Origin of the sequence: Mycolicibacterium chengduense, assembly GCF_033741155.1 — a bacterium.
Lineage (GTDB): Bacteria > Actinomycetota > Actinomycetes > Mycobacteriales > Mycobacteriaceae > Mycobacterium.
Genome location: NZ_JAWQNH010000007.1, coordinates 1 through 329,800, shown reverse-complemented (window position 1 = coordinate 329,800; position 329,800 = coordinate 1). Strand labels below are relative to the sequence as shown.

Annotated in this window: 305 protein-coding genes, 1 tRNA gene and 2 pseudogenes; 132 read left to right on the top strand and 176 right to left on the bottom strand. The window is 67.1% G+C overall.

The features are described 5' to 3' along the window. A partial coding sequence (locus tag SBI67_RS25920; RefSeq protein WP_318983325.1) for a hypothetical protein occupies positions 1–238 on the top strand: 238 nt, incomplete at its 5' end. Positions 239–369: 131 nt separating this feature from the next. On the opposite strand, the gene murA is transcribed toward SBI67_RS25920, so the two are convergent. Continuing rightward, a complete protein-coding gene (gene murA, locus SBI67_RS25915) occupies positions 370–1,623 on the bottom strand; it encodes a UDP-N-acetylglucosamine 1-carboxyvinyltransferase (protein WP_036395829.1) in 1,254 nt (417 codons plus the stop codon). An 83-nt stretch (positions 1,624–1,706) separates the two neighbouring features. Here murA and SBI67_RS25910 point away from each other — a divergent pair, with 83 nt between their 5' ends. Then, positions 1,707–2,300: a cob(I)yrinic acid a,c-diamide adenosyltransferase gene (locus SBI67_RS25910; RefSeq protein WP_318983324.1), complete on the top strand. Its 594-nt coding sequence runs from the start codon at positions 1,707–1,709 to the stop codon at positions 2,298–2,300. On the opposite strand, the gene SBI67_RS25905 is transcribed toward SBI67_RS25910, so the two are convergent. The 15 genes from SBI67_RS25905 to rpmE form a co-directional block, all read right to left on the bottom strand. Then, on the bottom strand, positions 2,301–2,735 hold the full coding sequence (locus tag SBI67_RS25905) for a DUF2550 domain-containing protein (protein ID WP_266049312.1): 435 nt from the start codon (positions 2,733–2,735) through the stop codon (positions 2,301–2,303). It abuts the gene before it with no gap. A 13-nt stretch (positions 2,736–2,748) separates the two neighbouring features. After that, the gene (locus SBI67_RS25900; protein WP_318983323.1) at positions 2,749–3,114 is read right to left on the bottom strand and encodes a F0F1 ATP synthase subunit epsilon; all 366 of its coding nucleotides are present in this window, start codon (positions 3,112–3,114) and stop codon (positions 2,749–2,751) included. 33 nt (positions 3,115–3,147) lie between these two features. Then, the gene (gene atpD, locus SBI67_RS25895) at positions 3,148–4,578 is read right to left on the bottom strand and encodes a F0F1 ATP synthase subunit beta (RefSeq protein WP_266049313.1); all 1,431 of its coding nucleotides are present in this window, start codon (positions 4,576–4,578) and stop codon (positions 3,148–3,150) included. Positions 4,579–4,620: 42 nt separating this feature from the next. After that, positions 4,621–5,544, bottom strand: a complete 924-nt coding sequence (locus SBI67_RS25890; RefSeq protein ID WP_318983322.1) for a F0F1 ATP synthase subunit gamma — start codon at positions 5,542–5,544, stop codon at positions 4,621–4,623. A gap of 7 nt (positions 5,545–5,551) precedes the next feature. Then, entirely contained in the window at positions 5,552–7,201 is a 1,650-nt protein-coding gene (gene atpA, locus SBI67_RS25885; protein WP_318983321.1) for a F0F1 ATP synthase subunit alpha, read from the bottom strand. Between the two features lie 58 nt (positions 7,202–7,259). Beyond that, on the bottom strand, positions 7,260–8,588 hold the full coding sequence (locus SBI67_RS25880; RefSeq protein WP_318983320.1) for a F0F1 ATP synthase subunit B/delta: 1,329 nt from the start codon (positions 8,586–8,588) through the stop codon (positions 7,260–7,262). Beyond that, positions 8,589–9,125, bottom strand: a complete 537-nt coding sequence (locus SBI67_RS25875) for a F0F1 ATP synthase subunit B (protein ID WP_266049317.1) — start codon at positions 9,123–9,125, stop codon at positions 8,589–8,591. Between the two features lie 12 nt (positions 9,126–9,137). Then, positions 9,138–9,395 carry a F0F1 ATP synthase subunit C gene (locus tag SBI67_RS25870; RefSeq protein WP_036395845.1) on the bottom strand — a complete coding sequence of 86 codons (258 nt, stop codon included), beginning with the start codon at positions 9,393–9,395 and terminating at the stop codon, positions 9,138–9,140. 61 nt (positions 9,396–9,456) lie between these two features. After that, the gene (atpB, locus tag SBI67_RS25865) at positions 9,457–10,251 is read right to left on the bottom strand and encodes a F0F1 ATP synthase subunit A (RefSeq protein ID WP_318983319.1); all 795 of its coding nucleotides are present in this window, start codon (positions 10,249–10,251) and stop codon (positions 9,457–9,459) included. A 10-nt stretch (positions 10,252–10,261) separates the two neighbouring features. Next, positions 10,262–10,726 carry an ATP synthase subunit I gene (locus SBI67_RS25860; protein ID WP_266049319.1) on the bottom strand — a complete coding sequence of 155 codons (465 nt, stop codon included), beginning with the start codon at positions 10,724–10,726 and terminating at the stop codon, positions 10,262–10,264. Between the two features lie 303 nt (positions 10,727–11,029). Further along, positions 11,030–12,178: a glycosyltransferase family 4 protein gene (locus SBI67_RS25855; RefSeq protein ID WP_318983345.1), complete on the bottom strand. Its 1,149-nt coding sequence runs from the start codon at positions 12,176–12,178 to the stop codon at positions 11,030–11,032. A gap of 67 nt (positions 12,179–12,245) precedes the next feature. Then, positions 12,246–12,896 (bottom strand): L-threonylcarbamoyladenylate synthase, encoded by a 651-nt coding sequence (locus SBI67_RS25850; protein ID WP_318983318.1) that lies wholly within the window; start codon positions 12,894–12,896, stop codon positions 12,246–12,248. Between the two features lie 13 nt (positions 12,897–12,909). Further along, positions 12,910–13,785 carry a peptide chain release factor N(5)-glutamine methyltransferase gene (prmC, locus tag SBI67_RS25845; RefSeq protein ID WP_318983317.1) on the bottom strand — a complete coding sequence of 292 codons (876 nt, stop codon included), beginning with the start codon at positions 13,783–13,785 and terminating at the stop codon, positions 12,910–12,912. Beyond that, a complete protein-coding gene (gene prfA, locus SBI67_RS25840) occupies positions 13,782–14,849 on the bottom strand; it encodes a peptide chain release factor 1 (RefSeq protein WP_318983316.1) in 1,068 nt (355 codons plus the stop codon). Before prfA ends, prmC begins: the two co-directional genes overlap by 4 nt. An 84-nt stretch (positions 14,850–14,933) precedes the next feature. Continuing rightward, on the bottom strand, positions 14,934–15,164 hold the full coding sequence (gene rpmE / locus SBI67_RS25835; protein ID WP_266049323.1) for a 50S ribosomal protein L31: 231 nt from the start codon (positions 15,162–15,164) through the stop codon (positions 14,934–14,936). A 247-nt stretch (positions 15,165–15,411) separates the two neighbouring features. On the opposite strand from rpmE, the gene SBI67_RS25830 reads away from it, so the two are divergent. Continuing rightward, entirely contained in the window at positions 15,412–15,582 is a 171-nt protein-coding gene (locus SBI67_RS25830) for a hypothetical protein (RefSeq protein ID WP_318983315.1), read from the top strand. On the opposite strand, the gene fadD1 is transcribed toward SBI67_RS25830, so the two are convergent. After that, positions 15,573–17,144 (bottom strand): fatty-acid--CoA ligase FadD1, encoded by a 1,572-nt coding sequence (gene fadD1, locus SBI67_RS25825; protein WP_318983314.1) that lies wholly within the window; start codon positions 17,142–17,144, stop codon positions 15,573–15,575. The genes SBI67_RS25830 and fadD1 overlap by 10 nt on opposite strands. Positions 17,145–17,277: 133 nt before the next feature. Here fadD1 and SBI67_RS25820 point away from each other — a divergent pair, with 133 nt between their 5' ends. Further along, positions 17,278–17,904, top strand: a complete 627-nt coding sequence (locus SBI67_RS25820; RefSeq protein ID WP_318983313.1) for a TetR/AcrR family transcriptional regulator — start codon at positions 17,278–17,280, stop codon at positions 17,902–17,904. Between the two features lie 39 nt (positions 17,905–17,943). Here SBI67_RS25820 and rho read toward each other — a convergent pair whose 3' ends face one another. The 6 genes from rho to argS form a co-directional block, all read right to left on the bottom strand. After that, positions 17,944–19,917 (bottom strand): transcription termination factor Rho, encoded by a 1,974-nt coding sequence (gene rho / locus SBI67_RS25815; RefSeq protein WP_413232567.1) that lies wholly within the window; start codon positions 19,915–19,917, stop codon positions 17,944–17,946. Between the two features lie 305 nt (positions 19,918–20,222). Further along, the gene (gene thrB, locus SBI67_RS25810) at positions 20,223–21,170 is read right to left on the bottom strand and encodes a homoserine kinase (protein ID WP_318983312.1); all 948 of its coding nucleotides are present in this window, start codon (positions 21,168–21,170) and stop codon (positions 20,223–20,225) included. A gap of 17 nt (positions 21,171–21,187) precedes the next feature. Continuing rightward, a complete protein-coding gene (gene thrC / locus SBI67_RS25805; protein ID WP_318983311.1) occupies positions 21,188–22,258 on the bottom strand; it encodes a threonine synthase in 1,071 nt (356 codons plus the stop codon). Beyond that, entirely contained in the window at positions 22,258–23,583 is a 1,326-nt protein-coding gene (locus SBI67_RS25800) for a homoserine dehydrogenase (protein WP_318983310.1), read from the bottom strand. The genes thrC and SBI67_RS25800 overlap by 1 nt, the downstream gene beginning before the upstream one ends. Then, positions 23,580–24,977 (bottom strand): diaminopimelate decarboxylase, encoded by a 1,398-nt coding sequence (gene lysA, locus SBI67_RS25795; protein WP_318983309.1) that lies wholly within the window; start codon positions 24,975–24,977, stop codon positions 23,580–23,582. Before lysA ends, SBI67_RS25800 begins: the two co-directional genes overlap by 4 nt. Next, positions 24,974–26,623 (bottom strand): arginine--tRNA ligase, encoded by a 1,650-nt coding sequence (gene argS, locus SBI67_RS25790; protein ID WP_318983308.1) that lies wholly within the window; start codon positions 26,621–26,623, stop codon positions 24,974–24,976. Before argS ends, lysA begins: the two co-directional genes overlap by 4 nt. Before the next feature lie 124 nt (positions 26,624–26,747). On the opposite strand from argS, the gene SBI67_RS25785 reads away from it, so the two are divergent. Further along, positions 26,748–26,823 (top strand) — tRNA-Arg (locus SBI67_RS25785). 108 nt (positions 26,824–26,931) lie between these two features. On the opposite strand, the gene SBI67_RS25780 is transcribed toward SBI67_RS25785, so the two are convergent. Beyond that, positions 26,932–28,851, bottom strand: coding sequence for a hypothetical protein (locus tag SBI67_RS25780; protein ID WP_318983307.1), 1,920 nt, complete (start codon positions 28,849–28,851; stop codon positions 26,932–26,934). Positions 28,852–28,974: 123 nt separating this feature from the next. Between SBI67_RS25780 and SBI67_RS25775 the strand changes: the two genes are divergently transcribed. Next, positions 28,975–29,787 carry a hypothetical protein gene (locus SBI67_RS25775; RefSeq protein ID WP_318983306.1) on the top strand — a complete coding sequence of 271 codons (813 nt, stop codon included), beginning with the start codon at positions 28,975–28,977 and terminating at the stop codon, positions 29,785–29,787. A gap of 24 nt (positions 29,788–29,811) precedes the next feature. On the opposite strand, the gene SBI67_RS25770 is transcribed toward SBI67_RS25775, so the two are convergent. Next, positions 29,812–30,051: a hypothetical protein gene (locus tag SBI67_RS25770; protein ID WP_318983305.1), complete on the bottom strand. Its 240-nt coding sequence runs from the start codon at positions 30,049–30,051 to the stop codon at positions 29,812–29,814. Between the two features lie 105 nt (positions 30,052–30,156). Here SBI67_RS25770 and SBI67_RS25765 point away from each other — a divergent pair. Next, positions 30,157–31,301 (top strand): IS3 family transposase gene (locus SBI67_RS25765; RefSeq protein WP_318983304.1). Its coding sequence is split into 2 segments (ribosomal slippage): positions 30,157–30,424 and positions 30,424–31,301, totalling 1,146 coding nucleotides; the frame shifts between segments, so codons are not numbered across the junction. A gap of 209 nt (positions 31,302–31,510) precedes the next feature. Here SBI67_RS25765 and SBI67_RS25760 read toward each other — a convergent pair. The 3 genes from SBI67_RS25760 to SBI67_RS25750 form a co-directional block, all read right to left on the bottom strand. Further along, positions 31,511–31,804 (bottom strand): hypothetical protein, encoded by a 294-nt coding sequence (locus SBI67_RS25760; protein ID WP_318983303.1) that lies wholly within the window; start codon positions 31,802–31,804, stop codon positions 31,511–31,513. Positions 31,805–31,841: 37 nt separating this feature from the next. After that, positions 31,842–36,011 (bottom strand): cadherin-like domain-containing protein, encoded by a 4,170-nt coding sequence (locus SBI67_RS25755; protein WP_318983302.1) that lies wholly within the window; start codon positions 36,009–36,011, stop codon positions 31,842–31,844. Between the two features lie 154 nt (positions 36,012–36,165). Then, on the bottom strand, positions 36,166–36,672 hold the full coding sequence (locus SBI67_RS25750) for a nitroreductase/quinone reductase family protein (RefSeq protein WP_318983301.1): 507 nt from the start codon (positions 36,670–36,672) through the stop codon (positions 36,166–36,168). A 44-nt stretch (positions 36,673–36,716) separates the two neighbouring features. On the opposite strand from SBI67_RS25750, the gene SBI67_RS25745 reads away from it, so the two are divergent. After that, positions 36,717–37,844 carry an acyltransferase family protein gene (locus SBI67_RS25745; RefSeq protein ID WP_318983300.1) on the top strand — a complete coding sequence of 376 codons (1,128 nt, stop codon included), beginning with the start codon at positions 36,717–36,719 and terminating at the stop codon, positions 37,842–37,844. 335 nt (positions 37,845–38,179) lie between these two features. On the opposite strand, the gene SBI67_RS25740 is transcribed toward SBI67_RS25745, so the two are convergent. Next, positions 38,180–38,650, bottom strand: coding sequence for a hypothetical protein (locus tag SBI67_RS25740; protein ID WP_318983299.1), 471 nt, complete (start codon positions 38,648–38,650; stop codon positions 38,180–38,182). 19 nt (positions 38,651–38,669) lie between these two features. On the opposite strand from SBI67_RS25740, the gene SBI67_RS25735 reads away from it, so the two are divergent. Then, the gene (locus tag SBI67_RS25735; RefSeq protein ID WP_318983298.1) at positions 38,670–41,345 is read left to right on the top strand and encodes a PQQ-dependent sugar dehydrogenase; all 2,676 of its coding nucleotides are present in this window, start codon (positions 38,670–38,672) and stop codon (positions 41,343–41,345) included. Here the strand turns inward: SBI67_RS25735 and SBI67_RS25730 are convergent. Beyond that, positions 41,306–42,220: an LLM class flavin-dependent oxidoreductase gene (locus tag SBI67_RS25730; RefSeq protein WP_318983297.1), complete on the bottom strand. Its 915-nt coding sequence runs from the start codon at positions 42,218–42,220 to the stop codon at positions 41,306–41,308. The two genes, SBI67_RS25735 and SBI67_RS25730, sit on opposite strands and share 40 nt — an antisense overlap. Before the next feature lie 54 nt (positions 42,221–42,274). On the opposite strand from SBI67_RS25730, the gene SBI67_RS25725 reads away from it, so the two are divergent. The 4 genes from SBI67_RS25725 (at position 42,275) to SBI67_RS25710 (ending at position 45,617) form a co-directional block, all read left to right on the top strand. Then, positions 42,275–42,688 (top strand): VOC family protein, encoded by a 414-nt coding sequence (locus SBI67_RS25725; protein ID WP_318983296.1) that lies wholly within the window; start codon positions 42,275–42,277, stop codon positions 42,686–42,688. A gap of 73 nt (positions 42,689–42,761) precedes the next feature. Continuing rightward, on the top strand, positions 42,762–44,087 hold the full coding sequence (locus tag SBI67_RS25720; RefSeq protein ID WP_318983295.1) for a sensor histidine kinase: 1,326 nt from the start codon (positions 42,762–42,764) through the stop codon (positions 44,085–44,087). Next, positions 44,075–44,719 (top strand): response regulator transcription factor, encoded by a 645-nt coding sequence (locus tag SBI67_RS25715; protein ID WP_318983294.1) that lies wholly within the window; start codon positions 44,075–44,077, stop codon positions 44,717–44,719. Before SBI67_RS25720 ends, SBI67_RS25715 begins: the two co-directional genes overlap by 13 nt. A 13-nt stretch (positions 44,720–44,732) precedes the next feature. Then, on the top strand, positions 44,733–45,617 hold the full coding sequence (locus tag SBI67_RS25710) for a DUF4097 family beta strand repeat-containing protein (RefSeq protein ID WP_318983293.1): 885 nt from the start codon (positions 44,733–44,735) through the stop codon (positions 45,615–45,617). Here SBI67_RS25710 and SBI67_RS25705 read toward each other — a convergent pair. The 14 genes from SBI67_RS25705 to SBI67_RS25640 form a co-directional block, all read right to left on the bottom strand. Then, a complete protein-coding gene (locus tag SBI67_RS25705) occupies positions 45,610–46,626 on the bottom strand; it encodes a nitronate monooxygenase (RefSeq protein WP_318983292.1) in 1,017 nt (338 codons plus the stop codon). The genes SBI67_RS25710 and SBI67_RS25705 overlap by 8 nt on opposite strands. A 113-nt stretch (positions 46,627–46,739) precedes the next feature. Next, positions 46,740–47,210 (bottom strand): Rrf2 family transcriptional regulator, encoded by a 471-nt coding sequence (locus tag SBI67_RS25700; RefSeq protein ID WP_318983291.1) that lies wholly within the window; start codon positions 47,208–47,210, stop codon positions 46,740–46,742. A gap of 26 nt (positions 47,211–47,236) precedes the next feature. After that, positions 47,237–47,917: a pyridoxamine 5'-phosphate oxidase family protein gene (locus SBI67_RS25695; RefSeq protein ID WP_318983290.1), complete on the bottom strand. Its 681-nt coding sequence runs from the start codon at positions 47,915–47,917 to the stop codon at positions 47,237–47,239. Beyond that, positions 47,914–48,507, bottom strand: coding sequence for a cysteine hydrolase family protein (locus tag SBI67_RS25690; RefSeq protein WP_318983289.1), 594 nt, complete (start codon positions 48,505–48,507; stop codon positions 47,914–47,916). The genes SBI67_RS25695 and SBI67_RS25690 overlap by 4 nt, the downstream gene beginning before the upstream one ends. Before the next feature lie 138 nt (positions 48,508–48,645). Further along, complete coding sequence (locus tag SBI67_RS25685) at positions 48,646–49,386, bottom strand: 3'(2'),5'-bisphosphate nucleotidase CysQ (protein ID WP_318983288.1); 741 nt, start codon at positions 49,384–49,386, stop codon at positions 48,646–48,648. Continuing rightward, positions 49,383–51,233 carry a sulfate adenylyltransferase subunit CysN gene (gene cysN / locus SBI67_RS25680; RefSeq protein ID WP_318983287.1) on the bottom strand — a complete coding sequence of 617 codons (1,851 nt, stop codon included), beginning with the start codon at positions 51,231–51,233 and terminating at the stop codon, positions 49,383–49,385. Before cysN ends, SBI67_RS25685 begins: the two co-directional genes overlap by 4 nt. A 39-nt stretch (positions 51,234–51,272) precedes the next feature. Further along, positions 51,273–52,202 (bottom strand): sulfate adenylyltransferase subunit CysD, encoded by a 930-nt coding sequence (gene cysD / locus SBI67_RS25675; protein WP_318983286.1) that lies wholly within the window; start codon positions 52,200–52,202, stop codon positions 51,273–51,275. Between the two features lie 77 nt (positions 52,203–52,279). Next, on the bottom strand, positions 52,280–53,167 hold the full coding sequence (locus SBI67_RS25670) for a carbon-nitrogen hydrolase family protein (protein WP_318983285.1): 888 nt from the start codon (positions 53,165–53,167) through the stop codon (positions 52,280–52,282). Positions 53,168–53,239: 72 nt separating this feature from the next. Continuing rightward, the gene (locus tag SBI67_RS25665) at positions 53,240–54,619 is read right to left on the bottom strand and encodes an MFS transporter (RefSeq protein ID WP_318983284.1); all 1,380 of its coding nucleotides are present in this window, start codon (positions 54,617–54,619) and stop codon (positions 53,240–53,242) included. A 103-nt stretch (positions 54,620–54,722) separates the two neighbouring features. Beyond that, the gene (locus tag SBI67_RS25660) at positions 54,723–56,642 is read right to left on the bottom strand and encodes an ArnT family glycosyltransferase (protein ID WP_318983283.1); all 1,920 of its coding nucleotides are present in this window, start codon (positions 56,640–56,642) and stop codon (positions 54,723–54,725) included. A 27-nt stretch (positions 56,643–56,669) separates the two neighbouring features. Then, positions 56,670–57,905: a bifunctional glycosyltransferase family 2/GtrA family protein gene (locus tag SBI67_RS25655; RefSeq protein WP_413232566.1), complete on the bottom strand. Its 1,236-nt coding sequence runs from the start codon at positions 57,903–57,905 to the stop codon at positions 56,670–56,672. 47 nt (positions 57,906–57,952) lie between these two features. After that, entirely contained in the window at positions 57,953–59,731 is a 1,779-nt protein-coding gene (locus SBI67_RS25650) for a mannosyltransferase YkcB-related protein (RefSeq protein ID WP_318983343.1), read from the bottom strand. 80 nt (positions 59,732–59,811) lie between these two features. Beyond that, the gene (locus SBI67_RS25645) at positions 59,812–61,329 is read right to left on the bottom strand and encodes a sensor histidine kinase (RefSeq protein ID WP_318983342.1); all 1,518 of its coding nucleotides are present in this window, start codon (positions 61,327–61,329) and stop codon (positions 59,812–59,814) included. A 43-nt stretch (positions 61,330–61,372) separates the two neighbouring features. After that, on the bottom strand, positions 61,373–62,077 hold the full coding sequence (locus SBI67_RS25640) for a response regulator transcription factor (RefSeq protein WP_318983341.1): 705 nt from the start codon (positions 62,075–62,077) through the stop codon (positions 61,373–61,375). Positions 62,078–62,275: 198 nt separating this feature from the next. Here SBI67_RS25640 and SBI67_RS25635 point away from each other — a divergent pair, with 198 nt between their 5' ends. Continuing rightward, positions 62,276–62,749, top strand: a complete 474-nt coding sequence (locus SBI67_RS25635) for a hypothetical protein (protein ID WP_318983281.1) — start codon at positions 62,276–62,278, stop codon at positions 62,747–62,749. A gap of 23 nt (positions 62,750–62,772) precedes the next feature. Here the strand turns inward: SBI67_RS25635 and SBI67_RS25630 are convergent, their stop codons facing one another. The 3 genes from SBI67_RS25630 to SBI67_RS25620 all read right to left on the bottom strand — a co-directional run bounded on the left by SBI67_RS25630 (position 62,773) and on the right by SBI67_RS25620 (position 63,689). Further along, entirely contained in the window at positions 62,773–63,024 is a 252-nt protein-coding gene (locus SBI67_RS25630; RefSeq protein WP_318983280.1) for a hypothetical protein, read from the bottom strand. A gap of 108 nt (positions 63,025–63,132) precedes the next feature. After that, positions 63,133–63,366 (bottom strand): hypothetical protein, encoded by a 234-nt coding sequence (locus SBI67_RS25625; protein WP_318983279.1) that lies wholly within the window; start codon positions 63,364–63,366, stop codon positions 63,133–63,135. Between the two features lie 92 nt (positions 63,367–63,458). After that, positions 63,459–63,689, bottom strand: a complete 231-nt coding sequence (locus SBI67_RS25620) for a hypothetical protein (protein WP_318983278.1) — start codon at positions 63,687–63,689, stop codon at positions 63,459–63,461. A gap of 115 nt (positions 63,690–63,804) precedes the next feature. Here SBI67_RS25620 and SBI67_RS25615 point away from each other — a divergent pair, with 115 nt between their 5' ends. From SBI67_RS25615 to SBI67_RS25600, 4 genes are read left to right on the top strand one after another with little or no spacing between them, the layout of a single operon-like run. Beyond that, on the top strand, positions 63,805–64,785 hold the full coding sequence (locus SBI67_RS25615) for an oligopeptide ABC transporter permease OppB (RefSeq protein WP_318983277.1): 981 nt from the start codon (positions 63,805–63,807) through the stop codon (positions 64,783–64,785). A gap of 28 nt (positions 64,786–64,813) precedes the next feature. Beyond that, positions 64,814–65,731 carry an oligopeptide ABC transporter permease OppC gene (locus SBI67_RS25610; RefSeq protein ID WP_318983276.1) on the top strand — a complete coding sequence of 306 codons (918 nt, stop codon included), beginning with the start codon at positions 64,814–64,816 and terminating at the stop codon, positions 65,729–65,731. Next, the gene (locus SBI67_RS25605; RefSeq protein ID WP_318983275.1) at positions 65,728–67,578 is read left to right on the top strand and encodes an oligopeptide ABC transporter ATP-binding protein OppD; all 1,851 of its coding nucleotides are present in this window, start codon (positions 65,728–65,730) and stop codon (positions 67,576–67,578) included. The genes SBI67_RS25610 and SBI67_RS25605 overlap by 4 nt, the downstream gene beginning before the upstream one ends. Then, positions 67,565–69,244, top strand: a complete 1,680-nt coding sequence (locus SBI67_RS25600; protein WP_318983274.1) for an oligopeptide ABC transporter substrate-binding protein OppA — start codon at positions 67,565–67,567, stop codon at positions 69,242–69,244. The genes SBI67_RS25605 and SBI67_RS25600 overlap by 14 nt, the downstream gene beginning before the upstream one ends. Here the strand turns inward: SBI67_RS25600 and SBI67_RS25595 are convergent. Next, positions 69,231–70,463 carry an alpha/beta fold hydrolase gene (locus SBI67_RS25595; RefSeq protein ID WP_318983273.1) on the bottom strand — a complete coding sequence of 411 codons (1,233 nt, stop codon included), beginning with the start codon at positions 70,461–70,463 and terminating at the stop codon, positions 69,231–69,233. The genes SBI67_RS25600 and SBI67_RS25595 overlap by 14 nt on opposite strands. Positions 70,464–70,553: 90 nt before the next feature. Between SBI67_RS25595 and SBI67_RS25590 the strand changes: the two genes are divergently transcribed. Then, the gene (locus SBI67_RS25590) at positions 70,554–71,756 is read left to right on the top strand and encodes an acyl-CoA dehydrogenase family protein (protein ID WP_318983272.1); all 1,203 of its coding nucleotides are present in this window, start codon (positions 70,554–70,556) and stop codon (positions 71,754–71,756) included. A gap of 72 nt (positions 71,757–71,828) precedes the next feature. Next, positions 71,829–73,175 carry an LLM class flavin-dependent oxidoreductase gene (locus tag SBI67_RS25585; protein WP_318983271.1) on the top strand — a complete coding sequence of 449 codons (1,347 nt, stop codon included), beginning with the start codon at positions 71,829–71,831 and terminating at the stop codon, positions 73,173–73,175. Between the two features lie 12 nt (positions 73,176–73,187). Here SBI67_RS25585 and SBI67_RS25580 read toward each other — a convergent pair whose 3' ends face one another. Both SBI67_RS25580 and SBI67_RS25575 read right to left on the bottom strand, forming a co-directional pair. Further along, on the bottom strand, positions 73,188–75,806 hold the full coding sequence (locus tag SBI67_RS25580) for an AAA family ATPase (protein WP_318983270.1): 2,619 nt from the start codon (positions 75,804–75,806) through the stop codon (positions 73,188–73,190). Continuing rightward, positions 75,803–76,960 carry a metallophosphoesterase family protein gene (locus SBI67_RS25575; protein WP_318983269.1) on the bottom strand — a complete coding sequence of 386 codons (1,158 nt, stop codon included), beginning with the start codon at positions 76,958–76,960 and terminating at the stop codon, positions 75,803–75,805. Before SBI67_RS25575 ends, SBI67_RS25580 begins: the two co-directional genes overlap by 4 nt. Before the next feature lie 79 nt (positions 76,961–77,039). Between SBI67_RS25575 and SBI67_RS25570 the strand changes: the two genes are divergently transcribed. Further along, the gene (locus SBI67_RS25570) at positions 77,040–77,531 is read left to right on the top strand and encodes a SixA phosphatase family protein (protein ID WP_318983268.1); all 492 of its coding nucleotides are present in this window, start codon (positions 77,040–77,042) and stop codon (positions 77,529–77,531) included. Positions 77,532–77,535: 4 nt separating this feature from the next. Here the strand turns inward: SBI67_RS25570 and SBI67_RS25565 are convergent, their stop codons facing one another. Together SBI67_RS25565 and SBI67_RS25560 are read right to left on the bottom strand one after the other, a co-directional pair. Further along, positions 77,536–78,081 (bottom strand): DUF3558 domain-containing protein, encoded by a 546-nt coding sequence (locus SBI67_RS25565; RefSeq protein WP_318983267.1) that lies wholly within the window; start codon positions 78,079–78,081, stop codon positions 77,536–77,538. Then, positions 78,078–78,662, bottom strand: coding sequence for a DUF3558 domain-containing protein (locus SBI67_RS25560; protein ID WP_318983266.1), 585 nt, complete (start codon positions 78,660–78,662; stop codon positions 78,078–78,080). The genes SBI67_RS25565 and SBI67_RS25560 overlap by 4 nt, the downstream gene beginning before the upstream one ends. A 104-nt stretch (positions 78,663–78,766) precedes the next feature. Here SBI67_RS25560 and SBI67_RS25555 point away from each other — a divergent pair, with 104 nt between their 5' ends. After that, the gene (locus SBI67_RS25555; RefSeq protein WP_318983265.1) at positions 78,767–80,491 is read left to right on the top strand and encodes an ABC transporter ATP-binding protein; all 1,725 of its coding nucleotides are present in this window, start codon (positions 78,767–78,769) and stop codon (positions 80,489–80,491) included. Between the two features lie 8 nt (positions 80,492–80,499). Continuing rightward, positions 80,500–82,374, top strand: coding sequence for an ABC transporter ATP-binding protein (locus SBI67_RS25550; RefSeq protein WP_318983340.1), 1,875 nt, complete (start codon positions 80,500–80,502; stop codon positions 82,372–82,374). Positions 82,375–82,385: 11 nt separating this feature from the next. Here SBI67_RS25550 and SBI67_RS25545 read toward each other — a convergent pair whose 3' ends face one another. Next, positions 82,386–82,910 (bottom strand): ATP-binding transcription factor AbmR, encoded by a 525-nt coding sequence (locus SBI67_RS25545; RefSeq protein ID WP_318983264.1) that lies wholly within the window; start codon positions 82,908–82,910, stop codon positions 82,386–82,388. Positions 82,911–83,063: 153 nt separating this feature from the next. Between SBI67_RS25545 and SBI67_RS25540 the strand changes: the two genes are divergently transcribed. Beyond that, positions 83,064–83,930, top strand: coding sequence for an AIM24 family protein (locus SBI67_RS25540; protein ID WP_318983263.1), 867 nt, complete (start codon positions 83,064–83,066; stop codon positions 83,928–83,930). Positions 83,931–83,937: 7 nt separating this feature from the next. On the opposite strand, the gene SBI67_RS25535 is transcribed toward SBI67_RS25540, so the two are convergent. Next, entirely contained in the window at positions 83,938–84,540 is a 603-nt protein-coding gene (locus tag SBI67_RS25535) for a DUF305 domain-containing protein (RefSeq protein WP_318983262.1), read from the bottom strand. 62 nt (positions 84,541–84,602) lie between these two features. Here SBI67_RS25535 and SBI67_RS25530 point away from each other — a divergent pair, with 62 nt between their 5' ends. Both SBI67_RS25530 and SBI67_RS25525 read left to right on the top strand, forming a co-directional pair. Further along, the gene (locus SBI67_RS25530) at positions 84,603–84,806 is read left to right on the top strand and encodes a cation transporter (RefSeq protein WP_318983261.1); all 204 of its coding nucleotides are present in this window, start codon (positions 84,603–84,605) and stop codon (positions 84,804–84,806) included. Next, positions 84,803–87,022 (top strand): heavy metal translocating P-type ATPase, encoded by a 2,220-nt coding sequence (locus SBI67_RS25525; protein ID WP_318983260.1) that lies wholly within the window; start codon positions 84,803–84,805, stop codon positions 87,020–87,022. Before SBI67_RS25530 ends, SBI67_RS25525 begins: the two co-directional genes overlap by 4 nt. Here SBI67_RS25525 and SBI67_RS25520 read toward each other — a convergent pair. Further along, positions 87,008–88,120, bottom strand: coding sequence for an adenylate/guanylate cyclase domain-containing protein (locus SBI67_RS25520; protein WP_318983259.1), 1,113 nt, complete (start codon positions 88,118–88,120; stop codon positions 87,008–87,010). The genes SBI67_RS25525 and SBI67_RS25520 overlap by 15 nt on opposite strands. A 34-nt stretch (positions 88,121–88,154) precedes the next feature. On the opposite strand from SBI67_RS25520, the gene SBI67_RS25515 reads away from it, so the two are divergent. Further along, entirely contained in the window at positions 88,155–88,643 is a 489-nt protein-coding gene (locus SBI67_RS25515; RefSeq protein WP_318983258.1) for a DNA-deoxyinosine glycosylase, read from the top strand. Positions 88,644–88,652: 9 nt separating this feature from the next. After that, a complete protein-coding gene (locus SBI67_RS25510) occupies positions 88,653–89,108 on the top strand; it encodes an SRPBCC family protein (RefSeq protein ID WP_318983257.1) in 456 nt (151 codons plus the stop codon). On the opposite strand, the gene SBI67_RS25505 is transcribed toward SBI67_RS25510, so the two are convergent. The 3 genes from SBI67_RS25505 to SBI67_RS25495 form a co-directional block, all read right to left on the bottom strand. Then, positions 89,109–90,506: an HNH endonuclease signature motif containing protein gene (locus SBI67_RS25505; protein WP_318983256.1), complete on the bottom strand. Its 1,398-nt coding sequence runs from the start codon at positions 90,504–90,506 to the stop codon at positions 89,109–89,111. Positions 90,507–90,679: 173 nt separating this feature from the next. Further along, a complete protein-coding gene (locus tag SBI67_RS25500; protein WP_318983255.1) occupies positions 90,680–92,077 on the bottom strand; it encodes an amidase in 1,398 nt (465 codons plus the stop codon). Next, complete coding sequence (locus SBI67_RS25495; protein WP_318983254.1) at positions 92,074–92,922, bottom strand: helix-turn-helix domain-containing protein; 849 nt, start codon at positions 92,920–92,922, stop codon at positions 92,074–92,076. Before SBI67_RS25495 ends, SBI67_RS25500 begins: the two co-directional genes overlap by 4 nt. A gap of 26 nt (positions 92,923–92,948) precedes the next feature. Here SBI67_RS25495 and SBI67_RS25490 point away from each other — a divergent pair, with 26 nt between their 5' ends. The 3 genes from SBI67_RS25490 to SBI67_RS25480 are packed head-to-tail and all read left to right on the top strand — an operon-like array spanning position 92,949 to position 94,331. Continuing rightward, positions 92,949–93,416 (top strand): VOC family protein, encoded by a 468-nt coding sequence (locus SBI67_RS25490; protein WP_318983253.1) that lies wholly within the window; start codon positions 92,949–92,951, stop codon positions 93,414–93,416. Between the two features lie 23 nt (positions 93,417–93,439). Beyond that, positions 93,440–93,877 carry an HIT family protein gene (locus SBI67_RS25485; RefSeq protein ID WP_318983252.1) on the top strand — a complete coding sequence of 146 codons (438 nt, stop codon included), beginning with the start codon at positions 93,440–93,442 and terminating at the stop codon, positions 93,875–93,877. Positions 93,878–93,881: 4 nt separating this feature from the next. Continuing rightward, positions 93,882–94,331, top strand: coding sequence for a nitroreductase family deazaflavin-dependent oxidoreductase (locus SBI67_RS25480; protein WP_318983251.1), 450 nt, complete (start codon positions 93,882–93,884; stop codon positions 94,329–94,331). A gap of 2 nt (positions 94,332–94,333) precedes the next feature. Here SBI67_RS25480 and SBI67_RS25475 read toward each other — a convergent pair whose 3' ends face one another. After that, positions 94,334–95,389 carry an LLM class flavin-dependent oxidoreductase gene (locus SBI67_RS25475; RefSeq protein WP_318983250.1) on the bottom strand — a complete coding sequence of 352 codons (1,056 nt, stop codon included), beginning with the start codon at positions 95,387–95,389 and terminating at the stop codon, positions 94,334–94,336. 7 nt (positions 95,390–95,396) lie between these two features. Further along, positions 95,397–96,230: a uracil-DNA glycosylase gene (locus SBI67_RS25470; protein WP_318983249.1), complete on the bottom strand. Its 834-nt coding sequence runs from the start codon at positions 96,228–96,230 to the stop codon at positions 95,397–95,399. A gap of 69 nt (positions 96,231–96,299) precedes the next feature. Between SBI67_RS25470 and tap the strand changes: the two genes are divergently transcribed. The 5 genes from tap to SBI67_RS25445 all read left to right on the top strand — a co-directional run bounded on the left by tap (position 96,300) and on the right by SBI67_RS25445 (position 104,973). Beyond that, positions 96,300–97,523 carry a multidrug efflux MFS transporter Tap gene (gene tap, locus SBI67_RS25465; protein ID WP_318983248.1) on the top strand — a complete coding sequence of 408 codons (1,224 nt, stop codon included), beginning with the start codon at positions 96,300–96,302 and terminating at the stop codon, positions 97,521–97,523. A gap of 58 nt (positions 97,524–97,581) precedes the next feature. Further along, positions 97,582–100,197: a LuxR C-terminal-related transcriptional regulator gene (locus SBI67_RS25460; RefSeq protein WP_318983247.1), complete on the top strand. Its 2,616-nt coding sequence runs from the start codon at positions 97,582–97,584 to the stop codon at positions 100,195–100,197. 36 nt (positions 100,198–100,233) lie between these two features. Further along, complete coding sequence (locus tag SBI67_RS25455) at positions 100,234–101,598, top strand: FAD-binding oxidoreductase (protein WP_318983246.1); 1,365 nt, start codon at positions 100,234–100,236, stop codon at positions 101,596–101,598. Between the two features lie 2 nt (positions 101,599–101,600). After that, complete coding sequence (locus SBI67_RS25450; protein ID WP_318983245.1) at positions 101,601–103,955, top strand: arylsulfatase; 2,355 nt, start codon at positions 101,601–101,603, stop codon at positions 103,953–103,955. Between the two features lie 91 nt (positions 103,956–104,046). Then, positions 104,047–104,973 carry an alpha/beta fold hydrolase gene (locus SBI67_RS25445; RefSeq protein ID WP_318983244.1) on the top strand — a complete coding sequence of 309 codons (927 nt, stop codon included), beginning with the start codon at positions 104,047–104,049 and terminating at the stop codon, positions 104,971–104,973. A gap of 134 nt (positions 104,974–105,107) precedes the next feature. On the opposite strand, the gene SBI67_RS25440 is transcribed toward SBI67_RS25445, so the two are convergent. Both SBI67_RS25440 and SBI67_RS25435 read right to left on the bottom strand, forming a co-directional pair. Further along, positions 105,108–105,881 carry a maleylpyruvate isomerase N-terminal domain-containing protein gene (locus SBI67_RS25440; RefSeq protein WP_318983339.1) on the bottom strand — a complete coding sequence of 258 codons (774 nt, stop codon included), beginning with the start codon at positions 105,879–105,881 and terminating at the stop codon, positions 105,108–105,110. Between the two features lie 73 nt (positions 105,882–105,954). After that, positions 105,955–106,791, bottom strand: a complete 837-nt coding sequence (locus tag SBI67_RS25435) for an SDR family oxidoreductase (protein ID WP_318983243.1) — start codon at positions 106,789–106,791, stop codon at positions 105,955–105,957. A 108-nt stretch (positions 106,792–106,899) separates the two neighbouring features. Here SBI67_RS25435 and SBI67_RS25430 point away from each other — a divergent pair, with 108 nt between their 5' ends. After that, positions 106,900–107,892, top strand: a complete 993-nt coding sequence (locus tag SBI67_RS25430; protein ID WP_318983242.1) for an AraC family transcriptional regulator — start codon at positions 106,900–106,902, stop codon at positions 107,890–107,892. Here SBI67_RS25430 and SBI67_RS25425 read toward each other — a convergent pair. Both SBI67_RS25425 and SBI67_RS25420 read right to left on the bottom strand, forming a co-directional pair. Further along, positions 107,858–108,835, bottom strand: coding sequence for an alpha/beta hydrolase (locus tag SBI67_RS25425; protein WP_318983241.1), 978 nt, complete (start codon positions 108,833–108,835; stop codon positions 107,858–107,860). The genes SBI67_RS25430 and SBI67_RS25425 overlap by 35 nt on opposite strands. Positions 108,836–108,882: 47 nt before the next feature. Continuing rightward, complete coding sequence (locus SBI67_RS25420; RefSeq protein ID WP_318983240.1) at positions 108,883–110,100, bottom strand: FAD-dependent oxidoreductase; 1,218 nt, start codon at positions 110,098–110,100, stop codon at positions 108,883–108,885. A 181-nt stretch (positions 110,101–110,281) separates the two neighbouring features. On the opposite strand from SBI67_RS25420, the gene SBI67_RS25415 reads away from it, so the two are divergent. Continuing rightward, complete coding sequence (locus SBI67_RS25415) at positions 110,282–111,199, top strand: LysR family transcriptional regulator (RefSeq protein ID WP_318983239.1); 918 nt, start codon at positions 110,282–110,284, stop codon at positions 111,197–111,199. Here SBI67_RS25415 and SBI67_RS25410 read toward each other — a convergent pair. Together SBI67_RS25410 and SBI67_RS25405 are read right to left on the bottom strand one after the other, a co-directional pair. Next, the gene (locus tag SBI67_RS25410) at positions 111,196–112,029 is read right to left on the bottom strand and encodes an NlpC/P60 family protein (RefSeq protein WP_318983238.1); all 834 of its coding nucleotides are present in this window, start codon (positions 112,027–112,029) and stop codon (positions 111,196–111,198) included. The genes SBI67_RS25415 and SBI67_RS25410 overlap by 4 nt on opposite strands. 117 nt (positions 112,030–112,146) lie before the next feature. Further along, entirely contained in the window at positions 112,147–113,484 is a 1,338-nt protein-coding gene (locus SBI67_RS25405) for an aminotransferase-like domain-containing protein (RefSeq protein WP_318983237.1), read from the bottom strand. 86 nt (positions 113,485–113,570) lie between these two features. Between SBI67_RS25405 and SBI67_RS25400 the strand changes: the two genes are divergently transcribed. Both SBI67_RS25400 and SBI67_RS25395 read left to right on the top strand, forming a co-directional pair. Beyond that, positions 113,571–114,191 (top strand): DJ-1/PfpI family protein, encoded by a 621-nt coding sequence (locus tag SBI67_RS25400; RefSeq protein ID WP_318983236.1) that lies wholly within the window; start codon positions 113,571–113,573, stop codon positions 114,189–114,191. Positions 114,192–114,356: 165 nt separating this feature from the next. Continuing rightward, the gene (locus SBI67_RS25395; RefSeq protein ID WP_318983235.1) at positions 114,357–115,898 is read left to right on the top strand and encodes an arylsulfotransferase family protein; all 1,542 of its coding nucleotides are present in this window, start codon (positions 114,357–114,359) and stop codon (positions 115,896–115,898) included. 17 nt (positions 115,899–115,915) lie between these two features. Here SBI67_RS25395 and SBI67_RS25390 read toward each other — a convergent pair whose 3' ends face one another. From SBI67_RS25390 to SBI67_RS25365, 6 genes and pseudogenes are all read right to left on the bottom strand, one after another. Then, a complete protein-coding gene (locus SBI67_RS25390; protein ID WP_318983234.1) occupies positions 115,916–116,275 on the bottom strand; it encodes a hypothetical protein in 360 nt (119 codons plus the stop codon). Between the two features lie 404 nt (positions 116,276–116,679). Then, positions 116,680–116,904 (bottom strand): annotated as a pseudogene (locus SBI67_RS25385) (hypothetical protein); the annotation flags it as partial. Positions 116,905–116,949: 45 nt separating this feature from the next. Beyond that, positions 116,950–118,329: an NAD-dependent succinate-semialdehyde dehydrogenase gene (locus tag SBI67_RS25380; RefSeq protein ID WP_318983233.1), complete on the bottom strand. Its 1,380-nt coding sequence runs from the start codon at positions 118,327–118,329 to the stop codon at positions 116,950–116,952. A gap of 46 nt (positions 118,330–118,375) precedes the next feature. Further along, complete coding sequence (locus tag SBI67_RS25375) at positions 118,376–119,782, bottom strand: NAD(P)/FAD-dependent oxidoreductase (protein WP_318983232.1); 1,407 nt, start codon at positions 119,780–119,782, stop codon at positions 118,376–118,378. After that, positions 119,779–120,684: an SMP-30/gluconolactonase/LRE family protein gene (locus SBI67_RS25370; protein ID WP_318983231.1), complete on the bottom strand. Its 906-nt coding sequence runs from the start codon at positions 120,682–120,684 to the stop codon at positions 119,779–119,781. The genes SBI67_RS25375 and SBI67_RS25370 overlap by 4 nt, the downstream gene beginning before the upstream one ends. 20 nt (positions 120,685–120,704) lie before the next feature. After that, entirely contained in the window at positions 120,705–121,289 is a 585-nt protein-coding gene (locus SBI67_RS25365; RefSeq protein WP_318983230.1) for a helix-turn-helix domain-containing protein, read from the bottom strand. Between the two features lie 83 nt (positions 121,290–121,372). Here SBI67_RS25365 and SBI67_RS25360 point away from each other — a divergent pair, with 83 nt between their 5' ends. Both SBI67_RS25360 and SBI67_RS25355 read left to right on the top strand, forming a co-directional pair. Further along, on the top strand, positions 121,373–122,851 hold the full coding sequence (locus tag SBI67_RS25360; RefSeq protein ID WP_318983229.1) for an APC family permease: 1,479 nt from the start codon (positions 121,373–121,375) through the stop codon (positions 122,849–122,851). 961 nt (positions 122,852–123,812) lie between these two features. Then, a complete protein-coding gene (locus SBI67_RS25355; protein WP_318983228.1) occupies positions 123,813–124,565 on the top strand; it encodes an SDR family NAD(P)-dependent oxidoreductase in 753 nt (250 codons plus the stop codon). Positions 124,566–124,914: 349 nt separating this feature from the next. Here SBI67_RS25355 and SBI67_RS25350 read toward each other — a convergent pair whose 3' ends face one another. Continuing rightward, positions 124,915–125,754: an SDR family oxidoreductase gene (locus SBI67_RS25350; RefSeq protein ID WP_318983227.1), complete on the bottom strand. Its 840-nt coding sequence runs from the start codon at positions 125,752–125,754 to the stop codon at positions 124,915–124,917. A gap of 120 nt (positions 125,755–125,874) precedes the next feature. On the opposite strand from SBI67_RS25350, the gene SBI67_RS25345 reads away from it, so the two are divergent. After that, positions 125,875–126,786, top strand: coding sequence for a LysR family transcriptional regulator (locus tag SBI67_RS25345; RefSeq protein WP_318983226.1), 912 nt, complete (start codon positions 125,875–125,877; stop codon positions 126,784–126,786). 473 nt (positions 126,787–127,259) lie between these two features. Here SBI67_RS25345 and SBI67_RS25340 read toward each other — a convergent pair whose 3' ends face one another. Further along, positions 127,260–127,694 carry a pyridoxamine 5'-phosphate oxidase family protein gene (locus tag SBI67_RS25340; RefSeq protein ID WP_318983225.1) on the bottom strand — a complete coding sequence of 145 codons (435 nt, stop codon included), beginning with the start codon at positions 127,692–127,694 and terminating at the stop codon, positions 127,260–127,262. Between the two features lie 417 nt (positions 127,695–128,111). Between SBI67_RS25340 and SBI67_RS25335 the strand changes: the two genes are divergently transcribed. Next, the gene (locus tag SBI67_RS25335) at positions 128,112–129,341 is read left to right on the top strand and encodes a cytochrome P450 (protein ID WP_318983224.1); all 1,230 of its coding nucleotides are present in this window, start codon (positions 128,112–128,114) and stop codon (positions 129,339–129,341) included. Positions 129,342–129,345: 4 nt separating this feature from the next. Next, on the top strand, positions 129,346–129,918 hold the full coding sequence (locus tag SBI67_RS25330) for a TetR/AcrR family transcriptional regulator (protein ID WP_318983223.1): 573 nt from the start codon (positions 129,346–129,348) through the stop codon (positions 129,916–129,918). Here SBI67_RS25330 and SBI67_RS25325 read toward each other — a convergent pair. Genes SBI67_RS25325 through SBI67_RS25315 form a run of 3 tightly spaced genes read right to left on the bottom strand, consistent with a single transcriptional unit; the run spans position 129,884 to position 133,468 of the window. Then, a complete protein-coding gene (locus SBI67_RS25325) occupies positions 129,884–130,603 on the bottom strand; it encodes a siderophore-interacting protein (protein WP_318983222.1) in 720 nt (239 codons plus the stop codon). The two genes, SBI67_RS25330 and SBI67_RS25325, sit on opposite strands and share 35 nt — an antisense overlap. 43 nt (positions 130,604–130,646) lie before the next feature. Further along, positions 130,647–131,789: an acyltransferase family protein gene (locus SBI67_RS25320; RefSeq protein WP_318983221.1), complete on the bottom strand. Its 1,143-nt coding sequence runs from the start codon at positions 131,787–131,789 to the stop codon at positions 130,647–130,649. Then, complete coding sequence (locus SBI67_RS25315; protein WP_318983220.1) at positions 131,786–133,468, bottom strand: DEAD/DEAH box helicase; 1,683 nt, start codon at positions 133,466–133,468, stop codon at positions 131,786–131,788. The genes SBI67_RS25320 and SBI67_RS25315 overlap by 4 nt, the downstream gene beginning before the upstream one ends. Before the next feature lie 115 nt (positions 133,469–133,583). Here SBI67_RS25315 and SBI67_RS25310 point away from each other — a divergent pair, with 115 nt between their 5' ends. The 3 genes from SBI67_RS25310 to SBI67_RS25300 are packed head-to-tail and all read left to right on the top strand — an operon-like array spanning position 133,584 to position 138,809. Beyond that, positions 133,584–134,120: an LppP/LprE family lipoprotein gene (locus SBI67_RS25310; protein ID WP_318983219.1), complete on the top strand. Its 537-nt coding sequence runs from the start codon at positions 133,584–133,586 to the stop codon at positions 134,118–134,120. Positions 134,121–134,173: 53 nt separating this feature from the next. Then, complete coding sequence (locus SBI67_RS25305) at positions 134,174–137,572, top strand: TM0106 family RecB-like putative nuclease (RefSeq protein ID WP_318983218.1); 3,399 nt, start codon at positions 134,174–134,176, stop codon at positions 137,570–137,572. A gap of 34 nt (positions 137,573–137,606) precedes the next feature. After that, positions 137,607–138,809 carry an HNH endonuclease signature motif containing protein gene (locus tag SBI67_RS25300; protein WP_318983217.1) on the top strand — a complete coding sequence of 401 codons (1,203 nt, stop codon included), beginning with the start codon at positions 137,607–137,609 and terminating at the stop codon, positions 138,807–138,809. Position 138,810: 1 nt separating this feature from the next. Here SBI67_RS25300 and SBI67_RS25295 read toward each other — a convergent pair whose 3' ends face one another. Next, complete coding sequence (locus SBI67_RS25295; RefSeq protein WP_318983338.1) at positions 138,811–140,775, bottom strand: MFS transporter; 1,965 nt, start codon at positions 140,773–140,775, stop codon at positions 138,811–138,813. 154 nt (positions 140,776–140,929) lie between these two features. Further along, the gene (locus tag SBI67_RS25290) at positions 140,930–142,183 is read right to left on the bottom strand and encodes a multidrug effflux MFS transporter (RefSeq protein WP_413232565.1); all 1,254 of its coding nucleotides are present in this window, start codon (positions 142,181–142,183) and stop codon (positions 140,930–140,932) included. Positions 142,184–142,366: 183 nt separating this feature from the next. Here SBI67_RS25290 and SBI67_RS25285 point away from each other — a divergent pair, with 183 nt between their 5' ends. Further along, the gene (locus SBI67_RS25285; RefSeq protein ID WP_318983215.1) at positions 142,367–143,119 is read left to right on the top strand and encodes a hypothetical protein; all 753 of its coding nucleotides are present in this window, start codon (positions 142,367–142,369) and stop codon (positions 143,117–143,119) included. A gap of 207 nt (positions 143,120–143,326) precedes the next feature. Then, positions 143,327–147,064, top strand: coding sequence for a multifunctional oxoglutarate decarboxylase/oxoglutarate dehydrogenase thiamine pyrophosphate-binding subunit/dihydrolipoyllysine-residue succinyltransferase subunit (locus SBI67_RS25280; protein ID WP_318983214.1), 3,738 nt, complete (start codon positions 143,327–143,329; stop codon positions 147,062–147,064). Positions 147,065–147,144: 80 nt separating this feature from the next. Here SBI67_RS25280 and SBI67_RS25275 read toward each other — a convergent pair whose 3' ends face one another. Beyond that, positions 147,145–147,510, bottom strand: coding sequence for a DUF732 domain-containing protein (locus SBI67_RS25275; protein WP_318983213.1), 366 nt, complete (start codon positions 147,508–147,510; stop codon positions 147,145–147,147). Positions 147,511–147,615: 105 nt separating this feature from the next. Between SBI67_RS25275 and SBI67_RS25270 the strand changes: the two genes are divergently transcribed. Beyond that, a complete protein-coding gene (locus SBI67_RS25270) occupies positions 147,616–148,440 on the top strand; it encodes an SDR family NAD(P)-dependent oxidoreductase (RefSeq protein ID WP_318983212.1) in 825 nt (274 codons plus the stop codon). Here the strand turns inward: SBI67_RS25270 and SBI67_RS25265 are convergent. From SBI67_RS25265 to mgtA, 4 genes are read right to left on the bottom strand one after another with little or no spacing between them, the layout of a single operon-like run. Beyond that, on the bottom strand, positions 148,379–149,743 hold the full coding sequence (locus tag SBI67_RS25265; RefSeq protein WP_413232564.1) for an ABC transporter ATP-binding protein: 1,365 nt from the start codon (positions 149,741–149,743) through the stop codon (positions 148,379–148,381). The genes SBI67_RS25270 and SBI67_RS25265 overlap by 62 nt on opposite strands. Before the next feature lie 23 nt (positions 149,744–149,766). Then, complete coding sequence (locus SBI67_RS25260) at positions 149,767–151,509, bottom strand: ABC transporter permease (protein ID WP_318983211.1); 1,743 nt, start codon at positions 151,507–151,509, stop codon at positions 149,767–149,769. 7 nt (positions 151,510–151,516) lie between these two features. Beyond that, the gene (locus SBI67_RS25255) at positions 151,517–152,233 is read right to left on the bottom strand and encodes an MgtC/SapB family protein (RefSeq protein WP_318983210.1); all 717 of its coding nucleotides are present in this window, start codon (positions 152,231–152,233) and stop codon (positions 151,517–151,519) included. Positions 152,234–152,263: 30 nt separating this feature from the next. Beyond that, on the bottom strand, positions 152,264–154,846 hold the full coding sequence (gene mgtA / locus SBI67_RS25250; RefSeq protein WP_318983209.1) for a magnesium-translocating P-type ATPase: 2,583 nt from the start codon (positions 154,844–154,846) through the stop codon (positions 152,264–152,266). Positions 154,847–155,108: 262 nt separating this feature from the next. Between mgtA and SBI67_RS25245 the strand changes: the two genes are divergently transcribed. Beyond that, a complete protein-coding gene (locus SBI67_RS25245) occupies positions 155,109–155,465 on the top strand; it encodes an ArsR/SmtB family transcription factor (RefSeq protein WP_318983208.1) in 357 nt (118 codons plus the stop codon). 6 nt (positions 155,466–155,471) lie between these two features. On the opposite strand, the gene SBI67_RS25240 is transcribed toward SBI67_RS25245, so the two are convergent. Together SBI67_RS25240 and SBI67_RS25235 are read right to left on the bottom strand one after the other, a co-directional pair. Further along, positions 155,472–156,302 carry a glycine betaine ABC transporter substrate-binding protein gene (locus SBI67_RS25240; protein ID WP_318983207.1) on the bottom strand — a complete coding sequence of 277 codons (831 nt, stop codon included), beginning with the start codon at positions 156,300–156,302 and terminating at the stop codon, positions 155,472–155,474. 20 nt (positions 156,303–156,322) lie between these two features. Further along, positions 156,323–157,513 (bottom strand): NAD(P)-dependent malic enzyme, encoded by a 1,191-nt coding sequence (locus SBI67_RS25235; protein WP_318983206.1) that lies wholly within the window; start codon positions 157,511–157,513, stop codon positions 156,323–156,325. A 224-nt stretch (positions 157,514–157,737) separates the two neighbouring features. On the opposite strand from SBI67_RS25235, the gene corA reads away from it, so the two are divergent. From corA to SBI67_RS25200, 7 genes are all read left to right on the top strand, one after another. Further along, the gene (corA, locus tag SBI67_RS25230; protein ID WP_318983205.1) at positions 157,738–158,850 is read left to right on the top strand and encodes a magnesium/cobalt transporter CorA; all 1,113 of its coding nucleotides are present in this window, start codon (positions 157,738–157,740) and stop codon (positions 158,848–158,850) included. A 215-nt stretch (positions 158,851–159,065) separates the two neighbouring features. After that, positions 159,066–159,710, top strand: a complete 645-nt coding sequence (locus SBI67_RS25225; protein WP_318983204.1) for a helix-turn-helix domain-containing protein — start codon at positions 159,066–159,068, stop codon at positions 159,708–159,710. A gap of 3 nt (positions 159,711–159,713) precedes the next feature. Next, complete coding sequence (locus SBI67_RS25220; RefSeq protein WP_318983203.1) at positions 159,714–161,366, top strand: amidohydrolase; 1,653 nt, start codon at positions 159,714–159,716, stop codon at positions 161,364–161,366. Beyond that, positions 161,363–162,514, top strand: a complete 1,152-nt coding sequence (locus SBI67_RS25215) for an ABC transporter ATP-binding protein (protein ID WP_318983202.1) — start codon at positions 161,363–161,365, stop codon at positions 162,512–162,514. Before SBI67_RS25220 ends, SBI67_RS25215 begins: the two co-directional genes overlap by 4 nt. A gap of 40 nt (positions 162,515–162,554) precedes the next feature. Beyond that, positions 162,555–163,697 (top strand): polyamine ABC transporter substrate-binding protein, encoded by a 1,143-nt coding sequence (locus SBI67_RS25210; RefSeq protein WP_318983201.1) that lies wholly within the window; start codon positions 162,555–162,557, stop codon positions 163,695–163,697. Then, positions 163,694–164,653 carry an ABC transporter permease gene (locus tag SBI67_RS25205; RefSeq protein ID WP_318983200.1) on the top strand — a complete coding sequence of 320 codons (960 nt, stop codon included), beginning with the start codon at positions 163,694–163,696 and terminating at the stop codon, positions 164,651–164,653. Before SBI67_RS25210 ends, SBI67_RS25205 begins: the two co-directional genes overlap by 4 nt. Next, positions 164,653–165,516, top strand: a complete 864-nt coding sequence (locus SBI67_RS25200) for an ABC transporter permease (RefSeq protein ID WP_318983199.1) — start codon at positions 164,653–164,655, stop codon at positions 165,514–165,516. The genes SBI67_RS25205 and SBI67_RS25200 overlap by 1 nt, the downstream gene beginning before the upstream one ends. Positions 165,517–165,538: 22 nt before the next feature. On the opposite strand, the gene SBI67_RS25195 is transcribed toward SBI67_RS25200, so the two are convergent. From SBI67_RS25195 to SBI67_RS25170, 6 genes are all read right to left on the bottom strand, one after another. Next, positions 165,539–166,132: a suppressor of fused domain protein gene (locus tag SBI67_RS25195; protein ID WP_318983198.1), complete on the bottom strand. Its 594-nt coding sequence runs from the start codon at positions 166,130–166,132 to the stop codon at positions 165,539–165,541. Beyond that, positions 166,129–167,304: an ABC transporter ATP-binding protein gene (locus SBI67_RS25190; RefSeq protein ID WP_318983197.1), complete on the bottom strand. Its 1,176-nt coding sequence runs from the start codon at positions 167,302–167,304 to the stop codon at positions 166,129–166,131. The genes SBI67_RS25195 and SBI67_RS25190 overlap by 4 nt, the downstream gene beginning before the upstream one ends. 3 nt (positions 167,305–167,307) lie before the next feature. Beyond that, positions 167,308–168,144 carry a carbohydrate ABC transporter permease gene (locus SBI67_RS25185; protein WP_318983196.1) on the bottom strand — a complete coding sequence of 279 codons (837 nt, stop codon included), beginning with the start codon at positions 168,142–168,144 and terminating at the stop codon, positions 167,308–167,310. Beyond that, positions 168,141–169,031 (bottom strand): carbohydrate ABC transporter permease, encoded by an 891-nt coding sequence (locus SBI67_RS25180; protein WP_318983195.1) that lies wholly within the window; start codon positions 169,029–169,031, stop codon positions 168,141–168,143. The genes SBI67_RS25185 and SBI67_RS25180 overlap by 4 nt, the downstream gene beginning before the upstream one ends. After that, the gene (locus SBI67_RS25175) at positions 169,028–170,425 is read right to left on the bottom strand and encodes an ABC transporter substrate-binding protein (RefSeq protein ID WP_318983194.1); all 1,398 of its coding nucleotides are present in this window, start codon (positions 170,423–170,425) and stop codon (positions 169,028–169,030) included. The genes SBI67_RS25180 and SBI67_RS25175 overlap by 4 nt, the downstream gene beginning before the upstream one ends. A 98-nt stretch (positions 170,426–170,523) precedes the next feature. Continuing rightward, complete coding sequence (locus SBI67_RS25170; RefSeq protein ID WP_318983193.1) at positions 170,524–171,036, bottom strand: YflT domain-containing protein; 513 nt, start codon at positions 171,034–171,036, stop codon at positions 170,524–170,526. A gap of 140 nt (positions 171,037–171,176) precedes the next feature. Between SBI67_RS25170 and SBI67_RS25165 the strand changes: the two genes are divergently transcribed. Further along, positions 171,177–171,962 carry a DUF4190 domain-containing protein gene (locus tag SBI67_RS25165; RefSeq protein ID WP_318983192.1) on the top strand — a complete coding sequence of 262 codons (786 nt, stop codon included), beginning with the start codon at positions 171,177–171,179 and terminating at the stop codon, positions 171,960–171,962. Next, entirely contained in the window at positions 171,959–172,405 is a 447-nt protein-coding gene (locus SBI67_RS25160) for a DUF4190 domain-containing protein (RefSeq protein ID WP_318983191.1), read from the top strand. The genes SBI67_RS25165 and SBI67_RS25160 overlap by 4 nt, the downstream gene beginning before the upstream one ends. A gap of 77 nt (positions 172,406–172,482) precedes the next feature. Here the strand turns inward: SBI67_RS25160 and SBI67_RS25155 are convergent, their stop codons facing one another. Beyond that, positions 172,483–173,442 carry an HpcH/HpaI aldolase/citrate lyase family protein gene (locus SBI67_RS25155; RefSeq protein WP_318983336.1) on the bottom strand — a complete coding sequence of 320 codons (960 nt, stop codon included), beginning with the start codon at positions 173,440–173,442 and terminating at the stop codon, positions 172,483–172,485. 25 nt (positions 173,443–173,467) lie between these two features. Between SBI67_RS25155 and SBI67_RS25150 the strand changes: the two genes are divergently transcribed. The 4 genes from SBI67_RS25150 (at position 173,468) to SBI67_RS25135 (ending at position 177,899) form a co-directional block, all read left to right on the top strand. Next, the gene (locus SBI67_RS25150) at positions 173,468–174,754 is read left to right on the top strand and encodes a magnesium transporter MgtE N-terminal domain-containing protein (RefSeq protein WP_318983190.1); all 1,287 of its coding nucleotides are present in this window, start codon (positions 173,468–173,470) and stop codon (positions 174,752–174,754) included. Next, positions 174,751–175,305, top strand: coding sequence for a DUF1003 domain-containing protein (locus SBI67_RS25145; RefSeq protein ID WP_318983189.1), 555 nt, complete (start codon positions 174,751–174,753; stop codon positions 175,303–175,305). Before SBI67_RS25150 ends, SBI67_RS25145 begins: the two co-directional genes overlap by 4 nt. Positions 175,306–175,390: 85 nt before the next feature. Then, positions 175,391–176,707: a lytic transglycosylase domain-containing protein gene (locus tag SBI67_RS25140; RefSeq protein WP_318983188.1), complete on the top strand. Its 1,317-nt coding sequence runs from the start codon at positions 175,391–175,393 to the stop codon at positions 176,705–176,707. A 52-nt stretch (positions 176,708–176,759) separates the two neighbouring features. Further along, a complete protein-coding gene (locus tag SBI67_RS25135; protein WP_318983187.1) occupies positions 176,760–177,899 on the top strand; it encodes an Mrp/NBP35 family ATP-binding protein in 1,140 nt (379 codons plus the stop codon). On the opposite strand, the gene tatB is transcribed toward SBI67_RS25135, so the two are convergent. The 4 genes from tatB to sigE all read right to left on the bottom strand — a co-directional run bounded on the left by tatB (position 177,896) and on the right by sigE (position 181,107). Continuing rightward, the gene (tatB, locus tag SBI67_RS25130) at positions 177,896–178,288 is read right to left on the bottom strand and encodes a Sec-independent protein translocase protein TatB (RefSeq protein WP_318983186.1); all 393 of its coding nucleotides are present in this window, start codon (positions 178,286–178,288) and stop codon (positions 177,896–177,898) included. The genes SBI67_RS25135 and tatB overlap by 4 nt on opposite strands. Before the next feature lie 4 nt (positions 178,289–178,292). Further along, positions 178,293–179,786, bottom strand: a complete 1,494-nt coding sequence (htrA, locus tag SBI67_RS25125; protein WP_318983185.1) for a serine protease HtrA — start codon at positions 179,784–179,786, stop codon at positions 178,293–178,295. A 72-nt stretch (positions 179,787–179,858) separates the two neighbouring features. Continuing rightward, positions 179,859–180,254 carry an anti-sigma E factor RseA gene (gene rseA, locus SBI67_RS25120; protein ID WP_318983184.1) on the bottom strand — a complete coding sequence of 132 codons (396 nt, stop codon included), beginning with the start codon at positions 180,252–180,254 and terminating at the stop codon, positions 179,859–179,861. A gap of 88 nt (positions 180,255–180,342) precedes the next feature. Then, positions 180,343–181,107: an RNA polymerase sigma factor SigE gene (sigE, locus tag SBI67_RS25115; RefSeq protein ID WP_318983335.1), complete on the bottom strand. Its 765-nt coding sequence runs from the start codon at positions 181,105–181,107 to the stop codon at positions 180,343–180,345. A gap of 177 nt (positions 181,108–181,284) precedes the next feature. Here sigE and SBI67_RS25110 point away from each other — a divergent pair, with 177 nt between their 5' ends. From SBI67_RS25110 to SBI67_RS25085, 6 genes are all read left to right on the top strand, one after another. After that, complete coding sequence (locus SBI67_RS25110; protein ID WP_318983183.1) at positions 181,285–181,935, top strand: O-methyltransferase; 651 nt, start codon at positions 181,285–181,287, stop codon at positions 181,933–181,935. Positions 181,936–182,073: 138 nt separating this feature from the next. Further along, a complete protein-coding gene (locus tag SBI67_RS25105; RefSeq protein ID WP_318983182.1) occupies positions 182,074–182,946 on the top strand; it encodes a type IV toxin-antitoxin system AbiEi family antitoxin in 873 nt (290 codons plus the stop codon). Positions 182,947–183,050: 104 nt separating this feature from the next. Further along, positions 183,051–183,710, top strand: a complete 660-nt coding sequence (locus SBI67_RS25100) for a TetR/AcrR family transcriptional regulator (RefSeq protein WP_318983181.1) — start codon at positions 183,051–183,053, stop codon at positions 183,708–183,710. Continuing rightward, positions 183,710–184,603: an ABC transporter ATP-binding protein gene (locus tag SBI67_RS25095; RefSeq protein WP_318983180.1), complete on the top strand. Its 894-nt coding sequence runs from the start codon at positions 183,710–183,712 to the stop codon at positions 184,601–184,603. Before SBI67_RS25100 ends, SBI67_RS25095 begins: the two co-directional genes overlap by 1 nt. Then, a complete protein-coding gene (locus tag SBI67_RS25090; protein ID WP_318983179.1) occupies positions 184,600–186,219 on the top strand; it encodes an ABC transporter permease in 1,620 nt (539 codons plus the stop codon). The genes SBI67_RS25095 and SBI67_RS25090 overlap by 4 nt, the downstream gene beginning before the upstream one ends. After that, positions 186,216–186,890 carry a methyltransferase family protein gene (locus tag SBI67_RS25085; RefSeq protein WP_318983178.1) on the top strand — a complete coding sequence of 225 codons (675 nt, stop codon included), beginning with the start codon at positions 186,216–186,218 and terminating at the stop codon, positions 186,888–186,890. The genes SBI67_RS25090 and SBI67_RS25085 overlap by 4 nt, the downstream gene beginning before the upstream one ends. A 254-nt stretch (positions 186,891–187,144) precedes the next feature. Here SBI67_RS25085 and SBI67_RS25080 read toward each other — a convergent pair whose 3' ends face one another. Together SBI67_RS25080 and glgC are read right to left on the bottom strand one after the other, a co-directional pair. Continuing rightward, a complete protein-coding gene (locus SBI67_RS25080) occupies positions 187,145–188,305 on the bottom strand; it encodes a diguanylate cyclase domain-containing protein (RefSeq protein ID WP_318983177.1) in 1,161 nt (386 codons plus the stop codon). A 68-nt stretch (positions 188,306–188,373) separates the two neighbouring features. Further along, positions 188,374–189,588, bottom strand: coding sequence for a glucose-1-phosphate adenylyltransferase (gene glgC, locus SBI67_RS25075; protein WP_266049185.1), 1,215 nt, complete (start codon positions 189,586–189,588; stop codon positions 188,374–188,376). Positions 189,589–189,741: 153 nt separating this feature from the next. On the opposite strand from glgC, the gene glgA reads away from it, so the two are divergent. After that, positions 189,742–190,917: a glycogen synthase gene (gene glgA / locus SBI67_RS25070; protein WP_318983176.1), complete on the top strand. Its 1,176-nt coding sequence runs from the start codon at positions 189,742–189,744 to the stop codon at positions 190,915–190,917. A gap of 33 nt (positions 190,918–190,950) precedes the next feature. Here the strand turns inward: glgA and SBI67_RS25065 are convergent, their stop codons facing one another. The 7 genes from SBI67_RS25065 to log all read right to left on the bottom strand — a co-directional run bounded on the left by SBI67_RS25065 (position 190,951) and on the right by log (position 196,507). Next, positions 190,951–191,118: a DUF3117 domain-containing protein gene (locus SBI67_RS25065; RefSeq protein WP_011211259.1), complete on the bottom strand. Its 168-nt coding sequence runs from the start codon at positions 191,116–191,118 to the stop codon at positions 190,951–190,953. 153 nt (positions 191,119–191,271) lie between these two features. Beyond that, a complete protein-coding gene (locus SBI67_RS25060; RefSeq protein ID WP_318983175.1) occupies positions 191,272–191,856 on the bottom strand; it encodes a DNA-3-methyladenine glycosylase I in 585 nt (194 codons plus the stop codon). After that, a complete protein-coding gene (locus SBI67_RS25055) occupies positions 191,853–192,206 on the bottom strand; it encodes a DivIVA domain-containing protein (RefSeq protein WP_318983174.1) in 354 nt (117 codons plus the stop codon). Before SBI67_RS25055 ends, SBI67_RS25060 begins: the two co-directional genes overlap by 4 nt. Before the next feature lie 34 nt (positions 192,207–192,240). Continuing rightward, complete coding sequence (locus SBI67_RS25050; protein ID WP_318983173.1) at positions 192,241–193,182, bottom strand: glucosyl-3-phosphoglycerate synthase; 942 nt, start codon at positions 193,180–193,182, stop codon at positions 192,241–192,243. Further along, a complete protein-coding gene (gene folP, locus SBI67_RS25045) occupies positions 193,179–194,009 on the bottom strand; it encodes a dihydropteroate synthase (protein WP_318983334.1) in 831 nt (276 codons plus the stop codon). The genes SBI67_RS25050 and folP overlap by 4 nt, the downstream gene beginning before the upstream one ends. A gap of 147 nt (positions 194,010–194,156) precedes the next feature. Further along, positions 194,157–195,932 carry a long-chain-acyl-CoA synthetase FadD6 gene (fadD6, locus tag SBI67_RS25040; protein WP_318983172.1) on the bottom strand — a complete coding sequence of 592 codons (1,776 nt, stop codon included), beginning with the start codon at positions 195,930–195,932 and terminating at the stop codon, positions 194,157–194,159. Positions 195,933–195,943: 11 nt separating this feature from the next. After that, positions 195,944–196,507: a cytokinin riboside 5'-monophosphate phosphoribohydrolase gene (gene log, locus SBI67_RS25035; protein ID WP_318983171.1), complete on the bottom strand. Its 564-nt coding sequence runs from the start codon at positions 196,505–196,507 to the stop codon at positions 195,944–195,946. Between the two features lie 71 nt (positions 196,508–196,578). Between log and SBI67_RS25030 the strand changes: the two are divergent. The 8 genes and pseudogenes from SBI67_RS25030 to SBI67_RS24995 all read left to right on the top strand — a co-directional run. Then, positions 196,579–197,727, top strand: a pseudogene (locus SBI67_RS25030) (AAA family ATPase); the annotation flags it as partial. Between the two features lie 27 nt (positions 197,728–197,754). After that, positions 197,755–200,139: a TPR repeat domain-containing protein gene (locus tag SBI67_RS25025; RefSeq protein ID WP_318983170.1), complete on the top strand. Its 2,385-nt coding sequence runs from the start codon at positions 197,755–197,757 to the stop codon at positions 200,137–200,139. A 13-nt stretch (positions 200,140–200,152) separates the two neighbouring features. Beyond that, the gene (locus SBI67_RS25020) at positions 200,153–201,022 is read left to right on the top strand and encodes a hypothetical protein (protein WP_318983169.1); all 870 of its coding nucleotides are present in this window, start codon (positions 200,153–200,155) and stop codon (positions 201,020–201,022) included. Between the two features lie 634 nt (positions 201,023–201,656). Continuing rightward, entirely contained in the window at positions 201,657–202,148 is a 492-nt protein-coding gene (locus tag SBI67_RS25015; protein WP_318983168.1) for a hypothetical protein, read from the top strand. A 140-nt stretch (positions 202,149–202,288) separates the two neighbouring features. Then, positions 202,289–203,050, top strand: a complete 762-nt coding sequence (locus SBI67_RS25010; protein WP_318983167.1) for a type VII secretion target — start codon at positions 202,289–202,291, stop codon at positions 203,048–203,050. A 304-nt stretch (positions 203,051–203,354) separates the two neighbouring features. After that, positions 203,355–204,116, top strand: coding sequence for a PE domain-containing protein (locus tag SBI67_RS25005; protein WP_318983166.1), 762 nt, complete (start codon positions 203,355–203,357; stop codon positions 204,114–204,116). Beyond that, the gene (locus SBI67_RS25000) at positions 204,113–205,255 is read left to right on the top strand and encodes an ESX-1 system-associated protein (RefSeq protein WP_318983165.1); all 1,143 of its coding nucleotides are present in this window, start codon (positions 204,113–204,115) and stop codon (positions 205,253–205,255) included. The genes SBI67_RS25005 and SBI67_RS25000 overlap by 4 nt, the downstream gene beginning before the upstream one ends. A gap of 1,157 nt (positions 205,256–206,412) precedes the next feature. Then, positions 206,413–207,588 carry an EspK C-terminal domain-containing protein gene (locus SBI67_RS24995; protein WP_318983164.1) on the top strand — a complete coding sequence of 392 codons (1,176 nt, stop codon included), beginning with the start codon at positions 206,413–206,415 and terminating at the stop codon, positions 207,586–207,588. Here the strand turns inward: SBI67_RS24995 and SBI67_RS24990 are convergent. Beyond that, a complete protein-coding gene (locus tag SBI67_RS24990) occupies positions 207,572–209,119 on the bottom strand; it encodes an ABC-F family ATP-binding cassette domain-containing protein (protein WP_318983163.1) in 1,548 nt (515 codons plus the stop codon). The two genes, SBI67_RS24995 and SBI67_RS24990, sit on opposite strands and share 17 nt — an antisense overlap. A gap of 106 nt (positions 209,120–209,225) precedes the next feature. Further along, positions 209,226–210,293, bottom strand: a complete 1,068-nt coding sequence (dapE, locus tag SBI67_RS24985) for a succinyl-diaminopimelate desuccinylase (protein WP_318983162.1) — start codon at positions 210,291–210,293, stop codon at positions 209,226–209,228. 34 nt (positions 210,294–210,327) lie between these two features. Here dapE and dapD point away from each other — a divergent pair, with 34 nt between their 5' ends. After that, positions 210,328–211,272, top strand: a complete 945-nt coding sequence (gene dapD, locus SBI67_RS24980; protein WP_318983161.1) for a 2,3,4,5-tetrahydropyridine-2,6-dicarboxylate N-succinyltransferase — start codon at positions 210,328–210,330, stop codon at positions 211,270–211,272. 76 nt (positions 211,273–211,348) lie between these two features. On the opposite strand, the gene SBI67_RS24975 is transcribed toward dapD, so the two are convergent. From SBI67_RS24975 to SBI67_RS24965, 3 genes are read right to left on the bottom strand one after another with little or no spacing between them, the layout of a single operon-like run. Then, on the bottom strand, positions 211,349–212,593 hold the full coding sequence (locus SBI67_RS24975) for a glycoside hydrolase family 27 protein (RefSeq protein ID WP_318983160.1): 1,245 nt from the start codon (positions 212,591–212,593) through the stop codon (positions 211,349–211,351). A 43-nt stretch (positions 212,594–212,636) separates the two neighbouring features. Then, the gene (locus SBI67_RS24970; RefSeq protein ID WP_318983159.1) at positions 212,637–212,984 is read right to left on the bottom strand and encodes a VOC family protein; all 348 of its coding nucleotides are present in this window, start codon (positions 212,982–212,984) and stop codon (positions 212,637–212,639) included. A 46-nt stretch (positions 212,985–213,030) separates the two neighbouring features. Continuing rightward, a complete protein-coding gene (locus SBI67_RS24965) occupies positions 213,031–214,431 on the bottom strand; it encodes an acyl-CoA synthetase (RefSeq protein ID WP_318983158.1) in 1,401 nt (466 codons plus the stop codon). Between the two features lie 74 nt (positions 214,432–214,505). On the opposite strand from SBI67_RS24965, the gene SBI67_RS24960 reads away from it, so the two are divergent. Continuing rightward, positions 214,506–215,006 carry an NUDIX domain-containing protein gene (locus SBI67_RS24960; protein WP_318983333.1) on the top strand — a complete coding sequence of 167 codons (501 nt, stop codon included), beginning with the start codon at positions 214,506–214,508 and terminating at the stop codon, positions 215,004–215,006. A gap of 140 nt (positions 215,007–215,146) precedes the next feature. On the opposite strand, the gene SBI67_RS24955 is transcribed toward SBI67_RS24960, so the two are convergent. The 6 genes from SBI67_RS24955 to SBI67_RS24925 form a co-directional block, all read right to left on the bottom strand. Then, complete coding sequence (locus SBI67_RS24955) at positions 215,147–215,791, bottom strand: class I SAM-dependent methyltransferase (protein WP_318983157.1); 645 nt, start codon at positions 215,789–215,791, stop codon at positions 215,147–215,149. Between the two features lie 79 nt (positions 215,792–215,870). Next, a complete protein-coding gene (locus SBI67_RS24950; protein WP_318983156.1) occupies positions 215,871–216,893 on the bottom strand; it encodes an alpha/beta fold hydrolase in 1,023 nt (340 codons plus the stop codon). A 20-nt stretch (positions 216,894–216,913) separates the two neighbouring features. Then, a complete protein-coding gene (locus SBI67_RS24945; protein ID WP_318983155.1) occupies positions 216,914–217,576 on the bottom strand; it encodes a hypothetical protein in 663 nt (220 codons plus the stop codon). 536 nt (positions 217,577–218,112) lie between these two features. Further along, positions 218,113–219,600 carry a dihydrolipoyl dehydrogenase family protein gene (locus tag SBI67_RS24935; RefSeq protein WP_318983153.1) on the bottom strand — a complete coding sequence of 496 codons (1,488 nt, stop codon included), beginning with the start codon at positions 219,598–219,600 and terminating at the stop codon, positions 218,113–218,115. A gap of 22 nt (positions 219,601–219,622) precedes the next feature. Further along, a complete protein-coding gene (locus SBI67_RS24930; RefSeq protein ID WP_318983152.1) occupies positions 219,623–220,489 on the bottom strand; it encodes a DUF427 domain-containing protein in 867 nt (288 codons plus the stop codon). A gap of 177 nt (positions 220,490–220,666) precedes the next feature. Then, positions 220,667–222,013: a TetR/AcrR family transcriptional regulator gene (locus SBI67_RS24925; RefSeq protein WP_318983151.1), complete on the bottom strand. Its 1,347-nt coding sequence runs from the start codon at positions 222,011–222,013 to the stop codon at positions 220,667–220,669. Positions 222,014–222,252: 239 nt separating this feature from the next. Between SBI67_RS24925 and SBI67_RS24920 the strand changes: the two genes are divergently transcribed. The 3 genes from SBI67_RS24920 to SBI67_RS24910 all read left to right on the top strand — a co-directional run bounded on the left by SBI67_RS24920 (position 222,253) and on the right by SBI67_RS24910 (position 224,617). Further along, a complete protein-coding gene (locus SBI67_RS24920; protein WP_318983150.1) occupies positions 222,253–222,975 on the top strand; it encodes a haloacid dehalogenase type II in 723 nt (240 codons plus the stop codon). Between the two features lie 133 nt (positions 222,976–223,108). Beyond that, positions 223,109–224,083, top strand: a complete 975-nt coding sequence (locus SBI67_RS24915; RefSeq protein WP_318983332.1) for a zinc-binding alcohol dehydrogenase family protein — start codon at positions 223,109–223,111, stop codon at positions 224,081–224,083. Between the two features lie 3 nt (positions 224,084–224,086). Further along, positions 224,087–224,617, top strand: a complete 531-nt coding sequence (locus SBI67_RS24910; protein WP_318983149.1) for a DUF421 domain-containing protein — start codon at positions 224,087–224,089, stop codon at positions 224,615–224,617. On the opposite strand, the gene SBI67_RS24905 is transcribed toward SBI67_RS24910, so the two are convergent. Together SBI67_RS24905 and SBI67_RS24900 are read right to left on the bottom strand one after the other, a co-directional pair. Beyond that, positions 224,618–225,949 carry a TetR/AcrR family transcriptional regulator gene (locus tag SBI67_RS24905; RefSeq protein WP_318983148.1) on the bottom strand — a complete coding sequence of 444 codons (1,332 nt, stop codon included), beginning with the start codon at positions 225,947–225,949 and terminating at the stop codon, positions 224,618–224,620. A gap of 92 nt (positions 225,950–226,041) precedes the next feature. After that, positions 226,042–226,926 carry an alpha/beta fold hydrolase gene (locus SBI67_RS24900; RefSeq protein WP_318983147.1) on the bottom strand — a complete coding sequence of 295 codons (885 nt, stop codon included), beginning with the start codon at positions 226,924–226,926 and terminating at the stop codon, positions 226,042–226,044. A gap of 199 nt (positions 226,927–227,125) precedes the next feature. Between SBI67_RS24900 and SBI67_RS24895 the strand changes: the two genes are divergently transcribed. Further along, entirely contained in the window at positions 227,126–227,635 is a 510-nt protein-coding gene (locus SBI67_RS24895; RefSeq protein ID WP_318983146.1) for a YkgB family protein, read from the top strand. A gap of 144 nt (positions 227,636–227,779) precedes the next feature. Continuing rightward, the gene (locus SBI67_RS24890) at positions 227,780–228,274 is read left to right on the top strand and encodes an Rv2253 family sensor-like surface protein (protein ID WP_318983145.1); all 495 of its coding nucleotides are present in this window, start codon (positions 227,780–227,782) and stop codon (positions 228,272–228,274) included. Here SBI67_RS24890 and SBI67_RS24885 read toward each other — a convergent pair. Further along, positions 228,271–231,696, bottom strand: a complete 3,426-nt coding sequence (locus SBI67_RS24885; RefSeq protein ID WP_318983144.1) for a bifunctional proline dehydrogenase/L-glutamate gamma-semialdehyde dehydrogenase — start codon at positions 231,694–231,696, stop codon at positions 228,271–228,273. The genes SBI67_RS24890 and SBI67_RS24885 overlap by 4 nt on opposite strands. A gap of 69 nt (positions 231,697–231,765) precedes the next feature. On the opposite strand from SBI67_RS24885, the gene SBI67_RS24880 reads away from it, so the two are divergent. Then, on the top strand, positions 231,766–232,692 hold the full coding sequence (locus tag SBI67_RS24880; protein ID WP_318983143.1) for a LysR family transcriptional regulator: 927 nt from the start codon (positions 231,766–231,768) through the stop codon (positions 232,690–232,692). A 29-nt stretch (positions 232,693–232,721) separates the two neighbouring features. Here SBI67_RS24880 and dapC read toward each other — a convergent pair whose 3' ends face one another. Continuing rightward, on the bottom strand, positions 232,722–233,828 hold the full coding sequence (gene dapC / locus SBI67_RS24875) for a succinyldiaminopimelate transaminase (protein ID WP_318983142.1): 1,107 nt from the start codon (positions 233,826–233,828) through the stop codon (positions 232,722–232,724). Then, positions 233,825–234,145, bottom strand: coding sequence for a ferredoxin (gene fdxA / locus SBI67_RS24870; protein WP_024450890.1), 321 nt, complete (start codon positions 234,143–234,145; stop codon positions 233,825–233,827). The genes dapC and fdxA overlap by 4 nt, the downstream gene beginning before the upstream one ends. Before the next feature lie 254 nt (positions 234,146–234,399). On the opposite strand from fdxA, the gene SBI67_RS24865 reads away from it, so the two are divergent. Beyond that, positions 234,400–234,945 carry a PadR family transcriptional regulator gene (locus SBI67_RS24865; protein ID WP_318983141.1) on the top strand — a complete coding sequence of 182 codons (546 nt, stop codon included), beginning with the start codon at positions 234,400–234,402 and terminating at the stop codon, positions 234,943–234,945. Further along, positions 234,942–236,960 (top strand): FAD-dependent oxidoreductase, encoded by a 2,019-nt coding sequence (locus tag SBI67_RS24860; RefSeq protein WP_413232563.1) that lies wholly within the window; start codon positions 234,942–234,944, stop codon positions 236,958–236,960. Before SBI67_RS24865 ends, SBI67_RS24860 begins: the two co-directional genes overlap by 4 nt. A gap of 116 nt (positions 236,961–237,076) precedes the next feature. Here the strand turns inward: SBI67_RS24860 and SBI67_RS24855 are convergent, their stop codons facing one another. The 3 genes from SBI67_RS24855 to SBI67_RS24845 all read right to left on the bottom strand — a co-directional run bounded on the left by SBI67_RS24855 (position 237,077) and on the right by SBI67_RS24845 (position 240,844). Continuing rightward, entirely contained in the window at positions 237,077–237,625 is a 549-nt protein-coding gene (locus SBI67_RS24855) for a YceI family protein (protein WP_318983140.1), read from the bottom strand. Positions 237,626–237,737: 112 nt separating this feature from the next. Beyond that, positions 237,738–238,184, bottom strand: a complete 447-nt coding sequence (locus SBI67_RS24850) for a DUF2231 domain-containing protein (protein WP_318983139.1) — start codon at positions 238,182–238,184, stop codon at positions 237,738–237,740. Positions 238,185–238,273: 89 nt separating this feature from the next. Further along, on the bottom strand, positions 238,274–240,844 hold the full coding sequence (locus SBI67_RS24845) for a bifunctional FO biosynthesis protein CofGH (protein ID WP_318983138.1): 2,571 nt from the start codon (positions 240,842–240,844) through the stop codon (positions 238,274–238,276). Between the two features lie 186 nt (positions 240,845–241,030). Between SBI67_RS24845 and SBI67_RS24840 the strand changes: the two genes are divergently transcribed. Further along, positions 241,031–242,251, top strand: coding sequence for a hypothetical protein (locus tag SBI67_RS24840; protein ID WP_318983137.1), 1,221 nt, complete (start codon positions 241,031–241,033; stop codon positions 242,249–242,251). Here the strand turns inward: SBI67_RS24840 and SBI67_RS24835 are convergent. After that, complete coding sequence (locus tag SBI67_RS24835) at positions 242,248–242,682, bottom strand: hypothetical protein (RefSeq protein ID WP_413232562.1); 435 nt, start codon at positions 242,680–242,682, stop codon at positions 242,248–242,250. The genes SBI67_RS24840 and SBI67_RS24835 overlap by 4 nt on opposite strands. Before the next feature lie 89 nt (positions 242,683–242,771). After that, a complete protein-coding gene (gene mshB / locus SBI67_RS24830) occupies positions 242,772–243,647 on the bottom strand; it encodes an N-acetyl-1-D-myo-inositol-2-amino-2-deoxy-alpha-D-glucopyranoside deacetylase (RefSeq protein ID WP_318983135.1) in 876 nt (291 codons plus the stop codon). 17 nt (positions 243,648–243,664) lie between these two features. Here mshB and SBI67_RS24825 point away from each other — a divergent pair, with 17 nt between their 5' ends. Next, on the top strand, positions 243,665–244,915 hold the full coding sequence (locus tag SBI67_RS24825; RefSeq protein ID WP_318983134.1) for a chloride channel protein: 1,251 nt from the start codon (positions 243,665–243,667) through the stop codon (positions 244,913–244,915). Here the strand turns inward: SBI67_RS24825 and SBI67_RS24820 are convergent. Then, positions 244,902–246,785, bottom strand: a complete 1,884-nt coding sequence (locus tag SBI67_RS24820; protein ID WP_318983330.1) for an ABC transporter family substrate-binding protein — start codon at positions 246,783–246,785, stop codon at positions 244,902–244,904. The two genes, SBI67_RS24825 and SBI67_RS24820, sit on opposite strands and share 14 nt — an antisense overlap. A gap of 408 nt (positions 246,786–247,193) precedes the next feature. On the opposite strand from SBI67_RS24820, the gene SBI67_RS24815 reads away from it, so the two are divergent. After that, a complete protein-coding gene (locus tag SBI67_RS24815) occupies positions 247,194–248,552 on the top strand; it encodes a hypothetical protein (protein ID WP_318983133.1) in 1,359 nt (452 codons plus the stop codon). A 13-nt stretch (positions 248,553–248,565) separates the two neighbouring features. On the opposite strand, the gene typA is transcribed toward SBI67_RS24815, so the two are convergent. Beyond that, entirely contained in the window at positions 248,566–250,470 is a 1,905-nt protein-coding gene (gene typA / locus SBI67_RS24810) for a translational GTPase TypA (protein ID WP_024450901.1), read from the bottom strand. A gap of 53 nt (positions 250,471–250,523) precedes the next feature. Between typA and SBI67_RS24805 the strand changes: the two genes are divergently transcribed. Both SBI67_RS24805 and SBI67_RS24800 read left to right on the top strand, forming a co-directional pair. Further along, a complete protein-coding gene (locus SBI67_RS24805) occupies positions 250,524–250,688 on the top strand; it encodes a hypothetical protein (RefSeq protein ID WP_318983132.1) in 165 nt (54 codons plus the stop codon). Positions 250,689–250,756: 68 nt separating this feature from the next. Continuing rightward, entirely contained in the window at positions 250,757–251,023 is a 267-nt protein-coding gene (locus tag SBI67_RS24800; protein ID WP_318983131.1) for a hypothetical protein, read from the top strand. On the opposite strand, the gene SBI67_RS24795 is transcribed toward SBI67_RS24800, so the two are convergent. Next, complete coding sequence (locus SBI67_RS24795) at positions 251,020–251,934, bottom strand: LysR family transcriptional regulator (protein WP_318983130.1); 915 nt, start codon at positions 251,932–251,934, stop codon at positions 251,020–251,022. The two genes, SBI67_RS24800 and SBI67_RS24795, sit on opposite strands and share 4 nt — an antisense overlap. Positions 251,935–252,131: 197 nt before the next feature. Between SBI67_RS24795 and SBI67_RS24790 the strand changes: the two genes are divergently transcribed. After that, a complete protein-coding gene (locus tag SBI67_RS24790) occupies positions 252,132–253,529 on the top strand; it encodes an SLC13 family permease (RefSeq protein ID WP_318983129.1) in 1,398 nt (465 codons plus the stop codon). A gap of 143 nt (positions 253,530–253,672) precedes the next feature. After that, positions 253,673–254,803 carry a PrpF domain-containing protein gene (locus SBI67_RS24785; RefSeq protein ID WP_318983128.1) on the top strand — a complete coding sequence of 377 codons (1,131 nt, stop codon included), beginning with the start codon at positions 253,673–253,675 and terminating at the stop codon, positions 254,801–254,803. Between the two features lie 7 nt (positions 254,804–254,810). On the opposite strand, the gene SBI67_RS24780 is transcribed toward SBI67_RS24785, so the two are convergent. Next, entirely contained in the window at positions 254,811–255,218 is a 408-nt protein-coding gene (locus SBI67_RS24780; protein WP_318983127.1) for a (deoxy)nucleoside triphosphate pyrophosphohydrolase, read from the bottom strand. Positions 255,219–255,245: 27 nt separating this feature from the next. On the opposite strand from SBI67_RS24780, the gene SBI67_RS24775 reads away from it, so the two are divergent. Continuing rightward, positions 255,246–255,530, top strand: coding sequence for a 4a-hydroxytetrahydrobiopterin dehydratase (locus SBI67_RS24775; protein ID WP_036396893.1), 285 nt, complete (start codon positions 255,246–255,248; stop codon positions 255,528–255,530). Here SBI67_RS24775 and SBI67_RS24770 read toward each other — a convergent pair. Continuing rightward, on the bottom strand, positions 255,475–256,728 hold the full coding sequence (locus SBI67_RS24770) for a mannosyltransferase (RefSeq protein ID WP_318983126.1): 1,254 nt from the start codon (positions 256,726–256,728) through the stop codon (positions 255,475–255,477). The two genes, SBI67_RS24775 and SBI67_RS24770, sit on opposite strands and share 56 nt — an antisense overlap. Before the next feature lie 143 nt (positions 256,729–256,871). On the opposite strand from SBI67_RS24770, the gene SBI67_RS24765 reads away from it, so the two are divergent. After that, positions 256,872–257,489, top strand: coding sequence for a hypothetical protein (locus tag SBI67_RS24765; RefSeq protein ID WP_318983125.1), 618 nt, complete (start codon positions 256,872–256,874; stop codon positions 257,487–257,489). 47 nt (positions 257,490–257,536) lie between these two features. Further along, a complete protein-coding gene (locus SBI67_RS24760) occupies positions 257,537–258,547 on the top strand; it encodes an Rv1157c family protein (protein WP_318983124.1) in 1,011 nt (336 codons plus the stop codon). A gap of 85 nt (positions 258,548–258,632) precedes the next feature. On the opposite strand, the gene SBI67_RS24755 is transcribed toward SBI67_RS24760, so the two are convergent. Further along, positions 258,633–258,782, bottom strand: coding sequence for a DUF1059 domain-containing protein (locus SBI67_RS24755; protein WP_081664631.1), 150 nt, complete (start codon positions 258,780–258,782; stop codon positions 258,633–258,635). Positions 258,783–258,808: 26 nt separating this feature from the next. After that, positions 258,809–259,387: an HhH-GPD-type base excision DNA repair protein gene (locus SBI67_RS24750; protein WP_318983123.1), complete on the bottom strand. Its 579-nt coding sequence runs from the start codon at positions 259,385–259,387 to the stop codon at positions 258,809–258,811. A gap of 84 nt (positions 259,388–259,471) precedes the next feature. On the opposite strand from SBI67_RS24750, the gene SBI67_RS24745 reads away from it, so the two are divergent. The 5 genes from SBI67_RS24745 (at position 259,472) to SBI67_RS24725 (ending at position 263,937) form a co-directional block, all read left to right on the top strand. Further along, positions 259,472–259,768, top strand: coding sequence for a DUF732 domain-containing protein (locus SBI67_RS24745; RefSeq protein WP_318983122.1), 297 nt, complete (start codon positions 259,472–259,474; stop codon positions 259,766–259,768). 27 nt (positions 259,769–259,795) lie between these two features. Beyond that, a complete protein-coding gene (locus SBI67_RS24740) occupies positions 259,796–260,995 on the top strand; it encodes a sensor histidine kinase (RefSeq protein WP_318983121.1) in 1,200 nt (399 codons plus the stop codon). Next, complete coding sequence (locus SBI67_RS24735) at positions 260,992–261,759, top strand: LytR/AlgR family response regulator transcription factor (RefSeq protein WP_318983120.1); 768 nt, start codon at positions 260,992–260,994, stop codon at positions 261,757–261,759. Before SBI67_RS24740 ends, SBI67_RS24735 begins: the two co-directional genes overlap by 4 nt. A gap of 148 nt (positions 261,760–261,907) precedes the next feature. Then, positions 261,908–262,210, top strand: a complete 303-nt coding sequence (locus tag SBI67_RS24730) for a hypothetical protein (protein ID WP_318983329.1) — start codon at positions 261,908–261,910, stop codon at positions 262,208–262,210. Further along, positions 262,207–263,937, top strand: a complete 1,731-nt coding sequence (locus SBI67_RS24725) for a sodium/solute symporter (RefSeq protein ID WP_318983119.1) — start codon at positions 262,207–262,209, stop codon at positions 263,935–263,937. Before SBI67_RS24730 ends, SBI67_RS24725 begins: the two co-directional genes overlap by 4 nt. Here SBI67_RS24725 and SBI67_RS24720 read toward each other — a convergent pair. Further along, entirely contained in the window at positions 263,934–264,317 is a 384-nt protein-coding gene (locus SBI67_RS24720; protein ID WP_318983118.1) for a winged helix-turn-helix transcriptional regulator, read from the bottom strand. The genes SBI67_RS24725 and SBI67_RS24720 overlap by 4 nt on opposite strands. 157 nt (positions 264,318–264,474) lie before the next feature. Here SBI67_RS24720 and SBI67_RS24715 point away from each other — a divergent pair, with 157 nt between their 5' ends. From SBI67_RS24715 to SBI67_RS24685, 7 genes are all read left to right on the top strand, one after another. Further along, positions 264,475–265,473 carry a zinc-binding alcohol dehydrogenase family protein gene (locus SBI67_RS24715; RefSeq protein WP_318983117.1) on the top strand — a complete coding sequence of 333 codons (999 nt, stop codon included), beginning with the start codon at positions 264,475–264,477 and terminating at the stop codon, positions 265,471–265,473. Beyond that, positions 265,470–266,828 (top strand): FAD-dependent oxidoreductase, encoded by a 1,359-nt coding sequence (locus tag SBI67_RS24710; protein ID WP_318983116.1) that lies wholly within the window; start codon positions 265,470–265,472, stop codon positions 266,826–266,828. The genes SBI67_RS24715 and SBI67_RS24710 overlap by 4 nt, the downstream gene beginning before the upstream one ends. Positions 266,829–266,888: 60 nt before the next feature. Then, the gene (locus SBI67_RS24705) at positions 266,889–267,317 is read left to right on the top strand and encodes a nitroreductase/quinone reductase family protein (protein WP_318983115.1); all 429 of its coding nucleotides are present in this window, start codon (positions 266,889–266,891) and stop codon (positions 267,315–267,317) included. Between the two features lie 134 nt (positions 267,318–267,451). Beyond that, positions 267,452–267,802 carry a DUF485 domain-containing protein gene (locus SBI67_RS24700; RefSeq protein WP_318983114.1) on the top strand — a complete coding sequence of 117 codons (351 nt, stop codon included), beginning with the start codon at positions 267,452–267,454 and terminating at the stop codon, positions 267,800–267,802. Then, positions 267,799–269,430: a monocarboxylic acid transporter gene (locus tag SBI67_RS24695; RefSeq protein WP_318983113.1), complete on the top strand. Its 1,632-nt coding sequence runs from the start codon at positions 267,799–267,801 to the stop codon at positions 269,428–269,430. The genes SBI67_RS24700 and SBI67_RS24695 overlap by 4 nt, the downstream gene beginning before the upstream one ends. 18 nt (positions 269,431–269,448) lie before the next feature. After that, a complete protein-coding gene (locus tag SBI67_RS24690) occupies positions 269,449–270,660 on the top strand; it encodes an MFS transporter (RefSeq protein WP_318983112.1) in 1,212 nt (403 codons plus the stop codon). 107 nt (positions 270,661–270,767) lie between these two features. Then, entirely contained in the window at positions 270,768–272,036 is a 1,269-nt protein-coding gene (locus tag SBI67_RS24685) for an acyltransferase family protein (RefSeq protein WP_318983111.1), read from the top strand. On the opposite strand, the gene SBI67_RS24680 is transcribed toward SBI67_RS24685, so the two are convergent. Continuing rightward, positions 272,033–272,203: a DUF5302 domain-containing protein gene (locus SBI67_RS24680; protein ID WP_318983110.1), complete on the bottom strand. Its 171-nt coding sequence runs from the start codon at positions 272,201–272,203 to the stop codon at positions 272,033–272,035. The two genes, SBI67_RS24685 and SBI67_RS24680, sit on opposite strands and share 4 nt — an antisense overlap. A 29-nt stretch (positions 272,204–272,232) precedes the next feature. Then, a complete protein-coding gene (locus tag SBI67_RS24675; RefSeq protein WP_318983109.1) occupies positions 272,233–272,676 on the bottom strand; it encodes a PPOX class F420-dependent oxidoreductase in 444 nt (147 codons plus the stop codon). An 81-nt stretch (positions 272,677–272,757) separates the two neighbouring features. Between SBI67_RS24675 and SBI67_RS24670 the strand changes: the two genes are divergently transcribed. After that, positions 272,758–273,273, top strand: coding sequence for a DUF1697 domain-containing protein (locus SBI67_RS24670; protein ID WP_318983108.1), 516 nt, complete (start codon positions 272,758–272,760; stop codon positions 273,271–273,273). Positions 273,274–273,298: 25 nt separating this feature from the next. Further along, a complete protein-coding gene (locus SBI67_RS24665) occupies positions 273,299–274,162 on the top strand; it encodes a class I SAM-dependent methyltransferase (protein WP_318983107.1) in 864 nt (287 codons plus the stop codon). Here the strand turns inward: SBI67_RS24665 and SBI67_RS24660 are convergent. Beyond that, positions 274,159–275,733: a flavin-containing monooxygenase gene (locus SBI67_RS24660; protein ID WP_318983106.1), complete on the bottom strand. Its 1,575-nt coding sequence runs from the start codon at positions 275,731–275,733 to the stop codon at positions 274,159–274,161. The genes SBI67_RS24665 and SBI67_RS24660 overlap by 4 nt on opposite strands. 99 nt (positions 275,734–275,832) lie before the next feature. Between SBI67_RS24660 and SBI67_RS24655 the strand changes: the two genes are divergently transcribed. Continuing rightward, positions 275,833–277,047, top strand: coding sequence for an Rv1453 family transcriptional regulator (locus tag SBI67_RS24655; RefSeq protein WP_318983105.1), 1,215 nt, complete (start codon positions 275,833–275,835; stop codon positions 277,045–277,047). Positions 277,048–277,050: 3 nt separating this feature from the next. Here the strand turns inward: SBI67_RS24655 and SBI67_RS24650 are convergent, their stop codons facing one another. Continuing rightward, positions 277,051–277,416, bottom strand: a complete 366-nt coding sequence (locus SBI67_RS24650; RefSeq protein WP_318983328.1) for an Rv1152 family transcriptional regulator — start codon at positions 277,414–277,416, stop codon at positions 277,051–277,053. A gap of 36 nt (positions 277,417–277,452) precedes the next feature. On the opposite strand from SBI67_RS24650, the gene SBI67_RS24645 reads away from it, so the two are divergent. Continuing rightward, positions 277,453–278,166 (top strand): NAD-dependent deacylase, encoded by a 714-nt coding sequence (locus tag SBI67_RS24645; protein WP_318983104.1) that lies wholly within the window; start codon positions 277,453–277,455, stop codon positions 278,164–278,166. 5 nt (positions 278,167–278,171) lie between these two features. Here the strand turns inward: SBI67_RS24645 and SBI67_RS24640 are convergent, their stop codons facing one another. Genes SBI67_RS24640 through SBI67_RS24630 form a run of 3 tightly spaced genes read right to left on the bottom strand, consistent with a single transcriptional unit; the run spans position 278,172 to position 281,777 of the window. Further along, positions 278,172–278,804, bottom strand: coding sequence for a class I SAM-dependent methyltransferase (locus SBI67_RS24640; protein ID WP_318983103.1), 633 nt, complete (start codon positions 278,802–278,804; stop codon positions 278,172–278,174). Further along, entirely contained in the window at positions 278,801–279,475 is a 675-nt protein-coding gene (locus tag SBI67_RS24635) for a TetR/AcrR family transcriptional regulator (protein WP_318983102.1), read from the bottom strand. The genes SBI67_RS24640 and SBI67_RS24635 overlap by 4 nt, the downstream gene beginning before the upstream one ends. Next, positions 279,468–281,777, bottom strand: coding sequence for an MMPL family transporter (locus SBI67_RS24630; RefSeq protein ID WP_318983101.1), 2,310 nt, complete (start codon positions 281,775–281,777; stop codon positions 279,468–279,470). Before SBI67_RS24630 ends, SBI67_RS24635 begins: the two co-directional genes overlap by 8 nt. A 413-nt stretch (positions 281,778–282,190) precedes the next feature. On the opposite strand from SBI67_RS24630, the gene SBI67_RS24625 reads away from it, so the two are divergent. Then, positions 282,191–282,313 (top strand): hypothetical protein, encoded by a 123-nt coding sequence (locus SBI67_RS24625; protein ID WP_090363461.1) that lies wholly within the window; start codon positions 282,191–282,193, stop codon positions 282,311–282,313. Between the two features lie 146 nt (positions 282,314–282,459). Here the strand turns inward: SBI67_RS24625 and SBI67_RS24620 are convergent, their stop codons facing one another. From SBI67_RS24620 to SBI67_RS24610, 3 genes are read right to left on the bottom strand one after another with little or no spacing between them, the layout of a single operon-like run. After that, complete coding sequence (locus SBI67_RS24620) at positions 282,460–283,485, bottom strand: NAD(P)H-dependent flavin oxidoreductase (protein ID WP_318983100.1); 1,026 nt, start codon at positions 283,483–283,485, stop codon at positions 282,460–282,462. A gap of 5 nt (positions 283,486–283,490) precedes the next feature. Further along, entirely contained in the window at positions 283,491–284,246 is a 756-nt protein-coding gene (locus SBI67_RS24615; protein ID WP_318983099.1) for a 3-hydroxyacyl-CoA dehydrogenase, read from the bottom strand. A gap of 39 nt (positions 284,247–284,285) precedes the next feature. Beyond that, positions 284,286–285,380 carry a CaiB/BaiF CoA transferase family protein gene (locus SBI67_RS24610; RefSeq protein WP_318983098.1) on the bottom strand — a complete coding sequence of 365 codons (1,095 nt, stop codon included), beginning with the start codon at positions 285,378–285,380 and terminating at the stop codon, positions 284,286–284,288. Positions 285,381–285,503: 123 nt separating this feature from the next. Here SBI67_RS24610 and SBI67_RS24605 point away from each other — a divergent pair, with 123 nt between their 5' ends. Together SBI67_RS24605 and tet(V) are read left to right on the top strand one after the other, a co-directional pair. Further along, positions 285,504–286,298 carry an enoyl-CoA hydratase gene (locus SBI67_RS24605; protein ID WP_318983097.1) on the top strand — a complete coding sequence of 265 codons (795 nt, stop codon included), beginning with the start codon at positions 285,504–285,506 and terminating at the stop codon, positions 286,296–286,298. A 54-nt stretch (positions 286,299–286,352) separates the two neighbouring features. Beyond that, positions 286,353–287,612 carry a tetracycline efflux MFS transporter Tet(V) gene (tet(V), locus tag SBI67_RS24600; protein ID WP_318983096.1) on the top strand — a complete coding sequence of 420 codons (1,260 nt, stop codon included), beginning with the start codon at positions 286,353–286,355 and terminating at the stop codon, positions 287,610–287,612. Here the strand turns inward: tet(V) and SBI67_RS24595 are convergent. The 5 genes from SBI67_RS24595 to SBI67_RS24575 form a co-directional block, all read right to left on the bottom strand. Next, positions 287,609–288,283 (bottom strand): CPBP family intramembrane glutamic endopeptidase, encoded by a 675-nt coding sequence (locus SBI67_RS24595; protein WP_318983095.1) that lies wholly within the window; start codon positions 288,281–288,283, stop codon positions 287,609–287,611. The genes tet(V) and SBI67_RS24595 overlap by 4 nt on opposite strands. Beyond that, a complete protein-coding gene (locus SBI67_RS24590; protein ID WP_318983094.1) occupies positions 288,280–289,413 on the bottom strand; it encodes an NAD(P)H-binding protein in 1,134 nt (377 codons plus the stop codon). The genes SBI67_RS24595 and SBI67_RS24590 overlap by 4 nt, the downstream gene beginning before the upstream one ends. Before the next feature lie 165 nt (positions 289,414–289,578). Continuing rightward, positions 289,579–290,001, bottom strand: a complete 423-nt coding sequence (locus SBI67_RS24585; protein ID WP_318983093.1) for a hypothetical protein — start codon at positions 289,999–290,001, stop codon at positions 289,579–289,581. A 135-nt stretch (positions 290,002–290,136) separates the two neighbouring features. Next, a complete protein-coding gene (locus tag SBI67_RS24580; RefSeq protein WP_318983092.1) occupies positions 290,137–290,658 on the bottom strand; it encodes a gamma carbonic anhydrase family protein in 522 nt (173 codons plus the stop codon). A 14-nt stretch (positions 290,659–290,672) separates the two neighbouring features. Next, positions 290,673–291,641, bottom strand: coding sequence for a GlxA family transcriptional regulator (locus SBI67_RS24575; protein WP_318983091.1), 969 nt, complete (start codon positions 291,639–291,641; stop codon positions 290,673–290,675). A gap of 39 nt (positions 291,642–291,680) precedes the next feature. On the opposite strand from SBI67_RS24575, the gene SBI67_RS24570 reads away from it, so the two are divergent. Then, entirely contained in the window at positions 291,681–292,982 is a 1,302-nt protein-coding gene (locus tag SBI67_RS24570) for an MFS transporter (protein WP_318983090.1), read from the top strand. Positions 292,983–293,156: 174 nt separating this feature from the next. Further along, on the top strand, positions 293,157–293,873 hold the full coding sequence (locus tag SBI67_RS24565; protein ID WP_318983089.1) for a fasciclin domain-containing protein: 717 nt from the start codon (positions 293,157–293,159) through the stop codon (positions 293,871–293,873). 92 nt (positions 293,874–293,965) lie between these two features. Here the strand turns inward: SBI67_RS24565 and SBI67_RS24560 are convergent, their stop codons facing one another. From SBI67_RS24560 to SBI67_RS24550, 3 genes are read right to left on the bottom strand one after another with little or no spacing between them, the layout of a single operon-like run. Next, entirely contained in the window at positions 293,966–295,108 is a 1,143-nt protein-coding gene (locus tag SBI67_RS24560; protein ID WP_318983088.1) for an acyl-CoA dehydrogenase family protein, read from the bottom strand. A gap of 10 nt (positions 295,109–295,118) precedes the next feature. Next, on the bottom strand, positions 295,119–295,907 hold the full coding sequence (locus tag SBI67_RS24555) for a crotonase/enoyl-CoA hydratase family protein (protein ID WP_318983087.1): 789 nt from the start codon (positions 295,905–295,907) through the stop codon (positions 295,119–295,121). Further along, entirely contained in the window at positions 295,904–297,049 is a 1,146-nt protein-coding gene (locus SBI67_RS24550) for a thiolase family protein (protein WP_318983086.1), read from the bottom strand. The genes SBI67_RS24555 and SBI67_RS24550 overlap by 4 nt, the downstream gene beginning before the upstream one ends. Positions 297,050–297,209: 160 nt before the next feature. Between SBI67_RS24550 and SBI67_RS24545 the strand changes: the two genes are divergently transcribed. After that, on the top strand, positions 297,210–298,007 hold the full coding sequence (locus SBI67_RS24545) for a FadR/GntR family transcriptional regulator (RefSeq protein ID WP_318983327.1): 798 nt from the start codon (positions 297,210–297,212) through the stop codon (positions 298,005–298,007). Here SBI67_RS24545 and SBI67_RS24540 read toward each other — a convergent pair. From SBI67_RS24540 to SBI67_RS24525, 4 genes are all read right to left on the bottom strand, one after another. Beyond that, entirely contained in the window at positions 298,004–299,230 is a 1,227-nt protein-coding gene (locus tag SBI67_RS24540; protein ID WP_318983085.1) for an amidohydrolase, read from the bottom strand. The two genes, SBI67_RS24545 and SBI67_RS24540, sit on opposite strands and share 4 nt — an antisense overlap. Positions 299,231–299,245: 15 nt before the next feature. After that, a complete protein-coding gene (locus SBI67_RS24535) occupies positions 299,246–300,979 on the bottom strand; it encodes a DUF3556 domain-containing protein (RefSeq protein ID WP_318983084.1) in 1,734 nt (577 codons plus the stop codon). Positions 300,980–301,064: 85 nt separating this feature from the next. Further along, positions 301,065–302,894: a fatty acyl-AMP ligase gene (locus SBI67_RS24530; protein ID WP_318983083.1), complete on the bottom strand. Its 1,830-nt coding sequence runs from the start codon at positions 302,892–302,894 to the stop codon at positions 301,065–301,067. A gap of 295 nt (positions 302,895–303,189) precedes the next feature. Then, on the bottom strand, positions 303,190–303,954 hold the full coding sequence (locus SBI67_RS24525) for an SDR family NAD(P)-dependent oxidoreductase (protein ID WP_318983082.1): 765 nt from the start codon (positions 303,952–303,954) through the stop codon (positions 303,190–303,192). A 24-nt stretch (positions 303,955–303,978) separates the two neighbouring features. Here SBI67_RS24525 and SBI67_RS24520 point away from each other — a divergent pair, with 24 nt between their 5' ends. Beyond that, on the top strand, positions 303,979–304,593 hold the full coding sequence (locus SBI67_RS24520; protein ID WP_318983081.1) for a TetR/AcrR family transcriptional regulator: 615 nt from the start codon (positions 303,979–303,981) through the stop codon (positions 304,591–304,593). On the opposite strand, the gene SBI67_RS24515 is transcribed toward SBI67_RS24520, so the two are convergent. Together SBI67_RS24515 and SBI67_RS24510 are read right to left on the bottom strand one after the other, a co-directional pair. Next, positions 304,590–305,030, bottom strand: a complete 441-nt coding sequence (locus tag SBI67_RS24515; RefSeq protein ID WP_318983080.1) for an SRPBCC family protein — start codon at positions 305,028–305,030, stop codon at positions 304,590–304,592. The genes SBI67_RS24520 and SBI67_RS24515 overlap by 4 nt on opposite strands. Beyond that, positions 305,027–305,377 (bottom strand): ArsR/SmtB family transcription factor, encoded by a 351-nt coding sequence (locus tag SBI67_RS24510; RefSeq protein WP_318983079.1) that lies wholly within the window; start codon positions 305,375–305,377, stop codon positions 305,027–305,029. The genes SBI67_RS24515 and SBI67_RS24510 overlap by 4 nt, the downstream gene beginning before the upstream one ends. 80 nt (positions 305,378–305,457) lie before the next feature. Between SBI67_RS24510 and SBI67_RS24505 the strand changes: the two genes are divergently transcribed. Next, the gene (locus SBI67_RS24505) at positions 305,458–306,150 is read left to right on the top strand and encodes a DUF899 domain-containing protein (RefSeq protein ID WP_318983078.1); all 693 of its coding nucleotides are present in this window, start codon (positions 305,458–305,460) and stop codon (positions 306,148–306,150) included. Positions 306,151–306,164: 14 nt separating this feature from the next. On the opposite strand, the gene SBI67_RS24500 is transcribed toward SBI67_RS24505, so the two are convergent. Further along, positions 306,165–306,773 (bottom strand): TetR/AcrR family transcriptional regulator, encoded by a 609-nt coding sequence (locus tag SBI67_RS24500; RefSeq protein WP_318983077.1) that lies wholly within the window; start codon positions 306,771–306,773, stop codon positions 306,165–306,167. 114 nt (positions 306,774–306,887) lie between these two features. Here SBI67_RS24500 and SBI67_RS24495 point away from each other — a divergent pair, with 114 nt between their 5' ends. Genes SBI67_RS24495 through SBI67_RS24485 form a run of 3 tightly spaced genes read left to right on the top strand, consistent with a single transcriptional unit; the run spans position 306,888 to position 309,717 of the window. Beyond that, the gene (locus SBI67_RS24495) at positions 306,888–307,799 is read left to right on the top strand and encodes a phytanoyl-CoA dioxygenase family protein (RefSeq protein WP_318983076.1); all 912 of its coding nucleotides are present in this window, start codon (positions 306,888–306,890) and stop codon (positions 307,797–307,799) included. After that, positions 307,796–309,301 carry an APC family permease gene (locus tag SBI67_RS24490; RefSeq protein WP_318983075.1) on the top strand — a complete coding sequence of 502 codons (1,506 nt, stop codon included), beginning with the start codon at positions 307,796–307,798 and terminating at the stop codon, positions 309,299–309,301. Before SBI67_RS24495 ends, SBI67_RS24490 begins: the two co-directional genes overlap by 4 nt. Beyond that, complete coding sequence (locus SBI67_RS24485) at positions 309,298–309,717, top strand: RidA family protein (RefSeq protein ID WP_318983074.1); 420 nt, start codon at positions 309,298–309,300, stop codon at positions 309,715–309,717. Before SBI67_RS24490 ends, SBI67_RS24485 begins: the two co-directional genes overlap by 4 nt. 52 nt (positions 309,718–309,769) lie before the next feature. Here SBI67_RS24485 and SBI67_RS24480 read toward each other — a convergent pair whose 3' ends face one another. The 12 genes from SBI67_RS24480 to SBI67_RS24425 form a co-directional block, all read right to left on the bottom strand. Continuing rightward, complete coding sequence (locus tag SBI67_RS24480; protein ID WP_318983073.1) at positions 309,770–310,984, bottom strand: DUF1298 domain-containing protein; 1,215 nt, start codon at positions 310,982–310,984, stop codon at positions 309,770–309,772. Between the two features lie 41 nt (positions 310,985–311,025). Beyond that, entirely contained in the window at positions 311,026–311,703 is a 678-nt protein-coding gene (locus tag SBI67_RS24475) for an Rv1363c family protein (RefSeq protein ID WP_318983072.1), read from the bottom strand. After that, a complete protein-coding gene (locus SBI67_RS24470; protein ID WP_318983071.1) occupies positions 311,700–312,374 on the bottom strand; it encodes an Rv1363c family protein in 675 nt (224 codons plus the stop codon). Before SBI67_RS24470 ends, SBI67_RS24475 begins: the two co-directional genes overlap by 4 nt. Beyond that, positions 312,338–313,813, bottom strand: coding sequence for an MCE family protein (locus SBI67_RS24465; protein ID WP_318983070.1), 1,476 nt, complete (start codon positions 313,811–313,813; stop codon positions 312,338–312,340). The genes SBI67_RS24470 and SBI67_RS24465 overlap by 37 nt, the downstream gene beginning before the upstream one ends. Positions 313,814–313,815: 2 nt before the next feature. After that, positions 313,816–314,928: an MCE family protein gene (locus SBI67_RS24460; RefSeq protein ID WP_318983069.1), complete on the bottom strand. Its 1,113-nt coding sequence runs from the start codon at positions 314,926–314,928 to the stop codon at positions 313,816–313,818. Further along, positions 314,925–316,232, bottom strand: coding sequence for an MCE family protein (locus SBI67_RS24455; RefSeq protein WP_318983326.1), 1,308 nt, complete (start codon positions 316,230–316,232; stop codon positions 314,925–314,927). The genes SBI67_RS24460 and SBI67_RS24455 overlap by 4 nt, the downstream gene beginning before the upstream one ends. A 14-nt stretch (positions 316,233–316,246) precedes the next feature. Then, positions 316,247–317,620, bottom strand: coding sequence for a virulence factor Mce family protein (locus tag SBI67_RS24450; RefSeq protein ID WP_318983068.1), 1,374 nt, complete (start codon positions 317,618–317,620; stop codon positions 316,247–316,249). Further along, positions 317,617–318,648 (bottom strand): MCE family protein, encoded by a 1,032-nt coding sequence (locus SBI67_RS24445; RefSeq protein WP_318983067.1) that lies wholly within the window; start codon positions 318,646–318,648, stop codon positions 317,617–317,619. The genes SBI67_RS24450 and SBI67_RS24445 overlap by 4 nt, the downstream gene beginning before the upstream one ends. Before the next feature lie 45 nt (positions 318,649–318,693). Next, positions 318,694–320,190, bottom strand: coding sequence for an MCE family protein (locus SBI67_RS24440; RefSeq protein ID WP_318983066.1), 1,497 nt, complete (start codon positions 320,188–320,190; stop codon positions 318,694–318,696). Positions 320,191–320,195: 5 nt separating this feature from the next. Then, positions 320,196–321,038 carry an ABC transporter permease gene (locus tag SBI67_RS24435; RefSeq protein WP_318983065.1) on the bottom strand — a complete coding sequence of 281 codons (843 nt, stop codon included), beginning with the start codon at positions 321,036–321,038 and terminating at the stop codon, positions 320,196–320,198. A 10-nt stretch (positions 321,039–321,048) separates the two neighbouring features. Next, positions 321,049–321,828 carry an MlaE family ABC transporter permease gene (locus SBI67_RS24430; RefSeq protein WP_036396968.1) on the bottom strand — a complete coding sequence of 260 codons (780 nt, stop codon included), beginning with the start codon at positions 321,826–321,828 and terminating at the stop codon, positions 321,049–321,051. A gap of 204 nt (positions 321,829–322,032) precedes the next feature. After that, positions 322,033–322,632, bottom strand: coding sequence for a TetR/AcrR family transcriptional regulator (locus tag SBI67_RS24425; protein WP_318983064.1), 600 nt, complete (start codon positions 322,630–322,632; stop codon positions 322,033–322,035). Between the two features lie 89 nt (positions 322,633–322,721). Here SBI67_RS24425 and SBI67_RS24420 point away from each other — a divergent pair, with 89 nt between their 5' ends. Then, positions 322,722–323,585, top strand: a complete 864-nt coding sequence (locus tag SBI67_RS24420; RefSeq protein WP_318983063.1) for an alpha/beta fold hydrolase — start codon at positions 322,722–322,724, stop codon at positions 323,583–323,585. 82 nt (positions 323,586–323,667) lie between these two features. On the opposite strand, the gene SBI67_RS24415 is transcribed toward SBI67_RS24420, so the two are convergent. Then, complete coding sequence (locus SBI67_RS24415) at positions 323,668–323,829, bottom strand: hypothetical protein (RefSeq protein WP_318983062.1); 162 nt, start codon at positions 323,827–323,829, stop codon at positions 323,668–323,670. 29 nt (positions 323,830–323,858) lie between these two features. Here SBI67_RS24415 and SBI67_RS24410 point away from each other — a divergent pair, with 29 nt between their 5' ends. The 4 genes from SBI67_RS24410 (at position 323,859) to SBI67_RS24395 (ending at position 326,800) form a co-directional block, all read left to right on the top strand. Further along, entirely contained in the window at positions 323,859–324,566 is a 708-nt protein-coding gene (locus SBI67_RS24410; protein WP_318983061.1) for a guanylate cyclase, read from the top strand. Positions 324,567–324,681: 115 nt separating this feature from the next. After that, positions 324,682–325,602 carry a Vgb family protein gene (locus SBI67_RS24405; RefSeq protein ID WP_318983060.1) on the top strand — a complete coding sequence of 307 codons (921 nt, stop codon included), beginning with the start codon at positions 324,682–324,684 and terminating at the stop codon, positions 325,600–325,602. A gap of 90 nt (positions 325,603–325,692) precedes the next feature. Further along, positions 325,693–326,103 carry a hypothetical protein gene (locus tag SBI67_RS24400; RefSeq protein ID WP_318983059.1) on the top strand — a complete coding sequence of 137 codons (411 nt, stop codon included), beginning with the start codon at positions 325,693–325,695 and terminating at the stop codon, positions 326,101–326,103. Between the two features lie 100 nt (positions 326,104–326,203). Then, positions 326,204–326,800, top strand: a complete 597-nt coding sequence (locus SBI67_RS24395; protein WP_318983058.1) for a DUF4232 domain-containing protein — start codon at positions 326,204–326,206, stop codon at positions 326,798–326,800. Here SBI67_RS24395 and SBI67_RS24390 read toward each other — a convergent pair. From SBI67_RS24390 to SBI67_RS24380, 3 genes are read right to left on the bottom strand one after another with little or no spacing between them, the layout of a single operon-like run. After that, positions 326,784–327,197, bottom strand: a complete 414-nt coding sequence (locus SBI67_RS24390) for a VOC family protein (protein WP_318983057.1) — start codon at positions 327,195–327,197, stop codon at positions 326,784–326,786. The genes SBI67_RS24395 and SBI67_RS24390 overlap by 17 nt on opposite strands. A 38-nt stretch (positions 327,198–327,235) precedes the next feature. Then, a complete protein-coding gene (eutC, locus tag SBI67_RS24385; RefSeq protein WP_318983056.1) occupies positions 327,236–328,009 on the bottom strand; it encodes an ethanolamine ammonia-lyase subunit EutC in 774 nt (257 codons plus the stop codon). After that, entirely contained in the window at positions 328,006–329,421 is a 1,416-nt protein-coding gene (locus tag SBI67_RS24380; protein ID WP_318983055.1) for an ethanolamine ammonia-lyase subunit EutB, read from the bottom strand. Before SBI67_RS24380 ends, eutC begins: the two co-directional genes overlap by 4 nt. Positions 329,422–329,800 lie beyond the last annotated feature (379 nt).

Sequence of the window (329,800 nt, the reverse complement as noted above, 5' to 3'; positions counted from 1 at the left end):
AAAAACCCCTCGAACAAACGAGGCAGAATTCGAATCAGAAAAATCCGATCACAAACAAAAGACACCAAAAACTGGCATCAAAAAAACAAACCATCCCACGTGGCAGGAAGACGGGGAGTCCCCCACCAAGATGGCCAAAAAACAACAAACAAAAACCACCAAACACACTATTGAGTTCTCAAACAACAGACTTGATTTTGTCGAAGCTACCCGTTTCGGGGCAACCCTGCCAGCTTAAACTAACTTGTCCGGCGAGTCAAGCTTCTCTGTCTCGCGTTTCCGCGGCGACTTCAAAAGATTAGATCCACGGCCGCTGCGAAGTCAAATCCCCTGGTCAGGGGCTTGTGACGGTGGTACGCCCGTCTCAGATCAGCTTACCCGCTCGATCTCCGCGCCCAGGCTGGCCAGGTTTTCGACGAACAACGGGTAGCCCCGGTCGATGTGGTAAACGTCGTGTACCTCGGTGTCGCCGTCGGCGACAAGGCCGGCGAGCACCAGACCCGCACCGGCGCGGATATCGGATGCCCACACCGGCGCACTCGACAACTGCGGCAATCCCCGCACCACGGCGTGATGCCCGTCGGTCCGCGCGTCCGCCCCCAGCCGGATCATCTCCTCCACGAAGCGGAATCGCGCCTCGAACACGTTCTCGGTGATCATCGAGGTCCCGTCCGCGACGCATGCCAGACCGATCGCCATCGGTTGAAGGTCCGTCGGGAAACCCGGGAAAGGCAGGGTCGCGACGTTGACCGCCTTGGGCCGCTCGTACTGCACCACCCGGAACCCGTTGTCGTGCTGGGTGACCGTTGCACCCGCGTCGTGCAGCTTGTGCAGCACCAACTGCAGATGCGCGGGGTCGACGCCGGTCACCGAGATGTCACCGCGTGTCATCGCCGCGGCGATCCCCCAGGTCGCGGCGACGATGCGGTCGCCTATGACCCGGTGTTCGGTCGGGTAGAGCCGGTCAACCCCGGTGATGGTCAGCGTGGACGAGCCGGCGCCCTGTACCTGGGCACCCATCTGGTTGAGCATGTCGCACAAATCCACCACGTCGGGCTCCCGCGCGACGTTGTGGATCGTCGTCACCCCCTCGGCCAGCACCGCGGCCATCAGGATGTTCTCGGTAGCGCCGACGGACGGGAACTCCAGTTGGATCTCGGCGCCGCGCAGATGGTCCGCCTCGGCCACCACGCAACCGTGCTCGATATTGCACCGCGCCCCGAGCTGGCGCAGGCCCGATTGGTGCATATCCAGCGGTCGGGAGCCGATGGCGTCGCCACCGGGCAACGCGACCTTCGCCCGCTTACCTCTGCCAACCAGCGGACCCAGCACACATACCGAGGCACGGAACTGTCTGACTGCGGCGAAATCGGCGTCGTACTTCGGCTCGTCCGGCGAGGTGATGCGGACGGTGGAACCGTCCAGCTCCACTGTCGCGCCCAGACCTCTGAGCACCTCCGCCATCAACGGCACATCCAAGATGTCCGGACAGTTCGTGATGGTGCTGGTGCCCTCGGCCAGCAGCGCGGCCGCCATCAACTTGAGGACGCTGTTCTTGGCTCCCCCCACCGCGACTTCGCCTGATAACCGATTCCCACCGGTCACCACGAAACGCTCGCTCACGCGGGCCAGTGTAAGCAGACGACGGGCCGGATTCAGAACGCCTGGCCAGGTTGCAACGCCGCTGTGACCGGTACCGTTCAACCATGGCCGTGCACCTGACCCGCATTTATACCCGGACCGGTGACGACGGGAGCACCGGGCTGAGTGATTTCAGTCGCGTCTCCAAGAACGACGCGCGATTGCAGGCCTACGCCGACTGCGATGAGGCCAACGCGGCCATCGGGGTGGCCGTCGCGCTCGGGAACCCGGACCCTGCGCTCGGGGAGGTACTGCGCCAGATCCAGAACGATCTTTTCGACGCAGGCGCCGACCTGTCCACGCCGGTTGCGGAGAATCCGCCGTACCCGCCACTGCGCATCTCCCAGGACTACATCGATCGCCTGGAGACCTGGTGCGATCAGTTCAACGAAGGCCTGGCACCGCTGAACTCGTTCATCCTGCCGGGCGGGACCGCGCTCTCGGCGCTGCTGCACGTCGCCCGCACGGTGACCCGGCGCGCCGAGCGGTCGGCCTGGGCCGCGGTCGATCAGCACGGCGACACGGTGAACGTCCTGCCGGCGAAGTACCTCAACCGGCTCTCGGATCTGCTGTTCATCCTGTCCCGGCTGGCCAATCCGGACGGCGACGTGCTTTGGCAACCCGGTGGCGGAAAGAAGACGGACGACGCCGGCGCGTGATCAGCCGGTGCGTCGTTGTGCGCGGCGTGACGGGCGGGACTCCACCCACGAGGTGAAGGCCGTCAACGCGCCCTGGTCGAGGGCCACCTCGTAGCCTCGGCCAGAATCCCGCAGTTCCAGGATCACGATCTCCTGGCTCATGATGTCGAACTCGTCTCCGCGCGGGGAACGGCGGCCCACCACTTCCAGTGCCAGCCGACTCAGCCGACGGTCCGGCCACCAGCGGATGCTCGAGAGCCGGTAGAAGCCGGCCTCGCCGCCGCGATAACGCATCACACCGTGGCGCCAACCTTGACCACCGGCGGCGGGATAGTCCCGCAGGATGGCGGCGGTACCGCCGACCTGCCGCAGCTTCCACAACCGGTACACCAGCGCGACGACGGCCACCGCCAAGACGCCGATGAGCGCGACCATGATCCACATGACCGCGCTCATCGACAGGAAACCTCTAGTCGAGTTGTCCGACGGCGCGAAGGCGGGCGCGCCCCCATGCGGCCTTCGCGGGGTCATCGGATTCCGAATCCCGCTTGGCGGCGTCGGCATCGACTTCCGACTCGAACTGGGCGTTCTCGACCAGGATGCTGACGCCGTTCTCCGTCACCGACAAGAACCCGCCGTCGATGGCGATCCGCAGATCGTCCTCACCCTCGCGCTCCACCCGGACCATCGCGTCCTCGACCAGCTGTGCCACCAGCGGGATGTGCCGCGGCAGGATGCCGATCTCGCCCGCGGTGGTGCGGGTGAATACGAATGTCGCCTTACCCGACCACAGTGCGCGCTCGACTGCGACGATTTCGACGTCCAATTCAGCCATGCCACACCACCTTCCGTGTAGTCAGTCGGGCAATCACAGCTTGGCGCCGAGGCTTTCGGCCTTCTTCGCCAGGTCGTCGAGACCACCGATGAGGAAGAACGCCTGCTCGGGCAGGTGGTCGAACTCGCCCTTGGCCAGCTTGTCGAAGGCCTCGATGGTCTCCTTCAGCGGCACGGTCGAGCCCGGCTGACCGGTGAACTGCTCGGCCGCCATCATGTTCTGGCTCAGGAAGCGCTCGATCTTGCGGGCGCGGTACACCAGGACCTTGTCCTCTTCGGAGAGCTCGTCGATACCGAGGATCGCGATGATGTCCTGAAGGTCCTTGTAGCGCTGCAGGATTCGGATGACTTCCTGGGCGACGCGGTAGTGCTCGTCGCCGACCACGCTGGGGTGCAGGATCGTCGAGGACGAAGCCAGCGGATCCACCGCGGGGAAGATGCCCTTGGAGAACACCGCACGAGAGAGCTCGGTGGTGGCGTCCAGGTGGGCGAAGGTGGTCGCCGGAGCCGGGTCGGTGTAGTCGTCGGCGGGCACGTACACGGCCTGCATCGAGGTGATCGAGCGACCACGGGTCGAGGTGATGCGCTCCTGCAGCTCACCCATCTCGTCGGCCAGCGTCGGCTGGTAACCCACGGCCGACGGCATGCGACCGAGCAGGGTCGACACCTCCGAACCGGCCTGGGTGAACCGGAAGATGTTGTCGATGAACAGCAGCACGTCCTGGTTCTGCTCATCGCGGAAGAACTCCGCCATGGTCAGCGCGGACAGGGCGACGCGCATACGGGTGCCCGGCGGCTCGTCCATCTGGCCGAACACCAACGCGGTGTCCTTGAGCACGTTGGCATCTGCGAGCTCGACCCACAGGTCGTTGCCCTCACGGGTGCGCTCGCCGACGCCGGCGAACACCGAGGTGCCACCGAAGTTGCGGGCGATGCGGTTGATCATCTCCTGGATCAGCACGGTCTTGCCGACGCCGGCACCACCGAACAGGGCGATCTTGCCACCACGCACGTACGGGGTGAGCAGGTCGACGACCTTCAGACCGGTCTCCAGCATCTCGGTGCGGGGCTCCAGGTCGGCGAAGGCCGGCGGCTTGCGGTGGATGGACCAGTGCTGGAAGTCCTTGCCGTAGCCGGGCTCGTCCAGGCAGTCGCCAAGGGCGTTGAACACGTGCCCCTTGACGCCGTCGCCGACCGGCACGGAGATCGAGGCACCGGTGTCGGTGACCTCGGTGCCGCGCACCAGACCGTCGGTGGGCTGCATCGAGATGGTGCGCACCAGGTTGTCACCGAGGTGCTGCGCCACTTCGAGCGTCAGGGTCTTGGCCAGGGCGCCGTAGCTGATGTCGGCGTGCAGCGCGTTGAACAGCTCGGGTACGGCGCCACGCGGGAACTCGATGTCCACCACCGGGCCGGTGATGCGGACGACCCGACCCGTCGTGGTCTTCTCTGCGGTAGCAGTCATTTCTCTTCTTCGCTTCCTACGGGGCTTCTGTAGTTGATCCGGCTAGCGCGCGTCGGCCAGTGCGTTGGCGCCGCCGACGATTTCGCTGATTTCCTGAGTGATCTGCGCCTGGCGCTCGCGGTTGGCCGCCAGCGTGAGCGCCTTGATCAGATCGTCGGCGTTGTCGGTGGCCGACTTCATGGCGCGTCGGCGCGAAGCCGACTCCGAAGCCGCCGCCTCGAGCAGCGCCGCGTACACGCGGGTGGCGATGTAGCGGGGCAGCAACGCATCAAACAGTGTCTCGGCGTTCGGCTCGAACGAGTACAGCGTGTGCGGACCGGTCTCGGCCTCGCCCACGTACTCGACGACCATCGGCGCGATCCGCAGCGCGACCGCGGTTTGCGACAGCATGGACCGGAACTCGGTGGACACGATGTGCAGTTCGTCGACGCCGAGGATGCCGTCGGCGCCCGGATCGTCACCCTCGTCGTCGGCACCGGACAGGAACGCCTCCACCAGGGTGTCGGCGATCTCCTTGGCGTTCTCGTAGGTGGGCCGCTCGGAGAAGCCGGTCCACGACTCGGTCACCGCGCGCTGCCGGAAGCTGTAGTAGCCCAATGCCTTTCGGCCGACCACGTACAGCACCGGATTCTTGCCCTCGTCACGCAGCAGCGAGAACAGCTCCTCGGCCCGGCGCAGCACATTGGCGTTGTAGCCGCCGCACAGGCCGCGGTCCGAGGACACCACCAGCACGCCGGCCCGCTTGGGGCTCTCCCGCTCGACGAGCAGCGGGTGGTCCAGCGCGCTGGCCCCGGCAAGCTCGGTGAGCATGTTGGTGATCTCGGTGGCGTAGGGCCGAGCCGCTTCGACTCGGGCCTGCGCCTTGGCGATTCGCGACGTGGCGATCAGCTCCTGGGCCTTGGTGATCTTCTTGATCGACCCGGCGGAGCGGATACGCCCGCGTAGCTCGCGCAGTGTGGCTGCCATCTGTTACCTAGGCCTTCTTGGGAGCAGGCTTGCGGACCTTGACCGATTCCTTCTCCAGGTCCTCGGGGTCCAGTGCTTCCGCGTCGGCTTCCTTGACCACCACGGAGCTACCGTCGGAGGCCGAGAAGCCCTTCTTGAACTCGTTGATCACCGACACCAGCTTCTCCTCGTTCTCCTCGGAGAGCTTCTTGGTGTCCTTGATCCCGGTCAGGATGTCGGAGTGGCTGGCCTTGACGTGCTCCAGCAGCTCGTCGACGAAACGCGAGACGTCTTCGGCGGGAACCGAATCCAGGTGGCCCTGGGTACCCAGGAAGATCGACACCACCTGGTCCTCGACCGACAGCGGGCTGTACTGGGGCTGCTTGAGCAGCTCGACCAGGCGAACACCGCGGTCCAGCTGCGCCTTGGAGGCCGCGTCCAGGTCGGAGGCGAAGGCGGCGAACGCCTCCAGCTCGCGGTACTGCGACAGATCCAGACGTAGCGAGCCGGCAACCTCTTTCATCGCCTTGATCTGAGCGGCGCCACCGACGCGGGACACCGACACACCGACGTTGACGGCCGGACGCACACCCTGGTTGAACAGGTCGGACTCCAGGAAGCACTGGCCGTCGGTGATCGAGATGACGTTGGTCGGGATGTAGGCCGAGATGTCGTTGGCCTTGGTCTCGATGATCGGCAGGCCGGTCATCGAGCCACCGCCGAGCTCGTCGGACAGCTTCGCGCAGCGCTCCAGCAGACGGGAGTGCAGGTAGAAGACGTCACCCGGGTAGGCCTCGCGGCCCGGCGGGCGGCGCAGCAGCAGCGAGATGGCGCGGTAGGCCTCGGCCTGCTTGGTGAGGTCGTCGAAGACGATCAGCACGTGCTTGCCGTCGTACATCCAGTGCTGGCCGATGGCCGAACCGGTGTAGGGCGCAAGCCATTTGAAGCCGGCCGGATCGGAGGCAGGGGCCGCGACGATGGTGGTGTACTCCATCGCGCCACCCTCTTCCAGCGCACGCTTCACGCTGGCGATGGTGGTGCCCTTCTGGCCGACGGCGACGTACACGCAGCGCACCTGCTGCTTCGGGTCGCCGGTCTCCCAGGCCTCGCGCTGGTTGAGGATGGTGTCGACGCAGACGGCGGTCTTGCCCGTCTTACGGTCACCGATGATCAGCTGGCGCTGGCCGCGGCCGATCGGGGTCATGGCGTCGATGGCCTTGATACCGGTCTGCAGCGGCTCGCCGACGCCCTGGCGCTGAACCACGGACGGGGCCTGCAACTCGAGGGCACGGCGGGTGTCGGCGGCGATGTCACCCTGGCCGTCGATGGGCTGACCGAGCGGGTTGACGACGCGGCCAAGGAAGGCGTCGCCGACGGGCACCGAGAGGACCTCGCCGGTGCGCTTGACCTGCTGGCCCTCTTCGATCTTCTCGAACTCGCCCAAGATGACGGCACCGACGCTGTGCTCGTCGAGGTTCAGGGCCACGCCGAGCACGCCGCCCGGGAACTCGAGCAGTTCCTGGGTCATGACCGAGGGCAGGCCCTCGACGTGGGCGATGCCGTCACCGGCGTCGACGACGGTGCCGATCTCTTCGCGCTCGGTGTCGGCGGAAAACGAGGATACGTAGTCCTCGATGGCACCTTCGATATCAGCAGCCGAGATTGTCAACTCTGCCATGGTTTTTCGTCTTCCTACCTAGTTCTTCGGGGTGGTTCGTGGGGTGCGTTGGCGCTCGTCAGTCCGGCAGGCCGGTTTCGGCGGCCGCCAGTCGTGATGCGATGGAGCCGTCGATCACCTCGTCGCCGACGGCGATCGTCAGACCGCCGAGCACGCTCGGGTCGACGTGCAGCTGGATGGCCACCGGGTGGCCGTAGATGCGGGTGAGCACCTCGGTCAGCCGTGCGTGCTGGGCCGCGGTCAGCTCGGCGGCGGCCGTCACGTGCGCGACGATCTCGCCGCGACGGGCGACGGCAAGCTCGGCCAGGTCGAGGACGGCCTCGTCGGCACGCTCACCGCGCAGCAGTCCGACGGTCTGCGCGAGCAGCGCCTTGGCCGTCTCGTTGGCTCCGGGAAGCACCTTGTCCAACAGGGCGATCCGACCCTCGGCCGGGGTGGTGTAGTCGCTGAGCAGGGCGCTCAGGCGCGGCTGCGAGTCCAGGACGCGGCCGAACCGGAACAACTGGTCCTCGACGTCGTCGACCTCACCGGCCACCTGGGCCCGCTGCAGCAGCGCCAACCGCGCGGTGTACTCGATGCCGTTCACCAGGTCGGCCTCGGCGGACCAGCGCTGCGACACGGCAGTGCGGACCAGCCTGAGGGCCGGCTCGCCGATCTTGCCGCTCAGCAACCGCTCGACCAGGCGGACCTTCGGCTCGCTGGTCTCGGTCGGCTCGGCCAGATGCTTGGTGAGCGGGTTCTGGGCGACCAGCAGCCGGGCCACCGATGCCAGATCGGCGGCCAGTGTGGTCAGGCCGTCGGCATCCAGACCCGCTGCCACGTTGTCGAACTCATCGGTCAGCGTCCCGACGGCCGCCCGGCTCGCCGCCCGCAGGCTGGCCGTTGCCGCGGTGTCGATCACCGCGGTGGACGGCGCCATGGCACTGAGGTCGGCCAGGAAGCGGTCCACGGTGGACGCCTGCGCCGCCGGATCGGCGACGTGGGCGCGCACCAGCTCGGCAGCCTTCTGCACGGCTTCGTCACCGAGCCCGTGCCGCAGCTGGCGGACCAGCTGCTGACGAGCCAACTGGACCTGCTGTGCACCCTGGGCCTTGATGCGCTCGGCGTCGACACCGGCTTGCTCGGTGAGCGACGCGGTGATCCGCACGGAGTCCTGGCGGGCCTCCTCGGTGACCTTGGAGGACTCCGCGCGGGCATCGGCCAGCGCCTTGGCGTGCATGGCGTCGGCGTCGGCAAGCTTGCGCGCTGCCTCCGCACTCTCGGCCAGAGCGGTGCGAACGGCTTCCTGCTGCTTGGCCATGAGCGTCTTCACCGGCGGCACCACGTAGCGCCACAGGATGTAGGCGATCACGGCGAAGCCGATCAGCTGTCCGATGAAAATCGACATCTACTTGTTCCGTCCCGAATTCACGTCGACGCCGAGGATGCGGCTGGCGAGGGTGGCCGACAGTGCGTCGACCGAGGAGGCGAGCTGCCCCTGGGTAGCCGAACCTTGCTGGGCCAGTTCGTCATTGGCCCGGCGGACGGTCTCTGCTACCTCACCGCTGGCCTCGGCCCGCTTGGCGTCCACGACCTGTCGGCCTGCCGTCCTTGCCTCATCGCGGATCGCGGAGGCTTCGGTACGGGCGTTGGCCATCGCCTGGTCGTATTCGGCTTGCGCGGCCGCAACCTGCTCGGCCGACTTACGGCTGTCCGCGGCCGTCTTGGCCAGCATGGCTTCCCGCTCGGCGAGGACCTTGCTGACCGGCGGCACAACCCATTTCCAGATCACGCCCAGCACGATCAGGAAGATGATCAGCACGGCGAAGAAGGTGCCGTTGGGGAGCAGGAAGTTGTTGCCCCCGCCGCCGCCTTCTTCCGCTGCCTGGCTGGTCGCCAGGATGTTGATGCCGTCCGTCAGGACGGTCGTATCGAGTGCACCCATGCTTGCGGATTACTAGCCCGAGTACGCCGGGGTGGCGAAGACGAACAGCGCCATGAAGGCCAGGTTGATGAAGTACGCGGCTTCGACCAGACCGACGGTGATGAAGAACGGGGTGAACAGCCGGCCCTGGGCCTCGGGCTGCCGGGCGATGCCGGAGATCAGTGCGTTACCGGCGATACCGTCACCGATACCGGCGCCGATCGCGCCGCCACCCATGATCAGGCCGCCGCCGATCAGCGCACCCGCCGTGATGAGGGCGTTTGCATCCATTCCTATTTCCTCCTTGATAGCTGGTGGCGGTGCCACCAGGACTTCTGGTCGTACGGGTTACTTAGTGGTGAGCGTTCTCGTCATCGTGGTCCAGCTCCATCGACTGGCTGAAGTACAGGATCGTCAGCAGCGCGAAGATGAAGGCCTGGATCAGACCGACGAAGAGGTCGAAGGTTTTCCAGATGGCGTTGGGCGCCCACTGGATGTACCAGGGGAACATCGCGATCAATGCCACCAGGATGCCGCCGGCGAAGATATTGCCGAAGAGTCGCAGTGCCAGCGAGATCGGCTTGGCCAGTTCCTCGACGATGTTGATCGGCGCCAGGATGCTGACGTGGCCCTTGAGCACCTTGATCGGGTGGCCGATCAGGCCGCGGCGCCAGAAGCCGGCGGCGTGGTAGCAGATGAACACGAACAGCGCGAGCGCCAACACGAAGTTGATATCGGAGGCCGGCGGCTTGTACCACTCGGCGGCGGCACCGTCCGGCCCGCCGTACTGCAGCGGCAGCACGGCCAACCAGTTCGACACCAGGATGAAGGCAAACAGCGCAATGGACAGCGGCAGCACGAACGGGGCGATCTTCATACCGATCGAGCCCTCGATCTGCTGGCGCATCTGGATGGTCAGCGCCTCCCAGAACAGCTGCACGCCACCGGGCACGTCGGTCGAGGTGACCTTGGCCTTCAGGAAGAAGGCCAGCCCGATGATGATGACGGCCGTGATGGCCGTCGCGAGGATGGTGTCGCCGTTGAACGTCATGCCCAGCCACTCGAACACCATGGTGTGGTGCCCGACGTGGATGGCGGCGCCACCGCCTCCTTCGGCGCCCTCTGCGGCGAGAACGATCTCAGTCATCTGTGTCTGCTCAATCCTTCGGTTCCGTGCCAGGAGTGCCGGCGGTGGCTTGCACGTCGAGCCCGTCTTTACGGATCTTCTTCAGCACCGGAAGGCTGGTGGACAGCACCAGCAGTGCCTGGAAGATGGCCAAGCCGAACAGGACGGCAATTCCGCCATGTGCCTTGAAGACGATTGCGATTGCCAGTGCGACGGCGGTGATCACCAGCAGCCGCGTCGCGGAGTTTATGGCCATTTTCTTCTTGAGTGGGTGCTCCTCTGCCGTGATCGACTCGACGGCGCGGCGCACCAACAGCGCGTTGAGCAAACCCAGACCGAGACCGACCCCGAAGAAGACGCCGAAGAAGATGTGGCCGGTGAAGCCGGCGGCCAGAATGGCGAGAGCCGTGAGCACGGCGCAGACGACGAACAGGCGCAACGGGCGGAAAGCCACGGAGGGGAACACCAACGGCGCATCGTGCGCTGGCGTCGTCACCTGGTTCACCTCAATCCCGCGTCGTCGAGGGCGTTACTCATCGGTACTGCAAAAATCCTGTGCGTGCCCGCCGAGCGTATCGGAGGGCAACGGGCGCGCTGGAATCACCCAAGGGGTAGCTCCCTGTTTGGTCGGTCGTGTATCGGCGCCGAGCGGTCTTGCGACCGATGGGCCGGGCCGGCAACCCGTGAGGTTTTTCGGGTTATGCGCAGAACCGTACCACAAGGTAGGAGGCCCAAAAACAGGCCTACTACTTTTCGTCGTAAGTCCGTCGCCAGGCGGCCGTCCGGACCCGCCGAGTGGTCAGTCTGCCGACTGCGCGCGACGCCGGAGCAGCGGTATCAGCGTGACGATTCCGGCGACCACGATCGCCGCGAGCATGACCACGCCGGTGTAGCGGGGATCGAAGAACGTCGTGCTGGCCGCACCGAACGCGACGATGCCCACCCATAGGTAGATCAGCAAAACCACCCGACGATGCGAGTGACCGATCTGCAGCAAACGGTGGTGCAGGTGCATCTTGTCGGGGCTGAACGGGCTCAAGCCTTTCCGGGTCCTGCGCACGATCGCCAACAGGGTGTCCAACGCCGGGACGAACATCACCGCGACCACCAACAGGAAGGGCGACAACAGGGCGAACACATCCCGCGCCCCGTAGGCGTTCTGCGAGATCGGTCCCGCCGCGGTGGTCGAGGCGGCGGCCAGCATCAACCCGATCAGCATCGAACCGGAGTCACCCATGAAGATCTTGGCGCGGTGGAAGTTGTGCGGCAGGAAGCCCAGACAGGCGCCGGCCAACACCACCGAGATCATCGCCGGCGGGTAGAAGAGCACATCGCCACCGTGATCGCGCAGCAGTCCGATGGAGAAGATGCAGATGGCCAACGCGGTGATCAGTCCCAGCCCGGCGGCCAGCCCGTCGAGACCGTCGATGAAGTTCATCGCGTTGACGATCGACACCGTCAGGGCGAGCGTCAGCAGGATCGAGGTGACCTGGTCGAGCACCAGCGTGCCCACCCCGCCGATGGGGATGTAGAGCACGCTCCATGCCACGCCCATCGTCACCAGCACGCTCGCGGCGGTGATCTGGCCGGCGAACTTGGTCAAGGCGTCCAAGCCCCACCGATCGTCGATCAGCCCGACGAACATGATGAGTCCGCCCGCCACGACGACGGCGGGCATCCCCGTCGAGTAGACGAAACCCCGGTTGAGTGCTGGCAGCTGGGAGGCCAGCAGGATCGCGAAGGCCACCCCGACGTACATGGCCAGCCCGCCCATCCGCGGGGTCGGTTGCAGGTGAACATCGCGCTCGCGGGGGTAGGCGACCGCGCCGACGCGGGTGGCCAGCACGCGGCACCAGCCGGTGGCGAAGTAGGTGATGATCGCAGCCGTCAGACCGACCAACGCGAGTTCGCGCAGGGGGACGCCGGCGCCACGGTCGGACAGCGCCATAAGACGCACCGCTTCGCTCACCACGCGGAAAACCGTACGCGACGATCCTGAGCGCGGGGTCTGGGCGTCAGCTGAGTGTTTCGGCCTCGACGCCGAGCACCGCGGCGATCTCGTCGATACCGACCGGACCTTCGCGCAGCACGCGTGGGCTGGCACCGGTGAGATCGACGATCGTCGAGGCCGCCCCCATCGGGGACGGACCGGCGTCGAGATACACCTCCACCCGCTCCCCCAGCTGGGTGCGGGCGTCCTGGGCGGTGACCGCGGCCGGGCTGCCGGAGATGTTGGCGCTGGACACCGCCATCGGGCCGACCTCGCGCAGCAGCTCGATGGCCACCGGGTGTAGCGGCATCCGCAACATCACGGTCCCCGCCGAGTTGCCCAGATCCCACTGCAGCGACGGCGCATGGCGCACGACCAGGCTCAGCGCGCCGGGCCAGAACGCCTGGATGAGTTCGCGTGCCGCCGGCGGCACGGCGTAGACCAACCCGTCGATCGTGTGCCAGGACCCGACGAGCACCCCGACCGGCATGTCCCGTCCACGGCCTTTGGCGGCCAGCAGCGCGCTCACCGCGCTGTTGTCGAAGGCGTCGGCGCCGATCCCGTACACCGTGTCGGTGGGCAGCACGACCAACCGGCCACCTTTGGCGGCGCTGACCGCCGAGGCCAGCCCGGCCGCCCGTTGATCGGGGTCGGCGCAATCGAACAACTCGGACATACCCGACAGCCTCTCACTCGATCCTGGTAGCGGTCACGAAGCGGGGCCGCCCGGTCAGATCACGGCGGGCGGTGATATCGGTGAACGCGGCCGCCCCCGCGAACAGGTCGACGGTCGCCGCGGCGGTGGTGTCGTCGTGTTCGACACCGATCCGTCCGCCGGGCCGCAGCAGTCGGGCCGCGGCGGCGACGATCGGCCCGATGACCGACATCCCGTCGGCTCCGCCGAACAACGCATGGGCCGGATCATGTTCGGCCACTTCGGGATCGAGTTCGGCACCGAGTGGGATGTAAGGCGGGTTGCTGACGATCAGGTCGACGGTGCCGTTCAGTTCGGTCAACAGGTCCGAGGCGGTGACATCGGCCTGCAGCACCTGCACCGACGTGGCACGGCAGTTCGTTTCGGCATAGCGCAGCGCCTCGGCGGAATCCTCGACGGCGATGACGCGAGCCGTGGGCCGATGGTGCGCCAAGGCTGCGGCCAGAGCCCCCGAGCCGGTGCACAGGTCGACGATCAGCGCATCGGCGGGCAGCGGCTGGTTCTGGGCCCATTCCAGCAGCGCCTCGGTCTCCGGCCGCGGAATGAACACCCCGGGTCCGACCTGCAGCACCAGCGGCCCGAACGCGGCGTTTCCGACGATGTGCTGCAACGGGATTCGTTGCGCGCGGCGCGCGACGAGCGCGCCATAGCGATCGACGAAGGCGGCATCGGGTTCGAACACAGCCAGCCGGCCGCGCTCCACGCCCGCGGCGTGCGCGGCCAGCAGTTCGGCGTCGACACGCGCCGAGTGGACACCGGCGGCGGACAACTCGGCGGTCGCATCGGCGATGGCCTGGCGCAGCCCGGTATCGATGCGCGATCCGCCTCCGGCTTCTCGCTGACCGGTCATGCCTGCTGCAGCCGCGCCTGTTTGTCAGCGGCGGCCAGCGCGTCGAGCAGGTCGTCCATATCGCCGTCGAGCACCTGATCGAGGTTGTGTGCCTTGAAGTTGATGCGGTGGTCGGCGATCCGGTTCTCGGGGAAGTTGTACGTCCTGATCCGTTCGCTGCGGTCGACGGTGCGGATCTGGCTGGCCCGGTCCGCCGACGCCTCGGCCGACGCCTGCTCTTCGGCCAGGGCCTGCAACCGGGCGGCGAGCACCACCATCGCGCGGGCCTTGTTCTGCAGCTGGGACCGCTCGTTCTGGCAGGTCACCACGATGCCGGTGGGCAGGTGGGTGATCCGCACGGCCGAGTCGGTGGTGTTCACGCCCTGGCCGCCCTTGCCGGATGACCGGTACACGTCGATGCGCAGGTCGGATTCGTCGATCTGCACCTGCTCGACGTCCTCGGGCTCCGGGTAGACGAGCACGCCGGCGGCCGAGGTGTGCACCCGGCCTTGGGATTCGGTGACCGGTACCCGCTGTACGCGGTGCACCCCGCCTTCGAACTTCATCCGCGACCACACGCCGTCGGCCGAATCACCCTTGCTGGCAATGGTGATGGTGGCGTCCTTGTAGCCGCCGAGATCCGACCAGGTTTCGTCGAGCACCGTGACGGTCCAGCCATGCCGCTCGGCGTAGCGGATGTACATCCGCGCGAGGTCGGCGGCGAACAGGGCCGATTCCTCGCCACCCTCACCGGACTTCACCTCGAGCACGACATCGTCGGCGTCGTGCGGGTCGCGTGGAGCGAGCAGGTCGACCAGCCGGGCGTCGAGTTCGGCAACCTGGGCTTCGAGATCGGGCACTTCGGCGGCGAACGCGTCGTCCTCGCCGGCCAGTTCACGGGCGGCTTCCAGATCGCCGCGCGCGGCCTCCAGCTTGCGGTAGGTCGACACGATCGGCGACAGCTGCGCGAATCGGCGGCCCACCCGCTTGGCGGCGACGGGGTCGGCGTGCAGCGCCGGATCGGAGAGCTGGCGTTCGAGGTCGGCATGCTCGGTCAGCAATGCCTCGATCGGTGATGCGGTCATGAGTGACCTCCCTCTGAACGGACCCGGAACGCAGTTCGGCGCCCGGCCTGTCGCATGCGACAGGAACGGGCGCCGAAGGGACAGCTAGTTGTCGGCAGCAGCCTTCGTGGTGCGCTTGCCGTACCGCTTCTCGAAGCGGGCCACGCGGCCGCCGCTGTCGAGGATCTTCTGCTTGCCGGTGTAGAAGGGGTGGCACTGCGAGCAGACCTCGACCACGATGTGGCCGCTGTCCTTGGTGCTGCGCGTGGTGAAGGTGTTACCGCAGCCGCAGACCACGTTGGTCTCGACGTAGGTGGGGTGGATACCCGATTTCATGGTTTTCCTCTGCAATCGTTGGTCGCCGGGTCGTCCGCCCCTGACCTGGGGATGTACGGACGTGAACCGGAACCGAGGGTCAGCGGTCCATTATGCCAGGTCAACCGCCAACCGCGAAAACGTCCTCGGACGGGTCGGTATTCCCCCGCTGTACGGGTGTCAGCGGTGTGGCGTCGGGGTAGCCGAAGAGAAGCCCTAGAGAGAAGCCCATCGTCCGTCTCGACAGCGAATGCGAGAGGAGAGCCCGATGGATGTGATGAAGAGGATGAGCCAGGGTGCGGTGGCCGCCGGGATTGCGATCGCGGCGCTCGGTGCCGGTGCTTCCGCGGCGTGCCCGCCTCCCCCGCCACCGCCGGTGGACCAACTGCCTCCGCCGCCCCCGCCAGGACCGACGTTGCCGTCGGTCACCTACGGCTGATCGGTGTAGCCGGTGCCGTCCCGGCGCCAGATGACCCGGGCGGCCGGGTCTGCACCCATCGCGACGAGTTCCCGCTTGAGAATCTTGTTGGTGGCGGTGCTGGGCAGGTCGTCGGCCAGCCACACATACCGCGGCCAGGCCTTCGGTGAGAGGTCGCGCTGGGCGGCGAGGAACGCGGTGAACTGTTCGGTAGTCAGCTGCGCGCCGTCATTGAGCACGATGGCGGCCATCACCTGGTCGCCGACGAACTCGTCGGGCACCGGGTAGACGGCCACCCGGTTGATCGCGGGCAGGCGCAACAGGATTCGTTCGATGGGGGCGCTGGTGAGGTTCTCCCCGTCCACCCGCATCCAGTCCGCGGTGCGTCCGGCCAGGTAGATCCAGCCCTCGGCGTCCCGGTAGGCCAGGTCACCGGACCAGTAGATCCCGCCGCGCATCCGCTCCTGGGTGGCGGAGGTGTCGTTGTAGTAGCCGCGGAACAGGCCGCTGCCTGCGGTGTTGACCAACTCCCCGGTGGCTTCGTCGGCGTTGAGCAGTGCACCGGTGTCGTCGAACCGGGCGATCGCACATTCGCGTCCGGTGTCCGGGTCGAAGATCGCCACGCCGGGGAAACCCTTGCCGATCGAGCCGGGCGGGCAGTCCTCGGTGCGGGTGATGATCACGGCGGTCTCGGTGGAGCCGAACCCGTCCCACACCGTGCAGCCGAATCGCCGGCCGAACGCGTCGATATCGCGGTCGGCGGCTTCGTTGCCGAAGGCCACCCGCAGCGGATTGTCGGCGTCGTCGGGGCACTCGGGGGTGGCCAAGATGTAGGCCAGCGGCTTGCCGACGTAGTTCATGTACGTCGCGCCGTAGTGGCGAATGTCGGTCAGGAAGCCGGACGCGGAGAACGCCGCCGGCGCCATGGCGGCCCCGGCGCCCAGGGCCACGCTCCACCCGGCGTAGACGGCGTTGGAGTGGAACAACGGCATGGCCAGGTAGCAGGTGTCATCGGCGCCCAGTTCGTAGCGCTGCACCAGCGCGCTGCCGGCGAACAGCACCGTCGAATGCGGCACCTGGACCGCTTTGGGCTCACCGCTGGTGCCGGAGGTGAAGATCATCATGAAGGTGTCGTCGCCGGTGGCCTCGGTGTGGGGGGTCAGCTCCGGCGCGTCGGCGAGCAGTCGTGTCCACTCCGGATCGGCGGTGTCGAACACCGTGACGCCGGGCAGGTCGACGCCGCCGAGCAGGGGCCGGTGTGCGGCGTCGGTGAGCAGGAACTGGGCGTCCACCTTCGCGATATCGCGGGCGAGTGCCGGGCCGCGGCGGGTGGTGTTGATGCCACACAGCACGTACCCACCGAGGGCCGCCGCGGCCAGCGCGGTGAGCATGTCGGGGTTGTTTCCCATGAGCACGCCGACATGGAGCGGCCGGGCCGGATCGGCCAGGCCGATGAGCGTCGCCGCCTGCCGCGCGGCGTCGGCGATATGGGCTCGCCACGTCCAGGTGCGGTCGCCGTATTTGATCGCGACGGTGTCCTGGTCAGCGCGTTCGCGCAGCAACTGCTGGAGTGTGTCGGCCACCGCTGACTCCCTGAACGCCGGTGAACAGTATCAAGAAAGTGTCTACCACGGCGGTGGCCGTGCACCACAGAGACGACACCGTTGGCACAATCAGTGGCGCACACCCCGCACGTCGACCAGGAAGCCGGCCGCCTTGACCAGCACGTCCAGTACCACCGCCCCCCGCAGCGTTCGCGATCGGCTGATCGACGCCGCCGAAGTGTGTCTGCGCGCCAAGGGCATCCGGGCCACTACGGTGTCCGAGGTCGCCGAGGCCGCCGGGGTATCGCGCGGTTGGCTGTACCGGCATTTCCCGGACAAGGTGACGCTGCTGGGGGCGGCGATCGTCCGGCTCAACGAGGTGTACTGGTCAGAGGCGCACGCGATGCTCGAGCAGATCGACAGCCTGGACCGTCAGATCGCGGCGGGTATCCGGCACGGTCACACCGCCTACGAGGATCCCGGCGCGATCCTGATGAAGCTGCGCATGGACGAACCCGAGGAGTTCGCCGCGTGCGCGGGCGCCGGCGTGCAGGGGCTGGTCCCCGACCTGGCCGCCTTCTGGACCCGATATCTGGTCCACGCCAAGGAGACCGGCGAGATTCACGCCGGTGTCGACGTGCCCGAGGCCGCGGAATGGGTGGCGCGGGCGCTGCTGTCGCTGGCCACCATGCCCGGCCAGTACCTGGATCCCGGAGATTACGACGCGGTGCTGGCGCACGTGCGCCGCTACGTCATGCCAGGCCTGACGAACGACCCGACAACGAGTTCGGCGCGCTGACCCGCGGTCACCGCGGGTCAGCGCGCCGAAATCACTCGGTCAGTCGTCGCCGTTGCTGCCCGGCGCGGTCTTGGAGACCTGGACCAGGAACTCGTAGTTGGTCTTGGTCTTGCGCAACTGGCTCATCAGCAGGTCGATGGCCTGATGGCTGTCCAGTCCGGAGAGCACCCGACGCAGCTTGTGCACGATCGCGAACTCGTCGGGACCCAGCAGCAGCTCGTCCTTACGGGTGCCGGACGGGTTGACGTCGACGGCCGGGAACACCCGGCGCTCGGCGATCTTGCGATCCAGCTTGAGCTCGGCGTTACCGGTGCCCTTGAACTCTTCGAAGATCACGGTGTCACCGGTGGACCCGGTCTCGACCATCGCGGTGGCGATGATGGTCAGCGAACCGCCGTGCTCGATATTGCGCGCGGCGCCGAGGAAGCGCTTGGGCGGGTACAGCGCGGTCGAGTCGACACCACCGGACAGGATGCGGCCCGACGCCGGGGAGGCGTTGTTGTAGGCGCGGCCAAGGCGGGTGATCGAGTCGAGCAGCACCACCACGTCCTTACCCTGTTCCACCAGGCGCTTGGCGCGCTCGATGGCCAGCTCGGCGGCCTGGGTGTGATCTGACGGCGGCCGGTCGAAGGTCGAGGCGATGACCTCACCCTTGACCGAGCGCTGCATATCGGTGACCTCTTCGGGGCGCTCGTCGACGAGTACGACCATGAGGTGGCATTCCGGGTTGTTGCGGGTGATCGCGTTGGCGATGTCCTGCATGATCGTGGTCTTACCGGCCTTGGGCGGCGACACGATCAGCGCACGCTGACCCTTACCGATCGGCATGATCAGGTCGATGACGCGGGTGGTCAGCTTTTCCGGAGCCGTCTCCAGACGCAGCCGCTGGTTCGGGTACAGCGGGGTGAGCTTGCCGAACTCCGGTCGGTTCTTGGCCGCGTCGACCGGTCCGCCGTTGACGGTGTCCAGGCGGACCAGTGGGTTGAACTTCTGCCGCGGGTTGTTGCCGCCGGTGTCGCCGTCGCGCGGAACCCGCACGGCGCCGGTCACCGCGTCGCCGCGGCGCAGTCCGTTCTTGCGGACCATGTTCATCGAGACGTAGACGTCGTTCGGTCCGGCCAGGTAGCCCGAGGTGCGCACGAAGGCGTAGTTGTCCAGGACATCCAGGATGCCGGCGACCGGCTGCACGACATCGTCCTCGCGCAATTCGGTCTCGTTACCGCCGCCGCCTTCACCGCCACCGGTGCGTTCGCCGCGTCGCCGGCGATCCCGGAACCGGCGACCGCGACGGCCCTGACGACTGTCGTCATCGTCGCCACCGCTGTTGTCGCGGTTGTTGTTGTCGCGGTTGTTGTTGTCGCGGTTGTTGTTCTCGCGGTTGTTGTTATTGCTGTTGTTACGGTTCTGCTGGCCGCCGTGCTGCTGGTCACCGCTGGTATCACCGGCGTTGTCCGGCTTCTCCTGCTTGTCCTGGCCACCGGATTTGGCCTCTTCGCGCGGCTTGTTGTCCTTGGTGTCCCTGGCGGGAGCGTCCTGCTTGGCCTCGCCCTTCGCTTCAGCTTTCGCCTCGGGCTGGTTGTCGGCCTGGGAGGCGGCGCCGTCCTGAGCAGCTTCCTCGGTCGCGCCCGACGGCGCTCCGGTGCCGCGAGAGGCACTGCGGCGCTCACGCCGAGGCCGTTCGGCCTGCGCGGGCGCATCGCCCGCCGTGGTGGGCGCTGAGGCCGCTGAGATCTCTGCGGCCTTCGACTGGGCGGCAGGCGCGTCGCCGCCGCCAGCCTGGGCGCGTGCTTCCTTGATGGCAGAGATCAGTTCGCTCTTGCGCATTCCGGACGTGCCCTTGACACCGACCTCTCCGGCCAGTGCGCGCAGGTCCGGAAGCAGCATCGACGTGAGCGAGCCGCCACGGCCACCGCGAGTGGCGCCCGTGGTGGGCGCATTGGTGGTTTCCACGACTGCGGGCTGCGCGACGCTCACGTCGCTGTCGCTCGTCGTGAAGAGGTCCGTATCAGTCACGGATTTCCTTTCTGTCCTCGCAGTCCATCCGACGCGAGGGGTCCCCGAAGGTCATGTGCAGTCAGCCGAATAGCCGATTGCGTTGTCTTCCACAGCGTCGCCGGTGCCAGTGCAACGGTGATCGCCGGGATTCGCCGTCATGCGGAGAACCGTCAGCCCAAGAGTGAAGCACGAGAAGATGAGGTAGTCGTCCTAGTGTCGGCGCAGGTAGAGACGCTGCGATTGCTGGACGACTGCGAGAATAACTCGCATTACTGCGGGAAGCAAGGAACACCATGTTTCGCGTGTTAGTCCAGGGCAGGGTCTCAGGCGGTACCCGACGACCAGCGGACGCCCGCACCCACCGACATCTCGGTGACGGCAAATCCGTTCGCGGCGCCGATCTCCAGCGCCTCCGCCGGCAGGTCCACTCCGTTGGTCAGAGCTATCACCGCTGGTCCGGCGCCTGACAGCACCGCTGCGATGTTCAAACGCCGTAACGCGGCGAGGTATTCCGCCGATGCCGGCATCGCCGGCGCGCGCTGCGGTTGATGCAGCCGGTCCTCGGTGGCCTGCAGGAGCAGATCCGGCCGTTTCGTGAGCGCCACCACAAGCATCGCCGCGCGGCTCAGGTTGAAGCGGGCATCGGTGTGCGCGACGTGCTCGGGTAGCAGCACCCTGGTCTCGGCGGTCGACGACCGGTTCTGCGGAATCGCCGGGAAGAACCGAATATCGGGATGCAGGTCCAACTGCACGGCGTCGTAGCGGGCCGGACCGGCATCCGCCCCGCCGTCGGTCACGGTCCATGACACCACTGCCCCGCCCAGTACCGCGGCCGCGGCATTGTCGGGATGACCCTCGAACTCCGACGACAACTGGACCAATTGATCGCGATCCAACTCCGCCGAGTCAACTTGCGCCGCAAGGCCGTTGACCACCGCAAGGCCTCCGACAACGGCCGCGGCCGACGACCCGAGACCACGGGAATGCGGAATGACGTTGCGGGACTTGACCTTCAATCCCCTGGCCTGCAGACCGGCAGCTGCCAGGCCGCGTTTGATGGCCTGCACCACCAGATGCGTCTCGTCGAGCGGCACCTGGCCGGCACCCTGCCCTTCGACATCGATGGTGAGCCCGGATTCGGTTGTCTCGACCACGATTTCGTCGTACATGCCGAGCGCAAGGCCCAGGCTGTCGAAGCCGGGGCCGAGGTTGGCGCTGGAGGCGGCCACGGTGGCCGAAGCCGTCAACCCGGCCGGGAGGATGTGGGTCACGTGAGATTGTCCGCTCGTCAGCCCAGGCCGAGCTTCTCGACAACAGCGATCGGGTCGACGGGCACCGGGGTGACCGGCGGCATGCCCTTGAGCGCGGTGTCGGGGTCCTTGAGGCCGTTGCCGGTGACCGTGCACACCACGGTGGAACCGCGCTTGACCCAGCCGTCCTCGATCGCCTTGAGCAGCCCGGCGATGCTGGCGGCCGACGCCGGCTCGACGAAGACACCCTCGGCCCGGGCCACCAGGTGATACGCCGCCAGGATCTCCTCGTCGGTGGCCGCCAGGAAGCGGCCGTTGGACTGCTGTTGGGCTTCCACGGCCGAATGCCACGATGCGGGCGAGCCGATCCGGATGGCGGTGGCGATCGTCTCGGGGTGGCTGACCGGCTGGCCGGTCACCAGCGGTGCGGCACCAGCCGCTTGGGTGCCCAGCATCCGTGGCAGCCGGTCGCTCACACCGTCGCGGTGGTATTCGGTGTAGCCGCGCCAGTAGGCGGTGATGTTGCCGGCATTGCCGACGGGCAGGGAGTGCACGTCGGGTGCGGTGCCCAGCGCGTCGACGATTTCGAAGGCGGCGGTCTTCTGCCCCTCGATGCGCACCGGGTTCACCGAGTTGACCAGGGCGATGGTCGGGAAGTCCGCGGTCAGCTTGCGGGCCAGTTCCAGGCAGTCGTCGAAGTTGCCGTCGACCTGAATGATCTTGGCGCCGTGCATGACTGCCTGGGCCAGCTTGCCCATGGCGATCTTGCCCTGCGGGACCAGCACCGCGCAGGTGATGCCGGCGCGCGCCGCGTAGGCGGCCGCTGACGCGGAGGTGTTACCCGTCGACGCGCACAACACCGCCTGCTGGCCGCGGGCCAACGCATCGCTGACGGCCATGGTCATGCCGCGGTCCTTGAAGGAACCGGTCGGGTTCAGGCCTTCGACCTTCAGGTGCACGGTGCAGCCGGTCTGCTCGGACAGCCGCTTGGCGTGGATCAGCGGGGTGCCGCCCTCGAGCAGAGTGACCGGCGTCCAGTCGTCGGTGACCGGCAGCCGGTCCCGGTAGGCCGCGATCAGGCCGGGCCACGGGGTATGCACGGGTGACATTATTCTGCGGTTCCTTCCAGGCGCAGCACGCTGTTGATGCTCTCGACGGCCTCGTGGTCGGCAAGGGCCGCAACGGTTTCCGACAAGGCGGCGTCGGTGGCCTTGTGCGTGACCACGACGATGCGGGCACCGGCACGCTGCCCCTCTTCGTCGACGGTGCCCTCCTGGCGCACCTCGGCGATGCTGACCTCACGCTTGCCGAATTCCGCGGCCACCGAGGACAGCACACCAGGCTTGTCGGCGACGTTCATGCTGACGTAGTAGCGGGTCGGGATGAAGCCGATGGGCGCGATGGGCAGCTGCGCGTATTTCGATTCGCGCGGGCCGCGCCCGCCCTGAACCCGGTTGCGGGCGGCCATCACGACATCACCCATCACCGCCGACGCGGTGGGCGCACCGCCGGCACCCTGGCCGTAGAACATCAACCGGCCGGCTGCTTCGGCCTCGACCACCACGGCGTTGAATGCGCCGTTGACGGTGGCCAGCGGGTGCTCCAGCGGAACCAGCGCAGGATAAACCCGAGCCGAAACCCGCTGTTGACCTTCGTCATTGGTGAGCCGCTCACAGATGGCCAGCAGTTTGATATTGCAGCCGAGCGCCTTGGCCGACTCGAAGTCGGCGGCGCTGACCGTGGTGATGCCCTCGCGGTACACGTCGTCGGCGGTCACCCGGGTGTGGAAGGCGATGGAGGCGAGGATGGCGGCCTTGGCGGCGGCGTCGTAGCCCTCGACGTCGGCGGTCGGGTCGGCCTCGGCGTAGCCCAGGGCGCTGGCGTCGGCCAGTGCGCTGGCGTAGTCGGCGCCGGTGTCGTTCATCGCGGACAGGATGTAGTTGGTGGTGCCGTTGACGATGCCGGCCACCCGGCACACCGTGTCACCGGCCAGCGACTGGGTCAGCGGGCGGATCACCGGGATGGCGCCGGCCACCGCTGCCTCGAAATACAGGTCGACGCGGGCCTTTTCGGCGGCTTGGGCAAGTTCACCGGTGGACTGCGCCATCAGCGCCTTGTTCGCGGTAACCACGGACTTGCCGGTCTCCAGCGCCTTCAGGATGGCCTTGCGCGCCGGTTTCACCGGGCCCATCAGCTCCACCACGATGTCGACGTCGTCGCGGGAAACCAGGGCGTCGATGTCGTCTGTGAGCAGTTCGACGGGTACGCCGCGATCGGCCGAGACCTTTCGGACCCCGACGCCGCGCAGCTCCAGCGGCGCACCGATACGGGCGGCCAGGTCGGCGGCGCTGTCGTTGATGATGCGCACCACCTCGGTGCCCACGTTGCCCAATCCCAGCACCGCTACGCCGATGGGCTTGTCTTTCTTGCTCATTGGCCGCTCACCTCCAAACTCAGTAGGTCATCGACGTTTTCTCGTCGCAGAATCAGACGGGCCTTGCCATCCCGGACGGCGACCACGGCGGGTCGCGTCAGCAGGTTGTACCGGCTCGACATCGAATAGCAGTAGGCGCCGGTGGCGGCGACTGCCAGTAGGTCACCGGGGCCCATATCGTCGGACACCCAGGTATCGCGCACGACGATATCGCCGCTTTCGCAATGCTTTCCGACGATCCGAGCCAGGACAGCCGGGGCATCGCTGACCCGAGACACCAGGCGCGCGTCGTATTCGGCGTCATACAGCGCCGGGCGAATGTTGTCACTCATGCCGCCGTCCACGCTGACGTAGCGCCGCTGCGCGGTGGCGCTGATCGCCACGTCCTTGACGGTGCCGACCTCGTAGAGGGTGATGGTGCCCGGGCCGGCGATGGCGCGCCCCGGCTCCACCACGAGCTTGGGCGTGGGCAGGCCGACTGCTGCCGACTCGTTGCGCACGATGGCCTTGAGCTTGTCGGCCAGCTCCTGCATCGGCGGCGGATCGTCGGCCGGGACGTACGAAATGCCCAGTCCCCCACCGAGGTCGATGATCGAGATCTGGGCGGTCTTGTCGACGCCGAATTCGGCCACCACGTCGCGCAGCAGGCCGATGACCCGGCGGGCGGCCACCTCGAAACCGGCGACGTCGAAGATCTGTGAACCGACGTGACAGTGCAGGCCGACCAGGCGCAGGTTGTCGGTGGCGAAGACCTTTCGCACCGCGTCCATCGCGGCGCCGCTGGCCAGGGACAACCCGAACTTCTGGTCCTCGTGGGCGGTGGAGATGAACTCGTGGGTGTGCGCCTCCACGCCGGGGGTCACCCGCACCAGCACGTCCTGGACGATGCCGGCTGCCCCGGCGATGGCGTCCAGGCGTTCGATCTCGATTTCAGAGTCCAGGACGATGTGCCCGACACCGGCCTTCACCGCAGCGGTGAGCTCGTCGACCGATTTGTTGTTGCCATGCACGGTGATCCGCTCGGGCGGGAAGTCGGCATGCAAGGCCACGGCCAGTTCGCCGCCGGTGGCCACGTCCAGCGACAGCCCCTCGGCATTGACCCAGCGGGCGATCTCGGCACACAAGAAGGCCTTGGACGCGTAGTGCACGTACTGGCCGCCACCGAACGCCGCGGCGATATCGCGGCAGCGCCCCCGGAAATCGTCCTCGTCGATGACGAACAACGGGGTGCCGAACTGCGCCGCCAGCTCGGTGACACTCACCCCGGCGATCGACACCACCCCATCGGAAGCGCGAACCAGGTTGCGCGGCCACACATTCGGAGCCAGGAGCAGGATCTCGTCGGGTGTCTGCGGCTGGGCCGGCACCGCGGCGGCCGTGGCTTGTGCGCTCACATCCGCTCCGGTGCGCTGACCCCGAGGATGGCCAGACCGTTGGCGATCACCTGGCGGGTGGCTTCACACAGCGCCAGCCGGGCCGTGTTGATATCGGTCGCGTCCTCGTCGCCCTGCGGCAGTACCCGGCAGGAGTCGTAGAACCGGTGGTAGTCACCGGCCAGGTCCTCCAGGTAGCGGCACACCCGGTGCGGTTCACGCAAGTCGGCGGCGGTCTTGAGCACCCGCCCGAACTCCCCGATGCTGCGCATCAGCGTGGCCTCGCGGTCGTGGCTGAGCAGCTCCAGGTGTGCGGTGTCGGCGCTCAGGCCCAGTTCGGCGGCGTTGCGGGCCAGCGCCGAGAGCCGGGCATGCGCGTATTGCACGTAGTAGACCGGGTTTTCGTTGGACGCGCTCGCCCACAGCCCCAGGTCGATGTCGATGGGGCTGTTCACCGAGGACCGGATCAGCACGTACCGGGCGGCGTCCACCCCGATGGCCTCGACCAGGTCGTCGAGGGTGATGACGGTGCCGGCGCGCTTGCTCATCCGGACCGGCTGGCCGTCGCGGACCAGGTTGACCATCTGGCCGATCAGCACCTCGACGGTGTCCGGGTCGTCGCCCAGCGCCGCGGCGGCGGCCTTGAGCCGGGCGATGTAGCCGTGGTGGTCGGCGCCCAGCATGTAGATGCACAGGTCGAATCCGCGCTGCCGCTTGTCCAGGTAGTAGGCCAGGTCACCGGCAACATAGGCCGGGTTGCCGTCGCTCTTGATGACGACACGGTCCTTGTCATCGCCGAATTCGGTGGTGCGCAACCAGGTTGCGCCATCCTTTTCGTAGATGGCGCCGTTGTCGCGCAGTTTGGCGATGGCCTGATCGACCCGGCCCGAGGTGTGCATCGAGTCTTCGTGGGTGTAGACGTCGAAGTCGGTACCGAATTCGTGCAGGGACTTCTTGATGTGGGTGAACATCAGGTCCACGCCGATGGCGCGGAAGGTCTCCTGCTGCTCGTCGGCGGGCAGGCTCATGGCGTCGGGCGCCTTGGCCAGCACCGCGGCGGCGATGTCGTTGATGTAGGTGCCGGCGTAGCCGTCCTCCGGCGCGGGCTCGCCCTTGGCGGCGGCCACCAGCGAGCGGGCGAACCGGTCGATCTGCGCGCCGTGGTCGTTGAAGTAGTACTCCCGGGTGACGTCGGCACCCTGGGTGGTCAGCAGCCGGCCCAGCGCGTCGCCGACGGCGGCCCAGCGCGTGCCACCGATGTGGATGGGCCCGGTGGGGTTCGCCGAGACGAACTCCAGGTTGATCTTGAGCGCCAGGTCGGTGGAATGCCCGTACTTGGCGCCGGCGCTCAGCACATTGGTGACCACGACGCCCTGGGCGCTCGTCTCGATGCGCAGGTTCACGAAGCCGGGTCCGGCCACCTCGGCGGCGGCGATACCATCGGCGGCGGTCAGCGCCTCGGCCAGCCAGCCGGCCAGCTCGCGCGGGTTGGCGCCGACCTTCTTACCCAGCTGAAGTGCGATGTTGGTGGCGTAATCGCCGTGTTCAGGGTTGCGCGGGCGCTCGACGGTCACCGTCTCGGGCAGCGCGGCGGTGTCCAGGCCGTGTTCGGCCAGGACCGCGGCGGCGGTGGTCTTGAGCAGGGCAGCCAGGTCGGCGGGTGTCACAGGGGTCCATCCTATGGTCTGGGGTGGTCAGCGCCCGAATCCATTCCGGTTCACGGGTCCCGTTCCCCATGCGCTATTCTTGCTCCGCTAGTCTGACAAAGCCCTAACGGCGCGAGTTTCACGCGCCCCCGTAGCTCAGGGGATAGAGCGTCTGCCTCCGGAGCAGAAGGCCGCAGGTTCGAATCCTGCCGGGGGCACCACACCAAAACCCGCCTCTCACCAGCGGATACGGGCTGATTTGGCCGACCTCCCCGGCAGCGCTCAACGATGATCCAACCATCAGCGTCTTCGCTGGTGGCTCAGAATCGTTAGCTGCCAGGCGGTACGTCGGATTCGCGATCGGCGCCTCCGAGTTCATCACCGTCGTTCATCGACAGGTCGCGCGGAGATCCAAGGCTGCGATTAAGCGTGAGTTGTCCCCGCGTCGCAAATCCAAATTCCTGTTTCCTCCGCCTTAGACGGGATCGTGGAATACGCACCGTTGTGGCGATAAAAAACAGAACCGTCACTATTACTACGATTGCGTAAATCGCTACCGTTGCCCTATCGGCAGTGCCGAAAAGTTCAAGTACCGCACTTCCCAAAGAATCGAGAGGGCTCAAATTATGCGCCTTGCGCAGGAATTCATCGATGCGAGGTAGCAGCAGCACAACGACGATTGACACTCCGATTACAGATATAGCCAGCGATCGTCGAGACTGCTTTCGGGTGAATCGAGTATTGACAACACTTTCCAAGACTTTTACCCGATCATTCAGCCTGCTGTAAAGAGCTGGAGTTCTGAGTTTCTCCGCCAGCGCTTCGACTATCACCGGTGCGTTAATGTCTACCAGCAAATTTCTACCGTATTCCGGCAGGCCGGTCGCAAGTTGTTCTTGCGCCGCGAACAAGAATTTATCCTGCACTCGGGTATGGATTGTGCGGTTGTCTATTGCTTGCAACTGCCTATGCTGGACAATTGCAGACTCAATAGGTTCAATCATGTACAAATCTTTAATGTAGTCGATTTTGCTTGAGTCCCAAGAGGTGTGGATTGCATGACCCGCAGATAGCCACAGTTCTTCGTTAGAATTAAGCAGATGATTCTTGAGTAGATCTTCCGCCACGTCGTCTTGAAGCGGCATCCCTCCCCTGGCTCGTACCATTAGCTGCGAGAGTTCATCCGCATGAAGACCCTTGACCTCTTCACTATGACATTTGCAGGTTGGCGGCCCCAAGAACAGCGTGGAATTGCAGCGCCATTCCGAGAAGATTTTTCGACCCGCCGTCTCCTGGATCGCGGTCAGGTATGCATTGAACACCGTCTCCGGCGACATCTTGGCTACACTCTGCCGAGGAACCTTCGCGACGATCCAATCCATATCACTATGCGTTTGTTGCCACATGTGCAAACCATACTCATTCAATGAAACGGGCCGCTCTGGCTTACCAAAAATGGGCAAAGATATCTCGATTCCGTCGAGCGGCCTTGACCCCGCCAATAAATAGTCATTCGCTTCAAGGACACCAAACTCTTTAGCCACCGGCATCGCAAAAGTCAGCATGCAGATTCCTGAGCGGTGCGCCATTAGGGATACCTCTATCGGTTCGTCATCATGGCTTCTATCCCAATAATAGGCGCGATTCATCTCTATGCGAATAAATGGCTGCGCGGGTTCAAAATATCCAGGTAGATAGAACTGCTGTTCAAGCCTGAGACGTATAGCGCCAAGGAGGTGATCATTGAGGAGCATATTCGCATATCCTTCAACCACTTCTCCTATTTGGTCTTGAGCCTCGGTAGACCAACTAGGTACGTCGGCTACGTTTTCGTCACTCTCCCGTCGAACGCCTTTCACCCGCTGCCCGTAGATTGCGTATGCAAGGAAGTACCTCATCATCACAAAGCGAGCGCCCCAAAGAACTCGCAGCGCAAGTCGGCGGTTGTACTTGAATAACTGTCTCCAGGAGAATTCGGACGAGTGCAACACTTTTAAGAACTCGACGAGCGCGAACGCCTCTTGCTGGCGGCGATCAAGCTCCACGCCTCTTTGCGGAATCCGGAGGTCGTCTCGCGATGGCGATCCTGCCACCGCGGCCATGTTCCTCCGCAGCATCTTGTCCGCAAAGTCGACAATGTCGAGCCCTGGACCTAGATCAAACGAAAAAGAGTAGAAAACACCTCGACCGCTCATCCGCAACGGGTGGTCAGCCCTCGGTTGTGGTGTTGCCTCGTCGTTCCCACCCATGCCCGAGATCGTAGGCATCCGCTGCCGTGACGAGTGGGAGACACACTAGCGTCACGGAATCCGGTAGACACGCCTTGGACAATGGTCAATATGCAAGAGGACAGGTCCTTCATAGACTCTGATATGGGCAAGGCGTTCGACGCGTGGCTGAAGCTGTCGAACGACTCACTAGAGCTAACTGCCGTGATCCCTTGGGCTTTCGCCTACGTTGTTGAGTCGACTGCGCGCCCTGACTGGACACATATCAACCAGGTCATGGGCCAGTTCAACGCTTGCCGGACGTATGACGCTTGCAAGCGTAGCGTCGACACGCAGTTCGACACACTTTTCACTCTGACGTTGCTCGCGTCGTGGGGCGCTTTCGAGGCCTACGTCGAAGACGCCGCGAAGGCAGCACTTCGACTCCGGCCGGAACTGTTGTCCGCTCCAGCTTTCGATAAGGCGAAGCGCAAAGCTGCGGATCTAGATACAGCCGACGAAACCGAACGCTTTGAGTTCGTGATCGACCGGGTCGTGGGTGCGGCGCACGACAAGCTTGAGGCAGACGGCGGCGGCAAGTATGAGCAACAGCTCGCATTAGCGGGCCTGGACGGAGCCGTCCCCCCAAACGTTGCGCTGGCTCTGATGGAAGGTCAACAGGTGCGTAACGTCTGGGCCCACAACGGCGGAAGGGCCGACGCAAAGCTACTGGAACAAGCACCCAACATCGACTACGAGATCGGCGAGACCGTGACGATCACGAAAGCGATGCTGGCCAAGTATCTTTTGGTGCTCAACACCTACTCAACTATTATCGTGAACCGTTACAGGATTCAGAACGGCTTCGCTCCACTTGTCTGCTATGGCGGCGAACATAACGAGTTCAAGGCGGCGTTTGATGAGCTCTTTCCGGACGCGATCTTGCCGGTGAATCTTGAAGAATTTTCACGGCGCTAGCGCCAATCGGCCGCGCGGTTCAACTCAATATGAAATCCGCCGACCGGCGCTCACACCGACGTAGTAGCGCGACCGGCCGCGTTTGGGCTTGAGTTCGATCCCGGCGCGCACACCGACGTACTCCCCGCCAGGGCCGACCCGACCGGCGCTGACCTTGCGCGGGACGACTTTGGTGGGCACGGCTCGTTTCACCCGCGACGACCGGCTGACGGTCGGCGCGAATCTCCCACGGCGGTCGCGCTTGTAGTTCCGTCGTTTCGCCATTGGCTCACTTCTTCTTGAAACGGCCATGGCGTGTTCCCGCTGAATGGGTCCGGCCGGTTTTCGGGTCCTGTAGCCCGATGTCGGGCGAGAAGGGACGATGAACGTATGGCTGGTCGGAAGCGGAACTCCGCAGAAGACATCGTGCGCAAACTGCGCCGCGCGGACGAGCTGACCGCGGAGGGCAAGACCGGCGAGGAGATCGCTGCCGAGCTCGAAGTCTCGCCGGCGACGTTGTACAACTGGTGTCGCAGCTACGGCGGCATGGACACCGACGCCGCCAAAGAGCTCAAGGAGCTGCGGGAGCAGAACGCCCGATTGAAGCGGCTGTTGGCCGAGGCTGAGCTGGTCAAAGACGCCTTGCGGGAGGTCGCGAAGGGAAAATTCTGAGCCCAGCTGCCAAGCGTCGCGCCGTCGACATGCTCACCACCACGTTGGGCATGTCGCAACGGTTGGCGTGCAAAGCTGTTGGGCTGGCCCGCTCCACCTGGCGCCGACTCCCTCAGGCTCAGACACCGGCTGATCCCGATACCGAGATGCGGGCCTGGCTGCGTTCCTACGCCACCAAACACCCCTGCCACGGGTTCCGCCGTGCGTGGGCGGCGTTGCGCTACGACGAACGCCGTGAGGTCAACAAGAAGAAGATCCACCGCCTGTGGCGCGAGGAAGGCCTGCAGGTGCGGGTGCACAGTCCACGCAAGCGGGCCGGGGTGTCGTCGATCCCGCCGGTCGAGGCCGACGCCCCGAACGTGGTGTGGGCGATCGATTTCCAGTTCGACTCCACCATCGACGGCAAGGCCATCAAGATCGCCTCGATGATCGACGAACACACCAGGGTCTCGCTGCTCAACCTCGTCGAGCGGTCGATCACCGCCGACCGGCTCGTCGCCGAGCTCAAGAAGGTGTTCACCGCCGCCGGCGGCCCGCCGACCGTACTGCGGATGGACAACGGGCCGGAGTTCATTTCTCAAGCGCTGCAACAGTTCTGCGACGGAAAGTTCGGTATGTCCTATATCCCGCCGGGCGCGCCCTGGAACAACGGACACATCGAATCCTTCAACAACCGACTACGCAAGGAGTGCCTCAACCGCAACCACTGGAACACCCTGCTCGAAGCCCGCGTAGTCATCGGCGACTTCAAGGACGAACACAACCACCGGCACCGCCACTCAGCCCTGAGCTACCGCACGCCGTCCGAGTACGCTGCCGCCTGCAGGTGCATCTACACACCGATGGCCTGCAGCATCAACTGAATCTGGATCACACCACCCCGACTCCAGAACAGGGTGGACTCGGAAACGGGGACTCGCCACCTCTACTGCTAGCAAGCGCTCTATCGCTTTTCCAGCGCGCTTCTTCAATTGCGCGTATCCGTCTTCAACTGTTTGTGACGTTCCGCTCATTGCAATTTCCTGTCGCTCATCCCGCAGGCGGCTTGTTCATTAGTTATCCCTCACACCGGTCAGGACGTAGCCCGGGCGCGGGCGGCGTCCAGCTCGGATAGCAACAGGTCGACCTCGGCGCGCTTCTCAGCGGGCACCATCAGCGAATAGAACGTGCCGACACCGATGGTGAGCTGCAGCAGGTGCTCACGCTCGCCACCGAACAGTTTCTTGCGCCGGCTCAGCTCCTTGATGTCGGTGCCGGAGTATTTGTCGGCGGGGTTGCGGCCGATCGAATTGTTGGCGCGCAGTTTCTCCACCCACACGCCGTCGATCACGATGCTCTCGCCGTTGATCCCGTCGATGCGAAACATCAACGGATCGTAATCGCGCGAGCGGTATCCAGGGGGCTCACAGCACGCTGCTGTCGGAGGTGATCGCCTGGTTCTCCGCGATCACAGCCGACACCACGTCCCAGGCCGGCTTGGGCGTCCAGTCCTCGTGCAGCAGCCCGAAGGTGTCCTGCACCGGATCGCCCGACTGGTAGTCGGCGAAGGTGTGGATGAAGGCCGGGCCGGCGAAGTCCAGGGTGCGCCAGGTACGCAGGAAGTCGCCGATGTAGGCGGCCTGCACGTCCTCGGACACATCCGAGGTCGGCTCGCCGTACTCGGTGGCCCAGATCTTCTTGTTGCCATCACCATTGGCGGCCATCACCGCGTGCAACTGCTGCGCCTGGGTGAACGGCACACCGGCGTGGCCTTCGCCGGCCGAGAACAGCACCGAGTACAGGTACGGGTGATACGCCAGCGCGTCGAAGTAACCGGCCGCGCCCGCGGCGTACATCTGGGACAGGAAGGTCACCGGGTTGATCACCGGGCCGCCAGGGGTTTCCATCGCCGCAGCGACCGAACCGGCGACGACGACGGCATTCGGGTCGGCGTTCTTGATGGCCGTGTAGGCGACCTTGAGCAGGGCGGTGTAGCGCGCCGCGTTCGGGGTGGGCGCCCAGAACCCGTTGTAGTTCGGCTCGTTCCACACCTCGTAGTCGGAGATCTGGCCCTGGTACCGCTGCGCCACCGCGCTGACGAAGTCACCGAAGGCCACCAGGTCCGTCGGCTCGCCGGCGTAATCGGGCTGCCCGGGCACCGCCGCCCACTGCGGGGTGGAGTTGATCGCGGCCAGCACCTTGATGTCATGGGCGTTGGCGCTGGTGATCATCCGGTCCACGGCGTCCCAGTCGAATTGGTTGTCCGCCGGTTCGACCCCGCCCCAGGGCAGCATGATGCGGATGGTGCCGACACCGGCGCTCTTCAACAGCTCCATGGCCTTGTCGGTGTCGGTCTGGGAGTAGAAGTACATCTGTTGGGTGGTGACGGCCACCGTGGTGTTGCGCTGGTCGATCGCCGCCGCCGACGGCGGCACGATGGTGACATTCACGGTGGCCGTGGTGGTTCCACCGAAGGCGTCACTGATGTTGACGGTGAAGCTGTCGGTGTCCTCCCCGTCGGTGACCAGTGCGCGGTAGCGCGCATCGACGTCGGGGGTATAGGTGAAGCGCCCGGTGGAGGTCACCTTGACCTGACCGTAGGCCGGTCCGGTGGCCAGGCTGTAGGTCAGGGCGTCGCCGTCGGGGTCGTCGGCGCTGACCATGCCGGTCACCGTGCCGATCGCGGTCGAGGTATCCGTCGTGGTGCCGTGGCCGTCCACCGGTGCGGCATTGGTGGTCGGGTTCGGGGCGATGGCCACCTTGACCGAAGTGGTTGTGCTGCCGCCGAATCCGTCGCTCACCGTGATGGTCACGGTTTCGGTCTTGGTGGCCGAGCTCGCGCTGGGCTTGGACGCCGCCAGCCGGGCCGCGGCCGTCGGCGTGTAGGTGAACGAGCCGTCGGGATTGATGACGATCGAGCCCTTGGTGGTCTTGCCCGCGGTGTAGGTCAGCGTGTCACCGTCGGCGTCCGTCGCGGTGAGGGAACCGGCGACCACCCCCGACCGGGGATCGGTGCTCGTCACGACCGCGGTGGCGCCGGCGGGCTTGATGTTGGCGGCCCCGATCCGCACATTCACCGTGACGGGCACGACGCCGCCGTGACCGTCGTCCACGGTGACGGTGAACGTGTCCATCCTCGCGTCATGGCTGGCACCGGGGGCCAGCGCGGCCGCGCGCGCATCGGCCGTCGGCGTGTAGGTGAACGCACCCGACGAGGTCATCGTGACAATGCCCTTGGTGGGCCCGCCCGTCACCGTGTAGGTGCGCTTGTCGTTGTTCGCATCGGAGGCAGTGACACTGCCCTTGACGGCACCGGTGGTGGAGCTCGGATTCCCGATGCTCGTCTTCACCGTCGGGACGGCGTTCAGCGGGTCGATGGTCAGCGGGATGGTGGTGGTCACCGTCCCGTACCGGCCGTCGGACACCGTGACGGTGAACGAGTCGGTGACCACCGCACCGGGCACGGCCGCGGCGTGCCGGGCGGCGGCGGTCGGGGTGTAGGTGTAGGTCCCATCGGGCTTGAGCACCAACGTGCCCTTGGTCGGCTTGGTGTTCACGACATAGGTCAGCGGGTCGCCGTCGAAGTCCACGACGCCGACCTTGCCGCTGAGCGCACCCGTTGCCGGATTGCTCACCACGGCAACCGGATCGCTGGAGAACGGGGCGGTGTTCGCCGGCACCAGCGACACCACGCGCACGACCCCGTTGGTCGGGTCGGTCACCCACATCTGGGTGCCGTCACCGCTGAGCGCGACGCCAGACTGCGGCGCGGTCGCCTCGGCGCCGACGCTCGTGACACCCAACACCGAGCCGTCGGTGGTCCGCAACGCCACCACCAACCCGGAGCTGGAGGTAAGCATGATCGCGCTGTTGTCCTTCGTCAGCGCGATACCCGACAGCGGCTGCCCGAAGTTCAGCGTTCCGGCGATGCCCTGAGTGAGATCCAGGAGGGTGACCCCACCGGCGGTGTCGGCGACGTAGAGCTTCTGGAAGGTCGGGTCGACCGCGAGTCCGACGGGTTTGCCCGCGATGTCGACGATGCTGGAGGCCGCGGACGCACCGGAGGAGAAGTACGAGATGTTCCCGCCGCCAGCGGATGTCGCGCTGACCACGAAGATCAGCTTTCCGTCGGGGCGCACCGCGAACTGGGTGGGCACCATGCCGTCGGCGAGCTTCACCGTGCCGGCCACCTTGTTGGTCGAGGTGCTGATCTTGGTGACCGTTGCGCCGGTACCGTTGCCGACGTACACCGTGCTGCCGCTGGGGTTCACCGTGATCGCGGTGGGATTGGCCACGGCCACCGTGGCTTTCAGCGCACCGGTCTTGGCGTCCAGGACTGTGACGGTGTTACCGGTCGAACTCGACACGTACAGCCGGGATCCGTCGCGTTTGATCGCGATACCGTCGGGCGCGGCCCCGGTCTGGTAGACGGCGACGACGGCATGCTTGGTGGTGTCGAAAACGGTGACGGTGCCAGTGGTGCGGTCGGTGACGAAGGCGCGGGTCCCCGAGGTGACCACCGCACTGGGATCGGTGATACCGCCGAGTGCCGCGGCGCTGAAGAACGGTGAGGGGCTGACCGGGATGTCCACCGGCACCGGGACGGTGTTGACCCCGTCGGTCACGGTGAGCGTCATCCTGATGGTGTCGTCGGTGGGCGTCAGCGATGCGCTGAAGCGTTGCGCCGTGGTGGGCGTGTAGGTGAGCGTGGCGGTTTTGGCGTTGTACACCAGGGAGCCGTCGGCCGGCGGGCTGGCCAGTCCGACCGCCACCTTCTTGCCTTCGGGGTCGGTGGCGGTGAGCTTGCCCACCACCGCGCCCGTGGTGGCATCGGGTCGCCCCCAGCTGACGGTCGCGACCGGTTGCTCGTTGACCACGGGTGCCGCCAGGGCTTGGGCGCTGACCTGACTGGTCTGCCCGATCTGCCGGCGGGCCGCGGCCAACATCACCCAGGACAGCGGTGACTGCGCCGACCCACCGGAGAGCATCGACAGGAACGACGACAGCACCGGACGGATGGCGGCGGTGAGCAGTTTGCCGATCGTCTGGACCGGATTGGTGACGGCCGGTTTGGCCGGCGGAGTGACCGCCACCGGAACCGTCGTGGTGGACCACTGCGTCACCGCGACCGATGCGCTGGCTTTGGGAGTCGGGTTGGTGTCGACGGCAGCGGCGGCGGTGGACTGGGTGCGCGCCTGTGGCGCGGGATCGGTGTTCTGAGTCTGAGCGGCCTCGGTGACACGAGCCTTGGGCTTGGTCGTCGGTTTCTTCTTCTTGGGCTTGGGCGCCTCGGCTTGATCGGCACCCGAATGACTTTCGCCCGCTGATGGTTTGGTGGGCTCGGGCGTGGTGGTCGCCGAGCCGGACGTCGGTGCTGTCGTGGGTGACGTGTCGGGTTTGGTGCCCCCGTCCGTGTCGGGTGCGGTCCCGGTGTGCGTTTCGGCACCGGCGGAGGTGCCCGTCGATGTGGTGCTGCCGGTGTCCCCCGGCGTCGCCCAGACCAGGCCGGCCGGCGCGGCGACCGCGGACCCGATGCCGAGCGCCACGGCTAGCGCACCGACGCGTCCGACATACTTTGCGGACCGCAGCGCCATGGCGTCCCCCTCCACCCATCAGTGACCTACTGCTGAGCGCGAGCTTCGGTTTAACTGTGCGATACGGCAGTAATTGACGGGAGTGTATGCGGCGCGCGCCACCACTGCGACGGAGTTGGGAAAATTGCTTTGCTGACCACCCGGCACCCGGCGGCTAGTCCGCGCGCGGCGTCAGTCGGAATACCGGGATGTGACGACCGGAGCGGCGGGTCTTTGCCCGGTAGTCCGCGTACCCGGCGTAGGCCTTCTCGGCCAGGGCGTACAGCCGGCCGTACTCGTCGGGGTCGGTGACCTCGCGGGCAACGAACTTCTCGTCACCGAACTCGCACTCGGGGTGCGCCTTGAGATTGTGGTACCACTGCGGGTTTCGCCGACCGCCGAAGTTGGAGGCGACCAAGATCGGGTGGCCACCGTCGTGAAAGTACGCCAACTGGTGTACCCGCGGCCGCCCCGACTTGGCTCCGGTCGATGTCAGCGGCGCCTGCTCGACCGCGCCCGCCAGCGATGTGTAGCTACGGCCGGTCAGGCGGAAGAACCAGGGGTCGATATGGCGGGCGATGTGCCGCGCGAAGGCTTGACCGGGCGCCGACCGTCCGAACGCCTCGGCGAGGGTGAACAGCGGGCCGTGCTTCTTGTGGGGATCGGCGTGGGGCAGCGGCATAACGTCCGGGGTACCCCCGAAAAAAGTTAGCTACACTCGAATAAATGACTGCGGGCCCGTCGACTCAGCTGCGCGGGCCCGCCACACCGCCGGCCCGCGACTCGGCATCGCGTCAGTCCTCCCTCACCGGGCTGCGCGCCCTGGCCGCACTCATGGTGGTCGGTACGCATGCCTCCTTCGCCACCGGCGCGCTGCACCTCGGCTACGTCGGCTCCCTGGCGGGGCATCTGGACATCGGTGTGCCGATCTTCTTCGCGTTGTCGGGTTTCCTGCTGTTCCGGCCGTGGGTGGTCGCCGCAAGCCGAGGCACCCCGGCGCCCCGGCTGCACCGCTACGCGCGCGCCAGGATTCGCCGGATCATGCCGGGATACGTCACCGCGGTGCTGTTCACCTACGTCGTCTACCTCTACTTCACGCCGGGACCCAACCCAGGCCAGACCTGGCAGGGGTTGCTGCGGCATCTCACCTTGACCCAGATCTACACCGACAACTACCTGGTGACCTATCTGCATCCGGGGCTGTCGCAGATGTGGAGCCTGGCGGTGGAGGCATCGTTCTATGCGGCCTTGCCACTGCTGGCGTACCTGGTGCTGGGCCGACGCCGGCGACCGGCCGCGCTGGTGGCCGGACTGGCTGCCCTCGCCGCCGTCGCACCCCTGTGGTTGACGGTGGTGGTGCACACCGATTGGCTGCCGAATTCGGCGGGCATGTGGCTGCCCGCCCATCTGGCCGCGTTTGCCGGCGGGATGGCGCTGGCCGTGCTCCAGCAGACCGGGTTGCGGGTCCGGCCCGCGCTGGCGCTCCCGGCAGCGGCGCTCGGTTACCTCACGGTCGCCACCTCGGTCGGCGAAAGTCCGTTGGCGCGGGCGGTGCTGTACGCGGGCATCGCGATGGCGGTCCTGGCTCCGCTCGCCTTGGGCGACTCGGGTGGGTGGACGCGCATCCTCAGCAGCCGGCCCGTGGTGTGGCTCGGCACCATCTCGTATGAGATTTTTCTGCTCCACGTGGCGATCATGGCAATCTCCATGCACCTGGTGCTCGGCTGGCCGCTGTTCACCAGCTCGACGATCGTGCTCGCCGTGCTGACGCTGGCGCTCACGGTGCCGATGGCCTGGTTGTTGCGGGAGGTGACAGCCGTTCGTCCGCCCGCCGCTGTACCCGAAAACCGTTGACGCACAACACTCACCGGGATGCCCCGGCTGGGCGGTGAAATCCTTGCAATCCGAAGCAATCGGGGGTCGTCCCGAAATGTGGTGCCAGCGCGGCGAATAGCTCATCAGCAACGTCTGATCCGCTGCGCAAATATCTACCCACCTGCGCTTTAGGTAGATAGTTCCAGCAGATCAGCACATTACGGTGCGTGCCAGTTTCGACCGAGACCGCGACGCCCGTTTTCTGTCGTTTACGAATTCCCCGCGCGGTCACCGAGTCCCGGTGCCATAGTTGCCGCAAAGCCTGTGAGAGTGCTGCTGGAATCCTTGGGGGAAGTTGTGGCCGTCAGTCATCGTCATGCATCGTCGGTTGCCCCGTCCGGGTACGCCCGATACGTCGGACGGGTGGGTGCGCTCGCCGTTGCGCTCGGGGTCACCGGAGCCGTCGCCACCACTCCCGGCATCGCCCGGGCCGACGACAGCTCTTCGTCGTCCTCATCTTCGCCCGCGGGGACGACGGGGTCGGGGACGACGGGCATGGGGTCGACGGGGACGGGGTCGACGGGGACAGCCGACACCTCCCCCGCCACCGACACCTCCGCAACCCATGGCACACCGTCGGCCGGGAGTACCACCGGAACCGGTACGGGCACCACCACCGGCAGCACCGGCAGCACGGGCAGCACCGGGGCGACGAGCACCACCACCCACAACGGCTCGCAGACCGAGACGGATCTCGGCGGGGGCGTCATCATCCGCTCCTCCGGCGGTAACACCACACACACCACCAGCACCAACCAGACCGACCCCGAACCGGAAACCGACACGGGGACCGAAACTCCCGACGTGACCGACACAACCGGCCCCGGCGAGACCGATCCCGTCGAACAGACCGACACCGGCACGCCCACGGATATCGAGGAACCGTCCCAGACCCCCGACGGGTCCCCCACGACTCCCGAACCCACCCCCACCCCGGCTCCCGACCCCACCCCGGCGACCACCGGAAGCGGCGGCAACACCGACCCGCAACCGACGACACAGCAGACAACTCCGCCCAGCGCCACGTCGAGCGCCGCGGCGCCTACCGGTTCATCGGCGGCGCAACTGTTCAGCGCTGCGGCAGCGGTCAACAAGAACTCCGACCAAGCGTCGACCGCCGCGGTCCCCACGGCAGCCGCGGTCGCCACCGCCAACCCGGTCACGTCCTTCATCAAGCAACTGCCCACACCCAATGAGGTTTTCCAGCAAGTCAAGTCGTTCGTCACGACCTGCGCGTGCACCCTGATCAACCAAACCCTCAAACTGGTCAACGGGCTGTCGAAAACCATCTCGAACCTGATGGCATCCGGCGGCGGAGGTACCGGCGACCCGGCCCAGACACCGATCCTGTGGACGATGGTGGCGTGGGTGCGCCGTCAGATCGAAGGCGCGGTCACCGCCTTCAACCGGTCCCCGCTCGGCGAGTTCGTGCACGACGTGACCACCCAGATCACCACCCAGCTGCAGAAGGCCATCAGCAGTGTCACGAATTCGCCACTGGGGTACACGATCTCGTCCCGGCTGACCCGTTTCCTGCAGGAGTGCAACGGCACGGTGTCGCTGCCCGACGACCTGGATCGGCTGGGAGTGGTGAGTGGGCTGAACGAGCCGACCGATTTCGATTTCATCACCCACCTCGGGGACGACGGCAAGCAACACATTCACGCCATCGTCATCATCGAGAAGTCCGGCGCCATCAAGATCTACGACACCGAGGAGGGCACCCTCTCGACGTTGACATCGCTGCCCACCACCAACGCCAACGGTGAACGTGGCCTGGTCGGTGTCGAAGTCGACCCGTACTTCAACGATCCCACCTCGGCCGGCTACCACAAGATCTACGTCGCCTACACCAACGCGCAGAATTACGACCAGCTCTCCAAACTCACCGTGGACGCCAACCTGACGACGGTGCTCGACGAGGAGGAGCTGCTGCGCTCCGACCAGCTGGGCAACGACTTCCACCACGGCGGCGAACTGGAATTCGACCCGACGGGCACCTATCTGTACTGGGCGGTGGGCAACAACGTCGTCAACGAGAACTCCCACGACCTGACCACGATCCACGGCAAGATCCTGCGGATGAATCGGGACGGGTCGGCCCCCGAAGACAACCCGTTCTACAACGACCCCAACCCGGACGTGGTGAAGCAGATCTACGCCATCGGCTTCCGCAATCCGTTCCGGTTCGGCTTCGCCCCGGACGGCACCCTGCTCTCCGGCGACGTCGGCGAGGCCTCCTGGGAGGAACTCAACGTCGTCGTCGCCGGCGGCGACTACGGCTGGCCGCAACAGGAAGGGCCGTGCAGCAGCAACGGTTGTGGTGACACGCTGCCCCCGCTGTGGGCGTATCACCACACCTTGCCGCCGGCCAACGTCGGTTCCATCACCTCGGTGCTGTACTACGACGGCACCACCCTGCCCGAGGAATACCGCAACAAGGTGTTCGTCGCCGACTATTCCGTGGGCTGGATCAAGATGCTCACCCTCGACGACCAGTTCGAGAGTGTCATCGACGAGAAGACCCTGGACACGTCGGCCGGAGCGACCGTCCAGCTCAAGCAGGGCATCGACGGCAACATCTACCAGCTGAGCATCTACCCCGGCACGCTGAGCGTCATCACGGCATCCGGCGGCAACAAGGCGCCGGTCGCCGATATCGACGCCTCGGCCACCTACTCCGGAAACGATTCACTGACAGTCGATTTCGACGGCACCGGCTCCTCCGATCCAGACGGCCCGAACCTGACCTACCAGTGGAACTTCGGCAACGGACAGACCTCGACCTCGGCAACTCCGACCGTCACCTTCACCAACACCGGCGCGAACTACACCGCCTACACCGTGACGCTGACGGTCACCGATGAGGGCGGCAAGACCAACACCGCCACCCAGCGCATCGTGGTGGGCAGCGTCCCGCCGACCATCGAGCTCGGCAACATCGTGAACAACTACAACGCCGGGGACATCATCACCTTCAGCGCTGCCGCCGGGGACGCCGAAGACGGGCCGCTGCCGCCCAGCGCCTTCGAGTGGAAGGTGGTGTTCCACCACAACACCCACACCCACCCGTTCGTCGACAGCATCGTCGGCACCGATGGCAGCGTCACCATCCCGACCACCGCCGACCAATTGGCCACCACGTGGTACCGGATCGAGTTAACCGTCACCGACAGCAGCGGCCTCAAGACGACGACCTATAAGGACGTGTTCCCGAATCTGGCGGACTTCACCGTCACGGCGAGCAACCCGAACGCCACGTTCACCGTCGACGGGGTGCCGCACACCGGCTCGTTCTCCGAGAAGGGTGTCGTCGGGGTGCAGCGTGTGCTGAGCGCGCCGTCGACGCAGCACACCTCGGCCGGTGAGCTGATCTTCATCGGTTGGGGTGACGGCGGGGCGCAGACCCACACCGTCACCACCCCCGCCAGTAACGCCAACTATTCGGTGACCTTCGGATTGGCGCCCGCCCTGGTCTGAGTGTCGGCGACCACGCCGGCGACCGCCCGCACCTGCCCGATATCCGAGGACGTCGGGATCAGATGGACCTCGTCGGTGCCGATCTCGGCGAACCTGGCCAGCACCTCGGCCAGTTCGTCCTCGGTGCCGGCCCAGCCGGTGTTCGGCGCCATGGCGTCGACGTACTCGGCGGGAATCCAGTTCATGTAGCGACGCAGATGACGGTGGATCTGGCGGCGCGCGTTGTCCTGATCCCCGAGCGCGAACCAGAACGACGTGGCCAGCCGCGGAGCGGGCCGGGCCGCCTGCGCCCACGCGGTCCTGGCCACCTCGAACAACTCGTTCTGTTTGGCCACATCCAGATCCAGCGTGGTGCCTGCCAAACCGGTCGCCCAGGTTGCGGCGCTGCGCACGGTTTTCGGTCCCAGGGTGCCGACCCACAGTTCCGGGCCGCCGGGTTGCACCGGCGCCGGACCGACCGGCAGCACCGAATCGGTCACCTTGTCCGCGTTCCACACCCGCCGCATCACCGCCACCCGCTCGGCCATCTGCCGCATGGTCTGGGTGGCCGGGTCGGCGCCGGCAGCGAGGTAATCCTCTCGGCGTCCGCCGACCCCGAGCCCGACGGTCAACCGGCCACCGCTGAGCATGTCACCGGTCGCCAATCCCTTGGCCAGCATCACCGGGTCGTGTAGCTGCGGGACCAGCACGGTGGTCATCAGCCGCACCCGGTCGGTCCACGCCGACAACGCCCCCAGCAAGGTCAGCGCGTCCGGATTGTCGAACGCGACGCGTTCGCCCCAGCACAACGCCGAAAACGGCCCTTCGTCGACGACCGTCGCCCACCGCTTGAGCACCGCCGCATCCAGATCCGGTTCCATCACCGGCATCGTCATTCCCACCTGCACCTCCCGGATTCTGGCATGCAACCCCAGTGCCAAGATGGCGTGATGACGATCTCGACCACATCGATCTCGCACGTGCGGCTCACCGTCACCGATATCGAACGCTCCCGGCAGTTCTACGAGGGCGTCTTCGGCTGGCCCGTGCTGGTCGAGGTGCCACCGGGGGCCGACGCCGCCACCAGGGACGCGTTGGCGTTCCTCTACGGCGGGGTGATCTACGACCTGGGCAGCGCACTGATCGGATTGCGCCCGGTCGGCGCGGACCGGTTCGACGAGGACCGCACCGGCCTGGACCATCTGGCCTTCCCGCTGGCTGACAAGGCCGAACTGGACGCCGCGGCCGCACACCTCGACACCCTCGGCATCGTCCACGAGCCCGTCAAGGACATCGGCCCGATGTACGTGCTCGAGTTCCGCGACCCGGACAACATCGCGCTGGAGCTCACCGCACCCAAGTAGGGGGGGTTATCCCCCGTACGGTTCGGCGGAAAACGCGGTACCGCGGCGCCGCGCGGATCCATAGGTTGTTCTCATGGTCGCCATCACGTCCAGCACCCCCGCAGACATCGCCACCGCCACCGCCACCGACACCGCCCCCATGGGCGCCGCGCACCGCCGCACGATCGGGGTGGTGCCCACCGCCTCCATGATCGCCGGCGCGGCGGTCGGTGCCGTGTGGTTCTGGATCCCGTTGTCCATCATGGTGATCGGGATCTCCTCGATACCGTCGGTGATCGGCTTCGTCGCGTCCGCGGTGGTGTTCGTGTACCTGATGCGCGGCGTGGAGTCGATCGAGCGGCTGCGCAGCGAGGCGGTTTTCGGGCTGCAGATCCCCGTACCGCCGCGCAGCCAGTCGCCGTACACGGGGTTCCAGCGCTGGGCGCATCAGCTGTGGCTGGACATCAGCAGCAGCCGGTTCTGGAAGGCCACCAGTCAGCACTACCTGCGGATGATGTACGACCTCACGGTGTGCGGGATCGCGCTGGGCCTGCTGGCGTTCGCCATCCTGGCCCCAGTCTTCGCCTCGGCGATCCGGCGCAGTGACCCGGACTCGGGTTTGACCTTCATCTCTCCGCCGCTGGCCTGGTTGCTGGCCGTCATCGCGCTGGTCGCCGCGGTCGCGCTGATGGTGTTCGGACCGGCCGTCGACGCGAAGATCGATCGCTGGTTGCTGGCCGCCTCCCCCACCGCGGCGCTGCAGTACCAGGTCAGCGCCCTGGCTCAGGCGCGCCAGGGCGCGGTGTCCTCGGCGCAGACCGAGCGTCATCGCATCGAACGCGATCTGCACGACAGCGTGCAGCCCCGACTGGTGTCGCTGGCCATGACCATCGGGCTGGCACAGACCAAACTCGACACCGATCCGGCGGCAGCCAAGCAGCTCATCGGCGAGGCGCACGCCGACGCGATGAGCGCCCTGGCCGAACTGCGCAACGTGGTGCGCGGGATCGCGCCGACCATCCTGACCGACCGCGGCCTGGACGCGGCATTGTCGGCGGTGGTGCAGCGCACTCAGATCTCCGGCGTGCCGACCACCCTCGATGTGTACCTGCCCCGGCGGCTGCCCGATGAAGTGGAATCGGTCGCCTATTTCGTGGTGGCAGAGGCCTTGACGAACGTGGCCAAACACGCCCAGGCCGGCCAGGCCGTGGTGACGGTGCGCTATGACGAGGCAGGCCGGGTGCTGCATGTGTCGGTGTACGACGACGGGCGCGGCGGCGCCGAGATCGGCGCCGACGAGGACGCCACCGGCCTGCGCGGCCTGACCGAGCGGGTGCGCGCGGCCGGCGGCACGTTCACGGTGTCCAGCCCCGTCACCGGTCCCACCATCGTGACGGCGGTGCTGCCATGCGCATCGTGATCGCCGAGGATTCGGCGCTGCTGCGGGCGGGGATCGAGCGCATCCTCGCCGATGCGGGCCACGACGTCGTGGCCGGTGTGCCCGACGCGACCGGACTGCTGCACCTGGTCAACGAGCACCACCCCGATCTGGCCATCGTGGACGTCCGGATGCCGCCAACCTTCACCGACGAAGGTATCCGCGCGGCGGCGCTGTTGCGCTCGCAGAACCCGGAATCCCCCGTGCTCGTGCTTTCGCACTATGTCGAGGAACGCTACGCAGCCGACTTGATCGCTTCGGACACCAAGGGATTCGGGTATCTCCTCAAGGACCGGGTGGCCGATGTGCCCGCCTTCCTCGATGCGGTCGAAGTGGTCGGCACGGGCGGCACCGTGCTCGACCCGGAAGTCGTCTCGCAGATCTTGATCCGGTCCCGGCGCGGGGCGGTTCTCGACGAACTGACGCCGCGGGAGCGGGATGTCTTGCAGCTCATGGCCGAAGGTAAGTCGAACTCGGCAATCAGTGCGGCGCTGCACATCTCGGTCGGCTCGGCCGAGAAGCACATCGCGTCGATCTTCACCAAGTTGGCACTTACCCCCGATGACAGCGAGAACCGCCGCGTGCTGGCTGTCCTGCGCTACCTCGAATCCTGAAAGGGCTGTCCCCGTGACCATCACCTCTCCCGACACCCTCACCCCGCCCGCGCCGACGGACCCACCCCACCTGTCCACCGGCGGCCGCAGCGTCATCCGCGTGCTGCTGGTCGCCGTCGCCGCCGTCGTGATCGTCGGTGCGGTCACTGGGCTGGGAGCGCTGGCCTGGGGGCTCAGCGCATTCCGGGTCGTCACCGACCATCAGACGCTGCCCACCGCCATCCGGTCGCTCACCCTGGACACCGCCGACTCGCCGGTGGCCGTGCGAATCACCGCCGACCGCAACGTCACCGAGCCCCGCATCGATCTGCGCATGGTCGCCTCCACTCGCAACAGCGATCAACATTTGCGCGTGACCAATGACGCCGACGGAACCCACGTCATCGTGGCCGGGGCCGCGGGTGGGCTGTTCGACTTCGGCGATCCGGGCGAGGTCACCGTCACCCTGCCGCCGGAGACCGGTCGGCAGCTCGCGCTCACGGTGCGCCAGAACACCGGTGTGTTGCTGGCCCAGGCCGATCTGGATCAGCTCACCGCCAGCACCTCGGACGGCGCCGTCGTACTGCGCGGCGCGGTCCGCCGTGTCGAGGTGCGCGCCCAGGACGGTGAGATCACTGCGCACCAACCCATCTCGGTGGCCGAGTCGTTCGACGCGACGACCACCCAGGGCGATATCTCGGTCAAGTTCGCGGACGTGGCACCCCGCCAGGTACAGGCGGTGACCCGCGACGGGGATATCTCGTTGTCCCTGCCGGCGCCGGGCCCCTACCTGGTACACGCCCAGTCCGGCGGCTCCGCCACGGTTCGGGTGCCTGAGACCGGCGACGCAACCCGAGCCGCCGCGCAGATCACCGCCCGCTCCGACGACGGGAACGTCACCATCGACACGCTCAGGTGAGCGCGGCGATGATCGTGGCGGCCGGGCCGGAGGTGATCTGGCGGAATCCGGTCCCGGCCCAGATGTTGGTGGCCTGCGGATCCCCGGCCCGCACCGACGCGGCGCGAACCGGACTGGTCAGGTAATGCACCTCGGGATAGCCCAGCGGAGCCTGTGCCTCGTGTTCGTCGATGAAGCGGTTGCGCAACCCGCGCGCGTAGCGCCCCGAGAAAGCTTTGGTCACAACGGTTTCGGTGAACGCCGGGTCCTGCAGGGCGGCGCGGTGCACCGGGCTGCTGCCGGCTTCGTCGGCCAGCAGGAACGCGGTACCCAGTTGCGCGGCGGCCGCGCCGGCGTCGCGCACCCGCCCGACATCCTCGGCGGTCATCAGGCCACCGGCGGCCACCACCGGGACCTCGGTGGCCGCCAGCACGTCGGCCAGCAGTTCATCGAGGGGTTGGGTGGCCGGCCGGGCGGCGGGGTCGTAGGTGCCGCGGTGGCCACCGGCGTCCGGGCCTTGAACGGCCAGGGCGTCGACACCGCGGCCGACGGCTGCACGGGCTTCCGCCAGCGTGGTCACGGTGGCCACCGTCGTGATGCCGGCGGCTTTCAGCCGGGCCGTCTCCGCGGCGCTGGGCGCCCCGAAGGTGAAGGACACCACCTCCGGCCGCAGGTCGAGCACGACGTCGAGTTTGGCTGCCCAGTCGTCGTCGTTGAATTTCGGCTCGCCGAGGGCGACCCCGTAGCGCTGCACCTCTGCCGACAGTGCCGCGATGTAGCGGTCGATATCGCCTGGCTGCACGGCGCTGGGCTGGGGTGCAAAGAGATTCACGCCGATCGGCTGGGTGGTGAGCTTGCGCGTGGCGGTCAGCCGTTGGGCGAAGACGTCGGCCGACAGATAACCCGCCGCGACGAACCCGAGGCCACCGGCCTCCGAGCCCGCCGCCGCCAGCTCCGGGGTGGAGGGACCACCTGCCATCGGTGCCACCAGGATCGGGGCCGTCAGATCTCGCAGAGTGAACTCACCCATCGCATACCGCCTTCATCCGTTGCACCGTGCACAACATCACCGGACAACGTGATCATCCCACTGTGGTCAGTGCGCGCGGGCGATCGTCGACCGGCTGGATCGGGTGGCGACGCTCAGGCGTGACCGCGTTCGCTCTCCTGGCCGAGGTAGTCGCGCGCCAGGGTCGCCACGTGGGCGGGCAACTCACCGGCGGCCACATCGGCGAGGCTGGTCTGTTCCAGCACCGACCGCATGCTGGCCCGCAGGGCGCGCCAGACGTCGGTGAGCGCCACGGTCGGACCGGAGTACGGCAGGTCGCCCAGGCCGATATCGCGCACGCTGGCCAGCGGCCCGTCGATGCAGCGCAGCACGTCGGCGACGCTGATCGACGACGCCGGGCGGGCCAGTTCGTAGCCGCCCTCCCGGCCGCGATGGCTGCGCACCAACCGGTCGGTGCGCAGGTCGGACAAGATATCGACGAGAAACTGCGCCGGGATGCCCTGAGCCTTGGCCAGATCATCGGTCTTGACCAGTTCCCCGTCGCCAACGGTGGCCAATTGCACCATGGCGCGGACGGCGTACTCCGCCTTCGCCGACATGCGCATACCGCGGATTCTGCCAGGCGTGCGGTTCAGCTCACGGGCGGCGCCACGTTGCGCACGGTCCCGGTCATCGCCCGCACCGAGTCGGGCACCGGGATGGCGGGGTCGCAATCGGGCGCCGGCTGCGGCGGCCGGTAGCTGAGCTCCATCGGGACCACGCCGGCCCAGCCGCCCGCCTCGATATCCGATTCGGGGTCCTCGGACCAGCCGGCGCTGACCTTGAGCGACCAGTTGTCGGTGCCGATCGGCATCCGCAGCGCCAGGCTGGCCACCAGCTCCTTGCGAGTGCTCGGCCGCAGTTCGGCCACCCGCCCGGGGATGAAGGTGTCGGTGAGCGCATTGAGATAGGCGAGCTTGCGGTCTTCGGGAACGGGTTCGAAGCTGCCGAACAGGACCGCCGAGCGATAGCGGAAAGATGACTCGAAGCCGCTGCGCGCCACCACCACCCCGTCGAGCGTGGTCACCGACACCGCGGCCGGGGTGCCATCGGCCAGCGCCCGCAGCCAGGGCGACCCGGTCGATCCGTGGATCACCAATTCGTCTGCCAGTCGGGCGAATCCGATGGGGAACGCCACCGGATGTCCGTCACGCACCAACGCCACGGTGGCCAGCGGGGTGCTGTCCAGCAGCTGATTCAGCACCTCGCGGGAGGTGTCCTGCTTTTCGCGCAGCCGGGTGACGCTGGTGGAGGGCCGGACCGGTTCCGTCACGGGATATCAGCCGCCCCCGGCACCACCACGGCGAACAGATCCGACAGCGCGGCCAGGCTGGCTGCTTGCACAGTCTCCGCAGGTACCGAGGCACCGGCCACACCCGGCAGGGCCCGGGTCGCGGTGGCGGCAGCAACCACCGTCGGCGCGAACCCGAGATTGAACGCACCACGGGCGGTGGAGTTGACGCACATGTGCGTCATGAACCCGGCCAGGATGAGGTTCGAGGCGCCGACGGTCTTCAGCTCGGCCTCTAAATCGGTCTCTACGAAGGAATTCGGGTAGTTCTTCACGATCACCGGTTCACCACCGCGCGGGGCAACCTGGGCGGCGATGGCACCCGATTCCCCGGCGATGTCGTACAGCGACCCGGGTCCGTCATCGTGCTGAATGTGAATGACCGGAATGCCCGCCGTCCTCGCGCGCTCCAGCAGCAGCGCCGTCTCGTCCAGCGCGGCCTGCACGCCGTCGAGCTCCATCACACCCTGGGTGTAGGTGTTCTGGCAGTCGATCAGGACCAGGGTGGACTCCGTGAGCGGAGCCGGGGCTGCGGGGAGACTGGCAAGTTCGCGCAGGGTGGGTCGAGTCACGTCATGCAGCCTAGTCAGCGGATCCGCAGGGCGCTGCCGGATGACCGGCCGGGAGACCCTCGGGTCACTTCGCAAACGCGATATCACCGGTGATATCGCATTCCACAATCGACCTGCAGGTCGCTCAGAGCGGCGACGTCAAGCGGCGGTGACGGCCAGCACCGCCTGCGCCAGTTCCGGGCGACAGACCACCAAGTCCGGGAGCAACACGTTGTCCTGGTTGTAGACCAGCGGCGAACCGTCGATCCGAGAGGTGTGCAGACCCGCGGCGCGAGCCACCGCAACCGGTGCCGCCGAATCCCACTCGTATTGTCCACCCGCGTGCACGTACACGTCCGAGACACCTTGCACCACCGATGCGACTTTGGCTCCGGCCGAACCCATTTCGACCAGGGTGCCGCCGAGGGCATCGCACACCGCCAGCGCCACGGCCGGTGGGCGGGTGCGTGACACCACGATTCGCGGCGCGACCGAGGTGGCGGGCGGCGCGGCTACCGTGGGCGTGGCCAGTGTGACGCCCTGGGCGGGCAGCGCCACCGCACCGGCTACCAACTCCCCCGCCTGCCACAACGCGACATGCACGGCCCAATCGGCACGACCGAGTTCGGAGAACTCGCGGGTTCCGTCCAGCGGGTCGACGATCCAGACTCGGTCGGCACGCAGCCGCGCCTTATCGGCCCCCTCTTCTGGACCTTCCTCTGACAGCACCGCATCGGCGGGCCGGTGCTGAGCCAGAGCAGCCATCAGGAAGTCATGGGACCGCTTGTCCCCCGCGGCTTTCCGCGCCGCGGCGTCGGCATCGGCCAATTCGTCGCGGACACCGAGCAGCAGCTCACCGGCCTCGGTGGCCAGCCGGGCCGCCAACTCGTGATCACTCATTCCCGAGTTCCTAACAGGTCGATCACCTGCTGCGCCAGTTCGTCGGCGGACTGATCGGGCGTCAGGCGCAGATCCGGGTTCTTCGGCCGCTGGTAGGGGCTGTCGATGCCGGTGAAGTGGGTGATTTCACCACGGCGAGCTTTAGCGTAGAGCCCCTTGGGATCACGGCGCTCGCAATCCTCCAGCGGGGTATCGCAGAACACCTCGAAGAAATCGAAACCGCGTTCGGCGTGCACCCGGCGGGCCAGCTCGCGGTGTTCCTCCAGTGGGCTGATCGCGGGCACCAGCACGATCTGCCCCGAGTCGGCGAGCAGCGTCGCGATATGGGCGAGCCGGCGCAGGTTCTCGGCCCGGTCGTCCATCGAGAATCCGAGGTCGGCGTTCAGGCCGTGCCGCAGGTTGTCGCCGTCGAGCACATAGGCGGGCCGCCCGGCGGCCAACAACTTCTGCTCGACAAGCATTGCCACCGAAGACTTTCCGGAACCGGACAGCCCGGTGAACCACACCGTGGAGCCCTTCGACAACCGGTCGGCGGCGGTCACGAGGTTTTGGTGGCGCACCGCGTTCGGGCTGGCTGCCCGCGTCGCGGCGGGTTCGGTATCGCGCACCATGCCGGCGGCGACGGTGCCGTTGGTGTCCGGGTCGATCAGGATGAACGACCCGGTCGCCGCGTTGCGGGAGTACTCGTCGAGCAACAACGGGGTCTGGGTGCGCAGCGTGACCCGGCCCAGTTCGTTGAGCTTGAGTGCCGTCGCGCTCTTGTCACGGTGCAGGGTGTTGACGTCCAGCCGGTAATCCAGCGCCGCCACCCTGGCCCGGGTGGTGCGGGTGGTGTGCTTGATCAGGTAGTCCCGGCCCGGTTCGAGGGCGGATCCGTCGGCCATCCAGCACACCGTGGCATCGAACTCGCTGGTGGTGTGCGGCTGGTTGTTGGCCCGGGCGATCATGTCACCGCGCGAGATGTCGATATCGTCGGCCAGGCTGATGGACACGGCCATCGGCGGAAATGCCTCGGTGACAGGGCCGTTCGGGCCGTCTATGGCGGTGATGGCGGTGGTCTTCCCCGCCGGCAGGACCACCACCTCGTCGCCCGGACGCATCACCCCGCTGGCCACGGTGCCCGCATAGCTGCGGTGGTCGGCGTGCTCGCGGGTCTGCGGCCGGATCACATACTGCACCGGGAAGCGGACGTCGACCAGGTTGCGGTCACCGGCGATGTACACCTCTTCCAGGTGGCTCAGCAGGGCCGGGCCCTCATACCATGGCGCCACGTCGGATTTGCTGACGACGTTGTCTCCGTTGAGGGCCGACATCGGGATCGTCGTGACATCGTGGATGTCCAGCCGTGCGGCGAACTCGTGGAAATCGTCGCGAATCTTGTTGAACCGGTTCTCATCCCAATCGACAAGGTCCATCTTGTTGACCGCCAGCACGATGTGCTGGATGCCGAGCAGCGAGGCCAGGAACGCATGCCGGCGGGACTGCTCGAGCAGGCCGTGGCGGGCGTCGACGAGCACGATCACCAGCTGCGCCGTCGAAGCACCGGTCACCATGTTGCGGGTGTACTGCACGTGACCCGGGGTGTCGGCGATGATGAACTTGCGCTTGGCCGTGGCGAAATAGCGGTAGGCGACATCGATGGTGATGCCCTGCTCCCGCTCGGCGCGCAGGCCGTCGGTCACCAAAGCCAGGTCGGTGTAGTCGTTTCCGCGTTCCTTGGAGGTCCGCTCGACGGCGGCCAGCTGGTCCTCCATGACGGCCTTGGAGTCGAACAGCAACCGGCCGATCAGGGTGGACTTGCCGTCGTCGACCGAACCGGCGGTCGCGATGCGAAGCAACGTTGCCATGTCAGCTGTGCTCCTCGTTCTTCTTCGCGCGGGCGCTCATCAGAAGTACCCCTCGCGCTTGCGGTCTTCCATGCCGGCCTCGGAGATCCGGTCATCGGCGCGGGTCGCGCCACGTTCGGTCAACCGGGACACCGCGGTCTCGGCGATCACCTCGGCCACGGTGCCTGCCAGCGACTCCACGCAACCAGTGCAGGTCACGTCGCCGACCGTGCGGAACCGCACCGTCTTCTCGATCACCGGTTCGTCCTTGCGGGGCTGCATGAACTTGTGCACCGCCAGCAGCATCCCGTCGCGCTCGAACACCTGACGCTGGTGCGCGTAGTAGATGGACGGCAGCGTGATCTTCTCCGCCCCGATATAGGACCAGATGTCGAACTCGGTCCAGTTCGAGATGGGAAACGCACGGATGTGCTCGCCCTTCTTGTGCCTGCCGTTGTAAAGATTCCAGAGTTCGGGCCGCTGCGCCTTGGGATCCCACTGACCGAACTCGTCGCGGAAGCTGAACACGCGCTCCTTGGCGCGCGCCTTCTCCTCGTCCCGGCGGGCGCCCCCGAAGGCGGCGTCGAACTTGTTCTCCCGGATGGCGCGCAGCAGCGTGAACGTCTGCATCGGGTTGCGCGAGGGGATGGTCTCCACCACCCGCCCGGCGTCGATATCGTCCTGCACCTTGGCGACCACCAGGCGCACCCCATGCTGGGCGACCAGCTCGTCGCGGGCCTGCAACACCTCGTCGAAGTTGTGCCCGGTGTCGACGTGCATGACCGGGAACGGCAGCCGACCCGGCGCAAAGGCCTTGATCGCCAGGTGCAGCATGACGATCGAGTCCTTGCCGCCGGAGAACAGCAGCACGGGCCGTTCGAACTCGGCGGCCACCTCGCGGATGATGTGGATGGCCTCGGCCTCCAGGGCACGCAGGTGGCTCAGCTCGTAGCGAGCGGCGGCGGGATCCAGGTCGGCGGGGGCACTCATCGCATCTCCATAAAGTTGGTAGAGATGACCAAGATTGCAGACATAGCCGGGAATCTAATCGCCGGCACGCAGCGGTGTCAATACTTCGGCGCAGCGGCGCCGCGGCCGGCGCCCCAGCTCTCGGGGTCGATCTTCCCCTGGTAGAGCGGCAGCGTGACCGGGGTGTCGCCGGGCCGGAACTGTTCCCACAGCCGGTTGAGGCCGGCGGTGCCGTGGTGGCGTACGCGGGCTGCCTCGGCAAGGTCGAGAACGTCGGTGAGCACGGCCGTCTCCGCGCCGGGCAGCTGGTTGCGGACGCGCCCTTCGGGATCGACGAGGAGACTGCGGCCGATACCGGTCGGACCGGCCGCGTTGACGCTGGCGACGAACACCTGGTTGACGATCGCGTTCGCCCGCGCCAGCACGACCTCCTGCTCACGGTCCACCGTCGGCGTCTGCACCACGTTGACGATCAGGTCGGCGCCGAGCCAGGCGAGCTGGCGGGCGATCTCGGGAAACCAGGCGTCGTAGCAGATGGTCAGCCCGACGCGGCCGTGCTCGGGGATGTCGAAGACGACGAAGTCGCTGCCCGGGGTCACCGTCTCGTACGGCCGCCATGGGGCGATCTTGCGGTACGCCGCGACGCGCTCCCCCGCCGGCGAGTACACCGGCGCCGTGTTGTAGACCAGACCATCGTCGCCGAGCTCGTAGACGCTGCCCGGGATCAGCCAGATCCCGAGCTCGCCGGCCAGGGTGGCCAGTGCGGCGCCGCGCGGGCCGTCGATCGGCTCGGCCAGGACGCGCGGGTCCACGGCCACGGCACCGGGCTCGACGGCCGGGGTGTCGAGATGAAGCTCGGGGAAGACGACCAGACGAAGACCCGGCCGCTGCGCGACCAGCGCGCGAACCTCGGCGGTGAACCGGTCGAGGTCGCGCGTGGGCGGGGCGGGCGCCTGTACGAGCGCTACGGAAAGTGGTGCTGCCATGGGAGATCCCTTTCGTGGTGGTGCTGTATTACTACCCGGATCAGAGCGAACTACTGACCGTCGCGTTCCTCGTCACCGATCCCGCAGGCCGGCGCCGCTGACCTGCGCCCCGGCGTCACCCGGCAGCCGCAGCGTCTCCACCAGCGTCACCGCCATCACGGCGCCCAGCACCAGGAACGTCAGCGCATACGACGTCAGCAGACTCAACAACAGCGCGGCCAGCGCGATGCCCAAGCCCGCGGCCAATTCCTGCACGGAGGCATTGAGGGTGTTGGCATGGGTGAGCTCGTCGCCGTCGACGTCGGAGAAGGCCAGGCTGTTGTAGGCGGTGAAGCCGATGGAGCGCAGCGCCCCACTGAGGTAGAGCACCACGGCGATCACGGCCACCGGCACCCCCGGCCGCAACGCGGCCAGCAGACCGAAACACGCCACCGAGGCCACACCGTTGACCAGCAGTACCGTGCGGATGCCGAATGTGCGCATCAAGGGTGTGGTGATCGGTTTGATGGTCAGGTTGCCGGCGAACAGGGCGGCGACCATGAGACCCGCGGCGAACGGTGTCCAGCCGTACTGCAGCTGGAACTGCAACGGCAACAGGAACGGCACGGCGGTGATCACCAGGCGGTACAGCGAGCCGGCCGACACCGTGATGCGCAGCGTACGCACCCGCAGCACCCGAAGTTTGACCAACGGTGTCGCGGTGCGCAGCAGATGCCGCACCGCCGCGGCCAGCAACACCACCGCACCGGTCCCGCACGCCCCGACGAACAGCCAGTCGGTGCCTGTCACCCGGATGCGCTCGAGCGCGATCAGGGCCGCGGCCACGCCCCCGCCCAGCGCCAGGATGCCGGGCCAGTCCAGCGGGGTGCGCTCGGGCGCCGGCCGGCCCCGAATCAGCCTGAGCGCCAAAAGGAAACCGATGACGCCCAACGGAATATTGACAAGGAAGATCCAGCGCCAACTGCCGAGGGTCGCGATGGCGCCACCGAGCACCGGCGCGAGTACCGGCGCGGCGAGTGCCGGCCAGGTCAGTACGGCGATCGCGCGCACCAGGTCGGCCTTGCCGCTGGAGCGCAATACCGCCAACCGGCCGACGGGCACCATCATGGCACCGCCGATTCCCTGGGCGACCCGCATGCCGACCAGCATCGGCAACGACACGCTCAGCGCACACCCCACCGAAGCCAGGGTGAACACCGCGATGGCGGCGATGAACACGCGCCGGATGCCGAACCGGTCGGCCATCCACCCGCTGGCCGGAATCAGCACCGCCACGGTCACCAGATACGCCGTGATCGCGACGTTCACATCGACGGCGTCGACCCCGAACTGGCCGGCGATCGCGGGGATCGCCGGCGTCAGGATGCTGGCGTCCAGGATCTCCATGAAGAACGCGCCGGCCACCAGCAGTGCGACCTTCCGGGGAAACGGCTGGTTCTCGGGTGCGGCCACACCGGAAAGGTAGTGAGTTCAGCTGTTCCTGGCCAAGTCGATTCACCGCGATCTGTGGAGCGGCACCCGTAATGATTACGGCTGCCGCTCCACAAATCCCCGGTTAGGTGAGGGGTTTGCTCAGGTCGTAGACCGTGGTGCCGCCCACGTCGAGCTTGGTGTAATGCTGGGTCACCCATGCCGAGATCTGGCTGCCGGCACTGTCCTTGTCCGACCCGGGCCCGCCGTGCCCACCGGGGCCGCCGGGACCGCGGTCGGCGACGATGAAGTACCGCACCTGTCCGTCGGTCACGTAGTGCTGGAACTGTTCCAGGGTGGGCGCGTTGTCCCCGCCAGCGAAGCCACCGATCGACATGATCGACGCGCCGGTCTTCAGCTCCAGGCCGCTGGCCTGCATCGAGCCGATGGTCGCTGCGGCCCAACGATTGTCGAGCCCGGTGATGAGGGCCTGTAACGCGGTGTCGTCCCGGTCCATATCCGCGCCGTCCTTGCCCCAGCCGCCGGGCGGCCCGAAACCGCCGCCGGCGCGGGCCGGCCCCGAGGTCGGCATCGGCCCACCGGAATGACCGTTGGCGACCGTGGCGATCGAGTACGCGGCACTCCCCGCGAAGCCGAACAGCAGAGCCGCGGCGGCCACCGCCACGGTGGCCCGGCCCAGCTTGTGCACCCGCACCGCGAGCACCACGGCCAGCAGCACTGCGCCGATCATCACGATCCAGCGCACCGCCGGCCACCAGTCCGGCGTGCGATTGAGCAGCACGAACGTCCACACCCCGGTGCCGGCCAGCATGACGGCCAACACCAGCCGGGGAATCAGGAACTGCCGCCCCTGCCACAGTTCGGCCACCGAAATACCCAGCAGGGCCGCCACCGCGGGAGCAAGTGCCACTGCGTAATAGGGGTGCACGGTGCCGTCCATGAAGCAGAACACCGCACCGGTGACGACAAGCCAGCCCGCCCACAGGATCAGTTGCGCACGCACCGTGCCGGTGCGCGGGCTACGCCGGGTGAACCACACCGCGGCAACCAGACCGATCAGCGCGGCCGGCAGCAGCCACGACACCTCGGTGCCCATGAAGTCGTTGAACAACCGCGCCAAGCCCGGCTCACCGCCGAAGAACACGTTCCGGCCCCCGGGACCGCCGCCCGGGAAGTGGCCACCGCCACCGCCGGGCTGGTTGTTTCCCGTGATCCGTTGGATCCCGTTGTAGCCCAGGGCAAGCTGCAGCAAGCTGTTGTCGGTGGAGCCGGCGATATAGGGCCGGGCGTCGGCGGGCCACAGCCCCACCAGCGCGATGTACCAGCCGGCCGAGAACACCATCGCCACCACACCGACAGCGACCGCACCCACCCGCTTGCCCAGCGTCGCGCCACCGGCGATCAGGAACGCCAATGCGAGCCCGGGCAACACCAGGAACGCCTGCAACATCTTCGTCAGGAACGCGAAGCCGACCGCACTGCCGGTCAGCGCCATCCACTTCGTCATATTCGCCACCGACGCGGCGCCGATGGCCCGCACCGTGCAGTACGCGGCGACCACCAGCAGCAGCACCAGCAATGCGTCGGGGTTGTTGTAGCGGAACATCGACGTTGCCACCGGGGTCAGCGCCAGCGCGGCGCCGGCGATCAGCCCGGCGCCCGGCCCGCTGCACCGCCGCACTGTGGCGTACAGCACGGCCACCGCGGCCACCCCCATCAGTGCTTGCGGCACCAGCATGGTGAATTCGCTGAACCCGAAGAGCCGGCCCGACAAGCCCATCACCCACATCGCCGCGGGGGGTTTGTCGACGGTGATGGCGTTGCCGGCGTCGAAAGAGCCGAAGAACAACGCCTTCCACGACTGGGTGCCTGCCTGCGCGGCGGCGGCGTAGTAGCTGTTGGCCCATCCGTTGGAGCCAAGGCCCCAGAGGTAGAGCACCGCGGTGCCGGCCAGCAAGGCCAGCAGGCCCGGCCGTTCCCAGCGGGCCTGGGTGGGCTCACCCAGCAGTAGCCGGGTGGCCGGCCGGGTATCGGTCACAGTCATGTCAATCCTCGTCAGTCGTGGAGCGGTCTAGGAGGCGCGACGCGGGTGGAACACCCAGCCGCGGAGCAGCACGAAGCGGACGGCCGTGGCCACCAGATTGGCCAGCACCAGCACCGTCAGTTCGAGCAACTTGTGCGGCTGCGGGACGAAGGCGTGCAGCCCGGCCAACGATCCGCTGGTGATGGCCAGTGCGATGCCGAAGACGATCAGGCCCTCGAACTGATGCCGGGCTGCCCCGGCCCCACCGCGCACCCCGAAGGTGAACCGGCGGTTGGCGGCCGTGTTGGCCACCGCGGTCACCAGCAGTGCCACCAGGTTGGCGGCCTGCGCGCCGATGGACGCGTGCAGCGCCATGAACAACAACAGGTAGGCGATCGTCGAGGCCACCCCGATGGTGCCGAACCGCACGACCTGGCGAAGCAACGACCGGGGCGCTGCCGCCCGGCGCGAACCCAGTTGGGCGGCAATGGTGTTGATCGGGATGGAACCGTTGGCAAAGCCACGCAACAACCGGCCAACCCCCTTCAGGTCGGCGGTGGCGGTGGCGATGATGTCCACCCGGCTGTCCGGGTCGTCGACCCAGTCCACCGGAACCTCGTGGATCCGCAGACCGGTCCGCTCCGCCAGCACCAGCAGCTCGGTGTCGAAGAACCAGCCGGTGTCTTCGACATACGGCAGCAGTTCACGGGCCACGTCGGCACGGATGGCCTTGAAACCGCACTGTGCGTCGGAGAAGCCGGCCGACAGGGTCGATTTCAGGATCAGGTTGTAGCAGCGGGAGATGATCTCGCGCTTGGGGCCGCGCACCACCCGGGAGTTGCGCGAGAGCCGGGTGCCGATCGCCAGATCGGAATGGCCCGAGATGAGCGGGGCCACCAACGGTGCGAGCGCGGCCAGATCGGTGGACAGGTCGACGTCCATGTAGGCCAGCACGGGCGCATCCGAGTGCGACCACACGTGGTGCAGGGCCCGCCCGCGACCCTTTTGCTCCAGCCGCACCACGCGCACGTCGTCCAGTTCCGCGGCCAGTTCGGCGGCGATCCGTGGGGTGTCGTCGATGCTGGCGTTGTCGGCGATGGTGATCCGTACCGGGAACGGGAAGTTCTCCCGCAGGTGCCGGTGCAGCCGGTGCACCGAGTTGGCCAGTGCGGCCTGTTCGTTGTACACCGGCACCACCACGTCGACCACCGGCACAGCTTGGGAGCGGGCGGTCTGTACGGCGTTGGGCCGTGCGGCGAAGGCGATGTCTGTCATGAGATCCATACTTGGCTGCCGCGGTATGCCGGTCGTTTGCGCACGCTATGCGAATCCTATGAATCCAGGGGGCGGGTCAGGTCGTACACCGTCACCCCGGCCACCGGCACCGCCGCGAAGTGGCTCTGCACCCAGGACGCGATATCGGCGGCCTCCCGACTGCCACTGTTCTGGCCCCGCCAGTTGCCCATCAGCGCAGCGTGGATGAAGTAGTGAATCTTCTTCTGCGCCACCATGTCCTGGAATCCTGACAGGGTCGGCGCCGGATCGGTGCCATTGAACCCACCGACCGCCAACACGGGCGCGCCGGTGGCCAGCTGATAGCCGGCGGCGTTGGTGGAGCCCACCGTCGCGGCGACCCAGGTGTAGTCGGCGGCGTTGGCGCTCAACAACGCCGTCAGAGCGGGTTTCGGAGTGGGTGCATCGAACGGACCACCGGAAAACCCACGCCCTGGCCCCACCGACGGGATGGCACCGCTGTGCGGACTGGCCGCGGTGGCCACGGCGTAGGCACCCGGTCCGGCCAGACACGCCGCGGTCGCCAGTGCCGCCACCACCACCGTCACCGCGCGGGGCAGCCGGCCGGCCGCCAGCAGCAGAACCGCCGCGCCGATCCCGACGATGGGCACCGCTGCGCGTAGCCACGGCATCCACTCGGCCTGTCGGCCGAGCAACACCGCCGCCAGCACCACGGTGACGGCGACCATACCGGCCAGGGCCGTCGCACAACGCACGTCGGACCGGTTGCGCCACAACAGGTTGGCCCCGATGGCCAGGCACGCGCCGATCGCCGGGGCAAGGGCGACGGTGTAGTACGGGTGCAGAATGCCGTTGGCATAGCTGAAGACCACGGCCGTCACCACCAGCCAACCGCCCCACAGGATCAGGGCGGCACGGGTGGCATCGGTGCGCGGGGCGTGCCGGGTGAGCACCACGCCGGCGACCAGGCCGATCAGCGCGGCGGGCAGCAACCAGGCAATGTGCGTGCCCATCTGAGCACCCAGCAGCCGACCCCACCCCACATCGTGGTTCATATTGCCGAGGCCACCGACCTCGTCACCGGTCAGCCGGCCAAGGCCGTTGTAGCCCAGGGCCAGTTCGACGATGCTGTTGTTCTGCGATCCACCGATATACGGCCGCGACGCCGCCGGCCAGAGCTCGACCAGCAGCAGATACCACCCGCCGGAGGCCACCATCGCCAGCGTCGCCGCGCCCAGCCGTAACAGCCGGGTGCGCAGCGGCACCGCGGCGCAGATCAGATAGGCCGCGGCGAAAGCAGGCAACACCAGGAACGCCTGCAGCATCTTGGCCAGGAATCCGAATCCGACGGCCACACCGACGGCCACCATCCACCACCGACTGCTGTCCGGTTCGCACGCCCGCTGCACGCCGTAGGCGCCGATCACCAGCAGCAGCACCAGCAGTGCGTCCGGATTGTTGAACCGGAAGATCAGCGCGGCGGCCGGCGTCAGCGCCAGGACCGTCCCGGCCAGCAGCGCCGCTCCCGGGCCGCTGACCCGGCGCACCGCGGCATATACGACGCCCACCGCGGCGATACCCTCCAGAGCTTGGGGCAGCAGCACGCTCCATGGGTGTAAACCGAAGAGCCGCACCGAGATATCCATCAGCCACAGCGCTGCCGGGGTCTTGTCGACGGTGATGGCGTTGGCGGCGTCGCTGGACCCGAACAGCATCGCGGTCCAGTCGCTGGCCCCGGCCTGCACAGCGGCCGAATAGAAGCTGTTGGCCCAGCCGCTGATGGACAGGTTCCACAGGTACAGCACCGCCGTACCGGCGAGCAGCACGGCCAGCCCGACGCGCTCGCGCGCCGCCATGTGGCGGGTTGTCGGCGCGGGCACGACTGCGGACGTCTCGGGCAATACGGCGGTCACTGGGTCGATCCTGGCAATGCCCGCTACGAGGCGGTTTTGTCGGCGCTGTGCGTTGGCTGTGATTCTCCTCCGGGCAGCGTGACCACGAACCGGGTGTCGCCTGGGACGCTGTGCAAGTCGATCCGTCCGCTGTGCGCCCGAATCACGGCGGCGACGATCGCCAAGCCCAGACCGGTGCTGCCCATCCGGCGCGACCGCGACGAATCGCCGCGGGCGAACCGCTCGAACACCTCCGGCTGCAGTTTGGCGGGAATGCCGGGACCGTCGTCGGCGACGGTCAGCTGCACGTTGCCGTCGGGCAGCACGCTCAGCGAGGTGATCACCGCGGTTCCAGCCGGGGTATGGGTGCGCGCGTTGGCGAGCAGGTTGGCGAGCACCTGGTAGAGCCGGGCGTGGTCACCGGTGACGAGCACCGGCTCCTCGGGCAGATCCAGCGACCACTGGTGGTCCGGCCCGGTGGCGTAGGCGTCGCTCACCGCGTCGACCACCAGTTGTGACAGGTCGACCTGGCTGCGTTCCAGTGGCCGGCCCTCGTCGAGCCGGGCCAGCAGCAGCATGTCCTCGACCAACGTCGTCATCCGTTGCGCCTCGGATTCGACGCGCCCGACCGCGTGCGCGACGTCGGCGGGCAGCTGGTCACGCTTGCGTTGGGCCAGCTCGGTATAGCCCCTGATCGCCGCGAGCGGTGTGCGCAGCTCGTGGCTGGCGTCGGAGACGAACTGACGCACCCGGGTTTCGCTGGCGTGCCGGGCCGACAGCGCGCCCGCGATCCGGTCCAACATGCGGTTCAGCGCGGATCCGAGCTGGCCCATCTCGGTGTGCACGGTGTCGGCGTCGACTGCCACGATATTGGTCGGCAGGTTGACCTCTCCACGGTCGAGCTCCAAGTCGGCGACGTCTCTGGCGGCGGCGGAAAGCCTGGACAGCGGCGCCAATTGACGACGGATGATCCAGATGCAGGCCACGATCGCACCCGCCAAGGCGATGGCGGCCACCACACACAGCATGGCCAACACCCACAACAACGTGTCGTCGACGACGGTGGTCGGCAGACCGACCACCACGACCCGGCCGCTGCGATGGGCATGCAGTGCCAGCACCCGGTAGGAGCCCAGACCGTCCAGGCGCATACCGACGGGGTTGCGGCTGGGCTGAACCGACGCCAACTGGGCGGCCGCGGTGGAGCTGATGTCGGCGGTGGTGCCCTCGGAGGTGATCACCCCGGCGTCCAGGGATCCGTCGTGCCCAATGATCATCCCCACGGTGCGGATGGCCTGACCGGGCGCGTTGAGAAATCCCGGACCGGGGCCGGCCTCCGGGTCGAACCGGAACGCTGGTGGGCCCTCGCTGTGTTGCGGCCCGTCCAGCGGGGACGGGGGCGGTGGCGGCAGGTCCGAGATGGCCGCCGACCGGCGGGCCGCCTCCAGCAGCTCGGTATCCAGTTGGTGCATCAGGAAGCGTTGTAGCGCGAACTCGGTGGCCGCCCCGATCCCGACACACAGCAGCGCCAGCAGCGTCACCTGGGTGACCAGCAGGCGCATCCGCAACGACCAGGTCCGGGGCGCCAGGACGCGACTTCTCACCTCAGCGCGGCGGCCGCAGCACGTACCCGGCGCCGCGCAAGGTGTGGATCATCGGCTCCCGGCCGCTGTCGATCTTCTTGCGCAGGTAGGACACATAGAGTTCGACGATATTGGAGCGGCCGCCGAAGTCGTAGCTCCACACCCGGTCCAGGATCTGCGCCTTGCTCAGCACCCGCTTGGCGTTGCGCATCATGAAGCGCAGCAGTTCGAACTCGGTCGCGGTCAGGGTGATGGGGTCGCCGCCCCGGGTGACCTCGTGGCTGTCCTCGTCTAGCACCAGGTCGCCCACCACGATCTGCGCACCGCCGGCCTCGTTGGCCACACCGGTACGGCGCAGCAACGCCCGCAGCCGCAACACAACCTCTTCCAGGCTGAACGGTTTGGTGACGTAGTCGTCGCCGCCGGCGGTCAGGCCGGCGATCCGGTCCTCGACCGAATCCTTGGCCGTCAGCAGCAGCAACGGCAGTCCGGGCTGCTGGTCGCGCAGTTTGCGCAAGACATCGAGGCCGCTCATGTCGGGCAGCATGACGTCGAGCACCACCACGTCGGGCGGGTTCTCCTTGGCGAGCTCGATGGCGGTGGCACCGTCGCCCGCGGTCTCGATATCCCAGCCTTCGTAGCGCAGGGCCATCGAGACCAGTTCGGCGAGCACCGGCTCGTCGTCGACGACCAGGACGTTGATCGGCTTGCCGTCGGCACGGCGCATCACCACGCGCGCCGGGTCGGATTCGTTACTCATCCCGTTGGCCAGCCCATTCGTCACGATCGTCACATCGTTCATTGTTCAAGGCACGAATAGGGAGGCACTGTGGCAATCCTATGCGCAAGCTATGAGTACCCCAGCGTCTGCGCGCAGCGGCATGTTTCACAGCGTGCACATAGCCTATGCGGCCACAGTGGCGCCATGACGCAACAACGGCCATGGGGCAAGCGGGTAACCACCGCGGCGGTCGGGGTCGCCGCGCTGATCGGTGTGCTCGGCGGCGGCGCGGTGTACGCCGCTACCGAGAGTGGCGGCCACGGCGGTGGCTTCGGACCGGGCTTCGGGCCCGGCGATTTCGGCCCGCCGCCGTTCGCGGGTCAGATGCACGGCGGAGCGGACCACGGCTCCGACGTCGACCCAGCCACCCTGCACGGCGAGTTCGTGGTTCCCGACGGGCGTGGCGGCTTCCAGACCGACATCGTCCAACGCGGCACGGTCACCGCGGTATCGCCCACGTCCATCACCGCCCGCAGCGACGACGGCTTCACCGCCACCTACGTGATCCCGCCAACCGCGGCGCACAGCGCCGTGCCGTTCGCGGTGAACGCGAAGGTGAGCATCCGCGCCACTCGCACCGGCGCCAGCCAGACCGTCACGACGATCGGAGCGCCCTAGCACGGTCAGCCGTAGCACGCCCACTAGTGCGGCACGGCGAAGCCGGAAGGTGTGGTGAAGGTGACCGACGGCTCGTACACCGTCGGTTCCGGAGATTGCACCGCCGTTGTCTCCGTGACGGTTTCGCCGATGGTGGCCGGTGTCGTGGTGACCGGTCCCGGTGGTAGCGGGTCGGCACGACTCACCTCCCCGCCGCCGACGGCGAGCACCCCCATCGCGACGACCGCCCCGGCTCCGGCCCCTGCCGACACCATCTTCAGTTTCGCTACCTTCACGGCTGAACCCCCGCTCGTGCACGCTGACATTGGTGCGGGCACGAAGCCCGCACCCCATGGGTAGCCGTGAACCAGCACCGCGAAACCTGGGAGCCGTGCTACGGACGCTCAGCCCTGCGGATCCGCGTTGGGCGCCTCCCCGGGATACAACGGAACCTTGCCGCGGATCGCCGGAACGGCCATGGTGGTGGCCTCGACGGTCGGCACGACGGAGGTGGTGGCAGCCACCCCGTCCGACGGCCCGGATGCCAGGACCCACGGTGCGGTGGTGGCAACGATGACACTCCCGATGAGCAACGCGGTTGTGGCGAGACAACCGATCAACATGAGGATGAGTTTCATATCTCCAGCGAACGCCGGCGCACTGGAAACCGGCTCGACAGTCGCTATGAACTACCTCGATATGCGTGTGCTGTGCCGCTACTGAGCAGGAATTACTTGGCGGGGCCGCGGATGGCGGGGACGGCGCGGGCCACCTCGGGGGCCGTCGGGGGTGTCGGTTCCAGTGTGGTGGTGACGCCGATCTGCATGGTCTTGTTGTCGGCCATGGGCGACACGGTGTTTCCCGGGGTGAGCAGGGCGCTGAACAGGCCGATCGCCAGGAATGCGCCGGCGCCGATGGCCGCGGTCCAGATGTGAACTGTCTTTGTGGACGGTGAACTCATGCTGTGAAAGTGAACTGCATCACCCTGTGAGGAACCTGACGCCCGGGTGTCAATTCGCCGGTAACGGGCTTGCGGGACGGTCATCTCCTACCCTGTGCGTCATGCAGGTGGTTCGATGACGCGGTTCTTGGCCCGACGCTTCCTCAACTACATCGTGCTGCTGTTGCTGGCGTCCTTTCTGGCTTTCACGCTGGCGTCGCTGACCTTCCGGCCGTTGGAGAGCCTGGAGCAACGCAATCCCCGGCCCCCGCAGTCGGTGATCGACGCCAAGGCCGCGGAGTTGAATCTGGACAAGCCGATCCCGCAGCGCTACGCCACCTGGCTGTCCGACACGGTCCGTGGCGACTTCGGTACGACGGTGGCCGGCCAGCCGGTGAGCGACGAATTGTGGCGCAGGGTCGGCGTCAGCCTGCGCCTGGTGGTCATCGGTTCGGTCACCGGGGCGATCCTCGGCGTCGTGGTCGGCGCGTGGGGTGCCATCCGCCAGTACCGGCTCTCGGATCGGGTGATCACCGCGCTGTCGCTGCTGATTTTGAGCACCCCGACCTTCGTGATTGCCAGTCTGCTGATCCTGGTTGCGCTGCAAGTGAACTCGGTATTAGGAGTGCGCATCTTCGAGTACACCGGCGAGACGTCACCCGATGCGATCGGCGGAACGTGGAACATCTTCGTCGACCGAATCCAGCACCTGGTGTTGCCCACGCTGACGCTGGCGCTCGGCTCGATCGCCGGGTACAGCCGGTACCAGCGCAACGCGATGCTCGACGTGCTCGGCCAGGACTTCATCCGCACCGCCCGCGCCAAAGGCCTGACCCGGCGGCAGGCGTTGGTCAAGCACGGGCTGCGCACCGCGCTGATCCCGATGGCGACGCTGTTCGCATACGGGGTGGGCGGCCTGGTCACCGGCGCGGTGTTCGTCGAGAAGATCTTCGGCTGGCACGGGATGGGTGAGTGGTTCGTGCAGGGCCTGGCGACCCAGGACACCAACATCATCGTGGCGATGACGGTGTTCTCGGGCGCGACGGTGCTGCTGGCCGGGGTGCTGTCGGACCTGATATTGGCGGCGCTGGACCCACGCGTTCGGGTGGCGCGATGAGCGCTTGCGCGAAGAGCCGAGGAAACCGATGAGCGATCCGAGTTCGACGACCGCGAAGTCCGGCGTCGACGTCCAGGCGTTCGCCTCGCGGCGCACCCTGGTCCGGCGGCGCTTCCTGCGTAACCGGCCCGCCGTGGTGGCATTGGCCATCCTGGCCGTCCTGTTCGTGGGCTGCTACGTACTCCCCCCGCTGCTGCCCTACAGCTACACCGACCTGGACTACTACTCCTTGCAGACCCCACCCAGCCCCAAACACTGGTTCGGCACCAACGCCCTCGGCCAGGATCTGCTCGCGCTCACACTGCGCGGTATGCAGAAGTCCGTGCTGATCGGTTTGTGCGTGGCGCTGATCTCCACGTTCATCGCCGCCGTCGTCGGCGCGGTAGCCGGCTATTTCGGCGGCTGGCGTGACCGCACCCTGATGTGGATCGTGGATCTGCTGTTGGTGGTGCCCAGCTTCCTGCTGATCGCCATCGCGACCAGAGGTACGCAGGGTTCGGGGGCGCTGCTGGTGCTCATCGTGCTGCTCGCGTCGTTCTCCTGGATGATCAGTTCGCGCATGGTGCGCGGGCTCACCATGAGCTTGCGTGAGCGTGAATTCGTCACCGCCGCACGCTATATGGGGGTCAGCGATGCCCGGATCATCGCCAGGCACGTGCTGCCCAACGTGGCGTCCATCCTCATCATCGACACCACCCTGAACGTGGGTGTCGCGATCTTGGCCGAAACCGGGTTGAGCTTCCTCGGTTTCGGGGTGAAGGCCCCGGACGTCTCGCTGGGCACCCTGATCGCCGACGGCACCCCGTCGGCCACCACCTTCCCGTGGGTGTTCCTGTTCCCCGCCGGCGTGCTGATCCTCATCGTGATGTGCGCCAACCTGGTCGGGGACGCGTTGCGCGACGCCGTCGATCCCGGCTCGCGCCGGCTGCGGGGGCGAGCCACATGAGTCTGCTCGAAGTCCGCAACCTGACGGTCGCGTTCCCCACCGATACCGAGCGGGTGCCTGCCGTGCGCGGCATCTCGTTCGACATCGCGCCGCGCGAGGTGGTGGCGCTGGTGGGCGAATCCGGTGCCGGCAAGTCCGCCAGCGCCATGGCTGTCGTGGGCCTGCTGCCCGAATACGCGGAGGTCGGCGGTTCGGTGCGGCTGCACGGCACCGAACTGCTCGGCCTCGGTGACGACGAGATGTCGCGCATCCGTGGCCGTTCCATCGGAACGGTGTTCCAGGATCCGATGTCGGCACTGACGCCCGTCTATACCGTCGGCGACCAGATCGCCGAGGCGCTGCGGATCCACCAGCCGGGCCTCGACCGCCGACGCGCCACGAGCCGGGCGGTCGAGTTGCTCGAACTGGTCGGTATCAACAACCCGAGCCAGCGGGCGCGGGCGTTCCCGCACGAATTGTCCGGAGGCGAACGGCAGCGGGTGGTGATCGCCATCGCGATCGCCAACGACCCGGATCTGATCATCTGCGATGAGCCCACCACCGCGCTGGACGTCACGGTGCAGGCCCAGATCCTGGACCTGCTGCGCACCGCCCGTGATGTCACCGGTGCCGGCGTGCTGATCATCACCCACGACTTGGGCGTGGTCGCCGAGTTCGCCGACCGCGCGCTGGTCATGTACGCCGGTGCTGTCGTCGAAAACGCCTCGGTGACCGAGCTTTATCACCACCGGGCGATGCCCTACACCGCCGGCCTGCTCGGCTCGGCGCCTCGGCTGAACGCCCCGCGGGGGCAGCGGCTGGTGCCGATTCCCGGCGCCCCACCGTCGATGGCAGCGCTGCCACCGGGTTGCCCGTTCGCGCCGCGCTGCCCGCTGGCCGCCGAGGACTGCCTGGCGGCCGAACCGCCGCTGCTGCCGGTCGGACCCGCACACGGCGCGGCCTGCATTCACACCGACGGTGTGATCGGGCACACCGCGGCCGAGATCTACGGTGTGCGAACCGATCCGATTGCCGCCGACGACGACACCGACTCGCCTGTCGTGCTGCGGGTCAGTGAGCTGGTGAAGACCTACCCCCTGACCAAGGGGGTGCTGCTGCGCCGCCAGGTCGGCGAGGTGCGCGCCGTCGACGGCGTCAGCTTCACCCTGCGAGAGGGGCGCACGCTGGGCATCGTCGGCGAATCGGGTTCCGGCAAAACGACGACACTGCATCAAATCCTGGAACTCAAGGCGCCACAGTCAGGTTCGATCGAGGTGCTGGGCAGTGACGTCGCCGCGCTCGATCGCGGCGCCCGCCGGCAGCTGCGCACCGACCTGCAGGTGGTGTTCCAGGATCCGGTGGCCTCCCTGGACCCCCGCTTGCCGGTGTCCGATGTGCTCGCAGAACCGTTGTCAGCCAACGGTTTCGATAACTCCACCATCGCCACCCGCACCGCGGAACTGCTCACCACCGTCGGGTTACGGCCGGAGGATGCCAGTCGCTATCCGGCGGAGTTCTCCGGCGGGCAGAAGCAGCGCATCGGCATCGCCAGGGCCTTGGCGCTGCAACCGAAGATCCTGGCACTGGACGAGCCGGTGTCGGCGCTGGACGTCTCGATCCAGGCGGGCATCATCAACCTGCTGCTGGACCTGCAGCAGCGCTTCGGCCTGTCGTACCTGTTCGTCTCGCACGACCTATCGGTGGTCAAGCATCTGGCCCACGACGTGGTGGTGATGCACCGTGGCGTCGTCGTCGAACAGGGTCCCGCCGGCACGGTGCTCACCGCGCCGCAACACGAGTACACCCGGCGGTTACTGGCCGCGGTGCCGCAACCGGAGGATAAAGTCGATCGCCATGAAGATCCGTAGCCTGACTTACGGGCTGGCTTCCGTCCTGTTCACCACGGCTCTGGTGCTGTCCGGCTGTTCCAGCGGCGAGCAGACCATCCCGCCGATCGGTGGTGACGCCACGGTGGGGACCACCAACGACATCAATCCGCAGGACCCGAACACGCTGCAACAGGGCGGTAATCTGCGCCTGGCGTTGCCCGCGATGCCGGCAAACTTCAACCCGCTCAACATCGACAGCGAAGGTACGGGCGCCGCCATGCTCCGTGCGACACTGCCGCGCGCCTTCACCATCGCACCCAACGGCGAGCCGTCGGTGAACCACGACTATTTCACCAACGTCGAACTCACCAGTGAGAACCCGCAAGTGGTCACCTACACCATCAATCCCAAGGCGGTGTGGACCGACGGCACCCCGATCACGTGGGAGGACATCGCCTCGCAGATCCAGGCCACCAATGGTAAGGACAAGCGGTACCGGATCGCGAGTTCGGCCGGCCAGGACCGGGTGGCCTCGGTGACCCGAGGTGTCGACGACCGGCAGGCCGTGGTCACCTTCGCTCAACACTTCACCGACTGGAAGGGCATGTTCGCGGGCAACACCACGCTGCAGCCCAAGAAGATGACCGATAACCCGGACGTCTTCAACAAGGGGCAGCTCAACGGTCCCGGACCGTCGGCCGGGCCGTTCATGATCTCCAACATCGACCGCACCGCCCAGCGCATCACGCTGGTGCGCAACCCGAAATGGTGGGGCACCCCGCCCCGGCTGGACAGCATCACCTATCTGGTGCTCGATGACGCAGCCTTGATCCCCGCCTTGCAGAACAACACCATCGACGCCACCGCTGTCGCGTCGCTCGACGAAATGCAGATCGTGCGCAACACCCCCGGGATCTCGATCCGGCGAGCATCGGCACCGTATTGGTATCACTTCACCTTCAACGGCGCGCCGGGATCCATCCTGGCCGACCCGGCACTGCGGGTGGCGATCGCCAAGGGCATCGACCGCCAAGCCATCGCCAATGTCACCCAGCGCGGGCTGGTGGACAATCCGACTCCGCTGAACAATCACATTTTCGTGGCCGGCCAAGAGGGTTACCAGGACAACAGCGCGGTGGTGGCGTTCGACCCAGAGAAGGCCAAGGCCGAACTGGACGCGCTGGGCTGGAAGCTCAACGGCCAGTTCCGGGAGAAGGACGGCCGCCAGTTGACGATCCGCGATGTCTTCTACGACTCCAAGAGCACCCGACAGATCGCCCAGCTGGCGCAGAACAGCCTGGCCCAGATCGGGGTCAATCTAGCGCTGGAGGCCAAGCCGGGCGACCGGTTCTTCACCGACTACATCACCGTGGGCAATTTCGATATCGCCCAGTTCGCCTGGCAGGGCGACGCCTTCGCGCTGTGCTGCCTGACCCAGATCTACACCACCGGTGCGGAGAGCAATTTCGGCAAGATCAGTACCCCCGAGATCGACGCCAAGGCCAACCAAGTTCTCAACGAACTGGACGCCACCAAGGCGCGAGAACTGGCCAACGAGGCGGACAAGCTGATCTGGGCCGAGGGATTCAGCCTGCCGCTGTTCCAGACCGCCGGCAATGTCGCGGTGCGCAGCACGCTGGCCAACTTCGGCGCGGCCGGCCTGGGCGATCTGAACTATTCGGCGATCGGCTTCATGAAACCCTGACCCACCCGGGTATCGCCGATTCGGCGACGGTCGCCGCGGCCAGCGTCGAGATAACCAGGCGCACAAGCGCATTCGCCGGCATGGCGTCGAGCTCGGCGGCCCGGGCGGGCAGCGCGGAGGCAGCACCGGCCCTGATGTCGGCGATCACCGCCAGGGCCGCACGCTCGCGGGTGTCCAGCACGCTGTGCCCGGCGCTGGGTAGCTCAACGAGCACCGCGCCCGGGATCAGTCCGGCCACCCGACGGGCCACCGCGGGCGGGGTGATCAGATCATGCCCCCCGGACAGGACCACTGTCGGCCAGGTGAACCGCGGCATCTCGGCGGTGAGGTCGAAGGGTTCACCCTCGAAGTGCAGGCCGTCGGTGTTGGCCTTGGACAGGCTGGCCGAGGGGTCCAGCGGGAGACCGTCGGGCACCCCGGCGAAGTCCAGCTCCCGGAACGCGATCCGGTTCACCAGGTCGTCCTCGCTGTGAAACGCTGCGTTGTGGTGCGTCATCCGCCGCGCCAGCTTGAGCGCCGACCAGACCCAGGTCCGCCCGCTCAACAGCAGGTCGATCTGGCGGCCCAACAGCCCGGCGCCGCCGTAGCCGTACAGCACACCGGCCACCTGCCCGTCGGCATCGCGCAGCACCCGCTCGTCCAGCAGTTTGCGGACCTTGGGTACCAGGTCCGCCGTCTCCGGGTCGATCCCGTCGAGCAGCAGGGCACGAATGGCCGCCCGCATGTACTCGATGTCGTGCGCCGACAGCACCGGGGAATCGAGCACCATCTGCGCCACCCGGTGCGGATGGCGGGCACCCAGGCCGGCCGCCAGGTAGGTGCCATACGAGGTGCCGTAGACCAGTGCCGATCCGACGCCGGCATCGTCGAGGACGGCGGCGATATCGTCGATTACCTGCTCGACGGTGATCGCCTCCGGCGGCAGGTCCGCCCCGGTGTCGTCGTGCCGGGACAGGCCAACCCCGCGGTGCTCGACCATGATCACGTCCAGGCCGGCGGCCGCAGCATGCCTGCGCAGCCACCGGTACGGCGCCACCGACGCCATGCCCGGTCCACCCGGGATGACCAGCAGCGGATGTGCCGACTTCAGGCCGGTGCGCACGTAGTACAAGTCAAATTCGCCGGGCTGACCGGGCAGGATCGGCCGGCGGACGGGGCGCACGCCGGGCAGCGCGGCGAGCTTGTCGTGGGCTCGGCGGCGTTTGGCGGTCATGGTCATCGTGACCCATTCTGCCCTGTCGTCCTTCTTAGGTTCGCGGTGATCGCAAGCAGTGCGCCGCGGCCGGTTACCTCGGTACTACTTGTCGGCATGACCACCGTGGAAAACACCTCCCGGATCCTGCCCGGATCACCCGAATGGACCGAGCTGCTCACCCGTATCGGCTCGGGAGCCAAGGACCGAGACCGCAACGACGAGAATCCTTTTGACCAAGTAGCGGCTTTGAAGCGGGCCGGGTTCGGCACCCTGCGCCTACCCGCCGAACTCGGCGGCGCAGAATTGACTGTGCCGCAACTTTTCTCCGCCGTCATCGACGTCGCCCGCGCGGATCCGATTGTCGCCCACATCTTCCGGGCGCACTTCTGGTTCGTCGAAGAGCGGTTGCGTTCCCAGGACCGGCGGTGGCTGGACCGGGTCGCAGAGGGCAAGACGTTCGGCAACGCGTTCAGCGAGAAGGGCAGCCTGGCGGTCGGCAGCCTGGTGTTCAACACCAGGCTGCTGCCCGCTGCCGACGGCGGGTACCGCCTGGACGGCGAGAAGTACTACAGCACCGGCTCGCTGTTCTCCGACTATCTGACCGTCACCGCGACCACCGACCACGATTCGGTGGCCACCGTGGTGCTGCCCGCCGACCGGCCCGGCGTCAAGCTGATCGACGACTGGGACGGCTTCGGCCAGCGCCGCACCGGTACCGGCACCACCACGTTCAGCGGTGTGGTGATCGCCGCCGACGAGGTGCTCAGCGACACCCCCTACGACGCCCAGCCCACGCCGACGGTGCAGTACGCGTCGCTGCAGCTGTACATCCACGCCATCGTGGCCGGCATCCTGCAGTCCGTCGTGGACGACGGGGTGGCACTGCTGCGGTCCCGCACGCGCAGTTTCAGCCACGCGGTAGCCGAGCAGCCCGCCGACGATCCGCTGTTGCAACGGCAGCTCGGCGAGCTGGCCAGCACGGCGTACATCGCGCGGACCGCGGTGCTGGACGCGGCCGCCGCCATCGCCGCGGCCGACGCATCCGAGGTCGACGGCGTGCCCGACGCCGATCTGGCCGCCGAAGCCCAGCTCAAGGCCGCCAAGGTCAAGGTGCACCTGGACGACGTCGCCCCCGAGGCGGCCACCCGGCTGCTGGAGCTCGGCGGGGCCAGCGCGTCCAGCCGGGCCCGCAACCTCGACCGGCACTGGCGCAACATCCGCACCATCACCCTGCACAATCCCGTCGGTCTCAAGGCCCGCGCCATCGGCCAGCATCTGCTGCACGGCACCCCCGTCCCGGCCAACGCCTACTTCTGAGAGCGATTTGTGGAGCCGTGGCCGTAATGAGTACGGCTGCGGCTCCACAAATCGCTGGGAAAGGACCCCACCATGACCCGGCAGTTGCACCTCGGCGGCTTCCAGATCGCCTCGCAGGTCACCCACAGCCACGCCGCCTGGCGGCACCCCGGTAGCGATACCGACTTCACCACCCCGGAGTACTACCACCGCATCGGGCGGATCCTGGAGCGCGGCAAGTTCGACTTCGTGTTCTTCGCCGACCTGCTGACCGCGCCGGTACGTTTCGGGGCGGACATCACCGAGCCGCTGCGCCGCGGAACCCAGGCCACCGCCACCCTGGACCCGTCGATCGTGGCGGCCAGCATCGGCGCCGTCACCAGCAAGCTGGGCGTGGCGATCACCAAGTCCGCCACCTACTTTCACCCCTACGAGCTGGCCCGCATCTTCGCCAGCCTGGACCACATCACCCGCGGGCGGGTGGCCTGGAACATCGTCACTTCGCTGTCCCAGAGCGAGGCACAGAATTTCGGCCACGACGACCACCTGGATCACGAATTCCGCTACGAACGGGCCGAGGAGTTCGTGCGCACCGCGCTGGAACTGTGGTCCAGCTGGGACCCCGACGCCCTGGTGCTCGATAAGGCCACCGGTGTGTTCGCCGACCCGGGTCGGGTCCGGCGGGTCGAGCACGAGGGCCGGTACTTCCGCACCCGAGGCCCACTCAACGTGCCGCACTCACCGCAGGGCCGGCCGGTGCTGATCCAGGCCGGGGCGTCCAACACCGGCCGCGATTTCGCCGCCCGGTGGGCCGAGGCCATCTTCGAGATCGATCCGACGCCCGAGGGCCGGCGCGCCTACTACGACGACATCAAGTCGCGGGCAAGCAATTTCGGCCGCAACCCGGACGGTGTGTTGATCTTCCCGGCTTTCATCCCGTTCATCGGCGAGACCGAGTCGATCGCCAGGGAGAAGCAGGCGTTCCACAACGAGTTGGCCGACCCGATCTCCGGGCTGATCACCTTGAGCGTGCACACCGATCACGACTTCTCCCAGTACGACCTGGACGCTCCCGTGGAGGACGTGCAGGTGACCGGCACCCAGGGGCTGTTCGACACCGCGCGCCGGGTCGCCAACCGGGACAACCTGACGTTGCGCGATATCGGCAAGTGGTACGCCCAGGGGGTGCTGCTGCCGCAGTTCGTGGGCACCGCCGCCCAGGTCGCCGATCAGATCGAGGCGGCGTTCCGCTCCGGCGAGGCCGACGGGTTCATGGTGTCTGCCGCCCAAAGCCCGGGCACCTTCAACGATTTCGTCGACTACGTGGTGCCGGAACTCCAGCGCCGCGGCCTGTTCCGCACCGAGTATGAGGGCAACACGCTGCGCGACCACCTGGGGCTGAGTGCGATCACCGACCGCGTGGCGCACGCGGTCGCGTAATCAGCAGCCGGCTCAGACGGTCAGTTCGATCAGGTGTGAGTCGGCGATGCCGGCGTACCGGTCCGGGTCACAGGTCAACACGATCACCTGACCATCGCCGGCCACCGAGTCGAACACCGCCGCCATCTTGGTCAGCCGGTCGGGATCGCTGAAGCCCAGCGCGTCGTCGATGACCACCGGCACGGAGTCCTCCTTGGCCACCAGCGACGCGCACGCCAGCCGGGCCACGATCCCGATCTGCTCCTTGGCGCCACCGGACAGGGATTCGTAGCCGACGGTCCGACCACCCACGGTGCGGCTGCAGATGCGCAGCGAGCTGTCGATGTCGACCTCGAAGTCGGCCCCGAACACCATGCGGCCCAGTCGCTCGATCTCCCCGCGGAACGGTTCGATATAGCGCCGTCGGGCCGACTCCCGATGCCGCGTCATGACCGAGCGCAGCAATTCGGCGGCCCTGGCTCGGCGTTCGATCCGCTGGTACTCCGAGTGCGCGTAGGCCCGTTCGGACTCGGCGGCGTCGAGGGCGCCTTTGCGCCCCTGCGTGCCGTACAGCCGCAGGGCGGTGGCGATATCGGCCAGTTCCGCCGCCGCAGCCGCCCGGTCCCGCTGCGCGGCCTGCGCGGCAGCGGTGGCTTCGGCCAGCGCCGTGGTCACCGTATCGGGTTGGGCCGCAGCCAGTTCGGCGTCCAGGGTGGCCACCGCCGCTGCCGCCGCGCTGGCGTGGTCGGCGTCCGCCTCGGCACGCTGGCGCAGCATGTCGTCGCCGGCCAGCACCCGCTCACCGGCCAGGCGTTCGGTCGCCGCGGACAGTTCGGCCTGCGCGGTGGCCAGCTTCTCGCGCAACACACTGGCCGCGACCGTAGCATCGTGCAGGCGGGTGCCCAGCTCGGTGGCCTGCCCGCGCAGATCCTGGGCCGTGCGGCCGGCTTGGGCGGCCGTCGCCACCGCGGCGTCGAGCTCGGCCCTGGCGGCGTCGATATCCCCTTCGTGGTGCGGTTCGCCGGCACACAGCTGCCGGTGCCGGGCGCGCAACTGCTCCGGCGTCTCGTCACCGGTCAGCGCCTCCACGGTGGCGTGCAACCGGTCTCGCGCGGCGGTGAGCTCCGCGCGCCGGGCGTGCAATACATGAGCGGTCGCGGCATCGGGGGCGTCACAGCGCCGCAGCACCTCGGCCAGCGCCCCGCGCGCCGCGTCGAGCGCGGCGGCGGTGTCGACGGCGTCGGCACCGGGGATAACCCGTGCCGACAGCACGCCGGCGACCTCGATCTGGGTCGGTGCGGCGATACCCGCGGACCATTGTTGGCCCGCGACCAGCACCAAGCTCTGCTGACCGGCACGCACCTCGAGGTCGGCCAGCGCGACGAGTTCGACATGGGCCGAAGCGAGTTCGGCGCGGTCGGCCGCACGTTCGACCGCTCGTTCGGCGGCCTCGACCTCACGTAGTAGCGCATCGGTGATGACGATCGGTGCCAGCTCGGAACCGATCCTCTCCAGTTCGGCCGTGGCGGCATCCAACCGCACCAGCCGGGTGGCCAGCCGCGCCGCCTCGTCACGCGCGGCGAGTGCGGCCACGACGCCACGCGCCGCGTCCACCCGGGCCCGACTGTTCTCGGCCTCGGCCTCGGCGGCGACCGCGGTCTGCTCGGCTACCGCATGCTCATCGCGCAGCGCGACCTGCGCGCGGGCCGACTCGGCCGCGACGGAAATCAACTCCGCTGCGGCGACGGACCTTTCGTCGATTTCGGCGCGCAACCGGTCGCGCTCGGCCACCGCCGCAGCAGACATCCCGGACGTCGCCTTGGCCGCGTCGGCGACCAGCGCCGCCTTGTCGCGCGCCGCGACGAGCCGCTGCACGGCGGCCGCGGCCTCCCGCGCCGCCGCCAGTCTCGTCTCCGCGTCCTCGACCTGAGTCGTCCGTTCGGCCAGGGTGGCGGTCAGCGCCGCGTGCCGGCTGACGGCGTCGTCGACCTCGGCCACCGCGGCGGCACATGCGGACACCGCCTCGTCGGCCTGGCGCAGGCGGGCAATGGCGGCCGCCCACTCCCCGGTCGGCCGGCCGGTCTGGGTGAAGTAGGCGAGGTACTCGGCGTCGATCCGGTCGACGAGCAACGGATCGGCGTCCCCGGCCGGCCCGGCGTCGTCGGCGGCACCGGCCGCCACATCCAGCGCCCGCGACAGCGCATCGCAACCGGACAGATCCACCGGCGCGGTCGCCGTCGCCTGCAGCACCCGCTGCGCCTGCCACAGCGCGGTGTCCACGGTCTCGTCGAGCATGGCCAGCACCCGCTCGTGCGCCTCGTCCCCGGTGAGCTGCTCACGGCGCGGGGCCAGCACGGTGAGCTCCGTCTCGGCACGCTTGTGGAACCGTTTGCGGTAGACGAAACGATATGGCCCGGTGGAGATTTCGGCGATCACTTCGGAACCCACGTCGGCGTGCGTGGGTTTGACGGCCTTGACTTCTTTCTTGGCCGAGCGGTCCTTGGCCATCAGCAGCAGATCCAACGCCTCGATCATCGAGGACTTGCCGATCTCGTTGGCGCCGCTGATCACCACGACGCCGCGGTCGGGGAATTCGATCTCGCGGTACGCCACCCCGCGGTAGTTGACGAGCGTCAGCCGGTGCAGCTTCATGCCGCGCTCCCCTGCGCACCGGGGCCGGCCAGCCGCAGCAACAGCGCCAGCGCCGAGCGGGCATCATCGGCCTCGGCGCCGTCGGTGCGTGCGGTGGCCATCAACTCCTGCACCGCGCCCGCGGCGAACCCACCGATGGGCAGGTCGTCGAACTCGCCGTCGGCGGGGATGACCGCGATGTCGGTGTGCCGCTCCCACAGTCGCAGTGAGGCGAACAACCGGGCGTAGCGGTCCAGGCAGGCGTCGAGCTTGGCCTTGTCGGTGACGGTGAGCGAACCGGTGAGCACCATCCGCACCACGGTGCGGTCCTTGTCGGGCAGCTGGTCCAGGTTGATGTCCAGGCCGGCGATATCCCGGTCGTCGTCCAACTCGTGCCGCAACGTGACGAAGCGCCACCGCCCGACCCGCCGGGCCTGCACGTCGACGTGGTGCTCGTCGAGGTCGACCACCAGCACATGCCCCGGGTCGGCTTCCACGTCGTCGTAATTGGTGACCTCCGGCGAGCCCGAGTACCACACCCGGCCGGTGTCTCCGACCCGGGTGCGGGAATGCTTGTCCCCCAAGGCGACATAGTGCACCGCACCCCGGTCCAGCGCCTCGTGCAGCGCGGCCGACCGGATCAGCGACGGCTTGGCCGGGTCGGGATCCAGGACGTCGACCCCGCCGTGCGCGACGAGTACCCGCAGCGTGCCGTCGGCGGGCAACGACGGCAGCACCGCACCGGCCAGATCGGTGGTCGGCGCCTTGGAACGCCATGGGGCCGCGACGATTTCCAGACCGGGCCGCACCTCGACCACACCGTCACCGTCGAGCACCGTGACATTGTCCGGCCGTTCTGCCAGGAAAAGTTCGCTGGTGTAGACCGATCCGGCGTCCAGCGGGTCGTGGTTACCGGGCAACAGGTAGACCGGAACCCCGATGGCCCGCATGGCCTCCAGGGATTTGCTGACCTCGGCGGGGGCGAGCTGGTTGTGCTCGAAGACGTCACCGGCGACCACGACGAACTCCGCGCCCGTCTCGGCGGCCAGCGCACCGAGTCCGGCCACGGCCTCCCGGCGCGCCGCGGAGTAGCGGTGCTGAGCGTCTGCGCCGCCGGCATTGAGGAAGTGCCGGGTCATACCGAGCTGCCAGTCGGCGGTGTGGATGAAGCGCATGACGGGGAGTCTAGATTCGACCGCCGACAAGTCCGGGGATGCGCGGCGGCTCGCCGGTGCAGAAACGTAATGTGACCGCATGCCTACCCTGATCCTGCTGCGGCATGCCAAGTCGGACTATCCGTCAGGGGTGCCCGACCACGACCGCCCGCTGGCGCCGCGGGGTATCCGCGAGGGCGCGCTGGCCGGCGACTGGCTGCGCAAACACGCGCCGGCCGTCGACGCGGTGCTGTGCTCCAGCGCCACGCGGACGCGGCAGACCCTGGCCCGCACCGACATCGAGGCGCCGGTGCAATACCTCGACCGGCTCTACGACGCCACGCCGGGGATCGTCCTGGCCGAGATCAACCAGGTTCCCGCCGAGGTGCAAACTCTTCTGGTGATCGGGCACGAGCCCGTGATGTCCTCGCTGGCGCTGGGCCTGGCCGGCGACGGCAGTTCCACCGATGCGCTGGAGGCCATCGGGCAGAAGTACCCGACGTCGGGGCTTGCCCTGCTGCGCACCGAAAAACCGTGGAGCGCCCTGGAACTGGACGGCGCCACGCTGGTCAGCTTCCACGTGCCGCGTTAGCGGCTCAGGAACTGGTGGCCAGCGTCAGCTCCATCAGCTTGAGCGCCATCGCGCAGGCGTCGATGCCCGGCGTCTGCGGGTTCACCCACCAGCCGACGACGCCACTGGCGTCGCTGGCCACCCCGCACGCCCCGTTGGCCGCCGGGTTCTTCATCACGATGGACGGCACCCCGGCCACCGCACGGTTCTCCACCTGGTACTTCAGCTTGTCCGCAACCTGCTTCTCGTTGTCCAGGCTGCCCTGCTCGAACCAGAACCGGGTGATGTCGATCAGGCCGGCCGGGTTGGCCGCCTGCCAGCGGCAGACTGCGCCGACGAAGGTGCTCTGGATGTCCAGCGGGTCGGCCCCGACCGTCTTGGCCAGGATGTCCTCGGTGAGGACCTCGCATTCCTTGAGCAGGTTCGGGTAGGTCTTCTGCGAGTCGTCGTTGCGCGGCACATCGCCGGATCCGGCCTTGACGGCGGTGCCGTCCACGGTCGACGAGCAGCCGGCCAGCAGCGCGACGGACGCAGTGGCGGCGGCCAGCAGGTGAAGCACCCGGCGGCTCATTTGGCGTTCACAATCGATTGACGGGTCAGTTCCTTGGCGACGTCACACGGGTCGGGGTAGGGCTTCTCGGCGAAGCTGACGGACCACTCGATGAAGTCGTCGTCGAACTGGATGCCGATCTCACACAGGCTCTTGCCGAGCACCGGGTCCTCCCCGACCGCGATGAAGCCGTTCTTTCCTTCGATGGTGATGTCGTCGACGCTGGCGCGAGACAGTTCCTCGGTCTTGCGCTCACGCCCGATCGGGCTGCCGCGGAAACTGGTGAACGAGAAGTGCGGGCCGACGATGCCGCCACCGGCCAGCCACTGGCAGCCCACCGAATTGCGGGCCGTGTTCACCAGGCCGGTCACCTTGGTCAGCTGCGCGACGGTCTGGTCGCTGATCCCGCCGCACTCGGGAAAGATCGGGCCGTGCTTGGCCGCCGCGGGCGCCGATGCCGTGCTCGAGGGCACCTGCGGTGAGCTCGGAGCGTCCGAGTCGGAGCAGGCGGCGAGCGCAGCGGCGGCAGCGGTCGCCAGAACCAACGTCTTCGCAGAACCGCTGAATCGGCGGTGGCCTCGTCTGGGGGTCACGACATGCACTGTAGCGGCAGCCGACCGGGAACCGCTGTCATGCGCATTGACCTGCCCTTTCGTGTCCGGCGCCAATAACGGGCGGGCACAGGGTGGTGTGCGACAGTAGCCAGATGCTCTGGGCGTTGCTGCGACGGTACGTGCGGCCCTACCGCGGGCTGCTCGCCGTGGTGGCCGTGCTGCAGGTGATCAGCACGCTGGCGTCGCTGTACCTGCCCACCATCAACGCCGACATCATCGACGACGGCGTGGCCAAGGGCGACACGGGCACGATCGTGCAGTTGGGGGCCGTGATGCTCGGGGTGACCGCCCTGCAGGTGCTGTGCGCCGTGGGCGCGGTGTTCTTCGGGTCCCGCGCCAGCGTCGGTTTCGGCCGGGATCTGCGCTCGGCGATCTTTCATCATGTGCTCGGTTTCTCGGCAACCGAGACGGCCCGCTTCGGGGCGCCGACGCTGCTGACCCGCACCACCAACGACGTCCAGCAGATCCAGCTGTTGGTGCAGATGACCTCGACGATGCTCATCACCGCGCCGATCATGGGTGTCGGCGGTATCGCGATGGCGGTGCACCAGGACGCCGGGCTGTCCTGGCTGCTGCTGATCAGCGTGCCGGTGCTGGCCCTGGCCAACTATCTGGTGATCCGCAGACTGCTGCCGATCTTCCGGTCCATGCAGCGGCTCATCGACGGGATCAACCGGGTGCTGCGCGAGCAGCTGTCCGGTATCCGAGTGGTGCGCGCCTTCGCCAGGGAAGGACTGGAACGCGATCGGTTCGAGGAGGCGAACCGTGCCCTGACCGACACCGCTCTGACCGCCGGGCGCTGGCAGGCGATCATGCTGCCGGTGACGACGCTGGTCATCAACGTCTCCAGTGTGGCGCTGATCTGGTTCGGGGGCATGCGCATCGACGCCGGGCAGATGCAGGTCGGTTCGCTGATCGCCTTCCTGGCCTATTTCATGCAGATCCTGATGGCCGTGCTGCTGGCGACGCTGCTGCTGGTGCTGTTGCCGCGGGCGTCGGCGTGCGCCGAGCGGATCACCGACGTGCTGGGCACCGTCCCGCAGATCACCGATCCGCCCGATCCGGTGCCCGTCACGACGCTACGCGGCGAGATCGAGCTGCGCGGCGCGACGTTCAGCTATCCGGGGGCGGATCGGCCCGTGGTGCAGGATGTTTCGCTGACCGCACGGCCCGGTACGGTGACCGCGATCGTGGGCAGCACCGGTTCGGGCAAGTCGACGCTGGTGTCGCTGATCTGTCGGCAGTACGACGTCACGGCGGGCACTGTGTTGGTCGACGGCCGCGACATCCGCACGTACGGCACCGAAACTATCTGGTCCGCAACCGGATTGGTACCCCAGCGCGGCTACCTGTTCACCGGCACGGTCGCCGAGAACCTGCGCTACGGGTACGCCGCGGCCACCGAGGACGATATGTGGGCGGCGCTGCGGGTGGCCGACGCCGAGGAGTTCGTCCGCGCCGACGCCGACGGCCTGCAGATGCGCGTCGCCCAGGGCGGTATCAACTTCTCCGGCGGGCAGCGGCAGCGGCTGGCGATCGCCAGGGCCGTCATCCGCAGGCCCGCGGTGTACCTGTTCGACGACGCGTTCTCCGCGTTGGACGTCCGCACCGACGCCCGGGTGAGGGCCGCGCTGCGGGCGGTGTCGGACACCGCGACGGTGATCATCGTGTCGCAACGCATCTCGACGGTGACCGCCGCCGATCAGGTGATCGTCGTGGACGCCGGCCGGGTGGTGGGCACGGGCACCCACGAGTCGTTGCTGCGGGACTGCCCGACCTACGCGGAGTTCGTCGACTCGCAGACGGTGACAGCGTGAGCAGACCGATGCGCGGGATGCCGCAACCGCCGGCTGCCCGATCCCGGGATTTTCGCGGCTCGGCGATCCGATTGCTGAGAAGGCTGACCCCGCAACGCGGTCTCACCCTGGCGGTGATCGGGTTGGGCGTGGTGGGCATCGCGATCGGGGTGATCGGCCCACGCATCCTCGGCCACGCCACCGACCTGCTGTTCAACGGGGTGGTGGGCCGCGGCCTGCCGGCCGGGATCAGCAAGGAGCAGGCGATCGAGGCGGCCCGCGCCCGCGGCGACACCGCGTTCGCCGACCTGCTGTCCGGTATGAACGTGATCCCCGGCCATGGGGTGGATTTCGGCGCGGTGGGCCGCACCCTGCTGCTTGCCCTGGGCCTGTATCTGGTTGGTGCGCTGGCGATCTGGATTCAGGCGCGCATCCTCAACGTGGTGGTGCAACGCACCATCGCCGCGCTGCGCGCGGAGATCCAGGACAAGGTGCACCGGCTGCCGCTGTCCTATGTGGACGGGCGGCAGCGTGGGGAGTTGCTCAGCCGGGTGACCAATGACGTCGACAACGTGCAGTCGTCGTTGGCGATGTCGATCAGTCAGCTGCTCACCGCCGTGCTGACGGTGCTCGCGGTGCTGGTGGCCATGCTCACCATCTCGCCGTTGCTGGCGCTGCTGACGGTGTTGACGGTGCCGCTGTCGCTGTTGGTGACCCGCGCCATCACCCGCCGCTCACAGAAACTGTTCGTCGCACAGTGGACCAATACCGGGCGCCTCAACGCCCATATCGAGGAGACCTACAGCGGTTTCACCATCGTCAAGACCTATGGGCACCGCGAACACGCGTCGGCGCAGTTCGCCGAATTCAACGCCGACGTGTACCGGTCCAGCACCGGGGCGCAGTTCCTGTCCGGTCTGGTCGGGCCGGCCACCACGTTCGTCGGCAACCTCAGTTACGTGGCCGTCGCCGTGGTGGGCGGTGTGCAGGTGGCGACCGGCCAGATCACCCTGGGCAGCATCCAGGCTTTCATCCAGTACGTCCGCCAGTTCAACCAGCCGCTGACCCAGGTGGCGGCGATGTTCAACACGCTGCAGTCCGGGATCGCCAGTGCCGAGCGGATCTTCGACGTGCTGGACGCGCCGGAGGAGTCTCCCGACCCACCTCGCACGGTCACGATGCCCACCGTCGGCCGGGTGGAGTTCGACCGGGTCAGCTTCGGCTACCGGCCCGACACCCCGGTGCTGCAGGACGTGTCACTGGTGGCCGAACCGGGAATGACGGTCGCGATCGTCGGGCCGACCGGGGCGGGCAAGACCACGCTGGTGAACCTGCTCATGCGGTTCTACGAGGTCGATTCGGGCCGAATTCTGCTGGACGGCACGGATATCACGACGATGCCGCGGGCCGCGCTGCGGTCGCGTATCGGCATGGTGCTGCAGGACACCTGGCTGTTCGGCGGCAGCATCTACGACAACATCGCCTATGGCCGGCCCGAGGCGACACCCGACGAGGTGTACGACGCCGCGCGCGCCGCCTACGTCGACCGGTTCGTGGCCACCCTGCCCGACGGTTACCAGACCAAGATCGGCGAGGACGGCGGCCGGCTCAGCGCCGGCGAGCGCCAGTTGGTCACCATTGCCCGGGCGGTGCTGGCCAGACCGCAGCTGCTGATCCTGGACGAGGCGACGAGCTCCGTGGACACCCGCACCGAACTGCTGATCCAGCAGGCCATGGCCGAATTACGCAGGGATCGAACCAGTTTCATCATCGCTCACCGGCTGTCCACCATCCGTGACGCCGATCTGATCGTGGTGCTGGAGCACGGCAGGATCGTCGAGCAGGGCACCCACACCGAGCTGCTGGCGCGCGGCGGCGAGTACTGGGCGATGGCCCGACTCTGAGCGAGCCGGCTTCAGATCTGAGGTCCCTCGGCGCGCAGATCGTCCACCGCCGTCATCGCCGCGCGCAGCTTGGCCAGCCACTCGTCGGCGTGCTCACCGACCAACCGCACCGACCAGGCCAGCGCGTCGGAGCGCGAGCGGGCTACACCGGCATCGACCAGCGTGTCGAGCACCTGCCGTTCGGGCTGCCGCAGCCGAGTCATCACCGGTACAGCCAAGTGGGTGAACAGGATTCGCTCCTCGCCGGCCTGGATGCCCCAGGACACCTTGCGGCCGAAGCGGTCCTGCGCCTCGTCGGCGATCCGCATCCGTTCCCCGCGGGTTTCCTCGCGGAACTTGGCGGCCCGACCGGATGCGCGGGAGGCGCTCTCCTCGGTGTCGGCGTCGGGCAGCCGGCCGATCACGGTGATTTCTTCGCGGTCGACGGTGACCTCGGGATCACCGGCGAACCAGCCGTCGGGGAGCCGGCCGGCGAACCAGTCGGCGGCTTCGGCGACGTCATGGGTGGAGCGCCGCGCATGATGATGTGTCTTCATGATTACATGATTACACCGTTACAGCTGCAAAGGGGCGCCCTTCACCGACAGCGAACAGTGCTGCACGTCGGGCTCGTCACAATCATTCGAAAAAACATGCCCGCCTAAGGTGGCTCTAGCACGTACCAAACTCTTGAGACCCGAGGAGACACGGTGAGCGGTCAGTGGCTGAGGGATCCCGAAGGCCGGTTCGAATACCGATGGTGGGACGGGCAGAGGTGGACCGACCAGGTATCCCATCAGGGACAGGTGCACGCCGCACCCCTCGGCGGTCCGCCGGCGCAACCTCAACCGCCGCAGCAGGCACCGCAGGCTGCGGTCGTGCAGCCACAGCCGCAAACCGGTGACGGCTTCACCGGCATCACCGGCGATCTGGTCGACGGCCGGTTCAGCGAGAAGGAATCCGCGGCCGTCGCCAATCAGAACAGGAAGCTGCTGCGGGTACGCGTCGGCGAGCCGTTTCTAGCCCGGCAGGGTTCGATGGTCGCCTATCAGGGCAACGTCGACTTCGCTTTCGAGGGCGGCGGCGCAGGCAAGTTCCTGAAGAAGGCGCTGACGGGCGAGGGGCTGCCGCTGATGCGGGTGTCCGGCCAAGGCGATGTCTTCCTCGCCGAGCAGTCCTTCGACGTGCACCTGCTGCAGCTGACCAACACCGGGCTGTCCATCAGCGGTAAGAACGTGCTGGCCTTCTCGTCGAGCCTGGACTGGAACATCGAGCGGGTCAAAGGCGGCAGCATCGCCACCGGCGGGCTGTTCAACACCACGCTGCGCGGCAGCGGGTGGGTCGCCCTGACCACCGACGGACCACCGGTCGTTCTCGACGCCGCCGAGGCACCGACCTTCGCCGACACCAATGCCGTGGTGGCGTGGTCAGCCAACCTGCAGACCTCGCTGAAGACCAGTTTCAAGGCCGGCGCGCTGATCGGGCGCGGCTCCGGCGAAGCCTTGCAGGTGGCCTTCGCCGGTCAGGGCTTCGTCATCGTCCAGCCGTCGGAGGGCATCCCCGTTCCCACGCAGTGATCGGCAGTCACAGCGTCCCCAGCATCGACTTCATGGTGTCGATCTCTTTCTGCTGGGTATCGACGATTGCGTGCGACAACTCGATGGCCGGCCCGTACTGCCCCTTGGCGATCTCGTCCTGTGCCATGGTGATCGCGCCCTCGTGATGGGCGATCATCTGGGTGACGTAGAGCTTGGCAGCCTCCGGGCCGGGGGCGCTCCGCAGCTTGTCGATGTCCTGGGCGGACACCATGCCCTGCATCCCGTGGTCCATCGGCGCCATCGTCGGGCTACCCCAGGACGTCAGCCAGCCTTGCATCTGTGCGATCTCGGGCGCCTGCGCAGCCTTGATCTCGGTGGCCAGCTGCACGACGCGGGGGTCGACGCCCTGTTTGGCCAGCAGGATGTCGCTCATCTCCACGGCCTGAGTGTGGTGCGGAATCATCATCTGGGCGAACATCACGTCCGCATCGTTGTGGGCCGCGGCGTCGGCGGTCGCCGACCCCGCAGTCGGCGAGCTGCTCCGATGCGCAGAGTGGCCGGCATCCTCGGTCGTGCCGGATCCCTTACTGCAGCCCACCACCAGGAAGCCCACCGCCAGAACGGCGATCGCTGCCGCTGCCTTCACCATGTCTCTCCTCACATCCGGATCGGACCATTTACCCATACCCCCTACCGGTATACCATGGGCGTATGAACATTGTTCTCCGTGTTGAGGGTATGAGCTGCGGTCACTGCGTATCGGCGATCACCGCCGCGGTACAGCCGCTGCCCGGCGTCGCCTCCGTCGCCGTCGACCTCGCGGCCGGCACGGTCACGGTGACCGGCACAGCCGACCCCGCTACCGTCACCGCGGCCATCGAGGACTGCGGCTACGACGTCTCGAGTGCGGCATGAGCACGCTGACCCTCGATGTCGGCGGTATGACGTGTGCATCCTGCGCGGCGCGAATCGAGAAGCGGCTCAACCGGATCGACGGCGTCCACGCCACCGTCAACTTCGCCACCGAGCAGGCCCGCGTCGACTTCCCCGATACCGTCAGCCCCGACGAGCTGGTCGCCGCGGTGGCAGCGACGGGGTACACCGCGACGCTGCCCACCCCGGAGCCGACCGCGACGCCCGAACCCGACGAGGCCGACGGGTGGCGGCAACGGGTCCTGGTCAGCGCCGCGCTGAGCGTGCCGGTGGTTGCCCTGTCGATGATCCCGGTGTTGCAGTTCGTCAACTGGCAATGGCTGGCCTTCACGCTGGCCTCGCCGGTCGTGGTGTGGGGCGCGTGGCCCTTCCACCGGGCGGCGTGGACCAACCTACGGCACCGTGCGGCGACCATGGACACGCTGATCTCGGTGGGCGTTACCGCGGCGTACCTCTGGTCGGTGTGGGCACTGTTCTTCACCCATGCCGGGATGCCCGGCATGAAGATGCCCTTCGAGTGGGTGTCTCGCGGGGGTGCGCCACACCTGTACCTGGAGGTCGCCGCGGCCGTCACCACTTTCCTGCTCACCGGGCGGTATTTCGAAGCGCGGGCCAAGCGCAAGTCCGGTGCCGCCCTGCGGGCGCTGCTGGATATGGGCGCCAAGGACGTCGCGGTACTGCGCACCGGGGCGAGCGAAGCGACGGGGAAAAATACCGGGGCGAGCGAGGTGCGAATTCCGATCGCCCAACTGGCTGTCGGTGACGTGTTCGTGGTGCGGCCCGGGGAGAAGATCGCCACCGACGGCATCGTCACGGCCGGCACGTCGGCCGTCGACGCTGCCATGCTGACCGGAGAGCCGGTGCCGGTCGAGGTCGGTCCCGGCGCTCCCGTGGTCGGCGCCACCGTCAATGTCGGTGGTCGCCTTGAGGTACGGGCGACGCACGTCGGCGCCGACACCCAACTGGCCCAGATGGCTCGCCTGGTCAGCGAGGCCCAGAGCGGTAAGGCCGAGGTGCAGCGGCTGGCCGATCGGGTGTCGGCAATCTTCGTGCCGATCGTCTTCGGTTTGGCCGTGCTGACACTGGCCGGGTGGCTGCTCACCGGACACTCGGTGGCCGCGGCGTTCACCGCCGCCGTTGCGGTGCTGATCATCGCGTGCCCGTGCGCGCTGGGCTTGGCGACGCCGACCGCGTTGCTGGTGGGCACCGGCCGCGGCGCCCAACTCGGCATCCTGATCAAGGGCCCGCAGGTGCTCGAGTCGACCCGCCGCGTGGACACCGTGGTGCTGGACAAGACCGGTACGGTGACCACCGGCCAGATGTCGGTGGTCGGCGTGCACGTCGCCGCCGGGGAATCCGACGCCGACATCGTCCGGCTGGCAGGCGCTTTGGAGCACGCCTCGGAACACCCGATCGCCAGGGCGATCGCCGAGTACGCCGGTGCTGCGTTGCCGACGGTGACCGGGTTCGAGAATCACGGCGGGCTCGGGGTGACCGGCGAGGTCGAGGGCCGGGCCGTCGCCGCGGGCCGGGCCTCCTGGCTGGAGTTGCCGGTGCCCGCCCAACTGCGCACGGTGGCCGAGGCAGCCGAGGCCGAGGGCCGGACACCGGTCTGGTTCGCCGCCGACGAGCGCATCCGCGCGGTGATCATCGTCTCGGACACCGTCAAGGACAGCGCTGCCGAGGCGATCGACCAGTTCCGCGCCCTCGGTTTGACCCCGGTGCTGCTGACCGGTGACAACCGCGGAGCTGCGGAAGCCGTTGCGGCGCAACTCGGTATCGCGCACGTGGTGGCCGAGGTGCTGCCCGCCGGCAAGGTGGCCGAGATAAAGCGGCTGCAGTCCAACGGTGCGGTGGTGGCGATGGTCGGTGATGGTGTGAACGACGCCGCCGCGCTGGCGCAGGCCGACCTGGGATTGGCGATGGGCACCGGCACCGACGTCGCGATCGAGGCATCGGACCTGACGCTGGTTCGCGGTGACCTGCGGGCAGCCGCCGATGCGATTCGGTTGTCCCGGGCCACCCTGCGCACCATCAAGGGCAATCTGTTCTGGGCGTTCGCCTACAACGTCGCCGCGTTGCCACTGGCGGCATTGGGGCTGCTGAATCCGCTGATCGCGGGTGCCGCGATGGCATTCAGCTCGGTGTTCGTGGTGACGAACAGCCTTCGGCTGCGCCGCTTTTCACCGGTCCGTTGACCGCGCCCGGAACAGTTTGGTCTCGTCTTTGATGCCTTTGAGGCGCCGCGCGCCGGCGAAGGACCACTCGAACCCCGCGTCGTCACCGATAGCGTCATGGACGGCCTCGGACACCAGCACCGAGCCCGGCCTGGCCACGCCGGTGATCCGGCTGGCCAGGTTGACCGGGCTGCCGAACCAGTCGCCGCTGCGGTTGACGGCCAAGCCGGTGGCCACACCGGCGCGCAGTCGCAGGAAGTCGTCCCCGGCCTCGGTGGCGTCGACGAGCGCCAACATGGTGGACAGCAGCGGCGCGGGATCGGGACTGACCAGCATCACGGCGTCGCCGATGGATTTGACGAAGCGCACGGGTGGGACGACCATGTCCCGGGTCAGGTCGACCAGCCGGCGGGCGAGGTCCTCCAGTTCCTCCGGCGGCACGGCCTCGCCGAGCCGGGTGAAGCCGACCAGGTCGGCGAATGCGACCGCCACCGGACGGGCCCCGGGCAACGGCAAGCCGGCGGCGCGCTCCCCCGCGGTGACGGCCTCGGTGTCCATGGTGTGCCGCAGCTGCAGCCGCAGCATGTCCTGGATCATGGGCCCGAGCAACGGCTGGGCGGCCAGCAGCAGCTGCTCCGACGATTTGGCGATATCCAGTTCGGTGGCACCACCGGTCGCCATCATCTCCGATAGAGCCGTAAACCTCAGCGCATCAGCTGTTTTCGCCAAACCGTCGGCGATCACCCGGACCACCGCGACGATCCGTTCCTCGTCGAAGCCCAGGTCGACGAACCGCTTGACGTAGGTGAACACCTCGGCATCGACGGCGGGATGCACGGGCGCGTCCGGATCGTCGGACTGCGGCACCCCGATGGCCCGTTGGATATGACCGACCAGGTCCGGATGCACGCCGTACGTTTGGCTGATTTGCCGTGCCGAGACCAGCCTGCCGTCGTCACCGAGCACCCGACGGGACACCAACAGCAGCGGTGCGTAGGAATCCCGGATCTGTTCGACGGTGATACCGCGCTCCAACAACCACGGGATCAGCTCGGCCCGTTCGGCACGCGCGTCGCCCTCGAGGCCGTCGAGCAGGTCGGCGAAATCTGGGGAGTCCACGACGTCAAGGTAGCGGTATGCGACAGTCTGGGGAATGACCGACGTGCTGCTCGGACTGCCGCCGCTGATCGGGCCCGGCGCCAGGCTGCTGATCTGCGGCAATATGCCCAGCGCGATGTCACTGGCCGCCGGTGAGTATTACGGCAACCCACGCAACGCGTTCTGGCGGATCACCGCCGAGGTCATCGGCTTCGACGCGCAGGCGCCCTACCCCGCTCGGGTCGCGGGGCTGTTGGACCACGGCATCGCGGTGTGGGATGTGCTGCGTTCGTGTGTGCGCCAGGGCAGTCTCGACTCGGCGGTGCGACCCGAGAGCATGGTGCCCAACGACTTCGCAGGGTTCCTGGAACGTCACCCGACGATCGAACGGATGGTGTTCAACGGGGCGGCCGCCGAGACCAACTACCGGCGCCTGATCGGCACTCCGGACGTCCCGGCGCAGCGGCTGCCATCCACCAGCCCGGCTCAGACCATGCGCTACGCCGACAAACTGGCCGCTTGGCGACCAGCCCTGGCCGACTAGGATCGCGCCATGCAAGCTTCGGTGACCGTGCACATGGACGCACCCGCAGACCAGGTGTGGAACCTGATCTCCGATATCCGCAATACTCCGAAGTACTCTCCGGAGGTGTTCGAGTCCGAGTGGCTCGACGGTGCCACCGGGCCCGCGCTGGGCGCGAGGTTCCGCGGTCACGTCAAGCGCAATGAGATCGGGCCGATCTACTGGACCATCTGCCGCGTCACCGCCTGTGAACCGGGCCGCGAGTTCGGTTTCGAGGTGCTGGCCGGGAATCGACCGGTCAACAATTGGCATTACGCCCTGGCGCCCGCGGGCGCGGGCACCGACGTCACCGAGTCGTTCCGGATGACGCCCGGGTTGCTGGACACCGTGTTCGGCCTCTTCGGCGGTCAGCTCCGGACCCGGCGCAACATCCGGGACATGACGACCACCCTCAACCGGATCAAGGCCGAGGTCGAGGCGCGCTGATCACGCGGCCGTACCCGGCGGCGCATCCGGCCTGGGCGTCCGGCCGGGATTCCTGTCGCCCACGACCACTTCCGGGTGGTGGTAGGCGTTGGTGCGGGCTTGGCCCGTGTCCAGGCTGGCGGGCGGGATCCATTCGACGGAACCATCTTTGGCGATGACAGTGGTCCAGCGGCCGTCACCGACCAGTCGGTTGTGCGGGCCGCAGGCCAACACGAGTTCCTCGATGTCGGTATGCCCGTCGCGGGCGAAGTCGCTCTTCGCGTGGTGGACCTGGCAGCCGTAGGCGGGCACCCGGCAACCGGGGAACGTGCACCCGCGATGCCGGTAGGTCAACACCAGACGCTGATCTGGGCTGGCGCAGCGGCGCGTACGCCCGAAATGCAATGGCCGGCCGGTCACGTCGTCGAACACCGCCACACACCACCAGGCATGGGCCGCCATCCGGATCACATCACCCATCGGCACCCGCGACCCACCCGCGGTGACCGCCTGCCCGGTGATTTCCTCGAACTCGGCCAACGTAGCTCCCAGCACCACCGTCACCGGCAACCCGTTGTGCTGACCCAACTCCCCCGATGCCAATGCGTTGCGCGCCACCGTGATCAACGCGTCATGCTGACGCTGCCCCAGTGTGCGGGTGTCGGCATCGATCGCCTGCTGCGACGGGGTGCCCTTCGTACAGGGGATCTCGTCCTCGGGATTGCACATGCCAGGACCGGCCAGCTTGCCCAGCATCGGTTCCAGGTAGGCCCGGCCTTCCGGGGTGATGGTGCCGTGGAAATCGCTGTTGCCGTCCTTGTCCTGCGGGCCCAGCACGAAGTTACGACGGTCCTGCCGGCGCGTGGCAGCGTCATCGTCGTTCGGTTCGGGGCCGTCGGGGTCGAGGACCTCGAGCAGGTGTTTGGCCAGCCGGCGCAGAGTGTCGGGGTCATGCGCCGTGGCGTAGGTGGCCAGCTGCGCCTCCGCATCGGCGCGCGTCGGCCCGTCCACGCCTGCCGGGAGTTTCTTCAGAGTCTTGGTGATGATCCGGATATGTTCGGCGGTGATGGCACCGCGGGCTTGCGCGGCCGAGGTTGCCGGATACACCGGATCCTGTGGCTGCCCGGTCACGGTGCGGCGCGGGGCCAGCAGCTGCGCTTCGGTCAGGCGGTGGTGGGCTTCCTTGTTGGACAGACGCAATCGGATGCCCAGTGCGTCAGCCCAGCTGCGCGCCCCCAGATCGGCCGGACCGGCTTGAGCTATGAGCGCGGCCAACACCCGATGCTGGATGGCCGGCACCCGGCGGTGGACCTGTTCCAACACGGTCTGGATCTCCAGCAACTCGGCGATCGAGGCGTCGTCGAAGGACGTGTCCGACAGCGTGTCGAGCACCCCGATCAGATCGCCCACAACCTCCATGCATCGAACACTAGTACGGACCACCGACATCTTCCGCAGTTATCCACAACCGCGGATTCATCCACAACGGCAGTCCCACAAGAGGATTCGGTTGTCGCTGAAAAGTCGCTCGGAGGTGGGCAATCACCACACACCCGACGCGCGCCGAGCGGTTCAGACCCGCACCGCCCGCGCTACCGAATAGACCCATGGGACACAGTCTGCACCGGCGGGCGCCGATCCGACCAGGGTCGCGCCGTCTCGAGCTGGGCGCTCAACGACAGCAGCGTCGCCTCGTCGAACGGGCGGCCCATCAATTGGATCGACATCGGGATCCCATCGCGGTCCACACCCCACGGCACCACCGCGGCGGGTTGTCCGGTGACATTGCACATGGCCTGGAACGGCACCCGGCCGGCCACCCGGGCCAGCGTCGAGATCGCGCCCCGGCGCTGGTAGGCACCGATGCGGGACGGCCCGGTGGCCGCCCCCGGCGTGATGACGACGTCGACCTCGTCGAAAATGGACAGCACGCGCGCTGCGATGGCCGGTTCGGCCGCCAGGATGGCCTCCATCCGACGCTGCGGGATCAGCCCACCGATCCGGGCGAAAGCCCTTGTCCGGGAATCGAGCCGGTCCGGGTGCGGTAGCGCGCGGACGTCGTCGTACACGCCGCGGAAGTACCGCGGCAGCGCGTGTCCGTACACCGCACCCAGCGGATAATCCGGGTCACGCTCGACGACGTGATGTCCCAGTTCCCGCAGCACAGCGGCGGCATCGGCCACCGCCGCCCGCTGCGCGGCACCCACCCGCGCAGTCACCAACGGCGGCACCTTGCGGCTCACCGCGATCCGCAGCCGGCTCGGCTGGCGCGCCGCCGCGGTCACGAAATCATGGCCCGGCGCGGTGGCGTCGAGGAACAGCGCGGCATCCTCGACCGTGCGGGCGAGCGGCCCGTTCACCACCAGTCCGCACCATGAGTTCTCGTGCGGCGCCGTCGGAACCCGATCCCGCTGGGGCTTGATCCCGAACAGCCCGCACCAGGTGGACGGTATCCGGATGGACCCCATGCCGTCTGATCCCAGCGCGATCGACGCGAGGCCCGCGGCGACCGCCGCACCGCTGCCGCCGCTGCTGCCGCCGGGGGCGAAGTCGCTATTCCACGGGTTGCGCGTCGCGCCGTAGGTGAGGGTCTCGGTGAACGGCCAGATCATCATCTCCGGCACCGCCGTCTTGCCCAGGATCACCGCACCCGCCGCCCGCAGTCGACGCACCACCTCGGCATCGGCGGCCACCGCGGGGCCGTTCGCACTGCTGCCGTAGCTGGTCACCTGGCCCGCGATATCGGTGTCGTCCTTGATCGCGACGGGCACGCCGAGCAATGGCAGCCGCTCCCCCGCGTCCAGCCGGGCCTGCGCCGCGGCCGCTTCGGCCCGCGCGGATTCGGCGAGAACCACTCGATAGGAGCGAATTTCGAGATCGATGAGCGCGATCCGGTCCAGGAAGTGCTGCAGCAGATCCGGCGCGGTGATTGTTCCGGCGGCCAGCATGCGGGCGTGCTCGGCCGCGCCGGCGAACGCGATATCACTCATTGGCGCAACGGTAGCGCCCCGGGTCCGTGCATGGTGGCGTACTCGCCGGGTGTGCAGCCCAGCATGGCGCGGAAGTCATTGCTGAAATGCGCCTGGTCGTACCAGCCCAGCCGAGTGGCCAGGTCGGCGAGGTCGACGCCGGCCGTGCTCTCGATCTCCAGCGCCGCCTGCTGCAACCGGTAGCGACACAGCACCCATTTCACCGGGACGCCAACGTAGTGGGCAAAGATCCGCTGTGTGGTCCGCACGCTCCACGGCGACAGCGCCATCACCTGTGACACCTTGTGCAGGCCGGGATCGGCCTGCATTCGCGCCACCAGCGCGGTCAGCCGCTCGTAGACCGGGTCCAACGGCCCGTCGAAGGCTCCGATCGCCACGTCCAAGCGAGTCCGCACGGCGTCGTCATCATCGTCGAATTCGATTGCCTCACCCAAGAATTCGTCGTCGACCGGCTGCACCAGACCCGTCAGCTGCGCAGCGTCCCGACCGAACCGGGCCGTGAAACCACCGGGCAGGAACCGGGCACCCACCACCGTGCCGCACTCGCGGATGGTGGTGCGGAAGACCTTCGGCACCACGCCGTGCACCAGGGTGGCCGGCAACGGGAAGCCATGCCGGACACCGTCTTCACCCCATTCCCGGGTCAGGTGCAGCGCCGGGAACGTGATCACCGTGCTGTCGAAGGGACCCTCGAGGCGCCGGTCCCACCGCACCGACCAGAAGTGTTCGACAAACCGGCCGGCCGCCGCCGACGGCGGCCAGCGCCGCAGCTCGAAGGCCGAGACACTGCCCGCCCGGCCCACCACGCCGCGCACCGGCGCTGGCGTGTTTTTCCAAGCCGCCATGACCGCAAGGCTACGAAACTGACGGCATGAGCAGCACACCGATCCCCCAGGGATACTCCAGCCTGACCCCGTTCCTCTGCGTCGACGGTGCCGCAGCGGCGATCGACTTCTATGTCGATGTTTTCGGCGCCACACTGGTCAGCCGGATGGACGGGCCGAACGGGACCGTCACACACGCCGAACTCGACTTCGGCGCAGGCCGCCTGCAGCTCGGCGATCCGCAGGACGCCTACCAGCTGGCCGCCCCCGAACGCGGCGCCTTCGCCACCGAGTCGATCGGGCTGTACTGCGCCGACGCCGACACGGTGGTGGCGCGTGCCGTTGACGCCGGCGCAACCGTCCGTGAACCGCTACAGACCTTCGTCACCGGCGACCGATTCGCCTCGATCGTCGACCCGTTCGGCCGGCGCTGGACAGTGCTGACCCGCGTCGAAGACATCACCCCCGAAGAGCAGGAACGCCGGCTGGCCGAATGGGCGTCCGCCAACGCCTGAAGACGGGCAGCTAACGTGGCGGGATGGCCTGCGTGTTCTGCTCGATCGTCGCCGGGGAGGCCCCCGCACTGCGGATCCACGAGGACGACGAGTATCTCGCCTTCCTCGATATCCGGCCGTTCACCCGCGGGCACACCCTGGTGATCCCGAAGCGGCACACCGTGGACCTGACCGACACGCCGCCGGACACCGTTGCCGGTCTGGCGGTGCTCGGGCAGCGGATCGCCAAGGCCGCGCGGCTGTCCGGCCTGCACGCCGACGGCAACAATATCGCGATCAACGACGGTAAGGCCGCGTTCCAGACGGTGTTCCACCTGCACCTGCACGTGGTGCCGCGGCGCACCGGTGACAAATTGTCGTTCGCGAAAGGCATGGTGCTGCGCCGCGATCCGGATCGTGCGGCGTCGGCACGGCTGTTACGTGCGGCGTTGGCGAACCTGGACGAAACCGCGCAGGATTGAGGTCATGACACATCTGTCGCCGATCGAGCAGGTCGGCCTGCGGGTCCTGCACCTGCACGACTTGCTGTATCAGAAGACCAACGGCCTGATCGGACACCGCATCCCCGGAATGCCGAACAGCCTGTTGTTGCACACGGTCGGGGCCAAGACCGGGCAACCACGCATCAACACCCTGAGCTACGCCCGGGACGGCAAGGACTACCTGGTGGTGGCGTCGATGGGCGGGGCGCCGCGCTCGCCGGGCTGGTATCACAACCTCAGGGCCCATCCGGACGTCGAGATCAATGTCGGGACAACGCGTTTGGCGGTCACCGCTCGGCCCATCCTTCCGGACGACCCGGATTACGCGCGACTGTGGCAGCTGGTGAACCGCAACAACGCCAACCGCTACGAGGCGTATCAGAAGAAGACCAGCAGGCCCATCCCGATCGTCGCGCTGACGCCGCGGAACTGAACTCAGAGCAGCTCTTTGGCCAGCAGCTCCAGCGTGGTCTCCCTGGCCGGGGCGGTCGCCGACGGCGTGCCCCGGTATGCCGATCCGACCGGGCTGATCATCACCTCGTCCACATCGAATTGCTCTGCCAGGGACCGGATCTGATCCGCGGCCTCGGCCGGTTCACCCACCACGGTGCGGGCCCGGCCAGAATCCACGATCAGCTGCTCCTGCGCCGAGATGGTGGCCGCGAGCGCATCCTCCACCAGGTCCAGCGGCCCCAGCGGCCGCCCGGTGCGCAGCCGGCCCATCATCTGCAGATTGGGCAGTAGCAGATCCTGTGCCTCGGCGCGGGTCGGCGCCACCGACGCATTCACGGTGAGGAACGTCAAAGGCTCGGAAAGCTCTGCGCTGGGCCGAAATTCGGCACGGTAGGCGGCCAGCGCCTCGGCGGTGCCCTGACCGCTGAAGTGGTTGGCGAAGACGTAGGGCAAACCCTTGGCAGCAGCCAGGTGCGCCGAGTACATCGAGGAGCCGAGCAGCCACAACCGCGGCTCGCTGGCCGCGTTCGGGGTGGCCTTGAGCACGTAATCCTGCTGCTGCAGCAGCCCGCCCCTGGTCAGTTCGACCCGGACGCCGCGGGCACCCATCAGGGCGGCGACATCGTCGAGGTACTGCGGAAATCGTTCGATATCCGAATCATCGCGCCCGGCGGCACCCCGCAGCGCCACCGACGTCACCGGGTCCGACCCCGGCGCGCGGCCGATGCCCAGATCGATCCGTCCCGGCGCCGCCGCCTCGAGCAGCGCGAACTGCTCGGCCACCGCCAGCGGTGCGTGATTGGGCAGCATCACCCCGCCCGAACCCAGCCTGATGGTCGAGGTCTGCGCGGCCAGGTAGGCGATCAGCACCGGTGGGCTGGTGGCCGCCACGGCGGCCATGTTGTGGTGCTCGGCCACCCAGTACCTGGTGAAACCCAGCCGGTCGGCGGTCTTGGCCAGCGATGCGGTGGCCGCCAGGGCGTCGGCTGTGGACTGGTCGGAGCGAACGGGAACGAGGTCGAGAACTGAAAGCCGCACGTGGGCGTCAACGCGGTGCGACGCCGGATCGTTCCCGCGCCGCCAAGAAAACGTCGTCGAGCATGGCCGGCGTCAACCGACCGGTGAACATGTTCTGCTGACTGGGGTGGTAACAGCCCAACAGCACGCGCCCCGATGCCAGCGGCACCGCCACGCCATGACCGAACACCGGCTTCGGTTGCCCGTCCCACTCGCCGGCCAGCAGCGTCACCGCGGTCTGCCAGGCGAAGGTACCCAGCGCCACCACCACCCGCACGTACGGCGCCACCAGCCGCCATTCCGCATGCAGCCACGGCGCGCAGGTCGACCGCTCCTGCGGTGTCGGTTTGTTGGCGGGCGGGGCGCAGCGCACCGGGGCCACGATCCGCACCCCGTTGGCCCGCATTCCGTCGGCGGCGTCGACGCTGTAGCCCGAACTGACCAGGCCGGCGCGGTGCATCGCCGCGAACAACTGATCTCCGGACCGGTCTCCGGTGAACACCCGGCCGGTGCGGTTGGCACCGTTGGCCGCGGGTGCCAGGCCGACCACCAGCACCCGGGGCCGGGCGGCACCCCAACCGGCCACCGGACGTCCCCAGTACGGCTCGTCGGCGAAGGACCGGCGCTTGGTGACCGCAACCTCCTCCCGCCAGGTGACCAGGCGTGGGCACGCCTTGCAGACCGTGACCGCCGCGTCGAGTTCGGCGACGGTGCCGGTTGCGGCCGCCAGCGCGGACACGGAGTCGGCGTCCACGGCGACGGGCGTGCCGGGTGTGGCCCGGTCCCCCGGCCATCCCGTCCCCGCCGGCACCGGCGACGGGAACAGCCGGCCGGTGCGCGGATGGGGAAGCCTGTCGGTCACGCAGCCATCCTCTCTGAAATTCGGTGGTCGAGGATCGCACGGCGCTGTTAGATTCTGCCGCGATACACCATGAACATACGTCACCGCGGCCCCGCGCTGCTGATCCTTTTCGCAGCGCTGGCCGCGGGGTCGGGCAACGGCATATCGATGATCGCCTTCCCGTGGCTTGTGCTGCAACGCAACGGATCTGCGCTCGATGCCTCGGTGGTGGCAATGGCAGGAACGCTGCCGCTGCTGGCGTCCACCCTGATCGCGGGTACCGCGGTCGACTATCTCGGCCGCCGCCGGGTGTCGATAATCGCCGACGGCCTGTCCGCGCTGTCGGTCATCGCCGTGCCGGTGCTCGCCCTGAGCTTCGGCGCGCAGGTGATCAATGTCGCCGTGCTGGCCGGCCTGGCCGCGCTGGGCGCCGCCTTCGACCCCGCCGGCATGACTGCGCGTGAATCGATGCTGCCCGAGGCCGCCAAGCGCGCCGGCTGGACCCTCGACCATGCCAACAGCGTGTACGAGGCGGCGTTCAACCTCGCCTACATCGTCGGGCCCGGCATCGGCGGCCTGCTCATCACCACCCTCGGCGGGATCAACACGATGTGGGTCACCGCGGCGACGTTCGGGTTGTCCATCCTGGCCATCGGAGCCCTGCGGCTGGAGGGCGCGGGCCCACCGGACCGCGAATCGTTGCCCGACGGGGTGCTCTCGGGTGTCGTCGAAGGCCTGTCCTTCGTGTGGAACACCAAGGTGTTGCGCACCTTGGCGATCATCGACCTGACCGCCACCGGGCTGTACATGCCGATGGAAAGCGTGCTGTTCCCCAAGTACTTCACCGACCGCAACGAGCCGGCGCAGCTGGGTTGGGTGCTGATGGCGCTGTCGGTGGGCGGTCTGGTCGGCGCGCTGGGATACGCGGTGATGTCCAAGTTCCTGAAGCGGCGCACCACGATGCTCATCGCGGTGATCACCCTCGGGGTGGCCATGACGATCGTGGCGTTCCTGCCCCCGCTGCCGGTGATCCTGGTGCTGTGCGCCGTCGTCGGTTTCGTCTACGGGCCGATCGCGCCGATCTACAACTACGTCATGCAGACCCGGGCCCCGCAGCACCTGCGCGGCCGCGTGGTCGGCGTGATGGGTTCGTTGGCCTACGCCGCGGGCCCGCTGGGTCTGTTGCTCGCCGGCCCGCTGGCCGACTCGGCCGGATTGCACGCCACCTTCCTGGCGCTGTCGTTGCCGATGCTGGCGATCGGCGTCGTCGCCGTCGCGCTGCCGTCGCTGCGCGAACTCGACCGGCCCGCGTGACGCGGCGGAATCCGATATAACGCTGGGCTTTCTGCACGGCCGCTCTTACGCTGCATAGGTGCGCTTGACCTGGCCGTTGACGGGCCGCTCCGCGGAGATCGGGGCCATCCGTGCCGGAATCTCGGCCCGCGACACCGCAGGCGTGGTGGTGCGCGGCCCGGCCGGTGTCGGTAAGAGCCGCCTGGTCCGTGACGCACTGCAGGGCAGCGAATACCGCTGGATCGTCGGCACCACGTCGGCGCGCGACATCCCGTTGGGCGCTTTCACGGCCTGGACCAGATCGGCCGACGACGACCGGCTCAGGTTGGTGCACAGCGTGATCGAGGCGGTGACCGCGGCCCCCGCCGGGCGGGGCGTCATCGTCGCCGTCGACGACGCGCACCTGCTCGACGATCTGTCGGTCTTCGTGCTGCACCAGGTCGTGCAGTGGCGTGCCGCCAAAGTGGTGCTCACGGTACGAGACGGCAGTGACGGATCCGGGATCCCCGAGAGTGTCCGGGAGCTCTGGAAGGACACCGACGATCGGGCCTTCGCTCGCCTCGACCTGCAGCCCCTGGCCCGGCAGGAGTCCGCGGACCTGCTGGCCGCGGCTCTGCAGGGCCCGGTCGACCCCGACGCGGCCGGTCGGCTCTGGACGCTCACCCGCGGCAACGTGTTGTACCTGCGCAATATCGTCGAGCAGGAACTGGCCGACGGCCGCTTGCAGCAGTGCGCCGGATGCTGGCAATGGGTGGGCGAGCCGGTGCTGCCCACCAGCCTGGTCGAGCTCATCGACTCGCGATTCGGGGACCTGCCGCCCGCGGTCGGCACCGTCGTCGACCTGCTTGCCGTCGGCGAACCCATCGAACTGGCCACCCTGCAGCGCATCACCGATCCGGAGTCGGTCGAGGAAGCCAATATCCGCGGCCTGATCAGCGTGGCCCCCTACGATTCCGGTGTGCAGGCGCGGGTGGCCCATCCGCTCTACGGGGAGATCCGCCGGACGCGGGCGCCGTCGACGACACTGCGCAGGCTGCGCGGTCTGGTGGCCACCGAACTGGCCGCGGGGCCCGATCGAGACGACCTGCGCGTGGTGGTGCGCCGCGCCAGCCTGAGCCTGGACTCCGACCTGCCGCCCGATACCGACCTGCTGGTGCGCGCGGCCAAGGGCGCTATCTGGCTGGCCGATCTGCAGCTGGCCAGCCGGCTGGCCGAGGCAGCCATCGCCGGCGGCGCCGGGGCGGACGCGCACTTTTTGCACGCCCACGCGTTGTCGTGGTCCTTTCGTGGTGCGGAGGCCGAACGCGCGCTGGCCGAGCTGAGCGCGCAGGAGTGGGACGACCGCGACCGCGCCCGGTTCACCTATCTGCGGGCCACCAACCTGTTGTGGGCGCTGTCCCGCCCGGACGAAGCCAAGGCGCTGGTCGACGCGGTGTCGGTCGGCCCCGACGGCCGCAGCTGGATCGATGCCTTCCTGGTCATCTACTGGTTCGCCACGGACCGGCCGGCCGCCGCGCTGGAAGCTGCCAAGGCCATCAGCGTGCCCGAACTGCCCGACGTGGTAGCCGCCGAGACTGCGTTCGCACTCACGGCGGTCACCGGCGATGCCGGCCGGACATCGGATGCCCTGAAGACCGCGGAGACCGGCTACGCCGCCGCGATGCGCGGCCATGACGCCCCGCACATGCGCTTCAACATCGCAGACGCCGAGCTCGGCGCCTTGGTGTTGGCGGGACGGTTGACCGACATCGACCCGCTGGTCGAACGCATTCGCGCCCAGTCCGCCGAGCTTCCCGGTGTCGCGCATGCGCTCGGTGCGGCGATCGCCGGCCGGGCCGCGCTGGGCACCGGCCGGCTACATGACGCCTGCAGGTTGCTCGAGCAGGCGGCGGTGGCGTTCGCGGCCCATCACTCCACCGGTTGGGGTTACCGCTACAACGTGGTGCGGGCCACCGCCCTGGCCATGCACGGCCGGGTCACCGATGCAGCCGCCATCCTCGACGAGATCGACGCGCTGGAGCGGCCGTTCCGGTCGCTGTCCTACGAACGCAGTATCGGGCGGGCCTGGGTGGCCGCCGGGCAGGGGGTGGTGAGCGAGGCGGTCGGCATCCTCGCGGTGGCTGCCAAGACGGCGGCGGCCAACGGCCAGTTCTCCGCCGAGGTGATGTGCCTGCAGGTGGCCACCCAGTTCGGCGCCCACGAGCACGCCGACCGGCTGGCCGAGCTGGCCGGGCTGACCGAAGGCCCACGGTCCGGCCTGGCTGCCCGGTTCGCCGCCGCGCTGCGTGACGAAGACACCCATGAATTGGCCTCTGTATCAGAGGCTTTCGAGGCGATGGGCGACCTGGCCGCGGCCGTGGACGCCGCTGCCCACGCCGCCATCTACCATCGCGGCCGGGGCCGCCGCGGGTCGGCGCTGAACTGCTCGGTGCGGGCCGAGGCGCTGGCCGAACACACCGGGGTGATCACTCCGGCCCTGGAGCAGGCCGCCGAACCGCTGCCCCTGACCGAGCGCGAGTGTGAGGTGGTCGCACTCATCGCGGTCGAACTGCTCAACAAGGAGATCGCCGAACGGTTGCACCTGTCCGCCCGCACGGTCGAGGGACACGTCTACCGGGCCATGCAAAAGACCGGAACGTCCAGCCGCGAGGAGCTGGCCGAACTCTGGCGACGGCGCAGGCGGCGCCCACAATAGGTCTTCCGGTGGTGACGCCGGCCATACACTGGCCCGGTGAGCTCCCCGCTGGACAGCCTGATCGCGGCACTGCCCGAGGGCACCGTGGTCACCGATCCCGATATCGTCGCCTCCTACCGGCAGGACCGCGCCGCCGACCCCGACGCGGGGACCGCATTGGCGGTGGTCCGGCCCACCCGCACCGAGGAGGTGCAGACGGTGTTGCGTTGGGCCAGCGGACACGGTGTCGCGGTGGTGCCGCGCGGTGCCGGAACGGGCCTCTCGGGCGGCGCTACCGCCATCGACGGTGGCATCGTGCTGTCCACCGAACGGATGCGCGATATCACGGTCGACACGGCCACCCGCACCGCCGTCGTGCAGCCCGGACTGCTCAACGCGGAGGTGAAGAAGGCCGTCGCCGCGCACGGGTTGTGGTATCCGCCGGACCCGTCGTCGTTCGAGATCTGCAGCATCGGTGGCAACATCGCCACCAACGCCGGTGGGCTGTGCTGTGTGAAGTACGGCGTGACCACCGACTACGTGCTGGGCCTGCAGGTGGTGCTGGCCGACGGTACCGCAGTGCGCCTCGGCGGTCCCCGACTGAAGGATGTCGCCGGGCTCAGTCTGACCAAACTCTTCGTGGGCAGTGAGGGCACGCTGGGAGTCGTCACCGAGGTGACGCTGAAATTGCTTCCCGCCCAGCATGGTCCGTGCACGGTGGTGGCGTCCTTCGATTCCGTGGCGGCGGCGGCCGATGCGGTGGTGACCATCACCGGCAAGATCCGCCCGTCGATGCTGGAGTTCATGGATTCGGTCGCCATCAACGCCGTCGAGGACAAGCTGAAGATGGGGTTGGACCGCAACGCCGCGGCGATGATGGTGGCCGCCTCCGACGAACGTGGGCCTGCCGGGGCCGAGGACGCCCAGTTCATGGCGCAGGTGTTCACCGATAGCGGTGCCACCGAGGTCTTTTCGACGTCGGACCCGCAGGAGGGTGAGGCATTCGTCGCGGCCCGCCGCTACGCGATCCCCGCGGTGGAGGCCAAGGGCACCCTGCTGCTGGAGGATGTCGGAGTGCCGCTGCCCGCGCTGGCCGACCTGGCGGCGGGGATCGAGAAGATCGCGGCGGACCGCCAGGTGATGATCTCGGTGATCGCGCACGCCGGCGACGGCAACACCCATCCGCTGATCGTGTTCGATCCCGCCGACGCCGACATGGCGCGGCGAGCCGACCTCGCGTTCGGCGAGATCATGGATCTGGCCGTGACGCTGGGCGGCACCATCACCGGTGAGCATGGGGTGGGCCGCCTCAAACGGCCGTGGCTGGCCGGCCAGATCGGACCGGAGGCAATGGAATTGAACCGACGGATCAAGACGGCGCTGGATCCAGCCGGCATCCTCAACCCCGGCGCGGGGATCTGACCATGTCTGCCAGGCGGAGTTTCGAGGGTGTCGTGGCCACCGACGTCAGGGAATCCACCCCGGACTGGGCGGCGTTCCGCGAGGCGGCGGCACCGTCGGGTGCACCCAATGTGCTGTACCTGTTGTGGGACGACATCGGTATCGCCACCTGGGACTGCTACGGCGGCCTGGTGCAGATGCCCAATATCGCCAGGATCGCCGGCCGGGGGCTGCGGCTGACGCAATTCCACACCACTGCATTGTGTTCCCCGACCCGTGCCGCGCTGTTGACCGGACGCAATCCGACCAGTGTCGGGGTGGCGTCGGTGCTCAACCTGGCTGACGGTTTTCCCGGTCACCATGGCCGGATCCCCGCCGAGACCGCATTGTTGTCCGAGGTGCTCTCCGAACGCGGGTGGTCCACTTACGCCGTCGGCAAATGGCACCTGGCGCCGATCGAGGACTGCCAGGCCGCGGGCTCACGACGATACTGGCCGCTGCGCCGCGGGTTCGACAGGTTCTATGGCTTCCTCGACGGGATGACCGACCAGTGGTATCCCACCCTGGTCCGGGACAACGACCCGATCGATCCGCCGGCCAGCCCCGAACAGGGCTACCACCTGTCGAAAGACCTGGCGGACAACGCCATCGGGTTCCTGCGGGATCACCGTGCGGCGGCACCGGACAAGCCGTGGTTCATGTATCTGTGCCCGGGGGCCGGCCACTCCCCGCACCAGGTGGCCGCCGAGTGGGCCGACCGCTACCGGGGCGCTTTCGACATGGGATACGAACGCTACCGCGAGACGGCGCTGGCCAACCAGAAGGCGCTCGGCCTGCTGCCGCCGGAAACCGAGCTGTCCCCGATGAATCCGTACGCCGACGCCACCAGCCCGGACGGGATCCCGTGGCCGGCCAACGAGAATGTCCGGCCCTGGGATTCGTTGTCCGATGACGAGAAACTCGTGTCGTGCCGGATGGCTGAGGTGTTCGCCGGATTCCTGTCCTATACCGATGCCCAGATCGGCCGGATTCTCGATTATCTGGAGCAAACCGGGCAACTGGACAACACCATCGTGGTCGTGATGTCCGACAACGGGGCCAGTGGCGAGGGTGGTCCCAACGGCACGCTGGACGAATCCGTCCCGATGCTGGGCGGCTCCGACACCACCGAAGACGGATTGCGCCGGTTCGGCGAACTCGGCGGCCCCGGCACGGCTATGAACTATCCGAACGGTTGGGCCATGGCGTTCAACACCCCGTACAAACTGTTCAAGCGGTACGCCTCCCATGAGGGCGGGATCGCCGACCCGTGCATCATCTCCTGGCCGGCCGGACTGCCAGGCGGCGGCGCCGTCCGCGACCACTACGCGCATGTCAGCGACGTCACCCCGACCGTGTACGAGCTACTCGGCATCGGTGATGTCACGACGGTCAACGGGATCGCCCAGCGACCGCTGGAGGGAACGAGTTTCGCGGCCGCACTTGCCGATCCGGCTGAACCAACGCCGAAGGACACCCAGTTCTACTCGATGCTGGGTACCCGCGGGATCTGGCATGAGGGCTGGTTCGCCGGCACCGTGCACCCACCGACGGCGGCAGGTCCGCGCGGCTGGGCCGCATTCGACCGGGATCGCTGGGAGCTGTTCCACATCGAAGCCGACCGCAGTCAGATCCATGACCTGTCCGGCGAGCACCCGGACAAGTTGGCCGACCTGAAGGCACTGTGGCATGAGCAGGCCCAGAAATACCAGGCCTATCCGCTGGTCGATCTGAGCGTTCAGGAAATCGTCCAGCGGGCCGCCGCCAATATCGGCGAGCCGGTGACACAGGCGGTGTTCCACCCGGGCGTCCCGGCCGGGCACACCGCGTTCCGGGGCTTGGTGCGCGGCCGGTCGTTCACGTTGCGGGTTGCGGTATCGCTCGAGCGACCGGATGCGGAGGGTGTGCTGTTCTCGCAGGGCAGCCGGACGGGCGGGCAGGCGCTGTACCTGGCCGACGGACACCTGCACTACGCGTGCAGTGCCGCAGGGCAGGAACAAGCGGTCACGTCGGCGGCACGGATTCCCCTGGGCCGGCACGTCTTCGAGGTGCGCTACACCCGCACCGGCGCGGTCGAGGGCACCCTGGACATGATCGGTGATGTCACGCTGGTGGTCGACGAGGAGGTGGCGGGTTCGGACACCGGTATGCGTATGGCGGGCCTGGACATCATGCAGACCGTGTCGGCGGGTCGGGCCGTGACCTATTCCGTGTCGGCGGCGTTCACCTCGCCGTTCCCGTTCACCGGCGGCACCTTCGACGAGGTTGTCCTCGATTTCACCGGTGACCCGCCGTCCGCCGACCGGGAAGTGGTCGATACGGCGTTCCGGCGCGACTGAGCACAGTCACAGGAACGGGCAGACGGCAGGCACAATCGGCCCCGCCCCATACCCGGCGAGAAGCCGACGCATTTCGCGTAAAGTCCGCCCCATGCCGCGTTCGCGCCGTGCCGGAAGTACGACCCCTCGGAAAGACGACGCGGATCCCCCGTCGTGGTTCACCAAGGCCCTTGCACACCGGCCGGAACACGCTGCGACACAGGTCGATGGCTGCGAGATCCACTTGCGTGTGTGGGGTCCGACCGGCCAGCCGCCCGTGGTACTCGTTCACGGTGGAGCGGCTCACTCAGGCTGGTGGGACCACATCGCGCCGCTACTCTGCGCGAATCATCGGGTTGTGGCGCTCGACCTCAGCGGGCACGGTGACAGCGGACAGCGACCAACCTACGGTCGGTCCGAGTGGGCCAAAGAGGTGATGGCCGCTGCAACAGCGGTGGGTGCGGTGGGATCACCCACCATCATCGGCCACAGTATGGGCGGCTGGGTCGCGGCAACGGCCGCATATGAGTACGGCGACCAGATCGACAGCGTCATTGTGATGGATACTCCCCTACGCGAGAAAGCACCTGAGAGTGCAGAGCTGCGGTCACATCACGAACGACCGCGAACCTACCATTCAAAAGACGATATCCTCAGCCGATTTCGGGTCGTACCCGAGCAGGAGCACATCCTGCCCTACATCAGGGAGCATGTCGCCGCTCACTCCATCCGTCGGCGCGGATTGCACTGGGAATGGAAGTTTGACCCGAAGATCTTCGACGAGGCGCTCTCCGATGCGGCTACACCCGATGAGGAGGTGTTGGAGGGCATGCTGGCCGGCATCATCTGTCGCGTCGGCTATGTGCATTCCGAGAACGGACTGGTCGACGCGGCGATGGCTTCGCAGCTGCGATTCTTACTGCAACTGCGGGGGCCGTTCGTCACTCTCCCAGAAGCGGGTCATCATCCCATGTTCGATCAACCCCTGGCGTTGGTCGCTGTGATTCGTACGTTGCTCGAATTCTGGTCGATCACCTGACCCGCAGGGCTAACCACCGCTGCCCCGACCGCCTTCCCGAGCTCGAGTCAGATCGCCTTCGGAGGGGACTGGCCGGTTTGAGCCATCGGCTTGATATATGTCCGGCAACCCGGGAAAGTGTCGACAGTAGCAACTCAGATCACGTTCACATTGTCGAGGAACAAGGCGGCGTATTCTGCATCACCTGTGATCTGGATGTCGTGGTCGCGCCAGGCGCTGCGACGGGTCGCCCATGCAGGGAATTCCGCTGCGCGGCCGGTGATTTCGGTAGATGCATGCCCGCTACGGCCAGCGGTGACGGCGCCGCTCGACTGAATTTCCCAGACGCCGCCGCCAGGACCGTCGATGGTGACGGCAATGCAGTGCGTCAGCCAATTCGGTCGCGCAGACTGTAGCTGGTTGGCCAGCACGGCGAACATCCACTCGACGACTACGGCCATCCGGACGGCGTCTGTGTCGGGCGCCGGGCGGCCCAGGGCCGGAGCTATGTCGTGCCGCAGATGGGTGTGGTGATCGAACGCCATCGCGCCGCCCAACACCAACCCGACGGGAAACCGGCCCAGCTCTGCCAGGGGAATTCGCATGTGATTCATCGGAGTCCGAGCGATACCACCAGCGAGGGCGGCCAGCCGCTTACTCCACTGTCGATACTCGGCCAGCACGTGCGCCGGTGCCCATTCGCGTCGTTGCGCGACAAAGACATCGTTGGTCTGTTCGATGTTTCGGCTTGTCACCACCGTGAGCAACGCCGGCGCGAATACCGCTTTGCAGCCAGATCCGATGTGCGCCAGCACATCCTGCACCCGCCAACCTTCGGCCCGGCTGGTGGTCTGCCACTCCGCGTCGTCGAGTTCTGCGCAGAACCGCAACATCTCGATACGCTCGCGGCGCAATGCCTCAACTCTCATGGTTGCATCGAATGTCACGGACGGCGTGCGCCGCGATCGGTCCTTCGTCACAACAAGACGCCTCCGTCCCCGTCTAGTAGACGTAGTTCTCACCGCTTGCGCGTACGGTGACCTCGCCGAGATTGATCCCCCAGGGTTGGTCGATGACATGGACGACCGCGTTGACGAGGTCTTCCGGTGTGATGAGCCAGTATTCGACGGAGTTGACATCCATTTGCTCCGGCCGCAGAGCCCCCTGCTGCACATTGCGGATGTTCTCGGCGAACTGGAGACCTTTCTGGCCAACCAAGCCCACGATCGCCTCGTCGTTGACGACCCAGCTGGCGAGATTTGTTCCCAGAATGCCGGTGGGCTTGACCGTGGTGACCTTGATTCGGCCTTGAGCCTCCACCCGCAACGAGTTCGAAATCGCATCGACCGCCGCCTTCGTCGCGCTGTAGACCCCCGCGCCTTCCAGACCGGCGTTGCCGTAGATCGAGGAGATATTGACGACCTGGCCCCGGCCTTGGTCGATCATCTGGTCATAGACCGCCGAGATCCCATTGACGACTCCCTTGACGTTGATGTCGATCGCCTTATGCCATTTCTGCCAGGCTTGTTCGTGGTCGGCGAAGAAGGCCAGTGGCATCACACCGGCATTGTTGACCAGTACGTCGATGGCGCCGAACGTGTCGAGAGCGTGTTGAGCGGCCGCTTTGACCTGATCCATGTCCGCGACATCTGCGACGTATGACGTCCCGAGGAAACCGGCTGTGCGGATACCGTCGAAGACCTCGTTCATGGACGCGCCGTTGATATCGACGCCGACGACCTTGGCGCCCCCGGCTGCACATTTTTCCGATATCAGCTTGCCGAAGCCGCTGCCGGCACCCGTGACGATGATGACTTTATCCTGCAGGTGGGGCGACATGACCGGTCCTCTATCTCGCTGTCGGTGGTGTCTCGGAACGCCATCGTTACACGCCTCATCGGGCCGATTCTTGACTTCAGCTGCCAACTTTTTATCATTTGATGACAAATGGTCGACCTCATCTTTGCGTCCTCGCTGAGTCACGTCGATTCCCTGATCCGCGAGGCGGGCGGGAATCCCGAGACGTTGTTGGCGCGGGCCGGTATCGATCCGGGTGTCGTCGGCGCCAGCGACCGCTATATCCCCATCAGTGCCTTGTCCAGGACGCTGGGCCTGTGTGCCCGCGAGTTGGCAATCCCAGATTTCGCACTTCGTCTGGCACAACACCAGGACCTCGATATTCTGGGGCCGGTCGCGATAGTGGCGCGCAACGCCGAGACGATTGGCGCCGCGATACGTGCCGTCACCGAATATGTGCAGGTTTACAGTCCGGCGGTGTCCGGCGACCTGCGCACTGATACGGCCGAGGCGTCCTGCCGAATCGACATCGTGCTGGATCCTCTGCCGTATCGTGCGCACGTCGTCGAGCTGGCACTCGGAGTCACCCTCACGCTGTTCAAGACGCTCGACGGCCCGGGTTTCCGCCCACTGCGAGTTACCTTCCAGCACTCGCAGATATCCGAAACGAACGTCTATACAGACTATTTCGGATGTCCGGTAGCGTTCGGTGCGGAGCACAACGCGCTGGTGTTGCCCCGGGGGCTGCTTCAACGACGACTTCCGCAGATCGACCAACTCGCGTATGACATCGCGATCCGCTACATGGCCGATCGAGGTGCACAATTGCCCTTCGACCGCGCCGTCTCAGCACTCATCGTCCGATCACTACCCGCCCGAGCCGCCACTCTGGAGAACATCGCCGAACTGCTCATGCTGCACCCTCGAACGCTGCAACGCCGACTTTCGGAGTCGGACAGGACATTTGAAGACCTCGTGGACACCACCCGCCGCGACCTCGCATTGGATCTCCTCGCCAACCGCAACCTCCCCTTCTCGGCCGTAGCGAGACAACTCGGCTACTCAGAGCAGAGCGCCCTTACTCGCAGTTGCCGCAGATGGTTTTCCGTCACGCCGTCAACGAAGCGTCGAGAACTCCAATAGTCCCGCCGGCGGGATCTCCACCATCAAGGGACGAGTCAGGAGACGTCGTTTCGGGCGACGCGTGCAGTGTCGCTACGAGCCACTTCGCCGACCGCGCGACGATCTCCGGGTAATGGTTCGACAGGATCTCGTAGTGCTGTCCCGGGTATTCGACAAGTTCCTTGGGTTCGGGTATGCGCCTGTACATTTCGCGGGCTTCCTCGACGGGCGCCACGGTGTCCTCGGAGGCCAGGATCATCAGGAGCGGTTGCGTGATCCGCTCGGCATAGGCCCGCACCTCCATCTCGTAGAGGCAGTCGAGCGTCGAGATCGTGATCTCGTTCCGGAAGCTCGGTAGGTTGTGAATCATGTTCTCGACGAATTCGATGCCCTCGTGGTCGCTGAACATGACCGGACTGCCGGGTTCTGGCTCGCCGTGCAATCTGAGGGTGGCCGCCGGCTCGCCCCGCATCTGAGCTTGCCGGTCGGCCGGGATCAGGGCCTCCAGCTGCGCGAGGGTCTCCGCGGGTTGCAGCGCTCGCGCACTCCACCCGCTCACCGGTGGGATCAGCGCGGCGACAGCCTTCACGCGGCGGTCGATGGCGGCGGTGAACATGGCGTTCGCTCCGCCGATGCTGATGCCCCACAAGCCGATTCGGGCGCCGTCGATATCGTCGCGCAAGGTGAGCGCTGTGATCACGTCGCGCAGGTCGCGGCACTGCTGCCACGGATCGAACAACTGTCGGGGCTCTCCGTCGCTGTAACCGGTGCACCGGTGGTCATACATCAAGACCGCCAACCCGGAGTCGGTAAACGCCGGTGCGAGTGGGTAATTGGATTCCGCGGGCCCGCCCAATCCCGACTGCAGGATGACGACGGGAGCTGGATCACCGTCGGGTCGTACCAGGCGGCCGCGCAGCGTGACGCCGTGCACGTCGAATTCGATGTCCTCGGTGTGGGCCATGGCATGTCTCCTTTGGTTGACGAGGGGGGTGCAGGACGGTGGGCCGGTCAGTGCTGCCCCGCGTAGAGTTCCGCCGGCCGGAAATCGGGGTCAGCGGCGCGCGGGTCTGCGGAGGCACGCAGGATGGGAAAGACCGCAGCACGCATGTCGGCTTCGTAGGCCGCGATACCGTCGAGCATGCCGGTCTGCCCCGCGGCGATGCTCGCCAGCGCCGCGGTGAGCGCGGCCGCGTCCCGCAACGCGCTGTTGGCGCCGGCGCCGAAACTGGGCGGCATGGCGTGGATTGCGTCACCGAGGAGCGTCACCCGGCTCGGGGCCCACGGCTCGGTCGGGTTCAGCCGGCGCACCCACGAGCTGAACACCGTCGGCACCTCGACCCGCTCGACGAGTTCCACCAAGCCCGGATGCCAACCGCGCACCCCGGCTCGCATGATGGAGTAGAGCTGCTCGGAGGTTGCCACCCGTAAGTCGGGGATGTCGGACAGCAGCGGGCTGTCGGGGTCGATACCGAGGTTGACCATCATGTGCGGCGCGACGGGATCGATATCGGCGCCCGGCGCCAGCTCCGCGACCGCCTCGGCGATGGGCCGGCGCGGTTGGTACGCGCCGTAGGAAAAGCGGACGCCGTCCGGACCGCCGGCAGCGGCGAAGCCGTCGAACAACGCCTCGGGCAGCTTCGGGATCAGATCGTCGGTCAGGGGCGCCCGCCCGGCCATGCCGCGCATGCCCGTATCGATGAGTTGAACGTCAGGAAGCAATTGGCGGCGGATCGCGGAATTGATGCCGTCGGCGGCGACCAGCACGTCGCCGACGGCGGTGGATCCGTCGGCGAACGTCACCCGTACGCCGCTGTCAGCGGCTTCGAAACCGGTGACAGTGCGTCCGAAGTGAAGGATGTCGCCCAGTCCGACGGCCAGAATCTGACGCAGCGTGCGGCGGTTGACTGCAGTGTGCGGGCGTTGCGGGTCATTGGGCGGCCCAATATGTGGGCGGGTGCCCAGTTCGCGGCCCTGATCGTCGAGTTGCACCATCAGCTCGCGCCGCGGGTTGGTCCGGGAGGTCTGTACGTAGAGTTCATACAGGTTGTCTGGCAGGCACTCTCGCAGCGCTGCACCTCCAGTGGCGTTCATGTGCAGCCGGTACCCGGCTTGCACAATGCCAGGGGCACTCTCGAACACCGCGCACTCCACACCTGCCTTGCGCAGTCCTTGCGCCAGGCACAGTCCACCGATTCCGCCACCGGCGATCAAGACGCGCAATGACATTGCTGTACCTCCTGGGGCGGTCGGGTGCGGCCCACCTCTGCCGATGGGCGACGACGGACGGGCGGTGAGCAACCGGGCAGACCGATCCGTCACCGACAACTTTGCGCCGAGCACAGCCATCAGGGAAGACGAGATTGCCGATGAGCGGTATAGATGAAGCTGATACCTAAGGGGGCTACCGGTGGCCATCGACTTGAACCTGATCGTCGCGCTCGACGCGCTGCTGCAGGAACGCAGCGTGACCCGGGCCGCCCAGCGGCTCGGTCTGAGCCAACCGGCGCTGAGCGCCGCACTGGCCCGGCTCCGCAGGCACTTCGACGATGAACTACTCAGCCGGGTCGGCAACACCTACGAACTCACCGCGTTGGGCGAGCGTCTTGTCGAACAGACCGGCCAGGCGTTGGCCGCGACGGACCGCGTCCTGCAGACCCGCCCGACCTTCGACCCTGCCCACTCCGACCACGAATTCACCATCGTCGTGGCTGACTGCCACATGCCGGTCTTCGGCAGAGTGCTGGCAGATTTGCTCGCCGAGGAAGCCCCCAACGTGCGCGTCACGTTCCGCCACAGCAACCCCCACTACATCAACGCCGCATCTGAGCTCTTGCGCACCGTCGACGCCATCGTGCTGCCCCAAGGCATGCTGGCCAACATGCCGACCCTGCAGCTCTACCGCGATCGCCTGGTGTGCGTGGTGGCCCACGAGACTACTGACGAACCCTTGACCAAGGAGACGCTCAGTCGCCGGCCTTGGGTGGTTGCGTATGCCCACCCCATGTCCATGCAGTCGCCGATGCCCACGCTGCTCGCCGAAGGCGTCACCATCCGCGCCGCCATCACCACCGAGGACTTCCTGGCGGTGCCCTACCTGGTCGCGGGAACCGATCGGATCGGTCTGATGCCACTGCGGGTCGCACAGCTCGAAGCAGCCAGACACGACATCGCCGTCATGGAAACGCCATTCGAGCTCGGCTACCTCGTCGAATCCCTGTGGTGGCATCCCATCAACGAGCGCGATCCTGCCCACACCTGGTTGCGCCACCTCGCCGCACGGGCCGGACAGATCATTGACGCCGACCCCCGGGCGACTCCGAACTAACCGATGGGCCGGTAGGCGCTGAGAACCGCTGTCCGGTACCAACCTTCGCGATTGCGTATCTGGATTCCGACCAGGTTCTGGGCGTTCACCCTGCTGTCGATGATGTGTTGGTCGTCCATGAAGATGACGACGTGCGAGACCTCGTTCGGGCTTCCGTCGGGATGCAGGAAGAGCAGATCGCCCGGCTGGAAAGGGCCTTCCCTCGGAATTGCTTGTCCCATCGGGCCGGCGGTGCCGGCGTATTGCTGATGCACGTCGCCGCGGAACTTGATCCCCAAACCGTAGTTGTACACCCACGCGGTGAAATTCGAACAGTCCAGGCCGGGTCCGGCGGCCCACTCGATCGCCGTATCGGCGGCGTCCACGTCGGGATTCTCTGCTGGTGCACCCGCATACGTCGACGTGGTGGGATTCCAGGCAGGAATGTGGTGGTGGCGGTATTGCAATCCGAGCGGGTTGTCTGGGTTGTTGATGTATCGCATCGCCACGGCAAGGATGCGTTCCCGCTTCCACGTGGCGGCGTCGCATCCCGCGTCGGCGGGAATCTCCGGTGCCGGCAAGGCATCTGCCGCCGGTCCCCAGCCCTGATTGATGTAGTGCCCATCGGCGTTGGTCTGGTACCACTGCGCGGGCGGGACTTGCGTTTGCGGCATGGCGTCACGAGTGGCGAAATCCGCGGTCAGCGAATCCTGGTTGCACGAGTAGGGATACGACTGCGGACCATCGTCGCCATGCGAGATGCCGGCGGGCCCTGCCGCGGTCGTGGCGATGCCGATGGCGCAGGCGACAGGCAGGGCCCGGACGAGAAACGACGCCAATCGATGTGTCACCGAAGCTCCCTCTTTCGCGCGGCGTCTAGCAAGTGGGCCAATCCTAAGCAGCAGGCCCCACTTTGCGTGGCAAGTTCGTCAGGACGTGCCCCGAGCCAAGCGATCCGACCGAGTCTGCTAGTGCAGGATGTCGGTTTCGATGAGTCGGCGAACTGTGGTCAGTGCACCTGGAAGGGCCTCCAGGTTGGCGGAGCCCAGAGCCAAGCGGAGTGCTTGAGGCGCTTCGATCGTCGTGCTGAAGGGTTCGGCGGTGCTGATCGAGATGTCGACGCGTGCCAGTGCCGCCGCGATCCGGTCTGCCCGGCTACCTGGCGGTAGCGGTATCCAGCTGAAGTACGAGGAGGGGTGCGCCAGCTGGGCGAGGGGTTCGAGCGACTCCCTGGCGAGGGTCTGTCTGAGGGTGGCATCTCGTCGCTTCTGTATCTCGAGCCGGGTGACCGTGCCGTTCTGCAGCCAGTGCGAGGCGATTGCGGCGGTGATGGCCGGTGTGTTCCATGCGGTCGCGCGAATAATGCGTTCGATGAGGCGTATCCGCGAGAGCGGTGCGCTGACGAAGCCGACACGGAGCCCGGTGGCGACGTTCTTCGACAACCCGGACACGTAAACCGTGACATCGGGAGCGATAGCGGCCAGCGGTGGCGGCGGTTGGTCGACGAGGTAGGCATAAGAGGCGTCTTCGATGACGAGCAGCCCGTGGGTACGTGCAATGGCGATCAGCTGATGGCGGGCGGCGTGGTCGATGACCCAACCCAGCGGGTTGTGCAACGTGGGCATCGAGTAGACCGCGCGCACGGGTCTCCGCTGGCACAACGTCTGCAGCGCGTCGAGGTCTGGGCCATTCGATGTCGTTGGGAGAGGAGCCAACTCGAGGCGCAGAGCATCGGCGAGCACTTTGAACCCCGGATAGGTCAGGGCGTCGACGGCCACCACGTCCCCTGGTCGCAGAAAAGCCAGGGCGGTGACGGCCAGACCGTGTTGGGCGCCGTTGACAATCGCGACGCAATCGGGTGCGACGTCGAGACCTCGATCCAGCAGATGGGTGGCCCCCGCAGCCCGGTCTCGTTCCCGGCCACCGTGGGGCTGGTAATGCAGCAACGACTCCAGGTCCCCGGATCCGGCCAGTTCGTGCAGCGCCTCGCGTAACAGGTCAGCTTGATTTGGCAGGGTCGGGTAGTTGAAGTTCAGGTCAACAGCATTGGGAGCGAGAACACCTTGATCGATGCCGTGACCGGGTGGAAGCGTCAGATCGCGGACAAATGTGCCGCGACCCCTTTCGCTGCTGACCAGACCCATCGCTTCGAGTTCGGCGTACACCCGCGATGCGGTGGCCACGGCGATGCCCTTCTCGGCAGCCAGGTGTCGGTGGGTGGGCAATTGCGTTCCAGCGCGGAGGTTTCCGGCTCGGATGTCAGCGGCGAAAGCGTCGACGACGGACTTGTACCGGGCGGTGGGCACTTGACCAGTGTATGCATGACAATTCTTTGGTCGTCATCGATCGCCGGTCTTACGGTGGCACCTCCACACAAGAAGAGGAGCCCGTCATGCACATCGCCATCCTGACGTTCGAGGGCTACAACGAACTGGACTCGCTGATCGCATTGGGCCTGCTCAACCGGGTCACCGGTGACGACTGGAGGGTCACCATCGCCACCCCTGCCCCTCGGGTCAGGTCGATGAACGGGGTGGTCATCGAGCAGATGTCGAGCTTGGAGGAGGCGATAGGTGCCGATGCGGTGGTCGTCGGCAGCGGCATCGCGACCCGCGAGGTCGTTGAGGACCGGGCCATCATGGATGTCCTGAAAGACCTTGACCCTCAACGTCAGCTCATCGCCGCCCAATGCTCGGGGGCGCTTGTGCTGGCCAAATTGGGCCTCCTTCATGGGGTGCCGGCCTGCACTGACCTCACGACCAAGCCGTGGGTGATCGCTGCTGGTGTCGACGTACTGAATCAACCGTTCTTCGCCAACGGCAACATTGCCACCGCTGGTGGGTGTCTTGCGTCGCACTACCTCGCGGCCTGGATCATCGCCAGACTGCGCGGACAGGACGAGGCTACAGCGGCATTGCACTACGTCGCCCCGGTCGGCGAAAAGCAGGAATACGTCGCGCGGGCCTGGCGCAACATCGCGACCTACCTCCCACCACGGCTAGCGGTCTCCTGAGACCAACCCGGAGACGCCGACCCGCCTCAACGAACATGGGTTCTCGCGGTCGGTCGGGGTAGTCATACGAACTGCACATCTTCGACACAGATCGCGGCCGAGCTTCCCCGCTAGCGTGACAGTGGCTTCACGTTCATGGCTTGACCGACCGTAGGAGATATCTCGGTGTATTCGCGTTACCGTCGCTCGGCAGTCCACGTCACGCTGTGCACCGCGGGCGCCGTACTGCTGGCGGCGTGTGGATCCAGCAGTACAGACACGTCGACGGCGCCGATGCCGGCGAGCCCCACCGAGCGGTTGTCCCCTACCCCGGTCAATGACCTGCTGCACGGCGGAACATACCGCGTCAACGTGAATAGACCGGATGGTTTGGGCGGCGACGTTTTCTACACCACCGGTTTCAGCGCGGCCGTCGACCTCAACAAAGCCAGCGGCACGCCATCGCACGTTCCGCCTCCGAACGACAGCGGCAATCCCGCGGCGCCAGCCGGGGCCTCGTCCGGAGTGCGCATCATGTCCAAGGATGGGCATGTCCTATGGGGCTGGAATGCTCCGCCAGGCAAGGGCACCAATAACTTTCGTACCCAAACACTCAATGGTCAACCCGTGCTGACCTGGTGGGTCGGTGATCGCGTGAACGGCCACGGCGCGGGCGAGGACTACATCGTCGATTCGCACTACCACCTCGTCAAGACACTCACCCCCGGAGATGGGCTCAGCGCCGACGCACACGAATGCCGCCTCACCCCCGACGGCCATGCCCTGATCACGTCCTACAAAGAGGTCACCGCCGATCTGTCCGCTGTCGGCGGTCCCAAGGACGGCAAGATGTACGACGGCATCGCCACCGTGGTCGACGTCGCCACCGGTAAACCCCTGTTGCACTGGGACGCCATGCAACACGTCCCACTCACCGACAGCTACCAGCCATACGTTCCCGACCGCATATGGGACCCCTACCACATGAACTCCATCGCGCTGGATCCGTCGGGAAACCTGCTCGTCTCGCTGCGACACACCTCGACGGTGTACGACGTCAACCCCTCCTCAGGAGAGATCAACTGGCAGCTCGGCGGCAAACGATCCACCTACCAGCTGACCGGTGGCGTCGAATTTGCGTTCCAGCATGACGCCGAGATGCCCGATGCGAACACCGTGACGCTGTTCAACAACAACTCCAACTCCGGGCAAGCCGGTGGCGGGCTGTCGAGCCTGGAATGGATTCACCTCGATCCCACCACCCATGTCGCGACCCTCATCCGCAACCAGACACATCCGGACAACCTGATCACCGGCGCGATGGGCAATCTGCAACAGATCGGCAACGGCAACACCTTCTCAGGGTGGGGCACCGCCGGACACATCTCCGAATTCAGCGCCAACGGCGAGCTGATCTACGACGTCTCACTACCCGGCGCGGGCACCTACCGCGCCTACTTCGACAACTGGCAAGGAGCCCCCGACGACAGCCCAGCCCTGCAGATCGACGGCACCACCGCCCACGCCCAGTGGAACGGCGCCACCGCCGTCACACAGTGGAAAGTACTCACCGGCCCCGATACCAGTCATCTGACCACCACCATGACGATCCCGGCCACCGGCGCGGACACCAGCTTCACCATCCCCACGGTCAGGCAGCACTACCAAGTGCAAGCTCTCGACAACACCGGAGCCGTCATCGGCACATCCCCCACCGTCGGGAGTTGACTCGTCACTGAACGTGCCTAGCCGCCGTTGCGGTTGAAACCGTTTCCACCGAACGGGCGCGTGGGCGCCACGGTTACGGTCTGCGTCGACGTCTGTATCGATGTCGCGACGGATGTTTCGGTCTGCGTAGCTGTCTCGGTGTTGGTCACGGTCTGTGGATCCTGCGTCTGGACCACGGTCTGGGGCGCCTGGGTCTCGGTGACGGTCTGCTGTGGTTGCGCACCGCCGCCGGAGTTGTACTGGTGGTGCGCCGCCGGAGCCGCGGTGGTCGTCGTGGTCGTCGGTGTCGAGGTGACGGTGACGGTCGTGGGGGTCGTGGCGTCTTTGGTGCCGCATGCCACCGCGCCCAGCACCACCACCGCGGAAACGGACGCCAACAGGCACACCGAGCGATTTATCTTCACAGGTGATATGTCTAGCTATTGACGGGCGCAATTGCCATGAGCCACAACGCCGATAGCTCGTACAGTGCGCTGTGAGAAAGCTCGCGATCTCCTGCACATCGAGCACAGTGCGTGACACTGAACCGCCTCGAGGCTTGTCTCTGTTCCAGGCGCTGGCCACACCCTGCGCGAGCCGCTACGCGCACTACAAGAGTGGGCGATTGTGCACCTCGGCGATGTGTCGGCATTCCAGGAGGCATATGACCGTGTCGAGGTACCTTCCGCCGATTCGACGGACGAGGCGTCGGCAACGCGGACAAGCCGGTGATGGCGCAGCAGGCCTGTACGAAAGGCTGACCGTCATGCCCCGCCCCTATCCGGCTGAGTTCCGTGCCCGCGCGATCGAGCACGTTCTTTTGGAGCAAGGCAAAGAAGCTCTCCATGGCGGCGTTGTCACCGGCCGCACCGACGCGGCCTATCGACCCGACTATCGAGTAATGGCCAATTGCGTACACGAATCGCCTTGCCCTGAACTGCAATCCGCGATCGGAGTGCAGAATGAAACCGGCCACATCACCACGTCGTGCCACCGCACTACTGAGCGCTGTGACGGCCAGCCGGGACGCCCCCGCAGAACGCGGCCAGGCCCTCAACCCGCGTCGCGCAGGTCAGTCGGTGACGACGCGGATGAGCTTCTTGTTGACGAACTCCTCGAGCCCGACGCGGCCCAGCTCTCGCCCAATTCCGGAGCGCTTGACGCCGCCGAACGGCAGCTCAGCCCCCTCGGCGAATACGCCGTTCACGTAGACCATCCCGGCGTCGATCTGATCGGCCATCCGGATGGCCTGCTCGGGATCGGTGGTGAAGACGAAGGAACCCAGCCCGAACGGGGTGTCGTTGGCCACCTCGAGCGCCTCGGACTCCGTGCCGACTCGATACACCGAGGCGACGGGACCGAAGAACTCCTCGCGGTAGGCATCGGCATCGGGGCGGATACCGGCCAGGACCGTGGGCGTGAACCCGTTCCCGATGCGTTCGCCAGCCAGCACGACGTCCGCGCCTTGGTCCTTCGCACGGCGCAACTGATCTTCGAGCCGGTCGGCGGCGGCAACCGAGGACAGCGGTCCCAACGTCGTCGACGCGCTGGAGGGATCACCGGGAACGTACTGCTTCAGGGCTTCGACGAGGCGCTCGACGAACGCATCGTAGAGATCATCGATTACGATGAAACGCTTTGCCGCATTGCATGATTGACCGCCGTTGTCCATGCGTGCGTCAACGGCACTCGCCACCACCTGGTCAAGATCGTCGGTCGACATGACGATGAACGGATCTGATCCGCCCAGTTCGAGCAGCACCTTCTTCAGGTGCCGGCCGGCAACCTCGGCGACGGCGGCTCCGGCGCGCTCCGAACCGGTCAGCGAAACGCCCTGCACCCGGGGATCGGCGATCAGTCGGGCGATCTGCTCGTTGCTCGCATAGAGGTTGCCGAATACGCCGGTGGGCACACCCGCGTCACGGAACAGCTCGGCGACAGCGGCTGCGGATTGCGGGCACTGCGGGGCGTGCTTGAGCAGCATCGGGTTGCCGATGACCAGGTTCGCTCCAGCGAACCGGGCGACCTGATAGTAGGGGAAGTTCCACGGCATGATGCCGAGGATCGTTCCCAGTGGGCTGCGGCGCAGAACCGCGTTGCCGTTGCCGCCGCGCAGTTTCAGCGGCTCGTCGGCCATTGCGTCGGCCGCGACGTCGGCGAAGTACTGATAGATGTCCACACAGAAGTCGACCTCGCCGCGAGCCTGTTCGATCGGCTTGCCCATCTCCTCGACGATGATGGCGGCCAACGCCTCCTTGCGTTCGGCGTGCACTTCTGCGATCTGGCGCAACAGATCGGCGCGCTGCTGGACCGGCGTGCTCGCGCCCCAGGCTCGCCCCTGACCGGCGGCCGCACTCACCGCGGCCTCGATGGCGGCGTCGGTGTCGGTGGGTTGGCGCGAGATCACCTCTCCGGTCCAGGGATTGGTGACAGCGTAGATGGTGTCGGACATGAGCTGGTGTGGCCTTTCAGTGCGATTGATGTGAAGTGCGTGTTGGCTAGCGGCCGGCGACGACGTTGGCGGCGAGCGCCAGCCGCGACGTGCGTGCACTCGACGACCGTTCCTCGAGCACGTCGGCCAGGGAGTAGGCGCGATAGAGCGCGTTTGCCCCGATCCACCGAAGTGGTTCGGGTTCCCACCGTCGGGGCATGGGCCGAATCCACGACGCGGCGGGCGCCGCCGCTCGACGGCCGGTGATGAGGTCGGCGACCGTGCGGCCGGCAAGGTGGGCCGCCGTAAGCCCCTGCCCGGCGTAGCCGCCGAGACGGATGACACCGGGCTCGCTTTCGGCATCGATGAACGGAGACCAGTCGCGAAGCACGCCGAGCACCCCGCACCAGGCGTGTGCAAGGCGTACCACGGTGTCGGGGAACAGGTCTGACAGCATGGCGGTCAGAGCCCGCACGGTGCCGTCATCGATGCGTCCGCGGTCGTCGAACCGAGATCCGAAGCGGTAGGGCTTGCCCCGGCCCCCCAGCGCGATCCGCCCGTCGGGGGTGCGCTGGCCATAGAAGTAGGTGTGGGCCGTCCCAGAGAGTCCGTCGGCGTGCCGCCAGCCGATCTCTGCCCATTGCGCCTCGCTCAGCGGTTCGGTGACCACCATCGAGCTGTTGAGCGGCAGCAGGTCTCGCCGGTGGTGCGGCTGGGTTGCGGTGTACCCCTCGGTGGCTACGACGACCCGGCGGCGGGCCAGCACGCGGTGCCCCCGCACGCTCAGGGCGCCGGCGGCGATGGCTTCCACCGGAGCGTCGGTGTACACCGCGACGCCCTCGTCGACGACGCGTCCGGCGAGGGCGAACAGCATCTTCACCGGATCAACGCAGTAGTTGTCCGGGGTGTGCAGGGCACCGGTGAGACCGGCGATCCGGATGCGTTCGCGCGCTTGCTCACTGGTCAACGCCCGCAGCTGGTCCTCCTGCACGCCCCAGCTGCGGCTGTAGGCCAGGTAAGCGTCGAGGCGGCCCTGTTGACTTGGCGAGCGCGCGACCTGCAGCGCACCTCCGTGGCGCGCGTCGATGGTCTCGGCGCCGAGGATGGCGACCACGTCGTGCATCGACCGACGCAGGGCGTCCTCGACTTCGATGACAGCCTCGCGCCCGGCCGTCCGAGCCAGCACTTGCCGGATGCCAACGGGTTTCGCGCTCAGCCAGCCGCAGTTGCGGCCAGAGGCCCCAAACCCGAGCTGGTGAGCGTCGAAGACCGCGACGGTGATGCTGGGATCGAGCTGGCGCAGGGCCCATGCCGTCCACAGTCCGGACAGGCCCGCCCCGACGATGGCGACGTCGACGTCGAGGTCGCCGGCGAGCGTCGCCGTCGGCGGTGGGACGAGGTCGTCGCGGGCCATCCAGAAGGACAGCTGGCCGTTGCGCATGGAGGAATCCACGACGGGACGGGACGGGGTCATCCGGCGTAGCGCAGGGTGGGCCGGCCCGTCACGCCGGGACGGAGCACGAAGAGGTCACCCGCATGCGGGTATGCGTCGAGTTCCGCTGGTTGCAGGTATCCCCTGGACGTCGTCACGTACAGATCCGAGAGATCGTCACCGCCGAAGGCCGGGCACGTGACGTCCTTCGCCGGAAGGGTGATCTCGGTCAGCAACAGGCCATCGGGCCGGTACTGGCGCACGCAATGTCCGGACCACAGGGCAAGCCATAGGTTCTCTGCTGCATCGACGACCAGCCCGTCCGGTACGCCGTCCCGCTCGTCGATGCTGAACAGCGTTCGGCCATTGGTGGCCGTTCCGTCGACGGGGTCGTAGTCGAAGACCAGGACGTCCTGCGTTCCGCTGTCGACGTAGAACATCGTGCGGCCATCACCGCTCCACGCAACACCGTTGGATTCGGTGACCTCGGGTAACACGACCCGCACGGAGCCGTCGGGCTCCAGGGCGTAGAGCGCCGATGCACCGGGGGTCCGCTCCGCGGTCGAGGTGCCCGCGACGAACCGACCGGCCGGATCGCACGCCCCGTCGTTGAAGAAGTGGGCCGAGGTCATGCCCGGCGGGACGATCGGGTCTTGGCGGATGGCTCCCGTTGCGTCGGCGAGGACGAATCCGGCATCGGTGCCCAGCACCACGCCGCCGTTGTCCCGCAGCCCGACACAGCCCACCGATGCGGCCACCGTGACCGTCGAAAAGTCCTGTCCCGGCGAGAATCGATGCAGCTCACCGCGGTCGATGTCGACGAATACGAGCGTGCCCGTCCGCTCGTCCCACACCGGTCGCTCGCCGAGCATGGCTTGCGTCCGATGTGCGATGAGCCAGTCGCGCTGCTCGCTGCCGCTGACCGGCATCGCTGAATCCACCATCTGAGTCCCTTCCATCTCGTTCACAGGCTGGGCGGGCTGATGACCCACAGCACCCGGGCTTCCGTCTCGCCGACGTTGTCGACCCCGTGCGTCGAACTGCTGCGGTACTCGATCGAATCACCCTCCCCGAGTTCATATTCCACGTCATCGAGGGTGAGTTTGACGAGGCCGGCCAAGACCAGCAGGAGCTCCTGGGAGTCACCGTGGGAGTGGGTGCTGCTGCCAATGGAGCCCCCCGGTGCCATCACGCCCTCCAGCACCTCAAGATTCTGCAGCGGGCGTCGCGTCAGCATGAACTTCATTGCGCCCGAAGCAGTCTTGATCTGCGGACGTTCCTCCTTGCGGAGCACTCGATGACTGTTCGCCGGATCGTCGGAGAACAGATCCGCTACGGACAGTCCCAGCGCCTTGGCGATCATGCTGAGAGTCGGGACACTCGCTCCGCACACTCCGCGTTCCAGCTGGCTCAGAAAGCTCACGCTGACCTCCGCGAATTCAGCTACTTGACGTTGAGTCAACTTGCGCCCCAGGCGAAATTGCTTGATGCGCGCTCCAAGTTCGACACTGCCCGTGCCCTCTTCGATCGTGTCTTCTGCGCTAGTCATGTCACTTCATTTCAGTTACAGTACACCAGTTGGTCGACCAACAGTGAGAATACTACTACGCATTAAGTGCCAGGAGACGGCCAATGAGTTCTGACGAAATCCGCGCGGATGCCACCCTGCCAACCGGTGAGGATGCGGAGATTCCGGCGACGCCACGGGGCAAGCTCGGCTGGTTCGACGGGTTCTCGATGGCGATGTCGATACCCAACGGCATCGTCACCAGTCTGGGGTTCTGCATCGCCGCCGTCGGCGCCCTGCCAGCGATGCTGTTCTGGTCGATTTCGAGCGCGCTGGGGTTTCTGCAGAACTTCCTCTACGCCGAAATGGCACTGATGTTCCCCACCGAATCCGGTGGCATCGCCGTCTACGCCAATCAGGCATGGCGCAGGCACAGCTCGTTCGTGGGGCCGCTCGCCACCTTCGGCTACTGGGTCGGATGGTCGCTCACCCTTGGTGTCGTCGGCGAGACCCTCGGCGGGTTGATCCAATCCGAGTGGCTGCCCTCGGCGACGTGGTCGGGCCACTTCGGTCCCCTGACGATCGGCCTGCCGCAAGTGATCGCGGTGATCGCGATCCTGATCAGCTGGCTGGCCAACATCCTGGGCATCCAGGTGGCGGCCGCGATCAACCGCGTCATCGCGGTGGCATTCATCGTCTTCGTGGCGATGGTCATCCTCGCGCCCTTCGTCGCCGGCGGCTGGAACGCGTCCAACCTGGGCTCACACATCGGTGACCATCCCTTCATCACGACGATGGTGTGGCTGTACGCCGCCGCATGGACGGTCTACGGAACCGAGATCTCGGCTACCTTCGCGCCCGAGTACCGCGACGTCCGACGGGACAGCTTCCGCGCCATGAAGTACAGCGCGGCATTGGTCTTCGCGGTGTACCTCATCACGCCGATCGCCGCCGCCGGAGTTCTCGGCGAGGACACGATCGGCGCCAACCCGATCACCTACACCGTGCTGCTCGTCGAACGGGCCTTCGGCGGCTGGTTGACCAACATCCTCATCGTGGTCGTGGTCGCTGCACTGCTGCTGTCGATGATCGCGGCCAGCGCCGACGGCGGTCGAGCCGTCTACGGTATCGCCAGGCAGGGGCTGACCCTGCGCCAATTCGAGAAGCTCAATCGCTTCGGCGAACCCGCCCGCGCCCTGACCGTCGACATGGCCGTCAACATCGTGGTCGTGCTGGTGGTGGCCAGCCCCGTGGCAATCCTGTTGGCCGCCAATCTCGGCTATATGGTGTGCACCATCTTCGCGATATCGGGCTTCCTCCTGCTTCGCCGGGACCGTCCCGAATGGCCGCGCCCGATCAAGCTTCGCTCGGCATGGAAGGTGGTGGCCTGGTTCGTGTTGATCGTCGACGTGTTGATCACCGTGGTCGGTGCCACTCACCCCGAAGAGGCCGGTTACGGATCCATGCGCAACACCGTCATCGCGCTGTGTGTGCTGGCGTTGTCGATGGTGTTCTACGTCGCACGTCGGGTCGGGCAGGACAAGCTGCCGCTGCAATGGCGGACAAGCGAATTGGAGGACGAGTCGCCCAACGCCGTGGCGTAACGGATCACCCGGTGATCGACTGGCACTGCTCAAGCAGCTCCGGACCAGCCTGCGCGCGCGCCCCCACCTGATGGATAGACGGCGATAACGAGGTCGGCGCGGGGGCATCCGCCGCCGTCGAGCGGACCTCGGCGCGTCCGACCAGTGAGTGGCGCACACACTGAGCGCTGCCCCATCTCATCCACCGGACTCGGTCGCCCCCATAGTGCCGTCGTCATGCTAGCGAAATCGTCTGCGACGATCCCCAGTCGCGACCGCACCCTCGTCTGAGGATGGAACCGGAGTGGGTCAGGGACGACCAGCCTCGAAACCCTAAAGGCCTACGGCCCTGCCAGCGGAAAGAAACCGCCCTCAATACTCTGACTCCGTATTGCTCAGAAGGCTAGAGTTGCATCGGCACTCAATAGTCCTGCCCACCAACATGATTACTCAACCACCATTGGTATAGATCGGTTGGCGTGAAGAGACGTCCGTCATGCCAACCCGATACAAGAGATCCGTTCATCGTCCCATACAGCTCGCTCCCCCTTTGCGCCAAGATCTCTTGAGAGCCGACCTGACCTTCGATCTGGGCCGGAGTTGATTCGTACTTCCAGTTCTCATGCAGAGTCGACAGGCCTGGCTCCGGGTTGGCGGTCGTATGCCAATCCTCGGGGCACTGTGCTGGATTGCCAGCGGGTGGGAATCCGTCCCTCCAGACCGACCACAGTGAGAAGTCTGGATTAGGCGTCGGCACGGGGAAATCGCGTCGAATCTGGCGCACGAATAGCGACTGAAGAGGCGAAGCGATGCATGATGCCTCGGCCGACCCCTTGCATCCCGAAATGCGGAGATCACCGACATTGGGCAGAAATCCATTCGGAGCTTCGGGGAAATGAACTGCCTTATCTGGATCCAGGCGAAGTGTCGTAGTAGCCAAGCCCCGACTAAGCTGGCCGCATCAACAGGAAGAGGAAAGAACATGTCTGACAACGCATTACCGTTCGCCGGCAAGGTAGCGCTTGTCACCGGCGCATCAGGTGGGATCGGCGGCGCGATCGCCGGATTGCTCGCCGCAGCCGGGGCCGACCTATTGCTAGCCCACGGCACACACGTCGAGGATGCAGAACACGTTGCCGAAGAGGCCCGTGCGCTCGGGCGTCGCGTCGTACTGGCCGCCGGGGACCTCGCCGACCCCACAGTCCCGGCAGCGTTGGTGCACGCCGCCGCCGAGTTAGGTGGAGTGGACATGCTTATCGCCAACGCGGGTGCCGGCGTTCAGACCGCGTGGACAGACGTCACGTTGGAGCAGTGGAACACCACGTTCGCGATCAACACGACCGCGCCATTCCTTCTGGCGCAACAAGTTCTGCCAACGATGATCGAACGGAACTTTGGTCGTGTCCTGTTCATCTCGTCCACCGCCGCACTCACCGGCGGCATAGTGGGCCCGCACTATGCGGCCAGCAAAGCCGCCCTACACGGGCTCACCCATTTCCTCGCCGCCCGCGTCGCCGCCAACGGAGTCACCGTCAACACCCTGGCCCCGGCCTTGATCGGCAATACCCGTATTCTTCCCGTAGATCCCGGGGGCGACGGCTCCCCGCCGCTACCGATACCAGTGGGCCGCCTCGGGGAAGTCACCGAGGTCGCCGACATGGCGCTGAGCATATTGCGTAACGGCTACCTGACCAACAAAGTGATCACTCTCGACGGCGGGCTGTTACCGCGGTGAGAACACACAGGGAATTTCACGATAAGGGAACCGACGAAGAGGAACGCCACCGCAGACCGCTGCTCCCCCGGATCGCGGTCTTGCGCGGTGCCGCATCCGGACGCGTCATGTCCGGACTGCTGTCGGTAAGCCAAGTTTCGTGCGCACTGCACCGCACGACACCTCGGCCATGTCCCAGGCGTCGGCAGCGGCTGATCAACCCGATCACGCGTGTGTGCCGGCTTGCTCATGCACGGTGCAGGGCAGCGCTAGACAGCCCGGGACCGGCCACCATAAATCCATCGGCGCCGCGGCGAAGCTAGTTGCAGCTTGATCGCGAGGTTGGCCATCCCGTGTGCCAGCGCGGCGGTCAATCCGTCGCATGCGCGGTCGAGTCGGCGGCGAAGTCTGCGGTGGCCGCGTTGTCGCGCTGGGCCGCCACGTCGTCGAGCCGCTGCTGTAGCGCAGCGGTCATGAGTGTCCACGCGTCCGAGCCCAGCACCAAGCGCCGCGGCGGCGGGTGGGCGCCGGCGGCACGAATGATGGCGGTGACGGTGCGGACCGGGTCGTCGGTCATCTCCTCGGCAGTCAACGGCGGCCGATCGGCTGGTCCGCCGACGTAGGGCGCGCTGAGCGGCACCCGGGGCGCCGCGTCGAAGAAACCGGTGCGCACCACCCCTGGCTCGATCAGTGTGGTGCGGATGCCGAAGGGCGAGACCTCGGTGGCCAACGCGTCGAAGAAGCCTTCGATGCCCCACTTCGTGGCGTGATACAGCGAGAATCCGGGAAACGTCAGGTGGCCACCCATGCTCGACATCTGCATGAGCAGGCCGCCGCCCTGCGCCCGCAGATGAGGCACCGCGGCGCGGGCCAGCTGGATCGATGCGGTCAAGTTGGTGGCGATCAACGTTTCGACGTGCCCGTCGTCGAGGTCCTCGGCGACGCCGAATACCCCGTAGCCGGCGTTCGAGACGACGACGTCGATGCGCGGGTGAGCGACGAATGCCTCGGTGACGACACCTCGGACGGCATGGGTGTCGGTGACGTCGAGCGCACGGCGCCAGAGGCGGTCGCCGTGGCGGTCGGCGAGGTCGTCGAGCTGCTCCGGGCGGCGCGCTGTCGCGGCCACGGTGTCCCCGCGCGCCAACAGCTGCTCGACGAGCTCGCGGCCCATTCCACGGGAAGCGCCGGTGACGAACCAGGTGGTCATGTGTCTGTCCTTCCGTTGGGTTCGTTCGTCTCAACAGCGGGGGCGGGTCGCTGCAGTCCATGTTTGCGATGAGCATTCCGAGGCCTACCCATACGCATCACGCATGGATAGGGTGGGCCGGTGGCGGACGTGACGCTGGACGGGCTGCGAGTGTGCCGGGAGATCGCGCTGACCGGGTCCTTCTCCGCGGCGGCCAGAACGTTGGGTTACTCGCAACCGGCGATCTCCCGTCAGGTCGCGGCTATGGAGGCAGCGGTGGGCTACCGGCTGTTCGTTCGAGAGGTGCGCGGGGTCAGTGTCACTCCCGCGGGCGCCGCGGTCGTGGCCCATGCGGCGCGCATTCTGGGCGCGGTGTCAGGCCTGCACCGCGAAATCGACGCTCTCGGCGATCGGCTCGCAGGCCGGGTCACCGTCGGTGCTTTTCCCGCATCGATGGCCGTACTCATCCCGCGCGCCGTCGCGCGGTTGTCCACCGAGCACCCCGGTCTGATCGTGGCGCCGACCGAGGCGGCCACCCCGACGCTGCTGCACGATCTGCGCAGCGGCCGGCTCCACGTTGCAGTGATCGCAACGGGACAGGGGCTGCCCGACTACGACCTCGACGAGTTCGCCCGACACCGCCTGCCCAGCGGTGATCTGTGCGTCGCCGTGCCGACCGGCCACCGACTCGACGGCGCGGGCCGCGTCGACGTCAGGGAGCTCATCGGCGAGACGTGGATCGTAGGCGCCGGATCAGCCGGAGATCCGCAGTTCGGGGCATGGCCGACGCTGACCGATCCCGTAATCGGCCACCGGGTCACCGGGTGGCCGGCCCGGCTCGGGCTGGTGGCGGCCGGACTCGGTATCTGTCTGGTCCCAGGCTTGGCGGCCCGGTCGGTACCCCGCGGGGTGACTACGGTCATCGTCGACGATCCGAGTTGGTCGGGCCGCGCGGCCCTGGCCCTCACTCAGAAGTCGGTCAGCGACGGTGCGCGCGCCGTGGTGGCCGCACTCCGGACGACCGCCGAGGAACTGCAACTTGCGCAGGGGTGAGGGCCCTCTTGGCGCCCAACATCATTGACCTTGATACGGTTTCGGTCACAAGCACCACCTGATTGACTGCATCGGCCTGCACCGGGCGGTTCAACCACCCGCCGGTTCCATCGCAGCCTGCGCGCCGAATTCCTTGCAGCGGCAGCTTCTTTCCCGTCGTTTAAGGCAGCGCGGCAGGCGAGAGACGAATTGCGCATCACCGTCGACGGGGATGGCATGACCGAAAACTTCACTCGCCCCGACGGTACGGCGATCCAAATCATCTTCAAACGTGTGAGGAACGGCTAAGTAGTCGTTGACACTTCGATTGCGGATTTACTGTTGCGCCGACGTCCGGCTCAGACACGTGCACGATGCTCGATCCGGCTCACTTGCTGCAAGCGATGTAAACATGCCGTCGCTGTTTTGCGTTCGTCGATCGATTGCCGAGCTGTCGTCCCTGAGCCTGCGATCGGACGTGACGTACGAAATCTCTACGCGTCCAGCGAGTACCGGTAGATCTTCTGCGGCTGGATGACCACACGTACCCAATCCTCGGCGAGCATCTCTTCCAGCATATTGGCGCGCGACGGATCGCCCAGGTCCCAATATCGCGACGCTAGCCGAGGCAGCAGCGCCCGCGCTCCTTCCGGTTCCACGGTCGCATGTCCTGCAATCGCGATCCATCGTTCGCTCTCGCCCACGGGTGCGGAGACGACGATCGAAGCGCGGGAGTCTCTTCGAATGTTCCGAACTTTTGGTGAGCCTGGGGCGGTGAAGATCTGAACCGCACCCTCCGGTGTCAGCTCAAACCACACGGGTCGCGGTTGTGGAGGGTTCGATCCGCTTGCCGCAGAGAAAAACCCGTACAACGGACGCCGCAGAAACTCGGCGTCATCGGCGCTGAACAGCCCGCATCCACTACTCATTGGCCATCCCTACCGTCGAATCCCCTGTCGATCGTTAATGGCTTACCTTTCGGTGGTAGTGCGACGGCTGGTGAAGCGGTGAATGACGATTCATTCAAGCTCGGCAACGCTCGCAACAACGGTATCGTGCCCAATTCATACCTCGATCGGCTCCGCGCCAGCCATCCAGACATGGGAGAACGGATCGGCGGTTACACAGCCCCACAACCGCAAATGTGCAACGGCAGCGTCGCCGCCGTGCGTAGATGACACCGCTGACCGAGAACACCCAGACGACGCCCCATACGTACCCTTCACAAGGTTGTCCGGCCTAACCCGAAAACCACACTACGGCGAAGGGGACCGTCGATCAGCGAGTTTCGAAGCCGACCGCAACTGACCTTGACGCAGTGCACCAAACTGTCATACAAATGAGACATGCAAACCTATGTGTCTCATGCACCCAAGTTCCAGCTGGCCGGTGCGGACACCTGGGCGGACCCGTTCCCGATGTACGCGGCACTGCGCGACCACGACCCGGTGCACCACGTCGTTCCCGATAACCCGGAGCACGACTATTACGTGCTGTCCCGGCACGCCGACATCTGGGCCGCCGCGCGTGATCACCAGACGTTCTCCTCGGCGCAGGGCCTCACCGTCAACTACGGCGAGCTGGAAATGATTGGTCTGCAGGATAATCCGCCCATGGTCATGCAGGATCCGCCGGTGCACACCGAGTTCCGCAAGCTGGTGTCACGCGGCTTCACCCCGCGGCAGGTGGAGGCCGTCGAGCCCAAGGTTCGCCAATTCGTCGTCGATCGCATCGAGAGGCTGCGGTCGTCCGGCGGCGGTGACATCGTCACCGAGCTGTTCAAACCGCTGCCCTCGATGGTGGTGGCGCACTACCTCGGCGTGCCGGACGAGGACCGCGACCAATTCGACGGCTGGACCGAGGCGATCGTCGCCGCCAACACCACCGAGGGCGGGATCGGCGGAGCGCTGGAAACTCTGGGCGACGCCCTCGGCTCGATGATGGCCTACTTCACCGCGCTCATCGAGCGGCGGCGCGCCGAACCGCAGGACGACACGGTGTCGCACCTGGTGGCCGCGGGCATCGGCGCCGACGGCGATATCGCCGGGGTGCTGTCCATCCTGGCCTTCACGTTCACCATGGTGACCGGCGGCAACGACACCACCACCGGCATGCTCGGCGGTTCCATGCAACTACTGCACGGCAATCCGGACCAACGACGGCTGCTGGCAACCGATCCCGCACTGATCCCCGACGCCGTCGACGAGCTGCTCCGCCTGACCTCCCCGGTGCAGGGCCTGGCCCGCACCACCACGCGGGACGTCACCATCGACGACACCTCCATTCCCGCGGGACGAAAGGTGTTGCTGCTCTATGGCTCCGGCAACCGGGACGAACGCCAGTACGGCCCGGACGCTGCCGAGCTGAACGTCACCCGCCGGCCGCGCAACATCCTGACCTTCAGCCACGGCGCGCACCATTGCCTGGGCGCCGCGGCGGCCCGCATGCAATCCCGGGTGGCGCTGGAGGAACTACTTACCCGCATACCGGAATTCAGCGTCGACGAAGAAGCCATTGTGTGGGCCGGCGGCAGCTACGTGCGGCGGCCGCTGTCCGTACCGTTCACAGTAGGCTGAATCCATGCCGGACTGGCTTGCCGAGCGGCGCACCGAAGCCGCCGCCGAACGCATCCTCGACGCCGCCGACGACCTGTTCACCCGGCAGGATGCCGCGACCGTCGGCATGAACGACGTCGCCAGGGCGGCCGGCTGCTCGCGGGCCACGCTCTACCGCTATTTCGAAAACCGGGAGGCGCTCTACACGGCGTACGTGCACCGGCACACCCACCGGGTATTTGCCGAGATCGCCGAGCAGCTCATCGGATTGACCGATCCGGACCAACGATTGGTCACCGGCATGCTGGCCGCGCTGGCCCGGGTGCGCGAAACCCCGGCCCTGGCATCATGGTTCGCCAGCACCCAGCGTCCGATCGGTGGCGATATGGCGGAGCGCTCGGAGGTTATCCTCGCGCTGGTCACCGGTTTCCTCGGCGGCGACGGCGATGACGCCGAGCTGCGGGCGCGCTGGGTGATTCGGATTCTGGTGTCGCTGTTGCTTTTTCCCGGTCGCGACGCCGCCGACGAGCGCGCGATGCTGGAGAGCTTCGTCGCTCCGACGGTCAGGGGCAGGCGGCCCAGTAGGCGCGCGCCTTGAGTGAGCGTTTCGGAATGTTGTAGTCGTCGCGCAGCACCTTGGCCACCGCGCGGGTGGTGCGGTTGTCGCAGGCGACCCAACCGAAATGCTCGGACGCGTCGAACGCCGCCGCGGCCACCGCCTCGACGAGCGCCTCCCCCGCGTTCTTGCGGTCCACCCACATGGCACCCGGCCGCGCCACGGGCAGCTCACGGTCGTCCTCATGGGCGGATTCCAGGAAAACCTTGGCGGGTGCGTCGCCGATCGCCGCCAGCAGCGAGTTGATGGCGGGCAGCGACGCGGTGTCGCCGACGATGACATACCCCTGCGGCGCCGGGGCGGGCAGCACGAAATCGCTGCCCAGCACAGTCACCTCGAGCACGTCACCTGGCTGCGCCTCGATGGCCCACCGGGTGGCCAGCCCGTCGTGCAGAGCGAAGTCGATATCCACGGTGCCGGCCGCCGGGTCCGGGTTGACCAACGTGTACCCGCGCTGATGCGATTTGGCGCCGTCGGGAAACCAACCGCGAATCCACATGGTCGGATGGATGGGACGGTCGGCCAGCAATTCGGCCGCGGTGAAGTGCAGGCGCAGGTAGTGCGGGGTGAGCTGGGTCCGCCCGGTCACCGTCAGTTCGTAGTCGCCGCCACGCCACAGCTTGACCAGCGCGCCGGACAGGCCGCGGGACGGTTTCTGCTCGGACAATGCAGCCCCCTCGATCCCGATGGATTACTTAGGGCAGCATAACCTATCTTGAACGCACCCGGGTGACCCGGTGCAGCAGCCAGGCCAGCGGAACGGTGACCACCATCGTCCAGAAGAACAGCCACCACATCGGGCCGGTGTAGACCGGGCGCTGCAGGATCTCGACCATCACGATTTCCATCAGGACCAGGTGGATGAGGAAGATCTCGTAGGAGATCTCGCCGAGGAACACCATCGACCTGCTGCCCAGCACCCGGGAGTACCAGCCCCGATTTCCCAGGGCCAGCGGCGCCACCACCAACGTGGCGATGACGGCGTAAAAGATGGTCTTGACGACGGCCTCACTGAGCTTGGTGGGCGAGGTCGTCGGTTCACCGGCAATCGGCGTGGCGGCGATGAGGTAGCTGACCAACGCCAGCGGGAGGCACACCACGGCATATGCCCGGACCCGCATCGCCTGCAACACCGCCAACAGCATGCCGCCCAGGAACCAAGCCAGATACGTCGGCAACCACAACCGCGCACCGTCGGGCAAACCGTGGGTGGTGTGTACCAACGCCAGCCACGCCGGGCTGATCAACGCCAGCCCGAAGAGCCCGGCGAGCAGCAGACCGGGCCGCCAGCGCCGTCGGCACAACACCACCAGCAGCAGCCATGCCAGCGCCGGAAGTGCCACGTAGAACGCCGCCTCCACCGCCAGGCTCCACATCTGGGTCAGCCCCTGGTGCAGATAGGAGAACAGGTAGTTGTCGGTGTAGATCTGGGTCAGGGTCAGGTTGCGCAGCAGGCCGATCCAGTTGTGGCCGGGATTGGGTCCCGCCTCCCGGAAGTGGTAGACGGCGTAGGCCGCCAACACCGTGACGACGTAGGCGGGCATGATTCGGCGCACCCGGTGCCAGGCGTACCGACGTACTGACGGCGGCCGATCCCCCGCGGCGGCACGGTCAACCCAGGGCTTGAACAACAGATAACCCGACAGCACGAAGAAGATCGGCACGCCGATCTCCGCGCGGGACAACAGCAGGCCGACGTAGCCGTCGTTGTACCTGCCGGTCGTGTAGGCCGCATGGGTGAGCACCACCAGGAGCGCGGCCAGGGCCCGCACACCGGTGAGCGACGCGATGCGGTCGACCGTGGTGACCGACTCCAGACCACCCTGCTCGGGGATTCCGGATTGCAGCGTCACGAGTCCTTGCGACGTGGCTTGTGCGGGCGGTCCGGCTGCAGGTTGATCAGCACACCCTGGATGCGGGTGTTCTCCAGTTTCTTGTAGATCTCACGCGGCAGCTTGGCGGGTAGCTCGACCAGCGAATGGTCGACCTTGATGTTGATGTGGCCGAAATCGCTGCGGTTCAGCCCGCCCTCGTTGGCAATGGCCCCGACGATCGCGCCGGGCGCCACCTTGTGCCGTTTGCCCACCGCGATGCGGTAGGTCGCCAGATCGGTCCGGGTGCTGTGTTTCTTACGCCCCGGCCCATCCTCGCGCGGCGCCCGCTCGGGGCGCTCCTTGCGCTTCTCCGGCGGCGGCTCGGTCATCAGGAAGGCTTCGCCGTCACGGGACAACAGCGCTAGCGCCGCCGCGATATCGGCCATCGGGACGTCGTGATCGCGCGCGTAGTCCTCGATGAGTCGGCGGAACAGGTCGATGCCCGCGCCGTTGAGGGCGTCGGTGATCGAGTCGCGGAACTTCTCGACACGCTGCGCGTTGACGTCGTCCACCGACGGCAGCTGGATCTCGACGAGCTTCTGCCGGGTGACCCGCTCGATCGAATTGAGCAGGTGGCGCTCGCGCGGCGTGACGAACAGCATGGCGTTGCCCGAGCGCCCGGCGCGCCCGGTGCGGCCGATGCGATGCACATACGACTCCGGGTCGTGCGGGATGTCGTAGTTGACCACGTGGCTGATGCGTTCGACATCCAGCCCACGGGCGGCCACGTCGGTGGCCACCAGGATGTCGATGGCCCCGCTCTTGAGCGAGGCGATGGTGCGCTCACGCTGGGTCTGCGGGATGTCGCCGTTGATGGCGGCCGCGGCGAATCCGCGCGCACGCAGCTTCTCGGCGACTTCTTCGGTGGCCTGCTTGGTGCGGACGAACACGATCATCGCGTCGCCCTCTTCGACCTCCAGCAGCCGAGTCAGCGCATCCATCTTGCGTGGGTAGGACACCTGCAGGTAGCGCTGGGTGATGTTCTCGGCGGTCTGCGTCTTCGCCTTGACGGTGACCTCGACCGGATCGTGCAGGTACTTGGAGGTGATCTTCTTGATCGCCGGCGGCATGGTCGCCGAGAACAGGGCGACCTGCTTGTACTCGGGGGTGTCGGCCAGGATGCGCTCGACGTCCTCGGCGAAGCCCATCTGCAGCATCTCGTCGGCCTCGTCGAGCACCAGGTAGTCCAGATGAGAGAGGTCCAGGCTGCCCTTCTCCAGATGGTCGATGACCCGGCCGGGCGTGCCGACCACGACCTGTGCGCCGCGGCGCAGACCGGCCAGCTGCGGGCCGTACGACGAACCGCCGTAGATCGGCAGCACCTGGATAGCGGGCAGGTGCGCGCCGTAGCGGCCGAAGGCCTCGGCGACCTGCAGCGCGAGCTCCCTGGTCGGGGCCAGCACCAGGGCCTGGGTGTTCCTGCTGGTGGTGTCGATCTTGCTCAGGATCGGGATGGCGAAAGCCGCCGTTTTGCCGGTGCCGGTCTGGGCCAACCCGACGACATCGGAGCCGGCCAGCATCGCCGGGATGGTGGCGGCCTGGATCGCCGACGGGGTCTCGTAGCCGACGTCGGTGACGGCCTGCAGCACCGAGGGGTGAATCTGCAGGTCAGCGAAGGTGGTTTCGGCGCCGGTCGCGCCGTCTTCAGGGGAAGTCATGTCAGGAGCAGTCTAGAGCGTGCGCGGCGTCACGCCCGGCAGAGTCGCGTCGCTGGTCCTGGGAAGTTGCGGACCGCAGGTACGGTTCGGTGTTGTGCGAAGGGTTGCGCTGGGGATGGCGATCGTGACGAGCCTCGTGCTGGCGGGCTGCGGATCGAGCGATTCCACCGTCTCCAAGACACCGGATGCCAGCACCCCCGCGCCCGCCCCACGCACCACCGTCGTCGCACCGGCGCCCATCGTGACGCCGACCACCGCGGCGCCCGCACCCGATCCGTGTGCGGTGAATCTGGCCGCCCCGGAAATCGCCAAGGCGGTGTCGACGTTGCCGCGCGACCCGCGCAGTAATCAGGCCTGGAGCCCGGAACCGTTGGCGGGCAACTACAACGAGTGCGCCCCGCTGTCGGTGGTGATCGTGAAGGCCAACACCAACGCGCCGAACGCAAACACCAGGGCGGTGATGTTCCACCTGGGCAAGTTCATTCCGACCGGGGTGCCCGACACCTACGGTTTCAACGGAATCGACGAGAGCGCCAGCACCGGCGACACCGTCGCGCTCAAGTTCTCCGGTGGCACGCCGGGGTTGGACAGCGTGGTGCGGTTCCGGTGGAACGGCAACGGCGTGGAGCTGATCGGCAACACCGGGCACTGACACGTGCCCGCGACGCGGTAGGGGATGTCGGCGCGCTCCCCTAGCCTGGGTGCGTGTTCGTCGCAGGGGATCGGGTCATCTACAGCGCCTCGGACCTCGCGGCCGCCGCTCGCTGCGAGTACGCGCTGCTGCGCTCGTTCGACGCGCAGTTGGGCCGCGGCCCGAAAGTGTCCGCTTCCGACGAACTGCTGGCCCGCACCGCGGCGCTCGGCCACGACCACGAGCAGCGCCACCTCGAGGAACTGCGCGCCGACGGCACCGTCACGGTGATCGGCAGACCGCCGTACACCCTCGCCGGGCTCACCGCGGCCGCCGAACAGACCATGGCCGCGGTGGACCGCCGGGCACCGGCCATCTACCAGGCCGCGATGTTCGACGGCCGGTTCGCCGGGTTCGCGGACTTCCTGCAGTTCGAGACCGGGCGCTACCGGCTGCGCGACACCAAACTGTCCCGGTCGGTGAAGGTCGAGGCGCTGCTGCAGCTGGCCGCCTATGCCGACACCCTGACCACGGCGGGGGTACCCGTCGCGCCGGAGGTCGAGCTGGTGCTCGGTGACGGCGCGGTGTCGCGCTATCAGGTGGACGAGTTGCTGCCGGTGTACCGGCCGCGGCGGGCGGCGTTGCAGCGGTTGCTGGATGGGCACCTGGCCGCCGACGGGCCGGTGTCCTGGACCGACGAACGGGTACGCGCCTGCTTCCGCTGCCCCGAATGCGAGCAGCAGGTCCGGGCGACCGACGACCTGCTGCTGGTCGCCGGGATGCGGACCAGCCAGCGCGCCCGGCTGATCGACGCCGGCATCACGACGGTGCAGAACCTGGCCGAGCACAAAGGTCCGGTGCCCGAGCTGCCGAACCGCACCGTCACCGCGCTGACGGCCCAGGCACGGCTGCAGATCGCCGAGCGGGTCGACGGCAAACCACCGTTCGAGGTCGTCGATGCGCAACCGCTGATGCTGCTGCCCGACCCGGACAAGGGCGATCTGTTCTTCGATTTCGAGGGCGATCCGCTGTGGACGGCGAACGGCCGCGACTGGGGGCTGGAATACCTGTGGGGCGTGCTGACCGTCACCGACGAGTTCACCCCGTACTGGGCGCACGACCGGGGAGAGGAACGGCAGGCCCTGGTCGATTTCCTGGCCATGGTGCGCAAGCGGATGAAGCGCTTCCCGAAGATGCACATCTACCACTACGCGGCCTACGAGAAGAGCACCTTGCTGCGGCTGGCCGGACGGTACGGCGTCGGCGAGAACGAGGTGGACGACCTGCTGCGAAACGGCGTACTGGTGGACCTTTATCCCTTGGTGCGCAAGAGCATTCGAGTGGGAACCGAGAGCTACAGCATCAAGTATCTGGAGCCGCTGTACATGGGTGGCGAGCTGCGTGACGGCGAGGTGACCAACGCCGCCGACTCGATCACCCAGTACGCCCGCTACTGCGCGCTGCGCGACGACGGCCTAGTCGACGAGGCGGCCGTCGTGCTCAAGGAGATCGAGGACTACAACCGGTACGACTGCCGGTCGACGCGGCGACTACGGGACTGGCTGATGGCCAGGGCCATCGAATCCGAGGTGCCACCACGCGGTCCGCAACCCGTGCATGCATCGGGCACCGACGCGACAGCGGAGGCCACCGACGCACTGGACCGGGCGCTGGCGAAGTTCGCCGGGGACGGTATCGAGGACCGCACGGCCGAGCAGACGGCCGTCGCGATGGTGGCGGCCGCCCGCGGTTTTCACAAGCGTGAGGACAAGCCGTACTGGTGGGGCCATTTCGACCGGGTGAACAATCCCGTCGACGAATGGTCGGACAACAGCGGCGTTTTCGTGGCCGACCGCGCCGAGGTGGTGAACGACTGGCACCAACCGCCGAAGGCCCGCAAGCCACAACGTCACGTACTGCTGACCGGTGAGCTGGCCAACGGCGAACTCAACTCCGACATGTACGCGCTGTACGACCCGCCGGCGCCCGCGGGGTTGGCCGAGGACCCGGACCGTCGCGCGTTCGGCTCGGTGACCGTACTCGAATGCGACGATCCCGAGGTGCCGACGCAGGTTCTGATCTGCGAGCGGGAACCCAAGGGAGCGGGGACCTTTCACCAGATGCCCTTCGCGCTGACACCGGGGCCGCCGATCAACACCAAGCCGCTGCAGGAGTCGATCGCCGACACCGCCGCACAGGTGGCCGCCGGGTTGCCCAACCTGCCGGCCGACGCCGTCACCGACATCCTGCTGCGCCGTGCGCCGCGCATGGTCGGCGGCGGCCCGCTTCCCCGCACCGGGGACGTCGCCGCCGATATGACGACCGCCCTGCTGGCACTGGACCGCTCCTACCTGGCCGTGCACGGCCCACCCGGCACCGGCAAGACCTTCACCTCGGCCAAGGTCATCGAGCGGTTGGTCAACGAGCACGGCTGGCGGGTCGGCGTGGTGGCGCAGTCACACGCCGTCGTGGAGAACCTGTTCCGCGATGTGATGGCCGCCGGTGTCGACGGCTCCCGTGTCGGCAAGAAGACGAATACCGTCAATGCCGGCTGGACCACGTTAACCAATCCGGAGTTCGCCGAGTTCATCGCCGACAACGACGGCTGCGTGGTGGGCGGAACGGGATGGGACTTCGCCAATGCCAACAAGATTCCACGGCTGGCACTGGACTTGTTGGTCATCGAGGAGGCCGGCCAGTACAGCCTGGCCAACACCATCGCCGTGGCACCGGCGGCGCGCAACCTGATGCTGCTGGGTGACCCGCAACAGCTGCCGCAGGTCAGTCAGGGCACCCATCCCGAGCCGGTCGACGAGTCGGCGCTCGGCTGGCTGGTCGACGGCAACCACACCCTGCCCCCGGAGCGGGGCTACTTCCTGGACTGCTCGTTCCGGATGCATCCCGCGGTGTGCGGCCCGGTCTCGCGGTTGTCCTACGACGGCCGGCTCCAAGCTCGCGAAGACGTCAGTGGCGCACGGCATCTGGACGGAGTGGCGCCGGGCGTGCAGGTGTTGACCGTCGCCCATGACGGCAATTCCACCGACAGCCCCGAGGAGGCCGAGGCCATCGCGGCCCGGATCACCGCCCTGCTCGGCACAACGTGGAGCGACGAACACGGCTCCACCGCACTGGATCAGCAGCACGTGCTGGTGGTGACGCCGTACAACGCCCAGGTGGTGACGCTGCGCCGCGTGCTCGACGCGGCCGGGCTGACCGATGTCGAGGTCGGTACCGTGGACAAGTTCCAGGGCCGGCAGGCGCCGGTCGTCTTCGTCTCCATGGCGACGTCGTCGGCCGACGAAGCGCCACGCGGAGTGTCGTTCCTGTTCAACAGGAATCGGCTCAATGTGGCAGTCAGCCGCGCCAAGCACACCGCGTTCATCGTGCGGTCGGCCCTGTTGACGGACTACCTGCCCGCGACACCCGACCGGCTGACCGAATTGGGAGCCTTCCTCGCGCTGACCGGCGGCTGACCGTACTTGTCGTACCCCTCTGCGAGAATGAGGTATGTCCACCGCCGCAGCATCTTTGGAGCCCAAAGAGCGCCTGGCGGTGCTGTTCGACGAGATCGGTGAACTGTGCGGGCAACGCAACGCCATCGACGGGCGGCTGGTCGAGATCGTCGCCGAACTCGAACGCGACGAGCTGGCCGGGATGACCGGCTGCCGCTCGATGGCCGCCCTGATCGCCTGGAAAACCGGGGCCACACCCCGTAACGCCGAAACCATGGCCGCCGTCGCACACCGCCTCGACGAGTTCCCCAGCTGCGCCGATGGTTTACGCGACGGCCGGCTGTCGTTGGATCAGGTCGGGGTCATCGCCGAACGCGCCGCCGACGGCTCTGACGCCCACTACGCCGAACTGGCGCTGTCAGCCACCGTCGAACAACTGCGCACCGCCATCAAACTGGCACCCCAACCAGACGCACCACCCAAACCCGAACCAACGCCGGCGATCACCAAAACCGAACACGGCGACCACTGCATCTACCGGATCACCCTGCCCCGGCTGGAAGCCGCCACACTCGACGCCGCGCTGCAGTCCCGCCACGACGCACTGATCGCCGAGCATCCCGGTGACCAGACGCCGTTCCCCACCCGGGTCGATGCGTTCATGAGCTTGGTGCACGCCGGCTGGGACACCGACGTCGCCGCCCGCCCGCACGGGCAGCACAGCACCGTCATCGTGCACGTGGAGGTCGACCAACCCGCCGCCCTGCACCTGGGGCCAATCCTCACCGATGCGGAGCGCCGCGAACTGTTGTGTGATGCCACCTGCGAGGTGTGGTTTCAGCGCGACGGCCAACCCATCGGGTCCGGGCGGTCCACCCGCACCATCAGCCGCCGGCTCCGCAAGGCGTTGGAGCACCGGGACCGGCACTGCGTCATCCCCGGCTGCGCCGCCAGTCGGGGCTTGCATGCGCATCACCTCGTGCACTGGGAGGACGGTGGCCCCACCGACCTGGACAATCTCGTGCTGCTCTGCCCGCCGCATCACCGGATGCATCACCGCGGGGAGATCACCATCACCGGCCCCGCCGATCGCCTCGTCGTCACCGACACCGACGGCGACCCCATCGACCGCGGATCACTGGCCCGAGCGCCCAGCACCGCGCCACCTACCGTCGCCCCGTACAAGGGCCCGACCGGGGAACGCGCCCAATGGTGGTGGTACCAACCCTTCCAACCACCACCGACCAACGACAACTGACTCAGTCGTCGCGGGAGTGCCTGCCGCGGCTGGGTCGGGAGTGCCTGCCGCCGGGCTCCTCATCGTCGTCCTGATCGGTGGGCGGTTGCAGCGGCTGGAAGCAGCCGTTCTGATCGGTGTGAAAACCGTTGTGGGCGTGGCCGATTTGATCGGCCGGCGGCTCGGCCAGCAGATCGTCGAGGATGCTGCGCCAGGCCCGGGGCGGGTCGGGCATGGGTCGCGGCATGGGCTCGGGCTCGGGCTCGGGCTGCGACACAGGTTCGGGCTCTAGGTGCTGCCAGGTGTCGACGGGTCCGGCGTGCCAGCTGTCGGCAGGCGCGGGCAACGGATGTTCGACGTGGGCGTACAACGGCTCGGTGTGCGACTCGTCGGGCGGGGTGTGATCGACGGCGGGCAGCAGATCGGTGGGCGGGTCCTGAGGCCCCGGCGAGCGAAGCGACGGGGAATGAGAACCCGGCGACCAGTCCACGGTGTACTCGATGTAATCGTCGTCGTCCTGCCAATGTTCGTCGACCGAGTGCTGGTCGGCCACCGGCAACCGAGGCGCAGGCAACCCGGTGACCAACCGCGGTGTCGTCGCACCGAAGCCGCGCAGGAACAGCGCGGCCACCACACCGAACAACGCGACGAAAGCCGGCAGCAGCAGCGATTGGGACAGGGCCGCCGAGAACGGTTCGCGCAGGAACTCCGGCAGCACGGTGGCCTGCCCCTCCGCCGGGGCGCCGCCGCCGGCACGCGCGGGCAGTTCGGCGCTGATCCGCGATGTCATGAACGCGGCCATGCTGGCGCTGCCGAGCACCGAGCCCACCTGGCGGGTGGTGTTGTACACCCCGGATCCGGCCCCGGCCAGCTGCGGTGGGAGGTTGCGGGTGGCCGTCGCCGCCAACGGTGACCAGATGAACGCCATCCCGACGCCCATCACGGTCAGCGGCAGCAGCAGCCGCCAGATGGCCGTGGTCGGCGTCATCTCGACCGACAGCCAGGTCAATCCGACCGCGATGGCCGCGAAACCGAACCCGATGATCGGCGCGGGATGTGCCCGGTCGACGATGCGCCCGACGAACGGGGCCAGTACCCCCGACGCGATGGCCATCGGTGCGGTCAGCAGCGCCGAGCGCGTGTAGGACAGCCCGCACACCGCAGGCGCGTAGAACATGACCGGCAGGATCATCGCGGTCACGACGAAACCGATGACGGCAATACCGACATTGGACAGCGTGAAATCGCGGTCGGCGAAGATGCGCAGCGGGATCAGCGGTTCGCGCGGATTGACCGACTGCCAGTACACGAACGCGGCCATGAACCCGACACCGGCGACGATGGTCGCCCAGATCCATGGCGCCCAGTGGTGCGACTGTCCTTCTTGCAGGCCGAACACGATCAGGAACATCGCGACCCCGGACAGCGCCACCCCGAGCAGGTCGAAGCTGTGCTTCTTCGTCGGCAGCACCGGCACCAGCCACGCCGCCAGCGCCAGGCCGATCAGCCCGATCGGGACGTTGACGAAGAAGATCCACTGCCAACCCAGCCCGTCGACCAAGACACCGCCGGCCAACGGCCCGACCAGGGTGGCCACGCCGGCGGTGGCACCCCACACGCTCATCGCCACGCCGCGCCGCTCCGGCGGGAAGATGCGGGTGATGGTGGACAAGGTCTGCGGCGTCAGCAGTGCCGCGCCGATGCCTTGCACCACCCGCGCGGCGATCAGCATCTGGATCGACCCGGACAGCCCGCACCACAACGAGGCGATGGTGAAAACCGTCAGACCGAGCAGGTAGAGGTTCTTCGGCCCGAACCGATCGCCGAGCCGGCCGGCCACCAGCAGCGGCACCGCATAAGCGAGCAGGTAGGCACTGGTCACCCAGATGACGCCGTCGTAGTCGGTGGCCAGCGCCTCCATGATCCGCTTGTTGGCGACGGCGACGATCGTCGAGTCGACCAGGATCATGAAGAAACCGACCAGCATCGCCCACAGCGCATGCCAGGGGTTGGCTTGGCGGGCCGTCCCGGTCAGGCGGGCGGCCGCGGGCGCGCGTCGATCAGTCTGGTCTTCGGGCATCTACTCGGAAATCGGAAGGGGCGACGCGACGGACGCTTCGGACCGCCGCCATGCCGACAACTTACGCCGCGCCGCGGACGGGCTCACCGGCCGGCGTATCCCGCACCTCGGTCGGCGACGACCCGACCATCAGCAGGGCGACCAAGGCAAAGCTCGATCCGACGACCATCACCAGCGCCAACGCGAACTCGTTGTTGCCCAGCACACCGACCAGCGGTGCCACCGCGGCGCCCAAGCCGAACTGCGCGGCGCCCAGCAGGGCGGCCGCCGTCCCGGCCGCGTCCGAGTGTCGCGACAACGCCACTGCCGGCGCGTTGGGGATGACCAGACCCATCGCCGCCAGGATCACCCACACCGGCACCAGAAATCCCCACAGACCACCGATATGGCCCACCGCGAGCACGATGAACACCGCCGCGCTGACCGCGGAAACGGCCAGCGACCACACCGTGATGGTCTGCGGGCCGAACCGCTTGAGCAGCAGCACGTTGGTCTGAGTCGCACCGATCAGGGCGACCGCGCCGGCGGCGAACACCAGCGCGAAAGTCTGCTGATCGAGTCCGTATCGCCCCTGCAACACGAACGGCGCCGCGGCGATATAGGCGAACAACCCGGACATGCCGAGCGCGGCGACCAGCACCAGGATCACGAACCGCGCGTCGCGCAACAGCTCGCCATAGGTGCCGATGATGTTGCGGACGTGCAGCGGACGGCGATGCGAGACCGGCAGGGTCTCCGGCAAGGCCAGCACGGCCAACAACAGCAGCGCGCCGGCCAGCACCACCAGCGCGGCGAACACCCAATGCCACGACGCCTTGAGCAGAACCGCCGCACCCAGGGACGGAGCCACCACCGGGGCGACGCCGAGCACCAGCATCAACCGGGACATCACCGTCGCAGCCATCGTTCCGGTATAGAGATCGCCGACCACGGCGACCGCCACGACCGACGCCGCGGCGGCGCCGAAGCCCTGCAGCCCGCGACCCAACCCGAGCACGATGATGTTCGGGGCGAACAGGCAGATCAGCGATGCCACCATGTGCAGCACGATCCCGGCCATCAGGGGCCGCCGCCGGCCCAGCGAATCGGACAACGAGCCGACGATCAACTGGCCTACGGCCAGTCCGGCCAGCGTTCCGGTCAGTGTTAGCTGCACCACCGAGGACGACACCGTCAGATCCTCGGCGATGCGCGGCAGGGCGGGCAGATACATGTCGATGGTGAGCGGGCCCAGTGCGATCAGCAGCCCCAGCACCGTGATGATCCGGATGCGGCTGGGGGTCGGGGTTGCTTGCACGCTCACGGATGTTGCCACGGTCAGAGGCAGCGTCGCACGTCGGTTTTTTCTTCCGCGCAGGGCGAACAGTGACCGCCGTCACCCCGGGGCGGGCGTGACTGTCGTCACGGGCGGGCACCGCACGTCCCCGTCCGGTCGTTGAACCAGGGTTAGCCTTGGTGGTCTACAGGGCCAGGGGACTTTCACAGGGGAGACACAGCGATGAACGCTCGGTCCAACACCACGAGTCGGCTTCCGGCCACCCGCGACGGTCTCGACCAGGATCCCAGCGCGGCCGCCAAAGCGCTGTCGCAGCTCTTGGAGCGCAGCACCCGACTGCAAGCACCGGCCGTGACGGCCTACGTCCGCCGGCTGCGCGACAGCAAACCGGACGCCACGCCGGCCGAGATCGTCGCCACTCTGGAGAAGCACTACCTGGCCGCGGTGATGGCCAGCGGCGCGGCGGTCGGATCGGCGGCCGCCTTCCCGGGCATCGGCACGCTGGCCGCGATGTCGGCGGTGGCCGGCGAGACGGTGGTGTTCCTGGAGGCCACCGCCATGTTCGTGCTGGCGGTGGCCGAGGTGCACGGCATCCCCGCCGATCATCGGGAACGACGCCGCGCGCTGGTGCTGGCCGTGCTCGTCGGCGACGACGGCAAGCACGCCGTCGCCGACCTGCTCGGCACCGGGCGCACCAGCGGCGCGTGGCTTTCCGATGGCGCCGCCACCCTGCCGCTGCCCGCCGTCTCCCAGCTCAACAGCAGGCTGCTGCGGTTCTTCGTGAAGAAGTACACCCTCAAGCGCGGGGCCATCGCCTTCGGGAAGCTGCTGCCGGTCGGCATCGGCGCCGTCGTCGGCGGGGTCGGCAACCGATTGATGGGCAAGAAGATCGTGGGCAATGCCCGCACGGCGTTCGGCAACCCACCGCCACGGTGGCCGTCGTCGTTGCTCGTGCTGCCCGCACCGCGCGACTGACAACCGGACATACGGCGGGTCATGTCAGTGACATAACCGGCCATATGTCAGCACGACCCACCGGCCCCGAACGTCACCCCGACGTGCCTGGTCGGGCCGCGACCGGAAGCGATAGCCTTTATGCGGCCGAGCGCGGAAAACCGCACCCAGTGGTGGGCTCATCGCACACGCCCGCCGTGACAGATGGAATCGAGGCGAAGAACTGCCGTGACCAGTTCCCCATCCCCCTTCGGACAGAACGAGTGGCTGGTCGAGGAGATGTATCGCAAATTCCGCGAAGATCCCTCCTCGGTGGATCCCAGCTGGCATGAATTCCTCGTCGACTACTCACCGGAACCGGTGACCGAAGCGGCCGCCACCAACGGTTCGACCCAGGCAGCGCCCGCCACCCCGGCCCCGGCTCCCCCTGCCAAGGCTGCTGCCCCCGAGCCAACCAAGGCCCCCGCGCCGGCCAAGGCCCCAGCCCCGGCTTCCCCGGCCACCCCGCCCAAAGCGACCGCACCCGCCCCCGCGAAGGCCCCCGCGAAGGCCGCCGCACCCGCCCCCAAGCCCGCGGACGACGCCGAGACCTCCGTGCTGCGCGGCGCCGCGGCGGCCGTGGTGAAGAACATGAACGCCTCGCTGGAGGTGCCCACCGCCACCAGCGTGCGGGCCATCCCGGCCAAGCTGATGATCGACAACCGCGTCGTCATCAACAACCACCTCAAGCGCACCCGCGGCGGCAAGATCAGCTTCACCCACCTGCTGGGCTACGCGATCGTGCAGGCGGTCAAGAAGTTCCCCAACATGAACCGGCACTTCGCCGAGATCGACGGCAAGCCCACCGCCGTCACCCCCGCGCACACCAACCTCGGCCTGGCCATCGACCTGCAGGGCAAAGACGGCGCGCGCCAACTCGTCGTGGCCGCGATCAAGCGTTGCGAGACAATGCAATTCGGCCAGTTCATCGCCGCATACGAGGACATCGTGCGCCGCGCCCGCGACGGCAAGCTGACCGCCGAGGATTTCTCCGGGGTGACCATCTCGCTGACCAACCCGGGCACCATCGGCACCGTGCACTCGGTTCCGCGCCTGATGCGCGGCCAGGGCGCGATCATCGGGGCCGGCGCCATGGAATACCCCGCGGAGTTCCAGGGTGCCAGCGAGGAGCGCATCGCCGAGCTGGGTATCGGCAAGCTGATCACCCTGACCTCGACCTATGACCACCGGATCATCCAGGGTGCGGAATCCGGCGATTTCCTGCGCACCATCCACCAGCTGCTGCTCGACGACGACTTCTTCGACGAGATCTTCCGCGAGCTGGGCATCCCGTACGAGCCGGTGCGCTGGCGCATCGACAACCCGGATTCGATCTCGCACAAGAACGCCCGCATCATCGAGCTGATCGCCGCCTACCGCAACCGCGGTCACCTGATGGCCGATATCGACCCGCTGCGGCTGGACAAGACCCGCTTCCGCAGCCACCCCGACCTGGACGTGCTCACCCACGGCCTGACGCTGTGGGACCTGGATCGCGAGTTCAAGGTCGACGGCTTCGCCGGCAAGGAATACAAGAAGCTGCGCGATGTGCTCTCGGTGCTGCGCGACGCCTACTGCCGCCACGTCGGTGTCGAGTACACCCACATCCTGGAGCCCGAGCAGCAGAAGTGGCTGCAGGAGCGCGTCGAGGTCAGGCATGAGAAGCCGACCGTCGCCGAGCAGAAGTACATTCTGTCCCGCCTGAACGCAGCCGAGGCCTTCGAGACCTTCCTGCAGACCAAATACGTTGGCCAGAAGCGCTTTTCGCTGGAAGGCGCGGAGACCGTCATCCCGATGATGGACGCCGCCATCGACCAGGCCGCCGAGCACGGCCTCGACGAGGTCGTCATCGGCATGCCGCACCGCGGCCGGCTCAACGTGCTGGCCAATATCGTCGGCAAGCCCTACGGCCAGATCTTCAGCGAGTTCGAGGGCAACCTGAACCCGTCGCAGGCGCACGGCTCCGGTGACGTCAAGTACCACCTCGGCGCCACCGGCACCTACATCCAGATGTTCGGCGACAACGACATCGAGGTCTCGCTGGTGGCCAACCCCAGCCACCTCGAAGCCGTCGACCCGGTGCTGGAGGGCCTGGTCCGCGCCAAGCAGGACCTGCTGGACAAGGGTGACGGGGCCGACGGGTTCACCGTCGTGCCGATGATGCTGCACGGCGACGCCGCGTTCGCCGGCCAGGGCGTGGTGGCCGAGACGCTGAACCTGGCGCTGCTGCGCGGCTACCGCACCGGCGGCACCATCCACATCATCGTCAACAACCAGATCGGCTTCACCACCTCACCGCAGGACTCGCGGTCCAGCGAGTACTGCACCGACGTCGCAAAGATGGTGGGAGCGCCCATCTTCCACGTCAACGGCGACGACCCGGAAGCCTGTGTGTGGGTGGCCCGGCTGGCCATGGACTTCCGGCAGAAGTTCAAGAAGGACGTCATCATCGACATGCTGTGCTACCGCCGCCGCGGGCACAACGAGGGTGACGACCCGTCGATGACGCAGCCCGGCATGTACGACGTGATCGATCACAAGCGCGGTGTCCGCAAGACCTACACCGAGGCGCTGATCGGCCGTGGCGACATCTCCATCAAAGAGGCCGAGGACGCGCTGCGGGACTACCAGGGTCAGCTGGAGCGGGTCTTCAACGAGGTGCGCGAGCTGGAGAAGCACACCATCGAGCCGAGCGAGTCGGTGGAGGCCGACCAGCTCGCCCCGAAGGGCGTCAACACCGCCGTCGACAAGTCGCTGCTGGCCCGGATCGGCGACGCGCACCTGGCCGCCCCGGACGGCTTCAACGTGCACCCGCGCGTACAGCCGGTGCTCGACAAGCGCCGCGAGATGGCCTACGAGGGCAAGATCGACTGGGCGTTCGCCGAGCTACTGGCGCTGGGAACCCTTGTCGCCGAAGGCAAGACGGTTCGTCTGACCGGCCAGGACGTACAGCGCGGCACCTTCACCCAGCGGCACGCGGTGATCGTGGACCGCAAGACCGGCGCGGAGTTCACCCCGCTGGACCTGCTCACCGTCGACACCGACGGCAATCCGACCGGCGGCAAGTTCCTGGTCTACAACTCCGCACTGTCCGAATTCGCCGCCGTCGGTTTCGAATACGGCTATTCGGTGGGTGATCCCGACGCAATCGTCTTGTGGGAAGCCCAGTTCGGTGACTTCGTCAACGGTGCGCAGTCGATCATCGACGAGTTCATCTCCTCCGGCGAAGCCAAGTGGGGCCAGCTCTCCGATGTCGTGCTGCTGCTGCCGCACGGGCACGAAGGCCAGGGGCCCGACCACACCTCGGGCCGGATCGAGCGGTTCCTTCAGGTATGTGCCGAGGGGTCGATGACGGTGGCCCAGCCGTCCACCCCGGCCAACTACTTCCACCTGCTGCGCCGGCACGCGCTCGACGGCATCAACCGTCCACTCATCGTCTTCACCCCGAAGTCGATGCTGCGCAACAAGGCTGCCGTCAGCGATGTGAAGGACTTCACCGAGATCAAGTTCCGCTCGGTGCTGGAGGAACCGACCTACGAGGACGGTATCGGCGATCGCAGCAAGGTCACCCGGGTGCTGCTGACCAGCGGCAAGATCTACTACGAGCTGGTGGCCCGCAAGGCCAAGGACCAGCGCGACGACATCGCGATCGTGCGCGTCGAGCAGCTCTACCCGCTGCCCAAGCGCCGCCTGAACGCGACGCTGGACCAGTACCCCAACGCCAAGCAGTACTTCTGGGTACAGGAGGAGCCGGCCAACCAGGGCGCCTGGCCGACCTTCGGGCTCACGCTGCCCGAGCTGCTGCCGGAGAAACTCACCGGGATCAAGCGGATCTCCCGGCGGGCGATGAGCGCACCGTCGTCGGGATCGTCGAAGGTGCACGCCGTCGAGCAGCAGGAGATCATCAACGAGGCGTTCGCCCCGTAGGCAGTGCCGCGGTTGTGCGGTGTCATCCCGGACCCACCGGTCCGAGCGGATGAGACCGCACAACCGCGGTCAGAGCTGCGTCAGAATCCCGGCAGGGGGAACGGCAGCGGCGAGTTGCCGTTGGCCAGTGCGGCCACCGCACCCGGGCAGAAGGCCTGGATCGCCAGCCCGGTGAACATGGTGGCCGGGCCGAGCGGCTGCCCCAACGTGTCGGCCACATGGGCGGCGGCGTCGGCGGCCTGTTGCCCGGGCTCGGCCAGCATCGGACAAACCGACTGACCGACCTGCGCGGCGGTGGCCGGGTCGATATCGCCGAGACCGGACGAACCGAGCGTCGAGACGAAGGAGTCGATACCGTCGTCGGCTTGGGCAGGTGCAGCCAAGGACAGCCCGAGAGCTGCCGCTGCCAGCGGTGCCGCCAGGGCGGCAATCCGGGTTCGGTTCATGGTGTGAGTATCGCTGCCGAACCTGTGCGCGTTACCCGATACCTGCGGTACCGGCCGTTCCGGCTAAGCTCGACGCCAGTCAACCGCCTACGCGAGGGAGTGTCCATGGAGGGCTTTGCCGGAAAGGTCGCCGTCGTCACCGGTGCCGGGTCGGGTATCGGACAGGCACTGGCCGTCGAGCTGGGGCGCTCGGGCGCCAAGCTGGCCATCAGCGATGTGGACTTGGCGGGACTGGCCGTCACCGAGGAGCGGTTGAAGGCGATCGGCGCCCCGGTGAAGGCCGACCGGCTCGACGTCACCGAGCGTGAGGCCTTCGAGCTGTACGCCACCGCCGTCAAGGAGCACTTCGGCAAGGTCAACCAGATCTACAACAACGCGGGTATCGCGTTCACCGGCGATGTCGAGGTCAGCTCCTACAAGGACATCGAACGCGTGATGGACGTCGACTTCTGGGGCGTCGTCAACGGCACCAAGGCGTTCCTGCCGCACCTCATCGAGTCCGGCGACGGTCACGTGGTCAACGTCTCCAGCCTGTTCGGCATCTTCTCGGTGCCCGGCCAGGCCGCCTACAACTCGGCGAAGTTCGCGGTGCGCGGTTTCACCGAGGCACTGCGCCAGGAGATGGTGCTGGCCAAGCGCCCGGTGAAGGTCACCGCCGTGCATCCCGGTGGTATCAAGACCGCCATCGCCCGCAATGCCGGCGCCGCCGACGGTCTGGACGCCGCTCAGCTGGCCAAGATGTTCGACAAGAAGCTGGCCAAGACCACCCCGGAAAAAGCCGCCAGGATCATCCTGGAAGCCGTACGCAAGAACCAGGCCCGCGTGCTGGTCGGCGCGGATGCCAAGGTGCTGGACGTCGTCGTCCGCCTCACCGGATCGGGCTACCAGCGGCTGTTCTCCGGCGTGATGGGGAAGATGCTGCCGCACTGATGTTTTGAGCACCGGTGTCGGCGGAGATCTGGTCGGAGTCGGTGTCGTAGTCGTACAACTCGGCGTAGCGGCCCCAGTCGATGGCGATGTCGAGCTGGCGCTGGGCATCGGCCGGCCCGAACCCGCGCCGCAGCAGGTCGAGGAAGAAGCCGGCCCGCAGGGTGCCGTCGGCACTGGCCCGCAGCGCCGTGCAGATGGTGCGCACCAGCGGCGCACGGGTGCGCGCCTGCTCGGCGAAAATCTGCTTGCTCAGCTGGATATCGGCGGTGGTGAACTGCTCACCGACCGTCGTCAGCTCGAGGTCGCCGCGATCGACGGTGAGCAGGCCGAGCAGTGCGGCCGCGTCGACGAGCGGCAGCAGATCGTCGATCTCGAAGTTCAGTTCGGTGGCGATATCCGGCAGATCGGCCCGGTCGCCCCTGGCGTGCACGATCTCCACCAAGCCGGCCAGCCCACCGACGGTCGCATCGGGTAGCGGGCTGCCGGTCGGCGTGGCCTGCGCAGGAGCCCGGCTGTCGGCACCTGGCTCGGTGCCGGTCAGCAGCTCGTACAGCGAATCCACGACGGCGGCGAAGGCCGCCGAGCGCCGCGCCCGCGGCCGGGGCAGGTCGATGCGCACCTCCGCGCGGACATGGCCGGGGTTGGCACCGAGCACCACCACACGGTCGGCCAGCAGCACCGCCTCCTCGATGTTGTGGGTGACCAGGCAGATGGCCCGGGTCGGGAAGTCGGCACCCTCCCACAAGCCCATCAGCTCGGTGCGCAGGTTCTCGGCGGTCAGCACGTCCAACGCCGAGAACGGCTCGTCCATCAGCAGCACATCCGGCTCGAGCACCAAGGCGCGGGCGAACCCCACCCGCTGCCGCATGCCGCCGGAAAGCTCCTTCGGGTAGGCCGATTCGAAGCCGTCCAGGCCGATCGCGTCGATCGCCCTCAGCGCACGTTCGCGTCGCTGCGCTGGCGGCACACCGCGCGCCGCCAGACCGAGCTCGACATTGTCCTGCACCGTCAGCCACGGCATCAGCGCGAACGTCTGGAACACCATGGCCGCGCCCGGGTTCGCGCCGTTGAGCTCGGCGCCGCGATACCGCACGGTCCCCGTGGACGGCCCGATGAGGCCGGCGATCATCCGTAGCAGGGTCGACTTGCCGGAGCCGGAGCGGCCCAGTAGGGCCACGATCTCACCGGCCCGCAGCGTGAGGGTGATGCCGTCCAGGACCAGCAGCGGGTCACCGGCCGCACCGATGAAGGTCTTGGTCACCTCCTCGACACCGACCAACACGTCGTCATCGCTGTTCATCATCGGATCTCCGTTCGAATTCGTTGTCAGGAAAGGGAGTAACGACGCTGCGCGAGCGCATACAAGCGGCGCCAGAGCACCCGGTTCATCGCCACCACGTAGACACTCATCACGATGACGCCGACCAGGATCCGGCCGGCGTCGCCATCGGCGGTCGCGTCCCGGATGTAGGCACCCAGACCGGTGGCCGTCAGCGTCGTGCCGTGATAGCTGACCACCTCGGCGACGATCGAGGCGTTCCACGCCCCACCGGCGGCGGTGATGCCGCCGGTGACATAGCTGGAGAAGATGGCCGGGGCGATCAGTTTGCGCCACCGCAACATCGGCGGCAGGCGCAGGTTGGTGGCCGCCTCCCGCAGGTCATTCGGGATGGCGCTGGCCCCGGCGATGACGTTGAACAGGATGTACCACTGGGCGCCCAACGCCATCAGCAGGATGCCGCCGATGTCCAGGCTGATCCCGGTGGCCAGCAACGCGGCGGTGAAGATCGGGAAGAGGAAGTTGGCCGGGAACGACGCCAATATCTGCACGACCGGCTGGGCCACCCGAGAGACCTTGGGGTTCAGGCCGATCCACACCCCCACCGGCACCCACACCACCGTGGCGACGACGATGAGCACCACCACGCGCGCGAAGGTGGCCAGGCCGAGCAGCAGCGCATGGCCGATCTCTCCGAATCCGACCGTCGCCCCGATGTAGGCCACGGCCCGCAGCGCTCCGTAGCCGACGAGCGCACCGACCACCACACCGAACACCCAGTCCCCGGCCCGGTTACGCACCGCCGAGTCGCGTAACGGCCGCTCGGCGCGGCCGAACACCGCCATCACCCGGTCCAACGGGTACACCAGCCGACCGGCAAACGCGCCGAGGCTGCGCGGAATGTTGGAGCGGCGCAACAACTCCAGTGTCAGGCTGCGCGGCGCCTGGACAGCGCCGGAGTCCTCCAGCCGGAAGCGTTCGGCCCACGCGGTCAACGGTCGCCAGAACAGCAGGTTCACCCCCACCACCATGAGGATCATCACGCCGACGGCCAGCAGTACCTTGTCGAGGTCACCGGCGTCACCGGCGGCGGCCACGTAGGCGCCGACGCCGGGAAGCGCGAAGTTGTGGTTGTTGACGCTCAACGCCTCCGAGGCGGTGAGGAAGAACCACCCGCCGCCGAAACTCATCATGCCGTTCCATACCAGCGGGATCATCCCGCTGGGCAGATCGACTCGCCAGAACCGTTGCCAGCGTGACAGTCTCAGCAATCGCGAGGCCTCGTCCAGGTCACGTGACTGCGACACCAACGACGAGTAGAAGGCGAAGGTCATATTCCATGCCTGCGAGGTGAAGATCGCGAAGATGGAGGCGCATTCCAGTCCCAGCTCCGAGCCCGGGAACAGGGCGATGAACCCGGTGATGGTCACCGACAGGAACCCCAGAATCGGCACCGATTGCAGGATGTCCAGTAACGGGATCAGCACCTTCTCGGCCCGGCGGGACCGTGCCGCGATCGTGGCGTAGACGAAGGTGAAGATCAGCGAAAAGCCCAGCGCCACAAACATTCGCAGCAGCGAACGCCCCGCATAGTAGGGCAACTCCCCCGGGTCGGTGGACACCGCAGGGGCGGCGGTCTCCACGGTCCATGGCACGTCGGTGCGCCGGATCAGAACGATCACCAGCCACAGCAGGGCGGCCGCGCCCGCGAAAACCGCGACGTCGTAACCGATCCGGCGCGCCGGGCGCGTGAGCACACCCTCGGTGGGGTAGATACGAAAGATGGTCATGGTCGTCTCACTCCCGGGTAGCGGCCGCAGCCGGTCGGTCGACCTGCCAGCGCACACTGGTCACGGCCGGTTCGATGGACAGTCGGCTGATCGCGGTCTCCATGGCCTTGTCATCGCGTTCGGCAGCGGTGACCGCCGCGCACACCTGCACCTGGCCGCCGGTGTTGGTGTGTGTGCTCTCCACCGACTGCAGCGCCAAGTCGGTGCGGGACAACGCATCCACCAGTACAGCCCGGATATGCGCCTCGGCCGCTTCGGCGCCGAGGGCGTGGAACGTATACGTCGTGGGCGCGTCGGCGGTGGTGTCGGGCCGCCGGTCGACGAACATGCCGATCGGTCGCATCACCACATGGATGACGATCACCGCGACCGCACCGGCGGCGGCCGCCGGGAACATGCCCGCACCGGCCAGTGCGCCCACCGCGGCCGAACACCACAGCGTGGCCGCGGTATTGAGACCCCGCACGGAAAGACCTTCACGCAGGATCACCCCGCCGCCGAGAAATCCGATGCCGGAGACGATCTGTGCCGCCACGCGCGTCGGGTCGGCGGTGGCTCCCGCGAAACCGTGCGCCGAAAGCAGCACGAACAGTGTCGCCCCTGCCGACACCAGGGCGTTGGTGCGCAGTCCGGCCATCCGGGCCCGGTACTGCCGTTCGAATCCGATCAGTGCCCCCAGGCCCATTCCGGCGGCCAGGCGCAGCAGCATATCCGCAGTCGTCATCTGCGCTCTCTTTCGAATGTGGTGGTGGGACTAGAGCCAGTTTTGCTTGCGCTGGAAGTGCTTGACGCACTGCGCTGCCGCGGCATAACCGAGCACGATCAGCAGCAGCCACAGCACACACGGCAGCGGTAAGGGTGTCAGCCGCAGTGGCGCACCGAGCGGGCTGTACGGCAACGCGAGACCGATGGCGGCCGCCGCGAGTGCGGCGACCACGACCACCGGGGCAGCGCGCTCACCGCGCCAGGGCGCGACGCGCGAGCGCAACACCAAGACCACCGCCAGCTGACTCAGCAGACCCTCGATGAACCACCCGGTCTGGAAGGTCGACGGCACGTCCCCGGCTCCGTAGCCCCACCACAACACGGCGAAGGTGATCAGGTCGAATGCCGAACTCAGCGGTCCGAACGTGAGCATGAACGAGGCCAGCCCGCGGGACTGCCACCGCCGCGGGGCACGCAGGTAGTCCCGGTCGACGCGGTCCCACGGCAGGGCCAGCTGTGCGCAGTCGTACAGCAGGTTCTGCACCATGAGCTGGATGGGCAGCATCGGCAGGAACGGCAGCACGACGCTGGCCACCAGCACCGAGAGCACGTTCCCGAAGTTCGAGGCCGCGGTGATCTTCACATATTTGAGCGTGTTGGCCAGCGTGCGCCGACCTTCGACGACGGCGTCGGCCAGCACACCGAGATCCTTGTCCAGCAGGATCAGATCGGCGGCCGCCTTCGCGGCGTCGGTGGCGGTGTCCGCGGCGATCCCGGCGTCGGCGGTGCGCAATGCCACCACGTCGTTGACACCGTCGCCGAGATAACCGACTGCGCAACCACTTTCGCGTAGGGCAACCACGATGCGCACCTTGTGTTCCGGTGCGAGCCCGGCGAACACGGCGGCGTGGGAGACCAGGGTGCGCAGTCGGCGGTCGCTGCACCGGTCGACCTGGTCACCGAGGACGACCTGATCGGTCGGCACGCCGACCAGCCGGGCCACGTGCCGCGCGACAACCGGGCTGTCGCCGGTGAGAATCTTGACCCGCACGCCATGGGCGGCCAGGTTTGCGACGGCGCCGGCGGCGCTGGCCCGGACCGGGTCCACGAAACCGATGAACCCCGCCAGCACCAGATCACGCTCGTCGGCGTAGCCGTAGTGCTCCAGCCGGGCCGGCAGGGCGCGGACCGCAACCGCCATCACCCGCATCCCCTGCTTGCGGTAGGCCGCGACCAGGTCGGTCGCTTCGGCCAGCAGATCCGGCCCGAGCGCGGCGTCGACGCCGTCCAACCGGGCGTGGGTGCACAGGGCCAGCACGGCGTTCGGGTCGCCCTTGCAGATCAGCAGGTGCTCGCCGGGCTGTCTGCGCAGGACCACACTGGCAGTGCCCCGGTCGTCGTCAGCGCCGATCTCGTCCACCTTCGTGTACGCCGCATCGGCCAGCACCGACATACCTTGCTCGGCAAGCATTTCCAGGATGGCCTCGTCCATCCGGTCGTGCACCCCGTCCTGGAAGAACGCCGCCAGGAAGGCCAGCTCGGTGACGGCGTCGTCATAGCGTCCGGTGACGTCGATACCGTGCGCGTACACGATGCGGTCCTCGGTCAGCGTGCCGGTCTTGTCCACGCACAACACGTCCATGGCACCGAGATCCTGAATGGCGTTGAGCCGGCTGACCACAACGCGCTCGCGGGCCAGTTTGGCCGCGCCGCGGGCCAGGTTGGTGGTGACGATCACCGGCAACATCTCCGGCGTCAGCCCGACGGCCACCGCGACGCCGAACATCGCCGCCTGGTCCCAGACCCCGCTGACACATCCGTTGACCACGAAGACGATCGGGGCCAGCACGAGCATCAGCCGGATCAGGGTCCAGCCGACGGCGCGGACACCGAGATCGAAGCTCGACGTCGGTCGCAGTGCGACCGCGCCGGCGGCCAGGGACCCGAAATAGGTGTGGCGGCCCGTCGCCAGCACCACCGCCGTGGCTTTCCCGGCGACGACGGTGGAACCGGAGAAGCACAGCGACGGCGTGTCGGCCAGCGCCCGCGGAGTGGCCGACGGGGCGACGTCGGCGGACTTGGCGGTGGGCAGCGATTCCCCGGTGAGCACCGACTGGTCGACCATCAGGTCCACGGCCGACACCAACCGAAGGTCGGCCGCGACCACATCGCCGGCCTGCAGGAGCACGACATCCCCGGGTACCAGATCGCCGGTCGGCACCTCGCGATCCATCCGATCGGCGGTGTCGTCGGCGCGGCGGCGCACGGTGACCGTCGACGTCACCAGTTTGTGTAGTTCGCCGGCGGCCCGCGCGGAGCGGGTGTGCTGCCAGATCCGCAGCAGCACCGCGAGTGCGTCGATGATCCCGACCATCGCGGCGCCGCGGGCGTCGCCCACGATCACGAACACCACCGCGAGCACGGCCAGCAAGGCCACGAACGGGCTGCGCACCGCGGCCAGCGCGCTCGCTGCCAGTCCGTCCCCACCGGGGCGGAATTCCTGGTTCTCGCCGAACCGCCGCAGCCGCTCGGCGGCCTCGGCTTCGGTCAACCCGCGCGGCGAGCCGCCGACACGCTGGAAGACCTGGAAACTGGGCAGCGTCGCCAGCTCAGGCAGGGAGGTGTCAGCCATGATCCGGTCCTTAAGGCGTCAGGGGCGTCAGTCGACGTGGACAACGAAGGTCGACTCCACGCATGACGCACCGACCGGGTCAGGTCGGACGCACGCGTGGAGGCGGCGTACTACTTCCCTCGATCACGAGGCACCTCCTGCGGAACGGATGACGCCGCGGGGCGCGACGCCCCACCAGTAGAACGCACCGCGCCCCAACAGTCAAACGCTTGCACAACTGTCAGCAATGGTGGAGTCTGTTCGTGTCGCCGAGAGGAGTTCTGTGCCCGACCCCACCGCCCCCTCCGTATCACCCGATGACGAGTTGACCGTGCAGGTCCTTCAGGAGACCGCCGCGATCCTCGGCCTGCTCTCGGCCACCGTGCGCTTGCACATTCTGTGGGTGCTCGCCAAAGGCGAGCAGGACGTCGGCACGCTGGCCGCGAGGACCGGCCAGAGCCTGGCCACCGTCAGTCATCATCTGGCCAAACTGAAACTCGCCGGCCTGGTGCGGGCGCAGCGCGCCGGGAAACGCCAGGTGTACGTCGCCACCGACGCCCACGTGCTGGCGATCGTCGATGTCGCCCTGGGCCAGCGGCTGCGCAACGAGGATGCCGGCGCGCACCTGCGGCAGGCATAACGCCGGCTAACGGCCGAGCGGATGGGCGTCCAGGTACGCCGCGGCCACCGCACCCGGATCCTGCCCGGCGGCGACCTTCGCCCGCATCTGCGCCAACGCGTCGGTGTCCAGCACGCCTGCCAACTCGTTGATCGACCGCACCTGCGGGTCGGTGAGGGTGTTGCGCCGGTACACCGGCACCACGTTCTCCGCGCGCACCAGCGCTGTCCGGTCCGCCAGCACGGTCACCTGTTCGGGAATGCCGGGGGCGGCCGCCGACGTCCAGGCCACGTCGATCTCACCGTTGCGCAACGCATCGAAAAGCGCAGCGGCATCGGAAAACTCACGTGCCTTCGGCAGCACACAGGCAGCCAGCGAGCCGGGCGCCGGCGCACCCGCGACGCGGCCGACCCGCAGCGCCGCGCACCGCGGCAGCAGCGCCAGCGTGTCGGTGGCGCCCCACGCCCGCGCGGTTCGGTCGGTCACCGCGGGCAGCGGCTTGTCCGACGTGGTGTCCGCGTAGTCACCGGCGGCCAACCCCTCCGGCAGCGCGGCCACCATCGAGCGATACACCTGGGCCGCCGAGCGGGCCGGCGCGTCGGGCTGGAACCGGGAGAGCAGCGCCCCGGTCAGGCCGGGCGCGACGTCGACGTCGCCGGCATCCAGGCCACCGACCGGGTCCTGGGACACCTGGACGTGGGCGGCACTGCCGTAGAACCGCAATGCCGCGGCGTACAGCTGCGCCAGCAGTGCCGATTCCGCGTCGTTCTGGGCGCCGACGGTCACCACTGACGGCGGCGGGGCCGCCGAGCATCCAGCGACCACCAGCACCAGTAGCGCCGCCAGTTTCGGCAGCATCCGACGCATCAGAGCTGCGCTCAAGCCTTCGAGGCGTGCGCCACGGCCTTCGAGGCGTGCGCCACGGCCGCGGCCACCGCCGGCCCCACCCGCGGGTCCAGCGCACTCGGCACGATGTGATCCACCGCCAGATCATCGCCAACAACCGAGAAGATCGCATGCGCGGCAGCGACTTTCATCTCCTCGGTGATGCGCCGGGCACCGGCATCCAGGGCACCGCGGAACACCCCGGGGAAGGCGAGCACATTGTTGATCTGGTTGGGGAAGTCACTACGGCCGGTGGCCACCACGGCGGCATACTTGCGGGCCGCATCGGGGTGGATCTCGGGATCCGGGTTGGACAGCGCGAACACGATGCTGCCGGGGGCCATCGTCGCGATGAGCTCTTCGGGCACCAGGCCGGCCGACACACCGAGGAAGACGTCGGCGCCGTCGAGGGCTTCGGCCACCCCGCCGGTGAGCCCGCGCGGATTGGTCCGTCCGGCCAGTTCGGCCTTGAACGAGTTCAGGTCGCCTCGACCCGTCTCGACGATGCCCTTGCTGTCCAGGACGACGATGTCCCTGATGCCGCTGTTGAGCAGGATGTTCGTGCACGCGACACCGGCCGCACCGGCCCCGGACACCACCACCTTGAGTTCGCGGATGTCGCGGTCGAGCACCTTGACCGCCCCCAGCAGAGCCGCCAGCACCACGATGGCGGTGCCGTGCTGATCGTCATGCATCACCGGGCAATCCAAGGCCTCGATGACCCGGCGCTCGATCTCGAAGCAGCGCGGCGCGGAGATGTCCTCCAAATTCACGGCACCGAAGGTCGGACGCAGCCGGATCAGTGTTTCGACAATCTCGTCGGGATCCTTGGTGTCCAGCACGATCGGGATGGAGTCCAGCCCGCCGAACGTCTTGAACAGCGCGCTCTTGCCCTCCATGACGGGCAGCGACGCGGCGGCACCGATATCCCCGAGACCCAGCACCGCACTGCCGTCGCTGACCACGGCGACGAGCCGGTTCGCCCAGGTGTACTTCTTCGCCAACGTCGCATCGGCTGCGATCGCGCGGCTCACCTGCGCCACACCCGGCGTGTAGGCGATGGACAGGGCGCGCTGGCTGTCCAGCGGCTCGTTCAGCGCCACCGAGAGTTTGCCGCCCTCGTGCGCGGCGAAGATCTCGGCATCCTCGATCACTACTTGCGGAGTACGCACCAATTCGGCCACGGCGACCACGGTAACCCACAGCCTGAACTCACAGATGCCGGTTCCCCATTCGTGAGAAGACCGAAAGATGCCCTTTACGTCGAGAAATGGCCTACCCGCCGGTAGCTTCCCAGCGACTAGACAGCGTGCAGAAGGGGGTACCGGCCACCAGGACCACGTAGCATTCGATGCGTTCCGGCCCGGTCCCCGGCCGGCTACGACGCACGTTGATCCGGAGGTTTGCGATGCCCTCATTCCGTGCGTTGCCACCGTCGTTGCTTCGGCCCGGAGCCAGGAAAACCGTCGCCGCACAACCTGACGCCCGCACCATCCACGTCCCCGTCGCGCGGGCGATGGTCGACTGCGGTGTGTACGTCGACGGGGTCCGCCTGCCCGGCAAGTTCACCCATGCCGCCGCTCTGAACAAAGTTCGCGAGATCGAGGCCGAAGGCAACAACCACGCCTTCGTGTGGATCGGGCTGCACGAACCCGACGAGCACCAGATGCAGGCGGTGGCTGATGTGTTCGGATTGCACGAGCTGGCCGTCGAGGACGCCGTGCACGCCCACCAGCGGCCGAAGCTGGAACGCTACGACGACACGTTGTTCCTGGTGCTCAAGACCGTTAAGTACGTCGAGCACGAGTCGGTGGCCAATGCGCGTGAGATCGTCGAAACCGGCGAGATCATGATCTTCGTCGGAACCGATTTCGTGGTGACGGTCCGCCACGGTGACCACGGTGGCCTGGCCGGTGTGCGCAAACAGATGGACACGTCGCCGGCCAACTGCGCTCTCGGGCCGTACGCGGTGATGCATGCGATCGCCGACCACGTCGTCGACTCCTACCTCGGGGTGACCGATCTGGTGGAGACCGATATCGACGCCATGGAGGAGAACGTCTTCTCCCCCACCAGCCCCACCGATATCGAACACATCTATCTGCTCAAGCGTGAGATCGTCGAGATGCGGCGCGCGGTCAGCCCGCTGACCTTCGCCCTCCAGCGTCTGGGCAGCGATCACAACGATCTGATCTCCAAAGAGGTACGCCGCTATATGCGCGACGTGCTGGACCACACCATCACGGCCGCGGACCGGATCGCCAGCTACGACGAGGTGCTCAGCTCGCTGGTGCAGGCCGCGGTGGGCAAGGTGGGCATGCAGCAGAACACCGATATGCGCAAGATCTCGGCGTGGGTGGCGATCGCCGCCGTGCCGACCGCACTGGCCGGTATCTACGGCATGAATTTCGACAACATGCCCGAACTGCATTGGACCCTCGGGTATCCCATGGTGCTGTTGGTGATGCTGACGGTGTGTGTGGTGCTGCACCGCACCTTCCGCCGGAACAACTGGCTCTAGAAAGGCCCGCCGCCTGCCGACCGCCAGGTCGACAGGTCCGCTGATGTGCTGGCACCTCCGTGGCTGATCCGTGTCGGCCGCCTGAGACCGACACCGCGCGTTGCGCGTGTGTAAACACTTCGCCTTCGCCCGCTCCCCGTCTTGCACACCGGCACCCGTGCCCATACGGTCCCCACTAAGCGATCCGTTAAGCAGACTTAAGCGAAATGGGGCCCGTGCCTTATCAACCCGCGACCGCCGCCACCGTGCCCGACTCGACGGCACGCACCGTCCTCGGGCATCGGCTGCGAGAGGCCCGCGACCGCAGCCGATTGTCGACGCGCGACGTCGCGGCCAGGGCCGGGGTCAGCGCGGGGTTCATCAGCCAGCTCGAGAACGGGAAGTGCGGTGTCTCCGTAGGGGTGCTGAAGCGCATCTCGGCCGCTGTCGGCATTTCCGTCGCCGATCTGCTGTCCGACGAGGCGCCGATCGTCCGGCCCGTGCTCCGAGCGGATGAGCGGCCGGTGTTCTCCAGCGACAGCGGCCTGCGCAAGCTGCTGCTGTCCCGGCCCCCCATCCGTCAGCTCGAGGTCTATGAGGGCACGTTCGATGTCGGTGGCTCGACCGGCTCGGAACCCTACGCACACGACAACGCGCAAGAGATCTTCTACGTTCTTGCCGGCCATATCGAATTATCAGTCGGCTCAGCGACATTCGTGCTCGGGCCGCGTGACAGCGTCGAGTACCTTTCCACGGTTCCGCACCGCGCGGTCAACATCGGCGCGAGTTCGGCTCAGGCCATGTGGATCACCTCGCATTTCACCCCACCGATCGACAACAACCCGCTCAACGCATCACTCGCACACCAGAAGAAGGATTGACAGATGTCTGCTGCCCAGCGAGTCCTGATCACCGGAGGTCACGTGTTCACGCCCGCCGGGATCGTCGAAGAGCCCGTTCTCATCAGCGACGGTGTCATCACCGCGATCGGCGCAGAAGCGCTCACCGGCTCCGGCGCCGTCGTGATCGATGCGGCCGGCGGCCTGGTCTCACCTGGCTTCCAGGACAGCCACATTCACCCGTATCACGCCGGCCTCGACATGATCGCGTGTGACCTGACCCCGTACACCACCGCCGACGGCTACCTCACCCGGATCGCCGAGTACGCCGCCGCCAATCCGGAATTGACCTGGATCAGCGGCGGCGGATGGTCGATGGACTCGTTCCCCGGCGGCCTGCCGACCGCGGCAGCGCTCGACGCCGTAGTCCCCGATCGGCCCGCCTACTTCCCCAACCGCGACGGTCACGGCGCGTGGGTGAACACCAGAGCTCTTGAGCTCGCCGGGATCGACGACACGACGCCCGACCCGTTCGACGGTCGTATCGAACGCGACGCCGACGGACACGCGATCGGCACCCTGCAGGAAGGGGCCATGGCCCTGGTCGCCCGGCACATCCCGCTGCCCACCCAGGACGATCTCGACGAAGCACTGGAGATCGCCCAGCGGCGACTGTTCGCCTGGGGTGTGACGGCCTGGCAGGACGCCATCGTCGGCGCCACCAACGACACCCCGGACTCGCTGGACTCCTACCTTCGCGCCACCGCGTCCGGCAAGCTCAAGGCACACGTGGTCGGTGCGCTGTGGTGGGACCGCAACCGCGGCCTGGAGCAGATTCCCGAACTCCTCGAGAAGCGCGAACGTGCTCTGGCAGCCGGGTTCTCGGCCACGACGGTCAAGATCATGCAGGACGGCGTCGCCGAGAACTTCACGGCGGGCATGCTGGAGCCCTACCTCGATGCGTGCGGCTGCCCCGGCGAGAACATGGGCAAGAGCTTCGTCGATCCGACTACCCTCAAGCAGATCTCGACCGAGCTCGACGCGCTGGGCTTCCAACTGCACTTCCACGCGCTCGGTGACCGCGCCGTTCGCGAGTCGTTGGATGCGATCGAGGCGGCTCGAAATGCGAATGGCGACAAGGATCTTCGCCACACACTGGCGCACATCCAGGTGGTCCATCCTGCCGACGTCCCCCGCTTCGCCGAACTGGGGGTGGTGGCCAACATGCAACCCCTGTGGGCCCGCCACGAAGACCAGATGGACGTGCTCACCATCCCGTTCCTCGGCCGCCGACGGGCGGCGTGGCAATACCCGTTCGGATCACTTCAGCGCGCCGGCGCAGCGCTGGCGTCGGGCAGCGATTGGCCGGTGAGCACCGCGAACCCCCTGGAGATCATCCACACGTCGGTCAACCGCGCTCCCGCCGGAGCGACCGGCCCGTCGTCGCTGCCCTTCCTCGGCGAGCAGGCACTGTCGCTGGCCGATGCGCTCATCGCGCACAGCTTGGGCACGGCCTACCTCAACCACGACGAACAGCGTTCGGGAACCATCGAAGTCGGGAAATCGGGCGACATCGTCATTCTCGACCGGGATATCTTCGCCGCCCCGGTGGCCGAAATCGGTTCCGCCTCGGTCGCGTACACCCTCATCGGCGGTAAGGTCGTCTACGAGGCCGACTCCACCCTGGTGCCGGCATGACCGTGCAAACCGCTGTCGAAGCAGTGCCGCCTGCCACGACGGATGGGTCGGTCGAATTGCACGGGCTTACCAAGGCATACGGCAGCGCCGTTGCCGTCGACAATCTGTCCCTGCACGTGCAGGCCGGTGAATTCCTCAGCCTGCTCGGGCCCAGCGGATGCGGCAAGACGACGACGCTTCGGATGATCGGCGGATTCGAGTTCCCCGACGACGGCACCATCACGATCTCCGGCCGCAACGTCGAGAACCTGCCCCCGCACAAGCGCCCGGTGAACACTGTCTTTCAGGCGTATGCGCTGTTCCCGCATATGAAGGTCGCCGACAACGTCGCCTATGGACTACGCCGGTCCGGGGTGCCGAAAGCCGAGATGTCCGACCGGGTGAGCCGCGCCCTGGACATGGTGCGGATGACGGCATTCGCCAACCGCAAGCCGGCGCAGCTCTCCGGCGGCCAACAACAACGCATCGCGCTGGCCAGGGCGCTGGTCAATCGGCCCGCAGTGGTCCTCCTCGATGAACCGATGAGTGCGCTCGACCGCAAGCTGCGCGAGGAGATGCAGGTCGAGCTGAAGTTGCTGCAGCAGGAACTCGGGACCACCTTCATCTTCGTCACGCACGACCAGGAGGAGGCGCTGTCCATGAGTGACCGGATCGCGGTGATGAACGACGGGCGGATCGAGCAGATCGGCACGGCGTCCGCGGTTTACGACTCACCCGAATCGGCCTTCGTGGCCGATTTCATCGGCCGGCAGAACTCATTCACCGGCACCATCTCGTCCTTCGATCCCACCGGGGTGAACGTTCGGACCGCCGGCCTCTCGCTGTACTCCACCCGCCCGGCCAAGGGCGACGTGCCTGCTGCCGCCGGTGCCGCAGTCACCGCCGCGATCCGGCCGGAGTCGGTGCTCGTCACCGAGCAGGCGGTGACCGAATCGAGCCCCGAATCGAGCACCGCCGGGGTGAACGTCGTCTCCGGCGTGCTGCTCGGTGTTTCCGAGCTGGGCCACAGCCTGCAGTTGGTCGTCCACACCGGCAGCGAGGACAGGATCTTGGCCCGACTGCCCCGCAGTTCGAACCCGCCCACCGAACTCGGTGCCCCCGTCTCCTGCTCGTGGTCCGCCGACGCCGTACGGATCTTCACCTCCTGACCCACGCAGCACCCCGCCACCCCGATCCGAAAGTGATCCCATGAACGAACCCATCCGCGTCCTCGCCCCCAAGGCCCTTGCGAAGTCGCTCAGCCGGCGAACCTTCCTGAGCGGCACCGCGGCCCTCGGAGCGGGGGCCTTGCTCGCCGCGTGCTCCAAGCCGGCAGGCGGTGGCGGATCATCCTCTTCGGGCGCCCTCAACATCTATACCTGGGGCGAGTACGACGATCCGGCCGTGCTCAAGGACTTCACCTCGGCCAAGGGGCCGGCGATCACCCTGGACTCCTATGGTTCCAACCCGGAGATGATCGCCAAACTCAGTGCAGCCAAAGGCACCAGCGGCTATGACATCTGCGTCCCCACCCATTCGTCGATCCAGCAGATGGCAACCGGTGGACTGTTGACCGAACTCGATCACACCAAACTGCCGAATATGAAGAACCTCAACGCTAAGGTCGTGAACACCCCGTTCGACCCTGGCAACAAGTACAGCGTCTGCAAGGACTGGGGTTCGACGGGCTACGTCTACGACACGACCGTCATCAAACGCGATCTGACGTCGTGGGCCGACTTCCTCGACGCGGCACAGAAGGAGGCGTCGGGCAGCATGTCGCTGCTCGAGGACCAGGGCGAGGTGGCCTTCACGTACTTCTACGCCAACGGAATCGACCCGAACACCACCGATCCCGCACACATCGACGCCTACCGGTCGTTCATCCTCGGCAAGATCGCACCCCACGTCCAGGCCTTCGAATCATCGACCAACAACTCGATTTCGTCGTCGGCACGCACCCTGATCCACTGCTGGAACGGCGACGCTCGCCTCGGCATCCTGGGCAACGCCGAGCCGGACCGGTACAAGTGGGTCTGGCCCAGCGAGGGTGCCAACCTGTGGCAGGACAACTGGGCCATCGTCAAGGGGGCCCCGCATGAGGACGCGGCCTACGAGTTCATCAACTACGTGCTGGATCCGACGGTCTCGCTCAAGGAACTCACCTACATCGGCTACAACACCGGCATCCAAGGGATCGAAGAGGCCGCCACGAAAGCCGGCATCAAACGACCCGACATGGTGTTCATCAGCGATCAGATCATGTCGAAACTGATCTACAGCCAGATGACGTCGATGGACGGCAAGATCATCGCCATCTATGACGAGCTCAAGGCGGCGGCGGGCAAGTGACCGTTCTGCAGGAGCCATCGGTGCGCAGTCCCGACAGCGGCGACGGGCCACCCCGGCGGACGCGACCGCGGCTGCCGGGGGGCCTTGGCGCCCTGCCCATCAGCGTGTGGATGGTCCTGTTCTTCGTGCTGCCGTTCGCGCTCGTGGTCTGGTACAGCTTCGGTTACAAGCCGGGTCTGTACACGACCCACGCCAACGACGTACTGTCCTTCGACCGTTACGGCGAGGCGGCGTCACCGGCGTTCTTCGCGATCTTCCTGCGCACCTTGAAGATCGCCGCCCTGGGCACCGCGCTGTGTCTGGTGATCGCCTTCCCCATGGCCTACTGGATGGCCGTCAAGCTACCCGCGCGCTGGCGCGGGGTGGTACTGGCCCTGATCTTGATTCCGTACTGGACGAACTTCCTGGTCCGCACCATCGGCTGGCAGATCTCGCTGAGCCCAGCCGGATTCGTGTCCAAGCTGCTGCAGTGGTTGCACATCACCGACGGACCGCTGCATGTGCTGTACACCTCTGCCGCGGTCCAGCTCGGCGTGGTGTACAACTATCTGCCGTTGATGATCCTGCCCCTCTACGTGGCGCTGGAACGTCTCGATCCCAAGCTGCTGGAGGCCAGTCGCGATCTCGGCGGCACCGCGTGGGATACGTTCCGCTGCATCACGGTTCCACTGGCCGCGCCCGGCGTGATGGCCGGACTGCTCCTGGTCTTCGTGCCGTTGATGGGCGACTACATCACCCCCACGGTTCTCGGCGGCGCCAGCGGAAGCATGGTCGGTCAGATGGTCGCCGCCCAATTCCAGAGTGCGCAGAACTGGGCGCTCGGCTCCGCGATGGCCGTGCTGCTGATGCTCGCCATCTTCGGCACCAGCGCCGTGGTGGGGGGCGTCCTCAAAGTGGCCGGCCGTGTCACCACCGCCATGTCCTCGTTGCGACTGCCCGCAAAGGAGTCCTTGTGATGACCACCAGGCCCAGAATCCGACGCGGTGACGCGATCCTGCACATCTGGGGCGTCCTCGGCCTGCTGTTCTTGTTCTTCCCGATCGTGGTCATCGTCGTCTACTCGTTCAACTCGGGCCGAAACCTGCAGACCTTCGACGGCTTCAGCGTCGAACCCTACGTCGCGGCGCTGACCAACCCGGCGATCACGAATTCGATCTCCGTCTCCTTGATCACCGCCGCGGGTACAGCCGTGGTGGCGACGATTCTCGGCACCTCCGCAGGAATCGCCTTGGCCCGCCGACCGCGATGGTGGGCGCCGGGATTGCTCGCCCTGCTGGGCCTGGTGATGGTGACCCCGGAGATCGTCAGCGCCATCTCGTTGTTGCCCTGGTTCGTCACCCTCGGCATCGACTGGGGCATCACCGGATTCAACATCGGTCAGGTGCGCTTGATCATCGCCAATTCGCTCTTCGCCAGCGCCGTCGTGACCTTCATCGTGCGGGCACGGATGACGGGGATGAACGAGAGCCTGGAGGAGGCGGCCGCCGACCTCTACGCGACCCCGCTGCGCCGCTTCACCGACATCACCCTGCCGCTGATCCGTCCCGCCGTCCTCGCCGGCGCGCTGCTGGCATTCACCCTCAGCCTGGACAACACCGTCGTGTCCTCGTTCGTCTCGGTGGCCGGCTCCACGCCGTGGCCGGTGTACATCTTCGCTTCGCTCAAGGCCGCGTTACGACCCGAGATCGCCGCGATGTCGACGCTGATGCTGGTTCTCACCCTCATCGTCCTCGGCATTGCCGCGCTGATACTCCGTCGCGACCCGACCGGAACAGGTGGCGGCGCAGCGGGTCTCACCGGGGCGATGGTGGGGCGCTGAGCTCGGATTGGCGGCTCGCCGCTCAGGCCGGATTGGCGGCTCGCCGCCGTGCATCCAGCACGTCAACCCCGTCCGTCCGCCACGCCTCGCGCATCGCTTCGGCGCCCTTGAGCCGGACCCAGGCCGCCTCCGTCGGGGTGATCGGCGTGGCGGCGAAGAACCGCACCGGCGACATCGGTTCCGGCAGGTCCAGATCCTCAATTGAGCTGGGGCCCAGCAGGAATGCGGTGAAGGGTGCGCCGTCGAACAGTGGGGCCCCCAAGTCCACCAACGCGTCACCGTCGAGGATCAGGCCCTCGACGGCGGGTGCGGCGGCCAGTACCGCCACCGACTTGGCCAACCCGGTCGGCGTCGGCGCCCGCAGCGAGACCACCACCTCGGCGCGCGGGCCGAGCTGGGAATCGGCCATGAACTCTGTGGGGTCGGTCATCGCGTGACGCGAACAACCAACTGAAACAAAGTGATTCACCCGCTCGGCATCAGGACCGAAGCGCAGCACATCGATCCGGTCGGTGCCCAAGAAGGTGATGCTGGCCTCGCCGGGTTCGCCGGGTACCCCGGCCGCCGTGAAGTGTGCGCTCAGATGAGCGCGGACATCGGCGAGAACGTCTGTCACTCCGCTGCGATCGACAGGTTGGCGCCGGTGGCGGCGTCGAAAATCACCAGCTTGGAAGTATCCAGGGCCAGTTCCGCCTTCTGCCCGGTCTTCACCTCCGACGCGGCAGATACCCGTGCCACGAACTCGTTCACCCCGACCCCAGAGTCGGCGGCCAGCTGAGCCAACTGCGCCGACTGCGCCCCTTCGCCCTCGGTGCGGAAGTGCAGGTACTTCTCGGCGCCCAGCGACTCGACGAGGTCCACCGTCACCTCGAACACGTGGGCCCGAATCCTGGCGTAGGAGTCGATCTGGGCGGCGTCGTCGAAGTGCTCAGGACGCACACCCACGATGAGGTTCGCCCCCTGGTGCTGCGCAAGCCCGGCATGTGTCACCGGGCCTTCGACGGGCAGCGTGATCTCACCGAACGGCAACCGCAAACCGACATCGGTCAGAGTGGCCGGGAAGAAGTTCATCGCCGGCGAGCCGATGAAGCCGGCCACGAACAGGTTCACCGGGCGGTTGTACAGCTCCTCGGGGGTACCGATCTGCTGGACCACGCCGGCCAGCATCACCACCACCCGGTCACCGAGCGTCATCGCCTCGGTCTGGTCATGGGTGACATAGACGGTGGTGGTGCCGAGACGGCTTTGCAGCCGGGCGATCTCGGTGCGCATCTGCACGCGCAGTTTGGCGTCGAGATTGGACAGCGGCTCGTCCATCAGAAACGCTTTGGGGCTGCGCACGATCGCCCGGCCCATGGCCACGCGTTGGCGTTGCCCACCCGACAGCTGCGCCGGCCTGCGGTCCAGAAGTTCGGTCAGGTCGAGGATTTTCGCCGTCTCCTCGACCTTTGTCGCGATCTCGGCCTTCGACAGCTTGGCCAGGGTGAGCGGGAACGCGATGTTCTGCCGCACCGTCATATGCGGATAGAGCGCATACGACTGGAACACCATGGCGATATCGCGGTCCTTGGGCTGCTTCTCGTTGACCCGCTCGCCACCGATGCGCAACTCGCCGGAGGTGATCTCCTCCAGACCCGCGATCATGTTGAGCGTGGTGGACTTTCCGCACCCCGACGGACCCACCAGGATGATGAACTCGCCGTCGTTGATGGTCAGCGAGAAGTCCTGCACTGCCGTCGCACCGCCGGCGTAACTCTTGGTGACGTGGTCCAGAACGATCTCGGCCATGAGCTACCCCTTCACCGCGCCGGAGGTCAACCCGGCCACGATCCGTCGCTGGAAAATCAGAACAAAGATGATGATGGGTACCGTGATGACCATCGCGCCGGCGGCGATGGACCCGGTCGGTTCCTCGAACTGCGAACTACCGGTGAAGTTCGCGATCGCCACGGGCGCCGTGATGGCGCGCTGGGTGGCCGTCAACGACAACGCCAACAGCAGATCGTTCCAGGCAAAAATGAACACCAGGATGCCGGCGGTGACGATGCCCGGCGCGGCCAGCGGGGCGATCACCTTGCGGAACGCCTGGCCCGGCGTGGCGCCATCCATCTTCGCCGCCTTCTCCAGATCCCATGGGATCTCTTTGAAGAACGCGCTCATGGTGTAGATCGCCAGCGGCAGCGCGAAGGTGATGTACGGAATGATCAGACCGGGCCAGGTGTCGAACAGGCCGATCCGGCGTTCGATGTTGAAGATCGGCGTCACCAGCGAGATCTGCGGGAACATCGCGATCAACAGCGCGACGCCGACGAGCAGCTTCTTGCCCGGAAACGCAAGGCGCGCAATCGCATAGGCGGCCATCCCGCCGATGGTCACCGCGATCACGGTGGTAATCAGCCCGATGCCGATCGAGTTGATCAGCGCCGAGGAGAAGATATCTCCGGAGAAGATGGCCTTGTAGTTGTCGAAGGTGATCTGCGACGGAATGAACTTCCCGTCCTTGACCGTTGAGGTCGGCTTCAGCGACAGCGACAGTATCCACAGCACCGGGATCAGCGCATAGAGCACCACCAAGATGTTGACCACGGCCCAGCCGGAGGCGCGGCCGGGGCTGACCCGCTCGCTCATCGCGTCCCCTCCTCGTCAGCGCCCGGCGCGGATGCCCCGAAGATCTTGATATAGATGAACGCGATCACCGCCACGCACAAGAACACCAGCACGCTGATCGCCGAACCGAGCCCGAGATTGAACGCTTTGAACAGGTTGTCGTAACCCAGGATCGATACCGACCCGGTGTCGTTGGCACCGCCGGTCAGCACGTAGATGTTGTCGAAGATCCGGAACGCATCAAGGGTGCGGAACAACAGGGCCACCAAGATCGCCGGTTTGATCATCGGCAGGATCACCCGGACCAACCGCTGCCACGCGCCGGCCCCGTCGACCTGCGCGGCATTGAGCAGATCCTGCGGCACCAGGGCCAGGCCGGCCAACAACAGCAGCGCCATGAATGGCGTCGTCTTCCACACCTCGGCCAACACCACCACGGCCAGCGACGGAATCTGTTCGGTGAGCGGGGCGGTGCCGGTGGGCAGCAGATTGGCCAGATAACCCGTGCCCGGCGTCCACGCGTAGTACCAGCTGTACGACGCCGCGACGGTCACGATGCCGTACGGCACCAGGATGGCGGTGCGCACCAGGCCCTTACCGAAGATCGTCCGGTGCATCACCAGGGCCAGCGCCATGCCGAGGACGAACTCGATGGCCACCGAAACCACGGTGATCGCCAGCGTGATGACGAAAGCCGTCCACCAATAGCGGTCGGTGAGGATGGTGACGTAGTTGTCGATGCCGACGAACTTCGTGTCGTCGGGCGCAGCGAGGTTGTAGCGCTGCAGGCTCAACCAGACCGCGTAGGCGATCGGGTAGGCCGTGACGGCCAGCATCAGCACCACCGCCGGGCTGATCAGCCAGTAGGCCAGCCGCCGCTGGGAGGTGCGGTCGTCGATGGAAGTCACGGGATGAGTCCCTTCCCGTCGATCGCCTGCTGCACCTGGCGGGTCAATTCGTCGGCGGTACGTTCCGGATCGATCGCGTTGATCGGGGCCAGCGTCGCCGAGATCCGCGTCGAGACCGACTGGTACACCGGTGTGGCGGGCCGGACGGCCGCGTTGGTCAGCTGCTGACGGATGATCTCGTACTGCGGGTACTTGGCCTGGAACTGCGGATCGTCGTACAAGGACGCGCGCACGGCGGGCAGCCCGCCCTCGACCGAGGTGTAGCGCTGGTTGTCCACACTGCGCAGGCACCGGATGGCTTCGAACGCCTCGGCCTTGTGCTGAGTGTTACGTCCGACCGCGAGGTTGAGCCCACCCAGCGTCACCCGCGCCTGCTCACCGGGAATCACGGCCGGGTACGGGGCGAAGCCGAACACCTTCTTGCTGGCGTTGTACGCGACGTCGAACTGCTCATCCGTCGGCGAGAACGTACCGACGTCGTTGATGGCACCTTTGAGCGCCGGGTCTTCGTTCAGGGGCAGGAAGCTCACCCCGCCCTTGGTGGCGTTCTCCAGCATGGACGGCAGCACGAACGGCCAGTTGACCTCGAGCGCGGCTTTGCCCTGCTCCAGGGCCAGCCGCGCGGTGCCCTCGTCTGTCTGGGTGATCGACGGATCCGCACCGGGCGCGGTGGCAACCGATTTGATGATCGACAGCGCCTTCACCGTCGCGGCCCGGTGCTCGGGGGTGTCGGTGAGCGTGACGGTCTTGCCGTCATCGGAGAGCACTTGCCCTCCTGCGCTCTGCAGCAAGGTGTTGAACCACACGACCAGGCCCTCGTACTGCTTGGCCTGCACCGCGATCCAGCTGGGGCCGCCCTCGTTGTGCAGCCGGGTGGCCTCGGCCACCATGCCGTCCCAGGTTGGCGGCGGTCCGCTCATCAAATCGGCGCGGTACCAAAGCAGTTGGGTATTGGTGGTGATCGGTGCGGCGTAGAGCTTGTCCTGCCAGCGGGCGGTGGCCAGCGGTCCCGGCAGGGTGTTCGAGGTCGCGTCTGCCTCGGCCTGGCCGGCCGGGTCGTCGGATAACGGCAACGCCCAGCCGGCTTCCGCGAACTCGGCGGTCCACACCACGTCGAGCGCCATCACGTCGAGCGACTTGTCGTTTCCGGTGAGTCGGCGGGCCAACTGCAAACGTTGGTCGTCGGCGCCTTTGGGCAACGAGACCTGCTTGATCGTGAACCGCCCGCCGAGTTGCTCGTTGCACCGTTTGGCGACCGCGGAGAATGTCGCCATCTCGTTTGCCGGCGTGTAGTAGTTGATGACGATCCCGTCATCCTTGGCGCCACAGGCCGAGACCACCGACCCAGCCGTGAGCGCGGCCAATACGGCAGCGCAGAGCCGTCGTGTACGCACTTCGGCCTCCCGTCGGGATCCGGGCGGGAACCTCCCGCGGGCAAACCGTAGAGCTATTCAGACGTGATATGCAACCGTATCCTCGGCGGGTCGCCCACTCAGATCGTCAAGCGCGCCAGCAGATCCCGGCCCTGCTCGGCGCTGGTGGGCTCGCACAGCACGTCGTAGCGACCGGCCACCAACTGTGTTGTCGAACTGAAATCCCTTGTGCCCCTGGCAATTGCATACGGGATGGCGGAGGTGATCAGGCCGAAGAACACGCCTGCAATGAGGCCGGTGACCAGTGAACCCCACGGACTGGGGCTGAAGAAGCCGAGAATCAAGCCGATGAACAGGCCCAACCATGCGCCGGACAGCACACCGCCGCCGAGCACCTTCGGCCAGGTGAGCCGACCGGTGACGCGCTCGACCTGCATCAGGTCGACACCGACGATCGTGACCTGCTCGACCGGAAATTGTTGATCGGAGAGGTAATCCACCGCCCGCTGCGCCTCGGCATACGTCGGGTAGGAGCCGATGGGCCAGCCTTTGGGCGGGGTGGGCAGCGGCGCGGGTCCGCGGCCGCCGGGAGTGGCGCCCGGTCGCTGGCCGGGCTGTAAGGGACCGCTCATTCTGAGTTCTCCTTCATGCGCATGGTGATGCCGCCTCCCAACCTATCGGTATTCGCCCGCGCGTACCGATGCCCGGCGTCTCAGGACGCGCGCAGCTCATCCACACCGCGAGGACCAGCGCATACGCTACGTTTAGCTGCATGAGCGAACCGGGCCAGGACTCAGGCGCGACATCGTCGGGACCATCCGAGACGGGGCCGTCCGAGACGGGACCGTCGGAATCGGGTTCGGCCTCCGAGCCGCAATCGGGCGCCTACGAAGCACCGCCGATCGAGCAGGCCTTCGAACCGGCGCAGCCGCCGCAGGCCCCCGAATATCCCGGATACAGCCAACCGCCCGGCTACGCGGGACCGGCGGGCTACCCGCAGCCGGACTACCAGCAACCGGGCTATGGCCAGCCGGGGCCGCCGCCGAACTATCCCCCACCCGGCTACCCGCCGCACGACTTCCCGCCGAATGGCTACCCGCCGGCCGGGTATCCGCCGCCTGGTGGTTACCCGCCCGCCGGCTACCCGCCTCCGGTCTCCGATGTCGGCGGCTACCCGCCTCCGATGTCCGATGTCGGCGGCTACCCGCCTCCGCCAGGCTTCGGAGCGCCTGGCTACCCCGGCGCCCAGTACGGTGCACCGACTCCGCCTTATGGCACGCCACCGGGTTACCCGCCGGCGGGCTACGGCAGCCCCTACGGCGGCGCTCCGTCGTCGACCAACCCGCTCGCCATCGCCTCACTGGTTGCCTCGGCGATCGGCGTGCTGTGCGGTATCGGTTCGATCATCGGCATCGTGCTCGGCATCGTCGCGCTGAACCAGATCAAGCGGAACAACCAGGGTGGGCATGGGCTGGCGATCGCCGGCATTGCCGTCGGCGCGGTGTCGCTGGTGCTCAGCATGGTGCTGGCAATCACCATGTTCTCGCCGAACACATGACCGAGAACAGCCCGTACAGCTCGCAGACCCCGCCGCCCGATCCGTTCGCCCCGGTCGACTACCCAACCGACCCCAGGTTGCCGCCGCCGGTCTACCCTCCGCCATACCGACCCGAGCCCTATTTCGCCGCACCCGGGTATCCGCCCGTCGGCTACCCGTATCCCGGATACGACCCCTACCGGCAGAAGCCGGTAGGCACCAACGGCAAGGCGATCGCCGCGCTGATCACCGCCATCGGCGGACTGGTGTTCTGCGGCCTGCCGTCAGTAGTCGGGCTGATCCTCGGGGTGATCGCCATGCGTGAGACCCGCCGCACCGGCCAGGACGGCTTCGGCCTGGCGCTGGCCGGCACCATCATCGGCGGACTGGCCACCGCCGGGCTGGTGCTTTACGTGTTGTTGTTCGTGGGCATCATCGCCAGCGGCTGGTCTTACGCGCCGTAGGCGCGCATCGATGAAGTGCCGTAGGCGCGCATCAACAGAGTGCCGTAGGCGCGCATCGGCCTAACCGCCGCCGGCCCTCACGCCTGCGGCGGCTGGAACGGACCCGTCGTCCGCGTCATCCCCGCGGCCCGGCCCTTCCCGGCGATCACCAGCGCCATCTTGCGGCTGGCCTCGTCGATCATCTCGTCACCGAGCATCACCGCGCCGCGTGCTCCGCCGGCCTGCGAGGTGTGCCATTCGTAGGCCTCCAGGATCAGTTCGGCGTGGTCATAGTCGTCCTGCCGCGGGCTGAACACCTCGTTGCCCGCGGCGATCTGATCGGGGTGCAGCACCCACTTACCGTCGTATCCGAGTGCGGCGACGCGGCCCGCAATCCGCCGGAATGCGTCGGTGTCCCGCACCTTCAGATATGGACCGTCGATGGCGTTGATCCCGTGCGTGCGGGCGGCCACCAGGATCGTCATCAGGACATGGTGATGGGCGTCGCCGACGTCGTAGCCCTCGGGCTGTTCTCCCACCACGAGCGTGCGCATGTTGAGGCTGGCCATCATGTCCGCCGGCCCGAGGACGAGCGCCTGTACCCGGGGTGCCGCAGCAATCTCGTTCACATGGGTCAGCCCGGCGGCATTTTCGATCTGCGCCTCGATGCCGATGCGGCCCACCGGAAGTCCATGGGTCAGCTCCAGCTGGGTCAGCAGCAGATCCAGTGCCCGTACGTGGGTGGCGTCGGTCACCTTGGGCAGCACCACGATGTCCAGGTGGGCGCCCGCAGAGCCCACGACCTCGATGATGTCGGCATGGGTCCACGGCGTGGTCCAGTCGTTGACCCGCACACCGCGTAACTGCCCGGCCCAGCCGGGTTCGGCCAGCGCCGCGGCCACCCTGGTGCGGGCGGCCGCCTTGGCCTCGGGCGCGACCGCGTCTTCGAGGTCGAGGAACACCTGGTCGGCGGCCAGTGTCTTGGCCTTCTGAATCATCTTGTCGCTACTGCCCGGAACCGAGAGGCACGTTCGGCGGGGGCGATACAGGTTGTCCACACTGTCACTCTCTACGCTTGCGGTCATGGCGGCGGTCAACCGGGTCTATGCGGCCCGACTTGCGGGGATGGTGGTGCTCGGCCCGGACGGCGAGTCCATCGGCCGCGTGCGCGATGTGGTGGTGAGCATCAGCGTTGTCCGTCAACAACCCCGCGTTCTCGGACTCGTCGTCGAATTGCTCACGCGCAGAAGGATTTTCGTTCCGATCCTGCGGGTCACCGCGATCGAGCCGAACGCGGTGACCCTGAGCAGCGGCAACGTGTCCGTCCGCCGGTTCTCCCAGCGCCCCGGAGAGGTACTGGTGCTTGGCCAAGTGCTGGACACGCGGGTGCGCGTGCACGACCCGGAACTCGAAATGCTCAGCGGCACCGATGTCGTCGTCGTCGACCTCGGGATCGAACAGGTGCGCTCGCGGGACTGGATGGTGACGAAGGTCGCGGTCCGCAACCACCGACGGCTCGGCCGCCGCACCACCATGCACATCGTCGATTGGCAGGACGTCAGCGGTCTGACCCCGTCGGCGTTGAACCTGCCCGGCCAGGGGGTGGCGCAGCTGCTCGCGCAGTTCGAGGGGCAGCGTCCCATCGAGGTCGCCGACGCCATCCGCGAGCTGCCGGCCAAGCGTCGCTACGAGGTGATCGCCGCCCTCGGCGATGAGCGCCTCGCCGACATCCTGCAGGAGTTGCCCGAGAGCGAACAGGCCGAGCTGCTCGAACAGCTCGACACCGAACGCGCCGCCGATGTGCTCGAGGAGATGGACCCCGACGACGCAGCCGACCTGCTCGGTGAGCTGGACGCCAAACGCGCCGAGATCCTGTTGGCGCGGATGGACCCGGAGGACTCCGAGCCGGTGCGCCGCCTGCTGCAGCATTCCCCCGACACCGCGGGTGGTCTGATGACCTCGGACCCGGTGGTGCTGGCCCCCGACACCACCGTGGCCGAGGCACTGGCCAGGATCCGCGACCCCGACCTCACCCCGGCGCTGGCCTCCCTGGCGTTCGTCGTGCGACCGCCGACGGCCACGCCGACCGGCCGTTACCTGGGCTGCGTCCACCTGCAGCGACTGTTGCGCGAACCGCCGGCCTCACTGGTCAGCGGCATCGTCGACAAGAACCTGCCCAGTCTCACGCCGGAATCGTCGTTGGCCGCCGTGACGCGATACTTCGCCGCCTACAACCTGGTGTGTGGGCCGGTGGTCGACGAGGAGAGCCACTTGCTGGGGGCGGTGTCGGTGGACGACGTGCTCGATCACCTGCTGCCGCACGACTGGCGGGTCAGCGCCGATGAGCCCGAGTTGGGGGCCACCCCATGAGTGACCGCATCGACACCCCGCAGGTGTCGCGGTGGCGGCTGGCGCCGCGTATCGATATCGAGGCCGTCGGTCAGTACAGCGAGTCGCTGGCCCGGTTCCTGGGCACCGGCCGCTACCTCGCGATCCAGACGGTTTTCGTCGTCGTGTGGATCTGCCTGAATCTGTTCGCGGTCGGGCTGCAGTGGGATCCGTATCCGTTCATCCTGCTCAACCTGGCCTTCTCCACCCAGGCCGCGTACGCCGCACCGCTGATCCTGCTGGCCCAGAACCGGCAGGAGAACCGGGACCGGGTGGCGCTCGAAGAAGACCGCAGGCGCGCCGAACAGACCAAGGCCGATACCGAGTTCCTGGCCCGGGAGCTGGCCGCGCTGCGGTTGGCGGTGGGCGAGGTGGCCACCCGGGACTACCTGCGGCACGAATTGGAGGATCTGCGCGACATGCTCGTCGAGTTGGTCCCGCCGAAGGGCAAGAAGAAGAGCAAACACGCCCCGGCGGTGGGCGAGGCGGAGAACACCCCGGCCGACGCGAACATTTCGGACGGCAATAGCTGACCATTGCCGCACCACAGCGATCATCGAATGGGTATGGTGACTTGGTTCACAACCAAGTCGGGCACCGCATAACTAGGACGGTTGAGTGGTCAAAGGGGGAGGCGCCGCCCTCGCCGCAGTGCGGCGCCGAGCAGGTCGAGCCGTCAGCAAGCCCGTATTCGGTATCGCGGTGCTCACGCCGGTCGTCCTCGCCGTCAGCGTGGGCGCCTCGGCACCGTCGATCAAGCCGGTGCGCGACACGACGGTCACCACGTTGGCCGCCGTCGGACCCGTGGCGCCCGACGATTCCGGGCCCTCGATCGTCGCGGCGTTCAAGACGCCGCGCCCGTTTCACGTCGCGGGCGGTGCGCTGTCGTCCCCCCCGCCGTCACTTTTGATCAATGCCCCTGGCGGCCTTCGGATTCCGAGCATCGCCCTGAACGCCTACCGCAATGCCGAACGGATGATGGCGGCAGCGCAGCCCGGCTGCGGGATGAGTTGGAACATCCTGGCCGGCATCGGGCGGATCGAGTCCATGCACGCCAACGGCGGTTCGACCGATGCCGAAGGCACCGCGGTGCGGCCGATCTACGGTCCGGCACTGGACGGCACGCTGCCCGGCAACGAGATCATCGTGCAGAGCCGCAGCAACGACCGCACTACCTATGCGCGCGCCATGGGCCCGATGCAGTTCCTGCCCGGCACCTGGTCGCGCTATGCCGCCGACGGCAACGGTGACGGCAAAGCCGATGTGCAGAACGTGTTCGACGCGACCCTGGCCGCGGCCCGCTACCTGTGCAGCGGTGGGTTGAACATGCGCGATCCCAACCAGGTGATGACGGCGATCCTGCGCTACAACAACTCGGTCGCCTACGCCCAGAATGTGCTCGGCTGGGCGCGCGCCTATGCCACCGGTGTGGTGCCGGTGAACCTGCCGCCCATCACCGGACCGATCCCCCCGCTGGGCGATGCGCACCTCGATGCCAACCCGGAGGGCATCGGGCCGGGGCTGCCACTCAATGCCATCAGCCTGCCTGCCGGTGACCCGCTGGCGCTCACCCCGATCTTCGACGTGGGCCGCACCGACGTCGCCAGCCAGCTGCCCACCGCACCGGGCCCCGGCGCCGTGGCACCGCAGCAGAACTGCGCGGTGTTCTGCATCGGCCAGAACGTCCCGGCTCCGGAACCGACCGCTCCCCCGGCGCCCTTCAACCCGTTCGCGCCGCCCCCGGAGGCGGTGCCCGTACCGGCGCCGGCGGCACCACCGGCGCCCATCGTGCCGATCGCGCCCCCGCCGGTGCCTAATGTGGCGGCTCAGCCGCCGGTCTTCAACCCGTTCGCGCCGCCCCCGCCCCCGCCACCCGCGCCTGCACCCGTACCGGCGCCGGTCCCGTTGGGCCCCGCGCCCGGCCCCGCGGCCTGAGCGGCCTGACCCGTTCCGGGGTTCGCCGGCTCGCGGCCTAGACTCGCGGGTGATGTCTGCGAACAATGACCTGGCCGCGGCGGTCCGCTCCGCGTTGAGCAAGGTGATCGACCCCGAACTGCGCCGTCCGATCACCGAGGTCGGCATGGTCAAGAACGTCACCATCGACGGTGACTCCGGCGTGCACGTCGAGGTGTACCTGACCACCTCGGCCTGCCCGAAGAAGAACGAGATTGTCGACCGGGTGACCGCAGCGGTGACCGATGTGCCGGGCACCGGCGCGGTCAAGGTCAGCCTCGACGTCATGAACGACGAGCAGCGCGCCGAGTTGCGCAAGCTGCTGCGCGGCGACTCCCGCGAACCCGTCATCCCCTTCGCCCAGCCCAATTCGCTGACGAGGGTCTACGCGGTGGCATCCGGCAAGGGCGGGGTCGGCAAGTCCAGTGTGACGGTGAACCTGGCCGCCGCGCTGGCCGCCCGCGGTCTGTCGGTGGGCGTACTGGACGCCGATATCTACGGCCATTCGGTGCCCCGCATGATGGGCGTGACCGACCGGCCCACGCAGGTGGATTCGATGATCCTGCCGCCGATCGCGCACGAGGTGAAGGTCATCTCGATCGCGATGTTCACCCAGGGCAACACCCCGGTGGTGTGGCGTGGGCCGATGCTGCACCGGGCGCTGCAGCAGTTCCTCGCCGACGTGTACTGGGGCGACCTTGACGTACTCCTGCTCGACCTGCCGCCGGGCACCGGCGATATCGCGATCTCGGTGTCGCAGCTGATTCCGGGTGCGGAGATTCTGGTGGTCACCACCCCGCAGTCGGCAGCCGCCGAGGTCGCCGAACGCGCCGGGGCGATTGCCCTGCAGACCCGACAGCGCATCGTCGGCGTGGTGGAGAACATGGCCGGCCTGACCCTGCCCGACGGGACCACGATGCAGATCTTCGGCGAAGGCGGTGGCCGTCAGGTCGCCGAATCGCTGACCCGTTCGGTGGGTGCCGACGTGCCGCTGCTGGGCCAGGTCCCGCTGGACCCGGCGCTGGTGGATGCCGGGGACACCGGGGTGCCGTTGGTGCTTTCGGCCCCGGACTCGGTGGCGGCAAAAGAACTGCGCAAGATCGCCGACGCGCTCGGGGCCCGCAAACGCGGGCTGGCCGGGATGTCGCTGGGGCTGGACCCCGCGGGCCGCTAGGTCGCGTCGCTGTCGAACTTGGTGACACCCGGCTCAGCGGCCGGGGGTTCCTCGACCGGCGTAGGCGGGTTCGGCGACACCGGCTTGGTGGGCGAGTCGAAATTGCCCGTCAGGAACGAGTCATCACCGTCGAGCAGGTGTTTGGTCAGCGCCGCGCGCGGCGTCATACCGCGCAGCTTCTGCAGCTCTGACAGCGGTTCGCGCAGGTCGTCGAACTCCGGCCCGAGATCCTGCCGCAGTTGACTCGTCGCCCCGCTCAGGTACTCGCGGGCCTGGCGCAGCGTGCTCGCCGTCCACCGGATGGCACCGGGCAGCCGCTCGGGCCCCAGGATCACCAAACCGGCGATCACCAGGATGAGCATCTCGCCCCAGCCGACGTTCGCGAACACGGGGTTACGTCGGGTTGTCGCCGGTGGGGGTGACCATCAGCGTCACGTGCCGGCCGTCGCGAACCACCTCAATCGGCGCTTCCTGCCCGATCTTGAGCTGACGCACCGCGACCACGAACTCGTCGGCGTCGGCGACATTGCGGCCACCGACCTTGACCACCACGTCGTTCTCCAGGATGCCGGCCTTCTCGGCGGGCCCCCCGGCTTTGACGTTGGCCACCTGCGCGCCCTTGGCGACATCGTTGCTCACCGAACGGGCGCTCAGGCCCAGCGTCGGATGTGAGATCTTGCCGTTCTCGATGAGCGCCGCGACGGTGGCTTTGACCTCGTTGACCGGGATGGCGAAACCCAGGCCGCTGGCGCTGTCGGACAGCGACTTGCCGGCCGTGTTGATGCCGATGACCTCGGAGTTCATGTTGATCAGCGGGCCGCCGGAGTTGCCGTGGTTGATCGACGCGTCGGTCTGCACGCCGTCGATGACGGTGTCGGTGTCCGACCCCTCGCCCGAGAGCGGGACCGGGCGGTGCAGGGCGCTGATGATGCCCTGGGTGACGGTGCTGCGCAGACCCAGCGGAGCACCGGCGGCGATCACCTCTTCGCCGACGGTGAGCTTGTCCGAGTCACCCATCCGCGCAACGGTCAGGTTGTCGACGTTGTCGACCTTGAGCACGGCCAGGTCGGTCTTGGGATCGCGACCGACGAGGTTGGCCGGCACCTCCTTGCCGTCGTTGAAGACGACGGAGATCTTGAACTTGCTCGGGTTGGTCGCAGCCTCGGAGATCACATGGTTGTTGGTGACGATGTAGCCACGCCCGTCGACCACCACGCCGGAGCCCTGCGAGCCCTCCTGATCGCTGACCGCCTCGATGGTGACCACCGAATCAGCCACGGCCGCGGCGACCTTCGCGAATCGTCCGGGCGGGCTCTGCGGGTTGTCGCTGGTTTCCAAGGTCACCTTGGACGTGGTGAACGCCTCAACCACTTCGGCGGTCTTGCGGCCCACCCAGCCGCCGGCGAATCCGATGACCAGCGCGACGATGGCCAGGATGGCCAGCGCCACGAAGGACACCCGGCCACCGAACAGCACGTCGCGCACCCCCAGCTTGCCCTGCGGGGCCGTGACGACGGTGGGCGCGACGGGCGGCACCGCGGGCGCACCGAGGGCCGCTCCTGCCGCCGGATCGCGCCAGGGGTCGGCCGCCGGATCGGGACCGTCGCCATCGCGTTCGGCGTCCAGCGCGCCGGCGTCGGCGGGGTGGCGTTGCAGTGAGTCGACACCGGGATGGGGCCGCCCGAACGCCTCGGCCAGCACCGGGTCCGGTGCCTGGTCCTTGGGGGTGTACTCGCCTTGATCCTGGTATTTGTCCGCGGCCAGGAAGGAGCCGTCGAAACCGGCGGGCCGGCCGAACGCGCGTTGCGCCGCCGGATCCACCGGGGGCCGCGAGACCGGGCGTGGCGCCAGCCGGGGCCGGTCGCCGGAGGGGTCCTGATTGGTCACCCGTGCATCACTTTCCACTCCGGCGCGCCCGAGGGGCGCGCACAGCTGTCTGTCTCATTATCTACTGGCGATCTACCGGCGCTTGCGGCGCGGCCGCACCGACTCCTCAGCGAGCTCTCCGACCCTTTCGTCGGCCGTCGCCTCCTTCGGATTCTCGTCCGGGATCTGCGACAACAGGCCGAGGAGTGAGGTCGGGATCGAGATCGGGCAGGAATCCCGTAACGCGGAGCGGGCCTGGCGCTGGGCGTCCACCTCGGCGGCGCACGTCGGGCACAGCGACAGATGATGACCGGCCCGCAGGTGCGCCGTCATGCGCAGCTCACCGTCGACGAACGCGGCGATGGCCTCGGTGGAGAGGTGTTCGGTGGAGCGGAACTGACGCGGGCCCACCGGCTCGCTGCTCTGCGACGCGAACTGAGTGGGCAACCAGGAGAAGGCGCGCCGGAAAACATCCCCGGGGTCGACCATCACCCGACTCCTCTCTGGCCACGACGTCTCGCGCACACTCTGCTCTTTTGAATGTAGCGCGGGAAGCTGTGCCCCACACCTACGACGCTCAGGCGGACGTCGGCAGGGTATCGGAGTGCTTGGCCAGATGTTCGCGCAGCGCCTGGCGGCCACGGTGAATACGGCTGCGCACGGTGCCGAGCTTGACGCCCAGCGTGGCACCGATCTCCTCGTAGGACAGACCCTCGATATCGCAGAGGACGACGGCCGCGCGGAACTCCGGCGGCAGCGAGTCCAGGGCCGCCTGCAGGTCCGGGCCGAGCCGCGAATCGTGGAAGATCTGCTCGGGGTTCGGGTCCTCGGCCGGCACCCGGTCGTAATCCTCGGGCAGGGCTTCCATGCGGATGCGGGCGCGCCGACGAACCATGTCCAGGAACAGGTTGGTGGTGATGCGGTGCAGCCAGCCCTCGAAGGTGCCGGCCTGGTAGTTGTGCACCGAACGGAACACCCTGATGAAGGTTTCCTGGGTCAGGTCCTCGGCATCCTGCTGGTTGCCCGACAGGCGGTAGGCCAGTCGGTAGACGCGGTCGGCATGCTGCCGCACGAGCTCATCCCACGACGGCATGGCGGCCTTGTCACCTGTGGCGTCGAATACCGCCGTGCCGGTCAGCTCGTCCGAGGGCTCCACCCAGTCGCCGTCCGTGTACTGCTCCAGGTGCGGCATCGAGACCGGTGTGGCCAGGCGCGTGGTGGTGTTCGTCGGATCCTCCGTATCGATGTGGCAGCCGTCGGTGTCCGGCAACTGCTCGGTGCTTCTGGAAACGCGACCGTCGAAATCGCTATTCCCCGAGTGCCAGCTTCCGCCGATGTTCATGCCAGTACCGTCGCCGATGGCGATAAGGCAGACATAGAAGAAAACTGAACTCTTCCTGAGAAAGCGTGTTACCCAGTAAACGACCAGCCAAAACCAGCCGAAATCGGATGTGATCCCGATTTCACGAGCGGGCGTGTCGGCGCGCAAGGCGGTCGCCCTTCGCTCTACGCTGCGGGCATGACCAGCACCGACGACGCCGCCCAGCGCGCCATGGCGATCGTCTCCCATGCCGAAGGCTCGATCACCGAGGACGACGTCACCGCGGCGGCCCGGGAGCGCGCCGTCGACAGCGGCGCCGGTGCCGTCACCCCGGCCGTTGGGGCGCTGCTGAGCGTGTTGGCCAGGTTGACCGGGGCGAAAGCCGTGGTCGAGGTGGGCACCGGGGCGGGCGTCAGTGGCCTGTGGTTGCTCGCCGGGATGCGCGAGGACGGTGTGCTGACGACGATCGACATCGAGCCCGAGCACCAGCGGCTGGCCAAACAGGCCTTCGTCGAGGCCGGCGTCGGGCCGTCGCGCACCCGGTTGATCGCCGGCCGTGCCCAGGAGGTGTTGACCCGGCTGGCCGACGAGTCCTACGACCTGGTGTTCATCGATGCAGCGCCGACGGATCAGCCGGCCTATGTGGCCGAGGCCGTCCGGTTGCTACGCCCCGGCGGTGCGGTCGTGGTGCACCGCGCCGCGCTCGGCGGCCGCGCCGGGGATGCGTCGGCCAGCGATCCCGAGGTGAGTGCCGTGCGCGAAGCCGCCCGGCTGATCGCCGAGGACGAGCGGTTCACCCCGGTGCTGGTGCCGTTGGGTGACGGGCTGCTCGCCGCCGCCCGCGACTGACGTTCTCTCCGCGAGCAGACGCGTCGGGCCCTATTTCAGGGGCTTTCCGGGGCCGTTGATGTCTGTTCGTCGCGTTATCCACAGGCCTCGGCCGTCGGCGCTACCCCCTGCCACTGACTCGCGGCCACGATCCTCGGTATGGATTGGCGTCACGTTTTCGCGGACACAGAGGTGGTCGGTACCCGCGAGTTGCTCGCAGCCATGACCCGCAAGCAGTTGCGCGGCCGCGTCGAACGCGGAGAACTCATCCGCGTGCAGCGCGGCGTGTACGCGATCAGGCCGCCGGACGCGATCACCCGACTCGAAGCGCTCGACCTACGAACCGGCGTGCACATCGTGGCGTGCCTGAACACGGCGGCCGACCTCTACGGCTTCAACACCGAACCCGACACCCGCCTGCACATCCTCGACCCGGGCCGACGGCTTCGACCGACTGCGGACGTGATGGTGCATCAGCGGCTCGGGGCACCACTGCGCAAGGTTGGCCATCGACTGGCGACGACGCCGACCTGGACGGCGGTCGAGTTGGCGCGTTCGGTGCGACGATCACGCGCGCTGGCCGTGCTCGACGCCGCGTTGCGCACCCGGTCCACCACTGTCGCCGAGCTCTTGCACATCGTCGGTGAGCAGAAAGGTCGCCGTGGGATCGTCCACGTCCGCGAGGTGCTGCAGTACGCCGACGCCAGGGCGGAGTCCCCGATGGAGAGCGAGACTCGGCTGGTTTTCATCGATGGCGGACTGCCGATGCCCGAGTTGCAGTACGAGATTGTCGACCTCCAGGGTCGCCTGTGGCGCGCCGACTTTGCGTGGCCGAAGGCCATGCTGGTCGCTGAGTACGAGAGCATGGAATGGCATGCGACACCCCAAGCGTTGCGCCACGACCGGATGAAGGTGGCCCGACTGCAGGAGTGTGGATGGACCACCATCCCGCTGGTCGTCGACGACGTCCGTCGCCACCCCGCCGAGTTGGTGGCGCGCATATCCGGTCACCTCGTTGGTTTGGCCAGCTGAGCAGACACCAATGGCCCCGGCAGGCCGGCAAATTGGGACCCTTTGCGTCTGCTCGCGAGAGAAATTCTTGACGGCAAACTAAACGTACGTTTAATGTACTGAACATGCGTTCAGCCGATGATTTGACGGCAGCCGCCCGAATCCGCGACGCCGCGATCGAACAGTTCGGTCAGCACGGGTTCGGAACCAGCGTGCGGGCCATCGCAGCCGCCGCCGGGGTGAGCCCCGGGCTGGTGATTCACCATTTCGGCTCCAAGGACAAGCTGCGCCGGGCGTGCGACGACCACATCGCCGCCCTGATCCTGGAAGCCAAGAGCGAGACCATTCAGAGCTCCGACCCGGCCAGTTGGTTCGCCCGGTTGGCGGAGATCGAATCCTTCGCCCCCGCAATGGCCTACCTGGTGCGGTCCATGCAAACCGGTGGTGATCTGTCGAACACATTGTGGCGCAGGATGATCGACAACGTCGAGCAATACATCGACGAAGGGGTGCGCGCCGGCACCGTCAAGCCGAGCCGAAACCCCAAGGCACGCGCCCGATTCCTCGCCCTGACCGGCGGCGGCGCTTTCTTGATGTATCTGCAACTGCACGACAACCCCAGCGATGTGCGGGCGGTGCTGCACGACTACGCCCAAGAGATGGTGCTGCCGGCTCTGGAGGTCTACACCCACGGCCTGCTCACCGACTCCACCATGTACGACGCGTTCACCGCCCAGGCCGAGCAGGGACTGCCCATCGTCACCTCTCCGGAAGGAAATAACTGATGTCGCAGAACGCCATAGACATACGAGGACTGATCAAGAACTTCGGTGCCGCACGCGCACTGGACGGACTGGATCTCACCGTCACCCACGGTGAGGTGCACGGCTTTCTGGGGCCCAATGGTGCAGGTAAGTCCACCACCCTTCGCATCCTGCTCGGCTTGGTGCGCGCCGATGCCGGCACCGTTCGCCTGCTCGGGGGCGATCCGTGGACCGATGCCGTCGAATTGCACCGCGATATCGCCTATGTGCCAGGCGATGTCACGCTGTGGCCGGCATTGACCGGTGGCGAGACCATCGATCTGCTGGCCCGGATGCGCGGCGGTATCGACAAGCGCCGGCGCGCCGAGCTGATCGAGCGCTTCGCCCTCGACCCGACCAAGAAGGCCAGAACCTACTCCAAAGGCAACCGGCAGAAGGTCTCCCTGATCTCGGCCTTCGCTTCACACGCCCGGCTGCTGCTCTTGGACGAACCCAGCACCGGCTTGGACCCGCTGATGGAGAACATCTTCCAGCAATGCGTGCGTGAGGCCAACAGCCGCGGCGCCACTGTGTTGCTGTCCAGTCACATCCTGGCCGAGACGGAAGCTCTGTGCGACCGGCTCACCATCATCCGCGCCGGGCGCACCGTCGAAACCGGAACCCTGGAGTCGATGCGACACCTGTCCCGAACCTCGATCACCGCCGAGATGCTGCGCGATCCAGGCGATCTCAGCCTCATCCCCGGTGTGGCGGATGTCAGCCTGGACGGCAGCACACTGCGCGCCCAGGTGGACAGCGAAAGCCTCGGCCGGGTGATCAAGGTGCTCGGCGACGCCGGGGTGCGTAGCCTGGTCAGCCAGCCGCCCACCCTGGAGGACCTGTTCCTGCGGCATTACGACGTGGTGCACTCATGACCCTGCTCGACCGGCCGGCACTGCGCGCCTCAAATTTTGCCGGAACCACCAGCCTGCTGCGTCTCTACCTGCGTCGTGACCGCGTGGTGCTCCCGTTGTGGGTGCTGTTGTTGTCGGTCCCGGTGTCGACGGTGTATGTCGGCAGCACCGAGGCCGTTTACCCCACCGCGGCCGATCGGGCCACCTTCGCCGCCAGCATCATGGCCAGCCCGGCCCAACGCGCCCTGTACGGCAACATCTACAACGAATCAGTCGGCGCGGTCGGTGTCTGGAAGGCCGGGATGTTCCACCTCCTGATCGCGGTGGCTGTCATCCTCACCGTCATCCGGCACACACGCGGCGACGAGGAAGCCGGCCGCAGCGAACTACTCGACTCGACCGCCGTCGGCCGGTACGCCGCGCTCACCGCGACGTTGGTGCTCACCAGTGCGGCATCGCTGTTGGCAGGCCTGTTGAGCAGTGCTGGGCTTCTCACCCTCGACATGCCGCCGAGTGGTTCCGTGGCCTTCGGTGTCGCGCTGGCCGCCTCCGGCCTGGTGTTCACGGCGGTGGCCGCGGTCACCGCGCAGTTGTCGTCGAGCGCCCGGTTTGGCCGCGGCGCAGCGTTTTCCGTGCTCGGTGCGGCCTTCACCCTGCGGGCGGTCGGGGATGCCACCGGCGCCGAAGGCGGCGTGTTGAGTTGGTTGTCCCCCTTGGGCTGGTCGCTGCAGGTGCGTCCGTTCGCCGGTGACCGATGGTGGGTGCTGGTGCTGCATATGGTGCTCGCCGGCGCACTGACTGCGCTGGCCTACCGGTTGTTGGCCCGTCGCGATGTGGGCGCCGGATTGTTCGCCGAGCGGCCGGGCGCACCGGTCGCCGCGCCGATCCTGAGCGGCCCGTTCGGTCTGGCGCTGCGGCTGGATCGGGGCGCGCTGCTGGTGTGGACGGTCGGACTGTGCCTATACGGCTTGTTGATCGGCAGCGTGGTGCACGGGATCGCCGACGAGGTCGGTACCAGCGCGGTGGCCCGCGACGTGGTGGTGCGGTTGGGTGGCGGCGCCGCCATGGAAGAGGCGTTCGTTGCGGTGGCGTTCACCATGCTGGCAATGATCGCCTCGGCCTTCGCCATCTCGTTGACCCTGAGGCTGCACCAGGAAGAGGCCGAGCAACGCGCCGAAGCCGTGCTGTCCGCCTCGACGAGCAGAACCCGTTGGCTGGCAAGTCATCTGGGAATCGCAGTGGTCGGCTCGGCAGCGGCTCTACTGATCGCCGGCGTGGTGGCCGGACTGACCTACGGGGCCGCCGCCGGCGATGTCGGCGGCAAGCTGGGAACCGTGCTGACCGCCGCGGCGGTGCAATTGCCCGCGGTGTGGTTGCTGGTGGCCGTCACGGTGGCGATCTTCGGGCTGGCGCCGCGTTTCACCCCACTGGCGTGGGGCGTGCTGGTCGGTTTCGTCGCGCTCTTCCTCCTGGGCTCGTTGTCCGGCTTCCCGCAGCTGCTGCTGGATTTGGAGCCCTTCGCCCACATCCCGCATCCCGGTGCCGTCACCGCCACGCCCCTGTTGTGGCTACTGGTCATCGATGTGGTGCTCCTGGGCGTCGGCGTCACCGCGTTCCGTCGCAGGGATATCCGATGAAGCTCGCCATCCAGACCGTCGCCTCCGGGGTTTTCGGAGTGCTGTTCTTCGGGGTGCTGTTGTTCGCGCCGGCGGGCACCCTGAGATATTGGCAGGCTTGGGTTTTCATCGCGATCTTTCTCGTCGCCACCCTGGGACCCAGTCTCTACCTGGCGGTACGCAACCCGGCCACACTGGCCAGGCGGATGCACGGCGGCCCCACGGCCGAGACCCGGCCGCTGCAAAAGGTGATCATCACGGCAACGTTCGCCTCGGTGGTGGTGCTGACGGTGGTGAGCGCGCTGGATCACCGGTTCGGCTGGTCACATGTGCCGACCGCGGTGATCGTGGTGGGCGACGTGTTGGTGGTGCTCGGCCTGGTGCTGGCGCAGGCGGTGATCCTGCAGAACAACTATGCCGGTGCCAGCATCCGAGTCGAGGACGAACAGCCGCTGGTGTCCACGGGCCTATACGGCGTTGTCCGTCATCCGATGTACTCCGGTGCGCTGCTGATGATGTTCGGTATGCCGTTGGCGCTGGACTCCTACTGGGGTCTGCTCGTCACCCTGCTGGCGGTGCCGATCTTGGTGCTGAGGATCCTCGACGAGGAGTCGCTGCTGCGAACCGACCTCGCCGGCTATGACGAATACACCCGGACGACTCGCTATCGCATCGTGCCCTACGTCTGGTGACACTGCGCCGATCTAGGATCAGACCATGCCCAGCCCGAGCGCGACGCCCTGCCCAGGGGGCGGCAAGAATTGGACGGTCGACAAAACCGGCCGGCCGGTCTGCCCGCGCTGCCGGCAGGCGCTGAGCACCGTGGCGGGCCGAGGGCGTGGCCCGCGTGACACTCCGATCGTGCCGCCGCACGACCGGCCGCATAGCGACAACCACAAGCAGCGACGCGGCTGAGCCGTCCTGCCGCTGATTCAGCATCCAGCGGTCAGCGAGATTCGGCGACGCGATAACCGTTGCTCCCGCCCGCCTTCGCCTCGTACATGGCTCGGTCCGCAGCACGCAGGATGTCCTCACCCCCTGCGATCGCACCGTCGGCAATGGCGATCCCGATGCTCAAGCCCACGCTGCCGGACCAGTCGGCAATCGTCATCGTGGCGGACGCCACGTCGATGACTCTCTGCGCCAACCGAACCGCGGAATCGAGCAACGGCGAGCCGGCGACATGGATGATGACGAACTCGTCGCCACCCCGTCGCGCCACGGTATCCGCAGGGCCCACGCACGACTCAAGGCGCGCGCCGATGGCCGCCAACACCCGGTCGCCCACCTCGTGCCCGGATGCGTCGTTGATTTGTTTGAACCCGTCGAGATCGACGCAGAGCACGGCGAAGGCATCACCGTCACGCGCACCTTCGATGTGTGCGGTCAGCCGGTCATACAACAGCGCGCGGTTCGGCAGTCCGGTCAGGCCGTCGTGGTAGGCGTGGTGGAGCAGCTCTGATTCGAGCTCTTTGCGACGCGAGGTGTCTCGGACCGACACCACATAACCGTCGCGCAGACCTGTCGTCGGGTCATGGGTGACCCTGACGAAGGCTTCCAACCACACCCAGGACCCATCCTGGTGACGCATCCGGTGTTCGGTGACGAAACTGTCGATGCGGCCGTCGTGCATGGCCAGCATCTGTCGTGCGAACCCCTCGACGTCGTCGGGATGGGTGATATCGCTGGCGCGCTTGCCCACCAGCTCGTGGGCGTCGTATCCGAGCAGCGTCCGGATCGAGGGGGACACATACCGGCGGACGCCGTCGAGGCTGCCTCGGATGAGCGTGTCCGCCGAGTTCTCCGCCACCAGTCGATACAACGCCGTGTCGCTCTCCTGCTGCAGGTGCAGCGATGCCAACAAAGCGAAGTCTTCGACGAGGGCACGAACGTCGGCGGTGACAGGACGCGGATCGGGATCAGTGACCCACAGCGCCCCCACCGGCTCGGCGCCGCAGTGTATAGCCACGGCAGCGAGAAACCGGGCGTCCGGGAAGACACTCGTCACCGGGTGGCTGATGACGTGCGCGTCCTCGATGAACAGCGGCGTAGTCGGGGGCGGCCAGAGCGCACGCGGAATCACGGCGTCGTCGCCGCAGACCAACACATCCCGGCAGTTCAGGGCAGTCCGCGCGCTACGGCGTATCACGTCCAAAAACGCGGACTCCAAAACCGTCAGATCCAGACACCCTTGCCGACGGCCACCACTCCCCCGGCGCTGATCGAGAAGCGTTCCTTGTCCTTGTCCAGGTCGACCCCGACCATCTCCCCCGGCCCGACCACGACGTTCTTGTCCAGGATGGCCCGGCGCACCACGGCGCCGCGCCCGATCCGCACGCCGGGCATCAGGACGCTGCCCTCGACGATGGCGCCGTCGTCGATGGCGACGTTGGAGGACAGCACCGAATTGCGTACGGAGGCCGCCGAAATGATGCTGCCGGCACCGACGACGGACTCCTGCGCGGATCCGCCGTTGACGAACTTGGCCGGGGCCAGGTTCTCCGAGCCGCCGCGGATGGGCCAGCGCTTGTTGTACAGGTTGAAGATCGGGTGCACCGACACCAGGTCCATGTGCGCGTCGTAGAACGCGTCGAGGGTGCCGACATCACGCCAGTACCCGTGGTCTCGCTCGGTGGCGCCGGGGACTTCGTTGTCGTTGAAGTCGTACACCGCGGCCATCCCGTCGGCCACCAGTCGCGGAATGATGTCGCCGCCCATGTCGTGGTCGGAGTGGTCGTCCTCGGCGTCGGCGCGGATGGCGTCGATGAGCACCTTGGTGGTGAAGATGTAATTGCCCATCGAGACGAAGGTCTGCTCCGGGTCGTCGGGGGTGCCGGGCGGGTCCGCGGGCTTCTCCACGAACGCCCGGATCCGGCCGGAGTCGTCGGCGTCGATGCAGCCGAAGGCCGAGGCTTCCGCGCGCGGTACCCGGATGCCGGCGACGGTGGCTCCCGCGCCGCTCTCGATGTGGAACCGCAGCATCTGCTCCGGGTCCATCCGGTAGATGTGGTCGGCGCCGAACACCACCACGTAGTCGGGGTCCTCGTCGTAGATCAGATTCAGCGACTGCAAAATCGCATCACCGGAGCCGGTGTACCAGCGCGGGCCCAGACGCTGCTGGGCCGGGACCGGTGTGATGTATTCGCCGGCCAGACCGGACAGCCGCCAGTTCTGCGAGATATGCCTGTCCAGCGAGTGCGATTTATATTGCGTGAGAACACAAATCCGCAGGAATCGGGCGTTGACCAGGTTGGAGAGCACGAAGTCGATCAGCCGGTAGGAACCGCCGAAAGGCACCGCCGGTTTCGCCCGATCGGCCGTCAGCGGGTAGAGCCGTTTCCCCTCCCCGCCCGCCAGGACGATGCCCAGCACATGTGGCGCTTCCCTCATGCTGCCAACCTATCGGCGATAACGCACCAGGGCCAGCCAATCGGCCCTATTGGCGCATGTCGGTCAAGACATTTCGCCACGGCGACCGGGTGATACCCATCGGGTTCGACCGCAACGGTGCGCCGCGAACCGCGGCCCACTACCGTGCACAGCATGCGGGTGGCGATGATGACACGGGAGTATCCACCTGAGGTGTACGGCGGCGCCGGTGTACACGTCACCGAACTGGTCACCCAACTCAGACGGCTCTGCGAGGTCGACGTGCACTGCATGGGCGCCCCCCGGGACACCGCGATCGTGGCGCAGCCCGACCCGGCGCTCACCGCCGCCAACCCGGCGCTGTCCACCTTGTCCGCCGACCTGGTGATGGTCAACAACGCCGGCCTGCCCGGGCAGGCTGCGACGATCGTGCACTCACACACCTGGTACACCGGGATGGCCGGGCATCTGGCCGCGCTGTTGTACGGCGTCCCGCACGTGCTCACCGCCCACTCGTTGGAACCGCTGCGGCCCTGGAAGGCCGAACAGCTCGGTGGCGGGTATCGCGTCTCGTCCTGGGTGGAGAAGACGGCGATCGAGGCCGCCGATGCGGTGATCGCCGTCAGCTCCGGGATGCGTGACGACGTGTTGAGCACCTATCCGGCGCTGGACCCCAGCCGGGTCCATGTCGTACGCAACGGGATCGACACCACCGTGTGGTACCCCTCCCCGCCCGAACCGCGCGAGTCGGTGCTGACCGAACTCGGGGTGGACTTGGGTAAGCCGATCGTCGCTTTCGTCGGCCGCATCACCCGCCAGAAAGGCGTCGCACATCTGGTTGCGGCGGCACACAAGTTCGATCCCGACGTGCAACTGGTGTTGTGCGCTGGTGCACCGGACACTCCCGAGATCGCGGCCGAGATCGGTTCGGCGGTGCAGGAGCTGGCCCGCAGCCGGACCGGCGTGTTCTGGGTCCGGGAGATGCTGCCCATCGGCAAGATTCGCGAAATCCTGTCGGCAGCATCGGTGTTCGTCTGTCCGTCGGTGTACGAGCCGCTGGGCATCGTCAACCTCGAAGCGATGGCGTGTTCGACGGCCGTGGTGGCCTCTGACGTCGGCGGCATCCCGGAGGTGGTGGCCGACCACACCACCGGCCTGCTGGTGCACTACGACGCCGACGACACCGCGTTCTTCGAGCAGCGGCTCGCCGATGCGGTCAACGCGCTGGTGGCCGAACCCGACCGGGCCCGCCGCTACGGCGCGGCGGGACGGCAACGCTGCATCGACGAGTTCTCGTGGGCTCACATCGCCGAGCAGACCGTGGAGGTGTACCGCAAGGTACAGCGCTGACCCCGAGGGGATCAGCGCTGTAGCAGGGTGGAACTAGCTGGTGACGCTCTTGAGCTCGTCGCCCAGTGCGGCCGCCTCATCCGGGGTGAGTTCGACGACCAGTCGCCCCCCACCTTCCAGTGGTACTCGCATCACGATGCCGCGCCCCTCTTTGGTTGCTTCCAGTGGACCGTCACCGGTCCGGGGCTTCATCGCCGCCATCGTGTGCTCCCTCCGCGTGCGCCGGCCCGCGCCGGCGGACCCGTTCATGGCCGGTCTCACCGGCTCGAGATGGATAGTGAACTGAGTCCATTGTTCCCTATCCGGAGCGTTCGGTGTGAAAAGACCCGGCGATGGCACCTGAATGTGACCAGTTCAGCTCGCTGACGGCACCCAACACGAGGCGACGTGGTCGTCCACCATCCCGGTCGCCTGCATCAGCGCGTAGGCCGTCGTCGGCCCGACGAATCGGAATCCGCGACGCTTGAGTTCCTTGGCCATTGCCGTCGACTCGGCCGTGACGGCCGGAACCGCCGACATGTCGGCGGGCCGTTGGCGGCGCTCGGGCGCAAACGACCACAGCAGGTCGGCAAACTCGATATCGAGGTCGGACACCGCCCGCGCGTTGGCGATGGTGGCCTCGATCTTGGCGCGGTTGCGCACGATGCCCTCATCGGCCAGCAGGCGCTCCACGTCGCGCTCGGTGAAGCGGGCCACCTTGTCGACGTCGAACCGTTTGAACGCCTTCCGGAAGTTCTCCCGTTTGCGCAGGATCACCAGCCAGGACAGCCCGCTCTGGAAAGCCTCCAGGCTGACCCTTTCGAACAACGCCGCCGAATCCCGTACCGGCTGGCCCCATTCGGTGTCGTGGTACTCGCGGTAGAGCACCGAGTCCGCCTTGGAATCCGTTGGTGCCCAACCACACCGAATCAGACCGTCGTCAATGACCAGCGCGCTCATGACTCCTCGGCGCGGGCATGCGCCGCCTCGTGCTCGGCGGGTTCGGGTTCCTCGGCGATGCCGTAGGCGGCCCGCACCGCGGCCAATTCACCACGCACCAGGTCCAGCTCGGCACCCAACCGGTCCAGCACCCAGTCGACCTCGCTGGTCTTGTACCCGCGGAAGGTCTGGGTCAGTTTCACCGCGTCCACGTCGGCGCCGGTCACCCCGGAGGCCGGGAGCACCGTCGCGGTGGTGCCCCGCGGCAGCGGTGGCAGGGATTCTCCGCGCCCGAACAGCACACTGCCCACGGCAAACAACACGACACCGACGAGCACCAGCACGACCAGGTACAGCAGGATCAGGGTCACGCTTCGATAGTGCCTTACCCCACCGACAGGTGGATCAGGGGCGCAGCGTGTTCATCGGCGGCCGGTCCTCCAAACACACCGATGAGGTGCGGGCCGTGTAGTCATCGCCGTCGGCGAAGAACTGGGTGAGCCCGACCCCGGAGTCCGGGATCCCGCACCGCGACAGCAGCGTCGCGATGACCTGCCGGCTCATCGCCGCCAGTTCAGTGAGGGGCCGGTTGCGGTGGGTCCGCACGCCCAGATTGACCTGCGCGATGGCGTCCAGGCCCAACTTGTCGTAGGTGTCGACGAGCAGTCCGATCTCCACGCCGTAGCCCGGTGCGAACGGCACCGAGGTCAGCAGTTCGCGGGTGCCGGCGTACTCGCCACCCAGGGGCTGCAGCAGGCACGTCAGCTCAGGGCGCAGCGCCGCCAGGAGCGGTCGGGCGACCAGCTCGGTGACACGACCACCGCCATTGGCGTCCTCGGCCCCGCTGACCTTCAGCGGGCGCCGGTAGAAGCCTTTGACCAGATGCACCCCGTCGGTGGTGAGCAGCGGGCCGAGCAACTTGGGCACGAACATCGGGTCGGGATCGATCAGGTCGGAGTCGACGAACGCGACGATGTCCCCGGTGGTCGCGGCCAACGAACGCCACAGCACCTCGCCCTTGCCCGGGCGTGGTTCCACCTCCGGGACGGCGGTCTCGCGGCTGATCACCCGGGCCCCGGCGGCCACGGCGCGGAATTCGGTGTCGTCGGTGGACCCGGAATCCAGCACGATCAGCTCGTCGACCAGGCCGCCCAGCAGCGGCGCGATGGTCTGCACCACCGAACCGACGGTCTCCTCCTCGTTCAGCGCCGGCAGCACGACGGAGACGGTGCGGCCGGCTTTCGCGGCCTCCAGCTCGGCGATCGTCCACATCGGGCGACTCCAGCTGTGGTCGGTGAGCCATGAATGGCCGGTGATTCCGGTGGCCAGGTCAGGCGAGAGTGTCATGCCAGTCCCCTCACGGTCCGCGTCGGTGGACGCTCCCCTTGGATAGACGCGACCATTTCCAGTACGCGCCGTGTAGGTCCCACCTCGTGTACCCGGAACATCGCGGCACCATCGGCGGCCGCAAGCGCGGTCGCTGCCAGGGTGCCTTCCAGGCGTTCAGTGAGGCCCACACCCAGAGTCTCCCCGACGAAATCCTTGTTACTCAGGGCCATCAGGACCGGCCATCCCGTATTAACAAGATCTTTTACGTGGCGCAACAAACTAAGGCCGTGGTAAGTGTTTTTGCCGAAATCGTGGGTCGGATCGATCAAGATGGCGTCCCTGGACACCCCGACCGTGACCGCGTGTTCGGCCGCGGCGGTGACCTCGGCGATGACATCGTCGACCACGCCGCGTTCGGTGATGCCGTAGTTCACCCGAAACGGCCTGGTCCGCGGCACCGCGCCGCCGGTGTGGGAGCACACCAGCCCGGCATTGAACGCCGCGGCCACCTCAGGCAGGCCCGGGTCGGCACCCGCCCAGGTGTCGTTGATCAGGTCCGCGCCGGCCGCGCACGCCTGTTTGGCGACGGTGGCGCGCCAGGTGTCGACGCTGATCAGCTGGTTCGGGTAGGTGTCGCGCAGCCATTCGATGAAGGGCACCACGCGGGCGATCTCCTCGTCGGCGTCGACGCTGCTGCCCGGACCGGCCTTGACCCCGCCGACATCGATGACATCGGCACCGTCGGCGATGACACGGTGCACGGCGTCCTTGGCAGCCTGGTCGTCGAAGGTGGCGCCGCGGTCGTAGAAGGAGTCCGGGGTGCGATTGACGATGGCCATGATCATCGCCCGGTCACCGGCGACGGGACGGCCCAGGAACAACTTCCCGTCGCTCCGCCCGCCCTGCCACGTCGACTGCACGTCACCCAGGCTAGCGGCGTGCGGGTTCGGCGCGCTCAACCGCGGTGAGCGCAGGTGAGCGCGCAGAAGTCGCTACGACTTGGGTCGCTTGCCGTCCCTCACCTCGTCGACATAACCGTCGTAGAACGGGACATATCCCTCGTCGCGACCGGCCAGCACGTAGATCGGGTCCTCGACATCGCTGCCATAGCCCTGTTTGCGCAGCTCGACCTTCTGACTCTTGAACGTCGAGGTGTGTGCGAGTTCCTTGACCACCCGCACGAACAACGGCACGGCGTACCCGGGCAGGCTCGCGTAGGCCGCCTTGGCCAGCGCGGCGCCGTCGAACTCGGTACCCGACTTCAGCTGCAGGGCGACCATGCCGGCCCGCCCGCCGCAGCCGGGCACCTCGACGCCGAACACCGTCGCCTCCTCGACCTGATGGTCGGCCGACAGTGCGGCCTCGACCTGCGTGGTGGCGACGTTCTCGCCCTTCCACCGGAAGGTGTCGCCGAGCCGGTCGGCGAAGGCGGCGTGCCCGAAGCCCTGCGAACGCATCAGGTCCCCGGTGTTGAACCAGACATCGCCGTCCTTGAACGCGTTACGTACCAGCTTCTTCTCGCTGGCCGACTTGTCGGTGTAACCGTCGAACGGCTGGAAGCTGGACACCTTGCTCAACAACAGACCGGGCTGGCCGCGCTTGACCCGGCGCAGCCGGCCGTCGGGGCCGCGGGCCGGCTCGCCGGTGTCCAGGTCGTACTCGACGAAGGCGACCGGGCTGGGGCAGATCCCGGTGGTCTTGTCGACGTTGAAGACGTTGACGAAGGCGGTGTTGCCCTCGCTGGCGGCGTAGAACTCGCACACCCGCGGGATGCCGAACCGCTGTGTGAACTCGTCCCAGATGGCCGGGCGCAGCCCGTTGCCGGCGATGACCCGCACCTTGTGTTGGCGGTCGGTCGGCTTGGGCGGCTGATTGAGCAGGTACCCGCAGATCTCGCCGATATAGACGAAGGAGGTGGCGCCGTAGCGGATGACGTCGTCCCAGAACCGTGACGCCGAGAACGACTTGCCGAGGGCCAGTGCCGCACCGGCGTTGATGGCCGATCCGGTGGCCACCGTGAGCGCGTTGTTGTGGTAGAGCGGCAGGCAGCAGTACAAGGTGTCGTTGCTGTTCAAACGCAGCCCGAGCCCGCCGAAGCCACCCAGCGCGCGCAGCCACCGGTAGTGCGTCATGACACTGGCCTTGGGCAGGCCGGTGGTGCCCGAGGTGAAGATGTAGAAGGCCTTGTCCTTGGCCAAAACGGCGGAGGTGACGGCCGGGTTGGTGGTCGGCGCGGTGAGCGAGAGCTGGCGCAGGTCGTCGATGGTCAACAAGCCGTCCGGTTCGGCGCCGCTCTCCCCGATGGGCTCGATCAGGTCGTTCTCGGCGACCACGGCACGCGCGCCGAGCAGACCGAAGCTGTGGGCCAGCACATCGCCGCGCTGGTGGTAGTTGAGCATCCCGGCCACCGCGCCGCACTTGACCGTGGCCAGCATGAGCAGCACCGCGTCGGGTGAGTTGCGCAGCATGATGCCGACGACGTCGCCGTGACCGACGCCCCTGGCAGCCAGCACGGCGGCATAGCGGTTGACCGTCTCGTTGGCCTGCCGGTAGGTGTACTGCTGATCCTCGAATTTGAGGAACACCTTCTCCGGGTACTGCGCGGCCCGATCCTGGAAAACTTTGCCGATCGAAGTCTTGGCTGTCGGCCGCGCGGCCAGCCCGGTGACCAGGCCGCGGACGATCGCGGGGGCATCGGCCAGGAACCCTGGCAGTTGGGTGGCGATATCGAGCAGACCGACGCTGGCGCGGGATGTGTCGTTACTCATGAGTAAGAACTCTAGTGAGGGATCTCACCGGGGGCACATGCGGCCATGGCGGCGTCCACATTGTTAACCACGACCAGGCGATCAAGAGCGGTGGCGCCGACGTATCCCGTGTCGACGAGACCGCGCAGCCAGCTGAGCAGCCCGTCATAGTGTCCGAACGGGTCGAGCATGACGATTGGCTTGTCATGCATCCCGAGGTAGCCAGCAGTCCATGCCTCGAAAAATTCTTCGAGAGTGCCGATACCCCCGGGCAACGCGATGAACGCGTTCGCGCGGTCTTCCATGACCTGCTTACGCTCGCGCATGGTGTCGGTGACGATCAGCTCGTCGGCATCGACGTCGGCGAGTTCGCGGTGCACCAGCGCCTTCGGGATGACACCGATGGTGCGGCCACTGTGCTGGCGTGCCCCGTCGGCGACGGCGCCCATCGCCGAGACGTTGCCGCCGCCGGAGACCAGCGTCCAGCCGCGGTCGGCGATGGCACGGCCCACGTCGTGGGCGAGCTTGAGCAGTTCGGGGTGTGTGGGACCGGAGGCGCAGTAGACGCACACCGCCCAGGCAGGGGTTTCGGCCACAGGGCAAAACGTTACCGAGCCTGCCGTGGCCGCCATACACTGCGGCGGTGCCTGATCCCGTAGCTGAGTCGCTGCCGGCGCGGTTGGCCAGGGCACAGGAGCTGGCCTGGCAGGGCCACGGGCGTGAGGCCGACGCGGTGCTCGCCGCGGTCGATCCGGCGACGCTGGACGAGGCCGACCTGCTGGCGTGGGCGTTGCCGCGGGCGGCCAACCAGTTCTGGATGCTCGACGAGCCGGAGCGGGCGACGGCGTTTCTGCGCACGTTGCGCGGTCGGGTGTCCTCGGATGCGACGGTGGACGCGTTGTTGGGCACATTCGCGATGAATGCCGGGGACCTGCAACGGTGCCGGACCCTGTCGGCGTCGGTGCTGGCGTCGCCGACGGCTTCGGATCAGGCGATCGGGTGGGCGGCCTCGGCGGCGGCTTTGACGCATGCGCGGATGGGCGAGTTCGGCCCGGTCGACGAGTTGGCGGCGCGGGCGGTCGCTGCCGGCCATCCCGGCTTGTTGCGCTTCACTTCCGGGTACGGGCAGGTGCTGGTCGCCGTGTTCGGCGCCGAGCTGGACCGAGCCGAGGAGCTGGCCGCCGAGCTGACAGGCGAGTCCGGCCCGGGACATTGGGTGGGCCAGGTGCTGGCCGCCGAGGTGTTGACAGTACGCGGCAACCTCGATGCCGCGGTCGGGTTATTACGTTCGGCGGCCGACAGTTTGGCACCGACCGGTTATTCGTGGACACCGCTGGCGTGGATGTTGTTGGCACAGACGCTCGGCCAGCAGGGGTCGACCGTGGCTGCGGCAAAGGCGTTGGGGCGCGCCGAGTCCCGGCACGGTCTGAAGTCGATGCTGTTCGCACCGGAGCTGGCGCTGGCCCGGGCGTGGACGAGTTGGGCTCGTAAGGACTCCATTGGGGCGGTGAGCGCCGCGCGGGAGGCGTTCCGCGCGGCCGAACGCGGCGGTCAAACCGCAGTGGCATTGCGTGCCGCGCATGACGCGGTGCGCCTGGGTGACGTGCGGGCGGCGGCAGTGCTGGAGGGGTTGGCGCTGCCGTGTCCGTTCGCTCGGCTGACGACGGCGCACGCGCAGGCGTTGGCGGCGCGCGATGCCGACGGCTTGACGGCGGTGGCCAACGAGTGGCTCGATCTCGGGTTCGGTGCGGCGGCTGCCGACGCGGCACGTCAGGCGGCCGAATTGGTGGGCCACGGTGGTGGGGCGCGGCAATAGGATCGATGTCGTGACGGGGGGGATCACGTGAGTGTGCTGGACGCGTTCCTGTCGACATGGTCGAAGGCACGCGAGACCTTCGGCACGGGGACACCGCAATCCGGTGAACGTTTCGACCAGAGCGCGTCGCTGCCCCAGATGCAGTCGACCGTCGAGACCGCGGCCCCCGGCTCCAGATGGACGGGAACCGCGGCGAACGCCTACGGCGCCGTCAACACCGATCACGCCAAGGTGTTCGCCCAACTGGCCGTGCTGGATCAACGGCTAGGTGCGCATGTCACCGAGTCCGCCCAGGTGGTGTCCAACGGCAGGCAGACCCTCGACGGCATCAAGAAATGGGTTCTCGACGCCGCGGCGCAGGTGCCGCCGGGCAAGAATCGGGACCGCGATCTGGTGCCGATCGTGCGGGAAGGGCTGAGCCGGATCAGCAATGTGGTTTCGACGTCGAACACCGAGCTCAGCAGCATCGCAGGCAAGATCCGCGGGCTCGGGACGGAGTGGGACAAGCTCTCGACGGATCAGAAGTTCGGGGGCGGGCCGAAGGAGGGCACGGGCGACTTCAAAGGGGTCAAGGGGAACGGCGAGGCGACGACCGGAGAGGACAAGCCCCCCAGCGAGACCGGGGCCGAGGATTCCGAGGCCTTACAAAACGGGCAACTCACTCCCGAGCAGCGAGAGCGCCTGAACCAGAACACCACCTTGACCCCTGAGCAGCAGGCGGCGCTGCACAACGGGAATCTCACCCTGCCACCCGACCAGATGTCCTATCTCCAGGGCTTTTCGAGAGCATTCGGGGACAGGACACCTGCCGAGATCAAAGCCATCATGGACAAGTCCGGATCCGATGGCGGCCGTGTCGCAGACGTGTTCCAGCTTGCTTCTAACCCGCACATCACCACCGGACTTCCGCAGACCGAGCCGCCGTCGATCGATAGGCCCGCGAGCGGCGGCAAGTACGCACTTCCTGATGGCGTCCAGAAGGTTTTGGACGGACCTGCGATGACGCAGCCGATGTCGAGCGGCGTATTCGAGGATGGACGCTGGGTCGTTCCGCCGGAACCGACAGGTCCGCTACAGCCGACGCAAGGCCTCAATGATCTCGCGAACGTGATCCAGCAGGGCAACAGCAACTTGCAACAAGGTTCCGCTTTGGACGCTGGAATGATGGCGAAAAGCCAAGAGATGCTCGATATCTCCAACCGTCAGCCGATACCGCAGGCACCCGGGACCGGATTCGGCCCTGGCGATGACGCGCCACGGTGGTACCACGAGAACGTCGATCCGACCCTGCAGAACATGCTCAACTCGGTGAACAAAGACGACATGGTCATCCACGACACGGTGACCGGCGCCGGCGGTGACAAGTTCCTGCATGACCTGACCAACCACCAGTGGCAGGACGACGGCCTGGCGGCTGGCGGCCTGTTCGACTGGGTGGAGCAGTCTGCCGACCAGGACTCGACGGGCCGGGCGGCCGAAACAGCCCACGCCCTCGCCGAGTTCACCAGCAACCCGGACAACCACCTGCTCAATCTCGATAGCACCAGAGGCTATGGGGCGGAGGGTCAATCACTCGGCCAAGTCAACCCAGAGCTCACCAGGGACATGGCCCGAGCATTATCGCCGTACCTTGACGATATGGTCGGCAACAACACCGGAGGCAACAACGGACTTTTCGCGCCGCTCGATCCCGCCGATCAATCCCAGACCGAACCCGTGAAGACCCGTCATCTGATGAGTGTGCTGATGTCGGACCATCCACCGTTGGATCAACAGCCAGGGTCCGGTGCACCGAAGACCGCCAGCGAGATTCTCTTCGAGAACACCCAGCAGCACGTCAACAAGGCGTTCGAGAACGCGGCGCTGTCAGCAGCGAGCGGGAATCCGGTGAAGGACGATTTCGCCATGCAATCTGCCGGCCGTCTGCAAGCAGCACTGAACCTCGGAAGCTATGACGAGGCTGCATCCAGGCTGCACAACGAGTTCCAGGCCCGCCATGAATCGTGGCAGCTGCAGGGGAAGCTTTTCGATCTCGCGACAACTGTGGCAGAACATGGAGGAACACCAGGCGAGCTGGCATCCGGGGCCGGCTCGATCGGAAAGGACTTCATCATCGGCCCCGAACCCCAGGAAGGTAAGCCACCGAATGTGACCATCCCCGGAACATTTCCGACCCAGCAGTATCTGGCGCAGGTGTTGGCGAATGCGAACGCTGGGAATATGTCATTGATTGATGAGTACCTCCAGGCTGGCGAACTCACAGCACCGGACCAGTCAGGAAGCAAGGAGTACAGGGACTTTCACAACAGGGTCAACGCGTACCTCGATTCGGTCGGGGTCGACCGCCCCATCGACGACCTGATGACCGCCTACTGGCGGACCTACGTCGAGGCTGCCTACGGTGCGACGTAAGCAAGCGTCCGCGATGCGCCTGTTGGCAACGCTGATGGTCGTTATCGTGTTAGCCGGATGTGGCGGCCCCTCGCAAACCAGCCCGTCGCCTGTGCCGAGCGCTGCGGCGGGCCGCCTATCCCCATATTGGCCCCCGCTACTCAACGACTTCCGGTTCCACTGGTCCGCTGAACCGGGTATCGACATCTTCACCGGACCGGCCGTGATCATCCGCGCGTACATGGAGTCCTACGACATTGCGACGTTCACCGCCGACATCAACAACGTGTATCCCGGCTTTATGCGCGCCACGCCAGAGAACCAGTCGTATCGCGAAGCACCCGAGCTACAAGTGACGGGGATCCGCCCGCTAGGAGAGGGTTACAGCATCACCTCCAAAGACGCCCGCCCTCACTACGGAGCCGTTCAGTACCACCTTCTCGAGATGAACTCGACTCCTGACGGATGGGACGTAATTGGCTGCACAGGTGACTATACGAACTTCATGGAGAGCGAGGTACATCCTGGGAAGTTCGTCTCTGTTGCAGCCTTTCAGCCCGACGCCCAACCACGCCCCGGCAGCGGCGTGCGTCCCTTTCGCATCACACTCACCCAGTTGCGAAAAGGCGGCCCGGCGCCTGTTTCGGTGCCACAGCGCGGACCTGCCCCGGCACCCAATCAAGATTTGTTCGCTAACTGGTTCATTACCGGAGCCAGCTTCGGGGGATGGGGACCGAAGAATGCGCCCGAACCGCTTCGCTGGCCGCCGGCTTCGCTTCAGGAGCGGTGCAGCCAGGTCATGCCCCAGAACGAAAGCGAGAGACTTGCCATCATCACAGGCTTCAAGGACGAACCTCCACCGCGTGGCGATGCGGTCCCTGGTTGGCCGCTGGATGCCAGCTGAACAGATCGCCTTGCAAGCTACTTCTAGGTGCCCGTGGTTCATTTGACCGCCTGAAATTCCGGTTGACGGCTGACAGCCCCGGCGTTGTGAGTTCGACCCGCTGATACCGCATAAGTGAGGATGGTCAGTTTGCTTAGGACGACGAGAAGGCAGAAATGCCTGTTGGCCTTAGCAATTGCGCTGACGGTGACGATCGCCTGTTGCGGGGCGGTTTACGGTGCGACCTGATCGAGGGAGCCATGCGATGCGAGCGATAGCGTCCATTGTCGCCGTGGCACTGCTTTCGGCGTGCACCGCGACCTCTCAATCCGGGCCTGGATCGACGACAGAGACAGCACCAACGCGTTCATACCCCAACTGGCCCAAACTGGTTGACGACTTTCGGTTTCAGTGGTCAGCCGAGCCCGGCATCGATCTCACGGAAGGGCCTGCCGTAGTAGTCCGCGCCTACGTCGAGTCCTACAACATCGCGATCTTCACAGCCGATAGCAACAACGTCTACCCCGGCTTCATGAGAGCGACCCCTGCGAACCAAACGTATCGCGAGGCTACGGCTCTACAACTGACGGGTATTCGGCCACTTGGCGAAGGGTATTCCGTTACTCCCCACGACGCTCAACCTCACTACGGATCCATGCAGTTCCATCTGCTCGAGATCACGCCTGCCGCCGATGGATTGGAAGTTCTGGCCTGTATCGGCGACTACGCGAATTTCATGAGAAGCGACGTTGAGCCGGGAAAGTTCATCTCGGTCGCGGCTATTCAGTCGAACGCCGCACCTCGCCCAGACACTGGGGTCCGACCGCTTCGGATCACCTTGACCCAGCACGATCCAAGAGTCGGATCGAATGCCCCTGCGCCGGCTTCCGCACCTCAGAAAGGACCGGCGCCCGCCCCAGACCAAGATGTGTTCGGCAACTGGTTCATCACTGGAGCCAGCTTCGGCGGATGGGGCCCCAAAGACGCGCCGGAGCCCACGCGCTGGCCACCTGCCTCGCTTCAGCAACGATGCAGTCAAGCGATGCCTCAAAACGAAGCCGAACGGCTGTCCATAATCGCCGGGTTCAAAGACGAGCCCCCTCCGCACGGCGAAGCCTTGCCGGGTTGGCCGCTGAATCCGAAATAACTGGCACTGCAGCACTCATCAGGCGCGCATTTGCAACACGCTCACCGCCGTCCTGCCACTGGAGGAGCCGTAAATATCCGTCACTACCTCGAAGCCGTCGCCAATAGGATGAGGTGCGAACCGAACGGGGGCCGACGACGATGACCGATCCGCTTCATGTCCAGACCGACGGGGTGCTGAACTACTCGCAACTGCATTCCGATGTCGCGGACGGACTGTCCGGTCTTGCCGGTGTGGACGGATCGGGTGTTGAGACCAGCCATGGCGTCATCGCCTCGGCCGTGAACACCGCATTGTCGGGAGTCCTGACCGGCCGGCAGAACACGCTCGGCGTCACGTCGACGGCGGCGAGCACCATCTCCGAGCTCCTACAGAAGGCCGCGCAGGCGTATGCGGCAGGCGATCAGCAGGGAGCTGAACGACTCAAGGCCGCTGCTGATGTTCTCGAAGGCAAGGATGCACCGGGGCGTGGGGCAGGCTCTGCTGTTGGCGGCGCGCCCGCTTCCGGTGGTGGAGCTGGCGGCGACATTGCCGGCCAGATGGGGCAGGTACTGGGCCAGGTCGGACAGCAGGTCGGCCAGATGGCTCAGTCGATCACCCAACCACTGCAGGGATTAGCTCAGGGGTTGCAGCAGATTCCGCAGCAGATCATGCAAGGTGTGCAGCAAGCGGCGCAGTCAGCGTCGGGCATCGGAGGCCAATCCGAGGTCAAGAGCGCCCAGATCGAGAAGGACGACCGCCGCGCCGAGGAGAAAGCCGAGGACAAGGACAAGCGCCGCACCGAGGAGAAAGAGCAGGAGGCCCGAGCCGAAGCTGGACCCACGTCGCCGACCGAGCGTGCACCGGTGGAGTCCCCCGCTCCTCGCCAGCGTCCGGCACCGACCCATCCGCAAGCGGATTGAGCTTTCGATGCCGTTCTGGCAGCACGCGTCGGGCCGACCTTAGGTCCGCTACGTCGGCCGACCGGTCACCTGGGCTCTTTCCAGCAAACCAGCGGAGCTTCCTGTCGGAGTTGACCCGTATCGACTCCTCCGGTCTTTGCGCTGCGCAAAGCCCGGAATGTTCTGCAGCGACGGTCTCTGCAGGTTGGGTAATGTCTTAGCTGAGGTATGCGGAGGGGATTGTCGATGCTGGTTGAGCCCATGGGCCCAGACCGAGCCGCGGGGGTTTCGGGGGTCCGCGCCACGTCCGTTGAGGCTGGTCGTCATGGCGCCTGAGACGCTGAAAGTTGACACCACGGCGTTGTCTCAGGCGGGCGACAACTTCTTGACGGCGTCGCAGGGCATCCCCCAGCCACCCACCGGTTACACACCCAGCGGCTCAGATCCGTTGTCCATGGCGATCGCGGCGGTGGCGCCGCAGTTCCTCGCGCCGATCGCGGCCGGCTTGCCGGTACTGAAGGCGCAGACCGCCCAGTTCGCGCAGAACATCAAGATCGTCGCCGAGCGCTATGCGGCCACCGATGCTCAGTCACACGCCAAGCTGTCGGGTCAGATGGGCGGCGGCTCGGGTAGTGGTGGTGGCGGCGGAAGCGCCGGGTCACCCGCCTCGGGTGTGGCTGCGGGTGTGGGCGGACCGGCCGCTGGTGCGGCACAAAGCGCGGGCCAGCTCGGCCAGATGTTGCAGATGCCGATGCAGATGGCCAGCCAGGCGGCGCAGATTCCCCAGCAGGTGATGGGCATGGCGGGATCGCTGCCGCAGGCCGCGATGCAGGGTGCGCAGCAGGTCGCCGAGCAGGTGAGCCAGGTCGCCGGCAAGGCCGGCGGCTCTGAGAAGCCCGACGGAGAGCCCGAGGAAACCCAAGACCGGGAAGGCAAGCACCGGCGCGAGGATTCGCCGGAGGAATCGGCAGATCCCGCCGCCGGCGCTGCACCCGCGGCGCCGAATCCCGAACGCGCTCCCGACCAGGTTTCTGGGGATGCCCACCGTCATGCGTCGTCACGCCAATCACCGGAGAATGTGTTGTGACTCAACCTCCCCCGCCACCCAACGGTTCCTGGAATCCCGGATCCGGTGGCTGGCCCCAGGGCTATCCCGGCGGCCAGCCCGGCCCGCAGTGGAATCCGCAACAGGGCTGGCCCCAGACACCACCACCGCCAAAGAAGCGCGGATTCGCGAAATGGATCATCGGTGGGGTCGCGCTGGTCGGTGTCATCGCCGTGACGGCAGTCGTCGCGGTGTCATGCACGAAAAGCACTGGCGGGGACGACAAACCGACCGCGGCACCGACGACGAGCGGTGCGCCGACGTCGGATTTTGCGAGTGCCAATGACACTGGGCCGGTCTCGGTGATTACCGAGGATCCGTCGTGTGCGCCGTGGTTCCCAGTCCAACAAACCCTCGCTGACAGTGAGAAAAACGGCTGGGCTGAGCGAGACCCGTCTCTCTCTGCAGACGTGTGGACTCCAGAAATCCGCTCACAATATGAAGCTGTGCGTATCGCAATGCGTACAGCAGCAGATCAAGCCGAGCCCTTACTCAAAATCACACCACACCGCGTGATGCGGGAGTTGTACGGTCAATTTATTTCTTACGCCCGAGCATATGCACAGCGCATTCCAGTGTATACGCCGCCCGATAACGAGCTTGGGAATGTCGCAAACTACGCAACTCAAGTCTTAAGTGATATCTGCAAGGCGATCGATAATGGTTCGGCGGCAGCTCGCGCGCCGCGCATAGCCTCTGCGCCACCTCCGAGTAAAATCTCGTCAGCTTCGGAGTCGACGCCCACAAAATTCATGCCAAAACCGGATTCAAACTGCGATGGTTGGGAACGCGAGCTAGCCACTTTTGACTCCGACCCCAGAATAGTGGCGTGGCGTGGTGTTTCGCCAAACATTTCCGCAGGACAGTGGACGCCTGAACAACGCGCGATCAACGACGCGGCAATCCCAGCTATGGAAACATCCGCCGATGAACTCGCCCGTTTGGGACAAGAGAGTAATAATGCGGTGTCCGAAGACATCGCCGTTTTGGCAGCGCAGTATCGTCGTGCATTCGCCGCGGCTACTCCTACATACTCGCCTGCTGACACTTATCTTGAAAATTTGCCAAGATCGGCAACCGCCCTGCTTATCTCCGCATGCAAGTCAGCCGGCGGTAACTGATGGGAGTACCCCGGCCATCTGGGCCGTACGCAGACGAACTTCTCAATCCAAATGGGTGGCCCGACAGCGACGAAGACGCCTTGTATGCATGCGGATTGGACTGCACTCGGGCGCTGCAGGAGTTGACTTCAAACACGATCGAGCCCTGGATACATCATCGAGAAGAAGTATTTGGCGACATATGGAATGGCGGAGCAGCCAATGCCGCCAACAGCACGGCGAGCGAAATATCAAAGGCTCTTAGCGAGGCGCAAAATGATCTTGTTGCTGCCGCCACCTGGAACAATCACGTCGGAGGCATGGTCGCCGCCGCAAAGACGGCCGTAGCCGATAATGTTCGCGAAGCACAGCAACTAATCGATACCATCGAAAAATCAACCGATCCGAATGTAAGCGAATCTGACCGCGAAGCCGCCATACGGAACGTAGTGAATACGTTTCATACCTTAAACGTCACTGTCGTCGCCTCTAGCAGCGCCCAGATACCCACCATTCAAAGTTGGAGGCCACCCACAAATGCTCTCCCACAGCTGCTAAGTCGGACCCTTCCTCCGAGGCCCGCTCCTCAGGCTCCGCAAGCTCCGCAGGGCGGAGCCGCAGGCCCTCCTTCACCGACGAGCTTGACGAGCGGGAGAAATGGGCTTCTAGCTCCGCGTACCGGAGGGGCTCCACTTTCTGCCGCACCCGATGCGCCGCACACAGAACCGGCGCCCCAACTCCCCGCACGAACGCCAGCCGCGCCGGATCCTGTGACCCAAGACGCAAAGCCTCCATCGTCCAGCCAGGGTTCTCCACCTGTCGTGCCGAGGGGCGGAGGCGTGCCCGCTGCTGCGACGCCAGACGCCCCAGCGCCTTCTCCCGTCATCCAGCCAGCGCCGAGTCCAACCGCACCAGCTACCGGACAGCCAGCAGTGGCCAACCCGGGTCCTGGGCCGAGCCAGACTGGACCATCTCTCGGCGGCACCGGCAGCCCCGGATCCCCATCCGGCGCGAGCGGCGGTTCCCCGTCACCACTCTCCTCATCGAGCGGAGCAGGCACACCCGGCCAATCCGGCCCCCAGACGGGACCAGGCAGCCAAGGCGCCCAAGGCCCGCAAGGCGCACCAGCCACCAAGCCCGATCCCCTCAGCGGCGCAGCGGGTCCCAAGACACCCGGCATGCAGGCACCGGTGCAGCCGCCGCCCACCCCGCTGAGTAGTGCCACACCGGCCACACCGCTGTCCGCGCCGGCAGCACCGATCGAGCAGGCCGCCACCAGTTCACCGACCACACCTGCGGCGGCCCACCCGGCCGTCCCCACCGGTGGAGGTGGCCCCGCTGCAGCCCCGGCCGCGCCGCCGTCCGCCCCGGCAGCACCGACACCGCCCATGCCGCTCGGCCCGCCGTCGACGCCGCCACCCGCCGCGCCGGTGCCGCCATCGCCCGGAGCCCTCGGGCCCGGCGTCGCACCTGCTGCGACCACCGGCGCCCAGTCCGGTGGTGCTGCCGCCGCGCCCATCCCGGTATCGGCCGCACGAGCCGAGCGCGATCTGATGGCCACCTCAGCCGCCGCCGGCGCCCTCAAGCGTCAGATGGGGGGCAATGATCCGCTGAGTGTCGCCCGCCGCATCGCTGCCGCACTGAATGCACCAGACATGGCTCGACCCAACGACATCGGATTCTTCTGGCTGGTGGCGCTCACCGCCGCCGACACGATCGTCGTCGCCAACAGCTACGGCATCGCCTACCTCCCCGAAGGTGTCAGCCTGCCCGAACAGGTCAAACTGGCCAGCGCCGACAGCTCCATCCCTGCCGCCGAGCGGGCCCGGTGGGCCACCTATCCCGTTGCGGCCCTGACAGGTTGGGCCCAAGCACACGACACGACCCTGCGCGCCGTCATCGGCGCCAAGGCGCATCTGGAGGGAATCGATCCCGGCGCGCACAAGGTGCTCTTGGAAGACGACGACATCCCGGCGACGGGAAAGATGACCGGTCGCAGCCGACTGGAGATCAGCTTCCCCGACGCCGCGGCCAAGTTGGCGGCGGTCAAAGACCCGGAACTCGTCGCGCAGTTACCGCCCGCCGGCGCGGACAACACACCGCCGGCCAACGAATCGTTCACCCTGTGGTTCGACGTGATGCAGCCACTGATGAGTGCGGCCTCCGGCCGCGAAGTCGCGCACCTGGCCGCCTTCGTGCGCTATGCCGCCCACGCGGCGGACCTCGCGCTCTACCGTGCCCACACCGCCCTGGAAATCGCCGACCAGCGCGCCGCCGTCGCCGACTGGTTGTACTGGCTGCACCAGTACGACCTGCTCACCGAGGCGCAGGCCACCGTCACGGCGACGACGTAAGCTCACCGCTCTGCAACACCAACCGGCGCTGCACCCCAATGTTGGCCAGAAACCGCTCGTCGTGGCTCACCACCATGAAAGCGCCGCGATAGGCATTCAACGCCGCCTCCAACTGGCCGATGCTGACCAGGTCGAGGTTGTTGGTCGGCTCGTCGAGCAGCAGCAGCTGCGGCGCGGGCTCGGCGAACAGCACGCACGCCAGCGTTGCCCGCAACCGCTCGCCCCCGGACAACGCACTCACCGGCAGGTCAACCATGTCACCGCGAAACAGGAACTGCGCCAACAGGTGCCGCTTCCGTGTCACGGACAGGCTCGGCGCGAACGCCTCCAATGACTCCAGAACGGCGCGGGACGGATCCAGCAGATCAAGCCGCTGCGACAGATACGCCACGGGAACTTGAGCGCCGGCCACCACGAGTCGCAGCAGCGTCGACTTGCCGGCGCCGTTGGGTCCGGTCAACGCGATCCGCTCCGGACCCCGGACGTCCAGATCGACAGCGTCGAACGCCAACGAGCGTAACCCGTTTGCGGAGAACAACACCCGGCCGGCCGGTACTTCGGTCGCCGGCAGGTCCAGCACCAGCACATCATCGTCGCGCAACGCTCGTTCGGCTTCGTCCAGCCGCGCCCGTGCGTCGCCGACCCGACGGCTGTGGACATCGTCGGCCCGGCCCGCCGATTCCTCCGCACTCCGTTTACGAGCTCCGGCAAGGATTTTCGGCAATCCGGCGTCCTTGACGTTGCGTGCCGCGTTGGACGCCCGCCGGCCGGCCCGCTCACGCGCTTCCTGCATCTGCCGCTTCTCGCGTTTCAACTGCTGCTCGGCATTACGGACATTGCCCTCGGCCACGCGATGCGCTGCCTGCGTCGCTTCCTCGTACGCCGTGAAGCCGCCGCCGAACGTCGACACCTCACCGGCGCGCAACTCGGCGATCGCATCCATCCGATCCAACAGCGCCCTATCGTGGCTGACCACCAGCAACGTGCCGCGGAAGCCGTCCAATGTCGCGTAAAGCCGTTGCCGCGCCGCGGCATCCAGGTTGTTGGTCGGTTCGTCGAGCAGCAACACATCCGGCCGCTTCAACAGCTGCGCCGTCAAACCGAGGGATACCACCTGCCCTCCCGACAGCGAGCCGAGCGGGCGGTCGAATTCGATGTCACCAAGCTGGGCCCGCAGCCGTTCCTCGATATCCCAGTCCTCTCTGATGGCGGCGAACACCTCCTCACTCGCGTCACCAGCGGCCAGCGCTTCCAGTGCCGCCAAAACCGATGTGACCCCGAGGACGTCGGAAACCGTCTGATCCGACAGGAACGGTAACTCCTGAGGCAGATAGCCGACGACGCCGTCGACCTTCACGGTCCCAGCGGTCGGCGAGAGCACCCCGGCGATCAACCGCAGCAGTGTGCTTTTGCCGGCGCCGTTCGGCGCCACCAGGCCAGTGCGGCCCTGTCCCACTGCGAAAGACAGGTCGGTGAACACCGGGGTGCCGTCGGACCAGGCGAACGAAAGATGCGAACAGACAACAGACATGCGGGAACTCCAAGAAAGGAATGGATGTGTGACGACGCGAAAGATCTCGGGGATTTACCCGGAGATGTCGTCGATTCCCAGCACGAAAAACATGCTACCCGCCGGGTCAAGCGGTTAAGTAGGCCCGCAGCATCTCGGTGGTGGCGGTGATGGCAGCCACGTCGACGTGCTCGTCGACCTTGTGGGCCAGGTTGGGATCCCCCGGGCCGTAATTGACGGCCGCGATGCCCAGCGCCGCGAATCGCGATACGTCGGTCCAGCCGTACTTGGCGCGAACCTGCCCTCCGGCGGCGGCCACCAGCGACGCCGCGGCCGGATTCGTCAGTCCGGGCAGCGCTCCCGCGGCGGCATCGGTCACCTCCAGCGACACATCCAGGCCCTCGAACACCTCGTGCACGTGCGCGACGGCCTGATCGATGCTGCGATCGGGCGCAAACCGGAAGTTCACCGTCACCGACGCCGCATCCGGTATCACGTTGCCCGCGATACCCCCGTCGATGCGGACGGCCGACAACCCTTCCCGGTACACGCAGCCGTCGATGTCCACACTGCGCGCCGTGTACCGTGACAGCCGATCGAGCACCGCGCTCAGCTTGTGAATAGCGTTGTCACCCAACCATGATCGTGCTGAGTGCGCGCGTGTTCCGGCCGCACTGACCATGATGCGAATGGTGCCCTGGCAACCGGCTTCGATGAAACCGCCCGAGGGTTCGCCGAGGATAGCGACATCGGCGGTCAACCAGTCGGGCAGTTCACGCTCGATGCGGCCCAGGCCGTTGGCGCTGGACTCGATCTCCTCGCAGTCATACATGACGAGGGTGATGTCATGGGTTGGCTCGGCCAGTGTCGCGGCCAGGTGCAGGAACACCGCATCACCGGACTTCATATCCGAGGTGCCGCAGCCGTACATCAGGCCGTTCTGGACGCGGCTGGGCAGGTTGTCGGCGGCCGGCACGGTGTCGGTGTGGCCGGCCAGCAGCACCCGCGACGGGCGACCGAGGTGGGTTCGGGCCAGCACCGCGTCACCATTTCTGACCACTTCGAACCACGGTGCCTGCGCCCGCAGCGCAGCCTCGATCTCGTCGGCGATGCGCTGCTCATGGCGCGACTCGCTGGGAATGTCCACCAGCGCAGCGGTCAGTGCGATCGGGTCGGCACGCAGATCTAGGGCCACAACCCTCGAGGCTAGTCGAGTACCCTAAGCCACCGTGACTGCCGCATCTGGCGTCGGCCTGGCGACCATCGCCGCCGACGGAACCGTACTGGACACCTGGTTTCCCGCCCCGGAGCTCAGCGCCGACGGGCCGACCGGCACCACCCGGCTCTCGGTGGCCGAGGTGACCGACGATCTGGCCACCTTGACCGGCCCCGATGCCGATCGCGGCGTCGAGGTGGTGGCCGTGCGCACCACGATCGCCGATATCGCGGACAAGCCGGTCGACACCTACGACGCGTACCTGCGGCTGCATCTGCTGTCCCATCGGCTGACCAAGCCGCACGAGGCGAACCTGGACGGCATCTTCGGGCTGCTGGCCAACGTGGTGTGGACCAACTTCGGGCCGGCCGCGGTGGACGGCTTCGAGTCGGTCCGGGCCAAGCTGCGCCGCCGGGGCGCAGTGGCGGTCTACGGCGTCGACAAGTTTCCGCGGATGGTCGACTACGTGCTGCCCAAGGGTGTCCGGATCGCCGACGCCGACCGGGTCCGCCTGGGCGCGCACCTGGCCGAGGGCACCACGGTGATGCATGAAGGATTCGTCAACTTCAACGCCGGCACGCTGGGCGCCTCGATGGTCGAGGGCCGCATTTCGGCGGGCGTGGTCGTCGGGGACGGCTCCGACGTCGGCGGCGGCGCGTCGATCATGGGCACGCTGTCCGGCGGCGGTAAAGAGGTCATCTCGGTGGGCAAGCGCTGCCTGCTCGGCGCGAACGCCGGCCTGGGCATCTCCTTGGGTGACGACAGCGTCATCGAGGCCGGGCTGTACATCACCGCCGGCACCAAGGTGACCACCTCGGATGGGCAGACCGTCAAGGCCAAGGACCTCTCCGGCGGCAGCAACCTGCTGTTCCGCCGCAACTCCATCTCCGGCGCGGTCGAGGTGGTCAAGCGTGACGGCACCGGCATCACGCTCAACGAGGCACTGCACGCCAACTAGCAGCCCGCGCCAGCGTGAGCTTGTGCACGACGATTCTCTGAGATCTCGCACTCAAGTTCACGCTCGTGCGCCGCTTTCAGCACCCGTGGCTCACCCGCAGCAGCGCCATCCCGTGCCGCGGCACCGACGCCGCGACGGGGCCGGTGGTCTGAGAACTACTGTGCTGCCACAGATCTCGCACGGTGTGACAGCTTCCGTCCGACAAGCCGATCGCGCCCAGAGTGGTGCGGATGGTCACGGTGTCGGCGGCCTGGTTGAACAATCCGACGGCCACGGCGCCGTCGGCCAGCGGTTTCACCAGCACCCGCGGATCACCGGAGGACGGGTGCGCCTGCACCACCAGCGGATCCTGGTCGACGGCGATCACCTCGCGGTTGGTCAGCAGTGCCGCGGTCTGGGCCGACATTGAACGAATATCGTTGCCCGCCAATAGCGGTGCGGCCAACAGGGCCCATAACGAGAAGTGCGCCCGCTGCTCGATGTCGGTCAGATCGGCGCGCGCCACGCCCAGGGACATGGTGGGATGCCCGGCCACGAACTCGTTCCAGCCCACCCCGATCACCATCATGTCGGGGTCGTTGACATGGGCCGGGCTGCTCGGCGACCCCGCCGCACCGGCTTCGGTGAAGGCCTGGCTGACACCGGCCAGCCCTGAGGACCACAACGCCGAATCACCCCACGCCGGAACCAGGTCGACAGCATTGCGGGTGATATCGGCGATCTTCGACCAGTCGTATTCCAGGCCGGCGCCCGGATCACCAGAGCTGTTGGGATTGATGGAGTAGACGATGTTCCGACCGGTCGCGCGAAGAGCGTCGCGCATCGCGGTGAAATACTTCACCTGGTCGTCGTGGCCCGCGGCCAAGCGACACCAGTCATATTTGAGGTAATCGACGCCCCAGTCGGCAAAGGTCTGCGCGTCGGTGCGCTCGTGGTCGGCGCCGCCGATCCGGGGATCCTGCCCGCAACCCTCGTTGAACGGGCTGTGATAGATGCCGAGCAGCAGGCCGCGGTCGTGGGCATACCGCGCCAGCGCGCCGATCCCGTGTGGGAAGCGGTCCGGATCGGCTTGCAGTTGGCCGGCGGCGTCACGAGTCGGGGCCGCCCATCCCGCGTCGAGGTTGACGTAGCGATACCCGGCGTCGCGCATACCGGAGGACACCATCGCATCGATCACCTGACGGACGTTCTCCTCGGTGAGCGCGATACCGGAATTCCAGGAGTTCCAGCCCATCGGCGGGGTCAGCGCGCGCGGCGGGTCGGTCTTGTCGCATCCGGCGAGCAGCAGGACGCACGCCGCCAACCAGGCCAAGGCACGCATCCGGCCATGGTGCCAGCTCAGACTGGGAGCAGGATGTGACCGACTATCGAGCCGACAGGATGCAGAACTCGTTTCCTTCCGGGTCGGCCAGCACCACCCAGCTCTGCTCGCCCTGCCCGATGTCGACATGGGTAGCGCCCAAACCGATCACCCGTTGCACCTCGGCGTCCTGATCATCGGGGGTGAAGTCCAGGTGCAGCCGGTTCTTCACGGTCTTGCCTTCGGGAACGTGGAGGAACAACCAGTCCGGTCCGGCGCCCGGCGGGGCGCTGAGCACCACGTCGCCGTCCTTGTCGACGTGGTGCTCCCAGCCAAGGACTTGCGACCACCAGGCGCCCTGCGCATGAGGGTCATGGGCGTCGATGCAGATTTCGGAGAATTTCAGCGTCATTGGTCGACTCCCGCTCGCTCGTTCCTCACTCGCGTCCGTCTGCACGTCACGTCAACAACTCCTTCTTGAGGACCTTGCCCATCGCGTTACGCGGCAGCGATTCGACAACCCGCACCTCGCGTGGCCGCTTGTGCACCGAAAGCTGCTGTGCGACAAAGTCGATGACGTCGTCCGACACCACGGAGCCGACGACGAAAGCGACGATGCGTTGACCGAGATCGTCGTCGGGCACGCCGACCACCGCTACCTCGTCCACACCGGGATACCCGAGCAGCACCGTCTCAATCTCACCCGCGCCGATCCGAAAGCCACCCGATTTGATCAGATCGACCGATTCCCGGCCCACGATGCGGTGCATCCCCTCGGCATCGACGACGGCCACATCACCGGTGCGGAACCAGCCGTCCTCGTCGAACGCCTCCGCGGTGGCATCGGGCCGGTTGAGGTAACCACTGAAAACCGTGGGGCTCTTGATCTGCAAGTGACCGATGGTTTCGCCATCGTGGGGCACCGGCGCGCCGTCGTCGTCGACCAGTCTGGTCTGCACCCCGGGCAGCGGCAGCCCGACCCAACCCGGCCGGCGCTCACCGTCGGCCCGCGTGCTGATGGTGATCAGACTCTCGGTGCTGCCGTAACGCTCCACGGGCGCATGACCGGTCAATCGCACCAACTCGTCGAACACCGGCACCGGCAGGGCCGCGCTACCCGACACCAGCAGCCGCGCCGACCCGAGCGCCCGCGCCGACGACTCGTCGCCGACCACGCGCGACCACACCGTCGGCACGCCGAAGTACAGCGAGCCGCCCGCCTCCGCGTACGCCGCGGGAGTCGGTTTCCCGGTGTGCACGAACCGGTTTCCGATCCGCAGGGACCCCAGTAGCCCCAACACCAGGCCGTGCACGTGGAACAACGGCAGCCCGTGCACCAGCGTGTCCTCAGCGGTCCACTGCCACGCCGTGGACAACGCGTCGATGTCGGCGGCGATCGCGCGCCGGCTGATCAGCACACCTTTGGGCAGGCCGGTGGTGCCGGAGGTGTACATGATGATCGCTGGGCTGTCCGGTGACGGTTCGGCATAACGGTGCCAGGACCTGGCGTGCATCCGGACCGGAATATGTGGCAGCCCTTCCGTTTCGGTCGGCAGTTCACCCAACCATGCCTGCGCGCCGGAATCGGTGAGGATGTGCGCACGTTCGGCGACGCCCACATCGGAGGGAACCGGGACGAACGGAACTCCGGCGATGAGGCATCCGGTGACGGCCAGCACGGTGGTGGCGGTCGGGGTGGCAAGAATGGCGACGCGCCGCGCGACGGAGACGCGTTCAGCCACCGACGTGCCCGCCCCGACCAGGTCGCTTCGGCTCAGCGTCACACCATCGATGCGCACCGCATCCGCGAGATCGTGTCCGGCGGCCACGGCTGCGGGGTCCAGCGAAGTCAACAGCATCCTGGTGAGGCTACTCTGGGCCGGTGGACCCGATCGAGAGACTGGCCAGTCGTGAGGTGTACCGCAACAACTGGATGGTGGTGCGCGAGGACGATATCCGCCGCCCCGACGGCTCGCTGGGCATCTACGGTGTCATCGACAAGCCGACGTACGCCCTGGTGGTCGCCCAGGACGGTGATCGATACCGGATGGTCGAACAGTTCCGCTATCCAATCGGGTTGCGGCGCTGGGAGTTTGTCCAGGGCACCGCGCCGGGCACCCTCGACGGTGACGAGCCCGAGCCGACGGACCTGGCCGAACAGGAACTCCGTGAGGAAACCGGTTTGCGCGCCCAGTCGTGGGAGGTGCTGGGCCGCCTCGACGTCGCGCCGGGGATGAGCAGCCAGCGCGGCTGGGCCTTCCTGGCCACGGGTATCACCGAAGGTGAGCACGAACGCGAGCACGAAGAGCAGGACATGCACAGCGAGTGGTTCACCGCCGACCAGATCGATCGGATGATCCTGGACGGCCTGATCACCGATTCACAAACCCTGGCCGCCTGGCTACTGCTCCGACTGCGCCGGGAGAACCGGTAGCCGAACACACCGACCCCCGCCATGGCCGATGGCGGGGATGCCCTGGCGCGGTCAGGCGCGTCCGCCTGCGCCGGCGATGCCGCCCCGAAAGTAGGGCGCCGACGGCTTGCGATGTCTGGGCATGGAATTCCTTTCGCGAGTTAGCGGGTGGCTCGGCCGACGACGAGCGGATGGACGACGAAGGGCATCCCGCTCCACACGGCATCGGTGGCGTCGACCTCGAATCCGGCGGCGCGGATCAGATCGAGGGTCGGGCGGTTGCAGACGCAGCCGCCGGCGAAGGCACGCCATGGTCGTTCGAAGAGGTTCTGCCACAACATCAAAGGACGCCAGCTCGATCGGGTGTGTTCGATTAACAGCAGCTGCCCACCTGGCCGTAGGACACGCGCGATCTCGCGCAGCGCACGTGCGGGATCATCAACGGTGCACAGCACCAGGGTGGCCACGACGGTGTCCACAGTCACGCTGTCCCACGGCAGGCACTCGGCACGCGCATCGGAGATGACCGCCCGACGACCGCTCCGGTCCAGGCGGTGTGCCAGTTTCCGGCGCATCCCGGCCTCGGGTTCGGTGAGCAGCAACTCGTCCAAGTCGGCGGGATAGTGGGCGATGTTCAGCCCGGTGCCGGCACCGATTTCGAGGACGCGGCCGTGGGCCTGGGCCAGCAGGTTGCGGCGGCGGCGCCGCATGCCGGCGATCTCAGCACTCCACAGGAAGGGGTCGTAGAGCAACGCCATGATCCGTAGCCAGGCCCGGGACGAGCCGACCGTGACGAGCTGGGTCATAGCGTGAAATTACGAGCCCGCGGTCCGCGCGCGCATCGCCCGATCCGGCCATTTTGCCGGCATGGCCGATTCCGGCCAGTTACAGCAGACCGAGCCTCGCGGCCTCGGCGACGGCCGCAGTACGTGAGGAGCTCCCGAGCTTGCGGCGGATATTGGCGACGTGCCGGTGCACCGTATGCGGGCTGAGGTGAAGGTGCTCGGCGATCTCGGGGTCGGCGAGACCGCGGGCCACGCACGCCAGGACTTCGCGTTCCCGCGCGGACAGCTGCGAGCTGTCCTGCGGCGGATCGGATGGTTGCGGGGCGAGCGCATGCCGGCATGCACGGATCACGGCATCGATGTCGCCGTGCCACGGAAAATGCGATGTGCCTTGCAGTGGAACGAAGGCCGCACCGGCGATGGCGGCCGCCACCTCTCGCCCGCACCGGTACGGAACGGCGCGGTCATCGCGGCGGTGCACCACCGTCGTCGGCACCCGCAGGAGCGGAAGGCACGCACGCACATCCAGGCTGTACACCAGCCGCAGCAGTGCCGCGGCAGTCTCGGGGGTGGCCGATTCGCGTTGCAACCGGGCGAAGCGTTCGTGCGCAACCGTATCGGCGTCGCCGAGGAAGATGTTGCTCAGCACGCGCGACCCCAGACCCCAATGCGCTTGTACGGCAGTCACTATCGCGTCGTCGACGCCCGGCGGGGTCAACACCTCACCTCGGGGGTAGGAACCGTACAGCACCAGCCGCTCCACCCGGTCCGGGTGGGCCGCGGCAAACGCCACCGCCGTGCAGCTACCCGAGGAGCCGCCCAGTAGGGACACCCGCTCCAGGCCGAGCCCGTCGAGCAGCGTTCGCAGGACCGCCACTTCACCGTCGAGCGTCAGGTCGACGTCATGCACCGTCCGGTCCGACATCCCGGCACCGAGGCGGTCGTACCTGATCAGCTCGAAGCCCGCGGCCACGCCCTGCCAGAAGCGCCGCACATCTGGGTCTTGCCAGTCGAGTTCGAGGTGGCTGACCCACCAGGCCGGCGCGACGAGCGGCGGTCCCTCGCCGCGTCGCTCGTAGGCCACGCGCCGGTCCCCGACCGGGAGGAAGCGGATTGCAGGCATGGTCCTGCGAGCGTACGACGCTACGAGGCGCTGCGGTGGCCGTGCTTGCCGTATCGCTGGGCCTTGGCGATGAACCGGATGATCAAGGCGGCGACCACGATGACGAGGAAGGGCCCGTAGAACTCGGTGTAGGTGACCCCGCGGCGCCAGTAGGCGATGAAGAAGGTGAACCAGATGACGTAGCTTCCGATCACGTGCAGCCGATGCCACCCGGCATACGGCATCCGCTTGGCAATCCGGTCGAAGGACGTCACGGTCATGGCGATCAGGAAGCCGTAGGCGATGAAGTCGAGGACATAGACACCGTGCGGGGTGCGTTCGACGCCGGCGTCGAACCGCGGCTTGTTCACGATGATGGTGGTCACGATGAAAAAGGCGTGCACGACATGGGATCCGGCGAAGGCGACCCCGAGATAGCGCCGGTTGCGCCGGATCCACCGGGTGGTGGCAGTGGGCCACAACTGATAGAGCGACGATGCGGTGAAGGCGAGCAGGAAAAGGACCGCCGACGTGCGCGCGGTGATGCGGATGCCGAGGTTGGCCCCACTCGCCCCGCCGACCGCGGTCGCCGCGATCGTGGAAATCACCGCGACAACGACGATGAGAAGCCAGGTCAGCTTCCAGCCCGACAAGGTAGTGGCCAACATGCTGGACGACGGTGTCGGGCGGGTGTCGGTTGTCATCACTCCATTCGAGCAGCGGCACCTCATCTAGTCGAACGAACATTTCAGATGTCTTCAATCAACAATGCAGATGAGAGGAATGATCGAGGCGCTGGACGTTCAGCACCTGCACTCACGCCTAAATGGGTTATGTGATCCATAAATTACGACTAATTCCCGCTAATCGTCAGCATCGAGACTGCTACAGTGGGTTACGGAACCCACTATAACTACGGCGGCCGATGCCCCGTCAGGTAGGAGACTGATCGATGCACCCCCAACACCGCAAAGTGGTAACCATGTCCGCGGCAATCGTTTGTGCGGCAGGAATCGCGGCGGGCTGTAGCACGAGCACCACCGAACGGCCCAGCACGTCGACAACGACGGTCACACCGACAAGCACCCACATCACCCCGGCGCCGACGGAAAAGAGCATCAGCCCTACCGGTGGGAATCGTTTCACTCCGCCGGTCCTCGCCCCACCGGCCCCGAATGTCCCCCCGGGCCAGCATCCGGGCATCAACGGCATCACGTAACCGGCAGCGTCGGGGCGTCACCTATTCGGTGGCGCCCCGTCCGTCTCGATACGCTTCAAGAAGTCGCAACCAGACCTCGCTGATAGTCGGGAAGCATGGGACCGCATGCCACAGCCGCGCCAGCGGAATACGACTCGCGACAGCGATGGTGGCCGAGTGCAGCATCTCGGCAACTCCTGGGCCCACGAACGTGACACCGAGCAGATATTCACCGTCTTCATCGACGACCATACGAGCCCGGCCACTGTAGCCGTCTGCATAGAAGTTGGCCCCCGGGACGGTCGCCCCCATGTCGACATCGACGGTACGCACGCGGCGGCCCCGGCGCTTCGCCTGCTCGCTGGTGAGTCCTACTGACCCTGCTTCAGGATCGGTGAAAAAGGCTTGCGGCACAGCGAATTCGTCTGCAGTTGCGGCGTGAATGCCCCATCGTTCGGTGTCGACCGGGTGGCCGTGCGCGCGCGCACCGATCACGGCGCCCGCAATTCGAGCCTGATATTTTCCCTGGTGCGTCAGCAACGCCCGGTGATTGACATCGCCGAGCGCGTACAGCCAGTCTCCTGCGACGCCACGTACCGTGCAGGTGTCGTCCACATCGAGCCAGCTGCCGGGCGGCAGGCCGATGGTTTCCAGGCCGATGTCAGCGGTGTTGGGGGTACGCCCTGTTGCGAAGAGGATTTCGTCCACCTCCAGCTCCTCACCCGAGTCCAGGGTGACATGCGTCGGCCCGGTCCCACCGGGCCGACGCAGCGCCGAAACTGTCACGTTCAGCCGCACGTCCACCCCCGCTGCCGTCAGGCCGGCTCGAACGTACTCCCCGACAAACGGTTCCATTCGAGGCAGGAGGGTCGGAGTGCGCGCCAGCAATGTCACAAACGATCCGAGGCCACGCCAGGCCGTGGCCATCTCGACGCCCACACCGCCGGCCCCGACAACCGCCAATCTCGGCGGCACACTACTGCTGTCCGTCGCCCTACGGTTGGTCCATGGCTTGGCCTCCGCCACACCGGGAAGGTCTGGGACGGTCGCCGTGCTCCCGGTGCAGATGACCACGGCATGGCGTGCCTGCAGCGTGACAGCACCTTCCTCCGCGGTGGTCAACGTGACTCGACGTGCACCGTCAAGTCGGGCATGGCCACGGAACAGCCTCGGTCCCATGGCAGCAACCGCCGCCGCCACCGGTGTGTCGTCCCAGTCGGTGACATAGCGATCGCGGCGCCCGAACACCCCCGCGGGGTCGATCGCTGCGCTGACCGCCTCTCGCGCGCCATCGACTCGGCGGGCATCGGCCACGGCGAGCACGGGGCGCAACAATGACTTACTGGGCACGCAGCCCCAGTAGTTGCACTCGCCGCCCACCAGTTCACGCTCGATCAATGCCACCGACAGACCCTCTGCGTGAGCGCGATCGGCAGCATTGATACCGACCGGTCCCCCACCGAGGACGATGACGTCGTAGACATCGCCGGCCCGCGGCACGGCCTGGCGGTGCGTATCTAGGGAGCTCAATGTGTTTACCTTTCGTGACTCACTAATCGAAGCTGCCGCGCGCCAGCTCGTCTGGGTCGAGGCCGCGATCAGGGCCGTGGGCAAGCACGGTCTGCCCTGGTTCCATGACCAGACGGCGGCCGTTCAGCCGTACCTCGACCTTGTCGGGCTCGAAGGATACGAAGTTGCGCACCCGTGCCACCTCTGCCCAGGCGTCGGGGTACGACCACGCAGCACGTGATCTATCACCGATGTCGTAGTAGCTGGCCAATCCCTTGTATGGACAGAAAGTTTGGCCTTCAACCGGTCGCAGCACCGCTTCGTCCACATCGTCGCGCGAGACATACCAGCGTGGAGCGAAACCCGACTCGAACAGAACCATCGGCTTGCTGGTATCCGCTACGACCCGATCACCACATCGCACCACGAGATGCCTTGATGTGGAACGGATATCGATACGGTGATAGAAGTCTGCGGCATGGCCGACGATACGCTCGTCTTCCTCGTAGAAGGCATCCATTGCTCGCCACGCGAAAGCCACACGGTCGTCCAGCACCCGCGCGTGAGCCGGCAGCGACTCGAACCGCCATGCGGCCCGCTTGACCTCTCCCTGCCCGCTGCGCAACGCGAACCAGGTAACCGGACCCAGCTCCGAATGCTGGGTGATGTGTCCGTCATGCACCAACACCGTGGCATCGATGTCTTCGACGGGAAAGTACGCCACGGGATAACGGCCTGGCTCGTGTAAGAGCAGAACATTTTCACTGTCGGCGACCCAGGCCCGACCCAGCCGTGCCCGCATCCGACGTCGCAACGGTTCGACGAACAGCAGCCGGGGTACCGGTGCCGGTGTGAGGAACTGGCCGGCAGGCTGACGACCAAATGGGCCTTGCTGCCACGCCAATCCCATCGCAATACCTCCACGTTCACACCAGATGACGACCGGCGGGTCACCTGACTCTCCGCCGATGTTCTCGACCGGTATCAGCCTCCGGTCACAGATTGGGACGCTACACCCAAAATAATGGGCTGCATAGCCCAAGTTGTCCAGGCCAGCCGGCTGTGAATGACCAGCCCGCAGGCAGTGTCAGCGGGCGGGTCGCGCCGAACGACGCGGATTAGGTTCCGGCGCAGCGAAACTGGTCACATAGTGAACTGCCGCCTGCACGGCCACTTTGAACGGCTCCGGGGAGCCGGTGATATGGGTGAGCATCGTCCCGCCTTGGTGCGCCACCACCAAGGCTGCAGCAAGATGACGAGGATCGGCTTCTTCGCGCAGCTCATTTCGTTCGACCATCGTGCGCAAGCCGTCGCGGAACAGACCGAGCCAACGGTCATAACCATCGGCGAGATCATCGAGGACGACGTCGTCTGCTTCGAGTAGTTCGCCCGTCAACGACCCGTAGACGCACCCGTTGCGCAGATAGCTGGGGCCTGACTGTGTCCAAGACAGCTCGGCCCACGATCGAAGCGAGGACAAGGTGTCCAACCCGCCCAGCTGCGGTTGAGTATGGAAGCCGAGGACAAACTCGGTCCTGGCAGAAATGATCTGGCGCACCAAATCCTGCTTATCCGAAAAGTAGTGCGACATCTGCGATCCACTGACCCCGACGGCCGCCCGCACGTCATCCAGACTCGTACCGCTGACACCTCGCTGCAGGACCAGCTCCGCAGCCCCCTCAACGATCCGTGACCGCGTCTCCAGACCCTTCCGCGTCAGCCGACGCACCTCGGACTGCTGCTCCGATCTGCGCGGCCGAGCCCCGGGTGACGTGCGTCGAACCAACCGAGGACGACGTTGCTGTGGATCCTTGGCGAACAGACGAAGGTAGTTGACGACAAATTGGGTTGCATCGACCAACGGCCATTCCTGGCGATAGGTGAACGCGACTACTCCCGCACCCTGGTGGACGGCCACCACGACGAGGGCCAGATGAGCCGGGTCGGCTGACGCGAGCAGCGCACCACGGCTCTTCATGCGGGCGAAGCAGTCCTCGAGAAGTGTGACCCAGCGCCGGTAGCCGTCGGCGAAGGTGTTCCGGGTGCCCTCGTCGGTCTTGGCGAGCTGGCCCGCCAACGCGTGATAAGTCGCCGTGCCTCGATAGCCGATTTTGCGCAAGTATCGGACGTTGAGATCGGCCCACCGCTCCCAGTCGGCGAAAGTGTCGAGCCCGCCAAGGGCCGGCTGGCGATGAAAGTCCAGGACTATCTCGATCTGGCGCCTCAACACTGCACGAATCAGCTCGTTGCGGTCGCCGAAGTAGTGGTTGAGCTGAGAGCCGCTGACGTTCGCCGCGCGCCGCACCCTATCGAGGTTGAACGTGGTCAAGCCGCCGTCGAGGAGGACCTCCGCCGCACACCGGAGAATTCTGTCTCTGGTCGCCAGGCCTTTGGCCGTGAAACCGCGTGTATTCGCATCATCCGCGGAGGTCATCTCACTATGCAAGATACCCGAACACATGCGATCGGGTGCGAACATCCACGCCTGTCGCCGGCGCCGAGGGCACCAGCGGCAGCGGGACCACAGCAAATGTGGACCTGGAGGTGATCGGCACTCCAGACCGCGGCGTGGGTAGGACAGATTTCGGCGCGGCCGACCATGGACATATTGGGCTGCGTAACCCATAATCGGCACCGGGCATTAACCCGCTCCAGACCGCGAGAAGGAGAGACGTGTCTGCCACCGAGCCTTCGACCGCCGGAGATGCGAGCGACGCTCCACGCATCCTCATATTCGACGTCAACGAGACGCTGCTCGACATCGACTCCCTGCAGCCGTACTTCGAGGAGATGTTCGGCGATGCGGCCGCCCTCCGCACGTGGTTCGCCGAACTCGTCCTCTATTCGATGACGTTGACGCTGTCGGGCTACTACCTGGACTTCTTCGCCCTCGGGCGAGCCACGATGAAGATGATCGCGACCGCCAGGGGTATACACCTGGACGACAACGAGATACGAGCCCTCGAGGAGGGCATGCGCACAATGCCGGCGCACCCCGATGCCGAACCAGGCCTTCGTCGTCTGCATGAGCACGGTTATCGTCTTGTCACCCTGACGAATTCGCCGCTACATGCGGATACTCCGACACCTTTGGACCGTGCCGGGCTCAGCACATACGTCGAACGACAGTTCACCGTCGATGCACTGAGGGTGTTCAAGCCGGCCACCCAGCTGTACAGACGGGCGGCAGCAGACGTCGGTGCTCAGCCAGCGGAATGCATGATGGTGGCTGCGCACGCGTGGGACCTCATCGGCGCACATGGCGCCGGCATGCGCACGACTCTGATCACACGGCCGGGTAACGCCGCACTGGTCGCGGACGGTATCCCCATTCCGGATACCTGCGCCGGCAACATCGTCGAACTAGCCGACCAGCTCGTCGCGGCCGCGGACTGACAGAGCAGACATCCTCCCAACGAGAAAGGCGAGAAATGCCATGACGCAGACTATGTCAACCGATCCTGCCGGCTCGGAAGCCATCGCCCCCGCCGGTCCCACTATCGTCCGCGAACGGCCGGGCGGGGACCTGATGCGCGCCATCGTGCTCACGGGCTTCGGCGGGGTCGACAAGTTGGTACATACCGAGATCCCAAAACCATTGCCCAAGCATGGAGAAGTCGTGATCGCCGTGAAGGGCTTTGGCATCAATCATGCCGAGATGCACATGCGCCGCGGAGAATGGGCCGAAGCCGCCGAGGTCAGCGGCATCGAGTGCGTTGGCGTGGTCGATTCGTGCCCGGACGGGACGTTCAACGTAGGCGACCGGGTGGCAGCACTGATGGGCGGCCTCGGGCGGACGATCAACGGAAGTTACGCCGAGTACACCCGGGTCCGCACGGCGAATGTCGCACGCATCGACGTCGACCTCCCGTGGGCGCAACTGGCCGCGCTCCCGGAAACGTATGCCACAGCGTGGACATGCTTGTTCCGCAACCTGGAACTCGACTCGGGTCAGCTGCTGTTGATTCGAGGGGCGACATCGTCCTTCGGCCAAGCCGCGCTGAAATTGGCGGTCAACGGCGGAGCACGTGTCATTGCCACGACTCGCAAGAGGGACCAATTCAGGATCCTCACGGAATTGGGCGCCGAGCGCGGAGAGCTGGAGGGTCCAGACCTGGCAGCACGACTGCCCGAAGCCAAATCGGTCGACGCCGTGCTCGATCTGGTCGGCAACAGCACCATTCTCGATTCCCTCGACCTGCTGAGGCGAGGTGGGCGTGCGTGCCTCGCCGGGTGGCTTGGAGGTCTGGCACCCATTCCGGATTTCAACCCCCTGGCCAGGATGGCCAGCGGAGTGCACTTGACCTTTTTCGGCAGCTTCGTCTTCGGCTCTCCCGGCTTCCCCGTCTCAGACGTACCTCTCAGCGACATTGCCGCCCAGGTGAAAGTCGGCGAGTTGGATGCGGCTCCGGTCCGGGTGTTTTCTTTCGATGACATCAGGCAAGCCCACAGTGTGATGGAGTCCGGTGCCGCCAACGGCAAGATGGTTGTGGTTCTGGATTAGTCGATGGCGGATATTCTGCGCGCTCTGATCGGCGATTTGTCCGCGTTGCCGGGCGATGCGGTGAAGACCTGTGCACTGTTCGTATCGGCAGCGGCATTGTTCCGGTTCACCGAGCGGCGAACACTGGCCGAATTCGCGCCCTTCGATTGGGTGGCAGCCGTGGCCGCCGGATCCATCGTCGGGCGCGCGGCCACGGCATCGGATACATCATGGGTTGCAGCCGCATTCGTGTTGGGCTGCCTATTGCTGACACATTCGGTGCTCACACGATTGCGTTTCGTGCCGCGACTGGGGCGTCTGATCGACCCGCCTCCTCGCATACTCATCAGGGATGGCACTGTGTTGCAGCGGAATGTGCGCCGATGTGGCCTCACCCGTGCCGATCTCCAGGCTCTGCTGAGGCAGCACGGCCATCTTCGGCTGGATCACGTCCGACTCGCAGTCTTCGAAGCCAAAGGAGCGGTGTCGGTTCTTGCCATAGCGGACCGGACAACGGCATGCCCCGAACCGGCCGACAGTGAGGAGGACTGGTAACTAAGTGTGCTTCGACCGCGATGCCCGCTGGGATACTTCGAACTCGGCGACATAGTCCAGTGCTGCATCGACCGCGGCATGGTAGGGACTGCCGACACCGGTGATGTAGGCAAGTAATGCGCCGCCTTGATGGGCCGCCACGAGGCAGGTGGCCAGATGCCCGGGGTCGGCATCCGAACCGAAGCTGCCGCGGTCACGCATCGCTGAAAGTCCTTGGTGGAAAAGGTCTATCCAGCGGTCATAGCCGCCGGCCACGTCATCCAGCACGTCGTCTGGAGCCTCCAGCAGTTCGCCGGCCAACGCGCCATACACACAGCCGTTGCGCAGGTAGGCCGCACCTGAGTGCGACCAGCACAGCTCAGCCCATGCCCGCAGGGATTTCATATCGTCCAGCCGGCCAAGCCCCGGCTGGGTGTGAAAGGACACCACGTCGTGGGTGCGTGCGATGACGACCTGCCTGGTCAGGTCGTCCTTATCGGCGAAGTAGTGCGAGAGCTGGGATCCGCTGACACCGACGGCGCGACGGACGTCTTCCAGGCTGGTGCCGTGCACCCCACGCTCGAGGATCAATTCCGCCGCGCCCTCGACGATGCGCTGCCTGGTTGCCTTCCCCTTGGCCGTGAACGCCGGCGCCGACTGGTCGTGGGGTACGCGGGGCCGACGGCGGGCGGAGGCGCCGGCGACCCGGGGTTTCCGATCCGCTGGGTCGGCGGCGAACGAGCGCAGGTGGTTCACGACGGCCCGGGTGACGCCCACCATCGGCCACTCTTCACGAAAGGCGAATGCCAGCATGCCCGCGCCCTGGTGCAGGCTGACCACCGCCATCGCCAGCCGATGGGGATCGACGCTGTCGACCACCAATCTGCGGCTCTTCATCCGGGCGATCGAGTCTTCGAGCAAGCTGATCCAGCGCCAGTAGCCCTGGGCGAGGGTGTCTTTGATGACCTTGTCGGACTTGGCGAGTCGGCCTGCCAGTCCGTGGTAAGTGACGGCGCCCCGGAAACCGGTGGTATGCAGATGGCCGACATTCAGATCAGCCCAGCGCTCCCAGTCTTCGAAGGTGTCAAGCGCTCGTAGCTCAGGTTGGCGATGAAAGTCGAGCACGGCATCGGCTTGGCGACGCACGACCGCGCACAGCAAATCCCGCCGGTCAGTGAAGTAGTGCGTGATCTGAGATCCGCTGACAGCCGCCGCTTGGCGCACCTTGTCGACATTGAATCCTGCGACGCCGTCTTGAAGCAGGACGTCCGCAGCAGCCCGGACGATCCGCTCTCGGGTGGCGAGTCCTTTCGCGGTGAAATCGCGCGGTTCGGACGCATGCGAACGGGTCATCTCGCTGTACAAGATACCGGTCGCGATCTGTTGGCACAGATGTCCTTTTGTGTGGGCGATCCCTCTGTCTGTGCGAGTCGTGCGATCTCAGGTCACTTTTGTCGGCCGGCTCCCCCGATATGTGTGGACAGGAATCGCGAGATGAGCGGTAGCACCTCGGTCAGGGCGGATTCGAGGAGGAAGTGCCCGCCGTCGAGCAAGTGCACTTCGGCGCTCGGCAGGTCGGCGGTGAAAGCTTGAGCTCCCGCCGGCCCAAAGATCGGGTCACCACTGCCCCACACGGCAAGAAGCGGGACTTTGCTCTGGCGAAAGTAATCGTGGACGCGAGGATAGAGCGGGCGATTCGTCGCATAGTCGGCGAACAACGCCAGTTGGATGGCGTCATTACCCGGCCTGGACAAGAGCGCAAAATCATGCGCCCAGGCGTCCGGATCCACCAGGGTCTCATCCGGCACGCCGGTCAGGTACTGCCAGCGTGTGGCATCGAGCGACAGGAAGTCCCGCAATGGAGCTTCCGTCTCACGACACGGATCGGCATGATATGCCCAGATCGACGTCCAGAATTCTTCGACGAAACCGGCGTCGTAGGCGTTGCCGTTCTGCGTGATGATCGCCGTAACGGCATGCGGGTCCGAGAGTGCCAGCCTCCAGCCGATCGGCGCACCGTAATCCTGGACATACATTGCGTACCGGTCGACTCTGAGGGTGCGCAATAGTCCGGCGGTCAGCCTCGTCAAGGTGTCGAAGGTGTAGTCGAAGGAGTCGGCGACAGGCGCATCCGACAGACCGAAGCCGAGATGGTCCGGCGCAATGACGTGGTAGTCGTTGGCCAGAGCCGGAATCAGATGCCGGAACATGTGGGAGCTGGTGGGAAAACCGTGCAACAGGACGACGGCCGGCTTCCGCACATCGCCGGCCTCACGGTAGAACAGCCGATGACCGTCAATGGTCGCAAACCTGTGATGGACCGCAGCCATGCCCGCGCCTCCTCCGAGCCAACTATCCCACTTCTGTGGGTTGAACAACCCATTATTCCCATATCTGCCGCCACCGCGCTAGGGCCTGGATCAGATTCGCGGTGCGATTTTCGCGGTGAGATTTACGTATCCGCACAACCCCTTGACGATCGAGACCTTGGACCTATAGTGGGTCATCCAACCCAATACAGGAGGATGGATGACTGAGAGCGCACGCGGACGAATCGCCGTCGGCCAGGTCCAGATTTCGAAGATCGACACCGTCGCAGCAATACTCGGCCGATACGGCCTGGTAATCGTGATCGGCTGGATCGGTGTACTCAAGTTCTTCGACTTCGAAGCCCATCAGATCGCGCCGCTGGTCGCTCACAGCCCGTTCATGGGCTGGCTCTACCACATCTTCTCGGAGTACACGTTTTCCGCGTTGCTCGGTGTCTTCGAGGTGGGCACCGCAATCTTGCTCGCGCTCAAGCCGGTTGCGCCCAGAGCGTCCATCCTCGGTAGCGGGTTGGCCATCCTGCTCTTCGTCAGCACGATCAGCTTCCTGTTCTCCACTCCGGGAGTAACAGAGCCGGCGGGCGGCGGTTTCCCCGCGCTCTCACTCACCGGTGAGTTTCTGCTCAAGGACATTCCCCTGCTCGGGTTGTCGGTATGGACTTTGAGCGACGCCATTAAGGCAGTGCAGAAGGGCAACGCTTCACCAGCCTAGGTACGCCCCCGATGTCCAGCGGCCCACAGTGACCGATCCGTCACGATGCGATCACTAATTGACGCCGTCGCGCTGTGGGATCGCTGGGATGTCGGTGCCTGCTTCTACCGTGGGCTCGTCAGGAGCTTGAGAGAAGTAGGAGTGATGTCGGTCCGTCGAGTGTGCGTCGCGGTGGCGCTCGCGCTGGTGGCTTGTCTGGGTAACATGGCGACGGCCGGTGCCGCGGGCCAACCGTTGAACGGCCGCTACCAGGTGGTCAGTTACGCGTCGCAGAAGAACGGCACCAGTATCGCCGCACGCCAGGCCGAGCCGGATTTAAGTGCGGTCTATACGTTTTCGACGGCCTGTGGCCGAGTGTGTGTCGCGACGGTGATCGATGGCCCGGCGCCCTCGAACCCGACCATCCCGCAACCTCAGCGGTACACGTGGGACGGCACCAAGTGGACCTTCAGCTACGACTGGCAGTGGGAGTGTTACACCGGCGACCAATATCCACGGGTCTACAGCCCGGCGACCTCCTGGGTGTCCTACACACCGCAGCCCGACGGATCGCTGCGCGGCAGTTGGTATACCGACATCCTCAGCGACGCGTGCCGGGGCAACGTGCTGATGCCCGTCGCGGCGTTCCCGGTCCCTTAACTCTCGAACAGGCCCTGCGTCACCGCCGTCGGCGAGCCGAAACGGTGCGCGGTCACCGCGACCGCTTGTTCGCGCACGAAGGTCAGCAGTTCGATCCGCCCGGCCTCGACAACCGGTTGCGCGTACAGCGCGATATCGACCCGGCCCGCGCTGTCGCGGGCGAACTCCACCCGGCTGCCACCGAGCAGCCGTACTCGCGCGGGGGCGTTGTCGCGCAACAGTTTCTGCCAGGCAGCCGCATCGTCGACCCGATAGGTGACACCCATGACCCGCAACGCCTCGGCCACCGCCCGCTGTAGCGGTTCCGGACTGGAGACGGTCACCGGGGCACCGGCAAGAATCCCGGCACCGACCACGCGCAGCAGGGTCGCGGTGTCACCGTTGGTCGCGCGCACGGTGACGGGCACCGGAAGGTACCGCAGTACATTCTGCTCCACCTGCAACCCGGACACATCGCGCGCGACGCCGAATTCCTCGGCCCACGCGAGCGCATCGGAGGCGAAGGCGCGCTCCAGGAAGGCACGCTCATCGGGCGCCAGACCTGCTGCGGCCGAGAGCAATCGGGACACCGCAGGCGGAAGGGCAGCGCCCCGCGTGGCACGGGCCGGCTGCCAGTCGGACAGCCCGATCAGATAGTTGGGTCCGCCGGCCTTGGTGCCTGCGCCGACCGCCGACTTCTTCCAGCCACCGAACGGCTGCCGACGTACGATCGCCCCGACGGTCGAGCGATTCACGTAGGCGTTGCCGGCCTGCACCTGGTCGATCCAGCGTTCGATCTCGTCGCGGTCCAGGCTGTGCAGTCCCGCCGTCAGCCCGTAGTCCACCTGATTCTGGATCGCGATCGCCTGATCGAGATCGTCGGCCGCGATGAGCCCCAGTACCGGGCCGAAGTATTCGGTGAGGTGGAACTCCGAACCGGGCCGCACGCCGGTCTTCACCCCCGGCGACCACAGCCGGCCGGTGTCGTCGAGGCGGCGGGGTTCCACCAACCACTGCTCCCCCGGTGCCAGCTGCGTGAGTGCGCGCAATAGCTTGCCGTCCGCGGGCTCGATGACCGGGCCCATCTGCACGGCGGGATCCGTCGGATAGCCGACCTTCAGCGAGGTGACGGCGTCGACCAGCTGGTCGCGGAACCGCGCCGACCGAGCCACCGACCCCACCAGGATGCCCAACGAGGCCGCCGAACACTTCTGCCCGGCATGCCCGAAGGCCGAGGACACCAGATCCTTGACCGCGAGATCGAGATCGGCGTGCGGGGTGATGACGATGGCGTTCTTGCCGCTGGTCTCGGCCAGCAGCGGCAGATCCGGACGAAAGCTGCGGAACAACTGCGCCGTGTCGAAGGCGCCGGTCAAGATCAGCCGATCGACCCGCTCGTCGGCCACCAGCCGGGTGCCGAGGTCGCTTTCGTCGACATGGACCAACCGCAGGACTTCTCGCGGGACGCCGGCATCCCACAGTGCCTGCACCATGAGCGATCCGCAGCGTCGGGCCTGAGTGGCCGGTTTGATGATCACCGGGCTGCCCGCGGCCAGCGCGGCCAGCACCGATCCGGCGGGGATCGCCACCGGGAAATTCCACGGCGGGGTGACCACCGTGAGCCCGACGGGCACGGCAGTGGCGCCGTCGACGGCGTCCAGTTCCTCGGCGAGTGACGCGTAGTAGGTGGCGAAGTCGATCGCTTCGGAGACTTCGGGATCGCCCTGATCGAGGGTCTTTCCGCATTCGGCGGCCATCGCCTCCAGCAGGACCGCCCGGGCGGCCTGCAGCGTTCCCGCGGCGCGGCGCAGCACCGACGCCCGGTCCGCGCCGGACAACACCCCCCACCTCGCCCCGGCGACGACAGTATCGGTGACGATCCGGTCCAATGCCTCCGGCGTGTCAATCGTGTACCGGGACACCAGCTCCCGGCCGGCCGTCGAAGTGGCGATCCGTTCGGTGATCGCGCGTCCCCACGCCAGGTTGCCGGGCAATGCCGGGTCGGTGTCGGCGACGTTGGCGAAGCTGCCCGCCGGGCAGATGGCGGCGTTCAGATCGTCGGTGCGCCGGTCCTGGCGGCGGTTCGGCGGCGGGACCGCAGTGTCGAGCTGAGCCAGGGAGGCAACGAACCGGTGCCGCTCACGCTCGAAAAGGCCTGCGTCGTCGTGCAGCTCGAATACCGCGGACATGAAGTTGTCCTGGCTGGCACCCTCCTCCAACCGCCGTACCAGGTAGGCGATGGCGACGTCGAAGTCCTTGGGGTGCACCACCGGTACGTAGAGCAGCAGACCACCGACGGTGCGCCGGACCGCTTCGGCCTGGGCCTCGGCCATGCCGAGCAGCATCTCGAACTCGATCCGGTCCCGGACGCCACGCTGCCCGGCCAGCACCCAGGCATAGGCGATGTCGAACAGATTGTGCCCGGCGACGCCGATGCGGACGTTGGCGGTGCGCTCGGGGTGCAGCGCGTAATCGAGCACCCGTTTGTAGTTGGTGTCGGTGTCCTGTTTGGTCGGCCACGTCGCCGCCGGCCAACCGTGCAACGCCGCCTCGACGTGCTCCATCGGCAGGTTGGCGCCTTTCACCAACCGCACCTTGATTCCCGCGCCGCCACGCTCGCGCCGGGCCCTAGCCCAATCCTGCAGTCGCATCATCGCGCCCAGCGCATCCGGCAGGTACGCCTGCAGCACGATGCCGGCTTCCAGGCCCAGCAGCTCCTGCCGGTCCAGCAGCCGGGTGAACACCGCGATCGTCAGTTCGAGGTCGCGGTACTCCTCCATATCGAGGTTGATGAACTTCGTCGTCGGCGCGGTCGCCGCCAGCGTGAACAATGGCAGCAGGCTTGCTTCGATGTGGTCGACGGCGTCGTCGAAAGCCCACGGCGAGTGCGGCGGGACGGTGGCCGACACCTTGATCGACACGTAGTCGACATCGGGCCTGCCGAGCAGCCGTTCGGTGCCTTCAAGCCGTCGCGCCGCTTCGGCCTGGCCCAGCACGGCCTCGCCGAGCAGGTTGATGTTGAGCGCGACGCCACGGCGACGGATCCGCGCGATCGAGCGCCCCAGCCGGGCGTCGGTCGCGTCGACCAACAGATGACCGACCATCGTGCGCAGCGCTTTTCGGGCGACGGGGATGACCAGCCCGGGGGCGACAACGGAGACCAGCGCACCGAGTTTGATCAGCAGGCGTAGATGCGCCGGCAGGAAGCCCGGTGCGGTGCGGGCGAGATCGCGAAGATTGGCCGCGGCGACCCGACGGTCTTCGGGCCGGACCACGCGGTCGACGAACCCGACGGTGAAGTCCAGTCCGTGCGGGTCTCGCAGCAGCTTGGCCAACTGCCGACCCGCCGGCGCCACCGGTTGAGCCGCGGCGTCGTCGAGCCAGCTGCGCACCTGGCCCACAACGTCGGTCAGCAGGTCGTCCTTACTGGTCACGTCGGTCATCTGCCCATCATCGGCCGCCAAGACACTTAAAATAAAGCAATGATTTCTGACGTGAAAGTTTAAGCAAAAATGAAACATCAGCGGGCCGATCTGCTCGATGTCCGCAGGCTGCGGTTACTGCACGAGTTGAGCCTGCGCGGCACCTTGTCCGAGGTCGCCGAGGCGCTACACCAGAGTCCATCCGCCGTCTCCCAGGCGCTCAACCAGCTGGAACGCGAGGTCGGCGTCCCGCTGTTGGAAAAGGTCGGCCGCCGGTTGCGGCTGACGCCCGCGGCCGAGGTACTCGTCGAGCACACCGGGGTCATCTTGGCGCGGCTGGAACTGGCGGCCTCCGATGTCGCCGTGCAGAGCGACGAGGCGTCGGGCACCGTGCGGTTGGCGGTGTTCCAATCGGCGGCCTCGGCCTTCATGCCACAGATGCTCACCGAGTTGGCGACGCGTCATCCGCGGCTGCGCGTGACGATGTCCCAGCGCGAACCCGAGCAGGCGCTCTACGAGACGTGGATGCGCGAGTTCGATCTGGTGATTGCCGAGGAGTACCCCGGGCACGCCGCCCGGGCGTATCCGGACCTGCACCGCGCGCCGCTGACCACCGACCTGCTGCGGCTGGCCGTCCCGCCGGCCGGGGATCCTTGGGACCGCATCTCCTCGGTCGCCGATGCCGCCGAATTGCCGTGGACGATGGAGCCGGAAGGTACCGCGTCGCGGCACTGGGCCGAACAGCTATGTCGGCGAGCCGGTTTCGAGCCCGATGTGCGCTTCGAAACCGACGACCTGGAAGCCCAGATCGCGCTGATCGAGAACGGCAACGCGGTTGCGATCCTGCCCGATCTGATGCGGGTCCGCCGCCGACCGAACGTGCGCGTCGTCGATGTCGACCCGCGTCGGCGTTCGGTGTTCACCGCGACACGGACCGCCATCAGCGCCACCCCGGCCATCGTGGCCTGCCGGCAGGCCTTGGCCTCAGTGGTGCCCGAGCATCTCGACGTGGACTGACCCGTCAGCCCAACCGCTGCACCGCAGCCTCAGCCCAAACGCTGCACCGCAGCGGAAATCCGTTCGTCCGTGGCGGTCAACGCGATCCGCACGTGCTGGGCACCCGCCGGCCCGTAGAACTCGCCGGGTGCCACCAGGATGCCGCGTTCGGCCAGCCACGCCACGGTGTCCCGGCACGGCTCCCCGCGGGTGGCCCACAAGTACAGACCCGCCTCGGAATGGTCGATGGTGAAACCGGCGTTGCGGATCGCGGCCGCCAGCACGTCGCGGCGGCGGGCGTAGCGATCACGCTGCTCGGCCTCGTGGGCGTCATCGTCCAGGGCGGCGACCATCGCGGCCTGCACCGGCGTCGGGACGATCATCCCGGCGTGCTTGCGGACCTCGAGCAGCTCGCGCACCAGCGCGGGATCCCCCGCCACGAACCCGGCGCGGTACCCGGCCAGCGATGACGTCTTGGACAGCGAGTGCACCGCCAACAGGCCGGTGTGGTCGCCGTCGGACACCGATGGGTGCAACACGCTGAACGGCTGCGCATCCCAGGCCAACCCCAGGTAGCACTCGTCGGACGCCACGATCGCGCCGCGCTCCCGCGCCCAGCCGACCACCTTGCGCAGATGATCGACACCGAGCACCCGGCCGGTCGGATTGCTCGGCGAGTTGAGGTACACCAGCGCCGGACTCTGCGGGCCCAGCTGGGTCAACGAATCGGCCGCCACCACCTGGGCACCGGCCAGCCGCGCGCCGACGTCGTAGGTGGGATACGCCAACTCGGGAATCACCACCGTGTCAGCGGCACCCAGCCCGAGCAGGGTCGGTAGCCAGGCAATGAGCTCTTTGGTGCCGATCACCGGCAGCACCGCGGACTCGGCCAGCCCGGTGACGCCGTAGCGGCGCTCCAGGGCGGCCACGGCGGACAGCCGCAGCGCGGCGGTACCCGCCGTGGCCGGATAGCCGGGCGACGCGCTGGCTGCGGCCAGTGCGTCGCGGATCAGCGGTGCGACCTCGTCGACCGGCGTGCCGACCGACAGGTCGACGATGCCGTCAGGATGTGCGCGCGCGGTAGCCGCGACGTCGGCCAGGGTGTCCCAGGGAAAAACCGGCAGCGCAGCGGACTTGACCGAACGGACCGTGCTCACTCGCCCTTGGGCTCGAGATCCTTGATGGCCTGCGGATCATTGTCGGTCTGGCCGACCTTCGACGCGCCGCCGGGCGAACCCAGTTCGGCGAAGAAGTCCGCATTGCTCTGCGTGTAGCCGCCCCACTGGTCGGGCACATCGTCCTCGTAGTAGATGGCCTCGACCGGGCAGACCGGCTCGCAGGCGCCGCAGTCCACGCACTCATCGGGGTGGATGTACAGCATGCGTGCACCCTCGTAGATGCAGTCGACAGGGCACTCCTCGATACATGCCTTGTCTTTGACGTCGACGCAGGGTTCGGCAATGACGTACGTCACTGATGTCTCTCCTGTCCAGGGGGCTGCTGGTCGGGTAGGTCCGGCTCAGACTCATTGAGTCTGCGGCAAGTATGCGATGCCCGTACTTGCACGCGCGTCTCAGTGTGTCCTAACTTCCCGCGCGGCCCGCGGGCGCGCGCGTGGTTACTGATACTAGACGTTGCAGATACACCTCGACTAGACACCACGCACGGTGTTTGTCAGGTCTTTGCACCTTGTTGCATAGGACCGTCGGTACCACCTACGCTGCCGTGATGGCCCTGCAGCACGCGATCCTGGTGGCGTTGTGTGAGCAGGCCGGATCCGGGTACGAATTGGCCCGCCGCTTCGACCGCTCCATCGGGTACTTCTGGGCGGCCACCCATCAGCAGATCTATCGGACGCTGCGCAGCATGGAGGCAGACGGCTGGGTCTCGGTCCACGTCGTCGAGCAACGCGGCCGCCCCGACAAGAAGGTGTACTCGGTATCCGCAGACGGCCGGGCCGAGTTGAGACGCTGGATCGCCGCGCCGCTGACCGGTGGTGGCAGCACCGTGGCTGATCACCGCACCCGCGATCTGGCCGTCAAGGTCCGCGCCGCCGGCTATGGCGACACCGCCGCCATCCGCGCTCAGGCCGAAGCGCTGCGCGCCGAGCGGGCCGCGCTGCTGGACACCTACCGCGGCTACCAGAAGCGCGAGTTCGCCGACCCCGCCACCCTGACCGGGACGGCCTTACACCAGTACCTGGTGCTCCGCGGCGGGATGCGCGCCGAGGAAGGCGCGATCGAGTGGCTTTCCGAAGTAGTGGAGGCATTGTGAACTATCCGAACCTGTTGTCGCCGTTGGATCTCGGCTTCACCACCCTGCGTAACCGAGTGGTGATGGGTTCCATGCACACCGGCCTGGAGGATCGTGCCCGCGATACCGACCGGCTGGCCGCTTACTTCGCCGAACGCGCCCGCGGTGGCGTCGGGCTCATCATCACCGGCGGCTACGCCCCCAACCGAACCGGCTGGTTGCTGCCGTTCGCCGCCGAGATGCGCTCGAGCGCCGACGCGCGCCGGCATCGCACCATCACACAGGCGGTGCACGATGAGGGCGGCAAGATCGCGCTGCAACTCCTGCACGCCGGACGCTATGCCTACCATCCCTTTTCGGTCAGCGCGTCGTCGGTCAAGGCGCCGATCAACCCGTTCCGGCCGCGCGCGCTGCGGGATGTGTCCGGGACCATCGCCGATTTCGTACGCGCGGCCCTGCTGGCCCGCGCGGCCGGTTACGACGGGGTCGAGATCATGGGCAGCGAGGGCTATCTGCTCAACCAGTTCCTCGCGCCGCGCACCAACAAGCGCACGGACGCCTGGGGCGGCACGCCGGAGAAGCGGCGCCGCTTCCCGGTCGAGATCGTGCGTCGGGTTCGCGAGGCGGTGGGCCCCGACTTCATCATCGTCTACCGGATCTCGCTGGCCGACTTCGTCGAGGACGGCCAGACCTGGGACGAAATCGTCGCGCTGGCAACCGAAATCGAGGCAGCCGGCGCCACCATCCTGAACACCGGGATCGGCTGGCACGAGGCCAGGGTGCCCACCATCGTCACCTCAGTCCCGAGCGGCGCCTTCGTCGGGACCAGCAGCGCGCTGGCCGAACACGTCGGGATTCCGGTAGTCGCGTCCAACCGGATCAACATGCCGCAGGCCGCCGAGCAGATTCTCACCGACACCCAGGTGCAGTTGATTTCGATGGCCCGCCCCCTGCTGTCCGACCCGGACTGGGTGCGCAAGGCCGCAGCCGACGCCGCCGATCAGATCAACACCTGCATCGCGTGCAATCAGGCGTGCCTGGACCACGCCTTCGCGCACAAGACGGTGTCCTGCCTGCTCAACCCGCGCGCCGGACACGAGACCACCCTGGTGCTCGGCCCCACCCGACACGCCCGGTCGGTGGCTGTGGTGGGTGCCGGTCCGGCCGGGCTGTCCGCCGCCGTGAGCGCGGCGCAACGCGGGCACCGGGTGACACTGTTCGAGGCGAATCCGGCCATCGGTGGTCAATTCGACTTGGCCAGAAGGGTTCCCGGAAAGGAAGAGTTCAACGAGACCCTGCGGTACTACACGCGGATGCTCGACGTACACGACGTCGACGTGCGCCTGGGCGTGCGGGCCACGGTGGATGCGCTGGCCGGGTTCGACGATATCGTGCTGGCCACCGGGGTGGTGCCGCGTACGCCCGCCATTCCCGGCATCGATCACCCAATGGTGTTGTCCTACGCCGAGGCACTGTCCGGTGCCCCGATCGGCAAGCGCGTCGCGGTGATCGGCGCCGGCGGAATCGGTTTCGACGTCTGCGAATTCCTGGTGACCGACGAGTCGCCGACGCTGAACGTCAAGGAGTGGAAGGCCGAGTGGGGCGCGCTGGACCCACAGGACGCACCCACCGTGCGTGGCGCGCTGACCACGCCGATCCCGCTGCCGCCCGTTCGTGAGGTGTACCTACTGCAACGCACCACAGGCGCCCAGGGCACCCGGCTGGGCAAGACATCCGGATGGGTACACCGCGCAACGTTGAAAGCCAAAGGCGTACATCAGCTTTCCGGGGTCAACTACGAGCGCATCGACGACGCCGGACTGCACATCAGCTTCGGGCGGGACCACACGGAAGCGCGGATACTGGCCGTGGACAACGTGATCGTCTGTGCGGGTCAGGATTCGGTGCGCGATCTCGAGGACGGGCTACGTGCCAGGGGCATACAGCCGCACGTGATCGGTGGCGCCGCCGTCGCGGCCGAACTCGACGCCAAACGGGCGATCCGCCAAGGCACCGAACTCGCCGCCCGGCTGTAACCCTTTTTTTCGCGAGCGGCCGTGTTTGCACACCGACACGCCGCATTTGGTGGCATTCTGCGGGCGCTCGCGGTGGGTGAGCAGGCCCCGCGCGGGGCTGCTCACCCATCCCGACCTCAGGCCTGCTTGAGCGCCTCGATCTCCAGGGTGATGGTGACCTTGTCGCCCACCACGGCGCCACCGGTCTCCAGCGGTGCATCAAACGAGATGCCGAAATCCTTGCGGTTCAACACCACCGACGCTTCGAAGCCGGCCACCGCGCCGTGCCCCATGCCCGGGTTCACGCCGTTGAACTCCAGCTTCAGCGATACCGGCTTGGTGACGCCCTTCAGGGTGAAGTCACCGTCGAGCACGTAGTGGTCACCGTCGGCCCGTACCGCGGTGGAGGTGAACGTCGCGGTCGGGAACTGCTCGACGTCGAAGAAGTCGGCGGCCTTCAGATGCGCGTCGCGCTGCTCGTTGCGGGTGTTGACCGAGTTGATGTCGATGGTCGCGGTGACCGACGGGGTGCCGTCCTCGGCGACAACGATGGCACCGGTGAACGCGTCGAACGTGCCGCGCACCTTGCTCACCACGAGGTGGCGTACCGAGAAGTTGACCGAAGAATGCACCGGGTCCAGCGCCCAGGTGCCAGCGGTCAGGTCGGTGGCTACTGCTGCGGTCATGAAAGCTCCTTGTTCGGTGGGGCCGGCCCTCCCGGACCCTCGTCGAAACTAACTGGACCGTAGTCCGGATTATTCGACGCAACCCGATAATGTGAGCCAGATCACTTTGTTGTCAGCCCATGCCCCACACCGCCCGGGCGCCGGAATCCCCTACCCGGATCACCACGGCGATCGCCGCCAGCCCGACGACCACGGCCAGCACCGCGACCACCGCAGCCATCGCGCGCCCATGGCCGGACCACCACTGCAGCAGCGCCAACAACACCGCCACCACCAACAGCGCGACGGCAACGTAGGGCATCCAGTCCCCGCGTTCGGCATGCTCCTGCAGCACGGCGGGCGGTTGCGGGAAGTTGGCGTACATCGCCTCCCCCGCCTCCACGGTCAACGGGGTGAGGCCTGCCGTCACCGCGGCCAACACCAGCACGAGCCACACCAACCGCTCGCGGGCGGGCGGCCACAGGGCGCAGAGGATCTCCAGCAGCGCCACCAGCGGCACCAGCACGACGATCGCGTGCACCAGCAACGGGTGAGCGGGCAGGCCGGCGATGGTGTCCATGGGCCCGAGGATCCCACGCGAGCGCCCTCGAAATGCCACGAATGGCGGCGCGCCCCTGTGCAGACACGGGCGCTCGCCGACGAATAAAGCTACGCCGCCAGCGGGGTGTAGGTGGTGGTGCGTTGGCGCGCCGGCCGGCCGATACCCTCGGCGATGGCGACCAGTTCTTCGACGGTCTTGGCCGAGCCGTTCTCCGAGCCGGCCATCCGCGAGATGGTTTCCTCCATCAGCGTGCCACCCAGGTCGTTGGCGCCGCCGTTGAGCATCACCTGCGTCCGTTCGATCCCCAGCTTCACCCACGACGTCTGGATACTCGGGATCCGGCCGTGCAGCATGATCCGCGCCAACGCGTGCACGGCCCGGTTGTCGCGGTGTGTCGGCCCCGGCCGTGCCCCGCCGGCCAGATACAGCGGCGAGGACTGATGCACGAACGGCAGCGGGACGAACTCGGTGAAACCGCCGGTGCGGTCCTGGATCCCGCGCAGCACGTTGAGGTGACCCACCCAGTGCTTCGGGGTATCGACGTGGCCGTACATCATCGTCGAGCTCGACGGCAGCCCCACCTCGTGCGCGGTGGTGATGACGTCGATCCACTCCGAGGTCGGCAGCTTGCCCTTGGTGAGCACCCAGCGCACCTCGTCGTCGAGGATCTCGGCGGCCGTGCCGGGAATGGAGCCCAGCCCGGCCTCCCGCAACGCCGTCAGCCATTCCCGCACCGACAGGCCGCTGCGGGTCACGCCATTGGCGATCTCCATGGGTGAGAAGGCATGCACATGCATCGACGGCACCCGCTGCTTGACCGCCCGCACCAGGTCGGCGTAGCCGGTGACCGGCAGTTCGGGGTCGATACCGCCCTGCATACACACCTCGGTGGCGCCCGCGACGTGCGCTTCCCAGGCCCGGTCGGCGACCTCCGCGGTGGACAACGAGTACGCGTCGGCGTCACCCTTGCGCTGCGCGAACGCGCAGAACCGGCAGCCGGTGTAGCAGATATTGGTGAAGTTGATATTCCGGTTCACGACGTAGGTGACGTCGTCGCCGACCGTGTCACGACGCAGCGAATCGGCAAGGGCGGCAACCGCATCCAGGGCCGGCCCGTCGGCGGTCGCCAAGGCCAGATACTCGTCGTCGCTGCAGCCGCCGGGGTTGCGTTCGGCCGAGCGCAAGGCCGCCAACACATCGGTGTCGATCCGCTCAGGGGCTCGGGCCGCCAGCTCGGAGACCTTCTCCCGGATGGACTCCCAGTCCCCGAAGGCGCTGCCCAGGTCACTACGCGTCTCGGTCAGCCGACCCTCGGTATCGATGGCCGCATGCAGGTCGGTACGCCCCAACGACTCCGACGCCTCGTCGGGCTCCTGCCACGGCATGCCCACCGGCTTCACATCCCGCGCCCACCCGGTGTCCGGGTCGGCCAGCGCGTCCACATGTCCGCGGACCCGCGGGTCGATCCACGCCGCACCAGCCTGCACGTAGGACGGCTGCGCGGTAAGTCGTTCCACCAGTTCGTAACCCGCAGCGGCCGTCACCTCCGCCAAGTCGTCCAGCGCGGGCCACGGCCGCTCCGGGTTGACATGGTCGGGGGTCAGCGGCGATACGCCGCCCCAGTCGTCGACGCCGGCGCCGACCAGAGCCAGGCATTCGTCGCGCGAGACCAGATTCGGCGGAGCCTGGATGCGCATCTTCGGGCCGAGCACCAGCCTGCTCACCGCGATGGTGGCCAGGAAATCGTCGATCCCTGCGTCGGGTACCGCGGCCATGGCGGTGTGGTCCTTGGCCCGGAAGTTCTGCACGATCACTTCCTGGACATGGCCGAACTCCTTGTGCGAGCGCCGGATCGCATGCATGGTCTCGGCACGCTCGGTCAGGGTTTCCCCGATGCCGACCAGCAGACCAGTGGTGAAGGGGATGGACAGCCGGCCGGCATCGTCGAGGGTGCGCAGCCGCACCGCCGGATCCTTGTCCGGGCTGCCGTAATGCGCCAACCCCTTCGTCTCGAACAACCGTCGCGACGTGGTCTCCAGCATCATGCCCATCGACGGCGCCACCGGCTTCAACCGCGACAGCTCGGTCCAGCTCATCACGCCGGGGTTCAGGTGCGGCAGCAGGCCGGTCTCCTCCAGCACCCGGATCGCCATCGCGCGTACATAATCCAGCGTCGAGTCATAACCGCGCTCGTCGAGCCACTGCTTGGCCTCGTCCCAGCGAGCCTCGGGCCGGTCACCGAGGGTGAAAAGCGCCTCCTTGCAACCCAACTCCGCGCCACGACGGGCCACATCGAGAATCTCGTCGGGTTCCATGAACATGCCCTTGCCCGCCGCCCGCAAGCGCCCGGGCACGGTGACGAACGTGCAGTAATGGCAGGTGTCCCGGCACAGGTGAGTGACCGGAATGAACACCTTGCGCGAGTAGGTCACCGGCAAGCCGCCGCTGGGACCACGCCGGCCGGCCGACTCCAGGCCCGCGTCGCGGACCCGCGCGGCACTCGCACACAGGTCGGCGAGATCGGCGCCGCGCGCGGTCATCGCGACCGCGGCTTCCTCGACATTGAGCGCCACCCCATCGCGGGCCCGACGCAACACACGACGTAGCGCGGACGCATTGGGCTTGGGCGGGATCACCGGGCTGGGCAAATCGGAGCCGTGCTGCGGGTTCAGAGCCACTCCTCTGTAACCCGTACGTCGTCGCGGATCATCCGCGCGTCCCACTATGTGAAACCACAGCCCCTGACATAGGGGCCACGATAGTCCGAGCCATCGACCGGGACGCGCCGACCCGATACGGGCCATCGACAGTTGACCCTGGCGTAAGTTCAGCAGCGTCGACGATCGCACGAACCAGGAGCCCCGATGCGTGTGTCAGTCCGTTCCTATCTGATGGCAGGCGTGGCCGCTCTCGCCGCAGGCACCATCGCGATTCCCCCGTCGATCGCGCCGCCCGCGCAGCCCCCGGCGCCGGTGCACACCGAAGTGCGGCTGGCCGCCGAGACGAGGACCGCGTGGGCACCCAGACCGGTTATTGCACTGATCCCGAAGACCGGGGCCGCCGCAGGTCCCAACGCCGCACCGGCCGCTGCTGTCCACACCGCCACGGCCGGTGAGACCACCACCACCGCACCGGCCGCGGCGGTGGCGCCGACGGCCGCGGCCCTGGCTTTTCCCGGGCTGAGCAACGCCATCATCCAGGGCTATGACTGGGCCATCGGCTGGGTGGACTACGGGGTGGATCTCGCCCAGTACGCCGTCGGCTGGATCCCGGTCGCCAACATCTTCGCTCCCCAGATCGGCATCGTGTACTACAGCCTGATCCGACCGATCATCACCAGCGCGGTCTACAACACCGCCGCCGTGATCGGTGGCCAGATCGACCTGATCCAGGGCATCGGCAATGTCATCAACGACAGCATCACCGCGGGACGCGGATGCATCCAGGCCGAGATCAACTGGGCGCTGAGCTGGCTGCCGCCGCTGCCACCCCTGCCCTTCGCCGCTACCTCAACCAGCACGGCAGCCAAGACGACGGCCGTATCGCTGACCGCGACCGCCGAACCGACCGACGGCAAGCCGCCCGTGACCGCCGAGCAACAGACCGATCAAGGCAATGAGCACCCGGCCGAGCCCGTCGTGACCCACCCCGTCGAAACCCAGCCCGAGACCACCAAGCCCGACACCACCCAGCCCGTCGAAACCAAGCCCGTCGAAACCCAGCCGGAACCCACCCCTACCGACAGCACGCCGGTTGAGGAGCCCAGCGATTCCCCGGTGAGCGGCCCGTCCGACTCCACCAAGCCCGAGACCACCAAACCGGAGACCAAGCCCGAGACCACCGAGCCGGCCACCACGAAGCCGGCCACCACCCAGCCCGCCACCGCAAAGCCCGCCACCGCGAAGTCCGACACCACCGATGCCGACAAGCCGGACACCAAGCCGGGCACGGACAAGGCTGATTCCGACAAGACCGACAAGCCCGCACCGAAGAAAGCCGAGCCCAAAAAGAAGAAGCGCGATCGCCCATCGGCCCGCGATTCCGCCCCCAAGGCCGACACGCACGCCGGGTCGGACGCGCCCTAGCGGCTGCGCGCGTACCGCCGCAACACCATCAGCGGCGGCAGCACACCGACCACCACGAGCAGCAACAGCAGCACCGCACCGGAGGCGGTCAGCCCGAAGACGATGTCGCTGCCGGGCCCGCCGAGCGTCAACGCCCCGATGGTCGCCAACCAGCACCACAACGGCAACGCACCCACCCGCGGTGACAGGGTCCACTGCAGCGCGGCCCACACCAATGCGGCGTTCACCAGGCCACTGACCAACACGCTCACCGGGAACGGCGCACCACTGACCCGCCAGGGCAACAGAAATGCCGCGAGCACGGCGGAGAGCACACCGTCGAGTGACAGCAACGAAAGCATGACGGGCGGCACCCAGGCCGGCCCGTCGGGGTCCTCGGTTGTCAGGTCGGGATGCTGTCGAGCAATGCCACCAGCGAACCGACCACCCACTGGAAATTGTCCAGGCGGTCCTGCTGATGCTGCAGGTTGGGATCCAAATCCGGGTCCATGTCGGGGAGCTTACCGCGTGCGCCGGCCCGTCAGCCCAGATTCACTCCGGCGAGCAGATCAGTCTCGACACCGTTGCCGTCACGCTCGCCGGGCGACCCGGCGGCCAGCACGTAATGTTCGATCCCCCACAGCGGCAAGGCGACGAGGTTGGACAGCGCCAACGACCGGCCGTCGGGAGCCACGCTGACCTGGGTGGCGTGGGCTCGCAACGCGGCTGCCTTGGCCGGTAACTGCGCCGAGGCGTCGATGACGGCGTCCACCTTCTCGTCCGGGTAGCCGAAGGTGAGGTCCTCGGGCTTGATCGTGATCCAGTCCGCGGGCGGCTCCCCGATCGCGGCCAGCCCGTCGGCGATCGCCGACTGTGCCAGCACGGTCCAGTAGAACTTCGGCACCTGCCACGGCTCGCCGGGATGACCGTCACCGGCTGCGGCCGCGACGGCGGCGGTGGTGACCTCGTGCGCGCGGATGTGGTCCGGATGCCCGTACCCGCCGTTGGGGTCGTAGGTGACGACGACGTGCGGGCGCAGTTCCCTGATGATCGCGACCAGGGCGGCGACGGGCCCCTCGATATCCGCGTCGACGAACCGCTGCCGGTGCCGTGCCGGCGTGCCCGCCATCCCGGAATCGCGCCAGCGACCCGCGCCGCCGAGGAAGATCGGCTCCCCGGCACCGAGTGCGGCTAGGGCGGTGCTCAGCTCGGAGATGCGGTAGCCACCCAGCTGATCGGCGGCATCGACGGCGAGCTGGGACCAGCGGTCCCCGATCACCTCGCCTTCCTCGCCCATGGTGCAGGTGACCACGCGCACCGTGGCGCCCTGCGCGGCATAGTGCGCGATGGTCGCGCCGGTGGTCAGGGACTCGTCATCAGGGTGGGCGTGCACGAAGAGCAGCCGAGGTGTTTGCACTCCCCTAGATTTACCCTGTGCCGCCGACTGACGCGAAGAACACCGGTGAGCGGCAGCTTCTGGAGTTCGGGTGCGGTGTCCTAGCGGTCGGCCTGCTCGCCGGCGTCGCGGGTGCCGCCACCACCGTGCTGCTGCACTACATCGAACATCTCACCTACCACTATCACCTGGGCACCCTGCTCACCGGTGTCGGCGCCGCCGGCGAGATCCGGCGGGCCACCGGACCGATGATCGGCGGGGCGCTGGCCGGTCTGGGGTGGTGGCTGCTGCGACGGCGCGCATCCGTCCCGTCCCTGACGGCGACGATCAGTGCACATCGCCCGCTGGCCCGGATACCCCTGGCCGTCGACGCGGTGCTGCAGGTGCTCGTCGTCGGGTCCGGGGCCTCGTTGGGCCGCGAGGGCGCGCCACGACAACTGGCCGCGGTGTTCGGTGACACCGCCACCGGCCGCTGGCGCCTGACCGAGCGGGACCGCGAGATCCTATTGGCCTCGGCGGCCGGTGCCGGATTGGGTGCGGTGTACAGCGTGCCCGTCGGGGGTGCACTGTTCACCATCACGATCCTGCTGCGCAGCTGGCATCCCCGGGTGATCGGCACCGCGTTGATCACCTCCAGCCTGGCGGTGGCCGTCGCCGCGCCCGTCACCCACCTGGAGCACCCGCTCGTGTGGCCCTCGGCCACGGTGTCCTACCGCTTCGTGCTGCTGGCGTTCGCCGTCGCCCCGCTGGCCGTCGGGATCGGGATGGCATTCAACCGGCTGATGGCCGCCGCCCGGCCGGGCGTGTCACCCGCCTCGTGGCTGCTGGTCCCCGGTATCGCCGCGGCCGGCCTGCTGACCGGCATCTGCTCCATCTGGTACCCGGAGTTGCCGGGTAACGGGCGCAGCATTCTGGCCGTGACCGTGGACAGTTCGTTGACGTTGACGGCCGCCGCGGTGATCCTGCTGCTCAAGCCGATCCTGACGGCGCTGTTCCTGCGGGCCGGCGCGGTCGGCGGCCTGATCACCCCGGCGCTGGCCACCGGCGCGGCGGCGGGTTCGGTTGTCGCCCTTGCCCTCAACGAATTCGCCGGGGCCGGGCTGAATGTCCCGGCGGCGGCGCTGACCTGCGCCGCAGGGGTACTGGCGATCACCCAGCGGGCACCGCTGTTCGCCGGCGTGTTCGTATGGGAACTGGCCCGCCCGCCGGAGTGGCTGGTGATCGTATTCACGATCGCCGCCTTCACCGCCTATGCGCTGTGGAAACGTGTTGCGGCTAAGGCTGTTTGACCCACTTGCCGGCGTCGCCGACGATCCCGACCGGCACCGCTCCGGACAGACTGACCCCGCGGACTCGCGGTCCGGCGGCGACGATGGTGGTGTCCTGCAGGATCGGCAGTACTGTCGCCAAGTTCCACAGCCGCGGCTCGACGGCGTCGATCACCTTACCGATTTCCTCGGTCCCGGCCAACGCGGCCTCGATCCGCGGCTGGATGCTGCGGTCGCAGACACCGGTCAGGTTGCTGGGCACCGTCACCAATTCGCTTGTGCCGCTGGGCGGCGGTGCCGTGGCGGTCGGAGTGGGGGCAGCGGAGGTTGCCGGCGGCGGCGTCCGCGTGGGTGATGCCGAAGGTGTGGTCGTGACGCTCGGCGACGGTGTCGCCGTGGACACCGAGGTGGCCTCCAGGGCCGGGCAGCCGTAGCGCGATGCCAGCGCGGTGGCCAGGTCGCCGCCCGCCTGATGCCAGCCGACGATCGCATCGACCTTGTTGTTGGCCAAGGCATCTCCGTACAGAACCACCGGGTCGAGCGCCGACACCGAGGCGGCAATCCCGACGCTGCGCAATTGGTCGGCTGCGGTGTTGGCGACGGCCACCGAGGTGGGATCGTTGGCCGCCACCCCGATCACGATGGTCAGCGGCTGGCCGTCCTTGGAGATCTGTCCGCGGGAATCGTCGGGCGGCGGGGTACCCGGTGTCGGCGGCGGGGTCGAGGTCACCGGCTCGACCTGATAACCGGCGTCGGCCAGCAGTTGCAGCGCGGCCTCCCGGGTCAACGCCGGCGGAGCGGTCGGGACGTAGCCGGGATCCGATGGTGAGCGCACCTGAGCCTGCGCAAGTGTCACGGTGTTATCCGATCCAGCACCCACGGCGGCCAGCAGGTCGACGTCGAGCAACCCGAACAGCGCCTTGCGGACGTGCGGGTCGGCCAGCGCGGGCTGCTGGGCGCGCAGCGTCAACTGCATCACCCGAGGGGTGACGATGCGCGCGGTGCGCACGTCCGGGATGGCCGACAGTTGCGCGAAGGCCGCTTGACCACCATGCACCTGAGCCACCTGGGTGTCCCCGTTGCGGATCGAATCGGCAAGGGCCGCAGGCGCTCCCCCGCGCCGGAAGAGGATCTGGTCGGGTGCCGCGGGCGGGCCCCAGTATCGGTCGTTGCGGGCCAACAGAATTTCGTCACGCTGCGGATCGATACTCTCCACCCGGAACTGGCCGCCGGTCACCGGCATGGTCCGCACCAGTCCGGCACCGAAACCACCGGGCACGTCCTTGACGATGTGCGCAGGCAGCAAGTCGTTGAACAGTTCCCGCCAGGCCGGGTAGGGCTGCGAAAAGGTGACGACGGCCGTCTTGCCACCCTCGACCGACTGCACCCCGGTGATCAGGTCGTAGCCCGCCGGATCGACCACCCCGGGTTGGCTGACCATCTGCCGCCACAGATACCAGTAGTCGTCGGCGGCGATCGGTGCGTTGTCGGTCCAGGACGCCTCTGGCTTGATCTTGTAGGTGACGGTGAACGGCGCCTCGTTGGTCACCTCGGCCGACACCAACAGGCTGGTGTCCAGTTCCCACCGCGAACCGGTGGGCGACACCGGATCGGGAACCGGCCGGAACGAACTGGGCAGCACCAGCGCGGAGATGGCAGCGTTCACCGGAGACTGATCGGACATCAGGTGCGGGTTGAACCCGGCCCCGATCGAGTCGATGGCCATGATGATCTGCATCGCCTTGGCCGGCGGCGGGGGTGTCGACTGCGTCGTCTCGGTGCTCTGCGGAGCGGGCGGCGGGCTGACGGTGCACCCCGCCAACACCAACGACGTTCCGATCAGGGCGCCGGCGACAGCGCGGAAACGTCGTGGGTTGGTCGGCACGCACAACAGGGTATCGGCATGCCCGGCAGCCACCCCCAACATGGGTTGGGCCCGCCAATCGGGAATTCGTACAACTAGAGGTAGTAGTTCGGTTGAAATTCGGCGGGCGGTTCAGAATATTTGCCACCAATTGATCGAGAGAAGCGCTCAGCAACCTCACGGCGACATGGAGTGCGTCCCCAATATATCGATTTAACGTGCTTGTATAGCCCTCTCGCTTCCATCTGGAAAACATTCATTGCTTCGGCAAAGAGTGGCTGAAATTCCACACCCGCGCATGACGGCAAACAAGTAGCAGGCCCCGACAGAATTGAATTGGAACACGTTTTACCAAAGCGCCTTTTCCGTTTCATCCCCGTACTACGGTCAGGCCCGTCGGAGTGACCGACATCACATTTCGGTAAGGAGAGAACGTTGCAACGTGCATTGCGCCCCTATGTGACCACGGGCATCGCGTTGGTGGGTGCCGGTGTCATCGCGGTGACCCCGGTGGCGGCGCCACCACCCGAGGTTCATCTGCCGACCGTCACCCTGGCCGCAAACCCGGTCGCCGACGCTTACCGTCAGCTGCTCCAGAACACCTGGACCAACGTGCAGGCCGTCGGTTCGCAGGCCTGGAATCAAGGCATGCCGATCCTGGAGCAATTCCTGGTCAACACCCGAGCCAACCTCGACATCGCGGCCAAGGTGCCGCCGCAGATCTTCGACGCCCTGAAGTACTCGGCGCAACAGATCCGACCGACACTGGACGCGGCCGGGGCACAACTGCGGGCCGGTCAGGTCGGCGACGCGATCAACACGCTGTGGAGCGGGCTGGTGATCAATCCCCTGGTGGGCGTGGCCTTTCCGCTGTTGAACACCTTGCAGATCCCGGTCAATATGGCCAAGACCTTCGCCCGGGTGGTCGAAGCGCTGCCCTCGGCGATCCTGATCGGTGTGGGACTTCCGGTGTTGAGCACCGTTACCGCCGTGGTGAACTCGCTGGGCACAGTGGCCCAGGGGCTGTACGACGGCATCACCACCGGCAACCTCGGTGCGGTACTGACCACCGTGCTCACCGCGCCGGCCACCGTCATCGGCGGTGTGCTCAATGGCGACCCCAACACCGGGACCGTCGGCCTGATCAACGGCCTTGTCGCCGGAATCCTCAACGCCCGTCAGACCATTGCCGACGCCATGGCCCCGCCTGCGACGGCGTCGGTGGCCAAGACCACCGGTCCAGCGGCCCTTGCGACGGCGGCCGCCACGGCGCTGCCCGCGACCACCGCGGCCACAGTGACTTTGGACACCGCGCCCGCGCCACCCGCCGTCGATGGCACGAAAATCGAAGGGACGCAGGCGAAGACAACCGAACCGGCCACGACGACGCCGGCTGCCGAAACGGGCACCGGCGCAGTCGCAGCCACCGACACCAAGACGTCCGCGGCGGCACCAGCGGAGACCAAGACCGAGCCGGTCGAGGTGAAGACCGCGCCGACATCGGCCAACGGCGCAACCGACCTCAGCGACGGCAACAAGGTGTCACCCGGCGACAAGGTCGGCGAAAAGAGTTCCGACACAACGTCGTCCGCTCCCGGCAAAACCACCGAACCGACGGCACCAACCGATCCGAAGCAGACCGATACCACGTCACCGTCGGGTGCCGTGGGCTCGGCGCCGAGTTCCGGCAGCGGCTCGTCCGGTGCTACTGCGGGCGCATCGTCGACAGCGTCGACAGCATCAACGTCGTCGACAACGTCGACAGCATCGACCTCGTCGACAGCGGGCGACTAGCGAGCAGCTGCCGTCAGCCCTGCTGCTGCTTCGCGCGTGCCTTCGCGCGGGCGCGCAGGCTGGCGGTCAGCTCGACCTTACGTACCCGCACCACTTCCGGGGTCACCTCGACGCACTCGTCCTCGGCGCAGAACTCCATGGCCTGCTCCAGGCCCAGCTCCATCGGCCGCGCCAGCGTCTCCATCACATCGGCCGTGGAGGACCGCATGTTGGTGAGCTTCTTCTCGCGAGTGATGTTGATGTCGAGATCCTCTGCGCGCGGGTTGATCCCGACGACCTGGCCCTCGTAGGTGTCCTCACCCGGCTCGACGAAGAACGTCCCGCGATCGGCCAGCTGGATCATCGCGAACGGCGTCACCTGACCGGACCGGTCGGACACCAACGAACCGGTGTGCCGGGCGCGGATCTCGCCCGCCCACGGCCGGTACCCGTCGAACACCGCATTGGCGATGCCGGTGCCGCGGGTGATGGTCAGAAAGTCGGTGCGGAAACCGATCAGGCCACGGCTGGGCACGATGAAGTCCATCCGCACCCATCCGGCAGCGTGGTTGGTCATCTGCTCCATGCGGCCCTTGCGGGCAGCCATCAGCTGGGTGATGGCACCGAGGTGCTCCTCGGGGCAGTCGATGGTCAGCGCCTCGAACGGCTCGTGCAGCTTGCCGTCGACCTGCCGGGTGACCACCTGCGGCTTACCGACGGTCAGCTCGAAACCCTCGCGGCGCATCTGCTCGACCAGGATGGCCAGCGCCAGCTCGCCACGGCCCTGCACCTCCCAGGCGTCGGGACGGCCGATGTCGACCACGCGGATCGACACGTTGCCGACGAGTTCTTGGTCCAGCCGGTTCTTGACCATGCGCGCGGTGAGTTTGTGCCCGGACACCTTGCCGGCCAGCGGTGAGGTGTTGGTGCCGATGGTCACCGAGATGGCCGGCTCGTCGACGGTGATGCGTGGCAGCGCGTGCGCATGGTCGGGGTCGGCCAGGGTGTCGCCGATCATGATCTCGGGAATCCCGGCCACCGCGACGATGTCACCGGCGACGGCCTCCTCGGTGGGCGTGCGCTCGACGCCGACGGTGCCCAGCAGTTCGGTGATCTTGGCGTTGGTGACGACGGGATGCCCGTCGACCTCGCGCATCCAGGCCACCTGCTGGCCCTTCTTGAGCCTGCCCTTGTAGATGCGGATCAGCGCGAGCCTGCCCAGGAACGCCGAGGCGTCGAGGTTGGTCACCAGCGCCTGCAGCGGCGCCTCGGGATCGCCCTGCGGCGGCGGGATGTGCTCCATCAGCACGTCGAACAGCGGGTCGAGGTTCTCGCCGTCGGGGTTTTCGCCGTTGGCGGGCTGGTTGGTGCTGGCGATGCCCGCACGCCCGGAGGCGTACAGCGTCGGCAGGTCCAGCGCCTTCTCGGCCGCGGCCTGGGCGTCCTCGTCCAGATCGGAGGCGACGTCGAGCAGCAAGTCGTGGCTCTCCTCGACGACCTCGGCGATGCGGGCGTCGGGCCGGTCGGTCTTGTTGACCACCAGGATCACCGGCAGGTGCGCGGCCAGCGCCTTGCGCAGCACGAATCGGGTCTGCGGTAGCGGGCCCTCGGAGGCGTCGACCAGGAGCACCACGCCGTCCACCATCGACAGGCCGCGCTCCACCTCACCACCGAAGTCGGCGTGGCCCGGGGTGTCGATGACGTTGATCACCGTGACGGTGCCGTCGGCGTTGTGCCGGTGCACCGCGGTGTTCTTGGCCAGGATGGTGATGCCTTTTTCCTTCTCAAGGTCACCGGAGTCCATGATGCGTTCGGTCGCGTCGTCACCGCGGTGGGTCAACGCACCGGACTGCCGCAGCATGGCGTCGACCAAGGTGGTTTTACCGTGGTCGACGTGCGCGACGATGGCAACGTTGCGAAAGTTCGGGCGAGAATCCACGACGGTGATTGTCGCAGTGTGAGTACCCGATCACGAAAACGACGGAAGAGCGCGTGAAGAAGCTGGTATCGGCCAAGCCGAAGAAGAAGTGCTGCCGCAGTAAGCCCCGCTGCAAGCGCTGTCCGTTGGTGCTGCACAAGGTGCGCAAGGCCGCCCACGCCGGTGTGACTGGAAAGGAGCTGGAGAAAGTCCACAAAGATGCCAGAAAGTCCCGATGACCTGCATCGACCGGCGTCATCGGGCGTACCGTTGAAGTGTCCGTCACCGATGGTTGGAGGTAGCGATCATGACGGTTTACGAGGCACTCACCGTAGCGCTGATCATCGTGCTGGCGCTGGCCACGACGGCGGCGATCTACCTCGGATTGCTCAACTGGATCGGCGCGGCATTCGTGGTCCGGTGTGCGGCATGTCACCATCTGACCTTCGCCTCGGCCAATGCGCCGCAGGCGTCGTGCCCACAATGCCGCCATCAGTCGCTCATCCACCCGATCTACGCCGCCCAGCATCCCGGAGGTGAGGTACGGGTGGTCGGCGACCGACTCCGGTACTAGGCGAAGCCTTCCTCGAGTTGGCGTGCGGCGGCGGCGCTCACCGCGATGGCCTCGTGCGCGGCTGGACTCAACCGTCGCTCGGCGAGATGCGCGATGAGTATCCGACGTTGGGGCGGGCGGGTGGCCAGGCGGATCGAACGCACGTCGGGCCGCGGGTTGAGCACCGCCAACCGGGGGGCGATCGCCACACCCAGCTGCACCGCGACCATGGCTTGCACTTCGCCGTAATCGTGGGCGAACACACTGGTGCGGGGCGCGAATCCGCCTTGCTGACAGAGCTTTTCCAACGTCTGCGCGACGGGATGGTCTTCGGCGCGCACCACCCAGGACTCGTCACGGAGTTCGCCGATGCCGATCGCATCGCGATCGGCGAGCCGGTGATGTTCTGACACCAGCAGCATGGTCGGATCGTTCATCAGGTGGTGGTAGGTCAGGGTCGGGTCGTTGATCCGGTTCCACTCGTAGTCCCAGAGCAGGGACAGTTCGGTCTCACGCCGGCGGAGCGCATCGACGAGCCGGTCGAAACGGCCGCTGAACACCTTCAGTTCGACCCCGGGGTGCCGCGTCTTGAACTCCTTGACCACCAGCGGCAACAGCGACGAGCCGGCCGTGGGAAAGGTGCCGATGGCCAGGACGCCCGCTCGTAGGCCCCGGATCTCGGCCAGTTCGGCTTCCGCGGCATGCAGTTCGACCAGGATGCGCTCCGTGTGCCGGACCACCGATCGGCCGGCATCGGTCAGCGCCACACCGCGGGCGTGACGTTCGAGAAGAGGTTGCCCCGCTTCCTTTTCGAGCTTGGCGATCTGTTGTGAGACGGCAGACGTCGTGTAACCCAGAGCCTCCGCGGCCGCGGTGATGGATCCGTGGGTGGCAACCTCACGCAACGTGAACATCCGATTGGTATCGAGCACAACACTCCAGCGTGGTTTAAGAGAAACTGAACCCTACTGTACATAGTCGACATTGTCGTTAAGTCAACACGTTCTTAGTGTGATCTGGGTAATGATCAACGAAGGGTGTGACCCGCAACCATCGCAGCTCCGCCGAAAGGCGGGACGGTGCTCGGCTTGCGCGCAGCGCGACCTTCTCCGGAACTGAGAGACCAACGATGACCTCTGTCGAAGTGCTACCGCTGATCGCCCTGGTGGCGATGTTCGTCATCGCCACATTTTTTCCCATCAACATCGGCATTCTCGGATTCATCGGCGCCTTCGGCGTCGGGTACTTCATGCTCGGCTATGACGACAAGGAGCTCTTGGCCGAGTTCCCCAGTTCGATCGTGCTCACCATCGTCGGTGTCACCTACTTCTTCGGCATGGCCAAACGCAACGGCACGATCGACCTGCTGGTCAACGCCTGCATCCGCGGGGTGCGCGGCCGCGTCACCGTGGTGCCGTGGGTGTTCTTCTTCTGCGCCTCGGTCTTGACCGCGCTCGGCACGTTCAGCCCGGCGGCCGTGGCTTTGATCTCTCCGGCAGCGATGTCGTTCGCCGCACGAACCAAGATGAGCCCGCTGGTGATGGGCATCATGACGATCAACGGCGCCCACGCCGGGGCGTTCTCCCCGATCTCGGTTTCCGGCGTGCTGGTCCGCGACATCGTCGAGAAGAGCGGCCTGAGCATCAACCCGTGGACGCTTTTCTTCGCCAGCTACGGCATCAACCTGCTGCTCTCAGTCCTGACCGTCGTCGGATATGCCGCGTTGGCCCGGGTCCGCCACCTGGAGTTCAGTGCCACCGGCACCCCGGAAGGCTTCGATCACGACGACCTCGGATCCACCGGCGTTGGCACCGGCCGTGCCCCGCGCGACACCCCGCTCGGCGCAGGCTCGGGAACTACCGGCACCGGACTGCTCACCCGACCGGCGGTGCGCACCGGCGTCCTCCTGGACGCGATGCCCACTCCGGTGACCCGCGTACAGAAGCTCACGCTGGCGCTCATCGCCGTGGTACTGGTGCTGGTGCTGGTGTTCCACCTGCCGATCAGTTTCATCTCCATCGCCGCGGGCGCTGTTCTGGCCTTCACCGACCTGTCCAAGCAGAACGAGGCGATTGCCGGGATCAGCTGGTCCACCGTGCTGCTGGTTGCCGGCATGATCACCTACATCTCGGTACTGCAAGAGATCGGCACCATCGACCACCTCGCCGAGATGTCCATGACCATCGGTGCGCCCTTGCTGGTTGCCGCCGTGCTCTGCTACGTCATCGGCGTCACCTCGGCGTTCGCCTCCTCCACCGCGCTGCTCACCGCCATCATCCCGATGGCCCTTCCGCTACTGCACACCGGAGCGTTACCCGTCGTCGGTGTCGTTGCCGCACTGGCGATTTCGGCCACCGTTGTCGACGTCTCACCGTTCTCCACAAACGGTGCCCTCGTGCTGGCCAATGCCCAAGGGATTGCCCGGCCGAGGTTCTACCGCCAGCTGTTGCTCAACGCCGGCATCGTCGTCGCCCTGGCTCCGGCACTGTGCTGGCTCGTGCTGGTAGTCGCACCCGCGTTGTTCTGAGCCCGCATTCGCCGCTGCGCAGCCACGAAGCCGGACTTTAGAAAAAATTAAGCCCTATCCGGTAATGCGTGATTGTGCTACATGCCGGGAGCGCTCACAGTGGAATCACACCTCACTTCTCGTGTGGAAAGGCCTGATCAGACATGCTCACTCTTCGTGGCACCTGGATGCGGGGCGGAACCAGCAAGTGCTGGCTGTTCAACGCCGTGGATGTCGACCCCCTGCTGACCGACGCCGGCGGCCTCGACGCGCTGCTCACCTCGGCTTTCGGATCCGGCGATCCCCGCCAGCTCGACGGGGTCGGTGGCGGAAGTTCGACGACATCGAAGGCGGCCATCGTGCGCCGCTCGCAGCTGCCCGGCATCGACGTCGACTACCTCTTCGCCCAGGTGGCGATCGGTGATCGACGAGTCGAATGGGGCAGCAACTGCGGCAATTGCGCCACCGCGATCGGCCTCTACGCCTTACAGACCGGCCTCGTCGCCGTCAACGATTCGACGACCGAGATCCGGATGCGCAACGAGAACACCGGCGCCGTCCTCACCGCGGAGATCGCCACTCCCGGCGGGGTGATCCCAAGTGAGGGCACCGCACGGGTGCCCGGCACCAATGCGCTCGGGGTGCCGGTGGGTCTGTCCTTCACCGGGCTGGACAGCGATCCGTCGGGCGTGCTGCGCACCGGGCACGCCGTCGACCACGTCCAGGTCGCCGGCGGCAGGTACACCGCAACGATGCTGGTGGCCGGCGCGCCGGCGGCTCTGTTCGACGCGGCCGATCTCGGCTTGACCGGAACCGAGGACAACGACGTGATCGCCGATCGGATGGAATTGTTGGTGGCGCTTCGCCAAAAGTCCTCGCTGCTGATGGGTTTGAGCAGGGTTGGCGAGCCGATCAGTCACGCCATCCCGAAAGTCGGCGTGGTGGGCCCACCGAGGACCTACCGCACGAGTGCCGGCAATGAGGTGTGCGCCGACGAGTACGACATCTCGGTGCGGATGGTGTCCATGCTGGCCCCGCACCCCGCCATCGGGCTCACGTCCGCCGTCGCCGTCGCCGCAGCGGCGACGATCCCGGGTAGCACCGTCGCACACAGTATGCGCATGCCGGTAGCCGATTCACTTCGGCTGGGCACCGCCGCCGGGGTGCTACACGTCGACCTCACCAGAGCCGCAGACGGCGCGTTGACAGCAGTGACCCTGCACCGCGCAGCCCGAAAGATCGCCACGGCAGAACTTTTCGTCACCGCACCGGCGCTTGTCGGCGCAGGCGTGTGACGCCGCATCAGGTCGAGCGGGCCCGGTTACTCCGCAGCGCGGCCAGCAGATCGGGCACCCAACCCCGATCCGCCGGCACCCAGGGCAGGTCGTCGAGCTCGGCAGCCGACACCCAGCGCAGGGCGCGGTGGTCGTGCGGCTGCGGGGTGCCGTCGGTGAGGGTCACCCGGTAGGCGCGCAGCGTCATGCCGTTGGACAAGGTCACATCCGACCCGATGCGGGCGCCCACCCGCACCCGGATCTCGAGTTCCTCGTGCAGTTCGCGGGCCAGCGCCTCGGCGTCGGACTCCCCCGGCGCGACCTTGCCACCGGGCAGTTCCCACAGCCCGGCCAACTCGGCGGGGCGCGCCCGTTGCGCAACCAGCAGGACGCCATGCGAAATGAGCGCCCCCGCAACGACGATCTGCTCATGCATCGCCGATGACGGTATACCGTCGATTGCATGGCTGTGTTGACGAACGAACAGGTCGATGCCGCGCTGGCCGATCTTCCCGGGTGGGAACGGGCCGCGGGCGCCCTGCACCGGTCGGTCAAGTTCCCGGCGTTTCTGGACGGGATCGACGCGGTGCGCCGCGTCGCCGAATTCGCCGAGCAGGCCGACCATCACCCCGATATCGATATCCGTTGGCGGACGGTCACTTTCGCCCTGGTGACGCATTCCGCGGGTGGGATCACCGAGAAGGATCTGGCGATGGCGGCCGATATCGACCGGATTCTCGGCCAGTAGCGGCCATCCATCCCAGCGTGGCCAGGGTGGCCACCGGGTAGATCAGGCCGGCCCAGGCCAGGTACCACGGCCGGCCGATCTCCCAGATGGTCGGTTGCGCGAAGCTCAACAGCCAGGGCAAGCCGATGAGGGTCAACGCCAGCCAGCCCCATCCGAATATCCGCGCGCCCAGCCGCTTCCGTACGGGGCCGTGCAGCAGCCAGATCATCAGCGGGATCAGCCATACCCAGTGGTGTGTCCACGAGATCGGTGACAGCAGCAGCCCGAACAACTGCACGATGACGATGCCGGCCAGTCGGTCGTCGGCTCCGTCGACCGCGCGCCAGGCCAGCACTGCCAGTGCCGCGGCCACGACCAGGATGGCCACCACGACCGGCCCATAGCCGGCGTCGTGGCCGACGATGCGGGAGATGGCGCCACGCACCGACTGGTTGAACGAGGTGCCGATCGGGCCGACACGGCGGGCATCGCCGAGCAGATCGGTGAAGTAGTAGCGGCCTTGTTCACCCACCACCAGGATCGACACGCCGACGGTGGCCGCGAACACCACAGCCGAGAACGCGACGGCCGCCCAGCGGCGCACGCCCAGGAAGTACAGGCCCGATACCGCCGGCGTCAGCTTCACTCCGGCCGCCAGGCCAACCAGTAGGCCCGACACCCACCACCGCGAGCTGTACACCGCGTAGAGCACGGCCAGCACCAGCAGGACGTTGATCTGCCCGTAGTCGAACGTGCTGCGCAGCGGCTCGGTCCAGATACCCACGGCCGTCCACACCATCGCCAGGCGCGCATCGGCTCGTCCCAGCAATCGCAGGCTCAGCGCCACCACGCCGTAGAGCGCGGCGATGGTGCCGAGTTGCCAGAGGAAGGCCACCACGCCGAACGGCAGCAGGTGCAGCGGGTAGAACACCACCGCGGCGAATGGCGGATACGTGAAGGGCAGCGGGAAGTCCGGCGTCTGGTCGGCATACACGTAGTCGTAGAGGGTGCCGGGATGGTTCAGGGCGGCAGCGCCCCCCACGTACACGTGCAGGTCGACGAAGTTCGCGCCGTTGGGTACCAGGTAGGTCCAGGCCAGCCGGGCCGCGATGCTGAGCGCGAGCACGGCCGGCGCCAGCCGGATCAGCGGCGCGCCGCGGGCGCGCGAAGAGATGGTGTCTACCGGCACGACTGTAGCCGCGCGGCCCGCGGTCACCATCGGCGCACACCTCCGTAACGGTTGAATAACCGCCACACGTGTCACTTGAGTAACACCAGTAACTGAATACCGTCGGGTGCAGGCCTGCCGTCAACGAATTGGGGAGAACCATGCCAGCCACCAGAAAAACCTTTATTTCCAGCGTGATTGCCGGAGCCGGCGCTGCTACCGCGCTCGCGATGAGCCCGCTGGCCGCCGCCGACCCGCTGCCGCCGGCACCGGTGACGCCCGGCGCGCCGGCCGCACCCGCGCTGCCGTTCGCCAACCAGCTCGCCATGGCACCGCAGCTCATCCAGGGCCTGGCCTCCGCACTGTCCGGCGGCGGAGCCGCCACCGCGGTTCCCGCGGCCGCGACGCCGGCCGCACCTGCGGCTCCGGCTCCGACCGCGAGCGCCAATCTGACGCTGCCCCAGTTGCCCGCTGTCACCCCGGCGTCGGCGGCCACACCCGCGGCAGCCGCTACCGCGCCTGCGCCCACCGGCAATGTGCTGCTGCCCGCGGCCGATGTGAACCTGCCGCAGGTGGCCGGGCTGGATCTGCCCAAGCAGTTGGACTTCCCGGGTGCCCTGGCCGGGTTGATGCCCGCCGGCTCGCCGCTGGCCGGCCTGCTGCCCAAGGCCGCGTCGGCCGCCACCACCACACCCGCAGCGCTCGGCGCGCCGGCGACCGCCGCCGCTCCCGCGGCCGCCTCCGCACTGCCGGGTGCCGCAAGTCTGGTGCCGATGCTCCTGCCGACCAACGCGCTGTCCGCCTTGCCGTGACCCGGCACTGACCGACCGTCGTCATCACCACATATCCAGGGGGATACATGTCATCGATCCGGACACTGCTCACCAGCACCGCGGCAACGACGCTGGTGGTACTGGGTAGCGGAATAGCCGGCGCTGACCCGACGGTGCCGTCACCACTGCCGATCAACAGCCTGCAGGCCCCGGGCCTGCCGGCCATGGAGACGCTCGGCCCGGCGATTCAGCAGGCGGCGGCGGATCCGTCCGGCGCTGCGTCGATGCTCATGGCCGCTGCCGCCGCGTTCGCCGGAAACGCGGCGGCACCGAGTGATTCGAAGAATGTGGCGGCTGCGGTGAACCAGTTCGTCGCCGAGCCGACGGCCCATGTGCCTGCGGCCGGCGCCGGGCCGGAGGCTCATCTGCCGGCCGGGGTGGACCCGGCCTTCGCCGTCGGTCCGGTACCGGGCGCGGCGTCGCTCGCCGCTCCGGCGCCGGCACCCGCTCCCGCACCGGCACCCGCTCCCGCGCCCTCTCCCGCACCGGCGCCCGATGCCGCAGCACTGGCCGCGCCGGCTCCGGCACCCGACGCGGTGCCCGCACCCGCCGCTGTGCCGGCTCCGGCTCCTGCGCCGGCCCCGGGCCCTGCTGCCGCACCCGCCCCGGCGGGTTTGCTCAGCCCGGACGCGGCGACCAAGCAGGACTTCATGTACCCGTCGATCAGCAACGGCTGCCTATCCGACGGCGGCAATGTGCTGGCGACCGCCATCTCGGTGGCCGGCCCCGCCGCGATTCCCACCCCCGGCCCCGGTCCCGGCCAGACCGCTTATGTCTTCACCGCGGTCGGCACGCCCGGCCCGGCCGCGGAGCAGAAGCTCCCGCTGAACGTCACCTGGGTGAACCTGACGACCGGGAAGTCCGGGACCGCGACGCTGAAGCCGCGCTCTGACATGAACCCTGAAGGGCCGACCACGTTGACGGCGATCGTCGACACCGGTTCGGGCAGCATCATGTCGACGATCTTCGGTCAGGTGACCACGACCGAAAAGCAGTGCCAGTTCATGCCGACCATCGGCTCGACGGTGGTGCCGTAGGCCCCAGTACCGCGACGGTGCATCCAGAGTGCAAATCCGGCCCGATAAGCGATCTGGGTGCACCGTCGTCTGGTGAGAGGTCCGTTCAGTACGCCATGAACAGGATCATCTCGCGGTCGTACTCACGACCGGGATGCGCCTGCGCCAGGTGCTCCTGCGCCTTCTCCACCAGATCGTCCTCGTCGGTCCCGCTGATCGCTTCGCCGCACGGGCAATTCAGATGCGTCTTCGCCATGTGATCACCATCTCATATCGCGCGAGTCAGGCCTTGGCGGCCTTTGCGGCAGCCTTCATCTTCTTCTTGTACGCCCGAACCTCCTGCAGTGAACCGGCGTCCACCACATCGGCGACCGACATGTGCGTGCCGGCCTTGCCGTAATCACCTGCCGCGGCCCGCCAGCCCGCCGGCGTCACGCCGTACTGTTTGCCCAGCAGCGCCAGGAAGATCTTGGCCTTCTGCTCACCGAAGCCGGGCAGCCGTTTCAGCCGGCGCAGCACCTCGGCACCGTCGGGATCACCGGCGGTCCACAACGCCGTCACATCGCCGTCGTAGTCGTCGACCACGGCCTGCGCCAGCGCCTGCACCCGCTTGGACATCGAGCCCGGAAAGCGGTGGATCGCCGGTGTTTCCGAGCACAGCGCGGTGAATTCGTCCGGGTTGTATTCGGCGATCTGGCGGGCGTCGACAGCGCCGATCCGGTCGGCGATCTTCTTCGGCCCCGCGAACGCCGTCTCCATCGGGATCTGCTGATCGAGCAGCATCCCGACCAGCAACGCGAACGGATTGGACTCAAGCAGGGCATCGGCCGCGGGGTCTTGGACCAGCTGCAGGGTGGGCATCTGGTCAGTTTAAAGTGCGCCGCCGGCCCGGTGGAGTGTGCGAACGTGGACTGCACAACCGTGCTCACACCCTTGGGAGACGAGATGAAACGCCTGGTGGCGCCCCTACTCGCCGCGCTGGCCACCGCTCTCGTGTTGGCCGCACCGGCCGGCGCGATACCGGACCAGGGCACGCCGGCGTTCGACGACTACATGCAAGGCCTGCAACGCAACGGCTACAACCTGAATCCCGACACCGCATGGCGCGTCGCGCACCAGGCCTGTATCGGCGGCATCCCCGGCTACATCGGATTGGAACTGGCCGCCCAGGGCGTCATCGGTCCCGGCGCGCAAGACCGGGTGATGGACGTGGCCAGGAAATACGCCTGCCCGGTCCAGTAGCATCCACCACCCCACGCAAACCTTCGTATGTCCGGCCCCGTTGCCCTCGCGCTGGCCGCCGCCGCAGCACTGGCGGCGGTCGCTGCGGTGTTCGTGGTGCGCACCCGCCGCGTCGTGGCCACGCCCACCGAACGCGCCGTGCACACCGCCCTGCACACCGCATCCCTGGCGGCGCGCGCCCTGCGGCGCGGCCTGGACACCGAGTCTGCGCAGACCGCAGCCCCCTTCCTACGAGGGTTGACCGGCACCGACGGGGTGGCGCTGTTCGACGGTGACGGGGTGTTGCTGGCCCGCGACGCCGCCCACGACGCGATCTGGCAGCCCGATATCGACGACGCCTGCGCCACCACGGCGCGCGATTCGGTGACCGCCGCCCGGCGGGTGCTGACCAACAACGGCACCACCGCCGTGGTGGCCCAGCCGCTGCTCGCCGAGAGCGGAGACGTGCTGGGTGCGCTCGTGGTGGTCGCGGCCGGCAATCCGGGTCCGGGCATGCTCGGCGCGATCGGTGAGGTGGCCCGGTACGCGGCGAGCCAACTGGAGCTCGCCGAACTCGACGCGTCCCGGGCGCGTCTGGACCGGGCCGAGGTGCTGGCGCTGCGCGCGCAGATCAGCCCGCACTTCATCTACAACGCACTGAACACCATCGCATCCTTCGTGCGCACCGATCCCGACCGCGCCCGCGAATTGATCCTGGAATTCGCCGATTTCACCCGCTATTCGTTCCGGGCGGCCGGCCAGTACACCACCCTGGCCGAGGAACTGCGCAATATCGACCGATATCTGACGCTGGAACGAGCCCGATTCGGGGCGATGCTGACGGTGCGGCTGCAGGTGGCACCCGAGGTGCTCAACGTCGTCGTGCCGTTCCTGGCGTTACAACCGTTGGTGGAGAACGCGGTCCGCCACGGCCTGGCCGGGCAGGGTGGCGGCTCGGTGGAGATCATCGCCCGCGACGCCGGGACCGACTGCGTCATCACCGTCGAAGACGACGGCACCGGAATGGATCCCGACACGCTGCGGGCCGGGCACGGGGACGCGTTGGCAGAGCAGACACACCAGTCCGCACACGTGGGCTTGACGAATGTGGACCATCGGCTGCGTGCGGCGTTCGGCAACGACTACGGTCTGGTGGTCGAGACGGCTCTCGGGGCGGGCACCAAGGTGATCATGCGGGTGCCGAAGTTCCGCTCCGGGGTGCGGGCCAGTGGAAGTGGGGTGGCGTGACTGCGAAGCTGACGGTGCTGGCCGTCGACGACGAGGCACCCGCCCTCGACGAGCTTGCCTACCTACTCGGCCGCCATCCCGGTGTGGCAGAGGTATTCACCGCCGGGGACGCCACCGCGGCGCTGCGCGAACTCAACCGGCACACCATCGACGCGGTGTTCCTCGACATCAACATGCCGGGGCTGTCCGGGATCGAACTGGCCGGCATCCTGGCCAATTTCGCACACCGGCCCGCCGTGGTCTTCGTGACCGCCCATGACGACAAGGCCGTGGCGGCGTTCGACGTCGGCGCCACCGACTATCTGCTGAAACCGATCCGGCAGGACCGGCTCGACGAGGCCGTGCGCCGGGCCGCGACGGTCCAGACCGCGACGGTACCGGGCGAGCAGGATTCCGATGTGATCCCGGCCGAACTCGGCGGCATCACCCAACTGGTGCCGCGCGACAGCATCGGCTGGGTGGAGGCCGAGGGCGACTACGCGCGCCTGCACTCGGCCACCGGGGCACACCTGGTCCGAATCCCGTTGAGCGTGTTGGAAACCCGGTGGGCCGACCACGGCTTCCAGCGCATCCACCGGTCGTACCTGGTGTCGCTGCGGCTGGTCACCGGCCTGCGCACGCAGGACGGCGCGGTGCTGGTCCGGTTGCGCGCCAACGGCACGTCCCCGGCCGTGGAGTTGCCGGTGAGCCGGCGGCAGGCTCGCGAACTGCGGGATCGGTTGGTCCGTGATCCGATGCGCAATCTGAAGCCCGCTGATGAGTGATCGACCTGAGGCTCCGAACCCGCGGCCCGCCGCGGGACCCAATGCGCGGCCCGCCGCCTCATCGACTACGCGGCCCGCCGCCTCATCGACTACGCGGCCCGCCGCGGAACGCCAGCGGGTGGTGCTCGCCCACCGGCGCGGCGCCCGAATGGTGCGCACCCGGGTGGAAGTCCAGGAGCAGACCCAGGTGGGTGACGCCCTGGTGCGCGGATTGGTGCGCGCCCAGCTCGGTTTGGCGCTGCGGCTGAGCCTGGTCGTCATCGCCGCGGTCGCTGCGGCGGTGCTGCTGGCACCGCACCTGGGCACACTGACCGAGCTCGGGATGCGCTTGAACTGGTTGCTGCTGGCGGTGCTGGTCTACCCGCTGCTCTACGGCGTCGGCCGGTTGTACGTCCGGCTCGCCGAACAGGCCGAGCGGGACTTCGTCCGCGTCGTCGACAGCGAACCATGACCGGCTCCCCGCTGACGGCGGCCGCGCTGCTGGCCGCGGCGGTGGCCACCGTCGCCATCGGCGCCTACGGAGTCCGCCTGTCGCGCACCACCTCCGACTTCCTGGTCGCCTCCCGCAGCGTCGGCTCGCGCTGGAACGCCGCGGCCATCTCTGGTGAATATCTTTCGGCGGCATCATTTCTCGGGGTAGCCGGGTTGATCGCCAAGTACGGCGCCGACGCACTGTGGTACCCGGTGGGCTTCACCGCGGGCTATCTGGGCTTACTGTTGTTCGTGGCCGCGCCGCTGCGACGCTCCGGCGCGTACACCGTGCCCGATTTCGCCGAGTTCCGGCTGGGTTCGGCACGGCTACGCAAGGTGGCCATGCTCGTCGTGGTGGTGATCTGCGTGTTCTACCTGGCACCGCAATATCAGGGCGCCGGACTCACCCTGAAAACCCTTCTCGGCGTACCGGTCTGGATCGGCCCGCTGTTGGTCGGCGGAATCGTCATCAGCAATGTGGTGGGCGGCGGCATGCGCTCGATCACGTTCGTGCAGGCCTTCCAGTACTGGCTCAAGCTGACCGCCGTCGCCGTGCCGGCGCTGGCCCTGCTTGCGTTGTTCCTGCACGACCGCGCGGAACTCGGCGGCCCGCTGCCCCCGAGCGTGCAGCATGACACCACCGTCGCCATCGACACCGACGTCGTGGTCCAGGTGATCGACCCGGCCGGCATCACCGTCACCGGGGCGCTGGACGGACGAGACGTCAAAGCCGCCGCCATCGGCGCCCCGGGTGAGCACACCCTCGCCGCGGGCAGCACCCTGACCCTGGCCGCCGGGGCCGCCACCCCGGTGGTGGCGGGCACCCCGGGCACCGGCAGCACATGGATCGCCTCCGGCGGTGGACTGGGCGGCGGACATCCGCTCTATCAGGTGGTGTCGATCATCGTCGCGACATTCCTGGGCACGATGGGCCTGCCGCATGTGCTGGTGCGCTTCTACACGAATCCCGACGGTCGAGCGGCCCGGCGCACCGCATTAGCCGTCATCGCCATGGTGTCGGTGTTCTACCTGTTCCCCATCATGCTTGGCGTGTTCTCCCGGCTGTACGTGCCCCAGTTGTTGATCACCGGCACCGCTGACGCCGCGGTACTGCTCGCCCCCGGCTCCACCATCGGCGGGGTGGCCGGCCAGCTGTTGGGCGCCCTGGTGGCCGCCGGCGCGATCGCGGCGTTCCTGGCCACGTCGTCGGGTCTGCTGGTCAGCATCGCCGGCGCGTTGGCCACCGATGTGCTGCGCGGGCGGGTGCGGGATTTCCGGGTGGCCGCCGTCGTCGGCGGGCTGATCCCGATTCCGCTGTCGATGGTGGTGTCAGGCCTTGAGCTATCCCGCAGCGTCGGTCTGGCATTCGCCGTTGCGGCGTCGACTTTGTGTCCGCTTCTGGTACTTGGCATCTGGTGGCGCGGGCTGACTGCCACCGGCGCCGCCTGCGGGCTGATCACCGGCGGTGGCGTCTGCGGCGGTGCGGTCGTGGTGGCCATCGCCGGCGGCGTCGACGACGACGTGCTCGGCGGCTGGCCGGCGGTGATGGTCGGCTACCCCGCGGCCGTCAGCGTGCCGCTGGCCTTCGCCACCATGATCATCGTCAGCCGATTCACCCGTGCCACACCAGATGTCGCGCGGATCTTTGCGCGCATGCACGTACCGGAGCGGCTGGGGATGGGTGTGGAGCGCGTGCCGCGAGACTAACTGTTCCAGTCCCGGTTCAACGCTTCGACCCGATCGATATTGTCCTCCACCCAGGTTCGCAACAGCCCCAAGGGTTCTGACACACTGACCCCGAGATCGGTCAACGTGTACTCCACCCGCGGGGGCACCTCGGCGTACACCGTCCGGTCCACCAAGGACGCCGCCTCCAACCGCCGCAGCGTCTGGGTGAGCATCTTGGCGCCCACGCCGGGCAGCTGCGCCTGCAACTCGGAGAACCGCACCGCCCCGCGCTGTTCGAGTGACCCGATGATCAGCGCAGACCACTTGTTCGACAGCAGGTCCAGCAGGGCCCGACAGGGGCAGCTGTCCGAATACACGTCGTGCTTGTCGTGATGCCCCGTCGGACACGGCCTGGCCATCGGACCCTCCTGAGCTGCATTGGTGTCATATCGAAAGTAACTGCCGTCAGACTCAACCGTGGCGGATCGCCCTGAATTCCGCTGATGTGCAATGCTTCCCCGCAGGAAAGTAACCATCCTTGCAGGACACCGGGGTGATGGCGCTAGCCTCGCGCACATGACCACCATGACCGCCATCGGAGCATTCACCGCCCTGCCCATCGACGACGCCGACGCCCTTCAAGATGTGCGGGTCGACGTTCCCGAGCTGCGCCCACACGATGTGCTGGTCCGCGTGCACGCGGTCTCGGTGAACCCGGTCGACATCAAGCGGCGCCGCAGCCTTGAGCCGTCGGCGACACCGGTGATCCTCGGCTTCGACGCCGCCGGTGTGATCGAGGCCGTCGGCCCGCAGGTCAGCACGCTGAGCGTGGGTGACGAGGTGTGGTACGCCGGCGATGTCAGCAGGCCCGGCACCAATGCCGAACTCCACGCGGTGGACGAGCGCATCGTCTCACGTAAGCCGAAGTCGTTGTCCTTCAAGGATTCCGCAGCCCTGCCGCTGACCACCATCACCGCCTGGGAGGCGCTGTTCGAACGGTTCGGTCTGACCACGGACTCCACCGGTGACCTGTTGGTGCTCGGCGCCGCCGGCGGCGTCGGCTCGGCCATGATCCAGCTGGCCAAGAAACTGACCGGGGTGCGGGTGATCGCCACCGCCAGCCGCGACGATTCGCGGGACTGGGCACTGGGCCTGGGCGCCGACGTGGTGATCGACCACCACGATCTGGAGAAACAAGCCCTCTCGGTGGCCCCCGATGGTGTCGACTACGTTTTCTCCCCGCATTCGGCCGGGAACGTCGAAACGTACGCGGCGATCACCAAACCGTTCGGACACATCACCGCCATCGACGAACCCGAAGGGCTGGAGTTGGTGGCCCTGAAACCCAAGAGCATCGCCTGGCATTGGGAGCTGATGTTCACCCGCGCGTTGTTTACCTACGACATGATTGCCCAGCAGCGCCTGCTCGCCGCCGCCGCCGACCTGGTGGACCGGGGCGAGTTGCGCAGTACCATCACCACCGCGATCGACGATTTCTCCGCGGCGGGGCTGCGCGAGGCGCATCGGCTGGTGGAGTCGGGGCGCATGATCGGAAAGGTGGTGGTGCACCGGTGAATGACCGGCAGGTCGACCTCGCGGTCATCGGGTTCGGTAAGGGCGGTAAGACGCTGGCCGCGGCGCTGGGCCGTAAGGGCTGGCGGGTGGCGATGATCGAGCAGTCCGCGCAGATGTACGGCGGCACGTGCATCAACATCGGCTGCGTCCCGACCAAGTCGCTGGTCTATCGGTCCGAGCACCTGGGCGCCGGCACGGCGCACCCCGAGGACTATCGGCGCGCCGTCACCGCGACCGCCGAGCTGACCGCCGGCCTGCGGGCCGGGAACTACGCCATGATCGACGGCATCCCGACGGCCGAGGTGCTCACCGGTTCGGCTCGCTTCCTCGACGCACACACCCTGGCCGTGCGCACCGCCGACGGCGAGGTCACGGTGTCGGCGAAGTGGATAGTGATCGGGACCGGTTCGCGCCCAACGCTTCCGGAAATCCCCGGCTTGGCCACCTCAACGCGGGTGCACACCAGCACCGATCTGCTGACCGAGCAGAACCTGCCCGCACGATTGGTGGTACTCGGCGGCGGCTATGTCGGTCTGGAGTTCGCCGCGATGTACGCCGCGTACGGCTCCCAGGTCACCGTGCTGGAACGACACGACCAAGTGCTGGCCCGTGAGGACGACGATATCGCCGCGGCGGCACGAGACATCCTGCATGACAAGGGCGTCCGGATCATCACCGGCGCACAGGTGACCGCGGTCGACGACGGCACGGTCAGCTATCGCGCCGACGGGACCGCACACACCGTCGACGCCGACGCCATCCTGGTCGCGCTGGGCCGCGAACCCGTCACCGCCGAGCTGGATCTGGCGGCCGCTGGTGTGCAGACCACCACGTCGGGCGCCGTCGTGGTCGACGAGTACCTGCGCAGTAACCAGTCGCACATCTTCGCGATGGGCGACGTGAACGGCGGTCCACAGTTCACCTACGTCTCGCTCGACGACTACCGCATCGTGCTCGACCAGTTGGTCGGCGCCGGCCTTCGCAGCACGTCCGACCGAAAAGCCGTGCCCTACAACCTTTTCATCACCCCACCGTTGGGCCGGGTTGGCCTGACCGAACGGGAGGCCAGGGACAAGGGGCTCGACATCAAGGTGGCGGCCATGGCGGTGGCCGATATGGCCACCGTGCCGCGGGCCCGCATCGTCGGCGAGCCGCAGGGCCGGATGAAGGTGGTGGTGGACGCGCAGACCGACCTGATCCTCGGTGCGGCCCTGCTCTGCTACGACGCCCACGAGGTGATCAACACCGTCGCACTGGCCATGCGCCACGGCATCACCGCCACTGCCCTGCGGGACTCTATCTACACGCACCCGTCGATGACCGAGGCGTTCAATCAGCTGTTGGGCACTCTGTAGTCGAGGAATCAATCGCGGTCGCCGACCGTTGCCCACAGGAGGCCGACAGGGAGGAAGACCATGACAGAGGCGTTCGATTTCGACGCGATGAACCGCCAGGTGATCAGCGAGTTCCGGGCCAACGGCGGCGCCGCGGGCGGCATGTTCGAAGGCAAACCGTTGGTGCTGGTACACCATGCCGGCGCAAAGTCCGGCACGGAGCGCATTGCTCCGTTGGTACCCCTGATCGACGAGGACCGGATCTACATCTTCGCCAGCAAGGGTGGGGCTGACACCAACCCGGACTGGTTCCACAACCTCGTCGCGCATCCCGACGTCACCGTCGAGTGGAAGACTGAGACCTTCCCGGTGACCGCGCGGGTACTCGAAGGGGCCGAGCGCGACGCCATCTACGCCAAGCAGACCGCCGTCCAACCGCAGTTCGGTGACTACCAGCGCAAGACCGCGCGGGTCATTCCGGTGGTCGAGCTGGTCCGACGCTCGGCGTAGCCCGCCGCTCACCGCCACCCACCGACCGTTCGGCGCACCGGCCAGAAGCTTCGGCGCCGCCCACACCCGTGTGACTCACATCTCATTTAGGTTCGACTCCAAGCTGGTTCACAGTCGACCTCAAGGAGTCACCGGTGCCCACAACCGACAGTCCGCCCGCCCCCACGGGCTCTGATTTCGTGCACGTACAGGACAGCCCCGAGTTCCAGGAGCTGCGCAGCAAGCTTCGTCGCTTCGTCTTCCCGATGACGGCGTTCTTCCTCATCTGGTACGGGCTCTACGTGGTGCTCGGCGCCTTCGCCCACGACTTCATGGCCACCAAGGTGTTCGGCAACGTCAACGTCGGGTTGCTGCTCGGCCTGGGACAGTTCGTCACCACCTTCCTGATCACCGGCATCTACGTCCGATTCGCCAACCGGGAGCTGGATCCGCGGGCCGCGGCCATCCGGGAGCGGCTCGAAGGCCAGGAAGGCGGAGCACAGTGACCACCCTTGTCGCCGCCGCCGACTCGGTGGGCAACCCGGTCGCCAATATCGCCATCTTCGGCCTGTTCGTCGCCGTCACCATGTACGTGGTGATCCGGGCCAGCGGCAACAACAAGTCCGCCGACCAGTTCTTCACCGGCGGCCGCGCCTTCTCCGGGCCGCAGAACGGCATCGCCATCGCCGGTGACTACCTGTCGGCGGCCAGTTTCCTGGGCATCGCCGGGGCCATCGCGGTGTACGGCTACGACGGGTTCCTCTACTCGATCGGTTTCCTGGTGGCCTGGCTGGTGGCGCTGCTGCTGGTGGCCGAACTGCTGCGCAACACCGGCCGGTTCACCATGGCCGACGTGCTGAGCTTCCGGCTCAAGCAGCGTCCGGTCCGGCTGGCGGCCGCCACCACGACGCTGACGGTGTCGCTGTTCTACCTGCTGGCCCAGATGGCCGGCGCCGGCGGCCTGGTGGCCCTGCTGCTCAACGTGCACAGCAGGGCGGGCCAGTCACTGGTGATCGCCGTCGTCGGCATCCTGATGATCGTCTACGTCCTGGTCGGCGGGATGAAGGGCACCACCTGGGTGCAAATCATCAAGGCCGTCCTGCTGATCACCGGCGCCGCCCTGATGACCGTCATGGTGCTGGCGAAGTTCGGGCTGAATTTCTCCGAGATCCTCGGTGCCGCCCAGTCCGCCGTCTCCGACGCCACCACCAAGGGCGTTGCCAGCCGGGACGTGCTCGCTCCCGGCGCCCAGTACGGTGGCTCCACGGAATCGAAGATCAACTTCCTGTCGCTGGGCCTGGCGCTGGTGCTGGGCACCGCGGGCCTGCCGCACGTGCTGATGCGCTTCTACACCGTGCCGACCGCCAAGGAAGCCCGCCGCTCGGTGGTGTGGGCGATCGCCCTCATCGGCGCGTTCTACCTGTTCACCCTGGTGCTGGGCTACGGTGCCGCCGCCATCGTCGGACCGGACCGCATTCTGTCCGCGGCCGGCGGGCAGAACTCGGCGGCCCCGCTGCTGGCCCTGGAACTGGGGGGCGTGGTGCTGCTCGGCATCATCTCGGCGGTGGCGTTCGCCACCATCCTGGCGGTGGTGGCCGGCCTGACCATCACGGCGTCGGCGTCGTTCGCGCATGACGTGTACGCGTCGGTGTGGAAGAAACATCACGTGACCGAGGAGGAGCAGGTCAAGGTGTCCCGGATCACCGCGGTGGTACTCGGGCTGGTCGCCATCGGACTGGGCATCCTGGCCAACGGGCAGAACATCGCCTTCCTGGTGGCGCTGGCCTTCGCGGTGGCCGCCGCGGCCAACCTGCCCACCATCGTGTACTCGCTGTACTGGCGCCGGTTCAACACCCGCGGCGCGCTGTGGAGCATGTACGGCGGGCTGATCTCGACCATCGTGCTGATCGTCTTCTCCCCCGCCGTTTCGGGCTCCAAGACCGCGATGATCCCCGGCGCCGATTTCGCGTGGTTCCCGCTGGCCAATCCCGGCATCGTGTCCATCCCACTGGCGTTCCTGCTCGGCATCGTCGGCACCCTGACCTCGTCGGACCGGGGCAATCCGGAGGTCAACGCCGAGATGGAGGTGCGTTCGCTCACCGGTGTCGGTGCTGAGAAGGCCGTCATGCACTGAATCGGGTATGGATTACCCATGGCGGCGGCGGCGTTGTTCACCCGAGTGAGCACCCGCCGCCGTCTGGCTTTTCCGCTGCTGGCCTTCGCGTTCGCCGCCGTCATGCTCGGCACCACGTTGCCGACGCCGATGTACGCGCTGTACGCCGACCAGATGCACTTCGCAGTCCTCACCACCACCATCGTGTTCGCGGCCTACGCCGTCGGGGTGCTCGGCGCGCTGCTGGTCTTCGGCCGCTGGTCCGATGCGATCGGTCGGCGCCCGGTCTTGCTGGGTGGCATCGTCTTCGCGCTGGCCAGCGCCGTGGTGTTCATCGCCGCCGACAGCGTTGCGATGCTGTTGGTGGGACGGCTGCTCTCGGGGCTGTCGGCGGGTGTCTTCACCGGGACCGCCACCGCGGCGGTCGTCGAGGCGCTACCGGCCGCCGAACGGGAGCGGGCCGCCACGGTCGCGACCATCGCCAACGTCGGCGGCCTCGGCAGTGGACCCGTGCTGGCCGGACTGCTGGTGCAGTACGTCCCGCACCCGCTGGTGGTGCCGTTCGTCGTGCACATCGTGCTGATGGGCCTGGCAGTGGTGGCGGTGCTGATCGCCCCGGAAACCTCGGACCGCACCGGCCGCATCGGCTTCCAGAGGCTGTCCATTCCCGCCGAGGCGCGCGCCGTGTTTCTGACCGCGGCCACCGCGGCGTTCGCCGGTTTTGCCGTGATGGGGTTGTTCACCTCGGTGGCGCCGGCGTTCGTGGCCAACGTGGCCGGCATCGGGAATCACGCCGTCGGCGGCGCGGTCGCGGCGTCGATCTTCGCCGCTTCGGCGCTGGCCCAGCTGCTGGGTCGACGGATCACCCCGGCGCGTGCGGTCGCGGCGGGGTGCGCCATCTTGGTGGTCGGCATGGTGATTTTGTCTGTGGCGCTGCGGCTTTCGTCCCTGGCCGGCATCCTGGTGGCGGCGTTGGTTGCCGGCACCGGACAGGGCATCAGCTTCAGCCGGGGCTTGGCCGCCGTGGTCGAGCAGGTGCCGGCCGACCGCCGCGCCGAAGTCAGCTCGACCTACTTCGTGGTGGCGTATGTGGCGATCTCGCTGCCCGTGGTGGGCGCGGGCCTGGCCGCGCACGCATGGGGGCTGCGCACCGCCGGCGAGGTGTTCGCGGCGGCGGTCGGGGTACTGGCCGCGCTGTGTCTGGCGGCGATCCTGGTGCAGGAGCGCCGGGCCACCCCTGCCAGCGTGTGATCTGTGGAGCCGCAGCCGTACTGAGTCCGGTTGCGGCTCCACAAACCGCTGAGACTTTGAGTGGTTCTACTCAGGCGGTGCGGGTGAGCCCGGCTTAGCGTCGAGCCATGCCCGTGACCGCATTTCCCTCCGTCGCCGAGGTCGCCAGCGCCACCCCGCCCGACCGCGATCGTGCCATCGACGTCATCCGCATCGCGTCGTTGCTCGGCGTGATCGTCGGGCACACGTTGATGGCCACCAGCATCATCACCGACGAGGTGTTCCACTGGGACAACCTGCTCACCACCTCGGTCGTGTTCCAGGCACTCACCTGGGTGTTCCAGATCATGCCGCTGTTCTTCTTCGCCGGGGTAGCCGCGACGGTGCAGTCATATCAAGGTGATTGGGGCGGCTGGTTGTTGAAGCGCTGCACCCGGTTGTACCGGCCGGTGTTCTACTACCTGGCGTTCTGGGCGGTCGCGCTGCTGGTGCTGCACCGCATGGCGCCGGTGCACGTCTACGAGCCGATCGCCGGCATTTCGACCCAATTGTTGTGGTTCCTCGGCGCGTATGTCCTTGTGCTGGCGGCCGTTCCGCTGCTGTCCCGGATCACCAGCACCGCCCGGCTGGCCGGTGCGGTCGCGGTTGGCTATGGCTTCGTCGCGGTGGTCGATGCGGTGCGCCTCACCGACCCGGGGCTGGGCTGGTTGGGCTATGCGAACCTGTCGGTGTGGCTGTTGCCGGGCATGTTCGGCGTGGCCTACCGGCGCGGCCTGCTGCGCCCACCGGGTGCCGCCGTGCTGGCTGTGACGATGCTGGCCGTCAATCTGGCTTTGCTGCGGTTCGGGCCGTACGAGTTGAGCCTGGTCGGCATCGAAGGACAACGGCTCAAGAACATGACGCCGCCGTCGCTGCTGCTGGCCGGGCACGCAATCATGATGTGCGCCTTCGCCATCGCCGCGGCGCCCGCGATCACCCGGTGGGCCGCGCGGCCCCGGGTGTGGTGGCTGACGGCGATCGGCAACAGCGGGGCGATGACGCTGTACCTGTGGCATATGCCTGCGCTGCTGGGCATGCATCTGGTGTTCGACCGTCTCGGCCTGCCCCGCTATCCCGGGCAGCCACATTTCCTGGCGCTGAGCATCGCGCAACTGGTGATCATGGTCGTCATGGTCGCAGCCCTCTTCATGGCGCTGCGGCCGCTGGAGAACAATCCGCTGCCCTACTGGGACGGCGGCACGGTCGCCGCCACGCGCAGTACGGCGGTGGGGTCGTTGCTCTGCATCGCCGGTGCCGCCACCCTGGCCTCGGTCGGCTGGGGGCTGAAAGGTCCCGGCGTGCTGTGCGTGGCGGTGCTGATCAGCGCGTTGGCGGCAGCACGCAGCCTCGCCCGCTAACCGCTCTTGCGGCGGAACTCCCGGCGGTTCTCCACGGCGCCGTGGGCGCGGGACTGCTTGCGACCGCCGTCGGCGTGCGAGGCACCCGCCGCCGATTGCGCCTTCTTGCGTTCCAATGCCTCCCGGAACTTGCGCTTGGTCTCGTCCTCTTCCGGTTTCTCGGCCATGCTCAGAGCCTATCCGAGAGCAGGCCGAATCAGCGCAGACCCGGTGGCATCCCGTACAGGTGGGAGATCGGAATGGTGAGCAGCACCCTGCGGTCGTCGACCATCGCCCTGCGATAGTCGTCCCAATCCGGGTGCTCACCGGCGATGTTGCGGTACAAGGCAATCAGGGCCTCGACGGTCGCGTCGTGCGGATCAGCCGCCGGCGGGGTCAGGATGGCGTCACCCTCGGCCACCGCGTAGGCCCAACCGTCGTCGGAGCTGACATGCAGCGATGCCCGCGGGTCGCGCCGCAGGTTGCGGGTCTTGGCCCGCGGCTCGGTGATCGACACCTGGAGGGCGACCGCGCGCGGGTCGAAATAATAGGACACGTTGGACAGCTGCGGTCGGCCGTCGGATTTGATCGTCGCCAGCACCCCCAGCGAGTTCCCACTGATCAGCGCCAACAGCTTGTCATCGAACACCAAACGGCCCATGCGACGAGGGTACGTCGATACCATCGAGACGATGACCGCTCTGCACAGGATTGCCCCCTGGCCGACGCCGGAGCCGGCCCGGTGACGCGGTACGTCGCCTTCCTGCGCGGGGTCAACGTCGGCGGGGTGAACCTGAAGATGGCCGAGGTAGCCAAGGTGTTCACCGACGCCGGCTTCGACAACGTCAAGACGGTTTTGGCGACCGGAAATGTGTTGCTGGACAGCACCTCCGACGCCAAAAAGGTGCGCAGCACCGCAGAAGCCGCGTTGCGTCAGGCGTTCGGGTACGACGCCTGGGTGCTGGTCTACGACCTGGACACACTGCGCAACGTCAGCGCCGACTACCCGTTCGAACGCGACGTGCCCGAGCACCACTCCTATGTCACCTTCGTCAGCGACGACGCGGTGCTCGACGAGCTCGCCGACTTGGCGGCCGATGCCGGCGAGACGGCCGCACGCGGTGACGGTGTCCTGTACTGGCAGGTGGCTCGCTCGTCGACGCTGGACTCCGCGATCGGCAAGACCATGGGCAAGAAGCGCTACAAATCGTCCACCACCACCCGCAACCTGCGCACGCTGGACAAAGTGCTGCGCTGATCCGGTCCTGGGTAGATTCGGATACGTGACTTCGGAGAAGATCGACGGCTCCGCGTTGACCGGGGTGTCCGAGACGGCACTGTTGACGTTGCAGGTCCGGGCGAACGAGGCCCGCAGGCCCGACGCGATCCTCGACGATCCGGTGGCGATCGAGCTCGTCGATGCCATCGATTTCGACTTCGCCAAATTCGGCCCGTCCCGGCGGCAGGACATGGCGCTGCGCGCGCTCACCTTCGACGCCGCCACCCGCGCCTATCTTCGCGATCATCCAGCGGCCACCGTCGTGGCGCTTGCCGAAGGGCTGCAGACCAGTTTCTACCGCATCGACGCCTCCGGCGTCGGCAACCGATTCCGTTGGCTCACCGTTGATCTGCCACCGATCGTGGCGCTGCGCGAGAGGCTGCTACCGCCGTCGGACCGGGTGCGGACGTGTGCGCAGTCGGCACTGGACTACAGCTGGATGGACCAGGTCGGAGCCGCTTCGGCGGCGACGTCGAGCTCAGGCTCCGATGACGGCGTCTTCATCACCGCCGAGGGGCTTTTGATGTATCTGCAGCCCGAGGAGGCACTCGGCTTGATCACCGCCTGCGCGCAGCGGTTCCCGGGTGGGCAGATGATGTTCGACCTGCCACCGCATTGGTTCGCCTGGGGTTCCCGCAACGGCTTGCTGCGGCCGTCGTCTCGCTACCGGGTGCCGCCGATGCCGTTCAGCCTGTCGGTCGCCCAGGCCGCGGAGTTGGCCACCACGGTCCCCGGTGTGCGCGCCGTGCATGATGTCCCGCTGCAGCCGGGGCGCGGCCGGGTGCTCAACACCCTCATCTGGGCCGCGCACCGGCTTCCGCTGCTGGATTCGCTGCGCGGGGTGACCACCCGGCTCGAGTTCGGCTAGCTGGTCTGGGCGAGCGGAGCGACGGGAGATAAGCCCTGGGCGAGCGGAGCGACGGGAGATGAACCCTGGGCGAGCGGAGCGACGGGAGATAAGCCCTGGGCGGGCGGCAAGGCGGCAACGCTCGCACTGAACCGCAGGTTCGGATCGGTCACCGGTCCGTTGCGCAGTGTCTCGGCGTCGGCGGTGTAATTCATCGTCATCTGCCACGGGCCGCTCACGCCCTGCCGGGGTAGTTCGGCAGCGCTGCGGCTGATGTAGCCGGCACCGAAGTCGATCAGCGGCAACGTCGTCATGGCCGGGTCGGTGAATTCCGGTCGGACCGCGTCGAAACCGTTGGCGTCCATAAAGGACAGCAACCGGCAGAAGTGCTCGCACAACAGCCCGACCTTGAGCGTCCACGACGAGTTGGTGTAGCCGAACGCGAAGGCGAAATTGGGCACACCGGAGAGCATGATGCCTTTGTAGGCAACGGTTTCGGCCGGGTTCACCGGCACACCGTCCACCGTGAGCTGCACCCCGCCGAACAGTTGGACCTGCAAACCCGTTGCGGTGACGATGATGTCGGCTTCCAGCTCGCGACCGGACTCCAGCAGGATGCCCTTCTCGGTGAAGGTGGCGATCCGGTCGGTGACCACCGAGGCGCTGCCGTCGCCGAGCACCTTGAACAGGTCGCCGTCGGGCACCGCACACAGCCGCTGGTCCCACGGGTTGTAGCTCGGGTTGAAGTGCTCGTCGACCGGGTAGCCGGCGGGCAGCTGCTTGGTGTTGATGTAGCGGATCAGTTTGCGCGCAATCTGCGGGTACTTCTGGCAGAAGACGTAGACCGACCGCTGTTTGAAGATGTTCTTGCGCCGGGTCAGGGCGTATCCGCGTTTGTCGCCCAACAGTTTCTTGGCGGTGTTGGCGAAGCCGTCCTTGGCCGGGACCGGCATCACGTAGGTGGGCGAGCGCTGCAGCATGGTGACGTGGCCGGCGGTCGGGGCCATTGCCGGGATCAACGTGACCGCCGTGGCACCGCTGCCGATCACGACAACCTTCTTGCCGGTGTAGTCCAGATCTTGCGGCCAGTGCTGCGGATGCACCACCTGGCCGGTGAACCGCTCGCGGCCGGGGAACTGCGGGGTGTAGCCCTGGTCGTAGCGGTAGTAGCCGCCGGCGCAGAACAGCCAGTTGGCGGAGACCTGGATCAGCTGGCCGTCCCGCTCGATATCGACCACCCAGCGCGAGTCCGCACTGTTCCAGGCCGCGGCGAGCACCTTGTGGTGGAACCGGATCCGGCGGTCGATCCCGTTCTCGGCCACCGTCTCGCGCAGATAGGCCAGGATCTTGTCGGCGGTGGCGATGGCGTGCTCGTCACGCCACGGTTTGAACTCGTAGCCGAAGGTGTGCAGGTCCGAATCCGACCGGATGCCGGGATAGCGGAACAGGTCCCAGGTGCCGCCGGTGGCGTCGCGCGCCTCGATGATGGCGTAGCTGCGGCCGGGGTGCTCCCGCTGCAGATAGTAGGCGGCGCCGATACCTGAGATGCCGGCGCCGACGATCAGCACGTCGAGGTGTTCGGTGTGAGTCATGTCTCTATGGTCCTCGGGCGTACCGGCTTGCCCTAGGCCATAACGCACCATCATTCCTCGTCTGATGTGCAGTTTGCACCGTGCCGTTAGGCTGGCGGGGTGGAGTGGACGGCGCCATCACCAGCGGTGCGCGAACTGATCCGGCACTGCGCCCAGATCGTCGTCAACGCCCGGCCGGAATGGCTCGACGAATTGGACGCGGCGGTGCTGGCCGCCAGCCCGGTGATCGCCGCCGACCCCGAACTTGCCGCGGCGGTCAGCCGCAGCAACCGTGCCAACCTGTACTTCTGGGCAACCGCCAACGTGCGCGATCCCGGCGCCCCCGTGCCACCCAACACCGGCCCCGAGCCGCTGGCCATCGCCCGCGAGCTGGCGCGTCGCGGTATCACGGCGTTCCCCTCCGATGCCTACCGTGTCGGTGAGGGCGTCGCCTGGCGACGCCTGATGGAGATCGCCTTCGAACTCACCTCCGATCCTGCCGAGTTACACGAGCTGTTGCAGATCTGTTCGCTGTCCATCAGCACGTTCATCGAGGCGACGCTGCAGGGGATCGACGCCCAGATCGAGCTGGACCGCGACGAACTCACCCTCGGCACACAAGCCGAACGCCGCGAGACGATCGCACTGTTGCTCGACGGGGCCCCCATCCCCCGCCAGCGTGCCGAGGCTCGCCTCGGTTACGCGTTGACGGGCGCCCATACCGCGGCGGTGATCTGGAGCGTGCGGTCCAACGGGGATCTGTCCCTGCTGGACGGTGTCGCCGAGGCGTTCGGGCAGGCATGCGGCAGCCCTCGGGCACTCAGCGTGTTGGCCAGCACCGCCACCCGATGGGTGTGGGCACCGGGGTCGGGGGGCGCCGACGTCGCCGCCCTGCTCGAGGTGGTGCGTGCCGCACCCGATATCCGAGTGGCGATCGGTCCGACCGCCGACGGGGTCGATGGTTTCCGGCGTAGCCACTTCGACGCCATCGCCACCCAGCAGATGATGGCGCGCCTGCATTCGCCGCAGCAGCTGGCGTTGTTCACCGATATCCAGCTGGTCGCGTTGCTCACCGCCGACGCCGACCGGGCTGCGGAGTTCGTGCACCGGGTGCTCGGTGACTTCGAGTCCGCGAGCCCCGAACTGCAGGACACTGTGCGCATTTTCGTGGCCGAGCAGTGCAGCGCCTCGCGCGCGGCGACCCGGCTCTACACCCACCGCAACACCCTGCTGCGCAGGCTGGCCCGCGCCGATGAGATGCTGCCCCGGCCGCTGGCCGACAACAGCGTCGACGTCGCCGTCGCACTGGACGTGCTGCGCTGGCGCGGACCGTAGCGGTCAGTCGAAGACGGCGTCGAGATAACGCACTGCCTCGGCCTTTCCCATGCCCACCTGGCGGGCCGCCTCGGCGAACGCGTGCGCGGCGGCCGCCATCGCGGCATCCGCGGGGTCGACCCGTGCCACGAATGTGCCGAACCGTCCCCTGGTTTCGAGAATCCCCGCGGCTTCCAGTTCCCGATACGCCCGGGCGACGGTGTTGACCGCCAGCCCCACCTGCCCGGCCAGATCGCGCACCGTCGGCAACCGTGTTCCCGGCTCCAGCCGCCCGTCCCGAACCCCATCGATGATCTGGGTGCGCAGCTGGTCGAACAATGGGCTTGCCCCCTGCGCGTCCAGCCTGACCCAATCCCCCAACCCGGCCATATCCCCAGTATTGCCCACACCGGCTACTTTGGTGGGGTGCAGGTGACGGTGCTCAGCGGAGCAGGGATGTCCGCCGAGAGCGGTGTCCCGACGTTCCGCGACGTCGAGACGGGTTTGTGGGCGAAGGTCGACCCGTATGAGATTTCCAGCAGCGAGGGCTGGCAGCGGCACCCGGAGAAGGTGTGGGCCTGGTACCTGTGGCGGCATTACCTGATGGACACGGTGCAGCCGAACAACGGTCACCGTGCCGTCGCGGCGTGGGAGGACTACGCCGACGTGCACATCGCCACCCAGAACGTCGACAATCTGCACGAACGGGCCGGCAGTACCCGGGTGCACCATCTGCACGGCAGTCTGTTCGAATTCCGTTGTGACCGCTGCCAAATGCCCTTCACCGGGGAGCTTCCCGCGATGCCCGAGCCGGTCGAGATCGTCGAGCCGCCGCGCTGCAGCTGCGGCGGCCTGATCCGGCCCGACGTGGTCTGGTTCGGCGAGGGACTGCCCGACCAAGCCTGGGACGCCGCGGTGCAGGCGGTGGCCGGCGCCGACGTGGTGGTCGTGGTGGGCACCTCGTCGGTGGTCTATCCCGCGGCGGGCCTACCGGAGGCCGCACTGGCCAACGGGATTCCCGTCATCGAGGTGAATCCCCAGGCCACCCCGTTGTCGGCGGCGGCCACCGCGGTGGTGCGCGAGCCCGCCGCGATCGCGCTACCGGGCCTGTTGCAGCGGCTGCCTGCGCTGCTGGGCTGACCAGCTCACGCTCGTGGCCGCATCGCCTGTCCGACCGCGAACTCGGTAACCGGCAGCGGAACCCACGCCGGTAATGCCCATTGCCGCCGCGAGCGCGAGACGGCAAATCCCGCATCGGTGATCGAGGTTTCGGTGTCGCGGTGGGTGTGGCAGTTTCCCAGCAGCCTCGGCCACACCGTCGCGTCGGCTACCCGTTGCAGCGCGGCCCGCGGACCGGTACTCGCGACGTGTTCCAGATACCGCAACTGTCCACCCGGCTTGAGCATCGAAAGGAGCTGTCGGAGAACGGCATCCGGCTCATCGACCGAGCACAGCACCAGTGCGCACACCACGGCGTCGAACGGTTCGTCCGCGGCATAGTCCTCGACGGTGTCTTTGCTGACGGTCACCGGCACCGGAGCCGACTGGGCCGCGCGGGCCGCGATAGCGGCCAGCCGCGGTTCCGGTTCGATGGCCACCACCTCGGTGACCCCGGCGGGGTAATGGGCGAAGTTGGTGCCGGTACCGGCACCGACCTCGAGCACCCGGCCGGTCAACCCGGCGAGGTTCTCCTCCCGCAGCCGGCGCAGTGATTCGGGCTCCCGTCCGGACATCACCGTCCATATCCGCGCGAAGAACGGGTTCTCGAGGCTGCTCATCTCAACTCCTGTAGTTTCGCGATGGTCTCCGCCGGGGTCGCATCCGGCCCGACGATTCCGTACACAATCCGCCCGCAGCACACCGCACTCAACACCCGATCGGTGAACGCCTCCACATCACCCCACGGCAGATAGGGCTTGGCGATGAGCAGTGCTGCGACACCGTGCACGGCGGCCCACAGCTCGAGCGCCGCCGCCGTCGAATCCCCTTGCGGATAAATGCCTTCGGCCATCAGCGCCTCGATCGATGCGCGCATGTGCTGAAAAGCCGAACTGGCCAGCGTCACGTCGACATCGCTGCCCGGATTGCCCTCACTCATGGTCGCGATGCGGTAGAGCTCCGGGGTCTGACGGGCGAAGCGCACATAGGCCAATCCCTGGGCCCGCAGCACCTCGATGGTGGAACTCCGCCCGACCGCGACGCGCTGCATCTCCTCGTCGAGCTTCTCGAAGTACCGGGCGCAGACCGCGTCCAGGAGCGCGTCCTTATCGGCGAAATGCAGGTAGATCGAGGGCGGGGTGACCCCGACCCGCTGGGCTACCGCCCGGATCGACACCAATTTGGCATGCCCGGTTTCCAGCAGCAGTTCGGTGGTCGCGTCCAGGATCTCCTCGCGCAACTGGTCACCCGAACCGCGCGCGGCGCGACGGCGTTTGAGTGCTTCAACCACGCGGACCAGTGTCCGTCACACCCGCTGCCACGGGCTCGCGGCGCTCCGACTCCGGACCCGATTCGCTGATCCCGATCCGCTCGTGCAACCAGACCAGCGGCTTGGGCGCCCACCAGTTCCACCGGCCCGCGACGTGCATGAACGCCGGCACCAGCACCATCCGCACCAGTGTCGCGTCGACCAGCACGGCCAGCGTCAGCCCGATCCCGAACATTCGCATGAACGACACCTGTGCGGCGATCAGGGCGGCGAAGGTGATCGACATGACCAGCGCTGCGGCGGTGATGACCTTGCCGGTACGGGCCAGCCCGAGCGCCACGGCCTTGTCATTGCGCTGGCGCGCCGGGCCGTCCAGCGCCAGCCAGTACTCCCTGATCCGGGCGGCCAGGAACACCTCGTAGTCCATCGACAGCCCGAAGGCGATGCAGAACAGCAGCACCGGCATATTGGCCACCAGGGTCCCGGTCGGAGTTGTCCCCAGCGCGGACAGATGGCCGTCCTGGAAGATCCAGACCAGCGCACCGAACGCCGCCGTCAGCGAAAGGACGTTGAGTACAAGGGCTTTCAGGGGCAGCACGACGCTACCGGTGAGCAGGAACAGCAGTCCGAAGGTGATCACCGCGATGACGCCCAACACCCATGGCAACCGGGTGGTGATGGCGGTGACGCTGTCGCGGTTGATCTGCGCGATACCGGCGAGTTCCACGGTGCGACCGTCCGGCCCAGTGACGGCGTGCAGCGCGTCGAGCTGACGTTCGGAAGCATCGGAAAACAGCGGCGCCGTGCTGCCGACGGTGAGGAAGGCGCTGCCCTCGGCGACGCCGGCCTGCCCGGCGGCACCGACCTTGCGTCCGTCGACGAACGTTCCGGTCGGGCTGCCGACCATCGAGACATCGGCCACTCGGGACAGTTCTGTTGCGTAGCGGTCGAGTTCGGCCGCGGTGATTCCGTCGGCATCGGGGATGACGGCGGTCACCGCGGTGGCCGAGTTGTCGGTGAAGTCGTTGCGCAGTTCGTCACCGACCTGATGCGCCGACGCGGAAGGCGGCAACACCCGATCGTCGGGGAAGCCCCACTTGACGCCGAGGAACGGTGCGCCCAACAGCAGCAGCAACGCGACGACGGCAAGCCCGACGGGAACGGCGCGGCGCATCACCACGCCCGTCCAGCGGTACCAGAACAACTGCTCGACCGGTTTGGCGACCGGCGCCGGTGCGCGCCGGAACAGCCGGCGAATGTTCAGGGCGTCCAGCCGCTCGCCGAGCAGCCAGATCGCGGCCGGCGCAACGACGATGGCCGCCAACGCCGCGAAGCCCACCGTTGCGACACCGGCGTAGGCGAACGACTTCAGGAAGTACATGGGGAACAGCAGCATGGCTGCCATCGACAGCGCGACCGTCGTCGCCGAGAACAGCACCGTGCGACCGGCCGTCGCCATCGTGCGGATCAGCGCACGGTCGCGCGGCTGCCCCTCGGCAAGCTCGTCGCGGTAGCGACTGATGATCAGCAGCGTGTAGTCGATGGCCAGGGCCAGGCCCATCGCGGTGGACAGGTTCAGCGCGAAGATCGACACGTCGGTGGAGAAGGTGATCAGCCGCAGCACCGACATGGTGCCCACGATCGCCATCCCACCGACGAGCATCGGTAGCGCGGCGGCTACCAGCCCACCGAACACCCACACCAGCACCAGGAAGCTCAGCGGAATCGCGATGGATTCCATGAGCAGCAGGTCGCGTTCGGTCTGCGCGTTGATCTGGGCGTACACCATCGCGGTGCCGCCGGTCTTGATCGTCACGCCGGGCTGACCGTCGGCGGTGTGCATCAGCGAGTCGGACAGCTCCTTGGCGTACTTCTGGGCGTTGTTCTCCCCACCGGTGATGCCGGCGACGATGAGGCCCGCGGTCTTGTCCCTACTTACAAGGTCCGCGCTTGCTGGGTCACCCCCCGTCGCTCCGCTCGCCCCGGAATTAAGAGGCGCGTTCCACGGCGAGGTCACCTGCGCCACGTGCGGCGAGCGGCTGAGCGCACCGACGATCTCCTTGCCGACCGCCGTCGCACCCGGGCTGGTGACGCCGTCGGGTGAGCTGACCGTGATGATCAGCTGCATGTCGCCCTGGTGGAACTTGTCGGTGAGCAGTTGCGTGGCGCGCGCCGACTCCGACGTCGGGTCCTGGAACCCGCCGGCGGACAGGCTCTTGGCGACCGGAATGCCGAAGATCGCGGCGGCGATCATGACCAGGGCGGACAACACCAGCACGCGCCGTGGAGCGGCGATCGCGAGGAGCGCGATTCGGTTCAGCATTGCGGATTCCCCTCCGTCTATATATCGCCGTTAAGTTAACAACGGTAAGTCTGGTGCGTCAATCGCTCTTCTGGTCACGAGCGGGATGCGCGAGGGGTTCACCAGCTCGGCGGGTGAACCTCATCAGTCTCAGAGCCCACTCTGGTAACCCAGTGCCCTACTCGGCAGTAGAACCCGGAAGTAACGTTTGCTGCCGGACAAGATTCGCCCGGATGCTCCGGCACACACCGGACGGACCCGGCAGACGGCCCAGCCGACTCGATAACGGCAGCTCAAGCCCCTACTGACCGCCGAGTAACAAGATCAGCAGAGATGCCCGCAAACATCGTGAACCTACCCGGCGGTAAGAATTGCCACGGTTTTCAGAATCGTGACTCAAAGATTCCTTAAGCGTGACCCATACGCTCAATGGCATGTGGATCGACGACACCAGTGCCGATGTCATCAAAGTCGACTTTGACGCCCTGTACCACGGGGACGTCCTCGTCGAGGGTGACACCTCCGAGCAGTTCCCCGACCTCGCTGCAGCGGTCTGACCGCCGCAGTCCCTCCTAGCGCCACGACGCCGCTGAGCCATGCCTCGGCGGCGTCTTGGCGTTTTCATGCGGTACGAAAGTCATGCGATAAGAGAACCGCGCGACCGGACGTCGTTGTCCGGCCGCGCGGTAGTCAGCGGGCAGCGCTACGCCGACGCCTTCTCTTCCTCGGCCTCTTCGTCGGCCTGTTCGCTGTCGAGGACCACCATGTCGGCCAGCCGACCGGTGATGATGTCCTCGGCCTCGCCGACGATGCGGCTGATCAGGTCCGCCACTGTCGGGATGTCGTGGATCAGGCCCATCACCGTGCCCGCGGTCCAGATGCCGGCGTCGATGTCACCGTCGTCGAAGACCTTGCGGCCACGCACCCCGGCCACCAGATCCTTGACATCCTCGAACTGACCGCCGCCGGCGAGGATCTGCACCACCTCGCGTGACACCGCGTTGCTCGCGACACGAGCAGTGTTGTGCAGGCTGCGGAAGATCAGCTCCGTGCCGCGCTCGTCGGTGGCCACGATGGCCTCCTTGACGTTCTGGTGGATGCAGGACTCCACCGTGCACATGAACCGGGTGCCCATGTTCACGCCGTCGGCACCCAGCGCCAAGGCCGCCACCAGACCGCGGGCGTCCCCGAAACCGCCCGACGCGATCATCGGGATCTCGATCTCCTTGGCCGCGGCGGGGATCAGCACCAGGCCGGGCACGTCGTCCTCACCGGGATGGCCGGCGCACTCGAACCCGTCGATGCTGATGCCGTCCACACCCAGGGTCTGCGCCTTGACCGCGTGCCGCACCGAGGTGCACTTGTGCAGCACCTTGATGCCGTTGTCGTGGAACATCGGCAGGTGCGGGGCCGGGTTGGAGCCGGCCGTCTCGACGATCTTGACCCCGGCGTCGACGATCACCTGGCGGTACTCGTCATACGGGGGTGGGTTGATCGCCGGCAGGATGGTCAGGTTCACCCCGAACGGCTTGTCGGTCAGGTCGCGGGTCTTGGCGATCTCGTTGGCCAGATCAGCCGGGGTCGGTTGGGTGAGTGCGGTGATGAACCCCAGCCCGCCCGCATTGGCCACGGCGGCAACGAGTTCCGCGCGGCCCACCCACTGCATACCGCCCTGGGCGATGGGGTGCTCGACACCGAACGCCTCGGTGAACTTGGTCTTCAAGCTCATCTGCGCTACCTCGGCGCCATCCGGATCGCGCCGTCCAGGCGGATCACCTCACCGTTGAGCATCGGGTTCTCCACGATGTGCGCGGCCAGCGCGCCGTACTCGTCCGGGTCACCGAGGCGGGCCGGGTGCGGCACCTGCTGGCCGAGTGAGCGCTGCGCCTCTTCGGGCAGCGAACCCAGCAGCGGGGTCTTGAACAGGCCGGGGGCAATGGTGCAGACCCGGATCAGGCTGCGCGACAGGTCGCGGGCGATCGGCAGGGTCATGCCGACGACGCCGCCCTTCGACGCCGAGTAGGCGGCCTGGCCGATCTGGCCGTCGAATGCCGCGACAGAGGCGGTGTTGATGATGACACCGCGTTCTTCACCCTTGAGCGGCTCCGTCTTGGCGATCCGCTCGGCGGCCAGCCGCAGCACGTTGAAGGTGCCGATCAGGTTGACCTCGACCACCTTGCGGAAACCGTCCAGCGGGAACGGGCCTTCCTTACCAAGGGTTTTGATGGCATTGCCGATCCCGGCGCAGTTGACGTTGATCCGCACCGGACCCATCGACTCGGCGATGTCCAGCGCCTGCGACACGGCCGCCTCGTCGGTGACGTTGGCGGCGACGAACTTGGCCCGCTCGCCGAGCCCGGCCACCACGTCCTCGCCCTTGAGATCGATGACCACCACCGACGCGCCGGCGTCCAGCAGCCGCTTGGTGGTTGCCAGGCCGAGGCCCGAAGCCCCACCGGTGACAACCGCTACGGAATCCTTGATTTCCACTTGGTGTGTTTCCTTCCTGTCGGGGTCGTTACCCGGTTCCTAGGCTCGCTCGTCGGCCCACTCGTCGAGGATGGTGTCGTTGTCCGCGCCGATCACCGGCGGCGGCGTGGGTTGCCCCGCACGACTGCGCGAGAAACGCGGCGCGGGCATCGGCTGCAGCCCGGCGCCGGTCTCGTAGAAGGTGTCCCGTTCGGCGACATGCGGTTCGGTGAGCACTTCACCGAACGCCAGTACCGGGGTGGCACAGGCATCCGAACCCGCGAAGATCTGTCCCCACTCGTCACGGGTCTTGGTCTTGAACACCTCGGTGAAGCGGTCCCGCAGTTCGGGCCAGCGCGCGATGTCGTTCTGCCCGGGCAGCGACGCGGGGTCCAGACCCACCTTGTCGAGCAGTTCGGCATAGAACTGCGGCTCGATCGCCCCGACGGCGACGTACTTGCCATCGGCGGTCTCGTAGGTGTCGTAGTACGGAGCGCCGGTGTCGAGCATGTTGGTACCCCGCTCGTCGCTCCACAACCCCTGTGCCCGGAACGCCCACATCATCTGGATCAGGACACTGGAACCGTCGACCATGGCGGCGTCGACCACCTGGCCCTTGCCCGAGGTCTGCCGTTCCCACAGCGCCGCCAGAATGCCGAGCACCAGGAACATCGAGCCACCACCGAAGTCGCCGGCCAGATTCAGCGGCGGCACCGGCCGCTCCCCCTTACGGCCGATCGCGTGCAGGACCCCGTTGAGTGAGATGTAGTTGATGTCGTGGCCGGCCTGCTGGGCGCGGGGACCGGTCTGCCCCCAACCGGTCATCCGGGCGTAGACCAGTTTCTCGTTGACCTTGGCGCAATCGTCCGGCCCGAGTCCCAGCCGTTCGGTGACCCCGGGGCGGAAACCCTCGATCAGCACATCGGCCTTGCTGACCAGGTTGAGCACGAATTCGCGGCCCTGTTCGGATTTGAGGTCGGCGGTCACCGAGCGCCGGTTGCGCAGCATCGCGTCCTTGGCCGGGCCGTTGGCCGCCGACGGCCGGTCCACCCGCACCACCTCGGCGCCCAGGTCACCGAGAATCATCGCCGCGTGCGGGCCGGGCCCGATACCGGCCAATTCGACAACGCGCAATCCGTGCAGTGGTCCCGTCATACCGACCGTCCTTCGTCGTTGAGTGTCTTGTCGAGTTCCGAGTAGTTGACCGCCGACATAGCTTACTTGTATAACCAGGTCGTACCAGCCGGGGGTCACCCGGCCTACCCAGAGGGTGTGTCCATGACGTATCACAGCATCGAATCTCTGCTCGTCGAGCTTTCCGATGGCGTGTTGTCGCTGACGTTGAACCGGCCCGAGAGCCTGAATTCGTTGTCCCAGGCGATGCTCGACGGGATCGCCGACGCGGTAGACCAAGCCGCCGCAGATCCCGCGGTGCGGGTGGTCAAGCTGGCCGGCGCCGGCCGCGGCTTCAGCTCGGGTGCCGGGATCAGTGAAGAGGACACCGCGGGTCAGGGCACCGGTGGTCCCGATGCCGTACTCGATGCCGCCAACCGGGCGGTGCGGTCCATCGTCGCGCTGCCCAAACCCGTCGTCGCGGTGGTGCAGGGCCCGGCCGCCGGGGTCGGCGTCTCGCTGGCGTTGTCCGCGGACATCGTCTTGGCTTCGGAGAACGCGTTTTTCATGCTCGCCTTCACCAAGATCGGATTGATGCCCGACGGTGGCGCCTCGGCCTTGATCGCCGCGGCGATCGGGCGCATCCGGGCCCAACGGATGGCCCTGCTGGCCGAGCGGATCACCGCGGCCGAAGCCTACGACTGGGGTCTGGTGACCTCGGTACACGCCGCCGATGCACTCGACGACGAGGTCGCCGCGGTGCTCACCACCCTGTCGACGGGGCCGGCCGTGGCGCTGGGAAAGACCAAGCAGGCAATCAACGCCGCCACCCTGACCGAACTGGAGGCGGCCCTGGAGCGGGAACGTGCGGGCCAGCTCCTGCTGTTGCGCTCGGCCGATTTCCGAGAGGGCACCGCGGCCTTCCAGCAGCGCCGTCAAGCCAACTTCACCGACAGTTAGCCGCACCGAAAAACCAGTGGATTCACCGGTACTCGATCGGTCACCATCGACCGTGTGAGTACACAACTCGAGCGCTCGGGCTGGCGGGTACTCGCACCGTTTCGACACCGCGAGTACCGCCTGCTGATCACCGCGGTGTCGTTGTCGATCTTCGCCGAGGGCATGTGGGCCGTGGTGATGGCCCTGCAGGTCATCGAACTCGACAACAATCCGACGTCGCTGTCACTGGTGGCAACCTGCCTGGGCGCCGGTCTGGTGGGTTTCGTGCTGGTCGGCGGGATCACCGCCGATCGACTCAATCAGCGCAGCATCATCATCGCCGTCGAGACAGTCAACGTCGTCGCGGTCACCGTGGTGGCGGTACTGGGTTCGCTTGGGCTGCTTCAGATCTGGCACCTGGCCGTGACGGCGGGCACGCTCGGCATCGCGGCGGCCTTCTTCTTTCCCGCCTACAGTGCGATCCTGCCGCGCATTCTGCCGCCCGAGCAGTTGCTGGCCGCCAACGGTGTCGAGGGTGTGGTGCGGCCGGTGTTCCAGCGCGCGGTCGGGCCCGCGGTCGCCGGCATCGTGGTCGGCGCGACCATGCCCTCGGTCGGTGCCGTCGTGGTCGCCGTGCTGTTCGCGGTCGGCCTGGCGCTGCTGGTGGCCACCCGCTCGCCGGCCGCCGCGGCACCCGATGGTGATCGGCCGCATGTGCTGCGGGATCTGCACGACGGTTTCACCTTCGTGGTCCGTACGCCCTGGCTGCTGGCCACCCTGCTGTTCGCCAGCATCTTCGTGCTGCTGGTGCTCGGCCCGATCGAGGTGCTGCTGCCCTTCATCGCGCAGCAGCGCTTCACCGAGGGTGCCCGGACATACGGGTTCATCCTGGCCTTCTTCGGCGTCGGCAGCGCAGTCGGCGCGCTGGCGGTGTCCTCCCGCCGGCTGCCACGGCGCTACTTGACGGTGATGATGGCGATGTGGGGGCTGGGGTCGCTGCCGTTGGTGGTCATCGGCACCACGTGGTCGTTCGGCTGGATGGCGCTGGCGTCGTTCGTCGTCGGGGTCACCGACGGGGCCGGCATGGTCATCTGGGGCACGCTGCTGCAGCGCCGGGTCCCGACGGCGATGCTCGGCCGGGTGTCGAGCCTGGATTTCTTTGTGTCGCTGGCCTTCATGCCGGTCTCATTCGCGATCGTCGGTCCGCTGTCGAAGGTGGTGTCGATGGAGGCCATCTTCATGGTCTCCGGCGTGGTACCGGTGCTGATCGGCCTGGTGGCCTGGACCATGGCCAAGATGCCGCGCGACGAGATGGCCAACCCGCTGCGCGGTTAGACCCCGAAGATCGGCGGCAAGGCCAGCACCATCACCAGGCCCCAGCAGAAATGGGTCAGCATCGATGCGAGCACGCCTCCGGTCATCCGGCGTTGCAGCGCACATGTCGCCCCCAGCAGGATGGCGGCGAACCCCAGCATCGGATTGCCCGCCGCCATCACGGCCACGAAATAGATCGCCGTGGAGACCAACACCGGGCGCCGGCCACGCAGCGCGCTGTACAGCGCGCCGCGGAAGAACAGTTCCTCGGCCAACCCGTTGACGACGGTGATGAACACGACCAGCAGCAGGGCGCCGTGGTTGGCGAATTCCAGTACGGCGGTGACATAGTCGCGCACCGGCGGGATCAGCCGCGCGATCAGGCCGCCCACCAGGAACACCGCCCCAAGTCCCAGCCCGACACCGATGCCGAGCAGGGCCGGGCGGCGCTCACTTCCCTGAAGGCGGCCGAGGTGCAGCGGCCCCGATGACAGCGCACCCACCGTCCAGACCGCGGCCATGGCGAGAGTCAGCACGTAGAAGGAATTGTCCCCCGGATGCCGGCTCAGCGAATACGACTGCAGCGCAGCCCCGATCACCAGCACCACGATGACGGTGATGCGACGGCGGCGCACCACCTGTGGCGATTCTTCGGCCACCGGTGCCACCGTGCGCCAGGGTGGTGGGATCATCGGGAATGCTCCGCCGCAACCAGGTCGGCCAACACATCGATGCCCGTGCGCAGCGCGGCGGTGGCCGGCCCTGGCAGCAGCGGCAACAGCGCCAATGCCGGGCGGGCGATCGACGGGGTCAACTCGCGGATACGGGACATATCCCCGCCAGCCCACGGTGGATCGGTGTCGGCCAGGTGGTGCGGATCGGTGAGTCGGTCGACGGGCCGCCGGGTGCGGGTGGCGATCGATCGGCGGATGGCATCGTCCACGGTGAGCAGCCCGCCGACCGGATCGGGCACCAGGTCGCGTAAGCCGGGTCCGGCCGCCGTCATCGGATGAGCCAAGGAGGCAGTGAGATCCGCGGCGAGACCGCCGGGCACCGGCAGTGCCAGCGCGGAGACCCGCGACGCCAGCGCCGTCGGGATTCCGGGTGCGGGCACCCGCCACTGCCGGGTGCCGCTCAACCGGCCGTACGCCGCCAGCAGATCCCGGTACCGAAGGGTCTGCGGACCGCGGATGTCGTAGGCGCCGGCGGGCACCCGCGCAGGGTCCGCCGCGGCCGACAGGTAATGCAGTACATCCCGGATGGAGATCGGGTCGATCGGGTTGTCCAGCCACGGTGGGCTGGGCAACAGCGGGAACCGATCGCCCACGTAACGCAGCATCTCGAACGAGGTCGACCCGGCACCGATGATCACCCCGGCCCCGAGCCAGACCACCTCCGCGCCACCGGCGACAGTCAAGGCCTCGGCCACCTCCGCCCGGCCGGCCAGGTGCTCGGAGAGGTTGCCGGCATCGGGCACGAAGCCACCGAGGTAGACGATGCGGCGGACCCCGGCGTGGGCGGCCGCGTCGGCGACGCGGCGGGCGGCCGCGTTGTCGGCCGCGCGAAAGCCCGGTTCACCGATGCCGTGGATCAGGTAGTAGATCGTGTCGACCGGACCGCACCGCTCGAAAAGGGTTGCGACGGAGTCCGCTTCGTGGGTGTCGAGTGCCACCGTGGCCACTTCGCCGTACCAGCCGAAGGTGCTGAGGCGGTCCGGCCGGCGGCTACTGACCACCACCTGGTGCCCGGCGGCGAGCAGTTTGGCGACGAGCCGCGATCCGATATACCCGGTGGCACCGGTGACCAGGATGCGTTCGGTCATGCGCGACTCGTATCAGAGCTCGACGCCCACATCCGCACCGTACCTCCCATGACACCGCTAGCCGTATCGCTGCACGGCTAGTCCTATCACTGCATGGGGTGGGCCATACCCTGTTCGGGGACGCCCTACACCGATGGAGGCACTCGTCACACCGGACGGCGCCGGTCAGCGGGCGTGGTGGCGCGCGGCCCGCGGATCGTCGACGACGACGCGATCGGGCTCGTCGTCGCCGGAGCCGCCGGAGCGCTTGATCCTCGGGTCGATCTTGTCGGCATGCTCGCGCCGGGCCTCCAGGCGCTCGCGGGTGGAGTCGACCTCGTCACGATGACTTGCCGCCCGATCCTGAAGACGCGCCGCTTCGGCGGCCTTCGCGTCCGCCTCGGCCTGCGCGGCACGGGCTTTCGCCTCGGTTTCTGCGGCCGCGGCCGCGCGTCGATCCAGCCGTTGACGTTCTTCCTGGACCTCGTCGCGGATGCGGTCGGCCTTGACGGCGCGGCGGCGGTGGCTGGCGGTGCGGACCAGGTAGGCGACCAACGCCAGCACCAGGACGGCGACGACGGCGAGGACGATCCAGCTGGTGGTGCTCATGACGGTTCCTCCGATCGACGGGTGCGCGCACGGGTTATTGACGCGCCTGCTGGTTTTGGATTGCCCACTGGGCCCGTCCTCAAACCCCGCGGTGGCAGGTGCGTGCGACAACCGTTGCCGCCGTTGACCGTCGGCTCAGTCGGGGCGGCGGTGCAGCTCCATAAGTCCGCGGTAGGCCTGCGCGTTGAACTGGTTGGCGGCAACCTCGTCGTCGGTGAGGTTGCGGCGCACCTTGCCGGGCACCCCGGCGACCAGCGAGCGCGGCGGGATCACCGCCCCCTGGGGCACCACCGCACCCGCGGCCACCAGGGTGCCCGCTCCGACGACGGCACCGTTGAGCACGATGGCGCCCATACCGACCAGCACGTCGTCCTCGATGGTGCACCCGTGCAGGACGGCGTTGTGCCCGACCGTGACGCCGGTGCCGACACGAGCGGGGAAGCCCGGATCCACGTGCACGGTGACCCCGTCCTGGATGTTGCTGCCCTCCCCGATCTCGATGGGCTCGAACTCGGCGCGCAACGTGGCGTTGTACCAAATACTCACCTGCGCAGCCAGGGTCACCGGACCGATCAACGTGGCGTTGGGCGCAACCCACGATTGGGCGTGCAGCTGCGGGGCGCGCCCCCGGATGGGGATGATCAACGGCTCAGGCATGGCCGTCATCGTAATCAGGCGCCTGGTGCCGAGCCCTGGTACACCTTGCGATAACTCGACGGGGACATGCCCATCCCACGGCGCAGGTGGTGCCGCAGGTTGCCACCGGTGCCCAGCCCGGACAGCCGCGCGACCTCGTCGACCGGAAGGTCCCGGGATTCCAGCAGTTCCCTCGCCCGGTCGATGCGCCGCTGGCGTATCCAATTGCCCGGCGCCTCGCCCGTCTCCTCCCGGAAGCGGCGGTTGAACGTCCGCAGGCTCATATGGGCGTGCTCGGCCAGCGCCTGCACGGTCAGCTCGGCATCCAGATGCGCCATCGCCCACGCCCGGGTGCGCGCGGTCGAGGCATCGTCGACCACCGGCAGGTGCCGGTCGATGAACTGGGCCTGACCGCCCTCCCGCCACGGCGGCACCACGCAGTACCTCGCGACGGCATTCGCCGCCTGCGCACCGTGATCACTACGAATGATGTGCAGGCACAGGTCGATTCCGGCAGCCAACCCCGCCGAGGTGAGCACGTCCCCGTCGTCGACGAACAACACGTTCTCGTCCACCCGCACCGCCGGGTACAGCTGCCGCAGGGTGTCGGCGAACTTCCAGTGTGTGGTCGCGGTGCGGCCGTCGAGCCGGCCCAGCGCGGCCAGCACGAACGCACCGGTGCAGATCGACACCAGCCGCGTTCCCGGTCGGATCCGGGCGAATGCGGCGGTCACCGCGTCGTCGAGGACGGCGCCGGTGCGCGCCGGCGGGTAGCGGGTGCCGGGGATGACCACGGTGTCGGCGGTGTCCAGGGCCTCGGGTCCGGCGCTGGGCAGCATCGCGAAACCGTTGGTCGACGCGACCGGGCCGGGTTCGGCGGCGCACGTCGTGACGTCGTACAACGGCGTGCCGTCGGGTCCGGTGGCCGCCCCGAACAGGGTCGGCGCGATGGTGGCGTCGAACCCGACCACCGGCGGCAGCAGCAAGACGGCGACACGGTGCATCCGGCCAGTCTGGCATGTTTTTGACGAATCGTGTCGTTTATGCCACTAGGCGCTGCGCCGTCTTTCCGCGACAGTGAGCCGGTGACACTTCTCGGTACGCGTACGCGCCTGCACTGGGCCTGGGTGGTCGCCGCGGTCAGCTTCGTCGCCGTCCTCGGCGCGGCGGCCTTCCGGTCGGTGCCGGGCGTGATGATGAATCCGCTGCACCACGAGTTCGGCTGGAGTCACGGCACCGTCGGCGCGGCGATGGCGGTCAACATGACGCTCTACGGTCTGACGGCCCCGTTCGCCGCGGCGCTGATGGACCGTTTCGGGGTGCGCCCGGTGCTCGCCGGCGCCCTCACCCTGATCGCGGCCGGGTCGGCGCTCAGTGTGCTGATGACCGCCAGCTGGCAGCTGGTGCTGCTGTGGGGCGTGCTGGTCGGGCTGGGCACCGGCGCCATCTCGATGGGGTTCGTGGCGACCGTCGCGACCCGTTGGTTCGAGGCCCGCCGCGGCCTGGCCACCGGCGTGCTGACAGCGGCCAGCGCTACCGGGCAGCTCATCTTCCTGCCCGTGGTGGCCACGGTGACCACGCATCACGGATGGCGGTGGGCATCGCTGATCGTGGCCGCGGCGGCCGTCGCGGTGGTACCCCTGGTGGTGCTGTTCATGCGTAACTATCCCCAGGACATCGGGTTGACGGCCTACGGCGCCGACCCCTTTGCCGGGGCGCACACACCCGAGGCGCTGCCCACCGGCACCTTCACCGCGGCCTTCGACGGCCTGCGGATCGGGCTGCGATCCCGGGCGTTCTGGTTGTTGGCCGCCAGCTTCGCGATCTGCGGGATGACCACCAACGGCCTGATCGGCACGCACTTCATCCCGGCGGCCAACGACCACGGCATGCCCACGACGGTGGCCGCGGGCCTGCTGGCCACCATCGGCGTGCTGGACGTGCTGGGCACCGTGTTCTCCGGGTGGCTCACCGACCGGGTGGATCCGCGTCTGCTGCTGGTGGTCTATTACACCGGCCGTGGTCTGTCGCTGCTGCTACTGCCGTCGCTGTTGTCACCGCAGGCCGAGCCGAGCACCTGGGTGTTCATCATCTTCTACGGATTGGACTGGGTGGCCACCGTGCCGCCGACGATCGTGCTGTGCCGGGACTATTTCGGCGCCCGGACCCCGGTGGTGTTCGGCTGGGTGTTCGCCTCGCACCAGTTGGGTGCCGCCGTCGCCGCGGCCGGTGCCGGTTGGATCCGGGATCTGCAGGGCAACTACGACCTGGCGTTTTATCTGGCCGCCGGGTTGTGCGTCATCGCCGCCGGACTTTGCGGCGCGGTGCGGCGAACCGCGTCCTGAGAGCCACCATTTTGTTCGTCCAGCCGGTACGCATAGCATGCAAGCGGCGCCGCGGGGACGCCGAGGCTCGGATGGACCGTTAGCTGATGGTGCGCTTCGTGCGCATCACGTCCCCGCCCATCCGCGCCGCCCAGCGTCAGTAACTGGACCCAGGCACGAGATGGAGGAATTCACGTGCAAGCTCGCACCGGCAAACTCATCGGCAGCGTCGTCGCATCGGCGGCGGTCGCTCTTTCGGTGGCGGTCACGGCGCACGCCGACCCCACCCCGACCATCACCGCACCCGTCCCCACGCCGCAGGGCCCCGGCTGCGACGCCGGGATCAAGTCCGTGGCATCGGGTCCGGGCTCGCTGAACAGCCTCGTCAACGAGACGTCGTCGGCCGCGCTGGCCGCCATCCCGGAGATCTCCACCTTCAGCCAGGCCGTCTCGGGTCAGCTCAACCCCGCGGTGAACGTGGCCAGCGTGCTGGACAACGGCCCCTACGTGGTGTTCGCGCCCAGCAATGACGCCTTCGCCAAGCTCGATCCGGCGACGCTGGACGCGATCAAGGCCGATCCGGCCAAGCTGACCGCGCTGGTCTACTACCACATGGTGCTCGGCATCCTGGGGCCCGACGATATCCACGGGACCATGTACACCCAGCAGGGCAAGCCCGTCGTGGTGAAGGGCAAGGGCGGCGATATCACCGTCAACGATGCCAAGGTGACCTGCGGCGGCATCAAGTCCGAGAACATGCGGATCTACATCATCGACACGGTGCTCGACCCGGCCACCGCGCCCGAAGGCTTGACCCCGAGCGCGGTCACGTCGACCGAGACGACCTCGGCGCCCGCCACCACCTCGACGACGACGACGGCGACCACGACGGCTCCCGCGCCGGCCGCCTGACACAACGCGAAACTGAAGCCAGGGACGGATCCTCTACGGATTCCGTCCCTGGTTTCAGTTTCGGTGCTTATAGACCGCGCCGGCGGTGCCGGCTATAGACCCAAGTCTCGGCCGATGATCTCTTTCATGATCTCGGTGGTGCCACCGTAGATCGTCTGGATCCGGACGTCGACATAGTCCTTGGCGACCCGGTATTCGTTCATGTAACCGTAGCCGCCGTGCAGCTGCAGGCAGGCGTCGACGACCTTCTTGCCCAGTTCGGTGCACCACCACTTGGCCTTGGCGGCCTCGACGGCGGTCAGCTCCTTGTCGACGACGGCCCGCAGGCAGCGGTCGACGTACTGTTCGGCGATGTCGAGTTCGGTTTCCAGCTCGGCCATCACGAAGCGGCTGTTCTGGAAGCTGCCGATCGGTTGCCCGAATGCCTTGCGGTCCTTGACGTACTGCAATGTCTCGGTGAAGGTGGCACGCGCCCCGGCGACACCGGCGATGGCGATCGACAGCCGCTCCGAAGGCAGGTTCTCCATCAGGTGGTAGAAGCCCCTACCCTCTTTGCCGAGCAGGTTGGCCGCGGGGACGCGAACGTCCTCGAAGTTCAGCTCCGCGGTATCGGCGGCGTGCTGGCCCATCTTGTCCAGCTTGCGACCGCGGCTGAAGCCCTCCATGTCACGCTCGACGACCAGCAGCGAGAAGCCCTTGTGGCCGGCTTCGGGATCGGTGCGGGCCACCACGACCACCAAGTCGGAATTGATACCGGCCGAGATGAAGGTCTTGGAGCCGTTGATGATCCAGTCGTCACCGTCGCGCACCGCGGTGGTGCGGATACCGGCCAGATCGCTTCCGGCGCCGGGCTCGCTCATGGCGATGGCGCCGATCAACTCACCGCTGGCGAAGCCGGGCACCCAGCGGTCCAGCTGCTCCTTGGTGGCCAGGTTCTTGAAGTACGGGCCGACGATGTCGTTCTGCAGGCTCACACCTGGGCAGGCCAGTCCGAACTTGGCGAATTCCTCGACGATCACCGCGTTGAAGCGGAAATCGTCGACTCCCCCGCCGCCGTACTCCTCGGGCATGTTGAACCCGATCAGGCCGTAATTGCCTGCGGCCACATAGGCCTCGCGGTCGACCAGACGATTGGCCTCCCACTTCTCCACATTGGGCAGACACTCCTTCTCCAAGAACTGCTTGGCGGTTTCCCGGAGTTGCTCGTGCTCGGTTTCGAAAACCAGTCTCTTCATTGCTATTTCCCTACTTGGCTTTCCAGACGGGCTCGCGCTTCTGCGCGAAGGCCAGCGGTCCCTCCATGGCGTCCTCGGTCTTGAGCAGGGTGGCGAATTCGCCGAAGGTCTGCTTCCAGAACGGCTCGTCGGCACCGACGATGCCGTCGATGGCCCCATAGGACACCCGCTTGCTGGCGCGTACGGCCAGCGGTGCGTTGACCGCGATACGTTCGGCCAGTTCCAGCGCCGCGTCGACGACGGTGCCGTCGGGCACGACCTTGTTGATCAGACCCCACTTGAGCGCGTCGGCCGAGGACAGCGGCTCGCCGGTGAACACCAGCTCCAGGGCCAGCTTCTGCGGGAGTTGCTGCACGATGCGGAACACCCCGCCCGCACCGGCGATCAGACCGCGCTTCACCTCGGGCAGACCGAATTTGGCGCGCTCCTCGGCAACCACCAGATCACTGGCCAGGGCCAGCTCGGTGCCGCCACCGAGGGCAGTGCCGTTGACGGCCGCGATGGTCGGCTTGTCGATGAAATGCCGCACGTATCCGGCAAAGCCCCACTCCGGATGGTCGGGGTGGAACAGATTCTCGCCGCGCGAGATGGCCTTGAGATCTGCTCCCGCACAGAAGGATTTGTCGCCGGCACCGGTGAGGATGACCGCCCGGATATCCGGATCTTCCTGCGCCGCCTGTAGCGCGTCGCCGACGCCGGTGGACACCGCCGCGTTGACCGCATTGCGGGCGTCCGGCCGGTTGATGGTAATGATCGAGATGTTGCCCTTGCGCTCGACCAGCGCGCCCGGCTCGGTCACAGCAGTTCCAGGATGGTCGCGTTGGCCTGACCGCCACCTTCACACATGGTCTGCAAGCCGTACTGAATGTTGTTGTCCCGCATGTGGTACAGCAGCGTGGTGAGAATCCGCGCGCCCGATCCGCCGAGCGGGTGTCCCAGCGCGATGGCACCACCGTTGGGGTTGAGCTTGTCCTCGTCGGCCCCGATATCCTTCAGCCAGGCCATCGGCACCGGGGCAAAGGCCTCGTTGACCTCGAAAGCGCCGATCTGGTCGACGCTCAGACCCGATTTGGCCAGCGCCTTCTGGGTGGCCGGGATGGGCGCGGTCAGCATGATGACCGGGTCGGCACCGGCCAGCACCGCGGTGTGCACCTTGGCAAGGGGCTTGAGGCCCAGCTCTTTTGCCTTCTCCGCGGAGGTGATCAGCAGCGCGGCCGAGCCGTCGGAGATTTGGCTGGAGTTGCCGGCGTGGATGACACCGTCCTCCTTGAAGGCGGGCTTGATGGCGGCCATCGACTCGATCGTGCCACCGCGGCGGATGCCACCGTCCTCCAAGACCACGTTGCCCTCGGCATCCTTGATGCCGACAATCTGATCCTTGAACGCACCGGAATCCTGTGCCGCGGCTGCCTTCTCATGCGAACGCAGAGCGAACTCGTCGAGCTGGGTGCGGGCGAAACCCCACTGCTCGGCGACCATCTCAGCACCGACACCCTGATTGGGGGTCTGCTCGTAACGGGCCCGGAAGGCCTCGGGGTAGGGGTGCCCACCGTTGGCCAACGAGGAGCCCATCGGGGTGCGCGACATCGACTCGACACCACCGGCGACGACGACGTCGTAATGCCCGGCGATGACCCCTGCGACGGCGAAGTGCAGCGACTGCTGGCTGGATCCACACTGCCGGTCGACGGTCACGCCGGGTACGGACTCCGGCCAGCCGGCGGTCAGCACGGCGGTGCGGGCGATATCGAGCGCCTGCTCCCCGGCCTGCATGACGCAGCCCCAGATGACGTCGTCGACCAGCGCCGGGTCGATACCGGCGCGCTGCACCAGGCCGTTGAGAACCTGGGCGGACAGTTCGGAGGGATGCACACCCGACAGGGCGCCGTTGCGCTTGCCGACTGGCGAGCGAACTGCCTCGACGATGACCGCTTCTGCCATGAACTTCTCCTTCGAAGTATCCGGGGGACCTAAAATGCAACCTAGAACAGAAGGTTTACTAGGTCAACCTACTGGTTGGTAGACCTCAGGTAGCGCGCAGACGTCCTTCGACATGGTTTACTGAGTTCACTAGCTGGCCACAAGATGCACAGGAGGCATGGTGGCACCGTCCACCCCGTTATCGCCGATGATCGGCCCGAACGCCATGTCATCGACGACCGGCGCCCCCATCCGGAGCCCGAAGACCGCCGAACTCGTCGCTGGCACGCTACGCCGGATGGTGGTCGACGGCCAGCTCAAAGAGGGTGATTTCCTGCCCAACGAGGCTGAGTTGATGGCCCACTTCGGGGTGAGTCGCCCCACCCTGCGCGAAGCGGTCCGCGTGCTGGAGTCCGAGCGGCTGGTCGAGGTACGACGCGGTTCACGCACCGGCGCTCGGGTGCGGGTGCCGGGCCCCGAGATCGTCGCCCGCCCGGCCGGACTGCTGCTGGAACTGTCCGGCGCGACCATCGCCGACGTGATGACCGCGCGCTCGGGGATCGAGCCGATGGCGGTGCGACTGCTGACCGAGTCGGGTAACACCGCGGCGTTCGACGAACTGGAGACGATGCTCACCGAGTACGTCCCGTCCGGGCGGGAGGCCGGCCGGATGGCCGAGACCACCGGCGATTTCCACCGCCGGATGGTGGAGCTGTCCGGTAACGCGACGCTGACCATCATCGCGGGCATGCTGCACGAGATCACGGTGCGGCACACCGCCTTCGCGATGAAGGAGAACCGCCCGATGTCCAAGTCGGACTACGACCTGTTGATGCGGTCGTACAAGCGGTTGATGACGTTGATGCGTTCGGGCGACGGTGAGGGCGCCGAGGCGCATTGGCGCAAGCACCTGGACACCGCCCGCGACCTGTTGCTGAAAGGTATGGAGACCGTCAAGGTCCGCGATGTGATGGGCTAGCGGGGCGACCCACCCAGCCAGGTCCGCGCGGCGACGGTCAGCGCCTCGACCCCCGTGGTCAGCGTCGGCTCCACCACCGGTGCGAATTCCGGCGCGTGATTCGTCGGCGGCAGTTCACCTTTCGCGAAGGCGTCGGTGAAGGTCTGCGCGTCCACCCCGCCCCAGAACCAGAACACCGTCGGCACCCCGATGGCGTTGCCGAACACCCCGACGTCCTCGCTGGCCGACAGCGGCGGCAGCGGCCACACCTTGTCCGCACCGAAATGCGCGCGTAAGGCAGCGACGGTTTTCTCGGTCGCGGCCGGCTCGCTGATCAGTACCGGCGCCGTCACCGTCCAGTCGAAATCCGGTTCGCGCGGAGCGTTCGATGCGGCCGCCTCGGCACGCACGATCCGCTGCACCGCCGCCTTCACCGCGTCCCGTACGTGCTCGGAGTAGGTGCGCAGATTGATCCCCAGCTCGGCGGTGTCGGGGATGATGTTCTCCTTGGTGCCGGCCTGCAGCCGGCCGACCGTGACCACCGCCTGCTCGTGCGCCGGCACCTCGCGCGCCACGATGCCCTGCAAGCGCAGCACCACCGCCGCGGCCATCACCACCGGGTCGATGGTGTGCTCCGGTGACGATCCGTGTCCGCCCCGGCCGTGCAGCGTCACCTCCACCGAATCGGTGCCGGCCATGATCGGGCCGGTGCCGAAGCCGAGCACGCCGGCCGGCAGCGGACCGACGTGCTGGCCGATGACGACCACCGGTCGAGGAAACCGGTCGAACAACCCGTCGTCCAGCATCGCCTGGGCACCACTGGCCAGTTCCTCGGCCGGCTGAAATACCGCCAGGACGGTGCCACACCACTGGTCGCGGCCGGCCGCCAGCGCATGCACCGCGCCGACCAGGGCGGCGGTGTGCATATCGTGCCCGCAGGCATGCGCCACCGGTACCTGTCCCCCGGCGGCGTCGGTCACGGTTTTGGTGCTGGCATAGGGCAATCCGGTGTTCTCCCGGACCGGGAGTGCGTCCATATCGGCGCGCAGCATGACCACCGGGCCATCCCCGTTGCGCAGCAGCGCGACCACGCCGGTACCGCCGACGCCCGCGGTGATCTCGGCTCCGCTGCCGTCCAGCGCGGCGATCACCCGCTCCGCGGTGGCGTGCTCCTGCCTCGACAGTTCGGGGTCGCTGTGCAGTGTGCGGTACAGGTCGGCCAGGGCCCCGGCATCGATCGCCATATCCGACAGTCTTCTCTACGCCTGGGTGACCCCGTACACCGGCACGTCGTGCTCCCAGGGCTGGCGGACCACCATGTCGGCGACCTTGACGTATCCCGACTCGAACTGCCCGGTGGCGGCGTCGACGAGACGGTACTGCTGGGTCTGGCGGTGGATCGGTTGGGCATCGAGCATGACGATGCGGACCTCACCGGGTTCGAAGTGGCAGCGCGCCTGCAGGGCGGCCACCAACTGCTCGTTACTCATGTGGCCGTCGCCGAAGTTCCAGCCGATGGCGGTGGACACGATGCGCTCACCGTCGGTCAGGGTGTAGTCGTCCTCGTTGTGGCCGGCCATCGCGCGCTGCGCCAGGGTGAACAGGGCTCGGCCGTGAGTGTTGAAGGAGCGAAACGCGTATCCCATGTAGAGCGGGATCTGGGCGGCCTCCTTACTGCCGTAGAAGCGTTCCAGCTGCGCGGCCGGCATGCTCGCGATCGCGACGACGCCCTTGGCGATCTTCTCGTCGGCCGACGGTTTGATGCACCACAACGAGGTGTCCCAGTTTCCGGCGTAATACCGCATCCCCGGCAGGAAGGACACCTTGCGCGGAGACATGTTGCCCACCGCGACCGTTCCTGCGACGACCACGAAAAGCACTATCGGCCAGGGACTTCGGAGGTCGCCGAGACCTATGCCGGCCTGGCCGACGAACAGTGTCAGTACGGAGAACATCATGAAGACGTTCCACTCCAGCGGCACGCCCATGGGGATCGAACTCAGGATGCCGAAGTGGAAGCACAGCATGACGAACGCCGCGATGTAGGTCGGCCAGCCGCCGTGGGAGAAGAACAGCACCAGCGGCACCAATCCCTCGACAGCGGTGGAGAAGTGGGCCAGGAAGCGGGACGACGGGCCGGGCCGCAGATCATCGGGAAAGCGCTCGAAGAACCGGCGTTTGATCCAGCGTGGCCGAACCACCGGGTTGTTGCTCATCATCGTCGAGATGACGAATGGGAAGTGCTTGTTGAGTTTGGACGTCGCCGCACCCAGCCAGATGACCAGGCAGACCAGCTTGGCCGCGATGACGATATCGGCGCCGACGAACAGGAAGCACACCGCCAGCGACCCGTACACCTCGCCCCGCGCGGCCAGGAAGATCACCTTGTCGCGCAACCCGGCCACGGCCAGCAGGCCGACGATGGTCGCGGTCTGCCACACCGGCAAAACCCCCACCGCAGAGCCGAGTTCGGGGATGGGTCCGGTGCCATCGGAGAATATCGCGACCACCAACACCACGAGCAGCGCTCCGTACAGCGCGACATCGACAGGCGTCCGGGTGTCACCGGCGGTCAGCGGGATGCGACCCGGCCACGGTGGCAGCCGAATGGTCTTGGGCCGCAACCAGTACAGGATGGACCCCATCGGCGGAGAGAACCGGTTGTTCAGCGGGCCGAACCCGCAGCCCAGACCGACCACCTCGAAGAGCATCGTGTAGAAAACGACCTTCTGATACACAATGGGCTCGGCGTACCAGAGCGACACATCGAAGAACCCGGCCGCCCCTCCCAGCCCGGACGTCGTCCAGACCACCAGCCAGCCGCCCAGGATGTAGGCCAGGATCTTCACGACGTAGAACAGATGCAGCGCCACCGGGGTGCCGAAGCCGACCTCGGCCCAATGCCGGGCCATCGGGATGATCCGCTCCGAGCGGGTGCCCTTACTCCACTGCTCGAAATCGATCTGCGGAGTTTCCTGCTTCAGAAAGCCCATGCACGTCAGATTAGAACGTGTTCCAGTTCGACGGACAGACTTCCCCGAAACACGTCCTACGATGTCCCTGCCAGCGGGGCGGCGCTCAGGGCGTTGCCGAAGCCTGTTCGGCGGGGCGCCCGCCGAATGCCCCGGCCAGGTATTCCGAGCGCGACGCCTGCCGAGCCAACTTGCCACTGGTGGTGCGCGGGACGGCACCCGCACTGACAAGCCGGATGTCGGCGACCGCCAATCCGTGTCCGCGTGAGACAGCGGCCCGGATGGCGGTGATGACCGAGTCGGGATCGACGCGGCCGAAGCCGGCGGCCCGTTCGGCCACGATCACCAACTCTTCCCGGTCGGAGGGTCCGGGCACCGCGATGGCGACCACGAAGCCGGACCGGACGGCGGGGGTCGCCTGCGCCACGGTGTGTTCGATGTCCTGGGGATAGTGGTTACGCCCGTCCACGATGAGCACGTCCTTGACGCGCCCGGTGATGAACAGCTCCCCGTCGACGTAGACGCCCAGGTCACCGGTTCGCAGCCAGAGGGCGTCGGTGTCGGTGTCCTCGGCGTGGCTGCCTTCGGGCACCTTGGATTGCAGCTTGTTGCGGAACGTCGCCTCGGTTTCGACCGGCCTGCCCCAGTAGCCGGTACCGACGTTGTCGCCGTGCAGCCAGATCTCGCCGACCTGACCATCGGGCAACTCGGCACCGCTGGCGGCGTCGACGATGACCGCCCATTGGCTCGGCGCCACATGACCGCACGCCACATGGGTGCTGGCCGCGGGATCGGAGGGGTCGACCTGCACCGCATGGCCGGCTCCGAGCTGGTGGCGGTCGAGGTAGATCACCCGCGGCGCATCAGCCGGGTCAGTCGTCGAGACGAACAGCGTCGCCTCGGCCAGTCCGTAGGACGGTTTGACCGCCGTGGGAGCCAGCCCATACGGCGCGAACGCCTCGTGGAACCGGCTGATCGACTCGGCGCTGACCGGTTCGGAACCATTGATCAGACCGGCGACATTGCTGAGGTCGAGCTCGTCACCGGCGGGTGGCAGCCCACGCGTCGCGGCGAGGTCGAAGGCGAAGTTCGGTGCCGCGGCGAACACCCGGCCCGGCTCGGTTCCCGAGCCGAGTTCCTTGATCCATCGGTAGGGCCGCCGGATGAACGCCGACGGCGACATCAGCGTGATGTGCCCACCACACAACGCCGGGAACATGATCATGAGCAGCCCCATGTCATGGAACAACGGCAGCCAGCTGACGCTGCGGATATCCCAGTCCAGCCCGACGGCCATGACCATCTGCAGGACGTTGGTGCACACCGACCGGTGCGTGATCTCCACGCCTGCCGGCTTGCGGGTGGACCCGGACGTGTACTGCAGGTAGGCGATGTCGTCCATGCCGATCGGCATGGGGCGGAACTCGGTCGCCAGCGTCTCGGGGACGGCGTCGACGGCGAGCATGCGGGGCCGGTTCGCGATGGCGCGGCGACGCAGGGTTTCGCGCACCCGCTCGGCGCTGTCGGTGGTCGTGAGCACGACGGTCGGCTGGGCATCGGTGACGACGTTGTCCAGCCGCTCGGCCTGCCCCGCCATTTCCGGCGCGAACAGCGGGACGGCGATGCAGCCGGCCTTGATCGCGGCGAAGAAGGCGACCACATAGTCGACGCCCTGCGGCGCGAGGATGGCCACCCGGTCACCGGGTTGGGTGACCTGCTGTAGTCGCGCGGCCACCGCGCACACGCGCAGCTTCATCTGCTGCCACGACAAGTCGATCCGCCTGACGCTCTGGTCTGGACCGAACTCCAGATACCGATAAGCGACGGCTGGCGAGGCAGCCTCGAAGTTGCGGTCCAGATACGTACATATCGTCGTATCCGTCGGCAGCTCGATTCGGCCGCTCTCGCCGAGGTAGTCCTCCAGCTTCAGCGCCACGTCAGCTCGCTCTTCGCACCCAGTTCCGCCAATACCACGGGAGTCTAGAGAGACTTGCCAGGAATCACGGGTTGCAACACCGCCCGAATCGGATTTCCCGTCGAGCGTCGATCACGACCAGCGATTTCCGGCATGTGCACTCTGTACCCCCTGCACACCGTAACTAACGTCTCAGGTTCGGCGCGCAGATACCTGTGACTTTGGTGGGCGGAGGGAAGAAAAGTGCCAGCTGACGGCCCCGCCGAACAGGCCGGCGACCGCGACGGCGGCATCGTGGCGGAATCCGGGCCATCTGTTACACCGCCGCCCACCCTCCGTCGACGCTGAGCACCGCGCCGTGGATATTGGCCGCCTCGGAACCGGCCAGGAAGACCACCGCGGCGGCCACCTCCTCGGGAGTGCTCATCCGGCGCGACGGAATCCGCGCCAGCGCGGGGCCGATGTGGTCGGCGATCGCCAACACCCGGTCGGTGCCGATCGGTCCGGGCGCCACGGCGTTGACCCGCACCCCCAGCGGCCCGTATTCGGCGGCCCAGGATTTGGTCAGCGAGTGCACGGCGGCCTTGGTGGAGCTGTAGAGCGCCGACTTGTCGCCGCCGATCAGGCCGTTGATCGAGCCGATGTTCACCACCGCTCCCTCGCGGCGCTGCGCCATCGCCGGCACCAGCGCCCCGGTCAACAGGAACGGTGCGACGACATTGGTGCGGTAGGACTCCAGCAGCGCCTCTTCGGTGATCTCGGCGGTGGGCGCCGGCAGCGACCACACTGCGGCGTTGTTGACCAGGATGTCGATCCGGCCGCCCGCGGCCTTCAGCGCGCCGTCGGCCAGGGCACGCACCCGTTCGCCACCCGCGCCAAGGTCGGCCGCGACGAATTCGGCGCGCCCGCCGGCGGCCCGGATGTCGGTGACGACGGCATCGCCTCGGCCCGGGTCGCGACCGCTGACGATCACGAGGGCCCCCTCGCCCGCCAGCGCCTTGGCGATGGCGATACCCAAGCCGCCGGTGGACCCCGTGACCAGTGCAGTACGGCCCGCAAGCCGCGTAGTGTTTGGACTCATGAGTCCACAAGTACGGATGTAAAAATGGACCTGCAAGTCCAAAATTCCCCCACGCCGGCGACCAAGAAGGGCGCGGCCACCCGTGACCGCATCGTGCGGGGCGCGGCGGCCGAGATCCGCGACCGTGGCGTGGCCATGACCACGCTGGATGACATCCGGGCTCGCACCGGGACGTCCAAGAGCCAGCTGTTCCACTACTTTCCCGGCGGGAAGGAGCAGTTGCTGCTTGCGGTTGCTGCGTACGAGGCCGAGCAGGTCCTCGCCGACCAACAACCTCATTTGGGCGCGCTGACATCGTGGGCGGCCTGGCAGCGGTGGCGCGACGCCGTGCTGGACCGCTATCGCAGGCAGGGCCAGAGCTGCCCGCTGAGCATGCTGATGTCCGAGATCGGCCGCACCACACCCGGCGCCCAGGCGGTCACCACGGCCCTGATGCGCCGCTGGCACGACGAGATTGCCGACGGCATCCGAGCGATGCAGGCTCAGGGCAAGATCGACGCCGGGGTGCATCCGGAGAAGGCCGCGGCGGCCCTGCTGGCCGGCATCCAGGGCGGTGTCGGCATCCTGCTGGCGACCGGCGATCTGTCCTACCTGCAGCACGCTCTGGATGTGGGGATCGAAAACCTCCGCGCCGCTTAGGGTTTGCCGCTCAGGTGATCGGCCAATTGATCACATACCCCGACCCAGCCGTCCTGGAAGTCGTGGAAGACCTCCGGCGGCAACAGGGTGTGCTCGATCGACATCAGTGTGTCGCCGTCCCCGTGCGGTTCGAACGCCACCGTGACCACGCTGGTAGCAGTCGGATCCGGCCAATCGGAGCTGGACCAGGTAAAGCGCAGTAGCCGCGGCCGCTCGATGACCAGGAACTGGCCGCTGATGATCACCAGGCCGCCCGCGTGGTCGACGTCGAAGCGCACCTTCCCGCCCACATGGGGCTGCACGGTGACAGCGACACAGCGATCCGGACGAGGACACATCCACTCCGCCAACGACTCCGGATCCAGCCATTCGTCGAACACCACCGCCGGAGCGGCCGGCATGACCCGCGCCACACGGGCGGTGACATCCCCGCTCATCGGGATCGCTCCTGGTGGCGGCCGCTCTTGTGCCGGCGCAACCGGGCCGCGAGCGCATCGGCGCGGGCCGACCAGAAGTCCGTCTGGTCGCTGATCCACTGCTGAGCGGCCGCCAGCCCCTCGGGCTGTAACGACAGCCAATGCTCGCGGCCGCGCACCTCGCGACGCACGAGCCCGGCCGACTCCAGGACGCCGACATGGCGGGACACCCCCGCGAACGTCATGGGCAGCGGGGCGGCCAGGTCGGTGATCCGCGCGTCGCCGGCCCGCAGCGCTTCCAGCAGCCGTCTGCGGGTCGGATCCGCGAGCGCCGCGTAGGCACGATCGAGCGCCTGATCTTCAACCATTCCGTTGACTATAACGGCCGGGCCATGCTTCCCTTGAAGCAGATCGTTAAACATATTGGTTGAATGAATGGAGGGTCGTCATGGACAGGCCGGCGGTCGTCTCAGCCGATGAATGGCAGCGGGCGCTCAACGAAATGCTGGTCAAGGAAACGCAATTCACCAAGGCGCGCGACGCGCTGGCCGCCGAGCGCAGGCGGATGCCGTGGACGGCAGTGGACAAGGACTACCGTTTCGACGGACCTGATGGCGCCGTCAGGCTGCTCGACCTGTTTGCCGGCCGGCGCCAGCTGCTGGTGTACCGGGCTTTCGCCGACCCCGGCGTGCACGGCTGGCCTGAGCATGGCTGTGTCGGGTGTTCACTGATGGCCGACCACATCGGCAATCTCGCGCATCTGAACGCGCGGGACACCACATTGGTCTACGTCTCGCGCGGCGCACAGGCCGACCTGGCCGGGATCAAGGCGCGGATGGGCTGGGACATCCCCTGGTACACCATCGCGCCCACCGCCGACGCCGCATTCGACGTCGATTTCGGGGTGCGCGAGTGGCACGGCACCAACGCGTTCATCCGGGACGGCGAGCGCATCTACCGGACTTACTTCGTCAACAACCGCGGTGACGAGGTGTTCGTCAACACCTGGAACTTCCTCGACATGACCGCACTGGGCAGACAGGAGACGTGGGAGGACTCCCCCGCCGGCTACCCGCAGTCCGCACCGTACGAATGGTGGCGCTGGCACGACGAATACGGGCAACCGGTGTCATCACACTGATCCGGTCGGTCGGGCTAGTCGATTCGGGTGCGTAGATACTCGGTCATCGCCACGATCGATTCGGCGATCAACTGCGCGTCGCCGTCGGGCTCGTGCCGAAAGGCGAACCGCAGCAGGTAATCCAGGATCTCGATGGCTACCGAGCAGTGCACTACCTCCAACCGAGTCGTGCGGTCGGGTTCGACCCTGGTGAGGGCCTCCCAGAGCCTGGTGGCGATGTAGAGGTTGGCGCGTTCGTCCTCGGCGACCGCCACCGGCGACAGGTGCCCGTTGAGCCACAGCTCCCGCACGACGGGATCGCGGTAGTAGCCGCTGTAGGTCGAAATCGCGCGCGCTGTCACCTCTTCCCAATTGTCGTAGTCCGCACCGGCGAAGTCGTCGGCCATCGCGGTGGAGCGCTCCATGTACTCCAGCGCGACGGTCTCCATCGCCATCTCAGGGCTGGTGAAGTAGGCGTAGAACGCCCCCTTGCTGACTCCGGACTTCTCCAGCAGCAGAGCCGGCGACTCCACGGCGCGCTCGTATCCGACGGTGGCGAGCAACTCATGGGCCGCATCGAGGATGCGCTGCACCGTCTCTCGACTACGCCGCTGCGCGGGCAGTCGGCGCATCGTTTCGGCCATGAATGCGACTCTAGTCGGATTTACCGCATCGTTACGCCGCGACGCACTCCAGAAACAGACTCAAGTTCAGACTGGAGTCTGATTTCAGTCGACATCACCCCGAGGAGTCACTCCGTGCCAGAGCTCAACCACCTACCCGCCACCGCCCATCCCGAGCAGATCACCCGGGCCCTCCGTGAAGACGGCTACGTGATCATCGACAACCTGGTGCCGGCTTCCCATATGGACCGCGTCGCCGAGGAACTCAGCCCCTATATCGAGGGCACCGCCTACGGCGCCGACGACTTCCTCGGCGTCAAGACCCGGCGTACCGGCTCGCTCATCGCGCGGTCGGTCGCCGCGCGCGAGCTCGTCGCCCACCCCACCGTCTTGTCGGTGGCCGGTGACTACCTGAGCCACGCCTCCAAGTTCCAACTGCATCTGACCCAGGTCATCTCGATCGGCCCCGGATCACCGGCCCAGGCCATCCACCGCGACGAACTGGCATGGGACTTCTTCCCGTTCCCGGCCGACTACCAGGTCCAGTGCAACACGCTGTGGGCGATGAGTGACTACACCGCCGAGATGGGCGCCACCCGGGTGGTCCCGGGCAGTCACCTACTCGGAACCAATGAGAAGTTCTCCCAGGAAGATTCGCTGCCGGCCGAGATGGAGCGCGGGTCGGTGCTGCTGTACAACGGCAAGATCTACCACGGCGGCGGGGCCAACACCACCACCGACAAGGTGCGCCAGGCGATCAACATCACCTATGCCGTCGGGTGGGTGCGGCAGGAAGAAAACCAGTATCTCTCCACCCCGATGGAGATCGCCCGCACGCTCGACGACGACCTGCTCAAGCTGATGGGCTATCAATTGGGGTGCTTCGCCATCGGTTACGTCGGTGATGTGGCCGACCCGCTGTCGGTCGTGCGCGACGACGTCACCGGTCACCTGTCGATCGAGGACATGAAATCGGCAGCCGACCGCCAAGACTCGGCGAACACGTTGATGAACGCCATCACCGACACCTCGGGAGCGCGGGTATGACCACCGACGAATCCGACGGACTCGCACGCAACAGTGTCACCCTGGGCGAAGCGACCTTTGTCTCGATCGCGACGATGGCACCGGGCGTGGGTGCGGCCTTCGCCGTGATCGCCGGTGCCGGCTTCGCCGGCGGCGCCCTGCCCGCATCTGTGGTCTTCGCCTTGCTCGGGTGTCTCTTCGTCGCCGTCGCGATCGGGCAACTGGCCAAGCGGGTGACCTCGGCGGCCGGGATGTCGTCGTATCTGGCCGCGGCGTTTCACGGAGCCGCGGGCTTTCTCGGTGGCTGGGGCACGCTGCTGGTCTATGCGGCGGCGCTGCCCTATCTGGCCCTGTTGGTCGGAAACATGGTGGGCACCTCGTTCACCGGCGCCATGGGCTTGGGCTACACCGCCTGGTGGATCATCGGCGCACTCGTCTGCATCGCCTTGGCGCTGGTGATGAACTACCTGGGCGCCCAGTTCGGCACCCGGGTGGGCATGCTCCTGGGCGCGGCGGAAATCCTTGTCATGCTGGTGCTTTCGGTGTGGATGGTGGTGGCCGCCGGTGACCGCAACACGCTGAGCGTGTTCTGGACCACCCACGCGACGGTCGACGGATTCGGCGGTATGAGCGGCATCATCGCCGGTGCCGTCTACGCCTTCCTCGCCTTCATCGGCTTCGACGCCGCAGCACCCCTTGGCGAGGAAGCCCGTGATCCGCGCCGCACCATCAAATGGGCCGTCATCGGATCCGTCCTGCTGGTGGGCGTCTTCTTCGTGTTCACCACGTACGCCTCGGCGGTGTACTTCGGGCCCGACAACTATGCGGGCTTCCTGGCCTACGGCGATGGCGACCCCTGGATGGAAATCACCCGGACCTTCTGGGGCGCCGGGTGGGTGATTCTGTTGATCACGTTGCTCAGCTCGGGGTTGGCGTCGGCGAACGGCGCGGCGATGGCCACCACGCGCGTCGCATGGGCGATGGGCCGGGCCGGCATGCTGCCCAGGTTCCTCAAGAAGACGCATCACCGGTTCAGATCCCCGGTGGCGGCAATCGCGGTGGTGTTCACCATCGCCGTCGCGGTGACGCTCGGGGTCGGCCTGGTGTTCGGGCCGGTATCCGGATTCATGTTCACCGGCACTGTGTTGACGGTCGCGGTGCTGCCGATCTACATGGCCGTATGCATCGCCTGCCCGGTGTACTACCTGCGGTTCCGGCGTTCGGAGTTCCGCCCGGTCGTGCACCTGGTCATTCCGGCGCTGGGTCTGCTGTTCTTGTTCCCGACCTTCTGCGCGGGTGCGGGCATCACGGCGTTCAGTTTCGTCGCCGCGCTGTCCTATCCCATGAGCTTGGCCGGCTACTGCGTGGCAGCCTGGTGGGCGATAGGCCTGGCGATTCTGGGCTACCTCGCAGTCCGCTTTCCCGAACGTCTGGACCCCAACCTGATCGCCGGCGACCCCGGCACTCCCAACAGCCCCGAAATCGATCCCGATCCACAGACCCGAGAGGCAGCACTGGCATGACCAACCCGACCACCATCACCCGCTCGGTACCCGATATCGGCTACCTCGATCCCACGCTGTTCGACGATTTGGGCATCGTGCAGACCATCGTCGCCAACGGCACGGTCTACGTCTCCGGGATCGCTCCACTGACCGATGGTTCCGGCGAACTCGATGTCGTGAGCACATCGCTGGCCGAACAGTTGGAGTACGTTCTCGGCGTTCTCGAGCGCTCGCTCGCCGCCGTCGGCGTCGGCCGCGACGGTCTGGTGGCCTGGACGATCTACACCACTGACGTCCCCGCCCTCGCCGCCTGCACACCTCTGCTGAAGGACTGGGTGGGAGATCACCGCCCGACCAGCACCTGGATCGGCTGCTCTGGATTCATCCATCCCCAGCAGCTTCTGGAGCTCACCGCAACCGCTGTCGTCGCGTAAGCGATTCGTGCACGTCGTGTCACGCCCGGCGTGACGAAACGTGCACAAGTCGCTAGACGAAGGCGGATTTCAGCCGCGCCACGTAGGCATCCACATCGCCGACGGCCGACTCCGTGGCAGACACGTTGATCGAAACGGTGTCCCCCAGCCCCATCACACCGTGGGTCAGACCCATCATCGGTGACAGCCCGGGGAACACGGTGGCCACCCGGACCGGGCACCCGCCGAAACCGAAATCTGCGGCGCCACAGTTGATGCTCGACACCACGGTGTTGCCGATCACCGTCGCCGACCGAACTGTCGGGTCGAATGTGCTTATCCCCCAACGCAGCAGCGGCGCGGGAGTGGCGGCAAACGCTCGGTCCGATGCCAGCATCGCCGGGTGCGCCGCCCGGTCCCGCCGGGCCCGCAACTCGGCGGCGATGGCCGCCATCCGTGGCTGCACCGGCAGCTCCGGGTGCAAGTCCACACCGGCGGCCCGGAAGTGGTTGTACGCGTGACGCACACCGGGTTTGACCATCGTCACTTCGGCACCCAGCCGGCTGGTGTCCTCACCGAGGTCGGCCAGGTGCATCGCCAGAGCGCCGGCGATGTGGGTCAGGGCCGCCACGGTGACGGTGCCCCCGGACAACGCGGCCCTGGGCACCACCACACTGCGCATGGCACGGCGGCCGGCGAGCGGGGCGTTGGTCCGCAGCGGCGGGCGGCCGGGCGCTTGCGCAGGGATTCGCCCGGATTCACTGTCACGCAGGAGGTCTCGCTGCGCCCGGATCGCCCCGACGGTGCGCCAGGGCAGCGACAGCGCTCCGGTGCGCGACGGCAGCACCGGCGGGACGACTCCGGGGCGGCCGAACATCAGCGCCGCCGGCGCATCGGTGCGCCCGGCGCCGCCAAGGGTGTGGGTGATCTGCAGCGCGGCCACCGTTCCAAACCCGCGGACACCCGGCACGCCGTCGATACCGGTGAACACGTGCAGCCGCCAGGGTGTCACTTGCGGGTCGAGCTGGTCATCAACGAGGCCGTCGACGACGGAAAGGCAACCGTCCCAGGTGCGCTCGCCGGATTCATGGACCAGGAACCGGGACCGGTCCGGCGGGCACGGTGCCCAACGCGGGTACCGCAACCACGACGAGTCGTCGATGCGCTGCGACAGGTCCGGGCTGGTGCGCGCCCGGGCGAGCAGCTCGTCCAGCGCCCGGTCCAGATCGTCTGGCACCCGGTCGAACCCGAACACCATGAAGGTGTCGTTGGGAATCTTGGCCGACATCCAGAACATCTGGGCGTCGACGGGTGCGAGCCGAGTTATGGCTACACCGGGTCGAACTTGGAGATCAGCCAGCGATCACCGTGCTTTTCCAACGTCACCCGCACACTGGAAGCGGTATCGGTAGGCGCGTCGGAGCCCACGACCACGGTTTGGTTGACGAACACCAACACCACGGCCTTGTTCGGATCGGCCGACACCGAAGCCGCGGCCGGGACAGTAGCCACGGCCGAGATCTGCTTCTGCTTGGCGCCCGGGATGACCACGTCATGGGTCAGCGAGGTGTAGGCCTCCTGGAAATCACCGGTCAGCAGGTCACGCGCGGCATTGAGCTGTTGTTCGACGGTGTCGGGCTTGTAGGACAGCAGCGCGATGGTGCTGTCCTTGGCCACCTGGACGGATTCGGCGCGCGCCGTGTCACCGTCGCGGACCGAGTTGTCCTGCCATTTGAGGAACCCGGCGGCCAGCGCCAGCACGAGGGCCAGCCCGGGCAGCACACCGTAGGCCACCACGCGTTTCCAGTCGACGGACCGTTTCGGCTGCGGCACAGCCTGTGCCGTGTCGGGGGCGGCAGGCGTCTCGGCGATCTCTGTGGTCTCGGTGACGTCCGCCCTCTCGGCGACGTCCGTGCTCTCGGTGACTTCCGTGCCCTCGGACTCGGTGATCTCCGAGGCGGTGTCGTCGTCCTTATTCGGTGTGGAGGCGGCGTTCGGTTCGGTCACGGCACAAACTCCACGTTGGACACCTTCACGTCGTCACCCATCTTCTGCACGGTGATGCGCATCCGCCACAACCGCGGTTGCTGCTCGGCCGCACCGGCGTTGGAGGTCTGTACCGTCACGGCCACCAGCACCTGCGCGCCGGTGTCGGTGTCGGATTCCAGACCCGCCTCGGTCACGGTGCCGATCGACTTGGACTTCGCCTGCTTGACCACCTCGACGAACGGCCCCGCCCGCTTCTGGAAGTCGTCGTAGAACGTGCCGGTGGCCGAATCGAGGATGCGTTGCACGTCCGCGTCGGCGTGCTCGAAGTCGATGGAGGTCAGGTTGATCGCGCCCTGGCGGCCCACCTGCAGGAACACCTTGCGCTGATCGTCGAGCTGCTTGGACTGGAAGGCCCGAAACCCCAGCCAGCCGGTGAGCCCGCCGAGGGCCAGTACCAGCACCAGGCCGGCGATCAGGGCCAGCGTGACATGCGAGCGCTGCGGCGCAGCGGCACCGATATCGGTAGCGGTGTCCGACTCGACGGCGTCGATATCCTCGCCATCCTCGACCGCCGTGGCGTCGGTGGTCGTGCTGGCTTCACTGGTCTCGGTGGCTTCGGTTTTGCCGTCGGCTGTCTGTTCTGCGGACTCGCTTACCGCCCCTTCGGGGGTAGCAGCATCGTCTGCCATGTTTGCTCCTCGCTCGCACTGCGGGCCAGATTGGACTGGGTGTACACCTGACCGTCGGGTCCAACGTACGTGCCGGTGCTGGGATCGTATTCGGCGGCCGCGACCGGTGGGGGCGGCGGGGCTCCCGACGGCACCACCGGTCCGGCGGGAGCCGGCGGCGTACCCGGCGGCAACTGCGGGATGGCCTGCCCGGACAAGGTTGCGTTCGGGTCGCCCTTCCAGTTGTAACCATCGTTGAGCGGAATGTAGTTTTCGTTGCTCTCGCACAGTTTGACCGTCGGTGCCCGCTTACCCGGCACGGTCTCGCACGGCAGGTTGCGCGCACCACGCACGTTGCCTGCCGCGTCCTGCGGGATGCGGCAGTACAGATCCCCGGCCGGGCGGTCCGGATAGTCGACGTCGGCGGCCACCCGCTGCTGCTGTGGCGGCAGGAAACCGGTGGTGCATGGCGGGGGCAGATTCAGGTTGAGATTGAGGTCCAGATAGGCACCTTTGAAGTTCTGCTTGGTGTTGCGGTTCGCGGTGCCGACGGCCTGCGAGGTGGCGGTGCCCTGCGGCAACAACACCAGCAGCTGTTCCAGCGCCGGTTGGTAGGTGATGGCCACCTGGTTGATGTTGACCAGGTTGGCCAGCACCACCGGCAGCGTCGGCTGCAACCGGCCCAGCAACGCCCGCACCTCGTCAGCAGCACCCGGCCCTTGGGTCAGCACACCGCGCACGGCCTGGTCCTGGGTCTGCAGCTGCCCGGTGATGGTGGCCAGGTGCGAGGCCCAGGCCCGGATGGACCCCGACGTATCGCTCTGGGTGTCCAGGACCGGCTTGGACTGGTCGATCAGCGCGGTGAGCGGGTCCAGGTTGGCGCGCGCGTCGATGGCCAGCGCCGTGGAGCCCTTGACCAAGCGCGACAGGTCCGGGCCCAACCCGCCGACGGCCTGGTAAGCCTCGTCGACAGCGGTCTGCAGGTTCTCCCGCGGGATGGCATCCAAGCCCCGGTTGGTCGCGTCGAGTAGCGCGTTGACATCGGGCGGCACGGTCGCCCGGTCGGCGGCGATGACATCTCCGTTGCGCAGATACGGTCCGCCGTCGGCGCGGGGCAGCAGCTCGACGAACAGTTCACCGATCGCCGTCTGGCTGTGCACCTGGGCTTCCAGGTCGGCGGGGATCTCCACATCGTCGGTGAGTGACAGTACGGCGTTGACGCCACCGTGTTCGTTGAGGCCGACGCTCTCCACTCGGCCAACCTGGCTACCACGGTAGGTGACGTTGCTGCGCGGATACAGGCCGCCGGTCTCGGGCAACTGCAGCGTCACCTTGTAATGCCCTGCGCCCCACAGCAAGTTGGGCAGGTTCATATAGCCGAACACCATGATGCCGATGGCGATGGCGGCGATGAAGGTGAACACCGCGAACTGCAGCAGGACACGTCTGGTCAACACCATGATTACGGCCCCTGATCCCAGCGATACGGCACCACGAGCGGATTCACCGCGGTGTACGGGCTGGGCAGCTGGCCGATGGTGCGGCCCCACTGCATCTCCAGCTCGGTGAGATCACCCTCCCAACGCGTTCCGGTGAACACACCCTGATCCAACCGGCTCAGGGTCAGGTCGACCACCAGGGTCAGGTTGGCGTAGTCACCGCGCATCCAGTTCGCCAGCGTCTCCTTGGGGAACGGGTAGGTGGTGAAGAAGCTCAGTGACCGGGTCAGCGCCGGCCCGGCATTGGCCAGTTGTTCCAGTGTCGGGCCGAGCGATTTCAGCTCCGCCACCAGCGCATCCCGGGTCTGGTTGGTCGAATCCGCCGCCAGTGCACTGAATTTGCCCAGCTGGGTCACCGCCTCGGCGAGCTGGTTGCGTTGATCCTTAAGTACCGCCAGCGCGTCGGGCACCGTCTTGAGCGCCTTGTCCACCACCGGTTTCTGCGCGGCGACCTGTCCGACCAGATCGTTGAGGCTGGACGCCGCGTTGATGATGTCGTCCTTCTGGTCATTTGTGTTGGCAATGAAGACGTTCAGCTGATCGATCAGGCTGCGCAAGTCGGCCTCGCGCCCGGTGAAAGCCTGGCTGAACGCCGCGGTGATGTCCTGCACGTTGCCCAGGCCACCACCGTTGAGCAGCAGCGAAATCGCCGCCAACGTCTGCTCGGTGGTCGGGTAACCACCGCTACTAGCCAACGGGATCAGCGAGCCGTCATGCAACCGCCCCTGTGGTGCAACGTCTTTGGGCGGCGCGAGCTCGATGTGCTGGGACCCCAGCAGGCTGGTTTGGCCGATCTTGGCGGTCGCATTGGCCGGCAGCACCACATCGGCGTTGAGCTTCATGGTGATCAGCGCGTGCCAGCCCTGCCGCTGGATATCGGTGACGTTCCCGACAGTCACGTCGCCCACGCGAACACGCGAATTGCGGTCCAGATTGTCCACATCGGGCATCTCGGCCTGCACCGTGTAGGCCCCCGGCCCCTCACCCTGGACGCCGGGCAATGCCACCGAGTTCAGGCCCTGCCATGAGCAGCCGCCCAGTGCCAGGCACGCCAGGACGAGGATCAGCCGTTTCATGAGCCACCGCCGCTGTGCACCATCAGGCCGGGCAGGCCGTCAGTCGGATTGGTCGCCTGGGGTGCCTCCGCAGGCAGCGGAGGCGACGCGGGGTCGACCACCGGCGGTGGCAGGATCGCCGGCGCCGGTCCCGGTGGCGGGATGTAGTCCGGCCGCATCCATTCCTCGCTGTAGGTGATCTCGTTGGGGCGGGCCTGCGCGCCGACCAACTGGTTCAATCCCAGCGGCAGGAAGTTGTACTGGCGGTTCTTCACGATCGGCGCCAGGTATTGCACGCACAGCTTGGCCGACTGCTCGGCACCCATCCGGGAGGCGGCCTGAATACCGCCGCACAGGAACGAGATCGGGTCGGCGAAGTTGTTCAGCGCCGGCACCGCCGCCACGGCGCCTTGCGCCGGTTGGTAGATGTTCACATAGTTCTGGAACGCCGACGGCGCGACGTGCAGGAACTGCTTGACGTCATCGAGGCTGTCGTTGAGGGTCTGGGTCACCCCGGCCAGCTTGTCCGACGTGGTGCCCAAGGCCTCCCGGTTGTCGGCCACGAACGTCTGCACCTGCCCGACGGTGTCCGACAGATCCTTGACGGCATTGCCGACCTCGTTCGGATTGTCGGCGAGCAGCCCGGTCACCGAGGCCAGGTTCTGGTTGAGCTGGCGCATCACCGTGGTGCTGTCCTGCAGCGCCGACACCAGGATGGACAGGTTCTTGACGGTGCTGAAGATGTCGGTGCTGTGGTCGCCGAGGGCCGAAAAGGCTTGGGACAGTTTGGTCAGGGCGTCGCGGATACTGGCACCCTGACCGCGCAGATTGTCGGCGGTGGTGTTGATGAACGAACCGAGCGTGCTGACCCCGCCGGGTTCGGTCGGCTGCAGGGTCTGGGTCAGCCGCTGCAACTGGGTTCGGAAATCGTCGTATTCGACGGGCACGACGGTGCGTTCCCGCGGGATGACGGCGTCATTCTTGAGCACCGCCCCGCCCGAGTAGGCGGGCGTGAGCTGGATGGCGCGCGAGGTCACCAGCATCGGCGACAGGATCGCCGCGTTCACATCGGCAGGCACCTGGTAGCGGTCGTCGTAGTGGAAGGTGACCTTCACCTGTTGCGGTTCCGGCTCGATCTTGTCGATCCGGCCGACGGGCACCCCGAGGATCACCACGTCGTCGCCGACGAAGATGCCGTTGCTGTTCTCGAAGTACGCGACGACATTCGTCCGATGCAGGGTGTCGCTGGCCCGGGTCACCAGGTACACCCCGGCGCCCAGCATGAGTACCAGGGCCAGCGCCAGACCGATGCGGGCGTTGCGCACGTTCAGGTTCGAATTCACTGGCCCGCCCCTGCATTCGGAGCAGCCGGGTCACCGGCAGGTGCCGGCTCGCCGGGTGCCGGGACCAACACCGGGCTGGGGAACGGCGTCGGCGTGGAGGCGATTCCCGGCGGCGCGATCGCCGGCGGTCCCGGCGGCGGACCACCGGGCGGGCCCGGCGGAATGGGCTCGCGGTACGGGTAGCAGCCGGTGGGCCCTGGCAACGGCAGCCCGGGCGGTCCGCACCCCTGGTCACCGGGGTTACCGGTGATCGCATCGGGCAGGTTCATCCTCGGCTCGCCGCCCTGACCGGTGCGCGGGAACGGGACGGGCATGGCCGGAGTGCCCGGCTGCCCCAGTTGCGGGTCGGTGCGCTGCGAGGGCAGCAGCACGTGCGGGTCGAGGCCGAGGTCGGAGAACGCCGCGTCGACGAAGGGCTGGATGAATTGTCCGGGAAGCAGATTGACGATGTAGGTCTTGAAGAACGGCCCGGAGCTGACCGATTCACCCAGCGACATCGCGTAGGAGTTCAGCAGCGGCAGGGCTTTACGCAAGCGGTCCTTGCGGTTGTCCAGGATGGTCAGCACTCCGTTGAGCTTGTCCAGCGCCGGGCGCAGTGTGGTCTTGTTCTCCGCGATCAACCCCTGCACCTGCCGGCTCAGGGCTGAGATGTTGCCCGAAAGGCTGTCCAGCGCAGCGCTTTGCCCCTGCAGTTCGGCCAGCAACGCGTTGGTGTTGCGGACCAGGCCGACGATCTGGTCGCTGCGCTCGGCCAGCACCGTGGTGGCGGTGTTGGCGTTGCCGAGCAGGCCCCGCAACTGGGCGTCACGCTCGTTGAGGGTCTGGGAGAAGCGGGCCACGCCTTCGACGGCGACCTTGAGTTCGGGCGGGGTGTCGGCGAACGTCTCCGACAGCACGCGCAACGAATCCGAGAGCTGGTCGGTGTTCAGACCGCTGATGGTGGCAGTCAGGTCGCCCAACGCATCGGGCAATTGGTAAGCCGGCGTGGTCCGTTCGAGCGGGATGGTGGCCCGTAGGGTTCCCTCGCCGCGCGGAGATACCTCCAGGATCTTGGTGCCCAGCAGACTCTTGGTCTTCACCGCGGCCTCGCTGCGGTCACCGATGCGCACCCCGTCGTCGACCTTGAACTTGACCAGAACCCGCTGGCCGTCCAGTTCTACGGCCGTCACGTGACCGACCCGCATGCCCGAAACCTGAACGGCCGCACCGCTGCGCAAGCCGCCTGCCTCGGCGAAGTAGGCCGAGTAGTCCTTGCCCCGGTCCAGGAAGGGCAACTTGTCGTAGTTGAGGGCGCCGACGATGATGGCGGCGATCACCAGCAGGCCGACAGCGCCGACGATCAACTGGTTGCGTTCGGAGAAGGACTTCATCGCGGCGTGCACCGCCCGCTGTCCTGCCCGGCAGCCTTCACGTACACCGGCTGTCCGCCCTTGCCGTTGAGCTTGAGGATGATGTCGCACAGGTAGAAGCTGAAGAAGTCGCCGTAAATGCCTTGGCGGGCCAGGATTTGATACGAATCCGGCAAGGTGTTGAGCAGGTTGTCGAAGTAGTCGTGGTCGGCCACGACGATGCCTGCGGCCCGGTCGGTTTCCTGCACCGTCTTGACCAGTGGTGGGCGTGCCTGCTCGAGCAGATCGGCGATGCTGCCGGCCGCGGCGCTGGCGTAGGCCACACCGTTGGCGATATCGGTACGACGCTGGGCCAGCGTGTCCATCAGTTGCGCCAGACCGTCGATGCCCTTGGCGAACTGCTTGTTCTGATCGCCGAGGGAGCCCATCACCGTATTCAGGTTGACGATCACCTCACCGATCAACTGGTCCCGGTCGGCCAACGTATTGGTCAGGGCGGCGGTCTGGCTGAGGAAGGATCCGATGGTGGCACCCTGGCCCTGCAGTGCGCTGATCAGCTGGCCGGACAGCGCATTGACCTGGTTGGGGTCCAACGCGCGGAATAACGGCCGGAACCCGCCGATCAACGCATCCAGGTCCAGCGCCGGTGCGGTGCGAGCCAGCGGAATGGTGTCACCGGGCTTGAGCTTCTTGGTGTTTCCCACGCCTTCTTGCAGGGCCAGGTACCGGCCGCCGATCAGGTCGTCGTAGCGGATCACCGCGCGGGTGCCCTCGGTCAGCACCACCGAATCGTCGGCGGTGAATTCGGCCAGCACCGTGCCATCGTCCTGGATGTGCATCGCGCCGACCTTGCCCACCTCGACACCGGCGATCCGCACGAAATCGCCTTCCTCCATACCCGACGCGTTGGCGAACAACGCCCGGTAGTTGTGGGTGGACTCGCCGAGACGCAGCTGCGCGAAGATCGCGAACAATCCGAAGACACCCAGCATGCACACAGCCAGGAAGATGGCCAGGCGCCAAATCGCGCCTACCAGATTGTCTTTCATGGCTCGTTCCTTTTCGTGCTGCTGCGTTCGGATCTGCTCGTTGCGCTACGGTGCCGGTGCGGCCTCCTCGGGCAGGGGTACTGGTGGCAGCGGCGTCGGCTGCACACCGGGGGCGGGTACCACGAACGGCTCCGAGCCTGGCGTGCGGCCGGGATCGCGCGGCGCTCCCGGCGGCGGGGCGGGCGGCAGACCGGGCCACAACGGTGTGCCGTCCGGCGCGTACAGCGGCGCGCCGTAGGCCGGAGCCCCGGGATATGGGATCGGTCCGGGTGCAGGACCACCGAAGGTGTTGCGGATGCTGGGCGGTTCGGGCACCGCGCGGGTGACCGGCAGGTAGTTGCCGTACATCGGGAAGGCGATGCCCGGGTTGGGCCGCCAGTCCAGGCCGGTGCCGAAACCGGTGTTGGTGATGAGCTGGCGCACCGGCCAGTTCTGGTCGACGATCGGTAGCGAACCGCAGCCGGGCTTGCCACCCGGTCCGCCCTTGGCGCCGACGATCGGCAGGTTCTGCGGGAACTTGTACGGGTCGTTGCCGGGCCGGATGCCGGCGTCCAGGATGAACGACTTGCCGTTGCCGCCGGTGGCCTCGTAACCACCATGGTCCAGAAGGTATTTGGCGCCGACGAGCATGCAGGTGTATTCGGGGTCGTACTTGGCGAGCAGGTCGGTGGTGGGCCGCAGCGTGTTGATTGCGGTGATCAGGTTGCCCTGGTTGGGCGCCAACAACTCGATGCCCTTGTTGGACAGTCCGGTGGTGGCCAGCAGCAGCGCATCCAACTGCTGGGCATGACTGGAGATGGTGACCGCGGTGGTGCTCGCCGCGTTCAGCGTGGACAGGATGTCTTGGGCCGCACCGCTATAGGCGTCGCTGAAGCCTTGCAGCGACTGCCAATCGGCCCGGATGGTCTCGCTACGCGGGTTGATGGCCAACAGCACCTGGTTGGCGTCGGTGGTGGCTTGGCCGATGCGCTCGCCCTGCCCGCGGACACCCTCGGCCAGTGCTGAGAGCACCGCGTTCAGTTTGGCGGTGTCGATTTTGTCCAGCACGCCCACCAGGTTCTGGAAGACGGTGTTCACCTCGGTAGTGACGTTGAGCGACGTGAGTACCTGGCCGGCTTCCAGCCGCTGCGGGCTGGGATCGTCCGGGTAGACGAGGTCGACGAATTTGGCACCGAAGATGGTGGTGGCCCGGATCCTGGCCTCCACATTGGCCGGGATGTAGCGGATCTGGTCGGGGTCGATGTCCAGGCGCAGTTTCACCGGTGCGGCACTTTCGGACCATTCCCCGTCGCTTCGCTCGCCCCCGGTGTCGCCCCCGGAGATGGCCACCACCTTGCCCACCTGCACGCCGCGCATTTTCACCTTGGCGTTGGTCTCCATGACCAGACCCGAGCGATCCGAGGTGAGCGTGACCGGCACCGAGGATTTCAGGCTGCCGGTGAACAACGAATACGACAGCCACACCGAGCCGGCGAGGAACAACACGAGCATCAGCGTCCACCAGCCCGGCGCCAGCCCCTTGTCGCGAGAGAAATGGTCCATGTGTGTCAGCCGGCCAGGTTGAAGTTGCCCGATTGCCCGTACACGGCCAGCGAGATCATCACGACGACGAACGCGGAGATGACCAGCGACGTGCGCACCGCGCGGCCCACCGCCTCACCGACGCCGGCCGGGCCACCGCTGGCGGTGAACCCGTAGAAGGTGTGCACCAACATGATCACGATGGCCATCGCGATGGATTGCACGAACGACCAGATCAGGTCCACGGGGTTGAGGAACGTGTCGAAGTAGTGGTCGTAGACGCCGATGGACTGCCCGTAGATGGCGGTGGTGCCGAGTTTGGCTGCCCAGAACGACATCAGCACACCCACGCAGTACAGCGGAATGACCACCACCACACCGGCGATGACGCGGGTGGACGCCAGGTAGGCAATGCTGCGGATGCCGATCACCTCGAGAGCATCGATCTCTTCGTTGATGCGCATGGCGCCCAGCTGGGCGGTGGCACCGGCGCCGATGGTGGCCGACAGCGCGACGGCGGTGGTGCCCGGTGCGATGAGGCGGACGTTGAAGAACGCCGAGGCGAAACCGGTGAGCGCTTCGACGCCGATCTCGGCGAACTGGTTGTACCCCTGCACCGCGACCAGGGCACCGGTGCTGACGGTGAGGAAGCCGACGATGGCGACGGTGCCACCGATGATGGCCAATGCCCCGGTACCCAGCCCCATTTGGGCGATGAGCCGGATCAGTTCCTTGGGGTAGTTGATGAAGACGTCGGGTATCGAGCGCAAGGTGCGGCCGAAGAACTTCGTCTGCACGCCGACCTGGTTCCAGCTGTCGACCACACCGCCGACGCTGCGCTTCAAGCGGTGCCCCAGTGCCCCACTCATCGGGCCCCGCTCACATCGTGGCCTTCACACCGACCGCCGTCGCGACCACATTGATGGCGAACAGCGTCATGAACGTGAACACCACCGTCTCGTTCACCGCGTTACCCACACCGGCGGGACCGCCGCCCACCGAAATGCCCTTGTAGCAGGCGATCAGGCCGGCCGCGAGGCCGAACAGCGCGGCCTTGGCCAGCGCGATGACCACGTCGGCGGGACCGGTCACCAGGGTCAACCCGGCGACGAAGGCGCCCGGCGAGACGTGCTGGATGTAGACGCAGAAGAAGTACGCCCCCGTCAGACCCACCAGCACCACGGTGGCCGACAGCGCCAGCGATACCGTCGTCGCCGCGAGCACGCGCGGGATCACCAGTGCCTGAATGGGATTAATGCCCATGACGCGCAGGGCGTCCAGCTCGTCGCGGATGGTGCGCGCACCCAGGTCGGCGCACATGGCGGTGGCGCCGGCGCCGGCGATCACCAGCACGGTGACGATAGGTCCGATCTGGCTGACGGTACCCAGCGCGGCACCCGTCCCGGAGAAGTCGGCGGCACCGAACTCGGTCAGCAGGATGTTGAAGGTGAACGTCAGCAGCACCGTGTACGGGATGGTGAGCATCAGCGTCGGCAGGATCGAGACCCGCGCCACGAACCATGCCTGCAGGATGAACTCACGCCAGGCGAACGGCGGTCGCCACATCAGCACGAAGACGTCCAGCGTCATCGAGAAGAAGCCGCCGAACGCGCGCACGGGTTTTGCGACGACGTCGGGCACCGCATCGGAGGAGGCCATTAACGACGCCGTCCCCAGCTGCACCTCTTCCGCATTACCTGCTATTTCCCTTCCCTGCGCCCCGACGAAGCCGTGTCACACGAATCTGACCACAGGCATCACCATGGACGGGCAAGAACGTACATAACGATTTTCCCGCCAGCAACATCTACCGCGAGCCGCCGCGCCGGTCACCGCCCGATCCACAATTCCGGAGGCCACTCGTCAAAATTTGCCAGCGCCGAGCGCGCGCAAGGCGAATCCGAGCACTTGTTGCTTGGCGATGTCGACCAGCGCCGGATCGGCCGGAACCGGCACGCTGAGCTGCCTGCTGACCAACGCGTTGATCGCCACCGCGTCAAACTCCGGTTCGGCCAGCGGAAATGAGCCATCCTGAACACCGCGGCGCAGTATTTCGGCCAGTATCTGTTCCCGATCTGTGCGCGCCTGTTCACGGACGTGCGGATAGCCCTTCGCGGACCGCATCTCGTCGGATTCCATCACCGCGAGGTAGCTGGAGACCAACGGTTCGGTCGCCAGGGCAAACATTTGGCCGATCCAGGCGCGCAGCTGCTCGACCGGCGTGCCGGGCCCCCGGGCGATCTCGTCCAGCCAGCCCGACAGCGTCGCCAGCAGGTCTCCCAACATCGCCAGGAACAACTCGTCCTTGGACTCGAAATGCCGGTAGAACGCCCGGCTGGACACACCGGCCCTGGCCAGGATGGCCGACACCGGCACCGGGCCCTCATGGGGTTGCACCAGGCATTCGTAGGTGGCCCGGATGATGCGGCCACGTTCCTGGTCGAGGGAACGTTCCGGCGGCACAGCCGTGATTCTAGGGACGACCGCACGGGTGGACCGGTCATTTGCGGTATCGGGCGGCTCGGTAACGTGATCGCCTGGTCGGCGAGAGGATGCCCGTGAGCGCAGCAGACAACGCACCGCAGACGGTCACGTTCCGCGGCGTCGACGACCTGACCCTGGTCGCCGACGAATGGAACGCCGACACCGACACCGACCTGCCCACCGTCTTGCTGTTGCACGGCGGCGGCCAGAACCGGCACTCGTGGAAGAACACCGGGCACGTGCTGGCCGAAGCCGGCATGCACGTCGTCGCGCTGGACAGCCGCGGACACGGCGACAGTGACCGGTCCCCCACCGCCAACTACGCCGTCGAGACACTGTGCGCCGACATCTTGCAGGTGCTCTACCAGATCGGCAGGCCGGTGGTGCTCATCGGCGCCAGCATGGGCGGGCTGACCGGCATCCTGGCCGCCCACGAGGCCGGGCCCAACCTGGTGACCAAACTGGTGCTCGTCGACGTGGTGCCGCGCTTCGAGAAGGACGGCAGCGCCCGCATCCGCGACTTCATGTTCAACCACGTGCACGGCTTCGATTCGCTGGAGCAGGCCGCCGACGCGGTGGCCGAATATCTGCCGCACCGGCCGAAACCGCGCAGCGCCGAAGGGCTGAAGAAGAACCTGCGGCTGCGCAACGGCCGGTGGTACTGGCATTGGGATCCGGCGTTTCTCACCAAGCCCGGCGACGACCCATTCACCCGGGTGGACAAGCTGGAACAGGCCGCGATGAACCTCACCGTACCGATCTTGCTGATCCGCGGCCGGCTCTCCGACGTGGTGTCCGAGGAGGGTGTTCGCGACTTTCTGGCAAAGGTGCCGACCGCCGAGTTCGTCGAGTTGTCCGACGCCGGACACACCGCCGCGGGCGACGACAACGACGCCTTCACCGACGTCGTGGTCGACTTCGTCAACCGCTGACCGTGTTTTCTTTTCGGCGAGCGGCCGTGTCTGCTCACCGACACGCCGCAAACAGTGCCATTCCGGGGCCGCTCGCCAGGCACTAACCGGCCTGATTCGCCTCGTCGAGCCGCTGGTGCAGCCGGGCCCGGATGTCGTCGGCGGTGTAGGCCTTGCGCTTGCGCTGATCCCGTGCCACCAGCACCCCGCCGGCCACCACCCCGGCGACGCCGGCCAACCCGACCCACTTCCAGATGCTTCGCATCAAGCGATTGTGCTGCATAGGCTGCCGGGGTGAACGCACACACGGTGTCACTGGACCGGGCACTGAACGAGACGCGCACCGGTGATATCTGGTTGTTCCGCGGCGGCTCGGGTCCGGACCGGGCCATTCAGACGTTGACCAATGCGCCGGTCAACCACGTCGGCATGACGGTCGCCATCGACGACCTGCCCCCGCTGATCTGGCATGCCGAACTCGGACACAAACTGCTGGACCTGTGGACCGGCACGCACCATCGCGGCGTGCAGCTCAACGATGCACGTGAGGTCGTGGAGCAGTGGGTGCACGGTTACGGACAGCACTGCTGGTTACGTCAGCTGTCCCCGTATGCCACCCGCGAGCAGGAGGACCAGATGCTGCGGGTGATCGCCCGGATGAACGGTACGGCGTTCCCGACGACGGCCCGACTGACCGGCCGGTGGTTGCGCGGGCGGTTGCCGATCGTCAGCGACTTCACCCGGGGGCTGCCCTTGGTGCACAAGAAGGTGCGGGAGTCCGCCGAGCGCAGCAAGTCGCGACGGCGGGCCGTCGGCCTGGAGACGGCGTACTGCGCGGAGACGGTCGCCATCACCTACGAGGACATGGGCCTGCTGCAGACCGAGAAGCGGGAGAACTATTTCGATCCGGGCAAGTTCTGGAGCGGCGACTCGTTGTCACTGACCCCCGGATACGCCCTGGGCGACGAGATCGCCGTCGACGTTGCGACACCCCTGGCATAACTGCGGGCATTTCTGCGTTATAACAGGCAGACCGGATCGTCGATACTACCCCCGAGGTCGACGGTCCGGTCTCCGAAACTCTTTGGACGGCAGCTTTTTTAGCTAGGCTCGACCAGTGCCCGCCATCACAGTGTTCGCCAGCCCGGAGCTGGATGCGCCTTCCGGGTTGATTCACGCGTTCGGCGATATGTGGTTCACCAGTATCGGCAACCACCGCATCGGCCGGGTCCGCGACGGTGTCGTTCAGACTTTTACCGACCCCGCTATCGCTTTGCCCGCCAACATCTTTCCCGCATCCGATGGCCGCGTGTGGTTTACCGCCCTGGGCTCGGACGCGTTGGGCGCCGTGGATCCCGAGGCGCCGGAACCGTCGTCGACCATCGCCATGTACCCCCTACCCGAAGGTAGCCGTCCGGTGGCCTTGAAATCGGGTCCTGATGGGCGCCTGTGGTTTTCACTGCGCGGCCGCAATGCTGTCGGCGCCCTGCATCCGCGCGCACCGCTCGACTCGATGCAGTTGTTCTACTCCCCCACCATCGCCGCGCCGGCCGCGTTGTTCGTCACATCCGACGGCACGGTGTGGTGGGTAAATTCGTCGTCGGGCACCATCGGCATGCTGGCCCCTTCGACCGACACGGTGACCGCAGTACCGATGCCGGGCAGCCCGCGCGCGTGGTGTCAGAGCACCGACGGCAGGCTCTGGTTGACCACGCGTGACCCGGCGGGCCTGCTCTCGTTCGACCCCGACGACGCGTTCAACACCGCGGTGCCCGTGACCGATTCCCGGCTGTCCGCACCGGACGGCGTGTGGGTGGGACGCGACGGTGCGGTGTGGTTGGCCGACACCGGGGCCAACACCATCGGCCGGTACCTCCCGGCAACCGACACGTGGTCGTTCCTCGGTGGGCCGCCGCAGGTGGACGGCCCCTTCGACATCAAGGATGGTCCGGACGGTGCGCTGTGGTTCACGAACAAGGCCGGTAACACGATCGGACGGATAACACCGCCGGGGCCCACGGCGATAGGGACGCCATAGGCGCCATTTGGGATCGGTAACGGCCCGGCCCGACGTCTACTGGATGCCATGACGCGTCCGGACAGCGACGCCTGACGGAAGGACCGAAAGATGAACCGGTTTACGCGGATGGCGGCCACGGTCGTCATATCCGGCGGGGTGGGGTTGGTCGCGCTCGGCGCCGCCGGCCCCGCGAACGCCGACGGCCCCAGTTATCAGGGTGGCAACTGTCCCGGCGGCCTCACCTGCACCCATTGGTGCCCGGGCGACCCGTTGATCCCCGGCGCCGAGTTCGGCGTGATCACCTGGGATTGGAACATCTGCCACGACTGGTACTGGACATCCGAGGGCACCGTGGATATCGCGACCAACATCGTCTATCCGTGGCGGGGTACGCCGCATCAGGCGGCACCCGTTCCGCCCGCGCCACCGCCCCCGCCGCCCGCCGAGCCCCAGCCCCTGCCGGCGGACTGCCCGCCCTGGTCACCGTTCCTGGCCCCGTCCCGGTGCGGTGGACTCTGAGGCGTCAGTAGCGTTCTGGGGCAGTGCCTTTGACGCCAAGAATCCGTCAAGTCCTCGGCCCTAGCGTGGTGGCACCTGATACCACGAAAGGACTCACCTCATGAAGATCGTCGCTCGGTCGCTGCCCGTGGTGGCGATCGCCCTACTGGCCGGATGCACCGCCCAGCAGGCCCCACCGGCACCGACGGTGACGGTCACTGCCGCCCCGACCGCCACCCCCACACCGGTCGCGACGCCGGCACCCGTTCCGCCCGTTTCCTCGATAGCGCCCGTGACCGTCACGGTCGCGCCGTCACAGGCGCCGGTGGGGGTCGGGCCGTGTTCCGACGATGCGCTCGACGTCACCAACGGGGCAATGGAATCCGCGAACACACAACGGCGGGTGGTGGTGTCCTTCCGCAACTCGTCGCAGCAGACGTGCACCATGGTGGGCTATCCGGGTGCCGATCTGGTGACACCGGCCGGCGGAGTGCTGATCAACATCCCGCGACGGCCGGCCAATGCGGCGCCGCACCTGACGCTGCAGCCCGGTGAGGTCGGCAGCGCCGATGTGCTCACCTCGATGATCGACACCGAAACGGGTAACTCATGCGCCCGATGGGGGCAGTTGGTGGTCACCCCGCCCAACGATGTCGTCGCCCGGACCCTGCCGATCGACTTGCCGATCTGCGGGGCGAGCATCAGTTCGGTGGGCTGACGACCCCGAACTTGGCCCGCGCGGCATCGGCCACCGGGGTGAACAGGTTGACGAGGTTGCCGTCTGGGTCGCGGAACAGTAGCGCCCGGTTGCCCCACGGCATCGTCGTGGGCTCGGTGACCACCTCGCCCACGCTCCCCCGCAACCGTTCGTAGTCGGCGTCCACGTCGTCGACGATGAACTCGATGATCGCGCTGCGGTTGGCGGCCGGCTCGGCCGATCCCGCGCCGAACAGCGGCACGGTTTTGTCACTGCCGATGGCCAGGGTGCCGACCGGCGTCTGGATCTCGGCGAACAGCTCATTGGCCCATACCGCTGCGACGCCGGTGACCTGCTCGTAGAAGGCGACCAGCCGCCCGACATCGGCGGTGATGAGGCGCGTCGACACAAATTTCATGACCGGGATGCTAGGCGGCACCACCGACAAGTCCGGCGCTACGGCAGCTGGGCGCCCGCGCTCGACCCGACGGCCACCGCCCGCGACGTGTCCTTGAGCGCCACCCCGGACCGCCCGAGCTGCCGGGCCCCGGCTACGAGACTGACCGCGACGCGCGCCGCCTCCTGGTAGCCCAACCCGTCGGGTGGGTGGATGTTGGAGATGCAGTTGCGATCCGCATCGGTGCACCCCGGGCGGGGCCGGTGGGTCAGGTAGATGCCCAGACTGTCCGAGACGGACAGGCCGGGGCGCTCACCGATGATGACCAACAGCGTCCGGTAGCCACCCCGGGCGGCGATGTGATCCCCCAGGGCGACGCGTGCCTGTGTCGCGATGACGGGAGACGCCAACGAATACCGCTGCCCGAGTTGGGCCGCCAGTTCACGCAGCAGCGGGACGCCGTGGTGCAGCACCGCGGTCGGTGACAGTCCGTCGGCGAGCACGAAACCGATATCGGCGGGGTGTTCGGGGACCGCCGACAAGTCGGCGGGACTGCGGCCGAGGTCGGGCCGACGGAGATACTCGCCTCGCGACGTCGCTTGGCTGGTGACCGTCGCCGGGACACCGATACCGATCTCGGCGACACGCGCGGCCAGCTGTTCGACATCCAGGGGCAGGTGCACCGCGTCGCGGGCAGCGGCGTGGGCAGCATTGAGCGCCAACACCTCTCGGGTCGGTAATCCGTTGCCGGCGCGGCCCAGCCCGATCCTGGCCTGGGTGGTGGTGCGCAGCTCGTCCCAGAATTGTTGCCGGGCCGGTTCGTCGGAACTCATGACGCCCCCGCCGAGGTCAGTGATCGCAGCGGCGATCGGGTGACGTCGAACGGCGTCAGTCGGCCGGTGGCGTCGATCATGCCGATACCGCGCAGCCAGTCCTCGAATTCCGGTGCGGGGCGCAACCCGAGGGTCCGCCGCGTGGCAAGCACGTCGTGGAAGGACAGGCTCTGGTAGCCGAGCATGACATCGTCGGCACCGGGCACGGTGATGACGAAGGCGACACCGGCGGCGGCCAGCAGCGTCAGCAGGTTGTCCATGTCGTTCTGGTCGGCTTCGGCGTGGTTGGTGTAGCAGACATCCACGCCCATCGGCAGGCCCAGCAGCTTGCCGCAGAAGTGATCCTCCAGGCCGGCCCGGATGATTTGCTTTCCGTCATAGAGGTATTCGGGACCGATGAAGCCGACCACGGTGTTGACCAGCAGCGGTTGCAGATCGCGGGCGACGGCGTAGGCCCGGGTCTCCAGCGTCTGCTGGTCGACGGGCTTGCCGCCGACGCCGAGATGCGCGCCGGAGCTCAACGCCGAGCCCTGACCGGTCTCCAGGTACATCACGTTGTCGCCGACGGTGCCGCGCCGCAACGACCGTGCTGCGGCGTTACCTTCGCGCAGCAGGTCGATATTCACCCCGAACGCCGTGTTGGCGCCTTCGGTACCGGCGATCGACTGGAAGACCAGGTCCACCGGCACCCCCTCCTCGATCAGCCCGATGGTGGTGGTGATGTGCGACAGCACGCACGACTGCGCAGGTATGTCGTAGCGGGACCGGATCGAGTCCAACAGATACAGCAGATCGGCTGTGGCGTGGGGTGAATCGGTCGCCGGGTTGATGCCGATGACCGCGTCGCCGCAGCCGAGCAGCAGCCCGTCGAGCACCGCCGCGGCGATTCCCCGCGGGTCGTCGGTCGGGTGGTTGGGCTGTAGCCGGGTAGCCAAGGTCCCCGGCAGTCCGACCGTCGTCCGGAACGCAGCGGTGACCTCGGTGGCGGCTGCAACCGCGATCAGGTCCTGGTTGCGCATGATCTTGCTGACCGCAGCCGCCATCTCCGGGGTGATGCCAGGACTGACGGCCGCGATACGACGCGCACCGTCGTCGCGAGAAGCGTTGTCCAGCAGCCAGTCCCGGAACCCGCCGACGGTCAGATGCGAGATGTCGGCGAAGGCGTCACGGTCGTGACTGTCGAAAATCAGCCGGGTCACCTCGTCGTCGTCGTACGACACCACCTCTTCGTCGAGGAACGTCTGCACCGGGAGGTCAGCCAATACCCATGCCGCGGCTGCCCTTTCGGCGTCGGAATCGGCCGCGCAGCCGGCGAGCTGATCACCGGAACGCAGCGGGGTGGCCTTCGCCAACACCTCGACCAGACCGTCGAAACGGTAACTGACACCACCGATTTGCTGCCGGTACATCATTTGAGCACGCTCCGAACCTCGGCCGGGATCGCGAATTCCTCGGAGTTGAGCTGCCGCTTCTGCAGATGGCTGACGCTCCCAAGGTGTCTCTGCACCGCACCATGACTCGCCGCCACTTTCCACTCCCTCGATCAGCCCCCGGCATCAAAGGTTGTTTTTCCAACCTTTTAGGAGAGTGTGGCCGATGGCCTGGTCCCTGTCTACCCAAGACACGGATCACGCCCTGAGCCGACGGACTCGGGGCGTGATCCGCGCTGAAGCTCTTTAGAAGAAGCCGGCGGCGGTTTCGCTGTAGCTGACCAGCAGGTTCTTGGTCTGCTGGTAGTGATCGAGCATCATATGGTGGTTTTCCCGACCAATACCGGACTGCTTGTACCCA

What these genes read in the sequence shown, in the direction of transcription:
- SBI67_RS25150 (WP_318983190.1), top strand. Translation starts at nt 173,468, where the DNA reads ATGGCGGCGGTCAACCGGGTCTATGCGGCCCGACTTGCGGGGATGGTG.
- SBI67_RS25510 (WP_318983257.1), top strand. Translation starts at nt 88,653, where the DNA reads ATGCAAGCTTCGGTGACCGTGCACATGGACGCACCCGCAGACCAGGTG.
- SBI67_RS24590 (WP_318983094.1), bottom strand. Translation starts at nt 289,413, where the DNA reads ATGACCGAACGCATCCTGGTCACCGGTGCCACCGGGTATATCGGATCG.
- SBI67_RS25020 (WP_318983169.1), top strand. Translation starts at nt 200,153, where the DNA reads ATGCGCCTGTTGGCAACGCTGATGGTCGTTATCGTGTTAGCCGGATGT.
- SBI67_RS24580 (WP_318983092.1), bottom strand. Translation starts at nt 290,658, where the DNA reads ATGCCTGAGCCGTTGATCATCCCCATCCGGGGGCGCGCCCCGCAGCTG.
- SBI67_RS24675 (WP_318983109.1), bottom strand. Translation starts at nt 272,676, where the DNA reads ATGGGCCGTTTGGTGTTCGATGACAAGCTGTTGGCGCTGATCAGTGGG.
- SBI67_RS24525 (WP_318983082.1), bottom strand. Translation starts at nt 303,954, where the DNA reads ATGAGTCCAAACACTACGCGGCTTGCGGGCCGTACTGCACTGGTCACG.
- SBI67_RS24725 (WP_318983119.1), top strand. Translation starts at nt 262,207, where the DNA reads ATGACCGGCTCCCCGCTGACGGCGGCCGCGCTGCTGGCCGCGGCGGTG.
- SBI67_RS25685 (WP_318983288.1), bottom strand. Translation starts at nt 49,386, where the DNA reads ATGAGTGATCACGAGTTGGCGGCCCGGCTGGCCACCGAGGCCGGTGAG.
- SBI67_RS25360 (WP_318983229.1), top strand. Translation starts at nt 121,373, where the DNA reads ATGAGTTCTGACGAAATCCGCGCGGATGCCACCCTGCCAACCGGTGAG.
- SBI67_RS25380 (WP_318983233.1), bottom strand. Translation starts at nt 118,329, where the DNA reads ATGTCCGACACCATCTACGCTGTCACCAATCCCTGGACCGGAGAGGTG.
- SBI67_RS25725 (WP_318983296.1), top strand. Translation starts at nt 42,275, where the DNA reads ATGACGATCTCGACCACATCGATCTCGCACGTGCGGCTCACCGTCACC.
- SBI67_RS25890 (WP_318983322.1), bottom strand. Translation starts at nt 5,544, where the DNA reads ATGGCAGCCACACTGCGCGAGCTACGCGGGCGTATCCGCTCCGCCGGG.
- SBI67_RS25340 (WP_318983225.1), bottom strand. Translation starts at nt 127,694, where the DNA reads ATGAGTAGTGGATGCGGGCTGTTCAGCGCCGATGACGCCGAGTTTCTG.
- SBI67_RS25620 (WP_318983278.1), bottom strand. Translation starts at nt 63,689, where the DNA reads ATGAGTTCACCGTCCACAAAGACAGTTCACATCTGGACCGCGGCCATC.
- SBI67_RS25445 (WP_318983244.1), top strand. Translation starts at nt 104,047, where the DNA reads ATGCCGCGTTCGCGCCGTGCCGGAAGTACGACCCCTCGGAAAGACGAC.
- SBI67_RS25615 (WP_318983277.1), top strand. Translation starts at nt 63,805, where the DNA reads ATGACGCGGTTCTTGGCCCGACGCTTCCTCAACTACATCGTGCTGCTG.
- SBI67_RS25910 (WP_318983324.1), top strand. Translation starts at nt 1,707, where the DNA reads ATGGCCGTGCACCTGACCCGCATTTATACCCGGACCGGTGACGACGGG.
- SBI67_RS24770 (WP_318983126.1), bottom strand. Translation starts at nt 256,728, where the DNA reads ATGGTGACCGCGGGCCGCGCGGCTACAGTCGTGCCGGTAGACACCATC.
- SBI67_RS24510 (WP_318983079.1), bottom strand. Translation starts at nt 305,377, where the DNA reads ATGGTTGAAGATCAGGCGCTCGATCGTGCCTACGCGGCGCTCGCGGAT.
- SBI67_RS24895 (WP_318983146.1), top strand. Translation starts at nt 227,126, where the DNA reads ATGACTGAGAGCGCACGCGGACGAATCGCCGTCGGCCAGGTCCAGATT.
- SBI67_RS25850 (WP_318983318.1), bottom strand. Translation starts at nt 12,896, where the DNA reads ATGTCCGAGTTGTTCGATTGCGCCGACCCCGATCAACGGGCGGCCGGG.
- SBI67_RS25190 (WP_318983197.1), bottom strand. Translation starts at nt 167,304, where the DNA reads ATGGCCGAGATCGTTCTGGACCACGTCACCAAGAGTTACGCCGGCGGT.
- SBI67_RS24925 (WP_318983151.1), bottom strand. Translation starts at nt 222,013, where the DNA reads ATGACCTCCGCGGATGATGCGAATACACGCGGTTTCACGGCCAAAGGC.
- SBI67_RS25655 (WP_413232566.1), bottom strand. Translation starts at nt 57,905, where the DNA reads ATGGATCTCATGACAGACATCGCCTTCGCCGCACGGCCCAACGCCGTA.
- SBI67_RS24930 (WP_318983152.1), bottom strand. Translation starts at nt 220,489, where the DNA reads ATGGGATTGGCGTGGCAGCAAGGCCCATTTGGTCGTCAGCCTGCCGGC.
- SBI67_RS25085 (WP_318983178.1), top strand. Translation starts at nt 186,216, where the DNA reads ATGAAGCTCGCCATCCAGACCGTCGCCTCCGGGGTTTTCGGAGTGCTG.
- SBI67_RS25595 (WP_318983273.1), bottom strand. Translation starts at nt 70,463, where the DNA reads ATGACCATGACCGCCAAACGCCGCCGAGCCCACGACAAGCTCGCCGCG.
- SBI67_RS25430 (WP_318983242.1), top strand. Translation starts at nt 106,900, where the DNA reads ATGGTCGACCTCATCTTTGCGTCCTCGCTGAGTCACGTCGATTCCCTG.
- SBI67_RS24705 (WP_318983115.1), top strand. Translation starts at nt 266,889, where the DNA reads ATGACAGAGGCGTTCGATTTCGACGCGATGAACCGCCAGGTGATCAGC.
- SBI67_RS24620 (WP_318983100.1), bottom strand. Translation starts at nt 283,485, where the DNA reads ATGAGCTTGAAGACCAAGTTCACCGAGGCGTTCGGTGTCGAGCACCCC.
- SBI67_RS24470 (WP_318983071.1), bottom strand. Translation starts at nt 312,374, where the DNA reads ATGGCAGACGATGCTGCTACCCCCGAAGGGGCGGTAAGCGAGTCCGCA.
- SBI67_RS25600 (WP_318983274.1), top strand. Translation starts at nt 67,565, where the DNA reads ATGAAGATCCGTAGCCTGACTTACGGGCTGGCTTCCGTCCTGTTCACC.
- SBI67_RS24910 (WP_318983149.1), top strand. Translation starts at nt 224,087, where the DNA reads ATGGCGGATATTCTGCGCGCTCTGATCGGCGATTTGTCCGCGTTGCCG.
- SBI67_RS24610 (WP_318983098.1), bottom strand. Translation starts at nt 285,380, where the DNA reads ATGACGGGACCACTGCACGGATTGCGCGTTGTCGAATTGGCCGGTATC.
- SBI67_RS25660 (WP_318983283.1), bottom strand. Translation starts at nt 56,642, where the DNA reads ATGACTGTGACCGATACCCGGCCGGCCACCCGGCTACTGCTGGGTGAG.
- SBI67_RS24485 (WP_318983074.1), top strand. Translation starts at nt 309,298, where the DNA reads ATGACCAACCCGACCACCATCACCCGCTCGGTACCCGATATCGGCTAC.
- SBI67_RS24585 (WP_318983093.1), bottom strand. Translation starts at nt 290,001, where the DNA reads ATGAGCACCACCAGCTGGATCGTCCTCGCCGTCGTCGCCGTCCTGGTG.
- SBI67_RS24445 (WP_318983067.1), bottom strand. Translation starts at nt 318,648, where the DNA reads ATGAAAGACAATCTGGTAGGCGCGATTTGGCGCCTGGCCATCTTCCTG.
- SBI67_RS25135 (WP_318983187.1), top strand. Translation starts at nt 176,760, where the DNA reads ATGTCTGCGAACAATGACCTGGCCGCGGCGGTCCGCTCCGCGTTGAGC.
- SBI67_RS24865 (WP_318983141.1), top strand. Translation starts at nt 234,400, where the DNA reads ATGGCCCTGCAGCACGCGATCCTGGTGGCGTTGTGTGAGCAGGCCGGA.
- SBI67_RS24395 (WP_318983058.1), top strand. Translation starts at nt 326,204, where the DNA reads ATGAAGATCGTCGCTCGGTCGCTGCCCGTGGTGGCGATCGCCCTACTG.
- SBI67_RS25355 (WP_318983228.1), top strand. Translation starts at nt 123,813, where the DNA reads ATGTCTGACAACGCATTACCGTTCGCCGGCAAGGTAGCGCTTGTCACC.
- SBI67_RS24380 (WP_318983055.1), bottom strand. Translation starts at nt 329,421, where the DNA reads ATGATGTACCGGCAGCAAATCGGTGGTGTCAGTTACCGTTTCGACGGT.
- glgC (WP_266049185.1), bottom strand. Translation starts at nt 189,588, where the DNA reads ATGAGGGAAGCGCCACATGTGCTGGGCATCGTCCTGGCGGGCGGGGAG.
- SBI67_RS25425 (WP_318983241.1), bottom strand. Translation starts at nt 108,835, where the DNA reads ATGGCCCACACCGAGGACATCGAATTCGACGTGCACGGCGTCACGCTG.
- SBI67_RS25905 (WP_266049312.1), bottom strand. Translation starts at nt 2,735, where the DNA reads ATGAGCGCGGTCATGTGGATCATGGTCGCGCTCATCGGCGTCTTGGCG.
- SBI67_RS24745 (WP_318983122.1), top strand. Translation starts at nt 259,472, where the DNA reads ATGAAACGCCTGGTGGCGCCCCTACTCGCCGCGCTGGCCACCGCTCTC.
- cysD (WP_318983286.1), bottom strand. Translation starts at nt 52,202, where the DNA reads ATGAGTGCCCCCGCCGACCTGGATCCCGCCGCCGCTCGCTACGAGCTG.
- SBI67_RS24750 (WP_318983123.1), bottom strand. Translation starts at nt 259,387, where the DNA reads ATGCCCACCCTGCAGCTGGTCCAAGACCCCGCGGCCGATGCCCTGCTT.
- SBI67_RS24430 (WP_036396968.1), bottom strand. Translation starts at nt 321,828, where the DNA reads ATGGCCTCCTCCGATGCGGTGCCCGACGTCGTCGCAAAACCCGTGCGC.
- SBI67_RS24760 (WP_318983124.1), top strand. Translation starts at nt 257,537, where the DNA reads ATGTCATCGATCCGGACACTGCTCACCAGCACCGCGGCAACGACGCTG.
- SBI67_RS25160 (WP_318983191.1), top strand. Translation starts at nt 171,959, where the DNA reads ATGACCGAGAACAGCCCGTACAGCTCGCAGACCCCGCCGCCCGATCCG.
- SBI67_RS25880 (WP_318983320.1), bottom strand. Translation starts at nt 8,588, where the DNA reads ATGTCGATTTTCATCGGACAGCTGATCGGCTTCGCCGTGATCGCCTAC.
- SBI67_RS24740 (WP_318983121.1), top strand. Translation starts at nt 259,796, where the DNA reads ATGTCCGGCCCCGTTGCCCTCGCGCTGGCCGCCGCCGCAGCACTGGCG.
- SBI67_RS24790 (WP_318983129.1), top strand. Translation starts at nt 252,132, where the DNA reads ATGACCTCTGTCGAAGTGCTACCGCTGATCGCCCTGGTGGCGATGTTC.
- atpD (WP_266049313.1), bottom strand. Translation starts at nt 4,578, where the DNA reads ATGACTGCTACCGCAGAGAAGACCACGACGGGTCGGGTCGTCCGCATC.
- SBI67_RS24775 (WP_036396893.1), top strand. Translation starts at nt 255,246, where the DNA reads ATGGCTGTGTTGACGAACGAACAGGTCGATGCCGCGCTGGCCGATCTT.
- SBI67_RS25370 (WP_318983231.1), bottom strand. Translation starts at nt 120,684, where the DNA reads ATGGTGGATTCAGCGATGCCGGTCAGCGGCAGCGAGCAGCGCGACTGG.
- SBI67_RS25060 (WP_318983175.1), bottom strand. Translation starts at nt 191,856, where the DNA reads ATGAGCGCGCTGGTCATTGACGACGGTCTGATTCGGTGTGGTTGGGCA.
- SBI67_RS25800 (WP_318983310.1), bottom strand. Translation starts at nt 23,583, where the DNA reads ATGAGCAAGAAAGACAAGCCCATCGGCGTAGCGGTGCTGGGATTGGGC.
- SBI67_RS25105 (WP_318983182.1), top strand. Translation starts at nt 182,074, where the DNA reads ATGGATTGGCGTCACGTTTTCGCGGACACAGAGGTGGTCGGTACCCGC.
- sigE (WP_318983335.1), bottom strand. Translation starts at nt 181,107, where the DNA reads ATGAACATCGGCGGAAGCTGGCACTCGGGGAATAGCGATTTCGACGGT.
- SBI67_RS25570 (WP_318983268.1), top strand. Translation starts at nt 77,040, where the DNA reads ATGCCTACCCTGATCCTGCTGCGGCATGCCAAGTCGGACTATCCGTCA.
- SBI67_RS24950 (WP_318983156.1), bottom strand. Translation starts at nt 216,893, where the DNA reads ATGCCTGCAATCCGCTTCCTCCCGGTCGGGGACCGGCGCGTGGCCTAC.
- mgtA (WP_318983209.1), bottom strand. Translation starts at nt 154,846, where the DNA reads ATGGCTGACACCTCCCTGCCTGAGCTGGCGACGCTGCCCAGTTTCCAG.
- SBI67_RS24570 (WP_318983090.1), top strand. Translation starts at nt 291,681, where the DNA reads ATGCCACTAGGCGCTGCGCCGTCTTTCCGCGACAGTGAGCCGGTGACA.
- SBI67_RS25315 (WP_318983220.1), bottom strand. Translation starts at nt 133,468, where the DNA reads ATGACTTCCCCTGAAGACGGCGCGACCGGCGCCGAAACCACCTTCGCT.
- SBI67_RS24965 (WP_318983158.1), bottom strand. Translation starts at nt 214,431, where the DNA reads ATGCTGTTGACTTCGCTGGACCCCGCAGCCGTGGCCGCCGGACACGAT.
- SBI67_RS25715 (WP_318983294.1), top strand. Translation starts at nt 44,075, where the DNA reads ATGCGCATCGTGATCGCCGAGGATTCGGCGCTGCTGCGGGCGGGGATC.
- SBI67_RS25240 (WP_318983207.1), bottom strand. Translation starts at nt 156,302, where the DNA reads ATGCTGCCGAAACTGGCGGCGCTACTGGTGCTGGTGGTCGCTGGATGC.
- SBI67_RS25900 (WP_318983323.1), bottom strand. Translation starts at nt 3,114, where the DNA reads ATGGCTGAATTGGACGTCGAAATCGTCGCAGTCGAGCGCGCACTGTGG.
- SBI67_RS25755 (WP_318983302.1), bottom strand. Translation starts at nt 36,011, where the DNA reads ATGGCGCTGCGGTCCGCAAAGTATGTCGGACGCGTCGGTGCGCTAGCC.
- eutC (WP_318983056.1), bottom strand. Translation starts at nt 328,009, where the DNA reads ATGAGTTCCGACGAACCGGCCCGGCAACAATTCTGGGACGAGCTGCGC.
- SBI67_RS25565 (WP_318983267.1), bottom strand. Translation starts at nt 78,081, where the DNA reads ATGAGCCGCCGGGTGCTTCACCTGCTGGCCGCCGCCACTGCGTCCGTC.
- SBI67_RS25875 (WP_266049317.1), bottom strand. Translation starts at nt 9,125, where the DNA reads ATGGGTGCACTCGATACGACCGTCCTGACGGACGGCATCAACATCCTG.
- SBI67_RS25260 (WP_318983211.1), bottom strand. Translation starts at nt 151,509, where the DNA reads ATGACCATCTTTCGTATCTACCCCACCGAGGGTGTGCTCACGCGCCCG.
- rpmE (WP_266049323.1), bottom strand. Translation starts at nt 15,164, where the DNA reads ATGAAATCGGGTATCCACCCCACCTACGTCGAGACCAACGTGGTCTGC.
- SBI67_RS25610 (WP_318983276.1), top strand. Translation starts at nt 64,814, where the DNA reads ATGAGCGATCCGAGTTCGACGACCGCGAAGTCCGGCGTCGACGTCCAG.
- SBI67_RS25145 (WP_318983189.1), top strand. Translation starts at nt 174,751, where the DNA reads ATGAGTGACCGCATCGACACCCCGCAGGTGTCGCGGTGGCGGCTGGCG.
- SBI67_RS24520 (WP_318983081.1), top strand. Translation starts at nt 303,979, where the DNA reads ATGGACCTGCAAGTCCAAAATTCCCCCACGCCGGCGACCAAGAAGGGC.
- SBI67_RS24450 (WP_318983068.1), bottom strand. Translation starts at nt 317,620, where the DNA reads ATGAAGTCCTTCTCCGAACGCAACCAGTTGATCGTCGGCGCTGTCGGC.
- SBI67_RS25870 (WP_036395845.1), bottom strand. Translation starts at nt 9,395, where the DNA reads ATGGATGCAAACGCCCTCATCACGGCGGGTGCGCTGATCGGCGGCGGC.
- SBI67_RS24630 (WP_318983101.1), bottom strand. Translation starts at nt 281,777, where the DNA reads ATGCTGAACCGAATCGCGCTCCTCGCGATCGCCGCTCCACGGCGCGTG.
- SBI67_RS24960 (WP_318983333.1), top strand. Translation starts at nt 214,506, where the DNA reads ATGGTGGTGCGCGAGGACGATATCCGCCGCCCCGACGGCTCGCTGGGC.
- SBI67_RS24715 (WP_318983117.1), top strand. Translation starts at nt 264,475, where the DNA reads ATGACCACCATGACCGCCATCGGAGCATTCACCGCCCTGCCCATCGAC.
- SBI67_RS25575 (WP_318983269.1), bottom strand. Translation starts at nt 76,960, where the DNA reads ATGCGCTTCATCCACACCGCCGACTGGCAGCTCGGTATGACCCGGCAC.
- SBI67_RS25200 (WP_318983199.1), top strand. Translation starts at nt 164,653, where the DNA reads ATGACCACCAGGCCCAGAATCCGACGCGGTGACGCGATCCTGCACATC.
- SBI67_RS24400 (WP_318983059.1), top strand. Translation starts at nt 325,693, where the DNA reads ATGAACCGGTTTACGCGGATGGCGGCCACGGTCGTCATATCCGGCGGG.
- SBI67_RS25435 (WP_318983243.1), bottom strand. Translation starts at nt 106,791, where the DNA reads ATGTCGCCCCACCTGCAGGATAAAGTCATCATCGTCACGGGTGCCGGC.
- SBI67_RS24995 (WP_318983164.1), top strand. Translation starts at nt 206,413, where the DNA reads ATGCAGGCACCGGTGCAGCCGCCGCCCACCCCGCTGAGTAGTGCCACA.
- SBI67_RS25450 (WP_318983245.1), top strand. Translation starts at nt 101,601, where the DNA reads ATGTCTGCCAGGCGGAGTTTCGAGGGTGTCGTGGCCACCGACGTCAGG.
- SBI67_RS24535 (WP_318983084.1), bottom strand. Translation starts at nt 300,979, where the DNA reads ATGGGCTTTCTGAAGCAGGAAACTCCGCAGATCGATTTCGAGCAGTGG.
- SBI67_RS24780 (WP_318983127.1), bottom strand. Translation starts at nt 255,218, where the DNA reads ATGCATGAGCAGATCGTCGTTGCGGGGGCGCTCATTTCGCATGGCGTC.
- SBI67_RS25265 (WP_413232564.1), bottom strand. Translation starts at nt 149,743, where the DNA reads ATGATGAACAGCGATGACGACGTGTTGGTCGGTGTCGAGGAGGTGACC.
- SBI67_RS24905 (WP_318983148.1), bottom strand. Translation starts at nt 225,949, where the DNA reads ATGACCCGTTCGCATGCGTCCGAACCGCGCGATTTCACCGCGAAAGGA.
- SBI67_RS25300 (WP_318983217.1), top strand. Translation starts at nt 137,607, where the DNA reads ATGTCCACCGCCGCAGCATCTTTGGAGCCCAAAGAGCGCCTGGCGGTG.
- SBI67_RS25275 (WP_318983213.1), bottom strand. Translation starts at nt 147,510, where the DNA reads ATGAACCGAACCCGGATTGCCGCCCTGGCGGCACCGCTGGCAGCGGCA.
- SBI67_RS25485 (WP_318983252.1), top strand. Translation starts at nt 93,440, where the DNA reads ATGGCCTGCGTGTTCTGCTCGATCGTCGCCGGGGAGGCCCCCGCACTG.
- SBI67_RS25780 (WP_318983307.1), bottom strand. Translation starts at nt 28,851, where the DNA reads ATGGGTGGGAACGACGAGGCAACACCACAACCGAGGGCTGACCACCCG.
- SBI67_RS24440 (WP_318983066.1), bottom strand. Translation starts at nt 320,190, where the DNA reads ATGGACCATTTCTCTCGCGACAAGGGGCTGGCGCCGGGCTGGTGGACG.
- SBI67_RS24800 (WP_318983131.1), top strand. Translation starts at nt 250,757, where the DNA reads ATGACGGTTTACGAGGCACTCACCGTAGCGCTGATCATCGTGCTGGCG.
- SBI67_RS25635 (WP_318983281.1), top strand. Translation starts at nt 62,276, where the DNA reads ATGACGCAACAACGGCCATGGGGCAAGCGGGTAACCACCGCGGCGGTC.
- thrC (WP_318983311.1), bottom strand. Translation starts at nt 22,258, where the DNA reads ATGTCACCCGTGCATACCCCGTGGCCCGGCCTGATCGCGGCCTACCGG.
- SBI67_RS25310 (WP_318983219.1), top strand. Translation starts at nt 133,584, where the DNA reads ATGGCGATCGTGACGAGCCTCGTGCTGGCGGGCTGCGGATCGAGCGAT.
- SBI67_RS25220 (WP_318983203.1), top strand. Translation starts at nt 159,714, where the DNA reads ATGTCTGCTGCCCAGCGAGTCCTGATCACCGGAGGTCACGTGTTCACG.
- SBI67_RS25165 (WP_318983192.1), top strand. Translation starts at nt 171,177, where the DNA reads ATGAGCGAACCGGGCCAGGACTCAGGCGCGACATCGTCGGGACCATCC.
- prfA (WP_318983316.1), bottom strand. Translation starts at nt 14,849, where the DNA reads ATGACCGCATCACCGATCGAGGCATTGCTGACCGAGCATGCCGACCTC.
- SBI67_RS25210 (WP_318983201.1), top strand. Translation starts at nt 162,555, where the DNA reads ATGAACGAACCCATCCGCGTCCTCGCCCCCAAGGCCCTTGCGAAGTCG.
- SBI67_RS25545 (WP_318983264.1), bottom strand. Translation starts at nt 82,910, where the DNA reads ATGAAGACACATCATCATGCGCGGCGCTCCACCCATGACGTCGCCGAA.
- SBI67_RS25855 (WP_318983345.1), bottom strand. Translation starts at nt 12,178, where the DNA reads ATGGCGCTGTCCGACCGTGGCGCCGGCGTCCCCCTGCGCGAACTCGCG.
- SBI67_RS25580 (WP_318983270.1), bottom strand. Translation starts at nt 75,806, where the DNA reads ATGAAGCTGCACCGGCTGACGCTCGTCAACTACCGCGGGGTGGCGTAC.
- SBI67_RS24690 (WP_318983112.1), top strand. Translation starts at nt 269,449, where the DNA reads ATGGCGGCGGCGGCGTTGTTCACCCGAGTGAGCACCCGCCGCCGTCTG.
- prmC (WP_318983317.1), bottom strand. Translation starts at nt 13,785, where the DNA reads ATGACCGGTCAGCGAGAAGCCGGAGGCGGATCGCGCATCGATACCGGG.
- SBI67_RS24515 (WP_318983080.1), bottom strand. Translation starts at nt 305,030, where the DNA reads ATGAGCGGGGATGTCACCGCCCGTGTGGCGCGGGTCATGCCGGCCGCT.
- SBI67_RS24885 (WP_318983144.1), bottom strand. Translation starts at nt 231,696, where the DNA reads ATGACCGACGTGACCAGTAAGGACGACCTGCTGACCGACGTTGTGGGC.
- SBI67_RS25350 (WP_318983227.1), bottom strand. Translation starts at nt 125,754, where the DNA reads ATGACCACCTGGTTCGTCACCGGCGCTTCCCGTGGAATGGGCCGCGAG.
- SBI67_RS25490 (WP_318983253.1), top strand. Translation starts at nt 92,949, where the DNA reads ATGAGCAGCACACCGATCCCCCAGGGATACTCCAGCCTGACCCCGTTC.
- SBI67_RS24970 (WP_318983159.1), bottom strand. Translation starts at nt 212,984, where the DNA reads ATGACGCTGAAATTCTCCGAAATCTGCATCGACGCCCATGACCCTCAT.
- SBI67_RS24465 (WP_318983070.1), bottom strand. Translation starts at nt 313,813, where the DNA reads ATGGTGTTGACCAGACGTGTCCTGCTGCAGTTCGCGGTGTTCACCTTC.
- SBI67_RS25335 (WP_318983224.1), top strand. Translation starts at nt 128,112, where the DNA reads ATGCAAACCTATGTGTCTCATGCACCCAAGTTCCAGCTGGCCGGTGCG.
- SBI67_RS24390 (WP_318983057.1), bottom strand. Translation starts at nt 327,197, where the DNA reads ATGAAATTTGTGTCGACGCGCCTCATCACCGCCGATGTCGGGCGGCTG.
- SBI67_RS24640 (WP_318983103.1), bottom strand. Translation starts at nt 278,804, where the DNA reads ATGAGCAGCCTCGAGAACCCGTTCTTCGCGCGGATATGGACGGTGATG.
- SBI67_RS25760 (WP_318983303.1), bottom strand. Translation starts at nt 31,804, where the DNA reads ATGTTTCGCATCGACGGGATCAACGGCGAGAGCATCGTGATCGACGGC.
- SBI67_RS24990 (WP_318983163.1), bottom strand. Translation starts at nt 209,119, where the DNA reads ATGTCTGTTGTCTGTTCGCATCTTTCGTTCGCCTGGTCCGACGGCACC.
- SBI67_RS24975 (WP_318983160.1), bottom strand. Translation starts at nt 212,593, where the DNA reads ATGCGTGCCTTGGCCTGGTTGGCGGCGTGCGTCCTGCTGCTCGCCGGA.
- SBI67_RS24415 (WP_318983062.1), bottom strand. Translation starts at nt 323,829, where the DNA reads ATGCGAAGCATCTGGAAGTGGGTCGGGTTGGCCGGCGTCGCCGGGGTG.
- SBI67_RS24915 (WP_318983332.1), top strand. Translation starts at nt 223,109, where the DNA reads ATGCGCGCCATCGTGCTCACGGGCTTCGGCGGGGTCGACAAGTTGGTA.
- SBI67_RS24605 (WP_318983097.1), top strand. Translation starts at nt 285,504, where the DNA reads ATGACGTATCACAGCATCGAATCTCTGCTCGTCGAGCTTTCCGATGGC.
- SBI67_RS24480 (WP_318983073.1), bottom strand. Translation starts at nt 310,984, where the DNA reads ATGTCGGCCAAGATTCCCAACGACACCTTCATGGTGTTCGGGTTCGAC.
- SBI67_RS24840 (WP_318983137.1), top strand. Translation starts at nt 241,031, where the DNA reads ATGCGTGTGTCAGTCCGTTCCTATCTGATGGCAGGCGTGGCCGCTCTC.
- SBI67_RS25555 (WP_318983265.1), top strand. Translation starts at nt 78,767, where the DNA reads ATGCTCTGGGCGTTGCTGCGACGGTACGTGCGGCCCTACCGCGGGCTG.
- SBI67_RS25255 (WP_318983210.1), bottom strand. Translation starts at nt 152,233, where the DNA reads ATGACGACTGCGGATATGCTGCTGCGCCTGGCCGCCGGAATGGGCCTG.
- SBI67_RS24720 (WP_318983118.1), bottom strand. Translation starts at nt 264,317, where the DNA reads ATGGCCAGGCCGTGTCCGACGGGGCATCACGACAAGCACGACGTGTAT.
- SBI67_RS25400 (WP_318983236.1), top strand. Translation starts at nt 113,571, where the DNA reads ATGCACATCGCCATCCTGACGTTCGAGGGCTACAACGAACTGGACTCG.
- SBI67_RS24435 (WP_318983065.1), bottom strand. Translation starts at nt 321,038, where the DNA reads ATGAGTGGGGCACTGGGGCACCGCTTGAAGCGCAGCGTCGGCGGTGTG.
- SBI67_RS25050 (WP_318983173.1), bottom strand. Translation starts at nt 193,182, where the DNA reads ATGACACTCTCGCCTGACCTGGCCACCGGAATCACCGGCCATTCATGG.
- atpB (WP_318983319.1), bottom strand. Translation starts at nt 10,251, where the DNA reads ATGACTGAGATCGTTCTCGCCGCAGAGGGCGCCGAAGGAGGCGGTGGC.
- SBI67_RS25095 (WP_318983180.1), top strand. Translation starts at nt 183,710, where the DNA reads ATGTCGCAGAACGCCATAGACATACGAGGACTGATCAAGAACTTCGGT.
- SBI67_RS25110 (WP_318983183.1), top strand. Translation starts at nt 181,285, where the DNA reads ATGACCAGCACCGACGACGCCGCCCAGCGCGCCATGGCGATCGTCTCC.
- SBI67_RS24625 (WP_090363461.1), top strand. Translation starts at nt 282,191, where the DNA reads ATGTGGATCGACGACACCAGTGCCGATGTCATCAAAGTCGACTTTGAC.
- SBI67_RS24460 (WP_318983069.1), bottom strand. Translation starts at nt 314,928, where the DNA reads ATGAAACGGCTGATCCTCGTCCTGGCGTGCCTGGCACTGGGCGGCTGC.
- cysN (WP_318983287.1), bottom strand. Translation starts at nt 51,233, where the DNA reads ATGGCAACGTTGCTTCGCATCGCGACCGCCGGTTCGGTCGACGACGGC.
- SBI67_RS25215 (WP_318983202.1), top strand. Translation starts at nt 161,363, where the DNA reads ATGACCGTGCAAACCGCTGTCGAAGCAGTGCCGCCTGCCACGACGGAT.
- SBI67_RS24560 (WP_318983088.1), bottom strand. Translation starts at nt 295,108, where the DNA reads ATGAAGAGACTGGTTTTCGAAACCGAGCACGAGCAACTCCGGGAAACC.
- SBI67_RS24595 (WP_318983095.1), bottom strand. Translation starts at nt 288,283, where the DNA reads ATGATCCCACCACCCTGGCGCACGGTGGCACCGGTGGCCGAAGAATCG.
- SBI67_RS24540 (WP_318983085.1), bottom strand. Translation starts at nt 299,230, where the DNA reads ATGGCGATCGATGCCGGGGCCCTGGCCGACCTGTACCGCACACTGCAC.
- SBI67_RS25585 (WP_318983271.1), top strand. Translation starts at nt 71,829, where the DNA reads ATGACCCGGCAGTTGCACCTCGGCGGCTTCCAGATCGCCTCGCAGGTC.
- SBI67_RS25530 (WP_318983261.1), top strand. Translation starts at nt 84,603, where the DNA reads ATGAACATTGTTCTCCGTGTTGAGGGTATGAGCTGCGGTCACTGCGTA.
- SBI67_RS25830 (WP_318983315.1), top strand. Translation starts at nt 15,412, where the DNA reads ATGGATGTGATGAAGAGGATGAGCCAGGGTGCGGTGGCCGCCGGGATT.
- SBI67_RS25730 (WP_318983297.1), bottom strand. Translation starts at nt 42,220, where the DNA reads ATGACGATGCCGGTGATGGAACCGGATCTGGATGCGGCGGTGCTCAAG.
- SBI67_RS25100 (WP_318983181.1), top strand. Translation starts at nt 183,051, where the DNA reads ATGCGTTCAGCCGATGATTTGACGGCAGCCGCCCGAATCCGCGACGCC.
- SBI67_RS25500 (WP_318983255.1), bottom strand. Translation starts at nt 92,077, where the DNA reads ATGAGTGATATCGCGTTCGCCGGCGCGGCCGAGCACGCCCGCATGCTG.
- glgA (WP_318983176.1), top strand. Translation starts at nt 189,742, where the DNA reads ATGCGGGTGGCGATGATGACACGGGAGTATCCACCTGAGGTGTACGGC.
- SBI67_RS24680 (WP_318983110.1), bottom strand. Translation starts at nt 272,203, where the DNA reads ATGGCCGAGAAACCGGAAGAGGACGAGACCAAGCGCAAGTTCCGGGAG.
- SBI67_RS25365 (WP_318983230.1), bottom strand. Translation starts at nt 121,289, where the DNA reads ATGACTAGCGCAGAAGACACGATCGAAGAGGGCACGGGCAGTGTCGAA.
- SBI67_RS24850 (WP_318983139.1), bottom strand. Translation starts at nt 238,184, where the DNA reads ATGGACACCATCGCCGGCCTGCCCGCTCACCCGTTGCTGGTGCACGCG.
- SBI67_RS25605 (WP_318983275.1), top strand. Translation starts at nt 65,728, where the DNA reads ATGAGTCTGCTCGAAGTCCGCAACCTGACGGTCGCGTTCCCCACCGAT.
- SBI67_RS24900 (WP_318983147.1), bottom strand. Translation starts at nt 226,926, where the DNA reads ATGGCTGCGGTCCATCACAGGTTTGCGACCATTGACGGTCATCGGCTG.
- SBI67_RS24550 (WP_318983086.1), bottom strand. Translation starts at nt 297,049, where the DNA reads ATGGCAGAAGCGGTCATCGTCGAGGCAGTTCGCTCGCCAGTCGGCAAG.
- SBI67_RS25495 (WP_318983254.1), bottom strand. Translation starts at nt 92,922, where the DNA reads ATGGCGGCTTGGAAAAACACGCCAGCGCCGGTGCGCGGCGTGGTGGGC.
- SBI67_RS24650 (WP_318983328.1), bottom strand. Translation starts at nt 277,416, where the DNA reads ATGGCCGGGTTGGGGGATTGGGTCAGGCTGGACGCGCAGGGGGCAAGC.
- SBI67_RS25505 (WP_318983256.1), bottom strand. Translation starts at nt 90,506, where the DNA reads ATGGAGGTTGTGGGCGATCTGATCGGGGTGCTCGACACGCTGTCGGAC.
- SBI67_RS25525 (WP_318983260.1), top strand. Translation starts at nt 84,803, where the DNA reads ATGAGCACGCTGACCCTCGATGTCGGCGGTATGACGTGTGCATCCTGC.
- SBI67_RS25770 (WP_318983305.1), bottom strand. Translation starts at nt 30,051, where the DNA reads ATGGCGAAACGACGGAACTACAAGCGCGACCGCCGTGGGAGATTCGCG.
- SBI67_RS25185 (WP_318983196.1), bottom strand. Translation starts at nt 168,144, where the DNA reads ATGAGCGAGCGGGTCAGCCCCGGCCGCGCCTCCGGCTGGGCCGTGGTC.
- SBI67_RS25650 (WP_318983343.1), bottom strand. Translation starts at nt 59,731, where the DNA reads ATGGCGGCGCGCGAGCGCGTCGGGCTGGCCGTGCTGCTCGCCGGTACG.
- SBI67_RS25775 (WP_318983306.1), top strand. Translation starts at nt 28,975, where the DNA reads ATGGGCAAGGCGTTCGACGCGTGGCTGAAGCTGTCGAACGACTCACTA.
- rseA (WP_318983184.1), bottom strand. Translation starts at nt 180,254, where the DNA reads ATGGTCGACCCCGGGGATGTTTTCCGGCGCGCCTTCTCCTGGTTGCCC.
- SBI67_RS25375 (WP_318983232.1), bottom strand. Translation starts at nt 119,782, where the DNA reads ATGACCCCGTCCCGTCCCGTCGTGGATTCCTCCATGCGCAACGGCCAG.
- SBI67_RS25285 (WP_318983215.1), top strand. Translation starts at nt 142,367, where the DNA reads ATGAACGCTCGGTCCAACACCACGAGTCGGCTTCCGGCCACCCGCGAC.
- SBI67_RS25705 (WP_318983292.1), bottom strand. Translation starts at nt 46,626, where the DNA reads ATGGGTGAGTTCACTCTGCGAGATCTGACGGCCCCGATCCTGGTGGCA.
- tap (WP_318983248.1), top strand. Translation starts at nt 96,300, where the DNA reads ATGAACATACGTCACCGCGGCCCCGCGCTGCTGATCCTTTTCGCAGCG.
- SBI67_RS25745 (WP_318983300.1), top strand. Translation starts at nt 36,717, where the DNA reads ATGACTGCGGGCCCGTCGACTCAGCTGCGCGGGCCCGCCACACCGCCG.
- SBI67_RS25440 (WP_318983339.1), bottom strand. Translation starts at nt 105,881, where the DNA reads ATGAGAGTTGAGGCATTGCGCCGCGAGCGTATCGAGATGTTGCGGTTC.
- SBI67_RS24420 (WP_318983063.1), top strand. Translation starts at nt 322,722, where the DNA reads ATGCCCGTGAGCGCAGCAGACAACGCACCGCAGACGGTCACGTTCCGC.
- SBI67_RS25670 (WP_318983285.1), bottom strand. Translation starts at nt 53,167, where the DNA reads ATGGCAGCACCACTTTCCGTAGCGCTCGTACAGGCGCCCGCCCCGCCC.
- SBI67_RS24890 (WP_318983145.1), top strand. Translation starts at nt 227,780, where the DNA reads ATGTCGGTCCGTCGAGTGTGCGTCGCGGTGGCGCTCGCGCTGGTGGCT.
- SBI67_RS24880 (WP_318983143.1), top strand. Translation starts at nt 231,766, where the DNA reads ATGAAACATCAGCGGGCCGATCTGCTCGATGTCCGCAGGCTGCGGTTA.
- SBI67_RS25295 (WP_318983338.1), bottom strand. Translation starts at nt 140,775, where the DNA reads ATGCTGGTCGGTTTCTTCATGATCCTGGTCGACTCGACGATCGTCGCC.
- SBI67_RS25420 (WP_318983240.1), bottom strand. Translation starts at nt 110,100, where the DNA reads ATGTCATTGCGCGTCTTGATCGCCGGTGGCGGAATCGGTGGACTGTGC.
- SBI67_RS24955 (WP_318983157.1), bottom strand. Translation starts at nt 215,791, where the DNA reads ATGACCCAGCTCGTCACGGTCGGCTCGTCCCGGGCCTGGCTACGGATC.
- SBI67_RS25170 (WP_318983193.1), bottom strand. Translation starts at nt 171,036, where the DNA reads ATGAGCGGTCCCTTACAGCCCGGCCAGCGACCGGGCGCCACTCCCGGC.
- SBI67_RS24685 (WP_318983111.1), top strand. Translation starts at nt 270,768, where the DNA reads ATGCCCGTGACCGCATTTCCCTCCGTCGCCGAGGTCGCCAGCGCCACC.
- SBI67_RS24660 (WP_318983106.1), bottom strand. Translation starts at nt 275,733, where the DNA reads ATGACTCACACCGAACACCTCGACGTGCTGATCGTCGGCGCCGGCATC.
- SBI67_RS25515 (WP_318983258.1), top strand. Translation starts at nt 88,155, where the DNA reads ATGACCGACGTGCTGCTCGGACTGCCGCCGCTGATCGGGCCCGGCGCC.
- SBI67_RS25590 (WP_318983272.1), top strand. Translation starts at nt 70,554, where the DNA reads ATGACCACCGTGGAAAACACCTCCCGGATCCTGCCCGGATCACCCGAA.
- SBI67_RS24945 (WP_318983155.1), bottom strand. Translation starts at nt 217,576, where the DNA reads ATGACAACCGACACCCGCCCGACACCGTCGTCCAGCATGTTGGCCACT.
- SBI67_RS25065 (WP_011211259.1), bottom strand. Translation starts at nt 191,118, where the DNA reads ATGGCGGCGATGAAGCCCCGGACCGGTGACGGTCCACTGGAAGCAACC.
- SBI67_RS24575 (WP_318983091.1), bottom strand. Translation starts at nt 291,641, where the DNA reads ATGCACCGTGTCGCCGTCTTGCTGCTGCCGCCGGTGGTCGGGTTCGAC.
- SBI67_RS25720 (WP_318983295.1), top strand. Translation starts at nt 42,762, where the DNA reads ATGGTCGCCATCACGTCCAGCACCCCCGCAGACATCGCCACCGCCACC.
- corA (WP_318983205.1), top strand. Translation starts at nt 157,738, where the DNA reads ATGCCCTCATTCCGTGCGTTGCCACCGTCGTTGCTTCGGCCCGGAGCC.
- SBI67_RS25330 (WP_318983223.1), top strand. Translation starts at nt 129,346, where the DNA reads ATGCCGGACTGGCTTGCCGAGCGGCGCACCGAAGCCGCCGCCGAACGC.
- SBI67_RS24855 (WP_318983140.1), bottom strand. Translation starts at nt 237,625, where the DNA reads ATGACCGCAGCAGTAGCCACCGACCTGACCGCTGGCACCTGGGCGCTG.
- SBI67_RS25535 (WP_318983262.1), bottom strand. Translation starts at nt 84,540, where the DNA reads ATGGTGAAGGCAGCGGCAGCGATCGCCGTTCTGGCGGTGGGCTTCCTG.
- SBI67_RS25550 (WP_318983340.1), top strand. Translation starts at nt 80,500, where the DNA reads ATGCGCGGGATGCCGCAACCGCCGGCTGCCCGATCCCGGGATTTTCGC.
- fadD6 (WP_318983172.1), bottom strand. Translation starts at nt 195,932, where the DNA reads ATGAGTAACGACACATCCCGCGCCAGCGTCGGTCTGCTCGATATCGCC.
- SBI67_RS25090 (WP_318983179.1), top strand. Translation starts at nt 184,600, where the DNA reads ATGACCCTGCTCGACCGGCCGGCACTGCGCGCCTCAAATTTTGCCGGA.
- SBI67_RS24755 (WP_081664631.1), bottom strand. Translation starts at nt 258,782, where the DNA reads ATGGCGAAGACGCATCTGAATTGCCCGTGCGGCGAAGCGATCAGCGGG.
- SBI67_RS25480 (WP_318983251.1), top strand. Translation starts at nt 93,882, where the DNA reads ATGACACATCTGTCGCCGATCGAGCAGGTCGGCCTGCGGGTCCTGCAC.
- SBI67_RS24490 (WP_318983075.1), top strand. Translation starts at nt 307,796, where the DNA reads ATGACCACCGACGAATCCGACGGACTCGCACGCAACAGTGTCACCCTG.
- folP (WP_318983334.1), bottom strand. Translation starts at nt 194,009, where the DNA reads ATGATCATGGCCATCGTCAATCGCACCCCGGACTCCTTCTACGACCGC.
- SBI67_RS24505 (WP_318983078.1), top strand. Translation starts at nt 305,458, where the DNA reads ATGGACAGGCCGGCGGTCGTCTCAGCCGATGAATGGCAGCGGGCGCTC.
- SBI67_RS25750 (WP_318983301.1), bottom strand. Translation starts at nt 36,672, where the DNA reads ATGCCGCTGCCCCACGCCGATCCCCACAAGAAGCACGGCCCGCTGTTC.
- SBI67_RS25270 (WP_318983212.1), top strand. Translation starts at nt 147,616, where the DNA reads ATGGAGGGCTTTGCCGGAAAGGTCGCCGTCGTCACCGGTGCCGGGTCG.
- SBI67_RS24500 (WP_318983077.1), bottom strand. Translation starts at nt 306,773, where the DNA reads ATGGCCGAAACGATGCGCCGACTGCCCGCGCAGCGGCGTAGTCGAGAG.
- SBI67_RS25010 (WP_318983167.1), top strand. Translation starts at nt 202,289, where the DNA reads ATGACCGATCCGCTTCATGTCCAGACCGACGGGGTGCTGAACTACTCG.
- SBI67_RS25015 (WP_318983168.1), top strand. Translation starts at nt 201,657, where the DNA reads ATGCAGTTCCATCTGCTCGAGATCACGCCTGCCGCCGATGGATTGGAA.
- SBI67_RS24785 (WP_318983128.1), top strand. Translation starts at nt 253,673, where the DNA reads ATGCTCACTCTTCGTGGCACCTGGATGCGGGGCGGAACCAGCAAGTGC.
- SBI67_RS25005 (WP_318983166.1), top strand. Translation starts at nt 203,355, where the DNA reads ATGGCGCCTGAGACGCTGAAAGTTGACACCACGGCGTTGTCTCAGGCG.
- SBI67_RS25645 (WP_318983342.1), bottom strand. Translation starts at nt 61,329, where the DNA reads ATGCGCCTGCTGGTCACCCAGGTGACGCTGCTGGCGCTGCTGTGTGTC.
- SBI67_RS25625 (WP_318983279.1), bottom strand. Translation starts at nt 63,366, where the DNA reads ATGAAACTCATCCTCATGTTGATCGGTTGTCTCGCCACAACCGCGTTG.
- SBI67_RS25700 (WP_318983291.1), bottom strand. Translation starts at nt 47,210, where the DNA reads ATGCGCATGTCGGCGAAGGCGGAGTACGCCGTCCGCGCCATGGTGCAA.
- SBI67_RS25640 (WP_318983341.1), bottom strand. Translation starts at nt 62,077, where the DNA reads ATGCGCCGTGCCGACGGCAAGCCGATCAACGTCCTGGTCGTCGACGAC.
- atpA (WP_318983321.1), bottom strand. Translation starts at nt 7,201, where the DNA reads ATGGCAGAGTTGACAATCTCGGCTGCTGATATCGAAGGTGCCATCGAG.
- SBI67_RS24730 (WP_318983329.1), top strand. Translation starts at nt 261,908, where the DNA reads ATGGTGCGCACCCGGGTGGAAGTCCAGGAGCAGACCCAGGTGGGTGAC.